We start from the raw sequence: 461373 nt of genomic DNA, 5'->3' as shown, positions 1-461373 counted from the left end.
TTGCCGAAGAATTTGGTGAGCCGCAGCCACTTCTCCTGGCCGGTGATCACCCAGGCGGTCTGCATACCCGCGACGAGCGGGGCGAGTCCGATGGTGAGCGGCACCAGGACGAAGTGATAGACGGTGGTAATTCCGAACTGCCATCGCGCCAGATCTACGACGCTCATCCGACCTCCCTGCCCATCTACGACATGACGTAGTAACAGACAGTACGCCTCAGATCCGCCTTATCAACATGTGCCACGCCACAGCTTGCCAACAATTAGCCAGAGTGTGACGGACATGCCGCGGCAGGGCACGGAAGGTCGCAACGAAACGTGCTAGCGATCAGGAGAGCGGCCCGGAGCCCGGGTCACCAGTCGGCGATACTGCCCGGCAGCGTGATCCCGCGATTGACCATCTCGACGATCTCCGGGGCCCGGTCATTGGCCGACATGCGCAGTCCGTCCAGCGAATTGACCCGCGCGGCCAGCGTCACGCTCGACAGCATCCACACGCTGTCGGCGGTGATCAGATCCGCGATGAACAGCGGCTCGTACGAGCATTCCCAGCCCGCCTTCTCCGCCTGCGTGAACAGCACCCGCTGCGTGGTGCCCGGCAGTACACCGTTGCGCGCGGGCGGGGTGATCAGCTGATTGTCGCGCTGCACAACGACGCTGGAGCGTGGCCCCTCCAGCACCCGATGCTCGGTACTGGTGAAGATGACGTCGTCCGCGCCCATCCGCTTGGCGAAGCGCAGCGCGGACATATTCATCGCGTACGACAGCGTTTTCGCGCCCAGCAGCTGCCACGGCGCGGCCTGCGCCAGGTCGATCGAGATGCCACGCGAGAGCGTGATCACCGAAACACCGTCGGCGCGAGCGGTTTCCACCCGGTCGGCCACCGGCATCACCAAAACGTATCCGGTGGTTGCCGGTTGGGCTCCGGCCAGCGCTCCACCCTTGGTTGCCGTACGTTCGCCAGAGCTTCCGTGATCGCTGTCACGCCCCCGGGTGAGCACCAGCCGCAGCATGCCCTCGCGCTCGCGGCCCCATTCCTCGGCCGCCAACTCCACCGCGAAGCGCCACGCCTCCAGATCCGGGGCAGGCAGCTCGAGGGCCTCCGCGGACCGGCGCAGCCGGGCCAGATGCAGTTCGATCGCGCACGGCACCCCGTCCCGCACCAGCACCGTCTCGAAGATGCCGTCGCCGCGCAGCGCGCCGATATCGTCCGCGAAAAGCAAAGGCGTGTCCGGATCCTGGATCGCGCCGTCGAGAGTCACCAGAACCCGTTCCACCATGGCCCGAGCCTAGGCCAGCGCACCCGCCCAGGCCGGGCAATCCGCCCGTCCCGGCTCCCGGGCACGGTGCGGTCCGGCGGCAACGCCCGTCGCGCGGCCGCCCGCGGGCCGGGCCGCACCCGCCACCTCGATTTCGGACGTATCCAGGCAGTTGTCCATCTCCGGCACGCGCCGGACACGGGCAGCCGAACCGGTGAAACCCGCCCGTGACGGCGTCCCCGGGGATTGACAGCACCGCCGATCCGACCGGCGTGTCCGTCGACCGCGCGCCCGCTTTCGCCCCGCCCGGCGCAGGTGGCCCCGCCGCCCGCGCTCGACGCTGTATAAGGTGGACGTGTGTCCTCCTCGGTTGCACCCAGTCCGATCTTGCAGGTTCCAGGGGCGGTCGCGGGGCTGCCGGGATCACCGGACGCCGCGGTCGCGTGGCATTACGGGGATCCCTTCGGTGAGCAGCGCGCCGCCGCACGACAGGTCGCGGTGGTGGATCGGTCGCACCGGTTCGTGCTGACCATCACCGGCAAGGAACGGTTGAGCTGGCTCAACACCATCTCCAGCCAGGCCGTCACCGATCTGGGCGACGGCGAATCCGCCGAGAACCTGGATCTCGATCTGCAGGGCCGCGTGCTCAATCACTTCGTGCTCACCGAGCTGGACGGCACGGTGTGGATCGACACCGAGGGCGAGCGCGGCGCGGAACTGCTGAGCTTCCTGCAGAAGATGGTGTTCTGGGCCGACGCCAAGCCCGTCGACGCCAACGATCACGCCGTGCTGACCCTGCTCGGCCCGCAGACCGCCGAGCTGATCGACACCCTGGGCGTGAGTGCCCTCCCCGCCGAAACCTATCGCGCCGTTGCCCTTCCGGGCGGCGGGTTCCTGCGCCGCATGCCGTGGCCGGGCCCGCACTCCTTCGATCTGATCGTGCCGCGCGCACAGCTGGCCGACTGGTGGTCGCGGCTGCGGGCCGCGGGTGCGGCGGCCGCGGGCTCGTGGGCGTTCGAGGCGCTGCGGGTCGAAGCGCTGCGCCCGCGCCTCGGCATCGACACCGACGACCGGACCATCCCGCACGAGGTGAACTGGATCGGCAGCCCCGCCGAACATGGTGCGGTGCACCTGAACAAGGGCTGCTACCGCGGTCAGGAGACGGTGGCCCGCGTCCACAATCTCGGCAAGCCGCCCCGGCACCTGGTGCTGCTGCATCTCGACGGCTCCGCGGATTCCCGTCCGGAGCCCGGTGATTCGGTGACGGCGGGCGGGCGCGTGGTGGGCACGCTCGGCACCGTGATCGACCATTTCGAGCTGGGCCCGATCGCGCTCGCGCTGATCAAACGCAATGTCCCCGCCGACACCGCCCTCGAGGCGGGCCCGTGCGCCGCGTCCATCGACCCGGATTCGGTTCCGGCGCACGATGAACCGCAGGCCGGACGGCTGGCGGTCGAGAAGTTGCGCGGGCGATGAACACCGGCCGCGTACTCGCGGTTTGCGTGGTGCACGCCGAACTGGAGGTGGCCGCGCGCTCGAGCAAGGTGGGCCGTACCGCCATCGACAAAAGGCCGGTGCCGCACCGGGTTCCGGTGCGCGGCCTGGGCCTGGACGGCGATCACGTCTGCGACACCGAGCATCACGGCGGCGTCCATCAGGCCGTGTACGCCTATGCCGAGGAGGACGCCTGCGCCTGGTCCGCGGAACTGAACCGCGACCTGCCCGCCGGCTGGTTCGGTGAAAACCTGCGCATCGAGGGCCTGGCGGTCAGCGATGCCGTGCTGGGCGCGCGCTGGGCCGTCGGCGACACCCTGCTGGAGGTGAGTGCGCCCCGCGTCCCGTGCGCCACCTTCGGCTGGTGGGCCGCCGAGCCGCAGTGGGTGAAACGCTTCACGCTGCAGGCGAATACGGGCGCGTATCTGCGGGTCCTGACCGAGGGCACGATCGGCGCGGGCGACGAGGTGCGGGTGGTGCACACGCCCACGCACGGCGTCACCGTGCGCGAGCTGTTCACCGGTGCGGACCCGGACCGGCTGGAGGTGCTGCTCGACGCCGAGCCCACCGTGTCCGAGGACGTGCGCATGCAGATCGACCGGCATCGCCGCCGCCATACCGGAGCCGTTCGGTCATGAGCTCGCCCGTCCCGGCCCTCGACCTGGATGATCTCGAACCGGAAGGAAACCCGAGCATGAGCGTGGATCTCGTCGAGGTGGTGCGGTCCGGATTCCGGGAGTGCGTGCATCGCGGTTCGGTGGTGATCCTGCGCCCCGACGGTGAGCCGCTGGTGGAGCTGGGTGCCGTGCACGGCCCGATCTTCCCGCGTTCCACCAACAAGCCGCTGCAGGCACTGACCTTGCTGCGCAATGGTTTCGAACCGGTCGACGACACCGAGTTGGCCATCTCGACCGCCTCGCATTTCGGTGAGCCCGATCATGTGGAGCTGGTGGCGCGGCTGCTGGACCGTTTCGGTTTCACCGAGGACGACCTGGAGTGCCCGCCGGATCTGCCGTTCGACGAGCAGGCCCGGGCGGCCGTGCTGGCGGGTAGCGATCGCGCGAAGGCGGCCCGCCGGATCTTCATGAACTGTTCCGGCAAGCATGCCGCCATGCTGGCGACCTGCCGGATCAACGACTGGCCGACCCGCGGCTACCTCGAGGTCGGGCATCCGCTGCAGCAGGCGGTGCTGGAGACCGTCGCCGATGTCACCGGTGAGCCGGAGACCGATCTCGGTATCGACGGCTGCGGCCTGCCGATCGTGCCGGTGTCGCTGGTGAATCTGGCGCGCGCCTACGCGACGCTGGCGACCGCGCCGGAAGATAGCCCCGAACGGCGCATTGCGGACGCGATCCGCGCCCACCCCCGAGTGATTTCCGGCACGGACGGCCCGGATCTTCGAATCATGTCGGCGACGCCGGGACTGGTCTGCAAGATCGGCGCGGACGGGGTGCACGCCGGTTCGCTGCCGGACGGCACGGCCTTCGCCTACAAGATCGACGATGGCGCCGATCGCGCGCGAGTTCCCCTGACGCTGGCCATTCTCCAGCGTATGGGCATCGAATGGACCAGCGCGCACGCGGAACTCGCGGCCCCCGCGGTGCTCGGCGGAGCGGCCCGGGTGGGCATCGTGCGAGCCGTTCCGGGAGTGCTCTAGCCCCCCGTCGAAGTGGGTTGCGGGACACCGGTCGAGGCCGGTGGCCCGGCCTCGCAACGTTTATCCCCCACTCCTGGAAGCGCGACCGCCGGACACACGCTAAAGTGTTCGTCAGGAAGAGTATTAATTCGAACGGGGCCGCCAAACCCACCCCAGGCCGCCCCGCAGTGACGCGAGGGGGTCAGCCATGGGCCGTGGCCGGGCTAAGGCAAAGCAGACCAAGGTTGCACGAGAGCTGAAGTACAGCTCACCGTCGACCGACTTCACGAGCCTTCAGCGCGAGCTGTCGGGGAGTCCCTCCGACACGCTGTGGAGTCGTCCCGAACCGCAACAGCGGGGCGGTGTGCTTTCCGACGAGCATGACGCGAGCGAATCGCGGTCGAGCCAGGATGAAGAAGACAGCTACGACGACTGGCGTCGCTGACTCGGATTTCCGACGTACTGCAGGGGGAGGCCGGTGGGCTTCCCCCTTTAGCACGTCGTTTTCACCGGTCGCGTGCGATGCCGATGATTTGCCAGCAGCATCGAGCGTTCCGTCCCCTCCGGGTCGGGACGTTACTTTTGTGTAACCCATGGCGGGGTGGCCGTGGATGTTTCTGCGGCACACCATAATTCGGACATACAGAACGGCCCCGGTCACTCGCGAGAGTGACCGGGGCCGGCTGCTTTCCGGGCGCTAGAAGCGCGGGTGGTCGCCCACCAGGGCGACGCGGGGCGCGTCGGCGTCCTTGGCCTTCTTCACCGTGCCGAGGGTCCAGCAGTCGATGTGGCGGGCGGTGAGGACGGCGAGGGCGCGGTCGGCGTCCTCGGGGGCGACGACGGCGACCATGCCGACGCCCATGTTGAAGGTCTTCTCCATCTCGGGGCGCTCGACGCGGCCGCGCTGGGCGATCATCTTGAAGACCGGGGCCGGGTTCCAGGTGCCGCGGTCCAGTTCGGCGACGAGTCCGGCAGGGAGCACACGACCGAGGTTGTTGGCCAGGCCGCCGCCGGTGACGTGGCTGAAGGTGCGCACGTCGGTTTCGGCGATCAGGGCCAGGCAGTCCTTGGCGTAGATGCGGGTCGGCTCGAGCAGTTCCTCGCCGAGGGTGCGGCCGAATTCCTCGACGTGTCCGGTGAGGGACATCCGGTCGATGTCGAGCAGCACCTTGCGGGCCAGCGAGTAGCCGTTGGAGTGCAGGCCCGACGCGCCCATGCCGATGACGACGTCGCCGGGGCGCACGCGGTCCGGGCCGAGCACGGCGTCGGCCTCGACCACGCCGACTCCGGTGGCCGACAGGTCGTAGTCGTCGGCGCCCATCAGGCCGGGGTGTTCGGCGGTCTCGCCGCCGAGCAGCGCGCAACCGGCCAGCACACAGCCTTCGGCGATGCCGGACACGATCTGGGCGACCCGCTCGGGGACGACCTTGCCGACGGCGATGTAGTCCTGCAGGAACAGCGGTTCGGCGCCGCAGACGACGAGGTCGTCGACGACCATGGCGACCAGGTCGAGGCCGACGGTGTCGTGCTTGTCGAGGGCCTGGGCGATCGCGATCTTGGTGCCGACGCCGTCCGTGGAGGCGGCGAGCAACGGCTCCTTGTAGCCACCCTTCAGGGCGAACAGTCCGGCGAAGCCACCGAGGCCACCCTGTACTTCGGGGCGGCTGGCCTTGCGGGCCAGGGGCGCGAACAGTTCGACTGCCCGGTCGCCGGCTTCGATATCCACTCCGGCCGCCGCGTACGAGGCACCGGCGCTGCTGGGTGTCTGTTCAGTCATTGTCGGGGAGAGCTCCAAGCCGAATCGGAGTGGACAGTTGCCTGCTCACGCTAGCTCACGCCGCCTTCGACTCAGTCAGCGGGCGGCGCGAAAGTGGTGTATTCGCGCCCCCGTGGGAGTGCCCAGGAGCCGCGATGTTCCGGACGTACCCGAGAAATTACCCGCATCGGGCGAATTCGGTTGTCACGATTTCCCCGCTCTCGGTAACCGGGTGGATTCGGTTCTACGGCGGCGCTGTTCGACCGGGTCCGGCACCGGGACCGCGGCCACCAGCAACCGCGTGTAGTCCTGCCGGGGCCGCCGCAGGATGTCGTCGTTGCTGCCCTGTTCGACGATGCCGCCGTTGCGCAGCACGATGATTCGCGTGGCGAGCTGATCGACGACGGCGAGGTCGTGGCTGATGAACAGGCAGGCCCAGCCGTGCTCGCGCTGCAGCTCCGCGAACAGCTCGAGCACCTTCGCCTGCACGGAGACGTCGAGGGCGCTGGTGGGTTCGTCGGCGACCAGCAGGTCGGGATTGAGCACCAGGGCCCGCGCCAGACTCACCCGCTGACGCTGCCCGCCGGAGAGCTCGTGCGGATACCGCCGTTCCATCCCGGCGGGCAGTTGCACATCGTCGAGCAGCGCGCGGACCCGTGCCCGTGCCGCCGCCCCCTTGGCCTCCCGATGCACCAGCAGCGGTTCGGCCACGCACTCCCCGATGGTGAGCCGCGGATTGAGCGAGGTGGCCGGATCCTGGAACACGAACCCGAACCGCCGCCGCAGCGGCCGCAACCGCCGCTCGGACAATCCGGCGATATCGGTCCCCAGCACCCGCACACTCCCGGCGGTCGGCCGCTGCAACGCCGCCACACACCGCCCGATGGTCGACTTCCCCGACCCGGATTCGCCCACCACCCCGAGGGTTTCGCCCCGCCGCAGCGTCAGCGACACGTCGTCGACAGCCCGGAACGGCGGGCGGCCGAGCGCCCCCGGAAACTCCACTACCAGCCCAGCCACCTCCAGCACGATCCCACCGTCCACAGAAGTCTCTGCACGCGAGAGGGATTCAGTACCGGTTCCGCTGTCGGCGCGCGGTCTTCCGGTGCGAGCCGAGATTCCCGCGGGCGCAGTCTCGGTGACCGTCGCGAAATCCTCTGCAACGGTGGTGGTGCCCCCACGCTGCGGGTAACCGGGGGCGGCGGTTTCGCCTGCGGTCCGTTCCGTGACAGCGGCCTCTCCGGCGTTCGGCGGCTCGCCGCCAGGCTGCCAGTTGTCCGGCAGCACACGGAGTTTGGGGACTGCGGCGAGGAGGGCTCGGGTGTATTCGTGTTGAGGGGCGGTGAAAAGTTGGTCGACGGGGGCGGTTTCGACGATGCGGCCTTCGCGCATGACCACGACGCGGTCGGCGAGGTCGGCGACGACGCCCATGTTGTGGGTGATGAGGACGATGGCCGCGCCGAGGCGGTCGCGGAGATCGCGGAGCAGGTCGAGGATTTCGGCTTGGACGGTGACGTCCAGGGCGGTGGTGGGTTCGTCGGCGATGATCACGCGGGGTTCGCAGGCGATGGCGATGGCGATCACCACGCGTTGCTTCTGGCCGCCGGAGAGCTGGTGCGGGTAGAAGTCGACGCGGGCTTCGGGGTCTGGCAGGCCTACCGTGCGCAGCAGTTCGATGGCCTTGGCGCGGGCGGGTTTCCGCTTCATGCCGGAGTGGGCGCGCAGGGCCTCGGCGATCTGGAAGCCGACGGTGAACAGTGGGTCGAGAGCCGCGCCGGGTTCCTGGAAGACCATGGAGATCGCGCCGCCACGCAGGGCGGTGAGTTCGCGCTCGCTCATCTTCGTGACGGCTTTGGCGCCGAGGGTGACGGTGCCGCGCACAGTGGCGGTGGGTGGCAACAGGCCCATGGCGGTGCGCGAACTCACTGATTTGCCGGAGCCGGATTCGCCGACGACGGCCAGGACTTCGCCGGGAAACACCTGGTAGGTAACGTCTTTCACGGCGTTGACGGCCCCGGCGTCGGTGGCGAACGTCACGGTGAGGCAGTCGTAGGACAGGACGGGTTCAGGCATCGCCGGACTCCTTCGCGGGTTCGGGCGCAACGGGTTCGGGTTCAGTGGCGGCGCGGCGGGTGCGCAGCAGCGGGTTGAGTACCTCGTTGAGGCTTTCGCCGACCAGGGTCATGCCGAGCACCACGGTCACGATGGCGACGCCGGGGAACACGCCGGTCCACCAGATGCCGTTGGAGACGTCGGAGAGCGCCTTGTTGAGGTCGTATCCCCATTCGGCGGCCTGGGTCGGTTCGATGCCGAAGCCGAGGAACCCCAGTCCCGCGAGGGTGAGGATGGCCTCGGCCCCGTTGAGCGTGACCAGCACCGGCAGTGACTGGGTGACGTTGGCGAGGATGTGCCGGAACAGGATTCGGGTGGTGGACGCGCCGGTTACCCGCGCGGCATCCACGTACGGTTCCTGTTTCACCGAGATGGTGGCATTGCGCACCACCCGGAAGTACTGCGGCACGAAGATCACCGTGATGGCGACGGCCGCCGACGCGATGCCGCCGAAACTGCTGGACTGCCCGCCCGACACCATGATCGACACCACGATGGCCAACAGCAGTGACGGGAACGCGTACATGGCGTCCATGAACAGCACCAGCACGCGGTCCACCCAGCGCCCGAGGTAGCCGGAAACCAATCCCAGTGGCACGCCGACGATCAGCGACAGCACCAGTGACACCGCGATCACCGACAGCGCGGTGCGCGCGCCGAAGATGACGCGGGAGAACACATCCTCACCGCGCACCGAGGTGCCGAACCAGTGGGCTCCCGAGGGTGGCTGCTGCCGGACGAAGTCGGTGCCGTCGGCGATGGACTGCGCGAACCCGTAGGGCGCGATCAGGGGTGCGAACACGGCGATCACAATGAATGCCACGACCAGCGCGAGTCCGAGCAGCAGCGTGAACCGCTGTAGTCCGGAGGTCATGCGCACCAGCGACATTCCGGGGATGTGCCGCCACCGTGACCGGCTGGGCGGTACCGCCGCGTCGCCCGCGACGGTGGTCTCGATGACGGTCATCAGAACCTCACTCGGGGGTCGATCATCGCCACGATCAGGTCGACCAGGAAGCTCATCACCGCGACCACGATGGCGATGAACGCGACAATGCCCTGCACCGCAACGAAATCCCGAGCCTGCAGATACGCGGCGAGCTGATACCCGAGCCCCTTCCATTCGAAGGTGTTCTCGGTGAGCACCGCACCGCCGAGCATCATGGCGATCTGCATGCCCATGACGGTGACGACGGGGATGAGCGCGTTGCGGAAGGCGTGCCGTTGGGTGACGACCCGGTCGGACAGTCCGCGGGCGCGCGCGGCGTCGACGTAGCCCGACCGCAGGGTCTGGATCAGGTTGATGCGCACCAGCCGCAGGAAGACTCCGGCGGTGAGCAGCCCGAGTGCGATCGCGGGCAGCACAGCGTGTTTCAGCACATCGCCGATGTATCCGGGATCCCCGTAGAGGACGGCGTCGACGATCATGATGTTGGTCTTGGGCGACACGTTCTGCAGTTGCAGTTCGACATTGGTGCTGGCACGCCCGGCGACCGGCAGCCAGCCGAGTTTCACCGCGAACACCAGTTTGAGCAGCAGCCCGACGAAGAACACGGGAGCCGCGTACACCAGGATCGCGAACAGCCGCAGGGCGACGTCGGCGGCCGAATCCCGTTTGGTGGCCGCGTATCTGCCCAGTGGCACGCCCACCGCGAACGCGACGATCAAGGCCCAGAACACGAGTTCCAGGGTGGCCGCGCCGTAGGTGACGATGACGTGACTGATCGCCTGATTGTCTTGGGAGCGACCGAAATCCCCGCGCACCAGCCCGGACAGGTAGTCCCAGTACTGGCTGAGAATGGGCCTGGTGAGACCGGCTTCGCGTTTGCGTTCCTCGATCTGTTCGGGGCTGAGCCGTCCGCCCAGCGCCGCGCTGATCGGGTCGCCGATCACCCGCATCAGGAAGAACACCAGGGTGACCAGGATCCAGGTGGTGGGGATGATCAACAGCGCCCGCACCCCGAGGTACCGTGCCAGCGCTCCGTAGCGAGAAGTGTTGCCGCGCACACGCTTCGCGGCGGCCCGGGCCGGTGTCGCGGGCCCGTCGGCGTCCTGCGTCGTGGTCACCGGGGTCGCACTCCCTCGGAGAGGTGGCGGTCAGTGGCCGCCTGAATTCCATTGCCGGGGCGACAAGTCCCCAGGTATCCGTTCGAACCCATCTGCCCTGCTTTCGAATTCGCGCGGCCGCGACCCCGGATCGCGGATCACGCACCGCTGCGGCCTGAAGATGAGACCGGTCGGCCCGCCCCTCATGTCGGGCCGACCGGTGTCGGTGGGGCGCTGCGCGTGTCAGGTTCGCGCGCCCCGATCGTTTCGTGAGCGGCGTGCTCTGCGCCGCCGTGCGCTACTTGCTCAGCACGCCGAAACGGAATTTGGACGACGGGTCCAGGGTCTTGTCGACGCCCTGGACGTTCTTGCCCGCCACCGCGATCTGATTGCCGGTGAGCAGCGGCACGATGGGCATGAAGTCGGCCATCAGGTCGTGCTGCACGGTGGCCAGGGCGGCGGCGCGTTTGGCCGGGTCGGGTTCGGTGACCTCGGCCTGCAGTTCGGCGCTGATCTTGGGATCGCTGAAGTGGTTGCGCAGGAAGTTGTCGTTCTGGAAGAACGGGGTCAGGTAGTCGTCGGCGTCCGGGAAGTCGGGGAACCAGCCGAACTGGAACAGCGGGTAGCCGTCGGTGGAGCGCGCCTTCTGGTACGAAACCCATTCGGTGGATTGCAGATTCACCTTGAACAGGCCGGTGGATTCCAGCTGGTTCTTGATGGCCGCGTACTCCTCCGAGCTGGTGGAGCCGTAGTGGTCGGTGTTGTACTGCAGGTTCAGTTCGACCGGTCCGGTGACGCCCGCGTCGGCCAGCAGTTTCGCGGCCTTCACCTTGTCCGGCTTGGTCCCGTAGAGGTCCTTCAGCGGTTCGGTCGCGCCCGGGAGTCCCTGCGGCACCGGCGAATACAGCGGTGACCAGGTGCCCTTGAAGACATCGCTGGCCAGTGCCTCACGGTCGACGGAGACCGAGACCGCCTTGCGGATGGCCAGCTTCTGCTCCGGGCTGCCACCGGGCTGGGTGTTGAGGTTGAACACGATGTAGCGGGTGTCGCCGCCGGGCGACTGGTGCACGGTCACCTTGTCGCTGCCGCGCAGCGAGTCGATGTCGGTGGGGGTCAGCGTGTGCCAGACGACGTCGATATTGCCCTGCTGCACATCGAGTTTCAGGTTCGACGCCTCGGCGTAGTACTTGACCGTGACGGTGTCGGTGGCGGGCTTGCCGAACAGTCCGTTGTAGTCCGGGTTGGACTTGTACTCGACCAGCTTGTTCTTGTCGTAGCTGCTGATCGTGTACGGCCCGGAGAACGGCTTGGCCTTCACGACGTCTTCGTCGGCCAGGATGGCGTCGGCCGGGAACACCTTCTCGTCGACGATGGCGGCGGCCTGGGTCGGCAGGATCGCCGCGAAGGTCTGGTCGTTGGCGACCTTCAGGGTGAACGCGACGGTGGCGTCGTCGGGTGCGTCGGTGTGGTCTAGATTGCCGAGCAACGCGGCCGGGCCCTGCGGATGGTTGATCTTCAGCATCCGGTCGAAGGAGAACTTCACGCTCTTGGCGGTGAGCGGGTCACCGTTGGCGAACTTCAATCCCGGTTTCAGCGTGCAGGTGTACACGGTCGGGGTGGTGAACGAGCATTTGTCGGCGGCATCGGGTTTCGGGGCCGCCTCGCCCGCCGGGAAGTTCAAAAGGAACTGGTAGACCTGGGTTTCGGCGAGGAGTGAGCCGTTGTCGTAGGCCATGGCGGGGTCCAGCGAGGTGACCTTGTCGGTGGTGCCGACCAGGATTCCGGCGCTGCCGCCACCGCCTCCCGTCCGGCCCGCACCGCAACCGGCCATCGCCAGCACCGCTAGTCCCGCAAACGCAACCGCCGCAATTCTTTTCACGCGCATGTACTGCCCTGCTCTCGAAACGCGGTGCGGCGGACCGGGTCACGGCCGCGCCCCGCGGTGGACAACCTTTGGCTGGGCACAGTATCGACCGGTTATAACCAATATGTTGCGAATACGAACAAAACGGTCGGAAATTTTTGTTTCCGGCCCGAACGACAACGCCCCGCCGGTCCGAAGACCGACGGGGCGTCGCGGGATTTCAGGCGTCAGGGGCGGCTGAGCGCGCTGGCATTCACGTTGTCGGCCAGCAGTTCCGCCTCGGTGGCTCCGGTGAGGATGCCTTCGAGGAGGTTCTTGCCGATGGCGGCCTCGGTGGGCAGCTCGATCGGGTACTCGCCGTCGAAGCACGCGCAGCACAGGCGCGAGCGCGGCTGCTCGGTGGCGGCGATCATGCCCTCCAGCGAGATGTAGCCGAGGCTGTCCGCGCCGATGGAGCGGCGCACGCCGTCCACCATGTCGTCCAGACTCTCCCCCGCGATGCCTTCCGGGCCCGCGCCGTTGGCGATCAACTCCGCGGGGGAGGCGAAGTCGATGCCGTAGAAGCACGGCCACTTGACCGGCGGGGACGCGATCCGCACATGGATCTCGAGGGCGCCCGCCTCCCGCAGCATGCGGATCAGGGCGCGCTGGGTGTTGCCGCGCACGATGGAGTCGTCCACCACGATTAGTCGCTTGCCGCGGATGACCTCACGAAGCGGGTTGAGCTTCAATCGGATTCCGAGCTGGCGGATGGTCTGGCTGGGCTGGATGAAGGTGCGGCCCACGTAGGCGTTCTTCATCAGGCCCTGGCCGTAGGGGACGCCGGAACCCTGGGCGTAACCGACCGCGGCGGGGGTGCCGGACTCCGGCACCGGGATGACCAGGTCACCCTCGACCGGATGCTCGACGGCCAGGCGGCGGCCGATGTCCACGCGGGTGGCGTGCACCGAACGGCCGGAGATGGTGGAGTCCGGGCGGGCCAGATACACGAATTCGAAGACGCAACCCTTGGGCGTCGGGTTGGCGAAGCGCGAGGAGCGGACACCGTCGGCGTCGATCGCCAGCAGTTCACCCGGCTCGATCTCACGCACGAAGGACGCGCCCACGATGTCGAGGGCGGCGGTCTCGCTGGCTACCACCCAGCCTCGGTCCAGGCGGCCCAGGCACAGCGGGCGCACGCCGTGCGGATCGCGCGCGGCGTAGAGGGTGTGCTCGTCCATGAAGGTCAGGCAGAACGCACCGCGCAGCGTCGGCAGCAGTTCCATCGCGGCCTGCTCGATGCTCTTGTCGGCGGCAGCGTGCGCCAGCAGCGCGGTGATCACGTCGGAATCGGAGGTGGCGGCCATCGAACCGGCCATCCGGCCGGTGACGAGACCGAGATCCCGTGCCCGCGTGCTCAATTCGGCGGTATTGACCAGATTCCCGTTGTGTCCCAACGCGATTCCGGTTCCGACCGCGGTGGTGCGGAAGATCGGCTGGGCGTTCTCCCAGGTGGTGGAACCCGTAGTGGAGTAACGACAGTGACCGACGGCGACATGACCGGGCATGGCCGCGAGGGTCTGTTCGTCGAAGACCTGGCTCACCAGGCCCAGATCCTTGAACACCAGCACCTGGGCACCGTCGGCGACGGCGATACCGGCCGCCTCCTGACCACGGTGCTGCAATGCGTAGAGTCCGTAGTAAGTGAGCTTGGCCACATCCTCGCCCGGGGCCCAGACACCGAACACACCGCACTCTTCGCGCGGTTCGTTCTCGTCCTGGTCGTGGGTGGTGGCAGCGGAGGGGAGAGACACCGTTTGCTCCCTGTTCGGCGGGCGGGGGGCGTCAGCCATTCTACGGGTAACCGCAAGGCAACCCACCGTTGGGATAACCGGGATGGCACGACGTTTGCTGTTAGCGTTCGACCGTGGCGACCACCGACACCGCGGAACCTACCCGACGCCGTCATCTGAGCCCGTTGCGGTGGGCGTTTCCGATCATCGTCGTCACCCTGCTGGCCTCGCTGCTGGGGGTCATGTACCTCGACTACGTGGTCGATCCGGAGAAGAACCTCCACAATTTCCCGATCGCGCTGGTGAATCAGGATGTGGGCGAGGATCTCACCGTCGGCGGGCAGACCAAGCATGTGAACTTCGGCGATCAGGTGTCGGAGGGACTGCAGAAGGCGGTGCCGGCCGATCAAATCGATCTGCGGGTGCTCGGTGTCAACGAGGCCAGTCTGGAAATGCAGTCGGCGCAGGTCTACGGCACCATCATCATTCCGAGCGACTTCTCCAAGCGGCTCGGCATTCTCGGGGTCGGCAGTGTGGTGCCCGGCGATATCTCCAAGCCGGAACTGATCCTGCAGACCAATCCGCGCACCGGCGCGTTCGCGACCGCGGTGGTGCAGAAATTCGGTGAGCAAGCTCTCACCCAGGTGAACGCGCAGGTCGGGCAGCAGCTCACCGATCAGGTGAAGGCGCAGTTGGCGCCGCCGCCGGGCGCGCCGCCGACCGAGCTGACCGCGGCCACCCGGCTGGTGCTGGCGCAGCCGCTGAACATCACGGTGAACCAATTCTGGCCGCTGCCCGGCGGTTCCGGTGAGGGCCTGACCGCCTTCTTCTACAGCCTGCTACTGCTGCTGGTCGGCATGGTCGGGGCGATGATCATCCACCAGCTCATCGACTCGGCGCTCGGCTTCCTGCCGACCGAGTGGGGTCCCTGGTACGTGCACTATCCGCGCGCGTCGATCTCCCGGTTGAGCACCCTGCTGTTGAAATGGTCGGCGGTGGTGGTGATGTCGCTGACGGTGTCGGGTGCGCTGATGGGTATCGCGGCCGCGCTGGGCATGCCGATCGACAAGCCGCTGCTGCTGTTCATCTACGGCGCGCTGGTGATCACCACCGTCGGCTTCACCTGCACCTCGGTGCTGGCGGCGGTCGGCACCGCGGGTCTGATCATCAACCTGATCATCTTCATCATCCTGGGCCTGCCCTCCTCGGGCGGCACCATCCCGATCGAGGCCACCCCCAAGTACTTCGGCTGGCTGGCGAAGTTCGAGCCCATGCACCAGGTCTTCCTGGGCACCCGCTCCATCCTCTACTTCTACGGCGACGGCCAAGCCGGTCTCACCCGGGGTGTCTGGATGTCCCTGCTGGGCCTGGCCATCGGCATCCTCGGCGGCCTGTTCATCACCCGCTTCTACGACCGCAAAGGCCTGGACCGCAAGCCCTCCGCATAGGTCAGAGCGGCACCACCGGTAGCCACCGCGCCACCTCTGCCGCGCGACTACCGGAGGCGGTGAGCGCCCCGGAATCCAACGCCTCCTCGAACCCCATCAGCCCGGTGGCCAGCAACAACCAAGTGCGAGCATCGGTTTCGACCACATTCGGCGGTGTCCCCCGCGTATGCCGAGGCCCCTCGATGCACTGCACCGCCACGAACGGCGGCACCCGCACCTCCACCGAATGCCCCGGCGCATCCCCCGCCAACGCCCGAGCCGTCCCCCGCACCGCCGCCGCGATCTCACTCCGCCCCGGCTGCGCGACCGCCCCGTCCCGCAACCACTCCCCCACCACCGCCACCGCGGCCCGCACCTGAGCCGGATCCACCACGCCACGTCCTGCCATGCGCCGAGGCTACCGCCGCCCACCGACCTCCCCGCGGCCGAGCGGGAATCAGCGAGATGCCTCGGTCCTGCGGTTGGAGACAGCGCGGGCGGCGTAGGGGGCGAGGGCGCCGCCCGCGTTCAGGGCGAGGTGCAGGAGGGCAGGGGCGGTGGTGCTGCCGGTGGCGCGGCGGAGGTGGTCGAAGAGGGCGCCGGCCAGGGTGGTGATCGCGAGGGTGCCGGGGACGGAGTCGCCTGCGGAGCGGGCCGGGTGGATGTGGGCCAGGCCGAAAGTGATTGCGCCGAGCAGGGTTCCGGTGTGGCCCGCGGTGCGCTCCAGGAGCGGGGTGAGGGTGGCTCGGTAGAGGAGTTCCTCGGCGAGGACGGTGCCGACGGGGATGTGGAGGACTGTCCATTCGGCGGTGTGGACGTCCGGGCCGCGGTCGGCGACTTCGGCGAGGCGGCGACGGGTGGCTGGGATGGCTACGGCGGCAGCGAGACCGGCGGTGACGAGGGCGGCGACGGCGGCACCGGCGCGGATGCCGCGCGGGTCGGTCCAGTGGGGTGTGCCGTCGAAGGTGAGGGCGTACGCGGTGGCGAAGGCGGTGTTGGCTGCGGTGCGGCCACGCACGTCCAGCCGCAGGGCCGGGAGCACGATGTTGGCCCACAGCGGCGGGAATGCCATGGCGGCAAGGGGTTTCGGGCGCAGCAGCACGCGAGAGAGGTCTGCGCGAGTTTCGCCCACCGCTACTTGACCGCTCGTTCGTAGGCTTCGGCGAGTTCGATCTGTACGCGGATGCGGTCGCTGAGGGCTTGGTTCCAGCCGTCGGGGGCGGCGATGGCGGCCCAGCCGTCGAGCACGAGGGTGCCGTAGTTGTGGCCGTGGCCGTCGCTGACGCCCTGGGCGTTGGTGAGGTCGGCGACCACCTGCCAGAAGGTGACGAAGGGCCACCAGCGCATTTGGGGTGAGACGTCGGCGCCTCGGGGTTCCGACAGCCAATCCGGTTGGGAGAAGATGAGATCCGAGGACCACCAGACGATGGGGTCGGACGGGTGTTGCAGGTAGGCGATGCGGGGTTTGCGCCAGTCCGGTGAGGGTTTGCCGAGATCGGCTGCGGTGGCGGCGAATCGGACCACGAGGCCGTCGGCGTAGACGGGGTCCACTTCGCGGGTGCCGGGGTCGCGGCGTTGAACGAACTGCTGCCACAGGCGATTCGAATTGGGTGGGCCCACCCACAGCGCGCCGTCGACCTTGGAGCGCAGGTCGGCCAGGCCGTCGAAGGCGGATTCGGAGCCCTGTGAACCGAGGCTCTCGCCGTACACCAGCAGTTTCGGCCGGTGCTCGGCCGGATGTTGCAGCCACCGTTGATAAATGGCGTCGAACATCTTCTTGCCGTTGAGCGCCACCTTCTGCCGGTCGGCGAGGAACGACAGCACGCTGGGCAGATACGAGTACTGCGAGGCGACGATCGCGGTGTCGCCACCCCACATGTATTCCAGTGCGGCCGCGCTCTCGGAGTTCACCCAGCCGGTGCCGGTGGTGGTGACGATGGCCAGCACCTTGCGATCGAAGGCGCCGGTGCGTTCCAGTTCGGCGACGGCGAGGTCTTCCTCGGTGGTGTCCTTGGTCGCCGATTGCAGGCCCACGTACACCCGGATCGGTTGGCGCGCGGGCTTTCCGGTGACGGCGCCGATCAGCATGGGGTCGGGTCCGTGTGAGACGAACCAGCGGCCTTCGGAGCCGAGGGTCTCCCATTTGGCCAGCGAGGCCGGGCTGCCGGAGCGTTCGGGCGCGGTCGGCTGCACGGCGTACTGGGTGACCTTGTCGTTGCGAACGCTGAAGGCGGAGTTGGCGACCGCGAAGAACGCCCGCGTCGCCACACCGTTGAACAGGGTCACCACCAGCACGGTGAGCAGTAGCGCGCCGATCGCCGGGGCGAGCGCGGTCGGCACCCGCACCCAGCGGCTGAGCAGCCGGGCGATGAACCGCACCAGTTCCCGCACCGTCCGGTAGGTGGCGACGACGAGCGCGCCGACCGCGAAACTCAGTGCGCCGGTGCGCAGATAGGCGGCACGCGTGGTGCCCTCCATGTCCATCAGCGTGGTGATCTCGCGCTGCCAGTCCGCCGACAGCACCAGCATGTAGGCGGCCACCAGGATGCAGGCGACCACCACGACCACCTTCATCAGGTAGCGCGCCCACTCGGGCGGTGAGGCGATCTTGACGCGCGGGCGGATCCAACTGCGGAATGCCCACTGCAGCAGGCAACCGACCCCGTATCCGATGGCGGCGTTGAGCCCGGAGATCAAACCTTGGAACAGCCAGTCGCGTGGCACCAGTGAGGGTGTCACCGACCAGGCGAAGAACACGGTCGCCACCACCAGCCCGGTGTGGTTGAGGTCGATGATGTCCTCGACCCGCCGCGCCGCCACCGCGACCTGCCGCAACCGCCCGCGCCGGAACAGCAGTGCGCCACGCCGATACAGCACGACGGCGCGGGTGCGCAGCCGGGTCAGGGCGTCGGCGGAGTCCAGCACCCACCAAGTATGGATGTAACCGGCCGGATTCCAGGGACCTCCGGCTGTGAGAGCGACCATGCTCCGGGCGTGTCGCCCACGGCATCTACCCACCCCGCTCGAGTAGTTGTACGCGCGGCCCGGCACCGGTATCCCGACAGACTCGACGACCATGAGCACTCCCGGCGCACAGTCCAAGAGCACCAGCGCATTTCTCATCCAGGCAGTCATCGCCTTCGGAATCAGCTTCGGCGCCTTGGTGATCGGCGTCATCTACCTCCCCCTGGACATCTGGCAGCGCGGCTTCCTCCTGATGGCAACCCTGTTCCTGGTGAGCAGCAGCTTCACCCTCGCCAAGGTCATCCGCGACCAACACGAATCCTCGAAGGTGCATCACCGCATCGACGAGGCCCGGATGGAAAAGCTGATGGCCGAACACGACCCGTTCAAGACCGTTTGATGGTTCGGGACGACGAATGCCCGCCGGAACGAGGGGTTCCGGCGGGCATTCTCGTGCGCGAATTCAGGGCCGCAGCAGGATTTTGCCGCGCAGGCCGCCCTTGATCAGCAGGCGGTGCGCCTCGGAGGCGTCGGCGAGCGGGAGGGTGGTGGCGATGCGGGCGCGCAGGTCGCCCGCGGCGACCAGGGCTGCCAGTTCGGCGAGGTCGGCGCGGATGTGGGAGTAGACGACGATTTCCGGGGTGATGCCGCGTTCGGGGTCGAACTGGCCGCCGGGGATCCAGAAGCCGGGGACGATGGTGGCGTAGCGGCCGTTGTCGCGAATTGTGGTGAAAGCTGTTCGAGCAGAGGGGCCGCCGACGGTGTCGAATGCGGCGTCTACGGGGCCGATGCCGTGTGATTTCAGCTGTTCGGCGATGTCGCCGCGGCGGTCGATCGGGATTGCGCCCAGATCACGGACGTGATCGTGATCGTCCACGGAGGCGGTGCCCGCGACCGTGATTCCGCGTCCGGCGGCCAGTTGGGCGATGAAGGAACCGACGCCGCCGCCGATGCCGTTCACCAGCAGGGCCTGCCCGGATTCCAGGCCGAGCCGTCGGAGGGCTTGCAGCGCAACGGTTCCAGCCAGTGGGAGGGCGGCTCGCTGCTCCGCGTCCACGCCGGGGGCGGGTACGACCTGGTCGGCGGGCAGCACGACACGTTCGGCGTAGGAACCGATCTGGGAGTGGGAGTGGGCGGTGGTGGCGGTGACCTGGTCGCCGACCGCCAGGCCGGTGACCTCGCGGCCGATCGATTCGACGACGCCCGCGATGTCGTAACCGGGGATCAGCGGGAAGCGGGGCTCCTGCGCCCACGGGTAGCGGCCGTCGCGCATGCCCAGTTCGGCGGGGTTCACGCCCGCGATCTCGACGCGCAGCAGGACGTCGCCGGGGCCCGGCTCGGGCAGTGGAACTTCTTGCAGGCGAAGGACTTCCGGCCCGCCGAAGGATTCGATGGTGATGGCGTTGGTGGTGTTCATGCCAATGAAATTACGAAGGTTCGTCCACCGGATCATTGATGTAGATCAACGCTCCGAATCCGCTCAACCGGTGATGCCGTCGCGGCGGCGTTGGGCACGAATCCGGCTCAGCGCCTCCGGCGTGATGCCGAGATACGACGCGGTCTGCCGACCGGACAGCCGGCGCGCGAGATGCCCTTGCTCACTGAGGAATTCGACGTACCGGGTCTCGGCGTTCTCGACCAGGAAGCGGCGATGCGCGCCCTCCTCTTCGAGGAAATGCAGTTCGGTGAGCCGCAGCAGCACCGTGCCCCAGCCCGGATGCCCGAGCGTCAATTCGTCGAAGCGCGAGCGCTCGGCCACCAGCATGGTGCTGGGCGCGAGCGCCTGAATGAACAGGTCCGACACTTGTTTTCGCAGGCTGGCACCGTACGGGCAGACCAGCTGCCCGGGCTCGCGGAACGACTTCGTGCGCTCCACCCCGTCCGGCGTCAGATAGTAGGTGCGCAGGAGCCCGTCGATCAGGAACCCCACCTTGTCCGCGGGCTGCCCGGCCAGCGCGAAATGCGCGCGCTGATCCAGCCGCACCGTCCGGAAGATGGCCCGCGCCCGCGCGAACTGCTCGTCCGGCAGGTCCGTGACGGCCCGCATGGCGCTGACGAAGGCGTCGAACTCCACATCCACGTTCAACCCAACCCCGCCGGTCCCCGGACGATTCCGCGCCCCGAGTACCGACCTGGCCAGTGGTCGCTCCAGTCATCCGAAAGCCTGCCGCGATCACGCCCGTTCGCGATCGCGCGGCTGGGATGTCGCCGCACCGTGTCCGGAAACCGCGACGCCCGCCGATCCGGCACGCGGAGTGCGGGATCGGCGGGCGGCCGAATTACGTTGCCGGACCTAGTGCTTGGTGCCGAACAGCGCCGGGAGCGTGGCCTCGTGGGCGGCGCGCAGTTCGTCGAGGGTGAGCTTGAACTGCCCCTGGACCTCGACCGAGTCGGAGCCGTCGTCGACGACGCCGATGCGGGCCCACGGCAGACCGCGGGCGTCGCACATCTTGGTGAAGCGGGTCTCCTCGGAGCGCGGGACGGCGACCAGCACGCGGCCCGCGGATTCGGAGAACAGGGTGACGAACGGGTCGGCGCCCTCGGGAAGCACGATGCGGCAGGCGGTTTCACCGGCCAGCGCGGCCTCGACGACGGTCTGGATCAGGCCGCCCTCGGAGACGTCGTGGGCGGCGGAGACCATGCCGTCGCGGGAACCGGAGGTGAGGATGTCCGAGATCAGCTGCTCGCGAGCGAAATCCACCTTGGGCGGCAGACCGCCGAGGTGATCGTGCTCGACCTGCGCCCAGATGGAGCCGTCGAGTTCGTCGCGGGTCTCGCCGAGCAGGATCAGCGTCTCGCCGGGTTCGGTGCCCAGGCCGGTCGGGATGCGGCGGTGCACATCGTCGATGACGCCGAGCACGCCGACCACGGGGGTCGGCAGGATGGCGGTCTGGCCGGTCTGGTTGTAGAAGGACACGTTGCCGCCGGTGACCGGGATGCCCAGTGCCACACAGCCGTCGGCGAGACCGCGCACGGCCTGCTGGAACTGCCACATGACGCCCGGGTCCTCCGGCGAACCGAAGTTGAGGCAGTTGGTGACGGCCTTCGGGGTGGCGCCGGTGACGGCGACATTGCGGAAGGCTTCCGCCAGCGCCAGCTGGGCGCCGGTGTAGGGGTCCAGCTTGGTGTAGCGGCCCGACGCGTCGGTGGCCAGCGCGATGCCGCGGCTGGATTCCTCGTCGATGCGGATCACACCGGCGTCGGCGTGCTCGGCGAGCACGGTGTTGCCGCGCACGTAGCGGTCGTACTGCTCGGTGATCCACTTGCGCGAGCACAGCTGCGGGCTGGCCAGCATCTTCAGCAGGGTGGCCTGCAGTTCCTCGCCGGTCTCGGGCCGGTTGAGGCGAGCGGCCGAATCCGCGTTCAGCGCATCCTGATCCGCCGGGCGCTGCACCGGGCGCTCGTAGACGGGGCCCTGGTGGGCGACGGTGCGCGGCGGCACGTCCACCACGGTCTCGCCGTGCCAGGTGATGATGAGGCGCTCGCCGTCGGTGACCTCACCGATGACGTTGGCGTTGACATCCCACTTCTCGCAGACGGCCATGAAGGCGTCCACGTTCTCGGGGGTGACGACCGCGCACATGCGTTCCTGCGACTCGCTCGAAAGGATCTCGGCGGCGGTCATATTGGCGGCGCGCAGCGGCACCTGGTCCAGGTCGACGAGCATGCCGCCGTCACCGGCCGCGGCCAATTCCGAGGTGGCGCAGGACAGTCCGGCGCCGCCGAGGTCCTGGATGCCGACCACGAGTCCGGCGTGGTACAGCTCGAGACAGCACTCGATGAGCACCTTCTCGGCGAACGGGTCGCCGACCTGCACGCTCGGCAGCTTCTTACGGCCGGAACCGGATTCGTCACCGGAGAAGGTGTCCGAGGCCAGCACCGACACGCCGCCGATGCCGTCGAGCCCGGTGCGCGCACCGAACAGAATGATCTTGTTGCCCTCACCGGAGGCGAAGGCCAGGTGCAGGTCTTCGACCCGCATGACGCCCGCGCACAGCGCGTTGACGAGCGGATTGCCCTGGTACGACGAGTCGAACACGGTCTCGCCGCCCACGTTCGGCAGGCCCAGCGAGTTGCCGTAGCCGCCGACACCACGCACCACGCCGTCGACGACGCGGCGGGTGTCCGGGTGGTCGGCCGCACCGAAGCGCAGCTGATCCATGACCGCGATCGGCCGGGCGCCCATCGCCATGATGTCGCGGACGATGCCGCCGACACCGGTGGCCGCACCCTGATACGGCTCCACATACGAGGGATGGTTGTGCGATTCCACCTTGAAGGTGACCGCCCAGCCGTCGCCGATGTCGACGACACCGGCGTTCTCGCCGATGCCCGCGAGCATCGACTTCTTCATCTCGTCGGTGGTCGTCTCACCGAAGTAGCGCAGATGCACCTTCGAGGACTTGTACGAGCAGTGCTCGGACCACATCACCGAGTACATGGCGAGCTCGGCATCGGTCGGACGGCGCCCGAGGATCTCCTTGATCCGGGCGTACTCGTCTTCCTTGAGGCCGAGTTCCTTGTAGGGCTGCGGGTTGTCCGGGGTGGCCGCGGCGTTGCTGACGGTATCGACGTGGCTGGTCACTGGAATACCAGAGTCCTTTCGGCCGGGCAGGAGAACCGAGAGCCGGCGTTGCTGGAAAGTCGGCGAGATACGGGGCAGAGTCTAATTGCCTGGCAATCGCGGCTTTCCCCCGCCTGCCGCTGTGTTCGGGAGCACACCCCCGCGCGGGGGTCGAGCCGGTAGCCGCCTACCGCCCGCTACTCTGAGCCCGTGAACGATCGATCCGGGGTCGCGGATCCGACCGAGAAGCCAGTGTCCACGCCTGGAGAGCTGTCGCGACGGCAGGGAAAACTGCTGGCGTTGGCGGTGTCGTTGTTCGTCGTCTCGGCGGCGATCTGTTATCTGGCCAAGTTCTGGCACGGGTACATCGACCTGCAGGTGTATCGCAACGGGGCGCGGGCCTGGCTGGACGGCAAGGACCTCTACGGTCCGATGCCGCCGGTGTACGGACTCGGGCTGCCGTTCACGTACCCGCCGCTGGCCGCCCTGTTCTTCGCACCGCTGGCGATCATGCCGCTGGTCGTGTCCGAATGGGCCGTATTGATCGTTTCCGTTGCGTCCCTGGGTGTCACGCTGTGGCTGGTGCTGGATCGCATTCGCCCGACGCTGACCTGGCAGACCCGGTTGTCGCTGGTGCTCGGCGGTGTCGCGCTGCTGCAGATGCTGGAACCGATCCGCCAGACCTACGGGTTCGGGCAGATCAACCTGGTGCTGATGGCGGCCGTCGCCCTGGATTGCCTGGCGCGCAAGCCGTTCTGGCCGCGCGGCATGCTGATCGGCATCGCGGTGTCGGTGAAGCTGACCCCCGGCGGCTATCTCCTCTACTTCCTGCTGCGCAAGGACTGGAAGGGCGCGATCACCCTGGTGCTCTCGTCCATCGGCGCGATCCTCGTGGGTTTCGCACTGTTCCCGCATGATTCGCCGCAGTACTGGTTCCACACCCTGTTCGACACCGGCCGCATCGGACCGCCCTGGTACGCGGGCAACCAGTCCCTGAAGGGTTTCGCGTTCCGCCTCGGCTTCGCCGAATCGGTGTCCACCATGATCTGGGTGGTGCTGTCCGTCATCGCCATCGCACTGGCCGCGGTGTGGATGAAGCGCCTGCTCGATGTGGGCGCGACCGTCGCCGCCCTCATGGTGAATGCCGCTGCGGTCCTACTGGTTTCCCCCGTCTCCTGGTCCCACCACTGGGTCTGGATCGCCCCCGCCCTGATCGTCGCCGCCGACGCCATCGCCCGCGGCCACCGCAACCCGTGGTTCACCGGCACCGTCGGCCTGGCCGCGGTCATGTTCGCGGTCGGCCCGATGTGGCTGCTCCCCCACGACCACGACCGGGAACTCGGCTGGGCTTGGTGGCAGCAGATTCTCGGCAGCAGCTACGTGCTGTTCACCATGGCCATCTTCGTGGTCGCGGCCCTGACCTACCGCCCGACGCCGGATCCGGAGAAGGTTGCGCTGCTCAACGCCTGACCTCCAACGACGAGGCCGCCTGCGCAATTGCTCAGGCGGCCTTGCTGTTTGCGGAACCAGAACCGATCGCGCCTACCGACGATCTGCGCCGATCAGCGGGTGGCCTCGGGGGTGAGGAAGGCGGCCAACGCGGCGGCGTAGGCGGGAACGTCTGCGGCGCCCATCATTTCGCGGGCGGAGTGCATGGCCAACTGGGCCGCGCCCACGTCGACAGTGGGGATGCCGGTGCGCGCGGCGGTCATCGGGCCGATGGTGGAGCCGCAGGGCAGGTCGGCGCGGTGGACGTAGCGTTGCAACGGGACCTCGGCCTGGGCGCAGGCCAGGGCGAAGGCGCCCGCACCGGTGGCGTCGGTGGCGTAGCGGAGGTTCTGGTTGACCTTGAGAACCGGACCGGCGTTGACCTCGATGCGGTGCATGGGCTCGTGGCGTTCCGGGTAGTTGGGGTGGGTGGCGTGGGCCATGTCGCCGGAGGCGCAGACCGAACCGGCAAGGGCCGCCAGGTATTCGGCGCGACCGCCGCCCCGGGTCAGCACGATGCGTTCGAGAACTGTGGGCAGCAGATCGGATTGCGCGCCGCGATCGGACTGGCTGCCGACCTCCTCGTGGTCGAACATGGCCAAGACCGGTACTGCCGCACCGGGTTCGGTGAGCGCGGCCAGGAAGGCGCGCAGACCCGCGTAGCAGGTGCCCTGATTGTCCAGCCGGGGCGCGCTCACCAGATCCAGGTCGCGCCCGATCAGCGTGGACGGCACCAGATCATGGGTCATCAGTTCCCAGCCGAGCACCGATCCGGGGTCGATGTCCGAGCTCTCCGCGACGAAGGCCAGGAACGAGCGCGGTCGCTCGCCGGTCCCCCACACCGCGTTCACGTGCCGCTGCGGATCGAGCTGCACTCCGCGCCGATCCTCGGACAGGTGGATGGCCAGCTGCGGGACCCGCAGGATGGGCTCGTCGATGCGAATCAGCTGTTCCCGCACCACATTTCCGTCCCGCACCGACAGTCGCCCGGAGATGCCGAGATCGCGGTCCAGCCACGAATTCAGCCAGGCCCCGCCGTAGGGTTCGAGTCCGACCAGCTGCCAGCCCGCGACCGCGAGGTCGGGATGCTGCTTAACCCGCAGATTGGGGCTGTCGGTGTGCGCGCCGATCACCCGGAACGGGGCGGCCTGCCCGGCCGGAAACCCGCTGGGCACATCCGGTCCGCCTGCGGCCCACGCCACCAGCGAGCCGCCCCGGATCACGTAGTGGCGGCCGGTGCTGCCGTCGGGCCAGGGCTCGGATTCCGAGAGCCGGGTGAAGCCGTGATCGTCGAGTTCCGCGGCGGCGGTGCGGCACACATGGAACGGCGACGGGGACGCGTCGATGAATTCACACAGTCCGGCAGCGGTCGCGGTGGTCTCGGCAACTGGCATGCGCCGAGCTTAACGAGCGCGAGCGATTGTCCGTTTCCGGACTACGCCGGTGGTTCCTGCGCGACGCGCTCGAGCAGCCGGACCAGGTCCAGGTAATCCGCGCCACCGAGTCGGCGGCGCAGTTCGGACTCGGCGCGGACCTCTTCGGCGCGGACCTCCTCGACCAGTTCCTCACCGCGACGGCTCAGGCCGATGAGAATGCGGCGACGGTCGTCGGCGGCGGCGATGCGGAAGATCAGGCCGCGTTCGGCGAGATGGTCGGCATGGCGGGTGGCGGAGGAGGGCGGTAGCTGGGCGCGGGCGGCCAGTTCGCTCATGGTGATGCCGATTTCGGCGGAAAGATTGGTGAGCATGCACCACTGGTCGGCCGTGAGCCGCCTGGCACACAGTGCGGCGTCGAGGTGACGAAGCCAACTCCGCTCGGCCGCTCGGAGGGCTCCATGCAGGGTGGAATATCCACCTAGAATTGTCGCCATATTTCCCACCCGTCATAAAACCGCTTGAACGAGGGGAAGGGTAACCGATGTCCCCGTTCGACGGGAATCCCGAGAACACCCTCGAGATCATCAACATAGTTCCTCAGCAGGGTCCCGGAGGTATCTTCGGCCCTTCCTGTGAGGCCGCCATTTCTCTGGCGTTGGAAGAAATCAACAGCGGCACTGGAATTCTGGGCCGGGAATTGCGTGTCACCCACATTGACGGCGGCCGCGAACCACACGTCGTCGCCGCCGAAGTCGCGGCCCTGCTCGCCACCGGCATGGTCGCCGCGGTGACCGGCTGGCACACCTCGGCGGTGCGCAGCGCGGTCGAACAGGTGACGGCCGGTCGGGTGCCGTATTTGTTCGCCACCGATCACGAGGGCGTGGATTCCCCGGCGGCAGGACTGTTTCTGATCGGCGCGGATCCGGGCCATCAGATCCTGCCCGCGATGGATTGGCTGCACCGGTCCTTCGGCGCCGCCCGCTGGGCGATCATCGGCAACGACTACGTGTGGCCGCGGCGAACCGCGCAGGTGGTGCGGGCCGCGCTGGCCGATCCGGAGCGCGTCCCACTGGAGATGTTCGTGCCCTTGGAAACTCGCGACTTCGGCGATTTCCTCGACGATCCCCGGCTCGACCAGGCCGACGGCATCATCGTGCTGCTGGTGGGCGCGGACACCGCGCGCTTCAACCGGCAGTTCTCCCGCACCGGACGCTCCGGGCAGCAGGTGCGGCTGAGCCCGGCGGTGGACGAGAACGTGCTGCTGGCCGCGGGCGGCGGCGCGAACCACAATCTGTTCGTGCCGTCCGGATTCTTCGTCGGCGGCCCGCGCGATCGGCAGCGGATGGAGCGCTATCGCAAGCTACACGGCTGGTTCGCACCCTCGCTGACCAATTTCAGCAACACCAGCTACGAGGCCATCCACACCCTGCGCGGGATGGCGGAACTGGCCGGATCACTGGATGTCCGACGCCTGCACGCGACCATCGCGGAACGGCCGGTCGTCGAAACCCCGTGGGGCGAACTGGGATTCGAGGGCAATCAAGCGATCCGCCCGACCTGGATGGCCAGGGCGGGCGGAGTCGACTTCGAGATCCTCGACGGGATCTGAGCGTTTCTAGGCCTTGACCAGGCTGTCCAGCACGGACATGAACAGGCCCAGGCCGTCGTCGCTGGGACCGGTGAGCGGCTCGGTGGCGTGCTCGGGATGCGGCATCAGGCCCACGACCCGGCGATTGGCCGAGGTGATACCGGCGATCTCGCGCTGCGAACCGTTCGGGTTGCCGCCCGCGTAGCGGAACACCACGCGACCCTCGCCCTCGAGCTCGTCGAGCACGTCGGCGGATGCCTGGAAGCGGCCCTCGGCGTTCTTGACCGGGATCAGGATCTGCGCACCGGTCTCGTAGCGGGAGGTCCACGCGGTATCGGACTGCTCGACCGTCAACCACTGGTCGCGGCACACGAAGTGCAGGCCCTCGTTGCGGGTCAGCGCGCCCGGCAGCAGGCCCGCCTCGCACAGGATCTGGAAACCGTTGCAGATGCCCAGGATCGGCATGCCCTGTCCGGCGGCCTTGATGACCTCGCCCATGACCGGCGCCAGCGCGGCGATGGCACCGGCACGCAGGTAGTCGCCGTAGGAGAAGCCACCGGGGACGACGACCGCGTCGACCTGCTTGAGGTCGGCGTCGGCGTGCCACAGCGAGACCGCTTCGGCTCCGGCCAGTTTCACCGCGCGGGCGGCATCGACATCGTCGAGCGTGCCCGGGAAGGTGACGACTCCGATGCGAGCGCTCACAGCCGGACGACCTTCCAGTCCTCGATGACGACGTTGGCCAGCAGCGATTCCGCGATCTTCTCGAGATCGGCGTCGCTCACGCTGTCGTCGACATCGAGCTCGAATCGCTTGCCCTGCCGCACATCCGCGATGCCCGGGTGTCCCAGGCGCCCCAGCGCACCGACAATGGCCTGGCCCTGCGGATCCAGGATCTCGGCCTTCGGCATCACCTCGACCACGACACGTGCCACGCGTTGCTCCTCAGCTGGTGGGGCGGCGCCCGGCCACTCTAGAGCCGGGCGGGTTTCGCGGTTCAGACTAGTTGGCGCAGCTCGCGCCCACTGCGGCGGGGCGTTGGGGTTGTGGTCGCCGACACAGAGGAACCTCCGAACCGGGCCGGAGTTCTGCGGCGGCGCGTTGTGCGGAGCTACCGTTGCGGATATGCGTATAGCCCATTTCGGACATTCCTGCATTCTCGTCGAGTACAACGGCGTCAAGGTGCTGTTCGATCCCGGTAATTTCTCGCACGGATTCGAAGGCATCACCGGTCTGGACGCGATTGCGGTCACCCATCAGCATCCCGACCACATCTGCCCGAATCGGATCGAGGCGCTCATCGAGGCCAATCCACAGGCCCGCCTGCTCTCGGACCCGCAGACGGCGCTGACGCGCGGGGAACCCTGGGAAGCCGTTCATGCCGGAAATGTTCTAAAAGTCGGAGATGTCCAAATAACGGGTGGCGGTGGCCGGCACGCGGTCATCCACCCGGAGATTCCGGTCATCGACAACACCGTCTTCCAACTCGGCACCCCCGAGGACCCGTCGCAATTCGTACACCCGGGCGATTCACTGTGGGTTCCCTCCACCCCGGTGGGCGTGCTGGCCATCCCCGCGGTCGCACCGTGGATGCGCATCAGCGAGGCGGTGGATTATCTGCGAGCCGTCAATCCGCGCACCGCTTTCCCCATCCACTACGGCATGATCGTGCCGCAGGCGCAGGGCGTCTATTTCGGCCGACTGAACGAAATGGGTCCGGCGAACACCGAATTCACCGTCATCCAGCCGGAAGATCACGCCGAATTCTGAACCGGCCCTTCGAAAAACATCGCCACGATCACCGGATGCCTTGGGCCGAACCGGAATTCACCGGTTCACCGCGGCGCGGTGGGACCGCGTAGCCGGGCAGGTATGCACACCACCCGGCTACGCGAGTTCTGGCAAACCAACCTTTCCATGGTCCACCGCTACGGTCGTCCATGGTGGCGAAATGCCCGAAATGTACCTTTGAGCTGGGTCAGCGATAAGAGGCCAGGAACAGCGCCTCGGCCAGCGCCATGTGCTCGATCTCGGTGGGGTCCACGCTCTCGTTGGGCGCGTGGATGAGGCATTTGGGCTCCTCGACGCCCATCAGCATGATCTCCGACTTCGGATAGGTGTCGGCGAAGACATTGCACAGCGGGATGGAACCGCCCTGCCCCTCGGTGGTGGCTGGACGCCCGTAGGCGGCCTCCATCGCGGCCTCCATGGCCCGGCGGGCGGGCCCGTCGGTGCTGCCGACGAACGGAGAACCGGTCGCCTCGGTCTCGACGGTCACCTGCGCACCCCAGGGTGTGTGCGCCTTCAGATGTGCGGTCAGCGCGTTCAGTGCCGCATCCGGCTTGATGCCCGGCGGAATACGCAGGTTGAGGCGGGCGCGGGTCTTGGGCTGGATGGCCGCCGCGGAGCCGACCACCGGCGGCACGTCCATGCCGAGCACGGTCAGAGCCGGTCGGGCCCAGAGCATATCGGCCGGCCCGCCACTGCCGAGCAACTCGACACCGTCGAGAACCCCTGCGTCGGAACGGAATTGCTCGGCCGGATACTCGTGCCCATCCCAGACCTGATCGTTGCGCAGCCCGTCGACGGTGGTGTTGCCCGCGACGTCGCGCAGCGTGCCCAGCAGCTGGATCATGGCGGCGAGCGCGTCGGGCGCGGCACCACCGAACATGCCGGAATGCATGGAGCTGGACAGGGTTTCGATGGTGACGACCACGTTCACATTGCCGCGCAGGGTCTGGGTGAAGGTGGGGACGCCGACCGCGAAGTTGCCGCAGTCGCAGATCAGCAGGGTGTCGGCGCGCAGCAGATCGACATTGCCGGGCACGAACTCCTCGAGGCCGCCGGTGCCCTGCTCCTCGGAGCCCTCCGACACCAGCACCAGGCCGACCGGGAAGTCGTCGCCGTACACCTGACGCAGCGCCCGCAGCGCGGTCAGATGCATGACGATATTGCCCTTGCAGTCGGCCGCGCCGCGCCCGTACCAGCGGCCGTCACGTTCGGTCAGCTGCCAGACCGGCGTCTTCCAGGCGGCGTCGTCGAGCGGCGGCTGCACGTCGTAGTGGCAGTAGAGCATGATGGTCGGCGCGCCCGCGGGAGCCGGGTGGCGGGCCACCACCGCCTTACTGCCGTCGGGGGTTTCGTGCAGCGCGACGTCGGTGAGTCCCTCGGCGCGGAAGGCGTCGGCCACCCACTGCGCGGCCCGCTCGCACTCCTCGACCGGGAACTGCCGGGCGTCGTACACCGATTTGTACGAAACCAGCTCGGCGAGATCACTTTTCGCCCGCGGCATGAGTTCCTTCACCGCCGCCCGCAGCGCGGCGGTCGCCGAATCTTCCTTCACCCCGGCAGTACTGGTCATGCGGTCCTCCTGGCTAATTGGCGTGGTCCGGTTTCAGGGTGTCACCCTTCTTCAGCTTGTCGGTCGTCTCCAGATAGGCCGCGAGCTTGTCGGGGCAATAGGTTTCGATGGCCAGCGAGGTGGCGGTGAAGACCTCGTTGTCGGCGATGATCGGCCGGGCCCCCGGTCCGGTCGCGCCATTGCTGATGGCGGCCTCGTAGCGGGCCTTGATCAGCGGCGAACTCGGGTCCGAACACACCAACCCGCCGTCCTCACCCAGGGAGTCGGCGATCACCTACGGGTCGGGAGAGTCGAAACCCGCTGCCATCAACCGTGATTGCAGCACCTGCGCCTTGCGCAGCGCGGCATCGCTGTCCCCGTGACGCTTGAAGACGATCACCCCCGCGACGGCCATCGCGACCAGCACCACTGCGACCGAGACGTAGATTATCCGCCGCACCGAATCCGGTGCGCCCTCCTGCTGCGGCGATTCCGGTCCGATCATGCCAGCGCCTCCTGCGGGATCTCGGTCTTCCAGCTGGGTTTGCGCAAGCGCAGGAACAGGTACGGGATGAGCAGCCCGACCACGCCCATGCCCGCGCCGATCAACAGCACATAGCTCAGGGCATTGCCGCTGCCGTACTGCGAGGGCGGCACGAAGCCGATCAGGAACGCCGCGATGGAGGACGCGGTTCCCAAGCCGCACAGCGCGATCAGCGCCGGAGCCCGATAGCCGCGCGGATGATCGGGCTTGTCGCGGCGCAATCGGATGGCGGCCACGAACATCAGCACGTACATGATCAGATACACCTGCGTGGTGATCACCGACAGGATCCAGTAGGCGCTCGACACGTCGGGGATGAACGCGTACAGCAGCGCCAGCAGCGTGGTCACGACGCCCTGCGCGACCAGCATGTTCTGTTGCACGCCATGCTTGTTCAGCCGGGTCAGCACCGGCGGCAGATAACCCTCCTGGCGGCCGATCAGCAGCAGGCCCTTGGACGGCCCGGCCAGCCAGGTCAGCATGCCGCCCAGCGCGGCCGCCACCAGCATGATGCCGAGCACCGGGGTCAGGAAGCCGATGTGGAAGTGCGCGAAGAACCCGTCGAACGCCTGCATGACACCGGCGGTCAGGCTCAGGTTCTTCGATGGCACCACCCAGCTGATCACCACGGCGGGCACGATGAAGATCACCAGCACCAGCCCCGTCGCCATCGCCATGGCCTTCGGATACTCCTTGCCCGGATCCTTCAGCGACGAGACGTGCACCGCGTTCATCTCCATGCCCGCGTAGGACAGGAAGTTGTTGACGATCAGCACCAGGCTGGCCAGCCCGGTCCAGGCCGGGAGCAGGTGTCCGCTGTCCATCGGGGCCGCGGAGGGATTGCCCTGCGCCAGGAACACGAAGCCCAGCACCACCAGCAGTGCGCCCGGAATCAGCGTACCGATGATCAACCCCATACTCGACAGTCCCGCAACGGTTTTGGTGCCCTGCGAGGAGACGAACACCGCCGCCCAGTAGATGGTGATGATGACGATGGCGACGTAGGTGCCGTTGGCGGCCAGCGACGGATTGATGATGTACGCGAAAGTGCTTGCCACATAGGCGAGCAGGCTCGGATAGTAGAAGATCGTCATGGCGAACTGGCACCACACCGCCAGGAACCCCATCGGCTGCGAGAGCCCCTCGCCGACCCACTTGTAGACGCCGCCCGCCCAGCCGGAGGCCAGCTCGGCGGCCACGAACGCGGTGGGCAGCAGGAACAGCAGGGCTGGCAGTAGATAGAGGAACACGCAGGCCAGTCCGTAGACCGCCATGGTGGGTGAGGCCCGCAGGCTGGCCACCGAACTGGTGGTCATCAAGCCCAGGGTCACCCACGACATGTATTTGGTGGCCGTCGCCCTGGTCACCGTGTCCGTCATCTGCGGTCCTTCCCGTCTGCCGAGCCGGTTGCGCTGTGGTGGTTCAGAACACGGAGAAATGCCCGGCCTGCACGAAGGCCTCCAGGGCGACGCCGCCCGCCGCAGAATTGCCCTTCGCGTCCAGCCCCGGCCCCCAGGCGGCCACCGAGCACTGCCCGGGCACCACGGCCAGCAGGCCGCCGCCGACCCCGGACTTGGTGGGCAATCCGACCCGGTAGGCGTATTCGCCTGCGCCGTCATAGGTTCCGCACATGGTCATGAGCGCGGTGAGGTGGCGGGTGTCGCCGGGGGTGAGCAGGCGGCTGCCGTCGGCGCGCTGCCCGTGCCGGGCGATGAACAGTCCGGCCTTCGCCAGTTCCGCGCAGGTGATGTTGAACGAGCACTGCCGGAAGTAGTGGTCCAGCGCGAGTTCCACACTGTTGCGCATGTTTCCGAAGCTGGCCATCAGATAGGCGATGGCGCGATTGCGGTCGCCGCTGCGCAGCTCGCTCTCCGCTATCACGCTGTCCACCTCGAGGGCGCGGTTTCCGGTCTCGGCGCGCAGCAGATCCCGCAGTGCCGCAACACCATCCCCGGTGTCGGCCAGCAGTTGATCGGCGACGACGATCGCGCCGGGATTGATGTACGGGTTGCGCGGGATCCCGTTCTCCAGCTGGATCTCGATCAGATCGTTGAAGGCCATGCCGGAGGGCTCCCGGCGGACCCGCTTCCAGATGTCGGTGTCCTTGCGGCTCAACACGAGTGCGAGCGCGAACACCTTGGAGATGCTCTCGATGGCGAACGGGACATCCACGTCGCCACCGCTGTACACCTCCCCGTCGACAGTGGCGACGGCGAAGCCGAACTGCTTGGGATTCACCATCGCGAGGCCGGGTATGTAGTCGGCGACCGTGCCCTCCCCGAGGTGTGGAGCCGTCGCGGACATCACCTGCTCGACCACCCGCTGATAGTCCATAGGTCGGATAGTAACTCTTCAGCAACTATCTATTGATTACGAAACAGTCGCTGTCAGAGCCAGTTTTGATCTGACCAGATGGCTAGCATGATTCCCGGCAAACTCTGCCGCGAACTGATCGGAGGCCATAATGACCGGCAGTCTGGAGCCCGACGACGTCTTCGCGATGCCCGGCATCAAGCACGCCGCACCGCGCCGGGGCTTCCCGGAACACGAGATCTTCCCGCAGGTCGCCTACCAGATCATTCACGACGAGCTGCTGCTCGACGGCGTCTCCCGGATGAACCTGGCCACCTTCTGCACCACCTGGGTCGACGATCAGGCCCGGCGGCTGATGGACGAATGCCTCGACAAGAACATCGTCGACAAGGACGAGTACCCGCAGACCGCCGAGATCGAACAGCGCTGCGTGCACATGCTCGCCGACCTGTGGAACTCCCCCGACGCGATGGGCACCCTCGGCACCTCCACCACCGGTTCCAGCGAGGCCGCCATGCTGGGCGGGCTGGCCGCGAAGTTCCGCTGGCGCAAGCGCGGTGGCAAGGGCATCCCCAATTTCGTGTGCGGCCCGGTCCAGGTCTGCTGGGAGAAGTTCGCGCGCTACTTCGATGTCGAGATCCGCCAGATCCCGCTACGCGGCGAGCACTACACCATGCACCCAGACGACGTCGCCGCCTACTGCGACGAGAACACCATCATGGTGGTGGCCACCTTCGGGCAGACCTTCACCGGCTTGTTCGAGGACGTCGAAGGCATCAGCAAGGCCCTCGACGACCTGCAGGCGAAGTCCGGACTCGACATCCCGATCCACGTCGACGGGGCCAGCGGCGCGTTCCTCGCCCCGTTCTGCGCACCCGAGATCTCCTGGGATTTCCGGCTTCCCAGGGTCAAGTCGATCAACGCCTCCGGACACAAGACCGGCCTGGCACCGCTGGGCGCGGGCTGGGCCGTCTGGCGCACCAAGGACGATCTGCCCGAGGACCTGATCTTCGACGTCGACTATCTGGGCGGCAACATGCCGACGTTCAACCTGAACTTCTCCCGGCCCGGCGGCCAGGCCGTCACCCAGTACTACGAGTTCATCCGGTTGGGCCGCACCGGTTATCGCCACGTGCAGAACGCGATCTACACCGCGAGCCAGCACCTGGCCAAGGGCATCCTCGATGCCGGACCGTTCGAGATGATCCACGACGCCGACCCGCGCCGCGGCATCACGGCGGTCTCGTGGAAGCTGGCCGCGGACGCCAGCTACAACCTCTACGACCTGTCGGACCGGCTGCGCACCCGCGGCTGGCTCATCGCCGCGTATCCGCTGCCCGCCGACCGCCAGGACGAGACCATCATGCGGGCGGTGCTGCGGCACGGATTCACCATCGACATGGCCGATCTGCTGCTCGCCGACCTCGACCGCAGCCTGAAGGTCCTCGACCGGCACCCGCTGACCAGCTCGCTGACCCAGGAGGAGGCAGGCGGCTTCACCCACAGCGCCCACGCCGCCGTACCCACCGAGAAGGCGGCCGAGAAGTGAGCGCGGCCCACAGGTCGGTCGATGCCGGAGGCGCCACCGCGGCACCGGCGAAAAGCGCTGTGGGAGTGAAGTATCTGACGGTGTCGGCGCTCGGGTTCACCACCGCCGCCTCCATCGTCACCAGCCTGCGCGGGCTGCCGATGATGGCCAAGGAAGAGATGACGATGTTCTTCTACATCGGCTTCTCCACCGTCTTGTTCCTGATCCCAGCGGGTCTGGTCGCCGCCGAACTCGGCAGCATGTACGCCGACAAGGCCGGTGGCCTCTACGCCTGGATCAGCGGGGCGTTCGGCAAGCGGGTGGGATTCGCGATCATCTTCCTGTCCTGGATCCAGGTGATCGTGTTCTATCCGACCGGCATGAGCTTCGCGGCCGCCGGGGTGGCCTTCGCCTTCGACCGGCCGGACATCGCCCAGAACCATGTCTACGTAGGCATTTTCGCGATCGCCGCCTTCTGGCTGTGCACCGCCGTGGCCTTCGTGAGCAATCAGTTCGCGTTGAAGGTGACGCGCGCCGGATTCCTGGCGGGCACCGCACTGCCGGGCATCATCCTGGTGCTGGTGTTCATCTGGTGGATCTCCACCGGGCACTCCATCGGCTGGGAGCACACCTCGAATCCGTCGGTGACCGTGGCGCACGAGGGCCACGATTCGCCGCGCTTCTTCCCGTATATCGCTGGACTGTCCGGCCTTTCGTTCCTGGCCGGCATCCTGCTGAACTTCGCGGGTGTGGAATCCCAGGGCGTGCACTCGACCGAACTGAAGAATCCGGCGAAGGGCTATCCGGCCGCCATCATGATCGCGGCGGCGGTGGCCTTCGGCATCTTCACCCTCGGCGCGCTCGCGGTGGCGGGCATCGTCGCCTACGACAAGATCGACTTGAACACCGGCGTTTTCGACGCCTTCACCGCGGGATTCAGCGAGCTGATCCACACCACCTGGCCGGTGCGCATCCTGTCGGCGCTGATCGCCTACGGCGCGCTCGCGGGCGTGCTGGCCTGGATCATGGGTCCCAGTCGCGGCGTGCTGGCCACCGCGCACGACGGCATGCTGCCGCCGGTGCTGCAGAAGGTGAACGAGCGTGGCGTGCAGACGAACATCCTGCTCATCCAGGGCGTCATCGTCACCGCGCTGTCGTCGATCTACCTGTTCATGGACGACGTCAGCTCGGCGTTCTTCCTGATCTCGGCGATGGCGGTGAGCCTGTACCTGATCATCTACATGGTCATGTACGCCGCCGCGATCCGGCTGCGCTACACCCAGCCGGATCTGCCACGCGCCTTCAAGATTCCGGGCGGCACCGTGGGCATGTGGCTGTTCGCCGGAATCGGTTTCCTGGCAGTGGCTTTCGCGTTCGTGCTGGCGTTCGTACCACCCTCGCAGTTGCCGATCGGCAGCCCGGCCCTGTACGTGGGCCTGGTAGCGGGCGGCGCGATCGTGTTCAGCGCGGTCCCACTGGTCATCGAGAAGCTGAAGAAACCGTCCTGGATTCCACCCGACGAGCTGAAGGCCAAGGCCCTCGGGCCGAGCGCGGACACCTCACACCTGTCCACCGGATAGCCCGCGCGACAACCGGATACGCCGAAGCGGCGGTGGAATCTCCACCGCCGCTTCGCATTGCACAGGGGCTACGCCTCCGAAAGACCCACGGTGTCGAGCACCCAGGCGAACTCGAAGGCGACTTCCTTCCACTTCTCGTAGCGACCGCTGACACCGCCGTGACCCGCGCTCATCTCGGTCTTCAGCATCAGCTGCGAGTGACCGGTCTTGAGCGCCCGCAACCGCGCCACCCACTTGGCGGGCTCCACGTACAGCACGCGGGTGTCGTTGAGGCTGGTGATCGCCAGAATGGCCGGGTAGTCCTTGGCCTCGACGTTCTCATACGGCGAGTACGACTTCATGTACTCGTAGACTTCCTTGTCCTCCAAGGGATTACCCCACTCGTCCCACTCGATCACGGTGAGCGGCAGCGACGGATCCAGGATGGAGGTCAGCGGGTCCACGAACGGCACATTGGCCAGGATGCCCGCGAAGGTCTCCGGCGCGAGATTGGCGACCGCGCCCACGAGCAGGCCGCCCGCGCTGCCGCCGTCGGCGATCATCCGGTCCGGCGCGGTGACCCCGGTGTTCACCAGATGCTTTGCGCAGGAGACGAAGTCGGTGAAGGTGTTCTTCTTGGTGAGCGTCTTGCCGTGCTCGTACCACAGCCGCCCCATCTCGCCGCCGCCACGCACATGCGCCACCGCGAACACCATGCCGCGATCCAGCATGGACAGCCGCGCCACCGAGAAACCCGGGTCGATGCTGGCCTCGTAGGAGCCGTACCCGTAGAGCAGCAACGGCTTCGGGGTCACCGGCACGTCCTTGCGCGCCACGATCGAGATCGGCACCCGGGTGCCGTCGGCGGCGACCGCCCACTCCCGGTACTGCCGGTAGTCGTTCGCGTCGTAGCCGCCCAGCACCGGCTGCTCCTTGCGCAGCTGCAGCTCACCGGTCTCGGGCACGTAGTCGAAGACCTGCATCGGGGTGATGAACGAGGTGAGGCCGATGCGCAGGGTCGGCTGCTCCCACTCCGGGTTGGAGCCGAGCCCGGCGGAGAACAGGGCGAGATCGAACTCGATCTCCTTGGGCTCGCCGTACCCCTCGGAGGTCAACGGCCACACCGCGACTCGCGGCAGCGCCTCGCGCCGGTAGCTGAGCACCAGCTTGTCGGAGAAGGCGTCGATATCCTCGAGCCGGACATCGTCGCGGTGCGGGATCAGGATGGTCTGGTCGTCCGGATCCGAGACCGGCGCCTCGGTGAGCACGAAGTTCTCGGCCTTCACGCCGTCGACCACGTCGTTGTGCAGGATCAGCAGCCGGTCGCGGCCGCCGACCACCGCGTGCTCGGCGGAGTACTCCACGCCCTCGCGGCGCGGGATCAGCACCCGGAACTCGCCCTCGGGGCTGTCGGACTCCAGGATCCAGCCCTCGCTGGTGATCTTGGAGCCGACCCAGATGACCAGGTACTTCTCCGAACGGGTCGCGCCGATGCTCACCCAGTAGCGCTCGTCGGGCTCGTGGAACACCTTGACGTCGTCGTCCTTGGCGGTGCCCAGCCGGTGCCGCCACACGGTGTCGGGCCGCCACGACTCGTCCACGGTCTGATAGAAGACGTGGGTGCCGTCCAGCGACCAGGTCGCGCCGGGCGCGGTCTCGGCGACCTCGTCGGCCAGCAGCTCACCGGTTGCCAGGTTCTTGAAGCGCAGCAGATAGCGCTCGTCGCCGACGGTGTCGACGGAATAGGCCAGCAGGTCGCCCGCATGGCTGAGCGAGAACGCGCCGAGCGCGAAGAAGTCGTGGCCCTCGGCCAATTCATTGGAGTCCAGCAGGATCTGCTCGCCCGGAATGGCCGCGTCGACCTCCAGCTTGGGCGGGGTCCAGTCATCGGGGTCGCTGATCGGGCAGCGGCAGTGCACGCCGTACTGCCTGCCCTCGAAGCTGCGCGAGTAGTACCAGTACTCGCCCATCCGGGTCGGCACCGAGAGATCGGTCTCCTGGGTGCGGCCCTTGATCTCCTCGAAGATCTTCTCCCGCAGCGGGGCCAGCTTCGCCGTCTGCGCGTCGGTATAGGCGTTCTCCGCCTCCAGATACGCGATGACCTCGGGATTCTCCTTGTCCCGCAGCCACTCGTACTCGTCGGTGAAGACATCGCCGTGATGCACGCGCTCGGTGGGCACCCGCTTGGCGATCGGCGCCGTCACGATCGCGCCGCTGGTCGATGTCGCGCTACCACTGTCCAAAGCCATGGGTCCACGTTAGTGGGAAATCCCCGCCGCGAGTCATCCACCCGGGCCGGGACACGAACACCGGACCGGGATCCGCTCGGCTCCGCGATGCCCGCGCCGGGACGCAGATCGCGAGATAGGCTCTGCCGCATGCTGTTGCGTTGGACAGCGCGACTGGTCGCCGCCGCGATCGTCGTGCTGGGTGTGGGGGGAATCGGAGTGGCCGGGCCCGCTTCGGCGTGCGCGTGCGGCGGGGTCGCGGTGCCGACCGGAGCGGACGCCCGGGTGGCCGACGAAACCGCGCTACTGAGCTGGGACGGGCAGCACGAGACCATCGACATGCGACTGGGCCTGCGCACCACCGGCGACAGCGCCGGACTCATCGTCCCCACGCCCACCCCGGCCACCGTGACCGCCGGCAGCACCGGCACCTTCAGCGAACTCTCGGAGCTCACCGCGCCACGGGTGATCAAGGATCGGGAATGGTTCGGCCACGGCGGGCTGGGCTTCGGTCTGACCGTCGGGGCCGGTGCACCGCCGAGGGACGGGCGGCCCACCGTGCTCGCGCAGGTGCAACTGGGCCCACTGCAGGCCACCACCCTCTCCGGCGGCGATCTCACCGGCGTCCGGCAGTGGTTGTCCGACAACGGTTATCGCATGCGCGACGAGGTGATCGCCACGCTGCAGCCGTATCTGAGCGACGGCTGGTCGTTCGTGGCCATGCGGCTCACCTCCACCGCCCCGCTGGCCGGATCCCTGGATCCGGTGCGGCTGAGCTTCGCCTCGGACCGGATGGTCTATCCGATGCGGATGTCGCGGGCCGCCACCCAGACCCAGACCGTGCGCCTCTACGTGCTCGGCGCGCACCGCATGCAGCGCGACGACGCCGACTCCGACTGGCAGGATCCGAGCGTCACCTTCGCGGGCCGGATCGATCCGGCCGACGCGGACCTGAAGCAGCTCAGCGCGAACGGGCACGCCTTCCTGACCGCGATGACGGTCACCATTCGCGAGACCGCGCAGATCAGTTCGGACTTCCGCTTCGCCGACGCGCCGCACGACGACGCCTATCGGGAGGTGGAGCACCGCACCGTGTACGTCGAATTCCTAGGCATCCCAGCGGGATACGCGGTGTTGATCGGTGTCGTGCTGCTCACGGTGGTGGTGGGCGCGGTGATGTTGCGGACGTCGCCGAGCTCGCGTCGACGGTGAAACTACCCGGTCCGGCGCTGCCGCGACCGGTCCACGTGGCGACTGTGCTCGTAGAGGTAGAAGACCGCGGCCTTGCGCCGAGCGCACTGGTCGGTCGGGCAGCTGCGGTGGATTCGCAGAATGCTCTGGGCCAGTTCGGCACTGAATCTCTCCGGAACCACATCGCAGCTATCGGAGATGGGAGCAGCCCGCTGTGGGGACCATGGCGTGCGCATCTCGAACCTCCTTCCGCCGACTGAAGATGGGATATCCGATCCGCGGGCTTCGCAAACACTGGCATGATGAGTGCGATCTACATCACCGACCAGTACTGGCTGGTTTGCGCTGCAAGGGGAGGCATTTCATGGAATCGAAGAACCGCGAAATCGACGCCGACGCGCAGTGGCGGCGTGGCGACGACACCACCGACGGCGTCGAGATCGCCTTTCTCACCAGCGGCAATATCGGGCTGCGGGATTCCCGCAACCCGACCGGTCCGGTACTGATCTTCACTCCGGGCGAATGGGAGGCCTTCGTGGCCGGCGCCAAGGACGGCGAATTCAACCGTCCAGGAGCCTGATCGAGCTCGCAAGCCGATTCGACCCGGCGGGCGGCGCGATCAAGCCCCGATCGCGCCACCGATCGTCGGCCACGACTCGTGCAGCGTGTCCTGCCAGTAGGACCAGGAGTGGGTGCCGACCGCGCTGTGCTCGACCCGCGCCGGAATGTTCATCGAACGCAACCGCTGCTCGAACGCCGTCACGCAGCCGTCCACACCCATCTCGATGGGACCGCCGAAGAAGATGTTCTCCGGCAGCTGCGGTTTGATCTCCAGCTCGTGCGGACCGGGGATACCGGTGCCGGTGGACAGGAACAAGGTCTTACCGCGCAGCGCCTCGGTCAGCACGGCCGGATTGTGCTCGTTCCACGCCGCGCTGCCGGGGCCGCCCCACATATTGAACGGATTGCCACCGCGATTGGCGATCGAGAACATCATCGCGCCCGCGGCGATGTTCAGATCCGGGCAGGCGCTGTACCCGGCGACCGCGCGATAGAGCTGCGGATGCCGCACCGCGAGAACGTAAGCCGCGATACCGCCCATCGACAGCCCACCGATGGCGTTCACCCCGTTACCGGCGAAATACCCGTCGATGATGGGCGGAAGCTCTTGTGTCAGAAAGGTTTCCCACTGATAGCGGCCGAAACGCGCGTCGTCGGCGGCCCAGTCGGTGTAGTAGCTGGCCTGACCACCCATGGGCAGCACCACATTCACGTTCTTGCCCTGGAAGAACGGCTCCGCGTCGGTGGCATTGGTCCAGGTGCTCTGGGTCGCGCCCGGATCCAGGCCGTCGAGCAGGTAGTAGGTGGGGCGGTCACCGCCGCCACCGGGATGCAGCACCTGCACCTGCACCGTGCGGCCCATCGCGGGGGAATCCACGAAGATCGCCGAGCGGGTCGGACTCAGGTCGTCGACCCGCACCACCTGTGCGGCCCGGGCAATTGCCGGAGACCCGGCAACCGGATACAGCAAACCTGCGGCGATCGCGAAAACCGCTGCGGCAACTAGCTTTCTACGCATGTCCCCACCTCCATCAGCCCACCACGATCATGATAAAACGCAACTCGAGTGACAGGTGCCGCGAGGCAGATTTCAGCTATGGCGTGTCTCTAGCAAACCAGATGGTTCGCATATGGTAATGCCATTCAGCTATCAAAGCCAGCATTCCGCGACAACGATCCGCCGATGGATCCGGCCAGGTAGTCGAGGTCCGCACGCGCCGGTGACGTCGGCCGCGCCCGCAACCCGAAACCATCCCCCGGCGTGCGCGGAATCACGTGCAGATGCACATGGAAGACCTCCTGCCCCGCCGTCACCCCGTCGGCGAGAAAGAAATTCACCCCGTCGCAGGCCACCTCGGAGTCACGCAGCGCCGCCGCCACCCGCTGCCCCACCTGAAACAGCTTGCCGCCCAACGCCGGATCCAACTCCGCCAGGCTGCGCGCCACCACCTTCGGAATCACCAGCACATGCCCGGGCGTCACCGGCCGAATATCCATGAACGCCAGCACATCCGCGTCCTCGTACACCTTGCTGGCGGGCGCGCTACCGGCGATGATCTCGGAAAAGATGGTGTAAGGATTCATACGCGCAGCCTAGAACGGGCGGCCCGGAACGCGAATCGCCCCTCGACTCCGGCTTGGGGTCGAGGGGCGATCGAACGAGAGTCGTTGGCGCGCTACAGAATCGGCGACGGGGTGTAGCGGGCAGCCTCGGGATCGGCGTCGACCAGCTTCTGCACCTGCGCGATCACCTCGGCGACCTGCGCCTCGGCCGCGCCCACGAACGCCGAACGATCCGCCAGCGCGGCATCCAGCGCCGGGCGATCCAGCGGGAACCGGTCGTCGGCGGCCAGGCGGTCCAGCAGGTCGGGTTCGCGGCCCTGCTCACGCATGGCCAGCGCCACCGCCACCGCGTGCTCCTTGATGACCTCGTGCGCGGTCTCGCGGCCGACGCCCGCGCGCACGGCGGCCATCAGCATGCGGGTGGTGGCCAGGAACGGCAGGTAGCGGTTGAGCTCCCGATCGATGACCGCCGGGTACGCGCCGAACTCGGCCAGCACCGTCAGGAAGGTCTCGATCATGCCGTCGATGGCGAAGAAGGCGTCCGGCAGCGCGACCCGGCGCACCACCGAGCAGAACACGTCGCCCTCGTTCCACTGCGCGCCCGCCAGCTCGGCGGCCATCGAGGCGTAACCGCGCAGCACCACCTGCAGGCCGTTGACGCGCTCACACGAGCGGGTGTTCATCTTGTGCGGCATCGCCGAGGAACCCACCTGGCCGGGCTGGAAGCCCTCGGTGACCAGCTCGTTGCCCGCCATCAGGCGAATGGTGTGCGCGAACGAGGACGGGCCCGCGCCCACCTGCACCAGCGCGGAGAGCACATCGTGATCCAGCGAACGCGGGTAGATCTGGCCGACGCTGGTGAAGACGCTGGCGAAACCCAGGTGCCGCGCCACCTTCTGCTCGAGCTGCGCCAGCTTGCCCGCGTCGCCGTCGAGCAGATCCAGCATGTCCTGGGCGGTGCCCATCGGGCCCTTGATGCCGCGCAACGGGTACCGGTCGATCAGCTCCCGCAGCCGGGTCAGCGCGATCAGCAATTCGTCTGCGGCGGAAGCGAATCGCTTACCCAGGGTGGTCGCCTGCGCGGCCACGTTGTGCGAACGTCCGGCCATCACCAGCGACTGGTACTCGGCGGCCCGCTCGGCCAGCCGGGCCGCGACCGCGGTGGCATGCGCGTACACGTGCTCGAGCGAGAGCCGGATCTGCAGCTGCTCCACGTTCTCGGTGAGGTCGCGGGAGGTCATGCCCTTGTGCACGTGCTCGTGACCGGCGAGGGCGTTGAACTCCTCGATGCGGGCCTTCACGTCGTGGCGGGTGACCCGCTCCCGTTCCGCGATCGAGGCCAGATCGACCTGATCGATCACCCGCTCGTAGTCCTCGACGACCCCGGCCGGCACCGCGATCCCCAACTCGGACTGGGCGCGCAACACCTCCAGCCACAGCCGCCGCTCGAGCACGATCTTGTTCTCGGGCGACCACAGGTGGACCAGTTCCGGGCTGGCATAGCGGGTGGCGAGGACGTTCGGCACAAAGGTCACGTTGTGCCAGTTTACCGGCAGTAACTTCGGTGAGATTCAGCTGGGCGGGGCCACGATGTCGATGATCTCGAGCAGCGCGCCGCGGGCCATGCGCCGCGGCTGCGGATCGAGCTCACCCAGCGCGGTCACCACCGCGCCGTCCACCACGGCCACCAGGCGGCGGGTCTGCTCGGGCCGGACCACCCGATCGGAACGCCGCAGCACATCGGCGAGCAGCTCATCGAGCTGCGCGCGTAGTCGTAGCTGAACCTCGCGCAGTTCCGGATGCCGGGCCGAAGCCACCGAACGCTCGTAGCGGGCAATCAGCTGACCGCGCGCGTCCTCGTCCTGAATCTCCGGGCCGACAAGCAGATCCAGCACCAGATCCACGGTGGCGTCCGCACCGCGACGGCGGTGCGTCACCTCGCCGACCCGGCGGCGCATGGCGTCGAGTTCGGCGTTGCCGGAGAACTCGACCGCCCGCGCGATCAGATCCTCCAGCGATTCGAAGTAGTAGGTGGTCGATGCCAGCGGTAGTTCCGCGCGCGTCGCCACCGAACGATGCCGGACCGCCTCGAAGCCGCCCTCCAGCAATAGCTCGGCGGCGGCACAAACCAGCGCTTGGCGACGCCGTTCGCCTTTCGGAGTCGTCGCAGTGGTCACCGTGCAATCGTGCCAGTCATCATCGCCACTGTGTTCACTTTGCCCTCAGCTCCTGCGACCCTGCCCCACTCCGGAATGCGATGCGCCGCGAATATCCGGCGGCATGAAAGGGGGAGGCGGTGCCACGAATCGTGTTGCGCAGTACAGCCTTTTGTACCCCATTCCCGGGAGCTGGGGGCCGACTCCGGAAAACCTTGGTAGATCAGGCCAAATAGCGTTCCAACCGGTCCAGTGCCTCCTCGATGTCGGCACCCGCCCCGGCGAACGAGAAGCGAACCGTGTGCAGACCGTTGTGGGTATCGAAGTCGATCCCGGGAGCCAGCGCCACACCCGTGCGATCGAGCACCTCGGTGCACCAGTTCATCGAATCATCGGTCAGGTGAGCGATATCCGCGTAGGCGTAGAACGCGCCGTCGGCGGGGGCCAGCTCGGTGATGCCCAGCTTCGGCAGCCCCGAGAGCAACAGCTGCCGGTTGGCCGCGTAGCGCCGCACATGCGAGTCCAGTTCGGTCCGCGCCTCCGCGCCGAAGGCGTGCACCGCCGCGAACTGGGAAATAGCGGGCGGGCACACGGTCATGTTCGAGGCCAGTCGTTGCAGTGCCGGGCGCAGGGACTCCGGCACCAGCATCCAGCCCAGCCGCCAACCGGTCATCGAGAAGTACTTCGACACCGAGCCGATCACCACCGACTCCCGCGAGGTCTCCCACGCCGAGGACGTGGACTCGGTATCCGACAGCTCGGTCTCGTAGACGATGCCGTGATAGATCTCGTCGGAGATGAGCAGCGTGCCGTGCTCGTCGCACCAGCGGGCCAGCGCCGCCAGCTCGGCCGGGGCGATCATGGTGCCGGTCGGATTGGCCGGGCTCGCCACGATCAGCCCGCGCGGCGGCTCCGGCAGCGCCTCGAGCATGGCCACCGTGGGCTGGAACCGGGTCTCCGGACCGCAATCCAGCTCCACCACCTCACAACCCAGCGCGGTCAGCGTGTTGCGGTAGGCCGGATAGCCCGGCCGCGCCACCACCACGGTGTCGCCCGCGTCGAACGCCGCCAGGAACAACAGGGTGAACGCGCCGGAGGAACCGGTGGTCACCACGACGTCATCGGCGTCCACCGCAACCCCGTAGCGGTCGCGGTGATACCCGGCGATCGCCTCGCGCAGCTCCAAGATCCCGAATGTCTCGGTGTAGCCCAGCAATTCGCTGTCCATCGCGGCCTTGGTCGCGCGCAACACCGCCTGCGGCGCGGGCGTCGAGGGCTGCCCCGCCGCGAGAACCAGCACATCTCCGCGTGTCCTGGCTCGTTCAGCTGCTGCTTTCCAGACGTCCATCACGTAAAAAGGTGGAATGGTCGACCGGCGAGATTCGATAGGCACGCGACAGACGGTAGAGCACCCGCTCCCCCGGCTGTCCGGGAACGGCCGCCGGAATGCCTGAGGAGGGCGCAGTGCAGGGGGGACACACCACCACCGAGTCCAGCTCGGAGACCGACGCACACCCGGGGGACGAGGCCGCGCTATCGGGGCCGCCCGGCGGCCGATCCCGACGTTCGGCGGGCACCTACACCCCCGGCATCCGCTCGCGGCTGGCGTTCCCCGACGCGGCGCCCTCACGGACCCAGCGGGCGGCGGCCCGGATGCGGTTGGCCGTGGCGCTGTGGTTCACCCGGGCCGTCACCCGGATTCGCGAACTCGCACCCGTCGTCCGGGACCGGGCACTACGGCTGTGGACGCGGCGACCGCGATCGTGGGCCGAGACCGTGGCGCTGGGGCGACGCGGCCGGGCCGAGCTGCGACGGCAGACACCCGTGTTGCGCGCCTGGGCGATCCGGCACCGGGTGCTGCTCGGCGGGATGGCGGCCGTACTGGTGTTCGCGAGCGCCGACGACACCCTCGGGCTGATCGAATACGACGCACCGGTGGGACCCGGTGTCGCACTGCGGGTTCCGGTGCAGTACCCGCTGCAGATCCAGGCGCCCACCGATTCCACCAAGCGCTACCTCGACGCCATCAACAACGGTGAGCGGCTGCGCGAGCAGGCCGTGGTGGCCGCCGCGGCAGCGCAGACCCTCGATCGCGCCAAGGCCGAGGCCGCCGCCGCGGTGGCGGGCACCCCGCAGCCGTGGCTGAACACCGCGCCCGACACCACCCTGCCGCCCGGCTTCGTACTGCCCGGCGTCGGCGGTTTCGCGCTCCCCGCCAAGGGCGTGTTCACCTCCGGATTCGGTTCCCGCTGGGGCACCTTCCACGCGGGCATCGACATCGCCGCACCCATCGGCTCACCGATCTACGCGGTGGCGGCGGGCACGGTCATCGACGCGGGACCGGCGCAGGGCTTCGGCCTCTGGGTCCGCATCCGCCACGACGACGGCACCATCTCCGTCTACGGCCACATGTACGACTTCTCGGTCTCGGTGGGCGAGCGCGTTCCGGCCGGACTGCAGATCGCCCGCATCGGCAACCGCGGCGACTCCACCGGCCCGCACCTGCATTTCGAGATCGTGATCAACGGCCAGCACGTGGATCCGCAGCCGTGGCTGGCTCAGCGCGGCATCGTCGTGGGCTGACCGGAACCGACCGGAATCGACGAAGGGCTCCCGAATCATTCGGGAGCCCTTCGTCTTTCGCATGTCGGCCGCTACGCGCGCGCCGGGATCGCGATGCGGCCCTCCTCGGCGGCGAGCGCGATGTCGGAGCGGAAGTGGCCGCCGGGCAGCTTGACGGTGGCCAGGCGGTCGTAGGCGTTCTTGCGCGCCTCGGCCAGGTCGGCGCCCTGGCCGACGATGGCCAGCACCCGCCCGCCCGCCGACACCAGCGCGCCGTCGGGCCGCTGCGCGGTCCCGGCGTGCAGCACCTCGGATTCGGTTCCGGTACCGGCGGATTCGGCGCCCGTGATGACGTCGCCGGAGCGCGGGCGGCCCGGGTAGTTCTCGGCGGCCAGCACCACGGTGACGGCCGAACCGTCCTTCCAGCGCGGCGCGGCGACCTGGTCGAGGGTGCCGGTGGCGGTCGCGTAGAGCAGCTCGGCGAGCGGGCTGTCGAGCATGGCCAGCACGGCCTGCGTCTCGGGATCGCCGAAGCGGCAGTTGAATTCGATGACCGACGGGCCGTTGGTGCCGACCGCGAGGCCCGCGTACAGCAGGCCGCTGAACGGCACGCCCCGGCGAACCATCTCCGCCGCAACGGGTTTCACGACCTCGTCGACGATGGCGGTGAGCGTCTCGTCCGGCAGCCACGGCAGCGGCGTGTACGCGCCCATGCCGCCGGTGTTCGGCCCGGTGTCACCGTCGCCGACCCGCTTGTGGTCCTGCGCGGGCAGCAGTGGCACCACGGTCTCGCCGTCGACGAGGCAGAACAGCGACACCTCGGGTCCGTCGAGGAAGGACTCCAGCAGCACCGGATGCCCCTGCTCGAGCAGCTCCGCGCCGTGATCGCGGGCCACCGAGCGGTCCGCGGTCACCACGACGCCCTTGCCCGCGGCCAGCCCGTCGTCCTTGACCACCCAGGTCGGCCCGAAACGATCCAGCGCCGCGTCCAATTCGCCCGGATGATCGACGATCTCACTGTGCGCGGTCGCCACTCCGGCCACATTCATCACGTCCTTGGCGAACGCCTTGGACCCCTCGATCCGCGCGGCCGACGCCGACGGCCCGAACGCCGGGATCCCGGCCGCCCGCACCGCGTCGGCCACCCCGAGCACCAGCGGCACCTCGGGTCCGACCACCACCAGATCGGCCTTCAACTCCTGGGCCAGCGCGACCACCTCGGGACCCGAACTGGCATCCACCGCACGCACCTCGGCGTGCTGGGCGATGCCCGCGTTACCGGGAGCCGCGTACACCGCGCTCACCGCCGGGTCCTTGCGCAGGGCCAGGACGAGGGCATGTTCACGGGCTCCGGAACCGATCACGAGTACGCGCACGGCAGACAGCTTAGAGGGCAGGGCTACCGCCGCGGGTGGGGGTCTGTCGAGCGTTCACCGGGACGCCCGCCGCGCGTTCATCCACAGTGCTCCCCGACGTTCACCGACAGCACCGGGTACGTCCGCGCCACCGTCCGGTTCCGCGCGTAATCTCCCGCACATGGCTTCTGTTTTCACCGCAATCATCAACGGTCAGCTGCCGGGTCGATTCGTCTGGGAGGACGACGAATTCGTCGCATTCCTCACCATCGCCCCGGTCACGCAGGGGCACACCCTCGTGGTGCCGCGTAAAGAGATCGACCAGTGGCAGGACCTCGATCCGGCGACCTTCGCCCGGATGACCGTCGTCGCCCAGCAGATCGGCAAGGCGGTGCGAGCCGCCTGGGACGCCCCGCGCGCGGGCCTGCTCATCGCCGGTCTCGAAGTGCCGCACCTGCACCTGCACGTCTTCCCGGCCTTCGAACTCGGCAACTTCGACATCACCGGTGCGGACCCGGATCCGAGCAAGGAATCCCTCGACGAGGCCCAGGCCAAGATCAAGCAGGCGCTGCGCGACCTCGGCCACGAGGCCAACGTCCCCGCCTAGCGACGAATCCGGTGCCCATCGAGGATGGGCACCGGATCCGGCAATCACCTTCGGGCGGTTACCGACTCACCTTCGGCGCCGACTTCGGTTCGCGCGGCAGCCGGACCGCGAAGACGGTGCCCTCGCCCGGGGTGCTGGTCACCGAGACCGTGCCCTCGTGCGCGGTGACCAGGGCCTGCACGATCGACAACCCCAACCCGGTGCCACCACTGGCCCGGGTGCGCGAGGAGTCGGTCCGATAGAAGCGTTCGAAGACCCGCTCGGCCTGCTCGGGTTCCAGACCCGGACCGGTATCGGCGACCTCCACCAGCATGGTGTCCTCGCCGGGAGTGAGGCGGACGGTGACATTCGCCTCGGGCGGGGTGTGGGCCAGGGCATTGTTGAGCAGGTTGGCCAGCACCTGACGCAGGCGGGTTTCGTCGCCCATCATCTCCAAGGTGCCGGCGCCGGAACAGATTTCGAGATCGATCTTGCGCTCCGGACCCTCCGGATTCTGCACGGCGGCCAGCGCGCGGGCACTGTGCACGGCATCGCTGGCCAGCATGAGCAGGTCCACCGGGCGACGTTCGACCGGGCGCTGGGCATCCAGGCGAGCCAGCATGAGCAGGTCCTCGACCAGCAGGCCCATCCGCTTGGATTCGCGTTCGATGCGGTCCATCAGCAGTTCCGGATCGGTGATCGCGCCCTGCCGGTACAGCTCCGAGAAGCCGGTGATGCTGGTCAGCGGAGTACGCAGTTCGTGGCTGGCATCGGCGATGAACTGCCGCATCTTGGCCTCGGACCGGTGTGCCGCCTCCTCGGACGCCTCGGTGGCGGCGAACGCCTGCTGGATCTGGGTCAGCATGGTGTTCAACGACTGCGAGAGGTGATCGACCTCGGTGTCGGTGCCGCGCACCGGAACTCGCTGGTGCAGATCACCGCCCGCGATGGCCGCTGCCGTGCGCTCCACCTCGCGCAGTGGCCGCAGACTGCGCCGGATCACCACCCGCGCGACCGCGGCCAGCGCGGCCAGCACGAGCGCGCCGATCACCAGCTGCAACACGATGAGTTTGTCCAGCAGCGAATTGGTTTCGTCCATGCGCAGCGCGACGGTGCTGGTGCCGTATTCGTTGACGGTCCGCAGCACCCGCCATTCCTCGCTCGACGCTCCGACGGAACCGACTGTGGCGGGCCGGTTTCCGAGGTCGGCGGGCAGATCGGGCTGCTGTGCCCCGGCGGGCAGGTTCAAGGTCAGCTGTCCGTCGGTGTCGGCCACCTGCACCCAGTACAGGTGCGGCGGCCGTTCCCGCCCGCGCACGGTGGGCAGCGGTTCGGGCCGCTGCGCGCCGGGCGCGGCCCAGCTGTGCGCCGCGTCGTAGAGCTGCCGGTCGATGCGTTCGATGAGCACATTGCGCATCAGCGAGGTGACCGCGATGCCGGAGACCAGCAGGCCGAAGCCGACCAGCGAGACCAGGGCGAGAACGAGGGTGGTGCGAAGCGGCACAGCGGCAAGTTTGTCGGCGACCTTACGGCGCACAGTACGAGCAGCCTGTGCCGCGTTCACGTCGCCGCCGACTTGCCGCGCGGCTCCCGCATCACGTATCCGACCCCGCGCAGGGTGTGGATGAGCCGGTCCGGCCCGGTGTCGACCTTCTTGCGCAGGTAGGAGACGTAGGTTTCGACCACGCCGACCTCACCGCCGAAGTCGTAGCGCCACACGTGATCCAGGATCCGCGGCTTGCTCAGCACCGTGCCCGCGTTGACCAGGAAGTAGCGCAGCAGGGTGAACTCGGTGGGCGACAGCGAGATCGGCTCGCCCGCCTTCCACACCTCGTGGGTGTCGTCGTCGAGTTCGATGTCGGCGAAGCGCAATCGGGAGGATTTGGTCTCCGGCGCGGCGCGTCCGGCGCGGCGCAGGATGACCCGCAGCCGGGCCACCACTTCCTCGAGGCTGAACGGTTTGGTCACGTAATCGTCCGCGCCGAGGGTCAATCCGGTGATCTTGTCGTCCACGTCGTCGCGGGCGGTCAAGAACAGCACGGGGGCATCGATGCCGTCGGCGCGCAGTCGCCGTAGCAATCCGAAACCATCCATACCGGGCATCATCACGTCCACGATGAGCGCATCGGGCCGGAAGGTCTTGGCCTTGTCGAGTCCCTCCGTGCCGCTGGCCGCGCTGGCTACCTCGAACCCCTGATAGCGCAGGCTCACCGACAACAACTCGACAATCATCGGCTCGTCGTCGACGACGAGGACCCTGGCCTCGGACTCACGCTGCGCGGGCACACCTGTCATGACCTCATATTCTGGCCTCCCCCCGCGAAGAACCTGGCCCTTCCCTGTGTGTTTCCTGGGAACGGTGCGTCGCGGCCGGTCAGTGCCACCGCGACACGCCGAGCGCCGAAAACGACGAACGCCGGTCGATTTCTCGACCGACGTACGTCCAGGAGCCCCCTGTCAGGATTGAACTGACGACCTTCGCTTTACAAGAGCGGTGCTCTACCACTGAGCTAAGGAGGCGGAAAACGGATGCATCATAACCGGGTGGGCCGGCTGCGCGGAAAAGCCGGCGTCCCAGCAGGACCGACGATGCTAGAGACAGCCCGAACGCGGCCGTGCGACGCTGGGAGCGTCACCGGCCGCACTCGTTGAGCCGTTCGCACAGTATCGGACCAACCGCAGTGTCAGGACTGAGCCGCCTGACGGGCCGCGTCGTCCGCTGCCATCGCATCACGCAGACTCTTGGGCCGCATGTCGGTCCAGTTCTTCTCGACGTACTCGACGCATGCGGCGCGGGAATCCTCGCCGAACACGACTCGCCAACCCGCCGGGACCTCGGCGAAAGCCGGCCACAGGGAGTGCTGTTCCTCATCGTTGACCAGGACGAAGAACCGGCCGTCTTCGTCATCGAAGGGATTGGTGCTCATTTCACCTCACTGGATACTGGCGCTGTGTACGGGAACGCTGACGGATCGTTCAGCCATCGAAATGCTGGAACAAACCCCCGACGTTGCTTCGACCCTAGCAAGGCAGGCGTTACGGCTGGGCGGTTACCTGCGCTCTTGTCCTAGGCCGCGAAGAATTCGAGCAGGATCTTGTTGACTGCCTCGGGTCGTTCGAGGTAGCCGAAGTGCCCGGCGTCCGGAACTTCCTGATAGCGGCCGCCCGGAATCGCGTCGGCGACCTCACGCGCCAGGTAGGGCGGAATCATGCGGTCGTCCGCGAAGCCTACCGACAGGCACGGCACGGTGATCGCCCGGTACGCCGCGATCCGGTCGAAGTCGTGGTCCATGCGCCGCTGCGCCCGCACGCCGGGAGTGACCGGGCCGCCGGTGAATTCGAACAGATCCAGCCAGTCTCGGGCGGCATTGGTGTCGGCCATGGTGGCCGGGGAGAGGTTCATCAGCGCGGTGATGGCGGCCTCGTACTTGGCGGGCAGCCGCACGCCGCCCGCGTCGAGTTCGTGCTCGCCGAACGACAGCGTCTTCTGGAACTGGTCGAGGCGGCCGTGCCCGGCCAGGAAGACGGCCTTGCGCACCAGGTCCGGCCGGGCCAGCGCGAGCTCCTGCGCGACCCGTGAACCCATGGACTGCCCGACCACCAAAGCCGGTCCCTCACCGAGGAATTCGATGAGCGCGGCGGTATCGCGCACCAGATCGTCGATGTGGATCCCGTTCGCCGATTCGGTGGACGGGGCGATGCCGCGGTTGTCGAAGGTGCAGACCCGGTATCCGGCCGCGAGCAGCGCGGGCACCTGATGCAGTTCCCACACCCGCCCGGCGCTGCCGGTACCCATGATCATGACGACCAGCGGGCCCGCGCCCTTGACGTCGGTGCCCTTGGTCCGGTCTCCCTTGACCTGGTAGTTCAGTGAGATTCCGTTCACCGTCGCCACCGGCATACTCGCTGTCCCTTCATCGGTGCTGCGTCTGCGTGCACTGGCCACCGTATCCAACGCCGCTCACCATTGCGTTTCGGGTTCGCAATACACCGACCGGACAGGTGCGCCGATCCGGGCGGATACGATGGACGCACTCGCACCGACCCGCCTGTGGGTGCAGATCGAGAGCTGACTTCTCCGAGAGGACATGAGATGGTCGCGAAGACCGGCGCCAACGACATCGCGGACGACGATCTGGAACCGCTCGCCGATGAAACCGCTCGCCAAGCTCAGCGCGTAGTGGCCGCCTACGCCACCGATGCCGACGAATGCCGCATGCTGCTGTCGATGCTCGGTATCGCCCCGACACGAGGCGAATGACCCGTGCACCCGGATAACTCCGGTTCCGGTTTCGTCGTTGTCGCCAACCGACTACCGGTCGACCTGGAGCGCCTGCCCGATGGCAGCACCCGATGGAAGCGCAGCCCCGGCGGCCTGGTGACCGCCCTGGAGCCGGTGCTGCGAAACAACAAGGGGGCGTGGGTCGGCTGGGCCGGCGTCCCGGACGTGGATCTCGACCCGATCGTCGAGGACGGCCTGGAGCTGCATCCGGTGCCGCTGACCTCGGACGAGGTCGAGGACTACTACGAGGGCTTCTCCAATGGCACCCTGTGGCCGCTGTATCACGACGTGATCGTGCGGCCGGTCTACGACCGCAAGTGGTGGCAGGCCTATGTCCAGGTCAACCGCCGTTTCGCCGAGTACACCGCGAAGGTGGCGGCGGAGGGCGCGACGGTCTGGGTGCAGGACTACCAGCTGCAGCTGGTGCCGAAGATGCTGCGCATGCTGCGCCCCGATCTGACCATCGGCTTCTTCCTGCACATTCCGTTCCCGCCGGTGGAACTGTTCATGCAGATGCCTTGGCGCACAGAGATAGTCGAGGGCCTGCTGGGCGCGGACCTGATCGGCTTCCACCTCCCCGGTGGCGCGCAGAACTTCCTGTACCTGGCCAGAAGGCTTGCCGGGCAACCGACTTCGCGCGGCACCGTGGGCGTGCGCTCGAAACTCGGTGTGGTGCAGGTGGGTTTCCGCACCGTCCGGGTGGGCGCGTTCCCGATCTCGATCGCCTCCACCGAGATGGACGAGTATTCGCGGCACCGCAGCGTGCGCGAGCGGGCCGCGAAAATCCGTGCGGAACTGGGCAATCCGAAAACCATCCTGCTGGGTGTGGACCGCCTGGACTACACCAAGGGCATCGACATCCGCCTCGCCGCACTGGAGGAGTTGCTCGCGGACGGCCGCGTCGACCCCACCGAGACGGTGATGGTGCAGCTGGCCACCCCCAGCCGCGAACGCGTCGAGTCCTACATCCAGATGCGTGGCGATATCGAACGCCAGGTGGGCCGGATCAACGGCGAGTACGCCCGCGTCGGCTACCCGGTGGTGCACTACCTGCACCGCCCGATCCCCCGCGAAGAACTGATCTCCTTCTTCGTGGCCGCCGACGTCATGGTGGTGACCCCGCTGCGGGACGGCATGAACCTGGTCGCCAAGGAGTACGTGGCCTGCCAGGGCGGCCTCACCGGCGCCCTGGTGCTGAGCGAATTCACCGGCGCCGCAGCCGAATTGCGCCAGGCCTACCTGTGCAACCCGCACGACCTGGACAGCGTCAAGGACGCCCTGGTGGGTGCCATCGACGACGACCGCGACACCCGTCGCCGCCGCATGCGCTCGCTGCGCCGCCAGGTCCTCACCCACGACGTGGACCGCTGGGCCCGAGCCTTCCTCGACGCCCTGGCCACCGACCGGGTGGCGGGCAGCGCCCTGCTCACCGATGACGACGTCGACCCGGACGTGCATCGCTGATTTTCCGAAACAGCAACGCCCCCTGCGGATTCCGCAGGGGGCGTGGTTCGCGGGTCAGGCCCCGGCCTCGACCCCGTCGACAACATCCTCGAACCGGTAGGTGACCCCGGTCAGTCGCTCCGACTCGGCCCACAGCCGCGCCGCCAACTCGGGATCGCGGGCCTGTTCACTGGATTCGTTGATCACCGGATACCCCTTGGTGAATCCGGTGGGCCCGAAGAACTCTCCGCCCCGCACGCCCGGATCGGTGCCCGCCCGCAGCGTCGGCAGCGCCCCCATCTCCACGGTCTGCATGATGAACCGGAACATCCACCGCGTGGACGGCTTGGCGAAGAACGCCACCGCGGGCCCGAAGTTCGCCGCGAACCCCGACTCCGCCGCCCCCGGATGCGCCAGCACCGAGCTCACCGACGACTCGGTCCCGTTGAGCTGCCGCTGCAACTCGAACGCGAACAGCGCGTTGGCGACCTTCGACTGCCCGTAAACCGGGTACCCCTTGTACTTCCGCCGTGTGAACTCGAGATCATCCAGCTCGAACGAGGCCCCGCGCTGCGCCGAGTCCCCACTGGTCACCGTGACCACCCGCCCCTGCGGCGCGGCCCGCAACAGATCCAGCACCAGACCCGTGAACGCGAACGGCCCGAGATGGTTTGTCCCGAAAGTGGATTCGAACCCGTCCACGGTCACCGACCGCTCCCGATTCAGCACACCCGCATTGTTGACCAGCAGATCCACCTGATCGACCTCGTCGTGCAACCGCGCGGCAGCCGCGCGCACCGACTCCAGCGAGGCCAGATCCACTGCCAGGAAGGGCAATTCGGCCCCCGGCACGGCCGCCCGAATCTCCGCCGCCGCCGCATCCGCCTTCGCCGCGTTCCGGCAAGCCAGCACCACCCGAGCCCCGTGCGCCGCAAGCTGTTTCGCGGTCTCCAACCCGAGCCCACCGCTGGCCCCGGTGACCACGGCGGTCTTCGCGCTCAAATCTGGAATGTCCGCCGAAGTCCACGGCGCCGCCTTGTCTGCCACGATACGATCCCGCCTCTTCCGAATCCTGCACTGCTCCGTCCGGAAGCCTAGATCGACCGCTCCGCCCCGGCCACCCGGCGACCACTGACTCGACGCGTCAGTACCACTTCACCACGGTCGCACCGGAACTGATCCCACCGCCGACCCCCGCCAGCAGAATCGTCTCGCCACGCCGCAGGGGCCGCTCGAGGTGCGCCTCGTGCAACGTGATCGGAATGGACGCCGCCCCCGTATTCCCGTACCGCGGCGCGGTCACCGGCACCCGTGCGGGATCCACCCCGAGCGCGTCGATGAACGCCTCGATCATCCGCATGTTCGCCTGATGGAAGATGACCCGATCCAAATCCTTTGGTGCGAGCCCACATTCACCGAGCACCTGCTCGATCAGCTTGGGCAGCGCCGACAGCACATGGTCGCGCACGGCCCGCCCGTCCATCCGAAAGAACTGCTCCCCCGCCTCCCACGCCCCCGGATCCAAGGGCCGCGCCGACCCGCCCCCGGGCACCCCCACGAGCGGATGCAACCTGCCATCCGTGCTCAACCGGCTGGCCGTGATCCCGTACCCCTCCGGCACCACCCCGACCAGCGTCGCCCCCGCCCCGTCCCCGAACAGGCTCACCGTCCGCACATCCCGCCGATCGAGGATCCGCGAGTACATATCCACCCCGACCACCAGCACCGCACCCTCGCGGTCCAGCCCCCGATCCAGCAGCCCCGCCGCCGTATTCAACGCGAACAGATACCCCGCGCACACCGCGTTCACATCGAACGCCGGAACCCCGTACAACTCGAGCTTGTCCTGCAATATCGCCGCGGTCGCAGGCTGCGGCTGATCCCCGGTGGAGGTGGCCACGATGATCCCACTGATCCGCGGCCACGCCGCCCGATCCGTGCCCAGCAGATCAATGCACGCCGCATACGCCAGATCCGATGCAGCCGTATCGTTTTCCCCATACCGCCGCTCGAACACCCCGGTCCGACTGCGAATCCACTCCTCATCCACCCCGGACCATTCGGCGATGGCGGTATTGTCGACAACCACCGGCGGGACATAGCCACCCGTCCGCAGAATCCCGATCAATCCCCGGCCCTCCTGCCTGTCCGTAAGCGCCGTCCCGTACCCGAGCTTCCTTCGGAGCCTAGATCGATACGCGTGCCGCGACCAGTCGACTACCGCGCAGGACTACGGCCCTTCCGGGGCCCCATACGTACGCCTGCGGCCCCGGACCAAGGTCCGGGGCCGCAGTACTCGAATGTTCGGGAGATCGACTAGGTCGTCTTGATGTCCGAAACCAGCCAGCTGTCACCGTTTTTGGTGAGGTGTACCTCGAGGCGGTCGCTGGCGAGTGTCTCCTGGCCCGACTGGGAGTTGGAGAAGCGCTGGTCCGCGATCACCAGGACGGTCGCGCTGCTGCGGGTCGCGTTGATGATGCCGGTCGCCGAGACGATGGTCTGGACGTCGAGCTTCTTCTCCTTGGCCGCCGGGATCGCCTGCTCGTTGATCACCTTCAGATAGGAGTCGCGGTAGGGGCCCGACAGCTTGTCGGCGACCTTCGGCAGTTCCTTCTCGGCGGAGTCGTAGTTGTAGGTGAAGAGGTCCTCCACCACGTCCTGCGCGAACGTGGTCGCGGAGGTGCGGTTGCGCTCGGCGGTGCGGTCGGACCAGAAGCGGTCGCCGACAAGCGATCCCGCGACCACGGCCGCGATCAGGAGAACGCCGGCGACGGCGAAGAGGATGTTACGAGGGGTGATTTTCACGGCACCAGCTCCCAGCCCGTGGCGGTGACGGTGCCGCCGGTGTGGTTCACGGTCACCCGGAAGCGATAGTCCTTCTGCATCGGACCGTTGGACGCGGCATTGGACACGGTCTGCTGCGCCAGCAACAGCACCTTGGCCGAGTTGGCGTCATCGCTTTCCAGCGCCGCGGAGATGATCTTGCCGGAGGACTGCACCTTCATCTGCTCGAAGACTTTTTTGTAGTCGTCCCGGTTCACCGCGAGATCGTCCTTGAGACCGCCGCCCGCGACCGCGAACAGGCGGTCCAGGTCCGGACCGGCGGTATCGGACTTCACCGTCACCATGTCGATGTAGGCCTGCTTGGCGACCTGGACGTACTCCGCGCGCCGCTCACTGAGCGCATCGGACCGGTTCTGGTGGTAGAAGAACAGGCCACCCGAGCCGATCAGCACCAGCGTCGAGATCAGGGCGACCGCGGCGGCGATCGAACCCGACCGGCCGAGCGCGGCGTAGATCCGCCGGACCCGCGACTTCGACTCGGCGCCTTCGGATTCCGATTCGGCCGCCGCGTCGGCTGCTGGCACCCCAGCCGACTCGGCCGCAGCCGAGTCCTCGACCACCGCGACCACGAATTCCGGTTCCGCTTCGGCGGATTCGGTTTCGGCGGCGACCTCGACCGGTGCCGCCGGCTCGGTGGCCGCGGGCTCGACGGACGCAACCGACGTCGCCTCGGCGACCGGAGTCGGCTGCACATCCTCGACCGGTTTCGGACTCACGGCGGCGACCGAGGTCTCCTTGACCTCGATGGCGCCGTCACCCTCGACGGGCGGACCCGCCCGGCGGACGACGCGCCGCCGAGTGCGGTCTCGGTTTGCTGGGGTTTCGCTCATCGCGTTGGCTCCTGAAGCAGCTGTTGCCAGCTCGACGGCACCTTGGTGGAACCATCTGCATTGACGTCTCCCCGACGGTACACGTGACCATCAGGTCCGACGAAGGTGCCGGTGCCCGGATCCTCGTGCGCGATGAAGGGCGCGTGCTGGTCTCCCAGCACCTTGTCGAGCGGCTGCCCGTTGTTGTCCACCGGGTTCGGCGCACCGAACGGCGGGTTGTCGCCCTCGGGCTGATAGCCGTTGGGATCGTGGCAGAGCTCGGGAGTCGGCGCACGCTTGCCGGGCACATCGACACACGGGGTATTGCGGATACCGCGCACCGCTTCCTTGGCGTTCTGCGGCACCTTGCAGTACATGTTGGCCGGAGTCTGGATCTCGGAGAGATCGGCGGGCGAGCGCCGCTCGGACGCGGGCAGGAAGCCGGTCGTACAACCCGGCGGGTCGTTGAGGCCGAGCATGAAGTCGACCATGGCGCCGTTCTGCACGGGCCCGCGAATGGCGGTCAGCAGTCCTGAGAGCAGCGGCGGGTACAGGACCAGGATCTGCTCGAGCCCGGCGTGATAGGTCATCCCGACCTGCCCGACGCTGAGCATATTGGCGAGCATGATCGGCAGCGTCGGCTTCAGGTCCTGGAAGGTCGCGTTCACCTTCTGCAGCGTGGACGGCGCCTGCTGCAGGATCGCCTTGAGCGACGGATCATGTTGCCGCAGTTGATCGGTGACGGTGGCGAGGTCCTTGGTCCAGCCCCGGACATCGTCGGAGGTCTGGTTCTGGGTGTCGAGCAGCGGACCGATCTTGTCCAGCAGATCCTTGGTGGCGTCGGTGTTGCCCTTGGCCTCCTGCACCAGCAGAGAGGCCGAGTCGATGAACCGCTGCAGGTCGGGCCCGGCGCCGTTGAAGGCGACGAACGCGTCGTTGATGACCTCTTGCAGCTTGGTGTCGGCGACGGTGGACAGCAGCCGATCGGCCTGATCGAGCATCGCCCCGACGTCCTGGGGCAGCTTGGTCTGGTCCACCGTGATGACCGAACCGTCGTGCAGGTTGCCGCCCTTGGGATTATCGGCCGGAACCAGATCGACGAACTGCTCGCCGATGGCCGACACGCTCTTCACGTAGGCCGTCACATCGGTGGGGATCTTGTAGTCGCTGTCGATGGACAACTTGGCGTCCACGCCGGCCGGGGTGAGCTTGACGTCGGACACCTTGCCGACGTTGGTGCCGCGGTAGGCCACGTTCGCGGTGGGGTACAGCCCACCGGTCGCGGCCAATTGCACTGTGACGCCGTATCTTCCGATCCCGAACATGGCCGGGATCTTCACGTAGCTGCCACCCATCACGGTCAGGCCGATGATGGTCAGCACCGAGAAGATGGCCAGCTGGACCTTGACGAACCTACTGAGTTTCACTTCCCGTCACCCCCTTGCTGCGCGGGCACGGTCAGTCCCGGAATGGCCGGCAGACCCGGAATCGGCGGCAGCCCGGCGATACTCGGCGTCGGCGTCGGCGTGGTGGTCTGTGGCGCGGTCTTCAGCGGATCGGTGAGCGGATCGCCGATGCCCTGCGGGAACTTCTGCGTCACACCGGTTCCGAGGGTCGCCTCGGCACCGCCCAGGCTGCCGCCCAGCGGAGTGCCCGTCAGGAAGTTGGAGTCCAGCCGAGCGCCGGTGAGGTCGACCGTCATGAACAGGTTCATGTAGTCGCCCTTGATGACCTTGTCGATGTTCTTGATCGGGAACGGGAAGGTCAGCAGCCACTGCAGCGAGTCGACGAGCTTGCTGCCGGTCGCGGCCAGCGACTGCAGCGCGGGCTCCAGATTCGCCAGGTCGGCCTTCAGATTGTCACCGCCCTGATCGATCACCTTGTTCACGGTGTCGCTCAAACCACCAAGGGCCGTAATGGCTTTGGTGACGTTCTCGCGGCGATCGGCGAGCACGGTGAGCGCCGGGTGGATCTGGGTGATGGCCTTGGTGACATCATCCTTCTGCTGCGCGAACACCCCGGCGAACCGGTCCAGCCCGCTCATCGCGGCGATGATGTCACCGGTCTGCTTGTCCAGGGTGGTGGTCAGCTGGTTCAGCTGCGGCAGCAGGTCCCGAATCGCGTCGGTGCGCCCCTTGAAGGTCGCGTCGAGCTCCTTGGTGATGGTCTCCACCTGGGAGATGCCACCGCCGTTGAGCACCACCGAGAGCGAGGACAGCGTCTGCTCGGTGGTCGGATAGGCCCCGGCGCGTTCGAGCGGGATCAGATCCCCTCCCTGCAACCGCCCCTGGGCCGGGGTGTCGGTCGGCGCGGCCAGCTCCACGTGGTTGCTGCCCAGCAGACTGGTCTGCCCGATGCGCGCGATGGCGTTGGCGGGCAACGTGACTCCCTTCTCCAGGGAGAGCGTGACCAGTGCGTGCCAATCCTGCACCTCGATGCCGGTGACCGTGCCGACGGACACGTCGTTCACCATGACCGGCGAATTACGGGTCAGCGTGGTCACATTCGGCATCTGGACCTTGACCTGCCAGGAGCCCGCCCCGGTGCCGGGTGATTCCGGCATGGGCAGGGAGTTCAGCCCGTCCCACTGGCAGCCGCTCACACCGAACACCGCGACCACGCTGATCGCCATGCCCGCCAAGCGAATTCGTCGACTGTTCATCAGTGTCCACCTCCGGTGAGCAGGTCGGAGAGCGACTTGGGCGAGGCGACCTGCGAACCGTCGGCCGCCGGCGCCTGGTTGGCCAGGCTCGACGGACTGTAGGTCAGCTGGTTGGGGAACGCGTTCTGCTCGGTCGCCGGATTCACCAGCAGCGGCGGGTAATTCATCATCAGCGATTGGATGACGGGCGCCAGGTACTGCCTGCAGAGCTCGGCGCTGTGCGCGGAATCGTTGACCGGGTCGGCTTCGACACCGCCGCACAGGAATGCGGTCGGATTCGCGAAGTTCGGGGCGCCCAGCGCACCGGTGAGCGTGCCCTGGGCCGGCTTGTAGAGCTGGTAGAAGTTCACCAGCGCGGTGGGGGCGGAGTGCATGATCCGCTCCAGTTCCGGCTTCTTGTCCGCGAGGATCTGGGTGGCGTCCGCCAGCTTCTGCACGCTGTCGGTCAGCGCGCCGCCGCGACTGTCGAGGAAATGCTTCACATCGCCGATCGCGGAGTCCAGATTGTCCAGTCCCGCACCGAGATCGGTGGAGACCCCGGCCAGTACCGAGGACACCGAGGCCAGTCGACCGCCGAACTGCACGATCTGATCGTTGGACTTGGACAGCACATCGACGAACTTCTGCAGGTTCTGGATGGTGCCGAACAGGTCGGTGCGGCCGTCGGAGAGCGTGCTCAGCGTGCTGGACAGCTCTTTGAGGGTGTCGCGGAAGGCCTGGGCATTGCCGTTGCCGAGGTTGTCGGCCGCCGTGTTGATGGCCCGGCCGAAGGATCCCTGCTTGTCCTCGCCGATCGGACCGAGCGCGGTCGACAGCCGGGTCAGCTGAGCTTTGATGTCGTCCCATTCCACCGGAACGGCGGTGCGCTCCACCGGAATCTGCGCGCCGTCGCCCATCTTCGCCCCGCCGGTGTAGGCGGGCGCGAGCTGGATGAACCGCGCCGAGACCAGCGACGGAGAGATGATGACGGCCTTGGCGTCGCTGGGCACGTCGACGCCGCGGTCGACGGTCAGCTTCACCGTCACCCGGTCCTTGCCCGGCTCGATGGAGTCGATGCGGCCGACCTTCACGCCGAGCACCCGGATCTCGTCACCGGCGTACAGACCGTTGGTCGAGGGGAAGTACGCGGTGATGTGCTTCTTGCCGATGTCGGAGACCAGTCCGTAGACCAGCCACCCGGCCAGCGCGACCACCACGGCCGCGGCGGTGAGCTTGGTCCACCGCGGCACCGTGCGAAGTCTGTTCATCGCGGCGGCTCCTTGGGATTGGTCTGGGTCTGGAACGCGCCGTTGAGCATGTTCTGCAGCGAGTCCGGCAGATGCTGCGGCCACACCATGGAGTCGACCAGTATCTGCAGTGCCGGGCTGGCGCCGTTGGCCAGGTAGGCCTGGAAGTACGGTCCGCTACCGACCTGCTCGCCGAGCGCGGCCTCGAACGGGCCGAGTTCGTCGACCGCCTTGCTGATGTTGTCCTTGTTCTTGGTCAGTGTGTCCAGCACCGAATTCAGCTTGTCCAGAGTCGGTTTCAGCTGCGCTTCGTTGTCGTTCACGAAGCCGGTGAGCTGCTGTGCCAGACCGTTGATGTAGACGATCAGCTGGCTCAGCGAGGCCCGGCGGTCGTTCAGCTCGCCGAGCAGGCTGTTGCCGTCGACCAGCAGCGAATTGATCTGCACGGCACGATCACCCAGCACCTTGGTGACGTTCTGGGCGTGCGAGAGCAGGTCGGTGAGCGCCTTGTCGCGGGCATTGAGGCTGCGCGAGAGCGCCGTGACGCCGTCGAGCGCCGACCGCAGCGGTCCCGGGGTGTCGGCGAAGGCTTCCGAGAGCGTGTCCAGGGTCTTGTTGACCTGGTCGGTGTCCATGCCCTTCACGTCCGTCGCCAGTTCACCGAGCGCGTCGGTGAGCGAGTACGGAGAAGTGGTGCGCTCCAAGGGGATCGGCTGATCCTCGCGCATCGCACCGTCGCCGGTCGGCACCACCTCGAGCGACTTGCGGCCCAGCACGGTGTTGGTCTTGATGGCCGCGGTGGTCTTGGTGCCCAGCGGAATCGCCTCGTCGAGGCTGAACTTGATCTCGACCTTCGGGCCGTCCAGCTTCACGGACTCGACCTCGCCGGACTTCACGCCGGCCACCTGCACCTGGTCGCCGGGCAGCAGCCCGCCGGCATCGGCGAAGTAGGCGGTGAAGACCGCACCCGAACGGATGAACGGCAGCTTGTCGAACTGCAAGGCAGTCAGGCAGATCGAGACCACCAGCACGATGCCGACCAGGCCGACATTGATCAGCGGTGAGCGTTGTTGGTTCAATTCGGCGCACACCTTCCTGTGTTCTGACCGCCCGGCAGGGTGATGCGAGTGGTTCCGCCGCCCGGCGCGTCGACGAGAAGGGCCGCGCCGCAGACGAACATGTTCAAGAACGAACCGTAGGAGCCGATCCGAATCAGTTTCTTGTAGGTCTCGGGCAACAGACCCAGCACGTAGTTCAGATCGTCGGTGTGATCGTCCAGGTTCTGCGACAGCGTGCCGAGCTGCTGGAAGTCCGCCTTCAGATCCGGGCGCACCTGCATCAGCAGATCATTGAGTCCGCCGGTGGCCGTGGCCAATCGGGGCAGTGCGTCACCGATCGGGTCCTTGTCCGCCGCGAGACCGCTTACGAGGCGCTGCAATTCGGTCAAGGTGGTCTGGAAGTCCGCGTTGTTCTGATCGATGGTGCCGAGCACCGTCTTCAGATTCTCGATCACGCTGCCGATCAACGCATCCCGGTCGGCCAGGGTCTTGCTGAAGGAGCCGCCGCTGTTGAGCAGCGACACCAGCGTGCCGCCTTGTCCCTGGAACACCTGCAGCAGCGCACCGGTCAGGTCGTTGACCTGATCCGGATTCAGGCCGCGCAGCAGCGGTTTCATGCCGCCGAGCAGCATGTCCAGGTCGAGTGCGGGCTTGGTCTGGGAGACGCCGAGGGTGGCGCCCTTGCCCAGCGGCTGCGCCGTGCCCGGGCCGTCCATCAGCTCCAGGTAGCGGTTGCCGACGAGATCCTCGTAGCGCACCGCGGCCTGGGTACCGGAGTAGATGTGGTACTGGCGGTCGAGATCGAAGTCCACGTGCGCCAGATGGTCCTTGCCGACGTAGACCCGGCTCACCGAGCCCACCGGAACACCCGCGATGCGCACCTTCGAACCGGGCAGCATCCCGGCCGAACTGGTGAAGATCGCGTGGTATCCGGTCGAGCGGGAGAAGCGCATCTCGCTGAAGATCACGCCGAGCCCGGCCAGCACCAGCACCATGACCAGGGTGAAGATCCCCAGCTTCACGGTGCTCGCATGCGGTTTGATTTTCACTTGGCCACCCCCGGAACATCACCGAACAGCAGCTGGAACACTCGGGGACCGTTGAGGCTGGTGCTCGTCGGCGGCGTCCACACCTCGCCCTCGGAGGTGTCGGTGACGATGTACTGGGAGTGGCTGCCCGGCACCCGGTCGAGAATGTTCTCGCAGTGCGGGCCGCCGGTGGCGTTCACCTTGGGCAGATCCTTCGGGTACGAGTACGGAGTGCCGCCGCCCATGAAGCCGGCGTTCAGCGTCACGTACGGGCCGTCGCCGCCGAAAATGCGGTTGCCGACCGGCAGCGCGTCGGCGGAGCCGACGACCAGGCAGTAGAGGGCCGGGTTGTACTCGTTGAGCAACTCGGTGGTCGGGCGCAGCACGCCCAGCGTGTCGACCAGGGCCTTCTCGTTGTCCGAGAGCACGGTGCCGGTGTCGTTGGCCAGGCCGACCAGATTCAGCAGCACCCGGTCGAAGTTGTCCTTCTCATCGACGATGGTGCCGCCGGTGACGGCCACATTTCCGGTGGTGCGCAACAGATCCGGCGCGGTGTCGGCGTAGAGGTTGGTGACGCCCACCGAGGTCTGCAGATCGCGCTGCAGGTCGGGGAGGCTGGGGTTGAGGGCCTTGAGGACATCGTCGCTGTCGACCATGAGCTGACCCAGTTTGTCGCCGCGGCCCTGCAGGGCGGTGCCCAGCGCGGTCAGCGTCGCATTGAGCTTCTCCGGCTGGACCTTGCCCAGCAGATCCGTCAAATGCTGGAACAGCGTGTTGAATTCGACCGTCACCGCGCCCGCCTGCACCACCGAACCCGGCTTGAGCGAGTCGGAGGAGGGGGTCTGCGGTTCGATGAAGTTGATGTACTTCGCGCCGAAGACCGTCGAGGAGTTGATGTCGACGGTGGCGTTGGCCGGCACCATCTTCAGCTTGTCCGGGTCGATGGCGAGGTCGATGCGCGCGCCGTCGTTGCCGTCGGAAATGCCGGTGACCCGGCCGATCTCGACGCCGCGGATCTTGACCTTGGCGTCCTTGTCCATGACCAGGCCCGCCCGCGGGGACGCGATCGACACCTTGACGGTGTTGTCGAAGCCACCCGCGAAGCTCACCAGGCAGATCGTCACCGCGGCGACGATGCCCAGTACCAGTCCGGCACCCGCCAGCCGGATCACCCACCTCTGTTCGAGGTACCGCTTGGGCCTTGGTTTCTCGACGAAAGGTGAACCGATCGGGTTCACCACGCCGCCTTGCTGTTGGACCATGTCGTGTGTCCCGCCCCTACCCGGAGAGATGGAAATTGCCGGAGGTGCCGTAGATGGCCAGCGACATCAGCAGCGTCACCATGACGACCGCGATCAGCGAGGCCCGCACCGCATTGCCTACCGCCACGCCCACACCGACCGGTCCGCCCGCGGCGTGATAGCCGTAGTAGGTGTGGATCAGCATGACCGCCATGGCCATGAAGATCGCCTGCGCGAAGGACCAGAGGATGTCGCTGGGGATGAGGAAGGTCGAGAAGTAGTGGTCGTACACACCGGCCGACTGGCCGTAGATCACCACGGTCGCAAAGCGACTCGCGATGAACGAGGCGATGACCGCCAGTGAATACAGCGGAATGATGGCGATCATGCCGGCCAGCATTCGGGTGCCCACCAGGAAGGGGACCGGCCGGATGGCCATCACCTCCAGGGCGTCGATCTCCTCGGAGACGCGCATGGCTCCCAATTGTGCCGTGGTACCCGCCCCCAGGGTGGCCGCCAGGCCGATACCCGAAATCACCGGCGCCGCAATGCGAACGTTGATGAACGCGGAGAAGAAGCCGGTGAGGGCCTCGACGCCGATATTGCCGAGCGAGCTGTAGCCCTGCACGGCGATGGTGCCACCGGCGGCCAGGGTCAGGAACCCGACAATGATGACGGTGCCGCCGATCACCGCCAAAGCACCGGTGCCCATGGAGATCTCGGCGATCAGGCGGATGGTCTCGGTGCGGTAGTGCACCAGGGCCTTCGGGACCGAGGCGATCGAGCGCGCGTAGAACACCGCGTGGTGGCCGACCGAATCGAGGCCCGCGGTGAATCGCCGAAAGCGGTTGGTCACCTTGGGGAAACGACTTTGGATCACGAACGACATCAGATCACCGTGCCGTGAACTTGATGCCAACGGCGGTTACCACCACGTTGATGACGAAGAGCGCCATGAACGCGAAAACCACTGTCTGGTTGACCGCGTCGCCGACGCTCTTGGGCCCGCCCTTGACGTTCAGGCCGAGATAGCAGGCGACCAGTCCGGCGACGAGACCGAAAAGCGTTGCCTTGATTTCGGAGAGCACCAGTTCGGGCAGATGCGTCAGCAGCGTGAGGCCGTTGACGAACGCACCCGGGTTGACGCCCTGCAGATAGACCGAGAACACGAACCCGCCGAGGATGCCGATCGCCGAGACCAGGCCGTTGAGCAGCAGGGCCACCAGCATGGAGGCGAGCACGCGCGGGACGACCAGCCGCTGCACCGGGTCGATGCCCAGTACGCGCATGGCGTCGATCTCCTCGCGGATGGTGCGCGCCCCGAGGTCCGCGCAGATCGCGGTCGCACCCGCACCGGCTACGACGAGCACAGTGACCATGGGGCCGACCTGGGTGATGGTGCCGAACGCGGCGCCCGCGCCCGACAGGTCCGCCGCGCCGATCTCGCGCAGCAGGATGTTGAGTGTGAAGCTCACCAGCACGGTGAACGGAATCGCCACCAATAGGGTGGGCACGATGGAAACCCGGGCGATGAACCAGGACTGATCGATGAATTCCCGTCGCTGGAACGGGGGCCGTACTGCAGCACGGGCGACCGCGCCGGCGAGTTCGAAGAACCCTCCGACCGCCCGCAGCGGTACGGCAAGGACTTCATTCATTCCCGCTATTCCTCCTGCCCCTGCCTTGCTATAGCAACCGAGATCTGAATGTGATCTCGGTCCCGCCCGAAGATTAGAACACGTTCTCGTGCCATCCGGGAAGGTTTCGACGGTTTTGAACAGGTCATCTTTCTGAACTTGCGTCCAGTTTCGAGAACATGTTCAGTGCAGCCTAACCGTCAGAACGGTGACGCTTTGTGAGGCGCCACACAGAGTTGTCCCCATTCCTACCAACGATCGATCGCGTGATCAACCGTGGCGCAGGGGGTGTGCGTCGTCTATACGAACTCACAGCCCCCCGACCCGGGTAACTCAGGTAAGCCTTAACCCAGATCCTTCAGGGAAGAGGCGGAAAACGATGCGTCCGAACCACGTTCGGAGAAATAGCCGCCCAGCGCGTCGGCCAGGCCCTCGCGGGTCCACTCGCCCTCGGCGTCGAAACGCCGTTCCACCACCGGAGCCGCCATCAGCGCCACCATCGGGCCGTAGACGACGAACAGTTGACCGTTGACGGAATCGGCTGCCGGAGAGGCCAGATAGGCCACCAGGCGGGCGACGTGATCGGGCGAGAGCGGATCCGGGCCCTGGTCGGGGGCGGCGGAGAAGACCTTCTCGGTCATGGCCGTACGGGCCCGCGGCGCAATCGCGTTGGCGCGCACGCCGACACCCTCGAGCGCCCGCGCGGCCGACAGGGTCAGCGCGGTGATACCGGCCTTGGCCGCACCGTAGTTGGCCTGACCGGCCGGACCGAGCAGACCGGCCTCCGAGGAGGTGTTGATGATGCGCCCGTAGACCGGCGCGCCGCTCTCCTTGTACTTGGCGCGCCAGTAGGCGGCCGCGTTGCGGGTGAGCAGGAAGTGGCCGCGCAGGTGCACCGCGACGACCGCGTCGAAATCCTCGTCGGACATGTTGAACAACATCTTGTCCCGGGTGATCCCGGCATTGTTGACCACGATGTCCAGGCCGCCGAAGGTCTCCTCGGCGGTGCCGATCAGGGCGTCGGAGGTGGCCCGCTCGGCAATGCTGCCGGCCACGAACTCGGCCTTGACGCCGAGCGCCCGAATGTCGGCCAGGGTCGCGCTGACCGCGTCGTTCTCGGTCAGATCGTTGACGATGACCGACGCGCCGGCCCGGGCCAGCTCGAGGGCTTCGGCCCGGCCCAGCCCGGCGCCCGCGCCGGTGACGATGGCAACCCGGCCGGCAAGACTTACATCAGAATCGCTCACCGGGCCGACTCTAGAACGTGTTCTACCTGATGGGCAAGGCTGGTCTCAGACCAGCTTCAGCGCCGCCTTCGGGCACTGCGCCACGGCCGACTCGATGTCACGCCGGTTGGCCTCGGTCACCTCGGCCTCATTGACGTGCAGGTTGTCGTCGTCATCGAGATCGAAGACATCAGGGGCGATTCCGACGCAGATTCCGTTCGCTTCGCACTGGTCGAAATCGACGATGACCTTCATAACTGACTCCTTCGGAACAGGGTTCGGCCGAGAGTAACAACAGTGCTCCGCGATCCGCAGCCAAGGCAACCCTTTCGCGGTGCAATACTGGAACATGTTTCACCAGCTGTGTCATGATCGGCTGAACCCTGCTGAGCACATTGAACAGCGAAGAAGGCTAGAGGTACCGCATGCGGATCGCATACACGCTGCAACAGGAACAGCTTCGCGCTGAGCTGCGTGACTATTTCACCCGGCTCATCACTCCTGAACGGCGACAGGCGCTTTCGGCGCAGACCGGCGAGTACGGCGAGGGCAACGTCTACCGCGAGGTGGTCGAGGAGATGGGCCGCGACGGCTGGCTGTCGCTGGCCTGGCCCAAGGAGTACGGCGGCCAGGACCGCTCCACCATGGATCAGCTGATCTTCACCGACGAGGCCGCCATCGCGGGCGCCCCGGTGCCGTTCCTGACCATCAACTCCGTTGCGCCGACGATCATGCACTACGGCACCGAGGAGCAGAAGAAGTTCTTCCTGCCCAAGATCGCCGCGGGTCAGCTGCACTTCGCCATCGGCTACTCGGAGCCGGGCGCGGGCACCGACCTGGCTTCGCTGCGCACCTCCGCGGTCCGCGACGGCGACGACTGGATCATCAACGGCCAGAAGATGTGGACCTCCCTCATCGCCTACGCCGACTACATCTGGCTCGCCGCCCGCACCGACCCGGCCGCCAAGAAGCACAAGGGCATCTCGATGTTCATCCTGCCGACCACGGCGGAGGGCTTCTCCTGGACTCCCGTGCACACCATGGCCGGACCCGACACCTCCGCCACCTACTACCAGGACGTGCGGGTCAAGCACTCCGACATGGTGGGCCCGGAGAACGGCGGCTGGTCGCTGGTCACCAACCAGCTCAACCACGAGCGGGTCGCGCTCACCTCGTCCGCGCCGCTGGCGCTGGCCGTCTCGCAGGTCACCGAGTGGGCGCGCAACACCAAGGCCGCCAACGGTTCCCGCGTCATCGACCAGGAATGGGTGCAGATCAGCCTGGCCCGCATCCACGCCAAGGTCGAATACCTGAAGCTCACCAACTGGGAGATCGCCTCGCGCGCCGACGCCGGCGGCGACGCCGCGCCGCGGCCGTGGGACGCCTCCGCCACCAAGGTGTACGGCACCGAACTGGCCACCGAGTCCTATCGCGCGCTGATGGAGATCCTCGGCCCGCAGGCCTACCTGCGACAGGACTCCGCGGGCTCGCAGCTGCGCGGCCGCCTGGAGCGCATGCATCGCGCCTGCCTGATCCTCACCTTCGGCGGCGGCACCAACGAGGTGCAGCGCGACATCATCGCCATGACCGCCCTCAAGCAGCCCGCCGCGTCGCGCTGACCCCGAAACCGAGGTAACCATCATGGATTTCAGCCTTACCGAAGCGCAGCAGGACCTCGCCCGCCTCACCGCCGAGGTCACCGGCAAGCTCGTCACCGCCGACCGGCTGCGTGAGCTCGACAAGAACACCGACGCCGCCGGTGCACCCACCGTGCGCTTCGACGCCAACCTGTGGAGCTCGCTGGCCGAGACCGGCGTGCTGGCCGCGGCCCTGCCGGAGACGGTGAACGGCAGCGGTTTCGGCGTGCTCGAGCAGACCGCGATCCTGCGCGAGATCGGCAAGTCCGTCGCGCCGGTGCCCTACCTGTGGTCGATCGTGCTCGGCGCGGGCGCGCTGGCCGCGTTCGGCTCGCAGCCGCAGCAGGAGCTCGCCGCCGCGGCCGCGACCGGCGAGATCGTCCTCACCGCGGCGCTGAGCGAGGAGCGCAACTGGGAGCTGGGCAAGCCGGTCACCACGGCCATGGCCGGTGACGGCTGGCAGCTGACCGGACTCAAGACCACCGTGCCCTTCGCCCGGCAGGCGGCGCGAATCCTGGTCTCCGCCAGCGTCGACGGCTCCCCCGCCGTCTTCCTGGTCGATCCCGCGCACCCCTCGGTCCGCATCGAGGACCAGATCGTCACCGACCGCTCCCCCGAGGCCGAGGTCGAATTCGCCGGTACCCCCGCACAATTGGTGGGCACCGTCGAACAGGGCGGCGAGATCCTGAACTGGCTGCTGGAGCGGGCGTGGCTCGGCCTGGCCGCCACCCAGCTCGGCGTGGTCGAGAAGGGTCTGGAGCTGGTCGCGGACTACGCGCGTGAGCGTGAGCAGTTCAACCGCAAGATCGGCAGCTTCCAGGCTGTGGCGCAGCGGCTCTCCGACGCCTACATCGACGTGCAGGGTGTCCGCTTAGCCGTGCAGCAGGCGGCGTGGCTGCTCTCGGAAGGACTTCCGGCCACCGCCGAGGTCCACACCGCCAAGTTCTGGGCCGCCGACGCCGGTCACCGCGTCGCCCACACCGTCGTACACGTGCACGGCGGCGTCGGCATCGACCGCGATCACATCGTCAACCAGTACTTCACCGCCGCCAAGCACCACGAATTCGCGCTCGGCGGCGCGACCGACCACCTGCGCGCACTGGGCGGTCTGCTGGCGGACACCGCCAACTGATCAATCCCAACGGCGAGGCGGCGACCCGATAAGGGCCACTGCCTCGCCGTTGTGGTGTTCGGGCACAGGTGAATTCGGTGGGCCTGCCGCTCAGGGAACCAGCGGACCCGCGAGCACCCGTTTGCCCGCGGCCCAGTTGCCCTTCCAGTGCAGTGCCGGGTCCTCGGCGTCCTTGCGCTGCCACAGGGCCAGCAGCAGATCCGAGGAGGTGCCGGTGAGTTCGGCGACCGGCTCGCCGGAACCGTAGGTCCAGCTCTGGCCGGTATCGGTGGAGCGCAGGCCAAGGGCCACTTCGGGTTCGGTGGCCAGGCCGCGCTTGATCATGCGGGGCGCGAAGAGTTCGAAGACCTCGGTGACGCCGTCGGAGGCGATCGCCGGATCGAAGGCCTCCGGAGTGCCGAAGGCGTTGTGCCCGTCCCACACGTGGACGAGGGTCTCCAGGGCGCGGCGACGCTGCCAGAAGCCGACGGTGCGCGGCATGGCGCTGGTGAACGTCCAGGCCGGGGTCGCCGGATCCACCGACAACGTCTCCACCATGGCGCTCGCGCTCGCGTCGTACCAGGCCCGCAGTTCGACGGCGTCCTTCGGGGCGGGCTCACCCTGGAAGTCGCCGCGCCCCTCGGCCACCGCGTTCACCACCCACAGATTGCCCTGTCCGACATGGTCGGCCAGGTCGTAGAAGGTCCAGTCGCCGCAGTGCGGAACCGGTGCCGACAGCTCGACGTCCGGCGTGATGAGTTCACCGAAGGCGCTGAGCTGCTCGCGCAAAATGGCCAAGAAGTTCATGGCGCTCACGGTAACCGGACACCGCCGGTCCCGCGCCTCAGGATTCGAGTTCGCGCAGGGACAGGATGCGGTCGGCCGCCGGGCCGGGGTGCTCACCGGCGGGCTCGATCTCGTGGCGCAGCGCCGCACCCAGGGCGTCGTGGCGAATGGCCCGGCCCAGGTCGGCGGCCGCGCGGTAGTGCGCGGGCGTGTTCAGCAGCTGCCGCACGGCACGACCGATGCGCTGCGGAGTCGCGGTGCGCGCCAACACGATTCCGGCGCGGTGGGCGTGCACGCGGGCCGCGTTGTCGGCACTGTCACGACCGTGCGGCAGCACCAGGACCGGGAGGTCGGCGGCGAACGACTTCATCAGCGTGCCGTGACCGCCGTGCGTGATCACCAGGCTGGCGTGCCGCATGACCTCGCGATGCGGGGCCGAGCGCACCACCCGCACCTGCGGACCGGCGATGATCTCGGCCGGATCCACGGCGGGACCGGTGGTGATCAGCGCGCGCACGGGCAGGCGGCCCAGTGCGTCGGAAATGCGCTGTAGGCAATCGGTTTGGCGTTGCTGGGTGGTCGAGAGCGAGACCAGCACCAGCGGGTCGCCGCCGTCTGCGACTGGCCAGTCCGCCGCGGTGGCCCAGTCCGGATCGTCGAGGATCGGGCCCACCCAGCGCACTCCGGCGGGCGGTTGCGCGGGGAAATCGAAGGCGGCGCTGGACAATACGAGCTGACGCTGCGCCAGCTGCGCCTGATCCTGATAGTGCGCCAGCCGTTCCAGTCCGAAGTCGGCGCGCAGCGCGTTGAGCCGCGGTAGCAGCTCCTCGTCCCAGCGACGCTGAACCAGCGTGCCCACCACGCGATCTCGCATCCGGCCCAGCGGCCCCCGAGCGAGCCCGAAGCCGGTCCCCGGCGGCGGCGCGCCCTCCATCGGCAGCGGGTAGATGCCGGGCACCAGCACCGCGAACGGGACGTCGCAGGCCTGCGCGGCGACCATGGCGCCGAAGGCGAAGAAGGAGGCCAGCACCAGATTCGGCCGGTCGGCGTCGATTTCGTCGGCGGTGTCGCGGGCGTACCCGGCTCCGGCGCGCGGGCGCAACCGGGCGCCGGTGGCGGCCACCTGCGCGGCCATCGACTCCTCGGCCAGCACCGTCACCCGATGACCGTGCCGCACCAGCCGCCGCACCACCCCCAGTTCCGGCGGCACCGTACCGCCGCTGCCGGTGAGCGCGACCAGGTAGCTGTACTTCATCGGGCACCTCCACAGCCACTCTCGCACGCCGGGCGGATCGCCGACCGGACGATCGGGAAATGATGTGTCACAGGCCACAAAACGGACGCTCCGATGACTTTGCGGCCCCCGCCCCGTCCGTACTAGAGCACCGATGGATGCACACCCGGATCGCGGACGAGAGGACCAATCACCATGGCCAGCAAGATGATCTTCATCAATCTTCCCGTCGCCGACCTGGACCGATCCATGCGCTTCTACCAGGCGCTGGGCTGGAAGGTGAACCACGACTTCACCGACGACAATGCCGCCTGCATCGTGATCGACGACAACATCTGCCTGATGCTGCTGACCCACGACTTCTTCACCAACTTCGCCACCCGGCCGATCAGCGATACCCGCGGGTCCCTCGGCAGCGTCTACGCGCTGAGCCTGGCCACACCCCAGGAGGTCGACGAGCTCGCCGACGCCGCGCTGCGCGCCGGGGGCACCGAGGAGGTCAATGCCGAGAAGCGGGCACAGGAGGCCCAGGTCGGCATGCACGGCCGCACCTTCCTCGATCCCGACGGCCACCAGTGGGAGCCCTTCCACATGGCATATCCGGGCTGATCGGAACGTCCGGCTGACCGGGACAAGTGTCCGGATTTCCTGGCCCACCCCCGGGGGATTCTGTAACCTGTTTCAGTAACCAAAACTGAAACGTGTTCTAGTTTCGTGAAGGGGAGCCGACAGATGTCAGCAACAGCCCAGGGACCGGCCCGCAAAGTTCGTGAGATCGATGTGGGCACGGCCCCGACCAGGTACGCCCGCGGATGGCACTGCCTGGGACTGGCCGCGACCTTCCGGGACGGCAAGCCGCACGCGATCAACGCCTTCGGCACCAGACTGGTGGTCTTCGCCGACAGCACCGGAGGGTTGCAGGTGCTCGACGGGTACTGCCGTCACCTCGGTGGCGACCTGAGTATGGGTGAGATCAAAGGTGATTCGATCGCCTGCCCGTTCCATGATTGGCGCTGGGGCGGCGATGGCAAGTGCACCGGGATCCCGTATGCCCGCCGCGTGCCGCCGCTGGCGCGCACCCGGTCCTGGACGACGCTGGAGCGCAACGGGCAACTGTTCGTCTGGCACGACCACGAGCGCAACGACCCGCCCGCAGAGGTGACCATCCCCTACATCGAGGGACCGTTCACCGCTGCCGACGGCAGCGGCGTCGAACAGCTCGACTCCGGATGGACGCAGTGGAGCTGGAATTCGATGGTGATCGAGGGCTCCAACTGCCGCGAGATCATCGACAACGTCGTGGACATGGCGCACTTCTTCTACATCCACTACGCCTACCCGACCTACTTCAAGAACGTCTTCGAAGGCCACGTCGCCACCCAGTTCCTGGAGTCGACGGCACGGCCCGATATCGGCATGGCCACCCAGTACGGCGGGGACGCACTGTTGAAATCCGTTGCCGCGTACCACGGTCCGTCCTACATGACGAACCCGCTGACCAATATCTACAGCGGCTATCAGATGGACACGGTCCTCATAAACTGCCACTACCCGATCTCGCAGGACGCGTTCATGCTGCAGTGGGGCATGACGCTGCGCAAGCCGCAGGGCGTGGACGACAAGACCGCGGATCGCCTGGCGGGCAAGATGCTCGAGGGCATCGGCGAGGGCTTCATGGGCGATGTCGAGATCTGGAAGCACAAGTCCAAGATCGACAACCCGCTGCTCACAGAGGAAGACGGACCCGTCTACCAGCTGCGCCGCTGGTACGACCAGTTCTACGTCGACGTCGCCGACATCGACCCGAAGTCGGTGCAGCGCTTCGAGTTCGAGGTCGACACCACCAAGGCCAATGCGGCCTGGGAGGCCCAGGTGGCCGAGAACCTGCGCGCCCGAGCCGAGGCCGAGGCCGCGCAGCACGCCTGACGACGCGGCGGGATCACCGCGCCTCGCGCAACTCCGGGGCCAGGCCGAAGAGCGGGAACAGCTTCTCGGTGTCCAGGAAGAAGGTGAGGCCGGAGATCCGGTCGCCGTCCAGTTCCAGGGTGGTGATGGACCACGGAACCCACACGCCCGCTTCACTATCGGACGGCTTGTAGTGACCGAAGGCGGGTAGCCCATTGGCGCCCGCCAAGGGCACCATCCGCGAATCGCGGCAGGCATGGCCGGTGCCGAGCATGAACGCCGCGATGTTCTCCGGCCCGGAGACCCAGAGCGAGAACGGCGGCATCGACAGTGCCACATCGGCTTTGAGCAGTTCGGTGAGCGCGCCCATGTCGTAGGCCTCGAAGGCCTTCACGAAATCGTCGACGAGTTTGCGCTGCTGGGCGTTGTTCTCGTCGAACGCGTCCGAAACCGTGGACGTCTCCTGCACTTTCGACATGGTGGCGCGAGCGCGCTGCAGTGCGCTGTTCACCGAGGCCGGGGAGACATTGAGCATGTCGGCGGTCTCCCCCGCCGAGAAGCGCAGCACCTCGCGCATGATCAGGATGGCGCGCTGGCTGGCGGGCAGGTGCTGGACGGCGGCCACGAAGGCCAGGCGCAGCGAGTCCTTGGCCCCGGCGGCCTCGGCCGGATCCGCACCGAAGGCCAGGGCATTCGGAATCGGCTCGACCCAGACGTAATCCGGTTCGGGCGCGGGCAAGGACGAATCCGGCGTGGAGGGGCCGTTGAGGTCCATCGGCCGGGCCCGCCGCTGCGGCCCGTCGAGCATGTCGAGGCAGACATTGGTGGCGATCTTGTAGAGCCACGAGCGCAGGCTGGCCCGCCCCTCGAAGGAGCTGTAGGACTTCCACGCCCGGGTGAAGGTCTCCTGCACCGCGTCCTCGGCTTCGAACGAGGACCCGAGCATGCGATACGCGTACGCGCACAACTCCCGCCGATGCCCCTCGAAGGAGCGTAAAACCTCGTCCGAAACGACGCCCGAAGCCTTCTCACTCATGTCGCAAAGCCTCCCACAGCCCACCGACAAGAAGAACCCCGCAATTTCCCCGGGATACCCGCCCACCTGCAAACAAACTGTGCCCGCCCGCAATCGCGGGCGGGCACAGTTCGGCTCTATCTACTTGGTCGTGGGCGATCTACTTGGTCGTGGGCGCGTGGGCGTGGTCGTCCGCCGCACGCTCCTCGGTCTGCGCCTTGGCCCACTTGTAGTCGGGCTTACCGGCGGGCGAGCGCTTGATCTCGTCCACGTACCACACGCTGCGCGGCAGCTTGTAGGACGAGATCTCCTTGATCAGGGTGGGGCGCAGCTCGTCCAGGGTGGGGCGAACCTCGGTGCGGCACTGCACGACCGCGACCACGCGCTGTCCCCAGCGCTCGTCGGGCACGCCGACCACCAGCGCGTCGAAGATCTCCGGGTGCGCCTTGAGCGCGCCCTCGACCTCTTCGGGGTAGATCTTCTCGCCGCCGGAGTTGATGGAGACCGAGCCGCGGCCGAGCATGGTGACCGCGCCGTCCTCCTCCACCCGGGCGAAGTCGCCGGGGATGGAGTAGCGGACCCCGTTGTACTCCTTGAACGTCTCCGCGGTCTTGACCGGGTCGTTGTAGTACCCGAGCGGGATGTTGCCGGTGCGGGCGAGCAGGCCGACCTGGCCGGAACCGGCCACGACCTCGTTGCCGTCGGCGTCGATGACCTTGGTGGAGGCGTCGATCTTCACGCGCGGGCCGCCGGTGTGGGTGGCGCCCTTGGTGGCCACCGACAGGCCGCCGAATCCGGTCTCCGAGGAGCCGATGGAGTCGGTGATCATGGTGCTGGAGAGCAGCTCGATGAACTCGTCCTTGAGGGAGGGCGAGAACAGCGCGGCACTGGAGGCCATCGCCCACAGCGTCGAATGCTGGTAGGGCTCACCGGTTTCCGGGTTGCCCGCCTTCAGCGCGTCGAGCATCGGCCGCGCCATGGCGTCGCCGGTGATGAAGATCAGGTTGATGTTGTGCTTGTCGATGGCCTGCCACACGCCGTGCCCGCTGAACTCGGGCATCATGATGGCCTTGCCGCCGTCGAAGAGGCTGTGGAACACCGCGGTCTGCGAGCCGCCGTGGATCAGCGGCGGGATCGGGCAGCGCACCAGCTGGCCATTGGCCGCGCCGACCTTGGCCTGCTGCCATTCGTCCTCGATGCGGTCGCCGGTGACGAAGTTGATGCCGCCGCCGAGCACGCGCCACCAGTCCTCGTGCCGCCACATGACGCCCTTGGGCATGCCGGTGGTGCCGCCGGTGTAGAGCATGAAGATGTCGTCGGCGGAACGGTCTTCGAAGTCCCGGACGTCGGAGCTGCCGGCCAGGGCCGCCTCGTACTCGACCGCGCCGGTGGGCCGCGGGAGATCGGTGCCGTCCTCGACGGTGACGACGGTCTTGACCGCGGGCACCTTGGGCAGCACGTTCTCGATCTTGTCGCTGTACCGGCGCTCGTGGATGAGCGCGACGAGATCCGAGTTCTCGAAGATGTACTGCAGTTCGTTCTCGACGTACCGGTAGTTCACGTTGATGACCACCGCGCGGATCTTGAAGATCGCGACCATGGCCTCGACGGCCTCGATGGTGTTGCGGGCGTAGATGCCCACCTTGTCGCCCGGCTTCACGCCCTGTTCGAGCAGGTAGTGGCCGAGTTGGTTGGTGCGCCGCTCGAGCTCCGCGTAGGTGTGGGAACGGCGATCGTCAACCAGAGCCACCCGCTCCGGCATCAGATCGATGGCGTGCTCGACGAGGTCCGCTATGTTGTAGCTCACAGGTAGAAAATAGAACGTGTTCTTGCTACTTCGCAAGGCCCGTTCTCCCGCTCAGCGGACATTTCGTGTGGCACCCGTCACAGCGTAGTCAGCCAAGCGACCAATTGCTATAAGCCCGGCCGGATCCGCCCCCGAACGGGCGGCCGACCGGGCCGATTCGGCTGCCGGGACTACGACTGAATGAGCGGCTTCAGCGCCTCGAACTGCGCGACGTCCCGCACCCCGACCAGCATCATGGTGACGCCCGCCTTCTCCCACACTTTCAGCTGCTCACGCACGTGCGCCTCGTCGCCGATGATGGTGGTGTCGAGGATCAGCTCGTCCGGGACGACCGCGGCCGCCTCGTCCTTGCGGCCGGTCCGGAACAGCCGGGTGATCTCGTCGACCTGCTCGCCGTAGCCCATCCGCCGGTACACCTCGGCGTGGAAGTTGAGCTCCTCGGCGCCCATGCCGCCGATGTAGAGCGCCATGAACGGCCGCAGCCGATCCAGCTCGGCCTTCGGATCGTCGGTCAGGATCACCTGCGCGGTGGCGGCGATCTCGAAGTCCTCGCGTGAGCGCCGCGCGCCCGCGCGGGCGAAGCCCTCGTCGAGCCACTCGTTGTACATGTCGGCCAGCCGCGGGGTGTAGTAGATCGCGAGCCAGCCGTCGGCGATCTCGGCGGTCATCGCCACATTCTTCGGACCCTCGGCACCCAGCCAGATCGGGATGTCCGAGCGCAGCGGGTGGGTGATCGACTTGAGCGGCTTGCCGAATCCCGTTGCGCCGGGGCCGTTGTAGGGCAGCGGGTAGTGCGCGCCCGCACTGGTGACCTTGCCTTCGCGGTCCAGCACCTGCCGCACGATCGAGACGTATTCGCGAGTCCGCGCGAGGGGCTTGCCGAAGGGCTGGCCGTACCAGCCCTCGACCACCTGCGGGCCGGAGACGCCGAGACCGAGGATGTGCCGCCCACCGCTGAGGTGATCAAGGGTCAGGGCGGCCATGGCGGTTGCGGTCGGGGTGCGCGCGGACATCTGCACCACCGAGGTGCCCAGCCGCACCCGGCTGGTGTCGGAGCCGTACCAGGCCAGCGGGGTGAAGGCGTCCGAACCCCACGATTCCGCGGTGAAGACGGCGTCGAAGCCGATCTCCTCGGCGGTGGCCACCAGCTCGCGGTGGTTGACGGGCGGCTGCGCGCCCCAATATCCGAGCTGCAATCCGAAGCGCATCTCAGCGTCCCTTTCCTAGAACATCCGGGGCACCGCGGGGACCGGGTCCCCGCGGACTATGCGGCGGTTAGCCGGGGCGCGGCTCCGGCCCTTGCCACCATCACTAGAACCTGTTCTACTCGATCTCGTGACTCTGGGGAACACCGAAGTACTGTCCGCACCGCTGCGGATGCAATTCGACTACACCCGCTCCACCGGTCCGATCATCGGTCGCTTCCTCACGGAATTGCGATCCGGCAAGGTCGTCGGGGTGCGGGGTTCCGATGGGCGCGTGATCGTGCCGCCCGCGGAATTCGATCCGAAGACCAGCGAACCGCTGACGGAATTCGTGGACGTCTCCGACGTCGGCACGGTCCAGACGTGGTCGTGGGTGGCCGAACCGCTGCCGGGTCAGCCCTTCGACCGGCCCTTCGCCTTCGCGCTGATCAAGCTCGACGGCGCGGACACCGCGATCCTGCACGCCGTGGATGTGGCCGATCCGGCCGACATCAGCACCGGCCTGCGGGTGCGGGCGCGCTGGGCGGGTGAACGGACCGGCAGCATCCACGACATCCTGGCCTTCGAGCCGGGCGAAACCTCCGCCGCACCGACCGACTCGGCCGCGGATCTGGAGCCGATCACCGGCATCGTGACCCCGGTCGACTTCTCGATCAAGCACACCGCCGCGCCGCAGGAAGCCGTTTTCCTCAAGGCACTCACCGAGGGCAAGCTGCTCGGCGCCCGCGCCCGCATGGACGGCAAGGTGTACTTCCCGCCGCGTGGCGCGGACCCGCGTGACGGCTCCCCCACCGACGACTACGTCGAGGTGTCCGACACCGGTCTCGTCACCACCTTCTGCATCGTGAACGTGCCGTTCATGGGTCAGTCCATCAAGCCGCCGTACGTGGCCGCCTACATCCTGTTGGACGGCGCGGACATTCCGTTCCTGCACCTGGTGCTCGGCATCGAGGCGAGCGAGGTCCGGATGGGCATGAAGGTCAAGGCGGTATGGAAACCGCGTGAGGAGTGGGGCCTGTCCATCGGCAATATCGACCACTTCCGGCCCACCGGCGAACCGGACGCCGACTACGACTCTTTCGCGCACCACCTGTAGAGAGGCGCTGAAATACCTTGAGCAACAACACAACCGACATCGCGGTAGTGGGTTTCGCCCACGCGCCGCACGTGCCGGAGACCTTCGGCACCACCAATGGCGTCGAAATGCTCGCGCCGTGCTTCCAGCAGCTCTACACCGAGCTCGGCATCGGCGTCTCCGATATCGGCTTCTGGTGCTCCGGCTCCTCGGATTACCTTGCCGGACGCGCGTTCTCGTTCATCTCGGCGATCGACTCGATCGGCGCGGTGCCGCCGATCAACGAGTCGCACGTAGAGATGGACGCGGCCTGGGCGCTGTACGAGGCGTACGTGAAACTGCGCTCCGGACAGGCGGAAACCGCGCTGGTCTACGGCTTCGGCAAGTCCTCGGCCGGTACGCTGCGCCAGATCCTGAGCCTGCAGACCGACCCGTACCTGGTCGCGCCGCTGTGGCCGGACTCGGTCTCGATGGCGGGCCTGCAGGCGCGCGCGGGCCTGGACGCGGGCAAGTGGACCGAGGCCGACATGGCCGCGGTCGCCGCCCGCACCACCGGCGGTGACGCCGAAAAGTACTTGGCCGCAGCGAAGGTCGCCGATCCGTTCCGCGCCCACGACATCGCGCCGATCACCGACGGCGCGGCCGCCATCGTGCTGGCCGTGGGCGATCGCGCCCGCGAGCTGCGCGAGCGTCCGGCCTGGCTGACCGGCATCTCGCACTACATCGACACCCCGGTGCTGGGTGCGCGCGACCTCACGGTCTCGGAGTCCGCGACCAAGGCCGCGAAGGTCGCCATCGGTGACGGCGCGACCGATTTCGATGTGGCCGAACTGCATACGCAGTTCAGCCACGAGGAACTGATCCTGAAGCAGGCCATCGGCCTGAACGGCAACACCCGCATCAACCCGTCGGGCGGTCCGCTGGCGGGCAATCCGATGTTCGCGGCCGGGCTGGAACGAATCGGCTTCGCCGCCACCGAAATCTTCAATGGCACCGCGAATCGCGCACTGGCCCATGCCAGTTCGGGGCCCGCGCTGCAGCAGAACCTGGTCGCCACCCTGGAGGCACGATGACATTGGCAGCTGCGGTGCTCGGCACCGGACAGACTCATCACGTGACCAAACGGTCGGATGTCTCCATGGCGGGCATGGTCCGCGAGGCCATCGACCGGGCGCTGGCGGACTCCGGCCTGACCATGGCCGATATCGACGCGGTCGTGGTCGGCAAGGCCCCCGACTTCTTCGAGGGCTCCATGATGCCGGAGCTGTTCCTCGCGGATGCGTTGGGCGCCACCGGAAAACCGCTGCTGCGGGTGCACACGGCCGGTTCGGTCGGCGGCTCCACCGCCGTGGTCGCGGCCAACCAGGTGCAGGCGGGCGTGCACGGCAAGGTGCTCGCCATCGCCTGGGAGAAGCAGTCCGAGTCCAACGCCATGTGGGCGCTGTCGAACCCGGTGCCGTTCACCAAGCCGGTCGGCGCGGGCGCGGGCGGCTACTTCGCCCCGCACGTGCGCTCCTACATTCGTCGCGCCAACGCCCCGCTGCACGTGGGCGCGATGGTCGCGGTGAAGGATCGCCGCAACGGCGCGCTCAACCCGTTCGCGCACCTGCACCAGCCCGACATCACCCTGGAATCGGTGATGGCGTCCCAAATGCTCTGGGACCCCATTCGTTTCGACGAGACCTGCCCGTCCTCCGACGGCGCGTGCGCCATCGTGATCGGTGACGAAGCGTCGGGAAAGGCGGTCGAGGCGCAGGGCAAGAAGGTGGCGTGGATCCACGGCACCGCCATGCGCACCGAACCGCTCGCCTACGTCGGGCGTGACCAGGTGAGCCCGAAGGCCGGTCAGGAAGCCGCCAAGGCGCTGTGGAAGCAGGCCGGGATCACCAACCCGCTCGAGGAGATCGACGCGGCCGAGATCTACGTGCCCTTCTCCTGGTTCGAGCCGATGTGGCTGGAGAACCTGGGCTTCACCCCCGAGGGCGAGGGCTGGAAGCTCACCGACGCGGGCGAAACCGCCATCGGCGGAAAGCTTCCCGTGAATCCCTCGGGTGGCGTGCTGTCCTCCAACCCGATCGGCGCCTCCGGCATGATCCGCTTCGCCGAGGCCGCCAAGCAGGTCATGGGCCGCGCGGGCGCCTACCAGGTCGAGAACGCGCGCAAAGCGTTCGGCCACGCGTACGGCGGTGGCTCGCAGTACTTCTCGATGTGGGTGGTCGGGAGTGAGCAGCCGTGACGAACGACGATCATCCGGCCCGGGTGGCGGGTAGGGCGTCGCAGGCCGCGGTCCGCGCCAAGGACAAGGACGCCTGGGTGGCGCTGTTCGCCCTCGACGGCATCGTCGAGGATCCGGTGGGTCCGTCGTTCTTCGACCCGGACGGCAAGGGACACCGCGGGGCCGAGGCCATCGGGGCGTTCTGGGACAAGGCGATTGCCGCCACCGATCAGATCGAGTTCCTGTTCGACGACTCGTTCGCCTGCGGTAGCGAAGTGGTCTACACCGGCCGCATTCGCACCACGATGAGCGGTCAGCTCATCGATGCCGAGGGCGTGTTCACCTACAAGGTGGACGACGACGGCAAAATCCTTGCCCTGCGCGCTTTCTGGGAGACCGAACGCGCAATGGCGACGATTCGCCCACTCTGATACGCAGAAAATGAAGCGGGCGACCGGATTTCCGGTCGCCCGCTTTTTTGTATCTGCCCGGCGGAGTGAGAGGGGTGCGCCGGGCAGATCAAATCCGTTTCGGGTCAGTGCTTTACCGGGCACCCGCCGGTGTAGTCGACATCGAACTTCTTGATGCCGTTGAGCCAGCCCGAGCGCAGCCGCCGCGGATCACCGAGCTTGGTGATGTCGGGCATGTGGTCGGCGATGGCGTTGAAGATGATGTCGATCTCGAGCCGGGCCAGGTTGGCGCCGATGCAGAAGTGCGCGCCGGTGCCGCCGAAGGACAGGTGCGGGTTGGGATCCCGCAGAATATTGAAGGTGAACGGATCCTCGAACACCTCCTCGTCGAAGTTGGCCGAGCGGTAGGACAGCAGTACGCGCTGACCCTTCTTGATCTGCACGCCACTGACTTCCACGTCTTCGAGCGCGGTGCGCTGGAAGCTGCTGACAGGGGTGGCCCAGCGGATGATCTCGTCGGCGGCGGTCTTGGGCCGCTGCGCCTTGTAGAGCTCCCACTGCTCGGGGTTCTCGAGGAACGCGATCATGCCGTGGGTGGTGGCATTGCGGGTGGTCTCGTTGCCGGCCACGGCCAGCATCATGACGAAGAAGCCGAATTCCTCGGGCAGCAGCGCTTCGCCGTCCATGTCGGCGTTGATCAGCTCGGTGACGATGTCATCGGCCGGGGCCGCGCGGCGGGCTTCGGCCATCTGATACGAGTAGCCGAGGATCTCGGTGGAGGCGATGACCGGATCGGCATCGCTTTCCGGATCGTCGTAGCTGGTCATGTCGTTGGACCACTTGAACAGCTTCATGCGGTCTTCCTGCGGCACGCCGATGAGTTCGGCGATGGCCTGCAGCGGCAGTTCGGCCGCGACCTGCTCCACGAAATCGCCGGTGCCCGAGGCCACCGCGGCGGCCACGATGGACTCGGCGCGGGCGGTCAGTTCGGCACGCAGGCCGTTGATCACGCGCGGGGTGAAGCCCTTGGCGATGATCTTGCGGAGCTTGGTGTGCTCCGGGGCGTCCTTGTTCAGCAGGACGAAGCGCTGCAGATCGATCTGCTCGCGGGTGATGCTGTCCTGGAACCGCGGGATGGCCGTGTTCTCGTAGGTGGAGAACACGTCGTCGCGCCGCGAGACGGTCTTGACGTCGGCGTGCTTGCTCAGCACCCAGAAGCCGTCGTCGGTGAAACCACCCACCTCGGGCGACTTGGGATTCCACCAGATCGGAGCGGTGCGGCGCAGCTCCGCGAGTTCCTCGACGGGGACACGCTGTGCCCACATCTCCGGGTCTGTGACATCGAATCCGTCGGGCACATTGGGCTGGGTCTGAGCGTCAACCACCAGCAGTCTCCTTCGACTAACTGAAACACGTTCTACCGCTATTGAAGCACAGGAGGTAAAACAAGAGAAGGGACTAGGTAATAGCTCCGAACAGGCTTACGTTACTGGTAGAGAACTCGTTGCAGTTCTGATCCGGAAGGAATGACATGGGTACACCCGTCATCGTCGAGGCGGCACGCACTCCGATCGGCAAGCGCAACGGCTGGCTCGCCGGTCTGCACGCCGCCGAGCTGCTCGGCGCGGCACAGCAGGGCGTGCTCGAGCGCGCGAACCTGGACCCGATTCTGGTCGAGCAGGTGGTCGGCGGCTGCGTCATGCAGGTGGGCGAGCAGGGCAACAATGTCACCCGCACCGCGTGGCTGCACGCGGGGCTGCCGTGGCAGGCCGGCGCGGTCACCATCGACAATCAGTGTGGTTCGGCGCAGCAGGCGGTCGGCATGGTCGCGGGCCTGATCGCGGCCGGGGCCATCGAGACCGGTCTGGCCTGTGGCATCGAGTCGATGAGCCATGTTCCGTTGGGCGCCAACGTCGGAACGAACGCGGGCCCGCGTCGTCCGGCGTCCTGGGATATCGACATGCCCAACCAGTTCGAGGCCGCGGAGCGAATTGCCAAGCGGCGCGGCATCACTCGTGACGATGTGGACGCGCTCGGCGAGCGCTCGCAGCGGCTGGCCGCGCAGGCGTGGGCCGAGGGCCGCTTCGACCGCGAGGTGCTGACCATCAAGAACGCGCCGCAGGTCGACAAGGAGGGCAACCCCACCGGCGAGACCGCCGACATCAGCCGCGATCAGGGTCTGCGCGAGACCACCCGCGAGGGCCTGGCGAAGCTGAAGCCGGTGCTGGAGGGCGGAATTCACACCGCGGGTACTTCCTCGCAGATTTCCGACGGCGCGGCCGCGGTGCTGCTGATGGACGAAAAGGCCGCGCAGCGTGAGGGTTTGCGCCCGCGCGCCCGCATCATCGCGCAGTGCCTGGTGGGTGGCGAGCCGGAATTCCATCTGGACGGTCCGGTCCAGGCCTGCCAGCGGCTGCTCGACAAGTCCGGCATGAGCATCTCGGATATCGATCTGTTCGAGATCAACGAGGCTTTCGCGTCGGTGGCACTGTCCTGGGCCTCGGTGCACAAGCCGGACTTCGATCGGGTGAACGTCAACGGCGGCGCGATCGCGATCGGCCATCCGGTCGGCAGCACCGGATCCCGCTTGATCACAACGGCTTTGCACGAACTGGAGCGGTCCGGCAAGAGCACCGCGATGATCCTGATGTGCTGTGGCGGGGCGCTCGCGACGGGCACGATCATCGAGCTGATCTAGTCCGCCGGAATCATTTTCGGCCAGGTTGAACGTTCATCCGACTTGCCGCGAAACGTGGCGTACGCCACACAAACTTCGGTACAGACAACAAGATGAGACGTCAGCTATCTTATAGCTACCCGGGGCCCGTTCGGGAAGACCCTCGCGACGGGCCAGAACCGGGGCTCTTAAGCCCTCGGCAAGAACCGTGGGGTTGGCCCGCAAACGCCCAAGCCACAGTGGGTGAACCGGATCACCGCCTAGAAGCTTCAAGGAAATCGCGAATCAGGCGTAGGTTTTCAGTTACTGAGCCGCTAATATCAATGATACGTATCCGAGATAACGACTGTTAGTACAGCGAAGGGAATTGGGCGGCTCACAATGGCTGATTTCGCGGCGCGGCTGAACAAGCTGTTCGAAACCGTGCATCCCCCGGGGCGTAAGCCGCACACGAACGCAGAGGTGGCGGCCGCCTTGACGGCATCCGGCCATCCGATCTCGAAACCGTATCTGTCGCAGTTGCGGTCGGGACAGCGCACGAACCCGTCGGATGAGACGGTGGCTGCTCTGGCAAAGTTCTTCAAGGTCAAACCGGACTACTTCTTCAACGACATCTATGCGGCGAAGATCGATCATGATCTCGAGCTGCTGTCCCAGCTGCAGGGCTACGGACTCCGTCGACTGTCGAGTAGAGCGTTCGACCTGTCCGAGGAATCTCAGAACCTACTCACCTCTATGGCGGAGAAGTTGCGGGCCAGCGAAGGGCTGCCCGAAATTCCTCCGGACGGCACGGAATAGGCCTGCCACAGCGCAACACAGGGCGGCTAGCTCGGAGGCCGCACTGTGTTGGTTTGTGACAGACCACGTTCCAGGCCCGACATGGGGCGGATGGAGCCACTGCTTGCAGGGCAGTGACTCCACCCGCCGAACCATGCGGTTCAGGTGAAGAATGTTGCACCGGTCCCAGTTCGCTGAGGCCATGTGGCGTAGACCCCTGCGCTGGTGCATTATGCACAAACCTGGCATTACGCCGCCCGGGGTCGACGTGGGCTGCGAGTGAGTTGTTTTGTGCACTATGTCGTTTTGTGCACTGTGAGTGTTTCGCCCCCAATGCACCATCTTCGGCACGCAAGATCGCAAGCAAAGTCCCGTACTACGCACGGCGGGTTCGATGAGACGAAACCTCGGATACGAAGTCTCATCGTGAAGACCCCCCGGAATGCCACGCCCTTGGCAATCATGCGTAGTACGGGACTTGCGCATTTGCGACAAGATCACAATTGCGGCGATAGACTTCCGGCACAACTGTGCCAATAACGCGTACTCGGATGAACATCTCCCGACGCGTCGGTGATCTTCGCGTGATGGGCGAGAAGATCACCTCCGGCGATCGCCGGAGGTAATGAAAAGGTAAATTGCTAGCGTCCGATGGCAGCCGGGGCAGTACTCGTCGCGGCATCGTAGGCACGGGCGATGGCCTGCACCCAACCGCGCGGACTGACCCCCGCGGGCGGTGAGATCCAGCGGCCGTCGATCACCACTTCGCCGAACGGATCGCGCGCCCAGTCCGCCACCCGCTGCGCCCGCTCGGCCACCGACTCCGGCGGCACACCCGCGGCGGCCAACTCCAACCCGCCACCCGACTGCAGGTACAGCGCGTCCATGATCTGCGCGACCTGATCGGAAGCCTTGAGCTGAGTGCCCGAACCGGTCTGCTCGTGCGCCACCACCTCCGGGAAACGTGCGATCAGTACCCGGTGCAATGTCCGAATCTGCTTGAGCAGCATCCGCGCTCGCCACCACAGCTCGATCACGATCCACACCGCGCCGATCGCGATCAGCAGTGCCGCGATCTGCCAGACCGGCCAGTACCAGCCCGACTGCCCGGGCGCGGGCATCGGCCGATCGTGCATGGCGCGCCGAATCGACAGTGCCGCCAGCACTCCCACCACGAAGGTGCCCGAGGTGTAGAGGGCGATGCCGCGACCCAGCGTGGTCCAGTCCAGGTTTCGCACACCGGTGAAGGCCACGAAGACGCACTCGATCAGCACGATCGCCCAGCCGAAGGTGGTCGACCAGGTCAAGGTGGCGATGATGGCGATCAGCCCGGCCCCGTAGATGATCCAGCCGATCTGACGCAGATTCCGCCGCGACACCACCGGCCACGCGGCGGCCGCCACCACCGAGGTGGCGGTGGCGAACATGATCCAGGCCGCGGTCACCACCCGGTCCCCCAGCCACTGACCGTGCACGCCGTTCGGCATCAGATGATCAACGGCCACACCGATTTCCGGCACGCCGATGGTGGCGGCCAGCGCCACCGCGGCCACCGCGACCACGATCGCGACGCGGGCGGTGGTCGCCGGTTTCACCAGCACCCGGCCCACTCGGGCGCCGGAGGCCATCCAGACCAGCAGCGCCGTCAACCAGAAGGTCATGCCGTGTCCTTTCGCTCGGTCATCCGAGTGCCTCGTCGAATCGCAGGACCGAGACGCCCGCGCCCCGGCTGTTGAACACGCGCAGGCGGGTCATGAGCATGCTGGCGAATGTCTCGGCCTCCCACTCGCATTGCTCGTCGTCACCCAGGTCGACGACCTTCTGGTGGGCGCGCTGACTGAGCATGTAGGCGATGAGATCGTCACTGGCCTCGAGCACCACCTCGGTGGCCGCCTCACCGGGGTGGTCGAAAACGATGTGCCCGAGCTCGTGGGCGAGGGTGTGCTCGCGGCTGGGCAGCGCCTGCGCGAGCACGATCACGTCGCGGTCCGGATAGCTGCGGCGCTGACCGCAGACGCCGGGACCCAGTTGGGCACTGGCGATCTCGATCGGACGGCGACGCTCGGCGGAGATGGCGAGCACCACCTCTTCCAGGTCGGTGGCGTCGAAATCGGCGGCCACCGCGCACACCGCGTCCACCGCGGCGGCCACCCGCCGGTAGGACCCGATGCTATGCGCCTTGCTCTCGGTCATCGCGGTTTCCTCACACCCTCGGTCCGAAGAATGCGGCCCGCGCGGCATCCACCCGGGCCTGCGCCGCGGACGCGCCCTGGAAGCTGACCGCTCCGGAACCGGTGCCCACCAGGGCCATCGCGATCAGGCCGCCGATCACCGACAGCACCTTGATCGGCGGCAGCGGGCTGTTGCTCGAGGTCGGTTTGATGTCCGGATCCGGCTGCGCCAGCACGGGCGCCGGAACCGGTGGGGGCGGAGGCGGCGGGGGTGCGGCCGGGGCCGGCTCCGGTTGTGGAAGCGCGGCCGGGGCGAGCGCGGGCAGCGGCGGGATCACCGGGGCCTGCGGAATCTCGAGCGGCACCGGGGGCACGGCGGCGGGCGGGGTGGGCAGCGGAATCAGCAGGAGCAGTAGCGGGGAGGCGCACAATGCGGCGGAACCGACGGCCGCCGAACCGACCGCCGCGGAACCCACTGCGGCAGAACCGAGATCGGCGGAACCGGCTGCCGAACCCGCACCGGCGGAACCGACACCGGAACCGGTCGCGGCCGAGCCGACCGAGGAGCCGACGCCCGCCGAGCCAACGCCGGTGGAACCGCCGACGGCGGAACCCAGACCCGCGGAACCGACGCCCGCCGAACCGACAGCGGCGGAACCGGTGCAGAGTGCGCCCAGACCGGCGGAGCCGACGGCGGCCGAACCCACTGCGGCCGAACCGATTCCGGCCGAGCCGGTGCCGAGCAGGATGCCCAGCAGCGCCGAACCCGTACCGGCGGCGGCGGAACCGACCGCGGCGGAACCGGCGCCCAGGGCGAGGCCGGTGCCGACACCGGCGGAACCCACTGCCGCGGAACCGGTTCCGAGTGCGGCCGAACCGGTGCCAAGGGCAGCTGATCCGGTGCCGACGACCGCGGAACCCAGTCCCGCACCCGCGGAACCGGTTACGGCCGAGCCGGTGCCCAGGGCGGCGGAGCCGGTGCCGCCCACTCCGGCGGAACCCACTCCGGCAGAGCCGACGCCCGCGGAACCGACTCCGGCGGAACCGACGGCCGCGGAACCGGTTCCGATGCCGAGGATGGCGGCCAGCAGATCGGGCGGCCCGGCGACCGGTGACACGGGTACATCGACGGCTTGCGGCTGCGAGGGTATCGATTGGGGCGGGGCGGACGCGGCGGCCGGATCCTGGCCGACGGGGACCGGATCGAGCGGGAGCCCGCCCGGCTGCGCGAACGCGGCCCCGGGCCCGAGCAGCGCCGATCCGGCGACAGCTGCGATCACTGCCACCAGGCGCATTGCACGATCGACGATCATGCGCCAGCCATCCCCTCATCGATACTGCGCAGTTGGGCTCGTCTCCCCACGAAGACAGTTTTCGAGCACGGCATCGCCCCGATTGCCGAACCGTTGCGGAACGCGGCCATCGTACCGGCCACGCTGTGATTCCGCGCAAGTCCCGATCGCATTAGGGGGTTCAACAAACCGTACGCCTGCCAGTCGCCCACGTCCCCAATATCCTCAAGCGCCCCAGCGTGATTGGACTGGACCAGACCGGAACACGCACCCCAGGGCCCTCATCCGTCACCCGAACGCACTCCGAAACCCCACGCAACGGCCATAATTCGGGCCAATCGGACATCCGGTCGATTTCTAGCGGAAATGCATCAAAAAATTAGACCGAGTGGTTTGCATCACGTTCGCTGCACCATCCCCGAGACGACCATCGCCGGTACCCCGTTCGGGGCACCGGCGATGAAAACGGTCGGAAGCGGAGAATCTACGCGCCGTAGACCGGCTCCGGGGTGGTCGCCTTGGACAGTAGCTCGCGGACCGCCGGGCCGAGATCGGCCGGATTCCAGCGCGCGCCGTGGTCGATGGAGACGCCGTGCCGCCAGCCGTCGGCGACGGTGACCTTGCCGCCCTCGACCTCGAACATGCGGCCGGTGACCTCGGCGGAATCGACGCTGCCCAGCCACACCACCAGCGGGGAGACGTTCTCCGGGGCCATGGCGTCGAAGCCGTCCTCGGGAGCGGCCATCATGTCGGCGAACACGGTCTCGGTCATCCGGGTGCGCGCCGCCGGGGCGATCGCGTTCACGGTGATGCCATAGCGCGCGAATTCGGCTGCCGCGGTGAGGGTCAGGCCCGCGATGCCGGATTTGGCGGCGGCGTAGTTACCCTGACCGACCGAGCCGAGCAGGCCCGCGCCCGAACTGGTGTTGATGATGCGGGCCTGCGGCGTACGACCGGCCTTGGCCTCGTTGCGCCAGTACTCCGCGGCATGCCGCATCGGGGCGAAGTGGCCCTTGAGGTGGACCTTGACGACCGCGTCCCACTCGTCCTCGGCCAGGTTGACCAGCATGCGGTCGCGGACGATACCGGCATTGTTGACCAGGATGTCCAAGCCGCCGAAGGTCTCGACGGCGGTGGCGATCAGGCGGCGGGCGCCCTCCCAGTCGGAGATGTCGTCACCGTTCACGATCGCCTCGCCGCCGAGCGCCTTGATCTCCTCGACCACCTGGGCGGCCGGGGAGTCCGGGCTGGGCGCGCCGTCGAGCTCGGCGCCCAGGTCGTTGACCACGACCTTCGCACCGGCGGCGGCGAACGCGAGGGCGTGCGCGCGGCCGATGCCGCGACCCGCTCCGGTCACGATGGCGACGCGGCCCGCGCAGATCTTGTTGTCCGTCATAGGGAATACCTCTGCTCTTGAATAGTTCAGCGTTGTCGATCGGTCTACTGGCCGGAGACGGCCGGGACGTCCGCGGTGGATGCCGCGAGGAAGGCGGGCTTCTCGCCGCCGCCGTGCACCAGCAGCGCGCTGCCGGTGACATAGGAGGCGAGCGGGGAGGCCAGGAAGGCGGCGGTGCGGCCGATGTCCTCGGGGGCGGCCATGCGCTGCATGGGAACCGTGCGGCTGACCGCCGCGATACCGTCCTCGTCGCCGTAGTGCAGGTGCGAGGATTCGGTGTTGACCAGGCCGACGATCACCGAGTTCAGCCGGACCTTCGGAGCCCACTCCACCGCGAGCGACGAAACCAGGCTGTCCACACCGGCTTTCGCCGCACCGTAGGCCGCGGTGCCGGGCGAGGGCCGATGCCCGGAGACGCTGGAGATCATCACGATCGATCCGCCGGTCTCCTGCTGCTGCATCACCTCGTTGGCGAGCTGCGAAACCAGCAGCGGCGCGAGCAGATTCAACTGCACGATCTTCGAGTGGAAGTTGGCGCTGGCATCGGCGGCCATCGCGAAGGGCGCGCCACCGGCATTGTTCACCACGGTGTCGAGCCGTCCGTACTTCTGGACGATCTGCTCGATCAGTCCGCGCACCGAATCCGGGTCGCGCACATCGCACGGCAGGAAGTCGATCCCGCGTCCATTGCTCTGCACGGGGGTGTCCCCGGGCCGTCGCGCACAGGCGACCACGGTCGCGCCCGCATCCAGGAACACCCGGCTGATGCCGGCGCCGACGCCGCGCACGCCGCCGGTGACCAGGACGACCGAGCCGGACAGGTTTACTTCGATACCCACCGTGCTAACCTACCAAGCACTTGCTTGTTTGCCAACGATGGGACCTGCGATGGGGATCAACCGTCAAACCGAAACCGAGGGCGTCGAGGTAGTCACCGTCGACTACCCGCCGGTCAATGCCCTGCCCTCCGACGGCTGGTTCGCCCTGGCCGACGCCATTACCCAGGCCGGTCGCAATCCGGAGACCCGGGTCGTGGTGCTGCGCGCCGAGGGCCGCGGCTTCAACGCGGGCGTCGATATCAAGGAGATGAACGCCGACGTCGGCCACACCGCCCTGATCCGCGCCAACCACGGCTGCTTCGCCGCCTTCGCCGCGGTCTACGACTGTGAGGTCCCGGTCGTCACCGCCGTCAACGGGTTCTGCCTTGGCGGCGGCATCGGCCTGGTCGGCAACTCCGACGTCATCGTCGCCTCCGACGACGCGACCTTCGGCCTCCCCGAGGTCGACCGCGGCGCGCTCGGTGCGGCCACCCACCTGTCGCGACTGGTCCCCCAGCACCTGATGCGGACCATGTTCTACACCGCGGGCACCCTCACCGCGCAGCAGCTGCACCACTACGGGTCGGTCTTCAAGGTGGTGCCGCGCGCCGAACTCGACGCCGCCGCAATGGAAGTCGCCAAGAACATCGCCAACAAGGACGGCCGCGTCATTCGCGCCGCCAAGAAGGCGCTCAACGGCATCGACGTGCAGGACGTGCACCGCTCCTACCGGTTCGAGCAGGGCTTCACCATGGAGCTCAACCTCGCCGGTGTCGCCGATGAGATTCGCGCCCGGTTCGACGACGACCTGGCCGCCCAAAAGAATTCAGCACAGAAGAAGGGGGCGTAAGAATCATGCGCGACAAGCGAATGAGCCTCGACGAGGTCGTCGGCGAGCTCCGCAGCGGCATGACCATCGGCATCGGCGGCTGGGGTTCCCGGCGCAAGCCGCTGGCCTTCGTCCGCGCGATCCTGCGTTCGGACATCAAGGATCTGACGGTCGTCACCTACGGTGGGCCGGATCTGGGTCTGCTCTGCTCGGCGGGCAAGGTCAAGAAGGCGTACTACGGCTTCGTGTCGCTGGACTCCGCGCCCTTCTACGATCCGTGGTTCGCCAAGGCGCGCACCGGCGGTGAGATCACCGTGCGTGAGATGGACGAGGGCATGGTGAAGTGCGGCTTGCAGGCCGCGGCCGCGCGTCTGCCGTTCCTGCCGATCCGCGCCGGACTGGGTTCGTCCGTGGTCGATTTCTGGGAGGGCGAGCTGAAAACCGTTCAGTCGCCTTATCAGACCGACGGCAAGACCGAGACCCTCATCGCCATGCCCGCGCTGAATCTCGATGCCGCGTTCATGCACCTGGACCTGGGTGACAAGCACGGCAATGCCGCCTACACCGGCATCGACCCGTACATGGACGACCTGTACGCCCTCGCCGCCGAGAAGCGCTACCTGTCGGTGGATCGTCTGGTCGAGACCGACGAACTGGTGAAAGCCGTTCCGCTGCAGTCGCTCGTCCTCAACCGGCTGATGGTCGACGGTGTGGTCGAGGCCCCCGGCGGCGCTCACTTCACCTTCTCCGGCAGCTACGGCCGCGACGAGAAGTTCCAGCGCCACTATGTCGAGGCTGCCAAGACCCCCGAGTCGTGGGCCGAGTTCAAGGCCCGCTACCTCGACGTGTCCGAGGCCGAATACCAGGATGCCGTCAAGGCTTTCGCCGAGGAGCAGAAGTAATGACCGACACCACCACCATTACTCGGGCCGAGGTCTGTGTCGTCGCGTCCGCCGAGATCTTCCGCGGCGCGGGCGAGATCGTGGCCTCCCCGATGTCCACCGTCACCACCATCGGCGCGCGGCTGGCGCGGCTCACCTTCGAGCCCGACCTGGTGCTCTCCGACGGTGAGGCGCGGCTGTTCGCCGAGGTCCCGCCGATCGGCGGCCAGGCTCCGCTGGAGGGCTGGTTCCCGTTCTCCAAGGTCTTCGACGTGGTCAATTCCGGTCGCCGCCATGTGGTCATGGGCGCCAACCAGATCGACCGCTTCGGCAACCAGAACCTCTCCGCGTTCGGCCCGCTGCAGCAGCCGACCCGGCAGATGTTCGGTGTGCGCGGCGCGCCCGGCAACACCATCAACCACGCCACCAGCTACTTCGTGCCCAAGCACAACAAGCGGGTGTTCGTCGAGCAGGTCGACATCGTCTCCGGAATCGGTTACGACAAGATCGATTCCGAGAACCCGGCCTACCGCTTCCACCACCTGCACCGGGTGGTGTCGAACCTGGGCGTGTTCGACTTCAACGGTCCCGAGCACACCCTGCGCGCGCTGTCGCTGCACCCGGGTGTGAGCGCCGACGAGGTCGCCGAGAACACCTCGTTCGAGATCGCGGAGCTGGCCACGGCGGGCGAAACCCGTCTGCCGACCGACGAAGAGCTCACCATCATCCGGACCGTGCTGGACCCCAAGGGTTTCCGCGAGAAGGAAGTGACGGCATGAGCGCCCAGCGTTTGCGCACCCCGCTGACCGAACTGGTCGGCATCGAGCACCCGATCGTGCAGACCGGCATGGGCTGGGTGGCCGGACCCGGCCTGGTCGCGGCCACCGCGAACGCGGGCGGCCTCGGCATCCTGGCCTCGGCCACCATGGATCTCGACGAGCTCGAGGTGGCCATCGCCAAGACGAAGGCCAAGACGGACAAGCCCTTCGGCGTCAACATCCGCGCCGATCTGTCCGACGCGCCGGACCGCATCGACATGATGATCCGCGACGGCGTGAAGGTGGCCTCCTTCGCACTGGCTCCCAAGAAGGAGCTGATCGCGAAGCTGAAGGACAACGGCGTCGTGGTGATGCCGTCCATCGGCGCGGCCAAGCACGCGGTGAAGGTCGCCTCCTGGGGCGCGGACGCGGTGATCGTGCAGGGCGGTGAGGGCGGTGGCCACACCGGTTCCGTCGCAACGACTCTGCTGCTGCCGTCGGTCCTCGACGCCGTCGACATCCCAGTGGTGGCCGGTGGCGGCTTCTTCGACGGCCGCGGCCTGGCCGCCGCACTGTCCTACGGCGCGGCCGGTGTCGCCATGGGCACCCGCTTCCTGCTGACCCAGGACTCGAGCGTCCCGGATTCGGTGAAGCAGGAGTACCTCAAGCGCGGACTGCAGGACACTGTCGTCTCGCTCAAGGTCGACGGCATGCCACACCGCGTCCTGAAAACCGAACTGGTCGAGAAGCTCGAGCATTCGGGCCCGATCCGCGGCCTGACCGCCGCGCTGATCAATGCCGCCAAGTTCAAGTCCATGACCGGCATGAAGTGGACCACCCTCGCCAAAGAGGGCCTCAACACCCGCAAGCACAAGGACCTGACCTGGTCCCAGGTCGTCATGGGCGCGAACACCGCCATGTACCTGAAAGCCGGTCTGGTGGAAGGCAATACCGAGGCCGGTGTCCTGGCCTCCGGTCAGGTGGCGGGCATCATCGAGGACCTCCCCACGGTCGCCGACCTGATCGACCGCATCATCACCGAGGCCATCGACCGCATCGACAACCTCAACACCTACCGCGTCACCGAATCCGCCTGACGCACCCCTGAACTGCGCGGCCACCACCCATCGGCCGCGCACCCGGATCCGAACAACCCTCGGATCCACTCGCGCGCCGTCTCTCCGGCGCGCCCGAGCCGCTCCCGGACCCTCTCGCCCGGGGGCGGCTTCGTGCGTTCGCGCACCACACGGCCATTTGTTGACGAGTAACGCTATGTTGAGAGCAACCGTCCGTGAGGATTGGAGTGATCGGTCGTGAGTCTCCCCGCCATGCACCCCCGACCCGGTAATCTGCGTGCCGTCGCCGAACAGATCGAACTGGCCACCGGGCTGCGCGTACAGATTCTGGGGGGAAATCTGGTGATGTCACCCACGCCTCGCGGCAAGCACGCGGGAACCATTCGCCGGCTGCGCAAGCAGATCGAGCCACGGCTCATCCCCGGGCTCGCCCCCTACGAGGTGTCCTCGATCCCGATGGGCGACGACCCCGACGACTACTGCACCCCTGATCTGATCATCCTTCCGGACGCCTGGGACCAGGACGACGAGTGGCTCGCTGATCCGCACGATGTCGAGCTGGCGGTCGAGGTGATCTCCAAGAGCGAGAAGACACGGCAGATCACCGACAAGAACAGCTGGTACGCCGCGGCCGAGGTGCGGACCCTACTGGTAGTCGATCCCCGTCACGGGCGGTGGACGTTGTTCACCCACCCCAGAGACGGCGAATACCTTGGCCGCCTGGATGGTTCGTACGGAGACGAGTTGCCGTTGCCGGAGCCGTTCGGGTTCTCGCTGGACACCGGGTGCCTGCCGACCTACGAAGATCGCTGAGCCGCCCCGGGAGCTCTTTGCCCGGGGGCGGACTCAGCGCGTTTCCGGGCTATTTGACGCCCGCGACCTTCGAGAAGATGAAGTCGAGGATCGGGGTCGGGGTGAACTGGACCGCGAGGGCCTGGATCTTGCCGGGGACGCCGGGGATGTAGCGGGCTCGGGGACTCTTTGCGGTGAGGGCTTTTTCGACCTCGGCGATGACGGTGTCGACGGGGGCGGCGAGTTTGGGGACCTGCTGGGACATCTTGCGGAGGCCCGCCAGGTGGTTGGCGTAGAGGGCGCGCTGGGGGGCGGTGAGGCGGGCGGTGGTGTTGTCGATCATGTCGGTGGCGCCGAACCAGAGGTCGGTGGCGATGGGGCCGGGTTCGATCAGCGAGGTGCGGATGTGCCAGGGGCGCAGTTCTACTCGCAGGGCGTCGACCAGGCCTTCGAGGGCGAACTTCGAAGAGTTGTAGGCGCCGGTGCCGGGGGTGGAGATGCGGCCGCTGAGGGAGGAGATGAAAACGATTCGGCCTCGGGTGGCGCGCAGGCGCGGGAGGACGGCCTGGGTGACGGCCAGGGCGCCGAAGACATTGACCTCGAACTGGTTTCGCAGGGTGTCCAGATCGAGGAGTTCGACGGGCCCGTCGGCGACGATGCCCGCGTTGTTGACCACGGCGGTCAGGTCGGTGGGGAGCACACCGTCGAGGGCGGCGATGTGGTCGGGGTTGGTGACGTCGAGCAGGACGGGGACGATGCGGGAGTCCTCGGCGGCGAGGGCCTCGCCGTCGGAGAGCTTGCGGACACCGGCATAGACCTGCCAGTTCTGCTGCGCCAGCCGCAGGCAGAGGGCCTTGCCGATGCCGCGTGCCGCGCCGGTTACCAACACAGAGTTCATGGTCGTCAGCCTAATTCGCGCGGGCCGGGCGTGGCGGACCGGAATTGTGGATGCCGGACCGGCGCGGGACTGCCACCATATGCGGATGGGGAATGTCCTGATTGCCGGAGATCTGCATGGCAATGCCACGCACGCGCAGACCGTGATCCGCGCCGCGGTGCGCAACGACTGCGCGAAGGTGTTCGTGGTCGGCGACTTCGGGGCCTGGGAGCACATGCCGTCGGGGCGGCACTACTTCGACGTGGTGAACCGGACGGCCAAGAAGGCCGGGGTGACCGTGTACTTCCTGGACGGCAACCACGACAAGAGCTCCCTGCTGCACGAACTCTACGACGACCATCCGGACGACGAGGGATTCCTGGTGTGCCGCAGCCATCTCCGGTACGCGCCCCGCGGACACCGCTGGACCTGGGAGGACACCGCCTTCGCGGCCTTCGGCGGAGCCCGCTCCACCGACAAGGGCTGGCGGCTGGCGCGGGAGGCGCGCAAGGCCGAGAAGGTCGAGAAGCGGCGGCGCTACGGCTCCTCGAAACAGCCTGTCACCTCCGGCATCCTGTGGTTCCCGGAGGAGGAGATGACCGACGAGGAGCTCGGCGAGCTGCTCGCGGCCGACAGCTCACCGGTGGATGTGCTGCTCACCCATGACAAACCGCGGTCCTCGCAGCCGAAGTGGAACCGCAAGGACAAGCCGGAGTGCTACCCGAACCAGGACCGCATCCAGCGGGTGGTGCGGGCACTGCGGCCGAGCCTGCTGTTCCACGGGCACCTGCACGTCCGCTACACCGACGTCGTCGCCTGCGGCGACGGACAGTGGACCCGGGTCGAGGGTCTGGCCTGCGACCCGGAAGCCTCGCAGTACCTGGAGTATTCGAACGACCACTCCTGGCATGTGCTGCCGCTGCCCGCCACCGATCAGAAGCTCGAAGAGGTCCCCGCCGACGAGCAGCGGTCACTGCCCGCGTGAATCGTAGGACGAGGTGCCCTCGTCCAGCAGCGGCTCCTCACCCTTGAAATGCGCGGGCGCGACCAGGCGCAGCGCGTGATAGCCGGTGATCACGACGAGTGTGCCCAGGGCGATCCCGCTGAGGGTGAAGTCGTCGGTGAACTTCATGCTCACATTGCCGATGCCGATGATCAGCCCCGCGGCCGCCGGGACCAGATTGAGCGGATTGCGTAGGTCCACACCGGCATTGGTCCAGATCTGCGCACCCAACAGGCCGATCATGCCGTACAGGATCACCGTGATCCCGCCCAGCACGCCGCCCGGAATGGCGGCCACGATCGCACCGAACTTCGGGCACAGGCCGAACAGCAGTGCGAAAAACGCTGCGGCCCAATAGGCCGCGGTGGAGTACACCCGGGTCGCGGCCATCACGCCGATGTTCTCCGAGTACGTGGTGTTGGGCGGGCCGCCCACCGCGGTGGACAGCATGGAGGCCGCACCGTCGGCGGCGATGGCGGTGCCGAGCTGGTCGTCGAGATTGCCGCCGGTCATCTCGCCGACCGCCTTGACGTGCCCGGCGTTCTCGGCGACCAGCGCGATCACCACCGGCAGCGCCACCAGGATCGCCGACCATTCGAACGACGGCCCGTGGAAGCTGGGCAGTCCGAGCCAGTCGGCCTGCGCCACCCCGGACAGATCCAGTCGCCAGTGGTCGGTGACCACGCCGCTGCCGTTGGTGGAGTGGATCTTGCCGAGCACCCGGTCCAGTACCCAGGACAGCGCGTACCCGAATACCAGGCCCAGGAAAATCGCTATGCGCGAGAAGAATCCGCGCAAACCGACCACGGCCAGACCGGTGAACAGCATGACCAGCAGCGCCGTCCACTGATCCTGCGGCCAGTAGGTGGACGCGGTGACCGGGGCCAGATTGAAGCCGATCAGCATGACCACCGCGCCGGTCACCACCGGCGGCATGGCGGCGTGGATGATCCCGGCCCCGAAGCGCTGCACGGCCAGACCGATCGCGAACAGCACCGCACCGACCACCAGGCAGGCTCCGGTAACCGTCGCGCTACTGCCGCCGTGCGCGCGAATCACCGCCGCCACGCCGACGAACGACAGCGAACATCCCAGGTAGCTGGGCACGCGGCCGCGGGTGGACACCAGGAACAGGACAGTCGCGACACCCGACATCATGATGGCGAGGTTGGGGTCGAGCCCCATCAGCACGGGCGCGACGAAACTCGCCCCGAACATGGCCACCACGTGCTGCGCGCCCAGGCCGAAGGTGCGCGGCCACGACAGCCGCTCGTCCGGTCGCACCACCGCGCCGGGTGCGGGCGTGCGCCCGTCACCGTGCAGCGTCCAGCGGACACCCAAATCCATCGTTCGCCCGCTTTCTCCTGAAGGTCCGGAATCAGTCCGCGCACATCCTAATCCGAGCAAACCCCCAGCTAGGCCAGACCGTGCCGCCGCCGCACCGCCGGGGGCAGCGCGTAGGGATTGGCACCCCCGCGCCCGCCGTCCGCCACCTCCTCCGGCGGCACGGTGCCCAGCCGCGCGAAGAACCTCAACGCCGAGCCCGCCACCGGATCCTCGATGATCACCCGGCGCAGTTCGGCAACCCGCAGGCCCACCTCGCGTAGCGCCCGCCCGTGTGCATCCGAAACCCGCTGCGCCAAACCCGGATCCGACAATTCCAACGCCGTGATCCGCCCGTCCGCCGCCACCTCGACCCGTACCCCCGCCGCGGTGGCCACACCCCGCACCTGCTCGATGGCGTCCTGCACCCGTCGAGACTTCCGCGCCAACCCCGCCCACCGCTGCTCCGTCCACCCCGTCATGGCAGCAGCCTACGAGCGGGCACCGAACAACCAAGGGACAAAAGAAAGTTCGCACCCCACCTGGCCACTCGACGCCGAACAGGACCTGAAGCTATCGCACGGCGCATCGACCGTGCGGTACGGAATTTCACAGCGCCGGTGTCGAATTCGCCTCTCCGGTCCCGGACCTCGCTTGGCCCAGCAGAACTCCGATCACCGAATGAAAAAGCCGCGCACCGGAATACTGTGCGCGGCTTCGAAGAACGCTGTGGGACTAGCCCAGGCGCTCGATGATGGTGACATTGGCGGTGCCGCCGCCCTCGCAGATGGTGAGCAGACCGTAGCGGCCGTTGACCCGCTCGAGCTCGTTGAGCAGCGAGGCGAACAGCTTGGCGCCGGTCGCGCCGAGCGGGTGGCCCAGTGCGATCGCGCCGCCGTTGACGTTGACCTTCTCCGGGTTCGCGCCGGTCTCCTTGATCCAGGCCAGCACCACGGACGCGAACGCCTCGTTGATCTCGATGACGTCCATGTCGTCGATGGTGAGCCCGGTCTTCTCCAGCGCCCACTTGGTAGCGGGGATGGGCGCGGTGAGCATGTAGATCGGGTCCGCGCCGCGCGCGCTCACGTGGTGGATGCGTGCCCGCGGGGTGAGCCCGTACTCCTGCACGGCCCAATCCGACGCCAGCAGAGTGGCACTCGCGCCGTCGGAGATCTGGCTGGCGAGCGCGGCGGTGATGCGGCTGCCCTCGGCGAGCGGCTGCAGTCCGGCCATCTTCTCCAGGCTGGTCTCGCGCGGTCCCTGGTCGATCCAGAAGTCGCCGACCGGCACGATCTCGCGGTCGAACTTGCCCTCCACGATGGCCTTTCGGGCCCGGTCGTGCGAGCGCAGCGCCCACTCCTCCATGTCACGCCGGGAGACGTCCCACTTCTCGGCGATCATGGTGGCCGAATTGAACTGCGACACTTCACCGGTGCCGTAGCGGTGGTCCCAGCCGTGCGCGCCGACGAACGGGGCGTCGAAGCCGTACTGCTGCCCGGCGAGCATGGCCGCCGAGATCGGGATGGCGCTCATGTTCTGCAGACCGCCGGCCACGATCACCTCGGAGGTGCCGGACATGATGGCCTGCGCGCCGAAAGTGATGGCCTGCTGCGAGGATCCGCACTGCCGGTCCACGGTGACGCCGGGCACCGACTCCGGGTATCCGGCGGCCAGCCACGCGGTGCGCGCGACGTTGCCGGACTGCGGGCCGATGGTGTCGCAGCAGCCCATCACCACGTCGTCGACGACGGCGGGGTCGATGTTGTTGCGCTCCACCAGACCTCGCAGCGCGGCGGCGCCGAGGTCGGCCGGGTGCACCGCGGCGAGCGCACCGCCCCGCTTGCCGACCGGGGTGCGCACGGCGTCGATCACATACGCCTCACGCATCGGCGAGTACTGGCGGCGGGACGGTGCTGACATGGGAACTCCTACTGCTTCGTACGAGGGCGGAAACTAAACGCGCTGTTCGGGATTGGTGAGTCCGTCGAGGACGATGGTGAGGTACTGCTTGGCGAGGTTGTCCACGGTGATGCGGCCGCCGGGCTGGTACCAGCGCACCGACACCCAGACGGTGTCGCGCAGGAACCGGTACGCCAGTTCGACATCCATCTCCGAGCGGAAGCTGCCGTCCTCCACGCCGGAGGTGAGCACCCGGTGCCAGAGCTCGCGGAATTCCTTGTTGTACTCGGCGATGTAGTCGAATCGCGGTGTGCCGCTGAGTCGTTTGGCCTCGGCCTGGTAGATGGCGACCGCGGCGTGGAAATGGTCGAACGACTCGTAGGACGCGATGACGAGCGCCTCGAGGGTGTCGCGGGCGGGCAGGCCGCCGGTCACGATCTCGCGGTAGCGTCCGAACAGGTCGTCGAGGAATCCGCGCAGGATTTCGTCCACCATGGCTTCTTTGGAATCGAAGTGGTGGTAGAGACTCCCGGATAGAATCCCCGCCGCGTCCGCAATGTCGCGAACCGTGGTGGCGCGCAGGCCGCGTTCCGCGAATAGGTTCGCGGCCAGCCCGAGCAGCTCGGTACGACGTGCTGATTTGGCGGGGTCAGGTGGGGTCACTCCGCCAATATACAACCAAGCATTTGCTTGGTCCACCTCGCTCCCGTTCAGCGCCGACTCCCCCGGCGGCGAATCACCGCACCGAATACCGCAGCGGCGAGGACACCGACAGATCCGCCAACAGCCGATCACAGATGATCACCGGCGACACCCCCGCCCGCGCCATCCGCGCCACCAGCGCCAACCTGCGCTCGGGACTGTCCCATTCGACGGTCAGCGGCTCCCGGCCCGGACCCGCGTCCACGGTCGCCATCACCCGCGGCGGCCCGCCGTCCGCCGTCGGCTCCTCGATGATCTTCAGCACCATCCCGCGCTGCCAGGCCCGGTAGGTCTCCATATCGGCCCCGATCACCAGTTTGTCGGTGGCCGCGCACAACCCCTGCGCGATGCTGTCGGCGAAGGCCGTGTTGTCGTAGCGCAGCCGGCGTCCGGCGCTGATCACCTCGAGCAGATCGGCGCGCACCTCGCACAGCAGCTCGGTCTGTTTTCGGCGGCGGTGCTCGGCCGCCGATTCGGCGTGCCCGGCCTCCCGGGACAGCCCGAGTCGACGCGCCCGCTCGCGGTCTCGAATCATGTCCTGGCGCAAGGCCGCACGCGGATCACGCGCCACCTCGGCCTCGTCCACGGCATGCTGCTCGAGAATCTGCGCCGCCCGCATGGCGGTCGCGCGTTCGGAGTCGTGATCCAGTAATTCGGCACCCAACGTGAGCGCGGCGAGGACGACATTGTCGATCCTGCGCCGCGCGAGAACGACCTCGCGCACGAGTTCGTCGTCGAATTCCTCGTGGGCCGCCTCGAGAGCGGCTTGTACTGGGGTTTCTTCCTGGCGATCCGGACCCATGGGTCGTGCCCTTCGACTAGCGGTACCGGCCTAAACCAGGATTGCACAGGGACACCTACGGCGCGCCAGCCATTTTCAGTGCATATTCCAACTTCGCCGTGGGGTGAGCGGATCGGCCGCCCCCAGAGCCGAAAAAATCCGGCCCACCCGAAAATTCGGATGGGCCGGAAAGTGCGATCGCGGAACGATTTACGCGCGCTGACTGGAAATGGAAACCACTTCGCCCGTGAGGTAGGTGGTGTAGTCGCTGGCGAGCATGGCGATGGTGGCGGCCACCTCCCACGGTTCGGCGGCGCGGCCGAAGGCCTCACCGGCGGCCAGGCGGTCCAGCAGGTCGGCGGAGGTGACCTTGTCCAGGAAGGCGTGCCGGGCGATGGAGGGGGCGACGGCGTTGATGCGCACGCCGAACTCGGCGGCCTCGACCGCGCTGCAGCGGGTCAGGGCCATCACGCCAGCCTTGGCGGCCGCGTAGTGGGCCTGGCCGTGCTGGGCACGCCAGCCGAGCACCGAGGCATTGTTGACGATGACGCCGCCGTGCCCGGCCTCGCGGAAGTACTTCAGCGCCGCGCGGGTGGCCCGGAAGGTGCCGTTGAGGGTGATGTCGAGGACCTTGTCCCACTGCTCGTCGGTCATGTCGACCACGGGCACCTCACCGCCGAGACCGGCGTTGTTGACCATCACGTCGATGCGGCCGAAGGCGGCGACGGCACCGGCGATCAGCGCGTCGACCTGCTCGGTGGAGCTGACGTCGCACGGCACGGAAGCGACTCGGCGGTCCGGGAATTCGGCCTGCAGCGCCTGCTCGGTCTCCTTCAGGCGACGCTCGTGCCAGTCGGAGACCACCACGTCCGCACCCTCCGACAGCAGCCGGCGCGCGGTGGCCGAACCGATGCCGGTGCCCGCGGCGGCGGTCACGACCGCGATCTTGCCCGCGAGCAGGTTGTGGCCGGGGGTGATTTCGGGGGCGGTGGACAAGTCGACGGAGTTCAATGGCCGTTCGCTTCGCTCACTCATGGTCGAGCCTCTCGGGGAAGTCCGAGCACCCGCTCGGAGATGATGTTGCGCTGAACCTCGTTCGAACCGCCGTAGATGGTGTCCGCACGAGTGAAGAGGAACATGCGCTGCCAGGCATTGAGGTCGTCGCCGGGCCCGTCGGCGATCAGGCCGGGCGCGCCGAGCACGTCCATGGCCAGCTCGCCGAGGTCGCGATGCCAGTTGGCCCACAGCAGCTTGGTGACCGAGGCCTGTCCGGCGGCGGTGCGGGCATCGACCGAGGCACCGTCGTGGCCGGATTCCAGGGTGCGCAGCACGTGCGCGCGCAGCACCCGCAGCCCGACCCACGCCTTGTCGAAACGGTCCGAGACGACCGGGTTTCCGATGGCGCCGTTCTCGCGGGCCACGGCCTCCAGGTCGGCGAGTTCACGCGCGTAGCGGATCTGCTGGCCGACGGTGGAGATGCCGCGCTCGAAAGTCAGCGTGCCCATCGCGACCTTCCAGCCCTCACCGGGCTGACCCACCACCAGATCGGCGGCGGTGCGGGCATTGTCGAAGAAGACCTCGTTGAATTCCGCGGTCCCGGTGAGCTGGATGATCGGCCGCACCTCGACGCCGGGCTGGTTCATCGGCACCAGGAGATAGGAGAGCCCGTGGTGACGGCTCGATCCCTTCTCGGTGCGCGCGACCACGAAGCACCAGTCGGACAGATGCGCGAGCGAGGTCCAGATCTTCTGGCCGTTGATCGACCATTCATCGCCGTCGAGCTGGGCGGAGGTGGCGACGGCGGCCAGGTCGGAGCCCGCGCCGGGTTCGGAGTAGCCCTGGCACCACAGTTCGGTGACATTGCGGATGCCGGGCAGGAAGCGCTGCTTCTGCTCCTCGGTGCCGAAGGCGATGAGCGTGGGTCCGAGCAGTTCCTCGCCGAGGTGCGAAACCCGGCTCGGGGCATCGGCTTTGGCGTATTCCTCGTGGAAGATGACCTGCTGGCGCAGGGTGGCGTCGCGGCCGCCCCACTCCTTGGGCCAGCCCAGGCAGGTGAGTCCGGCGGCGGCCAGGGCCCGATCCCATTCCAGTCGCTCTTCGAAGGCCTCGTGCTCGCGCCCGGGACCACCCAGACCGCGCAGTTCGCGGAACTGGCCGTTCAGGTTCTCGGCCAGCCATTCCCGCACCTCGATGCGGAAGTCGGCGTCTTCGCGCGGCTCAATCCCGCTGGCCGGTTCGGGGGTCTGGATCATGCTCACGTCCGTAGAGTAACCTACCAAGCACTTGCTTTGTTAGACCCATTCCCGGACAGCGAGGAAGCTCCGTGACATCTCCTCCGCAGACCACACCGCTGGCACTGCACGCGGCCGCCGCCAGCTACGGCGACGCACCCGCCGTGGCCGACGGTGCCGTGCGACTGAGCTGGTCGCAACTGCTGGACTCGGTCCGTGAGACCGCGCGTGCGTTGATCGCGCGCGGAGTCCAGCGTGGCGACCGCGTCGGCATCTGGGCTCCCAACACCCATCACTGGGTGACGGCGGTACTGGCCACGCACTACGTGGGCGCGGCCATCGTTCCGCTGAACACGCGCTACGTGGCCGACGAGGCCGCGGACGTGCTGTCGCGGGTGAACGCCAAGACGCTGTTCATCGCGGGCACCTTCCTGGGCCGGGACCGGCTGGCCGAATTGCGCGCGAGCGCACCGGAACTCGGCATCGAGACCGCCATCGTCATCCCGGTCGAGGGCGAAGCGCCGGTCGAGAACGCCATCGCCTGGTCCGAACTGGGCAAGGTCGCCGAGGCCGTGAGCCTCGCGGACGCCATCGCCCGCGCGGAATCGGTGTCGCCGGAAGATCTTTCCGACATCCTGTTCACCTCCGGCACCACCGGGCGCAGCAAGGGCGTGCTCATCGCGCACGGCCAGGTGCTGGCCAGCGCCCGCGCATGGGCCGACTGCGCGACCCTCAACAGCGCCGACAACTACCTGATCGTGCCACCGTTCTTCCACAGCTTCGGTTACAAGGCGGGCATTCTCACCAGCCTGGTCACCGGCGCGACCATGGTGCCGCAGGCCGTGTTCGACGTGCGCGAGACCATGCGGTTGATCCACGACGAGGCCGTCACCATCCTGACCGGGCCGCCCACGATCCATCAGACGATTCTCGATCACCCGGCCCGGGCCGAGGCGGACCTGTCGAGTCTGCGCGTCGCGGTCACCGGTGCGGCCACCGTGCCCGTCGTCCTGATCGAAAGACTGCGCGGTGAACTGGATTTCGAGGTGGTGCTGACCGCCTACGGCCAGACCGAATCCGGCGGCTTCGGCACCATGTGCCGCCCCGAGGATTCCGCCGAGACCATCGCCAACACCTGCGGGCGCACCATCGACGGCTTCGAGATGAAGCTGGCCGACAACGGTGAACTGCTGCTGCGCAGCGACCAGGTGATGCGCGGCTACCTCGACGACCCGCAGGCCACCCGCGCCACCATCGATCCCGACGGCTGGCTGCACACCGGCGATGTCGCGATCATCGACGAGCGCGGCTACATGAAGGTCACCGACCGGCTCAAGGACATGTACATCTCCGGCGGCTTCAATGTGTATCCCGCCGAGATCGAGCAGACCATGGCCCGGCTCGACGGTGTCGCCGAGACCGCCGTCATCGGCGTCCCGGACGAGCGCATGGGCGAGGTCGGCAAAGTGTTCGTGGTCCGGCGCGCGGGCGCCGAGCTGAGCACCGAAGACGTACTGGCCCATGCCAAGCAGCTGCTGGCCAACTTCAAGGTGCCGCGGTTCGTGGAGTTCCGCGACGAGCTGCCCTACAACGCCGCCGGAAAGGTTCTCAAGCGGCAACTACGTGAGGAGAAGGCGTGACCGAGCTCGGAGCCATCCCCGATGAGGGCGACGTCGTCCTCTACGAGAAGCGCGGGCCGATCGCGGTCGTCACGCTCAACCGGCCGGACTACCGCAATGCGCAGAACTCGGTGATGACCTACGCCCTGGACGCCGCCTTCGTGCGCGCGGTCGAGGATCCCGAGGTCAAGGTGATCGTATTGGGCGGCGCGGGAAAGCATTTCAGCGCCGGGCACGATATCGGCACGCCGGGCCGCGATCACCACATCAGCTACGAGAACCAAGCCGCGCTGTGGTGGGACCACGTGGACCGGCCGGGCGGCGATCAGCGCTTCGCCCGCGAGTCCGAGGTGTACCTGGGCATGTGCCGTCGCTGGCGGGAGATCCCCAAGCCGACCATCGCCATGGTGCAGGGTGCGTGCATCGCCGGGGCGCTCATGCTGGCCTGGGCCTGCGACATGATCGTCGCCTCCGAGGACGCGTTCTTCTCCGATCCGGTTGTCCGCATGGGCATTCCGGGCGTCGAGTACTTCGCGCACCCGTGGGTGCTGGGACCGCGCCGCGCCAAGGAGATCCTGTTCACCGGCGAACGCTTCACCGCCGCACAGGCTTACGAGTGGGACATGGTCAATCGCGTGGTGCCGCGCGCGGAGCTGGAGACCCAGACCTTCGCGCTGGCCGAGAAGATCGCCGAGATGCCGCAGTTCGGGCTGGCGCTCACCAAGAAGGCCGTCAACCAGTGCGAGGACCTGATGGGCATGCGCGCCGGGATGGACTCGGTGTTCGGCCTGCATCACTTCGCGCACGCGCACAACGCCGAGGTCGGCGCCGACTCACTGGGCGGCATGAACGCCAAGTCCATGAAGGCCGCGGCCACCAACACAGACGGGGCAAAGTAAGTGGATCTCGAATTCGATGCCAAGACAGCGGAATTCCGCCGCGAGGTGCGGGAGTTCCTGGCGGCCAACGTGCCCGCCACTCCCCTGCCGTCGATGGACACCAAGGAGGGCTTCGAGGCGCACCGGGAGTGGGAGGCCAAGCTGGCCGACGCCCGCCTCTCGTGCGTGGCCTGGCCCGCCGAATACGGCGGCCGGGACGCCTCGCTGACCGAATGGGTCATCTTCGAGGAGGAGTACTACGCCGCGGGCGCGCCCGGACGGGTCTCGCAGAACGGCATCTTCCTGCTCGCGCCGACGCTGTTCGAGCACGGCTCGCCCGAGCAGCTGGCCCGCATCATGCCGAGAATGGCTCGCGCGCAAGATATCTGGGCGCAGGCGTGGTCGGAGCCGGAGGCCGGTTCCGACCTGGCCGGTATCCGCTCCACCGCCAAGCGCACCGAGGGCGGCTGGCTGCTCAACGGCCAGAAGACCTGGAGTTCGCGGGCCTCGTTCGCGGACTGGGGATTCGGGCTGTTCCGCAGTGATCCGGCGGCCGAGCGGCATCGCGGGCTCACCTACCTGATGTTCCCGCTCACCGCGGAAGGCATTACGGTGCGGCCGATTCCGCAGCTGGACGGTGAGCCGGGCTTCGCGGAGATCTTCCTGGACAACGTGTTCGTGCCCGATCAGGACGTGATCGGCGAGGCCAACAACGGCTGGAAGGTCGCGATGGCGACCTCGAGCAACGAGCGTGGCCTGTCGCTGCGCGCACCGGGCCGCTTCACCGCCACCGCCGCCAAGCTGATCGAGCTGTGGCGCGACGCGGCCGAGGAGTCCGATACCGCCGCCCGCGATCAGGTGGTAGAGGCCTGGGTCGGCGCGGAGGCCTACCGGCTCAATACCTGGGCGACCGTGACCCGCTTGGCCGACGGTGGCCAGCTGGGCGCGGAATCCTCGGTGAACAAGGTGTTCTGGTCGGACCTGGACATCGCCATGCACGAGACCGCACTGGAGCTGCTCGGTGCCGCCGGGGAGCAGGAGTCGGCCTGGACCGACGGGTACCTGTTCTCGCTGGCGGGCCCGATCTACGCCGGTACCAACGAGATTCAGCGCAATATCATCGCCGAACGCCTGCTCGGCCTGCCGCGATAGCCACGGGGAGACAGACGACATGCGATTCGCATTGACCGCAGAACAGCACGATTTCGCCGCCAGCCTGCGCAAGCTGGGCGAGGCCGCCAAGACGCCCGGCGTGGTCCGGGCCTGGGGCACAGGCGATTCCACCGCCGGGCGTGCGCTCATCGGCCAGCTGGCCGAGGCGGGCGCGCTGGGCCTGACCACCAGCGAGGACAACGGCGGCTTCGGCGCGGGCCCGGTCGAACTGATCGTGGCCTTCACCGAGCTGGGCCGTTCGGCTACGCCGGGACCCCTGGTGGAGACCGCCGCCGCGATTCCCGCACTGCTGCAGGCGCTTCCGGATTCCACCTTGGCAGCCGAGCGGCTGCCGGAGCTGGCCGAGGGCGCGAAGCTGGGCACGCTGGCGGTGACCACCGCGGGCGGTGCCAACGCGGGCCGTTCCAACGGCACCGCCACCGCGCTCGACGCCGATATCGCCGATCTGGTGCTGATCGCCGAGGGCGACCGCATCAGCCTCGGCACCGCCGGTGACCTGGTCACCTCGGTGGACGCCGCGCGGCGGCTGTTCACCGTGCGGCCCGGCGAGGTGCTCGCCGAGGGCGAAGGCGTCAGCGCCGCAATCGATCTCGCCTTCGACACCGGTGCGCTCGCCGCCGCCGCCCAGCTGCTCGGCGCGGGCCGTGCCCTGCTGGACACCAGCGTCGACTACGTGAAGCAGCGCCAGCAGTTCGGTACCCCGATCGGCCGCTACCAGGCCATCAAGCATCACCTGGCCAATGCCCTCATCGCCCTGGAGATGGCGCAGCCGCTGCTCTACCGGGCCGCGCTGACCCTGGAATCCGACGCGGACGCGCAGACCCGCGCCCGCGACATCGCCGCGGCCAAGCTGGCCTGCGGTGAGGCCGCCTACCGGACCGCGCGCATCGCGCTGCAGGTGCACGGTGCGATCGGCTACACGGCGGAATTCGATCTGTCGCTGTGGCTCACCAAGGTCACCGCGCTGCGTTCGGCCTGGGGCACCCCGGCCGAGCACCGCGCCCGCATCGCGACCGCCCTGCGCGCCGGTAACGCGGCATGACAGGCCATTTCGACCCGATGGGAGCCACGGCATGAGCCTCACCGCCGAACAGCAGGAACTCGTCACCACCGTGCGCGCGGTGCTGACCAAGCACGGCGACAGCGCGGCCGTGCGGCGCGGGCTCGAGACCGAGCGCGGTTACGACGAACAGCTGTGGAAGCTGCTGTGCGAGCAGGTCGGTGTCGCGGCGCTGGCGATTCCGGAGGAGTTCGGCGGGATCGGCGTGGGTTTGGTCGAATCCCTGCTGGTGGTCGAGGAACTCGGGCGCACGCTGTCCGCGCCGCCCATGCTCGGCTCCGCCGTGCTGGGTGTGCAGGCGCTGCTGCTGGCCGGGAACACCGAGGCCAGCGAGCGGCTGCTGCCGGAGGTCGCCGAGGGTACGCGCACGCTGGCGCTGTGCTGGGCGGGTGCACGGGGCTGGGATTCGTTCGGAGTCGAGGCCTCGGGTGAAAACCTTTCCGGTACCGCGCATTACGTGCTCGACGGCGCGCACGCGGACACCCTGCTCGTGGTGACGGCCGCCGGACTGTTCGAGGTGGACGGCAGCGCGGCCGGGGTGACCCGGACCGTCGTGGTCACCCAGGACCCGACCCGCAAGCTGACCCGCATCGACTTCGAAGCCGTCGCCGGTCGCGCGCTGGGGCAGCTGAACGTCTCGCGGCTGCGTGAGATCGCCTGGGCGGCAGTCGTTGCCGAGCAGATCGGCGCGGCCGAGCAGTGCCTGGACATGACGGTCGAGTACTCGAAGTCCCGCGTGCAGTTCGGTCGTCCCATCGGCAGCTTCCAGGCCCTCAAGCACCGGATGGCCGACATGTACGTGCTGGTGGAGTCCGCGCGCTCACTCGGTTACCTCGCCATCGCCGGTCTCGCCGAGGGTGCGGTCGAGGCCATCGACGTGCAGGCCGCGCGCCTGCACGCCATCGACACCTTCAACTCGGTGGTGTCGGAAACCGTGCAGATGCACGGCGGCATCGCCATCACCTGGGAGCACGACGCGCACCTGTTCTTCAAGCGCGCACACGCCGACGCTCAGCTGTTCGGCACTCCTGCCCGCCCCCTGGCCCGCCCGGCGTAGCCTGTTTCTGCTCCGACGAACGGCCCGTGCCAATCTTGCGCACGGGCCGTTTTCGCATGTCAGGACGATTTGTGAGGCAATTCACGAGCCCGATATCGTTAGCCTATGTAAATACATAGTTAGCTTATGCAACAATCTATGAGTGCAGCCGAGACAGGCAACCGAGCCTCCCCCGCGAACCAGCGGGGAATTACTGGCCGACATCGTCGTCGCCGTAACGCGGCTCAACCGCCTGGCCGGAGTAGCCGGTGGCGTCGAGCTGCCGCACGCCGTCATGCGGGCCCTCGGGACCCTCGACGAGTACGGCGCGCTGCGGATCAGTGAGTTCGCACGCCTCGACCGGTGCTCCCAACCGGCAGCAACGGCGCTGATCGGACGGCTGACCCAGGCCGGCCTGGCCACGCGGGCCAAGGACCCCGACGACTCCAGAGCTGTGGTCGTCGAGCTGACACCCGCGGGCCGGGACCGGCTGGCCACCGCCCGGGAAAACCTCGGAAACTCCCTGGCCGCACGACTTCCCGACTTCGATCCCGACGCCCTGATCCGCCTGCGCGCGGACCTCGGCGACCTCATCGAGGCAATTCACCATCACTCGTAGATGAGGACTTGCTCGTGACCACCAGCATCACCCGCCCCGCCGTTCCCGCCACCGCCGACGCCGCCAGCGCGAAAGCCGCAGGCGGACAACCCAAATCGGTGTGGGCGGTGGCCTTCGCCTCTGTCATCGCGTTCATGGGCATCGGACTGGTGGACCCGATCCTGAAACCCATCGGTGAGCAACTGCACGCCACGCCGTCGCAGGTGACGCTGCTGTTCACCAGCTACATGCTGGTCACGGGTGTGGCCATGCTGATCACCGGCGTCGTCTCCAGCCGGTTCGGGGCCAAGAAGACGCTGCTGGCCGGGCTGGCGATCATCGTCGTATTCGCCGCTCTCGCAGGCAGTTCCGGCACGGTCGGGCAGATCGTCGGCTTCCGCGCCGGCTGGGGTCTGGGCAACGCGCTGTTCATCGCCACCGCGCTGGCCACCATCGTCGGGGCGGCCACCGGCGGCGTCGCGCGGGCCATCATCCTCTACGAGGCGGCACTGGGCATCGGCATCGCGGCCGGACCGCTGGTGGGCGGGTTCCTCGGCCACTTCAGCTGGCGCGCACCGTTCTTCGGCGTCTCGGTGCTGATGGCCGTCGCCTTCATCGGCCTGATCATCCTGCTGCCCGAGGCACCGAAACCCGCGCATCCGACCTCGATCACCGCACCGTTCAAGGCATTGGCCTTCCCCGGACTGCTGCTGGTGAGCGCCACCGCGCTGCTCTACAACTACGGCTTCTTCACCCTGCTCGCGTACACCCCGTTCCCGCTGAACATGGGCACCTATTCGATCGGTTTCATCTTCTTCGGCTGGGGCCTGCTGCTCGCGCTGTCCTCGGTGGTGATCGCCCCGAAACTGCAGCGCTGCTTCGGAACCATCCGCATGATGGCCCTCGCCCTGGCCTTGTTCGCCGTCGATCTCGCCGTTATGGCGGCGTTCACCGACCACAAGCCGGTCCTCATTGTCGGCACCGTCGCGTCCGGCCTGTTCCTCGGCGTCAACAACACCCTCATCACCGAGGCCGTCATGGAGTCCGCCCCCGTCGAACGCTCCACCGCCTCCGCCGCCTACAGCTTCGTCCGCTTCGCCGGTGGTGCGGCCGCCCCCTACCTGGCGGGCAAGCTCGGCGAACACCAGGCGTCCCTGCCCTTCTGGGTCGGCGCGGCCTGCACCGCGGCCGCGGTGGCGGTCCTGTACTCCGGCCGGAAACTGCTGGCCCACATGGACGATCACGCCCCCGCCACCCACACCCCGGCCGAGGCCGCGGCCATCGCCCTCGGTGACGACTGACCCCGACCCGCGAATTACGGCCCGCACCGAGACCTGGTGCGGGCCACTGCTGGTCTCGGGCGACGGTTTTCGGCAGCCGCGGTGGTCTATATCTCGACCCGCGTCCGCGCGGTCACCGAGAATCGAGGTAGACCAATGTTTTTGCTCACCGGTGGGACGGGCACGGCAGGCTCGATCATCCTGCGTGAATTCGTGCGGCAGCAGGTGCCGATCCGGGCGCTGGTGCGCGACCCGGCCAAGGCCGAGCGGCTGGCCGCCGCCGCGCCGGACGTGGACGTGGTGGTCGGCGACATGCTGCGCGCCGAGACGCTGGGCCCGGCATTGGACGGCGTCGACCGGGTGCTGATGATCTCCTCCCCGCGCGACCGCATGGTGGAGACGCAGTGTCGTTTCATCGATGCCGCCAAGGGGGCCGGGGTCCGCCACATCGTGAAACTCAGTGGGAAGGAATCGGGAACCACGTTCGACCAGAACGCCTTTCGCGGTACCCGCTGGCATCAGCAGATCGAACGCTACCTGGAGGCGTCCGGCGTCGAATGGACGCAGCTGCGGCCCAGTCAGTTCATGCAGACCTATCTGCCGGAGGCCCTGACCGGAGTCGATGTCGCCCGGCATGCCCTGGTCATGCCCATCGGCGCGAGCGCACTGTCCCCGGTCGACATCGAGGATGTCGCCAGGGTGTCGGTCGCGATGATGCGGGATGCCGACATCGCGGGTCAGGTGTTCGAGATGACCGGCCCCGAGGCCCTCACCCAGTCCGAGGTCGCCGAACTGCTCTCCGCCGCAACCGGAACCGCGTTCACCTACGAATCCGTCACTCGGCAGCACAAACGCGCGGCGCACGCCGCCACGGGGCTGCCGGACACCGCTGTCGATCTCCTCGATGAGCTCTACGCGGGTCGCGCCGGATCCCCGCGATCGCGGGTGGACCTGTCCACCCATGAGCGCTACGGCGTGGCCCCTACGACGTTCGCCGAATTCGCCCGCCGCAACGCCTCGGCGTTCGCCGGGTAACCCGGGAGCCGACGGTCGCGGACCGTGCTTTTCCGGTTCGGTCCGCGTTCTGTTTCACCCCGTACGATCCGGCTCATGAATCAACCGATGCCGCCGCAGCAGCCGTACCCCTACCCGCAGCAGGGGCAGCCGCAGCAAGGTCAGCCGTACCCGCCGCAGGGGCAGCAGCCGTATCCGCCGCAGCAGCAGGGGCAGCCGCAACAGGGGCAGCAGCAGGGGCAGCAGTTCCCGATCCTGGTGTCGACGATGAACGATGTGCCGGGGTTCAAGATCACCAAGGTGATCGGTGAGGTGGCGGGGTTGACCGTGCGCAGCCGGGGGCTGGGCGCGAATTTCGCGGCCGGGTTCCGGGCGCTGGGCGGCGGCGAGATCCACGAGTACACGCAGCTGCTCTACCAGTCGCGACACGAGGCGGTCATGCGGATGTGCCAGCACGCCTTGGCTTTCGGCGGCAACGCCGTGATCGCCATGCGGTTCGACTGCAACGAGATCGCCAACACCATGAGCGAGGTGGCCGCCTACGGGACCGCCGTGATCATCGAGGCCGCCGACAAGTAGCGCCGATTCGCTTCAGTGCCGCAGGATCTCGACCTCACGGACCGGGGGCTTGCGGCCGAAGCGGGCGCGCAGGGGGTAGATCGCCATCACGAACAGCAGGCTGACCGTGGAGGCGAGCAGCTGGTTGCGTTGATCGGGGTTGCGGGCCATGGCCGCGAAGACCGCGAACAGGGCGATGATCACCGCCCAGCTCACGTACGGGTACCCCCACAGCTTGTAGGTGAGGGCGGCCGGATCCTCGCGGCGCAGGCGGGCGCGAAGTCGCAACTGCGAGAACATGATCGCGACGTAGACGAAGGCGAGCACGACGCCGATGGAGTTCACCAGGAAGGTGAAGACCGTATCGGGTGAGACGTACGACGCGATGACCGCGCCCCAGGCCGCGATCGTGCCGAGCAGGACCGCCCGCGCGGGCACGCCGCGACGATTGAGTTTCACCAGGGACGCGGGGGCGTCACCGTCGCGGGTGAGGACGTAGAGCATGCGCGACGAGACATAGATCGCCGAGTTCAGCACCGACAGCACTGCGGTCAGGATGACCACCTGCATGATGGTGCCCGCGGCCGGAATCCCGATGTGGTCCAGGGCGCTCACGAACGGGCTCTGCAATACCTTGGCGTCGTTCCACGGCAGGATCGTCACCACCAGGAAGATCGCGGCGACATAGAACAGGCCCACCCGCCACAGCACATTGTTGGTGGCGCGGGCGACCGCCCGGCCCGGCTCCTTGGATTCCGCGGCGGCGACGGTGACGATCTCGGTGCCGCCGAAGGCGAACATCACCACCACGATCGCCGAGAAGATCCCCGCGATGCCATTGGGCGCGAATCCACCGTGTGCGGAGAGGTTGCCGAACCCCGGCTGCGAGCCCGGCCACAGCCCGAACACCCAGGCCGCGCCGACCACCAGGAACAGCACGATCGCCACCACTTTGATGGAGGCGAACCAGAACTCGAACTCGCCGAACGACTTCACCGACACCAGGTTCACCGCGGTCATCACGACGAGCAGTCCGGCGGAGAGCACCCACTGGTCCAGGTCGATCCAATTGGCGAGGATGGCCGCGCCCGCGACCGCCTCGGCCCCGACCAGGATCACGTAGAGATACCAGTACAGCCAGCCGACGGTGAACCCCGCGAACGGGCCCATCGCCATCCGCGCGTACTCGCCCATCGAGCCCGCGACCGGCCGTGCCACCACCATTTCGCCGAGGGCACGCAGGACGCACAGCACCACGAGTCCGGCCGCCGCGTAGGACAGGATGGCGGCGGGCCCGGCGGTCCGGATGACCGAGCCGCTGCCCACGAACAGGCCCGCGCCGATCGCGCCGCCGATGGCGATCATGGTCATGTGCCGTCGGCGCAGCCCGGTGCGCAGGCCGGGCGCCCGGTGGTCGCCGGATTCCCGCGGGGCCGGGCTGCCGGGCGTCGGCGGGTGCGCACTGTCGAGTTCCGGCGTGTGCGGATCGCCCGGCCCCGATAGTTGGGCGCTGCCCGTCTCCGACATCTGTCCGCCACCTTCTTCGTGTTGCCCATTTGTTGCCAGATCACTGTAACGAGGCTGGTCAGCGGAGTGAAATCGCCATCGGCCCGGCCCGGGACCGGGTGCGAATCCGGTTCCCGGACAGCCACTTCCATCGGGAGTACCGTCGGGAGGTATGACCGAGACACAGCGTGGCCGGGTCCGGATCGAGGAGAGCGCCAAGCGGGTGCGCGCCTATCTGGGTGGTCGCCTCGTCGCCGACACCGTCCATCCGACCCTGGTGTGGGAGTCCCCGTACTACCCGACCTACTACGTGCCCGCCGCCGATCTGCGCGCCAAACTCGAACCCACCGGCACCACCCAGCACTCCCCGAGCCGGGGCGAGGCCACCGTCTACGACGTGGTCGCCGACGGCGTCACCGCGCCGGGCGCGGCCCTGCGCTACCTCGACTCACCGCTGTCGGAACTGCCCGACCTGGTGCGGCTGGACTTCGCGGCCATGGACGAATGGTTCGAGGAGGACGAACCCATCTACGTGCATCCGCGCAGCCCGTACACCCGGGTCGACATCCTGGCCAGCTCCCGGCACATCCGGGTGGAGTTGAACGGCGTGACCCTCGCCGACTCGCACTCGCCGCACATCCTGTTCGAGACCGGCCTGCCCGCGCGCTATTACCTGCCGCTCACCGACGTTCGCCTGGACCTGCTGGTGGCGTCGGACACCGTCACACACTGCCCGTACAAGGGCACCGCCGAATACCGGTCGGTGCGCCTGGACGACGAGGTGTTCCCGGATCTGGTGTGGCTCTACCGCACACCGCTGCCGGAAAGCCAGAAGATCGCCGGATACGCCGCGTTCTACAACGAGAAGCTCGACATCTGGATCGACGGCGAGATGGAGCCCCGGCCCAAGACCAAGTTCTCCTGAAACCCTCAGTCCCCCACGATCTCCGACACCAGCCGCGGTAGCGCCACGCCGATCGGGTCGCGCACGATCTCGGCGGCGTAGACGTCGTAGGGCGTCGGCTCGGCATTCACGATGACCAGGTCGGCGCCCGCGTCCACGGCCACCGCGCACATCGACGCGGCGGGCTCCACCTGTAGCGAACTGCCCACCGCCAGAAAGACTTCGGCGGTCTCGGCGATCTCCACGGCGGCCCGGATGGCGGCGGAATTCAACTGCTGGCCGAACATGATGGTGTCCGCCTTCAGGATGCCGCCGCAGGCCGGGCAGGCCGGATCCGGTTCACCGGCCGCCACGCGTTCCAGAGTGGCGGCCATGGAATCGGTGAATTCGCAGTCGACACAGACGACTTCGAACATATTGCCGTGGATCTCCACCACCGAGTCCGACCCCGCCCGCTGATGCAGCCGGTCGATGTTCTGGGTGATGATCCCGACCTGTCGTCCGGCCGCCCCCAATCGCACCAGCGCCTGATGCGCCGGGTTGGGTGTCGCCTGCCAGGCCGGATTGTCGCGCCGGGCCAGCCAGGCCCGCGCCCGCAGCTGCGGATCCGCGACATAGTTCTGATAGGTGGACAGCAGTTCGGCGACGGGATCCTCGGTCCAGGTCCCGCGCGGCCCCCGGAAATCCGGAATCCCGGAGTCCGTGGAGATCCCCGCTCCGGTCAAGACTCCGATCGGTCCCTTGCGTTCGCGCCAGTCCGTCACTCTCCCCACCCTAGGCCGCTTGCCCCCGACCCCGCCGCTCGAATATCCGATCAGACCGCGACCACCGCCGGGCTCTCCTCCGCGTGGCGGTAGCGGCCGGGGGCGAGACCGTATTCGCGTTTGAAGGCCTTGGCGAAGGCGAATTCGCTCTGGTAGCCGACCTTTCGGGACACGCCGGCCAGCGAGAGCTCGGATTCGCGCAGCAGCCGGGCGGCGGTGAGCATGCGCCAGCGGGTCAGGTAGGACAGCGGCGGTTCGCCGACCGTGGCTGTGAAGCGGCGGGCCAGGGTCGCGCGGGAAACCCCCGCTGCCGCAGCGAGTTCCGGCACGGTCCAGGCACGGGCGGGGTCGTCGTGGATAACTCGCAGCACCGCGGCCACCGTCGGATCGGTGAGCGCTCCGGCCCAGCCGCTCGCGGCCTCGGCGTGCTCCTCGAACCAGGCGCGCAGGATGTAGAGCAGCAGCGTGTCCAGCAGGGCCGGGATGGCGGCGTCGGTGCCCAGGCGCGGTTCGGCGATCTCACCGGCCAGCAGGTCGACGGCCGAGCGCAGCGCCGGGTGACGGCCGGGCCGGGCGGGCAGGTGGATGAACTCGGGCAGTTCGTCGAGCAGCGGGTGGCTGCGCTGTCTGCCCAGTTCGTAAGCGCCGCACACCAGTGCGGTGCGCACGCCCGGGCCCTGGATCTCGCGTGGTTCCCCGGGCATCGCGCGCTCGGTGATAGCGGTGTCCGGCTGGTCGGCGATGTCGTGGTCCGCGCCCCGCGGCATGAACAGCACATCGCCCGCGCCCATGGCCAGGGGTTCGGCGTCCGGTCGCAGCAGCCAGCACGAACCCTGTAGCACCACATGGAATCCCGCGCCCGGCACCACCGGGTAGGCGCGGCCCCACGGTGCGTGCCGGATGAACAGACCGGAGGCGGGCGCGCCCGTGCGGACGGCGGCGATGGTCTGGCTGAGGATGTCCACGAATTCACCATACAGCTCGAGAGATGAGCGATACGGACATCTGATTGAGCGAAACAGCCATTCATACGCTCGCTGATTCGCCATAACGTTCTTCTCATGACGAACACCGACTCCGCCACCACCGCCCCCGCCATCGCCGTCTACGGCGCGACCGGTCACACCGGCGGCCACATCCTGAACGAACTGCGCGACCGCGGCCTGAACCCGATCCTGGTGGGCCGCAATGCCGAACGGCTGCGCGTCGCCGCCGACGCGGCCGGGCTGCCGGACGCGGAGATCCGGGTGGCGGACCTGAGTGATCACGCCGCCCTCCTCGCCGCCTTCACCGGCGTAGACGTGGTGATCAGCGCGCTGTTCGCGTTCGTCGACTTCGGTGGCGCGGTGCTCTCGGCCGCCATCGAGGCGGGCGCCGACTACACCGACACCTCCGGCGAGCAGCAGTTCCTGCGCCGCGTCTTCGAGGAGTACGGCCCGCTGGCCGAAAAGGCCGGGGTCACCGTGGTTTCCGGCGTCACCGACAACAATCTCGCCGCCGACCTGCTGGCCGACCTGGTCACCGCCCGCCTGAGCGGCCCCGCCGAACTCGTGGTCACCCACCACAGCCGCAGCGGCGGCAACGGGTCGAAGGGCAGCGCCAAAACCGTGCTGGCCAACCTGGATTGGTTCCGGGACGGCGGCTGGCACTACGCGGACGGCGAGCTGCTGACCGGCCCCGCCGACCGTCACCGCACCCTGCTGTTCCCCGGCACGGACACCCCCGCCCCGGTCGAGAAGTCGCCGCAGTCCGCGGTGCTCACCATCCCCCGCCACACCGATGTCTCCTACGTGGCCGGTGCGATCGATCCGAAATTCCTGGCCAACCTGAGCAGCTTCACCCCCGAGGCCCTCGAATCCATTCCGGACGCACCGGATTCCGACCTGAGCTACGACGTGATCGTCGACGGCTACGCCGCGGACGGCACCCAGGTGCGCGGCGTAGTCACCGGCACCGACTCCTATCGCGACTCCGCGCTGCTGACCGTCGAGGTCGCCGCCCGCCTCGCCACCGGTATCGCCCGCCCCGGCGCACTGGCCCCCGCCGAAGCCTTCGATGCCCGGGAATTCCTGGATTCGCTTCGCCCGCACGGCATCACGACGACCATCGGCGAGATCTGACGTCGGTCGACGACAGCGAATTCGAGTCCGGTCCGCGCGCCCGACCGGACGCCCCGACCAGCAGCTCCACCGCGCCGATCTTCCGCGCAATACAGTGATCTCATGAGCGAAGTCAGCGACGATCGTCCGCAGCTCGCCCGCGAGCTGGATCTCGAACCGCACCCGGAAGGCGGCTGGTTCCGGGAAACCTGGCGCAGTGCCGTCGAATTCGAGCCCAAGGGGTACGACGGCCCGCGCGCCAGCGCCACCGCCATCTACTTCCTGCTGCTGCCCGGCGAGAAGTCCGCGCCGCACACCGTTACCTCCGAAGAGATCTGGTTGTGGCACAGCGGCGGTCCGCTGCTGCTGAACATCGGCGGCGAGGAGATCGTCCTCGGCCCCGACGTGGCCCAGGGTCAGCGGCCGCAGGCCGTCGTGCCCGGCGGCATCTCCCAGGCCGCCCGCCCCGCGGGCGACACCCACGTCCTCGTCAGCTGCGTCGTCTCCCCCGGCTTCGACTTCGCCGACTTCCGCATGGACTGATCCACCTCCGGAACAGCGAATCCCGCAGGGCGAAAACGGGTTTCCGTCAACAAATCGTGCCCGCCGCACAACAGTGCGGCGGGCACGAAAGTCTTCCGACGACTCTCAGTCGTCGATGCCCAACAACCCCTCGGCGACCGCGTGATCGATGGTCTTCTCGAGGTTGGGGCAGGAGTCGGGCTTGCCGAAGGTCGGTCCGGCTTCGGCCATCTTGCGGAAGACCGGGCAGTGGTCGGCCGGGTTGACCGTCCACTGCACCGTCTTCTGGTTGTGGCTGTGCTTGCGCACCAGCACCTCGGTGCCGCAGGACTGGCACGCGATCGGCGTGAGTCCGGACTCCATGTAGTGCTCTTTGTCGAGAACCGTCTGGGCGCGCACCTGTGCCCGCTGGTCCGGTCGGTCCGCGAAATCGGGTGCCTTCGCCCAGGTGGTCATCAGACGTTCGCCTCCTGCGTGTCGGTATCGGCCGCAGCGGCTTCCTTTGCCTCGGCCTTCTTGCGGAGATTCTCCTCCACCTCGGCGGTCCAGGATTCGACGGCCTTGGTGGTGTCGACCTCGAACTCGAAGCGCTGCACCGACTTCGGGTCGATGTCGGCGACGTCGACGTAGAACTGGTCGTACCAGCGGCGCAGCTGGTAGACGGGTCCGTCTTCCTCGGTGAGCAGCGGGTTGTCGATCTTGGACTTGTGCTTCCAGATCTCGACGTCCTGCAAGAAGCCCTCGCTGACACCCTCGGTCATCTTGGCGGCGAACGACTCCGCCTGCGCCTCCGGCAGTCCCTTCGGCTTCTCCAGCGAGACGCCCCACTGCAGCACGAAGGAGTTCTGCGACACCGGGTAGTGGCAGTTGATGAGGACGGTCTTGACTTCGTAGCCGCTGTAGCTGTTGCGCAGCGGGTTGATCATGTACGACGGCCCGAAGTAGGAGGCCTCGGACTCGAGCAGCACGTCGATCCCGGCCTCGGCGGCCTGACCCTTGTCCGGGCGACCCTTGGTCTCCAGGTACTGGGTGGCGACGTGGCCCTCGAGCACGTTCTTGAAGAACGTCGGGAAGGCGTAGTGGATGTAGAAGAAGTGCGCCATGTCAACGACGTTGTCGATGATCTCGCGGCAGTTGGCGCCTTCGATCAGCATCGAGTGCCAGGTCCAGTCGGTCCAGCCCTCGTTGAGGCCCTCCGAGGCGCTGCCGTCGGCATTGGTGAACGGTCCCTCGATATAGGGGATGGTCACCTCCGCCGGAGGCTGGTTGCCCTCGTGGTCGTGCCAGACGAACAGCTGCCCGTTGCGCTCGAGCGTGGTCCAGGCGCGGGTGCGGGCCAGCGGCGGCACGCGGCGCGCGTACGGGATGCCGGTGCACTTGCCGTCGCCGCCCCAGCGCCAATCGTGGAACGGGCAGGCGATGGAGTCGCCCTTGACCTCACCCATGGAGAGGTCGCCACCGAGGTGACGGCAATACCCGTCGAGCACCTTCAGCTCATCCTTGCTGTTCGTGAAAACGACCAGCTTGGTGCCGAATACGTTGACCGCGTGCGGCTTGCCATCACGGAACGTTTTGGCAAGTCCCAGGCAGTGCCAGCCCCGGGCGTAGCGGGTGGGCATCGCGCCCACGTCGATCTCGCGGACCTTCCCGCGGGGCCCTTGGGGGGTTGTCACCATCGTTGATCCTCCTTGGATGTACTAGAACACGTTACAAAAATGTCGAACGTGACGCCAGTTAAACGGCGAGCGGAGCGGCAAAACCCCTCTTGAGGCACATGACGTCAGTTGAAACCGGACACCTAACCGCTGTTCTCGACAGAAATAAGAACGTGTTCTACTCTCAGGACAAACGGCTACCGGTTCCCGAGACCGTCGATCGAATACGCACCAGGCAGGAGCAACTGGCGAGATGACGCAAGAAGTGGTTGAACGGGTCGAGGCGCTGCTGCCTACCCTTCGCGAGCGCGCTCAGCAGGCCGAGGATCTGCGACAGATCCCGGAGGAGTCCATCAAGGACCTCGAGGCCGCCGGATTCTTCAAGCTGCTGCAGCCCAAGCAGTGGGGCGGCTACGCGGCCGACCCCGTCGTCTTCTACGACACCGTCCGCAAGATCGCCAGCGCGTGCGGCTCCACCGGCTGGGTCGCCGGCATCATCGGCGTGCACAACTGGCACCTGGCGCTGTTCGATCAGCGTGCGCAGGAAGAGGTCTGGGGCGAGAACACCGACGTCCGGATCTCCTCGTCCTACGCGCCCATGGGCGCGGGCGTGGTCACCGAGGACGCCACCGGCTACACCGTGAACGGTTCCTGGGCCTGGTCTTCCGGCTCCGGCCACGCGGACTGGGTGGTCGTCGGCGGACCGGTGATCAAGAACGGCAAGCCGGTCGACTTCGGCTCGTTCCTGATCCCGCGCAGCGAGTACCAGATCAACGATGTCTGGAACGTGGTCGGCCTGCGTGGCACCGGTTCCAACACCATCGTGGTCGAGAACGTCTTCGTGCCCAAGCACCGCTTCCTCAGCTTCCGCGCCATGGGCGAGCTGAAGTCGCCGGGCCTGGAGCAGAACACCGATCCGGTGTACAAGATGCCGTGGGGCACCATCCATCCCACCACCATCTCCACCCCGATCGTCGGAATGGCTTACGGCGCTTACGAAGCCCACGTCGAGCACCAGGGCAAGCGCGTGCGCGCCGCCTACGCGGGTGAGAACGCCAAGGACGATCCGTTCGGCAAGGTGCGCATCGCCGAGGCCGCCAGCGATATCGACGCCGCCTGGCGTCAGCTCTCGGGCAATGTCGCCGACGAATACGCCTACCTGCTGCGCGGCGAGGACGTGCCGTTCGACGCCCGCGCCCGCGCCCGCCGCGACCAGGTGCGCGCCACCGGCCGCGCCGTCGCCTCCATCGACAAGCTGTTCGAGGCGTCGGGCGCCACCGCGCTCGCCAACGGCACTCCGCTGCAGCGCTTCTGGCGTGACGCGCACGCCGGTCGGGTGCACGCGGCCAACGACGCCGAGCGCGCCTACGTCATGTACGGCACGCACGCGTTCGGGCTCCCGATCACCGACACGATGGTGTAGCCCTATGACCTCTGTAGACGAGATCACCTTCGAGTCCACCTCGCGCTACGCGCAGGTGCGCCCGGATCTGAAACTGCACTACCACGAGGCGGGCGTCGGCAACGGGCCGACCATCGTGCTGCTGCACGGTGGCGGTCCGGGCGCGAGCTCGTGGTCCAACTTCGCCAAGAACATTCCGGTGCTGGCCAAGGACTTTCACGTCCTCGCCGTCGACCAGCCCGGGTTCGGGCTGTCGGACAAGCCGACCGAGCACCCGCAGTACTTCGTGCACTCGTCCTCGGCGCTGAACGACCTGCTCGACACCCTCGGCATCACCGAACGCGTTCACCTGCTGGGCAATTCGCTCGGCGGTGGCGCGGCCGCCCGCTTCGCGCTCGACTACCCGGACCGGGCGGGCAAGCTGGTGCTGATGGGCCCGGGCGGCCTGTCCACCAACCTGTTCGCGCCGGACCCCACCGAGGGCGTGAAGCTGCTGTCCAAGTTCAACTTCGAACCCACGAAGGAGAACCTGGAGGCGTTCCTGCGGATCATGGTCTTCGACCAGAAGCTGATCACGCCGGAACTCGTCGAGGAGCGCTTCGCCTCGGCGTCGCAGCCGGAATCCCTCGCCGCCACCCGCGCCATGGGCAAGTCCTTCGCCGGAGCCGACTTCGCCAAGGGCATGATCTGGCGTGACGCGTTCAAGCTGCGCCAGCCGGTGCTGATGATCTGGGGTCGCGAGGATCGAGTGAACCCGATCGACGGCGCTCTCGTGGCATTGAAGATGGTGCCGCGGGTGCAGTTGCACGTCTTCGGCGGTTGTGGACACTGGGCACAGCTGGAGAAGTTCGACGAGTTCAACCGCCTGGCAACCGACTTCTTGCTCGGCGTCAAGGAGAAGTGAGCATGAGTATCAAGGCACTGGGCTACATGCGCATCGAGGCCACCGACATGGCGGCCTGGCGCGAGTACGGCCTCAAGGTGCTCGGCATGATGGAGGGCGACGGGCTCAACCCCGACGCGCTCTATCTGCGGATGGACGATTTCGCGGCACGGCTCGTGATCGTCCCCGGTGAGCAGGACCGGCTGCTGGTCTCGGGCTGGGAGGTCACCGACGCCCGTGGGCTGCAGCAGCTTCGGGAGACCCTGGCCAAGGCCGGGGTCGCCTTCACCGAGGGCACCAAGGACGAGCTCGGCGAGCGTCGTGTCGAGGGCATGATCCGCTTCCAGGATCCGGCCGGGAACACGCTCGAGGCGTTCTACGGCGCGCAGTACCTGGGCCGTCGTTTCGTCAGCCCGTACGGCCACAAGTTCGTCACCGCCGAACAGGGCCTCGGTCACGTGGTGCTCACCTGCACCGATGATGCCGCGGCACAGGCGTTCTACCAGGACGTGCTGGGCTTCCGCCTGCGAGACTCGATGCGACTGCCCCCGCAGATCGTCGGCCGTCCCGCCGACGGCGACCCGGCCTGGCTGCGCTTCTACGGCTGCAACCCGCGCCACCACGCGCTGGCGTTCCTGCCGCTGCCCAACCCGACCGGCATCGTGCACCTGATGGTCGAGGTCGAGAACTCCGACGACGTCGGCCTGTGCCTGGACCGCGCCAACCGCAAGAAGGTCAAGATGTCGGCCACCCTCGGCCGCCACATCAACGACAAGATGCTGTCGTTCTACATGAAGACTCCCGGCGGGTTCGACATCGAATTCGGTTGCGAGGGTTTGGAAGTCGAAGACCACTCGTGGATCGCGCGGGAGTCCACGGCGGTCAGCCTGTGGGGCCACGACTTCACCGTCGGTTTCAAGTAGCGAGAACGAGCGGGGCGGCGAGATGACCGGTTTGGAAGAGAACATGACCACCGATGAGTACCCCGTCATCGACGGGCGCAAGTTCCGGAATGTGCTGGGGCAGTTCTGCACCGGCATCACCGTCATCACCACGTTCGATGATCAGGACGGGGTGTCGGCGCCCATCGGCTTCGCCTGCCAGTCCTTCGCCGCCCTCTCCCTCGATCCGCCCATGGTGCTGTTCTGCCCCACCAAGGAGTCCCGCTCCTGGGCCGCGATCGAACGCAACGGCAGTTTCGCCGTGAACATGCTCGCCGAGGAGCAGCAGCCCGTCTGCGCCCGCTTCGGCTCCCGCGAACCCGACAAGTTCGCCGGAATCGACTGGCACACTTCGGAACTGAATCTCCCGGTCTTGGACGGCGCGTTGGCCACCATCCAGTGCACCGTGGCCAACGTGCTCGACGGCGGCGACCACTACATCGTGATCGGCCGAGTCCTGGCCCTGTCGGAGTCCACCACCGACTCCGGCAGGCCGCTGCTCTTCTACCAGGGCCAATACACCGCCATCGAACCCGAGAAGTCCACCCCCGCCCCCTGGCGAGCCGACCTCGAACACTTCCTCACCACCACAACGCTCGACACGTGGCTGTGAGGTTTCGCTCCAGACGCCGCCGCATCGGCTGACAATGTGAAGCGCCCCCGGGGATTTCATCCCCGGGGGCGCTTCACATGTGTGCACAGGCAGTCGCCGCGGACTGTGGGCAGCCTTCGCAGGTATCCGATCAGATGAACTATCAATCAGCGAGTTACCGTCCAGCAAACGCAAATGGTGCGTAGATTAACTACGATAACTCCTTGTCCTGCTGAACATTTCCTGAGGATTCGACGCTGCGTCCGTAGCGTTGGCAACTGTTCAGCACACTTTCATCTAATCTCTGGGAAGGATCCATGCGCGTCTCGATGTCCACCGGATCTCGCATGCCCGTGAACGGGCGCTCGATTCAGGACGAAATCCACGCGGTGCAATGGCATGTTTCGGCGTTACGGGTGCCGCGGGACGGGGACGACCATACCGAGGTGGTGAGCAGACTGCGGGAACTGCGAGCCCGGATTCTCTTCGACCACGGTCGCAGACCGGACTTCCGCGCACCCGACGGCTCACACGTCGACGACCAGGATCTCGATTACGGCGCTTGGCATTTCGTCGCCCGTCGCGAGCCGGATGGACCGCCGCTCGGCTATATCCGGCTGTCCACGCCGGAGACCGGGGAGCTGTTCCAATCCCGTTTCTACCTGGGCGATGATGCCTACCAGCGACTGCTCGCGGACGAGAACACGACGGCCGCGAAGACCTTCGAGCACAGCCGACTGGTGATCGAGCATCGGGCGCGCAAGCTCGGGCTGGGCGCCTACCTGAACGCCGTGGCGATCGGCGCCGCGCACCACCTCGGTGCCGAGCTCATGGTCGGCACCTCCGGCACCCAGGACGGCCAGGACCGTTTCCACGGCCGGTTCGGCTTCCGGCCGGTGCCGGGCACCCGACGCTACACCCGGCAGTACACCGAGGAGGTGATCCTGCTGGTGCACCGGGTCGCGGAGGGCGCCGGGGAGTACACCGACCTGGTGGCCGGAATGTGTTCGCACTTCCCGGAGTTCGCCGCCGAACCCATGGTCCTGCCGCCACCGGGCCCGGCCGACCGCGGCGCCGTGCCGACCGGCCTGCTCTCGGCGGGGGCACCCGACGACGAGGTGTGGCGGCCCGTGCTGTTCGAGCCGGTGCGCGGCGCCGATCGCGCCGCCCTGGCCGACCTGCTCGAATCCGGCACGGTGCGAACGGTTCACGACACCATAGAGGACCAGCTGCGCGAACTGATCGGCTGCCGTGAACCCGGCGGCCGCTTCGACGAGCCGACCTTGGCGGCGAAGGTGGACGATCAGCTGGCCGGGATCGATGCCTGGGCCTACGGCAGCTGGGTCTGGTATCCGTGGTCGGGACGACTGGTGCACCTGCTGCCCCGGGAGGAGTTCCGGCTGGTGCGCACCGACCGCAATCGCGAGAAGATCCAACGGCCGCAACAGCGTCGGCTACTGGCTCACCGGATCGGGATCGTCGGTCTGTCGGTGGGCAATTCCGCCGCGATCACCCTCGCGCTCGAGGGCATCGGCGGCGCGTTCCGGCTCGCCGACTTCGACGAGCTGAGCCTGTCGAACCTGAACCGGCTGCGGGCCGGCGTGCATCACCTCAACGTCGGCAAGGCGGTCATCTGCGCGCGCCAGCTCTTCGAGATCGATCCGTATCTGGACATCGAGATCATGCCGGCCGGACTCACCGCGGAGAACATGGCCGAGTTCTTTCGCGGCGACGGGACGCCGATCGATCTGCTCGTCGAGGAATGCGACACCCCGTACGTCAAGATCGCAGCCCGGGAACATGCTCGCGCCCTGGGCATTCCGGTGATCATGGACTGCAACGACCGCGGCATGCTCGATATCGAGCGCTTCGACCTCGAACCGGATCGGCCCCTGCTACACGGCCGCCTCGGCGACCTCCGGGCCGCGGACCTGCCGACGCTGAGCAGTGCGGACAAGGCCGACCTCATCCTGCGGATGGTCGACGCCGAGCGGATCAGTCCGGAGCTCGCGGCCGCGTTCCCGGAAATCGGCCGGACCCTGAGCAGTTGGCCGCAGCTGGCCTCCGATGTGGCGCTCGGCGGAGCCCTCGTCACCGAGGCCGCCCGCCGCATCCTGCTCGGGCTGCCCTGCGAATCCGGCCGGTTCTACGTCGATCTCGAAACGCTCATCGCCCCCGAGTACAACTCCTGCGCACTCGCGGGCGTGACGGCATGACCGCGTTGCTGGCGGCCGACCGGCCGCAGCCCGACCCGACGCGGATCACGCTGCCGATCATGGTGGCGGGCAGCGGCATCCACCTGCCCGAGACCGTCGTGACCAATGCTCAGCTGGCACAGACGCTCGATACCTCCGACGAGTGGATCGTCGCGCGCACCGGCATTCGCGAACGCCGGAGGCTGGCACCGGAATTGGCGGTTTCCGATATGTGCGGCGCCGCCGCCCGGGCGGCCCTGGACGACGCGGAGATCACCGCGGCCGAACTCGATGCCGTCATCGTCGCGACCTACACCTACGATCAGCCGCTGCCGTCCACGGCGCTGATGGTCAAGGACCGGATCGGGGCGAGCCGGGCGCTGCCGCTCGATATCACCCAGGCGGCGTGCGCGAACGGGATGCAGGCGATCCTGGTCGCCGCGCATCTACTGCACGTGCGCGCCCGGACGGTGCTGATCGTCGCGGCGGACTGCGCGTCGCGGGTCACCGATCCACGCGACCGCACCGCCGGCGTGTTCTTCGGCGACGCGGCCGGGGCCATCGTGCTCACCGGGACCGAGACCCCGGGAGCCGGGCTGCTGTCGTGGGACTTCGGCTCCCAGCTGTCGGATGCCGTGGAAATCCGCGCCGGCGGATCACGTTTGCCGACCAGCGATCGCACCGTCGCGGACCGGGAGCACTATCTGCGAATGGACGGTCGCGAGGTGTGGTCGGTCGCGACGGCTCAGCTGCCCGACAGCATTCGCGCCGCCGCCGGCCGCGCCGGACTGGAGGTGACCGAGATCGATCACTTCTTCCTGCACCAGGCCAACCTCAATATCCTCACCGAGGCGATGGCCGAACTCGAGGTACCGATGCAGCGGGCGCCGGTCACGCTCGACAGCCTCGGCAACACCGGGTCGGCGGGGGTCTTCACCGCACTGCATCAGGTTCGCTCGCAGCAGCGCCTGGCCGCTGGGGACACCTTCCTGATGTCGGCGATCGGTGCCGGATTCCAATGGGGCACACTGTGTTTCCGGCACGGGTAGGGCGCTAGGAACGCAAGGGCCGAAAGCACTACGGGCCGCGACCCGGTTCGGTCGCGGCCCGTAGTGACGGCATGGATCAGGCGGAAACAGTCGCCTTTTCGCGCTGAAGTTCCAGGGCGATGTCGATGAGCTGGTCTTCCTGGCCGCCCACCAGCTTGCGCTTGCCGGCGCGGACGAGCATTTCGGCGGCGGAGACGCCGTAGCGTTCGGCCTGGCGTTCGGCGTGGCGGAGGAAGCTGGAGTAGACGCCGGCGTAGCCCATCATGAGGGCCTGGCGGTCGAGGAGGCATTCGCTCGGCATGGCCGGGCGGACGACATCTTCGGCGGCATCCGTGACTGCGAAGAAGTCGACGCCGGTCTTGATGCCGAGCTTGTCGCAGACGCCGATGAAGGCTTCGACGGGGAGGTTGCCCGCGCCCGCGCCGAAACGGCGTGCGCTGCCGTCGATCTGGGTGGCGCCCGCGCGGACGGCGTAGACCGAGTTGGCCACGGCGAGGCCCAGGTTCTCGTGGCCGTGGAAGCCGACCTGGGCGTCGTTGCCGAGTTCGGCGACGAGAGCCGAGACGCGGTCGGTGACCTGGTCGAGCACCAGGGCACCCGCGGAGTCGACGACGTACACGCACTGGCAGCCCGCGTCGGCCATGATGCGGGCCTGCTTGGCCAGGTTCTCCGGGGTGGTGGAGTGCGCCATCATCAGGAAGCCGACGGTCTCGAGGCCGAGGTCGCGGGCCATGTTGAAGTGCTGGATGGAGACGTCGGCCTCGGTGCAGTGGGTGGCGATGCGGCAGATGCTCGCGCCATTGTCCTGCGAGATCTTGATGTCTTCCTTGACACCGACACCCGGCAGCATGAGGAAGGCGATCTTGGCCTGCTTGGCGGTCTCCGCGGCGGCCTTGATCAGTTCCTGCTCAGGGGTTTTCGAGAAACCGTAGTTGAACGAGGAACCGCCCAGGCCGTCACCGTGGGTGACCTCGAGGACCGGCACACCGGAGGCGTCGAGCGCGCCGACGATGTCGCGCACCTCCTGCACGGTGAACTGGTGGCGCTTGTGGTGCGAACCGTCACGCAGGCTGGTGTCGGTGACGCGGATGTCGAGATCCGCGGAGAAGGTCTTGAGAACGTTCGGATTACTCACTGCCGGAACTCCTTACACCCGAGCCGAGATGATCTGGTTGGCCAGCACTTCACCCACGCGGGTGGCGGCGGCCGTCATGATGTCGAGGTTGCCCGAGTACGGGGGCAGGAAGTCGCCCGCGCCCTCGACCTCGACGAAGATCGAAACCTTCGCCATGCCACCGGAAACCAGCGACGGCTCGTCGAACTGCGGCTCGTTGAGCAGGCGGTAACCGGGCACGTACTCCTGGATGGACTTCTCCATCCGGTGGATCGACTCGGTGATGGCGTCGCGGTCCGCGTCCTCGGGGATGGCGCAGAAGATGGTGTCGCGCATGATCATCGGCGGCTCGGCCGGGTTCAGGATGATGATCGCCTTGCCGCGCTTGGCCCCACCGATGTTCTCCACACCGGCCGACGTGGTCTTGGTGAACTCGTCGATATTGGCGCGAGTACCCGGACCGGCGGACACCGAGGAAACCGACGCCACGATCTCGGCGTACTCCACCGGCACGACGCGAGAAACCGCAGCCACCATGGGAATCGTCGCCTGCCCACCGCAGGTGATCATGTTGACGTTCATCTCGTCACGCAGCGTGTCGAGGTTGACCGGCGGAATCACGGCCGGGCCGACAGCGGCGGGAGTCAGGTCGATGGCACGGATGCCGGCCTCGGCGTACTTCGGCGCGTAGGCCCGGTGCACGTACGCGGAGGTCGCCTCGAACAGCAGGTCGGGCTTCTGCGGCAGCGCCAGCAGCCAATCCGCGCCTTCGGCAGAGGTTTCCAGGCCGAGGCCGCGAGCCCGCTTGAGGCCCTCCGACTCCGGGTCGATGCCGATCATCCAGCGCGGCTCGATGGATTCCGAACGCAGCAGCTTGTACAGCAGATCGGTGCTGATATTGCCGGACCCGACGATCGCGGCGGTGACTTTGCTTGCAGCCACGGCTTTCTCCTACTCGGTGAGGTCAGTGTTCAGTCGGGCGCTTACGCGAAACCCAAATGGACGGAACCGAGTCCGGCGAACTCGGCGATGAATTCGTCGCCCGGGCGGGCGTCGATGGCACGGGTGCAGGAGCCGGGCAGCACGATGTCTCCGGCCTTGAGGCGGACCCCGAACTGGGCGACCTTGCGGGCCAGCCAGGCCACGGCGATGGTCGGATCACCGAGCACGGCGTCCGAGCGCCCCTCGGCGATGACCTCGCCGTTGCGGGTCAGCACGGCATCAATCGTCTTGATGTCCAACTGATCCGGGGAAACCCGCGCCTTGCCGAGCACATATCCGGCGGAGGAGGCATTGTCGGCGATGGTGTCACACAGCCCGATCTTCCACTCCTTGATCCGGGTGTCGATCAGCTCGATGGAGGGGGCATAGGCGACGGTGGCCTTGCGCACATCCTCCTCGGTGCAGTCCTCGCCGGGCAGATCCGCGCCCAGGATGAAGCCGACCTCGACCTCGACGCGCGGGTACAGGAAGCGCCCGGTCTCGACCGGAACGTCTTCGTAGACTTCCATTTCCGCGAGCAGATGCCCGTAGTCCGGTTCGTCGACACCCATCATCTGCTGCATGGCCTTCGACGACAGACCCACCTTGTGGCCCACCACCTTCGCGCCGCCCGCGAACCGCTGCCGCATATTGATCAGCTGGATCTCGTAGGCGTCGACCACGTCGATGTCCGGGTACCGCGCGACCAGCGGATCGATCGGTGTCCGATCCCGCTCGGCCGCCGCGAGCTCGTCGGCCAGTTCCTTGCGAAGCGCGTCGGTCAGCACGCTGTTTCCTTCCATTGGGGGGTACCGGCCGGTGGCCCAGGGGTTACCAGACTAGAAACTGAAACGAGTTTTTGTGAAGAACATCGCTTCAGGAGTCCCATCTGCCAGACCAACATAGACCAAACCAGGATTGATTCTATAACGTGTTCTACATGACTGATCGGGATTACGACGTGGTGGTGGTCGGCAGTGGTGCCGCCGGTATGTCCGCCGCCATCACCGCTGCGCACCACGGTCTGCGCACGGTGCTCATCGAAAAGGCCGCTCATTACGGCGGTTCTACCGCGCGATCGGGCGGTGGCGTCTGGATTCCCGGAAACAAGGTGCTCAAGGCCGCGGGCAAGGGCAGTGACCTCGAAGAGGCGCGAACCTACCTGTACAGCATCATCGGCGATGTGGTGCCCAAGGAAAAGATCGACACCTACATCGACCGCGGCGCCGAAGCCCTCGACTACGTGCTCGACCACTCCGCGCTGAAGATGTGCTGGGTGCCCGGCTACTCCGACTACTACCCGGAGGCACCGGGCGGCAAGGCGGACGGCCGCTCCTGCGAACCCAAGCCGTTCAACCTGAAGATCCTCGGCGACGAGCGCTTCAATCTGGAGCCCGCCTACAGCAAGGCGCCGCTGAACGTCGTCGTCATGCAGGCCGACTACAAGAAGCTCAATCTGATCCGCCGCCACCCGGTCGGCGTCGCCCGCGTGCTGCGCGTCGGCACCCGCTGGGCGTGGGGCAAGGTCACCGGCAAGGCCCTCGTGGGCATGGGTCAGGCGATCATCGCCGGGCTGCGCAAGGGCCTGATCGACGCGAATGTGCCGGTGCTGCTGAACACTCCGCTCACCGGACTGGTGATCGAGAACGGCGTGGTCACCGGCGTCGACGCCGAACAGAACGGCGAGGCGGTCCGCTTCAACGCCAAATACGGTGTGGTGCTGGCCAGCGGCGGCTTCGAGCACAACGCCGACATGCGGCACAAGTACCAGCGCGAGCCCATCACCACCGAGTGGACCACCGGCGCGGCCGCCAATACCGGCGACGGCATCCGGGCGGGCATCGAGGCGGGCGCGGACATCGGCTTCATGGACGACGCGTGGTGGGGTCCGACCACCTTCCGCGGTGAAGGCAAGCCCTGGTTCTGCCTCGCCGAGCGAAACCTGCCCGGCAGCATCATGATCAACACGCAAGGTCAGCGATTCGGTAATGAGTCCGCTCCTTACGTCGAGGCTGTGCACACCATGTACGGCGGCGAATACGGTCAGGGTGAGGGTCCGGGCGAGAACGTGCCGTGCTGGCTGGTGTTCGATCAGCGCTACCGGTCCCGCTACATCTTCGCCGGATTGCAGCCTGGCCAGCGGATTCCGTCCCGCTGGATGGAAAACGAGCTGATCGTCGTCGCCCCGACCGCGGCCGAATTGGCCGCGAAGATCGGCGTTCCCGCCGACAAGCTGGCGGCCACCATCGAACGCTTCAACAGCTTCGCGGCGACCGGCAAGGACCTCGACTACAACCGCGGCGACAGCGCCTACGACCGCTACTACGGCGACCAGACCATCAAGCCGAACCCGTGCCTCAACAAGCTCGAGGTCGGCCCGTTCTACGCGGTCAAGATGGTCCCCGGCGACCTCGGCACCAAGGGCGGTCTGGTCACCGACAACGACGCCCGCGTGCTGCGCGAGGACGGCACCGTCATCGGCGGCCTGTACGCGGCGGGCAACACCTCGTCGCCGGTCATGGGCCACACCTACGCCGGTCCCGGCGCGACCATCGGACCCGCGATCACCTTCGGCTACCTGGCCGCCCTCGATCTCGCCGCCAAGAAGAACAACGGCGCGCAGGTCTCGGCCGAGAAAGCGTCCTGAACCGTCCCAACCCGGTTTCAGGATCGGGTTGGGCGCGAGTCCGGGTCACGTCGAACCCGCGCCCAATCCACCCGCACAGCAAGGAGCCGCTCTGCTCGGCGCTGTCGCGAAATCACAACTGAACAGCCCGGACCACCGCCCCGGAACGCTCTTTCCGGCGGGGGTCCGGGCACCCGAACACCCGATTCCGCGTCCGTCGCACCGCTAGCACCCCGGTGCGCCGGACGCGGATCGTGCCTGCCGCGCCGGGTCCCGGCGAGCGGGCGCACGCTTGCGGGAAACACTTCGCACGCTGGACCATCGGATCCGAAGCGGGATCCCACCGAGGAGTAGTCAATGCCCATCGATCTGAACATCGCGCTCGGCGCGGAACTGCCCGCGCGGGAATTCAGCTGGTCCCCGAGCGATGTGCAAACCTACAACCTGGCGCTCGGCGGCGGTGGCCGCTGGACCGACCCGGCCGAACTGCGCTACCTCGACGACCGCGAGCCGCAGGTGCTGCCGTCCTTCGCGACCGTCGCACCCTCGTTCCACGAGACCGAGCCGCCGCAGGTGAAGTTCCCCGGCATCGACATCGACCTGGCCAAGGTCGTGCACGGCAGCCAGGAGATCATCGTGCACCGGCCGATCCCGGCCTCGGGCAAGGCGACCACGGTCGGCCGCATCACCGAGATCTGGGACAAGGGCAGCAATGCCGTCGTGTGGCGTGAGGACACCGCCACCGGCAGCGACGGCGAACCGCTGTGGACGTCACGCTCCTCCATCTTCGCCAAGGGCGAGGGCGGCTTCGGCGGCGAGCGCGGACCGTCGGCCAAGACCGAACTGCCGGACCGCGCACCGGATTTCGACGTGCTCACCCCCACTCTGACCCAGCAGGCGCTGCTGTACCGCATGTGCGGTGACCGCAACCCGCTGCACTCGGATCCCGAATTCGCCCGCAACGCAGGCTTTCCCAACCCGATCCTGCACGGCCTGTGCACCTACGGGCTGGTGCTGAAGACCGCCACCGATACGGTGCTGGGCTCGGATGTGGCGCGGGTCAAGGGATTCCGCGCGCGCTTCGCCGGTGTCATGTACCCGGGCGAGACCCTGCACTCGCGGATCTGGCAGCAGGACGGCGAGCTCACCATCGCGGTGACGGTCGTCGAGCGCGATGAGGCGCCCGTGCTGGCGGACGTGGTGCTCACTTACGCGTAACTCGCCACAGTCTCTCGGCTGATACGCGTGGATAAAAACTGGAGACTTCAGGCCATTCAGCGTCTCGTTTCGGCGGCATAGCGTGGTTCTCGTTCGGTTGAACGGACAGCCAAGCGAGACGGAGAAGGCAATGCGCGCAGTAATTCAGAAGACCTTCGGCGGGCCCGAGGTACTCGAGGTCGTCGAGACGCCGAAGCCGGAACTGCTATCGGGTGAGGTGCTGGTCCGGGTCCGGGCCAGCGCCGTCAACCCGGTCGATATCGCGGTCCGCTCGGGAGCGTTCCCGCTGCTCGGTCAGCCGCCGTTCGGTGTCGGCTGGGACATCTCCGGTGTCGTCGAGGAGACCGGGCCCGGTGCTCGCTACGAGATCGGCGAGGAGGTCTACGGGATGCCGTTCTTCCCGCGTGCCGCCACCGGCTACGCCGAGTACGTCGCCGCACCCTCCCGGCAGTTGGCGCGGAAGCCCAAGTCGCTCAGCCACATCGAGGCCGCCGCGCTGCCGCTGGCCGCGCTCACCGCGTGGCAGGGACTGGTGGACAAGGCGGGCGTGAAAGCGGGCGACCGCGTGCTGATCCACCGCGCGGCGGGCGGCGTCGGGCACCTGGCGGTCCAGATCGCCAAGGCGCGTGGAGCTTACGTGATCGCCCTGGCCAGCGCGGGCAAGCACGACTATGTGAAGAACCTCGGCGCGGACGAGGTGATCGACTACCGCACAACGGATTTCACCGAGGCGGTGCGCGATGTCGACATCGTCTTCGACTCGGTCGCCGACGGCGCGCGTTCACTTCAGGTGCTGAAGCCCGGCGGCGTGCTGGTCACCATCCTCGAGCATGTGAATCCCGAGCTCGAGCACACCGTCAAGGAGTCCGGCCGCCGCTTCGCCGGTGTCTCGGTGGAGCCGGATTACGCTGCGCTGGAAGCGATCGCGGAACTCGCCGACGCGGGCAAGCTGCGTCCGACCGTCTCCGAGACCCTGCCGCTCGAGCAGGTGGGTAAGGCCCACGAGCTGGTGGCGTCGGGTCAGACCGTGGGCAAAGTGGTGCTGACCATCGAATAATGGCGGTCGGGTCCGGGTTGCACGACAGGGATCCGGAGACGAAGGAGAGCGGGATGGACGTCCTCAGCGAGGCACTGGCTTCGATGCGGACCGGTGCGCCGCATTCGGTGCGCACCGACGGCCGCGCGCCCTGGGCGCTGCGGCTGCCGCCCACCGCGGGCGCGGGATTCCATGTCGTGCTGCACGGCAGCTGCTGGATCTATCCGACCGAGACCAGCACCGAGCCGATCGCCATGGGCCCCGGTGACGTGATCTTCGTGCGTGACGGCTCCGGCCACATCCTCGCCGACCATCCCGATACCCCGCCCGAGATCCCACGCCCCGAGCAGTACACCGGGCACGCGCCGATCGGCGCCCTGCGCATCGGTGGCGACGGTCCCGCCGCCAGCCTGCTGTGCGGCAACTACCACCTCGACGGCCAGCGCCCGCACCCGCTGCTCAAGCAGCTCCCCGAGGTGATCTACCTGCCCGCTCGCCACGGCCGCCATCCGGAACTGGCCGCGGCGATCCAGCTGCTGGGCGCGGAGCTGGACAACCCGCGCATCGGCTCGCACGGCATCGTCCCGGCGCTGATCGACTCCCTGCTGCTCTACATCCTGCGCGCGTGGATAGAGGACCAGCCGCAGACCGATTCCGTCGGATGGGCTGCGGCGCTGCGTGATCCGGCCGTCGCCCCCGCACTGGCCGCGATGCACGACGACCCCTCCGCCGCCTGGACCGTCCAGTCTCTGGCGGACGAAGCGGGCCTGTCCCGCGCTGCCTTCGCCCGCAAGTTCGCCACCATGGTCGGCGAACCCCCACTGGCCTACCTCACCCGCTGGCGCCTCACCACCGCCGCCAAACTCCTCCGCGAGGACGACCTCGCCATCGAAAAGGTGGCCACCCGAGCCGGATACAGCTCGGAGTTCGCCTTCGGCAAGGCCTTCAAACGCGAGTACGGCCTCGCCCCGGGCCAGTACCGCCGCCAATCTCGCGCCGCTGCCTGACGCTCGCGCGCGGTCAGACGCGGGTGGAGACTCGGCCTCGGTTTTCTCGGGCGAATTGGCCGGGGGCCTGGCCCTTCCAGGTGCGAAAGGCGGAGGTGAAGGCGGAGACGCTGGCGTAGCCGAGGCGGATCGCGGCCTGTTCCACCGTCATTCCGGCCATCAGGAGTTCTTCGGCGAGCAGGCCGACGGTTTCGGTGGAGAGTTCACGGAAGGTGGTGCCCTCGTCGGCGAGGCGGCGGCGCAGGGTGCGGACGGAGAGGTCGAGTTCGGCGGCGATGCGGGACTGTTCGGCGATGCCGCCTCGGGAGATGAGCAGTTGGCGGACCTGGCCGCTGATGCCGCGGCGGCGTTTGCGGCGCTGCATGAGTTCGGCGCACTGCTGTTCGTAGAAACGGGCGGTGGCCGTATTCGCCTGGGGCAGTTGCAGATGCTGGAGGCTGGAGGCGCCGGTGACCACCGAGCGGGGTGCGTTGAAGACCACCTCGTCGACGCCGAGCATGGCCCCGAACATCTCGTAGACGGGGTGTGGCGGGAAGGAGACCGCGACCCGCACGATCGGGACGCGCATGGGCATGACGTCCTGCTGGATGGTCCAGATGGCGGCCACGTCGCGTTCGACCGCGAAACGGCGCACCGCGGCGGGTATCCCGGTGTCGTCGCGGACGATGGACACCTCCTCGCCGTCGGAGACGAGTTGGTGGCGGGCGACGGTGAACGACAGGTCGGCGTAGCGCAGCGCCAGATCCACGGCGTCGCGGATGGTCGGACAGCTCATCAGGGCGAAGCCGAGGACGCCGAGACTCGGTGGGTGACACAGCAATCCGGCCATAAGTCCCATACCGGGCTCGTCGCCGACGCCCGCGACCACATTGCGCATCAGCGCGAGCTCCTGCGCGAGGGTGATCTCGGCAGTCGAATCCATCAGATCGCGCTCACCGATTCCGGTGTGGCGCAGCAGTTCCGGGGTGCCGAGTCCACGGCCCACCGCGAACTCCACCAGGAGTGCCGCACTGGTGATGGAACGCAGTCGATCCTGGCCGTCCGTCACCTGTTGATGGTCGCAAACATTCAGCGTGGCAGTGGCCGGAACCGGCGGGGAAGTTGCTGAAAGCGGCCGAAATTCGATTGTTTCTGACCCACACGCCGCTGGCCGAGTAACGTTATCGGACGTACGGTGAATATCTAGCTATCAACTCGATCAGTAGCTGACTACAACCGATAGACATGGAGAAGGTGGACCAATGGCCGCCTGGCAAGTGTTCACGGCCACGCTTGCAACGCTGGTGATCATGGCAATCACGATCATGAGCTTTCATCATCCGCACCACGATCCGGACCGGCTTTCGGTCGAACGGATTCGTGAAAGAATCAACAACGAGCACAACACTCCGGTGCTGGCTACCACCGATCCGTCGGCCTGGTCGCATCTCGCCCCGGATCATGAGCTCGGACTCACCGAGGCCCACCGCACCATGCAGCAGCACCGTCGCTGCGTGGTCGGCGAGTGCGCGCGCAAAGGCGCGGCATTCCGGGCACTGGTCGATGCGGGACGGATCAAGCCGACCCGTATGCCGCCCGCCCTGCAGTAACCCTCGCCCCCACGGTGGCCACGCCGGTCCCGCTCACCATCCCGACAGATAGGCGGGCGGGACGGCGGCCACCAACCAGACCCCGTTGGTGCTGACCCGGAACACGTGCCCGTCGCGGTCCATGGCCGCGGCATCCACGGTCAGCACCACGGGTTTTCCACGCCTGGCGCCCACCGCGACCGCGGTATCCAACGCGGCCGACAGGTGAACGTCGTGGCGGCGCATGGGTTTCAGTCCCTCCGCGCGGATCGCGGGCAGGACCGCGGCAACGGTGCCGTGGTAGAGGACAGCGGGCGGTACGGCCGCTCCGTAGTCCAGGTCAATGTCGACACTGTGCCCCTGACTCGCGCGAATGCGGGTGCCGGTCTCATCGAATTCGAAGCGGCGCTTGTCGTTTCGCGCCACCACCTCGTCCAGCTCGGGCCGCGTGAGCACCCTCCCGTGCCGCCCGAGCGCCGCCAGCAGCGTGGCGACCTCCACCCAGCCTGCCGCGTCCAGCGCGATGCCGATCTCTTCCGGAGCGTGTCGCAGATGCCGGGACAGGCGCTTGGAGGTCCTGACCATTCGTTGTTGTTCCATGGTCGCGAGTGAACCAGGGCCGCAGCCGGATTCGAAGCGAATTTTCGTGTCAGCCGACGGGGCGGTTGTCGGCCAGTCCGCGAATCAGCAAGGCGTACAGCACGATCACCGTGAACGGCGCCGCGAGCGGCAACCACGACAGCCCGGTCGGGAGCACCGTGGCGGCTCCGGCCGCCACGGTGAACACCAGTGCGCCCGCCACCGACGGAATGGTGGTGGGCACCACGCCCACCGGCGCGGACACGGTGGCCGTATTCAGCAGATAGGTGGTCGCGACCAGTCCGATGCCACCCGCCACCAGTGCGCCGGTCCCGATCCAGGCCAGCACCGCCATGGCGGCGAGCACGGCCAGCACCGCGCACACCCGCCAGCGCCAGCCCGCGATCACCAGCAGCGCCACCGGCGCGCCCGCCCAGGGCAGCACGATGGTCACCGCCGTGGCCAGCAGCAGTCCGGACAGCACAGCCAGGAACTTCGTCACCCGAACACCTCGAACATCCGAAACAGTTTGCGGCCGTCGCCGTTACCCGAGCACGCCGTCATCGCCGGACCCGGACCGTGCGACGGTGGTCGGGGATCAACCGCATGGCCTGATCGAGGCGCACGTCCTCCGGCCAGGGCACGATGTCGACGCCGACGGTGCTCATATCGCGGTACATGGAGGCGCGCTCCAGCTGCCACATGCGGGCCAGGGTGGAGTCCAGGTCGCAGGGGAAGGGCGGCCCGCGCAGCACGTCGACCACCACCACGACATGACCGCGCTTGCGCAGATCGATCAGGGCGAGGGCGAACTGGGTGTCGAGCAGGGTGGAGAAGGCGACCACCACCGCGCCGATCGGAACGGCCTGGTGCGGCGCGAGGGAACCCTGGGTCTCGATGTGCTCCTCGCCGACATCGAGCACGGTGTCGACGATCCGATAGAACTGGCGGCGGCCGATGTCGGGGCGCAGCCAGCGCGGCGTGCGGCCGAGGCAGACCACGGCGGTGCGGTCACCGGCCTGCAGCGCCGACTGCGCGACCTGGGCCGCGCCGCGCACCGACAGCTCCAGCGAATCCGAGGCGGGACCGGGGGCCTGCAGCGAAGTGTCTACCAGCACAACCACATCCGCGGCCCGGTTGGTGAAGCGCTGGGTGACGAAGAGCTGGCCGCGCCGCGCGCTCACCGGCCAGTTCACGGTGCGCAGCTGATCGCCCGGCGTGTAGGCGCGAATGTCGGCGTACTCGACGCCCGGTCCGTGCCGCCGGGTCAGGTGGGTGCCCATGCGTTCGGGAAGTTCGGTGCGCGGCAACCGCATTCGCTGCGGGTCGGTGATCGGGTAGATGTACACCTGCCCGGCGGGCAGCTGCACCGACGCCACCGCCAGCCCGGCCGGACTCAGCGCGCTGACCCGCATCGGCACCGGATAGCGGCCCCAACGCGCGGCCGAGAGCGCCAGCCGCAGACCGGCGGGCGCGGGCCCGGAGTCCACCGTCTCCTCGATGTGGGTGTCCATGCCGGGGATGGTCTGCGCGTGCAGCCGCAGCAGCGCGTGCCCGGATTCCACGAACGCGGCGGCGGTCAGCACCACCTCCTCGGTTTCGAAGCAGCGCAGCACGCCCGACCCGTCGACCTGAATCTTGGTGCGGGACTGCTGCAGTGGCGCGGTCGCGAGCACGCCGAGCATGGGCGCGGCGAACACCACCAGCTGCCAGTTACCCAGGATCAGCGCCAGCACCAACGCCGGACCCGACACCGCGGCCAGCATGAACACCAGTGGTGCCGGGCGCCAGCGCAATTCGGCCTCGATCGAGGTGCTGGTATCGCGATGCTTCATGCGCGGCTCACGACTGGGTGGCGCGCGGAACGGGCAGGCGGCGCAGCAGTTCGGCGATGACGTCCTCGCCGCGGATGCGGCGCACCCACATCTCGGGGCGCAGCGTGATGCGGTGCGCCATCGCCGGAACCGCCAGCGCCTTCACGTCTTCCGGGACCACGAAGTCCCGATTGTTGAGCAGCGCGCGGGCGCGCGCCATCTGCACCAGGTCGAGTTCGGCGCGCGGGCTGGCCCCGACCTCGACCTGCGGGTGACCCCGGGTGGCGGCCGCCAGCGAGACGACGTAGCCGACCACATCCGGGTGCACCGTCACGTATTCGACGGCCTGCCGCATCTCCAGCAGGCCGTCCGCGTCGGCCACCTGGCCGATCTGCGCCTGCTGGGTACCGCGTTCGAGGCGGCGGCGGATCATGTTCATCTCGTCGGCTTCCGACAGGTAGCCCAGGCGCAGCTGCATGGCGAAGCGGTCGAGCTGGGCCTCGGGCAGCGGGTAGGTGCCCTCGTACTCGATCGGATTGTCGGTGGCCATCACGATGAACGGGTTGGGCAGCGGGAAGGTCTCACCGTCGATGGAGACCTGCCCCTCGGCCATCGCCTCCAGCAGTGCCGCCTGGGTTTTCGGCGGGGTGCGGTTGACCTCGTCGGCCAGCAGCATGTTGGTGAAGACCGGGCCGCGCCGGAAACTGAAACGGCCGGAATGCATGTCGTAGATGGTGGAGCCGATCAGGTCGGCGGGCAACAGGTCCGGCGTGAACTGCACCCGGGTGAAGTTCAAGCCGAGCGCGGTCGCGAAGGATCTCGCGATGAGGGTCTTGCCGAGGCCCGGCAGGTCCTCGATCAGGATGTGGCCGCCGGCGAGCACCGCGATCATGATCAGCTGCAGCTCGTCCCGCTTGCCGACCACCACGCGCCCTACTTCGCGCAGTACCGCGTCGGTACGCTTGATGGTCAGTTCCATCGGTGATGTCATCGCATGTCTCGCATCTCATCTCACATGTTCTGTAGCCGGCGCAGGATCTCGTCCAGCGCCGCGCGCCCGGGGGCCCGATTGGCCTCGTCCCGCAGCGCCGAGTTCGCGGGGTCCACCCAGCGCCAGAGGTCGGGGCCGAATTGCAGCTGCCCGGCCACCTCGAGTGCGCGGCGGTTCTTGTTCATCCGATGACCGCTGGTCAGCTCGAATTCCTTGGCGAGCAACGGGCGCAGGTGGCGGTCCCAGTCGGCGCGCGAACCCTCGGCGCGCTCGGCCAGCATTTCGGCGCGGGCCTGCCAGCGGCGCAGCATGTCGGCCGGGCCGTTGTCGATCTCGTCGTCGTCGGGGCCGTCGCGTTCGATCCGGCGGGACCGCTCGATCAGCGACCACACCAGCAGCGCGAGTCCGCCCGCGACGGGAATCGCGGTGAGCGCCACCAGGATTTCGCGCTGATCGCCCAGGGCGGCGATTTCGACCAGGGCCGCCAGCAGCAGCGCGCCCACCACGATCGCGATCCGGTTCATCGCCGGTCCCCCGTTCGGTCCGGCCGGAGCTCTTCGGCGACAGCGATTTTCATGCCGCCTGCCCCTGGAGATCAGCCAATACGATACGCAGCAACTGCTCGGCCCGCATCCGTTGCCATTCGAGCATGGCGTGCGGACTGAACCGCGCCTCCTCGAACAGCGAGACCAGTTCGCGGGCCGAGGCGTCGCGTAGGAAGCCGCGGTCGAAGGCGCGCGCCAGCACCTCGGACGGGGTGTCCGAAGCCAGCGGCGCCACCTCCCGGGCCTGTGCCAGACCACGTTCCATCGCCACGTAGCAGGCGATGATGGCGGTGCGCGGGTCCTGGCCGGGCGCGATCATGGCCGCCAGGCCCATCTCGGCGACCTTGGCCAGCGATACCGCCTCCTCCGGGGTCGGCGGGGTGTGCGGCGTCGACGTTTCGGGCAGGCGGCGGTTGGAACCCACCGCGACCACGATCAACCCGACCATGGCCACCAGCACCAGCACTCCGGCCGCGATGCCGACCAGCAGCAGCGCGGTGCCCGACAGGGACGGTGAGGAGATGGTGTCCGACGGTGTCGCAACGTTTTCCAGCGGTTCGGTGGTGGCGGTCGCGGGCGTGCTGCCCGGCGACGACCCCACTTCGGATCGATGTCCGGGCGTCACCAGGTACACCGAGACGACCGCGGTGACCAGCAGCGCGAGCGTCGCGACGCCGATCACCACCAGCAGTCCGAGGCGCCGCAGCCCCAGCTTGCCGCCGCGGGTGTCGCGGTCCGGTTCGGGCATGGACAGCGGCAGCCGGTGCTGGCTGTTGATCACGCCCGCGATCAGAATCACCATCGAGACCAGCAGCAGCACCGGCATCAGAGCCAGTGATACCGCCGACGACGGATGCGGCGCACGCGGGCCGCCGGTGCCCGGGATATACCCGCGCAGCGCGACGACAGAGAGCATCACCAGCACGATCAATCCGATCGTGCGAGTTGCCACCGTCCCCACCCCAGTCACGAGCACTCCCAACCAGAGTCCAGCAGAAATCAGGCACATAGTTACATGCCGAACGGTCCATCAGGACCAAAATCGCGAATGCCGGGTTACATACATTTCACGCATAGATCATGAACCGGGCTCCGCTACCCCCCTCGTCACGATTGCACCTGTGACCACGCGTGATCCCGCGGACTCCAGGAACCATCCCGCAAGCCCACTTATCACCGGATGAAACCAATCCCCGTGTCCCACCCCGCTCGGGCATGCCCGAGCACCGCACCGGCCAATCCCCGCCGCGCCCAACAAAACTCGTCCGGGCGGCACGAAATGTCAACGGATGAAAGGCCGAATGGTCAATCCCACAGATGCGGGGGCAAGGGAGTTGGGCCGCGGCACAACCACGACCGCGCGCGGGCGGCACCGGCGGAAGAAGGGGTGGTGGGCTGCGGGGACAGCGCAGCCCACCGGGAATCAGGCGGTGCGGCGGACCCGGGCCCGCAGGCGGTTGAGCGGCGACGGCGCGACCAGGGCGCGAGCCGGTTCCGGCTGGCGATCCCGGACCGCCGGGGACGGTACGGATTTGGGCAGCGGGGTGCGCGCCTCGACCAGGCGGCCCATGGCGCGGAAATCCCAGCCGGCGGCGAGCCAGGGTTCGGGGTCGAGGGTGTTGCGGGCGTCGAGGATGGTGCGGCCGCGCGCCACCTTGCGCAGGAAAACCGGGTCCAGGTCCCGGAATTCGCGCCATTCGGTCAGGTGCAGGACCACGTCCGCCTCGTGCAGGGCGGCCGCCGCGGTGGCCGCGAAGACCAGCTGCGGGGCGACCGCGCGGGCGGTAGCCGTTGCGGCGGGGTCGAATACGGTGACGTCGAGGCCGATGGCGTGCAGGCGGGTGGCCACGTCCAGCGCCGGGGAGTCGCGGACGTCGTCGGAGAGCGGCTTGAAGGCCGCACCGAGAATGCCGACCCGGCCCGACGGCTGGATGCCGCCACCGAGCAGTTCCAGGGTGTCACGCACCACGCGTTCGCGGCGGCGCACATTGACCGCGTCGATGTCGCGCAGGAAATCCACCGACTCCCCCGCGCCGAGTTCGGTGGCGCGGGCGATCAGCGCGCGCACATCCTTGGGCAGACAGCCACCGCCGTAGCCCAGACCCGCGCCCAGGAACTTGCGGCCGATGCGATCGTCGTGGCCGAGCGCGTCGGCCAGCAGCGTCACGTCCGCGCCGGTGAGCTCGCACAGTTCGGCCATCGAATTGATGAACGAGATCTTGGTGGCCAGAAAGGCGTTGGCGGACACCTTGATCAGCTCCGAGGTGGGCAGGTTGGTGATCACCACCGGTGCGCCCGCCGCGATCGGCGTGGTGTACACCTGCCGCAGCGCCCACTCGGCGTCCGGCGTGGTGACGCCGAAGACCAGGCGGTTGGGGTGCAGGGTGTCGAAGACGGCGTGGCCCTCGCGCAGGAACTCCGGGTTCCAGGCCAGATCGACCGAAATCCCTTCCGGCGCAAGCTCGGCGATCCGCGCGGTGAGCGCCTCCGCGGTGCCGACCGGCACCGTGGACTTGCCGACGATCAGGCAGTTGCGGGTCAGATGCGGCACCAGGCCGTCCAGCGCGGCATACAGCTGCGACAGGTCGGCGGCGCCGTTCACGCCGGGAGGCGTTCCGACACAGAGGAAGTGGACATCCGCGAAGCGGGCCGCCTCGACCAGCGAGGTGCCGAAGCGCAGCCGCCCACCGGCCACGTGCCCGGCCAGCAGTTCCGGCAGGCCGGGCTCGTGGAAGGGCACCCGCCCCGCCGACAAGGCGGCCGCCTTGGCCGGATTGTTGTCCACCCCGAGCACTTCGAAGCCGAGCTCGGCCATGCCGGCGGCGTGGGTGGCACCCAGATATCCGGTGCCGATGACGGAGATGCGGAGCATCAGGAGGCCTCCTTGGAGAGCGGGACCTCGCCCCGCGCCGAATCGGGCAGCAGTCTTTCCGCGATCACCTCGCGGTAGTGGCGCAGCAGCAGTTCGTTCACGGCCGCCCAGGAGCGGTCGCGGACACTGCGCACAGCGTTCTCGGCGGTCTGCTCGCGCAGCCGCGAATCGTCCACCAGGCGGCGGACCAGGTCGACCAGCGCGTCCGCGTCGCCGGGCGGGTAGAGGAATCCGGCGCCGGGCTCGACCACGTCGATCGGCCCGCCGGAGCGCGGAGCCACCACCGGGACGCCGGAGGCCAGAGCCTCCTGTGCGGCCTGGCAATAGGTTTCGTGACGTCCCGTGTGCACGAAGACGTCGAGCGAGGCGTAGGCGGCGGCCAGTTCCTCACCGTGCAGCACACCGAGGAAGGCCGCGCCGGGCAGCAGCTTGCGCAGCCGCTTCTCCTCCGGGCCGCCGCCGACGATCACCAGTCGCACACCGGGCAGCGGCGTCAGGTGGGCCAGCAGTTCCAGTTCCTTCTCGGGCGCGAGGCGGCCGATATAGCCGACCAGCTGTTCCCCGTTGGGGGCCAAGCGGTTTCGCAGCTCCTCGGAGCGCCGGAAGGGGCCGAACTGCTGCAGGTCGACACCGCGCGGCCAGCGGGCCAGCCCGGGAATGCCCATCAGTTCGAGCTGACGCAGGCTGGCGGTCGAGGGCGCGAGGGTGCGGTCGACCTTCAGGTGGATGCGGCGGGTGAGCGCGGTCATGGTGCGCACCCCGCCGGGCAGGTCGTAGCGCTGCGCGAAACCCACCAGATCGGTCTGATAGATGGCGACGGTCGGCACATCGAGCTCGCCCGCCACCTTGGCGGCCTGATAGCCGAGGGTGGCGGGCGAGGCGATATGCACTACGTCGGGCCGGAATTCGCGCATGATCTTGCGCAACCGGCGGCGCGTCTCCAGGCCGATGCGGAAGTCGCGATAGAACGGCAATCGCGCGCCGCGCACCACGTGCACCTGGAAACCGGCGTACTTCGCGGGTCCGGTCGGTGCCACGAGGATCGCCTCGTGCCCCTTGGCGGCCAGGTGGTCGAGCACCCGGCGCACGGAATTGGTCACGCCGTTGACCTGGGGAAGGAAGGACTCGGCGACAACCAGTACGCGCAACCGGGTGCCTTTCCGGGTGATGGGGCCTGTCGGTACGCTCGGCTTCCGCGGCGCGGAATCCCTTGCCTGCTCGCGGATTCGCATCGGTCCCCTCCGGTTCGGTGCAGCTCCTGACGCCACGGTAGGAAGCGGCTCGCAACGCCGGACCCCCTGCGCGTTGACGGAAAATGAACCGTGCGCGTCGATCTCCTGGCCCAGTTCACCGGCCCTTCGCCGGATGGCTATCGGGTCTCGAGGTTTACCGGTCGCGAGAGCTCACCGAGGCGGCTGAGGGTGCGGTAGAGATCGGGAACGCGCTGGATTTCCGCGCCCAGATCCGCGAGCGGGACCTCGGCGAAGATCGACAGTTCCAGGTCCAGGTCGTAGAGCACGTCGACCAGGTTCACGAAGCGCATCACCCAGTCCGGCGGCACCGTGCTCAGGTCGGGCACCGCGCACACCACCCAGGCGGGCACCTCGCGGGCCAGCGCCAGGTAGTCGGCCGCCGAGACCGGGATGCCGCACAGCTCCGCGAAATCGACGGTCAGCGTCCCGTTCTCGACGGTCCGTGCGCGCAGCCGCCGGTGCGCGATCGGCAGCTCGGCGCTCCCGTCGGCGGGGCAGCTGCCGACCTGGTAGCGCCCGGCGGCGAATCCGGTGTGCCGACTCGCGAGCTGCCGGTAGTCCTGCGGGCCGTCGACCGCCACCACATCCAGGTGCGCGAGGATCTTGTCGATGGTCGGCACGAACATGCCGTGCATGAGCGGGTTGGGCAGCAGCCGCTCCGGCGGGTAGTTCGAGGTCACCACCAGGGTGATGCGGCGGGCGAAGAGCACGTCGAGCAGCCGGGCCACCAGGCGGGCATCGCCCGAGTCGTGCACGTGGAATTCGTCGAAGCAGATCAGCCGGGCGTCACCGAGCAGGACGTCGATCGAGGCGTCGATGCTGCCGTATTCGCCGATGCCCGCGTTCAATCGCGCGTAGAAGTCGTGGAAGTGGTAGCGGCGCTTGCGTTCCGAGGGCACGGCGGCGAGGAAGCGGTTCATCAGCATGGTCTTGCCGCGGCCCGGGCCCCCGTACAGGTAGAGGCCGCGCGGACAATGGCTCTTTATCGCGCTCGCGAGGTGCCAACGCTTGCCGATCCGGGCGGCGATGGCGGCCAGCCGGTCCGCGGCGGCCTGCTGATCCGGGTCCAGCACGATCTCCAGGTCTTCCATGACGACCTCCTCGCAATCCTCTACATCCGTAGAGCTACCTCTATAGTTGTAGAGGATCGCGAAGCCGCAGAGGAGACAACGTGACCGCCTCCACACCCGATCGGCGCATTCTCATCGTGGACAGCGCCATCGATCTCATTGCCACACAAGGACTCCGGGCGCTGACCCACCGCGCCCTCGACACCGCGCTCGAACTGCCCGCCGGATCGGCGTCGTACTACTTCCGCACCAAGCGGGCACTGATCGAGGCCATCGTCGACCGCATCGCGACCCGCTCGCGCACCGACTTCGCGGGCATGGAGCGCACGGGCGATCCGATCGACCTGGACCGGATCGCGCGCAGCACGGCGGCGTGGCTGGATCGTCTACTGGCGCAACGCCGCAACCATCTGATCGTGCGGCACGCGTTGATCATCGACCTGCTCGGCGACGCCGAACTGCACGGCGAGCTCGTCGGTTGCCTGTTCTCACACCGGCACGCGACAACGCTGTTCGACACTCTGGGCGCACCCGATCCGGCCACCGCCGCGGCCGATTTCATCGCGGTCATCGAGGGGCTGATCTTCGACCGATTCGCCGGCGCCAGAACAGCACTCGCCGCCGGAACCGGTAAGAGCGTGGATCAACTGGCGGCAGTGCTGGCGGTTCAGCTCGCGGCTACTGGTGCTTCGAGATAGTGATCCGCAGGTCGGGCCACGGCGGCCGCTTGACCACCGCGAGGGTTCCGAGCGTCGCCGCGATCAGTCCGGTCAGCACGCCCAGCATGGCGATCCGTCCGGCATCGACGGCGGGTTCCCACTTCACCTGATCGCCGCGCACCACGAAGATCCCCAGCGGACGCAGGCCGCCTTTGAATCCCCCGACCCGACTCGCGGTGATGATGGTGGTCCCATCCGACGTCTCGTGCGGCTCGCCGTAAACCAGCGCGCCGGTGAACGCCTGCACCTGGTTCAAATGCTCCTGCAAGGTCATTGCACTCCCCTTCCCCACATCGGACCGCACCAATCTACGCCCCACCGACCGACATGCCGGACAAGAGCGATGCGCCCCTGCGGCATTCTCGACCGCTCCGGAGACATGCCACAGGCCCGGGCGATCATGGATGGATCGGCCGGGCCTGCGGGGTTGGTCAGTTGGTGGTGAGGACCAGACCCGAGGTGGGTACGCCGGTTCCGGCGGTGACCACGATGTTCTCCAGGCCTTGCACCTGATTGACCGAGGTGCCGCGGATCTGGCGGACGCCCTCGGCGATGCCGTTCATGCCGTGGATGTACGCCTCGCCGAGCTGGCCGCCGTGTGTGTTCAGCGGCAGGCGGCCGCCGATCTCGATGGCGCCGTCCTGCACGAAGTCCTTGGCCTCACCGCGACCGCAGAAGCCGAGTTCCTCGAGCTGCATGAGGACGAACGGGGTGAAGTGGTCGTAGAGGATGCCCGCCTGCATGTCCTGCGCGGTGAGCCCGCTCTGCGCCCACAGCTGGTCGCCGACCAGGCGCATTTCCGGGAGTCCGCTCATGCCGTCGCGGTAGTAGCTGGTCATGACGTACTGGTCCGCGCCGGAACCCTGTGCGGCGCCGGCGATCAGCGCGGGCTTGTTCGGGAGATCCTTGGCCCGCTCCGCACTGGTGATGACGAGGGCGACGCCGCCGTCGGTCTCCTGGCAGCAGTCCAGCAGGTGCAGCGGTTCGGCGATCCACCGCGAGGCCTGATGCTCCTCGAGGGTGATCGGCTTGCCGTAGAAGTGCGCCGCCGGATTCACCGCCGCGTGCTTGCGGTCCGCGACCGCCACCCGGCCGAAATCTTCACTCCGAGCGCCGTATACGTGCATGTAGCGGCGCGCCACCATGGCCACCTGGGCCGCGGGCGTGCCCAGGCCGTGGGTGTAGGAGAACGCGTTGTCGACGCCCGAGGAGCTCGGGTTGCCGGTCGCCAGGTGAGTGGCGAACTGCCCGAAGCGATTTCCGGACCGCTCGTTGAAAGCCCGGTATGCCACAACGACATCCGCGACACCGGTGGCGACCGCCATGGCGGCCTGCTGCACGGTCGCGGCGGCCGCGCCACCGCCGAAGGGGATGTTGCTGAAGAACTTCAGGGACGGGATACCGGCGGCGCGCGCCACGGCGGCCTGGGTATTGGTGTCCATGGTGAAGGTCGTCAGACCGTCCACGTCGGCGGGGGTCAGCCCGGCGTCGGCCAGCGCGGCGGTGACGGCCTCCGCGGCCAGGCGCAGCTCGCTGCGACCCGAATCCTTGGAGAAGTCGGTAGCGCCGATGCCGACGATGGCCGCGCTACGGCTCAGGCCGGTCACTGTGCCTCCTGAAGGGAGATAACGGCTTTCGCCGTGATGTGGTCGCCGAGCGAATCCTTGCCGACCACGTCGATGGTGATATCCGCACCGTCCACCGCCGAGACGGTGCCGGTCAGGGTGAGGGTGTCGCCCGCGTACAGCGGCACGCCCAGCCGCAGCGCGATGGACTTGACGCGGGCGCTCGGCCCGGCCCAATCCGTCACGAACCGCTGCACCAGCCCGGTGTCGGTGAGGATATTGACGAAGATGTCCTTGGACCCCCGCGCGAGGGCCTTGTCGCGGTCGTGGTGCACGTCCTGGAAGTCGCGGGTGGCCAGCGCGGTCGACACGATGAACGTCGGATCGGCGTGAATCACCAACTCCGGCAGCGTGGTTCCGACCTGAACGGCCGAGAGTTCGACAGTGGTCATCGCACGGCCTTCCAGTAGGGCACGGTGTTGTCGTCGTCGAGCTTCAGATAGGCGACCTCGACGGCCTGGCCGACCTCGACCTCGGACGGCTCGATGCCGGTGAGCTCACCGAGCATGCGCACGCCTTCTTCCAGCTCGACCAGGGCGACCACGTAGGGCAGCTGCCGTCCCGGCACCCGCGGCGCGTGATGCACCACGAAGCTGAAGACGGTGCCGCGCCCGGAGGCCACCACATAGTCGGACTGCTCCGTGTGGTCCTTCCAGAGCGCCGGAACCGGCGGATGCTGGAGCGTGCCGTCGGGCCGCTGCTGAATGCGCAGCTCGCCGAGTTTCACTCCGTCCCAGAAGAACTCGGTGTCCTTGGAGACGGTGGGCCGGACCCGCTTGGCCAGATCCTCCGCCGAGACCGCGCCGGATTCCCTGGCAGCGGCCGACTTTCCGGTCCCGGGCGCGAACTTCAGCATCCGGAACTTCATCTCGGTGACCAGCTCGTCGCCCACGTACCAGTTGGTGAGGTAGGTGGTGAACCAGCCGTCGCCCAGCCCGGTCTGCTTGGGCCCCACGATGTCTCCGACACTGGAGCGCACCGTGACCTGCTCGCCGACCTGGAGGTAGCGGTGGTAGACCTGCTCGCAGTTGGTGGCCACCACCGAGGTGAAACCGGCCGCGTCGAACAGGTCGTTGGTGCGGGTCATCGGGTCGTCGTCGGCGCGAATTCCGCCGAGCCCCAGCATAGTCCACACCTGCGCCATGGCCGGCGGGGCCACGATGCCGGGATGCCCGGCCGCCTGTGCGGCGGCCTCGTCCACGTAGATCGGGTTGGCGTCGCCGAGTGCCTCGACCCAGTTGTTGATCATGGGCTGATTGATCGGATCCCGCCCCGCGCGGGGCGCGGACTCGCCGTCCGCCTTGATCTTCTCCAGGCCGTCGCGGATCTCGTCGGCCGTGAAACTCTTCGTCACGCTGTAACTCCTCTGCGATCTAGCGCGGGACTCGCGGAAGCCGCAGGCCCATCTGGGCGATCAGCTCACGCATGACCTCGTTGACACCGCCGCCGAAGGTCACCACCAGGTTCTGCTTGGTGCGCTTGTCCAGCCACACCAGCAGATCCGCGGTGGCCTGATCGGCGGGATCGCCGTAGCGGCCCACGATCTCCTCGGCCAGGCGGCCCGCCTCCTGCAGCGCCTCGGTGGAGAACACCTTGGTCGCCGACGCGTCGGCGATGACATCGCGCGGATCGGCGTCGGGGCGCTCCATATTGGAGGCCACCTGCCAGTTCAGCAGCTCGTTGAGCCGGGTCATGGCGTGCAGGCGACCCAGCGAGCGGCGCACCTCGGTCTCACCGAGCACACCCTGCTTCTGCGCCCACTCGCGCACCCGCTCGTAGAGCTGCTCGATCTTGCCGGACGGGCCCAGGCCGACCCGCTCGTGATTGAGCTGGGTGGTGATCAGCTTCCAGCCGCCGTTCTCCTCGCCGACCATCATGTTCGCGGGGACGCGGACATTGTCGAAGTAGGTGGCGTTGGTGTGGTGCGCGCCGTCGGCGGTGATGATCGGGGTCCAGGAGTAGCCCGGATCCTTGGTGTCGACGATCAGGATGGTGATCGCGCGGTGACGGGCCTCCACCGGACCGGTGCGCACCGCCAGCCAGATGTAGTCGGCCTCGTGCGCGCCGGTGGTGAAGATCTTCTGCCCGTTGACGATCCAGTCGCCGTTGGCGTCGCGCACCGCGGAGGTGCGCAGCGCGGCCAGGTCGGTGCCCGCGTCCGGCTCGGAGTAGCCGATGGCGAAATGCACGTCGCCGGTGAGGATTCCGGGCAGGAACTTCTGCTTCTGCTCGTCGGTGCCGTAGGACTGCAGCGCCGGGCCGACGGTCAGCAGCGTCACCAGGGGTACGGGCACATCGGCCCGCACCGCCTCGTTGTAGAAGATCTGCTGTTCCAGCGGGCCGAAACCCTGCCCGCCGTACTCCTTGGGCCAGCCGACGCCCAGTTTGCCGTCGCGGCCCATCCGCTTCACGACCGCGCGGTAGGCGTCGCCGTGCCGGTTGACCAGCATCTCGGACTCCTCCTCGGGAGTCACCAGAACGGAGAAGTACGAACGCAATTCGTCGCGGAGCTGTCGCTGCTCAGCGGTCAGTTCGATGAACATCTGGCTCCCAGTCGGTCCAGCCGGAACGATTCGCCGCCGAGCCAGCGGGCGATGTCCTTGGCCTGTGAGTAGTAGCGGTGCAGCGGATGGCTCATGTCGACGCCGAGGCCGCCGTGCAGGTGATGACACTTCTGCATGGCCGCGGGCAGCTCGGAGGCCACCGTGTAGGCCAGCACGTCGAGGTCGTCGTCGATGCGCTCCAGGTGCCCGGCGCTGACCGGCTCCCCGTCCGAACCTTCCTGCGCGAGCGCCCAGTTGGCCGAGACGGCGGCGGCGTGCAGCGTGCGCGACACCACGTAGACGTCCGCGATCTGCTGCGCGACCGCCTGGAACTCCGCCAGCGGACGGCCGAACTGCTGCCGGGTCCGCACATGCTCGGCGGTCAGCGCGACCACGCCCTTGAGCAGACCGTCCGCGACCGCGCCGATGCTCGCCAGCGCGAAGCGGTGCAGCTCGGCCAGCCCGGTCGGCAGCAGCTGCTCGGCCGGGATGCGAACCTGCTCGAACTGCAGCGAAAACTCCGGCACGCCATCGGAACTCGGGCTGGCGGTCCGGGTGATGCCCGGGGCGTCACCGTCGACGACGGCGATGCCCGCGTCGGTGGGCACCAGGATCCAGCGCGCGGTGTCCGCGTAGGGCACCGCCACCTTCCGGCCGGTGACCAGCACGCCCGTCCCGTCGGCGACCGCGGTGGTCTCCGGCTTGACGGTGAACGGCGCACCCGGCTCGTGCAGCGCGGCAGTCAGCACCGCGCCCTCGGCGACGGCCGGAAACAGCTTCTCCGCCAAGGCATCCGGAATGCCGATGACCTTGAGCGGCAGCACGCCGAAGCCGAGGGTGGCCAGGGCGGGCACCTGCGCGGCGTCGGTGGCCAGCTCGGTGAGCATGGCCGAGACCTCGAGCAGGCCCATATCGTCGCCGCCGAAGCGCTCAGGTAGGGGCACGGCCAGCAGACCGCTCTCGGCGATGATCGGCCAGAGTGCGCTATCGCGGGCACTCTCGCGTTCCAGCAAACTTACGACAACCTCGGCGACAGCGTCCTGGCTCTCGTCCCTGGTGAAGTCCAATTCAATGCTCCCGGTTGAGGTGTGGGCTAGCCGTGCGACTCGCGTGGCAACCCGAGGATCCGTTCACCGGCGACGGTCAACAGAATCTGCTCGGTACCGCCCGCGATCGACAAACAGCGTGTGAGCAGGAATTCTTTCACCACATCGGTTTCCAGAGCACCCGCCGCACCGGACAATTCGACGGCGAATTCGGCCACCGCCTGCCGGTGACGCACACCGACCAGTTTCCGCACGCTGCTCTGCGCGGCCGGGTCGCCGCCGGTGAGCAGCTTCTGTGCCGCACGAGCTTCCAGCAATGTCCCGGCTACAGATTCTGAAATGAGTGCGCCCAGCCGGTCGGCCACCACTTCGGCACCCGGACCCGAGGTCGGCGCGGCGGCGATCAAGGCCTCCAGCTCATCCCCGATTCCCTTACCGCCCATGGCCACTCGCTCCGCCGACAGCGTCGAACGCGCGATCTTCCAGCCATTGCCGAGCTCACCGACCAGGCAGTCGTCCGGAACGAACACATCGTCGAGGAACACCTCGTTGAAGCGCGCCTCACCGGTGATCTCCACCAGCGGCCGGATATCCAGCCCGGCACTCTTCATATCGACCAGGAAGTAACTGATGCCCTTGTGCTTGGGCGCGGACGCGTCGGTGCGCGCCAGGCAGATACCCCAGGTGGCCCGATCCGCGAGCGAGGTCCAGACCTTCTGACCACGCAGCTTCCAGCCACCCTCGACCCGCTCGGCCACCGTGCGCAGTGCGGCCAGATCCGAGCCGGCGCCCGGCTCCGAGAACAGCTGGCACCAGATGACCTCACCGGTCAGCGTCGGCATGGCGTAACGCTCGATCTGCTCGGGCGTACCCCACTGCAGCAGCGTCGGGATCGCCCAGTTCGCAATCGCGATGTCCGGCAACGCGATACCGGCCTTGCGGACCTGATCGTCGAGCCGGGTGCGCAGAATCGGACCCGCGCCACGGCCGTAGGGCACCGGCCAGTGCGAGGCCAGCAGCCCCGCCTCGGCCAGCGCGACCCGCTGCTGAGATTCCGGCAGTGCCGCGATCTTGGCCAGATCGGCCGCCAGCACCGCGGCCTCCGCGGCATCCAAACCGGCCGTGTCCCAACCGGATCCGTCGTCACCGGCCGCCAGGTCGATGCCGACCGTGCGGCGCACACCCGAGAGCGTCAGCTCGGTGACCCGGGCCCGCCAGTGCGCGGAGCCGCCCAGCAGCTGACGCAGCGCGGTGGCGCGGCGCAGATACAGGTGGGCGTCGTGCTCCCAGGTGAAACCGATTCCACCCAGCACCTGAATGCAGTCCTTGGCGTTCTCGACCGCCGCGTCCAGCGCGACCGACAGCGCGACCGCGGCCGCCAACTGCAGTTCCGCACTGCCGCTGTCGACGGCGGCCGCCGCGTCGGCGGCCACCGCGCGAATCTGCTCGGCCCGGCACAGCATCCACGCGCAAATGTGTTTGATCGCTTGGAATTCGCCGATCCGACGGCCGAATTGCTCACGCACCTTGGCGTATTCGGTCGCCGTCTCGAGGCACCAGCCCGCGATGCCCGCGGCCTCCGCGGCCACCAGCGCCGCGGCCACATCGGGCACCGACACCGCCGGTTCGAAGAGCCGGTCCGGCGCGACAGCGACATTCGAGCACCGCACCCGGGCCAGCGGAACGCTCTGGTCGAGACCGGTCAGCGGTTCGACCCGCAGACCCTCGGCCCCGGCATCGATCAACGCCCACAGCGATCGCTCGCCGTCCCGGACCGGAACCAGGAGCGCGGCACCCGGCGAAGCGCCGAGAACCGAGTCCCACTCACCGGACACCAGGGCCCCGGATTCGCTCACGGATATGGCGATTTCGCCATCCAGAGCAACTCCGCATGGCATAGTTTCGTCGAGCGTCTCACCGGCAACGAGTCCCGCCAATGCCGTCGAGAGCACCGGTCCGCCCACCAGATCGTGCGCCGCCTGTTCCACCAGGACGGCGAGATCACCGACGGACCCGCCCGCACCACCGGATTCCTCCGGCACCGCGACTCGGAAAATTCCGAGATCGGCCAGGCGCGACCAGTATTCGCGCCAGAATTCGGCCGTTCCCGCACGCATTGTTGCAATTGGGGCTACCGCTGCAGCCCATCCACGCATCGACTCCTGAACGGCTTTATGCTCGTCAGTGGTGGCTATGGTCACACTCCATACCGCCTTTCAGGCGTGACTTGAGCTCCTAGAACATGTTCTAATGTTCGAGCCGGGCGTAAGTCAAGCGCCGTCCGGTCGCGGTACGAACTCGTCGTGCAGGAAAGGACTTTCAACCGATGGCCAGTCCCTCCCGATCGCAGGCCGCCGATGGGGCGTCTGCCGGTCGCACCGCGCCCGCCACCACCCTCAGCGAAGAGGATCTGAGTTCGGCGGCGCAGCGCGACCGACGCAAACGCATCCTCGACGCCACCCTCGCACTGGCCTCCAAGGGCGGATACGACGCGGTCCAGATGCGCGCGGTCGCCGAGCGCGCCGACGTCGCCGTCGGCACCCTCTACCGCTACTTCCCGTCCAAGGTGCACCTGCTGGTGTCCGCGCTGGCAAGGGAATTCGAGCAGTTCGAAGGTCGCCGCAAGCCGCTGGCCGGGGTCAGCCCGCAGGAGCGCATGCACCTGCTGCTCACCCAGGTCACCCGGGCCATGCAGCGCGACCCACTGCTCACCGAGGCGATGACCCGCGCGTTCATGTTCGCCGACGCCTCCGCGGCCGCCGAGGTCGATCGGGTCGGCAAGGTGATGGACCGGTTCTTCGCCCGCGCCCTCTCCGACGAGGTGCCCTCGGAGCGGCAGCTCGCCATCGCCCGCGTCATCTCCGACGTGTGGCTGTCCAACCTTGTTGCGTGGCTGACCCGTCGGGCCTCCGCCACCGATGTCACCGAGCGCCTCGAGCTGACCGTCGACCTGCTCATCGGCTCCCAGGAGTAATGCGAACGCACGCATGCGTTCGCATGTGCGCACAGGGGCTGCCCAGTCCGGAGAACTGGGCAGCCCCTGAGTCGTTTCCAGGAACAGTGCAGGTCAATGGGCCTTATCACGTCTTACCGCGCGGAAAACGGACATCGTGATGAACGACACGAAAGTGTTTTGTAAAGCCTACGTATCACCGCACACACAAGCGGGCAACCAGCACCCAGTAGCATCACTCGCGCCCTGAAAAATCTCCTCCGATCATTAGGTTGGATGCGTGAGCGCACAGGATTTGTCACTCGAACTTCGCCGTGCGTTGGCGGCCATCGCCCGCGTGCCACGACTGCTGGTTGCTTCGGACTATGACGGGACGATCGCTCCGATCGTCTCCGATCCGACCAAGGCCTATCCCCATCGGGAGTCGGTGAGCGCCCTGCGCGCTCTCGCCGGTCTCACCGGAACCACCGCCGCCGTGATCTCCGGCCGCGCCCTGCGTGATCTGGCGGCCCTGTCCCGGCTGCCCGTCGAGGTGCAGCTGATCGGAAGTCACGGTTCGGAATTCGATGTCGGCTTCGTGCACGCCATCGACAACGACGCCAAACAGCTGCTGCAGGAGGTCACTACGACCCTGACGCAGATCGCTCAGGACAATCCGGGCGCTTCTGTAGAAATCAAACCGGCCAGCGTGGCCCTGCACGTCCGCAACGCCAGCCCCGAAATCGGCCGTCGCGCACTGGTTACCGTGCGCCAGGGACCGGCCAGCTGGGTCGGCGTGCAGACCACCGAGGGCAAGGAGGTCATCGAGCTCGCGGTCGTCGAAACCGACAAGGGCGCGGCGCTCGATATCGTCCGGCACCAGCAGGGCGCGCAGGCCGCACTGTTCATCGGCGACGACGTCACCGACGAGAAGGCCTTCACCCGACTGTCCGGCCCGGACGTCGGCATCAAGGTCGGCGACGGCGAGAGCCTCGCCAAGTACCGGGTCGCCAGCACCGAAGAGGTCTCCAAGGCACTGGCTTTCCTGCTCGAGGAACGCCGCACCTGGCTCGCCGGTGCCAGCGCGCCGCGGATCGAACGGCTGACCATGCTGGCCAGCCCGCGCTCCAAAGCCCTTGTCACACCGGACGGCACCATCACCTGGCTGTGCCACCCGGAACCGGACTCGGCCGCGGTCTTCGCCCACCTGCTGGGCGGTCAGGGCGCGGGGCACTTCACCGTGCAACCGGAACGCGCCGGACTGCCGCTGTCCCAACGCTATGTCGACGGCACCATGACCGTCGAAACCCGTTGGTCCAGTTTGCGGGTCGTCGACTACCTGCCGCACGACGTGGTGCCCGAGCGCACCGACCTCACCCGGGTCATCACCGGAGATGCCAAGGCGGTCATCACCTTCGCGCCGCGACCCGAATTCGGGCAGGTGCCGGTGCGGCTGGTGCACGCCACCGGCGGGCTGAAACTGCAGGGCACCAACGATCCCATCGTGCTGCGCTCACCCGGCGTGGACTGGGAGATCATCGACGAGGGCAACCACCACACCGCGCGTGCCGTCGTCGACCCCTCACAGGGGCCGATCGTGCTCGAAATGCGGTGCGGCACCTCCGATCTCGCGCCCGCCATGCGGCCGGAGAACGAGCGTCGCCGAGAAGCCGAGCGGTACTGGGGCGAATGGGTCGGCAAGCTCGAATTGCCGCCCCTGAAGCCGGATCTCATGAAGCGGTCCGCGCTCACCCTGCGCGGCCTGGTGCACGCGCCGTCCGGGTCCATCCTGGCCGCCGCCACCACCTCGCTGCCCGAGGACATCGGCGGCGTCCGCAACTGGGACTACCGCTACTGCTGGCTGCGTGACGCCTCGCTCACCGCCTCCGCGCTGGTGTCGCTGGGCTCGCTCGGCGAGGCCGAGGATCTCCTCGCCTGGACGCACCGGGTGCTCGAGACCCTGCCCGGACCCGAACGACTGCACCCGCTCTACACGCTCTACGGCGAGACGCTGCCGCCCGAAGCCGTCATCGACCAGCTGCCCGGTTACGCCGGGTCGCGGCCGGTGCGCGTCGGCAACGCGGCGAACATGCAGGTGCAGCTGGACGTGTTCGGTCCCATCGTGGATCTGATCTCGCAGCTCGCGCACGCGCGCGAGCGCAAGGGCATCAGCGATCCGCTGCAGGTGCTGCCGGACCCGGACTGGGAACTGGTGGCTGCCATGGTTTCCGCGGTGCAGCGCCGCTGGCGCGAACCCGACCACGGCATCTGGGAGATCCGCGGCAACCCGCGCCACCACGTCTACTCCAAGGTGATGGGCTGGCTGACCGTGGACCGGGCACTGACCCTGGCCCGGCAGTTCGGGCGGCCCGTCGACCCGGAGTGGGAGACGTTGCGCGACACCATCTCCGACGAGGTCAAGCAGGAGGGCTGGAACGACGAGGTCCAGTCCTACACCGCGGCCTACGAGGGCACCGACCTCGACGCCGCCACCCTGCACATCGGCCTGAGCGGTCTCATCGATCCGGACGATCCGCGCTTCGCGGCCACCGTGGTGGCCACCGAGGCCGAACTCCGCAGCGGATCGACCGTGTACCGCTACCACCACGACGACGGACTGCCCGGCGGCGAGGGCGGTTTCCACCTGTGTGCCGCCTGGCTGGTGGAGGCCTACCTGCTGATCGGCAAGCGGGAGGACGCCGAGGCGTTGTTCGCGCAGCTGGTCGACGTGGCGGGTCCGACCGGACTGCTCTCGGAGGAGTACGACCCGGTCGCCGAACGCTCGCTGGGCAACCATCCGCAGGCCTACAGCCATCTCGGTCTGCTGCGTTGCGCGCAGCTGCTGAGCCAGCCGGTCACCACCTCGCCCCGGGATTCAGCGGTGCTGACCTAGGGGATGCACTGATCCCGAAGGGCCCGGTAGCCAACGGCTGCCGGGCCTTTCGCATGCCCGGGGTCGGCGGTCACAAGGGCGGGGCGGGGTGGTGCGGGCCACATCCGGGCCGCACGGCTAGGGCGCCACTGGACAGGTGCGCTACATTCAAATGGCAATCGTTTTCGTTACTAGTAAGCCGCAGTGCCAGGAGTGACCAGCGTGACCAGAAGTAGCTTTGCTCGAGGATTCGCCGTGTTCGCCGCGGGGCTCGCCACCGTCGCCACCCTGACCGCGTGCGGCAGCTCCAAGGACTCCGGCCAACTGACCGTGGTCGCCTCCACCAATGTCTGGGGCGACATCACCAAGGCCGTCGCCGGACCGGACATCAAGGTCGAATCGATCATCAGCGACCCGGCCGTGGACCCGCACTCCTTCGAGGTCACCCCCAGCGACGCCGCCAAGATCACCGACGCCAAGCTGGTCGTCTACAACGGCGGCGACTACGACGAGTTCATCGACAAGGCCATCGCGGGCAAGAACAAGATCACCGTCAATGCCTTCGACATCGCGGGCGCGGACAGCCACGCGGGCGAAACCGCCGGTGCCGCACCGGCATCCGACGCCTCGCACGCACACGCCAACGAACACGTCTGGTACGACCTGCACCAGGTCGGCCACGTCGCGCAGCACATCGCCGACGCCCTCGGGCAGCTCGACCCGGCCAACAAGCAGGCCTACACCGACCGCGCCGCCGCGTTCACCGCCCAGCTGAGCCCGATCGAGGCCGTCATCGCCAAGGTCGCCGCCGAGCACCCCGGCCAGCCGGTGCTGCAGACCGAGCCCCTCGCGGCCTATATGCTCACCGCCGCCAAGGCCGACGACAAGACCCCGCACGCCTTCCAGGAGGCCGTCGAACAGGGCACCGACCCGGCCCCCGCCGACGTCGCCACCGTGCGAGACCTGTTGACCGGCAAACAGGTTCGCGCCCTCGTCTACAACAAGCAGACCGAGGACAAGCTCACCCTGGACCTGAAGTCGACCGCCGAGAAGTCCGGCGTCACCGTCGTCGACGTCACCGAAACCCTCCCCGCCGGAGTCGACTACCTGCGGTGGATGACCGGCAACGCCCAGGCCATCGCCAAAGCCCTGTCCTAGCAACACCTCCGAGAAGAACGCACCGTGAACCACCCCGAGCGGACCAACCGGCCATCGCCGGGCGCACCCCTCGCGCCCGGCGATCTGGCCGTTCTCGAAACCCGTTCCGCCACAACTAGCGACCCTGGTTCCACCGGCTCCACCCGGGCTACCACCGCCGCGCCCGGGAGGAGCACCACCATGACCGCGAAACCCGCGCTCGACCCCGCACCCGGCCTGGAGTCATCGACTTCCCTTGCCGGACAGCAACTACCGGCGCCCGCGCTCAGTCTCGTAACGGGCAACGCAGGCGCTTCGCAACCTTCCGGCGCGCCGACCGGGACGCCCGCGGTGCGGCTGTCCGGGGCGCGGCTGGCGTTCGGGGAGCGGGTGCTGTGGGACGGGCTGGATCTGCGGGTGGAGCCGGGCGAGTTCATCGCGGTCCTGGGGCCCAACGGATCCGGGAAGACGTCCATGCTGCGGATGCTGCTCGGGCAGCTGACACTGTCGGCGGGCACCGCGGAGATCTCGGGAACGCCTGCGCGGCTGGGGAATCCGGCCATCGGATACGTGCCACAGCAGAAGACCATCGAGGGCGGGGCACAGTTGCGCGGCATCGACCTGGTGGGGCTCGGCGTGGACGGGCACCGGTGGGGATTCGGGTTCAAGGGGCGCAAGGAACGCAAGCGGAAGGTGATCGAGGCGATCGCGTCCGTCGGGGCGGAGAAGTTCGCCTACGCGCCGCTGGACGCGCTCTCCGGCGGTGAACAGCAGCGACTGCGCGTGGCACAGGCACTCGCGGGCGACCCGCGGGTGCTGCTGTGCGACGAACCGCTGCTGTCGCTCGACCTGGCCAACCAGCAGCTGGTGTCCGAGCTCATCGACCGGCGGCGACGCACCCACGACACCGCCGTGCTGTTCGTGACCCACGAGATCAATCCCATTCTGCCGCTGGTGGATCGGGTGCTCTACCTGGTCGACGGGCAATTCCGGATCGGCACCCCCGACGAGGTGATGACCTCCGAGACGCTCTCCGAGCTGTACGGCACCGAGGTCGACGTGCTGCGCGTACGCGGCCGCCTGGTCGTGGTCGGCACCGGCGATGCCATGGACGCGCTGGGTGAATCCGGCGCGCAGCATTGCCACGGCGACCACCGGCCACCCCGCCACGGCCATCGGAACACGGACCCGGCCGACAGCGAAACCCGTACGCGGGCAGACCACTCCGGCCAGGGCGAGGCGCGGGCATGATCGACAAGCTGAGCAAGCTGTTCTCGCAGATGTTCGACGTCTCCACCACCGCGCATCTGATGTCCTACGACTTCGTGCAGCAGGCCGTCATCGCGGCCGCGCTGCTCGGGCTGCTGGCCGGGGCCATCGGGCCGATCATCATCAGCCGCCAGATGTCGTTCGCGGTGCACGGCACCAGTGAGCTCTCGCTCACCGGCGCGGCCGCCGCCCTGCTGGCCGGGGTCGGCGTCGGGCTCGGCGCGATCATCGGTTCGGTGGTCGCCGCGGTCCTGTTCGGCGTGCTGGGTTCCCGTGCGCGCGAACGCGATTCGGTCATCGCCGTGGTGCTGTCGTTCGGGCTCGGCCTGTCGGTGCTGTTCCTGTGGCTCGGCCCGGAACGCGCGGGCTCCAAATTCTCGCTGCTCACCGGACAGGTGGTGAGCGTCGGCAATACCGGGCTCGGGCTGCTGGCCACCTGCACCGCGGCGGTGCTGATCGTGCTCGCCGCCATCTACCGGCCGCTGCTGTTCGCCAGCTCCGACCCGGAAGTGGCGGTGGCACGCGGGGTTCCGGTGCGCGCGCTGTCCATCGTGTTCGCCGTCCTGCTCGGCGTCACCGCGGCCTTCGGCGTCCAGATCGTCGGCGCGCTACTGGTGCTGTCGCTGCTCATCACGCCCGCCGCCGCGGCCGCTCAGCTCACCGCCAGCCCGGTCCGGGTCGCGGTGCTGTCCATCGTGTTCGCCGAAATCGCCGCTGTCGGAGGCATTCTGCTGTCGCTGGCCCCCGGCGTCCCGATCTCGACGTTCGTCACCACCATCTCGTTCACCATCTACGTGATCTGCCGAGTGGTCGGCTCCCGCACCCGCAACCGCCGCCGGGTGCTCGTCACCGCCTAGCCGCCCTCGCCCGCCAGCGCGAACAGGCCGTCGGCGGTCTGCTCGATCAGACCGTCGACGAGCAGCGAGTCCAGGGCCCGGTCACGCTGGCCGATATCGCGAGTCCAGGCCAGGTCCAAGCGAATTCGCTCGACCGGACCCGAGGCGTCGCGCAGCACATCGAGCAGTCGGCCACGCGCCTGACGATCGGTGCCCTCGAACTTCTGGGTCCGCCGCACCACGTCGGAGGCCGGGCGGCCCGCCGTCACCCAGGCGCAGCTGGGCAGCGGGCAACGCTCGCAGTCCGGGTTGCGGGCGGTGCAGACCGTCGCACCCAATTCCATGAGGGCGGCGGAGAATACGGCCGCGCGATCCACCCGGGACGGCAGCAGCGCCTCGGTCTCGCCCAGGTCGCGCGCCGCCGGATTGCCCGCTTCGGCACGCCCGTGCACGGCGCGGGCAACCACTCGGCGAACATTGGTGTCCACCACCGGAACCCGCTGCCCGTAGGCGAAACACGCGACCGCGCGAGCGGTGTACGCGCCGATGCCCGGCAGGCCCAGCAGCACCTCCACGTCGGTCGGCACCTCGTCGCCGTGCTGCTCGGCCAGCACCCCGGCGCACTCGTGCAGCCGCAGCGCGCGGCGCGGATAGCCGAGCTTGCCCCAGGCGCGCAGCACGTCCCCCTGCGGGGCGGCTGCCATCGCCGAGGGCACCGGCCAGCGCGCCACCCACTCCCGCCAGATCGGTTCGACCCGCACCACCGGCGTCTGCTGCAGCATGATCTCGCTCATCAGGATCTGCCACGCGGTGACGCCGGGACGTCGCCACGGCAGGTCCCGCGCCGTTTCGCGGTACCACTCGATGAGCACGTCGCTATCCACGCCGACCTCCGGGCCGATCGCCACCACCGGGATTCCCACACACGACCACGCGCGCGATGGTATCCACTCGGTGTGACACCGTGACAGGCAACGCTCACCGAGACGCCGAATCGGCGGACAGCCGGTGTTTGCCGGGGCGTAACGCCCCGGACTCGCCGGTAACCCGCCCGCTATGGAAAATGGGATACATGCCGCAAACCAACCCGATCAGTGCCTGGAAAGCCCTCCGCGAAGGCAACGAACGATTCGTCAACGGCACGTTGCAGCACCCCAGCCAGGGCGCCGCCGACCGGGCCAAACTCGTCGACGGGCAGCAGCCCGCCGCGGTCCTGTTCGGCTGCGGAGACTCCCGCGTGGCCGCCGAGATCATCTTCGACCAGGGCCTCGGTGACATGTTCGTGGTGCGCACCGCGGGCCACGTCATCGACAGCTCGGTGCTCGGCTCCATCGAATACGGCGTGCAGGTGCTCAATGTGCCGCTCATCGTCGTGCTCGGCCACGACAGCTGCGGAGCCGTCCGCGCCACCATCGACGCCCTCGACCACGGCAACGTGCCCGGCGGCTTCATCCGCTCGGTGGTCGAGAAGGTGACCCCGTCCATCCTCATCGGCCGCCGCGAGGGCCTGGAATCCGTCGACGACCTGGAGGCCCGCCACGTCGAGGAGACCGCCCGCCTGCTCATGCAGCGGTCGATGATCATCTCGCAGAAGGTGGCCACCGGCGAGTGCGCCATCGCCTGTGTCACCTACAACCTGGGCGAAGGCCAGATCAAGCTCAACCGGGTCATCGGCAACATCGGCGAAGTGGTCTAGCGAACTCTCAGCAGCGTCCGTGCCCATCACCGTCGCGGTGGGCACGGCGGGCAAAATGCGTGGATCGACGCCGCGAGCGGCGGAATTTACCCGTCGCGTAGGCGCTTTCACGTCCGACACGCCGAGACCCTGCTCGGGTCGACCCCAATACTGCCCTTACCGTTGTCAGCGTGCTGGAACCGAACGGACCACTGCCACCGGAAATTTATTGGCGCCGGCGCGCCCTCGCGATCGGCGCGCTGGTCATCGGCCTCGCGCTGGTGATCTGGGTGGCCTTCGCAGTGTTGCGCGGCGGCGGGGACCACAAGGCCGATCCCAAGGCCACCACCACCTCCGCGGCCGGGGCGACCAACAAGCCCGCCGGCAGCTCGTCGAGCGCACCGGATTCCGGCTCGGCCAAACCCTCCGCCAGCGGCGCCGTCAGTGCCGCCCCCGCGGCGGCGAGCCAGTGCCCGGACCAGTCCCTCGCCGTGAAAGTGAATGTCGGGCAACCCACGTACAAGACCGGTGACCAACCCGTCTTCGGCATCGTCATCACCAACATCTCCAGCAACGCCTGCGAACGCGATATGGGTTCCGGCCTGCAGCTGGTGTCGGTGCAGTCGCTCGACGGCCAGCGCAAGCTCTGGTCCAGCACCGACTGCTACCCCGACGGCACCCCCGACATGCGCACCCTGGCTCCCGGGCAGCAGGCCGCCTTCACCGTGACCTGGTCGGGCGCCAGCAGCCAGCCCGGCTGCGCCGGTGAACGCCTCCCCGTGCCCGCGGGCCCGTACACCGTTGTGGCCCAGCTCGGTTCGGTGCGCAGCTCACCGGAGCCGTTCAATATCGCGTAGTCGCTCGGCACTCGCGATACCCCCCGAGAAGCACGAAACAGCGGCGGCCGGAACCCTATTCGCAGGGTTCCGCCCGCCGCCGCATTCACAGCAATTCCGGAAATTCACCGGACATTCGCCGACCGCTCGAATTACCCGGCCGGAAAGCAATCCATTTCGACTGTCCCGACTTCGATTCCGGCGCTCATTCCGCCATTTCCATCGGAGCCTGCACCTGGCGGCGCTTACGCAATCCGGTAATGGCAAGGGCCGCACGGATATCGGTGACCTCGCGCAAAGTCATACCGCGGCCGGTGCGCTCCACACCCGGCGGCACCAGCGCCTCGGTGAATCCCAATCGCTCCGCCTCCGCGAGCCTGCGGCTCAACCCCGTCACCTGCCGCACCTCCCCCGCCAGCCCGACCTCACCCAGCACCACCATGCCGCTGGGCAGCGCCTGATCCTGGCTGGCGCTCGCAATGGCCAGGGCCACAGCCAGATCCGCGGCGGGCTCGGTGAGCCGCATACCGCCCACGGTGGCCGCGTAGACGTCCTGCTTGCCCACGAACACGCCCCCGCGGCTCTGCAGGACGGCCAGCACCATGGAAACGCGGTTGTAGTCCAGCCCGCTCACCGCCCGCCGCGGCGCGGGCGCCTGGGTGTCCACCGTGAGCCCCTGCACCTCGCCCAGCATCGGCCGCTTGCCGTCCATCGCCACCGTCACCGCCGTACCCGGCACCGACGCGCCCCGATGATGCAGGAACAGCCCCGAAGGGTCGTCCACACAGTGGATTCCGGCCTCCCGCATCTCGAAGCAGCCGACCTCGTCGGTGCTTCCGAAGCGGTTCTTGATGCCGCGCACCATGCGCAGCGAGGAATGCTTGTCGCCCTCGAACTGCAGCACCACGTCCACCAGATGCTCGAGCGTGCGCGGCCCCGCCACCGCTCCGTCCTTGGTGACGTGCCCGACCAGCAGCACCGCGATCCCGCTCGCCTTGGCCAGCGAGGTCAGCGCGGCCGTCACCGAACGCACCTGGGTGACACCGCCGATCACCCCGTCCGCGTCCGCCGCCAGCATGGTCTGCACCGAGTCCACCACCAGCAGAGACGGTTTCACCTGCTCGACGTGCCCGAGAATGGTCGCCAGATCGGATTCGGCCGCCAGGTACACCTTTTCGTGCACCGCCCCGGTCCGGTCGGCCCGCAACCGCACCTGCCCCGCCGACTCCTCCGCCGTCACGTACAGCGCGATCTCGCCACGCGCCCGCGCCCACCGATGCGCCACCTCGAGCAGCAGCGTCGACTTGCCCACCCCGGGCTCCCCCGACAGCAGCACCACCGACCCCGGAATGATCCCGCCGCCCAGCACCCGATCCAGCTCCGAGACCCCCGTGGACCGCGACTGCGTCTGGTTCGCGTCGATCTGCGAGAGCGGCAGGGCCGCCGTGCTCGGCAGCATGGCCCGCCGCCCCACCGCCACCGCGCCCGACGACGCCGCGACCTCCTCGATGGTCCCCCACCCACCGCAATCCGGGCACCGCCCAACCCATTTCGCCACATCGTGCGAACAGGCCGAACATCGATACACCGACTTCACCTTGGCCATCCGCGCAGCCTAACGACCCCTACCGACAGCTCCCGGCAACACCGCGCCGCCGATGGGCCCGCCCGCGAACGCGACAGCGCCCGCCCCGGAAATCCGGAACGGGCGCTGCGACAGGTGGTTCAGAGCCGGATCAGTGGCCCATGTCCATCTTGGCCGGTTCGGTGCGGACGCTGCCCGGGCCCGCGTCGACCGGGGTGTTGACGACGACGGTGCCGCCCTCCTTGAACACGAAGGTCAGCGGGTAGGTCAGGCCGGGGGTGACATCCTTGGTCAGCCCGTCGACCTCGATCAGCACCGGCTTGGCGTTCGGGTCACCGGTCTTGTCCGCGGCCGGTTCGGCGGCGTCCTTGGCGGTCGGCTTGTCGGCGACCACGGTGGTCTGCGGCGCGATCGAGAACTTGTCGGCGATCTTCACCTGACCCAGGTCGGTGGTGATGCTGACCAGCTCGTCGACCTTCTTGTCGCTCAGGTTGATCGCGCTGAACGCCAGCACGGCCTTGCCGCCCTTGGCGTTGTTGAACTCTTCGGTCGCCGGGATCAGGAAGCGCACATCGCGCAGGGCGATCGAGCCGACGTTGGCGGAATTGCCGTTGACGGCGGCGGCCTGGCTGGCGGTCTGAGAGATCTGACCGGCGCCGCAACCCGACAGCGCGAGCACCGCGCCCGCGGCGAGTGCGGCAACTGTCACGGCACGCCGCCGCGACTTCGACGCAGTGGTGGCTTTCAGGGCAGTCACGGGGTCCTCCATGTCGACCGGGCTCACTCCACTATGGAGAGTAGTAGTCAAAGAGCGTAATCCGTGTCTCCCCCCGCGCTACACGCGGGCGGTGTCGCACGCGCGTGGCGCGACCCCGGGCTGGCGCGGCCGACGCGACCCGCCGGAAGTGTCAGGGGACCTGACAGAGATTCCGAGACGAGTTCCCGAGTGATGCATTGATGTTTATGACAGCTCGCTCGGTCGCGTATGCGAAGAGCGCACTCGCATATGCACGGGAACTACGCGCAGCGCAATCCTCTTATGCCACAACACAATGCACACGATTCGCGTTCTGTCAACCCCCGCCGCCGCCTCGTTGTGGCCCTGACCTGCGCCGTTGATCGCGCCGTTACCGAGTCGCATGTTAAACTGTGAACATCGAAAGGGGCACGGGACACATGATTTTTAAGGTCGGAGACACCGTCGTTTACCCCCATCACGGAGCGGCGCTGATCGAAGCAATCGAAACCCGCACCATCAAGGGTGTACAAAAGGAGTATCTGGTCCTGAAGGTCGCCCAAGGCGACCTGACCGTTCGGGTTCCCGCAGAGAACGCAGAGTATGTCGGCGTCCGCGACGTCGTCGGCCAGGAAGGTCTCGACAAGGTCTTCCAGGTACTGCGGGCTCCGCACACCGAAGAGCCGACCAACTGGTCTCGCCGTTACAAGGCCAACCTCGAGAAGCTCGCCTCCGGCGATGTGAACAAGGTGGCCGAGGTCGTTCGTGACCTCTGGCGTCGGGAACAGGACCGCGGTCTGTCCGCCGGTGAGAAGCGGATGCTGGCCAAGGCCCGTCAGATCCTCGTCGGTGAGCTCGCGCTCGCCGAGGGAACCGACGATGTCAGGGCCGAGACCCTGCTCGACGAGGTTCTCGCCGCGGCTTCCTGACCGTGAAAACTACACCCGGCGACGGCACTCGTGTCGTCGCTCTGGTTCCTGCCGCCGGCATGGGCGTGCGTCTCGGTGAGAACAAGCCGAAGGCGTTCGTTCACGTCGGCGGCAGTCCCATGCTCACCTTGGCAGTACAGGGACTGATCGCTTCCGGGTCGGTCGACGAAGTTGTGGTTATGGTGCCCGCCGAACTCGTCGCCGAGACCCGCGACCTGCTGCCGGACTCCGCCGTACCCGTCCGGGTGGTCCCCGGCGGGGCCGAGCGCACCGATTCGGTGCGGGCCGGTCTCGCCGCCGCCCCCGAGGCCACGCTCGTGCTCGTGCACGATGCCGCCCGGGCACTCACCCCGCCCGCTCTCATCTCCCGGGTGGTCGCCGAGCTGCGCGCCGGCGCACCCGCCGTGGTGCCCGCACTGCCGGTGTCGGACACCATCAAGTCGGTGGACTCGGCCGGCGCGGTGACCGGCACCCCCGATCGATCCGCGTTGCGCGCCATCCAGACTCCGCAGGGCTTCGACGCCGAGCTGCTGCGCAATGCCTATGCCACCGGCACTCGGGCCACCGATGACGCCGGGCTGGTGGAGCTGCTGGGCGCGACCGTGCACACGGTGCCGGGCGACGCGCTGGCCTTCAAGATCACCACTCCGCTGGACCTGATTCTCGCCAATACGCTGGCGGCCGATGCGCATTCGCACGCCGTCCATCGTGATAGGGGCGACACTGCAAGCGGGCTTGACGCGACACGCGAGGCGGCGATCGCACCGTGATCGATCCGATGGCACTGCGCACGGGCATCGGCAGCGATGTCCATCCGATCGAACCGGGCCGCCCCTGCTGGATGGCGGGCCTGCTGTTCGAGGGCGACAGCGGCTGCGCGGGCCACTCCGACGGTGACGTGGCGGCGCACGCGCTGTGCGACGCGCTGCTGTCCGCGGCCGGGCTCGGCGATGTCGGCGCGGTCTTCGGCACCGGGCGTCCCGAATGGGAGGGCGTGTCCGGCGCGGCCATGCTGAAGGAAGTCCGGCGGCTGCTGGACGAGGCCGGATTCGCGATTGTCAATGCGGCTGTACAGGTAATCGGGAACCGCCCCAAGATCGGCCCGCGCCGGGCCGAGGCGCAGCAGGTGCTCGGCGAGATTCTGGGTGCGCCGGTGTCGGTGTCCGGCACCACGACCGACGGGCTCGGGCTCACCGGCCGCGGCGAGGGTGTGGCCTCGGTGGCCACCGCGCTGCTCTGTTGTCGGTCCTGACCCACCGCCGCCCGAAAACCGCTATATCCCAACAGCTAGGATCCCTTGTCGTGACTCTGCGCCTTTTCGACACCGAGACGCGGACCCAGCGTGAATTCACACCGCTGGTCCCCGGCAAAGCCTCGGTGTACCTGTGCGGCGCGACCGTTCAGGGCGAACCCCACATCGGCCATGTCCGCAGCGGCGTCGCATTCGACGTGCTGCGACGGTGGCTGTCCGCCAACGGTTTCGATGTCGCCTTCATTCGCAATGTCACCGATATCGACGACAAGATTCTGAACAAGGCCGCCGAGCACGGCCGCCCGTGGTGGGAATGGGCCGCCACCCACGAGCGCGCCTTCGATCGGGCCTACGAGACGCTCGGCGTGCTGCCGCCGTCGGCCGAGCCGCGCGCCACCGGGCACATCACCCAGATGGTGCAGATGATGCAGCGGCTCATCGAGCGCGGGCACGCCTATCCGTCGCAGGGCAATGTCTATTTCGATGTGCTGAGCTACCCGGCGTACGGGCAGTTGTCCGGCCACAAGCTCGATGACGTGCACCAGGGTGAGAGCGCCGGGCAGGGCAAGAAGGATCCGCGCGACTTCACGCTGTGGAAGGCCGCCAAGCCGGGTGAGCCGAGCTGGCCGTCGCCGTGGGGTCCCGGTCGCCCGGGCTGGCATCTGGAATGCTCCGCCATGGCCGAGTTCTATCTCGGTCCGGAATTCGATATCCATTGCGGCGGAATGGATCTGGTCTTCCCGCATCATGAGAACGAGATCGCGCAGTCGCGTGCGGCCGGGGACGGGTTCGCCCGCTACTGGCTGCACAACGGCTGGGTGACCATGGGCGGCGAGAAGATGTCCAAGTCGCTGGGCAATGTGCTCTCGATTCCCAATGTGCTGCAACGGGTCGGCGTGCGGCCGGTCGAGCTGCGCTACTACCTGGGCAGCGTGAGCTACCGGTCCATGCTGGAGTACTCCGATCAGGCGCTGACCGAGGCGGCCACCGCCTATCAGCGGCTGGAGGCGTTCGTGCTGCGCACGGTGGAGCGGACGGGTGAGGTGCCGGTCGGCGGCTGGACCCCCGGTTTCGCCGACGCGCTCGACGACGACCTCGGAGTTCCGAACGCGCTGGCCGAGATCCACGGTCTGGTGAGTGTCGGCAATTCCGCGCTGGACTCGGGTGACCTGACGGGTGCGCGGCTGCTCGCCGGTCAGGTTCGGGCCATGCTCGCCGTGCTCGGCGTGGATCCGCTCGACGATCACTGGATCGCGCCCGCCGACAGTTCCGCGGCCATCGCGGCCCTGGATGTGCTCATCGGCGCGGAGCTCGACCGTCGCCAGCAGGCCCGCGCGGACAAGGACTGGTCCACCGCGGACTCGGTCCGTGACCGGCTCAAGGCGGCGGGCGTGGAGGTCACCGACACGCCGCGCGGCGCGGAATGGGCACTGGCCAAAGACGAGAAGTAGCGCCGTCCACACCGGCGTGCGCACTGCGCGCCGGTGTGGCCCAGCGCACCGAATTCGAGGCTTCGGCCCAGCGTGGGGCACAATTCTCTGTGTCCCGGTGTCGACTGTGCGTTCGGACGGTCAGCGACCGGGGCGAGCAGAGTTCTCGGCGACACCGATTCGCGAAGAATTCCGACGCGGCCCTCGGTAGGTCGCAGCGCCGCCCCAGGCGCACTGTTCGACAAGGGGCGCAGCCGCACGCTGCGCCGACCGGAGGCAGGTTTCCCGCACTGATCGACCGTGAGCGGGTTCATCCCGCGACCGGATCGAGGCGGGTCACCCGCAGGCAACGGAAGGCGAAGTGATGGCAGGCAATTCACAGCGGCGCGGCGCGACCCGCAAGGACGGCAGCAAGAAGGGCCAGACCGTCGGGTCGGGCGGGCAGCGCCGGCGCGGCCTGGAAGGCAAGGGCGCGACGCCGCGCGCGGAGGAACGCACCTACCATCCGGCGGCCAAGCGGGCGAAGGCCGCGGCCAAGGCGGCCGCCGCCGGTGAGAAGGCGCGCAGCCGCAATGCCGGGCGTCCGATCGCCGGGCGCAAGGACAACGAGGGCCCGGAGCTGGTGCTGGGCCGCAACCCGGTGGTCGAGTGCCTGCGGGCCGGAGTGCCGGCGACCGCGCTGTACGTCGCGGTCGGCACCGAGAACGACGACCGGCTCACCGAGGCCGTGAAGATCGCCGCCGACACCGGGATCTCGATCCTGGAACTGCCGCGCACCGACCTGGACAAAATGAGCACCAACGGCATGCATCAGGGCCTGGCCCTGCAGGTGCCGCCCTACCGCTACGCGCACCCCGACGACCTGGTCGACCGGGTGCACAACTCGGCCGAACCGGCGCTGCTGGTGGCCCTGGACAACATCACCGATCCGCGCAACCTGGGTGCGGTCATCCGTTCCGTGGCGGCCTTCGGCGGGCAGGGCGTGGTGATCCCGCAGCGCCGCAGCGCCAGCGTGACCGCGGTGGCGTGGCGCACCAGTGCCGGTGCGGCAGCACGGCTTCCGGTGGCGCGGGCCACGAATCTGACTCGCACGCTGAAGGATTGGGCGAACAAGGGTTACCAGATCGTCGGCCTGGACGCGGGCGGCGACACCACCCTCGACGAATTCGACGGCAGCGCACCGACTGTCATCGTGGTGGGCTCGGAGGGCAAGGGCCTGTCGCGGCTGGTCCGCGAGACCTGCGACTCGATCCTGAGCATTCCGATGGCCGGACCGGTCGAATCGCTCAACGCGTCGGTCGCCGCGGGCGTGGTGCTGGCCGAGGTCTCGCGGCAGCGCCGCCACTGATCGAAATCTGAAACACGCACTGTCACGACAACTTCCGGCAGCGCCGATACCGCAGCGGCGCAACCGAAGACCGCGCGTCAGCCTGACGCCGCGGCGGTTGCGCCCGTAAACTCGAGCGGTGGTCTTTGATCAGCCGCCCATCGGGGCACCCGTCGAGCACGAGCACGCGACGGCGGTGCTGCTGCTCGGCGCACTCAGCCTGTTCTGTTGCGGCGCACTCGGGCCGGTGGCCTGGGCCATGGGCCGCCGGGCGCTGAACGAGATCGAGACCTCCGGCGGCGCCTACGGTGGCCGCATCCAGGTGGTGGTCGGCTACGTCATGGGTGTGGTCGGCACCATTCTGATGGTGGTGATGGCGATCGCGTTCGTGCTGATCGCCATCGGCGGCCACGGACACGCCTGAACGCCCGCATCCGGGCTCGGGCTGATCAGTCGAGGCCGGGCCGCGGTTCCGCACCGGTGACGGCGTCCCAGGCGGGCCATTCGCCGCTGACGCTGCCGGTCCAACGCGGCGGGCGGCGATCCTTCAACGCGGCCACACCCTCACCGCCGTCGGCGCTCGCCGCGACGTAGTCGTTGAGTTCGGTTTCCAACCGGCCCACGGTCTCCGGGGTCATGGTGGGGGCCTCCCACAGCAGCCGCTTGGACAGCGCCACCGGCAGCGGGGCCGCGCTGTTCGCGATGTCGTGGGCGACCTCGAGGGCGGTGGGCAGCACCTCGGCGGCATGCAGGCAGGCATTGGCCAGGCCGAGGGCCTTGGCCTCGTCACCGTCGAAGGTGCGGCCGGTGAGCAGCAGGTCGGCGGCGCGGGCGCTGCCGATCAGGCGCGGCAGCGTCCAGTGCGCGTAGCCGTCGGCCAGGGCGCCGCGACGCACCTGGTTGAGGGCGTAGACGGCGTCGCGGGCGACGTAGCGCAGATCGCACTGCAGCGCGATCTCCAGGCCGATGCCGACCGCGTGCCCGTTCACCGCGGCGATGACCGGCTTGCGAATCCGGAAGGGCGGCGGGTCGATCAGGCCGTTGACCTCGCCGACCTTCAGCGACAGGTCCGCGCCCGCGCAGAACGCGGGCGGGGTGCCGGTGATGACGACCGCCCCGATGGCGTCGTCGTTGTCGCAACGGCGCAGCGACGCACCGAGTTCCGACGCCATGGCGGGGGTGAGCGCATTCTGCTGTGCGGGCCGGTTGAGCGTCAGTACCGCGACGCCACCCGAAACGTCCACGTGCAATTCCGAACTCATGTGGCCGAATCCTAGTTCTTTCGGCGGCGGCGCGCCCGAAAGCCGCCGCCTCCGCTATCGGCTAGCCGCGCAGGATCTGCCGTCCGATGGCGTACTTGTGCACCTCGGTGGGCCCGTCGTAGAGGCGGAAGGCGCGCATGTCGCGGAAGATCATCTCGACCACGGTCTCGTCACTGATGCCGATGCCGCCGAGCACCTGCACGCAGCGGTCGGCGACCTTGAACAGTTCCTCGGAGACGTAGGACTTGGCGATCGAGGATTCGTGGCGTGCCTTGTGGCCCTGGTCCATCAGCCAGCAGGCGTGCCAGATGGTCAGGCGGCACTGGTGCAGCGCGATCTCGTTGTCCGCCAACATGAACGACACGCCCTGGTGCTCACCGATCGGCTTGCCGAAGGCGGTGCGGGTCTTGGCGTAGTCGACGGCGATGGCCTGCGCGCGTTCGGCCGCGCCGAGCCAGCGCATGCAGTGGGTGAGTCGGGCGGGGGCCAGCCGCAGCTGGGCGTAGCGCAGGGCCTGGCCGGTCTCGCCGAGCAGGGCTTCCTTGGGCAGCACCAGGTTGTCGAAGTTCACCACCGCGTGGCCGCCGACGTAGTTGCGGTCCATGGTGTTCATGATTCGCTCGATGACGATGCCCGGCTGGTCGCCCTCGGTGAGGAACAGGGTGGGGCCCTCGGGCAGGTGCGGGTTGGCGGCCAGGCGCGCCATGATGATCCAGGTCTTCGCGCCGTCCGCGCCGGTGATCAGCCATTTGCGGCCGTTGACGGTGAAGTTCTCGCCGTCGAAGGTGGCCTCGGTGGTGAGCTGGTTGGGGTCGGAGCCCGCGCCGCCGGGTTCGGTCATGGCGAAGACGCTGCGCTGGTGGCCGTCGATGACGGGCTGCAGGAAGCGTTGCGTCTGTTCGGGATTCGCGATCTTGGAGAGCAGGAACATATTGCCCTCGTCGGGGGCGGCGCAGTTCATGGCGACCGGGCCGAGGGTGGACCAGCCCGACGCCTCGTAGAGCACGGCCTGTTCGACGTGGGTGAGGCCGCGGCCGCCGAGTTCGACGGGGGCCTGGACGGTCAGCAGCTTCTCGGCGCGGGCCAGTTCGACCATTTCCTGGCGCAGTTCGTCGTTGGGGCCGTGCGCGGTCAGGCGGGGGTCGCGTTCGAAGGGCACGATCTTGTCGATGACGAACTGCCGGACGCGGTCGCGTTCGGCGGCGAGGTCGGCGGGAATCGAGAAGTCGATCATCTTTGGTCACCATCCGTCGGAGGTCTCGTTCGAGCCGAGCATACGATGCCCGGGACCGAAGACTGAAGGCACCCGCCTTCACAACCTCGGGAGCCGCCTGGCCATGGAGTGTTCTTGCAGCTCAGAGCTACAGAATTCGGCGCAGGAAGGCTTCCACCTCGGCGCGGTAGGCGGCGGGCTGATCGTCGTGGACCAGGTGACCGGCGTCGGGCACCACGACATGCCGGGCATCCGGGTGCGATTCGGCCATCTGCCGCATCTGACCGGGCGGGGTGATGGTGTGCTCGCCCTCGATGAGCAGGGCCGGGACGGTGATGGATTTCCACTGCGCCCAGAAGTCCCGGGTGCCCCACTCCTCGGAGATGGCCCGGAAGGTCGGGATCTCGCCGTGCAGGCGGAAGCCGTCCGGATCGTGCCGGAAGGAGTCCAGGAAGTAGCGTCCGGCGACCGGGCCGAAGAAGCCGAGCACCGCCGCCTCGTCCGGAAACGGTTGCGGCCAAGCCGAAATCACGGCCGCCCAGTTCTCGGCGGTGCGGCCCTGGAAGTCGGGGGCGATGTCCTCGACCACCAGCGCGCGCACCCGCTCCGGATGCGCGGCGGTGAACATCCAGCCGTGCAGTCCGCCCATGGAGTGCCCGATCACCACCAGCGGGCCGGGGATGTCGGCGGTCGCGGCGGCCAGATCGGCCACGAAGGCCTCGGTGGTGAGCTCGGCCGGGGCGGGACGCCCGTGCCCGGCCGCGTCGAAGGTGTACACCTGCCCGTATTCGCGCAACCACGGCGCATGCGAGCGCCAGGTCCGGGCACTGCCCATCAGTCCGTGCAGCAGCAGGATGGGCGCGCCGGCGCCGCCTTCGTCGTACAACATCGCCTCGAACGATACGTCGCGGGCGCGGAGTACATTCGCTGCCATGGCAGTCGTCAAGATCAACGCAATCGAGGTTCCCGAGGGCGCGGGCCCCGAACTGGAGTCGCGCTTCGCCCAGCGCGCGCACGCCGTCGAGAATTCGCCCGGGTTCCTGGGCTTCCAGCTGCTGCGGCCGACCGCCGGTGAGAACCGGTACTTCGTTGTCACGCAGTGGGATTCCGAGGCGTCCTTCGAGGCGTGGCGGGACGGTCCGGCGCGGGCCGCGCACTCGGGTGAGGCCCGCAAGCCGGTGTCCACCGGGGCATCGCTGCTGGAGTTCGAGGTCGTGCTGGACGTGGCGGCCAAGACCGCCTGAGCCTCACGGGCGCGCGGGCACCAGCACGTTCGTGATGCCCAGACTGATCCTGTGCAGCAGCCATTCCGCCGGGCCCCGGCGGAACACGCTGCGCCACAGGGTCGCCAGGGCCAGTGAGCCGAAGGCCAGCAGCGCCAGCAGTTCCCACGACGGGCCGTGGATGCCGGTGGGCAGCGAGGTCGCGTCGGCGTCCGGCAGCGGCACCAGCCAGTGCACGGCCAGCACCTGTGCGATGTAGAGGCTCAGCGCGCAGGAACCGGCGCAGATCAACGGGTACAGCGGAATCCGAGCGGCCGGGAGCAGCGCCAGCAGCACACCGATCAGCAGGAAGGCGACGCCGACCGCGCCGAAGATCTCGAACGGGGTGCCGCTGTGCGCGTTGTCGACGGTCAGCCACCACCAGGTCGTGGTGGATACGGTGCCCAGACCGGTCATATCGATGATCTGGCTCGGATCGAAATCGGTGACGCCCGCCGCCGCCATCCCCTGGGTGAGCTGATCGATCAGATGTGCGCGGCCGCCGAACGGGTGCTGTAGCAGCCACGACCCGCCGTAACCGATCAGCGCGAGCAGCGCTCCCACACCGAGCACCGGCAGCGGGCGCAGGGTACGAATCCCCCAGCGGCCCAGCGCCAGTCCGGCCAGCACGAACGGCATCCAGGTGAGCGCCGGATAGCCGCCGGTCAGCACCAGCATCTCGATGGCCTCGCGCGCTCCGTGCCACGAGGTGAACATCTCGAAGACGGGTGCGCCGCCGAAGGTGTTCTGCTGCATGCGATCCCGGATCAGGAACGAGGCGATCGGACCGGCGACCGCCCACACCGCGGCCAGCAGTGCCAGCGCGGGGGCGCGCAGCCGCAGCAGCGGCAGGGCCAGCAGGAAGTAGAGACCGTAGTAGGTCAGGATGATCATGATCCCGATCCCGGAATTCAGCTGTGTCAGCGCCAATCCCAGCACCGCGATGAGCACCGCGCGGGTCGCGATGCGAATCGTGCTGCGCCGCGCCGCGATTCCGGTATGCGGTACGGCCCCGCCGGACATCAGTGCCAGCGATACGCCCGCCAGCACCGCGAACAGGGCCGCCGAACGCCCCTCGAAGATCCGCAGCCATCCGGAGCCGTCCACGCCGTCGTGCGGCCCGACGTGCACCGCGAACATGCCCAGCACGGCGATGCCGCGCGCGACATCGAGTGCGAGCACCCGCGCCAGCCCGGATTCGGGCCGCGTCTCCCCTGATACCGCGATCGTCGACGAAGCCATATCCACCTCCAGATGATCAACCCGACAGCAATCGACAGGCTAACTCGATGAGGCGGCGATATACCCAGCAGAATCAGAGCCTGAGGGAAATATCAGCCAAAATAGCGACTATGCAGCAATTCAAGTAGGTCGCAGGTAGCACTCAGCCCGGACGATCGGCTGCCACGCATCGGGGTCCGGGAGCGACGGCCGACCGGAGCGAGTGACGAGCTCCGGCGGCAATGGCGCGGCTCGGGCCCCGGCCCGGCGACCTTCGCGCTCGAATTCGCCAGCCAGCAGACCCATTTCAAGTTCCCGCGGCCACGGGGGCAGGACCTCCCGGCGCGGGCGCTGCTGGGCAGTGCCCGCGCCGGAAGAGTTCGGAGCGCCTACGCCTCGAAGGTGGCGTCCAGCTCGATGTCGTCGACGCCGGCCAGGGCCTTGGAGACCGGGCAGCCCGCCTTGGCGCCGGCGGCGGCCGCGAGGAATCCGGCCTCGTCGATGCCGGAGGCGCGGCCGACCACGGTCAGCTTGATCTTGGAGATGCGGAAGCCGCCCGCCGGGTCCGGGCCCAGGGTGACGTCGGCGGTGACGTCCAGGCTCTGCACGGCGCCGCCCGCATTGCCGATCTGGCCGGAGAGGGCCATGGCGTAGCAGGAGGAGTGCGCGGCCGCGATGAGTTCCTCGGGGCTGGTGGTGCCGTCGGCATTGTCGGCGGCCCGCTTCGGGAACGAGACGTCGTACTTGCCGACGCCGGAGCTGGCCAGCTCGACCTGGCCGGAGCCGTCCTGCAGACCCCCGGACCAAGCAGTGCGCGCGGTACGTGTTGGCATCACTATCCTTTCGCGATGGTGCGGTACGGCGTCGAACCTACTCCGCTCGCCGGATCTTCTCGGCAGTTGTGAGCGTCCGGTGGATGAACGACCGCTGAGCCCTCAGTCGGGATTGGTGACCCGGGCGAGCACGATGCCGCCGATGATCATGGACAGCGCCAGCACCCGGCCCGCGCTCAGCGGATCCCGCTGCACCACGATGCCCAGCGTGATCGCGCCCACCGCGCCGATCCCGGTGAAGACGGCGTACGCGGTGCCCACCGGCAGTGTCTGCATGGCATACGACAGCAGGTACACCGCGACCGCGGCGAGCACGAAGCAGATCAGGGTGGGCAGCGGTTGGGTGAAGTTGCGCGTCGGCTTGATCGACTGCGACCAGGCGATCTCCACGACACCGGCCAAACCCAGTACGAGCCAGTTCATTTCAGTACTCCTCGCCGAGGCGGCGGACGGCCGCGAGGGCGGCCGCGTAGGACGCGTCGTGCTGGTCGCGCAGGTGGGCGAGCGCGGGATCGTTGCGCGAGTTGACGAGTTCGGCGTTGACGAAAGTCGTGTCCTCGACGGCGAAGTGGCCCGCGAAGAAGTCGCGCAGGTAGCGCTCCTGATAGTCGTAGCCCGCTTTCGGGGCGCCCGGCGAGTACGCGCCGCCACGGGCGGTGACGACCACGAAACGACTGGGCGCCAGGGACATTCGCGGGAAGGTGATCTGGTCCAGCCAGGCCTTGAGGCTCGCGGGGATCGAGTAGTTGTACATCGGGGTGCCGATCAGGACGACGTCGGCGGCCCGCACCTCGGCGAGCAGGGGTTCGACGATCGCCCAGGCCGCCCGCGTCGCAGGGGTGTCGGCCAGGTCGGCCAGCCGGTCGAGGTCGGTGCCGCCGTGGGCGAGGACGCGGTCGCAGAGCTCGGTCCAGCCCTCGCCGATGAAGGGGATCGGGTCGGCGGCGAGGTCACGGTGGCGGTAGCCGCCCGCGGGGTGCCGGGCGCGCCAGGCGGCGGCGAAGGCGGCGCTCAGTTCGCGGCTGATGGCGGTGCGGCGGGCGCTGGCGTCGAGGTGCAGCAGGGTGGCCATGATCGAATCTCCCATTCAAAGTGGACAGTGTGTCCATTTTCATTTTCGACCCTAGACCGCAAACGGACAAGTTGTCCACTTATTCTTCGACGGCTACAGTGAGCTGCATGAACACTCCCGAACTGCCCCTGATCGGCGATGCCGCCCCGGCCGTTCCGGAACGCGCGGACGCGGCCCGCAATCGCGCCAAGGTGCTCACAGCGGCCGCCGGACTGTTCGCTGCACGCGATCCGCGCACGGTCACGATGGATGACGTCGCCAAGGCCGCCGGGGTCGGGCGCGGCACCCTCTACCGCCGATATCCGGACGTGGCGTCGATCGCCGTCGCCCTGCTCGACGAGCACGAACGGGCACTGCAGGAGCAGCTGCTGCGCGGTGCGCCACCGCTCGGACCCGGTGCGCCGCCCGGGGACCGGCTGGCCGCCTTCTACGCGGCCATGATCGAACTCCTGGACACCCACGCCAACCTGGTGCTCGGCGCGGAGACCGGGGGTGCGCGATTCCGGACGGGGGCCTATCGGTTCTGGGTCGTGCACGTGCGCACGCTGCTCACCGAAGCCGGTGTCGCGGAGGCGGATTCACTGGTCGATGCGCTGCTGGCACCGCTGGCGGCGGAGGTGTTCCAGCAGCAGCGCTCCCGGGGACTGGACTGTGCGCAGATCACCGCGGGGCTGTCGAGAGTGGCGCACGGCGTTCTGGGCTGAAACGCGACGAACGGCCGCGCACCGAGGTACGCGGCCGTGATCGACTGCGGCTCACACCATGTCGCGGCGGCCGATCAACCAGATCGTGCCCGCCGCGAACAGCACGGCGTACACGGCCAGCACCAGCAATGACTCACCGCGCGAAAGAATGTCCAGCACACCGGGTGTGGCGGGACCGCTCACCGACCGCATCGAACCCGCCAGCGAACCCGCGGCCGTACCGGGCAGGTGGTCGGTGAGCGCCCGGATCGGCGAGAAGATGCTCGCCACACCGCGCAGCAGGTTCTCCACCACCAGCACCCACACCAGGCCCAGCCCCACCGCCAGCGCGGGACCGCGAGCGACCGCGCCGATCACCGCTCCGGCCAGCGTCCACATGCCGAGAATCGCTGTCCCGCTGATCAATCCGAGCAGTGCGCGGCTCATCGAGGGCAGCGCCAGGGACTGCCCCTGGGTGCCCGCGATCAGGGCGGCCACGCCGGTGTCGACCACGAAGGCCACCACGACCAGCCCGACCACCGTCACCGCCAGCGCGACCACCACCGCGCCCACCGCGTTCACTCGCGAAGGCCCCTGAGTGAGAACGGTTTTCCAACTCCCCCAGCCGTATCCGCTGCCCACCGCGAGCGCACCGAGCACCAGCATGAGCGCGCCGCCGAACATGGCCATGCCCTGCGTGAACACCTCCGGCACCGAGGCGGGCAGCATCTGCTGCATCAGCATGTCGCGCGACATCCCGTTCGAGAGCCGGGAACTGCTGCCGGTGGTGTAAGCCAGGTAGTTGAACAGGTAGGCGAAGGTGAGGTTCAACAGAATCCAGGTGCCGAGCACGATCCAGAACGCGGGCCACTTGCGCAGGCGCAGCAGTTCACCGCGGACACTCGCGATCAGATCGGATCGGACAGTCACCAGTGGGCCGGTCATTTCGCCGCCTCCGTCATCTCGAAGAACACTTCTTCCAAGGACTTCTCGTCGCTGCGCAGTTCCAGCAGGTCCGCGCCCGCGGCGAGCACCGCGCGGGCGATCGCCGGAGCCTGGTCCGCGTCGGCGGCCACGCGAATACCGTTGGCGGTCAACAGGGCCGAACGTTCACCCACCACCGCGCGGACGGCGAGCAGGGCCAGCTCCAAGGGTTGCGCTCGCACCAGAAGCGCTGCCGCGCCGCGCAATTCGCGCACCGTGGACTCGACGAGCAGCCGCCCGCCGGAGATGACGCCGACGCGATCACAGATCTCCTGCACTTCGCTGAGCAGGTGACTGGACAGCACGACGGTGTGCCCGTCGGCGGCGAGTCCGGTGATGAGTTCCCGCATTTCGGCCATCCCGGCCGGATCCAGGCCGTTGGTCGGCTCGTCCAGGATGAGCAGGTCCGGGCTGCCGAGCAGGGCCGCGGCCACCCCGAGCCGCTGCTTCATGCCCAGCGAGTAGGTGCGGAAGCGGTCACCGCCGCGGGCGGTCAGGGCGACGCGGTCGAGGGCCTGCTCGACCTCGCCGTCGCCGACGCGGCGGTAGCGGGCCAGCACCCGCAGGTTGTCGCGACCCGAGAGGTACGGATAGAACCCGGGCCCTTCGATGAGAACTCCCGTGCGGCGCAACGTTTCCGGATCGCCCGGGTGTCGGCCCAGCACGGTGGCGGTGCCGCCGGACGGGCGAATCAAACCGACCAGCATGCGCAGCGTGGTGGTCTTACCCGCACCGTTCGGACCCAGGAAACCGTAGATCTCACCGCGGCGCACGGTCATGCTGACGGCGTCCACCGCGGTGTGCGACCCGTAGCGCTTGGTCAGCCGGTCGGTGCCGACGATCGCTTCTTCCATGCGTTCCACGGTCCGCCGTCGCGGACGCGGAAACATCCGTCACGCAGCGCGATCCGGCATACGTATGCAGACGTACCGCGGGACCGTATCCGGATGTATTTACCGGCGACACGGTGCCGACGCACCGGAAACGGCGCTACGGTGCAGTTATGGACATACGCGGGGGATGGTTCGTGCGACGGGACGTGCTGCCCGCACTCATCGTCGGCGCGATACAGCTGGGGTTCGGGACCCTGGCCAACCACCACCAGGGGGTGCCGCGCGCCCTCGACCCGCTCGGGGTGGCGCTGCTGGCCGCCGGGCCGCTGCTGCTGGTGGTGCGCTGCCGGTATCCGCGCCCGGTGTTCTACGGCACCCTCGCCGCGGCCATCGCCTACCTGCTCATCGGCTACGGGTACGGGCCGGTGTTCATCTCACTGGTCGTCGCCTTCGTGACCGCGTCGCTGAGCGGATCACGCTGGTACACATACCCGTTCGTCGCCGTCGGCTATCTGCTGATGGTGTGGCCGGTACCGGGCTGGCGCGGATATCACGGCGGCGTCTGGCAGGAACTGGGGCTGTTCGCCTGGCTGAGCGTGCTGGTGGTCGCCACCGAAGGCATCCGGCAGCGCCGCGCCGCCATCCTGGCCCGGCATCAGCGCGAGGACGAGGCCCGGCGCAACGAGCAGGCGCAGCGCGACCGCGAACGCGCCGAAGCCGCCCGCGGCCTGGCCGAACGCGAACAGCGGGCCAGCGAGGAACGCCTGGCCATCGCCCGCGAACTACACGATGTGCTGGCCCACAGCCTGTCGCTGATCAATGTGCAGTCCTCGGTGGCGCTGGAACTGTTCGACCGCAAACCCGAGCAGGCCGCCACCGCGCTGGCCGCCATCAAGGACGCCAGCAAGGACGCGCTCGGCGAGGTCAACGCGCTGCTGCGGTCCATTCGCGGCGGCACCGCCACCGTGGCCGCACCGACCGCGCCCACCATCGGCATCACCGACCTCGACAAGCTCACCGGACCCGCCCGCGCCGCCGGACTGATCGTGCACACCATGGTGACCGGCGGCCCGCGCCGACTGCCCGCCGTCGTGGACGTGGCCGCCGCCCGCATCGTGCAGGAGTCGCTCACCAATGTGGTGCGGCACGCACCCGGCGCGAGTGTGCTTGTCACCCTGCACTATTCGTCGCAGCGGCTACAGCTCACCATCGACAACACCCGGCCCACCCGGCAACCGGCGCCACAGTCCCCGACCGGCGGGCACGGCATCACCGGCATGACCGAACGCGCGCACGCGCTGGGCGGGCAACTGTCCGCGGAACCCAAGGTGGACGGTGGATTCCGGGTCAAAGCCCGGCTGCCCACCCATCTGTCCCTGCCGGAACCGGCCGCGTAAGTGGAGGATTCGATGACATCGCAGCAGCCTCAGCCGATCCGCGTGCTGATCGCCGACGATCAGGCCCTGGTCCGGGCCGGATTCGTGGCGCTGCTGAGCGTGCAGGACGACATCGAGGTGATCGGCGAGGCCGACACCGGCGAGCAGGCACTCCGGCTGGCCCGCACCATGATTCCCGACGTGGTCCTGATGGACATCCGGATGCCCGTCCTCGACGGACTGGCCGCCACCCGCGCCATCGCCGCCGACCCCGCCCTCACCGCCGTCAGGGTGGTGGTGCTGACCACCTTCGAACTCGACGAGTACGTCTTCGAGGCGATGCGTTCCGGCGCAACGGGTTTCCTGGTCAAGCACACCGAGCCCGCCGACTTGATCAAAGCCATCCGAGTGGTCGCGGGCGGCGACGCCCTGCTCTCCCCCAGCGTCACCCGCCGCCTGGTCGCCGAATACGCCACTCACGCCAAACCCGCTCCGGCCGTGGCCCTCTCGGACCTCACCGACCGCGAACGCGAGGTGATGGCCCTGGTCGCCGAGGGCCTCACCAACGCCGAGATCGCCGAGCGCCTCTTCATGAGCCCCGCCACCGCCCGCACCCACGTCAGCCGCATCCTGCTGAAACTCGGCGCCCGCGACCGCACCCAACTCGTCGTCCTCGCCTACGAATCCGGCCTGGTCCGGCCCGGCTGGCACTGACCGCGAGCCACCGGCTTCAGTAGACGGCGCTCCAGTATTCGCTCAGCGTGAAGCTGCGGGAGCTGAGGTCGGGGCGTTTCGGGTCGTCGGTGATGGTGACGGTGGAGTGGGCCAGGTCGATCTTCATGCCGTCGGCGACGAACTGCTGGCTGTTGGCGGTGAAGGTGAAGAAGGTGCCCTCGATGGGGTCGGGGCGCAGGTAGGCGGCGTTCGCGCGCATGACACGGACACCGGCCTTGTTCTCGCACACCACGATCCGGTTGTCACCGGCCGGGAAGCCGCCGAAGGGCTTGGTGCTGGTGGATTTCTGGCCGACCAGCAGGACCAGGCGTTCGTCGGCGGTACAGCGGGCGAAGGAGTTCAGGTAGCCCTGCTTGTCGGCGTCGGCGGGCAGCGTGCCGTCCGTCAGCACGGGGGCGGGGGTCGCCGAAGTGGTCGGGCTCGGGGCTGCCGCCACCGGTGGCGGAGTGGATTTCTCGCTCGAGCACGCGGCCGTCGACGCCAGCAGGGCCAGGGCCAGCAGTGGCAGGCGGGAGCGAAGCATGATCATCACGGGAGGGTAGCAATCCGACAAATCGGCCGAATCGGTGTGCTATTCGGTCGGGGTGCGCCCTCCCGATATCGATCAGCTACCCGGATTCGACCGGTGGCGTTCCTCGTCGGTGAAACCGGTGCGGCGCATGAAGGAGGGGGTGTCCGCGTCGTCGGAGCCGGTGGATCCCGGGGCCGACTGGAGGCGGGCCGAGTAGGCGGAGGCGGCGCTGAAGACGCCCGAGACACCCTCGGAGCCAGCCGAATAGGTGATGGAGCTGCCCGGGGCGAAGCCCAGGTCGGTGCCGATGGCGACGGCGTCCATGTTCGCGCCGAGGAACAGGAAGGTCCAGTTCCATGCCTCCTGCTGTTGGGTGATGAGCGACCGCACGTCGGGATGCGACCATTCGCGGCTGGAGTTCTCGTGGCCGTCGGTGAGGACCACGACGATCACGGTGGACGGGCGATCCTCTTCGCGGCGCGCCGCCAGCTCGGCGCCCACATCGGTGATCAGGCGGCCCACCGCGTCGTACAGGGCGGTCATGCCGCGCGGCTGCAGGCGCAGGTTCGGGACCTGCGCCAGCGGCCGATTCGCGTACACCAGTTCGTATTCCGTATCGAACTGGGCGAGGGTCACCTCGATCTGCTTGGGAACCTCGCGCTGCTGCTCGATGTAGGCGTCGAAACCGCCCTCGGTGTCGGACTTGATGGTCTGCATGGATCCCGAACGGTCCAGCAGGATCGCGATGAGCGTGCGATCAGGATTGGTCATTGTGGTGGCTCCCCCCGGAGACGAATTCGTATGAACCAGGCCACCGTACGCGGGCGGCGAACTCCGCGCCCCTGATTTTCGGGGCAGCTAGCGCCGCGGACCGAATTCCGCGGCGGCCGGAATCACCTCGCGGCCCAGCAACTCCAGCGGCGTGACCTCGTCGACGCCCTCCACCCGGCCGATCACCAGGTCGATCCCCATGTCCCCCAGCCACTTCAAACGCCCCAGCAACTCACCGATACCCGCACCGTCACGGCCCGGATCGAAGGTGAACACGCACGACTTGCGGATCTCCGACGGATCGCGCCCGGCCTCCTCGGCCAGCCGGTTGATCAGGTCGATCTTGCGCGGCAGATCCGGGCCCGGGCGCAGGCTCGCCACATCCGCGTAGCGGGCCACCAGCGGCAGCGTCCGCTTCTCACCGTCACCGCCGACGAGGATCGGCGGATGCGGGCGGCGCACCGACTGCGGCGCGTTCAACGGCCTCGACACCTGAAAATGCTTGCCCGGCACCGGTTCCTCGGCGCCGCGTTCCCCGCTCCACATGGCCAGGCAGATCTGCAGCGTCTCCTCCAGCATCTCGAAGCGTTCGCGCAGCGGCGGGAAAGACAGCCCGTAGCCCTCCACGTCACCGGTCGAGGTCCCCGCCCCGATCCCGAGCCAGGCACGCCCGTCCGACAGCACATCCAGGGTGGTGACCAGCTTCCCCAGCATCGCCGGATGCCGGTAGTGCACACCCGACACCACCGCGGTCAGCCCCACCCGCTCGGTGTGCGCGGCCACGTACGACAGCGTCGAATACGCCTCCAGCACATTCTGTTCCACCCGCCCCAGCCACGGGCTCTGCCACAGGTGATCACCCACCGCGATCACCGCGAAGCCACTCGCCTCCGCGGCCTGCGCCACCTCTCCGAGCCACGCGCCGGTCCCGCTCGACGGGGCGTCCATGGCGAAATTCGTCAGATGCAATCCGAGTTCCATGACCTCGACACTGCTCCTCGCGCAAGCGTGAAACATCCGTCACCGGAACACATCCGGCGTACGCGCCCAGACGTAGACGCGGTCCTGCCCGGCGGCGCGTGGTCAGGAAACGATGGCGTCGGCAATCCCGAGGCCACGTCGAATCGCCTGCTCCACAGGCGAGTGCGCGCCGTCCGCACGGTCCAGGTCGCACGGCTCGCGTGACAGCAGCGGAGGCTGCGCCATGAATTTTGGCTGTCCGACGTGGTTCGGCTGCGCGGCGTGCACCAGGAACGGATGGCACAGATAGACGTCACCCGCCCGCCCGGTGGCCGTCACTTCGGGGAGATCGGCCGTGGCCGTGTAGGTCTCGAGCATGATCCGATCGGACATTCCGACGCCCGCGTCGCCGAACGGGGCCAGCACCGGCGGCAGCCGGAGGTGGGATCCGACCCGGATGCGGGTGGGCGCGTCATCCGGACCGACATCAGAGAACAGGAACAGCATCAGCAGCGCCCGACCCCGGGACCGAACATTGATGCGCCAGTTCAGGTAGTCGGTGGGGTCCTCGCCGGGGAAGCTCGCATCGATGTGCCAGCCGTCATCACCGGTGCGGTTCGGGTCGGGGAAGCGAATCGGCCAGCCGCCCAGGCTGTTGCGGGGCAACCAGCGGCCCGGTCCAGCCAGCTGGTCGTAGGCGTCCAGTAGTGCGGGCGCGGTAACAGCGGCCGCGAACGGCGGCTCGGCATGATCGGTGAGCCGGACCACCGGGCGCGTCCAGGTGGACGAATCCTCGGGGTCGCAACCGGTTGCCCGCCAGAGGATCTCGCGGCCCGCGTCCGCGACCTCGCGCGCAAACGCGGACTCGACCTTCACGAACCCGTCGGCGACGAACTCGGAGAGCTGTTTTCGGGTGAGCATGCGGTCCCTTCGTCGACGTCGATCCCGCCAGCTTGGCCGTTCACCACGCCCACGTGCCACCGAATTTCGTACCCCGCCGTCGAATGCCCGCGGGCCCGGAGATGCGAAAAGCCCCGCTCTCCGTGGGAGAGCGGGGCTTTCGATTGAGCTGTTACTCGCCGGAGGCGGCGGCCGGGGCGTCACCCGCGAGGGCGGCGACCGGCTTGTCCTCGACCGACTCGTCGGTCTTCTTGGTCAGCTTGGCCTTGGCGGCGAAGGTGAACTTCGCGGCCTCGCCCTGACCCTCGCCGTCCCAGTTCTCGACATCCACCACGACGACCTGGCCGGGGCCGATCTCGCCGAAGAGGATCTTCTCCGAGAGCTGGTCCTCGATCTCACGCTGAATGGTGCGACGCAGCGGGCGGGCACCGAGCACCGGATCGAAACCGCGCTTGGCCAGCAGGCTCTTCGCCTGCGGACGCAGATCGATCTCCATGTCCTTGTTCTTCAGCTGCTTGGCGACGCGGCCGATCATCAGGTCGACCATCTGGATGATCTGATCCTGGGTCAGCTGGTGGAACACGATCACGTCGTCGATGCGGTTGAGGAACTCGGGGCGGAAGTGCTTCTTCAGCTCGTCGTTGACCTTGAGCTTCATCCGCTCGTAGTTCGAGCCCTCGGCATTGCTCTGGGCGAAGCCGAGGCCGACCGCCTTCGAGATGTCCGAGGTACCGAGGTTCGAGGTGAAGATCAGCACGGTGTTCTTGAAGTCGACCGTACGACCCTGACCGTCGGTCAGGCGACCATCCTCGAGGACCTGCAACAGGGTGTTGTAGATCTCCTGGTGGGCCTTCTCGATCTCGTCGAACAGCACCACCGAGAACGGCTTGCGCCGCACCTTCTCGGTGAGCTGGCCGCCCTCCTCGTATCCGACGTAGCCCGGAGGGGCACCGAACAGACGCGAGGCGGTGAAGCGGTCGTGGAACTCGCCCATGTCGATCTGGATGAGCGCGTCGTCGTCGCCGAACAGGAAGTTCGCCAGCGCCTTCGACAGCTCGGTCTTACCGACACCGGACGGACCGGCGAAGATGAACGAGCCCGACGGACGCTTCGGATCCTTCAGACCGGCACGAGTACGGCGAATCGCCTTGGAGACAGCGCGAACCGCGTCCTCCTGGCCGATGATCCGCTTGTGCAGCTCGTCCTCCATGCGGAGCAGACGGGTGGTCTCCTCCTCGGTGAGCTTGAACACCGGAATACCGGTCCAGTTGGCCAGCACCTCCGCGATCTGCTCGTCGTCGACCTCGGCCACGACATCCAGATCGCCGGAGCGCCACTGCTTTTCACGCTCGGCCCGCTTGGCGACGAGCTGCTTCTCCTTGTCGCGCAGGCGCGCGGCCTTCTCGAAGTCCTGCGCGTCGATCGCGGATTCCTTCTCCCGGCGCGCCTCGGCGATCTTGTCGTCGAATTCGCGCAGGTCCGGCGGTGCGGTCATCCGGCGGATGCGCATGCGCGCGCCCGCCTCGTCGATGAGGTCGATCGCCTTGTCCGGCAGGAACCGGTCGTTGATGTAGCGATCCGCGAGGGTGGCGGCGGCGACGAGAGCGCCATCGGTGATCGAAACCCGGTGGTGCGCCTCGTAGCGGTCGCGCAGACCCTTGAGGATGTTGATGGTGTGCTCGACCGTCGGCTCGCCCACCTGGACCGGCTGGAACCGGCGCTCCAGGGCGGCGTCCTTCTCGATGTACTTGCGGTACTCGTCGAGGGTGGTGGCGCCGATGGTCTGCAGTTCACCGCGAGCCAGCTTGGGCTTGAGGATCGAGGCCGCGTCGATAGCGCCCTCGGCCGCGCCCGCACCCACCAGGGTGTGCAGCTCGTCGATGAACAGGATGATGTCGCCGCGCGTGTTGATCTCCTTGAGCACCTTCTTCAGGCGCTCCTCGAAATCACCGCGGTAGCGGCTGCCCGCGACCAGGGAACCCAGGTCGAGGGTGTAGAGCTGCTTGTCCTTCAACGTCTCCGGCACTTCACCGTTGACGATGGCCTGCGCGAGACCCTCCACGACGGCGGTCTTGCCGACGCCGGGCTCACCGATCAGGACCGGGTTGTTCTTGGTACGGCGGCTCAGCACCTGCATGACGCGCTCGATTTCCTTCGCGCGGCCGATGACCGGGTCGAGCTTGCCCTCGAGGGCGGCCTGGGTCAGGTTGCGGCCGAACTGGTCCAGCACCAGCGAGGTGGACGGGGTACCCGTCTCGCCGCGCGTGCCCGAACCCTCGACCGGCTCCTTGCCCTGGTACCCGGACAGCAGCTGGATGACCTGCTGCCGCACGCGGTTGAGATCCGCGCCCAGCTTGACCAGCACCTGCGCCGCGACGCCCTCACCCTCGCGGATCAGGCCGAGCAGAATGTGCTCGGTGCCGATGTAGTTGTGGCCGAGCTGCAGGGCCTCCCGCAGCGACAGCTCCAGCACCTTCTTCGCCCGCGGGGTGAAGGGGATGTGACCGGACGGCGCCTGCTGGCCCTGCCCGATGATCTCCTCGACCTGCGACCGCACACCCTCCAGCGAGATGCCAAGGGACTCCAGCGACTTCGCCGCCACACCCTCGCCCTCGTGAATCAGGCCCAGCAGGATGTGCTCGGTGCCGATGTAGTTGTGGTTGAGCATCCGGGCCTCTTCTTGGGCCAGGACAACGACCCGCCGCGCGCGGTCGGTGAACCTCTCGAACATCGCTCCCTCACTCTCCTGCTCCGCCATCAATGGCGTCCGGCGCTTCAGACCCTGTGCTGCCCTTCTGGTCGCCAGCCTGCCATGAAGCTCTGGGGTTGCATCCCCCGCCTCCACTCTAGTTGGCAGGGGTCACGCACGTCGTCCGTCCACCCTATTGCGAACGGGCCTCAGTACGACTCATTCACTCATAACGGGGCAGTTGCGCTGACCGTTTCCATTTCCGCTACGCCCACAGCGAACAACCCGGTCATGCCCGAAAATCAGCGGCCCGAGCCACGAACCACCGGTTGCTCGCTAGCCGGTGAAGGGCGGGACGAACTCGCAGGGGACGGGTTGGGGGTGGTCCGGGTCGAGGGCGTTGAGGGCGATCACGGTGGAGCGGTGGCTGGCGGCGATGGCCAGGTGGTCGGAGAAGTCGGTGGGGCAGGCGTCCTGCATGAAGTGGTTGTCGGCGTTGGGGGCGGGGACGAGGCCGGAGGTGTAGGGGACGACCAGTTCGTCGTAGCGGGTCGAGAGGTTGGTGTAGGTGACGGTGGGGTCGTAGACGCCGTCGCTGTCGAGGGCGGTCATGAAGGCGCTGTTGCCGAGCATTTCGGTGCAGGCGGGGCAGAAGCCAGAGCCCTGAGTGAGGGCGTCGAGGTCGGTGACGCCGAGGCCGCGGGCGAAGGTGCGCACGACGTTCATGCTGTCGCCGTAGGTGCCCAGCCAGGGGGCGGCGAGGGCGACGAACTTGTCGACCAGGCCATGGCCACCGGCGCGCTTGATGTAGTAGTTGGCGACGATATTGCCCTGTGAGTGGGCGATGAAATCGATCTTCGCGGCGCCGGTGGCGTCACGCACCCGGTCGACGAAGGCGCCGAGTTCGGCGGCCTCGTCCTCGATCGAGCGCATGCCGCCCATGGCCGAGAGCGGCCAGGGCACGTCGGCGCTGCCGTAGGTCAGCGAGTAGACGCAGTAGCCCGCGTTGGCCAGCAGCGGAACGTAGGCGCCCCAGTTGGTTTGGGCGCCGCCCGCGGTGCCGTGCACGAGCACCACCGGATCCGGGTGTGCGGCAGTCGGTTTGCAGGACCAGTCGTTGGAGCCGGGGAGTGACCCGCCGGGGTTGAGCAGTTCGCCGGGGATACCGGCGAAGAAGTTGTAAGTGACCGGGTATTCCGCGCGGGCGGTGCCGCTCGCGGTCACCCCCAGCACGGCCAGGATCGCGATGATCAGCAGTGATCCGGGCGTTCGACGCATGGGCATCCGTCGCATGTTCCCTCCCAAATTAGAACGCGTTCCGTCAACCTAAACGGAAAACAATCACGAGAGATGGCTTACTGGCGGGTAGGTTTCTGCAACCGGTTTCAGCACAGCGGAACAGCGAAGGCCGGGACCCGCAGGCGGCTTGTGTTGCCGCACTTCGGGTCCCGGCCTCCGCCGGAAATGGTGTCGAATTACCGCTGGCCGGAAGCGAATCCGGGACGCGGGGCGAACTGCTGCGGGGCGAACTGCGCCGCGGGTGCCCCGTAGGTCGGCCCGGCCACCGTCGGTGCGGCGACGGTGCCCGGCGCGAATCCGGTCGCCTGCTGCGCCACCGGGAGGCCCGCAGCGACCCCGCCGGACTGGACGGTCGCGGCCCGGGCGTGCTGCATGCCCGCCACGAACAGCGCACCGAGCAGCGCCAGGAAGGCGAGGGTGTGCAGCACCGCCCGCACGATGTTCCAAGTCACCCAGGAGCTTTCGAACTGGGCGCGGACCGCCGCCAGATCACCGATCTGCCCGACATCACCGGCGTTCGCCAGCTGATTGTTGAGCGGGACATTGACTCCGGAGGTGACGAAGAACGCGATCACGTTGAGCAGCAACGCGACTCCGACCCAGATCAGGGTGGCGCGGTGATCCTTGCCCAGATGCACCGCGGCCGCCAGCACCGCGAACCCGACCGCGCCCATGAAGCTGAACATGAACCACGGGTTCACGATCACCACGTTGATCTTCTGCATCACGTCGACGATGGTGCGATCGTCGGCGCGGTGCAGCGCCGGCATGACCGAGATGGCGTAGGCGTAGAACACCCCGGCGACCAGACCGGTCGCCAGTGTCGCCAACACCAGTGCGGCGGTACGAAGTGCGAACATTGCTGTCTCCTGACTGGATCCGCCACCCGTGTGATTCCCAGGTGATCGACTGCATTCAGTCAACCGTCCGGGGGTGGGAGTCTCCATGGCTCAGAAGCTTCCGCGCATGCGCACGCGTCCACAGCACCTGAATCGGCGCGAAAATCCGTGCCGAACAGGGATTTCTACAGATCGCGCTCGGAGATGATGCCGGTCTGCAGCGCCAGATTCGCGAGCTTCACCCGCTTCTGGTTCTGCGGCAGATCCTCGACCCCGAACTTCGCGAACAGCGCGCGCAGATGTGTCTTGATGGCATCCACACTCAGGAACAACTCGGCCGCGATCTGCTGATTCGAGGCGGGCGAGGCGAACGCGTCATTGCCGGGACGCAGCGGACGGCACAGCGCGATCAGCACCGAACGCTGAGTTTCGGTGAGCGAGCGCAGGGTCGGCAGTCCGCCGGTGGAGGTGCGCGTGACGTCACCCGCGACCGGACCGAAGTCCTGGAACGTGACTCGCGAGGTGCCCATCCGGATGACATCTCCGGGTTGCAGCCGATGGCGGCCGACCAGCCGGTCGCCATTGACGAAAGTGCCGTTGCGGGAAAGGCCGTCGTCCACGATGGTCCAGTGCGCGGTCAGGAATTCCAGGGTGGCGTGCAGGCGGGACACCTCGGCGTCCCAGGCCAGCGACAGATCTGCCTGCGGTGAACGCCCGATGGTGATCCGCGGCTGCTCGGAGGAGAGCATCAACTCGTGCTGGCGGCCGTCCTGATCGTTGAACCGGAGGAACGAACCGTGGAATACGGTCACCGCGCCGATACCTCTTCCCTAGACCCGACCAGTGACATCGTCCGCACGTTTCAATGGTGCCCGGACACTCCGATCTGAGCAAGATCACGGAGTTATACGCAAAGCGTATGAAAAAACCACTGCCGCCCGGGTTCGCACGAACACCCGGGCGGCAGCCGCGAAAAATCGGCGACTAGTTCTTGGTAGCTGCCTTGTTGTACGCCTCGGTGATGTCCGCGGAGATACGACCGCGCGCCGACACCTTGTGACCATTCCGGCGAGCCCATTCACGAATGGCCGCGCTTTGTTCACGGTCGATGGAGACCCGGTTCTTCGGGCCCGCCGCGGGAGCGCCGGCCACCTTGGTGCGCCGCCGGCCGCTGACCCGGCGAGCGGCGGTAACCCACCCCTCCAGACCGTCGCGCAGCTTGGCTGCGTTCTCAGTCGACAAGTCGATCTCGTACGAGACGCCATCGATAGCGAACTCGATGGTCTCGTTCGCGATGGACTCACCGTCGACATCGTCGATCAAGCTAACGGTGACCTTCTTTGCCATGAGATGAACGTCCTCTCGAAATCGTGCGACCCACATAGTCGGGTCGATTACCCGACGCCAGAATACCGCTAATTCCGATAGTCCCAGAACGGGCCCCGGAAATGCAATCCGGAGAACTCTATCGGGTCGCCGGACGCACAATTGGAAAGAGTATCGTTTCCCGGATTCCGAGGCCAGTCAGGGCCATCAGCAAACGATCGATACCCATACCGGTTCCGGTCGTCGGGGGCATACCGTGCTCCATGGCGGCGAGGAAGTCCTCATCCAGGCGCATCGCTTCGTCGTCACCGGCCGCCGCCAAACGCGCTTGATCCACGAACCGTTCCCGCTGGATCACCGGATCCACGAGTTCCGAATAGCCGGTGGCGAGTTCGAAGCCGCGCACGTAGAGGTCCCACTTCTCGGTAACCCCAGGCTTGCTCCGATGCTGTCGGGTGAGCGGCGAGGTCTCCACCGGGAAGTCACGCACGAAAGTCGGCGCGTAGAGCTTGTCGCCGTAGACGTGCTCCCAGAGTTCCTCGACCAGTTTCCCGTGACCGTAGCCCTTGCCCGCCGGAATTTCCAGACCCACCCGATCGGCGAGTGCCAGCAATTCCTGCACCGAAGTTTCCGGCGTGACCTCCACACCGATCGACTCGGACAGCGACGGGTACATCTCGACGGTCGTCCACTCGCCGGACAGATCGTATTCGGTGCCGTCGGCGAGCGTCACGACCTGCGTGCCGTAGACCTGCTGCGCGACTTCCTGGATCAATTCGCGCATCATCTTCGCGGAATCGTCGTAGGTGCCGTAAGCCTCGTAGGTTTCCAGCATTGCGAACTCCGGGGAATGCGTGGAGTCCGCACCCTCGTTGCGGAAGTTGCGGTTGATCTCGAAGACCCGCTCGATACCGCCCACCACGCAACGCTTGAGGAACAGCTCCGGCGCGATACGCAGGAACAGTTCCAGATCCAGCGCGTTGGAGTGCGTGACGAACGGGCGGGCCGCCGCACCACCGTGGATGGTCTGCAGCATCGGCGTCTCGACCTCAAGGAAACCCCTGTGCTCCAACGCGTTTCGCAGCGCGCGCACGGCGGCCACCCGGGTGCGGGCCATCTCGCGGGCCTCCGGGCGGATGATCAGGTCGACATAGCGCTGCCGGACCCGGGACTCCTCGTTCATCTCCTTGTGCGCCACCGGCAGCGGGCGCAGCGACTTCGCGGCCATCTCCCAGGCGTCGGCCATCACACTCAATTCGCCCGTGCGCGAAGCGATCACCTCGCCGTGCACGTACACGAAGTCACCCAGGTCGACATCGGCCTTCCAGGCGGCGAGGGATTCCGCGCCGACCCCGTTGAGGCTGATCATCGCCTGCAGCTTGGTGCCGTCACCCTCTTGGAGTGTCGCGAAACACAGTTTCCCGGTATTCCGGACGAAAATAACTCGACCCGCGACACCGACCACCTGACCGGTTTCTTCACCGGCGGGCAGTTCCGGGTAGGCGGCGCGAATTTCGGCGAGCGTATGAGTTCGCGGCACCACTACGGGATAGGCTTCACGCCCCTCCCCCAGCAACCGCTCGCGCTTCTCCTGGCGAATCCGCATCTGCTCGGGAACGTCCTGCTCCACCGGAGCGGCCTCGGCACGCGCTCGGCCAGCGGAAACGGTGGGGCTTGCGGGAGAAGAGGGGTTGGGGGTGCTCACGAGGCTCTAGCCTATCTTGCGGCGGAAATGCTTTAATCCGCCGCCCGGGCTAATTTCACGGGACGCGAGCCGGGGATCGGTTCACACCCAGGCGAGGGTGGCCACCTCACGCTCGAAGTGCGGCGCGGTGGCGGCGACGGTCAGCAGTCCGGCCGCTTTCAATGCCTGATAACCGCCTTCGAGATCGGTCGCGCGACGCAGGCCCAACTGCTGCAGCGACGCCGCCGCCAAGCTCGAGGTGTAACCCTCCGAGCACACGATGATCCATTCCAGATCGTGATGCTCGGCCAGCGCCAAACGCGCCGAACTCGACGGATCCAGCCGCCATTCCAACACATTTCGTTCGATCACCAGTGCGCCCGGCAGGGTGCCCTCGCGCAGCCGCTGCGCCTGCGGGCGAATATCCACCAGAATCGCGCCGCGCGCGATGGCCTGCGGCAATTCGATGGGCAACAGTCGACGCAGCTGCTGGCGGGCGTGGGCGAGCATGCCGTCGATCGTCAAGTGGGTCATTCGAGTTCACCTTCGGGCTGGTCGGTGAGAACGGAGCGGGTGCGGCGCAGGGTGCCGTGGCCGGTGACCTCGTAATACGACATGGCGGTCAGCGGCGGCGAATAGGCGTGCACACTCAGGGTCGGGTTGAGCGGGCCGGTGACACCGGCCTCCTCGGCGGGGGCGCGCACCACGTCGTGCACCCAGCCGAGCGGGAAGGAGGCCTGATCACCCGCGGTGAGGGTGCGGCGGCGCAATTCCTTGCCGTTCCAGCGGAATTCGTCGAGCGCACCGGACAGCACGGTCAGCGCGCCCAGTGAACCGGCATGGTCGTGCAGTTCGGTGTATTTGCCCTCGGCCCAGCTGATCAGCCAGAGGTCCACCTCGTCGTCGGCGACAAGCCTTGTGGCCCAGCGCTTCTCGGTGGGCCACAGGCCGTCCTCGGGCAGCACGTGGTCGTAGCGGCCCTCCAGCACGTCCTGCGCACCCTCGTCGGTCAGGCGCAGCAGGTCGGCCGGGCGCAACCGGGTCGGCAGGGCGGAGGCGGTGGCCCGCTCGGTCACCTCGGGCAGCAGCCGCGAGACGGGGGTGCGGGAATCGCCGGGAAGGGAAAGTACAGAGGAACGCATGAGCGAAACTCCAGGAGTCGTGAAAGTGGTCGGGGGCTATACGAAGCCTCGACGACCGTCGAGGCGGATTAGCCTCGACAACACTCCTGGGTGGTCACGCGGAAAGACACGTCGGCGAGTCTAACAGCGGTTCGCCGAGAATCAACAGGGGTCCGCGGCGACGACTGCGTCACTATTATTCCGGCCGGTCTGTTCACCATGCCGGGCTCCGGGCGTGTCACGGCTTGGCGCGACGCTGCTGATTGCGCTCGTAAACCAGCCGCAAACCATCCAGCGTCAGATGCGGGTCGTAATGCTCGATCGTCTCCGATTCCGGCACGATCAACGGCGCGGCGGCACCGGTGGCCACCACCGCCACATCGTCACCGGAGAACGCCTCGATATCGCGAATCCGATCGATCAGGCCGTCCACCAGCCCCGCGAAACCGAAAATAGCGCCCGACTGCAGGCACTCCATGCTGTTCTTGCCCACCACCGAGCGCGGCTTGGTCAACTCCGCCCGGCGTAGTGCGCTGCGCGCGATCAACGCCTCGGTGGAGATCTCCACACCGGGCGCGATACTGCCGCCCAGGAATTCGCCCTTGGCCGACACCAGATCCACACAGATCGCGGTACCGAAATCCACCACGATCGCCGGAGTTCCGAAACGGTGATATGCGGCAAGACAATTCACGATGCGGTCCGCGCCGACCTCCTTCGGATTGTCGACCAGCAGCGGAATCCCGGTTCGCACACCGGGTTCGACGAGCACATGCGGAACATGCGCCCAATAACGCGACAGCATCTCGCGCAGCTCACGCAATACCGGCGGTACCGTCGACAATGCCGAAACACCCACCACCTGTTCGGCATCCGCGCCGATCAGTCCGCGCACCTGCAGCGCGAACTCGTCCGCGGTCATCAGCGGATTGGTGTGCATCCGCCACTGCCGCACCAGCTTCGCGTGCTCACCGCTTCCGGAGAACAGACCCAGCTCGATACTCGTATTGCGGACGTCGATCCCGAGAAGCATGCCCGCCCCGCCGCTCAGGCCAGCGACAAGGTACGCGGCGAGATCAGATCCGAACCCTCCGGCGCGTGCGCCGGATCCGAACCCAGCTCCACCGGACGATTGCGCTCGTCGACGAAAACCACGTGCGGGGCATAGTTCTCCAGCTCCGCCTTGTCGAGCATGCCGTAGGCGATCAGGATCACCAGGTCACCCGGGTGCACGAGATGCGCTGCCGCACCGTTGATTCCGATCACGCCGGAACCACGCTCGCCCGCGATCACGTAGGTCTCGAGCCGGGCCCCGTTGGTGATGTCGACGATGCTGACCTTCTCACCCTCGAGCAGGTCGGCGGCGTCCAGCAGGTCCTGGTCGACCGTGACGGAGCCGACGTAGTGCAGATCGGCGTGAGTCACCGTGGCGCGGTGGATCTTCGAGGTCATCATGGTGCGCAACATCGTCGTCGCCTTCCTAGAGAGACGCCTGGGCAGGCTGATCGGGAGTGGTCGGGTGGCCGTCGATCGGAGCGCCGATCTTGACGGACATGTTGTCGATGAGGCGGGTGGTTCCGACCCGGGCCGCGACCAGCAGCCGGGCATTACCGGTCGGCCACTCCTCGGAGAAGTCCGAACCGCGCAGCGCCAGATAGTCCAGCTCCAGGTCGGGGGCCAGATCCAGCACCGACTGCGCCGCCTCCAGCACCGCCTGCGGACCCAGCCCACCGGAATGCCGACCCGCCAGCAGCGCGGCCGACAGCGTCGCGGCCAGGTCCCGCTGCTCGTCGCTCAGGAAGCGGTTGCGCGAGGACATGGCCAGCCCGTCGCGCTCGCGAACCGTGGCGGCCGGGACGACGCGCAGATCGAAATTCAGATCGACCACCATCTGGCGGATCAAAGCCAGCTGCTGGTAATCCTTTTCGCCGAAGAACGCCTCGTGCGGCTGGCAGATGTTGAACAGTTTCGACACCACGGTCAGCACACCCGAGAAATGCCCGGGACGGGTCGCGCCCTCGAGGATGTCGCCGTACTGGCCGGCCTGCACCGTGGTGCGGGGACCCTGCGGGTACATGTCCTGCGCGCTCGGCGCGAACACCAGCTCGACACCTTCCGCGCGCAGCAGTTCGACATCCGCGTCGAGGGTGCGCGGGTACTTGCCCAGGTCCTCGTTCGCGCCGAACTGCAAGGGGTTCACGAAGATCGACACGATCACCGTGGTGTTGGTCAGCTTCGCCAGCCGCACCAGTTCCAGGTGGCCCTCGTGCAGCGCACCCATGGTCGGCACCAGCGCGACCCGGCGGCCCACCGACTTCAACGCCTTGACGACCTTGGTCACCACGGCGGGATCGTGCAGCACGGTCAGCTCGCCGCGCTTGTACGAACCGATCAGCTTCGGGTCCATCAGTTTCCTTCCAGCAGATCGATCAGGGCGGGATTGGTCTGCGCGCGTTCGGCCGCACGCAGCGATTGCGCGCGGTAACCGGCCGCCAGCCGCGGATCCAGATCTTCGAGGGTGTTCAGATGCGCGGCCACCGCGGCCACGTCACCGCGTGCCACCGGACCGGTCAGCGCCGACGGGCCACGCCGCAGCGCATTGTCGAGAGCCGCCGAGGCCAGCGGCGCGAGCATCCGCTCGGCCAGTCCGTTCGGCTGCTCGTCGACCACCTGCTGACCCAGCAGACCCGGGCCGGCGAGCGCCGCGCGCAGCATCTCGACGGCGTCCACGATCAGGGTCACCAGATGGTTGCTGCCGTGTGCGAGAGCCGCGTGATAGCGGGTGCGGTTCTCCTCGGCGACCCGCACCGGCTCGCCGCCCATCTCGATCACCAGCGCCTGCGCGATGGCATAGCCGATGTCGTCGGCGGCCGTCACGCCGAAGCAGGCATTGGACAGCCGGGACACGTCCTCGTCGTGACCGGTGAAGGTCATGGCCGGATGAATCGCCAGCGGCAGCACGCCCTGAGCCGTCAAGGGGGCGAGCACACCGACGCCGTTCGCGCCCGAGGTGTGCACCACGATGCTGCCCGGACGCACCGCGTTCGCGGCCGCCAAACCCGAGACCAGGCCGGGCAATTCGCTGTCCGGCACCGCCAGGACCAGCAGTTCGCACCGGGCGGCGACCTCCTCGGCGGGCAGGATTCGCGACTCCGGCAACCGGGTGACGGCACGCCGCACCGAGGCATCCGAAATCGCGGACACCGCGAAAACGACATGCCCGGCGCGTTCCAGCGCCACACCCAGCGCAGATCCGACGCGTCCCGCCGAGACGATTCCCACCGTCAACCGTGCAGGCGCAGGATCGGTCCCGCAGACATCCTTGTCCGAGGTCACTTTGTCCTCTCGAAAGTCGTTCCAGTCCCGCATGGCGGGTACCGGACGTTACTTCGCGAGAATATCGCCACCGATTCGCGCGAGCCACTCTGTGTGGCATAAGCAACTCTCGCGGCCGGGACGAGCCTGATTCAGTTGGTGTTCTCCGAGCGCAGGTTGGCCATGATCTCCGCGACCGAGAGGCGCTGGGTTTCGGGTTCGGAGTCATCGGCGCGGCGACGGCGGCGGGCACCGGCGCGGCCCATGGGGGTGGCCGGGGCGGGTTCCGGGGCGAGGCGCGGGACGGCGGGCTTGTTGCCGTTGACCGGGGCGGGTTCCTTCTTCTCCACCGGCTCCGGCTTGGCGACCGGCTGCTGTTCGACCACCGGCTCGGGCTTCGAATTCGCGGGCGCGGCAGGCTTTTCCACCTTCGCGGCGGCAGGTTCGGGCTCGAGGGGCTGCTCGGCCTCGGTTTCCAGGGCCCGCTCGTAGTCGTGGCGCATGGCGTCGGTGACTATCGAGGTCTCGGCCGTGACCGGGTCGTCGAAGGGGGTGGCGAAGGCGGGCGGCTCGGGGTGCGCCGGGTCGAAGACCGGGGTGATGCGGGCCCGCGTCTCCTGCTCCTCGGACTGCTCCGGCGAGGACCAGGGATCCCAGGGATCCGCGTCCGGCCAGTTATCGTTCGCCGTGGTAGCGGGCCCGGTGACGGTGCGGCCCGGAAGCTCCTGGACTCGAACGGCATCCGCACGCAGGGCGGGGCGTTCGAAGGGCAGATCGCCCTCGAAGAGCCGCTGCAGGCTCTCCCGCAGCACGGTGAGTTCGGTGCGCAGCGCGGCCATTTCCGCGGCGTCCGCACCGACCTCGTGACGGACCCGGTTCTCGACGCCGAGCTCGTATTCGCGGCGGGCAGCAACCTCGCGCTCGAGCTGCAGTTGGTAGACCTTCTGGAGGTCACCCACCTTCGCCCGGTCGATGGCCGACTCCCTGCGATAACGGGTGGCCGCGAGGGCCGTGATGGCGGCCGCCCACAGCGCCGCAACCAGGCCGACGCGAATCATATGGAGGTTGTCGCTGAACACCAGGAAAATACTGGCTACCAAGCCGAGGAGAAGCAGAAAGCCCGTGAAGAACTTCCCCGCATCCTCCCGCCGGCGACGGGAAGCACTGCTACGGGAGGGTGAAACCATGTCAGCCAGCGTAGCGTGATCAGCCGACCAGGACGGGCACCTTGTGGATGATCACTGCCAATCCGTTAGCTAGGAAGTAGCCGCCTCGTCGGGCGGATCGATCGGCGCACGGCAGCAATACTCCAGCCACAAAGCCGCCGCCACCAGCGCCACCCCGCCCAGCAGCCCGACCACCGCACCCGGCGTATCCGAGGACGCCGCGCGCAGATCCGAACGTTGCATCAGCAGCCACACCAGGAAACCCAGCCAGATACCGCCGACCAGCGAACCCACCTGCGTCGACGCCTTCGCCAGCGCCACCGCGCGGGCCGCCGTGATCGGATGCAACTGCCCCGGCCCGGGCCCGATCCCCCGGTTCTCCACCCGCTGCCGAATCACGAACGCCAGCACCGCCTCCAGCAGCGCCACCGGCAGCAGCGAGGCCCCCGAGAACACCGAGATCGGCGGGAAACTCGAATACGCGATATTGGTGGCGATCCAGGCGACGAGCGCCGCCAGCAGCACATTCGCACACAGATCGAGCACGCGAGTCGGCTTCACGGCATCACCGGGTCCAGCCCAGCGACAGCTCGGTGCGGCGCACCTCGCGCACCTCCGCGGAATCCAAGGCGGACAACCACTCCCGCAGCGAGCGCGGCGCGTCGGCCACCTCCAGTTCGGCGTCCGGCTCCACCTCCAGCCACGGCACCAGCACGAAGGCCCGATTGTGGGCCTGCGGATGCGGCAGGGTCAGCGTCGGATCCAGACTGCGCACCACCACACGGGCGTCGCGGCGGCGCTGCGCGGCCCACACCACATCCACGTCGAGAGTCCGCGCGCCCCAGCGCACCTCACGGATCCGGCCCGCCGCCTGCTCCAGTTCCTGGCCCAGCTTCAACCAGTCCGACGGCTCCAGGGCCGGATCCTCGGCCACCACAACGGCATTCAGATAGTCCTGCTGGGGCACGCCACCCCAGGGCGGGGTCGAGTACACCGAGGAGACCGCCACCAGTCGCGGGCCCAGCGCGTCCACCACACTGCGCAGGTGCGCGAGCCGGTCGCCGAGATTGGAACCGATCGACAGCACGACACGGGTCACCGCTGCTCCTCCGGCTCCCGGCGACGCGACGTGACCACCCGCACGTCTTCGAAGGTATGCGGGATCGGCGCGAAAGGCTTGTGCAGCACCACTTCCACGGCCTGGATGCGGGTATCCGCCATCACCTCGTCGGCGATGGTGGAGACGACCGTCTCGATGAGATCGCGCGGCTTGCCCGCCACGATCGCCACCACCTGCTCGGCCAGTTCGCCGTAGTGGACGGTGTCGGCGATGTCGTCGGATTTCGCGGCGGCCGAGAAGTCGGTCCACAGCGTCAGATCCACCACGAACTCCTGGCCGTCCCGCTTCTCGAAATCGAAGACGCCGTGGTGCCCGAAAATCCGTAGGCCCCGCAGTTCGATGCGATCACCGGCGGTCGTGGTCCGATCCGTGCTCAATTCAGCTCCCCTGCTTCACTTCACGACGGTATTTCTCGTTCAGGCGGCGCGACGCCGCCTGCCAGGCGTCCACCACCGCGATGGCGTCCAGCGAGGAGCGGACATCGTGCACGCGCACGCCCCACGCCCCGTGTTCGGCGGCCAGTGCGGAGAGGGTGGCGGTGGCCACCTCGCGACCGGCGGGCGGGCGCGGCTGCTCACCCTCGGCCAGCAGCGCGCCCAGGAATCGCTTGCGCGAGGCCCCGATCAGGATCGGAATGCCGGTGTCGAGGCGCAGCGTGTGGCCGTGCACGAGTTCGGCCAGCAGTTCCCAGTTGTGGTCGGCGTTCTTGGCGAAGCCCAAACCCGGGTCCAGGATCAGGTTTTCGAGGGCGACGCCACCGGCGACCGCGGCCTCGACCTGGGTATGCAGCTCGTCCCACACCTCGCGCACCACATCGTCGTAGTGCTCGGCGGGACCGGTGTGGCGGTAGTCCGCCTCGGCCCGCCAGTGCATGAGGATCCACGGCAGGTTCGCTGCCGCAACGACTTTCACCATGTTCGGGTCGGCGCGACCGCCGGACACGTCGTTGACCATCGAGACGCCCGCCGCGATCGCGGCCTCGGCGACGCTCGCCCGCATGGTGTCCACGCTGGTCGGCACCCCGGCCGCGGCCAGCGCCCGGATCACCGGAACCACCCGTGCCGCTTCGGTTTCCGGATCCACCCGCACCGCACCCGGCCGGGTGGATTCGCCACCCACGTCGACGATGTCGGCACCCAGCTCGTAGAGCTCGAGCCCGTGCGCCACCGCCGAACCCGGGTCCAGATAGCGACCACCGTCCGAGAACGAGTCGCTGGTGACGTTCACCACACCCATCACCACGGTGGAGCGGCCACCGCGAGGGACAACCAGTTCGGTCCCCCGCGTACCGCTTTCGGCCATGGTCGGTGCGCTCACTTTCGGAGGATGAGGTCCAGGGCCTCGGAGCGGGAGGTGGCGGAGGACTGCAGCAGGCCGCGCACCGCCGAGGTGGTGGTGGAGGCGCCGGGCTTGCGGATGCCGCGCATGGCCATGCACAGGTGCTCGGCCTCGATCACGACGATCGCGCCGCGCGGGTCCAGCTTCTTCACGACCGCGTCGGCGATCTGGCTGGTGAGCCGTTCCTGCACCTGCGGGCGCTTGGCGTAGAGGTCGACCACGCGGGCCAGCTTGGACAGTCCGGTCACCCGGCCGTGCGGGCCGGGGATGTAGCCGACGTGCGCGACGCCGTGGAACGCCACCAGGTGGTGCTCACAGGTCGAGAACATCGGAATGTCGCGGACCAGGACCAGTTCCTGGTGTCCCTCGTCGAAGGTGGTGTTGAGGACCTCGGCGGGGTCGGTGTAGAGCCCGGCGAACATCTCCTTGTACGCCCGCGCCACCCGCGCCGGGGTGTCGAGCAGTCCGGGACGGTCGGGATCCTCACCGACGGCGAGCAGCAGCTCGCGCACCGCGGCTTCGGCACGGTCCTGGTCGAACGGCCGACCGGTGCCGAGCGCGATCGGGCCGGAGACGACACGGTTATTGGCCGACAATCGACACCTCCTGTGTTGAAATGCCGCACCGACGAAAGGGCGGCGGGTCCGCGGCTGCCGATGGCCCGGATCCGATTCGACCGCGAAGCGACCGACTGCCCGTAGGCGTCGGCCGCTCCGGTCGAACCGGACCCGGGCCGGGCCGCGAACCCATTGAGCGTATCCGGGCCGCGGTCAGCGACGACCGTTCGGTCCGTCCCAACCGTTCTTGTCGTCCTCGTCATTCCCGGTGGCGGGAGGTTGCGGGGCCGGATGTTCCGGCTGGCCGTATCCCGGCTGGTTGCCGGGCTGGCCGTAACCGGGCTGCTGCGGCTGGTAGCGCTGGCCGCCCGCGGGCGCCCAGCCACCGTAGGAGCCGCGCTGGGTCGGCTGCGGTTCGTCCTCCTGCGGCGGCCAGCCCGGTGCGGACCAACCTGCGGGAGCGCCGTAATCCGGACGTGAACCGTGGGTGCCGCTGCCGGGCCGCTGGTAGCCCGGAGCCTGGGGTAGCGGATACCCCTGCGGCGCGGGCGCGGCCGGGTAGCCGCCGTATTGCTGCGGCTGTCCGTAGGGGGCATCGGCGGGCTGCCCGTTGGGCTGCACCACCGGACGCACCGGCACCAGCGGCTCCTCCGGCCACGGCTCACCGCGTTCGGCGGCCAGCTCGCGCGGTGTCTTCACCGGCGGGCGGTCCGACGGGGTGCGGTCGCCGAAATCGTTGAAAGCCGTGATGCGCGGCCGCTTTTCGACGGTCGCCAGTACGGTCTCGAGGTCCTTGCGATGCAGTGTCTCGCGTTCCAGCAGCGCGGTGGCGAGGCTGTCGAGCTCGTCGCGGTAGTCGTTGAGCACCGACCAGGCCTCGGTGTGCGCGGCCTCGATGAGGTTGCGCACCTCCTCGTCGATCTCGCGGGCCACCTCGTGCGAGTAGTCCGAACCCTGTCCCATGGACCGGCCCAGGAACGGGTCGCCCTGCTCCTGCCCGTAGCGGACCGCACCCAGGCGGGCGCTCATGCCGTACTCGGTGACCATCGCCTTGGCGATCTTGGTGGCCTGGTCGATGTCGGACGAGGCGCCGGTGGTCGGCTCGTGGAACACCAGTTCCTCGGCCGCGCGGCCACCCATCGCCATCACCAGGCGGGCGATCATCTCCGAGCGGGTCATCAGGCCCTTGTCGTCCTCGGGCACCGTCATGGCGTGGCCGCCGGTGCGACCGCGGGCCAGGATGGTGACCTTGTAGACGGGCTCGATATCGGGCATCGCCCAGGCGGCCAGGGTGTGCCCGGCCTCGTGGTAGGCGGTGATCTTCTTCTCGTGCTCGGAGATCACCCGCGACTTACGCCGGGGGCCGCCGATGACACGATCGACCGATTCTTCAAGTGCCGCACCGGTAATCAGGTTGCCGTGCTCACGCGCGGTGAGCAGGGCGGCCTCGTTGATGACGTTCGCGAGGTCCGCGCCGGACATGCCGACGGTGCGTTTGGCCAGCCCCTCGAGGTCGGCGTCAGGCGCGATCGGCTTGCCCTTGGAGTGCACGGCCAGGATGGCGCGGCGTCCGTTGAGGTCCGGGTTGCCGACCGGGATCTGCCGGTCGAAACGGCCGGGCCGCAGCAGCGCCGGGTCCAGGATGTCGGGCCGGTTGGTGGCCGCGATGATGATGACGCCGGTGCGCTCACCGAAGCCGTCCATCTCGACCAGCAACTGGTTGAGGGTCTGCTCACGTTCGTCGTGACCACCGCCGAGGCCCGCACCGCGCTGGCGGCCGACCGCGTCGATCTCGTCGACGAAAATAATGCAGGGGCTGTTCTGCTTGGCCTGATCGAACAGGTCGCGCACGCGGGACGCGCCGACACCGACGAACATCTCGACGAAGTCCGAACCGGAGATGGTGAAGAACGGGACCCCGGCCTCACCGGCAACGGCCCTGGCCAACAACGTCTTTCCGGTACCCGGCGGGCCGTAGAGCAGCACGCCCTTCGGGATCTTCGCGCCCAGCGCCTGATAGCGCGCCGGATTCTGCAGGAAGTCCTTGATCTCGTAGAGCTCTTCGATGGCTTCGTCGGCGCCCGCCACATCCTGGAATGTGGTCTTGGGCATGTCTTTCGACAGCAGCTTGGCCTTCGATTTACCGAAGCCCATCATGCCGCCGCGACCACCGCCCTGCATGCGGGCCATCACGAAGATGAACAGGCCCAGCAGAATCACCATGGGCAGCATGAACAGCAGAATCTGGCTGAACCAGGAGTCCTGCTTCACGGTGGTGTCGACCTTGGCGCCGGAGTCCTGCGCGGCCTTGAAGACCTGCGCGGCCACCTCGCCGCCGCCCGGGTACTTGGCGATGATCTTCTTGTCGCCGCCCGTCGCATCATTGCCGTTCTTCAGCGTGATGCGGAGCTGCTGTTCTTTGTCGTAGATCTGGACCGAGTCGACATTCGACTTGTCCTGAAGCTGGGAAAGAGCCACCGAGGTATCGACGTTCTTCCAGCCGCGCGTGTCGTTGCTGAAATAGCTGACCAGGTAGATCACGAGCAGGAAGCCCGCGACTATGGCCAGGTTGCGGAACACAGTCTTGCGGTTCATAGAGCGTCGGCCGGCGGCCAGTCCTTTCCGGGGGGTGTATCCGGTTTGCCTGCGATGCTTGCGTGGCGCGCCCGTTCCGGCGAACGGATGCGGACATGCCACGTTACCGCGTACGGTCTAGTCGTTACATCGCGCAGTTCGGCAGCTAGTGCAGTTCAACTGGTAAACGGCTGGAGAACGCAGGTGGTTCCCCGACTATCTGCGGCAACACGTCGGGACGATCACCCCCTGGTGTCGGACCGGGTGTTCACATCATGGCATGGTCGTCCTCAGGTGAGTGACGACACAACAGAGCGCAGGGGGTATGGACATAGTCGAGCTACGGACACCCACAGCGATTGTGCGTCATGGCAACGGGCGCTTGACGGTGCTGCGACCTGGAACCGACGGCGAGCGCGTGCTCGACGTGCCGGTGAGCGACCTTCTCAAGGTGCGCTTGAACCGGCGCGCCGATGACGCCGTCGTCATCGAGATCTATCTCCGCTATCCGACCCCGGTGCTCACCGGTGTGCCCGCCGACCGGACTCCCCTGCCGGTACTGATCGCCGAACACGATGTGCCCGCCGCGACCGTGATCGTGGAGCGCATCAACAATCAGATTCTCGCCACCCAGCGGCTGGATGTGGCCGCCCCCGATCTGACCGCTCCGGCGCCGTCGTGGGGTCGTGGCGGTCCGGCTCGTGCGGATGTGGATCGCGCGGTGCGTCGGATGGCCCCCAAGCGGGACGCCAAGCCGGCGGTGAGTGCGTTGCAGCGCTACGTGACTCCCGAGGAGTACGTGCTGGAGACCGCGCTGGTCACGGCGCAGCCGCCCGCCCCCAAGGGGGTCGGTCTGCTGGCCGTCACCACCACGCGGTTGATCTTCGTCTCGCTGGGTTCGGGTAAACGGTTCGCGCACGAGCTGCCGATCGCGGCCCTGCTGTGGGCGCGGACCACCGACGAGTCGGATGCCGCGGGTGAATACGGGGTCGAGGTCAACGACGGAAATCTGACCTGGAATTTCGCCGGTTCCGACCGGGCCGACACCGATCGGGTAACGGGCGCTTTGAATTTCGCCATTCAGCGCGAGGTGGCCGACGGCGCGGCGGGTCCTGCCGACCCGGGCGTGTCGAAGCTGTACTCGGAATGGGAGCTGCTGGTCGAACGCCATTCGCTGGGAATGGTGGACGACGCGCAATTCCAGCGGTACGGGCGCGGAATTCTGCGCTCGCTGCCGGACTGATCCGCCGGGCCGGACCGAAATATCCACCCCGCCCGTATCGAAAAGGGTTGGGAGCGAGCCGAAATGGGTTGGGGGCGCGACCCCCAACCCACCGCGCTATTCCTCCGGTTGCAGGGTGATGCGCCGCCACGGACTGGTCGGGCGCATCCAGAGGCGCAGCAATTCCATCCGCCGGTCCACGCCACCGGATTTCAGTTCCGCCAGGTCCTCGCACGCCTGCCAGTAGGTCCAGCCCGCGAGGTAGGCGTCACCGAATTGCCGCCAGTTGCGGTATTTGCGCTGCGCGGGCGGCAGTGCCCGCATCAGGTAATCCCAGGCGACGTCGGCGTCGAGGTAGCCGGCGGTGTAGGCCATCCGGGCGACGGCCACCACGCGGGCCAGATCCCAGGCCTGGATATCGGTGGGCAGCGGCCGGACCAGATGGTCGGTGAGCCCGAGTTTGATGGCCTGCGACCAGATGTCGTAGTCGCGGACGAGCGCCTCGGGGTTCTCCATGCCGCGGAACGATCCGACCTGGCGCAGGAACGCGCGATGCCGGTCGGCGCGTTCGCCGAAGCGATCGCGTTCAGGAGAGTTGATGGCGGCCATCACCAGCGGGTGCACCAGCGCGTAGAGCGGTGCGTGCATCCCTTCCAGCAGCTGTTCCATCGAGGCCATGGCCTCGGTGCCGTCGGTGATCCCCCAGGCGCCGGTGAGGGTGTCGATGGCGAGTTCCCGGCGGTCGCCGAGTGGATGCTGGCGTTCGGGGCCGAGCAGTAGCGCATCGTGGAAGGCGTCCCAGCGGGTGGAGTAGAAGCCGCCGAGCGCCAGAGCGCGCAGTTCGTCGTCGGAAACCTGCGCACCGGACCAGTGGTCGTCCTCGCGCTGGTCCAGCTCCGGGTAGGGAAAGGTGGTCAGCGTTGGCACGTCGCGGGCGGGCATGACACGAGTCTAATTTGCTTGCGCTTCGCTCCGGTTGGTTCGCGCGGCCCAACGTTGGGCCAATTCTGAATCTCGCCCTGTCACACTGGGTAATCGGGCGCTAACCTCTGGGGGCATGAGCGGGAACATCACCCTGTTGCGCGGTTTGACGCCGGCGGCCACGGATCAGGAAATCTACGCGGCCGCACAGGAATACGTGCGCAAGGTCGGCGGAGTATCGGGATTGACGACGACAACCAAGGCGGCGGTGGACCGGGCGGTGGACGCTATCGCGGCGGCCACCACGCAACTGCTGGCCGAATTACCGCAGCGCGGATCGACCGGAGAGGGTGAACCGCCGAGGCGGCGACGCGGCGTGGCGGAATCGGTGACCGAGGAAGCCAGCTGAGCTCTGTTCGTTTTGCGAGGTTCAGACCCCGTAGACGGCGACGCAGTCGAGCGCTATTTCCAATCGCGGACCGCGTTGGTCGAGGGAGTGACCGAGTAGTTCTTCTATGCGCTGAATCCGGTATCGCACCGTGTTCTTGTGCACGCCGAGCATTTTCGCGGCAGCGTCAGGGCTGCGGCGGGCTCGCAGATAGGCATGCAAGGTTTCCCGCAGTCGCGCCGACTGCGTATCGGGTGCCGCGAGCGCACCCAATTCCCGTTCGATGAGCGCCCGCATGGCGGGTTCGTCGACACCGGCCAGATAGGCGACCTCCACCTCCGAGTAGTGCAGCACGCGTGGACCGCGGGCTCCCGCTCGTTCGGCGACCTGCCGGGCGGCGACGGCCTCGCGGTGCCCGGCCCGGAAGCCGTCGGTGTGCGCGGCGGGCACACCGACGGCGACGCGCACCGGCTGCTCGACGGTCCAGCCGGGATCGCCGGGTTCGGGCGCTTCGCCGTCCAGGCCGATCCACGCCCACAGCGCGGACGCCCCGGACGGCATGGTGAATTGACTGCCGTTGCCGAAGGTTCCGGCGTAGCGGGTGACGACCCGTTCGAGCAGGTTCGCGGGGTCGCCGCCGGAAGTGCCGCCGCGCAGCGGAATCGGGGTGTTGCCCACGTCGGTCCACAGCACCAGCGCCAGATGCCGCTGCCCGATCCGGTAGCCGAGGCGGTTGGTGGCGTATTCGGGGTCGAGGTCGTGACCGTCGAGCAGGCCGCGCACGATTTCGGCGCGCTGTTCGAGGGCGGCGCGCAGTCCGCGTTCCCGCTCCTCCATGTAGGTGTCGGTGAGTGCTTCGACCGAGGTGTTGACCCACCGGGTGGTGCGGTCGAAAAGCCGCAGCAGCAGCGATCTTTCGATGTCCTGGGGCAGTTGCCGATCCTCGACCACCTCGGTCATGTACTCGATGACGGCCTCGAGCCCGAGGTGGTAGACGCGCAGCAGCAGCCGGACGTCGTGGCCGCGGCGGGCCAGCGTGCGGGCGAAGGCGTGGGCTTCCGCCGGGACCGGGTAGTCGATGCGGTCCTGGGTGAGCCCGCTGAGCACCTCGAGGGCGTGGGCGTGGCTGCTGGCGGCGAGGTCGCGGCGCATATCGCGGTCCCGGAATTCGGGGATGCGGGCGATGATGGCGTTGTCGAGGCGGGCGACGACCTGATCGAGGGTTTCGGCGCGCAGCGTCTCGGCGACGAAGTCGGCGATCCACTGCCGGACCTCGGCAGTGTTGTCGGTCGTCGGCACTGGGGGACCTCCGGGGTTGTACTCAGAGCACAAAAACGGTCACGACAATTGACCCGATTGGCCAAGCATGGGCCTTCGAAATTGTGTCACGATCATAGTCCAGTGAGCTGTCACACAGCTCGCCGTCGCAATGCAGCGCATCTGGGGAAGGCACACCGTGACCAATACCGAGCCCGCCGCGGGCACCCCTCGCAAGACCGGGACCCGCAAGTCGGCCAATGGGACGACCGCCGTGCAGACGGAGCAGGCCGCGCCCGCCACCGAGCTGGAGATCCGCAATCCGGCGACCGGTGCGCTGGCCGGGACGGTGCCGATCCATTCGGCCGACACGGTGGCCGCCAAGGTGCGCGAACTACGTGCCGCGCAGCCCGCCTGGGAGGCGCTGGGTCCCGACGGCCGCAAGCACTGGCTGCTGAAGTTGCAGGACTGGCTGGTCGACAACACCGATCACCTGGCCGACGTGCTGCAGTCGGAAACCGGTAAGGCGCGGGTGGATTCGCTCATCGACCCCGCGTTCTCCGTCGACCTGACCGGCTACTACGCGCGGCGGGCCGCGAAATTCCTTGCCGACGAACACCCTTCACCGCACAGCCCCCTGGCTCGAGTGAAGGCGCTGACCACCGTTTTCCGCCCGTACCCGGTGGTGGGTGTGATCACGCCGTGGAACTTCCCGCTGGCGATGCCGGTGATCGACGTGATCCCGGCGCTGGCGGCGGGCGCGGCGGTGATCCTGAAACCTTCTGAGGTGACCCCGCTTTCGGCGGTGGAGCTGGCACGCGGCTGGCGTGAGATCGGTGCTCCGCCGGTGTTCGAGGTGGTGACCGGCGCGGGTGCGACGGGTGCCGCGGTGGTCGCCAACGCCGACTACATCCAGTTCACCGGTTCGACCGCGACCGGCCGCAAGATCGCCGTCGCGTGCACCGAGCGGATGGTCCCGTTCAGCCTGGAGCTGGGCGGCAAGGATCCGGCGATCGTGCTGGCGGACGCGGATCTCGATCGCGCCGCGCACGGTATCGCGTTCGGCGGACTGTTCAACGCCGGGCAGGTGTGCATCTCGGTGGAGCGCGTGTACGTGGAAGCGCCGGTCTACGACGAGTTCCTGAAGAAGCTGACCGCCGCGGTCAAGGAGGTCCGCCAGGGTGTGGACGGCCGTAAACCCAAGTACGACATGGGCGCACTGGCCAACGAGAACCAGGCGCAGATCGTGCAGCGGCACGTCGAGGACGCCGTCAAGGCGGGCGCGCGACTGCTGACCGGCGGCAAACGCACCGGTGTCGGAACGCTTTTCGAGCCGACCGTGCTGGCCGACGTCGATCACTCCATGACCTGCATGACCGAGGAGACCTTCGGTCCGACGCTGCCGGTGATGAAGGTGGCGAACGCGGCGGAAGCCATTGCGCTGGCCAATGATTCGATCTACGGCCTGTCGGCGTCCGTCTGGAGCGGCGACAAGGATCGCGCGGAACGTGTTGCGCGGCAGTTGAACGCGGGCGCGGTGAACATCAACGACGTGTTCGCCAATATGTTCAGTTTCGCGCTGCCGATGGGCGGCTGGGGCATGTCGGGCACCGGCGCGCGCTGGGGCGGTGCGAGCGGCGTGCGCAAATACTGCCGCCAGCAGGCGATCACGAAGCCGATCCTGCCCACCCAGACCAAGGAACCGCTGTGGTTCCCGTACTCGGTGCCGAAGCTGACCTTCGCCATGGCGGCCATGCGGGCCGCGGGCACCCGCGGGCTGCGGCGCGTCGACGTGGCGGCCATCATCAAGACGATTCGGGGGTAGTGATGACTGAATTCGGTTCCATCGCGGGCAAGGTCGTGGTGATCACCGGCGGTGCGCGCGGCATCGGCCTGGCCACCGCGACCGCGTTGCAGGCGCTCGGCGCGAAGATCGCGATCGGCGATATCGACGAGGCCACCGTCAAAGAGTCCGGTGCGACAAGGAATTTCGAGGTGTACGGCCGCCTGGACGTCACCGATCAGCAGTCCTTCGAGTCGTTCCTGGACGATGTCGAACACCGCCTCGGCCCGATCGACGTGCTGATCAACAACGCCGGGATCATGCCCACCGGCCGTCTGGTGGACGAGCCGGATCAGATCACCCGCCGCATTCTCGACATCAATGTGTACGGCGTGATCCTGGGTTCGAAGCTGGCCGTCGCGCGCATGCTGCCGCGCGGGCGCGGGCATGTCATCAATATCGCGTCGCTGGCCGGGGAGACCCACATTCCGGGTCTGGCCACCTACAACGCCAGCAAGCACGCGGTGCTGGGCTTCACCGACACATTGCGCGAGGAGTACCGCGGCACGGGTGTGCGGTTCTCCTCGGTGCTGCCGACCCTGACGAAAACCGAACTGGGGTCGGGCGTCAACCCGCCGAAGGTGCTGCGCCCGGCCGAGCCGGAGGAGATCGCGGACGCCATCGCCAAGCTGATCGTGCAGCCGCGCTCGAAGGTCCGGGTGACCTCGGTGGCGGGCATCATCTCGCAGGTGGTGGGGCTGCTGCCGGAGTCCGTGGGTGACGCACTGGGTCGCGCGCTGGGTTCGGGGCGGGCCTTCCTCGACGATGTGGACTCCGACGCGCGCAAGGCCTACGAGAACCGCGTGCGCGAATAACCGGCCGTAGGGTCGGCGGCATGGGTAGCAGGAGTGCGGTTTTCGCCGGATTGTCGACGATGGACCTGTCGTATGCCGTCGACCGGTTTCCGGCGGAGGACTCCAAAACCCAGGCCGCCGACCTGTTCCTGGGGGCGGGCGGTCCGGCCGCCAATGCGGCGGTGGCCTACGCGTTCCTCTCCGGTGGTCCGGCCGCGCTGGTGACCGCGCTGGGCAAACATCCACTGGCGGAACTGATTCGCACCGATCTGCGCGAGCACGGTGTGATCGCCCGGGATCTGACGCCGGACGGTGAGCAGCAGCCGCCGGTGTCCTCGATCATCGTGGCGACGGACGCGGCCACCCGCACCATCGTGTCGCTGGACGGGTCGCGGATCCATCCCGAATTCGACGAGTCCGCGCCCGCACTGCTCGACGGCGCGACGGTGCTGCTGCTGGACGGCCACTATCCCGAACCGGCGCTGCGGCTGGCCGCGGCGGCCCGGGCGGCCGGGGTGCCGGTGGTGCTGGATGCCGGGCGCTGGCGTCCGGTGCACGCCGAGCTACTACCGCTGACCGCCATCGCCATCTGCTCGAGTGCGTTCACACCACCTGGCGTACAACAGGATTCACCGGAGTCGGTATTCGAGTTCCTACACGCCGTGGGTGTCGGCCACGCCGCGATCACCGGCGGTGACGGGCCGATCCGCTATTCCGCGCCGGGCGAGCGCGGCGAGGTGGCCGTGCCGCCGATCACCGCCATCGACACCCTGGGAGCCGGGGACATCCTGCACGGCGCGTTCTGCCATTTCCACACCGCCGGTGCGGATTTCCCGTCCGCTCTGCGCCACGCCGCCGAGGTGGCCACCCAGTCCTGCCGCTACCTCGGTACCCGAGAATGGATGCGGCACTACCGATCCGATCAGTCGATGCGGTAGCCGCGTCCGGCCTTGCGCAGCACCACGTCCGCCCGCATCCGGGTCCCCTCGACGAGCGCCGCGTTGCGCATATCGCTGCGGGCGATCTTGTTGCGGGCGGCGTCCGGTGTCCGACCGCCGCGAATGTGCCTGCGCAGCAGTCGCTGTTCGATGACGGGCCGCGGCACATCCAGGTACCAGGCCTCGTCGAGCAGCGGGAACACCCCCGACCACCCGTCCTCGTCGAGCAGCAGATAGTTGCCCTCGGTGATGATGATGCGCTGCCGGTCGACGATCACCCCGCCGGGCACCGGGTCGTGGATCTCGCGATCGTATGCGGGCCAGGCGACCGTCTCCCCCACGGCCGCGTCGCGCACCGTGCGCAGCAACCGGGTGTAGCCCGCGGCGTCGAAGGTGTCGGGTTCGCCCTTGCGGTCGAGGATTCCGGCCTCCCGCAACTGTTCGACGGTGAGATGGAATCCGTCCATCGGCACGACCTCCGCGATCCCCGCCCCGGCGGCCAGGTTCAACTCGTCGCGAACTCCGCGCGCGAGGGTGGATTTCCCGGCTCCGGGCGGCCCGGCGATCCCGAGTAGAAACCGACCGGAGTGTCCTTCCGTCCGTCGCCGGACGCGAACCGCCAACTCCGCCAAGGAGGTTTCGACACTGCCACGTATCGCCACCGTTCCACCCTACGGAATCCCGGCGGTAACCGAGGCGAGAGCGGCACGAGCCACGCCGGACGGCTACCGGCCCGGCGACACCACCCGCTCCAAGGCGCGCAGATCGTTCTCCAGTGCGCGGAACACCGCGTAGGTGATCACGAACGCGATCACGCTGCCCGCGCACAGAATTCGCACCGGCACGACCACCTGCACGATGTCGTCGATCGGGATGAAGGTGATGCCGACGACCGCGATCAGCGGCACCGAGGCCGCGATCGCCAGGTACCAGCTGCAGCGGCGGCCGAGTTCGCGCAGCCAGATCGCGTCGGCGCCGCTCACGTCCCCGCGGCTGAGGAAGATCGGGTAGATGCACCGCACCATCAGCAGGGTGACCAGGAAGAACGGGTAGGAGGCCGCGATCGCCCCGCACACGGCGTGTGAGGCGATCAGGTGCAGATACGACTTGGGCGTGATGTTCCCGGCGGTGATCTGCAGGACGATCGGGAAGGTGATGCCGGAGATCAGCCACGACGAGAAGGCCACCAGTACCGCCCGCTCACCCACTCTCAGTACATCTTTGCGAGTCCGCACCAGGACGGACTCGTCATAGGTGCGGCCGTGTTCCAGCCCCCACGGCACGTACAGCAGGTATCTGCACATGTAGATGAGGATGACCGCGCCGAGCGGGAACAGGATGGCGTTGACCAGCGTCACCGTGGCTTCGAATTGATGCCGGGGATGGTCGCTGAGCTTGTCGATGATGAGCATCCGGTTGTAGCTGATGTTGTACATCGAGGCCAGCGCGTTCGGCACGCCGATGGCCAGCATCACCAGCGGAATGAACCACCGCCGCAGCCGACGCCGAAAACTGTTGGGCGGCGGATCGACCAGGTCCCGGGCGCGCGGGTCCAGGCACAGCGCCAGCTGCCGCGACAATGCCGCGCCGTCGGCCCAGCGCTGGTCGCGATCGGGTTCGAGGCAGGTCAGCAGGACTCGGCGCAGGGCGGCCGGGCAGTCGGCCGGGACCCGGGCCTGCGCGATCTCGTCCACGCCGCAACGGCGCCGCTCCAGCATGGCCGCGAGGGTGGTGGCGTCGCCGGTGTCGCCGGCGGTGTCGTCGTCGAAAGGTTTTGCGCCGGTGAGCAATTCCCACAGCACCACGCCGAGTGAGAAGAGATCGCTGCGGGTGTCGAGGTCCGCGGCAGTGCGTTCCAGCCCCGGATGGCAGGCCTCGAGCTGTTCGGGGGACATGTAGGACAGCGACCCGCCGAAGTAGGCGACCGGGCTGCCGTCGCCGAGGTCACGACTGAAGCTGATGTTGAAGTCCGCGAGCTTCGGAACACCCTCCGCGGTGAGCAATACGTTGGCGGGCTTCACATCTCGATGCAGCACCCCGTGCCCGTCGGCGTAGCAGAGCGCCTCGGCGATCCGCACACCCAGCCACGCCACGGTTTCCGACCAGGTCAGTTCCGCGATCTCGGATCGGGTGCTGGAATCGGTCGGCCGGATCTCGCCTTTCTCCTCCATGGCGCTGTCCACGGCGTCGAGCAGCAGTTTCCCGCTGCGCTCACTGATCGGGGTGGCGCGGACCCAGCGCAGCAGCCCGAGCAGGGTGCCGCCGGGCAGGAACTGCATGTACAGCAGGCGCAGTCGCCGGTTCGCCCCGGCGCGCATGTTCTCCAGCAGCCGTTGATCGAACACCCGCACGATGTAGTCGTGGTCCAGCTGGGCGAGGGTCTGCGGTTCGGTGCCGCGGTCCGCCGACACCTTGACCGCCACCAGCCGCTGCATCGAGCGCTGCCGCGCCAGGAACACCCGCGCGAAGGCGCCGCGGCCCAGGCTGGTGAGCAGGTCGAAGTCGTCCACCCGCTGCCCGATCTCGAATTGATCGAGCAGCTCGATGCTGTCGAGGCTGCCCGCCGACAGCCGGCTCTCCCGGTGCGGGGCGAGCGTGGTCTCGTCGGGGATCCGGGTGGATTGGCCGGACTGCTCGGTGAACTCGTCGCCGACCGGCCACCGGGTGCTCTGGTCCTCGTCGTCGAGGGTGAGCAGCTCGCGGAGCTCGGTGGCCTGATCCGGGTATTCGCGCAGGCATTCCGCCGGGTCGACCCGCACCCCGTGGTGGCGGCGGATCACGAATTCCTCGTACACCAGCTCGGCGGGGAGGTCCGGCGCGGTCAGTTCCTGGAATTCCGAACAGTATTCGTACAACCGCTTCGGCAGCACCTCGCCCGGCCGCCCCACGGTGGTGTGCAGCCAGCGGCGGCGCAGATCGATGCGGATCAGCTCCAGCAGCACGCTGCGGCGCAGCAGCAGACCGTCGGGCAGGTATTCGGCGATGCGGGGTGGCACGGTGGCGAACTCCCACGCCTTGGTGAAGGCGTCGCAGGCAGCCACCGGATCCGTCCCGGTCGGAAAGCGCGGGAAGGGAGAGTCGGAACTAGAAGTCATGTCCACACCCATCCGGCCCGGCACGGATGCTCGATCCGCACTGTCGATCAGCGGTTGTCGCCTCGGCCCGAGATTCTCGAAAAGCCTCCGCCACACCCGACACCATCATCCCCGAGCAATTGCCGGAATGATAACTTGCGGCTCACGAGCGGATCACCCGATTTCGACACGAGGCGACGGGGGAACACCAGCATGTACGACGAGGGCACGACGCTGGCGGCACACGGCACCATCTCGGCGACCACCGCCGAGTCCACCGAGGAGGCAACGGTGGCACGCACCACGACCGATTCCGACACTCCCGACACTCCCCCGCCCGTCGACACCACCACCGCGGCCGGTATCGCCGCGGCCGTGCAGAACGGTTCGCTCTCGCCCGAGGAAACGGTGGTCGCCGCGCTCGATCGGATCCGCGCCCGGGATCGGAAACTCAACGCGTTCAGCCGAGTTCGTGAGGACGCGGCCCGCGCCGAAGCCCGGGAGCTGGCCGGGCGCGCCGATCTGGACATGCTGCCGCTGGCGGGGGTGCCGATCGCGGTGAAGAACAATATCGGGGTCGCCGGTGAGGCCACCCTCGCCGGTTCCGAGGCGACCGCGACCACGGGTGCGGCGGTCGATCACCCGGTGGTGGAGCGCTTGCGGGCCGCGGGCGCGGTGGTGGTCGGTCTGACGGCGATGCCGGAGTTCGGGCTGTGGGGCGTCACCGATCAGCCGGGCGGCATCACACGCAGCCCGTGGAACGCCCGCTACTCCGCCGGGGGCTCGTCGGGCGGGTCGGCCGCAGCGGTCGGTTCCGGCATGGTGACCATCGCGCACGGCAACGACGGGCTGGGCTCGGTGCGGATTCCGGCCGCCTGCTGCGGCGTGGTCGGGCTCAAGCCGGGACGCGCGCTGGTGCCCTCGGAGGTCGGGGTGGATTCCTGGGGCGGCATGACCGAGAACGGGGTGCTGGCAACCACTGTCGCCGATGCGGCGCTGATGCTGTCGGTGCTGGCTGACCGCTCCGCGCTGGCCGACCTGGAGACCCCGCCGACACTGCGGATCGGGTTGGCGACCGGCGCGCCGATGTCGCTGATCCGGGTGGATTCGGCGTGGACCGCGGCCGCCGACAAGGCCGCGGCCACGGCCTCGCAGGCCGGACACATCCTCGGCGTGTCCGAGCTGCCCTACCAGGGCGTGAGTTTCGCGTTGGCGCTGCGCTGGCTGGCCAATGCCGCGCGGGAGGCGGCGGCGGTGCCGAATCCCGAACGGCTGCAACGCCGTACCCGCATGCACATCGCGCTGGGCCGGGTGGTGTTGAAGTCGGGTCTGCTGCGGACGTCGCAGGTGGATCGGATCGAGGCGCGGCTGCTGGACTACTTCGAGCGCTACGACGTGGTGATCACCCCGACCCTGGCCACCGTGCCGCCGCGGGCCCGGCGCTGGCATTCGCGACCGTGGCTCACCAATGTGCTTGCGAACGTGAAGTTCTCGCCGTTCACGCCGCTGTGGAATCTGGTCGGCTGGCCCGCGCTGTCGATTCCGATGGGCGTGCATCCGCGCACCGGCACGCCGGTCGCGGCGCAGCTGGCGGGCCCGCCCGGCAGTGAGTCGACGCTGCTACGGCTGGCCGCTCAGATCGAGGCCGCGCATCCCTGGCAGCGCATCGCCCCCTGAAACCGGAAACAGCAGCGCCGCGTCACCTGGTGTGACGCGGCGCTGCTGTCTGTAAATCGTTGTCGTGCAAGCGAAGATGACCCGCGATGGGGCGGCGGCGACCTCCGACTCCTCGTCGTCGCCCCGGGCGGTCACTACGCTACGACGGGTTCCTTCTCGGCGAAGCCGCCGTCGAGCACGCGGGCGGCGAACTCGAGGATGGTCGGTCGGTCGTCGTCGGCACGCCAGGCGACCGCGAGCTCGCAGGGTGCGAGACCGGCGACCGGGCGGGCGGTGAGTCCGGGCCACCGGTACATGGGGACATTGTTCTCGGCCAGCAGGCACACGCCCAGTCCGAGGCTGACGGCCTCGAGCCGTTCCTCGGCGGTGGCGGCCTCGGCGCCGATCTTGGCCTGGCGACCGCCGCGGGCGTCGGCGCCGAGCCAGAAGTCGCGGGCCGCACCGGCTTCGGCGGGCATCGCGATGAACGGTTCGTCGAGCAGGTCGGCGAATTCGATCTGCTCCTGGTTGGCCAGGGCGTGGTTCTCCGGCAGCAGTACCCAGCGGGGCTCGGTACGCAGCACCTGCCAGCGGTAGCGGCTGGTGTCGGGCACCGGCAGCCACATCAGGGCCAGGTCGGCCTGGCGGCCGGCCAGGCCGCTGGACGGGTCGGTCCAGGACGCGGAGTGCAGGGCGAGCCGGTGGCCGCTGGCGCTCTCCAGGTCGGTGATCAGGCCGCGCCCGATGGAGGACTGGATGCCGACGCGCAGCACCTCACCGGCCTCCTGCAGGGCGACATTGGTGACTTCCCACAGTTCCAGAATTTTCCGTGCGCCTTCGAGCAGTTCTTTTCCGGCGACGGTCAGGGCCACACTGCGCTGATTGCGGTCGAACAGCACGACGTCGAGCTGACGCTCCAGCTGACGAATCTGTCGTGACAGGGTGGGCTGTGCGATGTGCAGCCGTTGAGCGGCGTTGGTGAAATGTAGTTCCTCAGCGACGGCGACGAAATACCGCAGGTCGCGCAAATGCGGGTCCATAGCCCCTTGCTATCAGAATCGGTCTTGATTTTCCAGCCGTATCTGACCCGAAAGTTTGCATACGAGTCAAAAAACAGCCGTCAGGTTTGTTAACCACAGCATAGGCGGCCACGGAAGCAATCCGTCAACCGGACCCGCGAATTCCAGGCCACTCACCGGGACCCCCACATCCCCACCCTGACGGACACTTGACCAGCAGCGATGCCCGTGACCGCTCGACACATCATTTTCCGCCCCGCTCCGAGCCGACTTCCAGCAACCCGGCCCGAATCCGGGCCGATCGCTACGAAAATTAGCGGAGTGAGGTTCATCACATTCGAACCGAAAAGCCGCCCCCGATACACGGAAGCGGCGAGTGGTCGCGACGAAAGCGCTTACGCGCCGCCGTACACCTTGGGATCCAGCGTGCCGATGTACGGCAGATCCCGGTAGCGCTCGGCGTAGTCGAGGCCGTAGCCGACCACGAACTCGTTGGGGATGTCGAAACCGACCGCCATCACGTCGACCTGGGTGCGCAGCGCATCGGGCTTGCGCAGCAGCGTCACCACCTCGAGCGAGGCCGGATTGCGACTCGACAGGTTGCGCAGCAGCCACGACAGCGTCAGACCGGAGTCGATGATGTCCTCGACGATCAGCACATTGCGGCCGGCGATGTCCTTGTCCAGGTCCTTCATGATCCGCACCACGCCCGACGACGAGGTCGAGGACCCGTAGGACGAGACGGCCATGAACTCCATCTGGGTGGGCACGGTGAGTCGCTTGGCCAGGTCGGTCATGAAGAAGATCGCGCCCTTGAGCACGCCGACGAGCAGCAGATCACCTTCGGGAGCACCGGCGGGATACCGCTTGGCGACCAGTTCGGCGAGCTCGTCGATCTTGTTCCCGATCTCGTCCTCGCTGATCAGCACCGACGCGATGTCATCCCCGTACACGTCCGCTGGTATCCCTTCGGTGAAGTTGACTTACTGCCCTGCGTCCGGCGGATCGCTCCGATCCGGACCCAGTATGAGCCTGCCATGTTCACGCGCGGCAACCAACCTGGTCCCGGTGGCCGGACCGCCCACCGCGACCCCGCCTTGCCCCCGCCACCGCGTGACCAGTTCCTCGACCGCCCGTAAATTGCTGTCCGTCAATGATTTTGCGCCGCGCTCCAGCAACCAGGCGCGAACGGCGCGACGACGCAGCGCGGGCAGCGCAGTGGCGAGGGTCTCGATCCGCAGCGTGTCGCCCTCCCGCGCGCCGTCCAGCAACTCCCCCGCGAGCGCGTCCAGCGCCGATCCGTCCTCCCGCAACTGTGCCGCCGTCCGCGCCAGCGCCGGTGCCACCCCACCCCCCAGCACGTCCTCCAGCAGCGGCAGCACCTCCGCCCGCAGCCGCACCCGCGTGAACTCGGGCGCACTGTTGTGCGGGTCCTCCCACGGCGTGATCCCCAGCTCCGCGCACACCTGCCGCGTCACGGCCCGCCGCACCCCGAGCAATGGCCGCCCCCATGGCTTTTCGAACTCCGTCATCCCCCGAATGGATCGCGGCCCGGACCCTCGGCCCAAGCCGAGCAGTACCGTCTCCGCCTGATCATCGAGCGTGTGCCCGAGCAGCACGGGACTCCCCTGACGAGCCAGCTCCAGCGCCCGATAGCGAGCGGCCCGAGCCGCCGCTTCCAGCCCACCCCGGTAGCGAACCCGCTCGGATCCCGCCCCGGTGGCGCTGTCCGGTCGCGAAACCGTCGCCTCGGGCACTCCCCGATGCGTCTCGAACCGCTCCATATCCGCCGCCAGCACCCGAACGGACCGGCAGCCGAGTCGCTGTGCCGCTGCCGCCGCGTCGGCCGCCACCACGTCCGACCCCGGCTGCAACCCGTGGTCCACGATCAGCGCGTCCACTACCTCGGCCTCGGCGCACGCGGCGGCCGTCAACGCCAGCGAATCGGCCCCGCCCGACAATCCGACCGCCACCACGCCGTCCGGCGCGTACTCCCGCAGCCACGACCGCACCGCATGCCGCAGGGCCAGCACGGCACGCGTCTCGGGAAGCCTGGGCCGGTCGTTCACCCCACGATGGTCGCACCACCGCGGATCGATAGCGGCCGTGCCCCGCCGCGATCGCGGCACGGTGCCGATCCGGCTCGAATCCCGGGCGCCATCCGTGCCGGGCCGACCGCTGGATCGCACCTCGAAACCGGCTGACAGACAAGTGGAATCACAGGTCCGGCGCCGGGCGAGCCGGGCAGGCGGTCAGCCCAGGACGCGGGATACCCAGCGCTGCGGGTCGGCGATTTCGTCTGTGCGGGGCAGGGTTTCGGGTTCGGTCCAGATGGTGTTGAAGCGGTCCATGCCGACGGTGGCGACCACCTCGTCGACGAATTTCTTGCCGCGCACGTACTGCGCGACCTTGGCGTCCATACCCATCAGGGCGCGCAGTAGTCGCTGCACGGGATTGGCGGGCCGTTTGCGGCGCTGATCGAAGGCGGCCCGGATACCCGCGACGGTCGGCACGACGGCCGGACCGACCGCGTCCATGACATGGTCGGCGTGGCCTTCCAGCAGGGTGCCGAGCATGAGCAGCCGGTCGAGGGCGTCGCGCTGGGGTGCGGCCTGGGTGGCGCGCAGCAGGCCGATGACACCGCCCGCCGGATCGTCGATGCCACGACGGCGTTCCTTCACGGCCTCGGCCAGGCGGCCGAGCATATCGGCCATGGGCTCGTCCCCGGCCTCGCCGAGCACCTCGACATTGCCGCGCATGTAGTCGGCGATCCAAGGGGCCGAAGAGAATTGGACCCGGTGGGTGACCTCGTGCAGGCACACCCAGAGCCGGAAGTCGCTGGGCTGCACGCCGAGTGCGCGTTCCACGGCCATGATGTTGGGCGCGACCAGCAGCAACGTGCCGTCCGGTCCGGTGAACGGATCGTATTGGCCCAGAATGGCGGTCGAGAGGAAGGCCAGCATGGCTCCGGCCTGCAATCCGGCCGGTTTCCCGGCGAACTTGCCCTTCTCACCGGGTTCGAGGCCGCTGCCGGTGAGGTGTGCCATGGATTCGGCGGCCGCGCGAATCCAGCCCGGCCGATCCACCACCAGCGCGTCCGGCACCGCCGACCCGTCCTGCAGGCGGCTCACCTCTCGCACCGGGCCTTCGGCGCGCACCGAGGCGGCGGCCAGTTCGGTGACGGCCTGCTCGGCGGAGTATCGGGAGGTGCGGGGCCCGGCCGGGACCAGCGCGGAACCCACGCTGGCCGCGATGTTCCAGTCCACCACGCCGGTCAGGGCAGGCCGGGCGCGGCGAGCCGGTGCGTCGGCGGCCGGTTCCAGTTCGCTGGGGGCCGAGGGGTTTTCGGGTCCGGTCATGTCATCCACCCGTCAGGAGCAGCCACAGTTGCGCAGTGCGGCCGCGACGTCGTCCAGCGCGGGCCGGCTCACCTCCGGTGGCCGATCGTTCGACATCAGCGCGAACGTCAGCACCCGGCCGTCGCGATCCAGCACATATCCGACCAACGCGCTGGATACCGACAGAGTTCCGGTCTTGGCCCGCACCCAGCCCGCGCCGTCGCGATCGCGGTCGACGTAGCGGGTCGCCAGCGAGCCGGTGCCGCCCGCCACCGGCAGGTAGTCCAGTAGCGGCGCGAGCGGTGATCCGGTGGTCGAGGCGGCGGTGTCGATCCCCGAATTGCCCTGGGCGGCACCGCTGTTGCCCTGGTCCGCACCATTGCCCGGGACGGCGGCCACGGTCAGCACCCGGTTGAGCAGGCGCGGCGGAATATGGTCGTCGGTCGAAAGTCCGCTGCTGTCGACCATTTTCAGGCCGGTCAGATCGAATCCGGCGGCCTGCAGCACGGTGGCGGTGGCAGTGGCCGCTCCGGCGAAGGAGGCGTCCTGTCCGCCCGCGGCCGCGATCTCCCGGCCGATGGCCTCGGCCAGCACATTGTCGGAGTGCACCATGGCCTGCAGCATGCGTTCCCGCAGCGGCGCGGACTGCACGGCGGCGAGCTGCTGCGCTCCGGCGGTGGCATTGCCCAGCTTCACCTTGGCGGGGTCCACGCCGAGTCCGGTGGCGAATTTGCGACCCGCGTCGAGCGCGGGAGTCGGTGTCCGCGGCGAGTATTCGACCAGCGGATCCAGTCGCCCGCCGTCGATCATCACCGGGTCGAGGGGTGCGATGGAGCCGCCCGCGATATCGGCGTTGTCCCAGCCCGGCGCGAAGTTGGTGCCGCTGTAGGCGGACGTGTCGACCAGGATCGAATCCACCCGCTGCCCGGTCTTTTTCACCTGGGCGACCAGGTCCGCGAGCTTCGGCGCGTCCGGGTAGTAGCCCTTGCCGTCGGCCTCCGCGGTGATGGTCGGATCACCGCCGCCGACGAGCACGATCTCGCCCGGGTTCGCGCCCGCCACCACCTTGGTGGTGACCCGATGGTCGGCGGGCAGCGCCAGCAGTCCGGCGGCGGTGGTGAGGATCTTGGCGGTGGAGGACGGGATCATGCCCTTGTCCGCGTCCGAGGTCCACAGCACCTTGCCGGTGTCCCCGTCGGACACGGAGGCCGCGAACGCACCCAGATCAGGGTTGGCCACGGCGGCCGCCAACGCGGCGCTGAGGCCCGAATTGGTGGCCGCGGGCGCGGTCGCCGGAGCGGGCGCGACCTGCGGAATCGGCTTCGCGGGCACGGGCGGGGCGGCAATGGTCAAGCCCCCGTGCCGGAATTCCTCCGTCCACGGTTTCAGGACGGCGACCGTGACTCCGGCCGCGACCAGCACGAGGACCAGCACCGATGACACCACGATCCAGGTTCTGCGCCGCCGCTTGGCCTCGAGACCACCGATGTTCTGCTTGTTCCGACCAAACACCTGCCGCTGTCTCCTGATTACCTGTGGTGGGGCTGATGGCACTACTCCTGCGGGGCCGGGATGTCCCTGCCGAACCCACACACCCGGGTTCCACACTATCCTCGTTGCGCAGTCGTTCCCCCGAACGAGCTGGCGAGTCGGCAGCAGCCATACCGCTTACCGAAGAAGGAGATGACGTGGAGTTCGACGTCACCATCGAGATCCCCCGGGGTCAGCGCAACAAGTACGAGGTCGACCACGAGACCGGTCGCGTCCGGTTGGACCGCTACCTCTACACCCCGATGATGTACCCGGCCGACTACGGCTACATCGAGAACACCCTGGGCGGCGACGGCGATCCGCTGGATTGCATGGTGCTGCTGCCCGAGCCGGTGTACCCGGGTGTGCTGGTCGAGGCCCGACCGGTCGGCGTCCTCATCATGAGCGACGAGGCCGGCACCGACGAGAAGCTGGTCGCGGTCCCGAACAAGGACAAGCGCTGGGATCACATCCAGGACGTCGAGGACATCCCGGAGTTCCAGCGCAAGGAGATCGCGCACTTCTTCGAGCGCTACAAGGACCTGGAGCCCGGCAAGTGGGTCAAGGTCGAGGGCTGGGACAACCGCGCCAAGGCCGAGAAGCTGGTCGACGAGGCGTACGCCCGTCTGAAGGAGCAGGGCGAGCACTGAGCCCCGCTCAGCGGTGGACGCCGGGCCCGGAGTGAGTTCACTCCACCGGGTTCGGCCCCACCGTGGTGCGCAGCGGCACTTCCTTCCAGAACAGGACCAGGATCAATGCCAGCAGGGCCACCGCGGAGGTGGTCAGGAAGACCGTGGACAGCGATTCCGCGAATCCGACCTGGAACGGGTGCGCGAGAACGGGATTCAGCTTCTGGATCACCGAACTGTCGTTGAGCACGCCCTGCGCGGCGGCGGTGTCGTGGCGCAGGAAGCTCTGGGAGAGCGCCATATCGGCCGGGTTGCCGTCGTGCGCGCCCTTGACCACCGCGGCCTGGAACGTGGGATCGCTTCCGGCGCGGAGCAATTGGGAGCGGATGTTCGGGGCCAGCCGGTCGAACAGGACCGACAGGAACACCGCCGCACCCAGCGTGCCGCCGATCTGCCGGAAGAAGGTCGCCGCGGCGGTCGAGACGCCCATGTCCTTGAGCGGCAAGGCATTCTGCAGCGCGATGATCAGCGGCTGCATGAGATTGCCGAGTCCGAAACCCACGCACAGCATGAACAGCGCCACCAGCCAGAACGCGGTGTCGGCCTTCAGGTAGTGCAGCAGGAACAGCCCGAGGGTGATCATGGCCGCGCCCAGCACCGTGTACACGCGGTAGTGTCCGGTGCGCGAGATCAGCTGCCCGGAGATGACCGAGCCGATCATCATGCCCAGCACCATGGGGATCATCTGCAAGCCGCCGAGCATCGGACTCGCACCCCGTACGGCCTGTAAATACTGTGGCAGCAGCAGGATTCCGCCGAACATGCCCGCGCCGACCACGAACGAGATGAGCACGCCGAGCGCGAAGGTGCGGTTGCGGAAGATGCGCAGCGGAATCAGCGCCGCGTCGCCCAGCCGGGATTCCACCAGCACGAAACCGAGGATGCCGAGCACCCCGATCAGGTAGCAGGCCACCGATCGCGCACTGCCCCAACCCCATTCGCGGCCCTGCTGGGCGACGATCAGCAGCGGCGTGATGGCGACGACCATCACCGCCGCACCCCAGTAGTCCACGCGGTCACGGGATTTCTCGCGCGCGGGCAGTCGCAGCGACCGGGTCACCACGACCAGCGTGAACAGTCCGATCGGCACGTTCACCAGGAACACCCAGCGCCAGCCGGCGATCCCGAGAATGCTGTGCTGCCCCGCGAACAGCCCACCCAGCACCGGCCCGATCACGCTGGAGGTGCCGAACACGGCCAGGAAATAGCCTTGGTACCTGGCTCTTTCGCGCGGGCTCACGATATCGCCGACGATGGTCAGCGCCAGCGACATCAGCCCGCCCGCGCCGAGACCCTGCAGTGCGCGGAACACCGCCAGCTCGTACATCGACTGCGACAGGGTGCACAGCAGCGACCCGGTCAGGAAGATCGAGATGGACGCCAGGTAGAAGGGCTTGCGCCCGTACATGTCCGAGAGCTTCCCGTACAGCGGTGTCGCCAGGGTCGCGGTGATCAGGTACGCGGTGGTGGCCCACGCCTGCAGCGAATACCCGTTCAGGTCATCGGCGATGGTGCGGATCGCGGTGGACACGATGGTCTGATCGAGTGCCGCGAGCAGAATTCCCAGCAGCAGTCCGCTGAGTATCACCAGGATTTCCCGGTGGGTGAAGCCGCCCTCATCGGTCGATGGGGTCACCTCGGATGTAGCCATGGCCAACCTCCAGCCCTCGACAACGATAGGCCGAGAACCGGAGGTCCGCACCACTTTCGGGGCCGGGGACTACTTCCCGCGGAACTGCGGCTCGCGCTTCTCGAAGACCGCCTGGATGGCCTCGGTGAGGTCCTCGGACGGCAAGAACGCCGAGTTCCACGCGGACACGTAGCGCAGGCCGTCGGCGATCTGCCCGCGCTTGGGCTGGTCGAGCACGTCCTTGATGCCCTGCACCACCAGCGGCGGGTTGACGGCGATCTCGCGGGCCAGCGCGTGCGCGGCGTCCAGCACGGCCTGCTGGTCGGCGTACACGTCGTTGATCAGCCCGATCTTCTCGGCGCGCGCGGCGTCGATGTCCTTGCCGGTGTAGGCGAGTTCGCGCAGATGCCCCTCACCGATGATGCCGGGCAGCCGGTGCAGCGACCCGATGTCGGCGACGATGGCCACCTTCGCCTCGCGCAGACTGAATTTGGCGTCCGCACTGGCCAATCGGATGTCGGCGGCCGCGATCAGGTCCAGTCCACCGCCGATGCACCAGCCGGAGATGGCGGCGATGACCGGCTTCACGCAGTCGGCGACCGCGGTCACCGAGTCCTGCATCCCGCGCACGTTCTTGAGGAACTCGGTGCGCGGCCCGGCGAGGGCCTTGTCGGCCAGCAGCGGCCCGAACAGCGGGCTCATGGCGGGCAGGTCGAGCCCGTAGGAGAAATGCGTCCCCGACCCGGTCAGCACGATGGCCCGAATCTCCGGGTCGGCGTCGAGCTCGCCGAAGATGATCGGCAGCTCACGCCAGAAGTCAGGCCCCATGGCATTGCCCTTACCGGGACCGGTGAGCGTCACCTGGGCGATGTGGTCCTTGCTTTCGACCTCGAAAGCCTTCCATTCGGTCATCAGTCCAGCGTATCGGGGGTGCGACCGTCCCCGCAGACGGGTGTAAATCCTGTGCTAAATCTGGTCGCTACCAGTGGATTACGCGAGCTTGCGGACGCACGATCAGAGCGTCCGCACAGCCCGTTTTCCTTCTGTGTGAGGTCACGATGTTGATGCATCACGGAATCGGCCTCGACCGCTTCAACTCCCTTCCGCGCCGCCGCGCCATCCACGCCCTGTACGAATGCTGCTGCAATGTCACCTGGGCGCAGAAGATCGCGGACGGCCGGCCCTATCCGGGTCATGCCGCGCTGCAGACCGCCGCCGAGGCGGAACTGCACGCGCTGTCGGGCATCGACCTGGAACGGGTCTTCGATTCCTGTGTGCACGAGCAGGTTTCGGAGCAGAACCTGACGGAGTTGAAACGCATCACCCGCGCGCGCATCCGTGCGCTGCTGGGTCCGGAGGAGGGCTATCCCGACTACTGATCGCCCCGCACATCCACCGCAATCGCTCTACCCTGGTGCCATGCGCAGGTCCCTGCCACCGGTCGCGTCCAAGGTTTCCGACACGTTGATCGCCCGCGGCCATCACGGGGTGATCATCACTCAGCCCAATCCCACCCGTACCGCGCAGGAAGCGGCCGAGGCCCTCGGCGTCACCGTCGGCGCCATCACCGAGTCCCTGGTCTTCCTGCTCGACGACGATCCGGTGCTGCTGCTGGTCTCCGGCGTGCACCAGGTGAATCTGGATCGCACCGGTCAGCGACTCGAGGGCACCCTCGCGCCCGCGCCCGCCGCCATGGTCCGGGAGGTGACCGGACAGCCGATCGGCGGCGTGGCCCCGCTCGGGCATCCGACGAATCTGCCGACCTTCATCGACAACGCGCTGGCCGGGCACACCGAGCTGTGGGCGGCGGGCGGACATCCGAACACGGTGTTCCGCACGACTTTCGGAGAACTGGTGCGGATCACCGCGGGGCTGGCCATCGACGTGGACTGAGGAGGTCCGCCGGAACTTCGCGCAGGCTTGCCTGAGCGATTTCGCACAGCCCGGAATAACCGGGCGCCCGACCACGTAGGTTCCAGGTGTGAGCGATTCTCCGACGCCCGGCGCCGAGCTACATGTGCCCGACGACCTGAGTGGCATCACCGCCGCGCAATTCCGCGCGGCCATGCGGCATTACCCGGCGGGCGTCACCATCGTCACCCTGCACTCGGAGAACGGCCCGGTCGGTTTCACCGCCACCTCGTTCGCGTCGCTGTCGGCGCAGCCCCCGCTCATCTCGTTCAATATCGCCGAGACCTCCTCGAGTATCGAGGCCCTGCTGCGGGCGAAGTCGGTGGTCGTGCACTTCCTCGGTGAGCACCAGCGTCATCTGGCCCAGCGCTTCAGTCGCGCCGCCGAGGACCGCTTCACCGACCGCTCGCTGTGGGCCACCCTGCCCACCGGCGAACCCGTACTGCACGGCACCCCCATCTGGGTCCGCGCGACCGTGCACCAGCTGCTCCCGATCGGCGATCACACCCTTGCCATCGGCCTGGTCACCCAGGTCGCCGACAACACCGAGCAGTCCCCCGCGGTCGGCCCGCTGGTGTACTACAACGGCGCGTACCACCGCGCCGAGATCGCCGACTGACTCCCGCTCTCAGGCGGCCGCCGAAGCCACCGTCCCCAGCCCCAGCGCCGCCAGGATCGCCGCGCTGATCTGATCCAGCCGATCGCGCACCCGCGGCCGCCGCAGCAGCTCGACCGCCCGTGCGGCCACCACCGCCAGCAGCACCATTTCGATTGCGGCGACACTGGATTCGATGGCCCCGAGGGTCAGCGTGTTCGCGAAGGTCACCTGGGTCAGGAACTGCGGCAGCACCGCGAGATAGAACAGCCCGACCTTCGGATTGAAGACGCACGATAGCAATCCGGCAGCAAGCGCCGAGCGCAGCGACGAATCCCGTTCCGCCCCACCACCCGGAAGCTCATGCGCCGCTCCGGCTTCCGAGCTCATGCTCCGCCGGGCTCGCCGATGTTCGAGCAGAGTCCGAACCCCTAGGTACAGCAGGTAGATCCCGCCGATCACCTTCAAGGTGCGGTAGGCCGTAGCCGACTGCTCCAGCAGTGCGGCGACTCCCGCGGCGACCACGGTCGCCCACACCAGCCCACCCAGCGCCGACCCGACTGCCGCCGCGATCCCCTGCCTGGACCCCACCATCGAGAACCGAAGCACCAGAAACGTATCTGGCCCCGGCGTCAGCGCCAGCAGCACGCACAGCCCGGCAAAACTCAGCAGCAACGGGAAACTCATCACTCCATAGCAGCTCACAGCCCCACCCGAGCGCAAGGCCGAACGCAGGTCCGCACCCCCTGACGCCGCCCCCGACGGACAGCGTCAACGAATCGGTCCCACCCACGGCAGAAGGTCGTCCACCCCACCTGGCAGGCAGCGTGGACGACCTTCCTGGACAGCAGTTTTCAGTTCCGCGCACTGAATCCCGCTCCCAGTTCACGGAAAATCGGATATCCCTACCAGGCAAGAGATTTCGTGAGGTGCGCTCGCCGCTGACTAGCCGCGCGGGGCGGCGGCGTACTCCTCGCCCAGCTCACGGAACAGGTCCGTGTTCTTGGTGAAAGCCAGGCGGGCCTCGTCGAGGACGCGCTCGATCTCGTCGCCCGTGACGGGCAGCTGGTCGAGGGCCTCGCGGTAGTCGCGCTTGAAGGCGGCCGGGTTGCCGATCTCGTCGAAGACGTAGAAGCGGACGCCGTCACCCTTCTTGGGCAGGTCCCACAGCTTCTCGGCGGTGCCGCGGATGACCTGGCCGCCGGAGAGGTCGCCCAGGTAGCGGGTGTAGTGGTGCACGACGTAGCCCGCGGGCCAGCCGGTCGCGCACTCTTCGATGCGGGCGGCGTAGGCGGCGGTGGCCGGCAGCGCGGTCAGCTCGGCACGCCAGTTCTCGCCGCCCAGGTACGCGAGGTCGGCCTCGAGCGCGGCCAGCCGGTTCAGCTCGGGCTTCACGAAGGGCCCGGCGACCGGGTCGGAAGCCAGTGCGGCGGAATGCTTCTCGAGCGCGGCGTAGACGAACCACAGCTGCGAGGTGTAGCGGTAGAAGGCCTCGACACCGAGCCGCCCGTGCAGCATGTCGCTCATGAACGTGGAGTGTTCGGCCTCGTTGTGCTGCTGTTCGGTCGCGGTGCGAATCAGCGTCGAGAACGGAGTGCCGGTTTCGGTATCCAACATGGTCGAGCTCCTCGCAATCACCTGACGGGGCGCCCTACTATGGCTACCCTAACTTTCTCCTAGATCGTACGCGCCAGCAACGTTCTCGCGATTCGAACTTTGCGGCCCACCCACTCCAACTTTCGGATGATTTTCCGCGTCCTGACGTGCCGTTCGTCACACTCGACCGTCCGGCTCGAGCAGGTCCCCGGCGGCCGCTCGCAGGGCGACGGTGGCCCGCGCGAAGTAGTCGAACAGCACCTCGAGCTGCTCGGGCCGGTATTCGGCGAACGCCTCGGCCATCCGCGCCCGATGCGGCCCCAGCGCGGCCGCGATCCGGCCGTCCACATCGGGCACCGACTCCACCAGCACCTTGCGCCGATCGGCGGGATCCGGCACCCGCCGCACGAATCCGGCCTGTTCGAGCCGATCGATGAGCCGGGTGGCCGCACCCGTCGACAGGCCGGTCCGCGCGGCGAGCTCCCCGGCGGTCAACGTTCCGGCCAGCGCGATCAGGTTCAGCCCGAAGAAGTCGGTCGACCCGAGGCCGAGCGCACTCGCGATGGACTGGGCGGCGACGGCCTGCGCGGACAGGTATTCGCGATAGGCCACGCTCCCCTGCTCGAGCAGCGCTCGCGGGTCCGGGCCCGATTCCGGCCCGGCGGTTGACGAGTCCCGCCGGGCGGCCCTAGATTTATCTGCGTTCATGCAACTACTGCTTTCGCTCAGATACTTATCCGGTGCAGAAAGAATAACGCCATGACCCAGAACGCCGCGAGCACCTCACTGGTGCCGATCCTGATCGCCGCCGCCGAGAATCTGGAGCCCGCCGAAACACGCTTGCTCTCAGACGATTTCGCACAGCATATGCTGCCCGTGCCATTGCGCGCGGTGGTCCGGCGACCACTCGGGCGGCGACTGCTGCGCGCGGCCATGGACCGCGAGGGCCCGGGGATCTGGAACAGCTTGGCCTGTCGCAAAAGGTATTTCGACGACCGCACGGGCGCGGCGATCGCCGCCGGGATCGAATCGGTGGTGGTGCTCGGCGCGGGCCTGGACACTCGGGCGATGCGCCTGGCCGCGCCTGCCGGAATCCCGTCGTTCGAGGTCGATCAACCCGTCATCACCGAACGCAAGCGGCAGCGAATCAACTTGCCCGACAAGGTGATTCAGGTACCTATCGACTTCGAGACAGATGACCTGCGTACCGCGTTGCGCACCCACGGCTACGACGCCGGATCGAAAACCCTTTTCCTGTGGGAGGGCGTCACCCAGTACCTGACCGAACGGGCTGTGCGCGACACCCTCACCGCGCTCGCCGAGGCGCGCGCGGGCAGCATCCTGGTCTTCAGTCATGTGCGCCAGGACTTCATCGACGGCACGGATCTCGGCGATTGCGCCCCCACCCATCGCCGTTTCGTCGGCCGGAACCCGCTGTGGCAGTTCGGCTTACAACCCGAAGATGTCGCCGGACTGCTGATCGAATACGGCTGGATCGAACTCGAACAGGTCGGCGGCCCCGAGTACGCCGCCCGTTTCCTCACCCCGATCGGCCGCGCCGCCACCGTCCCCGACCTGGAACGATGCGTCACCGCCGCCAAGCGGTGACGACACCCCGGGCCGCCGGGGTGGGTTGACAAGCCCGCGCGATGTCTGCCAGTCTCGCTTCAGGTCATGAGTACCAGCGTCAAGCCCCGGCTAGCTGGTCGGCAACCCTCCACCGCGGCGGGGTGCTCCGGGTGACGACCGGGCCGTAGCCCGACCGGGCACGGCAAGCGCGGACTCTCGATCATTCTCTTTTCTGATCGCGTGTCCCCATCCGACGGGATTTCGTGATGACTGCTTTCGCCGACCAGACCTGTGCCCCCCTCGCCGAAGTTTCCGGCTGTGACCTCCAGGTTCCCCTGGTTCAGGGCGGGACCCGCAGCTACGCCAACTTCGACTACGCCGCCAGTGCCCCAGCGCTGCGCCAGGTCACCGACCGGGTCGCCGGGCTGCTGCCGTACTACGCCAGCGTGCATCGCGGCGCGGGCTACGCCTCCCGCGTCTCCACCGACTGCTACGAATCCGCCCGCGGTTCGGTCGCGAAGTTCCTGAATACCGCCGATGACCAGGTCGTCGTCTTCACCCGCAACACCACCGACGCGCTGAACCTGCTCGCGGCCTGCGTGCCCGGCGACACTGTGGTCCTCGATGTCGAACACCACGCCAACTTCCTGCCCTGGACCCGCAACGGCCGCCGCGTGGTGCGCGCCGCGGACACCATCGAGGAGACCATCCAGCGGGTGGTCGCCGAACTGTGCGCCAAACCCGCTGCGCTGCTGGCGGTTACGGGCGCCTCCAATGTCACCGGGGAACTGCTGCCGCTGGAGCGGCTGGCCTGGATCGCGCACCAGTGCGGCACCCGCATCCTGGTAGACGCCGCCCAGCTGGCACCGCATCGCCGCATCGACCTGCGCGCCACCGGCATCGACTACCTGGCCTTCTCCGGGCACAAGGCGTACGCGCCGTTCGGTGCGGGCGTGCTGGTCGGCCGCCGCGACTGGCTCGACGCGGCCGACCCGTACCTGGCCGGTGGCGGCGCGGTGCGCTCGGTGTCGGCCGACCATGTCGAGTGGGCGCCCGCTCCGCAGCGGCACGAGGCCGGTTCGCCGAACGTGCTGGGCGTCGCCGCGTTGGCCGCGGCCTGCGACGCGCTGGCCGACCTGGATCCGACCACCGTGCTCGAGCACGAGCAGTACCTCACCCACCGCCTGCGCTACGGCCTGAAAACCGTTCCGGGCGTTAACTTCCTGCGCATCTGGCGCGACAGCACCGACGCGGTCGGCATCGTCGCCTTCACCATCGACGGCTTCGAACCCGGCCGGGTGGCCGCCTACCTGTCGGCCGAACACGGCATCGGTGTCCGCGACGGTCGCTTCTGCGCCCACCCGCTGCTCGCCCACCTGGGCGTCGACGCCGCCCTGCGCGCCAGCATCGGCCTGGGCACCACCGCCGCCGACGTGGACCGCCTCATCGACGCCGTCTCCACCCTGGTCGAACACGGCCCGAACTGGGACTACGCCTGCACCGACGGCCTGTGGAACCCCACCCCGGAAACCCGCCCCTTCGGCACTTCCGCCGACGGCGCTGCCCCCTGCGGCTTCTGATCCACACCATCCACAAGGGCATTCAGGACACTGCCGAACCGTCCGCCGATAGCCGATCGACCGCAGTCGTCGGGTGCTTCCGAATCTCTGCGGTACCGGTCGGCTTTCGGCCTTCCGGAACCAGGTCGATGTTGAGCCGTGAGTGATCCGAGCCCCGGACGCCTTCGGGCTCAATGGAATCGGGCTACGGCACCAGGTAGCGGGACGCGAGTTCCTCCAGGACCGGGTCATCGTCGGCGACGGCGTTGACCAGGTCCAGGTCGTCCTGGACGGAAACCTGCCTGGTGTCTTCCTGCTCCGGATCCGGGGGCCCGTCCTCCGCGAGTTGACGGGTCAGCTTCGCGCGCAAGCGTTCCTTGAGTGTCTCGCTCATACGCAGAGCATGCCCCGATCAGACCGGCGCAAGCCAGCTCCCCCACGGAGTGTTCCTCACCACCGTGAACACCGTGAGAAACGCGATCGCCACCCACAGCGCGTATCTGGGCAGCACCTGCGGTAGTCGCGGCGGCATCGGACCGCCCCGCCAGCCGCGCACCAGCCACGTACCCCACCAGGCGGCGAAGCCCAACACCAAGGGCAGCAGCAGGATATTGCTGTGGATGGCATCGAGGAACCGGCCCTCGGTGAGATTGTGCAGCCCACGTAGCCCACCACACCCGGGGCACCAGTAGCCGGTGAGCTCGTAGAACGGGCACACCCCGTAGGACCCCTGGGAGTGCGGATCGCGGAAGTGCAACAGCGCCAAGCCACCTGCCACCGCACCGCCCGCGAGCAAGGGCATCCCGATGCCGAGCCAGCGCGACTTGGCGGGGGTCTCGGTTACGGCTGCCGGGGCGATGTCCACGAGAAACAACGGTAGCCGCGCCACCGCGAACCTGCCAGCGCCCCGCCGGGTTCGCACCCCTCGGTCGCCGAAACCCTCCATGACCTCGGAAATCGCACCGGCATCAGCGAATCGGGGTCAGCGAATCGGCGCGCGATCCGCGACCGGCGCGGTGAGCACGCCCGCGAGCATGTCCACGATCTCCCCCCACGCCGCGATGTCGTCGACTCGCACCCGCCCGGCCTCCACCGCCCGCTCGTGATCGGCGAGCAGCGCGAACAGCACGGTCGGCAGCGCGCGTAACCGGCGCACCCGCAACCGTTTCGGCAGTTCGGTGAGCTCGCGTTCGAGCTCCCGCATGATCACCCGGACGGAGGTGCGGCCCGCGCTGGCGAGGTTCGCGGCATCGGTCACCGCGGGGTGGGTGTGGATCTGTTCGAGAAACCGCGCGTAGTGGTTGATCCCGTGCCGGTCACTCAGCTCGAACATCGGGATGACCAGCGCCTCCACCAGTTCGTGCACCCCGCTCACGCCCGAACCCGCCTGTTCGGCAAGCAGTTCCAGCCGCCGCACCTCGAGGGTCGCGAGCCGCAGCTCGACCACCGCCTCGATGAGTCCGTCGCGAGATCCGAAGTGGTACTGGATCGCCGAGTTGTTGCGCTGCCCGGCGGCCGCCGCGATATCGCGCAGCGGCACCGCCTGCCCGCGTTCGGCGATGAGCTGTTCCGCCGCCAGGATCAGGCGTTCGCGCGCCCCGCCCGGTGTCTGTACCGACTCGCCCACACTGCCCTCCGTCCTGTTTCAAGTCTGCACGATAGCCGCTCACCAGCGAATAGAGAACTTCTCCTTGACGGTTAAGAATTATTGCTTAAAGCTGCTTGTGACTGTCGTCACCCAGAAGGACAAAATCGATGATCCTGGACACTTTCCGACTGGACGGCCGCGTCGCCGTCGTGACCGGCGCGGGCCGCGGCATCGGCGCCGCCACCGCCCTGGCGCTGGCCGAAGCGGGGGCCGACGTGGCCATCTCCGCCCGCACCAGCGCACAACTCGACGAGGTGGCGGGCAAGATCCACGCCCTGGGCCGCCGCGCGATCACCGTCCCCGCCGACCTGTCGGACCTGTCCGCGGTCACCGCGCTGGCCGAGACCGCCGCCGCCGAACTGGGCCGCATCGACATCGTGGTCAACAATGTCGGCGGCACCATGCCCAATACCTTCCTCACCACCACCACCGAATTCCTCGAAGAGGCATTCCGTTTCAACGTCTCCACCGCACACGCCCTCACCCAGGCCGCGGTGCCGCACATGCTGAAGAACGACGGCGGGTCGATCGTCAATATCTCCTCGATGATGGGCCGCTCCCCCGGCCGCGGCTTCCTGGCCTACGGCACCGCCAAGGCGGCGCTCGCGCACTGGACCCGGCTGGCCGCCGCCGACCTGTCCCCGCGCATCCGGGTCAATGCCATCGCGGTCGGCTCGGTGCTCACCTCCGCGCTGGAAGTCGTTGCGCAGCAACCGGAGATCAAGGCGCAGATGGAGGCCGCCACCCCGCTGCAGCGCCTGGGCGAGCCGTGGGAGATCGCGGCCGCCATCGTCTACCTGAGCTCGCGCGCCGGCGGCTACGTCACCGGCAAGGTGATCGAGGTGGACGGCGGGATCGCCGCACCCAACCTCGATCTGCCCATCCCCGATCTGTAAACCGCAGCGCCACAGGAGTTTTCCCATGACCTATCGCGTAGTCCAGTGGAGCACCGGCAATGTCGGCCGCCGCGCCCTGCGTTCCGTCATCGCCCGCCCCGAACTCGAACTGGTCGGCGTCTGGGTGTCCAGCGACGCCAAGGCCGGTAAGGACGCGGCCGAACTGGCCGGGCTCGACACCCCGACCGGCGTGCTCGCCACCCAGGACGTGGCGGCCCTGATCGCCCTGAAACCCGACTGCATCATCCACACCGCCATGGCCGACGACCGGCTCATGGAGGCCGTCGAAGACCTGAAGACCTTCCTGCGGGCGGGCATCAACGTGGTCTCCAGCAGCCCCGTCTTCCTGCAGTTCCCGTACGGCACCCTGCCCGAAGAGGCCATCACCCCGATCATCGAGGCGGCCGAGGAGGGCGGCGCGTCCCTGTGGGTCAACGGCATCGACCCCGGCTGGGCCAACGACTGGCTGCCGCTGCTGCTGAGCAGCGGTTCCGAGCGCATCGACGCCGTCGTCTGCTCGGAGATCATGGACTACTCCACCTACGACAATCCGAAGGTGCTCTTCGAGATCATGGGCTTCGGCAGTGACCTCGACGAACTGCCGCTGCTGCTGCAACCCGGCATCCTCACCCTGGCCTGGGGCAGCGTCATCCGCCAGCTGGCCGCCGCCCTGGATGTCGAACTCGACACCGTCACACAGCATTTCGAGCGGCTGCCCGCCACCGAGGAACTGAAGGTCGGCGGCCGCACCATCGCCCCAGGCACCGCCGCCGCCCTGCGTTTCCAACTGCACGGCGTCCGTGGCGACCGGGAGATCATCTCCCTCGAACACATCACCCGCCTGCACCCCGACCTGGCCCCCGACTGGCCGCAGCCCGCCGGAAAGGGTTGCTACCGAGTCGAAATCAAGGGCGAACCCGACTACATCTGCGACCTGCAGCTCTACAGCAACGGCGACCACGCCGAAGCGGGCATCGTCGGCACGGCGGCCCGCCTGGTCAGCGCCGTCCCCGCTGTGGTCGAGGCCCGCACCGGCCTGCTCACCGCCACCGACCTCCCCCTGACCACCGGCCGCGGCCTGGTCAGCTGACCCGGACCAGATACGGCGCCGTGGCGGTGTATCCGCTTCGTCGGATCCACCACCACGGTCAGCCACAATCGCCTCTACTCCTGTTCCACCACAACGGAATCCGCGAGGCGCGCGGCATCGACGAGCGCGACCGCGCGGCCTTCGTGCACGATCACGACCGGTCCCGTTTGAGTGCCCAGCCGCGCCAACGCCCCGGCCACTGACTCGGTGGTTCCGGCCGTAGGCAACGGCGCACCGAGATGCGCGCTGACCGGATCCGAATCATCCGCATCCACCAGGGCGGCGGCACTCACCGAGCCGAGAATCTCCGCCACCACCACCGGCCCGGAACCCTTGCGCTCCAATACGATCGGGAGCGCCACCGCGGTACCCACCAGTGCACGCGCCGTACCGACGGACGCACCCGAGGGCACCACGGCCGGCTGCTGCCCGAGATCGACCCCGTCGAGAGCCTCCGCGACCGTCCGGTCCGTGATCACCGTGGTCAGCGGAAAACCCAGTTCCCCCAACCATTCGTCGCTGTAGTACTTCGACAGGTACGCGCGCCCCGAATCCGGCGCGATCACCACCACCACATCGTCCGGCCCGAGCGTGCGCGCCGTCCGCAGCGCCGCCGCGATCGCGGTCCCCGACGAACCGCCCAGCAGCAGTCCCTCTTCCCGGGCCAGCCGGTGCAGCACCCGAATCGCCTCGACGTCCGGAATCCGCTCGATCCCATCCACCACCTCGGTGTGATACGACTTCGGCCACTCGTCCTCGACCGTTTCGGGATGGACGAAATGTCCGACCGCCTCGACGTACCAGATCCGGCCGTCCCCACCCCCGTACACGGAGGTCTCGGGATCGGCCCCGATCACCCGCACCGAGCCGCCGGAGGCTTCCTTGAGGAATTCTCCGGCCCCCGTGATGGTGCCGCCGGTCCCGACCCCCGCCACGAAATGTGTTATCCGCCCGCCGGTTTGCGCCCACACCTCGGGCCCGGTGGTCGCCCGGTGCGCGGCCGGATTGGCGGGATTGTCGTACTGCCCCGCGAACCAGGCCCCCGGAATCTCCTCGACCAGCCGCAATGCGACCGACCGCAGATGTTCGGGATGCCCCACCGGCCGCAGGCCCGGCGTCACCCACACCTCCGCGCCGTGCGCCCGCAGCACCGCCTTCTTCTCCGCGCTGACCCGGTCCGGCACCACCACGATGGTCCGATAACCCCTGGTGGCCGCGATGGCCGCCAGCCCGAGCCCGGTATTGCCGGAGGTGGCCTCCACCACGGTGCCACCCGGTCCCAGTTCCCCTGACTGCTCGGCGGCCAGCAGCATCCCGAGCGCGGCCCGATCCTTCACGCTGCCACCGGGATTGAGGTATTCGAGCTTGACGTAGACGGTGGCCCGGATATCGTCGGTCACCCGGTTCAACCGCACCAGCGGGGTGTGCCCGATGGCGTCGGCGACCGAGTCGTAGGTGCCCGCGGTATGCGCGGAGACGGCGGTCATGCTGCGGCCCTGCCTGTCTCGCCGAGCGTGCTGAACAGCTCCCGGCGTAGTCGAAGGTATTCGCGATCGCACGGGCGCGCGATCACGGCCTGCGGGATCGTGCGGGTGAACGTATCCAGGGTGCCGCACACCCGCGGTCGAGTGCCCTGCTCCTCCACCATGTCCGCGACCTCCGCCGTCTCGCCGCGCCCGGAACCTGCCTCTCGTACCGGCGCATCGAACGACAGAGTCGCAAAACGTGACCTCCGCGAACAGATTTCGAGTCACCCCGAACAGAAACCCCTGCGACACGCCGATATCCGGCCGGAACCCGAGCAATTCCGCGGCATACCAACCGGTGTGGCCGCCGAACTGGGAGATTCCGGACACAAATTGTGATTCGGATAACACCCATCCGGCCACAGCGATATTCCGGTTATGGCCGATCTACTTGCCGAAGCTCGTCAGATGCCTGATTCCGCAATCCAATTCGCCCGAGAAACCGACTGGTCCGGACCCCCACCCGAGTTCCACACCCTGCTCGCCGACGTCCGCACCCGCTACGAACACCAGCTCGCCGTGCTCCACCACGCCCTGGACAAACGCCTCGGCGAACCCCAACCGGACTGCCTGGACTGCTTCCGCGCCGCCACCGAGATGGCCGTCATGGCCGAGGTGGGCGCCCACACCCTCACCCCCGCCGACCGCCACCGACTACGCGAACTCTGGACGGCCCTGCTGCACGCATAAAAAAATGGAAAGTGGCTGTCGAAGCCACTTTCCACTGGAGCCGCCTGCGAGAATCGAACTCGCGACCTTTTCATTACGAGTGAAGCGCTCTACCGACTGAGCTAAGGCGGCGTGCCTTTCGGCGGTGCGAGTCTATCGTCTCCGGCCGGGATCACGAAAACGGGTGGTCGCGGTCACGCCGACCGGGCCGCCATCAGGGTCGCCACCATGGCGGCGACGGCGAAGCGGGGCTTGACGTTGGTGTCCAGGGCGTCACGGCAATCGAGCACGGCCTCGATGGAGCGCAGCAGGCCCTCGGGGCGGACGTCGGTGGCCAGCTCCCGGATCTGATCCGCCATATCCGGGTGGGTGAGAGTGACGCCCGAGCGCGAGTCGGCGGTGGCCGCACCGAAACGGACGGCCAGGGCGTCACGGTAGAGGCCCGCGACATCGATCAGCGCCCGGTCCAGGGCATCACGACCGGTACGGGTGGCACGGGACTTCTGGCGCTTCTCCAGATCCTTCAACGCTCCGGCCGAACCACGGGTCGCGGAAGCCGCGCCCTTGCCGGTGCCGCCCGCACCGAGCGCGGTGGCCAGCTCGTCATGTTCCTTCTCGTCACGCGTGGCGCTGACCTGCTTGGCCTCGTCGTCGGCGGACTTCACCAGCTCGTCGGCGGCGGTGTACGCGATCGCCGGGCGCGCGGTCGCCGCCACCAGCGCCAACGCCCGCTTGCGACGCGAACGCGCCTCGTCATCGGTGGCGAGCCGACGCGCACGACCCACATGGCCGCCGCTCACCGACGCCGCCCAGCCCGCGACCTTCGCGTCCAACCCGTCCTGATCGCGCAGCACCCGGGCGATCGAATCGACCGTCGGCGTCGCCAAATGCACATGGCGGCACCGGGATCGGAGCGTCACCGAGATGTCCTCCGGATCCACCGAGGGCGCGCACAGCAGGAACACCGTCCGCGCGGGCGGCTCCTCCACCACCTTCAGCAGCACGTTTCCGGCCGCCTCGGTCAGCCGATCGGCATCCTCGACGACCACCACCTGCCAACGGCCGGTACTGGGACGCCGCGACGCCACCTGCACGATCTCGCGCATCTCCTTGGTGCCGATGCTCAAACCCTCCGGCACCACCCGGCGCACATCCCCGTGCGTCCCGGCCATGGTGGTCGTGCACGCATGGCACCGACCACACCCCGGAGCCTGCTCATCGGTGCACTGCAGTGCCGCCGCGAAACACAGTGCCGCCACCGACCGCCCCGAACCGGGCGGACCGGTGAACAGCCACGAATGCGTCATGGCGGACGAGGACCCCGCCCCACCCCGCGCCGCAACCGCGGCAACGGTCAGGTCGGACTCGACCACACTCTGACCGACCAGCCGATCGAAGACACCCGCCACGCCGACCACCTTAACCGCCACCCCCGACACCCCCGCCGACTCGCCCGGGCGACGAGCCGAGACCCGCCGAACCTCGTCGGTCGGCGCGCCGCCCCGCCCTCAGTTGGCGCGCCGCCCCGCCGTCAGTTGGCGCGCTGATACGTCGAATTCGCCCCGTCCAGCGCCTCGCGAATGATGTCGGCGTGCCCGGCGTGCTGGGCGATCTCCCGCAGAATGTGCAGCAGGATGTACCGCACCGTGAGCCACTGCCGCTCCGGCGACCACGGCGCGGTCGGCGTCGGCACCGAATCGTCCAGATTGTCCAGCTTGCGGATCAGCTCGGCGGTCTGCCCGGCCACCACCTCCCACTCGGCCAGCAGACCCGCCACCGTCTGCTCCGGATCCAGCCGATACTCCGAATCCATCGCGGACACATCGAATTCCGAGTTCGGATCCCGCTCCAGCAGGATCGTGGTCCAGTGCTTCTCCACATTCACCACGTGACTCAGCAGGCCGCCGAGAGTGAGCTCACTGACCGTGGTGCGCTGTCGCGCCGAGTCGTCCTCGATACCGCGCACGGTGATCCGGAACAGCTCGCGCTGGCTGTCCAGGATCTTGATCAGTTCTTCACGCTCGTGATCGACGGTCATCGAATGTCCTTCCGCTGGTGCGTGTTCGAGACCCAAAACTACGGCAGCGCACCGACACGAACCGGTGATACGACAACGGGCCCCCCGCCGCGGCGAGAGGCCCGTGATCAGGGATTCACCCCATCAGGATTTGGCGGCCGCCGTCTTCGCGGCAGCGGTCTTCTTCGCCGCCGCCTTCTTGGTGGTGACGCCGTCGGCCGTCTTGGCCGCCGCCTTCTTCGCGGCCGCCTTCTTGACCACGGTCTTGGCCACGGCCGTCTTCTTCGCCGCGGCCTTCTTCGCCGGAGCCTTCTTGGCGGCCTTCTTCGCGGTCTTCTTCACCGGACCGCGCGCCCGCCGATCCGCCAGCAGCTCCGAGGCCCGCGCGTCGGAGATCGACTCCACCGCATCGTCCTTGCGCAGACTGGCATTGGTCTCGCCGTCGGTGACGTACGGACCGAAGCGGCCGTCCTTGATCACCATCGGCTTCTCCGACACCGGGTCCACACCCAGCTCGCGCAGCGGCGGCGCACTCGCCGACTGCCCGCCGCGCCGCTTGGGCTCGGCATAGATCTTGAGCGCGTCCTCCAGCGACACCGTGAAGATCTGGTCCTCACCGGTCAGCGACCGGGAATCGGTGCCCTTCTTCAGGTACGGCCCGTAACGCCCGTTCTGCGCGGTGATCTCGTCACCCGAGGTCGGATCCACACCCACGACACGCGGCAGCGACAACAACTTCAACGCGTCGTCGAGGGTCACCGACGCCAATTCCATGGACTTGAACAGTGATCCGGTGCGCGGCTTCGGCGCGACCGCCTTCTTCGCGGTCTTCTTCGCCTCCGGATCCTCCACCGGTTCCGGCAGCACCTCGGTCACGTACGGACCGAAACGTCCTTCCTTGGCGACGATTTCGTGCCCGGACTCCGGATCCACACCCAGCGAGCGACCTTCCTGCGGCGTGGAGAACAGCTTCTCCACCACCTCCAGGGTCAGCTCGTCCGGCGGCAGATCGTCGGGCAGATTCGCCCGCTGCGAGATCGAATCACCTTCGGGGTCATCGGGATTGACGATGATGCGCTCCAGGTACGGCCCGAACTTGCCGACCCGGACCACCACATCGCGGCCTTCGGAATCCTCGAACAGCTTGATGGAGTTGACTTCTCGCGCGTCGATGCCGTCGAGGTTGTCCCCGACCATCCGCTTCAGACCACCGGAGCGCGCCACCGAACCCTCGGCCCCGTGCTCACCACCGAAGTAGAAGCTGGACAACCAGTTTCCGCGCTGCTCGCGCCCACCGGCGATGGCGTCGAGGTCGTCCTCCATGGCCGCGGTGAAGTCGAAGTCCACCAGCCGCCCGAAGTGCGCCTCCAGCAGACCCACCACCGCGAACGCCACCCAGGACGGCACCAGCGCGCTACCGCGCTTGTACACGTACCCGCGATCGAGAATGGTCTTGATGATCGACGCGTAGGTCGAAGGCCGCCCGATACCGAGCTCTTCGAGGGTCTTGATCAGCGACGCTTCGGTGAAGCGCGCCGGCGGATTGGTGGTGTGCCCGTCCGGCGTCAACTCGACCGCCGTCACCGCCTGGCCCTCGGCCAGCACCGGCAGCCGCGATTCGGCGTCGTCGGACTGCCCGCCCGCCTCCTCGTCGAGACCCTCCACGTACGCCTTCAGGAAGCCCGCGAAGGTGATGGTGCGGCCGGAGGTCGAGAACACGCACTCCTCACCGGAATTCGCGTTTCCGGTGACCCGCACCGTCATGGTGGTGCCGCGCGCGTCGGCCATCTGCGAGGCGACGGTGCGCTGCCAGATCAGCTCGTAGAGCCGGAACTCGTCGTTGTCGACCCGCGAATGCACCTGTCCCGGCGTCATGAAGGTGTCACCGGACGGGCGGATGGCCTCGTGTGCCTCCTGCGCGTTCTTGACCTTGCGGGTGTACTGCCGCGGCGTCGGGCTCACGTACTCCGCGCCGTAGAGCTGCGTCGCCTGCGCCCGCGCCGCCTGAATCGCGGTGTCCGACAAGGTCGTCGAGTCGGTACGCATATAGGTGATGTAGCCGTTTTCGTACAGCCGCTGCGCCACCCGCATGGTGCGCTCGGAGGTGAAGCGCAGCTTGCGCGCCGCCTCCTGCTGCAACGTCGAGGTCATGAACGGCGCGTAGGGCTTACGGGTGTAGGGCTTCGACTCGACCGAGGAAACCTGGAAGTCCACCCCGTTGAGCGACTCCGAGAGCCGATGCGCGTAGGCCGAATCCAGCACGGTCACACCGGTGGTCTTCAGCTGGCCGTCGGCCCCGAAGTCACGGCCGGTCGCCACTCTCGCCCCGTCGACCTGCACCAGCCGCGCGCCGAAGATGCTCGGATTACCCGATTCCTGCCCGCCCGCGTCCAGCTTGGCCGCGATGTCCCAGTACTCGGCGGACCGGAACGCCATGCGCTCCCGCTCCCGCTGCACGATCACGCGAGTCGCCACCGACTGCACGCGGCCCGCCGACAAGCGCGGCATGACCTTCTTCCACAGCACCGGCGACACTTCGTAGCCGTAGAGCCGGTCCAGGATGCGCCGCGTCTCCTGCGCGTCGACCAGATCCTTGTCCAGCTCCCGGGTGTCCGCGGCAGCGGCCTGAATGGCCGACTCGGTGATCTCGTGGAACACCATGCGCCGGACCGGCACCTTGGGCTTGAGCGTCTCCAGCAGATGCCACGCGATGGCCTCGCCCTCGCGGTCGGGGTCGGTGGCGAGGTAGAGCTCGTCGGCGTCGGCGAGCAGGCTCTTGAGCTCGCTCACCTTCTGCTTCTTATCGGGGCTCACCACATAGATGGCCTCGAAGTCGTGATCGACGTCCACGCCGAGGCGGGCCCACTGCTGGCCCTTGTATTTGGCGGGCACATCCGCCGCACCGCGCGGCAGGTCCCGAATATGACCCACCGAGGCCTCGACCACGTAGCCGCGGCCCAGGTAGGGGGCGATTTTCTTGGCCTTCGTCGGCGACTCGACGATCACGAGACGACGCAGGGGGCGGCCCTGGTCGGGCGCTGCCTTGGAGTTCGGCGCTGCACCGCGGTCACGTGTTGCCACCGGCGAACACACCTTTCGTCTCGATCCGCGTAGCGCTGGGCTTTCGCGCTATACGCGGCTGGGGCGGCGGCTGCGATGAGTGATATCGCTGCCAGCAACGTTTATACCGTGTTCAATGGCCGCGACTCGTGCGCGGCGACGATGTAGCCCCTGATCGTGATCGAGTGTAATGGGTACAGATATGGGTCGTCCCCCACCGCCTGGGGGCGATGGGGGACGGATACCTTCGGGTAGGGCTCGCTCAGAGCGCCCGAACACCGGTGGCCTGCGGGCCCTTGGTGCCCTGGCCAACCTCGAACTCGACCTTCTGGTTCTCCTCGAGGGTGCGGAAGCCCGAACCCTGGATCTCCGAGTAGTGGACGAAGACGTCAGCGGAGCCGTCCTCGGGCGCGATGAAGCCGAACCCCTTCTCCGCGTTGAACCACTTCACAGTTCCCTGTGCCATTCTGTTCCTTCTCTTTCCATACCGGAACGGCGGACAAGTAGGTTCATCCACCGGGTCCGTTCCGACCGCTGTACTCTGTTCCCCCTGCAGGAAAGCACCCAGTACACCGTTCGCAACATCGATCCTGCTGATGGTTTGGACTTTGGATCCGTCCCTCGAACACAGAAGCTTGCGACCAGGAACCAGTGAACCATGTCTTCGAGCAATTCAACAGCGGAGTTACCCACAATTTGCAAAAAAGTTGATCTTGCGAATGCGCAGGTGAGGGGCATAATGCCCAAATCCGTACTTGAAGTTGGTTTGCTTCCGGATAACAGAGCGAGCATCTGGCAAACAGGGTGCGAGCCAGGCCGCTACTCTGCAGTGAAATGGCAGGTGAAGCTGCGGGCGTACACACCGTTCGCACCCGTTCGGCGTGTCGCGGTGACGGTTCGATGAATGCCCGCGACCCGGAGTTGCGTCCTGGAGACAACAGCCCGGTCAGCTACGGGAGATCGTTGCTGAATCGTGTCCTAACCGGCGTGGATCCCAGAGACCCCCGACTCACCCACGTAACGGAGTTGCCGCCGCGCATCGCGCAGGTCGCGAAATGGCCCGAATGGGCCTCCCCCGATGTCATCGCCGCAGTTCAGGCCGTCGGAGTCGGCGCACCCTGGCAGCACCAGAGCGAAGCCGCCGAACACGCCGCGGCCGGACGGCACGTGGTGGTGTCGACCGGGACCGCCTCCGGGAAATCACTGGCGTATCAACTGCCGGTATTGACCACGCTGCAACACGATCCGCGGGCCACCGCCCTTTATCTCTCACCCACCAAAGCGCTGGGAGCCGACCAGCTCCGCATGATCAACGAGCTGACCAGCGAAGATCCCCTGCGCGCCATCCATCCCGCCCCCTACGACGGGGATACCCCCGCGGAAATCCGGCAGTGGGTGCGCGCGCATGCCCGCTGGGTGTTCACCAACCCGGACATGCTGCACGTCGGGATGCTGCGCTCGCATCAGCGCTGGGGGCGGCTGCTGCGGCACCTGAAGTACATCGTGGTCGACGAATGCCACACCTACCGTGGGGTTTTCGGGTCACACGTGGCGCTGGTGCTGCGGCGACTACGCCGACTCGCGCAGCGGTACGGGGCGGATCCGGTGTTCGTGCTGTGCTCGGCCACCACCGCGGACCCGGCGGCCACCGCCGAGAAGCTCATCGGCGCACCGTGTGTCGCGGTCACCTCGGACGGGTCGCCACAGGGGTCGCGGACCGTGGCGCTCTGGGAGCCGCCACTGCTCGGAGCGGGCGTGACCGGGGAAAACGGTGCGGCCGTTCGCCGTTCGGCCGGGGCCGAGGCGGCCCGGGTGATGGCCGATCTGGTGACCGAGGGGGCGCGCACGCTGACCTTCGTGCGCTCGCGGGTGGGCGCGGAGGCCGTCGCCATGGACACCCGCCGGCTGCTGGCCGATGTGGATGCCGGGCTGCCCGGGCGTGTCGCGGCGTATCGAGCCGGGTATCTCGCCGAGGACCGGCGGGCGCTGGAAAGCGCGCTGTCGGAGGGATCGCTGCTGGGTGCGGCCACCACGAACGCCCTCGAGCTGGGTGTGGACATCGCCGGACTGGATGCCGTGGTGGTCGCCGGATACCCGGGGACGGTCGCCTCGTTCTGGCAGCAGGCCGGGCGCGCCGGACGCCGGACCCAGGGCTCGCTGGTGCTGCTCATCGCCCGCGACGATCCCCTGGACACCTACCTCGTCCATCACCCGGAAGCGCTGCTCGGGCGGCCGCTGGAAGCCACCATCACCGACCCGCACAATCCCTACGTGCTCGGGCCGCACCTGCTCTGCGCCGCCTTGGAACAGCCACTCACCGATGCCGAAGTGCATGGCTTCCAGGCCTGGGAACTGCTCTCCGACCTGGCCGAACAGGGTTTGATCAGGCGCCGGGACGGCGTCGCGCGAGACGGGTCCGCGCGGTGGTTCGTGACCGCCGACGCGCATCCGCACGACGCGGTCGACGTGCGCGGCGGCATCGGTTCCGCGATCGCGGTGGTGGACGGCGAGTCCGGGCGCATGCTCGGCACCACCGACGCGGGACGGGCGCCCGCCACCCTGCATCCCGGTGCGGTGCACCTGCACCAGGGCGAGAGCTATGTGGTCGACGAGCTGGACCTGGACGAAGGCGTCGCGTTGGTGCACGCCGACACGCCGGGCTGGAGCACCAGCGCCCGCGCGCTGACCTCGCTCGACATCGAAGAAGTGACCGAGGAGCGCCGATTCGGTGCGCTCACCACGGCTTTCGCTCGGGTACTGGTGACCAGGCAGGTGGTGGGCTATCTGCGCAGGCTGCCCAGCGGCGAGGTGCTGGACCTGATTCCGCTGGACCTGCCGCCGCAGACGCTGCCGACCCGGGCCGTGTTCTATACCGTCACGCCCGCCCTGCTGGCCCGTGCCGGGATCGATCCGCGGCAGGTCGCGGGGGCGCTGCACGCCGCCGAACACGCCGCCATCGGCATGCTGCCACTGGTCGCGACCTGCGATCGGTGGGATATCGGCGGTGTCTCGACGGCGGAACACCCCGATACCGGGCTGCCCACCGTTTTCGTCTACGACGGGCATCCGGGCGGGGCGGGCTTCGCCGAACGCGGGTTCACCCGGCTACGGCAGTGGCTGACGGCCACCCTCGCGGCCATCGAGTCCTGCGTGTGCGCGAACGGATGCCCCTCCTGCGTGCAGTCCCCGAAGTGCGGAAACGGCAACAATCCGCTGGACAAGGCCGGTGCGGCCCGCCTGCTCGGCGCGGTGCTGGACGAGCTCGGCGAAGATGACGGTGGCACTCCCGAACCGTGACGGCGACGTCGCCGGAGCGAGATCGCAGCTCCATCCGACCGATCGGTCGGGGCAGATCAGCTGGACGGTATCGGGCGTGTCCCGGAAGATCGAGGTTGCCATGGACACGCCGGGCCGAGAGTTGAATAAAAAGGGATGTGATCCTGTTAACTGGAGGGTTGCTCCGTTCGATAATGTCGGGCCCACATTTACCTGTGCATTCTTTCCGAGCAGTCTTCGAGCACGAATTGAAAAGGGATAGAGATCCAATCAATTCGCCTATCTCATTCATCGAATATTGACATTGATCGGGCATCGATGTGGCCCGCGCCTCGCATTTCTAACCAACCGCTCGGTACGAGCTATTGCTCGCTACTTCTCCTCTCCGACCGGTCCCGCCCTAGCCGTCGCACGCGCCTCGCGGACACCGAGTGGACCCACCGATATCCGCGCGCGAACCGTGACCGTTACGTCCCACCCCCGCACCACACATCCCGCCACCCGGACCTCCATCCGGGCCGCGATATCTCCCGCGCGCCGACAACCCGCGACCTCGCCTTCGTCCAGTGCGCCCGCCGCGGCCAGCGCGGCCAGATCCGCGGCGGACTGCACCCGATGCCGTGCGGCCACGACCACCCCGACCTGCGCGACCAGCACCGTCATCGCGAGTAGCGCCAGCAGTGCGAGACAGGCGGTGACGGTCACCCCGCCCGCCTCCCGATCGCGGTCGGTCACCTCGCCGCACCGGGCTCACGAGCCGCGACGGCAGCGGCGTGCAAAGTGAGCGGAAACACCGGAGTCCGGGCGGTGACGACCGCGGTCACCAGTGCGTCCTCGGTCCGGATGGTGATCAGCGCGCCCGCCGGCGCGACCTGCCGAGCCACCGAATCCGCGGCGGCGGAGTCACCGCGGGCCGCGAGCCGAGCGGCTTCCCGGGCGGCGTCGACGCAACGCACCTGCGCCGACACCGCGAGCAGGGCTCCCACGCAGAGCACCAGCACCGAGACCAGGGTGGCCAGCGCAATGGCCGCCTCGACCGTCGCCATCCCAGCGTCCCCATCGAGAGGTGGTGTGGCATACGTCACTTGACGGGAGTTTTCAGAGCTTTGTCGATGATTCTCGTCAGGGCGTTCACGATGCTGTCGCCGGTGACCACCGTGTAGAGCACCGCACCGAAGGCTGCTGCCGCAATTGTCCCAATTGCGTATTCTGCCGTACTCATGCCGTCTTCGGCGGTTGCCGCCTGCAGCAGACGGGTTCGCAGGACCCAGGCCAGGTTTCGCACGTTCGACGTCACGGTCGTTCCTCTCCTCGCTCCGATGCGGCGTGTCCGCACCGGCACACCCGGCGGCGGTCACGGCACGCCGCCCTTCAGCACCTGACCCGCCAAGCCGATCACCACCGGCACGATCCCCAGGCACAGGAAGGCGGGCAGGAAGCACAGCCCGAGCGGACCGCCGATGAGCACCCCGGCGCGTTCGGCCCGGGCGGCGGCCGCGTCCTCGAGTTCGGCGCGGCGGCGCTGCGCCACTTCGGCCACGGCCGTGGCCAATCCGGTGCCCGAGCGCGCCGACCTCCGGGCCAGGCGTGCCAGGGCGGCCAGCGACTCGTCGTCGCACCCGGCGGCGGCCTGCTCCCACGCCGTCACCGGATCCGCGCCCAGCGCCAGCAGATCCGCCGCCCGCCGCAGCGCCGAGGCCACCGGTTCCGGGGCGCAGGGGGCCACCGCACCCGCCGCGGTGGCGAGCGGCAGCCCACCGCACAGACAGGCGGCGAGCAGATCCAGTGCCGCGGCGACACCCAGCGGATCGCCGTCGGCCCGGGAATCCCGCTGCGGCCGTGCGCGTCTCGACGCGGTGTCGTGCAGCGCACGCCAGCGCCGTACCGCACCCACTCGCCCGGGCAGCAGCACCAAGCCCAGCGCACCCACCACGGCCGCCGTAGCGAGTGTCATCGCAACACCCTCGCCGTGATGGCATCGGCCCACAGCAGTCCCGCACAGGTCAGCCCGGAGCCCAAGGGCAGCAGCACGATTCCCAGCGGAGAGTCGACGAGCACGCGCAGCGGTGCCGCACCCATCAACTGCCCCAACCCGATCCCGAGCAGTGGCAGCAGCGCCAGCACCGTGGCGGTGGCCCGGGCTCCCGCCAGCGCCGCCCGCGTCCGATCCTGAAACCGCTTGCGCCCCAGCAGATCGAGCCGCGCTGCCGACAGCAACTCCGCCAACCCGAGCCCCTGCGATTCGGCCACCCGCCAAGCACCGGCTATCCGCGACAGCTCTTGCGCCACAGGGGTTTCCGATTTCTCCAGGCCCTCCGCCCCCGACCCGCCGAGTCGACTGCGTGCCGCACTCACCGCGAACGCGCGCGCTACCTCACCGTGGATCTCGCGTGCCGCCACCTCGGCCGCCGCACTCGGATGCGCCCCAACCCGCAACTCCCCGATCACCACCTCCAACCCCTCGAGCAGCTGCACCGATTCGACTACCCGGTGCCGATCGCGCACCCGGCCCCGCCGCCGCACCGCGGCAGTGGCCGCCACCAACGCCCCAGCCACCGACACCCCGGGCCCGGCCAGTAGCAGCGAGATCACACCGAGAACAGCAGCGCCGCGAATCACGATCCTTACCAATGACTTTCGCTCACTCTTCCCCGAGCGGGCGAAAACCCCGATGAACCGTCGCCGCGCAACCGGCACCGGCAAGATCAGCAGCGCGATCGCAACACACCCCATCGCCAGAGCGAGGCCCTGGGCGCGGAGCACATCAACACCACCCATCACCGAGTCCCCCCTCATCTCCCTCTCCCCCAGCCGAACCCGCGCTTCCCGCATCGCGGTCGACCACTTCTCCCCGATCGATCGTCACCGGCTCCCACACCGGCCGATGACACCGTCCCCACCCCGTGCGCGGACCGGACAGCTCCTTCCGCCACCTGCCCTGCGATCGCCGCCACTGCGGTCCCCCTGCATCGCAGAGATTCTCAGGCACCGCCACAGCGGGATTCGGCCGCGAGCCCAGCTCGTCGTCCCGCCGATGACGACCCACCCGCTCCGGCTCGGACGACTCCGAATGGCACGGTGCGGCAAAGCCTTCCAACTGTGACGAAGCATGTCGCCCCGCCCTGTCACTCGGCGGCGGACACCATCCGCAGGCCGACGGGAGACACCCCGCGCACCGATCTTCCACAGCGACCGACTCCGACCGAGCTCCGCGCGACGACACCACCGCCGGGCTGCTCACGAACAGTGGCAGGCACGCGGCTCCAACTGCGGGCGATACCGACTGCTCGGATCCGGTGCGCAGCCCCCTGGATTCCTTGGACCCAACACAATCCGCGCATTGCGCAGACCCTGCCCGTCCAGCGCAGTCGGCCGATCCCGCGCAGTCCGCGGACCGAGTGCAGCCGCTGAACCCGATCGGCAAGCCGACCCCGGCGCACCGAACGGACAATGCCGGTCCCGAGGATTCGACAGTCGGTCCAGGCCCCGCGAGCAGTACCACCCCGTCGATCCTGGCGGCTCGGCCAAGCGGCGCCGAACCGGCCGGTTCGGCAGACGGTCCCGACGCGTCGGACACTTCGCCCCCGGTAGCCCGCCGGGGCTCTCCGGAATCAGCGCGGCGCGAGGTGAACTCGACCGAGTCCGAATCGAATTCTGTTGCAGGGATGGGCTTTCGACTATCCTCCCGGGCTTCGCGGCACGAGGCGGGTTGGTTGTCGGGGCTGATCATTGAGCGGTCCTTTCTTCGAGGAGGCGGGTGAGGGTGTCGGCGGCCGGGGTGGGGCGGTTGTCGGCCGCCCAGGCCGGAGTGATGTGGACGTGGCCGTCGACCGCGGTGAGCACGCCGATTTCGCGGAGGGTGCGGCGGCCGTCGGGGTGGCGGTGGACGTGCAGAACCACCTGGATGGCGGCGGCCAGTTGACTGTGCAGCGCAGTGCGGGTCATGCCGCCGAGGGCAGCAAGGGCTTCGAGGCGGGCGGGGACCTCCTGCGGGGAGTTGGCGTGGACTGTTCCCGCGCCACCGTCGTGCCCGGTGTTGAGGGCGGTCAGCAGGTCGACGACCTCCGGGCCGCGAACCTCGCCGACGATGATGCGGTCGGGGCGCATGCGCAGGGCTTGGCGGACCAGGTCGCGGACCGTGATCCGGCCCGCGCCTTCGACATTCGCGGGGCGGGCGACGAGGCGGACCACGTGCGGGTGGGGTGGCGCGAGTTCGGCGGCGTCCTCGACGCAGATGATGCGCTCGGCGGGGTCGACCTTGGCCAGCAGGCTCGACAGCAAGGTTGTTTTTCCCGCGCCGGTGCCTCCCACCACCAGAAAGGCCAGCCGGGCTCGAACGATGTGCTCCAGCAGGGACTTCGCGGCAGGTGGGATCGCGCCCGCGGTGGCGAGCGCGTCCAGGGTCTGGGTGGCGGGGCGCAGGACGCGCAGGGACAGGCAGGTGCCGTCGTGCGCGATGGGCGACAGCACCGCGTGCAGGCGCACGCCGAACGAATCACCCAGGGTCGCTTCGGTTCCGGTCAGGCGGCCGTCGACCCACGGTTGCGCGTCGTCGAGTCGGCGGCCGGCCGCCAGCGCGAGACGCTGGGCCAGACGGCGCACGGCGGCCTCGTCAGCGAACCGCACCGAGGTCCGCCGCAGCCCGTGGCCGCGATCCACCCACACCGCGTCCGGCGCGGTGACCAGGACGTCGGCCACCTCCGGGTCGTGCAGTAGCGGTTCCAGCACGCCCGCCCCCGTCATCTCGGTCTGCAGCAGGCGCAGGGCCCGCAGCAGGTCCGTATCCCCCAGCACCCCACCGGCTTCCGTCCGAATGGCCGCCGCCACCTGCGCCGGATCCGGATCGGCGCTGCCCTCGGCGAGGCGTTCCCGGACCCGGTCCAGCAGCTCCGCCGTCACCAGCCCGCTCATCCGAGCACTCCCGCCCGGTCCCCGGCCATCGGGTGCGGCGGCAGCGGCGGGTGGGCGTGACCGGCGCGGGCGGCGCGCCACCAGGACGGACCGGGCCGGGCCGGAATGCGATGGGCCGGAGCCAAGTCGGTGAACAGTGCGGTGAGGGCGGTCTCGGCGGCGATCCGCAGCGGGCTGCGGCGGCGGACGGTGAGACCGCCGCGCTCGAGCCGTTCGGTGAGGCCGGGCTGGGACGGCACGGCGGCCAGCAGCGGCACGGCCAGCGTCTCGGCGATCTCGGTGGCCGACAGCCCACCCGGCGCGGGACCCCGAACGACAAGGCGCACATTGGGATTTCGCGCGCCGAGGTACGCGACCGCGGATTCGGCGGCGGCGATCGACCGCAGCCGCGCCTGCGCCACCAGCACCACCAGGTCGGCGGATTCCAGGGCTTGATCGGTGCGGGCATCGTGGTCGCTCGAGAGGTCGGCGACCACCAGATCCCCGGCCGCGCGCCCCGCCTCCACGACCGCGCGCACGGCCGCCGCAGTGAGTTCCGTTGTCGGGGCGCCCCTTCCACATGACAGGACGGCCGCGCCGCCGGTGGCGGGCAGCGCCGCGTGCAGGGCCGCGGCCGCCACCCGGCCGTCCTCGATGGCCAGATCGGGCCAGCGCAGCCCCGGTGTCTTCTCCAGGCCGAGGACCAGGTCGAGCCCGCCGCCGAAGGGCGCGCAGTCCACCAGCAGGGTGCGATCCCGGAAACGTCCTGCGGCAGTGAGGGCTACGGCAGCGGCCAGGGTGGACGCGCCGGCACCGGCCCCCGCGCCCGCGACGGCCAGCACCGCGCCGTCACCCGGGCGGCGGCCGTCGTGCGCGGCGAAGGCGGCGATCAGCGCGTCCGCGGCGGCGGGGAGGGCGAGTACCTGCTCGGCGCCCGCCGCGGTGGCCGCCTGCCAGTCGAGCAAACCCGGCTCGCCCTCGGTTACCAGGAGGATTCCCGGGCGGCGGGGGTGTCCGGCGGCCACACAGCTACGCGCGGCGGCGAGGTCCAGTACGACGACCGAGGCGGCGGCCCACGCATGCCGGCCCACCGGTGGGACGCGTTCGTCCAGCGGGCGGTCGGCCGCGGCGGCGATTCGCCGGATCTCTTCGCGCAGGCGGGGATCGGCGACCAGTGACAGGGCCGGTGATCCGGCGGCGTCGGAGTTCATGCAGGTCAGCGTCGCCCGATCCGGGGCACGAAAAAAGAGGCCCGTCGGCGAGTGTGGATAACTCGCGACCTGTGGATAACTCGGGAGAAGCGCAGGGCCGCACGGCGGTCCGTAAATAGAGGACGACCCCAGCCGGGGGGGGAGGAGGCTGGGGTCGTCGGGGTTCAGCCCCGGGGGGTCGGGCTGAACGCGCCTGGACTATGTCCAGGTACCTGCGATACTACACCCAAGCCCCGCCCGGATTGCAAGTCCGTCCGGCGAGTCTTTTTCACGTCCCAGCGGCCCGGCTTCCGACTGGCTAACCCGATTCCGACGGCCCCGATCCAGGCCGCGGCACCCCCGCAATCGCGACCCGGATCGGGCGCGCTGCCCGCACCGAGCCGGCGAACCATATCCTGGACCTCGTGAGCGCCCAACGCGGACGAGTCGCCGCCTTCTTCGATCTCGACAAGACGGTGATCGCCAGGTCGAGTGCCTTCGTGTTCAGCAAGCCGTTCCTGGACCAGGGGCTGCTGAGCCGCCGGGCGGTCCTGGAGAGCAGCTACGCGCATTTCCTGTTCCTGCTCTCGGGCGCGGACCACGATCAGATGGAACGCATGCGCGAACATCTGACCAAGATGTGCGCGGGCTGGGATGTGGACCAGGTGCGCTCGATCGTCGCCGAGACCCTGCACGACATCGTGGATCCGCTGATCTACGCGGAGGCCGCGGATCTCATTGCCGACCACCGGATTCGAGGCCACGACGTGGTCATCGTGTCGGCGTCCGGCGAGGAGGTGGTGGCCCCGATCGCGGCGGCGCTGGGCGCGGATCACTTCGCCGCCACCCGGATGGTCATCGAGAACGGCCGCTACGCAGGCGAAGTCGAGTTCTACTGCTACGGCAAGGGCAAGGTCGAGGCGATCGAAAAGCTTGCGGCGCAATACGATTACGACCTATCACGCTGCTACGCCTACTCCGATTCCAATACCGATCTGCCGATGCTGACCGTGGTCGGTCACCCGACGGCGGTGAATCCGGATCGCGGCCTGCGCCGGGAGGCGACCGGGCGTGGCTGGCCGATCCTGACCTTCTCCAATCCGGTGTCGCTGTGGGCGCGGCTGCCCGCCCCCAACACCACCACGGTGGCCGCCACGGTGGCGGTCGGCCTGGGTGCGGTGGCGGCGGGTGCGCTCAGCTATCGGCTGCTGCGCCGGCGGCGCTGAGCACCCGGCATCCCGAAACGCCCGAATGCGTAATTTGCCGGACACGCCGAGATTCGGAAAGGTTCTCCCAGCTCTTGATGTGACGGCCATCACTGGGTAACAATGGATGCACGGAAGGCCGGAAGGCCAAGATCGGATCGGAAGAGAAGATCCGACCTCCCGTCCCAACCTTCCCAGCACGGATACCAGGCACCCACGCGGAGCACGCCGCGACATGGCACGAGTAGTTGTGGGCCTGCGTTATTCGGGATTTCGACGGCGAGGGCCTCGCATCGCGGGGATGAACCATCGAAGCCCGGAGAGCTCGCCGAGGCCGGAACACAACCCGACCAGCACGCTTGGTAACCCGGCAGTCCGTGCTAGCGGGCGGTGAGATCGCGAGAGCGATTACGCCGCCCGCTTCGATGTGTACGGACCCCTATCCGCCCGCCGCGTCCGCGATCGAACGGGCTTCGCGCGCACCGTCTTCCAGGGCGCCGCAGGTGAAGATGACCCAGCCGCCCACGCCGTCCGCGGTGCCCATGCCGAATTCGGCGGCCGCGTCGAGGTAGGCCTGGCGGCGGCGCAGCCAGAAGACCTCGGGGACGCCGAGGCTGTGCGGGTCGAGCCCACTGGACACGGCGACGAGCCGGGAGGCGGCGCGCGCGACGATGCCGTCGGCGGTGCCGAAGGGGCGCAGCGACAGCAGTTCACCGTGCACGATCGCGGCGATCACCGGCGCGGGGGCCTTGGTGGCGTGGACGGTTTGCACCAGCAGGTCGAGGCGTTCGGCGACGCCGGGGACGGCGCGCGGGCGGCCGAGCTGCTGTTCGTCCTCGACCAGGTCGGCGGCGGCGAGCAGGTGCAGGCGGGCCAGGGCCTGGAGTGGGGCGCGCTGCCAGACGCCGACCAGGTTGGTGAGGGCTTCGCCGTCGAGGGCCTGGCCGACGCGCAGCGCACCGGCGAGGATCGGGTCCTCGACGCGGCCGTCGGCGGGCAGGTCGATGGTGCCGCCCTCGATGGCGGCGGAGGACCGGGCGGCACGGACGGCGGCCTCGGCGGCGGTGGTCGGCCAGCCGCGGCGGTTGGCCCGGTGGCGATGCACCTCGGCGAGCGCGTCACGGGCCTTGTCGGCGGCGTCGCGCACGCCGGGTAGGTCGGCGAGAGGCTGCAGCGGGTCGGTCACGATCACCGAGGCTACTGGTCGGTCACCGGTAGGCCTGTCACCGCCTCGGGCCGCGCTGCCTCCGAGTTCGACTCGATCGGTACCGGTCAGCTCACGAGCAGGTCGCGACCGGGGATGGCTTCGAGAAGACGCTGGGTATACGGGGATTGCGGGTTGTCGAAGAGGTCGGCGACGGGTGCGGACTCGACGACCTTGCCGTCCTGCATGACCAGGACGGAATCGGCTATCTGCCGGACGACGGCGAGGTCGTGGGTGATGAACAGGTAGGACAGGCCGAGTTCCGCTTGCAAAGTGTTGAGCAGGGCCAGGATTTGATCTTGGACCAGCACGTCGAGGGCGGAGACCGCCTCGTCGCAGACCAGCATCTCGGGTTCGAGGGCGAGGGCGCGCGCGATGGCCACGCGCTGACGCTGGCCGCCGGAGAGTTCACCCGGATAGCGGGCGGCGACCGCGGACGGCAGGGCCACCAGGTCGAGGAGCTCACGGACGCGGGCGTCGCGGGTCTCCCGGGTGCCGATGTGGTGGGTGCGCAGCGGTTCGGCGATGGTGCGGTGAATGGAGTAGGTGGGATCCAGTGAGCCGTAGGGGTTTTGGAAGATCGGCTGGATGCGACGGCGGAAAGCCAGCGGGGTGCGGCGGGCGAGTTCGGCGACATCCTTGCCGTCGAAACTGACCGAACCCGCAGTGGGCGTCGACAATCCGAGGACCAGGTTCGCGACAGTGCTCTTGCCGGAGCCGGATTCGCCGACCAGCGCGGTGGTGGTGCCGCGGCGCAGCCGGAACGAGACGTCCTCGGCGGCAGTGAATTCGGTGTGCTTCCAGGGCACGGAGCCGCGCAGGCGGTAGCGCTTGGTGAGGCCCTCGGCGACGAGGATGTCGTCGGGTTCGCCCGCGGCTTCGGCGGTGGCGACGTCGACGGCGAGTTCGCGGTAGGCGGCACGTTTGTCGGCGGTGGCGCTGCGCTGGGCGGCGATGGAGGGTGCGGCATCGACGAGTCGGCGGGTGTATTCGTGGCGGGGGTCGCGCAGGATCTCCAGCGCCGGACCGGATTCCACGACGCGCCCGCGGTACATGACGACCAGGTGTTCGGCGCGTTCGGCGGCCAGGCCGAGGTCGTGGGTGATGAGCAGGACGGCGGTGCCGAGTTCACGCGTCAATTCGTCGATGTGGTCGAGGATCTGGCGTTGCACGGTGACGTCGAGCGCGGAGGTGGGTTCGTCGGCGATGAGCAGTCGCGGCCGCGCGGACAGCCCGATCGCGATGAGGGCGCGCTGCCGCATGCCACCGGAGTATTCGTGCGGGTACTGTCCGGCCCGCCGTTCGGGTTCCTTGATCCCGGCTTCGGCGAGCAGTTCGACGGCGCGCTGCTTGGCCGCCCTACCGCGCGCGATCCCGTTGGCGGCCAGGGTTTCCGAGATCTGGAAGCCGACCTTCCACACCGGGTCGAGGTTGGACATGGGGTCCTGCGGCACGAACCCGATCCCGTTGCCGCGCACCGCGACCAGTTCCTTGGCGGAGGCGTGCGCGAGGTCCTTGCCTTCGAACAGGATGCTGCCGGATTCGACGCGTCCGGTGCCGGGCAGCAGCCCGATCACCGAGTGCGCGGTGGTGGATTTCCCGGATCCGGATTCGCCGACGATGGCGACGGTCTGCCCCGGATACACGGTCAGGTTCACGCCGCGCACGGCCTCGACCCGCTCGTCCCCGGAGCCGAAAACAACTCGCAGGTCCCGGATTTCGAGCAGTGGCTCGCTCATCGCCGCTCCTTCGGGTCGAGGGCGTCGCGCAGGGCGTCGCCGAGCATGATGAAGCCGAGCACGGTGAGCGCCAGCGCGGTGGCCGGATAGAACAGGATCAGCGATCCGGCGCGCAGCTGCCGCTGTCCGGCGGCGATGTCCGCACCCCAGGAGACCACGGTGGAGGGCAGTCCGACGCCCAGGAACGACAGCGTGGCCTCGGTGACGATGAAGACGCCCAGCCAGATGGTGGTGACCACGATGACCGGTCCGAGCGTGTTGGGGATGATGTGCCGCACCAGGATTCGGAATCGGGAGACGCCGAGCGCGGTGGCGGCGAGCACGTAGTCGCTGCCCTTGGCGGCCAGTACCGAGCCGCGGGCGATGCGCGCGACCTGCGGCCAGGTGAAGGCGGCCAGGATCAGGATGACCACCCAGATGGTGCGGTGCCCGGCGAGCTGCATGATGACGATGGCGGCCAGCATGAGCGGGATGGCGTACACGATCTCGGCGATCCGGGAGACGATCGAATCCAGCAGTCCCCCATAGAATCCCGCGAGCGCGCCGAGGGTGCCGCCGACGAGCAGGAACAGCAGGGTGGCTCCGACGCCGGTCAGCACCGACGCGCGGGCCCCGTAGATGGTGCGCGCGTAGATGTCGCAGCCTTGCAGGTCGTAGCCGAACCAGTGGTCGCGGTTGGGCCCGACGAGGCTCTGGTCGACGACGCAGTAGCGCGGGTCCTGTCCGGTGAACAGCCCGGGGAAGGCCGCGATCAGCACCACCAGCACGATGATCGCCACCGACACCAGGAACAGTGGCCGTCGGCGCAGCTGCCGCCAGGCGGTGCCCCAGAATCCGGCGGGCGCGCCGTGCACGTCCACCCGGTCGGTGGCGAGCACCTCGACGGCTTCCGGCGGGGCCACCCAGCGCTCCTGCCCGGGTCGCGGTTCGCGCTGTGGCTCAGCGGTTTCAGGCATGTCGGCACCCCCGTCAGACATAGCGGATCCGCGGGTCGAGGACGGCGTAGAGCAGGTCCACGATCAGGTTGGAGAGCAGGGAGATGACGATGAGCGCGGTCACGAAGGACACCACGGTGGGTGCTTCGCCGCGCACCACGGCCTGGTAGAGGGTGCCGCCGACGCCGGGGATATTGAAGATGCCCTCGGTGACGATGGCCCCGCCCATCAGCGCGCCCAAATCCGCGCCGACGAAGGTGACGACGGGGATGAGCGAGTTGCGAAGGATGTGCACGACCACCACGCGCCGCCGGGACAGGCCCTTGGCGGTGGCGGTGCGCACGAAGTCGGATTCCTTGTTCTCCGCCACCGAGTTCCGGGTCAGGCGCAGCACGTAGGCGAACGACAGTGAGGCCAGTACCAGCGCGGGCATGATCAGGCGCGGGATGCTGACGTCGGAGCCGACGGTGACGGGTGCGAGATGCCAGGTGACGCCGAAGAGGAACTGCGCCAGGAACCCGATCACGAAGATCGGCATGGCGATCACCAGCAGGCTCAGCACCAGCATGGTGGAGTCGAACCAGCCGCCCTTGCGCAGTCCGGCGACCACGCCGAAGGCGATGCCGAGCACGGCTTCGAAGAACACCGCGAGCAGCGCCAGCCGGAAGGTGATCGGAAACGCCCGCGCCAGTACCTCTTTCACGGGCCGCCCGGAGTACGAGGTGCCGAAGTCGAGGGTGACGATGCCCTTCAGGTAGTGCAGGTACTGCCACCAGAACGGCTTGTCGAGCCCGTACTGGGCTTTGAGCTGCGCCTCCAGCGCGGGTGTCAGCGTGCGCTGCCCGGCCAGCGCGGTCACCGAGCCGCCGGTGACCTTCCAGATCAGGAAGTAGATCAGCAGTGTCGCACCGAAGAACACCGGGATCATCTGCAGCAGTCGCCGAATTATGTACCAGGCCACCAGGTCACCTCAGCTCGATGTTCTCGTAGTCGGGCAGGCCGTTCCACGCCACGCGGACGTTCCCCACGCGCTTGGAGTAGCCCGCGGAGTTGATGTAGTCGAAGACGGGGATGGTGGGCAGGTCGTGCAGCAGCACGGTTTGCGCCTGCGCCACCAGCTTCCAGGATTCCTGTTCGGTGGGCGCGGCCTCGGCGGCGGCGAGCAACCGGTCGAATTGCGGGTTGGAGTAGTCGACGTCGTTGGTTTCCGAGCCGGTGATGAAGCCGGGTTCGAGGAATTGCAACATGGTCGGGTAGTCGCCCTGCCAGCCGTAGCGGAAGGCCTTGCCGATGGTGCGGTGCGTGATCTGGTCGCGCAGCTGCTTGAACGTCGGGTAGGGCGCGCCCGCGGCGTCGATGTGCAGGGTATTGCGAATACTGTTGGCCAGGGCGTCGATCCAGGCCTGGTGGCCGCCGTCGGCGTTGTAGCCGATCTCGAAGCGGCCGGTCCACGGCGCGAGGGCGTCGGCCTGCTGCCACAGCTTCACCGCCTCGGCCGGGTTGTAGACCAGGACGTCCGCGCCGGGCAGGTTGCCGTCGAAGCCGGGCAGCACCTGGGAGGTGAAGTCGCGGGCGGGAATTCGGGTGCCGTGGAAGATCTTCTGCCCGATCTGTTCCCGGTCGATGGCCAGCGAGATGGCCTGCCGTCGCAGGCGCCCCTCCTCCCCGCTGAAGTGGGACATGTTGGACTGGAACCCGATCCACTGGTTCTGCGCGGTGGGCGCCTCGATGGCGCGGTCGCCGAGATCCTTCTTGTACACGGCGATGGCGCTGTCGGGGATGGTGTCGAGCACGTCGAGGTTGTCGGCCAGCAGGTCGGAGTAGGCGGCGTCGAAGTTGGAGTAGAACACGAAGGTGAGGCCCTTGTTGCGGGCCGGGCGGCCGCCGCGGTAGCTCTCGTTCGGGACGATGCTCAGTTGCACGTCGTGCTGCCAGGCGTTGCCGTCGGCGAATCGGTAGGGGCCGTTGCCGATCGGGCGCTGCCCGAAGGCTTTCATGTCCTTGAACGCGGCGGTGGGCAGCGGGTAGAACGGCGCGTAGGCCAGCCGGGTGCGGAAGTCGATGGTGGGCGCGGTCAGATCGACCGTGAAGTGCAGATCGTCGATCACCTTCAGCCCCGACATGGTCTGTGCGCGTGGCGGATCCGACTGCACGTCCGCGAAACCGACGATGGGCCCGTAGGTGTAGCTCTGCAACTGGGCGTTGGTGACCAGCGCCCCGTAGTTCCAGGCGTCCACGAAAGAGTGTGCGGTGACCGGTGTTCCGTCGCTGAAGGTCCAGCCGGGTTTCAGCGCGATCCGAAAATGCTGCTGGTCGGTGGTGTCGATGGACTGCGCCACCTCGTCGTGCAGCGTGCCCTGCTGGTCGATATAGCGCAGTCCGGCGAAGAGCCGGTCCACCACGCGTCCGCCACCGTTCTCGTTGGTATTGGACGGAATCAGCGGATTCTGCGGTTCGATGCCGTTGACCGCGATCATGTCCCCGTAGGCCGGGGCGACCGAACATCCGGACAGCGCCGCCGCGATCAACGCCAGCACCACGGCCAGTACGGTGAGCCCTCTGATTCTCAACGCGTTCTCCTGGTGTCGAGCCGCTGCCGGGTGACACGGACAGTAGCGACCCGCGCCCGGATTGTCAGGGCTTCGAATCGGCGTTGCTCAGCTTGTTAGCAATTCGGCAACATGACGGCCACGCCGCGCGGCCCGCACCAGACAAGTTGCCCAGTACCCGTTCACGAATCTCTCACGGACGTCCCGGCAGTGTTGCCCGTCGATCGAGACAGACGATTGGGACCCGAATCACCGTCCGTTAGTGTCGAACGTGGCCGCCGTCACCCTGCGCGGCCTGCACGCGAGAGAAGAAGAGACGAGATGACCGACACCACCGCCGACCACTTGGACGCATACCCGCCGAGCGCTGAGTTCGCGGCCGCTGCCAATGGCGATGCCGGGCTCTACGATCGGGCCGCCGCGGATCGGGAGGGGTTCTGGGCCGAACAGGCCCGGCGCCTGCACTGGGATCAGCCCTTCACTCAGGTACTGGATTGGGACGACGCGCCCTTCGCGCGCTGGTTCGCCGACGGCAAGCTGAATGTCGCCTACAACTGCGTGGACCGCCATGTCATCGACGGGCACGGCGACCAGGTCGCCATCCACTGGGAGGGCGAGCCCGGCGATTCCCGCGACCTCACCTACAGCGATCTGCTGGCCGAGGTGTCGCGTGCCGCCAACTATCTGACCGGTCTCGGCCTCGTCGCCGGTGACCGCGTCGCCATCTACATGCCGATGGTCCCCGAGGCCATCATCGCCATGCTGGCCTGCGCGCGGCTGGGCCTGACCCACTCGGTGGTCTTCGCGGGCTTCTCCCCCAGCGCCCTGCGTCAGCGCGTCGACGACGCCGCGGCCCGGCTGGTCATCACCACCGACGGCCAGTGGCGGCGCGGCAAGCCCGCCCCGCTCAAGACCGCGGTGGACGAGGCTCTGGCCGAAGGTGATTCGACCGTCGAGCACGTGCTGGTGGTGCGCCGCACCAGCCTGGACACCCCGATGGTCGAGGGCCGCGACATCTGGTGGGACGAGACCGTCTCGCTGGCCTCCCCCGAGCACGAGGCGCAGCCGTTCGACGCCGAGCACCCGCTGTTCATCCTCTACACCTCCGGCACCACCGGGAAGCCGAAGGGCATCCTGCACACCACCGGCGGTTACCTGACCCAGGCCTCGTACACGCATCACTATGTGTTCGACCACAAGCCGGGTCAGGACGTGTACTGGTGCACCGCCGATATCGGCTGGGTGACCGGGCACAGCTACATCGTCTACGGGCCGCTGTCCAACCGGGTCACCCAGGTGGTCTACGAGGGCACCCCGAACTTCCCGGACGAGCACCGGCACTGGCAGATCATCGAAAAGTACGGTGTCACAATCTATTACACCGCGCCCACGCTGGTTCGCACGTTCATGAAGTGGGGTCGCGAGATCCCGCAGGCGCACGATCTGTCGAGCCTGCGGCTGCTGGGTTCGGTCGGCGAGCCGATCAACCCGGAGGCCTGGCGCTGGTACCGGGAAGTGGTGGGGGCCAACAAGACTCCCATCGTGGACACCTGGTGGCAGACCGAGACCGGCGCCATCATGATCTCCCCGCTGCCCGGCGTCACGAACGCCAAGCCCGGCGCCGCCATGACCGCGCTGCCCGGCATCTCGGCGCAGGTCGTCGACGAGGAGGGCAAGCCGGTCGAGCTCGGCGAGACCGAGGCCAACGGATACCTGGTGCTCGATCAGCCGTGGCCGTCCATGCTGCGCGGCATCTGGGGCGACAACGAGCGCTACCGGGAGACCTACTGGGCGCGCTACGCCGAGAAGGGCTGGTACTTCGCCGGTGACGGCGCCAAGCTCGACAAGGACGGCGACCTCTGGGTGCTGGGCCGCGTCGACGACGTGATGAACGTGTCGGGCCACCGCATCTCGACCGCCGAGGTGGAGTCGGCGCTGGTCGGGCACTCGAACGTGGCCGAGGCGGCGGTGGTCGGCGCGTCCGACGACACCACCGGCCAGGGCATCGTGGCGTTCGTGATCCTCACCGGCGACGCGAAGGACACCGGCGACGAGCTGGTCAGCGCGCTCAAGGCCGAGGTCTCCCGCGAGATCAGCCCGATCGCGCGCCCCCGCGAGATCCATGTGGTGCCGGAACTGCCCAAGACACGCTCGGGCAAGATCATGCGCCGCCTGCTGCGCGACGTGGCCGAGGGCCGCGAACTCGGTGACACCTCAACCCTGGTGGACCCCAACGTGTTCGAGGCCATTCGCGCCGGAAACGCGTAAGCGCGCACGACCCCGACGAGGCCCCGTAACCACTGGTTACGGGGCCTCGTCGGGTGGGGGGTGGTCAAGAAGAGCCGGGCAAACCGTTAGAATTACGCAAAAAGGTGTGCCGGGAAGTCTGGTCGGCATGCGGCTGTGCCGTCGAACCCGGAAGTGGTGTCGCACGCCGCATTCTTGTCGACCGTACGACCGAAGGGTGCACCGTTTTGATTGTTCAGGTCCGTTCCGAGCTGGCCCGCTATCTGAGAACCGAAACCTTCGGCGGCGTACTGCTTCTCATCGCCGCGGCCACCGCGCTCATCTGGGTGAACTCGCCGTGGGGCGCGAGCTACACCAGCATGGTCGACACCGAACTCGCCATTCCCGCACTGCATCTGGATCTCACCCTGGCCGACTGGACCAAGGACGGTCTGCTCGCCATCTTCTTCTTCGTCGCCGGCCTGGAACTCAAACGCGAACTGGTGGTGGGTGAACTCGCCAACCGCAAACGCGCCACCCTGCCCATCGTGGCCGCGCTCGGCGGCGTGCTGCTGCCCGCGCTGATCGCCATGGGCATCGGCTGGGGTGTGGACGGCATGGACCGCGGCTGGGCCATCCCGGTCGCCACCGACATCGCCTTCGCGCTGGCCGTCCTGGCCATGACCGGCTCGCGAATTCCGGCCAGCGCCCGCGTGTTCCTGCTCAGCCTCGCCGTGGTCGACGACCTGATCGCCATCCTGCTCATCGCGGTCCTGTTCACCACCACCCTGAAGGTGCTGTGGCTGCTGATCGCCTTCGCCTGCTTCGCGGGTTGGGCGCTGGCACAGAAGTTCCGGCTCCGCAGCCCGTTCATCTACCTGCCGCTGGGTCTGCTGTCCTGGTACGCGCTGCACGAGGCCGGAATCCACGCCACCCTGGCCGGTGTCGCCTGCGGCCTGCTGACCCGGGTGCGGCCGGATCCGGGCGAAGACGAGCACTGCGTGCCCGCCGCCCGGCTCGAACACTTCTTCCAGCCCATCTCCGCCGCCCTGTGCGTGCCGCTGTTCGCGCTGTTCGCCTCCGGCGTGCCACTGACGTCGAAGGTGTTCTCCGAGCTGTTCACCAACCGACTGTCGCTCGCGATCATCGCCGGTCTGCTGATCGGAAAAACGGTCGGCATCTTCGGATTCAGTTGGCTCGCGGTGCGGTTGGGGATCGCCGAACGACCGGGTGATCTCGGTTATCGGGACATGTTCGCCCTCTCGGTACTCGGTGCGATCGGCTTCACCGTTAGCCTCTTGGTGGCAGAACTGGCATTGGAAGGTGTCGGCGACGGTGCGGCCGCGGAACTCGCAAAAGCGGCGGTGTTGCTCACGTCTTTGGCGGCTTCCCTGGCGGGTTCGGCGCTACTGTTGCGTCGTGGCCGTGCCCACCAGGCACGACGCGACGAGCGGGAACTGCAAAGTCGAGAGTGACACCGGACAGCACTACCGGAACATGGAGAAGGGTCGAGCAATTGAGCTTCACACAGGGCGGTAACGGCTACGACGGGAACCGCACCCGCACCGTTTCCTCGATTCCGCTGTCCGATGTCGACGCGCACGATTCGGCGACCATCGGCAGCCTGGTGCGCGACGCGACCGAGCAGATGTCGACGCTGGTGCGCGCCGAGGTGGAGCTGGCCAAGGCCGAGGTCACCGGTGAGATCCGCAAGGGCCTGCAGGGCAGCGTCTACTTCATTCTGGCGCTGACCATCCTGCTGTTCAGCTCGTTCTTCTTTTTCTTCTTCCTCGCCGAACTGCTCAATGTCTGGCTGTACCGCTGGGCGGCGTTCCTGGTGGTCTTCCTGCTGATGATCGCCGCGGTGGCCGCCTTCGCGCTGCTGGGCTATCTCAAGGTCCGCAAGCTGCGCGCGCCGGCCAAGACCATCGAGTCGCTCAAGGAGGCGAAGTCGCTGCTGCCCAGCGGTTTCGGCAGCGGCGGTGAGCAGACCGTGGACGCCACGGCCGATCTCGGCAAGTCCCGGACCTAGAACTTCGATTACGCTCCCTCGGCGTGTCGTCGAATTCGCAGCCGGATCCCTCCACCGTCCGTTACGACGGTCCGTGGGTCCATCGGGATGTGCATGCCAACGGCATTCGCTTCCACGTGGTCGAGGCCGTACCCGCCGGGTCGGCCCCCGCCGACCCGGACACCCCGCTGGTCGTGCTGCTGCACGGCTTCGCGGACTTCTGGTGGTCGTGGCGGCATCAGCTCACCGGGCTGGCCGAGCGCGGCTACCGGACCGTCGCGGTGGACCTGCGCGGCTACGGCGACTCCGACAAACCCCCGCGCGGCTACGACGGGTGGACGCTGGCCGGTGACATCGCCGGACTGATCCGCGCGCTCGGGCACACCGAGGCCACCCTGGTCGGACACGCCGAGGGCGGCCTGGTCTGCTGGGCCACCGCCGTCCTGCATCCGCGCCTGGTGCGCTCGATCGCCCTGATCGGCTCCCCGCATCCGGTGACCCTCAAACAGGCTGTGCTGCGCGACAAGCGGCAGCGCCAGGCCTGGCTGCCGGAGTTCCTGCGCTGCCAGCTGCCGCGCTACCCGGAGGATCTGCTGACCCGCGACGATGGCATCGCGGTGGAACTCATGCTGCGCGACCGGGTCAGCGCGGCCTTCGCGGCCACCGACGAATTCACCGACACCGCCCGCCGGATGCGCACCGCCATCCGGATTCCCGGCGCGGCACACTGTGCCCTGGAGTACCAGCGCTGGGCCTTCCGCAGCCAATGGCGGCCCGACGGCAAGCGTTTCATGTCGGCGATGAGCGAACCGGTGCGGGTGCCTTCGCTGTCGCTGTACGGCGAACAGGACCACTACATCCTGCCGAGCACCATCCGGCAGGGCGAGCGACTGGCCACGGCACGCCGAGTGGTGGCCGTACCGGACGCGGGTCACTATGCGCACCAGGAGAATCCGGAGCTGGTGACCGCGGAGATCGCCAAACTACTGGGCTGAGCTCGCCCGTTCGAGACCGCGATGGCGCCTCGAATCGACCGAAACGACAGGCGGTCCCGGTGAATTTCACCGGGACCGCCTGTCGTGGTTCGCGAATCGTCAGCTCAGGACGCAGCTACCCGTACCGACAGCGGTGGTCTGGCTGGCCGCCGAATTCAGTTCCGGCCGCACCTCGTCGAGGGTCAGCACGTAACCGGTGTCGTCGTCGGTGACGGCCGCGCCGAACACCACGCCGAGGATCCGGCCGTCGGTGTCCACCAGCGGACCGCCCGAGTTACCGGCGCGCACCTGACCGCGGATGGTGTACACCTCACGCTTCACGTCCGAGTCCCGGTAGATGTTGGGGCCCTTGAGGTTCAGCGTCTCGCGCACGCGGGCCGCGCTGGCCGTGTAGCGGCCGCCGCCCGGGTAGCCGAGCACGATGGAGCTCTCGCCCGAGGCGGCATCCGACGGGGCGACCGTCAGCGGCGTCGCCTGCAGGCCGGGCACGGCCAGGATCGCGATGTCCTTGGACGAGTCGAACAGCACCACCGTCGCGGGCAGCGAGCCCCGCGCGGTGTCCACGCTGACGCTGTTGGTTCCGGCCACCACGTGCGCGTTGGTCATGATGCGCTCGGGGGCGACCACGAAGCCCGAACCCTCCAGCTGCCGTTGGCAACTCGGCGCGATGCCACGAATCCGCAGCACACTGCTCTGCAGCGACTGCGCGACCGGCAGCTGCAGCACGCTCGGATCCGGCGGTTCCACCGCGGCGATCGGGACGTGACCGAACGGGCCGATGACGTCCGGCAGCCCGGAGGTGTTGAGCAGGTTGGAGAAATCGGTCGGGACCCGGCGCAGCCAGTCCGGCGCGACGTGGTCGACGTTGCGCAGCACCTGCGAATTGGTCACCGCGGCAGCGATTCCCGGCTGCGAGGAGTTGGTCAGCGGCAGGGCCAGCAGCCACGCCGTGGCCAGCACCGCGACCGCCTGCAGTCCGGCCCCGACCACGCTGTCCACGCTGCGGGTGAACGGATCGCGCATGCCGCCGCGGGCCGCGCGGCCCAGCACCATGCCCGCCACCTCGCCGATGATCACCAGCGCCACGATCAGCAGCACGCCGACCAGCACCCGGGTGCGGCCCTCGCTCAGGTGCACCAGGATGTGCGGGGCGATGAGAATGCCCGCGACAGCGCCCAGTACGACACCTAGGAAGGCCAGCGCCGAAGCGACCGCGCCCTGCCGCCACCCGGAGGTGGCCGCCAGCAGCGCCAGAATGATGATCCCGAGGTCGAGCCAGCCAGAGGCGCTCATAACGTCATCCCAACCGCGGCCAGTGAGGCCTGCAGATCACGTACATCGTGATGGTCCCATTGCGTTTCCCACCCGGACACCGCCAGCAATCCGGCGAGCACCCCGGCGGTGAATCCCCACACCAGCATGCCGTCCACGGCGAACGCCGGACCCATATAACCCAGCGGGTGCCGCACCACGAAACGGTTGGCCGGATCGATGAGCTCGCTGATCGGAACCCGCGCCACCCGCGCGGCCTCCGTCTCGCTCACCACTCCCACCTCGCCGGGGGTGCGCCAGTAGGCGACCACCGGCGTCACATCGAACCGCGAGGGCGGCACGAAGATCTTGGGCAGCACCGCGAGCGGCTGCACCCCGGCCGGATCCAGTCCGGTCTCCTCCTGCGCCTCGCGCAGGGCCGTGCTGATCGGGCCGTCGTCCTGTGGTTCCACGCCGCCGCCGGGGAACGCCACCTGGCCGCTGTGATCGCGCAGGGTGGCGGCACGCTGGGTGAGCAGCACGTCCGCGTCGGCGGGCAGACCGCCCGGCCCCTGCGGATCCGCCTGTGCCGCACCACCGAACAGCACCAGCACCGCGGCCTCGCGCGATCTGACGGCAGCGGCGGCGAAGCGGCGCATGGCATTGCGGCGCAGCACCGGGTTGACTCCGGTCGGATCGGCCGGATCGTGCTCGGTCACCCCGCGCAACCATTCCGGGATCTCGTCCCCGGACACCTCGAGTCTCATCACCACACCTCGACCACTACAGACACACCTTTCGCCGCACCGAGTATCCACGGCGGTGCGAGCGCGGGTGTCGTGAGCGGGAAAGTGGCTGCCGCCGAGCGGGTCGGCGCGAGGCTCACGCCCGCACTCCCAATTCGGCCGCGACGGTGGCGGAAATATCGTCGACGCTGGTGAACGCGCGGACCACGACCTTGGCCACGGTCCCGTCGGCCCGCAGCAGCACCGAGATCGGCAGCACCGCGGGGGCGCGAACGGCGGTGCGGACCTTGGCATCCGCGTCCTCGACGCCGGGCAGATGGATGCCGAGCCCCGTCAGCCGGGACAGGCCCTTGGCCGCGCCCGGGTCGCTGTGCACGGTCAACACCGTCAGCGCGCTTCCGGCCTGCTGCGAGAACTGTTGCAGCAGCGGCAGTTCCTCTGCACACGGACCGCACCAGTAGGCCCACAGGTTGAGCAGCGCCGGTTTACCGGCCAGCGCGGCGACCAGGTCCACGGGACGGCCGTCGGCCAGGCAGTTCAAGGTGATGCCGCGCAGCGGGCTGTCGCCGACCGGCGCGCCCGTCGGTTGCGGGCAGGCGGTCAGGCCCGCGGCGGCCCGATCCGAGTCGGCGACAGCCGGTTCCGGCGGCGGCGTCACCGCGCTCGAGGCGGCGGTCGCGTCCTTACCGTGGTCGCGGCCGAACTGCGGCCACAGCGCGACCGCGGCGGCGACCACGACGATCACCGCGGCCAGCGCCCAGCGCCAGAGATTGCCGCGCGAGGAATCCGCGCTCACAGCCCCACCAGTTCCAGCAGATGCTCGGTCTCGGGGCCTTTCACGAGTTTGGCGGCGGTCACCGGATCGGTCGGGCCCTCGAGACCGAAGGACGGGCAGTCGTTGGCCAGCAGGCAGGCCCCGCACGCGGGCTTGCGGGCGTGGCAGACACGGCGGCCGTGGAAGATCACCCGATGCGAGAGCATGGTCCAGTCCTTGCGCTCGATCAGCTCGCCGATGGCGTGCTCGACCTTGACCGGATCCTCCTCGGTGGTCCAGCCCCAGCGCCGCACCAGGCGGCCGAAGTGGGTGTCCACGGTGATGCCGGGAACGCCGAAGGCATTGCCGAGCACCACGTTCGCGGTCTTGCGCCCGAAGCCGGGCAGCGTGACCAGCTCGGGGAGGGTGGCGGGCAGTTCGCCGTCGAAGCGTTCCTCCAGCGCCTGGCCGAGCCCGATCAGCGAGTTGGCCTTGTTGCGGTAGAAGCCGGTGGGCCGGATGAACTCCTCGAGCTCGGTCCGGTTGGCCTGCGCGTAATCGCGTGCGGTGCGGTACTTCGCGAACAGCGCCGGTGTGGTGAGGTTCACGCGGACGTCGGTGCACTGCGCGGAAAGAATTGTGGCGACCGCCAATTCGAGCGGGGTGGTGAAATCCAGCTCACAGTGCGCGTCCGGAAACTCCGAGGTCATGTCGCGATACATCCGCCGCGCCCGCCGGACCAGACCGGTTCGAGTTTCCTTGTCGCGCTTACGCGCTTTGACCGGGCGGATGAACCGTGGCGCATCCGTGACAGCGCCCGAATCGGCCGCCGCGGCCGTCCCGACGCCCGAATTCTCCGGGTCTGCCCCGCTCAGGGCCGCGTTGGATTCAGAGACACGCACGCGTCCACCTTACGGAACCACCACTGCCCCACAACCGGGCTGAGGCACCGCCGTGTTCCATCTGAGACCTTCGCCGTGTTTACTGCTGCCTATGCAGGGACTCGCTGTGGTGCTGTTTCCGATAGCGCTGATGCTGTTCGCGTTGGTGATGGAACGGGTCGAGAATCGACTTCGCAAACTCCTCGAACCAGACCCGGAGGTTCAGCAGTACCTCGATCGAGCCACGAATGCCGAGGTCAGTGATCTGACCAAGCTGGGACTTCCGGCCGCGGTGGCGCGGCCGCGGCGCGCCCGGCCCGCAGCCAAGGGTCTGGACGTCGCACAGGCCAGCTGATCGGCCCCGATCATCGGCTGAGTGGTCCGCCGCAACGGCGGCCGGGATCACTCTCTACGATCTTCATGACGCCGGTCTCACGGCGTGTCGTACATTCGTCATGAAGCGTGTCGCGAAACCGCCATTGCGTGTCGCGTACTGGAGTTCTGCGTGTCGGAGAATGAGTTCGGCGCGTGGTGTCTATCACTACCCGGCGGTATTGCAAAGTAGACTGCACTGTCGGCCGAGTCGTTTCGGTCCAGGACAGAGCCATTTCCCATAAGGAGCACATTCGTGGACGAGGCCCTCGCCAGAGCAGGCATCTTCCAAGGCGTAGAGCCCACCGCGGTGGCGGCCCTCGCCAAACAGCTGCAGCCCGTTGACTTCCCGCGCGGCCACGTGATCTTCAACGAGGGGGAGCCGGGCGACCGGCTCTACATCATCACCTCGGGCAAGGTGAAGATCGGTCGCCGGTCTCCCGACGGCCGTGAGAACCTCTTGACGATCATGGGTCCGTCGGACATGTTCGGCGAGCTTTCGATCTTCGACCCGGGTCCGCGCACCTCGACGGCCACCACCGTCACCGAGGTCCGCGCGGTAACCATGGACCGGGACGCCCTCAAGGCGTGGATCGATCAGCGGCCGGAGATCGCCGAGCAGTTGCTGCGGGTCCTCGCCCGCCGCCTGCGTCGAACCAACAACAACCTGGCCGACCTCATCTTCACCGATGTGCCCGGTCGTGTCGCCAAGGCGCTGCTGCAGCTCGCACAGCGCTTCGGCACCCAGGAAGCGGGCGCGCTGCGCGTGACCCACGACCTCACCCAGGAAGAGATCGCCCAGCTGGTCGGCGCCTCCCGTGAAACCGTGAACAAGGCCCTGGCCGACTTCGCGCACCGCGGCTGGCTGCGACTCGAGGGCAAGAGCGTGCTCATCTCCGACTCGGAGCGTTTGGCCCGCCGCGCTCGCTAGCGGCTCGGCACAAGTTCATCGCGAAGACCGGGCGTCACTTGCCGTAGCAGTGACGCCCGGTCTTCGCGCGTTCGAGAGTGGTTGGCGCGCGGTCTAATTCTGCGCGCGCAGATAGGCCAGCTGGGCCTTGACCGAGCTCTGGGCCGCGGGCCACAGCCGCTTGTCGACGTCGGCGTACACCTCGGCGACGATGCGCAGCGAGCCCGCGTCGGGGCCGAGCTTCTCCAGAGCCGCGCGGACCTGGTTCAGGCGCTCCTCGCGGTGCGCCAGGTAGTAGCGGATCACCGGTTCGGCCTGCGCGTGGTCGGGGCCGTGCGCGGGCAGCAGGACCCGGCCCGGGGACAGCTCGGCCAAACGGTTCAGCGACGAGAGGTAGGCGGCCAGCGCGCCGTCCGTGGACTCCAGGACGGTGGTGCCGCTGCCGAGCACGGTGTCGCCGGTGAGCAGCGCGAGTTCGCCGTCCGGGCCGTCGAGCAGGAAGCTCAGCGAATCCTCGGTGTGGCCGGGGGTGGCGATCACGGTGATGCGCAGACCCGCCGCCTCGATCACCTCACCGTCGGTGAGCAGTGTGCCGGAGCCGCGCAGGAATTCGGCCTCCCTGGCACGCACCGGGGTACCCGTGGCCTTCACCAGATGGTCGATGCCGCCGGTGTGGTCGTGATGGCGGTGCGTGATCAGCGTGAGCGCGATCTCGCCGCCGGTCTCCCGGACCAGGGCCTCGGTGTGCTTGCGATCCTTCGGACCCGGGTCCACCACAACGTATTCGGTGGCGCCGGGCGCGCGCAGCAGCCAGGTGTTGGTGCCCTGCAACGTCATTCCGTTGGGGTTGTCGGCCAGGACTACGGCTGCCGACGGAGTCACTTGCCGCAGTTGCTCGTACGCGGGATGGGTGAGGGTCATGGTTCGGTCCTAACGCAGGAAGCGCGGCGCGTCCAGGGTTGAACGCACCGCGCGCCAACGGCTTTCGCCTAGCGAACCTCGGCGATGAGTTCCACCTCGACCGGGGTGTTCTTGGGCAGTTCGGAGGTGCCGACCGCGGAACGGGCGTGCACACCGGCGTCACCGAAGACCTCACCGAGGAACTCCGACGCGCCATTGATGACCAGCGGCTGGTCACCGAATCCGGGGGCGGAGGCCACGAAGCCGACCACCTTGACGATTCGCACCACATTGTCGAGCCCGACCAGATCGTGCACGGCCGCAAGGGCATTGAGCGCGCACAGCCGGGCGGCCTCGGCGGCCTGCTCGATCGAGACCTCGGCCCCGACCTTGCCGGTCACCGTCAGCTGCCCGTTCACGAAGGGCAGCTGGCCGGAGGTGTAGACGTGGTTACCGCTACGCACGGCCGGGACGTACACCGCGACCGGCGCGGGCGCCGGGGGCAGTTCCAGGCCGAGCTTCTTCAGGTTTTCGGCCCATGCCATCAGCTCTTCCTCCGCTTCAGATAGGCGACATGCTGTTCGCCGGTCGGTCCGGGGAGCACCGTGACGAGTTCCCAGCCGTCGGCACCCCACTGGTCCAGAATCGCCTTCGTGGCATGGGTCAGCAGTGGCACGGTCGCGTACTCCCACACGGTCAGATCGCTCATGCCGGAAGTCTAAGTCGCGCCTGCCCCGACGGTCCGCGCCGCCTACCCTGGAACGAGGCCGAACGCTTAGCGGCAGCGGCGTATCCGGGCAACCCGGAAGTGGTGTATCAGACAGTTTGTGTCGCCTGTGGGCAGGAACAAGGAACGAGTTATAGGCTCGCGAGCGTGGGAGTACCGATAGCAGTGCCCGTTTCGGTTGAGCCGGGGGTCGAAGCAGGGTGGCCGGAGCGGGCGGACAAGGCCCGCCTGCATTACGTTTCCGGCAAGGGGGGCACGGGCAAGTCGACGGTCGCGGGCGCATTGGCGCTGGCGCTGGCCGCCGGCGGTCGGCGCGTGCTGCTGGTCGAGGTCGAGGGCAGGCAGTCGATCGCGCAGCTGTTCGACCTGCCGCCGTTGCCGCCCACCGAGACTCGCATCGCGGCCGCCGACGGCGGTGGTGAGGTGATGGCGCTGGCGCTCGACGTCGAGCACGCCTTCCTCGAGTACCTCGACATGTTCTACAACCTGGGCTTCGCCGGGCGCGCCATGAAGCGGGTCGGGGCCATCGAATTCGTCACCACCATCGCGCCGGGTCTGCGGGACGTGATCCTCACGGGCAAGATCAAGGAATGCGCGGTGCGCGTCGACAAGTCGACGGGCAAGCCGGTTTACGACGAGATCGTCATCGACGCACCGCCGACCGGTCGCATCGCCAGCTTCCTGGACGTCACCCAGGCCATGGCCGAGATCGCCGGGGGCGGGCCGATCGCGTCACAGGCCGTCGGCGTCTCCAAGCTGCTGCATTCGCCGCAGACGATGATCCACCTGGTGACCCTGCTGGAGGCGCTGCCGGTGCAGGAGACCGCCGACGCCATCGCCGATCTCACCGCCAACGACCTCAATATCGGCACCGTGATCGTGAACCGGGCGGGTGCCGGCTACCTGCCGCGCGCCGTCCGCGAACGCGCGGCAACCGGCGACGTGGACACCGAGGCGCTGCGCCAGGGGCTCGCCGAGGCCGGAATCACGCTGTCGGAGGCCGACTTCCAGGGCCTGGTCACCGAGACCGTCGAGCATTCCGCCCGACTGGCGGCCCAGGACGAGAGTGCCGCCGAACTCGCGCAGGTCGACATCTCACGGCTGTACCTGCCGTCGCTGACCGACGGTATGGATCTGGGCGGGCTCTACGAGCTGGCCGAAGTTCTCAGCGCCCAGGGGGTTCGCTAGTCATGGTCGTTCCGGCAGGCACGGTGCCCCTGGACATTTCGAAGATCATCGCCGACCCGTCGGCCCGCATCGTGGTGTGCTGCGGTTCGGGTGGCGTCGGCAAGACCACCACGGCCGCGGCGGTCGCGCTGCGGGCGGCCGAGCAGGGCCGCAAGGTCGTGGTGCTGACCATCGACCCGGCGCGGCGGCTGGCCCAGTCGCTGGGCGTCAGCGACCTCGGAAACGTCCCGCAGCGAGTCGAACTCGGACCCGAGGCCGAGGGCGAGCTGTTCGCCATGATGCTCAACATGCGCCGCACCTTCGACGAGATGGTGCTCGAGCACACCAGCCCGGAGAAGGCCGAGCAGATCTTCGCCAACCCGATCTATCAGACGGTGGCGTCCTCCTTCGGCGGCACGCAGGAGTACATGGCGATGGAGAAGCTGGGCCAGCTGGCGGCCAAGCGCGAGTGGGACCTGATCGTGGTCGACACGCCGCCCTCGCGCAACGCGCTGGACTTCCTGGACGCGCCCAAGCGGCTCGGCAACTTCCTCAACGGCAAGATGATTCGCGTCATCATGGCGCCGAGCCGAGGCGTCGGAAAGCTCGTCGCGGGTGCGATGAGTCTGGCGCTGCGGGGTGTCTCGACGGTCATCGGCGGCCAATTGCTCAAAGACGCCAGTGTCTTCTTGCAGTCACTGGAATCCATGTTCGGCGGTTTCCAGGATCGCGCCGACCGCACCTACGCCATGCTGTCGCGGCCGGGCACCCACTTCGTGGTGGTGGCGGCGGCCGAACCGGATGCGTTGCGCGAGGCGAGTTTCTTCGTCGATCGGCTCTCGACCGACAAGATGCCGCTGGCGGGCCTGGTGCTCAATCGCACGCATCCGGCGCTGAGTTCGCTGTCCGCGGAGGCGGCGGCGGTCGCGGCGGATCGTCTGGCCCCCGAAACACCGGGCAACGGCACCGATCCCGAGACCGCACCGGAAACCCCGCAGGCGCTCGCGGCGGCGGTACTGCGCATCCACGCGCAGCGGGCCGCCACGGCCAAGCGGGAACAGCATCTGCTGCACCGGTTCACGGGCGCGCATCCGAGCGTGCCGATCGTGGCGGTCACCGCGCTGCCCTTCGAGGTCGCGGACCTGGAGGCGCTGCGCGCGGTGGGTGATCAGCTCGCGGTGGCGGGAACTGCCAAGTCCGCCTGACACTCCCGAGAGGTTCGACCCTTTGGGCCTGAATGCCCTTTTCGACCCCGGACACGGATCGAGCCCGCTCTCGCGGGCTCGATCCGTTCTGCTTATGGGGAGGAAACAGGTAAGGGATACTCGGCTACATCGCTACCTTCTGGTTTCGCTGGGCGTGGAAGAAGTCCGCCCAACTCGTCACTTCCGGATGCTGCTTGAGCAGTGCGCGGCGCTGGCGTTCGGTCATGCCGCCCCACACACCGAACTCGACTCGGTTGTCCAGGGCGTCCGCCCCGCACTCCATGAGGACCGGGCAGTGCCGGCAGATGGTTGCCGCTTTGCGCTGTGCCGCGCCACGCACGAACAGCTGGTCGGGATCCACTTCCTTGCATCGGGCCTGGGAAACCCAGGCGATTCTCGCTTCGGCCTGCTCCACGTCCAATCGAGCGATCGGGGTAGTCATGTGCATTTGGTGTGCCCCTTTGCAGTCCGAACACCGGGTCACGGCGCTCCAGAATCGCGAGTACAGCCCGCAGCTACCCAACCCCGCTGCGTCCTGCACCACATTCCACTTTGAGTGTTAGCTCTATCACACTGGGTTATCAATCTAGGTAAAGGTGTGCGGCCTGCGCAAGACCGTGCCGAGATTTTCTGGTACGTCCGTCCATGCATTACGCACATGGAACCGGGCAGTCCGTACCTTTACGGACGAATAGACACCCGGACGGGCGGACGCCGACTCCCAGAAAGGGCAATTAGGCTAGGGCCGTGCCGATCACACGAACGCTCTGGAGACTGGCAGGCGCCTGCGTCTTGGCCGCCGTCCTGCTCGCCGGACTGCTGTTCCCGCTCGCCGGTGGTTTCGGGTTCATCTCGAACCGGGCCGCGGACGCCGTGGACAACGTCTCCGCCGAACTCGTCGAGGGCACCGTCCCCGCGGTCTCGACCATGGTCGACGCGAACGGCACGCCGTTCGCCTGGCTCTACGAGCAGCGGCGATTCGAGGTGCCCAGCGACAAGATCGCCAACGATATGAAGCTGGCGCTGGTCTCCGTCGAGGACAAGCGCTTCGCCGAACACGGCGGCGTCGACTGGCAGGGCACCTTCCGCGCCTTCGTCAGCAACTCCTCGGGCAACGAGGTGCAGGGCGGCTCGACCATCGACCAGCAGTACGTGAAGAACTACCTGCTGCTCGTGGTGGCCAAGACCGACGCCGAACGGCGCGCCGCCACCGAGACCACCCCCGCCCGCAAGCTGCGTGAGATCCGCATGGCGCTGACGCTGGACAAGCGGCTCACCAAGGACGAGATCCTCACCCGGTATCTGAACCTGGTGCCCTTCGGCAACAGCTCCTACGGCGTCCAGGACGCCGCGCAGACCTATTTCGGCATCGATGCCAAGGATCTCAACATCACGCAGTCCGCGATGCTGGCGGGCATGGTGCAGTCCAGCTCCAAGCTGAACCCCTACACCAACCCGCAGGGTGTGCTGGAGCGCCGCAACACGGTGCTGGACACGCTGATCCAGAACGTCCCCAGCCGCGCCGACGAGTTCCGCAAGGACAAGGAGGCGGCGCTGGGCGTGCTGCCCGAGCCGAAGGGCCTGCCGCGCGGCTGCATCGCCGCCAACGACCGCGGCTTCTTCTGCGACTACGCGCTGCAGTACCTGAACAACGCCGGGATCAGCCGCGACCAGATGGAGAAGGGCGGCTACCTGATTCGCACCACCCTCGATCCCGCGGTGCAGGATCAGGTGCGCGATTCCCTCGCCGCCAACACCAACCCGAACCTCGACGACATCGCCGAGGTCATGAATGTCATCGCGCCGGGCCAGGATTCGCATCCGCTGCTCGCGATGGGTTCCAGTCGCGTGTACGGCCTCGACGCCAACGCGCATCAAACCGTGCAGCCACAGCCGTATTCGATGGTCGGTGACGGCGCGGGCTCGATCTTCAAGATCTTCACCACGGCCGCGGCGATGGAGAAGGGCCTGGGCATCAGCGCCACGCTGGACGTGCCCGCCCTGTTCACCGCCAAGGGCATGGGTAATTCCGGGACGCCCGGCTGCCCGGCGGAGACCTACTGCGTCAAGAACGCGGGCAACTACGCGCCCTCGATGTCGGTGACGCAGGCGCTGGCGACCTCACCGAACACGGCCTTCGTCAAGCTGATTCAAGCCGTCGGCGTCTCACCGACCGTCGATATGGCAGTGCGCCTGGGCATGCGCTCCTACACCCAGCCCGGCACCTCCGGGCACGGCAACCAGAGCCTCGCCGACATGGTCAAGGACCAGAACCTGGGCTCGTTCACCCTGGGCCCGGTGGCGATCAACCCGCTCGAACTGTCGAATGTGGCTGCGACGCTGGCCTCCAGCGGCAAGTGGTGCCCGCCCACCCCGATCAAGGAGGTGGTCGATCGCAACGGCAAGCAGGTGCCGCTGACCCAGCAGGCCTGCGAGCAGGTGGTCGATCCGGGTCTGGCCAACACGCTCGCCAACGCGCTGAGCCAGGACGTGGTGGGCGGTACCGCCGCGGGCTCGGCGCATTCGGTGGGCTGGAACATCCCGACCTCCGCGAAGACGGGTACCACCGAGACCCACCGGTCCTCGGCGTTCCTGTCGTTCACCAACTCCTTCGCCGGTTCCAGCTACATCTATGGCGACAGCCCCACGCCCGGCGAGATCTGCTCGTACCCGCTGCGCAGCTGCGGCAGCGGAAACCTGTACGGCGGTAACGAACCGGCGCGCACCTACCTGGGTGCGATGAAGAACGTGCTGGACCGGTTCCCGCCCGCGGCCTTGCCGCCGCTGGACGACAAATACGTTCGTGGATCGAACAATTCGCAGATTCCGGACGTGATCGGCCAGCAGCAGGCCGAGGCCACCTCGCAACTGGTGGCGGCCGGATTCCAGGTGTCGGTGTCGACGCAGCCGGGTGCGGCCAAGGGGACGGTGCTCAACGTGTCCCCGAACGGGTCGGCTATTCCCGGCTCGGTGATCACCATCTACGTCAGTGACGGCAGCCAGATTCCGGCGCCCGCGGCGCCGACCGCTCCGGCGCCCGGGATACCAGGGTTCCCCGGCATCCAGATACCGGCGCTGCCACCGATACCCATCCCCATCCCCATCCCGCGGTAGCGGCAGCAACTGAAAGGGCCCGGAGCGAGTCACTCGCTCCGGGCCCTTCTTCATGAAAACTACTGTGCGCGAACCGGTCTCAGAGGCGAGACTTGACCGCCGCCGAGATCCGGGTGCCGTCGGCGCGACCCTGGGCGAGTCCGGTGGCCGCCTTCATGACCTGACCCATCTGCTTCATGCCGGGCCGCTCCCCCAGCTGCTCGGCGACCTGGGCGATGGCAGTGTCGACCAGATCGGCGACCTCGGCCTCGGTGAGCTGACTCGGCAGGTATTCGTCGATGATCTGCTCTTCGGCGCGTTCGTTGGCGGCGAGTTCGCCGCGACCGGCCTGTTCGTAGACGACGGCGGCCTCGTTGCGCTTCTTGGCTTCCTTCTGGAGCACGGCGACGATCTCGGCGTCCGAGAGCTCGCGGGCTTCCTTTCCGGCGACCTCGGCGTTCTGGACCGCGGTGATCAGCAGACGCAGCGTGCCGAGGCGCAGTGCGTCCTTGCTCTTCATCGCGGCGGTCATGTCCGACCGCAGCTTGGCTTTGAGTTCCGGCATGATCGACACGCTACCGCCGACGCGGGGTCGGTGCGCACGTCTTTTTCGGGGTGTCAGCCGCGTGGCCGACCTCATTTAAGTCGATGTTTCTCCTCCTGGTCGCCTATTCTGGGCGAATGCCCGTAATCTCGACCTCCACCCTCAGCCGTGCCGCACTCGGAGCCGCCGGGGCCGCGGTCGCCGGAATCGGATACGCGACGCTCATCGAACGCAACGCGTTCACGCTGCGCGAGGCGACGCTGCCGGTGCTGGAACCGGGCAAACCCTCACTGCGGGTGCTGCACATCAGCGACCTGCACATGATGCCCGGCCAGCAGTTGAAGCAGGCCTGGCTGCGGGAGCTGGACCGGCTGGAGCCGGATCTGGTGGTCAATACCGGTGACAATCTCTCGCACCTGAAATCGGTGCCCGCGGTGGTGCAGTCGCTGGGCGGGCTGCTGGCCCGGCCCGGCATTTTCGTTTTCGGGTCCAACGACTATTTCGCGCCGGTGCCCAAGAATCCGCTGAAGTACTTCGACAAGAACCACAAGCGGGTCTTCGGCGAGCCATTGCCGTGGCAGGATCTGCGCGCCGCGTTCACCGAGCGGGGCTGGCTGGATCTGACCCATGTGCGCCGCGATCTCGAGGTGTCGGGGGTCAAGATCTCGACCGCGGGCGTCGATGATCCGCATCTGCGCCGCGACCGCTACGAGACCGTCGCCGGTGCCCCGAATCCACTGGCGGACTTGAGCATCGGGCTCACCCACTCCCCCGAGCCGCGGGTGCTGGACCGCTTCGCGGCCGACGGCTACGACCTGGTGATGGCCGGGCACACGCACGGCGGGCAGCTGTGCGTACCGGGTTTCGGTGCGCTGGTGACCAATTGCGGTATCGACCGAGCCCGGGTGAAGGGCGCCTCCCGCTGGGGTGCGCACACTCGCCTGCACGTGTCCGCGGGTCTGGGCACCTCGCCGTGGGCGCCCTACCGATTCTGCTGCCGTCCGGAGGCGACGCTGCTGACGCTGGTCGGCGCGCCGCCGAAGAAGCCCACGTCGGAGTCCGGTCGCGGACGTACCGCGTCGGAGGCTGTCGCGCGCTGAGCGCCCGCCGCGATATACCTCGCGGAATGTAGTCGTCAGTCAGGGGGCAACCGTGACCAGTGGAAACGACCAGAGCGGCGAGCCGGGTCGCCCGGGCCAGGAACCGGACTGGTGGCAGCAGGGCGCGCAGCAGCCGGACGCGCCGTCGCAGCAGCCGGGTTACGGTGCGCAGCAAGCGGATCCGACCATGCGCGCCGGGTACACCCCGCCGAATCCGACGACGCCGATGCCCGCTGGGCAGTATGGGCAGCAGCCGTATCAGGGCGGTGCGCCGTATCAGTCGGGGCCGAATCCGTATCCGCCGACGCAGGCGTTCGGACAGCAGGGTTACGGACAACCGGGGTACGGGCAGCAGCCGCCCTACGGCGGGCCGCCACCGGGGTACGGGCAGCCGTATCCGGGTGGTCCGGGCGGTCCTCCGGGTGGCGGCGGCAATCGCAAGGTCTGGTTGTTCGCGGGTGTCGGAGTGCTGGTGGTGGCGTTGATCGCCGCCGTGGTGACCGTCGTTCTGGTGAACCGCAATTCCACCGAGAATTCGGCGAAGTCGAGCACCACGCCGTCGCTGATCAGTGCGCTCACCCCGACCTCGACGCCCGCGGCCAAGCCGTCCACGACCAAGACCACCGGCCCGAAGCCGTCCGGGACGCCCAACGCGGTGATACCGGGCTATCAGGTGGTGGTGATCCCGGACAACGGTGCGGCGTACGACATTCCGCCGGATTGGAAGATCGACACCTCCGGGCAGACCGAGTTCTCCAGTGATTCCGACAGCATCCCGATCGCGGGCCTGGCGCAGGACGGTCTCAACTACTGCCCGAACTATGTGCGCACCAACGCATTTCTGAGCCAGTCCACCGAGTCCGATCCAGCCAAGGCGGCCGCCGACATCGGGGTGCGGATGGGCAAGATCGGCTGGTCCACCTCGACCGGCGCGACGCCCGGCACGGCCGAGAACTTCCAGTCCTCCGACGGGCAGTTGCAGGGCGTGTACCTGGAGACCAAGGGCACCGCCCCCGCGCCGTCGCCGGGCTGCGCCTCGTCCTACTCCGTTTACACTTTCGCCTTCCCGGGCGATAACGGCGCATTCGTGTTCACGATCGCCGCCGACACCGGGGTGGACAAATCCGTGGACTCGGCGACAGCCAAGAAGATTCTCGCCAGCATCCGGCCGGTCAAATAGCCGGGCGCGCGGCACGACTCGTCAGACAGGGGGTCAGACGATGAGCGGTGAACTCGACGATCCGGACAACGATCCGGATCGCACCACTTCGACCGGCGACTGGTGGCAGGGCGCGCCACCGACGGGTTCGCCCCGGGAGTCGCGTCCCGGGCACCCGGTGCAGCCGCCGGCGCGCCCGAATCCTGGCCGACCGCACCAGAATTCGTCGTACGGGCCGCAAACGGGTCCACCGGGGTCGCTGCCCCATTCGGGCGCGAATCCTCTTCAGTCCGGACCGAATCCGCAGTCCGGTGCGAATCCCTATCAGTCCGGCCCGAATTCGCAGATCGGCATGAATCCTGTTCGGGCGGGCCAGAATCCGTACTCGACGGGCCCGTCCGCGTTCCAGACGACCCCGCCGGGCGGGCAGCCCCCGTACTCGAACGGCTTGCCGCCCTCCTCGGGTGGCGGCCGTGGCCGGGTCTGGCTGCTGGCGGGGATCGGCGCGCTGGTGGTCGCGATCGCCGTGGTGGTCGCGGTGGTGATCGTGGTCCGCAATCCCAGCCCCACTCCGACGCCGGTCGCCAAGCCGTCCACCACCGCTCCCGCGACCACGTCGCCCGCCGCCTCCACGACCGCCCCGGCGTCCACGCTGACCCCCGAGATTCCCGGCTACCAGGTGGTGGTGCCCGCGAATCTGAAAGCGGCGTGGGATGTTCCGAAGGATTGGGTCCTGGCTCAGTCCAGCACCACCACGTTCGGCACCGCGTCGGACAATGTGGCCGCGGCGGGCACGGTGCAGGAGGGCATCGAGTACTGCCCCGACAATGTCCGCACCACCATGTTCCTGTCCACCTCGACGAATTCGGACGCGAACGGCGCGGCCACGGAGATCGGCGCGCATGTGGCCCGCCTCGGCTGGAGCACCGGCGGCGCCATCACCCCCGGCACCGCCACCCCCCTCACCTCCACCGACGGCACCCTGCACGGCACCTTCCTGGAAACCACCGGCACCTTCACCGCCACCGCGGGCTGCGCCAACACCTTCTCCGTCTACACCTTCGCCATCAGCGTCGGCGACAACAAGGGTTCCCTGGTCCTCACGATCGCCGCCGACACCGGCGTGGACCGTTCCGTGAACCCCGATTACGCCCGTAAACTGCTCGCCACTTTCCGCCTACTTTAGCCACCTGACCAGCCGATTTAACGACAGCCGCACCCGTGCGCTAAGCTTCTCCACGTTCACATCACGGGGTGTGGCGCAGCTTGGTAGCGCGCTTCGTTCGGGACGAAGAGGTCGCAGGTTCAAATCCTGTCACCCCGACGTGTTGGTTGAGACACAGCAGTAGGCCCTGGCCGGTTCATCCGGTCGGGGCCTTACTCGTTTCCCGGGACAGTTCGGGGCTCGGCAGCGACAACGGTTGCGCGGCAGCGGTTCTCGACCTATGCCGCAGCAGGTGAATGGCCAGGACCGCGGTGTCGTCGGTGACGCCCGGAGCCAGGGAGTCGAGCAGTGTGGTCAAGGCGGCGACCGTGTCGGTGGCCGATCTGGGGGCCAGGGCGCGGGCGAAGTCGAGGAAGTCGGGTTCACCGACCAAGCCCTCGGCCGTGCGGGCTTCGGTGATGCCGTCGGTATAGAGCAGCAAGGTGTCGCCGGGGCGCAGGGTGAGCGTGTGGGCGCCGATGGTGACGCCGGGGAGCGCGCCGATCAATTGGCCACCGGGAGTGGGCAGGTAGTCGCCGGTGCCGTCGGCGGCGATCAGGATCGCCGGCGGATGCCCGCCCGCGGCGAGGGTGACGGTCGCCGACGGTCGCGCCGCGTCCGTGGTGTCGAGGGCGAGCTGTCCGTAGATCACGGTGCAGAAGCGGGGCGTGCCCGGCTGGGCGGCGCGCAGCATGACGGTATTGAGCTGGTCGAGCACCGCGACCGGGTCGGGCCGGTAGACCGCTGCCGCGCGCAGGGTGTAGCGGATCAGCGAGGTCATCGTCGCCGCGGCAACGCCTTTGCCGCACACGTCGCCGAGGAAGAAGCCCCATACTCCCGGCGAGATCGGGAACATGTCGTAGAAGTCGCCGCCGACGTCCTCCTTGGAGGCCATGTGATAGTGCGCGGCGACGTCCAGTCCCGGTACCGGTTCGAGCGCGGGCGGCAGCAGCGTGCGCTGCAGGGTTTGGGCCAGTTCCGCGAGCCGTTCGCGTTCGCGCTCGGATTCCTGGCGGGCGCGCAGCAGTTCCTGTTCGTAGGCGCGACGTTCGCGGGCGTCGAAGACGGTGGAACGGATCAGGTGCGGCTGTCCGTCGGGCCCGGTGGTCACCTTCGAGGAGACGAGTACGGGCAGTCGGGTGCCGTCCGCGGCCCGTAGTTCCAGCGCTATCCCGTTGACCTGACCGCGCATTCGCAGCAGCGGCGCGAAATGGGTTTCGTGGTAGATACGCCCGCCGACCGTGAGCAGGTCGCTGAAGTGGCGGCGGCCGACCAGATCGTCACGTGCAAAACCGAGCCAGTCGAGCAGGGTCGTGTTGACCTTCGCGATGCGGCCGTCCATCCAGGTCGAGACGAACCCGCAGGGGGCGTTCTCGTACAGGTCCTCGAGGTCTTCGCCGGGTAGCGCGGGAAGATCCGGATCGCGCATCATCACACGCTACTGGCAAATGCCGCGATCCGGGCGGCGGTCTCCTCGGGGGCGGAGAGTTGCGGGCAGTGCCCGGTCGCGGTCAGCGTCACCAGTCGGCTGCCGGCGATCCGGGATCGGACGAACTCACCGACCTCCGGTGGTGCGATCGCGTCCTGCGCGGACTGCACGACCAGCGTCGGCACCTGGACCGCCCGCAGATCGTCCCGGTTGTCGGAGAGGAAGGTCACGCGTGCGAACACGCGCGCGATCTCGGGATCGGTGCGGCAGAAGCTGATCTCCAACTCCTGCGCGAGTTCGGGCCGGTCCGGATTGCCCATGATCGTCGGCGCCATCGCACCCGACCAGCTCAGATAGTTCGCATCCAGCGACTCGAGCAGCTCGTGGATATCGTCGGCGGTGAAACCACCGCGGTACCCGGTCGCCGGGTCGTCGAGGAAGCACGGGCTCGGCGCCAGCAGCACCAGGCCGCGGAACAACTCCGGCTCCGCGGCAACCGCCAGTACACCCATCATCGCGGCCACCGAATGCCCGACCAGCACCACCGGTCCCAGCCCGACCGCCCGGCAGACCTCCCGCACATCCTCGGCGTATCCGGCCATCGTGGAGTATCGATCCGGATTCCAGGCCGACAGATCCGAGCGCCCCGACCCGACGTGATCGAACAGCACCACCGTGAAGCGGTCCTCCAGTAACGGCACCACCAGCCGCCACAGATGCTGATCACACCCGAACCCGTGCGCCAGCACCAGCACCGGCGCCCCGGCCAACCCGGAGACCGTCACTCGATTCCTGCGCACCACATCGACCACAGCCCCCATCCTCGCACTCGCCGGAGGCATCGACCGCTCAGCGTCCGAAACGGGCATTGGTGTGATCAGCGGGGTTCTCGGTGAGTCCGGAGTTCACTCATCAAGGGATACCCGAATCATGTTGCGGGGCTGGGTCAGTGGTGCACGGGGGCGGCGAAGAGGGCGGGCCAGTTCTGGGCGGCGGCCCAATCGGCGAAAGTGCGCCAAGGGATTTCGGGGTATTCGCGACGGAGACCGGGGACGTCCACGTCGAGGCCGACGGTGGTGAAGTAGTCGAACATGGCGGCCAGGTCGGCGGAGCGGGTGCGGACGTACTCGAGGGGGACCTCGCGGTGTGCGACGGGGGCTTGCAGGGCCGCGGTGAGGGCTTCGGCGATCTGGGCGGGGGTGAGTTCGTCTGCGGCGATGTCGATTCGGCGGCCGGTGAAGTCGGCGGGACGGTCGAGGGCGAGGGCGGCGAAGGCGCCGATGTCCTCGGAGCAGATGAGGGTGAAGGGGGTGTGCGCGGGCATGGGCCAGGCGAAAGTGTTGTCGCGCAGGCTGTCCAGGGTCCAGCCGGAGGCGTAGTTGTCCATGAAGGCGGCGGGGGCGATGACCGTCCAGGGGACGCCGGAGGCGCGGAGGTGCTGTTCGATGGCGTATTTGCTGTCGTAGTGGGGGACGCCGGTGTCGCGGTCGGCGTGGGCTACGGAGGTGAAGACGATATGGCCGACACCGGCTTTGGCGGCGGCGTCGATGAGATCGCTGCCGTGGCGGGTTTCGACGGTGGTGTCGGTGTCGAAGGGGGTGGTGACGGCGAAGAGTGAATCCGCGCCGGAGAGGGCGGCATTCAGGGATTCGGGGTGGTCGAAGTCGGCGTAGCGGATTTCCGCGCCGAGTTCGGCGAGGGCGCGGGCGGCGGCGGAGTCCGGCCGGCGGGTGAGGGCGCGGACGCGGTGGCCGCGGGTGAGCAGGGCGCGGGCGGTGGCTCCGCCCTGGGCGCCGGTGGCACCGGTTACGGCGATGGTGAGCATGGAGTTCCTCCAGGGTAATATTTACTGCGTGGTGCATTAACTGCGTCACGAAGTAATTTAGCAGATATCGCTGCGCCGCGCAGCAATACGAGAGGGTGGACTGGATGACATCCGAGAAACGGCGGGCGCTGTACGAGGCGGTCTCGAACGAGACGCGTCGATACATGGCGACCTACACCCTGTTCAACCAGGCGATCGCCGATCATCTGGGACTGCATCCGACGGATGTGCAGGCCCTGAGCCTGCTCACCGCCGAACCGGAGCCGCTCACCGTCAAGCAGATCGCCGATATGACCGGACTGACCACCGGTTCGGCCACCCGGCTGGTGGATCGGCTGGAGCGGGACGGCTACGTGACCCGGACGCCCGACCCGCACGACCGCCGCCGGGTCATGGTCGAGCCGGTGCGCGCCGCGACCGCGCGGGTCAGCGCGGTGTGGGACGACCTGGGCGCGGGGTGGCAGGCCATGCTCGACGACGACACCGATGCCGAGTTGGAAGCGGTGGCCAAGCACATGCGAAAGGCGCAGGAGCTGAGCCGGATTCAGATCGGACGACTGAAGAGCGGGGAGGTCCCGAGACCACCCCGCTGACTCCCCCGGCTACCCGCGGCGTATCCGATCCCCGCGCCTCTCACCGAATCCGGCAAGCGGCGCGGTCAGCCCGCGACCGGGCGAAGTACGGTGCCGCCCAGGCGATTCGCGTGTGCGGCGAGCAGGTTGCCGATGACCGTTGCGGACGCGTCGTCGGCGGGGGTGAGGATGACCAGGGCGTGGTCGGAGCCGTCGGGGCTGGTGAGCTGGTCGTAGCAGACGGTCAGGTCGCCCGCCGTGGCGTGGCGGATGCGCTTGCTGCCGTGGGTGCGGTCCTGGACGGTGTGGTCGTCCCACCAGGCCGCGAATTCCGGGCTCTCGCCGCGTAGTTCGGTGATCACTTCGAGCAGTCGCGGGTCGTCGGGTTGGCGGGCCGCGTTGCGGCGCAGGTTGCCGACCGTCTCGCGGGCGATGCGCTCCCAATCCAGTTGCGCCGCACGGGTATCCGGGTCGAGCAGGGTGATCCTGGCCGCGTTGACGCCGGGCCGGAAGCCCGGCCCGAACAGGGCGGAGGCGGCGGCGTTGTGCGCCAGCACGTCCAGCCGGAAGTCCATGAGATAGGCCGGGAGCAGCGGCATTCCGTCGAGGATCGTGTGCAGTGATTCCGGCGGGGCGACCGGCCGCTGCCGGTTGGGCGGTTGCGCGCCGCGCGCGACGAGATGCAGGTGCGCGCGTTCGGCATCGGTGAGCCGCAGGGCTTCCGCCAGCGCGTCGAGGATGGCCGCGCCCGGCATGCCGACCCGCCCCTGTTCGAGCCGGATGTACCAGTCGATGCTCACCGCGGCCAGCTGTGCGACTTCCTGCCGCCGCAGCCCCGGCGTCCGCCGCTGACCACCGCCGGGCAGCCCCGCCGCCTCGGGCGTCAGCCGCTCCCGCATGGCGCGCAGGAACGCGCCCAGTTCCGCCCCGGATCCCGTACCGTCCACGATCGAATTCCTCTCCCCGAAGCCTGGCACACAGGCTCCGCTCCGCCACCCAGCCTAGGACGAGCCCGACCGGATCGTGGTGCGGACCGTCCGAGCGCCTGGTCGGAGCCATGATGAGCCACTGCGGAACTCCCCGCCCGGACCGGTGCCACTGGGTAGTACGCCGCGTACCAGGGTGCGGACGATCTCCCTCACCGTCTCGAATTCCGGGATTCTGATCTTAGTATTCGAAACCAAGGAGGCCCGCCATGTTCCGCACCGCACGCTTCGTTCCCGCGACCTTCGCCGTGGCGGCCCTGCTGTCCGCCGCCGCGTGTGGCAGCCAGAGCGACTCGCCCGCCGCGACCGCTACCCCGTCCACGGCCCCCGCCGCGTCGACGGTTCAGGTGCGCGCCGCCATCCCCGCCACCGCAGCCCATTTCACGGTGACCACCTCGGACGCGACGGCCGACCACACCTTCCCCGCCGATTTCTACGCCGGAGCGTTCGGCTGCACCGCCGCCAATCACGCCCCGCACCTGCGGTGGTCCGGCGCTCCGGCCGCCGCCAAGAGCTTCGCGGTCACCATGTTCGACCCGGACGCCCCGACCGGTGCGGGCTTCTGGCACTGGATGAACTGGGATATCCCTTCCACCGCAACCGATTTCACGGCGGGCGCGGCGGGCGTCGCGGGCACGAACGACGCGGGCGCCCCCGGCTACCTGGGCCCCTGCCCGCCCGCGGGCGACAAGCCGCACAACTACCAGATCACCGTCCTGGCCCTGGACACCCCGACCATGGGCCTGCCCGCCACCTCCACCCCCACCGTGGCGTCCTTCTCGATGAACTCCCACATCATCGGGGCCGCCCAACTGACCCTGACGGCCGTGCGCGACTGAGCCGGGTGCCCGTCCACCGATCCGCGCACGACAACGGCCCCCGGCACTGCGCCGGGGGCCGTTGTGCTGTCAGGGTTTTCAGCCCAGGTGCAGGCGGCGCATCAGGCGCAGAGTGACCAGGGTGGACTTGAGCTGCTTCTCGTAGGGCATGGAGGCGCGGGCGGCCATGATCTGCTTCTTCTGGACGCCGACGTTGATGGTGTCGGTGTACTTGAGCAGGCCGGCCGCGCCGTGGCGGGTGCCGACGCCGGACTGCTTGACGCCGCCGGACGGGGTGCCCTTGGCGGCGTAGCTGGTGACGAAGCCGTCGTTGATGTTGATGGCGCCGGATTCGATGCGCTCCGCGAGTTTGACCGCGCGGTCGATGTTTCCGGTCCAGATGCTGGCGTTGAGGCCGTAGGCGGTGTCGTTGGCGAGCGCGACGGCCTCGTCCTCGGTCTTGAACTTGTAGATGCTCACCACGGGACCGAAGGTTTCCATGGTGGCGTGCGCCATGTCCTTGGTGACCCCGGTGAGGATGGTGGGTTCGAAGAAGGCGGGGCCGATGTCGGGGCGGGGGCTGCCGCCGGTGACGACGGTCGCGCCCTTCTCGCGGGCCTCGTCGACGTGGGACGCGACGCGCTTCATGTGGTCCACCGAGACCAGCGAGCCGATCTCGGGGGTGAAGTCGTAGGTGGCGCCCATGGTCTTGCCGAGTTCTTCTGCGGCAGTGGTGAATCGGCGCAGGTACTCGTCGTAGACGCGCTCGTGCACGTAGATGCGCTCGATGTGCATGCAGGCCTGGCCGGTGTTGCCGAAGACGGCGAAGATGGCCGAGGGGATGGCCTCGTCGAGGTTGACGTCGTCGAGCACGATCATCGGGTTCTTGCCGCCGAGTTCGAGGCTGCAGCCGATGAGGTTGCGTCCGGCCTGCTCACCGATGGTGCGCCCGGTGGCGGTGGATCCGGTGAACATGACGAAGTCGACATTGTCGATGAGCGTCGGGCCGACGTCCGGCCCCATGCCCGCGACGACCTGGACCAGTCCGCGCGGCAGTCCGGCCTTGTGCAGCAGCTCGATGCCGTAGAGCGTGCAGAGCGCGGTCTTGTTGTCCGGCTTCATGATCACGCCGTTGCCCGCGATCAGCGCGGGGGTGGAGTCGGACATGGAGATGGCGAACGGGAAGTTCCACGGCGCGATGACGGCGACGACGCCCTTGGGCCGGTGTTCCTCGGTGGAGCTGGTGATGACCGGCATCGGCCCGCTGCGCTTCTTGGACCGCAGCGTCTTCTCCGCGGTCTTGAGGTAGTGGGCGATGACCATCGGCGTGTCGCAGGCTTCTTCGATGGCCATGCGCCGGGCCTTGCCGCAGCCGATCTGGATCAGGTCGGCGAGGGTCTCGATCTCGGAGAGAATGAGTTCGTGAGCCCGTTCGAAGACGGCGAGGCGATCCTTGAGCGGCCGGGCTGCCCACTCCTTCTGCGCGGCGCGCGACAGTTCGACCGCGGCCACCACGTCTTCGGGCGAGGACTGCGGCAGGTAGCCGACGACGTCGCCGGTGTAGACCTCGATCATCTCGAAGGGTTCGCGGGCCTCGCCCGCTTTGCCCGCGGCCACCATCGAGGTGAGGCGGTTGACGAGGGACTCCGTGACGCGGGACGGCAGCTTCGCAGTCCGCTTGTCCGAGGACTCGGTGCGGGAGTCGCTCGTCGTACTCGTTGTGCTCATGGGACTCTCTCCATTACTTGCCGCCCGTGACGGCGGTCACCATGATCCAAACTAGAACACGTTATTGTTCAGGACAACGGCGCGGGGTAGTTTCGTGCCGGAATCTCTGGTTTGTCCATGTAGAAGGAAGGTCGGCGATGACCGCAGCGCCCGCTGAGACGAGTAGCAACACCGAACCGCACGCACTGGTCGAGAAGCGCGGCGCGACGCTGATCGTCACCATGAACCGCCCCAAGTCCAAGAATGCCCTGACCGGCGAGATGCTCGCCATCATGACCGAGGCGTGGGACACCGTCGACAACGATCCGGAGATCCGCTCCTGCATCCTCACCGGTGCCGGCGGCGCGTTCTGCGCCGGCGCGGACCTCAAGGCGATGAACAAGCGCAGCCCCGAGGACGGCATGAAGGAGGGCTCCTCCTTCGACCCGACCCGGATGCCGGGCCTGCTCAAGGGTCGCCGCCTGACCAAGCCGCTGATCGCGGCGGTCGAGGGCGCGGCCATCGCGGGCGGCACCGAGATCCTGCAGGGCACCGATATCCGCATCGCCGGTGAGAGCGCCAAATTCGGTGTCTCCGAGGCGAAGTGGAGCCTGTTCCCGATGGGTGGCTCCGCGGTGCGGCTGCCCCGGCAGATCCCGTACACGGTGGCCGCCGAACTGCTGCTGACCGGCCGCCACATCACCGCCACCGAGGCGCTGAACTTCGGGCTGATCGGGCACGTGGTGCCGGACGGGACCGCGCTGGACAAGGCCCTCGAGATCGCCGAGCTGATCAACAACAACGGCCCGCTGGCCGTGCAGGCGATCCTGAAGGTCATCCGCGACACCGAGGGCATGCACGAGGAGGACGCCTTCCAGATCGACGCGAAGGTGGGTCTGCCGGTGTTCCGCAGCGCGGACGCCAAGGAAGGCCCGCGCGCCTTCGCCGAGAAGCGCAAGCCCAACTTCCAGGGCAAGTAGGCACTGCCGCAAGTCGACTGGATAGTCGGTGCCGCAAGGTAATTGAGACGGTGCGCGGCCGCGGCGACGGAAATCCTCTCCCGTCGCCGCGACGCGCTCAGCGGGCGGCCACTTCCTCGGCCAGGAAGCCGCCGGACTGGTGCCGCCACAGTTGTGCGTACGCGCCCTCGGCGCGCAGCAACTCCTCGTGGCTGCCCTGTTCGACGATCCGCCCGCGATCGAGCACGATCAGCCGGTCCATTCCGGCGACCGTGCTCAACCGGTGCGCGACCACCAGCGCCGTACGCCCTTCCATCAGCTCCCAGAGTGCCTGCTGCACAAGCATTTCGCTCTCGGAGTCGAGGGCGCTGGTGGCCTCGTCCAGCAGCAGGATCGGGGCGTCGCGCAGGATGGCGCGGGCCAGCGCGACCCGCTGCCGTTGTCCGCCGGACAGTTTCACGCCGCGTTCGCCGATGAGCGTGTCCATGCCCTCGGGTAGCGCGTCCACGAATTCGGTGACGTGCGCCGCCTTGGCCGCCCGCCGCACCTCCGCGTCGCTGGCTCCGGGCCGGGCGAAGCGGATGTTGTCGGCGAGGGTGCGGTGGAACATGGCCGGATCCTGCGGCACATAGGACAGCAGCCCGCGCAGATCGCTCTGCCGCAGCCGCGAAATATCCTGTCCACCAATGTGAATGGCCCCGCCGTCGACGTCCTTCATACGCAGCAGCAGCTGCGTGATGGTGGACTTGCCGCCACCGGAACGCCCGACCAGACCGAACTTGGCCCCGCTCGGCACCTCCAGGTCCAGGCTGCGGAACAGTGGGGCGGCACCCTTGTGCGTGAAGTCGACCTGCTCGAACTGGATCCCGAACCCGTTGGTCTGCAACGGTTCCGGCTGCTCGACGTCCAGCACCGTGGGTGGCTCCAGCAGCAGTTCGGTGTACTGCGCGGCCTCGGTGACCGTGCTCTCCAGCCGCCGGTAGATCTGGTTGAACCGGAACATGATCCCGGTGGCGTTCCAGTAGTAGGTGAAGGCCACCATGATCACCTCGACCGAGGCGTGCCCGCCGCGTATCCCCAGCGCGATCAGCAATCCCACCACATTGGTGAGCACGAACATAGGCGCGACCGCGGTGTCGATGAACATGTTGTTGTAGTCCCACGAGCGCAGCGTCTTGGCCCGCTGATCCGCCACCCGCCGCCGATGCTCGGCCGCCTCCTGCGGTTCGGCCGAGAAGGCCCGTACCGCCTGCATATTGGACAGGCTGTCGGAGATGTGGCCGGAGACCAGGGCGACCGCCGCCTCGCGTTCGTCGACCAGCCGCTGCCGCCGCCGGATGAGCGGCCACACGATGGCCGTACTGAGCGCGATGAGACCGACCAGCACCACCACGAATACCGGGTCGTAGCGCCACAGCACCACCGACCCGAAGGCGATCGGCACCAGCGCGCCGATGATCTCGAAGGACAGCGTGTCGACGAAATCCTCGAAGCGCCGGGCGAATCCGACCGCGCGTTTGGTCAGCGAGCCCGCGAAGTTGTCGTGGAAGAACGCCGCGTCCTTGGCGAGGAGTTCGTCCATGGCGGTGAGGTACAGGTTTTCGATGCCGTTGGCGTCCGTACGGTTGAGAAAGTGAATACCGATGCGCCAGAACACTTCCGAGAGCAGCAGTAGCGCTCCGAAAGCGATCACGTAGGGCGCGAGGGTGCCCAGCGACGAGTCACCGGTGACGGCCACCTTGCCGACCACGACGGCGACCAGCAGCGGAGCCAGGTAACTCTGGCAGATATTGCCCAGCGCCGGACCCATCAGGCCCAGCGTGGTGATTGTTTTGCGCCGGGCCAGTTCCCGGCCGTAATAGCGCAGAACCAGTCTCACGGCAGTAGTGCGCGAGCTCATCCATCTCCTCTCGAATCACGTGTTCGAGCAGTGCAGATGAGTCAGAATGCCTGGCAGGACGGCGGGCACGCCACTGATTTTCCGGGTTCGCGCAGGTGGTGATCGGCGCTGGGCGATCGCAGAGCCTCGATCACCCAGCGCCGCAGCGGATGCCGACCGGAGCACGGGTCGGCATCCACGTCGGGGGTCACTCGGTGGGATGCACCGAGCGCCGGATGATGGCGCGGGCCGCGCCGGGCAGGAAGCGCCGCAGGTAGTAGGACGGTTTCGCCTGTCCGGGGAAGACGAACAGCGGCGTCTTGGGTTTGGCGAGCGCCTTTTCCAGGGCGTCGACGATGTCCTCGGCGTTGCTGCCGCCGACATTGCCGAGCACGCTGGCGTTCTCGGCGCGGACCGCGTCCAGGAACGGGGTTTCGACGGTGGGCGGGCACAGCACCAGGAAGCGCACGCCGGTGCCGTGCAGTTCGTAGGACAGGCTCTCGGAGAAGCCGATGACGGCGTGCTTGGATGCGGTGTATCCGGCCATGCCGGGTGAGGGCAGCCAGCCCGCCAGGGAGGCGAACAGCACCACGGTGCCGGTGTCGGCCTGCTTCATGGCGGGGATGACGGCTTGGCAGATATTGACGGTGCCGATGTAGTTGACGTCCATCATCTTCCGCAGCTGCGCCACATCGTGGTCGAGTACCGACGCGTGCACGTGGGCCATGCCCGCGGCGTGCACCAGCCGGTCGATGGCGCCGAGTTCCGAGCGCACCTTGTCGACTACGGCGGCGACCTGTCCGGGGTCGGAGACATCGCAGGTGTAGGTGTGCGTGTTCGGTGAGCGGGTGGCGGTGTCGGCGAGTCCGGCGGCGTTCAGGTCGACGGCCGCGACGCGCCAGCCGGCGGCGGCGTGCCGCTGGGCGACGATGCGACCCATGCCGCTGGCGGCTCCGGTCACCAGTACGGTGCGGGTCATCGGCCCTCCCTGGTCGGCAGTACGGTGGCGGCGTCGCCGAAGGTCATCCGGAGGGCGCCGATGCGGCTGGAGAACAGTGCGCGCCTGGGCAATCCGAGGGCGCGCAGCTGCTCGGAGACGGGGTGGTCGCCGAGTTCCAGGTGGGTGCCGCCGGGTCGTCCGCTGACCCGGCCGGGGTTCATCACCCAGGGCGTGCGGCGCAGGCTGGCGCCGCGGTAGGTGTAGGCGTCGATGGACGCGCCGCCCGCGCTGCTGGGCATGGGGATGCCGTCGCCGACCCGCATGGACAGCACGAACTGCCCGTCGACGCGGACCTCGCAGCGGTGGCCGCGGCCGTCGGGGGTGATGTCGATGTCGGCCATCAGTTTGGGGAAGCCCCAGATCGATTGTCCCGCTTCACAGGTGAAGCTCTGATTGACGGGCAGCCAGTGGATGTAGGCCCCCGAGCTCTTGGGCCGCCCCGGCTGCTGCGCCATCAGGGAGAAGGCGAATTCGTGGTACGGCCCGAGGTCGCCGTCGACGTAGCGCACGAAGGCCAGCGAGACGATGGCCTGTCCGGCGAGCGTGACGGGGGTGAGCCCGGTGTCGGCCAGCAGCACGCGGGCCGCGCGGGCGTCGGCCCGGAACAGCGCCGAGCAGGCGTCCGCATGCCGGATCTCGACCGGCATGCGGACCTGTTCGCCGAGTACGGAATGTGCCTCCACCATGTTCGAATTAGAACAGGTTCTTGCAGCGTCCGTGCACAGTTTCACCCAGATATCCCGCTCAGCGGACGGATTTCCGGGCGAAGATTTCAGAACGTGTTACGACACCTCGTGATCGGGCGCGACCGCCTCCGCGTGGGCCTTGGCCCAGCGGTAGTCGGGCTTGCCGCTCGGCGTGCGCGCCACCGTGTCGACCACCCAGATGCGGCGCGGCAGTTTGTATCCCGCGAGATGCACGCGCACGTGTTCGGCCAGCGCGGTGAAGTCGACGGACTCGCCGGAGGCGGACACCACCGCCGCCACCTGCTGACCCCACCGGTCGTGCGGTACCCCGATGATGACCGCGTCGTAGACCGAGTCGGCAGCCTTGACGACGGCCTCGACCTCCTCCGGAAACACCTTCTCGCCGCCGGTGTTGATCATCATGTTGCCGCGCCCGATCAGCGTGACCGAACCGTCGGCCTCGACCCGGGCGCGGTCGTCGGTGACGACCATCCGCACCCCGTCGACCGCGCGAAACAGCTTGTCGGTCTTGGCCTGATCCTTGTAGTAGCCGATCGGCACATTGCCGGTCTTGGCCACCCAGCCCTCGCCACCCGGCGGCACCGGCTGCCCGGCGTCGTCGACCACGGTCGCACCGCGGCCCACGTTCACCCGCGGCCCGCGCCCGGGGTCGTCGTCCTTCTGCGCGAAACCGATTCCGCCGAAACCGGTTTCGGAGGAGCCGATGGATTCGGTGACCAGCGTGCCCGGGAACAGTTCCAGCAGTGCGTTCTTCACCGGCTGGGTGAGCTGCGCGGCCCCGGAGCCGATGGAGAACACCGAGGAGGCGTCCACCGGTGCGGCCCGGTAGGCGTCGACGAGCGGCTTGGCGATGGCGTCACCGGTGATGACCAGGACATTGGGCTTCTCGCGTTCGACCACCCGCCAGACTTCCTCGGCGTCGAAGCGCGGCTGGAACAGCACCGCGTTGCCGGACCACAGGGCGGTGAAGGTCGGCATCATGGCGGCGGCGTGGATGAGCGGCGGCAGCACGAACCAGATCATCGGGTTCGGGTTGTCCGCGCCCGCCCGGGACTGCTGGTATTCGTCGGCGACCGGTTCCCCGGTGTAGAAGTCGATGCCGCCGCCGAGCACCCGCCACATGTCCTCCTGCCGCCAGATGACGCCCTTGGGCAGGCCGGTGGTGCCGCCGGTGTACATGACGAAGTGGTCGTCGGCGCTGCGCGGGCCGAAATCCCTTTCCGGCGAACCGGATTCGAGGGCCTGCTCGTAGGGAACGGAGGAACTCTCCAGTCCGGCCCCGCCCTGATCGTCCTCGACCACGATGGTGTGGCGCAGGGCGGGCAGTTGTGGCCGGATCTCCTCGATCACCGCTGAGTAGCAGCGGTGGTGCACCACCATCTCGAGGTCGGCGTTGTCGTAGACGTAGCGCAGTTCCCCGGCCCGGTAGCGGTAGTTGATATTGACCGGGACCGCGCGAATCTTGTAGCAGCCCAGCAGGGTTTCCAGGGTTTCGATGCTGTTGTGCATGTGGAACCCGATGTGGGTGCCGGGCCCGGCTCCGGCGGCGGCCAGGTGGTGGGCGAGGCGGTTGGCGCGGGCGTCGAGTTCGGCGAAGGTGAGCCGCCGCTCGCCCTCGATGACGGCGAGCCGGTCCGGCACGGCGTCGGCGGAGTGTTCGTAGAGGTCGGCGAAATTACACGCCATGGCCGTATCTCCTGAGGTTCTGGTGGCTACCGGACGGTGAGCGGCAGTGGGATGCCCCGGTCGGTGAAGGCGAAGGCGGCCCCGGTGCTGAACCGGGTGATGGCGACCTCGGTGGATTCCCGGAACGGCGTTGCGGCCCGGGCGATCTCGATGGTCAGGGCGCAGTCGGTGGCCTCCCGCACCACCGCGTGGAAGTGCGGGTTCACCGCGCGCACCAGGGCGTTCAACGGCTCGAGCCGGTCGGGGGTGAGCAGGGCCGCCCACGCGCCGTCGTCGACCGCGCCGCAGCCGCGCCCGATGCGCAGCTGCACGGTCTGCGCGCCGCCGCTGGTCTCGGTGGAGACGTCGATGTCGACGTAGGGGGCCGGATTGAAGGCCGGATGCAGCCGCAGCACCTTGGCCAGCGCGGCGGCGTCGTCACCCAATCCCAGTGCGTTGCGCAGCCGTTCGGCGGTGAGCCCGGCGATTCCGGCGAACTGCTTGCCCACGATGTCGAGGGTGGTGTCCGGATCGGTGCGGGCCGCGACGGCGGTGCGGTAGCCGAGGGTGAGCAGGTGGTGCTGCAGCGCCACCTCGTCGGCGATCCGGACGAGGGCCGCCCGGGAGAAGTCGCCGAAGCGGAGGTCGTTCAGCAGCGGTCCGGAATAGTCGTGCAGCCCTTCACCTTCCGGCTCGATCGGGGCCAGCGCCACCGCGGCGGCCTCGGAACCGGCCACCAGGTGGGCCCGCTCGTGCGGCGTGGGCGGTTCGTGCGCGGGATCGATGACGACCGTCCACGCGCACACCGGGGTGCGGTCGGCGGGCACCCGGGGCGGCCGGTGCACGGGTCGCACCTGTGCCTGCGGGTTGGTGGCCAGTGCGGTGGCGTCGAAGGTCGGGTCCTCGATGTCGTGGCACATGGAGACCACGAATTCGGTGCCCATGGGTTCCACGTCGGCGAGCGCGCCGCAGTGGTCGAGGTGGAATTCGCCGTGGTCGTGGTCGCTCACGCGGTAGCGGAAGTCCATGAATTGCGGTGGCGCGCCGATGTCGAGCTGAAAGCCCTTGAAGATCTCGGCCACCCCGTCACCGTCGATGCCGAGCGCGCGGCGCATGCGGCGGGTGTAGACGGGGCTGGCCAGCTGCCATTCCTCGATGGCGACAGCGGTCATGCCCTCGCGGCCGAGCGCGCCGAGCACGTGCGCCATGCCGGAGCGGTCGATCAGGTGCCCGCACAGCAGCAGCTCCGGAATCAGCACTGCCAGTTCGGTTCTGGTGAGGGATTCGTATCTGCTGGTCACCACAGCGGCACCGGGCCCTTGCCGATCGGGTACCAGCCGGGCAGCGGTCCGGCCATCGCGCGTTCCATCCGTTTGCGCATGCCGCCCGACAGCTTGTCCGCGGAGATCATCTCCACGAAAAGCGCTGTGACATTGCCGAAGTCGAAGAAGTCGCGCTGCCAGGACCATTGGAAATCGCCGGCGTAGCGAAACCAGCTGCCGCCGATGCCCTCCGGGCTGTATGGGCGGCCGTCGGCGCGGTGCTGCTCGTTGACCTGTTTCCACAGGCCGATGACATTGCCGCTGCGTTCGTCGATCACGAAGTCCTGGTACGGATACGTCCAGCCCTCCAGGCCGTACATCTCCTGGCCGAGCGCGATCTCGCGGATCTCGTCGCGGCCGACGGCCATGAATTCCTGCTGCGGTCCGTAGTTCCAGCCGTAGGTGGCGTCCTGAGTGTAGAAGTGCTCCAAGGGTTTCCAGTCACCCCGGGCTTCGCACGCCTGGTTCTCGTCCACCCAGCGGCGGACCATTTCGTCGAGTTCGTCACGGGACCAGCTCACGGCGGTCTCCTTCAGTCATCGGTGCTGTCGGCTACGAGCGACAGGGCCTGGGTCGGGCAGTAGCGGACGGCGGCACGGGCCGCCTCCAGATCGGTGCCGGGGTCGGGGTGCAGCAGCTGCACCTGACCCTGTTTGGGCACGTGGAAGAGTTCGGGGGCCTCGTCCTGGCAGACGGCGTGGCCCTGGCAGAGATCGAGATCGACGACCAGTCGCATCAGGAGCCTCCGGATTGCTTGTCCTGCTGGGCTTCCCGCAGCGGCGCTTCGGGCTGCACCTCGACCAGCACCAGGTGCGCGCCGCGCGGGGTGGACACCACCGCGGCGACCGCGGCGGCGAGATCGGCGGGCCGCAGCATGTACGGGTGCCGCGCGAAGCCGAACTTCACCCAGCTCTCCAGCAGCGGTCCCACCACCTCCGGGGTGGACTGCATGCCCATACCGGTGAGGGTCTGGCCGGGACGCACGATCGAGGAGCGGACCCCGGTGCCCTCCAGCTCCATGCGCAACTGGGTGGCGAAGGCTTCCACGCCGACCTTGGCGGCGTTGTAGGCCCCGGCTCCGGGTCGCGGTCGGTCGGCGCAATCGGAGCCGATGACCACGAAATCGCCGCGCTGCCTGTCGATCATGCCGGGGATGACCCGGTGCGCGAGACGCTGAGCGCCGACCAGGTGCACCCGCAACTGACTCTCGAAGACATCGGGGTGCATGGTCCAGCCCTGGCCGAATTCCAGATCACCGGCACCGGATACGACGATCTCGATGGGGCCGAGGGCTGCCTCGGCGGCGGTGACGAATTCGTCGACCGAGGCGGTGTCGGCGACATCCAGCCGGGCGGCGAAGGCCTCGCCCCCATCGGCCCGGATCTTCTCCGCGAGGGTCTCGCAGATCTCCACCCGGCGCGCGCCCAGCGCCACCGGATGGCCGAGTTCGGCCAGCGCCACGGCGGTGGCGGCGCCGATGCCGGAGGACGCGCCCGCGATCAGCACGGGTCGTCTGGCGGGATGCGGTGCGAAGCGTGGCATTTATCGAACCTCCACGGAGACGGGTAGTTTCGCGAAACCGCGCACGTTCACCGAGTGCACGCGCTCGATGCCGGTTTCGCCGATGGAGTAGGAGCGCACGCGAGAGGCGAACTCCCGCAGCACGATTCCGGCCTCGAGCCGGGCCAGGTGCGCGCCGAGGCAGAAGTGCACGCCGCGACCGAAGCTGATCAGCCCGCCCTTGTCGGGGCGTTCGATGTCGAAGCTGTCGGGATCATGGAAGGCTGCGGCGTCCCGATTGGCCGCGCCGATCAGCAGCAGCACCTTCGAGCCCTGCGGGATGGTGCGCCCGTGGTACTCGAGGTCCTCGGCGGCGGTGCGGGCCAGGATCTGGCTGGACGCGTCGAAGCGCAGCGTCTCCTCGACCCACTGCTCCACGAGTTCGGGGTGCGCGGCCGCCTTGGCGTACTGCTCCGGATTGCGTCCGGCCCAGTACAGGGCGTTGCCCAGCAGTTTCGTGGTGGTCTCGTTGCCCGCGACCACCATCAGGAACATGAATCCGAGGATCTCCTCCTCGGTGAGATGGTCGCCGTCGGCTTCGGCGTCCAGCAGTGCGGAGGTGAGGTCCTCGGTGCGCTGCCGCCTGCGCTGGGCGACCATGTCGGCGTAGTACCCGGCCAGCTGCATGGCGGCCTCCATGGCCGCCATCGGCACATCCATCACGCCTTCCTCGCGGTGCACCAGAAGGTCCGCGAGCCTGCGCAATTCGCCGCGGTCGGCCTGCGGGACGCCGAGCAGTTCGGAGATGACGTCCATCGGCACCTGTCCGGCGACGGCGTCGATCCAGTCGAAATCGCCGCTCGCCAGCGCGGGTTCGAGGTAGCGCAGTGTGATCTGGCGGATCTGATCGTGCATGTCACTGACCCGGCGCGGGGTGAAGCCCTGGTAGACGAGTTTGCGCAGCCGCAGGTGGCGCGGGTCGTCCATGGCCAGGAAGGACATGGTGCGCCAGGCGTGCGGACCCCAGGCGGCCGGGTCCAGGGAGACCCCGTTGGCGCTGGAGAGCCGCTGGTGGTCCCGGAATCCGGCGGCGACGTCCGCATGCCGCGACAGTGCCCAGAAGTCGAGTTCCGGGTGGTGGTAGAGCGGGGCTTCGTCGCGCAACCGCTGGTACACGGGGTAGGGGTCCTCGTGGATGCGGTAGTCGTAGGGGTCGAACAGCAGCGGCTCGAGGGAGGCTGCGGTCATCGGCTGTGTACCTCGTATTCCATAACGCGTTCATCGAGGCCGATGAACGATCTCCCGCTACAAAGACACATAGCTGGACATGTGTCTGTACGGTACTAGCGAGGGGATCTCCTGACAACGGATTCCCGAATCCGGTACGCGCGCCGGACTCATAAACTGAAACAGGTTCTTGCGCGTTGATGAGCCTCGACCATATAGTCCGTACACGTGTCCGGACAGCATGGGAGCTATCGATGACCCCCAGCGATCTCGTCCCCGACGGCGGATCACAGCTGCTGATCGGCGGGAAACTCACGCCCGGTGGCGGCGGTGTGTTCACCACCTCGAATCCGGCCACCGGCGCGGCCCTCGGCCACGCCGCCAATGCCGACGCGAACGATATGGACGCCGCCATCGCGGCCGCCCGCACCGCGTTCGACACCACCGACTGGTCGCGCGATCCGGGTTTTCGCGCGACCTGCCTGCGACAGTTGCGCGACGGCCTGCGCGCGCACCTGGAGGACCTCCGCGAGATCACCATCGCGGAGGTGGGCGCACCCCGCATGTTCACCGCGGGACCACAGCTCGAAGGGCCGATCGAAGACCTCGGGTACTTCGCCGACCTGGCCGAGAACTATTCGTGGGAAACCGATCTCGGCGTCGCCTCACCGATGGGCATCAAGAGCTCGCGGCGGTTGCGGCGCGAGGCCATCGGGGTGGTCGGGGCGATCACGCCCTGGAACTTCCCGCATCAGATCAACTTCGCCAAGCTCGGCCCGGCGCTCGCGGCAGGCACCACAGTGGTGCTCAAGCCCGCGCCGGATACCCCGTGGTGTGCGGCGGTGGTGGGTCGAATCATCGCCGAGGAGACCGACATTCCGGCGGGCGTGGTCAATATCGTCACCTCCGATGACCATTCGCTCGGCGCCCAGCTGGTCACCGATCCGCGGGTGGACATGATCTCCTTCACCGGGTCCACTCAGACCGGCAAATCCGTGATGGCCGCGGCCGCAGCGTCTTTGAAGAAGGTGTTCCTCGAGCTCGGCGGCAAGTCCGCGTTCATCGTGCTCGACGACGCCGACCTCGCTGCCGCGGTCGCCTACGCCGCGTTCGGGGTCTGCGTGCACGCCGGGCAGGGGTGCGCGATCAGCACCCGGCTGCTGGTGCCACGTGCGCAGTACGACCAGGCCGTGCAGGTGGCGGCCGCGACGCTGGGCAATATCAAGCCCGGTGATCCCTCGAAGCGTGGAACCGTCTGCGGGCCGGTCATTTCCGAACGACAGCTGGCCCGCGTGCAGCGCTACCTCGACATCGCAGAGGCGGACGGCGGCACCATCGCGGTCGGCGGCAGGCGGCCCGACCTGCCCGGCTGGTTCATCGAACCCACCCTGATCACCGGACTGTCCAACAGCTCCACCGTCGCCCAGGAGGAGATCTTCGGGCCGGTGCTGGTGCTCATTCCGCACGACGGCGACGACGATGCCGTCCGCATCGCCAACGACTCCCCCTACGGGCTCTCGGGTTCGGTGTGGGGCAACGACACCGAGCGGGTGCGGGCCGTGGTCGAGGGCGTGCGCACCGGCACGCTCAGCGTCAACGGCGGCATCTGGTATTCGGCCGACGCACCCTTCGGCGGATACAAACAGTCCGGCATCGGACGAGAAATGGGTGTCCTCGGCTTCGAGGAATACACCGAGACCAAACTCATCGCGACCGGATGCTGAGGAATACCGACATGAGCCGTTTCACCGACAGGTCCATCATCGTCACCGGCGCCGCGCGCGGCATCGGCGAGGCGTACGCGCGGGCGCTGGCCGCCGAGGGCGCGAAAGTCGTTGTCGCCGACCTCAACAGCGAGCTGGGCGAGGCCGTCGCCAAGGACATCACCGCGAACGGCGGCACCGCCGTCTTCGCCCAGGTGGATGTCGCCGATCCCGAATCCGCCAAGGCGGTCGCCGATTTCACCGTCGCCGAGTTCGGCGGCATCGACCACCTGGTCAACAATGCCGCCATCTACGGCGATATGAAGCTCGACCTGCTGGTCACCGTGCCGTGGGACTACTACAAGAAGTTCATGGCCGTGAACCTTGACGGCGCGCTGAACATGACGCGGGCGGTGTGGCGGCCCATGAAGAAGCGCGGCAGCGGATCCATCGTCAACCAGTCCTCCACCGCGGCGTGGACCTACTCCGGGTTCTACGGGCTGGCCAAGGCCGGAATCAACAGTCTCACACAGCAATTGGCGCGCGAGCTGGGCAATGACGGGATCCGGATCAACGCCATCGCGCCCGGGCCGACCGACACCGAGGCCACCCGGTCGATCGTGCCCGGCCAGTTCGTGGAACAGCTGGTGAGCCAGATGGCGCTCAAGCGGCTGGGCACCGTAGACGACATGGTCGGGGCGTGCCTGTACCTGCTGTCCGACGACGCGGCGTGGGTGACCGGGCAGATCCTCAATGTCGATGGCGGGCAGGTGTTCCGGGCATGAGCGACGAGGCTGGAGCCGAAACTCCCGAATTCTCGGTGGGTTTCATCGGGCTCGGCAACATGGGCGCGCCGATGGCGCAGCGGCTGCTCGAATGGCCGGGCGGGCTGGTGGTGTGCGATGCCCGCGAGAGCGCGGTGCAGCCGTTCACCGAGGCCGGGGCCGTCGCGGTGGGCTCGCCCGCCGAGGTGGCCGCGCGCTGTGCGGTGATCTCGGTGGCGGTGCTCGACGACGACCAGGTGCGTGCGGTGGTGAGCGGTCCGGACGGGCTGCTGAAGTCGGCCGCACCGGGGACCGTGATCGCGGTGCATTCGACGATCTCCGATCAGACGGCGATCGAACTGGCGGCCGAATGTTCCTCGCACGAGGTGGAATTCGTGGATGCGCCGATCAGCGGCGGGGCACCGGCCGCGCAGAAGGGCGGGCTCGCCGTCATGGTGGGCGGCAGCGAGGCCGCGTTCACCACCGTACGGAAACCGTTCGGGCACTTCGGCTCTCTCATCGTGCATGCCGGTGACGTAGGTGCGGGGACGCGCATGAAGCTGGCCCGCAACCTGCTGCACTTCGTCGCCTTCACCGCGGCCGCGGAGGCGCAGCGCCTGGCCGAGGCGGCCGGCCTGAAGCTCTCCGATCTCGGCAAGGTGGTGCGGCATTCCGACTCGCACACCGGCGGACCCGGCGCGATCATGTTGCGCAAGACCACGGCTCCCGTCGAAGAGGGCGACTTCTGGCTGCCGATCCTGAGCCACGTCCGCGACCTCGGCGAGAAGGATCTGTCGCTGGCGCTGGGCCTGAGCGAACGGCTGGATGTCGAACTGCCGCTGGCCCGGCAGGCATTGCACGACCTGGGTGACGGGCTCGGTGTGGGGCCCGGAACGATCGCGAAGGAGCAGTCATGACCGACCAGACGCCGCAACCGAACGAGACCCGGCAGCGCGGGCTGAAGAAGATGTCCGAGGTGTACGGGTTCGATCTGCCCGACCTGCAGGGCGATCCGTTCTTCGAGGTCACCGTCGATCATCTCTTCGCCGACATCTGGGAGCGTCCCGGGCTGACGCTGCGGGATCGGCGGCTGCTGCTGCTCGGCGCGATCACCGCGCAGGGGCATGCCGAGATCGCCGAGATCCAGGTCGGCGCGGCGCTGCGCAACGGTGAGCTGGACGCCGAGCAGCTGCGCGAGATCACCGTGTTCCTGGCCCACTACGTGGGCTGGCCGAGTGCCACCAAACTCGACGGCGCGGTCCGCAAGGTGCTGCACGCCGAGAAGAAGAAGGCTCGCGAACAGCAGTCCGCGAACGACAACCCGCAGTAACTCCCTACCGCAGTAAGGAATTCGAGAGATCATGGCCGAAACCGCCACCGTGCAACCACTTCGGGCCAGCGAGGTCGAGAACTGGGACTTCGAGGCCGACGTGGTCGTCGCCGGATACGGCATCGCCGGAGTCAGTGCGGCGCTGGAAGCCGCGCGCGCCGGAGCCGATGTGCTGGTGCTGGAACGCACCGGCGGCTGGGGCGGCGCGGCCGCCATGTCCGGTGGGTTCATCTACCTCGGTGGCGGTACCGCGCTGCAGCGCAAACTGGGATTCGAGGACACCGCGGAGAACATGGAGAAGTTCCTGACCGCGGCCCTCGGACCCGGCGTCGACGCGGCCAAGATCCACGACTACTGCCAGGGCAGCGTCGAACACTTCGATTGGCTTGTCGCCCAGGGTGTTCCGTTCAACGAAGTGTTCTGGGGCGAGCCCGGCTACGAGCCGCCCGCCGACGAGGGCCTGATGTTCTCCGGTGGCGAGAACGCCGCGCCGTTCAAGGATCTGGTGCCGCCCGCCCCGCGCGGGCACCTGGCATGGACCAAGGACAAGAAGCTGGGTGAGAAGGGCGGCGGCTACATGCTGATGGAGCCGCTCGCCCAGAAGGCCGACGAACTCGGGGTGCGCCACGAATACGATGTGCGGCTGCGCCGCTTGATCATCGACGAGGACGGGCGCGTGGTCGGCGTGGCCGCCACCCGCTACGGCAAGCCGGTGTACGTGCGAGCCGCGCGCGGCGTGGTGCTGGCGACCGGCAGCTTCGCCTACAACCACGAGATGGTGAAGCAGTTCGCGCCCCACATCGCCGGGCGGCCGACCGCCACCGTCGAGGAGCACGACGGGATCGGCATCCAGGTGGCGCAGGCGCTGGGTGCGGATCTCGCGCACATGGACGCCACCGAGGTGGCGCTGGTGGTGGATCCGCAGCTGGTGGCGCGCGGAATTCTGGTGAACGGACGCGGGCAGCGGTTCATCACCGAGGACACCTACGCGGGCCGGATGGGTCAGGCGGTGCTGCAGGATCAGGAGAACCAGGCGTACCTGGTGATCGACGAACTGGCGCTGGAGGAGGCGATGGAGACCAAGTCGTCGCTGTCGTTCCTGCGGGTCGCGCCGACCTGGGTGGCCGAGACCGTCGCGGAACTGGAGACGGAGATGGGACTGCCGGAGCAGACCTTGCAGGCCACCATCGATCTCTACAACCACCACGCCGACAAGGGCGAGGATCCGTTCCTGCACAAGAAAACCGAGTGGGTGAAGCCGATCCGCACCCCGCTGGGCGCCTACGACCTGCGCGGGTACACCGGCGGTTTCACGCTCGGCGGGCTGCGCACCGATCTGGATTCCCGGGTGCTGCACGTCTCCGGTGAGCCCATCCCCGGCCTGTACGCCGCCGGGCGCGTCACCTCCGGCATCTGTGCGGGCGGTTACGCGTCGGGTTGTTCGCTCGGCGACGGAAGTTTCTATGGACGGCGCGCGGGCGTTTCCGCGGCCAAGCAGAACTGAAAGGAGTTACACCGCATGCGTTTCGGCATTGTTCTGTTCACCAGCGACCGCGGAATCACCCCCGCCGCCGCCGCGAAGGCCGCCGAGGATCGGGGTTTCGACTCCTTCTTCGTGCCCGAGCACACCCACATCCCGATCAAACGTGAAGCCGCGCACCCGCTGACCGGCGACGCCAGCCTCCCCGACGACCGCTACATGCGCACCCTGGACCCGTGGGTGTCGCTGGGCACGGCCGCCGCGGTGACCTCGCGCATCGAATTGTCCACGGCGGTAGCGCTTCCCGTGGAGAGCGACCCCATCACCCTCGCCAAGAGCATCGCCACCCTCGACCACCTCTCCGGCGGCCGGGTCACCCTCGGCGCGGGATTCGGTTGGAACACCGACGAACTCACCGACCACGGCGTCCCCGGCAACAAGCGCCGCACCGTCCTGCGCGAGTACATCGAAGCCATGCGTTCCCTCTGGACCGACGAAGAGGCTTCCTACGCAGGCGAGTTCGTCAAATTCGGCCCCAGCTGGGCGTTCCCGAAGCCGGTCCAGTCCCACATCCCCCTGCTGATCGGCGCGGGCGGCACCGAGAAGACCTTCAAGTGGATCGCCCGCACCGGCGACGGCTGGATCACCACCCCCTACGAATCCGACGTCTCCGCCTCCACCGCCCTGCTCTACAAGCACTGGCAGGAAGCGGGCCGCGAAGGCGCCCCCCGCGTCGTGGCGCTGGCCGGTAAGCCCAACCCCGAACAGCTGACGGCCTGGACCGAAGCCGGCGTCACCGACGCCGTCTTCGGCATGCCCGACAAGTCCGAGGACGAAGTCCTCGCCTACCTCGACCGCCTCGCGGCCAAACTCGCTCCCCTGGGCCTCAACACCCCCACGGCCTGACCTCTACCCGACGACCTCGCCCCGCACCTCTCACCCGCGCGGAGCGAGGTCGTCGCGTTTCCCGGGCCGCCCGCCCCCACTCGCCATTCACCACAGGTGAAGATCACTCCCCTATGCTCGCCGCGTGGGTGGAGTGAACCAGGGACCGGACCCCGATTCCGGTTGGGGACAAACGCAGAATCCAGCGGACTACCGGAGCGCGATGCCGGATTGGCCATCCGGCTCCTTCCCACCGAACTACGCGGGAGCGAACCCCGGGCCGTCGGTCTACCCGCCCGCGTATCCGCCGGCACAGCAGTCCGGCCCGGCGACGGCATGGGCCGGGCCCGGATTTTCACCGTTGCCACCGCTACCAGCGATCGAGCAACCAGCGGCGGTCTTCGTTGCGCGACCGGGCACGGCCGGGCGACTGGGGCAGGCGGTGTCGTGGCGGCAGCTGATGGTCTGGCCGCGGTGGGTGACATTGGCCGGGTTCGCAATCGTGGTCGGGGCGGTCTGGGCTGTAGTGCTCGGCGTGATCGCCGGGGCGGTGCTCGGGGTGTTCTGCATCGTCGTGTCGACAGGAACGGCGCTGATCCGGCGTGGGTTGACCGCTCGGCGGATCATGCGAGGGAGCCTGACGGTGGCCACCCCGGGCATGGGGATGGCCTCGCGCTTCGGGAGCGGGGCACTGGATATCGCGCAGGCCAACGGGATCACCCGCCTGTTCTACGACCGGGTGCGGGGAATCCACGTCGACCGGGACATCGTCGTGCTCCGGTACGCACAGCTCTTCATCGGCTTTCCACGAGAGTTGTTCCCGGACTGGGCCATCGAGCTGATCCGGGCACACCGGGCAGCCAGCGGGACAACCGGCTATTCGGCGAATATCCCCGCACTGCCACCGATTCCACCGATCGAGCAGCCGGACGTCTCAATGGTCGCCGACCCCGGCACCGCAGTGGCAATGGCCCGAGAATCCTTCCGCGTCACCCTCAGATCGGTGGCAATTCTCAGCGCCATCTTCGCCGTACTCTGCCTATTCCTCGGCCGCCTGCTGAGCCACGACCACGGCCTCGCCGCCGGTCTCGGGCTAGCAGTGATCACAACTGTCTGGCTACTGGCCTCCGCGGTCCGCGGTGGTCCGAAAACACGAGCGGCCTACCAGTTGTCGATGCCACCCGGCGAACCCCTGAGCGCCCGATTCGGTTCGGAAGCCTTCGAGGTACGCACCGCGAGCGCCCGCATCCGACATCCCTACGCCGCGATGACATCCATGCGGGCGCACGGCCCGGCCATGGTGGTGCGATCCGGTGGAATCCATGTCTACCCACGAGAACTGTTCCCGGAGAACGCAATCACACACGCGGGCATGGTGAACAAGCTGCTCGCCAAATAGTCAGCCGCCCCGGAGGCCGACTTCCATTGGGAAGTCCGACATCGCGTCCCTGATCGGGTGCGCCGCGGAGTTCGACATCGACACTCAGTGGCTAGATCCGCTACCAGCGTGCTGAACTGGTGTAACTACAAAGTCTGCCGCGAAATCCAGGCACGCCAGCAGAATGGAGAGATCTGGTGACCCGAGCCAGTATGCCGACCACCGTGATGTCGGAGGCCGCCTTCCAGCGCCGCGTGATGGACACCGCCCAGCGACTCGGCTGGCTGATCGTGCACATCCGCCCGGCCCGCACCGCCAGCGGCTGGGTGACCGCCTACGAGGGCGACGAGGGCCTGCCGGACCTGATCCTGGCCCGCCGCGGCCGCGTCCTGCTGATCGAACTCAAAGCCGACAAGGGCCGCGCCACCCCGGCCCAGCTGCGCTGGCTGGCGGCGGCCGGAGACAACGGCAGGCTGTGGCGCCCCCGAGACTGGGACACCGCCCTCCACGAACTGCAAACCCTCTGACCCACAATGGAAGTCGACGCCCGGCACCGAACTCGGGGTCAGTTGCAGGCGGCGACGCGTAGGAGGATGCGGAGGGTGGCGGGGGACGGGAGTTCTCGGAATTTGCCGCTGGCGAGGGCGCGTTGGTGGAGGCGGGCGGCGGGGTGGCCGGGGTGGGTGCCGGGGATTACGAGGAGGCCGCCGCCCGCTATCCAGTAGACCCAGTCGGCGTAGGCCATGTCGGCGGATTCGTCGGAGTCGGTGGCGGTGAGGAGCAGCAGGCGCAGGGGGGTGCGCCAGGCGCTGCGGGTTTCGGCGTAGTCGTCGGGGGTCGCGGTGGGGGTGGACGAGATCTCCAGGATCGCGCCGGTTGCCGCGTAGGTGTCGGCCGCGGCGGTCAAGGCGTCGGCCTCGGCGGGAGTCAGCAGGGGGGCCAGGTGGGCCGGGAGGGCGGCGAGCTCGTGAGAGGTGGCGCGGAGCATGTGAAAGCCTTTCCGGTACTCGCTCATTCATGCGGATCGCGCATACCGCGAGTGGCCCGGCGGGCCGCGCCACTGTAGCATCCGGACACATGTCTGAAACCCCTTCCGCCCGGCCTGCGGTGAACATGGAGGCCACCCGACGCCGGCTCACCGAGAAGCAGGCCGACACGGTGGATCGGCTCACCAAGGCCGCCATGGACGTGCTCGCGCAGGAGGGGTTCGCGGGGCTCACCGTGCGCATGGTGGCGTCGGCGGCCGGGGTCGGGACGGCTACCGCCTATACCTATTTCTCCTCCAAGGAGCATCTGGTGGCGGAGATGTTCTGGCGGCGGCTGGCGGCCACCGACGCGCCGGTGAGCGAGAGCGCGGATCCGACCGCGCGAACGCTGCTGGTGCTGCGGCAGATCGCCATGCTGGTGGCCGATGAACCGGCGCTGGCGGGGGCGGTGACCTCGGCGCTGCTGGGCACCGATCCGGATGTGGCACATCTGCGGCTGCGGATCGGGGCCGAGATCCGGCGGCGATTGATCGACGCGCTCGGGGATCGGGCCGACGGGGAGACCGTCGAGACCCTGGAACTGCTGTACGCGGGCGCGCTGGTGCGCGCGGGCATGGGGTACGCGTCGTACGCGCAGATCGCCGAGCAGCTGGAGAAGACGGCGCTGCGGTTCCTGCAACCCTGAACCCGTACCGACACCGACGGGCGCTACCGACGAAATCGGTAGTGCCCGTTCGGTTTCGGGATGAAGCTCAGAGTGCGGCTTCGATGGCCCCGGTGACGGCCGGATCCTTGGGCTCGGTGCGCGGGCGGAAACGGCCGAGCACCGCGCCGTCACGGCCGATCAGGAACTTCTCGAAGTTCCACTGCACGTCCCCGGCCGCGCCCTCGGCGTCGGCGACCGCGGTCAGCTCGGTGTAGAGCGGGATGCGGGTCTCACCGTTGACGTCGCTCTTCTCCAGCAGCGGGAAGTCGACACCGTAGGTGGCGGAACAGAATTCGGCGATCTCCTCGGCGGTGCCGGGCTCCTGGCCCATGAACTGGTTGGACGGCACGCCGACGACGGTGAAGCCCTGCGGACCGTAGGTCTGCTGGAGTTCGACCAGGCCCGAGTACTGCGGGGTCAGGCCGCACTTGGAGGCGACGTTGACCAGCAGCACGACCTGGTCACCGGCCAGGTCGGCCAGGGTGGTGGGCTTGTCGGACAGGGTGCGCAGCGGAATCTCGCGAATGTTCGTCACGAATACGAATATAGAACTAGTTCGCCGAGCTCACCGTTTCGGGAGCTCACCGCCTCACGCGTAGCGGACCTGCCAGCGTTTGATCCCGTTGATCCAGCCCGACCGCAACCGCTCCGGCGGCGTGACCTCGTGGATTTCCGGCATGGCGTCGGCGATCGCATTGAAGATCAGATCGATTTCCAATCGCGCCAGATTCGCCCCGACACAGAAATGCGTGCCCGCTCCACCGAACCCGACATGTGGATTCGGATCACGCAGCACATCGAAATCGAACGGATTCTCGAACACCTCGTCGTCGAAGTTCGCGGAACTGTAGAACAGCCCGACCCGCTGCCCCTCCAGAATCTTCTGGCCGCCGAGTTCGGTGTCGCACATGGCGGTTCGCTGGAATGCCGTCACCGGCGTCGCCCAGCGCACGATCTCGTCGGGTGCGGTGCGCGGCCGCTGCGCCTTGTACAGCTCCCACTGATCCGGGTGGTCCACAAAGGCTTTCATGCCGTGGGCGATGGCATTGCGGGTGGTTTCGTTGCCCGCCACCGACAGCAGGATGACGAAGAATCCGAACTCGTCGGAACCCAGCGCCTCACCGTCGACATCGGCGTTGACCAGCTGACTGACGATGTCGTCGGCCGGATCGGCACGCCGCTGCTCGGCCATGTTGTAGGCATATCCGAGCAGTTCGGCATTGGCGGTCATATTGTTGCCCGCGAATTCCGGATCGTCGTAGTTGAGCAGCTGATTCGACCAGTTGAACAGCTTGTGGCGATCGTCCTGCGGCACGCCCAGCAGTTCGGCGATGGCCTGCAGCGGCAGTTCGCACGCCACCTGCTGCACGAAATCGCCGCCGCCACTCGCTTTCGCCTGCCGCACAATGAGTTCCGCGCGCTCGGTGAGCGCGGCACGCAATCCTTCGACGGCGCGCGGAGTGAATCCCTTGGAAATGATGCGCCGGATCTTGGTGTGCTTGGGCGGATCCATGTTCACAAGTAGCGCTTCGCGTCCCAGTTCGAGCTGTTCGGGCTCGGAGTCCGCGGGCATCTTGATGATGGAGCCCTTGCGATTCGAGGACCAGATCTCCGGTCTCCGGGATATCTCCTTGATGTCCTCGTGCCGAGTGATCGCCCAGTAACCGTCGTCGTCCATCGGCTTGGCCTGTTCCGGCGTCTGCGCGTTCCACCAGACCGGCGCGGTGCGGCGCAGCAGCGCGAACTCTTCGACGGGACTGTGGTCCGCCCAGAGTGCGGGATCGGTGAAATCGAATCCGGCCGGTAATGACGGAACAGTCACTGTTCCTCCTCGGGCGTGGCTATGATCACAAAATTGGAACGTGTTTCACAGAGATTGAACCACGCGGGCCGACGACCGGGCAGCGTTTCGTCGACGACAGGGCAGCGTTTCCGGGCACCCGTCCAACCTCCATCCAGCCGCGATGCGGCAGCTACCCCTCAGCACAGGTTCTGAAACCTGTTCAGAAGCGGCTTGGCAGCTCGACAAGAACATCCAACCGGTCCTGAAGTCGATCTTGTGGCTGGACATCATGTCCACTGTGTGGGCAGACTAGAACTTGTTCTACAGTGATGCCAGGCACACTCGAAGATGAGGTAACTGATATGACCGCTTCCCCGGGCTCCGTGAACGAGGCCGATTACGTAGTCGTCGGCGCGGGCAGCGCCGGAGCCGTCGTGGCGGGTCGGCTGGCCGAGCGCGGCGCGAGCGTGATCCTGCTGGAGGCCGGGCGCAAGGACAACACCCGGCTGGTCACCATGCCCGGCGCGATCAGCATGGTGCACACGGTTCCGCAGCTGAAGAAGCGCGTGACCTGGAAGCAGTACTCCACCCCGCAGAAGCACGCCAACGATCGCCTGATCCCCATGACCCGCGGCAAGGTGCTGGGTGGTTCCAGCTCCGTCAACGGCATGCTCTACGTGCGCGGCAACCGCGCCAACTTCGACTCGTGGGCCGCCGAGGGCAACACCGGCTGGGGCTACGACGACATCCTGCCCGCCTACAAGCGGCTGGAGAACTGGCAGGACGGCGCGAACGACTACCGCGCCACCGGCGGCCCCATCGAGGTCACCCGCCAGCAGGACCTGACCCCGATCGCCCAGGAGTTCATGGTCGCGGCGTCGGAGAGCCTCGGCGCGCCGATCATCGAGGACTACAACGGCGAATCGCAGGAAGGCATCTCGATCTTCCAGCAGAGCGTGAAAAACGGTCTGCGCTACAGCTCTTCGCGCGGTTTCATCACCGACCGGCCCAACGCCAACCTGACGGTGATCACGCACGCGCACGTCACCCGCGTCGTCATCGAGGGCAGCCGCGCCACCGGCGTGGAGATCGTCGAGAAGAACGGCACCCGCCGCGTGGTGCGCGCCGCCAAGGAGGTCATCATCTCCGGCGGCGTCATCGGCTCGCCGCAGATCCTCATGCTGTCGGGCATCGGCCCGGCCGCGCACCTGCGTGAGCTCGGCATCGACGTGAAGGCGGACCTGCCGGTCGGCCAGAACCTGCACGACCACCTGTTCGTGCCGATGACCTACATCTCCAAAAAGGCCATCCACCGCGGCATTCCGACCCACTTCGCCAGCGGCATCATGCAGGAGCTGCGCCGTCCGGGCAGCTCGTGGATGGGCCGCACGGTGTTCGAGTCCTGCGGCTTCGTGAAGACCAAGTTCGCCGAGGGCGACTACCCCGACCTGCAGATCCACACTCTGCCGTGGAGCTACCCGATCCCCAACCAGGACGAGGACAAGCTGCACCTGGTCGACCGTCGCCCCGGCTACACCATCTTCCCGAGCCTCATCTACCCGAAGAGCCGCGGCGAGATGAAGCTGGCCTCGTCCGACCCGTTCGCCTCCCCGCTCATCGACCCGGGCTACCTCACCGATCCGTGGGACACCGAGTTCCTGATCGAGGGCATCCGGATGATCCGGGAGATCATGCAGCACAAGAGCATCGCCAACGACTGGACCGAGGAACTCGCCCCCGGACCCGGCCTGATGGACGACACCGCGCTGCGCCGTGAACTGCCCAACCGCGTGCACTCCATCTACCACCCGGTCGGCACCTGCCGCATGGGCGTGGACGAGCGCGCGGTCGTCGACCCGACGCTGAAGGTGCTCGGCATCGAGGGCCTGCGCGTCGCGGACGCCTCGATCATGCCCAGCATCACCGGCGGCAACACCAACGCGCCCAGCTACATGATCGGTGAGAAGGCCGCCGAGCTGATCGGCTGATCCAGCTCGCAGACTGCGGTGTAGGACGCTGTTACTTCCCTGGCCGCTCCTATATCGCCGCGGGTCATCGGCCCACGACCACCGATGACCCGCCACCCGTCCCGGGCCGATTACCCACGGCCCGGGACGGGATTTTTTATTCGCTCACCCGTGGAGGTTTCTCCGTGTCACTCGCCGTCGATGTCTGGTTGAACGCACCCCTGCCCGAATCAGCTTCCAGAGCAAGGGAATTGCGGGCGGCGGGGGTGGACGGGGTGTTCACGTTCGAGGGCGCGCACGACGTGTTCGCGCCGTTGACGCTGGCCGCGGCCGCGGAGCCCGGACTCGACGTGATGACCAATGTGGCGATGGCGTTCCCGCGCAGCCCGATTCACCTCGCGCACGCCGCGTGGGACCTGCAACTGTTGTCGCAGGGGCGATTCCGGCTCGGGCTGGGCAGTCAGATCCGGGCGCACATCGAGAAGCGGTACGGGAGCGTCTGGTCGGAGCCGGTGGAGCGGATGCGCGACACCGTGCTCGCGGTGCAGGCGATCCTGCGGTCGTGGCAGACCGGGGAGCGGCTCGAACACCGCGGCCCGTTCTGGCAGCACACGCTGATGCCGCCGCAGTTCGTACCGGGCCCCAATCCCCATGGCGCACCGCCTGTCCTGGTGGGAGCGCTCGGACCGCGGATGACCGAGATGGCCGCGCAGGTGGCGGACGGGCTGCTGGTGATGCCGTTCAATACCGAGCGGCACTTCCGGGAGCGGACACTCGCCGCCATCGACAAGGGGCGGGCCGGATCCGACCGGCCGTTCGAGATCATCGTGGAAGCCATTGTGGCCATGGGTGATACGGATCAGGAGCTGGAGACCGCGCGGCGGGCGGTGCGGAATCTGCTGGCGTTCTACGGATCCACGCCGTCGTATCTGCCGGTGCTCGAGGTCGAGGGCTGGGCGGATCTGCAGCCGGAGCTGAACCTGCTGTCCAAGCAGAACCGGTGGCGGGAGATGGCCGGGCTGATCGACGACTCGATGGTGGACGCGCTCACCGTCAGCGGCTCGCCCGCGCGGTGCGCCGCCCAGATCCGGCAGCGGTTCGGGGACAACGCTTCCCGGGTCTGCTGCTACTTCCCCGGCTACCAGGTCACCGATGCCGCCATCGCCGACCTGGTAGCCGCGGCGCACGGGTGACTCAGCCGATCATGATCGGCTGACCGAGCTCGTAGAGACTGCGGTGGCCGGTCATATCGGTGACCACCAGGCGGGGCAGATTCGGGCCGTGACCGCTGTAGACGTGCGCGACGCCGCTGTCGGTGCCGGTCTGATGCGAACCGTCGCCGAAGTACCAATCATATTGGCGTACAGCCGTTCCCGCCGCCGCGGCGTCGAAATTCACGGCTGCGCCCGGCTGTGCCGACACCCGGGACACGGTGAAACCGTCTCCGCTGGATCCACCGTCCCCGAACCATTCGCGAATGTGCGGATTCATCAGGAACGCCTCGGCGTAGCGGCGCACCGAATCCGCGTCGGGGCGAGCCACCGCGGGCACCGTGAGGCACTGCGGCAGGCCGCCGGGTTGCGAGCAGGCCAGCGTGCGCAGCGACATGGCCTCGTCGCCGAGCGGGTTCATGGCCGGTTTGCGATTGCCGTCCACCGCGTCGTCGAGGGTGAACAGCCCGTCGGCCGCGGCCGCGTAGGTGTCACCGGCCGCCGCGTTCGCATCGCCGGCCGCCTGCCGGAAGACCTCCGCGGACTGCCGCACGAATTCCGACCAGCGCTGGGTCAGGCCCTGCGGCACCCGTCCGGCGTCGTAACCGTGGAAGTAGTCCGCCGCCATCACCTTCGGCGCGCCCGGTAGCTTGTGCGCGGCCTCGATGGCCTCACGCATGCCGCGCCCGCCGTAACCGAGTTTGGCCCCGCTGAAGTAGGGGACGTTGGCCGCCGGATTGACCGCCTCCGCGCCCTGGCCCCCGCATTCCCGGCGGACCGCGGCGATCAGGTCCTGGGTGCCGGGCGTGACGCCGACGGGGATGCCGAAGAAGGGATCGAGATCGTTGACGCAGCCGTCCACCAGCACCAGATCGATGGGATAGCCCTTGGCGGTGGCGTCGGCGGCGGCCTGGCCGAGCTGGCAGAACACATCCGGGGTGGCGTCCGCGCCCTGCGGGCAGTTGGCGTCGGGATGCTGGGCCGGGGCGTCGAGCGCCGCCCCACTGACGGTGTAGTCGTGTAGTTGCGCGCCCCGGCCGGTGCCGCTGCCGAGCGTCTCGGTGAACAGGTCCGCGAAGGTGCGGTCCTTGTCCAGACTCTGCCCCCACAGCACCGAGTCGCCGACCGAAACCACATGTAGCGCACGGCATTCGCGGGAAATACGTAGGCTCCACGGCTTGCCGTAGTCGCCGATGTCGCCGCCGGGAACCCGGGTGCGGGCGTCCACGCGTAGCAGGCCGTCCGAGGGTAGCTCCTCGCGGCGGATATCGAATCCGACGGTGACCACGTCGTTCTGCACGGCCGCGATGCCGGTGCGGATCGGCTGGCCGCCGCCCAGGATCCGCCATTCCACCTCGGTGTGGGCGGGGATCCCGGGTGGTAGGTAGACGGCGGTGGTGCCGCGTAGCGAGCCGGTGCACGGCCCGTCCTGTGGTGCGTTGACGTCGATGATGAGGGGAAGGTCGGCTATCGGTCCGGCAAGGGCGGTCGGGGTCGGTGCGAGCACCGGTCCCGCCACCGCGATCACACCCGCCAATGCGAGCGGCAACGCCGCCCGGCACCGGTGGGATCGCCACAACTTCACATGCTCCTCCTGGTAATCCGCAATCTGACAGCAGACATCCTGGAGAGGGGTCGGAGCAGGTCCGTGAGGCGCGCCGAAATGGCCGAATTTAGCGGTTTCTACCTGCGAATATGTTAGACAAAGGGGATGAACGCGAGAAATCTGACACTCGCAACACTGGCCTTCGGTCTCACCTTCTGGGCCTGGAATCTGATCGGTCCGCTATCGAGCAGTTATACGAAGCAGCTGGGGCTCTCCCCCGGCCAGCAGTCGCTGCTCGTGGCCACCCCCGTGCTGGTCGGATCGCTGGGCCGGATCCCCGCGGGCGTGCTCACCGACAAGTTCGGCGGGCGGTTGATGTTCACCATCATCTGCTTCGTCTCGATCATCCCGACCCTGCTGGTCGGCTGGTCGAATTCCTATGGTGCACTGCTCATCTGGGGCTTCTTCCTGGGCATCGCGGGCACCTCGTTCGCGGTCGGCATCCCGTTCGTGAACTCCTGGTTCGAACCGGCCCGCCGCGGCTTCGCGACCGGCATGTTCGGCCTCGGCATGGGCGGCACCGCGCTCTCGGCGCTGTTCACCCCGCGCCTGGTCGATCACCTCGGCCGCGCCCAGACCCACATCCTGATGGCCGTCGCCCTAGCCGTGGTCGGCGTGATCATGTACGTGTTCAGCCGCAACGCACCCGGCTGGCAGCCCGCCACCGATCCCGCCATCCCGCGCATGCGAGAAGCCTTGAAGCTCAAGGCCACCTGGGAGGGCTCGCTGCTGTACGCGGTCGCGTTCGGCGGCTTCGTGGCCTTCTCCACCTACCTGCCGACCGTGCTCAAGAACGTGCACGACTTCACCCAGTCGGACGCGGGCCTGCGCACCGCGGGCTTCTCCATCGCGGGCGTGCTGGCCCGGCCGCTGGGCGGCACGCTGTCGGACAAGATCGGACCGACCAGGGTGCTGCTCATCTCCTTCGCGGGTACCGCGGTGATGGCCTTCGTGCTGGCCTTCGATCCACCACCGGAGATCCCGGCGGGCACCAGCCTGGTGCTGATGGCCTTCTTCCTGGGCCTGGGCACCGGTGGCGTGTTCGCGCTCATCGCGCGACTGGTGGAACCGGCGCGCGTCGGCACCGTCACCGGTCTGGTCGGCGCGGCGGGCGGCCTCGGCGGCTACTTCCCGCCACTGGTCATGGGTTTGGTCTACAGCTCCCGCGGCGACTACACGCTCGGTTACATTCTGCTCGGTCTGACCGCGGCGGCCGCACTGCTCTATACCCTGAAAATCGGCCGCGACGTTCGCGATTGACTTCTCCGGAAGGGGCCGTATGCGTACCGCGCTCTTCGTCACCTGCCTCAACGACGTGCTGTTCCCGGGAACCGGGCGGGCCACCGTGACCCTGTTGCGGCGGCTCGGCGTCGAGGTGGAATTCCCGATGGCGCAGAGCTGCTGCGGGCAGATGCACTGCAATACCGGGTATCGGGCCGACACCGCCAAGCTGGCAAGGCATTTCGTGCGGGTGCTGGGCGACTACGACCGGATCATCATGCCGTCGGCGTCGTGCGGTCAGGCCCCGCGCGAGTTCTACCTGAAAGCCGCGGAACAGACCGGGGATTCGCAGCTCGCGCTCGACACCCAGGCCATCCTGCCCAAGATCCGGGAGGTCACCGAGTTCATCACCGATGATCTCGGAATCCATGATGTCGGTGCGTATTTCCCGCATCGCGTCACCTATCACCCGACGTGTCACTCGCTGCGCATGCAGCGCATCGGCGACCGCCCGCTGACCCTGCTGCGGGCGGTCGCGGGCATCGAACTGGCGGACCTGGCGGGCGCGGAGGAATGCTGCGGGTTCGGCGGCACCTTCTCGGTCAAGAATCCGGCGGTGTCCGGGGCCATGAACGGCGACAAGGCCCGGCACGTCCGCGAGTCCGGCGCGGATGTGCTTGCCGCCGTGGACAACTCGTGCCTGATGAACATCGGCGGGCGGCTGGCCAGGGATGGGACGCCGGTGCGGGGTCTGCACCTGGTGGAGATCCTGGCCCGCACCCGCGCCGACGGACCGTTGCCGGGCATCCCGGTGGTCGCGGCCGAAGTCGCGTCGTGAGCAAGAGTTTCGTGGGCTGGCCGCCGTTCCCGCAGGCCGCCGCGCAGGCGACCGAGGATCAGCAGCTGCGCGCCAATGTGCACCGCGCCACGCATCTCATCCGCGGGAAACGCGACGCGCTGGTTGCCGAGAGACCCGACTGGGAGCAGTTGCGCGACAGCGCAGCCGCCGTCAAAGACACTGTGCTGCATCATCTCGACTCGTATCTGGTGCAGTTGGAAGGCGCGGTGGAGGCGGCCGGGGGCACCGTGCACTGGGCCCGTGACGCCGCGGAAGCCTGCCTGATCGTCACGGAACTGGTGCGGCGCACCGGGGAAACGCAGATCGTCAAGGCGAAATCCATGCTCACCGAGGAGATCGGGCTCGACGAGGCACTGCGCGCGGCGGGCATCGACACCCGTGAAACCGACCTCGCCGAGATCATCCTGCAGCTCGGTGACGACCTGCCCTCGCACATCGTGGTGCCCTCGATGCACCTGAACCGCGGGCAGATTCGCGACATCTTCACCCGCGAGATGGGCAAGCACGGACGGCCCGCGCCCGAGGGGCTCACCGACGACCCGAACGAGCTCGCCGACGCCGCGCGCCTGCATCTGCGCGAGAAGTTCCTGTCGGCGCAGGTCGGCATCACGGGTGCGAACTTCCTGGTCGCCGACAGCGGCACCGTGGTGATGGTGGAATCCGAAGGCAACGGCCGCATGTGCCTGACCCTGCCGCGCACCCTCATCACCGTGGCGGGCATCGAGAAGGTGGTGCCCACCTGGCGCGACCTCGAGGTGTTCCTGCAACTGCTGGCCCGCAGCGCCACCGGCGAACGCATGTCGCCCTACGTCTCCAGCTGGACCGGGGTCACCGACGACGACGGGCCGCGCGAATTCCACCTGGTGCTGGTCGACAACGGACGCACTCGCGCGCTCGGCGACGAGCTCGGGCGACAGGCGTTGCGCTGCATCAGGTGTGGCGCGTGCATGAACATCTGCCCGGTGTACGAGCGCACCGGCGGGCAGGCCTACGGGTCGGTGTATCCCGGGCCGATCGGCGCGATCCTCAACCCGCTGCTCGAGGGCGCGGACGATCCGCAGACCGCGTCGCTGCCCTACGCCTCCTCGCTGTGCGGCGCGTGCAACGAGGTGTGCCCGGTGCGCATCGACATCGTGGGCAACCTGCTGGAACTGCGCCACGACATCGCCGAGGGCGACGCGAAGATCGAGCACCGCGCGCAACGGGTCGCGCTCGGCGCGATGGAGAGCGTCATGTACCACCCGCACGCGTGGGCCGCCGCGGTGAAGGCGGCGGGCATCGCGGGCATCGTCGCACCGAAAAAGCTGCTGCCGCCGCCGCTTTCGGGCTGGACGGAGAGCCGATACGTGCCGGAGATCCCCCGCGAATCCTTCCGGAGCTGGTGGGCGCGCACCGACGGCGGGCGCACGTCGTGAGCGCACGTGAGGAGGTGCTCGGCCGGATCCGGACGGCGCTCGCGGATCTCCCCGCGCACGAGCGCACCACCGTCGTACCGCGCGAATACCTGCGGCAGGCACCGGGTGTCGACCCGCACGATCTCGCGGCCCTGGCGTCGCTGTTCGTCGAGCGGTTGAAACACTATGGGGCGCAGACGCATCGGGTGCCCGCCGACCAGTTGCCGGACACCATCGCGTCGGCCTTGAACGAGCACGGGGCACACAGTGTGGTGGCCCCGGCCGGGCTGCCCGAATCCTGGCTCGCCGGGTGGGCCGCCGATCCCGCGCATCGGGTACTCGCGGATCATCCACAGTTGTCCCCAGCCCAACTCGACGCTGTGGACGCCGTGGTCACCAATTGCACGGCGGCGGTGGCCGATTCCGGGACCGTGGTGCTCGACGGCGGTCCCGGTCAGGGTCGCCGCGCGCCGACCCTGATCCCCGACTGCCACGTCTGCGTGGTGCGGGCCGAGCAGATCGCGTCCTCGATTCCGGAGATGATCGGCATCCTGGATCCGGGGCGGCCGCTCACCTGGTTCAGCGGTCCCTCGGCCACCGTCGACATCGAGATGATCCGCGTCCAGGGTGTGCACGGCCCCCGGCGGCTGGTTGTGATCATCGTCGAATGAGACCGCGAAAATAGCCGCCCACCAGCCACTTTCACTGATACAAGATCTTGTTAAGGGCGTGCCAAGCGCGCCTGGGCATCGTTGTGTCATCGCCGGAACACAGCGACCACCGACCGGGGGTGGGACGGCTGAGAACGGCCCGTCCACGAGGGGTGACGGGTCTTCTCGGCCCACCCGCGGAACGGAAAAGACCTGCCCGCCGCGAAGGGGGCGGCGGGCTGGCGCACGACCCACCGAGTCCGACCACGAGGGGTGCCGGGCTCGGTGGGTCTGTGTCTATTTGCCTCCGCTTCGCTCCGGCGGGTTCGGGGCGCCTATGTCTCGTTCTTCCCTCCCTCCGCTCCACCGCTTCGCTCCCCCGCTCCACTCAGTCCAGAACGAGACGCGCCCCGAACACCCAGTGGGCCGATCCAAATGGCGATGAGGGTCGGGGAACGGGGATCCGATCGTGATCTTGTACGGGTGGGTTCGTTGGTATTCTGGCCGTTGCGGCTCGAAGCACGGCATCATTGAGGGCAAGAGCGCCAAGCAGATTGGGATTGAGATGGATACCGCGGTGATCTTCGCGCTGGCCTGCCTGATCTACTGGTACGGCCTACTCTGACGCCGGAGTCTGCGCTACCGCGTAGAGCGCCTCGGCGATCCGGCGGCAGAATCGTTCGTCATCCTCGGTTCCGTGCGTGAGCGCCCGCATCAGGGTGGCGCCGCGCAGGAACTCGAAAATCGCCTCCGCATCGCAGTCCCGGTGCGCCTGACCGGAAACGGCGGCGGCCGAGAGCAGTTCGCGCAGTGCCGCGACGGTGGGGCGTTCGCCGCCGTCCAGTAGCCGACGGTAGCTGTCCTGGTCGTCGTGATACTCCGAGAGCAGGCCGGGAATGGCCGAGCGGGCCGCCGGATGCGCGGCCGCGCCGAGGAACAGCCGGGTCCACTCCAACAGGTCCGCGCGCAGCTCGCCGCTCGGGACCGGATGATTGCCGCTGTCCAGGGCGAAGACCGCGTCCTCGACCAGGGCTCGCTTACCCGGCCAGCGCCGGTAGATCGAGGTGGTGACGACGCCCGCCCGCCGCGCGACCGCCGCGATGGTGGTGGCCTGATAACCGTCGCTGACCAGTAGTTCCTGGGTGGCGGCGAGTACCTGGGCATCCAGCTGCGGGTCGCGGGGACGACCGGGACCGCTGCGGGCGGTACCAGCTGCTGCGGTCACGGAGTCTCCCTCGGGATCGTCGAATCTTATGAAACAGGCTACTTCGCATCGCATTTGAAATACGCTACGGTCCGTATTTCAATTACCGTGGCGCCGGACACCGCCCGACCTCCCCGGCCGGAAGCACCTCCGGTGCAGTCGATTTCTCGCCGCGCATCAGGAAGAAGGCGATCACCGTGGCGGTCAAGACGCTGGCCGCACCGGCGGTGAAGGTGACCGACATGGCGTGGGTGAAGGCGTCACGGGCGGCGTTCACCAGGGTGTTGTCACCGGCGGCGAAGGCTCCCGCGATGCTGTCGCGGGCGGCCGCGGGAGCCGATCCGGGCATACCGTCGGTGTAAGTCCCGGCCAGCACCGCGCCCAGGACCGCCACCCCCAGCGCGCCACCGGTCTGCTGGATGGTGTCGTTGAGCGCCGAGCCGACGCCCGCCTGTTCCGGCGGGATCGCACCCATCAGCGCGCCGATCGCGGCGGGCATGGCCAGGCCCGCACCCGCGCCGACCAGGGTCATGGCCAGCGCCGGAGCCCAGAAGCCGGAGTCGGTGCTCAGCATGGCCAGCGCACCGGAACCCACTGCCAGCACCAGCATTCCGGCCAGCGCCACCGGACGGACACCGATCTTCTGCACCAGACCCGCGCCGACACCCTGGGCGACCAGGGCGCTCAACGCCAGCGGGGTGAAGGCCAGCGCCGTCTTGACCGGCGAATAGCCGAGCACGAACTGCAGGTACTGGGTGAGCACCAGCATCAGACCGGCATTGGCGAAGGTGACCAGCACCAGCGAGAAGCTGGAGCCGGTGAAGACCCGGTTGCGGAACAGGTGCAGCGGAACCATCGGGTGTTCGGCCTTCAGCTCGCGAATCATGAAGGCCGCCAGGCCGATCAGCGCGACCACGAACGCCTGCCAGGTCCCCGCCAGGCCTTTCGCCGGGAATTCGATGATGCTCCACACCAGCGCCACGGTGCCGATGATCGACAGCGCCATGCCGGGCAGGTCGGTCGGCCGGGCCGGGCCCTTGGACTCCGGCATCAGCGTCAATGCCGCCACGATCGCCAACGCCGCGATCGGGACGTTCAGCAGGAACACCGCGCCCCACCAGAAGTGCTGCAGCACAATGCCGCCCAGCACCGGACCACCGACCAGGCCGAGCATGGCCACCGCACTCCAGGAGGCGATCGCCTTCGGCCGCTCCTGCTCGTCGAACACGGTGATCAGAATGGACAGCGTGCTCGGCATGATCAGCGCGCCGCCGACACCCATCACCACGCGGCCCGCGATCAGCATGTCCGGACTGCCGGCGTACGCGGCCAGCAGCGAGGCCGCGCCGAAGAGCACCAGGCCCAGCACCATCACCAGCCTGCGGCCGAAGCGATCCGACAGGCTGCCGGTGGTGAGCAGCAGACCCGCGAAAACCAGGATGTAGGAGTCGATCACCCACTGCAGAGCCTGCGGTCCGGCGTGCAGATCGGTGGCGATCTGCGGCAGCGCCACGGTGAGGATCATATTGTCGATCACCAGCACCAGGGAGCTCAGGCAGAGCACCACCAGGATCAGCCAGCGTTTCGGATTGCGTTGCGTCACAGTCGAAGCCGACGCCCCGGCGGTTTCGTTGACGGTCATTCACGGTCCCCTTCGAGCAGCCTTTCCGCACACTGTGCGGCGATGTCGAACACTGTACGGTCCGACGTACACTGTTCGCAACAGGGAACAGCGTTCGGTTGAACGCACAGTGTTCTAGCTGGGGTTACGCTGTTCCCGACCAAGGAGGAAACCGCGATGGCCGCCAAGCAAACAGAGTTCTCATCGGTCTGGACCCGCCCGCAGCGGCAACGCCGCGACCAACCCGCGCTGAGCCGGGAACAGATCGTGGCCGAGGCGCTCGCCCTGCTCGACGGCGAGGGCTACGACGCGCTCAGCATGCGCAAACTCGGCACCCGGCTCAACGCGGGCGCGACCTCGCTCTACACCCATGTGGCCAGCCGGGAGGAGATCCTGGAGTTGGTGATCGACGAGGCGTTCGGCGAGGTCCGCATCCCCGAGACCATCGCGCCCGCGCAGTGGCGCACCGACCTCGTGATCCTGGCGCACGATCTGCGCACCGCCATCCTGAGTCATCCGTGGATCAGCACCGCCATGACCGGCGCCGGATTGGCTTATCTCGGACCGAATCTCATGCGCATGTCGGAGACGATGCTCGCGATTCTGGAGAGCGCGGGCTTCGACGAGATCGGCGCGGACCGGGCCTCGAATCTGATCTGGGCCTATGTGCTCGGCTCCACCGGCACCGAGACCTCCATGCTGACCAGCGTCGCCCGCAGCGGCCTGAGCGAGCAGGAGTGGTTCGCCAAGCACATGGTGGTGGCCGAGCAGGCGGCCCGGCCGTATCCGCGGATCAGCAAGCGCTACGACATGTACCGCGATATCGACCCCACGCAGACGCGTGAGGACTTCTTCGACGCCGAGTTCGGCGTCATCCTCGACGGGCTGGAATTGCTGCGCTCGCGCGCCCTTGGTGAATAGCCTCTGTCACAAGACTTTTCGCACCGAGGAGCGCGCGACGCCGACCGGTCAGCGACCCGTCGCGAGGTTGGTCCCGCCATTGGCGTCCAGCACCACGCCGGTGATGAAACCGTTGGTGGCCAGCATGTGGATGGCGCGGGCGATGTCCTCGGGACGGCCGACGCGACCCACCGGGGTGGTGGCGACGAGGCCCTCGAACAGCGCGGTGCGCTGCGCCTCGGGAACCCGGTCCCACCACGGGGTGTCGATGACGCCCGGCGAGACGGCGTTGATCCGCAGCGGTGCGAGTTCGACCGCCAGCGGCGGGATCATGGCGTCCAGCGCGCCGTTGATGGCGGCCAGGCCCGAGGTGCCCGGGAAGGCCGAGCGCGACGAACCCGCGGTCACCAGGGTGACCGAGCCTTGCGAATCCAGGTGCGGCAGTGCGGCTTTCAGGATGCGCACCTGCGGCCAGAACTTGCCGTCGAAGCCGGCGGCCAGATCCTCGAGCTTCAGGTCGACGAACGGGCCGCTGCCGGCGGAGCCGCTGACCGCGACGACCAGGTGGTCGATGGCGCCGACCTGCTCGAAGAAGGCGTCGATATCGGTCTGGCTGGTGGCGTCCAGCGCGTAGCCGGTGGACTCGCCGCCGATCCGGGCGAGCGCGGCGTCGATCTTGTCGCGACCGCGGCCGGTGATGACGACCTCGGCGCCGGTTGCCGCGAAAGCGGTGGCGGTGGCCTCGCCGATGCCCGAGCTGCCACCCATGACTACGACGCGCTGTGTTGTGCTCATTGTTCGAAGCCTCTCTGTCCTGTTCCGTCTATTCTGAAGGAACTGACAGTCTCGATAACGCGCGAAGCGAGACTTTTAGTCTCGACAAAGCGGTGAGGTGCGTCACAGAAGGACGGACACATGGAACCCAACGAAACCGAGCGCCCGCACACCGGCCGCCGCCGCAACGAGGCCACCCACCGGGCCATCCTCGACGCCGCCCTCCGGCTGCTCGCCGAATCCGCGGGCGCGCCCGTCACCATCGACGCCATCGCCCGCGCCGCCGGGGTCGGCAAGCAGACCGTCTACCGCTGGTGGCCGTCCAAGGGCGCGGTGCTCCTGGAGGCGCTCACCGACCGGTCCGCCCTCGAGGTGCCGCAGCCCGACTCCGGATCGCTGCGCACCGATCTGCGCGCGATCATCTCGTCGACTTTCGCAGGAGCGCAACACTCTTCGACCGCCTCCGCGCTGCGCACCCTGGTTCGCGAGGCGGCCCAGGATCCGCACCTCGCCGAACTGCTGCAGACCTTCACCGCCCAGCGCCGGGCCAGCGTGCGCGAGGTGCTCGAGCGCGGGCAACAGCGGGGCGAACTGCCCGCCGACGCCGATCTGGATCTCATGATCGATCAGTTCTACGGCGTGTTCTGGTACCGCTTCATCCTCGGACACGGCCCCCTGGACCGGGAGACCGCCGAACGCCTGGCCGACTCGATACTTCCCTGAGGATCCGCATACGAAAGGGCCCGCACCACCGAATGTGGTGCGGGCCCTTCGCGATTCGTTCGTCAGCCCTCGAGCTGGGTGCGCACACCCACCTCGATGCGCTTGCCGAGATCGGCGTCGACGCTCTTCCAGTAGTCGAACACCCGGCTCAGGATCGGCTCGCGCACGCCGCCCAGGATGTGGCCGACCACGTTGCCCACCAGGCGATCCCGCTGCGCGTCGTCCATCACCTCGCGGACCAGGGTGCCGGCCTGCGCGAAGTCGTTGTCCTCACGGTGCTGGATGTATCCGGCCCGGACCATGGTCGGGTCGAACGCCCAGGCGCCGTCGTCGGTGGCGCGCGCCGGATCGGCGTGCGGGCCGCCGAAGGAGTTGGGCGCGTACACCGGGATGCTGGCGGCGTTGTGCGAGTAGCGCATCGCGCCGTCCTGCGAGTACGAGTTCACCTGCGCGGCCTTGGCCCGGTTGGGCGGCAGCTGCTGGAAGTTGGCGCCGATCCGGTAGCGGTGCGCGTCGGAGTAGGCGAACACCCGGCCCAGCAGCATCTTGTCCGGCGAGAAGGCAATGCCCGGAACGACATTCGAGGGCTCGAAGGCGGCCTGCTCGATATCGACGAAGAAGTTCGCGGGGTTGCGGTTCAGGGTCCAGCGGCCGACCTCGATGAGCGGGTAGTCCTGCTGCGACCAGACCTTGGTCAGGTCGAACGGGTTGAAGCGGTAGTTGTCCGCCTCGGCGACCGGCATGATCTGCACCTTGAGGGTCCAGCTCGGGAAGTCGCCGCGCTCGATGGCGTTGTGCAGGTCGCGACGGTGGTAGTCGGCGTCCTTGCCCGCGAGGGTGTCGGCCTGATCCTGGGTCAGGGTCTGGATGCCCTGATCGGTCTTGAAGTGGTACTTCACCCAGAAGCGTTCGCCCGCTTCGTTGATCCACTGGTAGGTGTGCGAGCCGAAGCCGTCCATGTGGCGCAGGGTGGCCGGGATGCCGCGGTCGCCCATCAGCCAGGTCACCTGGTGCGCGGTCTCCGGACGCAGGGTCCAGAAGTCCCACTGCATGTTCGCGTCGCGAAGTCCGCTGCCCGGCAGGCGCTTCTGCGAGTGGATGAAGTCGGGGAACTTGATCGGGTCCTTGATGAAGAACACCGGGGTGTTGTTGCCGACGATGTCGTAGTTGCCCTCGGTGGTGTAGAACTTCACCGCGAAACCGCGCGGGTCGCGCCAGGTGTCGGGGCTGCCCTGCTCACCGGCCACGGTCGAGAACCGCACCAGCGACTCGGTCCGCGTGCCCGGCTGGAACAGCGCCGCCTTGGTGTAGCGACTCACGTCACCGGTGACCACCAGCTCACCGAACGCGCCCGTGCCCTTGGCGTGCACCACCCGCTCCGGCACCCGCTCCCGGTTGAAGTGGGCCAGCTTCTCGATCAGGTAGTGATCGTGCAGCAGGATCGGGCCCTGGGTGCCCGCGGTCAGCGACTCGTTGTCGCTGGGCACCGGCGCGCCGGTATTTGTGGTGGTGGGCTTGGTCATGCCCCGAGGGTGCCGAGTTTTCTGGAACTAGTCAAGAAAACTGACCACCGTCGCGGGTAAACAAAGGTATATACGGTCCGGCGGGGTGCGCGAGACGTTGCCCGGATCACAGGCGGGCGGGCGGAATAGATCCGGGTGGCGCCCGGTTGATCCCCATTGCCGGCGTCGGAACAGCCCCGGGCCGCACCCTTCGTCGCCACGAGCGACCACTCGCCGAGAGGCGCTTGTTGGGCGTCGGCGCTCACGTCGAAGCACCGTCGGGCACAGCGCCCGGCGGTGCTTCGCATTTCCGACCGAATTGTCGGAATTCTTCGGCGGGGTGCGCAGCGCACGGGCCTATTTGCATCCTCCCCAGTGTGTTTCGACGGCTCGCCGGGGTGGCGCGGTTAGCCTCTGGGCATGTTGCGCAAGCGCAGGGGGTCCGGCGCGTTCGCGGTGGTGACAGCATTTGCATTGGCGGCGGGGAGCGTCGTGTGCACCGGCGGATTCGCGTACGCGTCTCCCGGTGAATTGCGCTGCGGCGAGCCGACCGGCCGCCAATTCGAGCACGCCACACCGGAACAGGCCGGACTCGATTCCCAACTGCTGTCGGATGCCCTCGATTTCGGGCTCAGCCGAAACCGGTTGAACGTGCAGGTTTTCCGGCACAACTGCCTGATCGGGTCCGGGCCCATCAATGGATCCACCGACCGGATCCCGTGGAATGTCTGGAGTGTCACCAAGAGCGTCGTATCCCTGCTCGCCGGAATTGCCTGGGATCAAGGCAAACTCGATATCGACGCGCCCGTGGACCGCTATCTGCCGGTCGGCGTCGGCGATGCGCGGCACCGGGCGATCACGGTCCAGAATCTGCTGCAGGAGACCTCCGGACTACGGGTCGGCGCGGCCACCGAGGGCATTACCGGCATCATCCCGATCGACCCGTTCAGCGCGGTGCAGGCGCTCGGGGTGCCGTTCGACGACCCGCCGGGCAGCGCATTCCAATACAGCCAGCGCAACGTGGATCTGCTGTCGTACGTGATCGAATTGGCGGTCGGCGAACCGCTACAGCAATTCGCGCAGCGAGAGTTGTTCGGACCCATAGGAATTCGCCAGGGCGACTACTACTGGGCGCACGACCGGTCCGGGCACACCTACGGGTACGCGCACCTGCTGATCCCGCCGATCGACCTGTCGCGCCTGGGCATGCTGGCCGCCAACCACGGCGACTGGAACGGCCGGCAGATCGTGTCGCGCGCCTACCTGACCCGCGCCACCACCGCCTCGGCCACCAATTCCTGCTACGGCTATCTGTTCTGGCTCGGGCCGGGCTGCGCCGAGAACCCCGACTTCCTGCCCGCAGACCTGTATTCCATGTCCGGGTTCGGCCTACAGCACGTCTATGTGATCCCGAGCCTCGACCTGATGGTGGTGTGGACCGGCGTCTTCGGCGTGGAGTCCGACAAGGGACTCGGCGGTGTCCTGCAATACGGGCGCGAGCCCGCGCACGAGTTCTTCCGCAAGCTGCTGGCCGCCTTCCGCGACCACCCGATCCCGGATCCGGGCCCGTACGTGGAGGCCCCGCTCGCGGTCGACTACCGGTCCTACTTCGATCCGGACATCGCGCTGGCGGTGTTCGGCGTCGGCGCTGACGCCTACCCGGGCTGTACTGTGCTGTCCTGCCTGCAGTTTCCGCTGAACCTGCCGTTCACCGACGCACCACCCGGCTGTCTGGTGGTGGCATGCGTCGGACCCGATCCACGCACGCCCGGCATCCACTGACGCCGTCCGCCGCCGGTCCCCGAACCGGCGGCGGTGTCACGGGGTGACGGCGGCGCGACCGGCCAGTTCACGCAGCTCGTCGGCCGGTCTGCGACCGGCGAACTGCAGTAGATCGCGCACCACTTCCCGCGCGCGATGATCGCTGTGCACGAGTTCGGGCGTCAGCCGCTCGGCATTGAGCAAGGCGTCCAACGCTTCCTGCGCCTGTCGCCGCTGCGCGTGCGCCCGGGCCACATCGACCAGGAAACGCGCCTGCCGCTCCGGGGACAGCACCGAGGCGTCCACGGTGCGCGCGATATCGAGCGCCTCACCCGCGTCACCGAGTTCGACGGCCACCGCCACCGCGTGCGCGGCGACGCCGGTCGGACCGAATTCGGTGTCGAAATCGTTGCGGCCCTCGCCGAGCCGGTCGGCGGCGGCACGCGCCGCTGCCAGCCCACTGCGGGCCGCCGTGCGATTGCCGTCCGTCGCCGCGATCACCGCGAGCATCAGCTGCAGGGAACCGTAGAGCGACAACACTTCCGGACGCGGCTGCTCCGCCGCGACCTGTGCGGCCAAGGCCTGCACCGACACTCGCGCCGCCTGCTCGGCCTGTTCCAGCCGTTGCAGGCGCAGGAAAGCCTGTGCCATGCGGTAGGTTCCGGCCACCACGCTGAGCGCGTCACCGGATTCCTCGGCCGCGGACAAGGCTCGATCGGCCGCGATCCAGGCCGCGTCGACCTCCTCCTGCCGGGTGAACGCGGTCGCGGCCACCTGATACGCACGCGAGAGCAGCGTCAGCATTTCCGGACGCCGCGTCTGGGTGGATCGCACGGCGTGTTCGAGATCCGGAATCAGTTCCAGCAGTGTGCTGCCCACATCGACGAGCCGTGACTCGTGTGCCAGTTGCCAGGCGACGTCGACGCGTTGCCTCAGCTCCGGCAATTTCGGGGCCGACTCGCGATCGGCCTCGTCTCCGAATAGCTGTTCCAGTGCGGGATGTCCGGTGAGCAACAGTCGCAGTTGATCGAAAACCGCGGAGCCGGGCCGATGCCCGTCACCACGATCGGCGGCCATGGGTTCGGCCGCCTCGGGTCTCAGGTCGCGTACCGCCACTCCGAGCACATCCGCCAGTCTTTGCAGAACGGACAGTCGCTCAACAGGCAGTACATCTCGCTCGACCTGCGAGACCCAGCTTTCCGAGCGCCTGATAGCCGCGCCCAACTCTTTCTGCGATAGTCCCCGCCGCCGGCGCAACTCCGCTACCCGTGCCCCAAGGGTACTTTCGGCCACCGGGTCAAACTCCTTCTGCCTGATCGGCTTTCCCGGCCGTCACCGCCCGCTTGTTTCGCCGATTCCTGCCATGCCCTTCTCCTTCCCGATGGGATCTGTCGACAAGGATTCCAGACCGGGCGTGCTTACGGCGCACAGTATGGAACATGTATTTTTCTTATTGCACCGCAATTTTTCTGTGTTTAACGTTTGAAGGGGACCCGTCGAACCAATCGGACGACAAGAGGTGACCATGCCCGGCGAACTGTTCAGCTTCCTACTCGGTGCCGGAATCGGCGGCGCGGCAATGTGGTTCACGGCCTGCGCCGTCGCGGCCACCAGGTATTCCGGTACTGCCGCCGGTCCCACGGTGCAGAGTATCCGCGCCCGTCTCGAACGCGAGGGTAACCGGAACTCGGCCGTGATGAAAGGGCGAGCACCGACACATCGGGCGGACTCCAGATGACCGCACTGCCCGAAACCGAGGAAGTACATGTGCGCCTGCGTTTTCCAGGCGGAATGATCTTGGACTATCGCGCCGAACGCGCAATTGCCGAACGCCTCGCAGCGCATTTGCGCCCGCATCGCATAGAAGTCACCATCGACGGCCTGCCGACGGATCGACTACCGCCGTTACCGTGTGCCGAACTCTGGACAGATTGAAAACGGACCGTGCACTTTTGTTTGTGCACGGTCCGTTACATCAAGAACTGATCAGTTGTTCAGAAGAACTTCCGCGATCTGAATGGTGTTGAGCGCCGCACCCTTACGCAGGTTGTCACCGGAGATGAACAACGCGAGGCCGCGACCGTCCGGCACACCCGGATCCTGACGGATGCGACCGACCAGCGACTCGTCCGCACCGGCGGCGGCCAGCGGGGTCGGCACCGCGGTCAGCTTGACGCCCGGGGCCTTCGCCAGCAACTCCTCGGCACGCGCTACCGAAAGCGGTTGCGCGAACTCGGCATTGATCGACAGCGAGTGCCCGGTGAACACCGGCACGCGCACACAGGTGCCGCTCACCAGCAGGTCCGGCAGACCCAGGATCTTGCGGGACTCGTTGCGCAGCTTCTGATCCTCGTCGGTCTCGCCACTGCCGTCGTCGACCAGTGAGCCAGCCAGCGGGATCACGTCGAAGGCGATCGGGGCGACGTACTTGTTCGGCGCGGGGAACGTCACCGCCGAACCGTCGTGCACCAGCTTCTCGGCATCGCCGATCACCGCGCGCACCTGCGAGGCCAGCTCCTCGACGCCCGCCAGGCCGGAGCCCGAAACCGCCTGGTAGCTCGACACGATCAGCCGCCGCAGACCGGCCTCGTCGTGCAGCACCTTGAGCACCGGCATGGCGGCCATGGTGGTGCAGTTCGGGTTGGCGATGATGCCCTTGATCAGGTTGCGGGTCGCCTCCGGGTTCACCTCGGAGACCACCAGCGGCACCTCGGGATCCTTGCGCCAGGCCGAGGAATTGTCGATGACGGTGACCCCGGCCGCCGCGAAACGCGGCGCCTGCACGCGAGACATGGTGGCACCGGCCGAAAACAGCGCGATGTCCAGCCCGCTCGGATCCGCCAGCTCGGTGTCCTCGACCACGATGTCCTTGCCGCGGAACGGCAGCGTCTTACCGGCCGAGCGCGCGGACGCGAAGAATCGCACCTCGTCGGCCGGGAAGTCGCGCTCATCCAGCAGCTTTCGCATGACCGCGCCGACCTGACCGGTCGCGCCGACTACGCCGACCCGTACGCCCATGACTAGCGCCCCGTCCCGCCGTGCACCACGGCTACCTCGTCGCCGCCCAGCTCGAAGGCCTTGTGCAGCACCTGCACGGCCTCGTCCAGGTCGTTGTCCTTGACCAGCACCGAGATCCGGATCTCGGAGGTGGAGATGAGATCGATATTGATACCGGCCTCCGCGAGCGATTCGCAGAAGGTGGCGGTCACGCCCGGGTGCGACTTCATGCCCGCGCCGACCAGCGACACCTTGCCGATGTGATCGTCATAGGTCACCTGCGCGAAGCCGATATCGCCCTGCTGCTTGGTGAGCAGCTCGACGGCGCGCGGGCCCTCGAGCTTGGGCAGGGTGAAGGTGATGTCGGTCTTGCCGGTGTCGATCTTGGAGATGTTCTGCAGCACCATGTCGATATTGATGTCGGCATCGGCGACCGCGCGGAACACCTTGGCGGCGTAGCCCGGCTTGTCGGGAATGCCGACCACGGTCACCTTGGCCTCGCTGCGGTCGTGCGCGACGCCCGTGAGGATTGCTTGCTCCAACGGGATGTCCTCCATCGATCCGGTGATCAGGGTGCCGGTCTTGTCGGTGTACGACGAGCGCACATGGACCGGCACGTTGTAGCGGCGTGCGTACTCGACGCAGCGCAGCATCAGAACTTTCGAGCCGCAGGCGGCCATCTCCAGCATTTCCTCGTAGGAGACGGTGTCCAGCTTCTGGGCGTCGGAGACGATGCGCGGGTCGGCGCTGAAGACGCCGTCCACATCGGTGTAGATCTCGCAGACATCGGCATTGAGCGCGGCGGCCAGCGCGACGGCGGTGGTGTCGGAGCCGCCACGGCCCAGCGTGGTGACGTCCTTGCTGTCCTGGCTCACGCCCTGGAACCCGGCGACCAGCACGATGGTGCCCTCACCGAGCGCGGCCTGCACCCGGCCGGGCGCCACGTCGATGATCTTGGCGTTGCCGTGCGTGCCGGTGGTGATGACGCCGGCCTGCGAGCCGGTGAAGGAGCGGGCCTCCGCGCCGAGCGAGTGAATGGCCATGGCCACCAAGGCATTGGAGATGCGCTCACCGGAGGTGAGCAGCATGTCCATTTCGCGGGCGGGGGCGGCGGGCGCGACCTGCTGTGCCAGATCGAGCAATTCGTCGGTGGTGTCACCCATCGCGGAGCAGACCACGACCACGTCGTGGCCCTGCTTCTTGGTCTCGACAATGCGCTCGGCGACGCGGCGGATGCGCTCGGCGGTGGCGACCGAGGATCCTCCGTACTTCTGGACGACGAGAGCCACGGCGGAAATCCTCCAAGATCGACAAACTGCTGCTACCGACCTACGAGACTACCGGCCCAGGTCCACCGGATTGCGTCCTACCTCCCGCCCCGGCCTACCGGCCATCCGACAGCTAACCCTGCTCGGTCATCCGCACGCCCGGATCATGCTTGGCGACAAGGGCGTTGAACACCGGGCTGTACTTGGTGTTGTGGAAGGCCGCGATCGCCCACTCCCCGTCCTGGCGCACCATCACCATCACATTGACCTTGGTATTGAAGCGGTTGCGCCGCTTGCGGCCCTTCACCACCGCGCCGCGGCCGTGCACCACCGCCACATCCGGGGTGAGGAAGCGCAGGCCGGTGATCTCGCCGTCGAGGCGCGTGCCCTTCATGTACTTGGCGAACAGCGGTTCGTGCGACGCCTCGATGGCCGCGCGGCCCTTGGTGCGCGCGCCGAACCAGGTGACGTAGTCGGCGTCCACGGTGAACGCGGCGGCGTAGGCCGCGGCGTCGCCGTCCGCCCAGGCCTGGTTCACGCGGTCGAACAGGTCGCGGACCGCGGTTTCGTCGGTGCGGTGCTGGGTGGTCATGGCTTCCTCCGAAAGTATCTGCGCTACTCATCAATTGAGCCAGTAAGTAGTTGACTGAGTAAGATATTGCTCGGATCAGACTATGCTGTCAAGGGATGACCACAGAACGCGACCGCCTCGGTGCGGCCCTCACCTTCGCCGCCCAGCGCAGCGCCACCGACGCCGTGATGCTGCACGGGGCCATGGCCGACCGGCTCGGCCTGCACGTCACCGACCTGCGCTGTTTGAACCTGCTGCGGATCGGCGGCCCGGCCACCGCCGGGGAGCTCGCGCAGCGCACCGGCCTCACCACCGGGGCCATCACCCGGATGATCGATCGGCTGCTGTCCGGCGGTTTCGTGCGCCGCGAGCACGACGCCAAGGACCGACGCCGGGTCATCGTCACCGCCCTCGACGACCGGATCGACGAGATCGCGCCGCACTACGAGAACCTCGCGACGGAATTCGCCAAGATCGCCGACGACTACACCGATGAACAACTCGGACTGCTGGTCGAGATCTTCAACCGGCTGCACGAGACCTCCGTGCAGGTCACCGCCAAATTGCGCGAACGGGACTGAGCCACAGTCGGATCCGGCCCGGCCCGCAAGACACCACGACGGGCGGCCGGGTCGTGGAACGCGCCGTCACGGCCTTGTGACGAGCATCACCCGCGGCGAATAATCGCCGCATGCGAGCACACGTCGGAGACCATCTGATCATCCATGGGCGGAACGTCGGATTCCCCGATCACACCGCGGAAATCGTCGAAGTACACGGGGCGGAAGGCGAGCCGCCGTACGTCGTGCGGTTCACCGACGGGCGGACCAGCCTGATGTTCCCGGGGGCCGATTCGGTGGTCCGGCCCGGCTGAATCCGGCATTCGCGGATTACCTTGGGATGCAGTCGAATTCGTTATAAGAGACCGACTGTTCGGTAACAAGCGACTTGGGACGCAGTTGACTCTCGGAGCGACGCTGGTCACAATCGGTCCCCGAGTGGAGGGTAGATATGCGCACGAAAACTGACCATCGGTTCGTCATCGACCTCGATCCAGACCAGGTGATGGACGCGCTGCTGATGATCGAGCAGATGCCGGACTGGTCGCCCTCCCACCAGGATGTTCGCGTCGCCACCCGCGATGAATTCGGCCGTCCCAAGCGGGTCTACATCTCGGCCAGCCTGATGGGCCGACCCGATCGCCAGGTCGTGGAGTACACCTGCACCGACAACCGCATCGAATGGCAGGTCTCCGAGTCCAGCGCCGGAGCCGGCGGCAAGGGCTGGTTCGACCTCGGCGAAACCGAGGACGGGGCCACCGAGGTGTGGTACCACTCCGAGCTGTACCTGCCGATCCCCGCGCCCGGCATGATCCTCAAGCGCAGCGCCCGCCGCGAGGGCGAGGCGATGATCTCCAACTTCGTCGCCTTCGTCGAATCGGTCACCGGCCTCGAAGGATTGGGTGAGGCCGACGGCCTGCCCTACGCCGAGGAGACCGGCTACGAGCAGCCCGGTTACGCCCAGCGCATGGACTACGGCCGTGGTTTCGAACCGGGGTTCGGCACCGCCTAGCGCGCGATCCAGGTCACGCCGGTGGCGAACACTAGCGTCTGACACTGCCTTTCGCGGCCGTCATTGGGCAATATGTCCTGCATGCCGGAAGCGCAACGAACCCGCATGATGCCGGTCGCCGAGGACGCCTCGGTGACCCAGCTGGAACTGTTCTTCGACCTGGTGATCGTGTTCGCGTTCACCATGGTCACCGACTTCGCCGCGCACGAGACCACCGCGATCAACCTGCTGCGCGCGCTGTTGATCCTCACCCTGCTGTGGTGGATGTGGATCGGCTACTCGTGGCTGGGCAATGTGGTCAAGGCCGACGAGGGCATCATGCGCGTCGCCATGTTCATCGCCATGGGCGCGGCCTTCATCATCGCCCTCACCATCCCCGAGGCCTTCCACGATCTGCCCGGGGGCTGGTACGGCCCACTGGTTTTCGTCATCGCCTACCTGGTGGTGCGCTGCGTGCACCTGGCCGTGTTCTGGATGGCCAGCGCCCACGACGGGCAACTGCGGCGGCAGGTGATCCGCTGGGCGGGCGGCTCGATCAGCGTCGCGGGCGTGCTGCTGGTCGTCGGCGCGCTGACCACCGGCACCGCGCAGATCGTGCTGTGGTTCGCGGCGCTGGCCTGGGACATGCTGTGGACGCTGTTCGCGGGCAACGAGTGGCGGCTCAACTCGGCCTCGCACTTCGCCGAGCGGTACGGGCTGATCGTCATCATCGCGCTCGGCGAATCCATCGTCGAGATCGGCGTGGGTGTGGCCGGACTGCCCATCTCGTGGTCGATCACCGTCGGCTCCATGCTGGGTCTCGCGGTCGCGGGACTGCTGTGGTGGGCCTACTTCGACGTGGGCGCCCTGGTGGTGGAGCGCGCGCTGCACCAGGCGGCTGGCGCGCGGCAGATCCAGATCGCCCGCAACTGCTACACCTACTGGCACTTCCCGATGATCGCCGGAATCGTGGCCATGGCACTGGGATTGAAGAAGGTGCTCAACTACGTCGGTGGGGCGCAAGGACATTCGCTCAGTGACCAGCTGCACGGCATTCCGCTGTTCGCGCTCTACGGCGGTGTCGCGGTGTATCTGCTGGCGCAGGTCGGGTTCCGGCACTACGCGACCGGACTGGTGTTGGCCCCCCGGCTGGTGGCGGTGGTGGCCTTGCTCGCGCTGATCCCGGTGGCGAGCGTGCTGCCCGCACTGGGCGCGCTGGCCCTGCTGGTCGCGATTCTGGTGGCGCTGATCGGCTTCGAGGTGGTTCGGTACGCCCAGCCGCGCGATCAGATCCGGCACGGGCTGAGCTGAGGGTCAGAGCGGGTGGGGCCGATTGTCGATCGACTCGGCCACCCGCACGCCCTGATGCACGGCGTCGCGCATCTGATGCACGTTCTCGCGCAGCACATCCGCGACCAGTTCGTCGGTGCGCGGGTCGCCCAGCACCTGGAACACCACCCGGAAGCTGGCGTCGGCGATACCGCGAATGATGTCCTCGTGGAACGGGAGATAGCGCACCCGGCCCAGCTGCGGATCCGACCGGATGATCTCCAGGATCATCTGGTCGATCTCGAAGCGGTTCTCCTCCAGCGCGTTCGCGATATTGCGGGTGTACTGGCCGGTCCGCAACACCTCGGCGACCTCCTCCAGCACCGCCATGGTGACCGGCCGCTTCACCGCGTCCACGATCGCGCCGATCGACCGGCTCACGATGGCGGCGGTGATCCGGTCACCGAAGGCGCGGTCCGCGACGCGGCTGACCCGCACCGCGATCACCACGATGCGCAGTAGCCGGAAGCCGCGGAAGAACGGGCTGGTCACCGGGATCATGCCCAGTACCTCGTACCAGTAGATGAACGGGAACGTCCAACTCCAGCCCTCGCGCCGCCAGCGCCAGACGAATTCGGCGAGGAAGACCGCGCAGATGCTGACGTCGACGATCCGGATGACGTGGTACGTGTGCCCGGAGACGTGGAAGAACGTCACCCAGGTGACCAGTGCGACCGACATCACGGCCAGCGCGAGCATGGCGTAGTCCGTCCAGAGCGTTGGTGGCTTGTGTGGATACTCGTCGTCCACCTCCGGCGCGCCGAGCATGCTCACGACGTCCCCTTCCTCATCGAACGGTCTCGCCAGCGTAGTCGGCGCGAACAGCCGTTTCGAGGAATCCCGACCGGGCCGCCCCTACTGTTCCGCACCGCAACTTTCCGCGGTGTACGGCTTCTCCACCGGAAGAATTCCGCACCGCAAGTTTCTCCACAGGGCCTGTGGGAACTGTGGATAACGGTGCGGCACACCGTTATCCATCGTCCTGAAAAGCTATCTACCTGCGCGGATGATGTTTTCGATATTCCGCTCGGCAATGGCGGTGATGGTGAGCGACGGATTCACCGTGGCACTGCTGCCCGGTAGGCCCGCACCGTCCATGACGTAGAGCCCCGGATGGCCGATGACCCGGCCGTACCCGTCGGTGGCCTGCCCGAGCACCGCGCCGCCGAGCGGATGCGCGGTGAAGAAACCCTGTGCGTCGTAGCCGATCGGCGAATAGTCCACGATCGAACGATCCGCCGCCGCGATCCGGTGATCGACGGCCCGGCAGGCCGCGACCACATCGGCCTGCGCCGCACCCGGCCAGCTCAACCCGACACCGTTGCTGCCCCGGTCGTAGCCGAAGCGGGCCCGCGTCGGATCCAGCACGATGCCCAGCGAGGCGATGGCCCCGGTGTCCACCGGAATGCCGGGCACGTACCAGTTTTCGAGATGCAGCGGCATCCCGGACTCGTCGAGGACGCGGCTGGCGCTGGGGACGCCGCCGCCGGTCGAGGACAGCGAGCTGACGCTGCGGGCCAGCACCACATCACCGTTGGTGCCCCAGCCGTCGCCGACATGCTCGTTGAGGTTCGGCAGGGTGCCGGTGGCCTGGGCGCGCACCAGCAGCTCCGAGGTGCCGACCGAGCCCGCGCCCAGGAACAGGCGATCACAGGTGAGGGTCCGGGTGGCCAGCACCTGCCCGGCCGGGGCCAGCTTGGTCACGGTGACCACATACTTGCCGGTGGCGTCCTGGCCGATGGAGTCGACGCGGTGGCCCGGGAAGATGCCGGTGCGGCCGGTGCCCTCGGCGTAGCGCAGGTAGTTCTGGTTCAGATCGAACTTGGCGCCGTTGGAGTTTCCGAGATTGCTGCGCGACGCGGTGGCCGACGGGCGGCTGCCGCCGCTCAGTTCGGAGCGCACAACATCCCAGTTGAAGATCGAATCATTGGGCTGCGGTTGGTAACCCGCGGCCCGCACCTGCTGATCCCACAGCCGCGCATGGGTGAACGGCGCGGAGTCGTAGATGTCCTGCGGCATGGTGCTCAGTCGCAGCATGTCGCGGACCCGCGGGTAGTACACCGAATCCAGTTCGTCGTAGTTCACGACGCCCCGGAACACGGAGTCGAACAGGTGCTTCGGCGGCGCGACCATGGCGCCGGTGAACACGACCGAACCGCCGCCCACCGCCGCGGCCCGCCACACATCGATGCCCGGGTACTGGGTGACGTCCAGGACGCCACCGAAATCCGAGCACGGCATGGTCACCTTGGTGACGCCGGTGAAGCTGGTCCGATGCCAGAAGCCGCGACCGTCGGGCAGGTCGTCGCCGGTGAATATTTCCCGCCACGGGTCGTTGGGCCAGCGGGAACCGCGCTCCAGCACGGTGTTCTGCACGCCCGCCTCGGCCAGCCGCAGCGCGGTGACCGCCGCCCCGAACCCGGAGCCGATGACGATGGCCTCCGTGTGTTCCGGCGGATCGGGCAGCGGCGCAAAGATTTCCGGGACCCACGCTTGAAACAGCGCGTTCCACAGCGGATTGGCCGACGCGGGCCCGGCGCCGCGCAGTGCGGCACCCGATCCGACGCCCGCCATAAGGGCTGCCACTCCGGCAGCCTTGAGCACAGCACGTCTACGCAACCGGCCACCTCCCTCATCCACGCATGGCCGCGCGCGAGATTACCGGTCGGTCGGCATTGCCTCAACACCTTCGTCAACAAACCAGGTCGGGCAGGCGGATTCGTTGTGCGACATCACAGTGCCGGGTGGTTTGTCGGGCAGCACACAGTCCGAGCGACGGCACACCGCCCTGCGCGCGGACCGTGACGGCGCGAGGGCGGTGCGGGGTGGAAAGGTAGATATTCGGCTCAGGCGCGCAGGCGTTCCCGGCGCAGCTGATCGACCTCCGGAAGCCGCAGCGGCGGAAGCGAATCCACGCCGAGCGCGCGCGACAGCAGCAGGTCGGCCAGCTCCGGATTGCGGGCCAGCGCGGGACCGTGCATGTAGGTGCCCAGCACCGAACCCTGCGCCACGCCTTCCAGGCCGTCGCCGACGCCGTTGCCGACGCCCTTGGTGACCCGGGCGAGCGGGCGGGCGTCGCCGCCGAGTTTGGTTCCGCCCCGGTGGTTTTCGAAACCGGTGAGCGGCTGGGTGAGGCCGGCGATCAGCGGCTGGGTGGCCACCTCGCCGATGGCCCGCTTGTCCTGCGGGGAGGTGGTGACGTCGAAGAGGCCGACACCGTCGACCCGCTCGCCGGAGGACGTCTCGTACCAGTGGCCCAGCACCTGGATGGCCGCGCAGATGGCCAGCACCGGCGCACCCCGCCCGGCCGCCTCCTGCAAGCCCGGATAGCGCTGTAGGTGCCGGGTGGCCAGCCGCTGCGCCGAATCCTCCGCGCCGCCCAGCAGATACACGTCCAGCGAGTTCGGCACCGGATCGCTCAGTGAGATCTCCACGATCTCCGCGTCGTGGCCGCGCATGCGCAAACGCTGCCGCAGCACCACGGCATTGCCGCCGTCGCCGTAGGTGCCCATCACGTCGGGCAGCACCAGGCCGATGCGGATCGTCGACTCGGTCACGCGTGGGCCCCTGTCTTCTCGTCCAGATCGCGGTTCAGGTCGCGGAAGGCCGTGTAGTTGGCGAGTACCTCGACCCGTCCGGCCGGGCAGGATGCGATGGCGCGCAACGGATCCGCGATGGTGGTGTGTTCGACACCGGCGTAGGTGAGGCGCACCGCGAGGTCGGTGGCGCGTTCGCCCGCGGCCACCACCTGGGTGCCCTCGAAGTGTTCGAAGCGGACGTCCCACAGCCAGGAGAGGTCCTCGCCGTCGGGGACCTGGCCGTTGACCGCGATCACCAGACCTGTTGCGGCGGGGTCGATCATGGACAGGGCTTCCTGCCAGCCGGCCGGGTTCTTGGCCAGCAGCATGCGGGTGTTGCGGCCGCCCACCTCGACGGTGCGGTAGCGGCCCGCGATCTCGCGCACGGTGCCCGCGGCCGTGGCGGCCAGTGCCGGATCCGCGCCCAGGGCGACCGCGGCGGCGACCGCCTGGGCGGCGTTGCCGCGGTTGGCGCGGCCCGGAAGTGCAAGGGAGAGTGGGATTTCCAGGCCGTCGGGGCCGTGCAGGGCGTGCTCGTCGACACGCCACTGGGGCTCGGGGCGTTGGAAGTCCGCGCCGGTGCTGTACCAGTGGTCGCCCTCCCAGACGATCGGCTCGCCGCTGCGGGGGCAGCTGGTGGCGTCCATTGCCCAGCCGCCGCCTGCCGATACCCAGACCACGTTGGGGTGGTCGTAGGCGATCGAGGTGATCAGGACGTCGTCGCAGTTGGCGATGAGGATGGCGGCGGGGTGGCGGGCCATGCCCTCGCGGAGGCGGCGTTCGATCATGTTGATCTCGCCGACTCGGTCGAGTTGGTCGCGAGACAGGTTGAGCAGGACGACGACTGAGGGGTTGAGGGCGTCGGCTACGTGAGGGAGATGGAGTTCGTCGACTTCGATGGCGGCCAGTTGGGCGCGGTTCGCGGTCAGGGCGGCGACGATGCCGGCGTCCATGTTGGCGCCGTCGGCTTGGGTGGCTACCTCGCCGAGGGTTTGCAGGGCGGCGGCGGTCATGCGGGTGGTGGTGGATTTGCCGTTGGTGCCGGTGATCAGGACTGTGCGGCGGCCTCGGCCGAGTTGGGTCATGATCGTGGGGTCGATTTTGAGGGCGATCAGGCCGCCGATCATCGAGCCGTTGCCTCGGCCGGCTTGGCGGGATGCCCATGACGCTGTTGTCGCTGCCCGGAGGGCGAGCTGACCGCGCATCGATATGTCTGCCACGGGGGGAGTTTATGGGGATGGGTGGAGGTGTGCGCAGGCGGTATTGCTCCCAGGGACGTGAGCTGTGTTTATTTGCCCTTCGCTTCGCTCCGGGCGGGTTCGGGGCGCCTATGTCGCGTTCTTCCCTCCCTCCGCTCCACCGCTTCGCTCCCCCGCGTCAAGGCGGAGGTCTATCAAGCCGCAGTCCAGAACGCGACGCGCCCCGAACCTGAAGTGGGTGGATCAACTTCGGTAAAGAAGCTTCTCGTAGGTCTCTGCTGAGTAGTGGGATTCCAGTTGTTCGATGGTTTCGGGGGTGGCTGGCTGTACGGCCTTCACCAGGCAGGCTGTGCTGGGGAGGGTTTCGGGGGCTGGCCAGTGTTGGGGTTGCCAGAGGGCGCTGCGCATGAAGGCTTTGGCGCAGTGGAAGAAGATGGTGTCTATGTCTATTTCGATGGCGAGGATCGGGCGGTGGCCTTTGACTTGCATGTCGTCGAAGTAGGGGGCGTCTCGTAGTAGGCGGGCGCGGCCGTTGATGCGCAAGGTGTCTGCGCGGCCGGGGATTACGAAGAGGATGCCGACGTGGGGGTTGGCCAGGATGTTGAGGTAGCCGTCGGCGCGGCGGTTGCCGGGGCGTTCGGGGATGGCGATGGTTTTGTCGTTCAGGATTTTTACGAAACCTGGCGGGTCACCTTTGGGGGAGGCGTCGCAGTTGCCTTCGGCGTCGCTGGTGGCCAGGACTATGAAGGGGGAGTTCGCGATCCACTGGCGGTCTACCTCCAGTAGGGCGGGGCGCTCCTTGTTCTTGGGTCTCGGGGCGACCTCACCCAGTAGGGCGCGTAGGTCGGCGGGGGTGGTGATCTCGCTCATGGTTCGATTCAACGCGGGTGAGCGGGGCTTGCACCAGGGGTTTTCGTGCGGTGCATGGTGTACCCGGGCGTCGATTTCGTCTCGCCCGGGTATCGGATCGGGTGGGCTAGGTGTCGAACATGTTGGATTGGCCGGCGGCGAAACGCTGAATGTCGAGCTGCCGGAACGGTTCCAGGACCTCTGCGCGGTAGAGGGTGAACAGTTTGCAGCGGGGGGCGTCCGAATTGATCACGTCCAGCAGCTTGTTGACGGCGGTGCGGGCTGCCTCGGACGCACCCTCCATGGTGGCGAGGTCCACGTTGGTGCGTACGTAATCACCTGCCAGGAACAGGTTTTCGAGGGCGGGGCCGAACGACTCGGGGCGCAGGCCCCACGAGCCCGCGGTGTTGATCAGCAGGGGGTCGGCGTTGGTGTTGCGGGTGCCGTCCCAGCCGATGCCGGTGTCCAAGAACCAGGAGTGCAGGTCCTCGTCGCGCAGCAGGTCGGCGCGGTCGTTGAGGTGGGCCTTGAGCTGGGCCCAGACTTCGCGCGCGATCTCGTCGTGGGTGCAGTCCTTGGCTGTCTTGCCGTAGAGGATGCCGGGGGTGTTCCAGTCGGAGATGTCGACCGAGAGGCAGTCCTGGACGGTGCCGTCACCGAGGCCGGTAATCGGGGTGCGATTCCAGTACTGGCCCTGCGAGATCGAGGTCAGCGACCACGGCGAGTCCACGTACGCGGCGTGGCCGCGCGCGATATCGGTGGGGCGGCGCAGGAAGTACTGGATGCCGGTCATCCAGTCCACGGTGAGCTGGCTCATGCCCGCCAAATCCGGTCGCAGCGACAGGATTTCGGGTGTCCACAGGGTGCGCGCCACCTCGACGGGCAGGGCGCTGATGAAGTAGTCGGCGTCGACCGTCTGCGCGGCCCCGGACGAATCCACCACGCGCGCACCGGAAATCCGGCTGCCGTCGAGATCCAGGCCGCGTACCTCGGCGCTCACGAAGTGCACGCCGAGGTCGCGTAGTCGATTGGTCCACGGGTCGATCCAGGCCTCGTTGGTGGCACCGTTCAACAGCCGGTCCAGCGGGCCGTCGTTGTTCGACTCCAGCGGATTGCCGAGGAACTGCTCGCCCATGGTGCCGATGGTGAGGGTGCTGGCCAGGTTGTCCTTGGCCGCCACCAGCAGCGTGGTGAGGGTGCGCGACAACAGCATTCGGAATTCGTCGGAGCGGTGACCCGCGCCCACGTAGTCCTTCCACGGCACCTTGTCCCACTGCCCGAAACGCCGCGCGTCGCAGCTGGTGTTGAAGACCAGCAATCGATTCGCGAAGTAGAGCGCGTCGGCCTCCCCCATCTTGGTGGAGGTGGCGATGGCCGAGCCGACGGTCTCGCGGAAATCGTCGGGGGTGGACCAGATCCGGCCCGCCTTGCCCATCGGGATGATGGTGTCGTCGGCGCCCGCGCGCGAGAACCGCACCTCGGAGGCCGGGACCAGATTGTCCCACACACCGTTCGCGTTGCCCGCGAACGGAATTCGCCGCATGGTGTCGGGGATGTGGCGATAGAAGCCGGGGAAGAACCGGAAGCCGTGTTCACCCCACAGTTCCGGCCGCCCGTCCTTACCCGAACCCGGCACCGGGATGCTGCGCGCTTTACCGCCCAGCGCCCGCCGTTCGTACACGGTGACGTCGAATCCGCGCTCGGCGAGTTCGTGCGCCGCGGTCAAGCCCGCGACGCCGCCACCCAGGATCGCTACCCGTCGGCCCGCGCCGGCGCGCGCGGATTGCGGATGGACGGCCCCCGCCGTCACCGCTCCCGCCATCGCCCCGGCCGCGACCGCTCCACGCAGCACTGTCCGTCGTGTGACGGACACCCGCTGTCCTGCCATACCCGTTACCTCCCACGCCTGGTCCAGATCCTAGGGAGCTGTCGCAGACAGATGGTCGGTTGGGGTGGAAATTTTCATCCTGAATCCCCGAAAACCGGGCGAATGGCTATCAACCGGACGGCTAACCGGGCTGGACCTCGAGTTGGCGCGGCATCGGGGTGGCCGCAATCACCACCCGGCGGCGGCCCGCCGAGGTCGCGGTGAACGCGCCCGCGATCACCACCGCGGCACCGGCGAGCGCGAGTCCGGACGGTGTCTCGCCCAGGAACGCCCACGAGGCGGCGATCCCGACCACGGGCACCGCCAGCGAGAGCGGGGCGACCGTGCCCGCGGGGTACCGGCTCATCAGATAGGTCCACAGACCCGATCCGGCGATGGTGCCCAGCAGCACGATGTAGGCCAGCGCCAGCAGCGCGGGCCAGCCCGTCGCGGAAAACGCGGACGCCAGATCGTGCCAGCCGGTGGTCGGGCCCTCGGTGAGCGCGGACAGCGCGAACATCGGCAGCGGCGGCACCACCGCCATCCACAGGGTGAGGTGCAGCGGGTTCACCGGTGTACCGGTCCCCCGATCGGCCACCGCCAGCCGCGAACCGATATTGCCTGCGGCCCAACCCAATCCGCCCGCCAGGGTGAGCAGCAGCGGCAGCAGCGCGGCATGGTGCGCGCGATCCCAGCCGATGACGGCCATGCCCGTCATCGCCACCGCTATTCCGGCCAGCTGGATGCCGCGCAATCGCTCGCGCAGGAACACCGCGCCCAGCAGCACCGTGAAGGGCGCGGAGGATTGCAGCACCAGCGACGACAGCCCGGTCGGCATGCCCGCCCGCATGGCGCTGAACAGGAAGGCGAACTGCAGGATCCCGAAGCCGGTGCCGTAGAGCAGCAGCCACCGCCACGGCACCCGGGGGCGCGGGACGAACGCCAGCACCGGCACCGCGATCACCGCGAACCGCAGTCCCGCGAAGAAGAACGGCGGGAAGTGCTCGAGGCCGACGTGGATGGCCAGGAAGTTGAGTCCCCACAGCACCACCACGGTGAGTCCGAGCAGTCGATCGCGATTGGTCATGCAGGCAATGGTCCGGGGATCCATAGGTAAGAACAATCGAATAGTTCTGCAGCAACAATGTAGTAGAACTTAATCGTGTCCCAGGCTGATCCACCTCGCTCCGTCCCGCCGCCGCGCCGCATTCCGCGCACCGCGCCCGGCGATTCCCTGCCTGCGGCCGTGACCCCCGACGGGCCGCTGATGTCGCTGGAACGGCTGCGGGTGCTGCGCGAACTGGCCGATCGCGGAACGGTTGCCGCGGTGGCGCAGGCCCTGTCCATGACGCCCTCGGCGGTCTCGCAGCAACTCAAGGTGCTGGCCCGCGAGGCCGGGGTGGCGCTGCTGGAACCCGACGGCCGCCGGGTCCGGCTCACCGACGCGGGCCGCGCCCTGGTGGTGCGCGCCGACGAGGTGCTCGCGGCGATGGAACGCGCGGTAGGCGAGATGGCCGAATACCGCGGCTCACCGCGCGGCCGGGTCCGCGTCGCCCTGTTCCCCTCCGGCGCGGCCCTGCTGCTGCCGCACGTGCTCACCGAACTCGCCGGCAGCGGCGTCGAGGTGGTGGCCCGCGACGAGGACGTCCCCTCCAGCGAGGTTCCGCGTTTGCTGGCCGACTACGACGTGGTCCTCACCCACCGCGACGAACGCGCGCCGACGCTCTCCGGCCCCCGCGTCTCCGCCCGCGTCCTGATGCGCGAACCCATCGACGTGGTGGTCGCCCCCGATCACCGCCTGGCCCGCCAGGGCGCGGTGGTCCCCGCCGAACTCGCCGACGAGACCTGGATCAGCGTCCGCACCGGCTTCCCCGTCGACGACGTGCTGCGCTCGATCGCCACCGTCACCGGCGTCCAACCCCGAATCGCCCAGCGCCTCAACGAATTCAGCGTCATCGAGGCCCTGGTCGCCACCGGCTACGCCGTAGCCCTCATGCCCCGCCACGCCGTCCGCCACCCCGACCTGGTCATGCTCCGCCTGGCCGGCGTCCGCGCCGCCCGCGTCTACGACCTGGCCACCCGCCCGCACGCCGAGAAACGCCCCGCCGTCGCCATGGTCATCGCCGCCTTCCAGTCCGCCGCCCGCCGGGCCGGAACCGAAAAATAGGGCGACCCGGGATTCGGGTGTTGACTTGGAGCGCACTCCAAGTCATAGCGTTGCTGCCATGAGCATTCGACTCGGGTATCAGATGCCGAACTTCAGCTACGGAGTCGCGCCGCGGGAGCTGTTCCCCGCGGTCGTGGCGCAGGCGCGCGAGGCCGAGGCCACGGGGTTCGACGCGGCCTTCGTCATGGACCACTTCTACCAGCTGCCGCTGCTCGGCGCGCCCAGTGAACCCATGTTGGAGGCGTACACCACGCTCTCCGGTCTGGCCGCGGCCACCGAGCGAATCCAGTTGTCCGCCTTGGTGACCGGCAACACCTACCGCAATCCACCGCTGACCGCCAAGACCGTCACCACCCTGGACGTGGTCAGCCAGGGGCGGGCCGTGCTGGGCATCGGCGCGGGCTGGTTCGAGCTCGAGCACCAGGCCTACGGGTACGAATTCGGCACGTTCACCGAGCGATTCGAGAAGCTGGAGGAGGCATTGCAGATCATCACCCCGATGCTGCGCGGTCAGCACTCCACCTTCGACGGCAAGTGGTACCACACCAAGGACGCCATGAACGAGCCGCGCGTCCGCGACGACCTGCCGATCATGCTCGGCGGCGGTGGCGAGAAGAAGACCTTCGGGATGGCTGCCCGCTATGCCGACCACCTCAACATCATCTGCAACGCCACCGAGCTGCCCCGCAAGCTCGACGCCCTGCACGCCCGCTGCGACGAGGCCGGTCGCGACCCGAAGACCCTCGAGACCAGCTTCCTCGCCTTCGTCATCATCGACGAGGACGGCGACCGGGCTCGCAAGGTGCAGTCCGACATGTTCGCCTCGATGGGCCTCGGCGACCTGTCCAAGCTCTCCGCCGAAGAGCGCGCCCAGACTCCGGCCGACCGCCAATTCGTCGGCAGCCCCGACGAAGTCGCCGAGCAGATCAAAACCCGCGTCCTCGACCAGGGCATCGACGGCATCATCGTCAACCTGGTCACCAACGGCCACGAGCCGGGCACCGTGGAACTGGCAGGTAAGGCGCTGGCGCCGCTGGTCCACGCCTGAGCCGTGCCCACCGCACGACGATGCCCCGCGGCTTTCGCTGCGGGGCATCGTTTTTCGGTCTCTCGGCCGGTCGTCAGTGCTGCGGGTAGCCGCCCTGCTGAGGCGGGTATCCACCCTGCGGCGGACCACCGAGCGGTCCACCCTGCTGAGGTCCACCCTGCTGAGGTCCGCCGTGCTGCGGTCCGCCCTGCTGCTGCGGTCCCCCCTGCTGCTGCGGTCCCCCCTGCTGCTGCGGGAACTGCTGCTGCCCCGGGAACTGTTGCGCGGCATGGTAACCGAAGTCGTCGGCGACCATGGCGGCCAATTCCAGCAGCGCCCGACGGGTGGGCTTGCTGACCAGTTCCAGGTCGATCTCCGCACCCTCGGCGAGGTGATCGTCGAACGGGACGACCTGCACCGCGCGGGTGCGGTCCAGGAACAGCTTGCGCAGCTGATCCAGATCCACGGTCGAGGAACCCTTGCGAGAAGCGTTGACCACCACCACAGTTCGCTCCACCAGCTTGTGGTAGCCGTGGTGGTCGAGCCAGTCCAGGGTCGCCGAGGCGCTGCGCGCGCCGTCGATGGCCGGGGAGGTGACGAGCACCAGCGAGCTCGCCATATCCAGCACGCCGGACATGGCCGAGTGCATCAGGCCGGTGCCGCAGTCGGTGAGGATGATGTTGTAGAACTGCTGCAGGATGCCGATGGCCTTGCGGTAGTCGGCCTCCGAGAACGCCTCCGAAACCGCCGGATCCTGTTCGCTGGCAAGCACTTCCAGGCGGCTGGGCGCCTGCGAGGTGTGTGCGCGCACGTCGGAGTAGCGGCTGATGTGCCCGTCCTCCAACAGGTTTCGCACCGTCGACCGGGTCTGCCGGGGCACCCGGTGCGCCAGCGTGCCGAGGTCCGGGTTGGCGTCGATGGCGATCACCCGGTCACCGCGCAGCGAGGCGAAGGTGGAGCCCAGACCGACCGTGGTGGTGGTCTTTCCGACGCCGCCCTTGAGCGACAGGATGGCGATCCGATAGTCGCCGCGCACCGGCTGGTTCACCCGGTCCACCAGCTGCCGGTACACCACGTCCGCGGCGGACTCGCCCGGATTGATGGAGCCGCCGGACGCCTTGTGCACGGCGCGGCGCCACCCGCTGCGCGGCGCCCGGCGGGCCCGCTTCAACAGGTTGAGGTCGTTGACCGAGTGTCCGGGCGGCGGCTGCTGTCCGTATCCGGCCTGCTGGAAACCGCCCTGCTGCTGCGGGAATCCCGGCGGCGGTCCGCCGTTCCAGCCGGGCTGGAAGCCCTGCGGCTGCTGTTGCTGCGGCGGGGTGGCGGGCGGCGGGGACCAGCTGTAGATCGGCCCGCCCGGCTGATCGCCGGACGGCGCGTACTGTCCCGGCTGCCCGGGGCCGCCGAAATGTCCTTGTTCTCCGGTGTTTTCGGGTCCTCCCGGCGGAGCCTGGTCGGGGAACACCCGCCGGACCATGCCGTCGCTGCCGATCTCCTGCCGGATCTCGCCGTACGGGGTCTGGTCGCGGATCTCCCCGTACGGTGCGCCCAGCGACTGCGGCACACCGTGATTCGGCGGCGGCGCGAACTGGCCCGCATCCGGGGCCGGGAAGGCGCCGGTGGGTGGGAAGCCCGGCTGTCCGGGTGCGCCGAAGGCCGGACCGTAGGGCCCGGGGCCACCGGGCGCGAAGGGCGGCTGCCCCTCCGGGCCACCGGGGTACGGACCCTCCGAACCGGGACCGTAGGGCCCGGGCGCGAACTGACCGTTGGGCGGCGCGAAGGGATCCGGTGCGTGCAGCACGGTCTGCTCCATCGAATCCGGCACCGGCGGAAAGAAACCCGCCGCTTCCTCGGACTCGTTCGCCTCGGGCTTTCCGTCGGCCTTCACCGCGTCCCCGCCCTCGCCGGCCGCAACTTTCACAGCGTCGTCGATGTCCCCCGCGCCCTTGGCAGGCTTCGAGGTCGAATTCTGATCGTTCGTAGTCACGTGTCCCCCATCTGCCCGACCATTCGAGCAGAGAGCTCGGCGCTAATGCGACCCAACGCTAGCATTGTTGACCCGCCTGGACGCGGCGGGCAGTTCCGCCTCCCCGCAACTTCAGCGCCCGGCTCGGAGCCGTAACCAGGCACGCAGGCGGCTCCGGTTCGGGCGCTTTCCCAATTCTGGACGTACCCGGTGAGTTACCCGGACCCTCGCGAAATCAGTTGTGACGTTCGCCAAGGTCCGGGGTACACCGTTTCAGCTCTTGCGGGCCGCTCGGTTGACCGCCGAAACCACCGCGCGCAGTGAGGCGGTGGTGATGGAGGTCGCGATGCCGACGCCCCAGGTGACCTGGTCGCCGATGGCGACCTCCACGTAGGCGGCGGCCTGCGCGTCGTCGCCGGAGGACATGGCGTGCTCGCTGTAGTCCAGGACGCGCACGTCGTAGCCGATGGTGGCCAGCGCGTCGACGAAGGAGGCCAGCGGGCCGTTGCCCTCACCGGAGATGGCCTGCTCGACGCCCTCGACCTTGACCACGGCCTCGATGTGGTCGACGCCGCCGTCCAGTTCGGAGGCGGTGACCTTCTGGCGGATGCGCTCCAGCGGCAGGATCGGGGTCAGGTACTCCTCGGAGAAGACGTCCCACATCTCCTTCGGGGTGACCTCGCCGCCCTCGCCGTCGGTGATGCGCTGCACGGCCTGCGAGAACTCGATCTGCAGGCGGCGCGGCAGCACCAGCCCGTGGTCGGTCTTCATGATGTAGGCCACGCCGCCCTTGCCGGACTGCGAGTTGACCCGGATGACGGCCTCGTAGGTGCGGCCGACGTCCTTCGGGTCGATGGGCAGGTACGGGACCTCCCAGACGATGTCGTCGACATCCGCGCCCGCGGCGTCGGCGGCGGCCTTCATGGCGTCCAGGCCCTTGTTGATGGCGTCCTGGTGCGAGCCGGAGAAGGCGGTGTAGACCAGATCGCCGCCATAGGGGTGGCGTTCGGCCACGGGCAGCTGGTTGCAGTACTCCACGGTGCGACGGATCTCGTCGATGTTGGAGAAGTCGATCTGCGGGTCCACGCCGCGCGAGAACAGATTCATCCCCAGCGTCACCAGGCAGACATTGCCGGTGCGCTCACCGTTGCCGAACAGGCAGCCCTCGATGCGGTCGGCACCGGCCTGGTAGCCCAATTCGGCTGCGGCGACGGCGGTTCCACGATCGTTGTGCGGGTGCAGCGACAGCACGATGGAGTCGCGGCGGGCCAGATTGCGGTGCATCCACTCGATGGAGTCGGCGTACACGTTGGGCGTGGCCATCTCGACGGTGGCGGGCAGGTTGATGATCAGCGGCTTGGCCGGGGTCGGCGCGATGATCGCGGAGACCGCGTCGCACACCTCGCGGGCGTAGTCCAACTCGGTGCCGGTGTAGGACTCCGGGCTGTACTCGTAGCGCCAGTTGGTGTCCGGGTAGCGCTTCTCGACCTCCAGGCACAGCGTGGCGGCGTCGGTGGCGATCTTCTTGACGGCATCGCGGTCGGCGCGGAAAACCACGCGCCGCTGCAGGATCGAGGTCGAGTTGTAGAAGTGCACGATCACGTTGTGCGCACCGGCGCAGGCCTCGAAGGTGCGCTCGATCAGCTCGGCGCGGGCCTGCGTCAGCACCTGGATGGTGACGTCGTCCGGGATGGCGCCGTCCTCGATGATCTCGCGGACGAAGTCGAAGTCGGTCTGCGAGGCGGACGGGAAGCCGACCTCGATCTCCTTGTAGCCCATGCGAACCAGCAGGTCGAACATGCGGCGCTTGCGGGCCGGGCTCATCGGGTCGATCAGCGCCTGGTTGCCGTCGCGCAGGTCCACGGCACACCAGCCGGGCGAGCGATCGATGATCTGATCCGGCCAGGTGCGGTCGGGCACGGTGATCGGCTCGACCTCTTCGGCGAAGGGCCGGTACCGGAACACCGGCATCGAGGAGTTCTTCTGGGTGTTCCACGCGGGCTGGTCGGCGGGCGCGGGCTTGGACGGCGCGGTGATGTTGCGCGTCCCGGATACGAAAGCGTCAGCGGGTGACATGGCGTTTTATCTCCGAGGGTGTGGCTGGATCCCAGGTATGGGGTAGACCGGCGCGGCAGATCCCCGCGACGGAGGGCCGGTCCGTATCAGACCCCGTCGCGGCGGCCGAGGAGAAGTGCCCGCTGCATGATGACGGTGAGTTTACAGGGGCGCGCGAACGGCTCGGAATTCGGGGAGGCGAGGGCCACGAACCGAGTGTGTCATCCGCGTGCGGCGGCCGCGCAGAGTTCGTGGATCACGCGCATTTTGCCGAGAACCGGGTCGGCCAGCACGAAAGGATACGGATCCCGGTGCCCGATCGAACGATTCATCATGTTGAGCGCCCAGACCAGCGGCAACCACAGATCGATGATCCGGTCGAAACCGGCGGGGCCGGGGGCGGGACTGTCGAGGGTGGCTCCGGCGGGCGCCATGCCGAAGGCGGCGGCGGTGTCGAGGGTGTCGCGGATGTGCAGGTAGTGGGCGAAGGTTTCGGCCCAGTCCTCGGCGGGGTGCATGGTGGCGTAGGAGGAGACGTAGTCCGATTCCCAGCCGGGCGGCGGGCCCTCGTTGTAGTGGCGGTCCAGGGCGGCCTGGTAGTCGGCGTCCGGATCGCCGAACACCTCGAGGCAGCGGGCCCGGTCCTCGGCGGTGGCGACGAGGACGGGATAGAAGTAGTGGCCGATCTCGTGGCGGAAGTGGCCGAGCATGGTGCGGTAGGGCTCGTCCATCTCGATGCGCAGTTGTTCGCGGTGCAGGTCGTCGCCCTCGGCCAGGTCGACGGTGATGACGCCGTCGGCGTGCCCGGTGATCACGTTCTCGTCGGCGCTGGCGAGCAGGTCGAAGGCGAGGCCGCGTTCGGGGTCGACGGTGCGGTCCACCAGCGGCAGGCCGAGTTCGGTGAGCTCCAGCACCAGTCGGCGCTTGGCGGTCTCGGCCTCGCCGAAGGCCTCGAGCCAGTCGGTGTCCTGATCGGCGGGGCGCGTGCGGGTGAGGTTGCAGGACAGGCAGAGTGGGCCGCCGCCCACGTGCACCAGCCAGTTGCACTGCGCCACATACTGATTGGCGCACAGCTTGAATTCGTGGGTGTCGACGGAGCCGTCGCCGTCGGGTTTCGGTTCGTCGGCGAGCACCACCAGCGCCCGGTCGGGCAGGCTGAAACCCAGTGGGCTGCCGCAGTGCAGGCACAGGGTGTTCTCGAAGGCCAGGCGCTGGCCGCAGTTGGGGCAGCTGAAATCTCGCACGGTCAAACCTCCACGGGGGCCACGTCGACGGAGACGGTGATGCTGCTTTCCCTGGCGTCGGTGTAGATGATGCCGCGCAACGGCGGGACGTCGGCGTAGTCGCGGCCCCAGGCCAGGGTGACGTAGTTCTCGTCGGCGAACTGATCGTTGGTCGGATCGAAGCCGATCCAGTTTCCTTCCACGAGAGGGTCTTCCCCGCCTGCGGGCAGCCAAACGGCGGCCCAGGCGTGGGTGGCGTCCGCGCCGACCAGGCGTTCCTGGCCGGGCGGCGGTTGGGTGGCGAGATAGCCGGAGACGTAGCGGGCGGCCAGGCCCAGCGAACGCAGGCAGGCGATGCCGAGGCGCGCGAAGTCCTGGCAGACGCCTTCGCGGGCGGCGAACACGTCGGCGACCCGGGTGCTGACGGTGGTGGAGCCGGACTCGTAGGTGAAGTCGGTGTAGATGCGGGTGGTCAGCTCCCGCACCGCCTCGACCAGGGGGCGGCCCGGCGGGAAGGATTCGGCGGCGTAGGCGGCGACCTCGGGAATGATCTCGGGCGGCGTCAGGTCGAGGGTGAATTCGACTGCGAGCGGACCGTTCTCGCCGGTGGGCCGGGCCTGCTCCCACGGCATCGGCTCGGCGCGCAGGGCGGGCGCTTCGACGTCGACAAGGGATTCGCCGGTCACCTCGAGGCGACGATGTTCGGCGGTGACATGGAAGTAGAGGGTGGTGTTGCCGTACACGTCGGTGCCGACCGAGCGGTCCGAGGGCACCGGGTCGATGTGAATGTCGTGGCCGCGCAGCCGCTGTCCGGGGAAGTCGCGGGGTGAGAGGAAGGCGCGGCCGTAGGAACTGCTGACCACGTCCGAGTACACGTAGACGGTGCTGTGCAGCACCCGGTAGCGGCGCATCGGCTAGCCCACCACCCGGGTGGAGCCCCACAGCGGTTGGGTCTCGCGGGGCACCGAGAGCCGGGTCGCCTCGAAGGATTCCGACATCTTGCGCAGTCGCAGGTAGACGCCCGCGAGCAGTTCCGCGAGTTCGGCGCGGCGACCGTCGGCGTCGGTGGCCTCCAGGTCGTCGGGGTCGAGGCGGCTGAGCATGCGCTGGGCATCGGCCAGCAGTCGTTGCGGCCGTTGCGCTCCGGAGGCGCCCGGCAGTGCCAGGAAGTGTTCCTCCAGGCGTTCGAGCTGGTAGACCAGCGAGCGCGGATTGTGCTCGTCGAACAGCAGCAGCCCGGCGACGGCGGCGATGCGCACCGAATCCCGGTGGCGGCGACGGTAACTCACCGAGGAGACGGTGGCCTGCAGCACCGCGTCGGTGACCACCCGGTCGACCTCCGGCGGATAGGAGTCGGTGAGCGCCGATTCCAGCAGCGCCGACAGCGCCAGCGCGCGCTCCAGGCGGCGGCCGATATCCATGACGTGCCAGCCGGTGTCGCGCACCATCGATTCGGCGTCGATCCCGGACAGCGACAGCAGCGCCGACAGCACCCGGGAATGCACCGCCGAGAGCGCCGCGCCCCGATCGCCGCGCCCGGCAGGGTATTCCGAGAGGGCGCGGTCGATGGAGCCGAGTACCATCCAGGTGTCGGTGGAGAGCTGATCACGCACCGCGCGTGCGGCTTTCGAATAGCACTCCACCGAATACGCCACGGCGCCGGACAATTCGCGATCGGTGGTGAGCGATACGAGGTAGTCGTGGTCGCGCCGGGACGCGCCGGGCAGTGCGATGGGCACGGTCGGCTCGTCGGAGTATTCGCGGGGGCGCGGCGGCCGATTCTTGGCGGCGGCCTGGGACTGCGTCTGCGACTGGGCGGTGCGGCCGCGTGAACGCAGCCGCACGGCCGGTTCCCGCTCTGCCGCGAGTTTCGTTGCGGGCGGGGTGGTTCCGGTCATCCGGCCCAGCGCGGTCATCAGGATCGGCATGGCCTGCGCGCCCTCCATCCACGGCCGGTACCGGTAGTCCTGGTGGCGGTCGTGGATGGTGGCCAGCAGCCGCACGGTGACCTCGGCGCGTTCGGCGTAGCGGCCCAGCCAGAACAGATCGTTGAGCACGCGCGGCGAGCTGATCACGTCCAGCGCCGGGACCGGCAGGACCCGGCGTTCGCGTTCCTCGGGCGTCTCGACGGCGGGGGCGGCCGCAACCGTGGTGGGCGCGGCGCTCACCCAGACGTCCTTGGCGGCGGCCTCGCCGACCATGCCGTCCGGGCCGCCGCGCTGATGCAGCTGCCCCAATCCGCCCTGCATGACGCGATATCCGACCCGCCCGGCCAGTGCGAACAGCCGGACGGCGACCGGTGCGGCGGCCAGTCCGCCGGATTCGGCGACGGCGGGCGCGACGGAGAATCGGGCCGGTTCCTGCCCGACCCACTTCCAGCCCTCGGCGGCGATGCGGGTGCGCCATTCGGCGCGTTGCGCGGCGGTGAGCAGGTGGCCGAAGACGGTGCTGTCGTCGACGGTGGAGCGCACCACCAGCCGTGACAGGTTGGCGATCAGGTGGGAGCGTTCGGCATCGACTCCGCCCCAATAGGATTGGATGCCGGGCAGTTTCAGGTCCTCGTCGAGCAGTCGGCGCGCCAGCCGGGGCAGGAAGCAGGCCAGGGCCGGGTTCTCCAGCAGCCCGCTGCCGAGGGTGTTGACCACCGTCACCGCGCCGCGGCGCAGCACCTCCACCAGGCCGACCACGCCCAGCCGGGAGTCGGGGCGCAGGTCGAGGGGGTCGGAGAATTCGGCGTCGACGCGCCGCAGCACCACGTCCACGCGTTTCAGGGTGCCCAGCGAGCGCATCCACAGGCGGCCGTCGCGCACCACCAGGTCGGCGCTCTCGACCAGCGGAAAACCCAGCACGGACGCCAAATAGGCTTGGTCGAAAGCGGTTTCGGAGTGCACGCCCGGGCTCAGCACCACCACCACCGGGTCCTCGTCGGCGGCCTGCGGTGCGGCCTCGATGAGCATCAGCCGCATGGCGCGCACGAACGGGGTGAGCGGGCGCGGGCTGGCCAGTTCGAAGGCCTCGGGGATGGCGGCGGAGACCACCCGGCGGTCGGCGAGCGCGTACCCCGCGCCGGAGGGGGCCTGCGCCCAGTCGGCCAGCACCCGGAATTCGCCGTCGCTCCAGCGGCTGACATCGCAGGCGTGCAGGAAGAGCTGATGCCTGCCGGGCAGCGAGATCCCGTGTGCCGCACGCACATACCCGCTGTGCCCGAACACCAGCTGCGGTGGCAGCAGCCCCTCGGTGAGCAGTGTGCGCGGTCCGTAGATGTCGGCGAGCATGGCGTCGAGCAGCCGGGAGCGTTGCACCACACCGGATTCCAGTGCGGCCCAGTCGGTGTCGGACAGCAGCAGCGGGATCGGGTCCAGCCGCCACGGCGACGGGTTGGCCGGTTCCTCGGAGGGGGTGAGCTCGGTGTAGGTGATGCCGTCGTCCTCGATGAGGCGGCGCACCCGGTCGTCGGTGCGCAGCAACCCGTCTCGGCCCTGGTCGAGGAAGTCGGCGGACAGGTCGGCCCACAGTGGGCGCAATCGGCCGGTGCGGTCGACCAGTTCGTCGTAGCCGCCGCCGGTGGGCAGGCCGGAGGCGTCGCGCGCCCCGGCCTCGACCGCCGCGTCCCGGTAGCCCGCGAATTCGGCGAGCACCTCGCGGCGGGCGGCGAGGGTGGCCCACCGGTCGGGTTCCTCGGGCGTGGCGTCTCCGGGTGGCACCGCGTCGAGCACTGTCACCGCTATCACTTCCCCGAGTGCGCCTATCGATCGCCGGTCAGGCCCCACACGGTCCGCGCCCGGCGCAGATCGAGTATTCCGGGGGCCCCGACGTCTGTTGCCTGTATGGCCATTTTGGCACGCAATTCCGCGATATCCACCGGACCGGGTGTGTGCCCGGCGGATTCGAAGCGGCGATTGCGACGCGATTGCGCCACCACCGAATTCACCGGCGGGCCCGCGTAGAACATGCCGCCCGGATGATTCACGTGATACGTGCAGCCACCGCGCGAGAGCCCGGTCTCCAGATCCACCACGTCGAAGACCAGCGGCGCGTCCACCGTGATCGTCGGATGCAGCGATTCCGGCGGCTGCCAGGCCCGGTAGCGCACGCCCGCCACCTGCACGTCCGCCTTCCCGGCCGCAACCAGCGGCAGCGGGAAACCGTTGCAGGTCACCACATAGCGGCCGCGATCGGCTCCGGTCACCCGCACCTGCAACCGCTCCACCGAGGAGTCCACGTAGCGCGCGGTGCCCGCGGCGGTGGTCTGCTCGCCGAGGGTGTTCCACGGTTCGATGGCGGCCCGCAGTTCGATCTCCATTTCCCCGAGTACCGCCGTGCCGAAGCGCGGGAAACGGAATTCGGCGAACGGTTCCAGCCAACTGCTGTCGAATTCGATGCCGTGCGCGCGCAGATCCGCCGCCACCTCCGCGATATCGGCCTGCAGGAAGTGCGGCAGCAGGTAGCGCCCGTGCAGGTTCGAGCCGTGCCGCAGCAGCGGCGCGGTGTAGGGCTGCTCCCAGAAGCGCAGCACCAGCGCCCGCACCAGCAGCGACTGCACCATCGCCATCCGGAAGTGCGGTGGCATCTCGAAGCCGCGCAGTTCGAGCAGGCCGAGGCGGCCGCGCGCGGAATCCGGGCTGTAGAGCTTGTCGACACAGAACTCGGCGCGATGGGTGTTGCCGGTGAGGTCGGTGAGCAGATGACGCAGCGCGCGGTCCACCACCCACGGCGGGGCGGGACTGTCGTCCGAGCCCGAATACCCTGCCGCGATACGGCTTTGCCGCGCGATCTCGGCGAAGGCGATCTCCAGCTCGTAGAGCACCTCCTCGCGGCCCTCGTCGACGCGCGGCGCCTGCGAGGTCGGTCCGATGAACCGGCCGGAGAACAGATATGACAGCGCCGGATGCCGCTGCCAGTAGGTGAGCATCGACACCAGCAGATCCGGCCGCCGCAGCAGCGGTGAGCGCGCCGGACTGCTGCCGCCCAGCGTGATGTGATTGCCGCCGCCGGTCCCCCGGTCGGTGCCGTCGACATCGAAGGACTCGGTGCTCAATCGCGCCAGCCGGGCCTGCTCGTACAGCGTGCTCAGCAGCGCGGACTGCTCCGCGAAGCTCGAGGTCGGCTGCACGTTCACCTCGATCACCCCGGGATCCGGCGTGATCGACATGGTGTGCAGCCGCGCGTCCGCGGGCGGGCCGTAGCCCTCCAGCACCACCGGCTGGCCGACCGCGGCGCAGGCCTCCTCCACCCGGCGCACCAGATCGCAGTACGCCCCGAATTCCTCTACGGGAGGCAGGAATACGTACAACCGATCGTGGCGAACCTCCGCGACCACCGCGGTGATCGGCGCGCGCTCGGCGGACTCGACCACCGCGAACGGCTCGTCGTCCGCGAACGGCATCCGGGGTGCGAAGGGATCCGCCTCCGGTCGTGGCGCGGGAGCCTCCCAGGCGATCGACCGCAGCGGCAACCGCAGTCCGGCCGGAGAATCCCCTTCCATCAACATGATTCGCCCGCGCCGCAACCGCCAGTCCGCGCTCGCCCACCCGGCCTCGTCGGCCCGCCGATACAGCGACAGCACATAGGCGACCGGCTCACCGACCGCGGCATCCAACCGTGTCAGCAGCTCCTTGCGGGCCAGCTCCGAATCCTCACCCGGAGCCAGGTCTTCCTCCGATCCGACCGGTTCCCCTTCCGGTGCAGCGGATTTCGCCGCCAATCGCAGCAGCGGATCCTCGTATGCCGGGCGCACCTGACTGCCGGGAAGTCCCAGGCCTGTCGCGAGGTGCTCGATGATCCTTCGGGCGGCCGCGACGGAGGCGGCCGGGTCATCGGCGGCGTCCGAACAGCTTTCGGCCCTCGGGTCGGATTCGTCCAGCGGTGACATCTCCGGTGGCGGGTCGGGTGCGAGCCAGGGGTCGGCGAGCAGGTCCGGGCGATGCCAGAGGGGTTTGTCGTCGTCGCGCCAGAGGAGTGCTATTTCCCAGCGGGGCAGGGGTTCTCCCGGATACCACTTGCCCTGGCGGTACTGGGCCAGGCCGGTGGGTGCGTAGATGCGGCGCAGGCGGCGGGCCAGGTCGGCGGCGCGTTCGCGCTTGCGGGGGCCGTCGGCCTCGGTGGTCCATTCGGCGCCCTGCTGATCGTCGAGGGAGACGAAGGTGGGTTCGCCGCCGACGGTGAGGCCGATGCGAGCGGCCCGGGTGCGCGAATCCACGTCCGCGCCCGCGGCTTTGATGCGCTCCCACTGAGTATCGCTGTAGGGCAGCGTGACTCGCGGGTCCTCGTGGATGCGCAGCACCGTGTTGGAGAAGTCGAGGGTGGCGTTGACCGGGTCGGTGGCTCCCGTGATGGGGGCCGACGACACCGGGTGCGGGGTGGCGGCGAGGGGGATGTGGCCCTCGCCCGCGAACAGGCCGGAGGTGGGGTCCAGGCCGACCCAGCCCGCGCCGGGGAGGTAGACCTCGGTCCAGGCGTGCAGGTCGGTGAAGTCGGTGGGCGGACCGGACGGTCCGTCCAAAGATGGGACGTCCTGCGACAATTGGACCAGGTAGCCGGAGACGAAGCGGGCCGCCAGCCCGAATTCGCGCAGGATGGACACCAGCAGCCAGGCCGAGTCGCGGCAGGAGCCCAGCGCGGTGCGCAGGGTGTGATCGGGCGTCTGCACACCCGGTTCCATCCGGACGGTGTAACCGACGTCTTGGCGCAGCGCCTGATTCAGCGCGATCAGGAACTCGATGGTGCGCGGCCGATCCGCCGGGGTGTGGGCGCGCACCCAGGTGCGCACCGATTCGCCCGGCCCGCAACCCGATCCGGATCCGTCCTCGTCGACCGGCCGCAGATACGGCTCCAGGTCGGCCGAGAGCTGCGGCGAATAGGTGAACGGATACTGCTCGGCCTGCTCCTCGACGAAGAAGTCGAACGGATTGATCGCGTCCATGTCCGCGATCAGCCCGACCACGATCGAGAGTTCCGACGCTGGTTCGTGGAAGACCAAGCGCGCCAGGAAGTTCCCGAAGGCGTCCTGCTGCCAGTTGACCCAGTGGTCGCCCGGAGTCACTCGCATCGAGTAGGCCTCGATGGCGGTGCGTGTGTGCGGCGCGGGTCGCAGCCGTACGACGTGCGGATGGATACGCACGGGGCGGTCGAAGGAATATGTGGTGCGGTGTTCGAGGGAAACCCTGATTCCCATCTGTTCAGTTCACCACGCCTAGCAGCCGAATGCTGGCGTATTTCCCGACAGTTCGGACGACACGCGGTGACCTCCCACAGTTGTCACACGGGGGTGATAAACCCGTAAAAGACGATTGGAGGAGTTGCATGGCCGCCTGCTCGCTGTGTGACGCGTCCCTCGATCACTGCCACGGGACGCTCATCGTGCACGCCTACCGGGATCCGGAATGCACCGATCCGGCGTGCGCCATCCCGGATCGGCTGTGCCACACCTGGGTCGCGGACTGCTCCGACGTCGCGGGCGGCTGCGAATGCCTGGAGGTCGCGCCGGTGGACGCGCGGCCCGAGCCGATCACCCGGACCGGACCGCAGCGCCTCGTCGGCTGACAACTAGCCTGTTCGGGTGAGCTACGACCTCGTGCTGCTGCCCGCCCGCGCCGCCGCGTCACCCGACACGGTGGACGACTTCCTGACCGCGCAGGACAGTAAGCCGGTGGCCGACACGGTCACCGAGATCGCGCTCGAGCTGGACAAGCGCAATGCCGAAGTGCCGGAGGCCGACAGCTTCCTGGGCGCGCCCGCCGCCGACGGCGGCATGGGCGAGGCGCTGTTCGTGTCCACCCCGTACGACGCCATCGGGCATCTGCGCGGCCTGCTGTTCGAGCTGGCGGTGCCGCGCGGCTACGCGGTGTGGGATCCGCAGCTGTCGTGGCTGATGGATCCGGCCGATTCGGTACCGGCGGCGGTCACGCACGGCGGAGCCGGTGAATTCCCTTTTCTCACAAAGGGACTGATCGACACCTGGATTCCGGAACTGGGACAGCCCGGTCCGTATCTGATCGCGGAAACCGGTGATCAGATCTATATCCAGACCTATCGGCATCCGGACGGGCATTTCGATCTCGAATATCGAGACGGGTCCGCGGACAAGCATTTCGCCACCTCGGTGTCCGACCCGACAATTGTCGCGGAGCTGATCTGGGGTTGGGCCACCGGAGATCGTTCGGGGTTCGAGGCGCTGAATTGGCAGCGCCTGTCCTTGTAACGGACTTATTCCAATTCCGACGCGCGGTACCCGGCAATGAGGGCCGTACACGCTCCGGAAAGCTAGCATTTCGCTAATTGCACGCGGTGTTTTTCCGGCTGGTTCGCGTTACTCACCGAGGCGAGGAGCGAGAAATGAAGCTACGACCCACTCTGCGCGCCCAGACGATGCGCAAGGGTCTGGCCGTGGTGGCCGGGCTCGCCGCCACCTTCGCCATCGCGGTGGCGCTGCACGCCAGTGGCGCGGGCGCGGATATCCCGCGCAATGTTCAGCACATTCCCTGTCCACAGCCGGCGGCGCTTCCCGCACCGCCGACGTGGACATAGAAAACTTCAGAGCGCGCGACGCCCGGAAAGGGCACGGCCCAGGGTCAATTCGTCGGCGAATTCCAGATCGCCGCCCATGGGCAGGCCCGAGGCGAGCCGGGTCACACTCAAACCCGGGAAATCGCGGAGCATGCGGAGCAGATAGGTGGCCGTCGCTTCGCCCTCGGTATTCGGATCGGTGGCGATGATGACCTCGGTGACATCGACGCCGTCGTCCTGATTTCCGATGCGGGTCAACAGTTCCCGAATACGGAGTTGATCGGGACCGACGCCCGACAATGGATCGAGCGCGCCGCCGAGCACGTGATAACGACCGCGGAATTCGCGGGTGCGCTCGATGGCCTGCACATCCTTGGGTTCCTCGACCACACAGATCATGGTGCGGTCGCGGCGCGGGTCGGCGCAGATGCGGCAGAGTTCACCGTCGGAGACGGTGCCGCAGACCGCGCAGAAACGCACGCCGTCGCGCACCTTCTGTAGCGCCGCCTGGAGACGGTCGATCTCGGGTGGCTCCACCTGCAAGAAGTGAAACGCGATGCGCTGTGCGCTCTTCGGACCGACACCGGGCAGTTTGCCCAGCTCGTCGATGAGATCCTGAACCGGACCCTCGTACACCTGCGCCGGTCCCCGTCAGAATCCGGGCAGCGCGCCGCCGCCGCCACCGAAGCCACCGGCCAGCGGGCCCAGGCGTTCGGCGGCGAGGTTCTGGGCATTGGTCATGGCGTCGTTGATCGCGCCGATCACCAGATCCTGCAGGGTTTCCACATCGTCCGGGTCGACCACCTTCGGGTCGATGCTCAGCGACAGCACCTCACCGGTGGCGCGGATCTTCACGCGCACCAGGCCACCGCCCGCCTCGCCCTCGACCTCGGATTCCGCGATCTCCTGCTGTGCGGCCATGACCGCCTGCTGCATCTGCTGGGCCTGGGCCATCAACTGCTGGATATCGAACTCGCCACCGGGCTGCACGGCGCTTCCTCTCTGCGGGGGAACTGACGTCATCAGCCTAGTCGCCGAGTCTCGGCGGTTGGCTTGACTCTCCCCCCGCTGGAGAGTGTTCGCTATAGGCATGACGGCGACGGTTCCGATCGGGGAGTTCTCCCGGCTCAGCTACCTCACTATCAAGACCCTGCGCTACTACCACGAGATCGAGCTGCTGCGGCCGGTCTCGGTGGATCCGAGCACGGGCTACCGGTTCTACTCCACCGACCAGGTGGAGCAGGCGCATCTGATCCGGCGGCTGCGGGACCTGAACATGCCGCTGCCGGAGATCAAGGCGGTGGCGGCGGCACCCGATCAGGGCGCGCGGGACGCGGCCATCCGCGCGCACCTGGAACGTATGGAGGAGGAACTCACCCGGACCCGGGACGTGGTGGCGTCCTTGCGCTCACTGCTCACCCCGGGGCACGGCATCGAGGTCGAATACCGCTGGATACCAAGCCATTCCGTGCTCGCGGTCAGCGGAGTGGTGCAGCGGGAGCACTGTGATACCTGGTGCGACAACGCTTTCGGCGGACTGTACGGCGCACTGGCCGCCGCCGACATCGCACCCGCAGGACCGGGCGGGGCCACCTACGCCCTGGAGTTCTTCGAAGCCGACGAGGGTGAGGTGGTCGCGTTCGTGCCCATCGATCCCCAGCATCGCGACCGGCTGCGGAACGCGGACGGCGCGTCCGTCCTGGAGCTACCCGGCCGCCGCTTCGCCATCGCGGTGCACGCCGGACCCTTCACCGAATTCGACCGCACCTACGGCGCCCTGGGCAGCCATGTGGCCGAACACGATTCCGCGCTCGCCGAACCCGTGCGCGAGCGCTACCTGATCGGCCCCGGCGACGCCGCACCGGCCGATTACCGCACCGAAGTCTGCTGGCCCGTAGGTCGGCTCTGAACAAGGAGAGCACCATGGCACTGTCCCTCGGCAACATCACCATCGACTGCCACGACGCCGCCGCCCTGGCGGGGTTCTACGCGCAGCTGTTCGAGCGGCCGGTCGACGAGGGCGCGAACGAGCACTTCGCGACCATCGACAATGACGCCGCCACACCGACATTCATGTTCATCGGGGTGCCCGACAAGAACCCGGGCAAGAACGTCGTGCACCTGGATCTGCACGGAGCCGATCAGCCCGCCGAGATCGCCAAGGCGGTCGCCCTCGGGGCCAAGCATCTCGCCGACTTCGACGAGTACGGCGTCAAATGGGCGACGCTGGCGGACCCGGAGGGCAACCTGTTCGATATCGCGCAGGACTGACGAACTAGGCCAGTTCCTTCTTCAGGTTCTCGAGCACCTCGGCCTGGATCTTCTTCAGGCCGAGCGGCGCGAAGATGCCCTCGAAGATGCCGCCGATGCCGCCCGCGCCCTTCCAGGTGGTGCGCACGGTGACCAGCGAACCGCTGCCCGACGGGGTCACGGTCCAGGCCGTCACCATCGAGGAGTTCGAATCCCGTTCCGTCACCATGGAATCGGAGACCGAGACGGCGGCACGCACATTGCGGGAGCGCTTCTCGGTGGCCTGCAGCGTCCATTCCGCGACGGTGCCCGCACCGTGGCCGCCCTCGACCACCTTGTAGTCGCGGTAGTGCGAGGAGAGGATGCGCGGACGCACCGACTCGTAGTCGGCGATCGCGTCGAGGGTCCGCTTCGGATCTGCCGTCACGACGATCGAACTGGAGGCGCTGACCTGTCCCACCATGTGCTCCTAACTGACGACCCTGTTGCCGCCCGGTCATGTTACGCCGCCAACAGCCGCGTCCGGATCATGCGTCCGGGGCATTCTCTGTGAATATCCGGTGCGGTGAAGCGGTCCGGCGGGCTAGCCGGTCACCAGCAGGCCGCCCAGCGCGGCCGCGGTCGCGGTCAGCGCCAGCACCAGCCCGGTCAGCACGAACCGCCGCATCGGCACCCGCACCGCGTGGGTCCGGCAGAACTCCAGGCACAGCAGGGTGGCCAGCGAGGCCCACGGCGTGATCACCGGTCCGACGTTGACGCCGATCAGCAAGGCCAGTAACTGATTTCGCTCACCCGGCGGAATGACCGCCTCACCGGCCGTATAGGCAGGCAGGTTGTTCACCACATTCGACAGTCCCAGCCCCGCACCGGCCGCCCGGAGCTCACCGAGCACTCCGGAGTCCGTACCTATCAGGTGCTCCATCAGGTTCGAGAGTCCGAACCGGCTCAGCGTCGGCACCACCAGGAACAGTCCCGTCACGAAAACCAGTAGCTGCCATGGCAACAGCGACCACCGCAGCGCCGAGCGGTCGAACACCGCGAAGGCGGCCACCGCGATCGCCGCGGCCCCCAGCGCCGCGAAGCCGATCCGATCGCCGATGAACGGAATGGCCAGCACGAACAGCACGCACGCACCCCCGGTCGCGTACAGCAGCACCCGCTCCCGGGTATCCGCGGGGCGAACCGGCTCCGGCACCACATACCGGTCCGCGCCGCGCCGCGACCGCCGCCAGTACCAGACCCACAGCCAGACCATGGTGACCGCGATCGAAAGCAGTTGCGGCAACCACATTCTCGCCGCGAACCCGGTGGCGTCCAGCCCGACCCGGTCGGCGGCCAGCAGGTTGGTGAGGTTCGAGACCGGCAGCAGCAGGCTGGCGGTGTTCGCCAGCCACACCGTGGTCATCGCCAACGGCAGCGCCGGAATTCGCGCGGGCACCGCCAGCGCCAGCAATACCGGTGTCAGCAGCACCGCCGTGGTGTCGAGGTTGAGCACGGTGGTGGTGACGGCGGCGAACAGCACGCACAGCAGGAACAACCCCGCGTAGTTGCCGCCCGCCGCGATCGCCATCCGGTGCGCGATCACATCGAAAACCCGTGCCCGCCGAGCCAGATCGGCCAGCACGATCACACTGCCGAGGAACAGCAGCAGCGGCGCGATCCGCCGCATGTTGTCGGCCGCCTCCGCACGGGGCAGCAGTCCGGTTGCCACACACAGCAACCCGGCGACGAGCAACCCGATCCGTACTCGATCCAGCACACTCGGTCGCCAAGACATCCGGTCATGGTCTCATTCGGCGGCCCGGCCCCGGATCCGGGGAGAAGGCCGAGGCGGCCCATCGCAACCCAATTGTTAGCTCAAGTAACAATCATCACTGCGACGTCGGGAATACGCTCACAGGACGGCAGGTGGCCCGCCGACACGCATGGAAACTGTGCGTGAAAACCCGCCCCGCCGGTGCTCTCCTGCTGGCCGTACCGGTCGGTGCACGCTAGGTTTCCGAAGGTGGCAGTGAGTCTGTTGGGGAAGGCCGGCCGCGCACCGGCCGCACAGGAATCAGGTTTCACCGCGCATCGAGCCGGAGTCGACCGACTCCTGGCCTCCTACCGCGCCATACCGCGGGATGCGAGCGTACGCCTGGCCAAGAAGACGTCCAATCTGTTCCGGGCGCGCGCCAAGACCAGCGCGCCGGGACTCGACGTCTCGGGCTTGACGCAGGTCATCGCGGTGGACCCGGTGGCGCGCACCGCGGACGTGGCGGGCATGACCACCTATGAGGACCTGGTCGCCACCACGCTGCGCTACGGCCTCGCACCGCTGGTGGTGCCGCAGCTCAAGACCATCACCCTGGGCGGGGCGGTGACCGGCCTGGGCATCGAGTCCACCTCGTTCCGCAACGGCCTGCCGCACGAATCGGTGCTGGAGATCGACGTGCTCACCGGGGCGGGCGAGATCGTCACCGCCACACCCGACAACGAGCACGCGGATCTCTTCCACGGATTCCCGAATTCCTACGGCACCCTGGGGTACTCGACCAGACTGAAGATAGAACTCGAACCGGTGCAGCCCTATGTGGCGTTGCGGCACATACGGTTCCACGATCTGCGCGAGCTGGAGGCGACGATGACACAGATCATCGCGGACCGCTCGCACGCCGGCGAACGCGTGGACTACCTCGACGGCGTGGTGTTCACCGCCGACGAGAGCTACCTGGTGCTGGGGCGGCAGACCGACGAGCCCGGACCGGTCAGCGACTACACCGGGATGGACGTGTTCTACCGCTCCATCCAGCACGACTCGACCGAGCCCAAGCGCGACCGGCTCACCATCCACGACTACCTGTGGCGCTGGGACACCGACTGGTTCTGGTGCTCACGGGCTTTCGGCGCGCAGAATCCCAGGATTCGGCGGTTGTGGCCGAAGCAGTACCGGCGCAGCAGCTTCTACTGGAAGCTCATCGCGCTGGACCAGAAGTACGGGATCGGCGACCGGATCGAAGCGCGGCAGGGGAATCCGCCGCGCGAACGCGTGGTCCAGGACATCGAGGTGCCCATCGAGCGCACCGCCGACTTCGTGGAGTGGTTCCTGCGCGAGATCCCGATCGAGCCGATCTGGTTGTGCCCGTTGCGATTGCGCGACACGGTCCGCGAGGCGGACAGCGCGGGCGAGCACCCGTGGCCGCTCTACCCGCTCGAACCCGGCCGCACCTACGTGAACATCGGATTCTGGTCGGCGGTGCCGACCGTCGCGGGACAGCCCGAGGGCCTGGCGAATCGGGCCATCGAGCGCGAAGTGTCCAAACTGGACGGTCACAAATCGCTGTATTCCGATGCCTACTACGACCAGGATGAGTTCGCCGACCTCTACTACGGCGGCGACACCTACTCCACGCTCAAGCAGCACTACGACCCGGACTCTCGCTTACTGGATCTGTATTCGAAGGCGGTGCAACGCAAGTGACCACGTTCAAGGACCGTTCCGATGTATTCAACGAACTCGGCACCAAACTCAGCATTGCCGAGATCTTCGAGACCCTGATCGAGGGCCCCGTGCCCATCCGGCTGACCGCCTACGACGGCAGCACCGCCGGGCCGCAGGACTCGGAGTTCGGACTCGAGATCACCACCCCGCGCGGCGTCAACTACATCGCCACCGCGCCGGGCGATCTCGGCATGGCCCGCGCCTACATCTCCGGTGATCTGCTGGCCACCGGCATCCACCCCGGCGACCCCTACGAACTGCTGAAAGCCATGGGGGGCTTGAAGTTCCGCCGCCCCACCGCGCTGCAGCTGGTCGTCATCGCGCGCTCGCTGGGCTGGGATCTGCTCAAGCCGATCGCCCCGCCGCCGCAGGAGACCCTGCCGCGCTGGCGGCGCATCGCGCTGGAAGGCCTGCGGCACTCCAAGACTCGCGACGCCGAGGCCATCCACCACCACTACGACGTCTCCAACACGTTCTACGAGTACGTGCTGGGTGAGTCCATGACCTACACCTGCGCCGCCTACGAGGACCCGAGCTGGACGCTCGAGCAGGCGCAGGAGAACAAGTACCGTCTGGTCTTCGAGAAGCTGAACCTGAAGGCCGGCGACCGGCTGCTCGACATCGGCTGCGGCTGGGGCGGCATGGTCCGCTACGCCGCGCACCGCGGGGTCAAGGTCATCGGCGCGACACTATCCGCGGAACAGGCCGAATGGGCGCAGGCCAAGATCGCCGAACAGGGCCTGTCCGAACTCGCCGAGGTACGCCACTCCGACTACCGCGACATCGCCGAGGGCGAATTCGACGCGGTGTCCTCCATCGGCCTCACCGAGCACATCGGCGTCGCGAATTACCCGGCCTACTTCGAGTTCATAAAGTCCAAGCTGCGCGTCGGCGGCCTGTTCCTCAACCACTCCATCACCCGGCCGGACAACACCCGCATCACCAAGGCGGGCGACTTCATCGACCGCTACGTCTTCCCCGACGGCGAACTCGCCGGATCCGGCCGCATCATCACCGAGATCCAGAACGTGCGACTCGAGGTGCTGCACGAGGAGAACCTGCGCCAGCACTACGCGCTCACCCTCGCCGAATGGTGCGACAACCTGGTGAAGAACTGGGACGCCGCGGTCGAAGAGGTCGGCGAGGGCACCGCCAAGGTGTGGGGGCTCTACATGGCGGGCTGTCAGCTCGGCTTCGAACGCAATGTGGTGCAGCTGCACCAGGTGCTGGGCGTCAAGCTCGGCGAGGACCAGGCCTGGACCGTGCCGCTGCGCCCGTGGTGGCGGGCATAGCAACTCTCGTAACTCTCAGGGGCTTCCCCTGAAACCCCTTCCACAAGAAGGGAACCCGGGCAACGAGAAAGGGCAGCGGCGCGAAGTTTCTGCGCCGCTGCCCTTTTTCGCCGTTCAGAGACTCAGGAGAGCGGGGTCTGCAACGGCAGGCCCAGGCGTTCGGTCATCCACGGGAACGACGAGGTGAACGCCGCCGCCGCGAACTGCCAGGTGTGACCGCCCTCGGTGGTGTGCACCGTGCAGTTGATATTGACCTTCTGCCCCTCCGCGCACAGCGCCTCGGCGGCGCCCACCTCACCGGTGTCGTAGACGCCGTCGCGGCCGCCCATGCCCGCGGTGTTCTCGTTGGCCGGCTGCTGCGGCATCCGGGCCTTCATCTTCGGATCATTGGCCATCTTCTTCTGCCACTGCGGCGGCGTCAGATCGTCGAACAGGCCGACCGTGTCCGGGTAGTTGCCGTGCTTCTGCATGACGGTGGTCGGATCGAAGGCGGCCCAATCCTGTTCGCTGCCACCGAAGAGCCGCTTGACCGTCTGCTCCTTGGTGCCCGCGGTCGGACCCAGATCGCCCGCGATGTCCACGAAGGTGCCGAACAGCTCCGGATGCATGGTCGCCAGATCCACCGCGCAGGTGCCACCCATCGACCAGCCGACGATCCCCCACTTGGCCGGATCCGCGGACGCGCCGAAGGTCGACTCGACGTAGCTCGGCACATCCTTGGTGAGGTGATCGGCGGCGTCACCGCGCGGGCCGTTCACGCACTCGGTGTCGTTGTTGAACGCGCCGCCGGAATCGACGAACACCAGGATCGGCGTCCGGCCGTTGTTCGACTTCGCGAAATTGTCCACGCTGGGCATGATCTGGCCGCTGCGCACCCAGTCCGCGGGGGTGTTGAACTCGCCGCCGATCATCATGACCACCGGCAGCGTCGGCGGCTTGTCGCCCTGGAACCAGGCGGGCGGCAGATACACGTACTCGGTGCGGTGATTGAAGTGGCTGCCCGACTCGGGAATGTCCACCGGCACGATCCGGCCCGCGTCCACATTCGTGTTCCGCAGCGACGCCAGATCGTCCAGATCGGTCTGATGCGGCAGCGGTTCGGCCGCCAGCGCGTCCCAGGCCGCGTTCGCGGTCGGGTAGTAGCCGACCCACTGATTGAGCACCACACCGACATTCAGCAGCGCGATCGGCACCGCCAGCACCGCGGCGACCCGCTGCCACCAGCTGCCGGTCCGGATGCCGAACACCGCGGCGCCCAGCACCGCGCCCGCCAGCCCGATCGCCACCCACAGCAGCACCGGAGCCGGATCCGAGGCCAGCCCCTCGTCATTGGTGAACGCCCACGACGCCCACACCACACCGAGCGCGAACACCACGCACACCGGCACCCACAGCAGCCACCAGCGGCGAGTGAACCGCGCGAACGCCACGATCAGCAGAAAGACCGCCGCGAAGGTGATCACCTGCGGTAGCCAGCCGTGCAGCAGCGAAATGCCATGGTGGAAGCCCGGATACCCGGTCTGGGTCTGCGCGGGCATCTGCGGTGCCGGAGGCACCACGGGTGGGGATTGCAGCATCGGCGTCACAGGCACGTCGGCGATTGTCGACACCATTCCTCGAGAAACCCTGTGAATCGGCTGTATGCGGCCTCCGGGCTGTATACAGCGTTGCCGACGCCGCGCGCCCGGAATCCGAACCGCGAAGATCACGCGGCAGCCCCGTGGTCAGGTCAAACGATGGAATCCAGGAATCGGCGGGGCAGTTCCTCCCCCGCCGAACCCTCGGCCCCGAACGGCATCTCGTGGCGCATGGTTCGCAGAATGTTCATCACCCCCGGCCCCGCGTCCAGCAGCGGACGCGACCAGCCCAGCTCCGCGCAACGCTGCACCGCCGGGGCCAGCACCGCGATGGACTCGCCCAGCCAGCCCGCCGCCGACAGGCATTCGGCCAGCAGCAGCGCGGCATCCAGCTCGGCCCGCGGCCGCCGCTGTTCGCGAATGCGACTGTGCAGCGCCCGCGCCCGCTTCACCGCCGTATCGTCGATGCCCAGTGGGGCCAGCTCGTCGGAGATGTGGTTCTCCCCGCGATAGTGCCGCGCCAGCAGCGCGCGAATGCCGGCGATCTCCTCGGCCTCCACCGCCAGCGCGGCCGCGCCACCGGCATGGTGCAGCGGGCGCATCATCGGATCGGTGACCAGCCCCGCGGTCAGCGCGTCCGCGGGCAGGCCCAGCCGGAACCGCTCGGCCCGCACATGCGCGGCGAGACGGACCAGCTTGCGGTCGGCCGCCATTCGCGCACCCTCGTCCAGGCGGGCCGTGGCCGTGGCCAGATCACCCCGCACCGCCTTCACCCGCGCACCGCACACGAAGATGGTGATCAGGAAATCCACCGGACCCACCCGCGCGGTCAGCTCGTGACTCTGATCGAGCAGCCGCTCGGCGCTGTCGAGATCACCGCGGCGATAGCTCACCTCACCCAGCAGCGCCGCGGCCACCCGCACCGAATGCGAACGAGAACCCGAACGGTCCCGGGCGGTCTGCCACGCCTGCTCGAAAAAGCCGGTGGCAGCGTCGATTTCGAGCTGCTCGTAGGCGGCGGCACCCTGCGCGCACAGGCCGAACACCGCACCGAGCGGATCGGCCGAACGCGCGTGATACGGCGCGGCCCAGTCCTGCATCGACCGCGCGCCCTCGAAATCGAAGTCGCACAGCCGCACGAACGACGCCAGATTCGCGGCCGTCGACACCGTCCAGGCGGGCAGTTCGTCGGCCAGCTTCAGGCATTCGGTGAGCCGATCCAGCAGGCCCTCGGTGCGATCGCGCGCCACCTGATCGGCCGCACCCAGCACCGCCGCCTGACAGCGCTGGTTCACCGCCTCCGCATCGGTCGCCGGACTGCGCGCCAACATGTTCGACAATCGGCCCAGCGCGCTGCGCGCCGCACCCGACTGCTGCAGGTTCACATTCGCCCGGGCCAGCGTCATCAACAGCTTCGACCGCGAAGTCACCTGCTGCACAGGCAGTTTCGACACCGTCCCGAACAGGGTGGCGAGCCGGGAGCTGTCGATCAGATCCATGCCGCCCTTCTCCACCAGATCCAGGGCGTACTTGAAATCGGTGGCGGCCAGCGCGTGATCCACCGACTGCCGGATCAGCCCCTGCTCGGCGAACCAGCGGGAAGCCTTGCGGTGCAACGCCTTCACCGCACCCGGATGCGCGCGCTCCAGCCGGGCCCGCAGATGCTCGGCCACCATCGGCTGCATCCGGTACCACTGCGGGTCCTCGGCGATACGGTGCACGAACAGTTCCCGGCGCTCGGCCAGATCCAGCAGATCGGCCGCGTCCGCCGCCCCGGTCAGCGCCTCGGCCAGCGCGGCCGTCACCCGCTCCGGAACCGCTATGGCGGTGAGGAATTCGAGCAACCGCGGGTCCAGGGTGTCTAGCACGTTCTCGGCCAGATACTCGCGGATCTCCTTGTTGTCACCGGAGAGCCCGGCGATGAGCCGGTCCACGTCGTGCGTGGTGCCGCGCAGCGACAGCCCGGCCAGCTGGATCGCGGCGGGCCAGCCGTCGGTGGCGGTGTGGATCTGCTCCACCTGACGTTCGGTGAGCGCCAGGCCCATTCGCTCGACCAGGATCTCCCGGGTCTCCACACCGGTCAGCCGCAACTGCGCGCAATCGATCTCCACCAGCTCGTCGGCCACCTGCAACCGGCTCAGCGGCAGCCCCGCCCGCTCCCGGCTGGTGATGACGAAACGCAAATGGTGCGAACAGTTGTCGAGCAGCGACGCCATCACCCGCTGCGCGCCCGCGTCCGTGATGCGATGCCAGTCGTCCACCACAACCACCACCGGGCCGCCGTCGGCCTGCACCTCGTCGATGAGCGCCGACACCGCGTACGGCACCGCCTCCGCGGGCCGCTCCTCGAGCAGCTGCTCGAGCCCCGCGCCGATCTGCGGGCGCACCCGGCGAATGGCGGCGATGATGTGGGCCAGCAGCCACACCTCGTTGTCGTCGTCACGGTCGATGCCGATCCACGCCACCGGAATTCCGCGATCGGTCAGCTCGGCGCACCACTGCGCGGCGAGGGTGCTCTTGCCGAATCCGGCGGGACCGTGGACGATCGCCAGCCGCCGCCGACCACCCGCGCGCAGCGGCTCCAGCAGCCGCGGCCGCGCCACCGGCTCCCGCGCCGGGGTGGGCGGACGGAATTTCGTTGTGGCCGTGGGCGGCAGCGTATTGCCGGTGCCCGTGAGCGCGGGGCCCGAGGAGGTCACCGCCGGGCGCAGCGTCAGCGAACGACCTCGCGGCGCGCTCACCACCGTGTGCGAACGCAATCTCGAATAGGTCTGGGTGACAACGGGATCGACGCCATCACCGCCCGGCTCGGGATCCTCCAGCAGCGCCATCTCGTCGGGCATCTGCCCGTGCTCGCCCTGCACCGCGCGCAGCACATCACCGAATTCGACTGCGGTGGCGGGCCGATCGCGCGGCTCCGGCGACATCGCGGCCTCGATGGCCGCCGCCACGTCCGCCGGAATCTCCAGCTCCCGCAGATCCGGCACCGGCTGGCTGGTGATCCGCAGGAACTGTGCGATCACCTTCTCCCCCGCCTGCCGCTCATAGGCGGCATGCCCGGTCAGCAGCGCGAACAGCGTGGAACCCAGACCATAGATATCTGAGCGCACGGTCGGCTCGTCGCCCTTGAGCACCTCGGGCGCGGTGAACGCGGGCGAACCGGTGATCAGGCTGGTGGAAGTGCGGAAACCGCCTGGGATGCGGGCGATTCCGAAGTCGGTGAGCTGCGGCTCGCCGTAGCGGCTCAGCAGCACATTGGCCGGTTTCACGTCCCGGTGCAGCACTTCGGCGCGGTGCGCGGTCTCGATCGCCCCGGCCAGCTTCACCCCGACCCGCAGCGAATCCGCCCACGACAGCGGGCCGCTGTCGCGCACCACCTGTTCGAGCGAACCGCGCGTGGCATAGGGCATCACGATGAACGGCCGCCCGCTCGGTGTCACGTCCACCTGCAGAATGTCGACGATATTGGGATGCCCGGACAGTCGGCCCATGGCGTGTTCCTCGCGCAGGAACCGCTCGCGACTCTCCTCGTCTATCTCGCTGGAGAGCACCTTGACCGCGACCACCCGGTCCAGGGCGCGCTGAGCACAGCGATACACCACACCGAAACCACCCCGCCCGATCTCGTCGGCCTCGTAGAGCCCCATGGCCTCGAGTTCGTCGGTGATCGCCATGGGAACGAATGCCTGCGTGGAGTTTTCGGGCGGGGTCGGCTCACCGCGCGAGCCCCCGGGGCGCGCCTGTGGATTCATTTCTGCACCACCTCGCATAATCCAACGTAGCGCGGACCGAACACCAGTGTGGACCTTTCGCGGCAGCCGCGGTGTCCCATTCGGTCTGTTTCACCTCTGTGTAAACGCCGCGGCCCGGGTCGCTTATTCGCGACCCGGGCCGGGGGTTTCAGAACCTACGCGCGGCTTTCGGCCACGCGCTCAGGCGGTACTACTTGCGCAGCGAGGCAGGGACCTCGAAGCGGCTGCCGAACTTGGCGGCCAGCTCGTCGGCACGCGCCACGAACGCCGCCTGGCCACCCGGGTAGCCGACGATGAACTGGTGGGTGCCACCGGTCCAGGCCGGGTAGCCGATGCCGAAGATCGAGCCGATGTTGGCGTCGGCGGTGGACGTCAGCACGCCCTCGTCGAAGCACTTCTGGGTCTCGATGGCCTCGGCGAACAGCATGCGGTCCTTCAGGTCCTGCAGCGAGACGCCCTCGGGCAGCTCGGTGGAGGTCTTGAAGGTGGAGCGCAGCTCGGCCCACAGGCCGGTGGCCTTGCCGTCGGCGTAGTCGTAGAAGCCCGCGCCGCCCGACTTGCCCTTGCGGTCGAACTCGTTGACCAGCTTGTCCAGGATCGAGGCCGTCGCGCCCGAGGCCGCGTCGATCTCGCCACCGGCGGCCGTGATGGCCTCGGCGGTCTCCTTGTAGATCTTCTGCATGGTGGTGAAGTTCAGCTCGTCCGAGAGCTTCAGCGGCGCGGCCGGGTAGCCCGCCTGCAGACCGGCCTGCTCGATGGTCTGCGGGTCGACGCCCTCACCGAGCATCATGATGGCCTCGTTGATGAACTTGCCGATCACGCGCGAGGTGTAGAAACCGCGCGAGTCGTTGACCACGATCGGGGTCTTGCGGATCGCGAGGGTGTAGTCGTACACCCGGGCCAGCGCCTCGTCGGAGGTCTTCTCGCCCTTGATGATCTCGACCAGCGGCATCTTGTCGACCGGGGAGAAGAAGTGGATGCCGATGAAGTCCTCGGTCCGCTTCACACCGTTGGCCAGCAGGGTGATCGGCAGGGTCGAGGTGTTGGAGCCGAGCAGCGCGTCGGCGTCCACGATGTCCTCGATCTCGCCGAAGACCTTCGCCTTGAGCTCCGGGTTCTCGAACACGGCCTCGATGACGAAGTCGACGCCCGCGAAGTCGGCCGGGTCGGCGGTCGGGTGGATCTTGGCGAGCAGCGCGGCGGACTTCTCCGGCGTGGTCTTGCCACGCGAGAGCGCCTTCTCCTCGATCTTCTCCGAGTAGTTCTTGCCCTTGTTCGCCGCCTCGATGGTGACGTCCTTGAGCACGACCTCGTAGCCGGCCTTGGCGGAGACGTACGCGATGCCCGCGCCCATCATGCCCGCGCCCAGCACGCCGATCTTCTTGATCTCACGCTTGGGCACGTCCTTGGGACGCGAACCACCGTTGTTGATGTGCTGCAGGTCGAAGAAGAACGCCTGGATCATGTTCTTGGCGACCGGACCGGTCAGCAGGGACACGAAGTAGCGGGACTCGATCAGCGACGCGTTGTCGAAATCGACCTGCGCGCCCTCGACGGCCGCGGACATGATCGCCTTGGGGGCGGGCATGTTCTGGCCCTTGAGCTGCTTGCGCAGGTTGGCCGGGAAGGCCGGGAGGTTCGCGGCCAGCGACGGGGTGGTCGGGGTGCCGCCGGGGATCTTGTAGCCCTTGACGTCCCACGGCTGCACGCCGCCCTCGGGGTTGGCCTTGATCCACGCCTTGGCGGCCGGGACCAGCTCCTCGACGGAGGCGACGGTCTCGTGGATCAGGCCGGAGGCCTTCGCCTTCGCCGCGGTGAACTTGGTGCCCTGCAGCAGCACGCCCATCAGGCCGTTGGCGATGCCCAGCAGACGGGTGATGCGGGTGACGCCGCCACCGGCGGGGAGCAGGCCCAGGGAGACCTCGGGCAGGCCCAGCTGCACGGCCTTGATGTCGGCCGCGATGCGGTGGTGGGTGGCCAGGGTGATCTCCAGGCCGCCGCCCAGGGCAGCGCCGTTGATGGCCGAAACCACCGGCTTGCCAAGGGTTTCCAGGCGACGCAGGTCACTCTTGATGAAGGTGAGCTCCTCCATGATGGCCGCCGCGTCACCCGGGGTGGTCTGCATCATGTTCTTGAGGTCGCCACCGGCGAAGAAGGTCTTCTTCGCGGAGGTGATGACGACACCGGTGATGTCGTCCTTCTCGGCGACCAGGCGGTCCACAGTGGCCCGCATGGAGTCCTTGTAGAGCTGGTTCATGGTGTTGGCGCCCTGGTTGGGGTCGTCCATGGTCAGCACGACGATGCCGTCGGCGTCCTTGTCCCAGCCGATCATGTTCTCAGTCATAGTGTTTCGTTCTCCTGAAAAGTGTCGGTGGGCGTCAGACGCGCTCGATGATGGTGGCGACACCCATGCCGCCGCCGATGCACAGGGTGACCAGCGCGTAGCGCGCGTTGCGACGGTGCAGCTCGTCGATCATGGTGCCGGTGATCATGGCGCCGGTGGCGCCCAGCGGGTGGCCCAGGGCGATGGCGCCGCCGTTGACGTTGAGCTTCTCGTCCGGGATCTGCAGATCCTTCTGGAACTTCAGCACGACGGAGGCGAACGCCTCGTTGATCTCGAACAGGTCGATGTCGTCGACGGTCAGACCGGCCTTGGCCAGCGCCTTGTGCGCGGCCGGGGTCGGGCCGGTGAGCATGATGGTGGCGTCCGCACCGGAGGTGGCGGTGGCGACGACGCGGGCCCGCGGGGTCAGACCCGAAGCGGCGCCGGCCTCTTCGGAGCCGACCAGCACCAGGGCGGCGCCGTCGACGATGCCGGAGGAGTTACCACCGGTGTGCACGTGGTCGATCTTCTCGACGTAGGTGTAGCGCTGCTGGGCCACGGCGTCGAAGCCGCCCATGTCGCCGATGCCGGCGAAGGCCGGGTTCAGCTTGCCCAGGTCGGCGGCGGTGGTGCCGCGACGCAGGTGCTCGTCGTTGTCCAGGACGGTCAGGCCGTTGATGTCCTTGACCGGGACGACCGAGCGGGAGAAGTAGCCGTTGTCCCAGGACTTGGCGGCCAGGTCCTGCGAGCGCACCGCGTAGGCGTCGACATCGTCGCGGGTGAAGCCCTCGATGGTGGCGATCAGGTCGGCCGAAATGCCCTGCGGCACAATGTAAGCGTTGTAGCTGGTCCACGGGTCCATGAACATGGCGCCGCCGTCGGAGCCCATCGGCACGCGGGACATGGACTCGACGCCACCGGCGAGCACCAGGTCGTCGAAGCCGGAGCGGACCTTCTGCGCAGCCAGGTTGACGGCCTCGAGGCCGGAGGCGCAGAAGCGGTTGATCTGCACGCCACCGACGGTGTCGGGCAGGTTCGCGGCCAGCACGGTGGTGCGGGCGATATCGGCGCCCTGATCACCGACCGGCGAGACGACACCCAGGATGATGTCCGAGATGCGATCCTCGTCCAGGTTCGGGAACCGGTTCCGCAGCTCCTCGACCAGACCCGTGGTCAGATCGATCGGCTTGACCGAGTGCAGCGACCCCTTACGGTTCTTGCCGCGCGGAGTGCGGATGGCCTCGTAAATGTAGGCCTCTGTGGTCATATCGGAGTTTCCTCTCTTGGGTGCGCCGTCACCGCGTTGTGCGGGGCCGTGCCGTAGCCAGAGCTCGACGACCGGTTGCACGACCGGTCGCCTGACGCTGTACAAAATGCGTCCTGAGCTGGCTCGTCGATGTTCGGGCAGCCCGTACGCCCGGACATACCTTAGAACTTCGCCGAACCGATACTCACGGCCACCCGATCATAGTACCGAAACATGCGAACTCCGGTTAACTTAAGTTGCCCCGCAGGGGAACTGTCAACCCTCGATCGGCGTGGCCCCCAATTCGGCCCGCAACAGAGCCAAGGCCACATCATCCGGGTCGCGGCGCTCCTCCGGAGGCACCGGCACGGCCGACTGCTCGAGCATCTCCCGCTCTTCTTCCGGCGTAGTAGCAGGTGGGACGCCGTCATAACCTACTGGCGAGTAGTCCTCGGGGCCCGGATCGTCGGGAAGGTCCGGCCCGTCGGGCAGCGGAATATCGTCCTCCGGCGGGGTTTGCCGGGCGCCGCCGTCGAGCGGCTCGCCGACCCCGGGACCCGCGGGCGCGACGCTCGGGGCCGCGGCGGCCACCGCGGGTTCGGACGAGCCGCCCCACCCGGTCGGCGCGGGCGCGGCCGGAGCGGCGACCGCGGTCTTGGTCTGGCTCGGCCGGGAGAACTTGGGCGCGGCCTTCTTCGGACCCGCGGGCGCACCGGTCGCCGGACCCCGCCCGGCCTCCGCCTGCGCCGGAGCGGTCGCCACCGCGACGGCCCCGACCTCGAACTTCACATCGTGATCACGGCCCAGCACGGCCCGCACGGCAGACCGCACGGCCTGCAGGTTCTGCGGCTGCGACAGCCGCTCGGCCAGCGGCGCGTGTTGATGCGCGAAAACGATGGTCTCGCCCTCGAGGCGAGCCACACTCGCCCCGGACAACAGCGCCTGCACGGCCGCCCCGAACTCACGGACCTTGGCCCGGATATCGGCCCAGGCCGCCTCGATCTCCCGCAGCACATCGTCACCACCGGCCGCGACAGCGGCCACCTCGGCGACCGGCTCCGACGGCGCTTCGACGACCGGATCCGGCGCGACGGCAACCGACTCCGGTTCGACGACAACCGGTTCGGGCGCGACGACGACGGGCTCAGGCGCTACGACAGGCTCTGGTGCGGGCTCGACGACCGCAAGCTCGGGTTCGACCGCAAGCTCAGGTTCGACTGCGAGCTCAGGTTCGACCGCGAGCTCGGGCTCGACCGCGAGCTCGGGCTCGGGCTCGGGCTCGGGCTCGGCCAGCACCTGTTCCGGTTCGGCCACGACCGGCTCGACCGCAACGGGCTCCGGCGCAACAGGTTCGAGCACCACGGGTTCGACCGCAGCCGGAATCGGTTGCACAGCAGGCGCTTCGACCGCGGGCAGCGGGATGCCCACCGGGCTCAGCTCGGGCGGCCGGACCGCCGCGACGCTCGGCGCGACCGCCTCCGGCACGGGTTGGGTTGCGGGCATGGCAGGTTCGGCCGGTGCGGGCGTCTTCTCGCCGCGCAGGGCGGCCATGGCTTCGGCGCCACGACGCCGGTTGCCACCCGCCGGAGGTGCCGCGGCGGGAGCGGGTGCGACCTCCGCCGGGGCGGCGGCACCGGACTGCTGAGCAGGGCGGGCGGCCGGAGCGGGCGCGGAAGGCATTGCGCCGCCTGCCATTCGGCGTTCGAGGGTTTCCAGGCGCTGCAGGGTGGCGGTTTCGGCGTCGGAGACCGCGGGCAGCAGCATGCGGGCGGCGACGACCTCGAGCAGCAGCCGGGGGGCGGTGGCGCCGCGCATGTCGCCGAGGCCCTCGTGCAGCAGTTCGGCGTGCCGGGCGAGGGTGGCCGCGCCGAGGCGGGCGGCCTGGTCCTGCATGCGGTCGATGACGTCGCCGGGGCCGGTGACCAGGTTGCGTTCGGTGGCGTCGGGGACGGCGCGCAACAGGATCAGGTCGCGCAGGCGCTCGAGCAGGTCGGTGGCGAAGCGGCGGGGATCGTGCCCGGCCTCCACCACCCGGTCGATGGTCCCGAAGAGCTGTGCCCCGTCGGAGGCGATGAGCGCTTCGACGGCGTCGTCGATGAGGGCGACGTCGGTGACCCCGAGCAGTGAGACCGCCCGCGGGTAGGTGACACCCTCGGGACCGGCGCCCGCGAGCAACTGGTCGAGCACGCTGAGACTGTCACGCGGGGAGCCGCCGCCCGCGCGAATCACCAAGGGGTACACCGATTCTTCGACCTGGACGTGCTCCTGGTCGCAGATCTTGCCGAGCAGGCCGCGCATGGTGGCGGGCGGCAGCAGCCGGAACGGGTAGTGGTGGGTGCGCGAGCGGATGGTGGGCAGCACCTTTTCCGGCTCGGTGGTGGCGAACACGAAGATGAGGTGGGCCGGTGGCTCCTCCACGATCTTCAGCAGGGCGTTGAAGCCCGCGGTGGTCACCATGTGCGCCTCGTCGACGATGAAGACGCGGTAGCGGGATTCGGCGGGCGCGTAGAAGGCGCGGTCGCGCAGTTCGCGGGTGTCGTCGACACCACCGTGGCTCGCGGCGTCGAGTTCGATGACGTCGAGGTTGCCGGAACCGCCCGGGCCCAGCGCCACACACGACGAGCAGACGCCGCAGGGCGTGGAGGTCGGTCCCTCGACGCAGTTGAGGGAGCGCGCCAGAATGCGCGCCGAGGAGGTCTTGCCACAGCCGCGCGGCCCCGAGAACAGGTAGGCATGACTGATCCGCCCGGTGTCGAGGGCGATGCTCAGGGGATCGGTGACGTGCTCCTGACCCACCACTTCAGCGAATGTTGCCGGTCGGTACTTCCGGTACAGAGCCACGCCCAGAGGTTACCGGGACCATCCGACATGACCCTATCGCCCTGCGCGTCGCGCCTCGGGTCGTTCTCTCGGAGCCCGGAAATCGATTGATGTGACGCAGATCACTTGCAGTCCCCGGGCCTGTTCGATACCGACCGGACTGAACTCGAAATCCCGTCAATCCTCTCAGCAAATTCTTAGCGCGTCTTTCCGGGCCCCAATGCCGCACCCGGCTCACCTGCCACATCACCAGATACAGACTTGCGTTTTGTTTCAACTCCGCAGAGCGGACATAACGATCCCATCAATCGATGCCACAAGATCGCAATCGTTTGGCTACCGTGGACATCGGCAACTTCGGTAGCCAAACCTTCATCAGGTTGGTTGCCCCGGCCGGTCCCTCATCCCGACCGGGGCACAACCAAATTCCCGGAGGAAATACCCCAGTGCCGTCGCACGACGACATCGCCGCAGCCTGGCTCTCCAGCACCGAATTCGCGGGTGACACCGCCGCGGTCGGATTGCTCAGCCGGGCGATCAACCCGGCCGATTACGACATCAAGCGGGACTGCCTGCCGGTGTCCGCGGCCGCCGATCCGGCCACCGCCAACGCGATCCTCGAACTCCTGCAGCGCGGCCAGGTGCCGACGCTCGCGGCCATCGACACCCTCATCGTGCAGAACGACATGCGCGCCGAGGCCGACCGCATCGAACGTCTCGGTCGCCGCGCGCAGCGCAGCATCGAGGACTTCGGCCGGGTGCTGGCCAAACTCACCGACGAATACTGGACGGCACACGGCACCGGCCCGACCCGGCGCGACATCCTGCTGTCCGAACCGATCGTCGCGCTGATCCGCGATCGGGTCGGCGATATCCCGCCCACCGCCGTCAAACACCTGTGGCTCATCGAGCGCGCCCAGCGCGCCGGGTGGATCGCCTACAGCGCCGAGCCCCGATCCCTTTGCGCGGGAAGGCGTTTCCATGCCGCCCGGTTCGGCAACCGGGTGTCGCTGCGTCCGGTGAACGCGATCGGCGCACTGGTCACCGCGTATCTGCGCGATCAGGTGGCCGAGCACGAGCGCCCGCCGCGCTGGTCGGTGCTGGCCTTCGAACTGCGCGACGATCGGGGTCGCCGGGTGTTCAACGACACAGCCGACGCCCGCGCCCAGCAGCAGTGGCTGGTGACCGCGGAATGGATGGCCCTCGACGACGGCAATCCGGTCCCCGGCCCGCGCGGATTGCGCGTGCTGACCCGCAAGGCCAAGGATCGCCGCAGTTAGACCTGTTACGGGCAGGTATCCAAGTCCTCATTTTTGTAACAGCGCCGAAACGTGAGGTTTCGGTAACTTCCACGCAACGCGAATCGCGCGGAAGGAGTTACCGCATGAACCCAGCCGTCCACCTCGATCCGGCGGCCACCGCCTGGCTGCTGGCAGCCACCGCCCTGGTGCTGCTGATGACGCCGGGCCTGGCGATCTTCTACGGCGGCATGGTGCGCTCGACCGGCGTGCTCAACATGCTGATGATGAGCTTCATCTCGATTCCCCTGGTCGCGGTCGCATGGCTGCTGTTCGGGTACACGCTGGCCTTCGGTGACGACGCCGCGGGCGGAGTCATCGGCAATCTCGACCACATCGGGCTGAGCGGTATCGATCCGGGCACCCTGCACGTCGTCGACGCGACGACCGGGGCCGCGGTGCCAGAGCTGCTGTTCGTCACCTTCCAGCTGACCTTCGCGATCCTGACGGTGGCGCTGATCAGCGGTGCGATCGCCGATCGTGCCAAGTTCTCGGCGTGGGTGCTGTTCGTTCCGGTGTGGGCGCTGATCGTGTACGCGCCGATCGCGCACTGGGTTTGGACGCCGAACGGCTGGTTGCAGCACTTCGGCGCACTCGACTATGCGGGTGGCCTGGTCGTCGAGATCGCCTCGGGCGCTTCGGCATTGGCAATGGCGCTGGTATTGGGACCGCGCGTGGGCTTCAAGGTCGACGCGATGCGTCCGCACAATCTGCCGTTCGTGCTGTTGGGTGCGGGTCTGCTGTGGTTCGGCTGGTTCGGGTTCAATGCCGGTTCGGCGTTGCAGGCCAATGGAATCGCGGCCGCCGTGTTCCTGAACACGCTGGTGGCTGGCTGCCTCGGCATGCTGGGCTGGCTGGTGGTGGAGCTGCGGCGCGACGGCAAGCCGACCACGTTCGGTGCGGCGTCGGGTGCGGTGGCCGGTCTGGTCGCGATCACGCCGTCCTGTGGATATGTCAGCACACTCGGCGCGGTGGTCGTGGGTCTGGTCGCGGGCGTGGTGTGTGCCTTCGCGGTGAGCTGGAAGTTCAAGGGCAACTACGACGATTCGCTCGATGTGGTGGGCGTGCACTTCGTCGGCGGCATCGTCGGCACGCTGCTGATCGGCTTCCTCGCGGCGCGGGTGATGACCGGTTCGGACGGGCCGCGTGGCCTGTTCTTCGGTGGCGGGCTGAGCCAGCTGGGCAAGCAGACGCTGGGCGTGATCGTGGTGGCGGCGTTCGCCTTCGGCGTCACGTACCTGCTGGGCAAGCTGATCGACAAGACCGTCGGGTTCCGCCTGGAGCGTGAGCAGGAGATCGGCGGCATCGACTTCGCCGAGCACGCGGAGACCGCGTACGCCGAAGGCGTGCACGGACATGCGACGCAGCGCACTCCGAAGCCGTTCGGGCACTAGCCCACTCGGAACAAACTCGAGCCCCCGTCGCAGTCGCGGCGGGGGCTCGTTCGTTGCGCCGGTGTTCAGTTCACCTTGCTCGCGGGGACGCTGAACGTATTGCATTGCGCGGCACGGTCCTTGTCGAGTCCGACCTCGAACCACACCCCCATGTTCTGTGAGGTGCCGTGGTCGCGCATGTCGCCGGGTGCGTCGCCGCGGTGGTAGGCGTCGTTGCGGGCCACGCCGACCTGGGCGCCGGTGAGCGCGCCGCCGTTGTTGGAGGACGACAGGTACATGCCGTCGAAGCACTGGGCCTGCTGTTCGGTGCGGCGCGAGAGTTCCAGGCCGAGGTCGCTGCGCGAGCCCGCGTCACGGCGCTGCTGGTGCACCTTGCCGAGGATTCCGGCCTGCGCCTGCACGTGGTGACCGTATTCGTGGGAGAACACCGACAGGTAGACCACCCAATTGTTGCCGAACAGGTCGGTCTGCAACTGGCTGATCGGCAGGTAGATGGTCATGTCGGCCGAGCAGTAGAAGGCCGCGAAGTTGGTGCTGTTGCCGGTGCACAGCGTGGTGATGCCGTTGGTGTCGGCCGAGACGTTGAGCTTGGGCGCCTGGAACGGCAGATCGATCTTGTCGAACAACGGCTTCCAGGCCTGCGCCAGGCAGTCGGCGGCGGTCTGGAAGAACTTGCGCGCCACCTCGACCTGGGTGCCCCACGGGCTGTAGGCGCATTTGGCGGGCAGCAGGGTGTAGCTGTCGTCGGTGAGCAGCGGATTGTCGGAAGTCTTGGGGACGCCGCGGTTCTCGTCGCCCTGATCCGGTGCATAAGTGGTCTTGACGCTGCTGCCGGTGTTGGTCGAGTGCAGTCCGGTGTTCAGCGCGGTCCGCAGCAGCGCACCGGTGACGAGCACGACCAGGATGACGAGCAGGGCGCTCCAGCGTCCGCGTCGGCGCGGTGCGGGCCGGACCCCCGGCACGGCGCCCAGCTGCTGATACGCGGCGGGCGGCGGCATGGGCGGGCGGTATCCGGGCTGCGGTTGGCCGTATCCGTACTGCGGCGGAAACCCTTGCCGCGGTGGATAGCCCGGCTGTTGCGGAAAACCCTGTTGCTGCTGTGGATAACCCGGCCACTGCGGAGTGCCCTGCTGAGGGGGATAACTCTGCTGCTGTGGATAACCGCGATAGCCCGAATTTCCCTGCGGCTGTGGATAACCCGGCCGTCCGGGCGGCACCGCCGGAAAAGCGTTCGGATACGGCGAATTTCCGGGAGCCTGCGGCATGCCCTGCGTGGGTACGGACCCCTCGGGCCCCGGACCGGGTGTGGAAGGGCGCTGCCCCGGAGGCGTGGATCCGTGATCGGACGGTGGGCGAGTCATCCCCCGCACCCCCTCGCTCCTCAGAGATAACCTATCGGCTCCATAGTCCTGCGCCTTGCCGCTGAGGAAGAATAGCAAGCTGGCTAGAGTGCCACCCATGCAGATTTTTCGGGGGGCCGCCCTCGTCGGGCTGCTGCTGACGGCGGCCGGGCTCGCGATGCCCGCCGCGCAGGCGCAGACCGACGGGGTGGACATCACCGCGGAGGTGAATCTCGGTGACGACGGTCTGCTGAGAGTCACCGAAACCGTGAAAGTTCCGGCGGGCGGGGAGTTTCGCCAGGTGCTGCCACTGCGCGTGCAGGTCAGCGACAGCGTGCAGCGCAATTTCGATGTCACCGATGTGAAGTCGAGCGGTGACGGCACGGCCGGGGTGGCCGACGATCGGTTCACCGTCGAGGCGCGGCCCGGTACGTCGACGTTCGAGTACACCGTGCACAACACGGTCAGTGATGCTTCCGGCGCACAGGTCTTCCAGTGGACCGGGGTGCTCAACACCGATGTGGCGTCGATCGACGCGACCATCTCGAGCCCGAGCTTCCGCATGGGTGTCACCAAGTGCACCGTCGGCCCGCCCGGTAATCCACAGGACTGTGCGGATATTCGGGTTGAGCCGGACGGTTTCGCACATCTGACGAAGACGGATCTGCACAAGGGCGATGTGCTGGATGTGACCTTGCAGCTGCCGCCGAGCACAGTGCACGCCAATGCCGATGTGCACGACGACAGTTCGCCGAACGCGTTCTCGGTGACGGGCCCGGTGCTGGCGGCGTTCGGGGTGCTGCTGGCCGCGCTGGCCGCGGCGGCGGGCTATGTGGCGTGGTCGCGGCGTTCGGCCGCGGCGGCGTCCGGCGGGTCCGAGCTCATCGATCCGCTGCTGCGCGAGGGTGATCGGGTGCGATTCAGTTCGCCGGACGGGGTGCTGCCGGGGACGGCCGGGCTGCTGCTGGACGGTCACGTCGACGCGCCGGACATGGCGGCGACGGTGGTGGATCTGGCGGTGCGCAACTACCTGTGGGTGAGCGCGGAGGGTGAGGCCGATTGGCGTTTCGCCCGGATGAATCCGCCGGACGACCAGCTCACGGCGTACGAGCGGGCGGTCTATGCCGCACTGCTGCCGGAGGATTCGCAGTCGGCGCTGCTCTCGGAGCGGCGCGGCCGGGTGCCCGCGGCGCAGGTGCGCGCGACGCTGATCGGTGATGCGGTGGCGGCCGGTGTGTTCGTCGATCGGGCGCGGCGCGGTCTCGAATTCTGGCTGGGCATCGCCCTGATCGCGGCGGGGGTGGCGGCGGGCGCGGTGCTGGCCTTCGGCGCGCAGCGGCATGCGCTGGTGGGGGTGGCGATCGTGCTGGCCGGGGTGGCGGCGCTGCTGCTCCCCCGCTATCTGCCCGCCCGGACCGCGCTGGGCCGCGATCTGACCAGCCGGGTGCAGGCCATGCTGCGCGGGCTGGATGCGGTTGTGCCGCAGCGGGTTCCGGATGCGGATCGGGAACTGGTGTTCTCCCGGGCGCTGCCGTTCCAGGTGGCGGCGCGGCGCACCGATCAGTGGGTGCGGCTGTTCCGCGACCTGAATCCGGTCTCGGATGGCCGGCCCGGTCTGTACTGGTTCGGCGGGTTCGAGGGCGATCGGGATCTGCATCGTTTCGGCGCGCACTTCCCGTACTTCATCACGGCGGTCGAGGGTCTGTTCCGCACTGCCCCGGAGCAGCGCTGATATCGCGTCCGACTGATCCGTCAACCGATGCACAAGTCAGATGGGTCGGCTAGTGTCGCGTCGTGCGCAACCTCTCAGCAATAACGGTGATCGCCACCCGATGACGGATCGCCACGTCATCCTGAATGCCGGGGACCTGCACTTCCCCACGGGTATTCGCACCACCGACGCCGGTTTCGGCCGGGCGGTGCGAGTGCTGCGGACCGCGTTGCGGCCCGATTACCTGGCGAGCAATCCACCGGCCGTGCTCGCCGATGTGGCCTGGGTTTCCCGCGATATCGCGGCCTATCTGAGTCTCGACGACCCGCGGGGCGAATCCGCCGGGGTGCGCGAGGCCATCGCGGACACGGCCGCCGCCCATACCGCGCGCCTGCGCTCGTTCCTGCGGCCCGCCGGGCAGGACCCGATCGCCGCGACCATCGCCGGAGCCCAGTGGTTGATTCCGGCGGCCGGGGGCCGGTTCGCGCCGCCGACGATCACGGATCTGCTCAACGCGCTGTGGCCCGCCCTGGTGACCCGCGATTCCGACCTCATCGCGTTCCTGCTCGGCGCGCCCGGCGTCACGGGTTATCCACTGGCCGCGACCAGCCGGACCGAGCGGCCGATGGAGCAGTGCCTGTACCTGTGGTTCGATGCCTGGCAGCGGTTTCAGGCGGGTGATCCCGCTACCGAGACGGTGATCGTCGACGGCATCGAGGCGGCCGTGGACGCCCAGGCTGCCGCGGCGGACGACTATCACCTGCTGATCGCCTATTCCGCGCTGTGCGCCCTGGATGCTGTGGTCCGCGCGGATGCCGCCGAATTCGCCACCGCACTGGTGGAGGGCCTGGAGTTCCACCGCCGCTTCTGGGATACCGAACGCCGCTGGACCGAGCCCGAGGGGTTCATCGCGTGGCCGCTGCTGGCGGTCAGCTGTGTGGCAGTGGATCGCGGCATGCCGCTGCCGGTTCCCACCGATTACCTGCCCGCCAGCCTGCTGCATCCCGGCAGCTGACCGCCGTTGCGCGACTCCGTTCCAATTTCGGTGCCGCGCAACGGCTTCCAATCCCCGTGCCGCGCAACGGTTTCCGTTAGGCGCCCGCGTGCACGGCGAGGGCGCGCCGCGCGTAGGCCCGGACGTCGGCGTCGGTGTCGGCCAGCGCGGTCTCCAATGCCGTACGGGCGGCATCGGATTCGGGCCAGGTGCTCAGGGTCAGCACGGCGGCCTTGCGGATGTCGGGGTGGATGTCGGCCAGGGCGGTGGTCAGCGCCGGGGCCGCACCGCCGGGAGCGGCAGACGCGAAGCCCCGGGCCGCGCCCTCCCGGATCTGCCAGGCCGAATCCTTCAGGGCCGCGGTCAGCACCGGTAGGTCGGCGTCGTCACCGAGGCGGCTGAGCGCGGTCAGCGCGGCCGCGCGCACCAGCGGGTCCCGGTCGGCGAGCAGGTCGCGCACGGTGTCCGCGCCGCCCTGGCCGATGGTGGCCAGGCCGCGGGCGGCGGCGATGCGGACCTCGCGGTTGTCGTCGTGCGCGGCGGTGGTGATGGCGGTCCACTCGTCGAGGGAGACCAGGGCCTGGACGGCTTGGATCCGCACCCGGTGGTCGGCGTCGACGGCGGCCTTGCCGAACAGTTCGGCGCTGCCGGAACGCAAGGCGCGCAGCAGGTCGACGACGGCGGCCCGCACCAGCGGATCGGGGGAATCGGCGTGTGCCGCGAGACCGCCTGTGCTGGGCAGGATTTCGGCGAGCTCCCGCAGGCCCGCCACGGCTTCGGCGCGCACTTCGCCGTCGTCGTCGCCGAGTGCGGCGATCAGCGGGTCGGCGAATCCGTCGGGGGTGGTCTCGGTGAGCACCGACAGCGCGGTGGCGCGAACCCGCGGGTCGGCGTCGGAGAGGAACTCCGCGAGTTCGTCGACGCCGGGCGCGTCCAGGCTCAGCACCAGCGCGATGCGCGGTGCCACAACGGCTTTCGCGGCGCCCGGGGTGATCACACCGTCCGTGCGCAGCTCCTCCCCCAGGTTCGGCGGGGTGCCGATGAGCGGGGGCTGCTCGACCGGGATGACGGTGCTGTCCGCCGACGGCAGGTCGTCCAGGCCCGCGACCGGCACGAAATACGGTGCCACCGGCCGCTTGAGGAACTCCATCTCGCCGCCGTCGGTCTTGCGCAGGTTGAGGTGATAGCGCCATTCGACGTCGTCGCGCTCGGGCAGGTCGGCGCGCTCGTGGTAGAGGCCCCAGCGGGATTCGGTGCGGGTCAGCGAGGAGCGGGCGGCCATTTCGGCGCAGTCGCGGATGAAGCTCACCTCGGCGCAGCGCATGAGCTCGTGCGGGGTGACCGCGCCCATGGCGGCCAGGTCCTCGCGCATGCGGTCGAAGGTCTCGATGGCCAGCGACAGCTTGGTGGCCGTCTTGGGCGGGGCCACATAGTCGTTGACGAAGCGGCGCAGCTTGTATTCGACCTGCGGCTGCGGCGGGCCTTCGGGGTTGCGCAGCGGCTGGTAGACCAGTTCGTGGGCCGCGACCAGCTGGTCGGCGGGCAGGTCGCCGGGTGCGGGCAGGTCGGCGAGGGTCCCGGCGGCGTGCGCACCGGCGAGGTCGCCGTAGACGAACGCCCCGATCATGTAGTTGTGCGGGACGCAGGCCAGGTCACCGGCGGCGTAGAGGCCGGGCACGGTGGTGCGGGCGTGCTCGTCGACCCAGACGCCGGACGCGGAATGCCCACTGCACAAACCGATTTCGGAGATGTGCATCTCGATGTCGTGGGTGCGGTAGTCGTGGCCGCGGTTGGCGTGGAAGGTGCCGCGGGTGGGTCGCTCGGTGGTGTGCAGGATGCCTTCGAGGGCGTCGAGGGTCTCGGTGGGCAGGTGCGAGACCTTGAGATAGATGGGCCCGCGGGCGGATTCGATCTCCTGCTTGACCTCGGCCATCATCTGGCCGGACCAGTAGTCGGAGTCGACGAAGCGTTCGCCGAGCGCGTTGACCTGGTAGCCGCCGAACGGATTGGCCACGTACGCGCAGGCCGGTCCGTTGTAATCCTTGATGAGCGGGTTGATCTGGAAGCATTCGATGCCGGAGAGTTCCGCGCCCGCGTGGTAGGCCATGGCGTAGCCGTCGCCCGCGTTGGTGGGGTTCTCGTAGGTGCCGTACAGGTAGCCGGAGGCGGGCAGGCCGAGGCGGCCGCACGGTCCGGTGGCGAGGATGACGGCCTTCGCACCGACGGCGACGAATTCGCCTGTGCGCGTATTCAATGCGGCGGCACCGACAGCGCGGCCGTTCTCGGTGAGGACGCGCACCGGCATCAGCCGGTTCTCGATCTGGATGCGCTCACGCATCTTGCGCTGCCGCAGCACGCGGTACAGCGCCTTCTTGACGTCCTTGCCCTCCGGCATGGGCAGCACGTACGAGCCGGAGCGGTGCACGCGGCGGACCGCGTATTCGCCGTAGGCGTCCTTCTCGAATTTCACGCCGTAGCGTTCGAGCCGCTGCACCATGGCGAAACCGCGGGTCGCGGTCTGATAGATGGTGCGCTGGTTGACGATTCCGTCGTTGGCGCGGGTGATCTCGGCGACGTAGTCCTCGGGTTCGGCCTTGCCGGGGATGACGGCGTTGTTGACGCCGTCCATGCCCATGGCCAGCGCGCCGGAGTGGCGGACGTGCGCCTTCTCCAGCAGCAGTACGCGGGCACCGGCTTCGGCGGCGGTGAGTGCGGCCATGGTGCCCGCGGTGCCGCCGCCGATCACCAGCACATCGCAGTCGAGGCGGGTGGTGTCGGCGAGGTCGGGAATTTCCATCAGGCCGGTACCTCCGTGAGATCGCCCGAATGGTCCAGGGCGGTAATGATTTCGGCGCGGATCTCGGTGCGGTCGACGCCGAGTTCGCGCGGGCGGGGGACGTCGAGGACGGCGCGCAGCGGTTCCCCGGCGCGGCCGAGCACGGCGATGCGGTCGCCGAGCTGCAGCGCCTCGTCCACATCGTGGGTGACGAAGACGAGGGTGGTGGGATGCGTGCTCCAGGTCTCGATCAGCAAGCGCTGCATGGTGTTTCGAGTCTGGGTGTCGAGCGCGCCGAACGGCTCGTCCATCATGACCGAGCGGGGTGCGCCCGCCAGGCCGCGGGCCAGCTGCACGCGCTGCCGCATGCCGCCGGACAGCGATTTGGGCAGGAAGTCGGCGAAGCCGGTGAGCCCGATCTCCTCGATCCAGCGGTCGGCCAGCGCGCGGCGCCCGGTCCGGGGTTCGCCCCGGAGTTTCAGTGCCAGTTCGATATTGGCGCGCACCGTCTTCCACGGCAGCAGCGCGTTGTCCTGGAAGACGACGGCGCGGTCGCGGTCGGTGCCGGTCACCTCGGCGCCGTCGGCGCGCACCGTGCCGGCGTCGGGGCGCAGCAGTCCGGCCAGTGCGCGCAGCACGGTGGATTTGCCGCAGCCGGAGGGTCCGGTGAGGATCAGGATCTCACCGGGCCGCACGTCGAGGGTCAGGTCGGCGATGACGGGTGCGCCGGTGTAGGACAGACGCAGCCGATCGAGGCTCAAACCGATTCCGGCGGTGGTCATTTCACCGTCTCCTGTCCGCGCGGCAGCCAGTGGGTGACGCGGCGTCCGATGAGTTCCACGGCGGCGGAGGTGGTGTAGCCGAGCACGCCGATGGTGATGATGCCGACGAAGACGCCGGGGTAGTCGACGATGGTGTACGCCTGCCAGGTGCGGTAGCCGACACCCAGTCGCCCGGAGATCATTTCGGCGGACACCACGCAGATCCAGGCCACGCCGATGCCGACCGACAGGCCGCTGAACACGCCGGGCAGGCTGCCGGGCAGCACGACTCGCCACAGCACGTCCCAGCGGGTGCCGCCCTGGGTGCGCACCGATTCCTCCCAGATGGTCGGCAGGGCGCGCACCGCGTGCCGGGTGGCGACCATGACCGGGAAGTAGGCGGCCAGGAAGGTGATGAACACGATCCCGGCCTCGTCGTCGGGGAACATCAGGATGGCGACGGGCACGATGGCGATGGCCGGGATCGGCCGGGCCAGCTCGGTGAGCGGTCCGAGGATGTCGGCGAACCAGCGCGAACGCCCCAGCGCCACACCGCTGCTCACGCCCAGCACCGCGGCCAGGCCGAAACCGGTGAGGATGCGGACCAGCGACTGGCCGAGGTCGAGATAGTAGGTGTCGGTGCCCAGCTGATGCTGGAAGGCGTGCACGATCTGGGTGACGGTCGGCAGCGTGTCGAAGCGCACCCACAGCCGAATGTGCCGGGAGGTCAGCAACTGCCAGAGGCCGACCGCGACGAGCACCGACAGCAGCCGCACCAGCCGCGAGGTCCATACCGTCCGCCCGCCGCGTGGCCGCACCAGGTCGACCGCGACCGGAGCATCGGCCCGCGAAATCTCCAGTGGCGCAATGGTGGTCGCGCTCATCGCGGTACCTCCTCACCCATGGAGTCCGCCGGACCGAAGTCCGCCGGCACGGGCCGCGACGCGGCCGCCCCGCGCTCGGACACCGCCACCTCGGGTGAGGTCGCGGTCGTATCGAGCGAGGTCGCAATCGAGACGGTGAGCGCGTCCCCGGCCGGGACCGGTGCGGCGAACTCCGAGAGATGGCGGCATCCACGCCCGAACACGCTGTTGCGCAGGGCCTTTCGGTCGGTGTCGGCGTTGCGCAGGTCACGGCGCGTCGCGGCGGCCGACCGCGTCGTTCTCACGACCGCACCTCGGTCACGGCCTGGTCGTAGCTCACGACCTTGCCGCTCGGGTGCTGGGCGAGGTAGCGCTGCACCGCGGCGTCGGTGGTGAAGGGCAGGTAGGTGTCGCCGTCGTGCACCCACAACGCCTTGTCGGCGAACCAGCGGGTGCCGAGTTCGGAGTCGGGCACGTAGGCGGCCCGCACCTTCTTGCCTTCCGCGCGAGCCTGTTTCACCGCGCGCAGCAGTGCGGTGGGGTCGGCCACCGGCTGGGTGGCGTCCGCACCCTCGAGCCAGAGCTCACCGCCCGCACCGGGCAGCGGGTTGGCGGTGTTGGCCAGTTCGGCGTCGTAGTTGAGCCCGCGCTCCTTGTACACCTGTCGCAGCGCGGTGGGATCGACGAACTTGTCGATGTCGAGGTCGGCGAAGTCGCCGATCGACTTCAGGTACGGCACATCACCCTTGAACGCGGTGATCAGCGACGGCTTCGGCGTGACGTCGAAGGAGGTGCCGCCGGGACCGTTGTAGAGGTACACCACCTCCGGCGGCAGCCCGGTGTCCTTCGCGACCGATTCGGCCGCGTCGAGCGGATGCTGGTGGATGTAGTCGGTGGCGTCGATCTGCGCCTGTAGGAACGCGTCGAGCACCTCGGGGTGCTGCTTGGCGTAATCGCGGCGGGTGACGACACCGTGGAAGGTGGGCACGTTCAGTTCCGCGCCGTCGTAGAGCAGCTTGGCCTTGTTCTGGAAGACCATCAGCCCGGGCCACGCGACGAACTGCGAGACCGCCGCGACCTGACCGGATTCCAGTGCGGAGGAACCGATCTGGGGCTGCTGGTTGAGCACCTCGACGCCGCTCTTGGGGTCGATGCCCGCCCGGGTCAGCGCCTGCACCAGGGTGCCGTGCCCGGCGGAGCCGACGCTGGTCGAGATCTTCTGTCCGGCGAGGTCGTTGATGGACTTCGCCTTGGAATCCGGCGGCACCACCACCATGTTCAGCGCGCCCTTGGGGTTGTACCCGGTGACCGAGACGAATTCGGTCTGCGCGCGCTCGTTGGCCTGGGTGCGGGAGCCGTTGATCAGCAGCGGGTAGTCGCCCATGGAGCCGATGTCGATCTTCTCGGCCACCATCTGCGCGGTGATGGGCGCTCCGGTGTCGTAGTCCTGCCACTCCACCTGGTACTTGTGGCCGTTGTTCAGCTTGTCGAGCCGCTGCTCCAGAAATCCCTTGGCTTTCAACAGGGTTCCGGCGGTCACGGTGTTGATGGTCTTGGACTGGTAGCCGATGACGACCTTGATGGTGTCACCGCCGCCGGTGTTCTCCAGCGAGCAGCCGGAGGCGGTGAGGGCGAGGAGGGCGGCGATCGCGGCGACAGACAGGCGGGCGGGGTGAAGCTTCATGGGGTTTTCCTCAGCGGAGCAGGTAGGGCATGTTGACGGTGACGGCGCCGGTGGGACAGCGGGCCGCGCAGGGGCCGCAGTACCAGCACTCGTCGACGTGCATGAACGCCTTGCCGTTGTCGGGGTTGATCGCCAGCGAATCCAGCGGGCAGATCTCCACGCACAGCGTGCAGCCCTGGATGCAGAGCGATTCGTCGATGGTCACGGGAACATCGGCCCGCTGGTTGACCAGAGCCATCTAGATCAGCCTCTTCGTCATCAGATCAATCTCCAGTCGGTGCGCTCGGGCGGCCGGGTGAGGCTGCCGCGCATGGTGATCCGGTCGCCGCGCATCCGGATGTATTCCAGGTCGACCGGGCGGCCGTCCTCGAGTTTGGTGAGCCGTTCCAGCAGCAGCAGTGCGCCGCCCTCCGGCATCTGCAGGGTCATGGCCGAATGCGCGTCGGCGGTAATGGCTTCCAGGGCGAGATCCGCGGAGCCGAGCGGGCCGCCGCTGATCTGCTCGATGAGCGCGAACACGTCGTTGGTCTCGAGGTCGCGGGTGATGACCTCGTCGCCGATATCGGGGACCAGGTAGGTGAGATCCAGGCTCAGCGGCAGGTCGCCCAGGTAGCGCAGGCGCTCGATGTAGACGGCCTGCTCGCCGGGCGCGAGGCGCAGCTTGCGGGCGACGGCGGGCGGCGGTAGCACCCGGGTGGCGGCGCGGACCTCGTTGTGGACCTCGCCGTGTCCGCGCAGCGTCTCCTTCAGCCCGAGCAGGGCGTCGAGGCCGTGATCGTATTTGCGCTGCGCCACATGGGTGCCGACCTTCGGCGCGCGCCCGATCAGGCCCTCGTCCTTCAAGAGGGCGAGGGCGTCGCGAACGGTATTGCGGGACACCGCGAATTCGGCGGTCAGCTCCGCCTCCGACGGCAGCGCGTCCTCGAACGCGCCACCGTGGATCTGCTGGCGCAGCACGTCCGCCACCTGACGGGCGCGATCGGCCCGGCGGATGCTGGCGCCCTTCGAGGCAGCGCCCTTGGAAGACGCGTGCAGCGGGATCGGTTCCGGTGACACCTCATCTCCTTTCCACCGTTGACCTGCGGTTTCCGTACTTTATCGGCGGCCGCGCGGGGGCCGGGTGAGCTCACCCGGGGACGGGGGCGGGCGGTGAGGTAATCCGCCGCCCGGACCCGGGCGCGGCCTGCCGAAACGGCGGGGAATCGGCCTATTACGCCACCTTCGTGGTCGAACTCGAGGCTTGGAATCACGTTGATCGGAATGCGTGCGCGGGGCTGGGTGCGCGGAGTGTGCTCGGACCAGGCGCGATTCTCGAGATGTGGGACCGCGCAGTGGCGTGCGTCACGCCGCGCGCCACCACGCTCGAGACGCTTCGTGGCGTGAAATATCAACTGATGCAAAAGATTCGATCAGAATGGAGGTACTCCGGAGGGTTTCCCCCCGAGGCGCCCCATGGCGCGTGGGGCGCCCGGAGCTTCGCGGAAAACTTCCGTTCGGCGTGAGCGGAATGCTAATTTGATCCCATGTCTGCCAACCGCCCCCAAGCCGCACGGGTCACATACGTGACCGTCGCGCTGGGCGTTCGGCTGCCGCGGCAACGGGAGCTTTGTTGTCCCTGCCGTCGCGCAGCCGAGTAATTTCTCTGATTCGTTGGATCAGGGCTCTTCGCTGCACCGCTGATTCCCTCATGTAGGCAATTTGTCCCGTTAGCCGACGGGACCGCAGCAAGGACTCGATATATATGTCCAGCCCCACCATCGATCGTCCGCTCAGTTCCACCGTTCCGACGGCTCGACTGGCTCCCGCCCGTCCGGCCGTCCCGCCGGAACTTCGCATCACCGACAATCCCGCCGCCGCGGTGCTTCGCGCCGCCACCCGGGGTCCCATCTTCCGCGATGTCGCCGCCCAGAACACCGGGCTGAGCATCGCGACCGTGAATCGCCAAGTGTCGTCGCTGCTTTCGGCGGGTCTGCTGCGGGAACGCGCCGACCTGACCGCTTCCGGCGCGGTCGGCCGCCCCCGGGTGCCGTTCGAGGTCGACACCGATTCCTTCGTCACCCTCGGCGTGCACATCGGGTTCACCGTGACCCGCATCGTGGCCGCCGACCTGTCCGGCCGGATCCTCGGCGGACTCGAGATCGCCACGCCCCAAACGGGTCAGGACGCGGCGCTGACCATAGTGGCTCGCAGCGCCAAGGCGTTCCTGGATCGTCTGCCGCGCCGTCGTCCGCTGTGGACCGGTGTCGCGCTGGCCGGCCGGGTGGATCCGGCGGCCGGTGTCGTCGACCATCCCCGCCTGGGCTGGACGGCCGCCCCGGTGGCCGCGGTGTTCAGCAGCGTGCTCGATCTGCCGGTGTCGGTCTCCGCGCACGTGGAGGCGATGGCGGCGGCCGAGCTGCTGCTCGCCACCCGCGAGCCCAGCGACGAAACCCGGCCCGGCAGCAGCCTTTTCGTCTATGCCCGGGAGACCGCCGGGGTCGCGGTGACGCTGCACGACCGCGTGCACACGCCCGCCAACGGCCCGGGTTCCATCGCCCACCTGCCCACCGGTTCCGACGCCGATTGCATCTGCGGCCGGCGCGGCTGCTTGGAGGCCACCATCGGTGAGCGCGCGCTGCTCGAGCGCGCCGTCCGCAAGGGTGTGCTGCCCAAGCCCGAGGCCCCCCGTCGTCCCGTCATCACCGACCTCTACCGCGCGGCCGACTCCGGCAATACCGCCGCGGCCGACCTGCTCTTCGAGCGCGCCGAAATCCTCGGCCGCACAGCCGCTCTGGTCCGCGACATGTTCAACCCGGATCGGGTGGTACTGGGCGGGCAGGCCTTCACCGGTTACCGTCCCGGCATGGAGCGGGTCGCCAAGGCGTTCGCCGAATCGACCACGCTGCCCGCGGCGGATCTGCGCATCAGCCGTTTCGGCGGCCGGGTGCAGGAATTCGCGGCCGCGGTCACCTCGGTCAGCGTCTTCTACGCCGATCCGCTCTCGGCCATGCGCCGGGCCACCCGCACCGCCCGCTAGTCACTCAAACCCGCGATCCCCGTCGGCCACGCCGGCGGGGATCGTCGCTGTCCGGGGCACTTTGGCACGAATGGTCCTCCTTTCCGGCGCGCATTACCCCCCGCCGGCGGTTTGGCAGACCGTTAGTCTGGGCAAGCGATATTCGAGCCACCTCGGCATGTGAGTGACCTGAAAGGTGAACTATGAGTTTTCGTTCGATTTTCGTCATTGCGGCGGGCGCAGCAGCAGTGTTGTTGACGGGCAACGGGATTGCCGCCGCGAGTCCGCAGGACGAGGTCAACGTGGCGGACTACCTGATCGGTGACACCGCCTATTTCTCATCGACCGATTCGCTCTGCTCGATCGACAAGAGCGGCAATGTGGGATGTGACATCCAGCCCGGTGTCGCCAAGTGGCTGAACATGATTCCGGTGACCGACCTGGCCATCGACGTCTCGTTCCTGCCCGCGCACCCGACCTTCGGCGTGTTCGGCCCGCACGGCCGTTCCGACAGCCGGGATCTGGGTCAGGGGCCGGTCGGCTACGGCTCGACCATCGATTACGCGGGCGCGACCTGCCACGGTGGCGGGCGCGGCGGCATCACCTGTTCCTCGAAGGGGCACAGCTTCAGCTACGGCTGGTCGGGTACGCAGACCAGCTGATCGGGGGTGGATGCCGGGCCGGACGGCCCACGGTCCGGCCCGGCATCGATTCCGCCCGCGCGCGAGGCCCTGCGCGCGGGCGGAGTCCCGCCGCCTGCCTCGTGGAGTCCCCTTCCCTCGGCAGGCGGCGGGAGTTCAGGCGGCTCGGGACTGCGGGCGCAGCCCCCACTCGCGGGCCAGCAGCCGGTGGGAGTTCAACCGGTCCTGGTGGTCGTAGGTGACGCTGGTGACCAGGAGTTCGTCCGCACCGGTGAGGGTTCGCAGCGCCTCGAGGCGTTCGGCGACCGTGGCCGCGGAGCCGACGAACTGGGTGGTCAGGCGATCGTCGATCAGCTTGCGCTGCTGGTCGGACAGCGGCGGGGCGGTGGCGGGGTCGAGATAGTCCGCGGCTCCCGCACCGCTGCGGATGCTGTAGACCCAGTGGCCGTAACTGGCCGCGAGACGCTGGGCGGTGGCATCGTCCTCGGCGACCACCACGTCGGCGGAGACCACCAGGTAGGGGCGGGGGAAGCGCTCGGAGGGCCGGAAGGCCGCCCGGTAGGCCTCGACCGTCTCCACGATGGTGCCGGGTGAGACGTGGTAGTTCGCGGCGAACGGCAGTCCGGATTCGCCTGCCAGGCGGGCGCTTTCGCCGCCGCTGCTGCCGAAGAGCCAGAGCTGGATGTCCGCGCCCTCACCGGGAACGGCGTGCAGCTCCACCCCGTCCGGCGTGACGTAGGTGCCGTCCAGCAGGGCCTGGATCTCCTCGACCTGCTCGGTGTAGGGCAGCGGTTGCGCGCCCGGCAGGTGCAGCGCCCCCAAACCGGCCTTCACCCTGGAGAAGTCGAGCAGCTGGCCCGGGATGAACGGCGGTGGAATCACCACGCCGTCGCGAATCTCGGTGGGGCGCACCGGCGCGGGCACCGGCGGCACGCCCGCGGAACGCACCTGATCACCGCGATGCCCGGAGCGGCCGAGACCCAGATCCAGGCGACCCGGGTAGAGGGCGTCGATGGTGCCGAACGCCTCCACCACGGCGGCGGAGGTGTGGTGGCCGAGTTGCACTGCGGCGGAACCGATCCGAATCGACGAGGTCGCGGCGGCGATCAGCCCGATCAGCGTGGTGGACGATGAGCTGGCCACCCGCACGAAATGGTGCTCGGCAACCCAGAAGCGGTGGTAGCCCAGCGATTCCGCGTGCTGCGCGAGATCGATGGTGTTGCGCAGCGCCTGCTGCGGGGTCGAGCCCGCGCTGATCGGCGACAGGTCGAGGACCGATAGTGGAACGCTCATGACGCCTGCTCCTCTTTGCGCGGATCCCGCTCGCCCGCTTCGACATCCACCGGGAGCCGGTTCTCCGGCGGAGCGACGGGGCAGGTGGCGTAGTCGGTGAAGGCGCACGGCAGATTGACCGTGCGGTTGAAGTCGAGGACCACGGTGCCGTCGGCGGCGGGCCGCGGCACATCGAGACGACGCGCGCCGCCGTAGGTGGTGACACCGCTGGTGCCGTCGGTGATCAGGAGATGCTGTCCGAGGGTGTGGGTGCCGAAGACCACCAGCCGGTGCGTCGCGCCGTCGAGCTCGAAGGTGACGGTGCCGGTGGCGGTGTGGTGGTGTTCGAGCCCCTCGACGACCGCGCCGGTGGTCACCACGCGGGCCACCTCGAACGCCTCGTAGCGGGCGGAGACCACCCAGCGCGGATCCGGCTGGTACACCGGGATTCCGGTGAAGGCGGCCAGCGTCGGCGCGGCCGGATCGTGCACGCGCAGGGCGAACTGGCCACTGCGGCGGATCACCTCGATGACACGGTCACCGGTGTGCACCTCCAGGCCGGGCTTGCCCTCCCCCGGGGTGAGAACCGTGTCGGCACTCAGCGTTTCACCGTCGAGTCGCAGGGCCGCACCCGATTCGACGGCGACGTGGACGTGCTCACCGTCCGCGCGCCAGCGCCCGGGCAGCCCCTCGAAGGTCTCGTCTTCCGCTCCGAGCCAGTGCAGCCCGGTGAGGCTCAGCCAGCCCAGCGGCTGGCGCGCCCAGGTGTCGCGTTCGGTGCGGAAGGCGGCCCATTGCTGGTCGTACTCGGTGGCGATAGCGGTCATGAGGCGCGTACTCCTTCGGTGCCGTGCTGATGGGGGTGGCGCAGACCGAGGTGGTCGCGCAGGGTCGAACCGGTGTACTCGGTGCGGAAACTGCCCAGGGACTGCAGTTCCGGGATGACGCGGTCGACGAATTCGTCGAGCCCGCCGGGGGTCAGGTGTGGGACCAGCACGAAGCCGTCGGCGGCGTCGGACTGCACGTAGCGGTCGATCTCGGCGGCCACCTGTGCGGGCGTGCCGACGAACTGCTGGCGCGCGGTGGTCTCGATGATCAGCTCGCGGATCGAGAGGTTCTCGGCAACAGCGCGGGCCCGCCAGTCCTCGGCCACGGCGCGCGGGTCGCGGGCGTGGCGCACCCGGCCGCGGGTGATGTTCACGTCGTCGAGCGGATCGATGTCGGGCAGCGGGCCGTCCGGGTCGTAACCGGAAAGGTCACGGCCCCAGATCTGTTCGAGGAAGGCGATGGCGGTCTGCGGGGTGACCTGTTGACGGCGGATGCGCCGGGCGTTGTCCTGCGCCTGCTCCGGGGTGTCGCCGAGCACGAACCCGGCGGCGGGCAGGATCTTCAGTTCGTCGCGCTGCCTGCCGTACTTGGCCAGCCGATCCTTCACGTCGCGATAGAACTGCTGCCCGTCCTCGAGTTCGCCGTGCGCGCTGAAGATGACGTCGGCCTTGGCGGCCGCGAACTCCCGGCCCTCGTCGGAGTCCCCGGCCTGGATCTGCACCGGATACCCCTGCGGACCGCGCGGCAGCACGAACTGCCCCTCGATCTCGAATTGCGCACTGCGGAACTCTATTTCGGGCACCGGTCGCGCGAACACGCCGCGCTCCCGGTCGACCACCAGGGTGTCGGCGGGCCAGCTGTCCCACAGTGCCCGGGTCGCGTCGATGACCTCGGCCGCCCGGGTGTAGCGATCGGCGTGGTCGAGATAGCCGCCGCGGCGGAAGTTCTCGCCGGTGAAGGCGTCGGAGGAGGTGACCGCGTTCCAGGCCGCGCGCCCACCGGAGAGATGGTCCAGCGACGCGAATTGCCGGGCCAGCTCGAAGGGTTCGTTGTAGGTGGTGTTGATGGTCCCGGCCAGTCCCAGCCGGGTGGTGACGGCGGCCAGCGCGTTGAGCACAGTGAAGGTGTCGGGCCGTCCGACCACGTCCAGGTCGTGGACGCGGCCCCGGTGCTCGCGCAGCCGCAGCCCCTCGGCGAGGAAGAAGAAGTCGAACAGACCGCGTTCGGCGGTGCGGGCCAGGTGCACGAAGGAGTCGAAGTCGATCTGACTGCCCGAGTCCGGGTCGGTCCAGACGGTGTGGTGGTTGACGCCCGGAAAGTGGGCGGCGAGGTGAATCTGCTTGCGCAGGCGCTGATCCGGCATCCTCGACTCCTCAGGCGTGGGTGTAGCGGCTGGTCGGACGGGGCAGGCCCAGACGTTCGCGCAGCGTCCCCGGGCGCGGTGCGCGCCCGGCGGCGAGCGCGCGCAGCTGCGGGAGGACGGCGGGCAGCGCCAGCGGGCGCAGCACCACACCGTCGGCGGCACACTGTGTTTCGACGTCAGCGAGGCTGTCGCGCAGTTCCTCGGCGGTGCCGATGTGGAACACCGACCCGGGTGCGGGGGTGGCGATCCAGTCCTCCAGCTGGGCGACATCGGCGGCGGCCGCGTCGATGGTGTCGGCGAGGTGCACATCCAGATCCAGCAGGATCCGCACCTGATCCGGGTCGCGGCCCGCAGCGGCCACCGCCCCGCGCAGTTCGGCGCGCAGACCGGCGGCCGTGGCCAGATCCGGTGCTGCGATGCGGATCAGGTCGGCCCGATGCACGGCGACCCGGGTGCTGTGCGCGCTGTCGGCGCGCACCGTCACCAACGGCTGCCCCTGCGGCGGCCGGGGCGTGATGGACGGGCCCTTCACCGAGAAGTTGTCGCCGACGAAGTCGATGTAGTGCAACCGATCCCGGTCGATGAACCGCCCGGTGGCCCGATCGCGGATCTCGGCGTCGTCCTCCCAGCTGTCCCAGAGCCGGGCCGCCACCTCCACCGTCTCGTCGGCCTCGAACCAGCGGGAATGACTGTCCTGCTCGGCTTTCCGGCCGAACAGTGCGGCCGCGCCGGTCGAGACGGTGACCTCCCAGCCGGCCCGGCCGTGGCTGGCGAAATCGAGACTGGCGATGGCCTTGGACAGGTGGAAGGGCTCGGTGTGGGTGACCGGAACCTGTGCGATCAGACCGATGTGCCGGGTGGCCGCGGCCGCGCGGGCGGCGACCGCCACCGCGTCCAGGCGGCCCACCGCGCCCGCGGCTTGCAGCGCGAAAGAGTCGGTGAGGAAGGCGAAGTCGATTCCCGCGTCGTCGGCGGCCCGCAGCGCGTCGACCCAGTAAGCCGCGCCGAAGAGTTCCTCGGCTCGCGAGTCGGGCCGACGCCAGGACGCCGGATGCGCGCCGGTGCCGGCCAGTTCCAGGCCCAGCAGCAGCGGTGAGGAGGGCGGCATCACGCTGTCCTTTCGAGGGTGGGGGTGACCGGCTCGAGCCGCGCGCCCGGGACCGCGGCCAGCAGCTCCCGGGTGTATTCGTTCTGCGGCCGCTCGAAAAGCACGGTGGTGTCCGCTGTTTCGACCACGACGCCCTGACGCATGACCGCGACCCGGTCGGCCAGACGGCGCACCACGGCCAGGTCGTGCGAGATGAACAGGTAGGCCAGGTTCAACTCGGCCTGCAAACCTTCGAGCAGGTCCAGGATCTGGGCCTGCACCGAGACATCCAGCGCCGACACCGGTTCGTCGAGCACCAGCAGTTCCGGGCGCAGGGCGATGGCGCGTGCGATGGCGACCCTTTGGCGCTGACCGCCGGACAGTTCGGCGGGCCGCCGGTCGCGGTACTCCACCGGCAGCGCCACCTGTTCGAGCAGTTCCGCGACCGCGGCCCGACGGGCAGGGCGATCCCCGATCCCGAAGGCCCGCAATGGTTCCTCCACGATCGCGCCCACGCTGAGCTTGGGATTCAGCGAGACGAACGGGTTCTGGTAGACGACCTGGATGCGGCGGCGCAGCGCCCGCAGCTGGGCGCCGCGCAGCCCGCTGATGTCCGCGCCGTCGAAGGTGACGGTGCCCGCGTCGGGCCGCTCGAGCCGAGCGATGATGCGGGCGGTGGTGGACTTCCCCGACCCGGATTCGCCCACCACGGCGAGGGTTTCGCCGCGGCCGATCGCCAGCGAGACATCGTCGACGGCCGTCAGCGTGACATCCCGTGCGATCCGGAACGTCTTGTGCAGCCCGACGGCCGTGAGCAACGGTGCGGCGGTCGCCGAATCCGGCCGGGCGGTTCGTGCGGTGGTTCCCCGCTGTGCGTCACCGGACGAGGTGACCAGGGCCGGTGCGGCGGTGATGAGACGACGGGTGTACTCGTGCTGCGGATCGCCGAGCACCTGTGCGGCGCTGCCGGTCTCGACGATGACCCCGTTCTGCATCACGGCGATGCGGTCGGCGCGCTCGGCGGCGACCGCCAGGTCGTGGGTGATGAGCAGGACGGCGGTACCGGCGGCGGCGGTGCGCTCGGCCAGATGGTCGAGGATGCGGCGCTGCACGGTGACGTCCAACGCGCTGGTCGGTTCGTCGGCAATCACCAGTTCCGGCCCGCAGGCCAGAGCGATGCCGATCAGCACCCGCTGACGCTGCCCGCCGGACAGGTCCTGGGGATACTGCCGGGCGCGCAGTTCGGGCCGATCCAGTCCGGCCTGTTCGAGAATCCGCACGGCCTCCAGGCGCGCGGTGCGGCGGTCGGCGCGGCCGTGGATGCGCAGCACCTCCCCGCCCTGATCACCGATGCGCAGCACCGGATTCAGCGAGGTGCCCGGGTCCTGCGGCACCAGTCCGATACGCGCACCGCGCAATCGACGCAGGGTCCGCGCGGAGGCGTGCTCGATGCGTGCACCGTCGAAGGTGATCTGGCCGCCGGTGACGATCCCGCCGCCGAGCAGGCCGATCACCGAGTGCGCGAGTGTCGACTTCCCGGAACCGGATTCACCGACCAGAGCCACCGTCTCACCCCGCCGCACCTCCAGGGATACGCCCCGCACGGCGGTCGTGACGCCGGTGCTGCCCCGGTACTCGACCCGCAGCCCATCGATGCTCAACAGCGACTCGGTCATCGCAGTCCGTCCTTCTGAAGGGCGCGCGAAATACGCTGCGTCGAGAGCACCAGCACGACGATCACCAGTCCCGGCAGCGTGGTCATCCACCAGGCGATGGCCAGATACCCGCGCCCGTCGGACACCAGCGAACCCCATTCCGGCGTCGGTGGGACCGCGCCATAGCCGAGGAAGCTCAGCGAGGCCACGAACAGCACCGCCATGCCGAAATCCACCGCCGCCAGCGCCGCCACCGGCCCGTACGCATTGCGCAGCACGTGCCGGAACAGCACCGTGTGCCAGCGCACCCCGGAGGCGAGCGCCGCCTCCACGTAGGGCGCGCGCCGCACCCGCAGCACCTCGCTGCGCATCACCCGGGCGAACTTGGCGATCAGCGAAATCCCCACGGCGATGGCCACATTGCGGGTGCCGAGCCCCAGCACCGTGATCATGGCGAGCGCCACCAGCAGATCCGGGATGGACAGCAGCACGTCGACCACGCGCATCAGCACCGTGTCCACCGCGCCGCCCGCCGCACCCGACACCAGTCCGAGCAGCGACCCGGCGACCAGCCCCAGCAGCACCGCGAACACCGTTGCGCTCAAAGACAATCCGGCCCCGTGCACCACCCGGGTGTACAGATCCCGGCCGAGGTTGTCGGTGCCGAACCAGTGCGCCGCGCTGGGAGCACGCAGCTTCTGGGCAGGTACCCCGGTGAGGGGGTCCCGGCCCGCGAAGACCGACGGGGCCACCGCCCACGCCAGCACCAGCGCCACCACGGCGGCGGCGACCACCAGCCCGCCGTTGCGTCGCATCCAGCCGAGCACCTGTCCGGCCGAAACCTTCGGCAACACAACCGGGTTCGGTGCGGTGATCACCTCAGTCATCGGAGGACTCCTCCTCGACGACCCAGTACGCGAACCCCGGATCGAGCATCGGGTGGGTCAGCGTCAGCACGCGCAGGCGCGAGCGCGGACCCGACGGGGTGCGCAACCGCGCGCGCAGGTCACGGATGAAGTGGCGCGGCAGGACGGGCAGGCGATCAGGCATGGGCGCGCTCCTCGACGGAATTCCTGTGCACCACACGGGGATCCAGGATCGGATAGGTGAGGTCGATGACCAGGTTCACGGTGACGAACAGCAGCGCGGCCAGCACCACGACGCCCTGGACCACCGGAATGTCCTGGAACAGCACCGCCTGCTGCATGAGGCGGCCGACGCCGGGCCGTGAGAACACCGTCTCGGTGACCACCGACCCGGCGAGCACGGTGCCCGCCCACAGTCCCGCCACGGTCAGCGCGGGACCCGACGCCGGGCGCAGCACGTGCCGCACCTGCACCCACCAGCGCGACGCGCCCTTGGCGAAGGCCACCTCGACGAACGGCTGCCGCCACGTCGAGATGAGGCTGGCGTAGAGCACCTGGGCGATGGCCGCGCCCACCGGCAGCGCCAGCGTGATCGCGGGCAGGATGGTGCCGCCGAGCCCCTTGCCGCCGAACGCGGGCGCCCAGCGCAGCTGGAACGAGAACAGTTGCAGCAGCAGCAGACCCACCCAGAACCCCGGCATCGACGCACCGATCGGCGGCAGCGCGGTGAGCAGACCGCGCAGCCAGCCGCGCTGGGTGTAGGCGGCCGCCACGGCCAGACCGACGCCACCGATCACCGCCAGCAGCGAACCCAGACCGGCCAGCGCCAGCGTCGAAGGCAGGGCCTCACCCAGCGCCCCGGTCACGGTCTGGCCGGTGCTGATCGAGTGCCCGAAGTCGCCGCGCACCGCATGCGTCAGTGCCGTCCAGTACTGCGACCACAACGGCTGGTCCAGCCCGTAGCGGGTGCGCATCTCGGCGATGGCGGCCGGGTCGACGGTGGCGTCGGTACTGGAACCGGCCGCTATCGCCACCGGGTCACCGGGCAGCAGGTACAGCACCACGAACGACAGCGTGAACGCCGCCCACAGCACCCCCACTGCCTGCAGCACCCGTTTGATCACATAGCGGCCCATGGGATTACCGCTGCAGCCAGGTGTCGTGGAACTGCAGGCGGGCCGACGCCTCGAACTTCACCCCGGCCACCTTCCCGCCGACGCCGATGGCCTGCGAGAGCTCGATGGTCGGAATCCACAGGCCGTCGTCGAGGACCGCGCGCTGCGCGTCACCGATCAGCCGGGCCCGCGCGTCGGCATCGGTGGTCGCGAGCTGCTGGGTGAGCAGCACATCCAGGTTGTCACCGGCGGGGCGGACGTTCAGATTGCGCTGATCGAACGCGAAGGTGGCGCGCAGGATGTCACCGTCGGCGCGGGTGGTGTTGTAGTACGCGAAGTCGAAGTCCTTGTTGTTCTGCCGCACAATCGAATCGGCCACCGAGACCGGCTCCAGTCGCAGCTCGAAGCCGACGGCCTTCAACTGCTGCTGGGTCAACTCCAGAATGGCCTGATTGCCCGCGAACACCGGCGAGAAGAGCACCGCCGCGGACAGGCGCTGGCCGTCCTTGACCCGGATGCCGTCCGCACCGGGCACCCACCCGGCCTGATCGAACTGCTTCTTCGCGGCGTCGGGGTCGTAGGTCACCCGGGTCGAAAGATCCACGTAGCCGGGGGTATTCGCGGCCAGCACGCCGGTGGCGGGCTTGAACTGCGGACCCAGCACGGTCTCGACCAGCTCCTTGCGGTTGATCGCGGGCAGCAGGGCCGTCCGCACCGCCGGATCACGCAGCGGGCCGCGAGTCACGTTGGGCTGCAACCCGAATACGACGCCGGGGTTCGCGGTGAACTGCGCCCGGCCGCCGCCGCCCTCGATCTGCTTGATGTCCTGGGGCAGCGCGTCACTGATCGCGTCGAGCTGTCCGGAGGCGAGACTGCCGGTGCGGACCCCGGATTCGGGCACCACGGTGAACGCGATCTTGTCCAGGTGCGCCTCCCCCTGCGAGGCGAACACTCCGGAACCCCACTGGTACCCGGCCCGCTTGGCCAGCGTCGCCGACGCGTTCTGCTTCCATTCGGCGTAGGTGAACGGCCCACTGCCGATATTGCCGCCCTGGCAGCGCTCCTCGGCCGACTTGCCGATGGTGGCGTCGGCCTGAATACCCAGCTGCGGGGTCGAGACCGCCTGTAGGAACTGGGCATTGGGCGCGGAGAACTCGATGCGCACGGTCCGCGGGTCCAGTGCGACGCTGCCCACGTACCCGGACAGGTAGCTCGCGCCCAGCGGCGCCTTCACCCCGCCGAGCGCCACGATGGAATCGAAGTTCTTGCGCACCGAGTCAGCGGTCAGCGGGGTGCCGTCGCTGAAGGTGATGCCGTCCTTCAGATGAAAGGTGAAGCTCTTCGCGTCGGCCGTGTAATTCCAGGTGTCGGCCAGCCACGGCCGCAGCGCCCCGCTGGCCGGATCCTGATCCACCAGCGAATCGACGATCTGCCGGGTCACGTAGATGGTCTGATTGGTCCCCGACTGAGCCGGATCCGAGCAGGTCGGAGCCGACGACAGACCGTAGCGCAGGGTGCCGCCCGACTGCGGCGGCCCTGACGGCTCACCGCCGCCACCGCCACTGTCACCACTGCCGCACGCGGCCAGGGTGAGGGTAGCGGCGAGCGCACCGGTGAGCGCGACGGCGCGGCGCGCACGCACGGTGGGGAAATAGGTCATCGTGGATCTCCGGAGGGGACTCATACCGAAACCGCCTGGGCGGGAACGAATTTCTCGAATGGATGGACGTACCCGACCTCTTCCCGGACATCCAGCGGCAGCGCGGTGTAGCCCGCCGCCGTGTAGAGCGCCACGGCCTCGGGCTGGCGGGGTCCGGTGGTCAGGTAGATGCGGCGGTAACCACGCCGGGCGATCTCGGCCTCGAGCTGCTCGAGCACGAAGCGGCCCAGCCCGCGACGGCGCTGGCCCTGGGCGGTCCAGATCCGTTTCAGCTCAGCGGTTTCGGCATCGAAGCGCTGAAAAGCGCCGCCCGCCACCGGTTCTCCGTCCTCGACCACGACCAGCAGGTCGCCGTGCGGCGGCGCGAAATGACTCACCGGATATTCGGTCAGCTCCGCGTGCACCTCGCCGGGCGTGCCGCCGTAGCGGGTGCTGTACTCGATGGCCAGTTCCGCCAGCAGCGGACCGGCCAGCGGATCGTGCTGGCCGACGTGGAATACGTTGCGCGACACTGTCATTTCTTCGCCTTCGGTAGGCCCGGCGGATTGATCCGCGACTGCGCCACCGCTTCGCCGCCCAGACCCCAGCGATCGAGCACCTTGCGGTACAGGCCGTTGTCGATGGCGTACTGCAGGGCCTGCTGCACCGGCCCGACCAGACCATTGTCCTTCTTGGTCAGCACGCCGATCTCGGCTTGCAGGGCATCGCCCGCACCGGAGAAGGTGGCGACCACCTTGGACTGACCGGTCTGCGCCACGTGATACTGCGCGGACGGATTCGGTCCCAGGTAGCCGTCGATACGACCCGCGGACAGGGCCAGGTAGTAGTCGCTGACCTGCTGGTAGTAGGTGATGTCCACCTTGGGCAGGCCGTCGGCGACATCATCGGCGCTCCACTTCACCAGCAACTGCTCCTGGTTGGTGCCGGAGGTGACGCCGATCTTCTTGCCCGCCAACGACTTGCGGTCCTGGTAGGTCCAGTTCGCGTCCTTGGGCACCTCGAGCGCCACATTGTCGAGGCGGTAGGTGGCGAAGTCGTACTTCTCCTTGCGCTCCTCGGTGACCGTGGCATTGCTGACGAAGGCGTCCGCCTCACCGGAATCGATCTTCACGAAGTTCTGCGCCCAGTCGCCGATGCGGGTGTCGACCTTCAGGCCCAGAATGTCGGCGACCAGCACGGCGAGATCGGCGTCCGCGCCGATCGGGGTGCGATCGTCGGTGGCGTAGAAGCGCAGCGGCGGAGCCGCGCCCACCGAGCCGGTCACCACCAGCGTGCCGCGGTCGCGCAGGGCCTGCGGCAACTGCGCCGCGATGGCGTCCACCTTCGGAGCGTGTACGCGGCCGGCCTGCTCGGGCGACAGGTCATAGCTGACGCCGTTCACGGTGCGGGTCGTGTCGGTGGTGGTGCCATCGCCCTTACCGCAGCCACCCACCAGCAGACTCAGAGTGGTGACGGCGATCAGAGCGCCGATCCGTCTGCGACGGCTCGCCATGGACATCGGAATGGTCCTCACGTAGTCGGGGACACGTCACAGGACGTGTGCGAGAAAGGCTTTGGTGCGCGGATGCGCCGGGCTGTCGAGCACCTGGGTGGGCGGGCCCTGTTCGACGATGCGGCCCTCGTCCATCAGCACCACGGTGTCGGCGACCTCGCGGGCGAAACCCACCTCGTGGGTGACGATCACCAGTGTCGCGCCGCCGCGGGCCAGATCGGTGAGCACCTCGAGCACCTCGCCGACCAGCTCGGGGTCCAGCGCCGAGGTGGGTTCGTCGAACAGCAGCACCTCGGGCTTCAAGGCCAGCGCCCGTGCGATGGCGACCCGCTGTTGCTGACCACCGGAGAGCCGGGACGGGTACTCATCCGCCTTGTCCGACAACCCGACCCGGGCCAGCAGCTCCAGGGCCTCCGCGTTCACCTCGGCCTTGGCGCGGCGCTGCGCGGCCACCGGCGCGAGCGCCACATTCTCCCGAACCGTCAGATGCGGGAACAGATTGAAGTTCTGGAACACGAAGCCGATGCGCGAGCGCTGACGCAGGATCTCGCGTTCGGGCAGCTCGTGCAGCCGATCGCCCCGGCGGCGGTAGCCCACCAATTCGCCACCGACCCGGACGGTTCCGGCATCGACCTGTTCGAGATGGTTGATGGTTCGCAGCAGCGTCGACTTGCCCGAACCCGACGGGCCCAGGATCACGGTGACCTCACCGGGCCGCACCGTCAGATCGATGCCGTTGAGCACCTCGTTGCGGCCGAAGGACTTCCGGATGCCGCGCAGTTCGATCGCGTACTCGCTCACCGCTTCTCACCCTTCGCGAAGTGCCGCTCGATATAGAACTGCGCGATGCTCAGCACGGTGGTCAGCGCGATGTACCAGACCGTCGCCACCATCAGCAGCGGCACCACCCGGCCGTTGCGGCCGTAGATGACCTGCACCTGGTAGAACAGCTCCGCGATCGCCATGGTCGACACGATCGAGGTGCCCTTGAACAGGCTGATCACCTCGTTCGCGGCGTTCGGCAGAATGCCGCGCATGGCCTGCGGGGCAACGATCGTGAAGAACTGCCGATGCCACGGCAGCCCCAGCGAACGCGCCGCCTCCCACTGCCCCTCGTCCACCGAGATGATCCCGGCGCGAATGATCTCCGCCGAGTACGCGGCCTGATGCAGCGCCAAACCGATGACGGCGGCGGTGAATCCGCTGATCACGCCATTGGTCTGGAAGTGCGCGAACTCCGGGCCGAACGGAATGCCCAGCGACAGCGTCTTGTACAGATAGGCCAGGTTGAACCAGAACAGCAGCTGCACGATCAGCGGAATCGAGCGGAACGCCCACACGTAGGTCCACGAGATCGCCTGCAGCACCGGGTTCTTCGACAACCGGCCGATGGCCAGCCAGATCCCGATGAAGAAGCCGAGCAGCGTCCCCCAGAAGGTCAGCTCCAGCGTCACCTTCAGTGCTGAGAGCACCGACGACGCGGTGATGTACTGCGCGAAAGTGGACCAGTCCCAGCCGGGATTGGTGATCAGGCCGTGCGCGAACTGCGCGACCAGCAGCAGTGCGACCGCCGCCGTCACCCAGCGCCAGGGGTGCCGGGTGCGGACGATGCGCAGTTCGCCATCGTCGTGATCGACAGGCGTCGCGGTGTCCGCGGGTGCCGCCAATGTGCTCATGGATTCGTCCTCCATCGGTCCTGGCGGAAGCACCCGCACCACGTGCGCGGGGGTTGCTGCGATGTCTGCGAGCCAGGTCTCTCGATCGCTCTGGATGGTGAAGACGACGATACGAACTCCGGCGACGCCTGTCGCCGGTCCAGATCAGCGTGAATTCAATAGCGGTACAACGGATTTCCCGATTGCCACCGGAAAATCGGAGAACTCAGCCGGCGGCCGCGTCCAGATCGGGATCATGGTCGTGCAGCGCGCGGAAACCGCTGCGATGGAATACCAGCGGCTCGGACTCGGGATGCGTGGTCAGGCGGTGCACCCGCAACAGCACCACGGCGTGATCGCCCGCCGGAACCTGCTCGTGGACGGAGGTTTCCAGCCAGGTGGCGGCGCCCGCCACGAAGGCGGCATTGCCGGTCCCAGTGTGCAGCTCCACATTCCGGAAGCGGTCACCACGACGGGAACTCAGACCCCGGGCCGCCGCCTGCTGCGCACTGCCCAGCAGGCTCAACCCCAGACGGCTGGCCTGTTGCAGAATCGGCCAGGTCTCGGAGGAATATTGGATGCAGATCGACACCAGCGGTGGATCCAGTGACACCGGTACGAAGGTGCTCACCACCATGCCGTACGGATTGCCACCGATCCGTGCGCAGACCGCCACCACCCCGCTGGGGAAGTGCGCGAAGGTCTTTCGCAGATCCGTGCCGTCGACCGGAGATAGCGCGGCGCCCGCGCTGTGAATCGAGGTCAGCTCGCCCATCACTTCACTTCAGCACCGGCCGCCGCGCACCGACAGGGTTGCGCTCGAGCCGATCGGAAGCGGGGGCGGGAACACGAGTTCAGCACACCGTGAAAAAACGGAAGCCCGTCCGGCCCCGAAGCCGGACGGGTTGTCCCGATGAGGTGTCTGAGTTCGTCCCTGAGCTCCTTAGCGCTTACTTCGCGAGATGCGGCTGGTTGATGGTGGCGAAGTACTGGATCGCAGCGGCGATCGCGACCGGAGCCGTGATGAACAGCTGGCCCGCGAGGGTGCCCAGGAAGCCGACGGCGGCAGCGCCACCGATGCAGCCCGCGATCGGACCGGCGCCGAAGAGCGCGGCCAGCGGAGCGGTAGCGACACCCGCGACACCGAAGCCGATGACGCAACCGACGGCCGCGCCGCCGATGCCGCCGACCAGGGTGGCAATGGTGGCACCGGTGGAGATGGTGTCCTTCATGCGGTTCCAGGCAGCCTGCTCACGGTCGTAATCCGTCTTCCAGGGAGCCTGGTCCTCGAACGGCAGCGCGACGGGCTTGTAGGTCGCGTGATCCAGATCGAACTGCGGGGTCAGCGTGGCGCTGTGGTCCGCGATGTTCGCCGCGATCGGGAACTCGAACTCGTCGACGCGGAAGTTCAGCGGAGTGCCTGCCAGCACAGCGCCATTCGCGGCCTTGATCTTGAAAGCGCCGTCCTCGACGACCATGGAACCGGCGTCCGTGTGGACGATGGTGCTGGTCTGGTCGACCGTGGCGGTGTAGTTGATGGATTCGTCGGCCGGAGCCGGGGCGGCGTTGACGGTCGCGGTGGAGATGCCAAGGGCAGCGATCGTCAGCGCCGCGGTCACGGCGAAGTTCTTGAAGCGCATGTGTTGAAAATTCCCTCTGGAGATGAGCAGGTGCGCCCCCAGAGGAATCATTGTCAGGTGTAAACCCCTGGGGACGCACCGATGGAAACCGGGACGATCAAACGCGGAGTGGCACTGGGGTGCCCGAATGATGAACCTTTGCCCATCGCTTGCCGAAATCCCCTATTTACCGGAGATGTGCGGCTCGTTGATGGTCGAGAAGTACTGGATAGCGGCCGCGAGCGCAACCGGAGCGGTCACGAACAACTGACCCGCCAGGGTGCCGAGGAAGCCCACCGCCGCGGCGCCTCCGATGCAGCCCGCGATCGGACCGGCGCCGAAGAGCGCGGCCAGCGGAGCGGTAGCGACACCCGCGACACCGAACCCGATCGCGCAGCCCAGGGCCGCGCCGCCGACACCGCCGACCAGCGTGCCGATGGTGGCGCCGGTGGAAATGGTGTCGCGCAGGCGGTTCCAGGCCGCCTGCTCCCGGTCGAAGTCCGACTTCCAGGGAGCCTGGTCCTCGTAGGGCAGCGCGACCGGCTGGTAGACCGCGTAATCCACGTCGAACCGCGGGGTCAGGGTCGCGCTGCGATCGTCCGCGATATTCGCCACGATCGGGAACTGGAAATCATCCACGCGAAAGTTCAACGGAGTGTTGGCCAGCACGTTGCCATTTGCGGCCTTGATTTCGAACACGCCATTCTCGACAACGAGAGAACCCGCATCCGTATGGATGATCGTGCTCGAATCATTGGTCGTGGCGGTGTAATTGATAGCGCCACTGTCCGGCTTGGCCGGGTCCGCGTGAACGGTCCCGCTGGCCAATACCGAAGCGGCGATCGCGAACGCCGCCGTTCCGGCGAATTTCCTCATCTTCATCTGGACCGACTCCTGCTGCTGCACAAACTGACTGACGGCGGCAAGCATTAAGGAAACCCTCAGGATGGTGGAGGGTAAAAACCAGCTTGATTCGATGAGGACGCACCGGACGACCATTCGCCGGGTGGCCCGCCTCGCGAATTCCCCTACCGGAACAGGTGATTCGCTGGCTACTTGCCACCACTGATGTGCGGCTGGTTGACGGTCGAGAAGTACTGGATCGCGGCCGCGAGCGCGACCGGCGCCGTCACGAACAGCTGGCCCGCGATGGTGCCCAGGAATCCGAATGCCGCGGCGCCGCCGATGCAGCCCGCGATCGGGCCCGCACCGAAGAGCGCGGCCAGCGGAGCGGTCGCGACACCCGCGACACCGAACCCGATGGCGCAACCCAGTGCGGCGCCACCCAGGCCGCCTACCAGCGTTCCGACGGTCGCGCCCATGCCGATCGTGTCCCGCAGACGGCCCCAGGCGGCCTGCTCACGGTCGTAGTCCGACTTCCAGGGGGCCTGGTCCTCGAACGGCAGTGCGACCGGCTTGTAGGTCGCGTGCTGCACATCGAACTGGGGCGTCAGGGTCGCGCTGTGATCCGCGATGTTCGCCACGATCGGGAACTCGAACTCGTCCACGCGAAAGTTCAAGGGGGTGTTGGCCACAATGTTGCCATTGGCGGCCTTGATCTCGAAAACGCCGTTCTCGACGACCAGTGAACCGGCGTCGGTACGGACGATCGTGCTCGTATCGTTGACCGTCGCGCTGTAATTGATTACGCCACTGTCGGACTGAACCGGCTCAGCATGAACGGTGCCGGTGGCCACGCCCAGGACCGCCATCGTCAACGCCGCCGCTCCGGCGAATTTCCTCATCTTCATCTGGGTACTGCTCCCGCTGCCGCACAAAGTAACTGACGACGGTCAGCATTCAGCAACCTCACAGGGAGTTCGAGGGTAAAACCCAGCTTGATTCGATCGCGACAGATCGGACAGATCGGACAGATCTATTTCGCCTTGGCGGCAGCCTTGGCCTGCTTCTTGAATTCCCGGACCTGGGTGAGGGATTCGGCATCGGTCACATCGGCGACCGATCGGCGCGAACCGTCCTCACCGTAAGCGCCCGCCGCCTCACGCCAGCCACTCGCACTCAGCGCGCGCTGTTTGCCCAACAGCGCCAAGAAGATCCGCGCCTTCTGATCACCGAAACCCGGCAGCTGCTTGATCCGCTTCAGCACCTCCTTGCCGTCCGGATCACCGTCGGTCCACAGCCGGGAGGTCTCGCCGTCATAGTGCTCGACTATGAAGCGGGCCAGCTCCTGCACCCGGCGGCCCATGGACCGGCCGTAGCGGTGGATGGCCGGCGGGGTGGCGGCCAGCTCCTCGAACTCCTCCGGATCGGCCGTGGCGATCCGCTGGATGTCGAACCCGCCCATCCGGTCGGCGAGTTTCCACGGACCACGGAACGCGTGCTCCATCGGGAACTGCTGATCCAGCATCATCCCGACCAGCAGCGCGAAATCATCCGTCGACAGCAGTTGGTCGGCATCCGAATCCTGCGCGATACACAGCGTGCGGCTCACCATGTCTCGATCATCCCATCAGGCCCGCGGCGCGGTGACGCGGGTCACGCCGGGCCCGGCGGAACGCTAGGCTCGGGCCATGCCCGACACCATGGCTACTTCTTCAGTAGGAACCGCGCCGCAACCTGGTGCGGGGTCCGGACTGCGCCCGGACCGCTTCGACCGCGACGGCCAGGATCAGCTGGTCGACGTCCAGGATCTGCAAGCCGCACTGCCGGGAATCCGGCGGCTGCGGACCTGGGCCCACGAAGCCCTCGCCGTCCGGCCCGGCGAGCGTGCGGTGGACATCGGCTCCGGCACCGGATCGGAGGTGTTCACCTTCGCCGAGAGCGTCGGCGCCACCGGCACCGCGGTCGGCGTCGAACCCGACCCGAACCTACTGCACGCCGCCGAACGCCGTGCCGCCCAGGCCGAATCCACCGCCACCTTCGTCACCGGCGACGCCTACGGGCTGCCCTTCGGCAACGACACCTTCGACGTCGCCCTGTGCGAACGCGTCTTCGGGCACCTCACCTCCCCCGCCCGCGCGGCCGGCGAGATCGCCCGGGTGCTGCGCCCCGGCGGGCGCGTGGTCGTGATGGACAGCGACTGGGGCACCGCCATCGTGCATCCCGGCGACCGGCACGTGGTGCACGAGGTCGTCGAGACCATGATCGCCCGCACCACCAACCCGTTCGCCGGACGACGGCTGGCCGGACAGCTCACCCAGGCCGGACTGGTCGTCGACAGCATCGGCTCACACGCGCTGGTGCAGGACGGCGGCATCGGCGCGGGCGCACTGGTGGCCCGCATCGCCGATATGGCGGTGGCGCGCAGCGCGATCACCCAGGCACAGCGCGATCAGCTGCTCGCGGACCTGGAAGCGGGTGCCGCCAGCGGCGACATCCACCTGTCGGTGACCATGTTCGCTGTGCTCGCACACAAGCCCGCCTGACAGACGGAGAAGGGCGCGCACCGAATTCGGTGCGCGCCCTTCGTGTTTCCGGAACCTAGCCGGTCAAACTCATCAGCTTCTCCGAAGCCGACAGCAGTACGCAGGTGGCCAGGCCGTCCATCGCCTTCTCCAGCTCACCGATCGACGGGAAGCTCGGGGCGATGCGAATGTTCTTGTCCTCCGGGTCTTTTCCGTACGGGTAGGACGCACCGGCGGGCGTCAGCGCGATACCGGCGTCCTTGGCCAGCGCCACCACCCGGCTCGCGGTGCCCTCCAGCACGTCCAGGCTGATGAAGTAGCCGCCCTTGGGCTCGGTCCAGGACGCCACCTTCGACGCGCCCAGCCGGTCCTCCAGGATCCGCAGCACCAGTTGGAATTTCGGCTCCAGCAGGGCGCGGTGCTTCTGCATGTGCGTGCGCACGCCCTCGGCGTCACCGAAGAAGCGCAGGTGCCGCAGCTGGTTCACCTTGTCCGGGCCGATTGTCTTGCGGCCCAGGTGCTTCAGGTACCACTCCAGGTTGGCGGTGGACGCGCCGAAGAAGCTCACGCCCGACCCCGCGAAGGTGATCTTCGAGGTGGAGGCCAGCACCAGCGGGCGGTTCGGGTTGCCTGCGGCGGCGGCCAGGCCCAGCACGTCCAGCACCGGCTCGGCGGTGTCGGCCAGCGGGTGCACCGCGTACGCGTTGTCCCAGATGATGCGGAAGTCGGGAGCCGCGGTCGGCATCGAAACCAGTTCGCGGGTAACGGCTTCGGAGAAGGTGATGCCGGTCGGGTTGGAATAGTTCGGCACCGCCCACAGACCCTTGATGGCCGGATCGGCGGCCACCAGCTCGGCGATCAGGTGGGTGTCCGGGCCGTCGCCCTTCATCGGGATCGGGATCATCTCGAAACCGAGCGATTCGGTGATCGCGAAATGCCGGTCGTAACCCGGCACCGGACAAAGGAACTTGAGCACCGGCTCGGCCGCCCAGCGCTGCTGCGAATCCACCGTGCCGTGCAGCATCGCGAACACCAGCAGGTCGTGCATGATCTCCAGGCTGGCGTTGTTGCCCGCCACCAGGTTCGACACCGGAATCCCGAGCAGCTCACCGAAGATGGCGCGCAGTTCCGGCAGGCCGTGCAGGCCACCGTAATTGCGGACATCGGTGCCGTTGGCGTCACGGTAGTCGCCGGCGCCCGGCAGCTCGAGGAGTCCCTGCGAGAGATCCAGCTGCTCGGGCGATGGCTTACCCCTCGTAATGTCCAGCGTCAGCTTCTCGGTCTTGAGCTTCGCGTAGTTCGCGGTCTGCGTCTCGTGTTCCGTCACGAGTTCCGCATGGCTCATCAAACCGAATTGCGTCTGCCGAGGCATCTGACAGCCTTTCCAAGGGCGAGGGTGTTATGTCGAGGGTGCCGTGGACCACGCACCCGGGTGCGTGTCGTGGACCCAGCCGCCCACGTTACTAGGACGACTCGCCCGATCGGGAGGGTATATACGACTCCGCACCCCGAAAATGAAAGGGGACCCAGCGCACCCGGCAGAGCCCGTTGACCCTTGCTGCCTTCCGGCCCTGGGGGAGTTCACAGGATGCGCGCCGCGCTGGATCCGTCGGCCAGTGTAGCGGCTCACCGCGACCCGCGCCGCCCGGGGTCGTTACGATGCCTGCGATATCGCGGAGGCATGCGCGCCATACCGGAGGGGACAAGGCGATGACGAGTTCGGATCCAGGATCGGGAACACCACACGACCCGGCCAAAGCCCAGGAAACCGCCCAGTGGTGGGCCACCGCGCCCGCAGGAGGCGAACCGGGACAACCCGTCCAGGGCCCCGATCCGACCATGCTGAACTACGCGGGCGCGAACATTCCGCCGTATACGCCTCCCGCACAGCAGATTCCGCCGCAGCAGCCCTCCGGCGGCTACCCGCAGCAGCCCTCCGGCGGTTATCCGCAGCCGCCGTCCGGCGGTTATCCACAGGTCCCCTCGGCGGGCTATCAACAGGTGCCCTCCGGTGGTTATCCCCAGGCGCCGTCGGGTGGTTATCCCCAGGTGCCCACCGGCTATCAGCAGGCCGACTACCAGCAGCCCTACGGCGCTCCCGTCGCCCCCGGCTACGGCTACCCGACCCCGCAACCGCCGCGCTCCAACAAGACCGGCTGGATCATCGGCGGCGCGATCGGCCTGGTGGTGATCGTCGGCGCCATCATCGGCGTGGTCGCCCTCACCGGCGGCGACAACCCCGTGAACCCGCTCGGCGACACCAAGAAGAACGCCGGGAAATACACCATGGACGGTGTCACCAACGGCTGCAACGTGATCGACACCTCGGTGCTGAGCAAATGGGTCGCCACCCCCAAGGGCACCCCCACCCACACCGAAACCAAGCCCGCCGACTACATCGGCGGCCGCTTCGAATGCCAGGCCAGCAACGAACAGGCCAGCAGCGCCGACAAATACACCACCAACCAGGCCGACCTCACCCTCGACGTCTCCTTCCTCAGCGGCTCCAGCACCTACGCCAAGCCCGAGTTCGACACCTGGAAGGTCGTCGACACCGGCACCACCGGCAGCGGTCGCACCGCGGGCGACGTCCCAGGCATCGGCGAGTCCGGCTACTGGTCCGCCAAGGTCGACGACTACACCTACTTCACCACCACCGACTACACCGTCGCCGTCAAGGACGACAACGCCTCGGTGAAGGTCAACATCCGCCTCCGCATGGCCAAGGGCCAGGACGTCAGCAAGGACGACATCGCCCAGGTCTGCAAGGACCAAGCCCGCAAAGCCCTCACCAACCTCAAGAAGAAATAGCCCCCCACCACCCAGTTTGCTACCACCAGGGGTACACCCGGTATATTGCTCCACGGAGGATTCGCCTAGTGGCCTATGGCGCTCGCCTGGAACGCGGGTTGGGTTAACGCCCTCAGGGGTTCAAATCCCCTATCCTCCGCTCCCGAAGGCCCCGTCCCGGAAATTTCCGGACGGGGCCTTCGACGTATCCGGCCCACAGCGGCCCGAATCTCACAGCAGCAGAACACCACCGGCACGTGAGCTATGTCATGATGCGATGCCCACCACTCGGCGCAACTCATTGCCCGGTCGGTCACCCTCCGGCCGCCGTCAGCCACTCCCTCAACTGCTCGTCGCTGGACAGCTCGACGAACTGCACGAAGTCGGCGTTGCCACGGTGATCGACGGCCGCATGCAAATGGTCTTGCCAATCAGCGGCGTACTCGCGCATCGCGTCGATCAGCGCCGCGACCGCGGTGTCCAATTCAGGCGCCTCCACGGCGAGCGGCAACCCTGGAAGGTACGCACCCCACTGCCCGTTCTCCCGAACAACCTGAGCCTCATGCGAACGGATCGTGTGAGACAACAGCTCCCGCAGCCGACCAACCTCCACGCCTCAACCCCTTCCAGTGCACCCATATGTAGACCACGCGAACGAGCTCGCCCCATCGGAGGCGCAAGTCGCGGATCAAGACGTCGAATTGCGGTGCGTCGGGCCCTTCCGGGACCGCCCGACAATCCGCTCTGTGGCTGGCGCTATGCCCCGAAAGCGCCAGCCGCCGAACATGATTCGCTATTTGCTCGGCAGAGGTGCAGGCGAACCCCACGTCTGACTATGAGGCACTGTCCACGGTGTACAGCGGCGGGCGGAAGTTGTCGGGGCGGTGATGAGCGAGCAACTCGCGTAACGCCTCCGTGGCAGCCGGGTCGGTCGCGGAGACGAGTTCCGCGACCCGGCGAATGGTCAGTGCGTTGATGCCTTCGGCCGCAGCGTGGATGACGTACTCGTCCACGAAGTCCAGGGTCTCCAGTGACGGGGTACGGGCCTGGGCTCGGTCGCCGGACCTCGTGCGTTCGATGTCGAGTTCGCTTCGGCCATTGCGTCGGTCGCGCAACAGCCGCTCTGCCTGTTCGAAGCTCGTCGCTCCGAGGAGGACCGACGCCAGCGATGAGTCGACCAATCTCCGTGCGCTGACCTCGTAGATATTCGCGGCGTTGTCTGTGAGTGTCACGGCCGAGTTCCGTTGCGTCTGTACCGTTCCGCGCCACCCGGCAGCTGCTGCCGACAGCAGAGCGTTGGCTTCTGATGGATGCCATGACCAGATGCTGTTGAACGGCAAGGCATCTCGCGGTCTCAGTACTGCGGCCTGACGAGCCTCAAGCCGGTCGAGTCGAGAATGCACCTCAGCCGGAGACAACTCGCCGTCGAGACCGGGGCCCGCCACGAAGGCACGCACGGGAATCCCCGACTGTACGGCGGCGGCGAGGCTGAGAGAATCCGCGAGAGGTGTTCGCAACCCAGGCTCATGGCCTTCACCGAGAATGTCGCCGCCGACATCGATGACGATCAGTTCACTCGCATCGAACACTGCCGCCGCACAGCACATCTGCTCAGCCAACCCAGCAGCGCCTTCTGCCGCGTCCAGAAGCAGCAGGGGCTGGCGGATGGAGTCGGCCAACCGGGGCAGCGTCGACTGCCCGATCAGCAGTGCGGCCGTGCCAGGGATCTCGGCGACTCCACCACGATCTATCAACCCGTCGAAGTCTGCGCGCACACGTGGGCCTGGTGCCGGGTCGATCATGAATCGGTCCCACGAATAGCTCATGATCGCGACAACACCCAACTCCGGCATCGCGGCGGCAAGCATGGCGGCACTTACCGCATCTCCTCCGCCACCGGCGGCAATCGCTATCGCAGCGGGCACACTATCCCCTGCCGTCTGTTCGTGATTCGCAAATTGGCTAGTGGCCTATGGTAGTCGCTGGAGGTGGAAGCGTGCCCGAGATCGAAGAGGTACTGCCGAAGTACCTGCAAATCGCTGGTCATCTACGGGATCAGATCGTTCGAGGAGATCTGACACCTGGTGAAGAGGTCCCATCCGAACGGGCGCTGGCCGCAGCCTGGCGGGTTGCACGCCCGACCGCAAGCAAAGCGTTGCAAGCGCTACGACGCCAGGGACTCGTCGAATCACGCCAGGGCTCAGGCACATACGTGCGGGAGCCACACGCGGCACCGCAGGCTCGGGAACGCCTCGAACGGGCCGCAGCACTGGGCACCATGTACTCGGCGTCCGAGCATGTCGACTTTCCATTTGTGGGCATCGTTGACGGTCCTGGCTATGTGACAGACGCACTCGGCCTGGCCAGCGGCAACCGAGTGATCCAGCGCCAGCGGATCATCAGCAGTGAAACGAGCGGTCTCGTCGAGTTTTCCACGTCGTGGTTCGATGCCGCGCTGGCCGATGCCGCCCCGCGCCTGCTGGTTGGCGAGCGGGTAGGCGGCGGCACTTTGAGCTACCTCGCCACCGATGCGGGGATTCGCGCGACATACGCCCGCGATCAAGCTTGCGCTCGACTCGCTTCGGCTGAGGAACGCGCCGCGTTGAAGCTCTCGGATCCAGCCCCGGTACTGGTGAACTGGCTCATCGCCTACGACTCGGCGGACATCGCGGTCGAGTTCGACGAGGCCGTCTACCCTCCGGAACGTTGGTCGTTCAAACAGGAATATCGCATCGACCTCTAGCCTCCCGGCCGGAGTCGACCGAAAGAATTCCGCCATCCGGTGACTGGCATAGTCCAGCATCCAAATAAGTGGCATAGTCCACTTAGGTCAGATGCCGAGCCTCTTGCGGCGGACAGGCACTCGACCTACCGATCCGGGCGAGCGAAGGACATCACATGTCGTCGTTGACCGAACTCGAGGCGAAAGTACTGGGCGCCCTGTCGATCCTGGAGCCGTTGCAGTCGTCCACGGCGAGGCAGCTGTGCGGCGAGGCCAAACGAAGCGTCGAGTCGACGAGACGTGCCCTACGCACACTGCTGCACAAGGGATTTGCCACCAACGGGTCCCAGCGCCCGTCGAATTGGCGAGCAACGAAACATGGCCGCCGTGTCATGAGGACGCCTGCGCTACAGGAGTATGCGCGGAGAGGCGAGAAGTGATGACGCGGCCGATCGCGGTCGGATACCTGCGGCGCGATATCTCTGGCGTCCGTCAACAGTGGGACGAGTACCGACTGCGCGGACTTGCCGCACGCTTCGGCTACAACCTCACGAAGATCATCGTGTTCGGCCGCAACGGCCTACAGCCGAAGCTGCTGGAAGCGATCGCGACTGCCGAGGCCGAAGCTGTATTCGTCCCGAGTGCAACGCATTTCGATGACGGTGAAGTTCCCACACGACTTGTCCAGATCATCGATGTGATCACCGTAGACACCGAGGAAACCCACGCACGGTGGTCGAACGGCGCAGTCGACCCGATCGAACGGATGTGATCCCGATGCGCCCATAGCGTGAATAGCACTGCTCTCGCTCCGGCATGGACCGGCCCAGCTTCCGGAGCTACTGAACATCCGTTCGACGGCTGGTGCCATGTCCCGAAAGCACCAGTCGCCGAACATGATTCGCTATCTGACGGCTGCGGAGCTCACTTCAGGGACCGTGGGCAGGCAATCTACTGCACGCTCCTCGGCTCCGCCCTCACCCTCGCCTCCGCCTCCGCCGGCGGCCCGATGCTCAGAAGACAGTCAATTCTGTAGGGGGGTTCCAGGTTTCGAATCGTCGGCTATCGGGTCGAGTACGACTATCGGCACTGTGCGCCCGGCCGCGCGTGCCGGTGCGATCAGGAACAGGTAGGTGCCGCCGGTGCGTAGCAGGACCCGGCGCAGTAGTGCGCGGGCCTCGGCGCCTTCGGTGATGCGAGCGTTCATGGTGCGGGTGCGGCCGTCGGCTCGGACCTGGACGAGCGGGTTCGCCGTGATAGGCCGGTTGGCGCTTGCCGCCACCGTAGGAAGCCAGTAGGACGAACGACTCGCCGAGCATCAGGAAGCACGGCATGAGAACGGTTCTGGGTAGTCCGGTCTTGCGACCGGTGGTCGTCAACTCCACCATCCGTATGTGCCACAGGCGAAGACGGCCTGCGGTCAGCTCGAACAACGGCTGAAAACTCATGTTGAGCAATCGGGCGCCGCGCCAGTGCAGTGTCCTCCGCGATCGCGCGTCGCGATGGGCGGACGGGTTCAACTGCGGGCGCGCTCGCGCGCGAAGTCGATGAGCCGCTGCGGGATTCGATCCGATACCGCGGCGAAGACGCGCTCCACGTGTTCGGGAGCCAGCAGGGCGGCGCCACCGCGCAGCAGACCCGGGGAAAGGCGGTGCAATCCGAACATCAGCCAGGACTCGGGCCGCACCGGGACCACTCCCCAATTGTGGCGGGCCGCACGCACAATGCCGCGCGCGATGTAGTCCGGCGAGGTGAGCAGCGGACCGTACTTCTCCGCGAAGGCACCTGCGACCTGCTGGAGTTCACTCTTACTGTCCTCGGCCATGCCATCGAGGGAAGAGACCAGCTGCCCGTTGGACAGTAGGCCGGTTCCGCCGACCGCACCCGGGCAAATCACCGTGACCCCAACACCTTTCGGCGCGAGCTCGCTGCGCAGGCATTCACTGAACATCCGCACCGCGGCCTTGGAAACACAGTACGAGGGCACCAGCGCCACGGGAATGTAGGCCAACCCCGACGAGATATTCACGATCTGCCCGCTGCCGCGCTCGGCCATCAGCGCAGCGAAGGCACGGCAGCCGTTCACGACGCCGCCCAGATTCACCTCCAGCTGACGGTCCCAATCCGCTTTGGAGTGCTCGAGGAATCCACCCGCGATACCGAACCCGGCGTTGTTGATGAGGATGTCGGGCAGTCCGTGATCACGGACCACGTCGCGGGCGAGGCTGCTCCAGGCGTCATCGTCGGTGACGTCGAGAACGTAGACCTCCGCGCGCCCGCCCCGGACTCGGATCAGCTCGGCGGTGTCCTGGGCAGTGCCGCCGTTGATGTCGGTGACGATGACTCGGGCGCCCATCCCCGCGTAGCGCAGGGCGGTAGCGCGGCCGATGCCGCTGCCCGCGCCGGTGATCACCACAGATTCGGGGTTGGGTGCGCCTTGAAACACGCTCGGCTCCTTTGCCAAAGTCCCACACGAGACCACTGTGTTACACAGCCAGTCTGTCTCAGACAGTAGCAGTTGCCGGTTCGGAATCCAACCCTCACCGCCACGCGACTCGGGTCCATTTCCGGAAGTCTCATCGCGAGAAGCATTGCGCCTCAAAAGGTCAACGCAGTGCGGCGGCGACCTCGTCTACCGCGGAATCCAGGAGGGCCGCGTAGGCGTCTATGTCCGGGAGGACTTCGGGGTCGGCGTGGATGGAGAGGGTGAGGGTGTCGCCCAGGCCGTGGAGGCCGTGGGTCAGGTGCATGACGGTGCCGAGGGCGGGGAAGCCTGCGGTGAAGTGGACCCGGCCGCCTGCGAAGGTGAAGTCGGCGGGGCCTCGGTTGACGCTGGAGAGGACTGTGTGGCCTGAGATTCGTTCGGGGAGAACGGTTATCGGGAAGGTGGTTACGTCGCGGTGGAGGATGGGGGCGGGGAGGGCGGCGGTGACGGCGGCCTGGGCGTCTTGCAGGGGGTGGTCGGCTCGGGTGCGGCGGGTGGCGAGGTCGGCGGCGATGCGGGTGGCTCGGGTTTGCAGGTTCGGCTCCGAGACGGCGAGGTCTATCGATAGGTCTCGGTAGCTGTTGCGAACATCCGGGGCGGTGGTGATCGCCATGGGGACTTGGGCGCGGAGTTCGGGAATGGGAGTGCCGGATCCGGAGAGGTGGCGTTCGAGTGCCACTGAGACGGCGGTCAGGGCTACCACTGTGACCGTGTGGCCGGGAGTGTGCAGACGAGCCTTGGGGCACAACAATATTCGGGCTACGTGTGCGGTGGGGGCGGAGCCGGTGCCGTTCAAGACAGTTGGGGCGACGTCCGGGGCGGGGGGTGGGAGTTGGCCGGTCGCGGTGAGGTCGGCTAGCTCGCGCTGGGCGCTCGCTGCCGCGAATCCACGGATTGCCGTGCGCGCCAAAGCGATTGGAAAACCCGGCAGGGCGAGAGCGGCGGCTCGGGCAGGTTGCGTCTTCGAGATCCAGGATCGAGCGGCAGTTGCGACGTGGCCACCTGCCGCCTTCGCAGCCTTGGCACCCACCACCGCTGCGACGCGGTCCCACGGTGACAGATCCCTGGCGACCCTCGGAAGTTCGCTGTCGCTGAACAACGTTCGGGCGAGGGTGGCGGCGTGGCGGCCGTCGGCCAGGGCGTGGGATACCTGGAGGACGAGGATCAGGGCGGGTTCGCCGGGAGCGAAGCCGGGGGCGTCTCGAATACCTCGGAATGCGTGCAGGCGCCAGGGGCGGTCGTCGGCTCGGACGGCGGTGGCGAGTAGTTCGCGTACGGCGGCAGTGAGATTCGCCCAGGTCGGGTCGGCGAGGGGGTGGTCGAGGAACTGAGCATCAGTGAATTCGCACGGGGTCCAGAGTGGATACGCAATGTTTGCAGGGGTGTCCAGCACGCGTACCAGCAAATCTGGGATGTTCGCCGCCCTGGCCGCCACGAGGGAGCGCAGGTGGGTGGGGTTCGCGCCGGTGTCGGTGAAGGCGTAGAGCAGGAACAGGTCGGTTCGGGTGCGGGTGGACAGCCAGTACGTGGTGGCGTCACGGGCGGTCAGGGAATTCACTCGATGACCCTAACGAAAGGCTGTACAGGCCAGTGGGTCTGGGTGCTACCGTTTGTAGTAGAAGCCTGATCACTATCCCGGGGGCGGGGTGAACGCAATGGCAACTCAAAAAACTGTCGCCGCTCGAGCAGCGGAACAAGCCGATGCGATGGATGAGCGCTACAAAGGCGGCGCATTCCTGAAAAGGTCGATCAACAAGGTCTTTCCGACCCACTGGTCATTCCTGCTCGGCGAAATCGCGCTCTACAGCTTCATAATTCTGCTGCTGTCCGGCGTGTATTTGACCTTGTACTTCGATCCGTCCATGAGCGACGTCGTCTACACCGGCTCCTACCAGCCGCTACGCGGCGTCACCATGTCCCGCGCTTACGAGACCGCACTGGATATCTCCTTCGACGTGCGCGGCGGATTGTTCGTGCGGCAGGTACACCATTGGGCCGCATTGCTTTTCACCGCGTCCATGATCGTTCACATGTGCCGGGTGTTCTTCACCGGCGCGTTCCGCAAACCCCGCGAAGCCAACTGGGTGATCGGCGCACTGCTGTTCATCCTGGCCATGTTCGAGGGCTTCTTCGGCTACTCACTGCCCGACGACCTGCTCTCGGGTACCGGGCTGCGCGCCGCCTTCGCGGGCATCACGCTGGGCAGTCCGGTCATCGGCACCTGGCTGCACTGGCTCATGTTCGGCGGCGACTTCCCCGGCACCATCATCATTCCGCGGCTCTACATCGCACACGTACTGCTGCTACCCGGAATCATGCTGGGGCTCATCGGCGCTCACATCGCCCTGGTCTGGTACCAGAAACACACCCAGTACCCGGGGCCCGCGCGCACCGAGAAGAACGTGGTCGGCACCCGCATCGTGCCGGTGTTCTCCCTAGACCAGGGCGCGTTCTTCGCGTTCACGCTGGCCGTGGTGGCGCTGATGGGCGGGCTGCTGCAGATCAATCCGATCTGGAACCTGGGTCCCTACAACCCATCACAGGTGTCGGCGGGCACCCAGCCCGACTTCTACATGATGTGGACCGACGGCTTCCTGCGCCTGTTCCCCGCCTGGGAGCTCTACATCTTCGGGCACACGGTGCCCGGCGCGTTCTCGGTGGCGCTGTTCATGCCGATCATCTTCGGACTGCTCATCGGCTATCCGTGGATCGAGAAACGGCTGACCGGCGACCGCGCCCGCCACAACCTGCTGCAACGACCGCGAGATGTGCCGGTGCGCACCGCGATCGGGGCCATGGCTCTGAGCTTCTACCTGATCCTCACGCTGGCCTGCGTCAACGACATCATCGCGCTGCAATTCCACGTCTCGCTCAACGCCACCACCTGGGCGTTCCGCATCGCGCTGCTGACCGTGCCCGCACTGGCATACATGACCGCGTACCGGTTGTGCCTCGGCCTGCAACGCGGCGACCGCTCCGTCCTCGAGCACGGCATCGAAACCGGTGTGGTGCGGCGACTTCCACACGGCGAGTACATCGAGATCCATCAGCCACTCGGCCCCGTCGACGTACACGGGCATCCGATTCCGCTGGAGTATCAGGGCACCAAGGTGCCCCGGAAGTTGAACGAGCTCGGCATCGCGGGACGTCCCGGGACCGGCACGTTCTTCCGCCCGGATCCGCCGGAGGAGCAGCAGGCCAACGTCGTGGCCGAGCGCGACGCCGAACACCAGCAGCTGGCGATACTGCGGCAGGTCCAGGAGAACTCGCACTGACCGGGTGCTACGCGGCAGAGCCCCGAGTCTCCGGGACCCGGGGCTCTTCTTTGTGCTGTTCGTCCCGGTCGAGCTCGCCCGAACCGGTCAGGCTCGCTTGAACTCTCCGTCGGAGACGCCGGCGACGAAGGCGTCCCATTCACCGGGGGTGAAGGCCAGGATCGGCCCGCGGCCGAGTTCCTTGCTGTCGCGGACCGCGACATTGCCGTCGCCGAGGAAGGCGACCTCTACGCAGTTGCCATTGGGGCCACTGTGTTTGCTCTTGCGCCACACGGCGCCGGTGTAGTCCACCTTCACGGTACTAGCTCCTTTTCTGCGTCAGGCTCGAGATCTTGCTGGCATCGATCTTGGTGACTCGAGGATCTCCCGCAAATCGGGAATACCCCGCACACCCGAGGCGGCATGCAAACTCTCCGTACCACCCGTTCTCTGCACTTCGCGATGGGAATGCACCCCCGATGGCCGTTCCCGCGCTAAACCCTAGCAGGGTTCGACATAAGGAGATCGCATTCTTTCGTTTTCAACTAGCAAATTTGTGGCAAGGTTAGCCAGCTAATTATTTGCGCAGAATTTGCTTTAATTTGAGTAGTTAGAATTTCACAAGTCCGAATTCCGTTGTCTCGGGATTCGCGGACCAACCGGCAAACCGGCCACGCACCCGGAGCCCCCAGCGTGAGGAATCATGGAGGACATGGCCGAGGAGACACAGGACGACACCGGACGCGACAGAGACGAGAGCGGCCGCGCCCGGAATGCCCGACCTCGTGACCGATTTGGGCGACCTCTCCCCTTCGGGAGCATCGGCATCCCCCGTATCCCGGATGATCTCGAGCTACCACCCCGCGAGACCCTCGACTACGCCCAGCGCCTCATCGACGACGGCCTGCCTTTCAACGCACACGAGGTACTCGAGGCCGCCTGGAAGACCGGTCCGTTCGCCGAGAAGTCGCTATGGCAGGGCCTCGCGCAGTTTGCCGTTGGCCTGACCCACATTCAGCGCGGGAACGCCAAGGGCGCACGCACACTGCTGGAACGCGCCGCCCAACGCCTCACCGCCTACGGGACCGCCCCCTACGACATCGACACCGCCGGACTGGTCGCCACCACCGGCACCCTGCTCACCGCCATCGAGCAGGGAAAACCCCTCTCCGACAACGACCTTCGCCCACGACTCACAATCGAACACTGAATTCGCAAACTTTCACAGCGGCCACATTCGCCATGCGTACTCGCAAGAATGCGAAGGACGAACAGCCGCTGCGAAGCATGCGAACTAGCATGGACGGACATGCCCGCCGACCCGCTCACAGCAACCACCGGATACGGACGCTTCGCGCCCAGCCCGTCCGGTGACCTGCACCTGGGCAACCTGCGCACGGCCCTGCTGGCCTGGCTGTTCGCGCGCTCGACCGGACGCGGATTCCTGATGCGGGTGGAAGACCTGGACCGGGTGCGCCCCGGCGCCGCGGAACGCCAGCTCGAAGACCTCGCCGCCCTCGGCCTCGACTGGGATCCGCCGGTGGAGTGGCAATCGCGACGCCTGCCGCTCTACCGGCACGCCATCGAAGAGCTCACCGCTGCCGGACTCACCTACGAATGCTTCTGCACGCGTAAGGAAATACAGCAGGCCGTCACCGCGCCGCACGGCCCGCTCGGCTCCTACCCGGGCACCTGCCGCGACCTCACCGAACAGGAACGTGACCAGCGGCGGGCCGCGGGCCGCCCGGCAGCGCTGCGGCTACGCGCCGACCGCGGCGAATTCACCGTCACCGACGTACTACTGGGCGAATATCGCGGTCCGGTGGACGATCTGGTGCTGCGCCGCGGCGACGGCACCCCCGCCTACAACCTCGCAGTCGTCGTCGACGACGCCGAGGCGGGCATCGACCAGGTGGTACGCGGCGACGACCTGCTGCCCTCCACCCCGCGCCAGGCCTACCTGGCCACCCTGCTCCACCTGCCCGTCCCGCAATACGCGCACGTCCCACTGGTTCTCAACAGCACGGGCGCCCGCCTGGCGAAACGCGACGGCGCGGTCACGCTGCGCGATCGGATCGCACTCGGCGAAACACCGCGATCGGTCCTGAAACTCCTGGCGGCGTCGCTGGGTTACGGTGACGCGGACACGCCGGGCGCGTTACTGGAACAATTCCGACCGGAAAACCTGCCACGCGAACCATGGTCACTCGACCCAAACGGGTTGTTGCAACCCAGCTAATGACCGTAACGTACGCACTCGACCAGACCCCGAACCTAATTCGACGAGGACGGCGACACTGATGACAAGCGGTGGGTACGACCCCAACCAGTATCCCCAGGGCGGCCAGCCGTACGGGCAGCAGCCGCAGCAACCGTACGGGCAGCAGCCCTACGGCCAGTCCGATCCCTACGGCCAGCCCCAGCAGCCGCAGCAGCCTTACGGCCAGCAGCCCTACGGGCAGCCCGATCCGTACGCGCAGCAGCAGCCGCCGCAGTACGGGCAGCAGCCGTCGTACGGTCAGTCCGATCAGTTCGGTCAGCAGCAGCCCTACGGCCAGCAGCAGCCCTACCAGCAGTTCCCGGGCGGCCAGCCCGGTTACGGCGCACCGGGATTCGGTGGTGGCGCGGTGCCGGGTGACCTGTGGGTGCGCTTCGGCGCCCGCATCCTCGACTTCCTGATCGCCGGTATTCCCGCGGGCATCGTGGTCGGTGTGCTCGAGGCCGTACTCGGCGGCGGCATCTTCATGTCGATCATCGGCTCGGTGCTGCTGTACGCGGCGATCCTCGCGTACTTCGTGCTGATGGAGACCTCGCAGGGCGCGACCCTCGGCAAGAAGATCCTCGGCCTGCGGGTCGTCGGCCCCGGTGGCGGTCCCATCGATGTCCAGATGTCGCTGAAGCGCAACCTCTTCGTCGCGGCCGACCTCATCTACTGCATCGGCTGGCTGGTCGGTATCGGTCTGATGATCTACATCGCGGTCACCATCGAGCAGGACCCGAACAAGCAGGGCTGGCACGACAAGTTCGCCGGCGGCACCCAGGTGCTGAAGGGCTGATCCCTTCCCGAACAGCAACAGTGGGGCGCATCCGCGAGGATGCGCCCCACTGTCGTATTGGAGCCACTGTCGTATCCGCGCCCGGCGCAACGACTTCCGTCAGTACGAACTGCTCCAGTGACCGAGTGACACCAAGACCACGAGCAACGCGATGCCGATGACGGTCCCGATCGCCCCGACCCACACGCCACCCAGCGCCAGCCCGCGCCCCTGCTGACCCGACGTCTTCAACTGGTTGAGTGAGACGATGCCCAGCACCAGGCCGACGATCGAGATCAGCGGAATGAACACACAGAAGAACAGCGAGGGCAACCCGATGATGGACACGATCAGCGACGCCGTCGCCAAACCGTTGGTGCCCGTGCCCTGCACACCGTATGCCGGATACGGCTGGTACCCGGGATAGCCGCCGTACCCGGGCTGCACCGGCGCGCCCGGATAGCCCTGCGGCTGCCCGTACGGTGCCGGATTCGCTTGCGGCGGTGTGTAATTCGCGGCCTGCGGCGGCGGGTAGTTCGGGTACTGCGGCTGCGGCGGTGGAGTCAGCGGCGACTGCTGGAACTGCGGAGCGGAGGAGTAACCGGCCGGAGGCGGGGTCGGCTGCTGCGGTGCCGGGGGCACGTCCTGTGGTGCCACGCCCTCACCGCCGTACTGCTTCCACCACTCGTCGGAATCGCCAGGATTCGTCATTCGCTCAGCCTAGGTCACCGTGCCGGACCATACCCATCGGTCGAGACGGGGATACTTTTCGGGTGAGCGATACAAAAACGGTCGATTCGGGCCGATCTGGACACCCCACGCCCGAGCACGCGGCATTCGCGGACGCGGCGGGGGGATTCTTTACACCGGTGGCGGTCGCCTTCACCGCCGTGCTGCTGATCTCCAATGTCTGCGTCGCCAAGGGCGTGCAGTTCTTCACCGGACAACATCTGTCCTGGGGACCGCTGACCATCCTGCCCATCACCATGGACGGCGCGTTCTTCCTGTTCCCCCTCGCCTACGTCATCGGCGACATCCTCAGCGAGGTGTACGGCTTCCGCGCCACCCGCCGGATCGTCTACTACGGTTTCGGCGCGCTCGCGCTGATGATCGCCTGCTTCCAGATCGTCATCAAGCTGCCCACCGGCGACCTCGACCAGAACGGATCGTCGTTCGGCGACGTGCTCGGCAATACCCCGCAGCTGGCCCTCGCCGGTGTCGCCGGATACTTCATCGGCCAGTTCCTGAACTCGGTCACCCTGGTGCTGATCAAGGAGCGCACCAAGGAGAAGCATCTGTGGGCCCGGCTGCTGGGCTCCACTGTCGCAGGCGAATTCGGTGACACCCTGGTGTTCTGCTCCATCGCGGCGACCGCGATCGGCATCCACACCTGGGGCGACTACATCAACTACGTGATCGTCGGCTTCATCTGGAAGACCCTGGTGGAGATGTGCGTGCTGCCGATCAGCTACCGCTGCATCGCCTTCCTGAAGAAGCGCGAACCCTCGTACCGGCCGCGTGAGCGCTCCGCGATCTACGAGTGAGCCCGACCGCGGCCGTGTCGAATTCCCTTACAGCCCAGGGGCTTTGATGCGGCCGCGCCAGCGCCCGAGGAAATCGGCCTGGTACTCGTCGAAGTTTCCGGCGTCGATGCTCTCGCGAATGCGATCCACCAGACGCACGGTGAAGCGCTCGTTGTGGATGGTGCACAGGGTCGACGCCAGCATCTCCTTCGCCTTGAAAAGGTGATGGATGTAGGCGCGGGTGTAGTTCGCGCAGGTGTAGCAGTCGCAGGTCTCGTCGATCGGCGTGAAGTCACGCTTGAACCGGGCCGTGTTGATGTTGTACCGGCCCTCGTCGGTGTACATGGCCGCATTGCGCGCCACCCGTGAGGGATTCACGCAGTCGAAGGTGTCCGCGCCGTGCGCCACAGCGGTGAACAGGTCCTCCGGCTCGCTGATGCCGAGCAGGTGCCGCGGCTTGTGCTCGGGCAGTTCCTCGCAGCACCAGCCGACGATGGTGCCCAGATTGTGCTTCTCCAGCGCGCCGCCGATGCCATAACCGTCGAAACCCGTTCCGGCCTCGCCCCGCAACGCCTCCAGGTCGCGACATGCCTTGCGCCGCAGGTCCTCGTACTGCGCGCCCTGGACGACACCGAAGAGCGCCTGATACGGCCGGTGCGAACGCTCGGCGGTGAGCCGCTCGTGCTCGTCGAGGCAGCGCTTGGCCCAGCGGCGGGTGCGCTCGAGCGATTCCTCCTGGTAGCCACGGGTATTCATGAGCGTGGTGAGCTCGTCGAACGCCATCATGACGTCCGCGCCCAGCCGATGCTGGATGCCCATCGACACCTCGGGCGTGAACCGGTGCTTGGAACCGTCGAGGTGCGAGCGGAAGGTGACGCCGTCGTCGTCGACGTGCGCGAGACGCTCCTTGCCCTTGGCGATCACGTCGTCGTTCTGCACGCCGACCGATTCCATCGCCAGCACCTTCTTGAAACCGACGCCCAGCGACATCACCTGGAAGCCGCCGGAGTCGGTGAAGGTCGGGCCGTGCCAGTTCATGAACTTCGCCAGGCCGCCCGCCTCGTCCACGATGTCGGGGCCGGGTTGCAGGTAGAGGTGGTACGCGTTGGCCAGCAGCGCCTGCGAGCCGAGCTCCTTCATGGTCTCGGGCAGTACCGCTTTCACGGTGGCCTTGGTGCCGACCGGCGTGAACGCGGGGGTGGCGATGTCGCCGTGCGGGGTGCTGATCACGCCGGTTCGGCCGTGCCGCCCCTCGAGGCGGGTACCGACCTTGAACGAGAACTCGGAGGCAGCAGACACGGCCCCATCCTCTCAGCAGTCCCGCCTCCCCGGAACTTCAGCGCCCGGTTAGGGAGCCGTGGCCCGTTGAGCACGCGTACCAGCGTTGGGTGCCGAACCGATTTCAGGGGTACCCGGTGAGTTACCCCCGCCTCACGAAATCAGTTGTTCCGTTCCGCAACCGTGCTCAGCTCTTGCCGAGGACCACCGCGTCCTGCTCCGGGTCGTCCACGTTCTCGCCCTCGCCGTCGGTGATGGCGGCCGCGAACTGCGCGCTGTAGAGGCGGAAGTACGCGCCGCGAGCGGCCAGCAGCAGCTCGTGGGTGCCCTGTTCGACGATGCGGCCCTTCTCCATCACCACGATGGTGTCGGCGTCGCGGATCGTCGAAAGCCGGTGCGCGATAACGAAACTGGTGCGGTCTCGGCGCAGCGCCGCCATGGCGTGCTGCACCAGCAGCTCGGTGCGGGTGTCGACCGAACTGGTGGCCTCGTCCAGGATCAGGATCGACGGCTTGGCCAGGAACGCGCGCGCGATGGTGATGAGCTGCTTCTCACCGGCGCTGACGCCGGAGCCCTCCTCGTCGATGATCGAGTCGTAGCCCTGCGGCAGCGCGTGCACGAACCGGTCCACATAGGCGGCGCGGGCGGCCTCGAGGATCTCCTCCTCGGTGGCGTCCGGATTGCCGTACGCGATGTTGTCGCGGATGGTGCCGCCGAACAGCCAGGTGTCCTGCAGCACCATGCCCATGCGCGAACGCAGGTTGTCGCGACTGATGCCGGTGATCGGGACGCCGTCGATGGTGATCGCGCCGGAGTCCACCTCGTAGAAGCGCATCAGCAGGTTGACCAGCGTGGTCTTGCCCGCGCCGGTCGGGCCGACGATCGCCACCACATGCCCGGGTTCGGCCACCAGCGAGAGGTCCTCGATGATCGGCGTCTCCGGCTCGTAGCGGAACGAGACGTCCTCGAAGGCCACCCGGCCGCGGTCGATCGGGCGCGAATCCTCCGGATCGGGATCCGCCGACTGCTCTTCCGCGTCGAGGATCTCGAAGATGCGCTCGGCCGACGCGACACCCGACTGCAGCAGGTTCATCATCGAGCCGATCTGGGTGAGCGGCTGGGTGAAACCTCGCGAGTACTGGATGAACGCCTGCACCTCACCGAGGGACAGATTGCCCGAGGCCACCCGCAGGCCACCGACCACGGCGATCAGCACGTAGTTCAGGTTCCCGAGGAACATGATGGCGGGCATGATCAAGCCGGAGATGAACTGCGACTTGAACGACGCGTCGTAGAGCTTGCCGTTGGTCTTGTCGAACTCCTCGCCGACCTCACGCACCCGGCCGAAGGCGCTGACCACCTCGTGGCCGGTGAAGGCCTCCTCGACCTGAGCGTTGACCTCGCCGGTCAGCTTCCACTGGTCCACGAAGTGCGGCTTGGAACGCTTGGCGATCTGCGCGGTCACCACCACCGCCAGCGGCACGGTGAGCAGCGCGATCAACGCCAGCAGCGGCGAGATCCAGAACATCATGATCAGGATGCCGATCACCGACAGCACATTGATGATCAGCTGAGACATGGTCTGCTGCAACGTCTGTGCCACATTGTCGACGTCGTTGGTGACGCGGGAGAGCACATCGCCGCGCGGCATCGAGTCGAAGTAGCGCAGCGGCAGGCGATGGATCTTGTCCTCGATCTGCCCGCGCATCCGCTTCACGGTGCGGTTGAGGATGACGATCAGCAACTGCGCCTGCAACCAGCCGAACACCGACGAACCGATGTAGAGCGCCAGCACCCACGCCAGCACGTGCCCGACCGCGGTGAAATCGATTCCGGTGCCGGGGATCACGTCCATGCTGGCGAGCATGTCGGCGAAGGTGCCGTTGCCGCTGGCCCGCGCCTGCGCGACCACCTGGTCCTTGTCGACCCCGGCGGGCAACTGCTTGCCGACCACACCGTCGAAGATGAGGTTGGTGGCCTTGCCGAGGATCTGCGGACCCAGCGTGTTCAACACCACCGAGGCCACGGCCAGCACGAAAACGATTCCGAGCAAGGCCTTTTCGGGCCGCAGCAGTCGCAGCAGCCGCTTCAGCGAGGGACCGAAGGATTTCGCCTTGGCATCCGGCGCACCGGGATTGACCGCTCCGGGCCTCATCGCACTTCCTCCGCGCTGAACTGGGATTCCACGATCTCACGGTATTCGCGGCAGTCCCGCAGCAATTCGTCGTGGGTGCCGATGCCGGCCATCTCCCCGTCCTCCAGCACCACGATCCGATCGGCCTCGCGGATGGTCGAAATTCGTTGCGCCACAATGATGACCGCCGCGTCGGAGGTCTCCGGCTTCAAGGCTTCCCGCACCCGCATATCGGTGGCGACGTCCAGGGCGGAGAAGCAGTCGTCGAACAGGTACACGCGCGGGCGGCGGACCAGGGCCCGGGCGATGGCCAAGCGCTGCCGCTGACCACCCGAGACCGTCGTACCACCCTGTGCGACAGGCGTTTCCAGCCCCTGTGGCATCTCCCGCACGAAGTCGGCGGCCTGCGCGATCTCGAGCGCGTGCCACAGTTCTTCCTCGGTGGCGTCCGGCTTGCCGTAGCGCAGGTTGGAGGCGACCGTTCCGGAGAACAGGTACGCCTTCTGCGGGACCAGGCCGATCTGACCGCGCAGCGTCTCCAGGTCCAACTCGCGAACATCGGTGCCGCCCACGAAGACCGCGCCGTCGGTGACGTCGATGAGCCGCGGGATCAGGTTGACCAGCGTGGTCTTGCCCGCACCGGTCGCGCCCACGATGGCGGTGGTGGTGCCGGGATCGGCGCGGAACTGGATGGAGCGCAGCACCGGCTTCTCCGCGCCCGGGAACTTGAACTCCGCGAAGGCCAGCTCGACCGTGCCCGGATCACCCAGGAACGGTTGCGGATTCGCGGGCTCGCCGACCGAGGACTCGGTGTCGAGCACCGCGCTGATGCGCTCGGAGGAGACGGCGGCGCGCGGGGCCATCATGGCCAGGAAGGAGGCCATCATGACCGCCATCAGGATCTGCATGATGTAGGCGAGCATCGCGGTCAGCGAGCCGATCTGCATCTTGCCGTCGTCGATATTGTGGCCGCCGAACCAGATCACGCCGACGGTGGTGACATTGGAGATCAGCATGACGGTCGGGAACATCAGCGCCATGTACTTGCCGACGTAGAGCGACTGCTTCGTCAGGTCGGTGTTGGCCACGTCGAAGCGCGAGGTCTCCTGCCGCTCCCGCACGAACGCGCGCACCACGCGGATGCCCGTGATCTGTTCGCGCAGAACCCGGTTCACGCTGTCGATGCGATCCTGCATGCGCCGGAAGCCGGGCACCATGCGGGTGATGATGAAGCCCATCGACAGCGCCAGCGCGGGCACCGCGATCAGCAGCAGCCACGACAGCTGCATGCTCTCGCGCAGCGCCATCACGATGCCGCCGATGCACATGATCGGGGCCATCACCAGGATGGTGGCGCTCATCAGGATGAGCAGCTGCACCTGGCCGACGTCGTTGGTGTTGCGGGTGATCAGCGAGGGCGCGCCGAACACGCCGACCTCGCGGGCGGAGAAGGTGCCGACCCGGTGCAGCAGCGCGGCGCGCATATCGCGGCCCGCGCCCATGGCCGCCTGCGCGCCCAGATACACCGAGATGCCCTGGGCGACGATCTGAATGGCTGTCACCAGCAGCATCCACAGGCCGGTGGTCCAGATGTAGCCGACGTCGCCCTTGGTGACACCGTTGTCGATGATGTCGGCATTGAGTGTGGGCAGGTAGAGCATGGCGATGACCGAGATCAGCTGGAGCACGACGACCCCCGCCAACTGGGAGCGGTAGGGCGCCAGGGAGGTGCGGAGGAGTCTGATCAACATGATGCTGCGAGGCTACCGCCATCAGCTGACGCGTGCCGCCAGGTTTTTCGGTGTCGTGATCCTAAATGTCCGGCTGATCGAGATCCAGCCATTCATGGGCAACCAATCCGACCGCAGGCCTGGGCCGCCTGGTCCACGCGTTCGGATCATGTACCAGCTCATCCAAGAAGGACGGCAGCAAATCATGAGCTATGTCGGCGACGGTCACCCGCTCCAACACTGAACGGATGTTCACCCGCAGGCCGATCCACACCCGCTGCAACGGCTCGGCGGCGCCCGCGTAACTGACGTCCTCGGGCCGCAGGCCGCGCACCGACGCCAGCGGACCCTCCACCACGCGAATCACATCGGCGATGCTGATTTCGGCGGCGGTCCGGGCCAGCCGATAACCGCCGTCCGGGCCGCGGCGACTGGTCACCAATCCGCCCCTGCGCAGATCCGCCACCACCGATTCCAACACCTTCGGCGGAATGTCCTGGGCGGCGACAATGGCATCGGCTTTCACCGAATCCGGTTGCGCCTTCGCGATTTCGACGAGCGTGCGCACCGCGTAGTCGACCTTCGCGGTGATGTGCACTGGTGACTCCTGATCTGGTTCGGTGGTGAGGATCCACCCTATTACGCCGGATTCAGCACCGTCAGCGCGGTATTCAACAAGATGCGCTCGACATCCTCCACGGCGGCGTCCGGAGTGATCTCCTGCGACATCAGCGCGGTGCTCATCACCTGCATGGTCGCGGCCGCACGCAGCAGCATGCCGTCGTCCGCGCCGGGACCGGCGATCCAGCGGCACATGCGGTGATGCAATTCGATCATGTCGGGATAACGATTCCCGAGTGCGTTGACGATGGCGACGGTGTCCCGCATGCACAACACGCCCACCGACCGATTCTGGATGGTGGAGCGCAATTGCCTGGTGAGGACGTCGCGGACATTGTCCGGAGTGTGGGCGATGTCATCGAGACTTTCCACCTGATCGCGGAGTTCGTCGAACATCGGCTCGATGATGGCTACCAGAAGATCGACCTTCGAGGCATAGTGATAGTAGAGCGATGCTTTTGTGATTCCCACCGCATCGGCTACCTCACGCAGGCTGCTCTGCTCGAATCCTTTGGTTGAAAACAACTGAAGAGCGGCGTCCCGGATCGCATCCTTAGTGCTTCTAGCTGCGACAACGGTTCCGGTAACGGCTTGGCCACGCATGCTCTCATCCTCTCACCATCTCTCGAGATGCGATCAACACCACCTAGAGTCGAGGTTGTTCCTCCGGTTATCCCCTCGGTAGTCTACCTACCGCACGGTAGGCAGAATTCAGTTTTCGTGGAGGCGGGGAGCCGTACGGCTGCCGCGACAGTGCTGTCTACGCGCCAGCTCACCCGTTTGCTCGCCCACACCAGCGCCCAGGAGAACCCCTGTGTCCGTATACCTCTATCGGTGGGGAAAGTTCGCCTTCCGCCGAAAATGGATCGTCATCACGGCGTGGGTCGCCGCGCTGATCGTCATCGGCGGCCTCGGCGGCTCCCTGTCCAAACCGTTCCAGGACAGCTTCGACATGCCCGGCCTGCCTTCGGCGCGGGCCACGGAGATTCTCGACAAGCACTTCCCCGGCGCCTCCGCCGACTTCAGCGCGGACGCCGTGAGCGCCACCTACGTCGTCGCGGCACCGGCGGGCCAGAAGCTCACCGATCCCGCGAACGCGGCTGCGCTGCAAGCCTTCGTGACCAAGCTGGGTGAACTGGACATCGTCAACAAGGCGACGCCGCCGGTGAACCCGATCGACCTCACCAAGAAGGTCGGCGAGCGCTCCGGCATCGATTGCCTCAACGGCAATCGCGCCGACCCGAACTTCGCGGCGACCTGCTCGGCCGCCCCGCTGAACGTGCTCAACAAGACCGAGCCCGACTCGGTGGCCACCATCAAGGCCAAGTTCGACATCGCCAAGTTCTCCGACATCACCAAGGCGGACCGGGACAAGGCCTACGACGTGGGCGCCGACGCGCGCGCGGCCGGGCTGCAGGTCGAGCTGTCGGGTTCGATCGCGCAGGATCCGGGCGGCTCCTCGGGCGCCTCCGAACTGATCGGCATCGCGGTCGCACTCGTGGTCATGGTGGTCGCGTTCGGCGCGATCGTGGCGGCCTTCGTGCCGATCTTCACCGCGCTCGTCGGCGTGGGCACCGCGACCTCGATCATCCTGTTCGGCACCCACTGGCTGACCGTGCCGACCTTCACGCCGATCCTGGCGTCCATGATCGGCCTGGCGTTGAGCATCGACTACGCCATGTTCATCGTCTCGCGCTACAAACATGAACTGGCCGTATCGGGTTCGCCGGAAGAGGCCGCGGGCACCGCGGTCGGCACCGCCGGTTCGGCGGTCATCTTCGCCGGTCTGACGGTCATCATCGCGCTGGCCGGTCTGACCTTCGTCGGCGTCAGCTTCCTCACCTACATGGGCATCTTCGGCGCGGTCTCGGCCGCGATGGCGGTGCTGGTGGCCGTCACCCTGATGCCCGCCCTGATGGGCGCGTTCGGCCGCTTCCTGTTCAAGCCGAAGCTGCCGCTGGTCGCCAAGCACAATCCCGAGGACGACGACTCCGTCACCAACGGCATGCGGGTCGCCCGCTTCATCGGCAAGGCTCCGGCGCTGACGCTGGCCGTGTCGGTGGTGCTGCTGGGCCTGCTGGCCGCGCCCGCCATCAACATGCAGCTCGGTCTGCCCGGCGGCGATTCGATGCCCAAGGACCAGACCATCCGCAAGGCCTACGACCTGCAGACCGCGGGCTTCGGCGAGGGCTCCAACGGCACCCTGATGTTCGCCGTCGACCTGAGCAAGACGCCGGACGCCCAGCGCACCGAGGCCGTCGACGCGCTGCGTTCACGGGTGGCCACCTATCCGGGCATGGACTACCTGACCGCCACGCAGACCAGTCAGGACAAGGAGGCGGCGCTGTTCACGGGCGTCCCCAAGTCCGGGCCGAACAACAAGGTGACCAAGGATCTGGTCGAGAACGCCCGCAAGGCGGAATCGGATTTCCAGAGCAAGTACGGCATGGAGTACGGGATCACCGGCACCACGGCCATCTACACCGACGTCTCCCAGGCACTACTGGACAAGATCATCCCGTACCTGGCGATCGTGGCCGGAGCCGCATTCATCCTGCTGCTCTTGGTATTCCGCTCGATCCTGGTGCCGCTGACCGCCGCGTTGGGCTTTCTGCTGTCCATGGCGGCCACCTTCGGCGCGACGGTGCTGATCTTCCAGCAGGGCCACTTCGGCCTGGTCGAAGCGCATCCGCTGGTCAGCTTCCTGCCAATCATGTTGATCGGCTTGGTATTCGGTCTCGCGATGGACTACCAGGTGTTCCTGGTGACGCGAATGCGTGAGGAATACGTGCACGGCAAGTCCGCAAAGGACGCCATGATCAGCGGCTACCACCACGGCGCCCGCGTCGTGACCTCCGCCGCCATCATCATGATCTCGGTGTTCAGCGCGTTCATGCTGCAGGACAACGTGGTTGCCAAGTCCATGGGCTTCGCCATGGCGGCCGGCGTCTTCTTCGACGCCTTCATCGTCCGCATGATCGTGATCCCGTCCCTGCTGGCCCTGCTCGGCCCGTGGGCCTGGTGGCTGCCCAAGTGGCTGGACCGCGTCCTCCCCGACATCGACGTCGAGGGCAGCAAGCTCACCGCCCTCAAGCAGTCCTCGGCCCCCGCCGACGACAAGGAACCCGCGTCTGTCGGCTGATTCGGCTCGCACGACACTGCCTCCCAACCGAATTCGGTTGGGGGGCAGTTCTTTTCCTACCGTCACTCAAAAACTGGATGCGGGTTAAGAATCCCGCCTGTGCTCGCGCAGGGCCTGAACGCAGATCGATGTCAGTGCGTCGGCGGCGTCCACCCAGACCTCCGGACCCGCATCCGACTGCAGCCCGCTCGGGAATTCAGGACGGTCGCCGGACGGAAATGCCAGGGCGATAAGGGTATTGGCGGCGTGATAGCGGACCAGGTACTCGGGATCCGACATTGCCGCCGCCAATGCGCTGACCACCGCAGTGGTCGGCCGGAAGTGCGCCAGCGCTCGCGCCGCATCCATCCGCGTGCTCCAGAACGGTGCTGCGGCGAGAATCCCGATCGTGGTACCCACCCAGACGTCCTCGCCCGTCGAGGCGTAGAGCGCGTGCGCGACCGCGAGCAGGAACGCCGGGTCGGCGGGTGTCACGACGACGTCGCGCAGCAGCGCTTCCACCTTCGGCAGCGTGATCCCCGAATCATTCAGCGCGCGAATCGAATCCGCCGCGAGCGGATCCTCGACCGTGAGCCCCACCGCCAGCATCTCGGCGACCGCCGTCGAGTCGGCGCGAGCGAGCGTGATCAGCTCGCCGAAGTCGGCCCCCTCGTGCCACACCAGGTAGGGGTCGCCGAACACCTCTTGCCGCCACGCACTCCACCGAGTCGCAGCCACCGGATCCCGCATGCGCAGAGCCTAACCAAGAAAAAAGCCCCTCACCTGCGTTCACAGGTGAGGGGCTTCTCAGCGGTGGCGGAGGGATTTGAACCCTTATCGTCGGGCTACCATGACCAGGGGTTATTGTCCAAACCGCCTGGTAGTCCACGGTTAGAGTCCCGTCTCTTCCGGTGCCGTTCTGGGTGCTCATGCGGGAATCCTTGTCAGGATCTTGTCACCACCGAGCCCCCGACCAGCATCTAAGCGCCCACCAACCGTACGCGACAAGAAAGGCCCGCGACATGATCAGACCTACCGCCCTCGGCGTAGCGCAAGCAAGCACCAAGACCAACAACGCCCGCCGTTCCTAGCGCGCTATGGCCTCCCCGAAATCGCTACCCTCCGAGAACATGACCACCCCCGGCATCGTCACACTGCCCACCAGCTCCATAGAGGGCATCAAACGCTTACGCGGGTTCAAGACCGATGGCGAACTAGCCGAACTCCTCGGCGTGCACCGCACCACCATTTCCCGATGGCGGGCCGGGCAACCGATCAGCATGGACGTGCTTGTTCGGATCATGGACGCGATGGGCGCGACCAGCCTTGACGCGATCTTCCAATACCGCCCCGCCGGGGCCGAGCGCACAGGTTCGGCGTGATGCTTACTATTCCGCAGGCCGCCGCCCGCGCGAACCTCCACGACAACACGATTCGAAACGCCATCGCCGCCGGAGCGCTGCCAGCAACCAAGGCAGGCGGGCAATGGCTGATAGAGCCCGAAGAGTTAGATGCTTGGGCCTCGGCGCGTACGCGGCGCGAAGACCCCCGGAGCAGGCGCGACGGTTAGCCGTATGGGCATGGGCAACCATGGGCAGGAGGCCCACAGCTGCCGCCCTTCGCTACCTCACTGCGATAACCAAACCTCTCCCATCCTGCCCTCAACACAGCCGCCCGCCTTCGTCCGAGGCTTCGCAAGCACCTCCCGGAACTCCGCCGCCACCTCATCCCACAAATGCGCGTACTCCGGCAACCACTTCCGGGCCTTCGCCAACGCCGGATAAGCCTCCGAATCGAAGAAGATCGTCCCCGCATCCTCGTTCGGCATCGCCTCCCGCAGAGCAGGCGCATACAGCCGATACGCCGGGTCCGGGTTATCCGGGATGCGGATAAACATCACGGACAGTTCATTTTTCACAACCCGCCACGTGGCCTGCGCCCCCGTGACCGTCTCAGTGCGGTAGATGGATTCCGTGACCGTCTGGTGTCGAAGCAACATCGCTTAGTCCTCCCCGGTGTGGTGGGAGATGCTCCCCAGCCTTCGCGGGTGGCCCTTACTGTTCGCTGTCATGGCCCTTACCCCTATGCAATGTCTATGTTGAACCGCCCCCGAACGGGGATGCTTACAACTAGGGTCAACCGGCAAAGACGAGCGCGGGAGTCTTCAAGCGTCTTCACTTTCAGGGGATGAATGATCACGGGGCCAGAGCTTCGGGAAGTCCGACTTGCGGCAGGCATCGGGCTCGGGAAGCTCTCTGCCCGTTGCCAGTACAGCAAGCCCTACCTCGGTTTAGTGGAGACCGGGAAGCGTGCCGTCACCGCCGACGTTGTTGCTGCGTATGAGCGAGCGCTTGGTGTCGGCCTGGGTGATGATCAAGACGTGAACCGGCGGAACTTCCTTACGGCGACAGTGCTTGCCGCGTCCAACGCGGTGTTACTCGGCGAACTTACGGCCAGTCTCGCCGGAGGCGACCCGAACCCGCTGGCCACTGTCCAAACCTCTCACGCGGTTGATCACGCGTTAGCTGCGCAGCTGGACGGCGCTACGGTGCGGAAGCTCGCACGTTGGGCAAGTGAGGAAAATTCCTCAGTCGTGCGCGTGAATGCCGCCGGAATCCTGGCGAAGCTCCCAGGGCAGGCACCGGCCGGGCACGTAGTGTCAGTCCTGCGGCGCGATCAGTCAGTACAGGACCGGTATCTAACCGCCGTGGTGGCGCGGGTGTGCGGTATCGACCACGAGCTAGCCCGCCAGTACATGACCACACCCACCCTTATGCCTTCGCCAATGCTTGTGGCACAAAGGCTTTCCGCCGAAGCATTGAACCCAAACGATGCCGGGGCAAGGTGGTGCGCGGCAACGATGCTGGCGAGACTCAGCCCGCAACTCGGACAGACCGACTTGTAGACCCGAGAAGACCGCGACCGTTGACCTGTTGTTACAGATGAAGCACGCCCGCAACTCGGCCGGGCCGACTGAGAGCCTTGTAGGCATTCAGTGCGCTGTAGACCCCAGAAGACCTCTACCGAGTCAAATGACTCAGTAGCCTGCCGACCATGCACGTTATCGAGATCAAGGACGGCGAACTCCTCGCCGAGATCACCGAGCAAGCCGCAGCCCTCGGCATCACCAACGCCGCCATAGTCGCCCTCATCGGTGCCGCCGACACCTTCACCATCTCCACCATGCCCGTGCACGACGCCGCCGAAGACATCGTGACCAGCTACCAAATGCCCGCCGAGATGCACGGCACCGGGGAGATACGCGACGGGAAACCCCACGTGCACGCCACGATGGCAGTGCAGGGCGACCGGGCGATAGCGGGGCACCTGCACCAAGCATGGATTGGACACTGGTTCGCCAGGGCCTACGTGATAGCGGAGTAACGGCAAATCCCCAGGTCAGAGGTAGGACCGCGGTTTGCCGGCTGGACCGCTTCCCTTGTGCCGCAATACCTTTCGGTCCCACCTGCCCAAACCCCAAGGGGCAGAACGCCACTAACGCCCAGATACACGAATGGCGCCCCGCCCACACCCGAAGGCATGAACGGGGCGCAAAGCAACTACCGCTCCCAGAACCCATCTCGGAGCACATCCGAGAACCGTGCAGCAGGGTCCGCCCGTGGGCCAGCCTGAGCCCCCGTCACCCCCTGCCCCATATCGGGGAGGGGTGCACGCGGCCCCCCATCCCCGGAACCCGCTGCACCATTCGCTACCGCAATAGCAGCATCCCTGATCTCCTCCACACTCTCACCCTCCAACGCCTCCACAACATCGGTGGCAACACCTGTCTCATGGGCGATGCGGGCAATAGCCGCTCCCCTCTTCAAGTTCTCATCACCAAAGAAGTTCGCTGAAAACTCTACGAGTCTTAAATCTGTCTCGCGCATTGAAGCACGCATAAAGTCGTCACTCATGCAATAGCCATACTTTCCGTAGGTCCGATGGCACCGATCGCGGTCCGTGCCATCGTTTCAATAGATACATCACCGAGGGATGCTCGGCGGACTAGGCGAGCAATGGCCCGTTTGGGTGTCTGTGCGCAACTCTCCCGGCCTTGCGCAAAGAATTCCTACCACCGTTCGGGTGGGCGATTCCAGGGCTTTAAACGAGGCCCTACCCCCCGGCATGTTCCCCCTCCTGCCCCTTCGCGCGGCCTGCCCGTAGGCATTCGGGCCTGATATCACGCAAGGAGGGGGAGGGGGGTACAAACAGCAATACAAACCGGGAATTTCTGGACCAAATGGGGGCGGGGGGCTACCCTCGCCGATGCCAAATCGTCCGGCCCCGATAACCCAGCCGATCATGCCCAATACCGAGCACCTTCTTAGCCCGAGAAATCTGCCCCTCGGTGAATCCAGCGCGTTGCGCGTCGATCATCAGGCGTTCCCGTTCCTGGTTCCCGTGATGCTCGGCCAAGTACCGGTCCAACCATTCCGCCGGTTTCATCCGACTACTACATTCAGGCGCGCCTTGGTTTATACCCAACTCGGACGCCCCTTTGAAGTTCCCGCACCCTGTGAACGATAAACCAGCCCGGCCGCCACTGCGCGTTGCTCCAGCTCCGCATAGGCTGCACATGCCGCACCGAGACCGCCCGTGCGAAGTCGAGGAACGGCCCCGATGGCGCGCATGTATCGCGGCAAATCGGTGATCGTCCGGTGCGCATCATCTAGCTGCGCGAATTGTTCCACTGTGAGTTCATAACGCAGGAGTGCCTGACATGGAAGGATCAGGGTTGCACGGTCGCCGCTTTCGCTTTCGCCCGAGTATTCCAGAAGATTGTTGTAAAGAGTCTCGATCAGGTCGCGTCGGGCTTTACGGGCCATGGCGACGCTCGGAGCTTCGTCAATGTTGTTCTCATCTGCCAGGTAAAGGGCATCATGCTCGGCAACGTAAGTCTCGTTCAGTGCCTCAATCCATGCCTCGCAGCTCTGAAGAACGGTCGCGTAAACGTGCCGGGACGCCTGATGCACCGCGTTCTTCCGGGCCTTGCATGCGATCGGATACGCAGCACTGTTCGCTGCGTATTCCAGAAGTCGTGCAGTCGCCTCGCGGTGGTCTAGATCCGCTTCGGAAAGCTCACGTGGCCGGTACTTCGCAATTCGCGCGTCTCCTTCTTTGGCCGCTGCCGCAAGGTGGTCCAGGGCGGACATAACCTTTTCGCCGGGGTCAATGCCGAATGCGTGAACAGCTGTAAGGATGCTGCTAGCGGTGTGGTCATCGCTCGCCCCGAAGCGGTCGCGGCGGGTTTCCGGCATGAGGTGGTAGAGGGCGGAAAGGTCTACGATTTTAGTCTTCTTGCTGGTCATGGCTATTTGCTCCTGTATGGGTTTCTCCCGGCCTAACCGGGTAAGGTCTAACGTCGGGTATGGGTGAAAGGGTTTCGGCGCTTACGGGGCCGATGAAGCGCGGCAATCTCCGCCCTGATTCGGTCGGACTGTTGCCGCAGGCGCTCCCACTCGGCCAACCATCCGTTTAGCGTCTCCGTGTGGTTCACCATTGGCTTATTCCTGCCCATGGGTTACTCGGCTCGAATTCGATACCGGCCACGCTGTCAAGGTTTATCGTCCCGTAGGCGCAGCTGTAAGTGTTCGGAATGATCGGGCGCTCTTTCACCTCGTGGCCGTAGTCCACGGGCTCCAGTTCGACACAAAGGCGGTCGCCGTACTCGGCGCACGAATGCGGGCAGGATGCACAGATATCAGTCACGGCCTATTCGCCTCATTTCGTAAACGTCAAGAATGGCGGTACCGTCTCGGGCAATAATGTCGGCTTGCTCCGGTGTCACTACAGACGAGAATGAAGGCAATCCGTCTGTCCGCCTGCCGTGCATCAACAGATACCCCGTCGTGCATTTTCGGCCGAACCACATTCCCGCCTCGGCCGATTCATAGCCCTCGGTAAGGTCGTTAATCACGTCGCACAGCTGGCGAAGGCCGGTAAAGGTAACCATGCGCCGAGCCGTACCGGTGTACACAAAGCTCTTATTGTTCCCACCGCCTCGGCGCACGCCCAGCGGCATCGGCCCAACGGCGCTAGTCTCCATCGGCACCGGTAGTCCATCTCAACCCCGCGTGCGGCAGAGGGGCGTAATAGCGGCGGTTTAACGCTGGCTTCCGCTTCGGCGCTCCGGGCTTCGGCCGGTCCCGGTAGCGTCGTTCCATTTCCTCGGCCACCCGATCAAGCTCGTCTGTGCTGTACATACGACCTCGGGGCGTGTCCCGATATTGGATGTGGCCGCACTGAGCCCACCATTGCAGCGTCCGACGCGAGCGCTTCACGTAGAAGGCGGATTGCTGTTCGTCCAATTCCATAGCGGGTACCTCCCTCGTGTTTTAGGCATGAGAAAGGGCCGCTACCCGATTCGGTAACGGCCCTGCTCAGAATTCGTTGCGACGCGCCTTTGCGCCGATCTCACCACAATTGTAGCCAGTCCTCTCCAGCCTGATTCTTTCTCAACGGATGCAGTAACCGAGGCTGCCCACTACCCGGCCGAGCACCCCCACGCCTCGCGGTAGCCCACTCCAACGCCCGTAAAAGACTCTTCCGCTCCCACACCCGCCGACCCTCGTAGAGGCCGCTGGTTACGATTTCCCGCGCTTTCCAGGCGTACAAGGTGGAAAGGCTCCGGCCGGTAAGTTTGGTCGCCTCGTCGTCGTACAGCCATTCGCGCGGGTCGCCCTTAAGCCGCATTAGGAATCCCGGACGCCGTACTTAGCGACGGCTTGTGCCCGAGACTTCGGCGTTGATCGAATACCGCGAGCAATGTACGGGCGTTTCTCCAACGACTCGACATAGGCGCGCGTCATGCCCGCGTAAGAATCGCACCCGGCGCAATGCAGCGACCAGCCATCCTCGTGCCGGTAGTAGCTGGTACCGCCGCAGTGGTGGCACCCCAGGATCAGGCAGTTGAGGCGCTTCGAGCGCGGGCATGGTCGTTCTTCGCCCGGCTGGAGTTCCTGCCGACACGCGTAACAGCGGGTGTCCGGGAATATCTCCCTGTCCATTTCTTGCCCTCCAGATAGAACGCTCGGCGACTTTCAGCCATTCCGGCTACTCGCGTATAGGTTGGGCGCATTTAACAGCGCCAAGGAGGGCACGGAGCTTATCAGGGGAGTCGTAACCATCCCACCGGCCCAACATCCAATGCCCAGCATCCGACCAAAGCCGCTGCACCTGGTCGTCAGAAATTTCACGATCCGCAGCAACCGCCCGGATCTCCGCCCGGAGTTCATCAACTCCACCGCCGCCACCGCGACCAGTACCACCCGGCACTACCAGCGGGGGCGCTGGGTCTTCGGCCAATACCGCCGCCAGCAACTCCCGCAACTGGTCGCCAGTAGCCGCGCCGTCGCGCTCCCAACCAATGCCCCCTTGACAGATGTCCCGCCAGAGGCGATTCAGCTGCCCGGGGAGTACGCCACGGGTGCGGGCAACGGTATTGATCTCCGCCCGGAGTTCCGGAACCGAATTCGGAGGGGAAGCCTCGCGCGCGCCCGCGCTACTTGTAGGTGTATTGCAACTACTAGGTGTAGAAGTATTCTCTCGGTCTTCTATGTGGCCGAGATCCTCCGCCACAAGTGGCCGAGATTCTCCGCCACTACGGTTGTAGTGGCTGGTTTTCTCCGCCACCTCCGGCCCGCCGACTGGCTGAGATTCTCCGCCACCCTCGGTGTGCTCGTGGCTGAGATTCTCCGCCACTTTGCGGACCCGGATAGGCACTGCGAGCCGCTCCCGGTCCTCACCCGAAAATGGCCGATCCGACACATGGCAGACCGCATTGACAGATCGCCCGTTTACGTCGAGAACGCATTGCCGAATCAGGTACCCCGCCTGTTCCGCGTCCGCGATGCCGAGGGCAACGGTCGCGCGGTCCATGCCCAGCACCTTCGCCATGGTTCGCTGAGAAGGCCGGAAGCCATCGCGTCCGCCCTGATGGGACAGCAGGTAGCAGAGCACCTTGAGCCCGCGAGGTTTGAGCGTGGATCGGAAAAGATCGTTGCGCGCCTTGGTGTATCCAGCCGCCGGGGAGTCGTGCCGCTGGATTTCGTAGTTGCTCAAGCCGCCGCCTTCCGATGCCTATCCCGTGCGGCGTTCAACTCCTGCATGAGTCCGGTATCTCCGGTCGCCTTGTCTGGGTGCAGGACGTCGGCCAGCAGGCGATGAATCAACTTGACTCGGCTGGCACCGACAGCGGCATACAGCTGGTCAGCCCACCCGCCGCCCGGCGTCGCAGCCGAGGGTGATGCCCGCCGGAACGCTTCGGCTTGCTCCCGAAGCTGGTACGCGGCCCGCATCGCGTCGTACTGCTGTTTCCAGTACTGCGCGCTGCCTTCGGTGGTGCCACCCCAGGAACCCCAATCGGGGGCAGCCTGTGGCGTCTCTTTGGTGCGGACCACGGTTGCGCCGAGACGTTCGAATTCCTTGGCGAGCTTGGTAATTCCCTTCGCGATCACCCACTCGTAGGCGTCGCGGTCCCACCTGCGATCGGCGTGCGGAATGATCGCCTTGAGTGCCTGTACAAGTTCGGCGTCGTACGCGGCGAAGGTGACGCCCCAGTGTCCATCTCGCGCGGTAATGGTGACCATGGGCTTAGTCATGGCGTCGCCCCTCGGCCTTGAGGATGCGACGGACGGTACGCCGGGGAACGCCGGTCTTGGCTTCGATCTTGCGGCTACTCAGGCCCTCATGGTGCAGGCCGAGAACCTCGGCGGCGCGGCGCGCTCGCGCCTTGCGGCACAAGTACACCTTGTTATCGGTTCCGACCGTGGCCGCAGCCAGAAGGCCCGCGCGCTCGCGTTCGGCGCGTGCGTTCACCCTCCGGTGCTCCGCCAGCCGCTCGGCGTCCTCGGTGCTTCGTTCGATCAGTCCGAATCGCTGGGATATCTGCCATACCGGGCCACGTTCCACAATTGTGGACACTGGCCCACCCTGGGCCACTTGAAACGATTGGTTCGCCTGTCCTGTCGCCGAGTTCGTAAGTCGGAGAGGGCCACCCGGTGCAATCGCCCACGCCCGGCCCACGGTGATCTCGTTCATTTCGCAACCTCGCCGCGAATCCAGGCCGTCACGTCCTCCGGGAAGATCCGCCACCGGCCGCGCGGTGCACGGTGCTGATAGCCGCGCAGCTCACCGGACAGTAGGGCGGCGTAAACGGTGTCCCGATGATGGCCGGTAGCCTCGGCAACTTCGGCCGGACTCATGGTGCGTACCAATGTGTTTGACACGGGTCGGTCTCCTTGTGTGGGGGCGCTCGGTGGCGGTTGCCACTGGCTGAGACGTCTCGCTTCGCACCCCCTGGGGCACCGGACCTACCCAGTATCGGCACCCCACCCGACAGGATGACGCCGAAAGACTCGGCATCGTGAGTCCGACCACAACCGTCTAGCAATCGATTGGCAACGCCTCGAAAATGGGGCATTCTGGGACCATGGCAAGAAGTGAAACCATCCGGGCTCGGATTGACGTCCTAGACGCAATCAAGCTCCTGAACAGGTGTAAGAGCGAGCGCCAGCTAGCCGCCCTACTCGGCGTAGACAAGAAGGCTTTGGCCCGAACACGGACCGGACAGGCCCCAATATCGGTGCTCGTCGCCATGGCGAACACCCTCGGTACCCGCGATCTAAATAGGGTCTGCTACCTCGGCGAATCCGAGCCCGTGCACCGCGAAGACGTTCCGCCGCTCGGCGTTGATGCGGTCGGTGGTGGCGGGGAAGAAGTGCGTCCCCATGCGCGCCCACTTATCGAGGATGAACGCGCGGAACTCCTCGTTGCGAGTGAGGCGTAATGGCATCCGTCCATGAGTACTGGGTCAAGCCAGATCCGAAAATCAAGGGAGACAAAGGACTCAGGTACCGCGTCGCCTACAACAAGCCGGACGGCAAACCCACCGGCAAACGCGGTTTCCTCCGCAAGGGTGAGGCCAACGCCTACGCAAACACAGTCGAGGTCAAGAAGATGGCCGGGGAGTACGTCGCCCCCGCGCTCGGCCGCGCCGTCGTCGCGGACCTCGCACCCGACTGGCTGAAAGGCAAGAAGGCCAGCAGCGCGCCCAGCCACTATCGCCCCCTCGAGTCGTCCTGGCGGAACCACGTCCAACCGCGCTGGGGAAACGTCAAGCTCTCGGACATCACGCCCGAGGCCGTAGAAGCGTGGATTACAGACATGCGGTTGGCCGCGAAGGCGAAGGCCGCAGAGAAGAAGGAGAAGGGGCAGAAGGCCAGCGACGGGGCAACCGTCATCATCCGCGCCCATGGCGTACTCGCGGGCATCCTGGACGCCGCAGTAAAAGGGAAGCGGCTGGCGAAGAATCCGGCGCGCGGCCTATCGAACCTGCCGGACAAGAAACGCAAGCGGCACGTCTACCTCACCTCGGCCGATGTGCAGCGGCTCGCGACCGAGGCGAAACAGCACCGGACCCTTGTCCTCGTGCTCGCGTACTGCGGTGTGCGCTGGGGCGAAGCCATCGCGCTCCGCGTGCGAGACATCGACTTCAAACGCGCCCGCCTCACCGTTGCCGACAACGCGGTGCAACTCGGCGTAGACCACGCCGAAGGCGAGACCAAGGGCAAAGAGATCCGCTGGGTTCCCGTGCCCGCCTTCGTGCTCGGTGAACTACAGGAACGCGTCAAGGGCAAGCGCGGAGATGCGCTCGTGTTCCCGCACCCGGACGACCCGACCGAGTACCTACCTCGGCCCAAGTCCGAGGATGGCTGGTTTGTTGGTGCCGTGAAGCGGGCGAAGGTGCAGCCGATCACGCCTCACGATCTTCGGCACACCTGCGCATCGTTGGCGGTGGCCGCCGGGGCGAACATCATGGCGTTGGCGCGGATGCTCGGCCATAAGGACAAGGCCGAGACGCTGAATACGTACGCGGATTTGTTCGATGACGACCTAGATCGGGTGGCCGTCGCGATGGACCGCAGATACAACCCTTGTCAGAATCTTGTCACCGAGCCCGATTCCGACTCTCTCGCCGCATAAAAAAGGCCCCCTACCTGGGCTTAGCAGGTAGGGGGCGCAGCGGTGGCGGAGGGATTTGAACCCTCGGAGGGGGGTTACCCCTCACACGCTTTCGAGGCGTGCTCCTTAGGCCGCTCGGACACGCCACCGGTGGTGACTTTACCGGACGACCCCGCGGAATCCGAAATCGGCGGGGAGGGGGTCAGGGGCGGTGGGTTCGGAAGAAGGCGTCGAGGACTGCGGCGCACTCGGATTCGAGGATGCCGCCGCGGACCTGGGGGCGGTGGTTGAGACGTCGGTCACGTACCACGTCCCAGAGTGAGCCGACCGCACCGGTTTTGGGTTCCCAGGCGCCGAAGACCAGCTTGCCGATGCGGGACGCGACGAGGGCGCCCGCGCACATGGTGCAGGGTTCGAGGGTGACGGCCAGGGTCGCGCCCTCCAGTCGCCAACCGTCGCCGAGCACCCGGGCGGCGGCGCGCAGGGCGAGGACTTCCGCGTGCGCGGTCGGGTCGCCGAGGGCTTCGCGGGCATTGGCGGCGCGGGCCAGTTCGCGACCGTCGGGGCCGAAGACGACCGCGCCGACGGGGACGTCACGGGGGTCGGCGTCGGCCGCGGCCGCGAGAGCGGCGCGGATCATCACCTCGTCGGAGCGCGAACCGGCTCCGCCGATGGACGGGCCGCCGGTCATCGGGCCGGGTGGGTCACCGCGGCAGCTTGTCCAGGACCGCGGCGAACTCGCTGGCGAAACCGAGCCGCTGCGCGATCATGCCCAGCTGCTCGTCGGGGTACAGGTCGGTCTCCGCGAGGATGACGGCCAGCACCGGCTCGGGTAGGCCGAGGTCGGACAGGACGCCGAGGTCGCCTTCCTCCCACGGTTCGATGTCGTCGAGCTCGTCGGGATCGATGTCGGGGATCTCGATATTGAGTTCCTCGAGCACATCCGCCGCGATGTCGTACTCGATGGCGGCGGTGGCGTCCGAGAGCAGGATGCGACTGCCGGTCGGGCCGGGTCGCAGGATGATGAAGAATTCGTCGTCGACGTCGAGCAGCCCGAAGACCGCGCCGGAACTTCGCAGCGCTCGCAATTCATGCTCCGCCGCGGACAGACTGGTCAACGATTCCCCGCTCAGAGGGGTCACTTTCCAGTTGGCTTCCTCGCGGACAACCGCCACTGCGAACCCTTCCACGTCGTCGAACTCGTCCGACGTCGCAGTGTTCGTGCTCGAGCGCTGTGCTGCCATGGGCGCAACGGTAGTCCGCTTCGGGGGAAATGTTGAAGTCGTATGCGAATCTGATCCGATGACGGGCACTCCCAAACCAGCTGTCTGCGTCCTCGGTACCGGTCTGATCGGGGGTTCGGTGCTGCGCGCCGCGGCCGCGGCCGGGTACGAGGCGTTCGGCTACAACCGTTCCGAAGTCGGGGCGAAGGCCGCGAGGCTGGACGGATACGACGTGATCAGCGATGTGGAGGCGGTGCTGAAGCGGGCCGCCGAACGCGACGCGCTGATCGTGATCGGGGTGCCGATGACCGCCCTGGACGCCGTCCTCACCGATGTGAAGACCTTCGCACCCGACTGCGTGCTCACCGATGTGATCAGCATCAAGGCTCCGGTCGCAGCCGCCGTGAAACAGCACGAACTCGCCAACCACTACGTGGGCGGCCACCCGATGGCCGGTACCAATGAATCCGGTTGGGCCGCATCGTCTCCCGACCTGTTCAAGCAGGCCGCGTGGGCGGTGAGCGTGGACCCGGGCGTCAAGGCCGACCAGTTCCGCCGGGTGGCGCGGCTGGCCCTGGACTGCGGCGCTGTGGTGGTGCCGGTGCTGGCGGTGGAACACGATCGAGCGGTCGCCCGCATCTCGCATCTGCCGCACGTGCTGGCCGAGGCGCTGGCCATCGAGGGCACCAACGGCGGCCCGCTGGCCCTGGGCCTGGCGGCCGGATCCTTCCGCGACGGCACCCGGGTCGCGGCCACCGCGCCGGACCTGGTGCGCGCCATCTGCGAACCGAACGCGGCCGCGCTGCTCGACGTCCTCGACGACACCCTCGAGGTGCTCACCGAGGCCCGCGACCGGCTACGCCGCGACGGCACCCTGACCGAACTGGTCGAGGCCGGGCACGACGGGCGCACCGACTACGACGATCATCAGCGCTGGACCATCACCGATGTCCGCCCCGGCGACCACAACTGGCTCACCAAGCTGATCGACGCGGGCCGCTCGGGCGGGGTCATCGACGCGCTGGACTGAATGCGGATGCGTTCGGTGTTCAGATGCGTTCGGCCAGGCCCGGATAGTCGAGCAGGAAGCCGTCGTCGTCGACGGTGACGGTGGCGCTGGATACCGGGGACAGCACGTGGATGCCGTCCGCGCCGCTGCTGTAGGTGAGGCTGGCTTCCTGCACCAGCAGGTCCGGGAGCCGGACGTAGACGACCGGAACCTGCACGTCCTCGCTGGCGTGGTTCAACCCGTAGCGGCGGATGGGCAGCGTGTTGAAGAACGGGCTCAGCACCACGTCCACGTCGAGCGCGCCGCCGAAAGTGGAGCGGACGTGGGTGCTTCCGGCGTCGATGAGCCAGTAGTTCTCCTCGTCGCGGGCGATGGAGGCGTGGCGTTCGCCGGAGGCGAGGGTGCTGCGCAGCGACAGCCGCTTGGTGACCCCGGATTCGTCGGTGACCAGGTCGTAGGAGGCGCTGAAGGCGGGATGGTCCTCGCAGTCGCCCGCGATGATCCGGCCCGCGGCGCGAATCCGGTTGCCGCTGAGCACAACCCGCACCGACTCCATGCGGGACCCATTGTGCGCCCGCCAGGTGAGTATGGCCGGCCATCGCGGCGCGACCGGCTGCGCGTCCTCGCTCCCGTTATCCGTCACGCCTATCACCGTAGTTGCCGGTGGCGTCGCATCCGCGTATCGACGGCGCGGATCACTGTCCGATACGTCCGGGCACCTCGGTTCGTGATCAACATGCAATGGTGCGGGCCACTTCTCGGCGAATCCGCACGCCAGCGCCCGCCGACCACCCGGCCGGGTGATAGCGGCATGCTCTGAGCGGACCCCGCGGCAGGTGTTGGTCACGATCCGGTGGCGGGACTCGAGTAACCTCCTCTGGGCACGGGGGACTCCGGGGTTGAAAGGGACTGTTGTGACGGGCGCGCGGATGGTCGGCCTGTTCGCCGGCATCGGCGGACTCGAACTCGGGCTCGCGGCGCACGGTTGGCGCAGTGAACTGCTCTGCGAGATCGATATCGGCGCGCAGGCGGTACTGGGCGCGCACTTCCCGGGCGTACCCCTGCACTCCGATGTGACCAAGCTGCGCGCACTGCCGTCCGGCACCGAACTCGTCGCCGCCGGGTTTCCTTGCCAGGACCTGTCACAAGCCGGACGAACCGCCGGAATCACCGGTGCCCGTTCGGGTTTGGTGGACGAGGTGTTCCGGCTGGTGCGGCGCAAACGCGGACCGCGCTGGCTGCTCATCGAGAACGTGCCGTTCATGCTGCAGCTCGGCGGCGGGCACGCCATGCGCCACATCACCGACGCGCTCACCGAGATGGGCTACACCTGGGCCTACCGGGTCGTCGACGCCCGCGCCTTCGGGCTGCCGCAGCGCCGCGAACGGGTGCTGATGCTGGCCTCCCGCACCGAGGATCCCCGCCCGATCCTGTTCGGGGCCGACGCCGGACCCCGCGAGGTCGGTGATCCCGGCCATGATCCGTGCGGCTTCTACTGGACCGAGGGCAATCGCGGCCTGGGGTGGGCGGTGAACGCGGTGCCGACGCTGAAGGGCGGTTCGGGTCTCGGCATCGCGAGCCCGCCCGCGGTGCGGCTGCCGTCGGGGGAACTGGTGACGCCCGGCATCACCGATTGCGAACGGCTGCAAGGCTTCGACCGCGACTGGACCACCGCGGCGCTGGACGTGCCGGGCGTGCGCAAGGGGCATCGCTGGAAGCTGGTCGGCAATGCCGTGAGCGTGCGGATGGCGAGCTGGATCGCCGAACGCCTGGCCAACCCGACCGACGATCCGATCCCCGACGGCGAACCGCACACCCGCAGAGCCTGGCCGACCGCCGCCTGGGGACACGGCGGTGTGGTGCAGCGAGTTCCGGTGTCCACCTGGCCCGTTCACCTGCCCTACGAGGACCTGCGCTGGTTCCTCGACGACTCCCGGCTGCTGTCGGCGCGCGCCACCGCCGGATTCCTGCGCCGCACCCAGATGGGTTCGCTGCGCTTCCCCGAGGGTTTCCTCGACGATGTGGAATCGCACCTCGAACGAATGGGTGGCTCGCCCCGCGAAGCCGCCTGAGCCCCGCCGGGCTCTTGCCGCCGCGCCCGACCGCGGCGAGGATGGCCGCATGATTGCCGCACGCTCGATATTTCCCGTGGTAGGCAGCCTGATTCGAACGGTCGCGGCCTGATGGCGCAGGCTCGGCCGAGTACCGACGCGGCGACCAGTGCCCGCATGTCCAGGCAGCGGCGGGTGGATACCAAACCAGAATTGGCGCTGCGCCGGGAATTGCATCGGCAGGGTAAGCGGTTCTTCGTGGACAGGGCACCGCTGCCGGGCATGCGCAGGCGGGCCGACATCGTGTTTCCACGGCGAAAGGTGGCGGTGTACGTGGACGGATGCTTCTGGCACAGCTGTCCGCAGCACGCCACCGCGCCCAAGAACAATGCCGAGTGGTGGGCGGCGAAGCTGGCCGGGAACGTGGCCCGCGACCGCGATACCGATGCCCGGCTCGTCGAGGCCGGTTGGCACGTGGTCCGGGTGTGGGAGCACGAGCGGCCGGAATCGGCCGCGGAGCAGGTGCTGGACGCGCTGGGGCGCGGCGTATGACGGCCGTGTTACCGGATGGGTGACAATGAAGTGCAGACCGGACCATCCGACCAGTCCGGACAGGGTTTGCTGCCGGGCAGGGCAGACAGAGCGAGTGAGGGCCAGCGAAAGCGAGCGCGGTGATGACGCCACCAACCGAGCAGGACCTACCCGGGGCGGCTGCGGATGATGCCACCCGACAGCCGCGATGGCGACGCTTCCTGCGCTGGTTGATAGCGATCTTGATCGCGGTCGCCGGACTCGGCTACTCGTCGTGGGTGCTGGAATTCATCCTGCCCATCGACAGCAACCCCACCAACACCTTCCTCAGCCAGCTCGCCGAGAAGGGCGCGCCGTTCCGCTGGGTGTTCACCACCGGCGACACCATCTCGGGCGCACTGCTGATCATCGCCGGAATCGGTGGGCTGCTGCTGTTCTCGCGGCGGCTGTACTCCAACCTCGGCTGGATCGCGCTGATCGGTTTCGGCGCGGCCACCATCTCCGACGCGCAGGCGCCGCTGCAACCCGACGATCCCGACGGCCCGAAGCGCTATGTGGACACCGGGCTCTTCCCGCAGCTGCATCAGCTGCACGCGCTCACCAGCACGTTGGCCGTGTTCTCGATCTACATCGCGATGGTGGCGTTCAGCGTGGCGGCGTTCAAATATCACCGCTGGCCGATCCTGCGGCACACCGGATTGTGGATTCTGATCGTCGGTTCCGCGGTGACCGCCTGGATGCTGATCGCCGACAATCTGCCCGGCAATTACGGCCTGGGCATCGCGCAGCGCATCCAGGTGGGCGCGATGTCGCTGTGGCTGGTGGCGCTGGCCGTGCAAATCGTTGTGGCCGAACGGGATTCCGGTCCGCCCGCCAAGCATCGGCGCTCGTCGGGGCGGATCGCGAGCACCACCGCCGCGTCCGGCAGCTGACCCGCCGACTCGGTAGGGTCGGGACGTGACCAGCGACGCACCGCAACTCACCGATACCGCCGCCCAACTCGACACCGTCGCCGCCGCGACCGAGCGGCTGTTCACCGCGGCCGCCGCGCTGCGCGAGGCCGATGTGGTGGAACCCTCGCTGCTGCCCGGCTGGACCCGCGGCCATCTGCTGGCCCACCTGTCGCGCAATGCCGACAGCCTGGTCAACCTGCTGCTGTGGGCCCGCACCGGTATCGAAACCCCGCAGTACGCAAGCCAATACCTGCGCGAGGCCGATATCGAGGCGGGCGCGCCCCGGGCCCTGCGCGAACAGCTCGAGGACCTCTCCGCCTCCGCGGAGCGCTGGCTGGCGCTGGCCCGGGTGATGCCCGCCGATCGCTGGTCCACCGTGGTCCGCAACCGTCAGGGCGGCGAGATACCCGCCACCCGGGTGCTCTGGATGCGTCTGCTCGAGGTGGAGATCCACCACGTGGACCTCGCCGTCGGCTACTCCCCCGCCGACTGGTCGCCCGAATTCGTGGCCCGCCTACTGCCGCAGTCCATCGCCGAGGTGCGGCCCGCCACCGGTGGTTTCACGGTCACCGCCACCGACACCGGCTACACCGGCACCGTCGGCGTCCCCGACACCACCGTCTCGGGCACCGCCGCCGATCTCACCGCCTGGCTCATCGGCCGCTCCCCCGGCACCGGCTTGTCCGGCGACCTCCCCGACCTGGCTGCCTGGAAGTGATCTTCCCCACTCTTCGAATCCGGTGTGGCACAGGCTGACTCGGTCGGCCGCACCGGAGTCGGGCAGATACGGGAAAGGCCCCGCACCACTGGTGCGGGGCCTTTCCGAGTGCGCCCGAAGGGATTCGAACCCCTAACCTTCTGATCCGTAGTCAGATGCTCTATCCGTTGAGCTACGGGCGCAAGTGTGTTCATTCAGTTGTACTACCCGGCGAACCGGGCGGTGGCGGAGGCGAGAGGATTTGAACCTCCGGTCCCCGTGAAGGGACAACTCATTAGCAGTGAGTCCCATTCGGCCGCTCTGGCACGCCTCCTGGAGCCTTCTTTCGAGGGCGCCGGTCCTTTCGACCGCCGGGACAGAAGATTACACAGGGGGTGGCCGATAGGCCAAATCCGCTGGTCAACGTAGATGCGAGTCGAACCATTCGTAAATTCTGGTCTGCGCGTCGAGGACCGAGGTGTCGTCCAGGGCGGCGGGATCGAAACCGGGATGGTCGGGGCGATGGTGCAGACCCGGGTAGGTGACGACCAGGGTGGCGACATCGGCACGGGCGGCGGCGTCGCGCAGGCGGTCCACCTGATCGGGCGGGGTGAGCGGATCGTCGTCACCGAACAGGCCCAGCCATGGTGCTTTCAGTGCGGGCGCGGCGGCTAGCAGGGCGATGGCGTCCGCGTTGAGCGGGCACTCGATACCGGGGGCCGCGACGCTGACCGCGGCACCGAGGCGGCGATTGGTGGCGACCAGTGCGGCCGCGGTGCCCGCCGAATCGAAACCGAGCACCCCGATGCAGTCGCGGAAGACGCCGTGCCCGGTGAGCCATTCGAAGCAGGCGTCGAAGTCGGCGAACAGGTCGTCGCCGAATACCCGATCCGGGGTGTCGCCGTTGATGCCGCGGTGAAACAGGTCCGGCGCCAGCACCGTCCAGCCGTCGAGGGCCAGCGCGCGCATGAGTTCCAGCAAAGGTTCGGTGAATTCACGTGATTCGTGCAACACCACAATGCCGCCGCGGGCATGACCTTCGGGTTCGAGCACGGTGACCGGAACCGCGCCGGTGTCGTCGTGGATGGGGGCAAGTTCTCGGTAGACGCCCGACATAAAGCCAGAGTAGTTGCGCAAGATAAATACGCGATAAATCTTTCCGGGGGCCGCGAAGGCCGGAGATCTTCCGGCTGAGCGGCATTCGAGCAAACGCGGCGAGGCGGTCGCGAGGGATCGGGCACGGCCCCGGGACGGGCGCGGCGGCACGCGACATAGGGTGGAGGGGTGAGCGCGCACATTCGCCCGGACCTCGATGCCATACCGGCGTACGTCGCCGGCAAGACCCACCCCGGCGCGGTGAAGCTGGCCAGCAACGAGACCACCTTCCCGCCGCTGCCGTCGGTGACCAAGGCCATCGCCGAGGCGGTCGAGCTGTCCCACCGCTACCCGGACAACCACGCCGTCGAATTGCGGACCGCCATCGCGGATTTCCACGGCGTCGGCGTCGAGAACGTGGCGGCCGGTTGCGGCAGTGTGGCGCTGTGCCAGGAGCTGGTGCAGATCACCTGCCGCGATCCCGAGGACGAGGTGGTGTTCGCCTGGCGCTCGTTCGAGGCCTACCCGATCGTCACGCAGGTCGCCGGGGCGCGGGCCGTGCAGGTGCCGCTGGACGACGAATTCACCCATGATCTGGACGCTTTGGCGGCCGCGATCACCCCGCGCACCCGGGTGGTGTTCGTCTGCAATCCGAACAACCCGACCGGTACCGCACGCGCCCGGGGCGAGATCGTGGAATTCCTCGACCGCGTCCCCACCGACGTGCTCGTGGTGCTGGACGAGGCGTACTACGAATACCTGCGGATGCCCGCCGAGGACTTCCCCAACGGTGTCGAACTGGGCCGCACCCGGCCGAATGTGCTGGTGCTGCGCACCTTTTCGAAGGCCTACGGGCTGGCCGGGCTACGCGTCGGCTACGCGGTCGGCGCACCCGAGGTGATCACGGCGCTGATGAAGGTGCACATCCCGTTCAGCGTGAGCCGGGTGGCGCAGGCCGCCGCCATCGCCTCGCTGGAGGCCAGGCACGAGCTGCTCGAACGCACGAATGCCGTTGTCGCCGAACGCGATCGGATCCGAGCGGCGCTGCTGGAGGCGGGCTACCGGGTGCCGGTCAGCCAGTCCAATTTCGTGTGGCTGCCGCTGGGTGACCGCAGCGCCGAATACGGTGCGGCCAGCACCGAGGCCGGGGTCATCATCCGCCCCTACGGCACCGACGGGGTCCGCGTCACCGCGGGCGACCCGCACGAGAACGACGCCTTCCTGCGCTTCGCCACCGCCCCGGAGACGGTCGCCCGCTTCCTGGGCTGACCCGGATCTGCCTGTGACGCGCCGCTAACCGATCCCCAGCCCGGCCGCGATGGTCGGCCAGGATCGGGCCAGTTCGTCCGACCAGTACGGCCACGAGTGGGTGCCGGTGGGCCGGAGTTCGACGGCGGCCGGGATGCCCAATTGGCCGAGCCGGTCGGCCAATTGGCGCGTGCACATGGCGGCCCCGGCCTCGATGGGTCCACCGAACAGGACAGAGCTGCGGAAGTCCGGGTTGGCGGGGCTGTCGTGCTCGCCGGGCAGGCCGCTGCCCGCCGAGAGGTAGATCGCCTTGCCGCGCAACGCTTCCGCGTGTGCGAGGACGTCGTGGGCGGCCCACTGCGGGTCGTCCGAGGGCCCGAACATATTGTCCGGGTCGCCGCCGTAGGTGCCGACGACCGCGCGGGCCTGCGCCTGGCCGAAGTCGGAACTCATTGCGTAGCAGCCGCTGTGGGCGGCGACGGCGCGATAGAGTCCCGGATCCCGGAAGGCCAGCATCATGGCCGCCTCGGCGCCCATGGACACCCCTTCGAGCCCGTTCATGCCGTCCCCGTCGAAGCGGGCGTCGAGCAGTGGCGGCAGTTCACGGGTGAGGAAGGTTTCCCAGCGGTTGGTGCCGAGTTTCGGGTCGGCGTGCAGCCAGTCGGTGTAGTAGCTGGCGGGCCCGCCGAGGGTGAACACGACGTTCACGTTCTTGTCGGCGAAGAAGCGCAGCGCGTCGGTGCGGGCGGTCCAGTTGTTGACATCGGCTGCGGCACTGCGCCCGTCGAGCATGTAGAGCGTCGGCCGGGGCGAGTCCCGATGCGCGGGCAACAGCACCTGGACCTCTACGGTGCGCCCCATGGCCGGGGAGGCCACGAACACCGCCAGCAGGTTGCCGCTGACGGCCTCGACCTTGTCGATGCGCGCGGCACCGGGGTGCACCGGGTCGGTGCCCGGCGCGGATTCCTCGTTGGATCCGGTGTCGACGGGTGGATCGGCGAACAGGGGTGGAGCTTCGAAGGTCACCGCACCAGCCAGCAGTGCGGCGCTGGCAAGGGCGCCGGCTATGCGACGCCGTACTCCACGGCGGCCAACCACCCAGCCACATTTACCAGAGTTTCGGGGGCCGCGGATCAATCCCGGCACCGCGCGTCCCGATCCCCGGGGTGTCGCCGCCGGCGACCGGGGTGTCGAGACGAGACAGGCGGACAGGATTCGAAAATCCTTGTCCGCCTGCGTCTTCTGGCGGAAGCGGAGGGATTTGAACCCCCGGTCGCTTTCGCGACGCTCGCTTTCAAGGCGAGTGCATTCGGCCGCTCTGCCACGCTTCCAGGCGCTTGATCGTAACTGATGGCGCATGCGGTCGGCCGCCGGTCAGTCCGGATCGGGGGACGAGCGGTCGGCGGCGCGCCGGTAGCCGGCCAGGTTCACCAGGTCGAAGGCCGCACCGACGGCGGTGAGCTGCTGGGGGCTGAGCAGGTCGACGAAGTAGCGGCGGACGGCCGCCACGTGTCCGGGGGCGGCGGCGCGCAGGCGGCGCAGGCCCTCCTCGGTGATCTCGGCGACGACGCCGCGGCCGTCACCCTCGGCGGCGATGCGGCGCACCAGCCGCTGAGTTTCCATGCGGCGGATCTGATGAGTGAGGCGGCTGCGGGAGGACAGCACACCGTCGGCGAGGTCGCTCATCCGGAGTGCGTGCCGCGTCGACTCCGAGAGCTTCACCAGGATGCGGTATTCGGCGAGGGACAGGTCGCAGTCCCGCTGCAGTTGCCTGTTGAGATCTGCGAGCAGCCGCTGCGAGCCTTCCATGTAGGCGCGCCAGGCGCGCTGCTGCTCGGGGTCGAGCCACTGCGGCTCGATCGTGGTCGGGCCGCCGGTGTGGGCGGCCATCCGCTGATTGCCGTGACGCTGCTTGATCGCCCCTCCTCCGTCCGGGGATCCGAAACGGCGGCGCCGCAACCCGATTCCGGGCACGGCGGCGTCCCAGGGGGAGTTCCTCGGCGCGCGCGGATTAAACGCGGTGGGGCGAGATCAGGGTGCGGGGCAGGTCAGCGGCGGCGCAGTTGGACCAGGGCCTGCGGGGCGTCCTCGGCGACGAAGCCGGACATCGCCATCACGCCGAGAATGACCATGCCGCCGAGGGCGGCCAGGGTGGTGATCATGGGAATCTCCTTCCGAATGCTTGACTCCACGGTGGCCCTCGAAGCTGACAGGACGCTGTGCCGATGCCGAGGACGCCCTGACAGAAGCCGGGGAGCTTGCTGCGTGCCGGGGGACGCGGGCCGTAGGCTCGCAATCATGTATGCGGTGACGCTCGACGGATTCGGTGGTCCCGAGGTCATGAAGTGGGCGCAGGTCGAGGACCTGCCCGCTCCCGGCCCGGGCCAGGTGTTGATCGACGTGGTGGCCGCGGGGGTGAACCGGGCGGACCTGCTGCAGCGGCAGGGGCTGTATCCGCCGCCGCCCGGCGCGAGCGAGACGCTCGGGCTGGAGGTGTCCGGCGTGATCGCGGAAGTCGGTCCGGGAGTGCGGGATTGGCGGGCCGGGGACACGGTGTGCGCGCTGCTGTCCGGGGGCGGCTACGCCGAGCGGGTGCTGGCCCCCGCCAGTCAGGTGCTGCCGGTGCCCGACGGCCTGGATGTGGCCGCGGCATCCGCGCTGCCCGAGGTGGCGGCCACGGTGTGGTCCAACCTGGTGATGACGGCGGGCCTGCACAGCGGTCAGCTGCTGCTGATCCACGGTGGCGGCAGCGGGATCGGCACGCATGCCATCCAGGTGGCGCGGGCGCTCGGGGCGCGGGTGGCGGTCACCGCCGGATCGGACTACAAGCTGGAGCGCTGCCGGGAACTCGGCGCGACCGCGCTGATCAACTATCGCGAGCACGACTTCGTGACCACGCTGCACAGCGAATATCCCGGCGCGGACATCATTCTCGACAATATGGGCGCGGCCTATCTGGAGCGCAATGTGGAGGCGCTGGCCGAGGACGGGCACCTGGTGGTGATCGGCATGCAGGGCGGCGTCAAGGCCGAACTGAATCTCGGTGCGCTGCTTGGCAAGCGCGGGTCGATCCACGCCACCAATCTGCGGCGGCGGCCCGAGCACGGGCGCGGGTCCAAGGCCGACATCATCACCGAACTGCGCCGC

General features: G+C 67.9%; 440 protein-coding genes, 8 tRNA genes, 1 other RNA gene, 1 pseudogene and 2 riboswitches (2 of these 452 cut by a window edge). Of the genes and pseudogenes, 169 read left to right on the top strand and 281 right to left on the bottom strand.

What is annotated here, in order from left to right; genetic code table 11:
* The 3 genes from OG300_RS35245 to OG300_RS35235 form a co-directional block, all read right to left on the bottom strand.
* A protein-coding gene (locus OG300_RS35245) for a cytochrome ubiquinol oxidase subunit I (RefSeq protein WP_405488566.1) crosses the window boundary here: on the bottom strand, nt 1–167 show its 5' end (the start). It extends 1306 nt beyond the left edge of the window; the window shows 167 of its 1473 coding nt (coding positions 1–167); its start codon is at nt 165–167; its stop codon lies beyond the left edge, outside the window.
* A gap of 185 nt (nt 168–352) precedes the next feature.
* On the bottom strand, nt 353–1279 hold the full coding sequence (locus OG300_RS35240) for an aminodeoxychorismate lyase (RefSeq protein ID WP_405488565.1): 927 nt from the start codon (nt 1277–1279) through the stop codon (nt 353–355).
* Nucleotides 1280–1288: 9 nt separating this feature from the next.
* The gene (locus OG300_RS35235; RefSeq protein ID WP_405488563.1) at nt 1289–1447 is read right to left on the bottom strand and encodes a hypothetical protein; all 159 of its coding nucleotides are present in this window, start codon (nt 1445–1447) and stop codon (nt 1289–1291) included.
* A 168-nt stretch (nt 1448–1615) separates the two neighbouring features.
* Here OG300_RS35235 and OG300_RS35230 point away from each other — a divergent pair, with 168 nt between their 5' ends.
* From OG300_RS35230 to OG300_RS35215, 4 genes are all read left to right on the top strand, one after another.
* Complete coding sequence (locus OG300_RS35230; RefSeq protein ID WP_405488561.1) at nt 1616–2734, top strand: YgfZ/GcvT domain-containing protein; 1119 nt, start codon at nt 1616–1618, stop codon at nt 2732–2734.
* Nucleotides 2731–3390, top strand: coding sequence for an MOSC domain-containing protein (locus OG300_RS35225; protein WP_405488559.1), 660 nt, complete (start codon nt 2731–2733; stop codon nt 3388–3390). The genes OG300_RS35230 and OG300_RS35225 overlap by 4 nt, the downstream gene beginning before the upstream one ends.
* 56 nt (nt 3391–3446) lie before the next feature.
* A complete protein-coding gene (locus OG300_RS35220) occupies nt 3447–4409 on the top strand; it encodes an asparaginase (protein WP_405498804.1) in 963 nt (320 codons plus the stop codon).
* A gap of 187 nt (nt 4410–4596) precedes the next feature.
* Nucleotides 4597–4833, top strand: coding sequence for a DUF3073 domain-containing protein (locus OG300_RS35215; RefSeq protein WP_405488557.1), 237 nt, complete (start codon nt 4597–4599; stop codon nt 4831–4833).
* Between the two features lie 252 nt (nt 4834–5085).
* Here the strand turns inward: OG300_RS35215 and purM are convergent, their stop codons facing one another.
* The 6 genes from purM to purF form a co-directional block, all read right to left on the bottom strand.
* Entirely contained in the window at nt 5086–6165 is a 1080-nt protein-coding gene (gene purM / locus OG300_RS35210; protein ID WP_405488555.1) for a phosphoribosylformylglycinamidine cyclo-ligase, read from the bottom strand.
* 183 nt (nt 6166–6348) lie between these two features.
* Complete coding sequence (locus tag OG300_RS35205) at nt 6349–8217, bottom strand: dipeptide ABC transporter ATP-binding protein (RefSeq protein WP_405488553.1); 1869 nt, start codon at nt 8215–8217, stop codon at nt 6349–6351.
* Nucleotides 8210–9145 carry an ABC transporter permease gene (locus OG300_RS35200; RefSeq protein ID WP_405498803.1) on the bottom strand — a complete coding sequence of 312 codons (936 nt, stop codon included), beginning with the start codon at nt 9143–9145 and terminating at the stop codon, nt 8210–8212. The genes OG300_RS35205 and OG300_RS35200 overlap by 8 nt, the downstream gene beginning before the upstream one ends.
* Nucleotides 9146–9222: 77 nt before the next feature.
* Entirely contained in the window at nt 9223–10233 is a 1011-nt protein-coding gene (locus OG300_RS35195) for an ABC transporter permease (RefSeq protein ID WP_405498802.1), read from the bottom strand.
* Between the two features lie 367 nt (nt 10234–10600).
* Nucleotides 10601–12133 carry an ABC transporter substrate-binding protein gene (locus tag OG300_RS35190; RefSeq protein WP_405498801.1) on the bottom strand — a complete coding sequence of 511 codons (1533 nt, stop codon included), beginning with the start codon at nt 12131–12133 and terminating at the stop codon, nt 10601–10603.
* A gap of 260 nt (nt 12134–12393) precedes the next feature.
* The gene (gene purF, locus OG300_RS35185; RefSeq protein WP_405488551.1) at nt 12394–13998 is read right to left on the bottom strand and encodes an amidophosphoribosyltransferase; all 1605 of its coding nucleotides are present in this window, start codon (nt 13996–13998) and stop codon (nt 12394–12396) included.
* A gap of 74 nt (nt 13999–14072) precedes the next feature.
* On the opposite strand from purF, the gene OG300_RS35180 reads away from it, so the two are divergent.
* Entirely contained in the window at nt 14073–15386 is a 1314-nt protein-coding gene (locus OG300_RS35180; protein WP_405488549.1) for a YhgE/Pip domain-containing protein, read from the top strand.
* A gap of 1 nt (nt 15387) precedes the next feature.
* Here OG300_RS35180 and OG300_RS35175 read toward each other — a convergent pair whose 3' ends face one another.
* From OG300_RS35175 to OG300_RS35165, 3 genes are read right to left on the bottom strand one after another with little or no spacing between them, the layout of a single operon-like run.
* Nucleotides 15388–15774 carry a sterol carrier family protein gene (locus OG300_RS35175; protein ID WP_405488547.1) on the bottom strand — a complete coding sequence of 129 codons (387 nt, stop codon included), beginning with the start codon at nt 15772–15774 and terminating at the stop codon, nt 15388–15390.
* A 48-nt stretch (nt 15775–15822) separates the two neighbouring features.
* Nucleotides 15823–16497, bottom strand: coding sequence for a CPBP family intramembrane glutamic endopeptidase (locus OG300_RS35170; RefSeq protein ID WP_405488545.1), 675 nt, complete (start codon nt 16495–16497; stop codon nt 15823–15825).
* Nucleotides 16498–16499: 2 nt separating this feature from the next.
* Complete coding sequence (locus tag OG300_RS35165; RefSeq protein ID WP_405488543.1) at nt 16500–18350, bottom strand: alpha/beta hydrolase; 1851 nt, start codon at nt 18348–18350, stop codon at nt 16500–16502.
* A 91-nt stretch (nt 18351–18441) separates the two neighbouring features.
* Between OG300_RS35165 and OG300_RS35160 the strand changes: the two genes are divergently transcribed.
* Nucleotides 18442–18729, top strand: a complete 288-nt coding sequence (locus OG300_RS35160) for a YiaA/YiaB family inner membrane protein (RefSeq protein ID WP_405488541.1) — start codon at nt 18442–18444, stop codon at nt 18727–18729.
* A 63-nt stretch (nt 18730–18792) separates the two neighbouring features.
* On the opposite strand, the gene OG300_RS35155 is transcribed toward OG300_RS35160, so the two are convergent.
* The 3 genes from OG300_RS35155 to purL all read right to left on the bottom strand — a co-directional run bounded on the left by OG300_RS35155 (nt 18793) and on the right by purL (nt 22914).
* Nucleotides 18793–19746: an NADP-dependent oxidoreductase gene (locus OG300_RS35155; protein WP_405488539.1), complete on the bottom strand. Its 954-nt coding sequence runs from the start codon at nt 19744–19746 to the stop codon at nt 18793–18795.
* A 63-nt stretch (nt 19747–19809) separates the two neighbouring features.
* A complete protein-coding gene (locus tag OG300_RS35150) occupies nt 19810–20409 on the bottom strand; it encodes a Crp/Fnr family transcriptional regulator (protein WP_405488537.1) in 600 nt (199 codons plus the stop codon).
* Nucleotides 20410–20622: 213 nt separating this feature from the next.
* Nucleotides 20623–22914 (bottom strand): phosphoribosylformylglycinamidine synthase subunit PurL, encoded by a 2292-nt coding sequence (gene purL / locus OG300_RS35145; protein WP_405488535.1) that lies wholly within the window; start codon nt 22912–22914, stop codon nt 20623–20625.
* Between the two features lie 189 nt (nt 22915–23103).
* Between purL and OG300_RS35140 the strand changes: the two genes are divergently transcribed.
* Nucleotides 23104–24363 carry a glycosyltransferase 87 family protein gene (locus OG300_RS35140; protein WP_405488533.1) on the top strand — a complete coding sequence of 420 codons (1260 nt, stop codon included), beginning with the start codon at nt 23104–23106 and terminating at the stop codon, nt 24361–24363.
* A 92-nt stretch (nt 24364–24455) separates the two neighbouring features.
* Here the strand turns inward: OG300_RS35140 and OG300_RS35135 are convergent, their stop codons facing one another.
* The gene (locus OG300_RS35135) at nt 24456–25775 is read right to left on the bottom strand and encodes a M18 family aminopeptidase (RefSeq protein ID WP_405488531.1); all 1320 of its coding nucleotides are present in this window, start codon (nt 25773–25775) and stop codon (nt 24456–24458) included.
* A gap of 41 nt (nt 25776–25816) precedes the next feature.
* Complete coding sequence (locus OG300_RS35130) at nt 25817–26251, bottom strand: MarR family winged helix-turn-helix transcriptional regulator (protein WP_405488529.1); 435 nt, start codon at nt 26249–26251, stop codon at nt 25817–25819.
* A 47-nt stretch (nt 26252–26298) separates the two neighbouring features.
* Here OG300_RS35130 and OG300_RS35125 point away from each other — a divergent pair, with 47 nt between their 5' ends.
* Nucleotides 26299–27366 carry a substrate-binding domain-containing protein gene (locus OG300_RS35125; protein WP_405488528.1) on the top strand — a complete coding sequence of 356 codons (1068 nt, stop codon included), beginning with the start codon at nt 26299–26301 and terminating at the stop codon, nt 27364–27366.
* A 6-nt stretch (nt 27367–27372) separates the two neighbouring features.
* Here OG300_RS35125 and purQ read toward each other — a convergent pair whose 3' ends face one another.
* On the bottom strand, nt 27373–28050 hold the full coding sequence (gene purQ, locus OG300_RS35120) for a phosphoribosylformylglycinamidine synthase subunit PurQ (protein WP_405488526.1): 678 nt from the start codon (nt 28048–28050) through the stop codon (nt 27373–27375).
* The gene (gene purS, locus OG300_RS35115; RefSeq protein WP_405488524.1) at nt 28047–28280 is read right to left on the bottom strand and encodes a phosphoribosylformylglycinamidine synthase subunit PurS; all 234 of its coding nucleotides are present in this window, start codon (nt 28278–28280) and stop codon (nt 28047–28049) included. Before purS ends, purQ begins: the two co-directional genes overlap by 4 nt.
* Before the next feature lie 190 nt (nt 28281–28470).
* Here purS and OG300_RS35110 point away from each other — a divergent pair, with 190 nt between their 5' ends.
* Nucleotides 28471–29115, top strand: coding sequence for an MBL fold metallo-hydrolase (locus OG300_RS35110; protein ID WP_405488522.1), 645 nt, complete (start codon nt 28471–28473; stop codon nt 29113–29115).
* Nucleotides 29116–29323: 208 nt separating this feature from the next.
* Here OG300_RS35110 and OG300_RS35105 read toward each other — a convergent pair whose 3' ends face one another.
* Genes OG300_RS35105 through OG300_RS35085 form a run of 5 tightly spaced genes read right to left on the bottom strand, consistent with a single transcriptional unit; the run spans nt 29324 to nt 33563 of the window.
* Nucleotides 29324–30706: a dipeptidase gene (locus tag OG300_RS35105; protein WP_405488520.1), complete on the bottom strand. Its 1383-nt coding sequence runs from the start codon at nt 30704–30706 to the stop codon at nt 29324–29326.
* A 13-nt stretch (nt 30707–30719) separates the two neighbouring features.
* Complete coding sequence (locus tag OG300_RS35100) at nt 30720–30980, bottom strand: hypothetical protein (protein ID WP_405488518.1); 261 nt, start codon at nt 30978–30980, stop codon at nt 30720–30722.
* Entirely contained in the window at nt 30981–31190 is a 210-nt protein-coding gene (locus OG300_RS35095) for a hypothetical protein (RefSeq protein ID WP_405488516.1), read from the bottom strand. It abuts the gene before it with no gap.
* Nucleotides 31187–32608 (bottom strand): APC family permease, encoded by a 1422-nt coding sequence (locus tag OG300_RS35090; RefSeq protein ID WP_405488514.1) that lies wholly within the window; start codon nt 32606–32608, stop codon nt 31187–31189. The genes OG300_RS35095 and OG300_RS35090 overlap by 4 nt, the downstream gene beginning before the upstream one ends.
* A gap of 43 nt (nt 32609–32651) precedes the next feature.
* Nucleotides 32652–33563, bottom strand: a complete 912-nt coding sequence (locus OG300_RS35085; RefSeq protein ID WP_405488512.1) for a glutaminase — start codon at nt 33561–33563, stop codon at nt 32652–32654.
* A 130-nt stretch (nt 33564–33693) separates the two neighbouring features.
* On the opposite strand from OG300_RS35085, the gene OG300_RS35080 reads away from it, so the two are divergent.
* Complete coding sequence (locus OG300_RS35080; protein ID WP_405488510.1) at nt 33694–35091, top strand: glutamate decarboxylase; 1398 nt, start codon at nt 33694–33696, stop codon at nt 35089–35091.
* Nucleotides 35092–35150: 59 nt separating this feature from the next.
* Nucleotides 35151–36650, top strand: coding sequence for an amino acid permease (locus OG300_RS35075; RefSeq protein ID WP_405488508.1), 1500 nt, complete (start codon nt 35151–35153; stop codon nt 36648–36650).
* A gap of 68 nt (nt 36651–36718) precedes the next feature.
* Here OG300_RS35075 and OG300_RS35070 read toward each other — a convergent pair whose 3' ends face one another.
* Nucleotides 36719–38878, bottom strand: coding sequence for a S9 family peptidase (locus OG300_RS35070; RefSeq protein ID WP_405488506.1), 2160 nt, complete (start codon nt 38876–38878; stop codon nt 36719–36721).
* Between the two features lie 129 nt (nt 38879–39007).
* Between OG300_RS35070 and OG300_RS35065 the strand changes: the two genes are divergently transcribed.
* A complete protein-coding gene (locus OG300_RS35065) occupies nt 39008–40069 on the top strand; it encodes a DUF2330 domain-containing protein (protein ID WP_405488504.1) in 1062 nt (353 codons plus the stop codon).
* Nucleotides 40070–40071: 2 nt separating this feature from the next.
* On the opposite strand, the gene OG300_RS35060 is transcribed toward OG300_RS35065, so the two are convergent.
* Nucleotides 40072–40284, bottom strand: a complete 213-nt coding sequence (locus tag OG300_RS35060) for a hypothetical protein (protein ID WP_405488502.1) — start codon at nt 40282–40284, stop codon at nt 40072–40074.
* A gap of 128 nt (nt 40285–40412) precedes the next feature.
* Here OG300_RS35060 and OG300_RS35055 point away from each other — a divergent pair, with 128 nt between their 5' ends.
* On the top strand, nt 40413–40628 hold the full coding sequence (locus OG300_RS35055; protein ID WP_405488500.1) for a DUF397 domain-containing protein: 216 nt from the start codon (nt 40413–40415) through the stop codon (nt 40626–40628).
* A gap of 39 nt (nt 40629–40667) precedes the next feature.
* Here the strand turns inward: OG300_RS35055 and OG300_RS35050 are convergent, their stop codons facing one another.
* From OG300_RS35050 to OG300_RS35030, 5 genes are all read right to left on the bottom strand, one after another.
* The gene (locus tag OG300_RS35050) at nt 40668–41627 is read right to left on the bottom strand and encodes an alpha/beta hydrolase (protein WP_405488498.1); all 960 of its coding nucleotides are present in this window, start codon (nt 41625–41627) and stop codon (nt 40668–40670) included.
* Between the two features lie 125 nt (nt 41628–41752).
* On the bottom strand, nt 41753–42193 hold the full coding sequence (locus OG300_RS35045) for an HIT family protein (protein WP_405488496.1): 441 nt from the start codon (nt 42191–42193) through the stop codon (nt 41753–41755).
* Between the two features lie 92 nt (nt 42194–42285).
* Nucleotides 42286–43707, bottom strand: a complete 1422-nt coding sequence (gene purB, locus OG300_RS35040; protein ID WP_405488494.1) for an adenylosuccinate lyase — start codon at nt 43705–43707, stop codon at nt 42286–42288.
* Between the two features lie 36 nt (nt 43708–43743).
* Nucleotides 43744–44349, bottom strand: coding sequence for a TetR/AcrR family transcriptional regulator (locus OG300_RS35035; protein WP_405488492.1), 606 nt, complete (start codon nt 44347–44349; stop codon nt 43744–43746).
* Nucleotides 44350–44551: 202 nt separating this feature from the next.
* Nucleotides 44552–45721 (bottom strand): pyridoxal phosphate-dependent aminotransferase, encoded by a 1170-nt coding sequence (locus OG300_RS35030; RefSeq protein WP_405488490.1) that lies wholly within the window; start codon nt 45719–45721, stop codon nt 44552–44554.
* A gap of 71 nt (nt 45722–45792) precedes the next feature.
* Between OG300_RS35030 and OG300_RS35025 the strand changes: the two genes are divergently transcribed.
* Entirely contained in the window at nt 45793–46911 is a 1119-nt protein-coding gene (locus OG300_RS35025) for a M23 family metallopeptidase (protein WP_405488488.1), read from the top strand.
* A gap of 71 nt (nt 46912–46982) precedes the next feature.
* On the opposite strand, the gene purD is transcribed toward OG300_RS35025, so the two are convergent.
* Nucleotides 46983–48266, bottom strand: a complete 1284-nt coding sequence (gene purD / locus OG300_RS35020; RefSeq protein WP_405488486.1) for a phosphoribosylamine--glycine ligase — start codon at nt 48264–48266, stop codon at nt 46983–46985.
* A 160-nt stretch (nt 48267–48426) separates the two neighbouring features.
* Here purD and OG300_RS35015 point away from each other — a divergent pair, with 160 nt between their 5' ends.
* Entirely contained in the window at nt 48427–48852 is a 426-nt protein-coding gene (locus OG300_RS35015) for an HIT family protein (RefSeq protein WP_405488484.1), read from the top strand.
* A gap of 58 nt (nt 48853–48910) precedes the next feature.
* On the opposite strand, the gene OG300_RS35010 is transcribed toward OG300_RS35015, so the two are convergent.
* The 5 genes from OG300_RS35010 to OG300_RS34990 form a co-directional block, all read right to left on the bottom strand.
* Complete coding sequence (locus OG300_RS35010) at nt 48911–50335, bottom strand: sensor histidine kinase (RefSeq protein ID WP_405488482.1); 1425 nt, start codon at nt 50333–50335, stop codon at nt 48911–48913.
* 56 nt (nt 50336–50391) lie between these two features.
* Nucleotides 50392–51126, bottom strand: coding sequence for a response regulator transcription factor (locus tag OG300_RS35005; protein ID WP_405488480.1), 735 nt, complete (start codon nt 51124–51126; stop codon nt 50392–50394).
* 153 nt (nt 51127–51279) lie between these two features.
* Nucleotides 51280–51351, bottom strand: a tRNA-Thr gene (locus tag OG300_RS35000).
* Between the two features lie 164 nt (nt 51352–51515).
* Nucleotides 51516–51758, bottom strand: a complete 243-nt coding sequence (locus tag OG300_RS34995; protein WP_019931522.1) for an MbtH family protein — start codon at nt 51756–51758, stop codon at nt 51516–51518.
* 140 nt (nt 51759–51898) lie between these two features.
* Nucleotides 51899–52732, bottom strand: coding sequence for an alpha/beta fold hydrolase (locus OG300_RS34990; protein ID WP_405488478.1), 834 nt, complete (start codon nt 52730–52732; stop codon nt 51899–51901).
* A 192-nt stretch (nt 52733–52924) separates the two neighbouring features.
* Here OG300_RS34990 and OG300_RS34985 point away from each other — a divergent pair, with 192 nt between their 5' ends.
* Entirely contained in the window at nt 52925–53092 is a 168-nt protein-coding gene (locus tag OG300_RS34985; protein WP_405488476.1) for a hypothetical protein, read from the top strand.
* Between the two features lie 3 nt (nt 53093–53095).
* On the top strand, nt 53096–54577 hold the full coding sequence (locus OG300_RS34980; protein WP_405488474.1) for a trehalose-6-phosphate synthase: 1482 nt from the start codon (nt 53096–53098) through the stop codon (nt 54575–54577).
* A gap of 54 nt (nt 54578–54631) precedes the next feature.
* Here OG300_RS34980 and OG300_RS34975 read toward each other — a convergent pair whose 3' ends face one another.
* The 14 genes from OG300_RS34975 to OG300_RS34910 all read right to left on the bottom strand — a co-directional run bounded on the left by OG300_RS34975 (nt 54632) and on the right by OG300_RS34910 (nt 68542).
* Nucleotides 54632–55603, bottom strand: coding sequence for an oxidoreductase (locus tag OG300_RS34975; protein ID WP_405488472.1), 972 nt, complete (start codon nt 55601–55603; stop codon nt 54632–54634).
* A 97-nt stretch (nt 55604–55700) separates the two neighbouring features.
* Nucleotides 55701–56684, bottom strand: a complete 984-nt coding sequence (locus OG300_RS34970) for a 3-oxoacyl-ACP synthase III family protein (protein WP_405488470.1) — start codon at nt 56682–56684, stop codon at nt 55701–55703.
* Between the two features lie 188 nt (nt 56685–56872).
* Nucleotides 56873–57361: a h domain protein gene (locus OG300_RS34965; RefSeq protein ID WP_405488468.1), complete on the bottom strand. Its 489-nt coding sequence runs from the start codon at nt 57359–57361 to the stop codon at nt 56873–56875.
* Entirely contained in the window at nt 57358–58230 is an 873-nt protein-coding gene (locus tag OG300_RS34960; protein ID WP_405488466.1) for a hypothetical protein, read from the bottom strand. Before OG300_RS34960 ends, OG300_RS34965 begins: the two co-directional genes overlap by 4 nt.
* Nucleotides 58227–59636: an MCE family protein gene (locus OG300_RS34955; RefSeq protein ID WP_405488464.1), complete on the bottom strand. Its 1410-nt coding sequence runs from the start codon at nt 59634–59636 to the stop codon at nt 58227–58229. Before OG300_RS34955 ends, OG300_RS34960 begins: the two co-directional genes overlap by 4 nt.
* Nucleotides 59633–60871: an MCE family protein gene (locus OG300_RS34950; RefSeq protein WP_405488462.1), complete on the bottom strand. Its 1239-nt coding sequence runs from the start codon at nt 60869–60871 to the stop codon at nt 59633–59635. Before OG300_RS34950 ends, OG300_RS34955 begins: the two co-directional genes overlap by 4 nt.
* Nucleotides 60871–62118, bottom strand: a complete 1248-nt coding sequence (locus tag OG300_RS34945; RefSeq protein WP_405488461.1) for an MCE family protein — start codon at nt 62116–62118, stop codon at nt 60871–60873. The genes OG300_RS34950 and OG300_RS34945 overlap by 1 nt, the downstream gene beginning before the upstream one ends.
* Nucleotides 62115–63176 (bottom strand): MCE family protein, encoded by a 1062-nt coding sequence (locus tag OG300_RS34940; protein WP_405488459.1) that lies wholly within the window; start codon nt 63174–63176, stop codon nt 62115–62117. Before OG300_RS34940 ends, OG300_RS34945 begins: the two co-directional genes overlap by 4 nt.
* Complete coding sequence (locus OG300_RS34935; RefSeq protein WP_405498800.1) at nt 63173–64198, bottom strand: MCE family protein; 1026 nt, start codon at nt 64196–64198, stop codon at nt 63173–63175. The genes OG300_RS34940 and OG300_RS34935 overlap by 4 nt, the downstream gene beginning before the upstream one ends.
* Nucleotides 64199–64200: 2 nt before the next feature.
* Nucleotides 64201–65445: an MCE family protein gene (locus OG300_RS34930; RefSeq protein ID WP_405488457.1), complete on the bottom strand. Its 1245-nt coding sequence runs from the start codon at nt 65443–65445 to the stop codon at nt 64201–64203.
* Nucleotides 65446–65461: 16 nt separating this feature from the next.
* Nucleotides 65462–66313 carry an MlaE family ABC transporter permease gene (locus tag OG300_RS34925; RefSeq protein WP_405488455.1) on the bottom strand — a complete coding sequence of 284 codons (852 nt, stop codon included), beginning with the start codon at nt 66311–66313 and terminating at the stop codon, nt 65462–65464.
* A gap of 4 nt (nt 66314–66317) precedes the next feature.
* Nucleotides 66318–67082, bottom strand: a complete 765-nt coding sequence (locus OG300_RS34920) for an MlaE family ABC transporter permease (protein WP_405488453.1) — start codon at nt 67080–67082, stop codon at nt 66318–66320.
* Nucleotides 67083–67405: 323 nt separating this feature from the next.
* Entirely contained in the window at nt 67406–68308 is a 903-nt protein-coding gene (locus OG300_RS34915; RefSeq protein WP_405488451.1) for a 3-oxoacyl-ACP reductase, read from the bottom strand.
* A 45-nt stretch (nt 68309–68353) separates the two neighbouring features.
* Entirely contained in the window at nt 68354–68542 is a 189-nt protein-coding gene (locus OG300_RS34910; protein WP_040854753.1) for a ferredoxin, read from the bottom strand.
* A 170-nt stretch (nt 68543–68712) separates the two neighbouring features.
* Between OG300_RS34910 and OG300_RS34905 the strand changes: the two genes are divergently transcribed.
* Both OG300_RS34905 and OG300_RS34900 read left to right on the top strand, forming a co-directional pair.
* Nucleotides 68713–69906: an acyl-CoA dehydrogenase family protein gene (locus tag OG300_RS34905; RefSeq protein ID WP_405488449.1), complete on the top strand. Its 1194-nt coding sequence runs from the start codon at nt 68713–68715 to the stop codon at nt 69904–69906.
* A gap of 22 nt (nt 69907–69928) precedes the next feature.
* On the top strand, nt 69929–71056 hold the full coding sequence (locus OG300_RS34900) for an acyl-CoA dehydrogenase family protein (RefSeq protein ID WP_405488447.1): 1128 nt from the start codon (nt 69929–69931) through the stop codon (nt 71054–71056).
* A 90-nt stretch (nt 71057–71146) separates the two neighbouring features.
* On the opposite strand, the gene OG300_RS34895 is transcribed toward OG300_RS34900, so the two are convergent.
* The gene (locus tag OG300_RS34895; RefSeq protein ID WP_405488445.1) at nt 71147–71842 is read right to left on the bottom strand and encodes a maleylpyruvate isomerase family mycothiol-dependent enzyme; all 696 of its coding nucleotides are present in this window, start codon (nt 71840–71842) and stop codon (nt 71147–71149) included.
* A 37-nt stretch (nt 71843–71879) separates the two neighbouring features.
* A complete protein-coding gene (locus tag OG300_RS34890; RefSeq protein WP_405488444.1) occupies nt 71880–73076 on the bottom strand; it encodes a glycosyltransferase in 1197 nt (398 codons plus the stop codon).
* 174 nt (nt 73077–73250) lie between these two features.
* Between OG300_RS34890 and OG300_RS34885 the strand changes: the two genes are divergently transcribed.
* Both OG300_RS34885 and OG300_RS34880 read left to right on the top strand, forming a co-directional pair.
* Nucleotides 73251–73664: a VOC family protein gene (locus OG300_RS34885; protein ID WP_405488442.1), complete on the top strand. Its 414-nt coding sequence runs from the start codon at nt 73251–73253 to the stop codon at nt 73662–73664.
* Between the two features lie 123 nt (nt 73665–73787).
* Nucleotides 73788–74981 (top strand): Rieske 2Fe-2S domain-containing protein, encoded by a 1194-nt coding sequence (locus OG300_RS34880; protein WP_405488440.1) that lies wholly within the window; start codon nt 73788–73790, stop codon nt 74979–74981.
* 13 nt (nt 74982–74994) lie between these two features.
* Here the strand turns inward: OG300_RS34880 and OG300_RS34875 are convergent, their stop codons facing one another.
* The 3 genes from OG300_RS34875 to OG300_RS34865 all read right to left on the bottom strand — a co-directional run bounded on the left by OG300_RS34875 (nt 74995) and on the right by OG300_RS34865 (nt 78990).
* Entirely contained in the window at nt 74995–75996 is a 1002-nt protein-coding gene (locus OG300_RS34875; protein ID WP_405488438.1) for a sigma-70 family RNA polymerase sigma factor, read from the bottom strand.
* 139 nt (nt 75997–76135) lie between these two features.
* Nucleotides 76136–77782: an acyl-CoA synthetase gene (locus tag OG300_RS34870; RefSeq protein ID WP_405488436.1), complete on the bottom strand. Its 1647-nt coding sequence runs from the start codon at nt 77780–77782 to the stop codon at nt 76136–76138.
* A gap of 170 nt (nt 77783–77952) precedes the next feature.
* Nucleotides 77953–78990: an LLM class F420-dependent oxidoreductase gene (locus tag OG300_RS34865; RefSeq protein WP_405488434.1), complete on the bottom strand. Its 1038-nt coding sequence runs from the start codon at nt 78988–78990 to the stop codon at nt 77953–77955.
* A 127-nt stretch (nt 78991–79117) separates the two neighbouring features.
* Here OG300_RS34865 and OG300_RS34860 point away from each other — a divergent pair, with 127 nt between their 5' ends.
* The 4 genes from OG300_RS34860 to OG300_RS34845 are packed head-to-tail and all read left to right on the top strand — an operon-like array spanning nt 79118 to nt 82708.
* The gene (locus OG300_RS34860) at nt 79118–80083 is read left to right on the top strand and encodes a Zn-ribbon domain-containing OB-fold protein (RefSeq protein ID WP_405488432.1); all 966 of its coding nucleotides are present in this window, start codon (nt 79118–79120) and stop codon (nt 80081–80083) included.
* A gap of 17 nt (nt 80084–80100) precedes the next feature.
* Nucleotides 80101–81135 (top strand): thiolase domain-containing protein, encoded by a 1035-nt coding sequence (locus OG300_RS34855; RefSeq protein WP_405488430.1) that lies wholly within the window; start codon nt 80101–80103, stop codon nt 81133–81135.
* Entirely contained in the window at nt 81132–82298 is a 1167-nt protein-coding gene (locus tag OG300_RS34850) for a thiolase domain-containing protein (RefSeq protein WP_405488428.1), read from the top strand. Before OG300_RS34855 ends, OG300_RS34850 begins: the two co-directional genes overlap by 4 nt.
* Nucleotides 82295–82708, top strand: a complete 414-nt coding sequence (locus tag OG300_RS34845) for a nuclear transport factor 2 family protein (protein WP_405488426.1) — start codon at nt 82295–82297, stop codon at nt 82706–82708. Before OG300_RS34850 ends, OG300_RS34845 begins: the two co-directional genes overlap by 4 nt.
* Nucleotides 82709–82812: 104 nt before the next feature.
* Here OG300_RS34845 and OG300_RS34840 read toward each other — a convergent pair whose 3' ends face one another.
* Nucleotides 82813–84012 carry a cytochrome P450 gene (locus tag OG300_RS34840; protein ID WP_405498799.1) on the bottom strand — a complete coding sequence of 400 codons (1200 nt, stop codon included), beginning with the start codon at nt 84010–84012 and terminating at the stop codon, nt 82813–82815.
* Between the two features lie 206 nt (nt 84013–84218).
* Between OG300_RS34840 and OG300_RS34835 the strand changes: the two genes are divergently transcribed.
* Both OG300_RS34835 and OG300_RS34830 read left to right on the top strand, forming a co-directional pair.
* Nucleotides 84219–85385, top strand: coding sequence for a steroid 3-ketoacyl-CoA thiolase (locus OG300_RS34835; protein ID WP_405488424.1), 1167 nt, complete (start codon nt 84219–84221; stop codon nt 85383–85385).
* Between the two features lie 360 nt (nt 85386–85745).
* A complete protein-coding gene (locus OG300_RS34830; protein WP_011207048.1) occupies nt 85746–86162 on the top strand; it encodes a helix-turn-helix domain-containing protein in 417 nt (138 codons plus the stop codon).
* Between the two features lie 620 nt (nt 86163–86782).
* Here the strand turns inward: OG300_RS34830 and OG300_RS34825 are convergent.
* The 5 genes from OG300_RS34825 to OG300_RS34805 all read right to left on the bottom strand — a co-directional run bounded on the left by OG300_RS34825 (nt 86783) and on the right by OG300_RS34805 (nt 91833).
* Nucleotides 86783–87802 (bottom strand): hypothetical protein, encoded by a 1020-nt coding sequence (locus OG300_RS34825; protein WP_405488422.1) that lies wholly within the window; start codon nt 87800–87802, stop codon nt 86783–86785.
* Nucleotides 87803–87821: 19 nt separating this feature from the next.
* On the bottom strand, nt 87822–88334 hold the full coding sequence (locus OG300_RS34820; protein ID WP_405488420.1) for an ImmA/IrrE family metallo-endopeptidase: 513 nt from the start codon (nt 88332–88334) through the stop codon (nt 87822–87824).
* Between the two features lie 10 nt (nt 88335–88344).
* Complete coding sequence (locus tag OG300_RS34815) at nt 88345–89625, bottom strand: hypothetical protein (protein WP_405488418.1); 1281 nt, start codon at nt 89623–89625, stop codon at nt 88345–88347.
* 463 nt (nt 89626–90088) lie between these two features.
* Nucleotides 90089–91000, bottom strand: coding sequence for an SDR family oxidoreductase (locus OG300_RS34810; RefSeq protein ID WP_405488416.1), 912 nt, complete (start codon nt 90998–91000; stop codon nt 90089–90091).
* Between the two features lie 44 nt (nt 91001–91044).
* On the bottom strand, nt 91045–91833 hold the full coding sequence (locus OG300_RS34805) for an SDR family oxidoreductase (protein ID WP_405498798.1): 789 nt from the start codon (nt 91831–91833) through the stop codon (nt 91045–91047).
* Nucleotides 91834–91888: 55 nt separating this feature from the next.
* Between OG300_RS34805 and OG300_RS34800 the strand changes: the two genes are divergently transcribed.
* From OG300_RS34800 to OG300_RS34780, 5 genes are all read left to right on the top strand, one after another.
* On the top strand, nt 91889–92668 hold the full coding sequence (locus tag OG300_RS34800) for an enoyl-CoA hydratase family protein (protein ID WP_405488415.1): 780 nt from the start codon (nt 91889–91891) through the stop codon (nt 92666–92668).
* A 5-nt stretch (nt 92669–92673) separates the two neighbouring features.
* On the top strand, nt 92674–93549 hold the full coding sequence (locus tag OG300_RS34795) for a CoA transferase subunit A (RefSeq protein WP_405488413.1): 876 nt from the start codon (nt 92674–92676) through the stop codon (nt 93547–93549).
* Nucleotides 93549–94307: a CoA-transferase subunit beta gene (locus tag OG300_RS34790; protein WP_405488411.1), complete on the top strand. Its 759-nt coding sequence runs from the start codon at nt 93549–93551 to the stop codon at nt 94305–94307. The genes OG300_RS34795 and OG300_RS34790 overlap by 1 nt, the downstream gene beginning before the upstream one ends.
* Nucleotides 94304–95383 carry an NAD(P)H-dependent flavin oxidoreductase gene (locus tag OG300_RS34785; protein ID WP_405488409.1) on the top strand — a complete coding sequence of 360 codons (1080 nt, stop codon included), beginning with the start codon at nt 94304–94306 and terminating at the stop codon, nt 95381–95383. Before OG300_RS34790 ends, OG300_RS34785 begins: the two co-directional genes overlap by 4 nt.
* A gap of 231 nt (nt 95384–95614) precedes the next feature.
* Complete coding sequence (locus tag OG300_RS34780) at nt 95615–96175, top strand: Uma2 family endonuclease (RefSeq protein WP_405488407.1); 561 nt, start codon at nt 95615–95617, stop codon at nt 96173–96175.
* Nucleotides 96176–96224: 49 nt separating this feature from the next.
* Here OG300_RS34780 and OG300_RS34775 read toward each other — a convergent pair whose 3' ends face one another.
* Nucleotides 96225–97052 carry an SDR family oxidoreductase gene (locus OG300_RS34775; RefSeq protein WP_405488405.1) on the bottom strand — a complete coding sequence of 276 codons (828 nt, stop codon included), beginning with the start codon at nt 97050–97052 and terminating at the stop codon, nt 96225–96227.
* An 85-nt stretch (nt 97053–97137) separates the two neighbouring features.
* Between OG300_RS34775 and OG300_RS34770 the strand changes: the two genes are divergently transcribed.
* A complete protein-coding gene (locus OG300_RS34770; RefSeq protein ID WP_405488403.1) occupies nt 97138–98016 on the top strand; it encodes a metallophosphoesterase in 879 nt (292 codons plus the stop codon).
* On the opposite strand, the gene OG300_RS34765 is transcribed toward OG300_RS34770, so the two are convergent.
* The 7 genes from OG300_RS34765 to OG300_RS34735 all read right to left on the bottom strand — a co-directional run bounded on the left by OG300_RS34765 (nt 98002) and on the right by OG300_RS34735 (nt 104991).
* Entirely contained in the window at nt 98002–99381 is a 1380-nt protein-coding gene (locus tag OG300_RS34765) for a uracil-xanthine permease family protein (RefSeq protein WP_405488401.1), read from the bottom strand. The two genes, OG300_RS34770 and OG300_RS34765, sit on opposite strands and share 15 nt — an antisense overlap.
* Nucleotides 99382–99449: 68 nt before the next feature.
* Nucleotides 99450–99839, bottom strand: a complete 390-nt coding sequence (locus OG300_RS34760; RefSeq protein ID WP_405488399.1) for a hypothetical protein — start codon at nt 99837–99839, stop codon at nt 99450–99452.
* 253 nt (nt 99840–100092) lie between these two features.
* Nucleotides 100093–101244 carry an acetyl-CoA C-acetyltransferase gene (locus OG300_RS34755; RefSeq protein ID WP_405498797.1) on the bottom strand — a complete coding sequence of 384 codons (1152 nt, stop codon included), beginning with the start codon at nt 101242–101244 and terminating at the stop codon, nt 100093–100095.
* 66 nt (nt 101245–101310) lie between these two features.
* Nucleotides 101311–101919: a TetR/AcrR family transcriptional regulator gene (locus OG300_RS34750; protein WP_405488397.1), complete on the bottom strand. Its 609-nt coding sequence runs from the start codon at nt 101917–101919 to the stop codon at nt 101311–101313.
* Nucleotides 101920–101992: 73 nt separating this feature from the next.
* Complete coding sequence (locus OG300_RS34745; RefSeq protein ID WP_405488395.1) at nt 101993–102760, bottom strand: hypothetical protein; 768 nt, start codon at nt 102758–102760, stop codon at nt 101993–101995.
* 189 nt (nt 102761–102949) lie between these two features.
* A complete protein-coding gene (locus OG300_RS34740; RefSeq protein ID WP_405488394.1) occupies nt 102950–103774 on the bottom strand; it encodes an SDR family oxidoreductase in 825 nt (274 codons plus the stop codon).
* Nucleotides 103771–104991 (bottom strand): acyl-CoA dehydrogenase family protein, encoded by a 1221-nt coding sequence (locus OG300_RS34735; protein WP_405498796.1) that lies wholly within the window; start codon nt 104989–104991, stop codon nt 103771–103773. The genes OG300_RS34740 and OG300_RS34735 overlap by 4 nt, the downstream gene beginning before the upstream one ends.
* A gap of 71 nt (nt 104992–105062) precedes the next feature.
* Here OG300_RS34735 and OG300_RS34730 point away from each other — a divergent pair, with 71 nt between their 5' ends.
* From OG300_RS34730 to OG300_RS34690, 9 genes are all read left to right on the top strand, one after another.
* Nucleotides 105063–106610, top strand: a complete 1548-nt coding sequence (locus tag OG300_RS34730; protein ID WP_405488392.1) for a FadD3 family acyl-CoA ligase — start codon at nt 105063–105065, stop codon at nt 106608–106610.
* On the top strand, nt 106607–107488 hold the full coding sequence (locus OG300_RS34725; RefSeq protein WP_405488390.1) for an enoyl-CoA hydratase: 882 nt from the start codon (nt 106607–106609) through the stop codon (nt 107486–107488). Before OG300_RS34730 ends, OG300_RS34725 begins: the two co-directional genes overlap by 4 nt.
* Nucleotides 107489–108619, top strand: coding sequence for an acyl-CoA dehydrogenase family protein (locus OG300_RS34720; protein ID WP_405488388.1), 1131 nt, complete (start codon nt 107489–107491; stop codon nt 108617–108619). It abuts the gene before it with no gap.
* A gap of 19 nt (nt 108620–108638) precedes the next feature.
* Nucleotides 108639–109682 carry an acyl-CoA dehydrogenase family protein gene (locus OG300_RS34715; protein WP_405488386.1) on the top strand — a complete coding sequence of 348 codons (1044 nt, stop codon included), beginning with the start codon at nt 108639–108641 and terminating at the stop codon, nt 109680–109682.
* A 31-nt stretch (nt 109683–109713) separates the two neighbouring features.
* Complete coding sequence (locus OG300_RS34710; protein ID WP_405488384.1) at nt 109714–110757, top strand: acyl-CoA dehydrogenase family protein; 1044 nt, start codon at nt 109714–109716, stop codon at nt 110755–110757.
* A gap of 142 nt (nt 110758–110899) precedes the next feature.
* On the top strand, nt 110900–111355 hold the full coding sequence (locus tag OG300_RS34705) for a MarR family winged helix-turn-helix transcriptional regulator (protein WP_405488383.1): 456 nt from the start codon (nt 110900–110902) through the stop codon (nt 111353–111355).
* A 26-nt stretch (nt 111356–111381) separates the two neighbouring features.
* Nucleotides 111382–112635 carry an MFS transporter gene (locus OG300_RS34700; protein ID WP_405498795.1) on the top strand — a complete coding sequence of 418 codons (1254 nt, stop codon included), beginning with the start codon at nt 111382–111384 and terminating at the stop codon, nt 112633–112635.
* Between the two features lie 135 nt (nt 112636–112770).
* Entirely contained in the window at nt 112771–113649 is an 879-nt protein-coding gene (locus OG300_RS34695; protein WP_405488381.1) for an NAD(P)H-binding protein, read from the top strand.
* A gap of 75 nt (nt 113650–113724) precedes the next feature.
* A complete protein-coding gene (locus tag OG300_RS34690; protein ID WP_405488379.1) occupies nt 113725–114207 on the top strand; it encodes a heavy metal-binding domain-containing protein in 483 nt (160 codons plus the stop codon).
* Between the two features lie 12 nt (nt 114208–114219).
* Here the strand turns inward: OG300_RS34690 and OG300_RS34685 are convergent, their stop codons facing one another.
* Entirely contained in the window at nt 114220–115713 is a 1494-nt protein-coding gene (locus OG300_RS34685) for an amino acid permease (RefSeq protein ID WP_405488377.1), read from the bottom strand.
* Nucleotides 115714–115864: 151 nt separating this feature from the next.
* Between OG300_RS34685 and OG300_RS34680 the strand changes: the two genes are divergently transcribed.
* Nucleotides 115865–116617 carry a DUF427 domain-containing protein gene (locus OG300_RS34680; protein ID WP_405488375.1) on the top strand — a complete coding sequence of 251 codons (753 nt, stop codon included), beginning with the start codon at nt 115865–115867 and terminating at the stop codon, nt 116615–116617.
* 5 nt (nt 116618–116622) lie between these two features.
* Here OG300_RS34680 and OG300_RS34675 read toward each other — a convergent pair whose 3' ends face one another.
* On the bottom strand, nt 116623–117360 hold the full coding sequence (locus tag OG300_RS34675; RefSeq protein WP_405488373.1) for an SIR2 family NAD-dependent protein deacylase: 738 nt from the start codon (nt 117358–117360) through the stop codon (nt 116623–116625).
* A gap of 50 nt (nt 117361–117410) precedes the next feature.
* Complete coding sequence (locus tag OG300_RS34670) at nt 117411–118325, bottom strand: AraC family transcriptional regulator (RefSeq protein WP_405488371.1); 915 nt, start codon at nt 118323–118325, stop codon at nt 117411–117413.
* Between the two features lie 96 nt (nt 118326–118421).
* On the opposite strand from OG300_RS34670, the gene OG300_RS34665 reads away from it, so the two are divergent.
* Together OG300_RS34665 and OG300_RS34660 are read left to right on the top strand one after the other, a co-directional pair.
* Complete coding sequence (locus OG300_RS34665) at nt 118422–119480, top strand: saccharopine dehydrogenase NADP-binding domain-containing protein (protein ID WP_405488369.1); 1059 nt, start codon at nt 118422–118424, stop codon at nt 119478–119480.
* A gap of 102 nt (nt 119481–119582) precedes the next feature.
* Nucleotides 119583–120002, top strand: coding sequence for a cupin domain-containing protein (locus OG300_RS34660; RefSeq protein ID WP_405488367.1), 420 nt, complete (start codon nt 119583–119585; stop codon nt 120000–120002).
* Nucleotides 120003–120107: 105 nt separating this feature from the next.
* Here the strand turns inward: OG300_RS34660 and OG300_RS34655 are convergent, their stop codons facing one another.
* Together OG300_RS34655 and OG300_RS34650 are read right to left on the bottom strand one after the other, a co-directional pair.
* Complete coding sequence (locus OG300_RS34655) at nt 120108–120437, bottom strand: hypothetical protein (protein WP_405488366.1); 330 nt, start codon at nt 120435–120437, stop codon at nt 120108–120110.
* Entirely contained in the window at nt 120437–121657 is a 1221-nt protein-coding gene (locus tag OG300_RS34650; protein ID WP_405488364.1) for a Rieske 2Fe-2S domain-containing protein, read from the bottom strand. Before OG300_RS34650 ends, OG300_RS34655 begins: the two co-directional genes overlap by 1 nt.
* Before the next feature lie 232 nt (nt 121658–121889).
* Here OG300_RS34650 and hsaA point away from each other — a divergent pair, with 232 nt between their 5' ends.
* The 6 genes from hsaA to OG300_RS34620 all read left to right on the top strand — a co-directional run bounded on the left by hsaA (nt 121890) and on the right by OG300_RS34620 (nt 128698).
* Nucleotides 121890–123059 carry a 3-hydroxy-9,10-secoandrosta-1,3,5(10)-triene-9,17-dione monooxygenase oxygenase subunit gene (gene hsaA / locus OG300_RS34645; protein WP_405488362.1) on the top strand — a complete coding sequence of 390 codons (1170 nt, stop codon included), beginning with the start codon at nt 121890–121892 and terminating at the stop codon, nt 123057–123059.
* Between the two features lie 4 nt (nt 123060–123063).
* Nucleotides 123064–123942 carry a 4,5:9,10-diseco-3-hydroxy-5,9,17-trioxoandrosta-1(10),2-diene-4-oate hydrolase gene (gene hsaD, locus OG300_RS34640; RefSeq protein WP_405488360.1) on the top strand — a complete coding sequence of 293 codons (879 nt, stop codon included), beginning with the start codon at nt 123064–123066 and terminating at the stop codon, nt 123940–123942.
* 2 nt (nt 123943–123944) lie between these two features.
* Nucleotides 123945–124844, top strand: a complete 900-nt coding sequence (gene hsaC / locus OG300_RS34635) for an iron-dependent extradiol dioxygenase HsaC (protein ID WP_405488359.1) — start codon at nt 123945–123947, stop codon at nt 124842–124844.
* 22 nt (nt 124845–124866) lie between these two features.
* Entirely contained in the window at nt 124867–125475 is a 609-nt protein-coding gene (hsaB, locus tag OG300_RS34630) for a 3-hydroxy-9,10-secoandrosta-1,3,5(10)-triene-9,17-dione monooxygenase reductase subunit (RefSeq protein WP_405488357.1), read from the top strand.
* Between the two features lie 296 nt (nt 125476–125771).
* Complete coding sequence (locus OG300_RS34625) at nt 125772–127670, top strand: ThiF family adenylyltransferase (protein WP_405488355.1); 1899 nt, start codon at nt 125772–125774, stop codon at nt 127668–127670.
* Nucleotides 127667–128698 (top strand): 3-oxoacyl-ACP synthase III family protein, encoded by a 1032-nt coding sequence (locus OG300_RS34620; RefSeq protein WP_405488353.1) that lies wholly within the window; start codon nt 127667–127669, stop codon nt 128696–128698. The genes OG300_RS34625 and OG300_RS34620 overlap by 4 nt, the downstream gene beginning before the upstream one ends.
* A gap of 76 nt (nt 128699–128774) precedes the next feature.
* Here OG300_RS34620 and dmpG read toward each other — a convergent pair whose 3' ends face one another.
* Genes dmpG through OG300_RS34605 form a run of 3 tightly spaced genes read right to left on the bottom strand, consistent with a single transcriptional unit; the run spans nt 128775 to nt 131581 of the window.
* A complete protein-coding gene (gene dmpG, locus OG300_RS34615; protein WP_405488351.1) occupies nt 128775–129833 on the bottom strand; it encodes a 4-hydroxy-2-oxovalerate aldolase in 1059 nt (352 codons plus the stop codon).
* 12 nt (nt 129834–129845) lie between these two features.
* Entirely contained in the window at nt 129846–130754 is a 909-nt protein-coding gene (locus tag OG300_RS34610) for an acetaldehyde dehydrogenase (acetylating) (protein WP_405488349.1), read from the bottom strand.
* Between the two features lie 41 nt (nt 130755–130795).
* A complete protein-coding gene (locus tag OG300_RS34605; protein WP_405488347.1) occupies nt 130796–131581 on the bottom strand; it encodes a 2-keto-4-pentenoate hydratase in 786 nt (261 codons plus the stop codon).
* A gap of 152 nt (nt 131582–131733) precedes the next feature.
* Here OG300_RS34605 and kstD point away from each other — a divergent pair, with 152 nt between their 5' ends.
* The 4 genes from kstD (at nt 131734) to OG300_RS34585 (ending at nt 136680) form a co-directional block, all read left to right on the top strand.
* Nucleotides 131734–133440 carry a 3-oxosteroid 1-dehydrogenase gene (gene kstD / locus OG300_RS34600; protein WP_405488345.1) on the top strand — a complete coding sequence of 569 codons (1707 nt, stop codon included), beginning with the start codon at nt 131734–131736 and terminating at the stop codon, nt 133438–133440.
* A 336-nt stretch (nt 133441–133776) separates the two neighbouring features.
* Nucleotides 133777–134637: a MaoC/PaaZ C-terminal domain-containing protein gene (locus OG300_RS34595; RefSeq protein WP_405488343.1), complete on the top strand. Its 861-nt coding sequence runs from the start codon at nt 133777–133779 to the stop codon at nt 134635–134637.
* 130 nt (nt 134638–134767) lie between these two features.
* Complete coding sequence (locus OG300_RS34590; protein ID WP_405488341.1) at nt 134768–135694, top strand: NADP-dependent oxidoreductase; 927 nt, start codon at nt 134768–134770, stop codon at nt 135692–135694.
* A gap of 53 nt (nt 135695–135747) precedes the next feature.
* Nucleotides 135748–136680, top strand: a complete 933-nt coding sequence (locus OG300_RS34585; RefSeq protein ID WP_405488339.1) for an AraC family transcriptional regulator — start codon at nt 135748–135750, stop codon at nt 136678–136680.
* A 13-nt stretch (nt 136681–136693) separates the two neighbouring features.
* Here OG300_RS34585 and OG300_RS34580 read toward each other — a convergent pair whose 3' ends face one another.
* Nucleotides 136694–137728 carry an AraC family transcriptional regulator gene (locus OG300_RS34580; protein ID WP_405488337.1) on the bottom strand — a complete coding sequence of 345 codons (1035 nt, stop codon included), beginning with the start codon at nt 137726–137728 and terminating at the stop codon, nt 136694–136696.
* A gap of 241 nt (nt 137729–137969) precedes the next feature.
* Between OG300_RS34580 and OG300_RS34575 the strand changes: the two genes are divergently transcribed.
* A complete protein-coding gene (locus tag OG300_RS34575) occupies nt 137970–138269 on the top strand; it encodes a hypothetical protein (RefSeq protein WP_405488335.1) in 300 nt (99 codons plus the stop codon).
* A 33-nt stretch (nt 138270–138302) separates the two neighbouring features.
* Here the strand turns inward: OG300_RS34575 and OG300_RS34570 are convergent, their stop codons facing one another.
* The 9 genes from OG300_RS34570 to zapE all read right to left on the bottom strand — a co-directional run bounded on the left by OG300_RS34570 (nt 138303) and on the right by zapE (nt 147393).
* Nucleotides 138303–138848 carry an RNA 2'-phosphotransferase gene (locus OG300_RS34570; RefSeq protein ID WP_405488333.1) on the bottom strand — a complete coding sequence of 182 codons (546 nt, stop codon included), beginning with the start codon at nt 138846–138848 and terminating at the stop codon, nt 138303–138305.
* Nucleotides 138849–138897: 49 nt separating this feature from the next.
* Complete coding sequence (locus tag OG300_RS34565) at nt 138898–139329, bottom strand: hypothetical protein (protein ID WP_405488331.1); 432 nt, start codon at nt 139327–139329, stop codon at nt 138898–138900.
* Between the two features lie 58 nt (nt 139330–139387).
* Nucleotides 139388–140662 carry a DUF58 domain-containing protein gene (locus OG300_RS34560; protein ID WP_405488329.1) on the bottom strand — a complete coding sequence of 425 codons (1275 nt, stop codon included), beginning with the start codon at nt 140660–140662 and terminating at the stop codon, nt 139388–139390.
* 7 nt (nt 140663–140669) lie between these two features.
* A complete protein-coding gene (locus OG300_RS34555) occupies nt 140670–141632 on the bottom strand; it encodes an AAA family ATPase (protein WP_405488327.1) in 963 nt (320 codons plus the stop codon).
* 20 nt (nt 141633–141652) lie between these two features.
* Nucleotides 141653–142156 carry a hypothetical protein gene (locus OG300_RS34550; protein WP_405488325.1) on the bottom strand — a complete coding sequence of 168 codons (504 nt, stop codon included), beginning with the start codon at nt 142154–142156 and terminating at the stop codon, nt 141653–141655.
* 49 nt (nt 142157–142205) lie between these two features.
* Nucleotides 142206–143129, bottom strand: a complete 924-nt coding sequence (locus OG300_RS34545) for a DUF4129 domain-containing protein (protein ID WP_405488323.1) — start codon at nt 143127–143129, stop codon at nt 142206–142208.
* A gap of 471 nt (nt 143130–143600) precedes the next feature.
* Complete coding sequence (locus tag OG300_RS34540) at nt 143601–145049, bottom strand: UDP-glucose dehydrogenase family protein (RefSeq protein ID WP_405488321.1); 1449 nt, start codon at nt 145047–145049, stop codon at nt 143601–143603.
* Complete coding sequence (locus OG300_RS34535) at nt 145049–146149, bottom strand: glycosyltransferase family 4 protein (protein ID WP_405488319.1); 1101 nt, start codon at nt 146147–146149, stop codon at nt 145049–145051. Before OG300_RS34535 ends, OG300_RS34540 begins: the two co-directional genes overlap by 1 nt.
* Nucleotides 146150–146418: 269 nt before the next feature.
* Nucleotides 146419–147393 carry a cell division protein ZapE gene (gene zapE, locus OG300_RS34530; protein WP_405488317.1) on the bottom strand — a complete coding sequence of 325 codons (975 nt, stop codon included), beginning with the start codon at nt 147391–147393 and terminating at the stop codon, nt 146419–146421.
* An 80-nt stretch (nt 147394–147473) separates the two neighbouring features.
* On the opposite strand from zapE, the gene OG300_RS34525 reads away from it, so the two are divergent.
* A complete protein-coding gene (locus tag OG300_RS34525) occupies nt 147474–148070 on the top strand; it encodes a TetR/AcrR family transcriptional regulator (protein WP_405488315.1) in 597 nt (198 codons plus the stop codon).
* On the opposite strand, the gene OG300_RS34520 is transcribed toward OG300_RS34525, so the two are convergent.
* From OG300_RS34520 to OG300_RS34490, 7 genes are all read right to left on the bottom strand, one after another.
* A complete protein-coding gene (locus OG300_RS34520; RefSeq protein WP_405488313.1) occupies nt 148051–148365 on the bottom strand; it encodes a hypothetical protein in 315 nt (104 codons plus the stop codon). The two genes, OG300_RS34525 and OG300_RS34520, sit on opposite strands and share 20 nt — an antisense overlap.
* 157 nt (nt 148366–148522) lie before the next feature.
* Nucleotides 148523–149698: a lipid-transfer protein gene (locus OG300_RS34515; RefSeq protein WP_405488311.1), complete on the bottom strand. Its 1176-nt coding sequence runs from the start codon at nt 149696–149698 to the stop codon at nt 148523–148525.
* Entirely contained in the window at nt 149695–150108 is a 414-nt protein-coding gene (locus OG300_RS34510) for a MaoC family dehydratase (protein WP_405488309.1), read from the bottom strand. Before OG300_RS34510 ends, OG300_RS34515 begins: the two co-directional genes overlap by 4 nt.
* Entirely contained in the window at nt 150105–151070 is a 966-nt protein-coding gene (locus OG300_RS34505; RefSeq protein WP_405488307.1) for a bifunctional MaoC family dehydratase N-terminal/OB-fold nucleic acid binding domain-containing protein, read from the bottom strand. The genes OG300_RS34510 and OG300_RS34505 overlap by 4 nt, the downstream gene beginning before the upstream one ends.
* A gap of 19 nt (nt 151071–151089) precedes the next feature.
* Entirely contained in the window at nt 151090–152259 is a 1170-nt protein-coding gene (locus tag OG300_RS34500) for an acyl-CoA dehydrogenase family protein (protein ID WP_405488305.1), read from the bottom strand.
* Nucleotides 152244–153326, bottom strand: a complete 1083-nt coding sequence (locus OG300_RS34495; RefSeq protein WP_405488303.1) for an acyl-CoA dehydrogenase family protein — start codon at nt 153324–153326, stop codon at nt 152244–152246. Before OG300_RS34495 ends, OG300_RS34500 begins: the two co-directional genes overlap by 16 nt.
* Nucleotides 153327–153352: 26 nt before the next feature.
* Complete coding sequence (locus tag OG300_RS34490; protein WP_405488301.1) at nt 153353–155506, bottom strand: acyl-CoA dehydrogenase; 2154 nt, start codon at nt 155504–155506, stop codon at nt 153353–153355.
* 125 nt (nt 155507–155631) lie between these two features.
* Here OG300_RS34490 and kstR point away from each other — a divergent pair, with 125 nt between their 5' ends.
* The 5 genes from kstR (at nt 155632) to OG300_RS34465 (ending at nt 162372) form a co-directional block, all read left to right on the top strand.
* Nucleotides 155632–156279, top strand: a complete 648-nt coding sequence (gene kstR, locus OG300_RS34485; RefSeq protein ID WP_405488299.1) for a cholesterol catabolism transcriptional regulator KstR — start codon at nt 155632–155634, stop codon at nt 156277–156279.
* A gap of 259 nt (nt 156280–156538) precedes the next feature.
* Nucleotides 156539–159130: a trehalose-phosphatase gene (gene otsB, locus OG300_RS34480; RefSeq protein ID WP_405488297.1), complete on the top strand. Its 2592-nt coding sequence runs from the start codon at nt 156539–156541 to the stop codon at nt 159128–159130.
* 234 nt (nt 159131–159364) lie between these two features.
* Nucleotides 159365–160267 carry a metal ABC transporter solute-binding protein, Zn/Mn family gene (locus OG300_RS34475; RefSeq protein WP_405488295.1) on the top strand — a complete coding sequence of 301 codons (903 nt, stop codon included), beginning with the start codon at nt 159365–159367 and terminating at the stop codon, nt 160265–160267.
* Nucleotides 160268–160447: 180 nt separating this feature from the next.
* Nucleotides 160448–161497, top strand: coding sequence for a metal ABC transporter ATP-binding protein (locus tag OG300_RS34470; protein ID WP_405488293.1), 1050 nt, complete (start codon nt 160448–160450; stop codon nt 161495–161497).
* Nucleotides 161494–162372 (top strand): metal ABC transporter permease, encoded by an 879-nt coding sequence (locus tag OG300_RS34465; protein WP_405488291.1) that lies wholly within the window; start codon nt 161494–161496, stop codon nt 162370–162372. Before OG300_RS34470 ends, OG300_RS34465 begins: the two co-directional genes overlap by 4 nt.
* On the opposite strand, the gene OG300_RS34460 is transcribed toward OG300_RS34465, so the two are convergent.
* On the bottom strand, nt 162369–163262 hold the full coding sequence (locus tag OG300_RS34460; protein WP_405488289.1) for an A/G-specific adenine glycosylase: 894 nt from the start codon (nt 163260–163262) through the stop codon (nt 162369–162371). The two genes, OG300_RS34465 and OG300_RS34460, sit on opposite strands and share 4 nt — an antisense overlap.
* A 161-nt stretch (nt 163263–163423) precedes the next feature.
* On the opposite strand from OG300_RS34460, the gene OG300_RS34455 reads away from it, so the two are divergent.
* A complete protein-coding gene (locus tag OG300_RS34455; protein ID WP_405488287.1) occupies nt 163424–164047 on the top strand; it encodes a carbonic anhydrase in 624 nt (207 codons plus the stop codon).
* Nucleotides 164048–164217: 170 nt separating this feature from the next.
* A complete protein-coding gene (locus OG300_RS34450) occupies nt 164218–164883 on the top strand; it encodes a DUF4232 domain-containing protein (protein WP_405488285.1) in 666 nt (221 codons plus the stop codon).
* A 184-nt stretch (nt 164884–165067) separates the two neighbouring features.
* Here OG300_RS34450 and radA read toward each other — a convergent pair whose 3' ends face one another.
* Both radA and OG300_RS34440 read right to left on the bottom strand, forming a co-directional pair.
* Nucleotides 165068–166468: a DNA repair protein RadA gene (gene radA, locus OG300_RS34445; protein ID WP_405488283.1), complete on the bottom strand. Its 1401-nt coding sequence runs from the start codon at nt 166466–166468 to the stop codon at nt 165068–165070.
* A 130-nt stretch (nt 166469–166598) separates the two neighbouring features.
* Nucleotides 166599–167204 carry a hypothetical protein gene (locus OG300_RS34440; protein ID WP_405488281.1) on the bottom strand — a complete coding sequence of 202 codons (606 nt, stop codon included), beginning with the start codon at nt 167202–167204 and terminating at the stop codon, nt 166599–166601.
* A gap of 419 nt (nt 167205–167623) precedes the next feature.
* Between OG300_RS34440 and carD the strand changes: the two genes are divergently transcribed.
* From carD to OG300_RS34410, 6 genes are all read left to right on the top strand, one after another.
* Nucleotides 167624–168112 (top strand): RNA polymerase-binding transcription factor CarD, encoded by a 489-nt coding sequence (gene carD / locus OG300_RS34435; protein WP_067569016.1) that lies wholly within the window; start codon nt 167624–167626, stop codon nt 168110–168112.
* Nucleotides 168113–168114: 2 nt separating this feature from the next.
* Nucleotides 168115–168882 carry a 2-C-methyl-D-erythritol 4-phosphate cytidylyltransferase gene (gene ispD / locus OG300_RS34430; protein ID WP_405488279.1) on the top strand — a complete coding sequence of 256 codons (768 nt, stop codon included), beginning with the start codon at nt 168115–168117 and terminating at the stop codon, nt 168880–168882.
* A 14-nt stretch (nt 168883–168896) separates the two neighbouring features.
* On the top strand, nt 168897–169364 hold the full coding sequence (ispF, locus tag OG300_RS34425; protein ID WP_405498794.1) for a 2-C-methyl-D-erythritol 2,4-cyclodiphosphate synthase: 468 nt from the start codon (nt 168897–168899) through the stop codon (nt 169362–169364).
* Nucleotides 169365–169414: 50 nt separating this feature from the next.
* On the top strand, nt 169415–170815 hold the full coding sequence (gene cysS, locus OG300_RS34420) for a cysteine--tRNA ligase (protein WP_405488277.1): 1401 nt from the start codon (nt 169415–169417) through the stop codon (nt 170813–170815).
* Between the two features lie 343 nt (nt 170816–171158).
* Nucleotides 171159–172142 (top strand): 23S rRNA (guanosine(2251)-2'-O)-methyltransferase RlmB, encoded by a 984-nt coding sequence (rlmB, locus tag OG300_RS34415; RefSeq protein WP_405488275.1) that lies wholly within the window; start codon nt 171159–171161, stop codon nt 172140–172142.
* A gap of 118 nt (nt 172143–172260) precedes the next feature.
* Nucleotides 172261–172545 carry a DUF4190 domain-containing protein gene (locus OG300_RS34410; protein WP_405488273.1) on the top strand — a complete coding sequence of 95 codons (285 nt, stop codon included), beginning with the start codon at nt 172261–172263 and terminating at the stop codon, nt 172543–172545.
* A 25-nt stretch (nt 172546–172570) separates the two neighbouring features.
* Here the strand turns inward: OG300_RS34410 and OG300_RS34405 are convergent, their stop codons facing one another.
* The 3 genes from OG300_RS34405 to OG300_RS34395 all read right to left on the bottom strand — a co-directional run bounded on the left by OG300_RS34405 (nt 172571) and on the right by OG300_RS34395 (nt 175485).
* Complete coding sequence (locus OG300_RS34405; RefSeq protein ID WP_405488271.1) at nt 172571–173383, bottom strand: enoyl-CoA hydratase/isomerase family protein; 813 nt, start codon at nt 173381–173383, stop codon at nt 172571–172573.
* Between the two features lie 61 nt (nt 173384–173444).
* The gene (locus tag OG300_RS34400; RefSeq protein ID WP_405488269.1) at nt 173445–174617 is read right to left on the bottom strand and encodes an acyl-CoA dehydrogenase family protein; all 1173 of its coding nucleotides are present in this window, start codon (nt 174615–174617) and stop codon (nt 173445–173447) included.
* A gap of 127 nt (nt 174618–174744) precedes the next feature.
* A complete protein-coding gene (locus OG300_RS34395; RefSeq protein WP_405488267.1) occupies nt 174745–175485 on the bottom strand; it encodes an alpha/beta fold hydrolase in 741 nt (246 codons plus the stop codon).
* Between the two features lie 43 nt (nt 175486–175528).
* Here OG300_RS34395 and OG300_RS34390 point away from each other — a divergent pair, with 43 nt between their 5' ends.
* Complete coding sequence (locus OG300_RS34390) at nt 175529–175840, top strand: antibiotic biosynthesis monooxygenase family protein (RefSeq protein WP_405488266.1); 312 nt, start codon at nt 175529–175531, stop codon at nt 175838–175840.
* A gap of 3 nt (nt 175841–175843) precedes the next feature.
* Here OG300_RS34390 and OG300_RS34385 read toward each other — a convergent pair whose 3' ends face one another.
* From OG300_RS34385 to OG300_RS34370, 4 genes are all read right to left on the bottom strand, one after another.
* On the bottom strand, nt 175844–177100 hold the full coding sequence (locus OG300_RS34385; RefSeq protein ID WP_405488265.1) for a heparan-alpha-glucosaminide N-acetyltransferase domain-containing protein: 1257 nt from the start codon (nt 177098–177100) through the stop codon (nt 175844–175846).
* A gap of 368 nt (nt 177101–177468) precedes the next feature.
* Nucleotides 177469–177912, bottom strand: coding sequence for an OsmC family peroxiredoxin (locus OG300_RS34380; RefSeq protein ID WP_405488264.1), 444 nt, complete (start codon nt 177910–177912; stop codon nt 177469–177471).
* 102 nt (nt 177913–178014) lie between these two features.
* Nucleotides 178015–178335: a DMT family transporter gene (locus OG300_RS34375; RefSeq protein ID WP_405488262.1), complete on the bottom strand. Its 321-nt coding sequence runs from the start codon at nt 178333–178335 to the stop codon at nt 178015–178017.
* Nucleotide 178336: 1 nt separating this feature from the next.
* Nucleotides 178337–178999, bottom strand: a complete 663-nt coding sequence (locus OG300_RS34370) for an FMN-dependent NADH-azoreductase (RefSeq protein WP_405488260.1) — start codon at nt 178997–178999, stop codon at nt 178337–178339.
* A 92-nt stretch (nt 179000–179091) separates the two neighbouring features.
* Here OG300_RS34370 and OG300_RS34365 point away from each other — a divergent pair, with 92 nt between their 5' ends.
* Complete coding sequence (locus OG300_RS34365; RefSeq protein WP_405488258.1) at nt 179092–179688, top strand: TetR/AcrR family transcriptional regulator; 597 nt, start codon at nt 179092–179094, stop codon at nt 179686–179688.
* Between the two features lie 51 nt (nt 179689–179739).
* Here OG300_RS34365 and OG300_RS34360 read toward each other — a convergent pair whose 3' ends face one another.
* Together OG300_RS34360 and OG300_RS34355 are read right to left on the bottom strand one after the other, a co-directional pair.
* Nucleotides 179740–180612, bottom strand: a complete 873-nt coding sequence (locus OG300_RS34360) for an ABC transporter permease (protein WP_405488256.1) — start codon at nt 180610–180612, stop codon at nt 179740–179742.
* A complete protein-coding gene (locus tag OG300_RS34355) occupies nt 180609–181505 on the bottom strand; it encodes an ABC transporter ATP-binding protein (protein WP_405488254.1) in 897 nt (298 codons plus the stop codon). The genes OG300_RS34360 and OG300_RS34355 overlap by 4 nt, the downstream gene beginning before the upstream one ends.
* Nucleotides 181506–181654: 149 nt before the next feature.
* Here OG300_RS34355 and OG300_RS34350 point away from each other — a divergent pair, with 149 nt between their 5' ends.
* Both OG300_RS34350 and OG300_RS34345 read left to right on the top strand, forming a co-directional pair.
* Nucleotides 181655–182881, top strand: coding sequence for a sensor histidine kinase (locus tag OG300_RS34350; RefSeq protein WP_405488252.1), 1227 nt, complete (start codon nt 181655–181657; stop codon nt 182879–182881).
* Between the two features lie 12 nt (nt 182882–182893).
* Entirely contained in the window at nt 182894–183574 is a 681-nt protein-coding gene (locus OG300_RS34345) for a response regulator (protein ID WP_405488250.1), read from the top strand.
* Nucleotides 183575–183590: 16 nt separating this feature from the next.
* On the opposite strand, the gene OG300_RS34340 is transcribed toward OG300_RS34345, so the two are convergent.
* From OG300_RS34340 to ftsH, 23 genes are all read right to left on the bottom strand, one after another.
* Complete coding sequence (locus OG300_RS34340) at nt 183591–184124, bottom strand: hypothetical protein (protein ID WP_405488249.1); 534 nt, start codon at nt 184122–184124, stop codon at nt 183591–183593.
* Between the two features lie 75 nt (nt 184125–184199).
* A complete protein-coding gene (locus OG300_RS34335) occupies nt 184200–184877 on the bottom strand; it encodes a VWA domain-containing protein (protein ID WP_405488248.1) in 678 nt (225 codons plus the stop codon).
* Nucleotides 184878–184964: 87 nt separating this feature from the next.
* Nucleotides 184965–185858: a TIGR03560 family F420-dependent LLM class oxidoreductase gene (locus tag OG300_RS34330; protein WP_405488247.1), complete on the bottom strand. Its 894-nt coding sequence runs from the start codon at nt 185856–185858 to the stop codon at nt 184965–184967.
* A 102-nt stretch (nt 185859–185960) separates the two neighbouring features.
* Nucleotides 185961–186758, bottom strand: a complete 798-nt coding sequence (locus OG300_RS34325) for a phytanoyl-CoA dioxygenase family protein (RefSeq protein ID WP_405488245.1) — start codon at nt 186756–186758, stop codon at nt 185961–185963.
* A gap of 151 nt (nt 186759–186909) precedes the next feature.
* Nucleotides 186910–189468, bottom strand: coding sequence for an ATP-dependent Clp protease ATP-binding subunit (locus tag OG300_RS34320; RefSeq protein ID WP_405488243.1), 2559 nt, complete (start codon nt 189466–189468; stop codon nt 186910–186912).
* Between the two features lie 294 nt (nt 189469–189762).
* Nucleotides 189763–190704, bottom strand: coding sequence for an esterase/lipase family protein (locus OG300_RS34315; protein ID WP_405498793.1), 942 nt, complete (start codon nt 190702–190704; stop codon nt 189763–189765).
* Nucleotides 190705–190901: 197 nt separating this feature from the next.
* A complete protein-coding gene (locus OG300_RS34310; RefSeq protein ID WP_405488241.1) occupies nt 190902–191585 on the bottom strand; it encodes a DUF1772 domain-containing protein in 684 nt (227 codons plus the stop codon).
* Nucleotides 191586–191749: 164 nt separating this feature from the next.
* Nucleotides 191750–192376, bottom strand: coding sequence for an FHA domain-containing protein (locus OG300_RS34305; RefSeq protein WP_405488239.1), 627 nt, complete (start codon nt 192374–192376; stop codon nt 191750–191752).
* A 172-nt stretch (nt 192377–192548) separates the two neighbouring features.
* Complete coding sequence (locus OG300_RS34300; protein WP_405488237.1) at nt 192549–192911, bottom strand: Lsr2 family protein; 363 nt, start codon at nt 192909–192911, stop codon at nt 192549–192551.
* Between the two features lie 118 nt (nt 192912–193029).
* Nucleotides 193030–194496, bottom strand: coding sequence for a lysine--tRNA ligase (lysS, locus tag OG300_RS34295; protein WP_405498792.1), 1467 nt, complete (start codon nt 194494–194496; stop codon nt 193030–193032).
* Nucleotides 194497–194676: 180 nt separating this feature from the next.
* Nucleotides 194677–195108 (bottom strand): rhodanese-like domain-containing protein, encoded by a 432-nt coding sequence (locus OG300_RS34290; protein WP_405488236.1) that lies wholly within the window; start codon nt 195106–195108, stop codon nt 194677–194679.
* On the bottom strand, nt 195105–195716 hold the full coding sequence (locus OG300_RS34285; protein WP_405488234.1) for a cysteine dioxygenase: 612 nt from the start codon (nt 195714–195716) through the stop codon (nt 195105–195107). Before OG300_RS34285 ends, OG300_RS34290 begins: the two co-directional genes overlap by 4 nt.
* 217 nt (nt 195717–195933) lie before the next feature.
* Nucleotides 195934–196728 (bottom strand): type III pantothenate kinase, encoded by a 795-nt coding sequence (locus tag OG300_RS34280; RefSeq protein ID WP_405488232.1) that lies wholly within the window; start codon nt 196726–196728, stop codon nt 195934–195936.
* A gap of 14 nt (nt 196729–196742) precedes the next feature.
* Nucleotides 196743–197162, bottom strand: coding sequence for an aspartate 1-decarboxylase (gene panD, locus OG300_RS34275; RefSeq protein ID WP_405488230.1), 420 nt, complete (start codon nt 197160–197162; stop codon nt 196743–196745).
* Between the two features lie 13 nt (nt 197163–197175).
* Entirely contained in the window at nt 197176–198102 is a 927-nt protein-coding gene (panC, locus tag OG300_RS34270) for a pantoate--beta-alanine ligase (RefSeq protein WP_405488228.1), read from the bottom strand.
* Nucleotides 198102–199031: a Rossmann-like and DUF2520 domain-containing protein gene (locus tag OG300_RS34265; RefSeq protein ID WP_405488226.1), complete on the bottom strand. Its 930-nt coding sequence runs from the start codon at nt 199029–199031 to the stop codon at nt 198102–198104. The genes panC and OG300_RS34265 overlap by 1 nt, the downstream gene beginning before the upstream one ends.
* Before the next feature lie 131 nt (nt 199032–199162).
* Nucleotides 199163–200089: a DUF6779 domain-containing protein gene (locus OG300_RS34260; protein ID WP_405488225.1), complete on the bottom strand. Its 927-nt coding sequence runs from the start codon at nt 200087–200089 to the stop codon at nt 199163–199165.
* A 177-nt stretch (nt 200090–200266) separates the two neighbouring features.
* Nucleotides 200267–200737: a DUF3180 domain-containing protein gene (locus OG300_RS34255; protein ID WP_405488223.1), complete on the bottom strand. Its 471-nt coding sequence runs from the start codon at nt 200735–200737 to the stop codon at nt 200267–200269.
* A gap of 4 nt (nt 200738–200741) precedes the next feature.
* Nucleotides 200742–201275 (bottom strand): 2-amino-4-hydroxy-6-hydroxymethyldihydropteridine diphosphokinase, encoded by a 534-nt coding sequence (folK, locus tag OG300_RS34250; protein ID WP_405488221.1) that lies wholly within the window; start codon nt 201273–201275, stop codon nt 200742–200744.
* Nucleotides 201272–201673, bottom strand: coding sequence for a dihydroneopterin aldolase (gene folB, locus OG300_RS34245; RefSeq protein ID WP_405488219.1), 402 nt, complete (start codon nt 201671–201673; stop codon nt 201272–201274). Before folB ends, folK begins: the two co-directional genes overlap by 4 nt.
* Before the next feature lies 1 nt (nt 201674).
* A complete protein-coding gene (gene folP, locus OG300_RS34240; RefSeq protein WP_405498791.1) occupies nt 201675–202532 on the bottom strand; it encodes a dihydropteroate synthase in 858 nt (285 codons plus the stop codon).
* 77 nt (nt 202533–202609) lie between these two features.
* Nucleotides 202610–203230, bottom strand: a complete 621-nt coding sequence (folE, locus tag OG300_RS34235; RefSeq protein ID WP_405488217.1) for a GTP cyclohydrolase I FolE — start codon at nt 203228–203230, stop codon at nt 202610–202612.
* Between the two features lie 174 nt (nt 203231–203404).
* Nucleotides 203405–205786 carry an ATP-dependent zinc metalloprotease FtsH gene (gene ftsH / locus OG300_RS34230; protein WP_405488215.1) on the bottom strand — a complete coding sequence of 794 codons (2382 nt, stop codon included), beginning with the start codon at nt 205784–205786 and terminating at the stop codon, nt 203405–203407.
* A 367-nt stretch (nt 205787–206153) separates the two neighbouring features.
* On the opposite strand from ftsH, the gene OG300_RS34225 reads away from it, so the two are divergent.
* Entirely contained in the window at nt 206154–207008 is an 855-nt protein-coding gene (locus OG300_RS34225) for a hypothetical protein (protein WP_405488213.1), read from the top strand.
* A gap of 96 nt (nt 207009–207104) precedes the next feature.
* On the opposite strand, the gene OG300_RS34220 is transcribed toward OG300_RS34225, so the two are convergent.
* Nucleotides 207105–207929: a DUF1266 domain-containing protein gene (locus tag OG300_RS34220; RefSeq protein WP_405488212.1), complete on the bottom strand. Its 825-nt coding sequence runs from the start codon at nt 207927–207929 to the stop codon at nt 207105–207107.
* A 115-nt stretch (nt 207930–208044) separates the two neighbouring features.
* On the opposite strand from OG300_RS34220, the gene OG300_RS34215 reads away from it, so the two are divergent.
* Nucleotides 208045–208317, top strand: coding sequence for a DUF2277 domain-containing protein (locus OG300_RS34215; RefSeq protein ID WP_405488210.1), 273 nt, complete (start codon nt 208045–208047; stop codon nt 208315–208317).
* 21 nt (nt 208318–208338) lie between these two features.
* On the opposite strand, the gene OG300_RS34210 is transcribed toward OG300_RS34215, so the two are convergent.
* Nucleotides 208339–209595 carry a PucR family transcriptional regulator gene (locus OG300_RS34210; protein ID WP_405488208.1) on the bottom strand — a complete coding sequence of 419 codons (1257 nt, stop codon included), beginning with the start codon at nt 209593–209595 and terminating at the stop codon, nt 208339–208341.
* A 157-nt stretch (nt 209596–209752) separates the two neighbouring features.
* On the opposite strand from OG300_RS34210, the gene OG300_RS34205 reads away from it, so the two are divergent.
* The 3 genes from OG300_RS34205 to OG300_RS34195 are packed head-to-tail and all read left to right on the top strand — an operon-like array spanning nt 209753 to nt 213128.
* Nucleotides 209753–211378 carry an aldehyde dehydrogenase family protein gene (locus OG300_RS34205; RefSeq protein WP_405488207.1) on the top strand — a complete coding sequence of 542 codons (1626 nt, stop codon included), beginning with the start codon at nt 209753–209755 and terminating at the stop codon, nt 211376–211378.
* 2 nt (nt 211379–211380) lie between these two features.
* Nucleotides 211381–212211, top strand: coding sequence for an SDR family oxidoreductase (locus OG300_RS34200; RefSeq protein WP_405488205.1), 831 nt, complete (start codon nt 211381–211383; stop codon nt 212209–212211).
* A gap of 20 nt (nt 212212–212231) precedes the next feature.
* Entirely contained in the window at nt 212232–213128 is an 897-nt protein-coding gene (locus OG300_RS34195) for a PfkB family carbohydrate kinase (protein ID WP_405488203.1), read from the top strand.
* Here OG300_RS34195 and OG300_RS34190 read toward each other — a convergent pair.
* Both OG300_RS34190 and OG300_RS34185 read right to left on the bottom strand, forming a co-directional pair.
* The gene (locus OG300_RS34190) at nt 213113–213790 is read right to left on the bottom strand and encodes a nucleoside/nucleotide kinase family protein (protein ID WP_405488201.1); all 678 of its coding nucleotides are present in this window, start codon (nt 213788–213790) and stop codon (nt 213113–213115) included. The genes OG300_RS34195 and OG300_RS34190 overlap by 16 nt on opposite strands.
* A 63-nt stretch (nt 213791–213853) precedes the next feature.
* Nucleotides 213854–216223: a serine/threonine-protein kinase gene (locus tag OG300_RS34185; protein ID WP_405488199.1), complete on the bottom strand. Its 2370-nt coding sequence runs from the start codon at nt 216221–216223 to the stop codon at nt 213854–213856.
* A 192-nt stretch (nt 216224–216415) separates the two neighbouring features.
* On the opposite strand from OG300_RS34185, the gene OG300_RS34180 reads away from it, so the two are divergent.
* Nucleotides 216416–217879, top strand: coding sequence for an amidase (locus OG300_RS34180; protein ID WP_405488197.1), 1464 nt, complete (start codon nt 216416–216418; stop codon nt 217877–217879).
* Between the two features lie 134 nt (nt 217880–218013).
* On the opposite strand, the gene OG300_RS34175 is transcribed toward OG300_RS34180, so the two are convergent.
* The 5 genes from OG300_RS34175 to OG300_RS34155 form a co-directional block, all read right to left on the bottom strand.
* A complete protein-coding gene (locus OG300_RS34175; protein WP_405488195.1) occupies nt 218014–218898 on the bottom strand; it encodes a LysR family transcriptional regulator in 885 nt (294 codons plus the stop codon).
* 374 nt (nt 218899–219272) lie between these two features.
* On the bottom strand, nt 219273–219830 hold the full coding sequence (gene hpt, locus OG300_RS34170; protein ID WP_405488193.1) for a hypoxanthine phosphoribosyltransferase: 558 nt from the start codon (nt 219828–219830) through the stop codon (nt 219273–219275).
* Nucleotides 219831–219860: 30 nt separating this feature from the next.
* Entirely contained in the window at nt 219861–220946 is a 1086-nt protein-coding gene (locus OG300_RS34165) for an ATP-binding protein (RefSeq protein ID WP_405488191.1), read from the bottom strand.
* Between the two features lie 183 nt (nt 220947–221129).
* Nucleotides 221130–222236 (bottom strand): zinc-dependent metalloprotease, encoded by a 1107-nt coding sequence (locus OG300_RS34160; protein ID WP_405488189.1) that lies wholly within the window; start codon nt 222234–222236, stop codon nt 221130–221132.
* A gap of 12 nt (nt 222237–222248) precedes the next feature.
* Nucleotides 222249–223727 (bottom strand): D-alanyl-D-alanine carboxypeptidase/D-alanyl-D-alanine-endopeptidase, encoded by a 1479-nt coding sequence (locus tag OG300_RS34155; protein ID WP_405488187.1) that lies wholly within the window; start codon nt 223725–223727, stop codon nt 222249–222251.
* Nucleotides 223728–223903: 176 nt separating this feature from the next.
* Between OG300_RS34155 and ppa the strand changes: the two genes are divergently transcribed.
* Nucleotides 223904–224395 carry an inorganic diphosphatase gene (gene ppa / locus OG300_RS34150; RefSeq protein WP_405488185.1) on the top strand — a complete coding sequence of 164 codons (492 nt, stop codon included), beginning with the start codon at nt 223904–223906 and terminating at the stop codon, nt 224393–224395.
* A gap of 37 nt (nt 224396–224432) precedes the next feature.
* Here ppa and OG300_RS34145 read toward each other — a convergent pair whose 3' ends face one another.
* Both OG300_RS34145 and OG300_RS34140 read right to left on the bottom strand, forming a co-directional pair.
* Complete coding sequence (locus tag OG300_RS34145; RefSeq protein ID WP_405488183.1) at nt 224433–226085, bottom strand: MDR family MFS transporter; 1653 nt, start codon at nt 226083–226085, stop codon at nt 224433–224435.
* A gap of 69 nt (nt 226086–226154) precedes the next feature.
* The gene (locus OG300_RS34140; protein WP_405488181.1) at nt 226155–226976 is read right to left on the bottom strand and encodes a crotonase/enoyl-CoA hydratase family protein; all 822 of its coding nucleotides are present in this window, start codon (nt 226974–226976) and stop codon (nt 226155–226157) included.
* A 146-nt stretch (nt 226977–227122) separates the two neighbouring features.
* On the opposite strand from OG300_RS34140, the gene OG300_RS34135 reads away from it, so the two are divergent.
* From OG300_RS34135 to OG300_RS34125, 3 genes are all read left to right on the top strand, one after another.
* Nucleotides 227123–227443: a 2-oxo-4-hydroxy-4-carboxy-5-ureidoimidazoline decarboxylase gene (locus tag OG300_RS34135; protein WP_405488179.1), complete on the top strand. Its 321-nt coding sequence runs from the start codon at nt 227123–227125 to the stop codon at nt 227441–227443.
* A gap of 40 nt (nt 227444–227483) precedes the next feature.
* Nucleotides 227484–227957 carry a YbaK/EbsC family protein gene (locus OG300_RS34130; protein WP_405488177.1) on the top strand — a complete coding sequence of 158 codons (474 nt, stop codon included), beginning with the start codon at nt 227484–227486 and terminating at the stop codon, nt 227955–227957.
* 172 nt (nt 227958–228129) lie between these two features.
* The gene (locus OG300_RS34125) at nt 228130–228594 is read left to right on the top strand and encodes a flavin reductase family protein (RefSeq protein ID WP_405498790.1); all 465 of its coding nucleotides are present in this window, start codon (nt 228130–228132) and stop codon (nt 228592–228594) included.
* A 9-nt stretch (nt 228595–228603) separates the two neighbouring features.
* Here the strand turns inward: OG300_RS34125 and OG300_RS34120 are convergent, their stop codons facing one another.
* The 3 genes from OG300_RS34120 to OG300_RS34110 form a co-directional block, all read right to left on the bottom strand.
* Complete coding sequence (locus tag OG300_RS34120) at nt 228604–229257, bottom strand: LysE family translocator (protein ID WP_405488175.1); 654 nt, start codon at nt 229255–229257, stop codon at nt 228604–228606.
* A gap of 258 nt (nt 229258–229515) precedes the next feature.
* On the bottom strand, nt 229516–230187 hold the full coding sequence (locus OG300_RS34115; protein WP_405488173.1) for a heme oxygenase (biliverdin-producing): 672 nt from the start codon (nt 230185–230187) through the stop codon (nt 229516–229518).
* A gap of 156 nt (nt 230188–230343) precedes the next feature.
* On the bottom strand, nt 230344–230778 hold the full coding sequence (locus tag OG300_RS34110) for a MarR family transcriptional regulator (RefSeq protein ID WP_405488171.1): 435 nt from the start codon (nt 230776–230778) through the stop codon (nt 230344–230346).
* A 147-nt stretch (nt 230779–230925) separates the two neighbouring features.
* Here OG300_RS34110 and OG300_RS34105 point away from each other — a divergent pair, with 147 nt between their 5' ends.
* The gene (locus OG300_RS34105; RefSeq protein WP_405488169.1) at nt 230926–231774 is read left to right on the top strand and encodes an SAM-dependent methyltransferase; all 849 of its coding nucleotides are present in this window, start codon (nt 230926–230928) and stop codon (nt 231772–231774) included.
* Nucleotides 231775–231836: 62 nt separating this feature from the next.
* Nucleotides 231837–231950, top strand: a riboswitch (SAM riboswitch).
* Between the two features lie 51 nt (nt 231951–232001).
* Nucleotides 232002–233315, top strand: a complete 1314-nt coding sequence (locus tag OG300_RS34100; protein WP_405488167.1) for an aminotransferase class V-fold PLP-dependent enzyme — start codon at nt 232002–232004, stop codon at nt 233313–233315.
* A 184-nt stretch (nt 233316–233499) separates the two neighbouring features.
* Here OG300_RS34100 and OG300_RS34095 read toward each other — a convergent pair whose 3' ends face one another.
* From OG300_RS34095 to OG300_RS34085, 3 genes are all read right to left on the bottom strand, one after another.
* Nucleotides 233500–233688, bottom strand: coding sequence for a hypothetical protein (locus tag OG300_RS34095; protein ID WP_405488165.1), 189 nt, complete (start codon nt 233686–233688; stop codon nt 233500–233502).
* Nucleotides 233689–233706: 18 nt separating this feature from the next.
* Nucleotides 233707–234159 (bottom strand): DUF2752 domain-containing protein, encoded by a 453-nt coding sequence (locus tag OG300_RS34090; RefSeq protein WP_405488163.1) that lies wholly within the window; start codon nt 234157–234159, stop codon nt 233707–233709.
* 117 nt (nt 234160–234276) lie between these two features.
* The gene (locus OG300_RS34085) at nt 234277–234921 is read right to left on the bottom strand and encodes a TetR family transcriptional regulator (protein ID WP_405488161.1); all 645 of its coding nucleotides are present in this window, start codon (nt 234919–234921) and stop codon (nt 234277–234279) included.
* Nucleotides 234922–235049: 128 nt separating this feature from the next.
* Here OG300_RS34085 and OG300_RS34080 point away from each other — a divergent pair, with 128 nt between their 5' ends.
* Nucleotides 235050–235838, top strand: coding sequence for an SDR family oxidoreductase (locus tag OG300_RS34080; RefSeq protein ID WP_405488159.1), 789 nt, complete (start codon nt 235050–235052; stop codon nt 235836–235838).
* A gap of 25 nt (nt 235839–235863) precedes the next feature.
* Nucleotides 235864–236928, top strand: a complete 1065-nt coding sequence (locus OG300_RS34075; RefSeq protein ID WP_405488157.1) for a diacylglycerol kinase — start codon at nt 235864–235866, stop codon at nt 236926–236928.
* 74 nt (nt 236929–237002) lie between these two features.
* Here the strand turns inward: OG300_RS34075 and OG300_RS34070 are convergent, their stop codons facing one another.
* A complete protein-coding gene (locus OG300_RS34070) occupies nt 237003–238415 on the bottom strand; it encodes a PLP-dependent cysteine synthase family protein (protein WP_405488155.1) in 1413 nt (470 codons plus the stop codon).
* Nucleotides 238412–238576, bottom strand: a complete 165-nt coding sequence (locus OG300_RS34065; RefSeq protein WP_405488153.1) for a hypothetical protein — start codon at nt 238574–238576, stop codon at nt 238412–238414. Before OG300_RS34065 ends, OG300_RS34070 begins: the two co-directional genes overlap by 4 nt.
* Nucleotides 238577–238862: 286 nt before the next feature.
* Between OG300_RS34065 and OG300_RS34060 the strand changes: the two genes are divergently transcribed.
* Nucleotides 238863–239144 carry a hypothetical protein gene (locus OG300_RS34060; protein ID WP_405488151.1) on the top strand — a complete coding sequence of 94 codons (282 nt, stop codon included), beginning with the start codon at nt 238863–238865 and terminating at the stop codon, nt 239142–239144.
* Nucleotides 239145–239179: 35 nt separating this feature from the next.
* On the opposite strand, the gene OG300_RS34055 is transcribed toward OG300_RS34060, so the two are convergent.
* From OG300_RS34055 to OG300_RS34035, 5 genes are all read right to left on the bottom strand, one after another.
* Nucleotides 239180–239255, bottom strand: a tRNA-Thr gene (locus OG300_RS34055).
* Nucleotides 239256–239317: 62 nt separating this feature from the next.
* Entirely contained in the window at nt 239318–240532 is a 1215-nt protein-coding gene (locus tag OG300_RS34050; RefSeq protein ID WP_405498789.1) for a DNA polymerase III subunit delta', read from the bottom strand.
* Nucleotides 240533–240654: 122 nt separating this feature from the next.
* A complete protein-coding gene (locus tag OG300_RS34045) occupies nt 240655–241161 on the bottom strand; it encodes a DinB family protein (protein WP_405488149.1) in 507 nt (168 codons plus the stop codon).
* Between the two features lie 123 nt (nt 241162–241284).
* The gene (topA, locus tag OG300_RS34040) at nt 241285–244221 is read right to left on the bottom strand and encodes a type I DNA topoisomerase (RefSeq protein WP_405488147.1); all 2937 of its coding nucleotides are present in this window, start codon (nt 244219–244221) and stop codon (nt 241285–241287) included.
* Nucleotides 244222–244462: 241 nt separating this feature from the next.
* Nucleotides 244463–244666, bottom strand: coding sequence for a cold-shock protein (locus OG300_RS34035; RefSeq protein WP_029925108.1), 204 nt, complete (start codon nt 244664–244666; stop codon nt 244463–244465).
* 434 nt (nt 244667–245100) lie between these two features.
* Here OG300_RS34035 and OG300_RS34030 point away from each other — a divergent pair, with 434 nt between their 5' ends.
* A complete protein-coding gene (locus OG300_RS34030; RefSeq protein ID WP_405498788.1) occupies nt 245101–247497 on the top strand; it encodes a DEAD/DEAH box helicase in 2397 nt (798 codons plus the stop codon).
* A 351-nt stretch (nt 247498–247848) separates the two neighbouring features.
* On the opposite strand, the gene OG300_RS34025 is transcribed toward OG300_RS34030, so the two are convergent.
* From OG300_RS34025 to ssd, 7 genes are all read right to left on the bottom strand, one after another.
* Nucleotides 247849–248211 carry an Rv3654c family TadE-like protein gene (locus OG300_RS34025; protein WP_405488145.1) on the bottom strand — a complete coding sequence of 121 codons (363 nt, stop codon included), beginning with the start codon at nt 248209–248211 and terminating at the stop codon, nt 247849–247851.
* The gene (locus OG300_RS34020; RefSeq protein WP_405488143.1) at nt 248208–248522 is read right to left on the bottom strand and encodes a TadE family type IV pilus minor pilin; all 315 of its coding nucleotides are present in this window, start codon (nt 248520–248522) and stop codon (nt 248208–248210) included. Before OG300_RS34020 ends, OG300_RS34025 begins: the two co-directional genes overlap by 4 nt.
* A gap of 35 nt (nt 248523–248557) precedes the next feature.
* Nucleotides 248558–248773, bottom strand: coding sequence for a DUF4244 domain-containing protein (locus OG300_RS34015; protein ID WP_405488141.1), 216 nt, complete (start codon nt 248771–248773; stop codon nt 248558–248560).
* A 57-nt stretch (nt 248774–248830) separates the two neighbouring features.
* A complete protein-coding gene (locus OG300_RS34010) occupies nt 248831–249430 on the bottom strand; it encodes a type II secretion system F family protein (RefSeq protein WP_405488139.1) in 600 nt (199 codons plus the stop codon).
* On the bottom strand, nt 249427–250272 hold the full coding sequence (locus OG300_RS34005; protein ID WP_405488137.1) for a type II secretion system F family protein: 846 nt from the start codon (nt 250270–250272) through the stop codon (nt 249427–249429). Before OG300_RS34005 ends, OG300_RS34010 begins: the two co-directional genes overlap by 4 nt.
* Nucleotides 250273–251202: 930 nt before the next feature.
* Nucleotides 251203–252387 (bottom strand): TadA family conjugal transfer-associated ATPase, encoded by a 1185-nt coding sequence (locus OG300_RS34000; protein WP_405488135.1) that lies wholly within the window; start codon nt 252385–252387, stop codon nt 251203–251205.
* A complete protein-coding gene (ssd, locus tag OG300_RS33995; protein WP_405488133.1) occupies nt 252384–253577 on the bottom strand; it encodes a septum site-determining protein Ssd in 1194 nt (397 codons plus the stop codon). Before ssd ends, OG300_RS34000 begins: the two co-directional genes overlap by 4 nt.
* Nucleotides 253578–253972: 395 nt before the next feature.
* On the opposite strand from ssd, the gene OG300_RS33990 reads away from it, so the two are divergent.
* Nucleotides 253973–254782, top strand: a complete 810-nt coding sequence (locus tag OG300_RS33990) for an HAD family hydrolase (protein ID WP_405498787.1) — start codon at nt 253973–253975, stop codon at nt 254780–254782.
* A gap of 418 nt (nt 254783–255200) precedes the next feature.
* Here the strand turns inward: OG300_RS33990 and OG300_RS33985 are convergent, their stop codons facing one another.
* The 5 genes from OG300_RS33985 to OG300_RS33965 form a co-directional block, all read right to left on the bottom strand.
* On the bottom strand, nt 255201–255947 hold the full coding sequence (locus OG300_RS33985) for an oxidoreductase (protein ID WP_405488131.1): 747 nt from the start codon (nt 255945–255947) through the stop codon (nt 255201–255203).
* Between the two features lie 86 nt (nt 255948–256033).
* A complete protein-coding gene (locus OG300_RS33980; RefSeq protein WP_405488130.1) occupies nt 256034–257704 on the bottom strand; it encodes a dipeptide ABC transporter ATP-binding protein in 1671 nt (556 codons plus the stop codon).
* Entirely contained in the window at nt 257701–258660 is a 960-nt protein-coding gene (locus tag OG300_RS33975; protein WP_405488128.1) for an ABC transporter permease, read from the bottom strand. Before OG300_RS33975 ends, OG300_RS33980 begins: the two co-directional genes overlap by 4 nt.
* Before the next feature lie 13 nt (nt 258661–258673).
* A complete protein-coding gene (locus OG300_RS33970; protein WP_405488126.1) occupies nt 258674–259600 on the bottom strand; it encodes an ABC transporter permease in 927 nt (308 codons plus the stop codon).
* Between the two features lie 4 nt (nt 259601–259604).
* Nucleotides 259605–261116, bottom strand: a complete 1512-nt coding sequence (locus OG300_RS33965; RefSeq protein WP_405498786.1) for an ABC transporter substrate-binding protein — start codon at nt 261114–261116, stop codon at nt 259605–259607.
* Nucleotides 261117–261509: 393 nt separating this feature from the next.
* Here OG300_RS33965 and acs point away from each other — a divergent pair, with 393 nt between their 5' ends.
* The 4 genes from acs (at nt 261510) to OG300_RS33945 (ending at nt 266420) form a co-directional block, all read left to right on the top strand.
* The gene (gene acs, locus OG300_RS33960; protein ID WP_405488124.1) at nt 261510–263456 is read left to right on the top strand and encodes an acetate--CoA ligase; all 1947 of its coding nucleotides are present in this window, start codon (nt 261510–261512) and stop codon (nt 263454–263456) included.
* 206 nt (nt 263457–263662) lie between these two features.
* Complete coding sequence (nhaA, locus tag OG300_RS33955; protein ID WP_405488122.1) at nt 263663–264889, top strand: Na+/H+ antiporter NhaA; 1227 nt, start codon at nt 263663–263665, stop codon at nt 264887–264889.
* A gap of 41 nt (nt 264890–264930) precedes the next feature.
* The gene (locus OG300_RS33950; protein WP_405488120.1) at nt 264931–265446 is read left to right on the top strand and encodes a phage holin family protein; all 516 of its coding nucleotides are present in this window, start codon (nt 264931–264933) and stop codon (nt 265444–265446) included.
* A gap of 23 nt (nt 265447–265469) precedes the next feature.
* Nucleotides 265470–266420 (top strand): alpha/beta fold hydrolase, encoded by a 951-nt coding sequence (locus OG300_RS33945; RefSeq protein ID WP_405488118.1) that lies wholly within the window; start codon nt 265470–265472, stop codon nt 266418–266420.
* Between the two features lie 99 nt (nt 266421–266519).
* Here OG300_RS33945 and OG300_RS33940 read toward each other — a convergent pair whose 3' ends face one another.
* The 4 genes from OG300_RS33940 to nth form a co-directional block, all read right to left on the bottom strand.
* Nucleotides 266520–267713, bottom strand: a complete 1194-nt coding sequence (locus OG300_RS33940; RefSeq protein WP_405488116.1) for a MarP family serine protease — start codon at nt 267711–267713, stop codon at nt 266520–266522.
* The gene (locus tag OG300_RS33935; RefSeq protein WP_405488114.1) at nt 267710–268438 is read right to left on the bottom strand and encodes an NUDIX hydrolase; all 729 of its coding nucleotides are present in this window, start codon (nt 268436–268438) and stop codon (nt 267710–267712) included. The genes OG300_RS33940 and OG300_RS33935 overlap by 4 nt, the downstream gene beginning before the upstream one ends.
* Before the next feature lie 115 nt (nt 268439–268553).
* Nucleotides 268554–269213, bottom strand: a complete 660-nt coding sequence (locus tag OG300_RS33930) for a TlpA family protein disulfide reductase (protein ID WP_405488112.1) — start codon at nt 269211–269213, stop codon at nt 268554–268556.
* Nucleotides 269210–269893 carry an endonuclease III gene (gene nth, locus OG300_RS33925; protein ID WP_405498785.1) on the bottom strand — a complete coding sequence of 228 codons (684 nt, stop codon included), beginning with the start codon at nt 269891–269893 and terminating at the stop codon, nt 269210–269212. The genes OG300_RS33930 and nth overlap by 4 nt, the downstream gene beginning before the upstream one ends.
* A gap of 271 nt (nt 269894–270164) precedes the next feature.
* On the opposite strand from nth, the gene OG300_RS33920 reads away from it, so the two are divergent.
* Nucleotides 270165–270407, top strand: a complete 243-nt coding sequence (locus OG300_RS33920; RefSeq protein WP_405488110.1) for a hypothetical protein — start codon at nt 270165–270167, stop codon at nt 270405–270407.
* Nucleotides 270408–270680: 273 nt separating this feature from the next.
* Nucleotides 270681–271355, top strand: a complete 675-nt coding sequence (locus OG300_RS33915; RefSeq protein WP_019044571.1) for a Crp/Fnr family transcriptional regulator — start codon at nt 270681–270683, stop codon at nt 271353–271355.
* 93 nt (nt 271356–271448) lie between these two features.
* On the opposite strand, the gene OG300_RS33910 is transcribed toward OG300_RS33915, so the two are convergent.
* The 3 genes from OG300_RS33910 to OG300_RS33900 all read right to left on the bottom strand — a co-directional run bounded on the left by OG300_RS33910 (nt 271449) and on the right by OG300_RS33900 (nt 272943).
* Nucleotides 271449–272255 carry an MBL fold metallo-hydrolase gene (locus OG300_RS33910; RefSeq protein WP_405488108.1) on the bottom strand — a complete coding sequence of 269 codons (807 nt, stop codon included), beginning with the start codon at nt 272253–272255 and terminating at the stop codon, nt 271449–271451.
* Between the two features lie 68 nt (nt 272256–272323).
* Nucleotides 272324–272779, bottom strand: a complete 456-nt coding sequence (locus OG300_RS33905; RefSeq protein WP_405488106.1) for a RidA family protein — start codon at nt 272777–272779, stop codon at nt 272324–272326.
* The gene (locus OG300_RS33900; RefSeq protein WP_405488104.1) at nt 272779–272943 is read right to left on the bottom strand and encodes a hypothetical protein; all 165 of its coding nucleotides are present in this window, start codon (nt 272941–272943) and stop codon (nt 272779–272781) included. The genes OG300_RS33905 and OG300_RS33900 overlap by 1 nt, the downstream gene beginning before the upstream one ends.
* Before the next feature lie 183 nt (nt 272944–273126).
* On the opposite strand from OG300_RS33900, the gene OG300_RS33895 reads away from it, so the two are divergent.
* Together OG300_RS33895 and OG300_RS33890 are read left to right on the top strand one after the other, a co-directional pair.
* Nucleotides 273127–274149, top strand: coding sequence for an ArsA-related P-loop ATPase (locus OG300_RS33895; RefSeq protein WP_405488102.1), 1023 nt, complete (start codon nt 273127–273129; stop codon nt 274147–274149).
* Between the two features lie 2 nt (nt 274150–274151).
* Complete coding sequence (locus tag OG300_RS33890) at nt 274152–275333, top strand: ArsA family ATPase (protein WP_405488100.1); 1182 nt, start codon at nt 274152–274154, stop codon at nt 275331–275333.
* A 124-nt stretch (nt 275334–275457) separates the two neighbouring features.
* On the opposite strand, the gene OG300_RS33885 is transcribed toward OG300_RS33890, so the two are convergent.
* Complete coding sequence (locus OG300_RS33885) at nt 275458–275781, bottom strand: WhiB family transcriptional regulator (RefSeq protein WP_405488098.1); 324 nt, start codon at nt 275779–275781, stop codon at nt 275458–275460.
* A 299-nt stretch (nt 275782–276080) separates the two neighbouring features.
* On the opposite strand from OG300_RS33885, the gene OG300_RS33880 reads away from it, so the two are divergent.
* A complete protein-coding gene (locus OG300_RS33880) occupies nt 276081–278447 on the top strand; it encodes a penicillin-binding protein (RefSeq protein WP_405488096.1) in 2367 nt (788 codons plus the stop codon).
* A 79-nt stretch (nt 278448–278526) separates the two neighbouring features.
* Here the strand turns inward: OG300_RS33880 and OG300_RS33875 are convergent, their stop codons facing one another.
* Nucleotides 278527–278991, bottom strand: coding sequence for a GatB/YqeY domain-containing protein (locus OG300_RS33875; protein WP_405488094.1), 465 nt, complete (start codon nt 278989–278991; stop codon nt 278527–278529).
* Nucleotides 278992–279107: 116 nt separating this feature from the next.
* Here OG300_RS33875 and OG300_RS33870 point away from each other — a divergent pair, with 116 nt between their 5' ends.
* The 4 genes from OG300_RS33870 to OG300_RS33855 all read left to right on the top strand — a co-directional run bounded on the left by OG300_RS33870 (nt 279108) and on the right by OG300_RS33855 (nt 282553).
* Complete coding sequence (locus OG300_RS33870; protein ID WP_405488092.1) at nt 279108–280070, top strand: metallophosphoesterase; 963 nt, start codon at nt 279108–279110, stop codon at nt 280068–280070.
* Nucleotides 280071–280122: 52 nt separating this feature from the next.
* Nucleotides 280123–281250 (top strand): hypothetical protein, encoded by a 1128-nt coding sequence (locus OG300_RS33865; RefSeq protein WP_405488090.1) that lies wholly within the window; start codon nt 280123–280125, stop codon nt 281248–281250.
* Nucleotides 281251–281290: 40 nt separating this feature from the next.
* Nucleotides 281291–282415 carry a hypothetical protein gene (locus tag OG300_RS33860; RefSeq protein WP_405488089.1) on the top strand — a complete coding sequence of 375 codons (1125 nt, stop codon included), beginning with the start codon at nt 281291–281293 and terminating at the stop codon, nt 282413–282415.
* Between the two features lie 64 nt (nt 282416–282479).
* Nucleotides 282480–282553, top strand: a tRNA-Pro gene (locus tag OG300_RS33855).
* Between the two features lie 37 nt (nt 282554–282590).
* Here the strand turns inward: OG300_RS33855 and OG300_RS33850 are convergent.
* The 3 genes from OG300_RS33850 to OG300_RS33840 form a co-directional block, all read right to left on the bottom strand.
* A complete protein-coding gene (locus OG300_RS33850; protein WP_405488087.1) occupies nt 282591–283862 on the bottom strand; it encodes a SpoIIE family protein phosphatase in 1272 nt (423 codons plus the stop codon).
* A gap of 2 nt (nt 283863–283864) precedes the next feature.
* Nucleotides 283865–284683, bottom strand: a complete 819-nt coding sequence (locus tag OG300_RS33845) for an alpha/beta fold hydrolase (protein ID WP_405488085.1) — start codon at nt 284681–284683, stop codon at nt 283865–283867.
* A gap of 125 nt (nt 284684–284808) precedes the next feature.
* Complete coding sequence (locus OG300_RS33840) at nt 284809–285687, bottom strand: NmrA/HSCARG family protein (RefSeq protein WP_405488083.1); 879 nt, start codon at nt 285685–285687, stop codon at nt 284809–284811.
* Nucleotides 285688–285791: 104 nt separating this feature from the next.
* On the opposite strand from OG300_RS33840, the gene OG300_RS33835 reads away from it, so the two are divergent.
* Nucleotides 285792–286280 carry a MarR family winged helix-turn-helix transcriptional regulator gene (locus OG300_RS33835; RefSeq protein WP_405488081.1) on the top strand — a complete coding sequence of 163 codons (489 nt, stop codon included), beginning with the start codon at nt 285792–285794 and terminating at the stop codon, nt 286278–286280.
* A 65-nt stretch (nt 286281–286345) separates the two neighbouring features.
* Here OG300_RS33835 and OG300_RS33830 read toward each other — a convergent pair whose 3' ends face one another.
* A complete protein-coding gene (locus OG300_RS33830) occupies nt 286346–287206 on the bottom strand; it encodes a helix-turn-helix transcriptional regulator (protein WP_405488079.1) in 861 nt (286 codons plus the stop codon).
* Nucleotides 287207–287454: 248 nt separating this feature from the next.
* Here OG300_RS33830 and OG300_RS33825 point away from each other — a divergent pair, with 248 nt between their 5' ends.
* Complete coding sequence (locus OG300_RS33825) at nt 287455–288084, top strand: YbhB/YbcL family Raf kinase inhibitor-like protein (protein ID WP_405488077.1); 630 nt, start codon at nt 287455–287457, stop codon at nt 288082–288084.
* Between the two features lie 78 nt (nt 288085–288162).
* Here OG300_RS33825 and OG300_RS33820 read toward each other — a convergent pair whose 3' ends face one another.
* Nucleotides 288163–289791 (bottom strand): succinic semialdehyde dehydrogenase, encoded by a 1629-nt coding sequence (locus tag OG300_RS33820; protein WP_405488075.1) that lies wholly within the window; start codon nt 289789–289791, stop codon nt 288163–288165.
* 137 nt (nt 289792–289928) lie between these two features.
* On the opposite strand from OG300_RS33820, the gene OG300_RS33815 reads away from it, so the two are divergent.
* Nucleotides 289929–290750 (top strand): crotonase/enoyl-CoA hydratase family protein, encoded by an 822-nt coding sequence (locus tag OG300_RS33815; RefSeq protein WP_405488073.1) that lies wholly within the window; start codon nt 289929–289931, stop codon nt 290748–290750.
* Between the two features lie 97 nt (nt 290751–290847).
* On the opposite strand, the gene OG300_RS33810 is transcribed toward OG300_RS33815, so the two are convergent.
* From OG300_RS33810 to OG300_RS33770, 9 genes are all read right to left on the bottom strand, one after another.
* Nucleotides 290848–292629, bottom strand: coding sequence for an ABC transporter ATP-binding protein (locus OG300_RS33810; protein ID WP_405488071.1), 1782 nt, complete (start codon nt 292627–292629; stop codon nt 290848–290850).
* A gap of 187 nt (nt 292630–292816) precedes the next feature.
* Entirely contained in the window at nt 292817–293587 is a 771-nt protein-coding gene (locus OG300_RS33805; RefSeq protein WP_405488069.1) for an SDR family NAD(P)-dependent oxidoreductase, read from the bottom strand.
* Nucleotides 293584–294294, bottom strand: coding sequence for an acetoacetate decarboxylase family protein (locus OG300_RS33800; protein WP_405488067.1), 711 nt, complete (start codon nt 294292–294294; stop codon nt 293584–293586). Before OG300_RS33800 ends, OG300_RS33805 begins: the two co-directional genes overlap by 4 nt.
* Before the next feature lie 96 nt (nt 294295–294390).
* Entirely contained in the window at nt 294391–296001 is a 1611-nt protein-coding gene (locus OG300_RS33795; protein WP_405488065.1) for an acyl-CoA synthetase, read from the bottom strand.
* A gap of 26 nt (nt 296002–296027) precedes the next feature.
* Nucleotides 296028–297281 (bottom strand): hypothetical protein, encoded by a 1254-nt coding sequence (locus tag OG300_RS33790; RefSeq protein WP_405488063.1) that lies wholly within the window; start codon nt 297279–297281, stop codon nt 296028–296030.
* Nucleotides 297278–297793 carry a nuclear transport factor 2 family protein gene (locus OG300_RS33785; RefSeq protein ID WP_405498784.1) on the bottom strand — a complete coding sequence of 172 codons (516 nt, stop codon included), beginning with the start codon at nt 297791–297793 and terminating at the stop codon, nt 297278–297280. The genes OG300_RS33790 and OG300_RS33785 overlap by 4 nt, the downstream gene beginning before the upstream one ends.
* A gap of 41 nt (nt 297794–297834) precedes the next feature.
* Nucleotides 297835–298038, bottom strand: a complete 204-nt coding sequence (locus tag OG300_RS33780) for a ferredoxin (RefSeq protein ID WP_405488061.1) — start codon at nt 298036–298038, stop codon at nt 297835–297837.
* On the bottom strand, nt 298038–298844 hold the full coding sequence (locus OG300_RS33775) for an SDR family oxidoreductase (RefSeq protein WP_405488059.1): 807 nt from the start codon (nt 298842–298844) through the stop codon (nt 298038–298040). Before OG300_RS33775 ends, OG300_RS33780 begins: the two co-directional genes overlap by 1 nt.
* Nucleotides 298845–300050: a cytochrome P450 gene (locus OG300_RS33770; RefSeq protein WP_405488057.1), complete on the bottom strand. Its 1206-nt coding sequence runs from the start codon at nt 300048–300050 to the stop codon at nt 298845–298847.
* Nucleotides 300051–300283: 233 nt separating this feature from the next.
* On the opposite strand from OG300_RS33770, the gene OG300_RS33765 reads away from it, so the two are divergent.
* The 8 genes from OG300_RS33765 (at nt 300284) to OG300_RS33730 (ending at nt 308096) form a co-directional block, all read left to right on the top strand.
* Nucleotides 300284–301753, top strand: coding sequence for an aldehyde dehydrogenase (locus tag OG300_RS33765; RefSeq protein WP_405488055.1), 1470 nt, complete (start codon nt 300284–300286; stop codon nt 301751–301753).
* Nucleotides 301754–301764: 11 nt separating this feature from the next.
* A complete protein-coding gene (locus OG300_RS33760; protein WP_405488053.1) occupies nt 301765–302517 on the top strand; it encodes an SDR family oxidoreductase in 753 nt (250 codons plus the stop codon).
* On the top strand, nt 302514–303413 hold the full coding sequence (locus OG300_RS33755) for an NAD(P)-dependent oxidoreductase (RefSeq protein ID WP_405488051.1): 900 nt from the start codon (nt 302514–302516) through the stop codon (nt 303411–303413). The genes OG300_RS33760 and OG300_RS33755 overlap by 4 nt, the downstream gene beginning before the upstream one ends.
* A complete protein-coding gene (locus OG300_RS33750) occupies nt 303410–303826 on the top strand; it encodes a carboxymuconolactone decarboxylase family protein (protein WP_405488049.1) in 417 nt (138 codons plus the stop codon). Before OG300_RS33755 ends, OG300_RS33750 begins: the two co-directional genes overlap by 4 nt.
* 31 nt (nt 303827–303857) lie before the next feature.
* Complete coding sequence (locus tag OG300_RS33745; protein WP_405488047.1) at nt 303858–305330, top strand: FAD-dependent oxidoreductase; 1473 nt, start codon at nt 303858–303860, stop codon at nt 305328–305330.
* Between the two features lie 15 nt (nt 305331–305345).
* Entirely contained in the window at nt 305346–306212 is an 867-nt protein-coding gene (locus tag OG300_RS33740; RefSeq protein ID WP_405488045.1) for an LLM class F420-dependent oxidoreductase, read from the top strand.
* A gap of 340 nt (nt 306213–306552) precedes the next feature.
* Nucleotides 306553–307590, top strand: coding sequence for a hypothetical protein (locus OG300_RS33735; RefSeq protein ID WP_405488043.1), 1038 nt, complete (start codon nt 306553–306555; stop codon nt 307588–307590).
* Nucleotides 307591–307766: 176 nt separating this feature from the next.
* Nucleotides 307767–308096, top strand: a complete 330-nt coding sequence (locus OG300_RS33730; protein ID WP_405488041.1) for a VRR-NUC domain-containing protein — start codon at nt 307767–307769, stop codon at nt 308094–308096.
* A 38-nt stretch (nt 308097–308134) separates the two neighbouring features.
* On the opposite strand, the gene OG300_RS33725 is transcribed toward OG300_RS33730, so the two are convergent.
* Nucleotides 308135–308557: a hypothetical protein gene (locus tag OG300_RS33725; RefSeq protein ID WP_405488039.1), complete on the bottom strand. Its 423-nt coding sequence runs from the start codon at nt 308555–308557 to the stop codon at nt 308135–308137.
* A 119-nt stretch (nt 308558–308676) separates the two neighbouring features.
* Here OG300_RS33725 and OG300_RS33720 point away from each other — a divergent pair, with 119 nt between their 5' ends.
* Nucleotides 308677–309240: a TetR/AcrR family transcriptional regulator gene (locus tag OG300_RS33720; RefSeq protein WP_405498783.1), complete on the top strand. Its 564-nt coding sequence runs from the start codon at nt 308677–308679 to the stop codon at nt 309238–309240.
* 67 nt (nt 309241–309307) lie between these two features.
* Here OG300_RS33720 and OG300_RS33715 read toward each other — a convergent pair whose 3' ends face one another.
* Both OG300_RS33715 and OG300_RS33710 read right to left on the bottom strand, forming a co-directional pair.
* Nucleotides 309308–309796 carry a glutathione peroxidase gene (locus tag OG300_RS33715; RefSeq protein ID WP_405488037.1) on the bottom strand — a complete coding sequence of 163 codons (489 nt, stop codon included), beginning with the start codon at nt 309794–309796 and terminating at the stop codon, nt 309308–309310.
* Nucleotides 309797–309850: 54 nt separating this feature from the next.
* Nucleotides 309851–311083 carry a cytochrome P450 gene (locus tag OG300_RS33710; RefSeq protein WP_405488035.1) on the bottom strand — a complete coding sequence of 411 codons (1233 nt, stop codon included), beginning with the start codon at nt 311081–311083 and terminating at the stop codon, nt 309851–309853.
* Nucleotides 311084–311406: 323 nt separating this feature from the next.
* Here OG300_RS33710 and OG300_RS33705 point away from each other — a divergent pair, with 323 nt between their 5' ends.
* Complete coding sequence (locus tag OG300_RS33705; protein ID WP_405488033.1) at nt 311407–313032, top strand: GMC family oxidoreductase; 1626 nt, start codon at nt 311407–311409, stop codon at nt 313030–313032.
* A gap of 164 nt (nt 313033–313196) precedes the next feature.
* Nucleotides 313197–314204, top strand: coding sequence for a TIGR03617 family F420-dependent LLM class oxidoreductase (locus OG300_RS33700; protein ID WP_405488031.1), 1008 nt, complete (start codon nt 313197–313199; stop codon nt 314202–314204).
* A 1-nt stretch (nt 314205) separates the two neighbouring features.
* Here the strand turns inward: OG300_RS33700 and OG300_RS33695 are convergent, their stop codons facing one another.
* Complete coding sequence (locus tag OG300_RS33695; RefSeq protein WP_405488029.1) at nt 314206–315807, bottom strand: PKD domain-containing protein; 1602 nt, start codon at nt 315805–315807, stop codon at nt 314206–314208.
* Nucleotides 315808–315933: 126 nt separating this feature from the next.
* Between OG300_RS33695 and OG300_RS33690 the strand changes: the two genes are divergently transcribed.
* From OG300_RS33690 to OG300_RS33670, 5 genes are all read left to right on the top strand, one after another.
* Complete coding sequence (locus OG300_RS33690) at nt 315934–317088, top strand: nitrate/nitrite transporter (protein WP_405488027.1); 1155 nt, start codon at nt 315934–315936, stop codon at nt 317086–317088.
* Nucleotides 317089–317107: 19 nt separating this feature from the next.
* On the top strand, nt 317108–317887 hold the full coding sequence (locus tag OG300_RS33685) for a (Fe-S)-binding protein (RefSeq protein ID WP_405488025.1): 780 nt from the start codon (nt 317108–317110) through the stop codon (nt 317885–317887).
* A complete protein-coding gene (locus tag OG300_RS33680) occupies nt 317884–319323 on the top strand; it encodes a LutB/LldF family L-lactate oxidation iron-sulfur protein (protein ID WP_405488023.1) in 1440 nt (479 codons plus the stop codon). Before OG300_RS33685 ends, OG300_RS33680 begins: the two co-directional genes overlap by 4 nt.
* Entirely contained in the window at nt 319320–319973 is a 654-nt protein-coding gene (locus tag OG300_RS33675) for a lactate utilization protein C (protein WP_405488021.1), read from the top strand. Before OG300_RS33680 ends, OG300_RS33675 begins: the two co-directional genes overlap by 4 nt.
* A 448-nt stretch (nt 319974–320421) precedes the next feature.
* Nucleotides 320422–320577, top strand: a complete 156-nt coding sequence (locus tag OG300_RS33670; protein ID WP_405488019.1) for a hypothetical protein — start codon at nt 320422–320424, stop codon at nt 320575–320577.
* On the opposite strand, the gene OG300_RS33665 is transcribed toward OG300_RS33670, so the two are convergent.
* Together OG300_RS33665 and OG300_RS33660 are read right to left on the bottom strand one after the other, a co-directional pair.
* Nucleotides 320569–321177, bottom strand: coding sequence for a TetR/AcrR family transcriptional regulator (locus OG300_RS33665; RefSeq protein WP_405488017.1), 609 nt, complete (start codon nt 321175–321177; stop codon nt 320569–320571). The genes OG300_RS33670 and OG300_RS33665 overlap by 9 nt on opposite strands.
* 82 nt (nt 321178–321259) lie before the next feature.
* The gene (locus OG300_RS33660) at nt 321260–322798 is read right to left on the bottom strand and encodes an MFS transporter (protein ID WP_405488015.1); all 1539 of its coding nucleotides are present in this window, start codon (nt 322796–322798) and stop codon (nt 321260–321262) included.
* Nucleotides 322799–322954: 156 nt separating this feature from the next.
* On the opposite strand from OG300_RS33660, the gene OG300_RS33655 reads away from it, so the two are divergent.
* Nucleotides 322955–323698: a TetR/AcrR family transcriptional regulator gene (locus tag OG300_RS33655; protein ID WP_405488013.1), complete on the top strand. Its 744-nt coding sequence runs from the start codon at nt 322955–322957 to the stop codon at nt 323696–323698.
* A 48-nt stretch (nt 323699–323746) separates the two neighbouring features.
* Here OG300_RS33655 and OG300_RS33650 read toward each other — a convergent pair whose 3' ends face one another.
* Nucleotides 323747–324472 carry an SDR family oxidoreductase gene (locus OG300_RS33650; protein ID WP_405488011.1) on the bottom strand — a complete coding sequence of 242 codons (726 nt, stop codon included), beginning with the start codon at nt 324470–324472 and terminating at the stop codon, nt 323747–323749.
* Nucleotides 324473–324592: 120 nt separating this feature from the next.
* Between OG300_RS33650 and OG300_RS33645 the strand changes: the two genes are divergently transcribed.
* The gene (locus OG300_RS33645; RefSeq protein WP_405488009.1) at nt 324593–325174 is read left to right on the top strand and encodes a TetR/AcrR family transcriptional regulator; all 582 of its coding nucleotides are present in this window, start codon (nt 324593–324595) and stop codon (nt 325172–325174) included.
* Between the two features lie 62 nt (nt 325175–325236).
* Here OG300_RS33645 and OG300_RS33640 read toward each other — a convergent pair whose 3' ends face one another.
* Nucleotides 325237–326697, bottom strand: coding sequence for a catalase (locus tag OG300_RS33640; RefSeq protein ID WP_405488007.1), 1461 nt, complete (start codon nt 326695–326697; stop codon nt 325237–325239).
* A gap of 399 nt (nt 326698–327096) precedes the next feature.
* On the opposite strand from OG300_RS33640, the gene OG300_RS33635 reads away from it, so the two are divergent.
* Nucleotides 327097–328458, top strand: coding sequence for a serine hydrolase domain-containing protein (locus OG300_RS33635; protein WP_405488005.1), 1362 nt, complete (start codon nt 327097–327099; stop codon nt 328456–328458).
* 36 nt (nt 328459–328494) lie between these two features.
* Here the strand turns inward: OG300_RS33635 and OG300_RS33630 are convergent, their stop codons facing one another.
* The gene (locus OG300_RS33630; protein WP_405488003.1) at nt 328495–329730 is read right to left on the bottom strand and encodes a helix-turn-helix domain-containing protein; all 1236 of its coding nucleotides are present in this window, start codon (nt 329728–329730) and stop codon (nt 328495–328497) included.
* Nucleotides 329731–330171: 441 nt separating this feature from the next.
* Between OG300_RS33630 and OG300_RS33625 the strand changes: the two genes are divergently transcribed.
* Nucleotides 330172–330372, top strand: coding sequence for a hypothetical protein (locus OG300_RS33625; RefSeq protein ID WP_405488001.1), 201 nt, complete (start codon nt 330172–330174; stop codon nt 330370–330372).
* A gap of 51 nt (nt 330373–330423) precedes the next feature.
* Here OG300_RS33625 and OG300_RS33620 read toward each other — a convergent pair whose 3' ends face one another.
* The 3 genes from OG300_RS33620 to OG300_RS33610 form a co-directional block, all read right to left on the bottom strand.
* Nucleotides 330424–331455 (bottom strand): aspartate-semialdehyde dehydrogenase, encoded by a 1032-nt coding sequence (locus OG300_RS33620; RefSeq protein WP_405487999.1) that lies wholly within the window; start codon nt 331453–331455, stop codon nt 330424–330426.
* A gap of 2 nt (nt 331456–331457) precedes the next feature.
* Nucleotides 331458–332723, bottom strand: coding sequence for an aspartate kinase (locus tag OG300_RS33615; RefSeq protein WP_405487997.1), 1266 nt, complete (start codon nt 332721–332723; stop codon nt 331458–331460).
* Nucleotides 332724–332835: 112 nt separating this feature from the next.
* Nucleotides 332836–333294 (bottom strand): SgcJ/EcaC family oxidoreductase, encoded by a 459-nt coding sequence (locus OG300_RS33610; protein WP_405487995.1) that lies wholly within the window; start codon nt 333292–333294, stop codon nt 332836–332838.
* 95 nt (nt 333295–333389) lie between these two features.
* Here OG300_RS33610 and OG300_RS33605 point away from each other — a divergent pair, with 95 nt between their 5' ends.
* The 4 genes from OG300_RS33605 (at nt 333390) to OG300_RS33590 (ending at nt 336135) form a co-directional block, all read left to right on the top strand.
* Nucleotides 333390–333854: a MarR family winged helix-turn-helix transcriptional regulator gene (locus tag OG300_RS33605; RefSeq protein ID WP_405487993.1), complete on the top strand. Its 465-nt coding sequence runs from the start codon at nt 333390–333392 to the stop codon at nt 333852–333854.
* A 110-nt stretch (nt 333855–333964) separates the two neighbouring features.
* Nucleotides 333965–334147 carry a DUF1918 domain-containing protein gene (locus OG300_RS33600; RefSeq protein ID WP_405487991.1) on the top strand — a complete coding sequence of 61 codons (183 nt, stop codon included), beginning with the start codon at nt 333965–333967 and terminating at the stop codon, nt 334145–334147.
* A 137-nt stretch (nt 334148–334284) separates the two neighbouring features.
* The gene (locus tag OG300_RS33595; RefSeq protein WP_405487989.1) at nt 334285–334845 is read left to right on the top strand and encodes an SRPBCC family protein; all 561 of its coding nucleotides are present in this window, start codon (nt 334285–334287) and stop codon (nt 334843–334845) included.
* A gap of 81 nt (nt 334846–334926) precedes the next feature.
* A complete protein-coding gene (locus OG300_RS33590; protein ID WP_405487987.1) occupies nt 334927–336135 on the top strand; it encodes a low temperature requirement protein A in 1209 nt (402 codons plus the stop codon).
* 3 nt (nt 336136–336138) lie between these two features.
* Here OG300_RS33590 and OG300_RS33585 read toward each other — a convergent pair whose 3' ends face one another.
* The 7 genes from OG300_RS33585 to OG300_RS33555 all read right to left on the bottom strand — a co-directional run bounded on the left by OG300_RS33585 (nt 336139) and on the right by OG300_RS33555 (nt 344733).
* Nucleotides 336139–336921 (bottom strand): ion transporter, encoded by a 783-nt coding sequence (locus tag OG300_RS33585; RefSeq protein ID WP_405498782.1) that lies wholly within the window; start codon nt 336919–336921, stop codon nt 336139–336141.
* A gap of 222 nt (nt 336922–337143) precedes the next feature.
* The gene (locus OG300_RS33580) at nt 337144–338772 is read right to left on the bottom strand and encodes a GMC oxidoreductase (protein ID WP_405487985.1); all 1629 of its coding nucleotides are present in this window, start codon (nt 338770–338772) and stop codon (nt 337144–337146) included.
* Between the two features lie 227 nt (nt 338773–338999).
* Nucleotides 339000–339710, bottom strand: a complete 711-nt coding sequence (locus OG300_RS33575) for a type 1 glutamine amidotransferase (RefSeq protein ID WP_405487983.1) — start codon at nt 339708–339710, stop codon at nt 339000–339002.
* Nucleotides 339707–340936, bottom strand: a complete 1230-nt coding sequence (locus OG300_RS33570) for a MurT ligase domain-containing protein (RefSeq protein ID WP_405498781.1) — start codon at nt 340934–340936, stop codon at nt 339707–339709. The genes OG300_RS33575 and OG300_RS33570 overlap by 4 nt, the downstream gene beginning before the upstream one ends.
* A 237-nt stretch (nt 340937–341173) precedes the next feature.
* A complete protein-coding gene (locus OG300_RS33565; RefSeq protein ID WP_405487981.1) occupies nt 341174–341800 on the bottom strand; it encodes a pyridoxamine 5'-phosphate oxidase family protein in 627 nt (208 codons plus the stop codon).
* 106 nt (nt 341801–341906) lie between these two features.
* A complete protein-coding gene (locus tag OG300_RS33560; RefSeq protein ID WP_405498780.1) occupies nt 341907–343601 on the bottom strand; it encodes an FAD-dependent oxidoreductase in 1695 nt (564 codons plus the stop codon).
* A 187-nt stretch (nt 343602–343788) separates the two neighbouring features.
* Nucleotides 343789–344733, bottom strand: a complete 945-nt coding sequence (locus OG300_RS33555; RefSeq protein WP_405487979.1) for an EamA family transporter — start codon at nt 344731–344733, stop codon at nt 343789–343791.
* 180 nt (nt 344734–344913) lie between these two features.
* Here OG300_RS33555 and OG300_RS33550 point away from each other — a divergent pair, with 180 nt between their 5' ends.
* Both OG300_RS33550 and OG300_RS33545 read left to right on the top strand, forming a co-directional pair.
* Nucleotides 344914–345813 carry a LysR family transcriptional regulator gene (locus OG300_RS33550; protein WP_405498779.1) on the top strand — a complete coding sequence of 300 codons (900 nt, stop codon included), beginning with the start codon at nt 344914–344916 and terminating at the stop codon, nt 345811–345813.
* Nucleotides 345814–345871: 58 nt separating this feature from the next.
* Entirely contained in the window at nt 345872–346861 is a 990-nt protein-coding gene (locus tag OG300_RS33545; protein ID WP_405487977.1) for an LLM class F420-dependent oxidoreductase, read from the top strand.
* 277 nt (nt 346862–347138) lie between these two features.
* Here OG300_RS33545 and OG300_RS33540 read toward each other — a convergent pair.
* The 6 genes and pseudogenes from OG300_RS33540 to OG300_RS33515 all read right to left on the bottom strand — a co-directional run.
* Nucleotides 347139–348827: pseudogene (locus OG300_RS33540) on the bottom strand (AAA family ATPase); the annotation flags it as partial.
* A gap of 252 nt (nt 348828–349079) precedes the next feature.
* Nucleotides 349080–350882 carry a 2-isopropylmalate synthase gene (gene leuA / locus OG300_RS33535; protein ID WP_405487976.1) on the bottom strand — a complete coding sequence of 601 codons (1803 nt, stop codon included), beginning with the start codon at nt 350880–350882 and terminating at the stop codon, nt 349080–349082.
* 200 nt (nt 350883–351082) lie between these two features.
* Nucleotides 351083–352105, bottom strand: coding sequence for a putative zinc-binding metallopeptidase (locus OG300_RS33530; protein ID WP_405487974.1), 1023 nt, complete (start codon nt 352103–352105; stop codon nt 351083–351085).
* Nucleotides 352106–352107: 2 nt separating this feature from the next.
* Nucleotides 352108–352995, bottom strand: a complete 888-nt coding sequence (locus OG300_RS33525; protein ID WP_405487972.1) for a transglutaminase N-terminal domain-containing protein — start codon at nt 352993–352995, stop codon at nt 352108–352110.
* Nucleotides 352996–352998: 3 nt separating this feature from the next.
* Nucleotides 352999–355800 (bottom strand): circularly permuted type 2 ATP-grasp protein, encoded by a 2802-nt coding sequence (locus OG300_RS33520; RefSeq protein ID WP_405498778.1) that lies wholly within the window; start codon nt 355798–355800, stop codon nt 352999–353001.
* 29 nt (nt 355801–355829) lie between these two features.
* Complete coding sequence (locus OG300_RS33515) at nt 355830–359258, bottom strand: DUF2126 domain-containing protein (protein WP_405487970.1); 3429 nt, start codon at nt 359256–359258, stop codon at nt 355830–355832.
* A gap of 128 nt (nt 359259–359386) precedes the next feature.
* Here OG300_RS33515 and OG300_RS33510 point away from each other — a divergent pair, with 128 nt between their 5' ends.
* The 3 genes from OG300_RS33510 to OG300_RS33500 all read left to right on the top strand — a co-directional run bounded on the left by OG300_RS33510 (nt 359387) and on the right by OG300_RS33500 (nt 360610).
* On the top strand, nt 359387–359626 hold the full coding sequence (locus tag OG300_RS33510; protein ID WP_405487968.1) for a hypothetical protein: 240 nt from the start codon (nt 359387–359389) through the stop codon (nt 359624–359626).
* 16 nt (nt 359627–359642) lie between these two features.
* A complete protein-coding gene (locus OG300_RS33505) occupies nt 359643–360284 on the top strand; it encodes a hypothetical protein (RefSeq protein WP_405487966.1) in 642 nt (213 codons plus the stop codon).
* 134 nt (nt 360285–360418) lie between these two features.
* Nucleotides 360419–360610 (top strand): hypothetical protein, encoded by a 192-nt coding sequence (locus OG300_RS33500; RefSeq protein WP_405487964.1) that lies wholly within the window; start codon nt 360419–360421, stop codon nt 360608–360610.
* Nucleotides 360611–360616: 6 nt separating this feature from the next.
* On the opposite strand, the gene recR is transcribed toward OG300_RS33500, so the two are convergent.
* Together recR and OG300_RS33490 are read right to left on the bottom strand one after the other, a co-directional pair.
* Nucleotides 360617–361225: a recombination mediator RecR gene (gene recR / locus OG300_RS33495; protein ID WP_405487963.1), complete on the bottom strand. Its 609-nt coding sequence runs from the start codon at nt 361223–361225 to the stop codon at nt 360617–360619.
* A 15-nt stretch (nt 361226–361240) separates the two neighbouring features.
* Nucleotides 361241–361579: a YbaB/EbfC family nucleoid-associated protein gene (locus OG300_RS33490; RefSeq protein ID WP_405487961.1), complete on the bottom strand. Its 339-nt coding sequence runs from the start codon at nt 361577–361579 to the stop codon at nt 361241–361243.
* Between the two features lie 100 nt (nt 361580–361679).
* Between OG300_RS33490 and OG300_RS33485 the strand changes: the two genes are divergently transcribed.
* On the top strand, nt 361680–362498 hold the full coding sequence (locus OG300_RS33485; RefSeq protein ID WP_405487959.1) for a MerR family transcriptional regulator: 819 nt from the start codon (nt 361680–361682) through the stop codon (nt 362496–362498).
* A 14-nt stretch (nt 362499–362512) separates the two neighbouring features.
* A complete protein-coding gene (locus tag OG300_RS33480; protein ID WP_405487957.1) occupies nt 362513–362860 on the top strand; it encodes a VOC family protein in 348 nt (115 codons plus the stop codon).
* Between the two features lie 4 nt (nt 362861–362864).
* On the opposite strand, the gene OG300_RS33475 is transcribed toward OG300_RS33480, so the two are convergent.
* Nucleotides 362865–363299, bottom strand: a complete 435-nt coding sequence (locus OG300_RS33475) for an SRPBCC family protein (RefSeq protein ID WP_405498777.1) — start codon at nt 363297–363299, stop codon at nt 362865–362867.
* 123 nt (nt 363300–363422) lie between these two features.
* Nucleotides 363423–364616: an SLC13 family permease gene (locus OG300_RS33470; RefSeq protein WP_405487955.1), complete on the bottom strand. Its 1194-nt coding sequence runs from the start codon at nt 364614–364616 to the stop codon at nt 363423–363425.
* A 234-nt stretch (nt 364617–364850) separates the two neighbouring features.
* On the opposite strand from OG300_RS33470, the gene OG300_RS33465 reads away from it, so the two are divergent.
* Together OG300_RS33465 and OG300_RS33460 are read left to right on the top strand one after the other, a co-directional pair.
* Nucleotides 364851–366299 (top strand): FAD-binding oxidoreductase, encoded by a 1449-nt coding sequence (locus tag OG300_RS33465; RefSeq protein WP_405498776.1) that lies wholly within the window; start codon nt 364851–364853, stop codon nt 366297–366299.
* On the top strand, nt 366296–367612 hold the full coding sequence (locus OG300_RS33460) for a class I SAM-dependent methyltransferase (protein ID WP_405487953.1): 1317 nt from the start codon (nt 366296–366298) through the stop codon (nt 367610–367612). Before OG300_RS33465 ends, OG300_RS33460 begins: the two co-directional genes overlap by 4 nt.
* Nucleotides 367613–367734: 122 nt before the next feature.
* On the opposite strand, the gene OG300_RS33455 is transcribed toward OG300_RS33460, so the two are convergent.
* The 5 genes from OG300_RS33455 to OG300_RS33435 all read right to left on the bottom strand — a co-directional run bounded on the left by OG300_RS33455 (nt 367735) and on the right by OG300_RS33435 (nt 379351).
* Nucleotides 367735–369150, bottom strand: coding sequence for an alpha/beta hydrolase-fold protein (locus OG300_RS33455; protein WP_405498775.1), 1416 nt, complete (start codon nt 369148–369150; stop codon nt 367735–367737).
* A 191-nt stretch (nt 369151–369341) separates the two neighbouring features.
* Nucleotides 369342–372941 (bottom strand): protein kinase domain-containing protein, encoded by a 3600-nt coding sequence (locus OG300_RS33450; RefSeq protein WP_405487951.1) that lies wholly within the window; start codon nt 372939–372941, stop codon nt 369342–369344.
* Between the two features lie 190 nt (nt 372942–373131).
* The gene (locus OG300_RS33445) at nt 373132–375285 is read right to left on the bottom strand and encodes a 3-hydroxyacyl-CoA dehydrogenase NAD-binding domain-containing protein (RefSeq protein ID WP_405487949.1); all 2154 of its coding nucleotides are present in this window, start codon (nt 375283–375285) and stop codon (nt 373132–373134) included.
* 34 nt (nt 375286–375319) lie between these two features.
* Nucleotides 375320–376531 carry an acetyl-CoA C-acetyltransferase gene (locus OG300_RS33440; RefSeq protein WP_405487947.1) on the bottom strand — a complete coding sequence of 404 codons (1212 nt, stop codon included), beginning with the start codon at nt 376529–376531 and terminating at the stop codon, nt 375320–375322.
* A gap of 255 nt (nt 376532–376786) precedes the next feature.
* Nucleotides 376787–379351 carry a DNA polymerase III subunit gamma and tau gene (locus OG300_RS33435; RefSeq protein WP_405487945.1) on the bottom strand — a complete coding sequence of 855 codons (2565 nt, stop codon included), beginning with the start codon at nt 379349–379351 and terminating at the stop codon, nt 376787–376789.
* A 425-nt stretch (nt 379352–379776) separates the two neighbouring features.
* Here OG300_RS33435 and OG300_RS33430 point away from each other — a divergent pair, with 425 nt between their 5' ends.
* Together OG300_RS33430 and OG300_RS33425 are read left to right on the top strand one after the other, a co-directional pair.
* A complete protein-coding gene (locus tag OG300_RS33430) occupies nt 379777–380610 on the top strand; it encodes a hypothetical protein (RefSeq protein ID WP_405487943.1) in 834 nt (277 codons plus the stop codon).
* Between the two features lie 104 nt (nt 380611–380714).
* Entirely contained in the window at nt 380715–382022 is a 1308-nt protein-coding gene (locus tag OG300_RS33425; protein ID WP_405487941.1) for an ammonium transporter, read from the top strand.
* 65 nt (nt 382023–382087) lie between these two features.
* Here OG300_RS33425 and OG300_RS33420 read toward each other — a convergent pair whose 3' ends face one another.
* The gene (locus OG300_RS33420; protein WP_405487939.1) at nt 382088–383020 is read right to left on the bottom strand and encodes a neutral zinc metallopeptidase; all 933 of its coding nucleotides are present in this window, start codon (nt 383018–383020) and stop codon (nt 382088–382090) included.
* Nucleotides 383021–383480: 460 nt separating this feature from the next.
* Between OG300_RS33420 and OG300_RS33415 the strand changes: the two genes are divergently transcribed.
* On the top strand, nt 383481–385094 hold the full coding sequence (locus OG300_RS33415) for a DUF2207 family protein (RefSeq protein WP_405487937.1): 1614 nt from the start codon (nt 383481–383483) through the stop codon (nt 385092–385094).
* Nucleotides 385095–385194: 100 nt separating this feature from the next.
* A complete protein-coding gene (locus OG300_RS33410) occupies nt 385195–386088 on the top strand; it encodes an immunity 49 family protein (RefSeq protein WP_405487935.1) in 894 nt (297 codons plus the stop codon).
* A gap of 76 nt (nt 386089–386164) precedes the next feature.
* Here OG300_RS33410 and OG300_RS33405 read toward each other — a convergent pair whose 3' ends face one another.
* Genes OG300_RS33405 through OG300_RS33375 form a run of 7 tightly spaced genes read right to left on the bottom strand, consistent with a single transcriptional unit; the run spans nt 386165 to nt 393186 of the window.
* On the bottom strand, nt 386165–388864 hold the full coding sequence (locus tag OG300_RS33405) for a fumarate reductase/succinate dehydrogenase flavoprotein subunit (RefSeq protein WP_405487933.1): 2700 nt from the start codon (nt 388862–388864) through the stop codon (nt 386165–386167).
* Complete coding sequence (locus OG300_RS33400; protein WP_405487931.1) at nt 388864–389625, bottom strand: ABC transporter ATP-binding protein; 762 nt, start codon at nt 389623–389625, stop codon at nt 388864–388866. Before OG300_RS33400 ends, OG300_RS33405 begins: the two co-directional genes overlap by 1 nt.
* A complete protein-coding gene (locus OG300_RS33395) occupies nt 389622–390488 on the bottom strand; it encodes an ABC transporter permease (protein ID WP_405487929.1) in 867 nt (288 codons plus the stop codon). The genes OG300_RS33400 and OG300_RS33395 overlap by 4 nt, the downstream gene beginning before the upstream one ends.
* Nucleotides 390485–390772 (bottom strand): hypothetical protein, encoded by a 288-nt coding sequence (locus OG300_RS33390; protein WP_405487927.1) that lies wholly within the window; start codon nt 390770–390772, stop codon nt 390485–390487. Before OG300_RS33390 ends, OG300_RS33395 begins: the two co-directional genes overlap by 4 nt.
* Complete coding sequence (locus OG300_RS33385) at nt 390769–392151, bottom strand: ABC transporter substrate-binding protein (RefSeq protein ID WP_405487925.1); 1383 nt, start codon at nt 392149–392151, stop codon at nt 390769–390771. Before OG300_RS33385 ends, OG300_RS33390 begins: the two co-directional genes overlap by 4 nt.
* 10 nt (nt 392152–392161) lie before the next feature.
* Entirely contained in the window at nt 392162–392389 is a 228-nt protein-coding gene (locus OG300_RS33380) for a ferredoxin family protein (protein WP_405487923.1), read from the bottom strand.
* Nucleotides 392390–392409: 20 nt separating this feature from the next.
* Complete coding sequence (locus OG300_RS33375) at nt 392410–393186, bottom strand: GntR family transcriptional regulator (protein ID WP_405498774.1); 777 nt, start codon at nt 393184–393186, stop codon at nt 392410–392412.
* Between the two features lie 706 nt (nt 393187–393892).
* On the opposite strand from OG300_RS33375, the gene OG300_RS33370 reads away from it, so the two are divergent.
* Nucleotides 393893–395167, top strand: coding sequence for an ROK family protein (locus tag OG300_RS33370; RefSeq protein WP_405487921.1), 1275 nt, complete (start codon nt 393893–393895; stop codon nt 395165–395167).
* 182 nt (nt 395168–395349) lie between these two features.
* Nucleotides 395350–395808 (top strand): hypothetical protein, encoded by a 459-nt coding sequence (locus OG300_RS33365; protein WP_405487919.1) that lies wholly within the window; start codon nt 395350–395352, stop codon nt 395806–395808.
* A 135-nt stretch (nt 395809–395943) separates the two neighbouring features.
* Here the strand turns inward: OG300_RS33365 and OG300_RS33360 are convergent, their stop codons facing one another.
* The 18 genes from OG300_RS33360 to OG300_RS33275 form a co-directional block, all read right to left on the bottom strand.
* Nucleotides 395944–397080: an LLM class flavin-dependent oxidoreductase gene (locus OG300_RS33360; RefSeq protein WP_405487917.1), complete on the bottom strand. Its 1137-nt coding sequence runs from the start codon at nt 397078–397080 to the stop codon at nt 395944–395946.
* The gene (locus tag OG300_RS33355; RefSeq protein ID WP_405487915.1) at nt 397077–397886 is read right to left on the bottom strand and encodes a DUF1684 domain-containing protein; all 810 of its coding nucleotides are present in this window, start codon (nt 397884–397886) and stop codon (nt 397077–397079) included. Before OG300_RS33355 ends, OG300_RS33360 begins: the two co-directional genes overlap by 4 nt.
* Nucleotides 397883–399250: an NtaA/DmoA family FMN-dependent monooxygenase gene (locus OG300_RS33350; protein WP_405487913.1), complete on the bottom strand. Its 1368-nt coding sequence runs from the start codon at nt 399248–399250 to the stop codon at nt 397883–397885. Before OG300_RS33350 ends, OG300_RS33355 begins: the two co-directional genes overlap by 4 nt.
* 10 nt (nt 399251–399260) lie before the next feature.
* Nucleotides 399261–400358: an LLM class flavin-dependent oxidoreductase gene (locus tag OG300_RS33345; RefSeq protein ID WP_405487911.1), complete on the bottom strand. Its 1098-nt coding sequence runs from the start codon at nt 400356–400358 to the stop codon at nt 399261–399263.
* Complete coding sequence (locus tag OG300_RS33340; protein ID WP_405487909.1) at nt 400358–402013, bottom strand: dipeptide ABC transporter ATP-binding protein; 1656 nt, start codon at nt 402011–402013, stop codon at nt 400358–400360. The genes OG300_RS33345 and OG300_RS33340 overlap by 1 nt, the downstream gene beginning before the upstream one ends.
* The gene (locus tag OG300_RS33335; RefSeq protein ID WP_405487907.1) at nt 402010–402879 is read right to left on the bottom strand and encodes an ABC transporter permease; all 870 of its coding nucleotides are present in this window, start codon (nt 402877–402879) and stop codon (nt 402010–402012) included. Before OG300_RS33335 ends, OG300_RS33340 begins: the two co-directional genes overlap by 4 nt.
* Nucleotides 402872–403042, bottom strand: a complete 171-nt coding sequence (locus tag OG300_RS33330; RefSeq protein ID WP_405487905.1) for a hypothetical protein — start codon at nt 403040–403042, stop codon at nt 402872–402874. Before OG300_RS33330 ends, OG300_RS33335 begins: the two co-directional genes overlap by 8 nt.
* Nucleotides 403035–403994 (bottom strand): ABC transporter permease, encoded by a 960-nt coding sequence (locus OG300_RS33325; protein WP_405487903.1) that lies wholly within the window; start codon nt 403992–403994, stop codon nt 403035–403037. Before OG300_RS33325 ends, OG300_RS33330 begins: the two co-directional genes overlap by 8 nt.
* 4 nt (nt 403995–403998) lie before the next feature.
* Complete coding sequence (locus tag OG300_RS33320) at nt 403999–405633, bottom strand: ABC transporter substrate-binding protein (protein WP_405487901.1); 1635 nt, start codon at nt 405631–405633, stop codon at nt 403999–404001.
* A 20-nt stretch (nt 405634–405653) separates the two neighbouring features.
* Entirely contained in the window at nt 405654–406151 is a 498-nt protein-coding gene (locus OG300_RS33315; protein WP_405487899.1) for a GNAT family N-acetyltransferase, read from the bottom strand.
* A complete protein-coding gene (locus tag OG300_RS33310) occupies nt 406148–407131 on the bottom strand; it encodes a transporter substrate-binding domain-containing protein (RefSeq protein WP_405487897.1) in 984 nt (327 codons plus the stop codon). The genes OG300_RS33315 and OG300_RS33310 overlap by 4 nt, the downstream gene beginning before the upstream one ends.
* Nucleotides 407132–407161: 30 nt before the next feature.
* Nucleotides 407162–407926 (bottom strand): amino acid ABC transporter ATP-binding protein, encoded by a 765-nt coding sequence (locus OG300_RS33305; RefSeq protein ID WP_405487895.1) that lies wholly within the window; start codon nt 407924–407926, stop codon nt 407162–407164.
* Complete coding sequence (locus OG300_RS33300; RefSeq protein WP_405487893.1) at nt 407923–408801, bottom strand: amino acid ABC transporter permease; 879 nt, start codon at nt 408799–408801, stop codon at nt 407923–407925. The genes OG300_RS33305 and OG300_RS33300 overlap by 4 nt, the downstream gene beginning before the upstream one ends.
* Nucleotides 408802–408809: 8 nt before the next feature.
* A riboswitch (SAM riboswitch) is annotated at nt 408810–408902 on the bottom strand.
* A gap of 104 nt (nt 408903–409006) precedes the next feature.
* Nucleotides 409007–409555 (bottom strand): flavin reductase family protein, encoded by a 549-nt coding sequence (locus tag OG300_RS33295; protein WP_405487891.1) that lies wholly within the window; start codon nt 409553–409555, stop codon nt 409007–409009.
* Between the two features lie 175 nt (nt 409556–409730).
* The gene (locus OG300_RS33290; protein ID WP_405487889.1) at nt 409731–410420 is read right to left on the bottom strand and encodes a hypothetical protein; all 690 of its coding nucleotides are present in this window, start codon (nt 410418–410420) and stop codon (nt 409731–409733) included.
* Between the two features lie 162 nt (nt 410421–410582).
* A complete protein-coding gene (locus tag OG300_RS33285; protein ID WP_405498773.1) occupies nt 410583–411281 on the bottom strand; it encodes a hypothetical protein in 699 nt (232 codons plus the stop codon).
* A 170-nt stretch (nt 411282–411451) separates the two neighbouring features.
* Nucleotides 411452–412150, bottom strand: coding sequence for a hypothetical protein (locus OG300_RS33280; RefSeq protein ID WP_405487887.1), 699 nt, complete (start codon nt 412148–412150; stop codon nt 411452–411454).
* 125 nt (nt 412151–412275) lie between these two features.
* Nucleotides 412276–412851 carry an HhH-GPD-type base excision DNA repair protein gene (locus OG300_RS33275; RefSeq protein ID WP_405498772.1) on the bottom strand — a complete coding sequence of 192 codons (576 nt, stop codon included), beginning with the start codon at nt 412849–412851 and terminating at the stop codon, nt 412276–412278.
* Nucleotides 412852–412930: 79 nt separating this feature from the next.
* On the opposite strand from OG300_RS33275, the gene OG300_RS33270 reads away from it, so the two are divergent.
* On the top strand, nt 412931–413785 hold the full coding sequence (locus tag OG300_RS33270; protein WP_405487885.1) for a methyltransferase domain-containing protein: 855 nt from the start codon (nt 412931–412933) through the stop codon (nt 413783–413785).
* Between the two features lie 55 nt (nt 413786–413840).
* On the opposite strand, the gene OG300_RS33265 is transcribed toward OG300_RS33270, so the two are convergent.
* Nucleotides 413841–415136 (bottom strand): aminotransferase class I/II-fold pyridoxal phosphate-dependent enzyme, encoded by a 1296-nt coding sequence (locus OG300_RS33265; RefSeq protein ID WP_405487883.1) that lies wholly within the window; start codon nt 415134–415136, stop codon nt 413841–413843.
* Between the two features lie 144 nt (nt 415137–415280).
* An RNA gene (ffs, locus tag OG300_RS33260) (signal recognition particle sRNA small type) lies at nt 415281–415375 on the bottom strand.
* Between the two features lie 99 nt (nt 415376–415474).
* Between ffs and OG300_RS33255 the strand changes: the two genes are divergently transcribed.
* On the top strand, nt 415475–416575 hold the full coding sequence (locus OG300_RS33255) for a hypothetical protein (RefSeq protein WP_405487882.1): 1101 nt from the start codon (nt 415475–415477) through the stop codon (nt 416573–416575).
* Nucleotides 416576–416629: 54 nt separating this feature from the next.
* Nucleotides 416630–416714, top strand: a tRNA-Ser gene (locus OG300_RS33250).
* Between the two features lie 153 nt (nt 416715–416867).
* On the opposite strand, the gene OG300_RS33245 is transcribed toward OG300_RS33250, so the two are convergent.
* Together OG300_RS33245 and OG300_RS33240 are read right to left on the bottom strand one after the other, a co-directional pair.
* Nucleotides 416868–417065, bottom strand: coding sequence for a hypothetical protein (locus OG300_RS33245; protein ID WP_405487880.1), 198 nt, complete (start codon nt 417063–417065; stop codon nt 416868–416870).
* A 322-nt stretch (nt 417066–417387) separates the two neighbouring features.
* On the bottom strand, nt 417388–418479 hold the full coding sequence (locus OG300_RS33240; protein WP_405487878.1) for a DUF1152 domain-containing protein: 1092 nt from the start codon (nt 418477–418479) through the stop codon (nt 417388–417390).
* A 71-nt stretch (nt 418480–418550) separates the two neighbouring features.
* Here OG300_RS33240 and OG300_RS33235 point away from each other — a divergent pair, with 71 nt between their 5' ends.
* A complete protein-coding gene (locus OG300_RS33235; RefSeq protein ID WP_405487876.1) occupies nt 418551–419297 on the top strand; it encodes a GntR family transcriptional regulator in 747 nt (248 codons plus the stop codon).
* Between the two features lie 418 nt (nt 419298–419715).
* The gene (locus OG300_RS33230; protein WP_405487874.1) at nt 419716–420048 is read left to right on the top strand and encodes a hypothetical protein; all 333 of its coding nucleotides are present in this window, start codon (nt 419716–419718) and stop codon (nt 420046–420048) included.
* Nucleotides 420049–420300: 252 nt separating this feature from the next.
* On the opposite strand, the gene OG300_RS33225 is transcribed toward OG300_RS33230, so the two are convergent.
* The 3 genes from OG300_RS33225 to OG300_RS33215 form a co-directional block, all read right to left on the bottom strand.
* Entirely contained in the window at nt 420301–420558 is a 258-nt protein-coding gene (locus tag OG300_RS33225) for a hypothetical protein (protein WP_405498880.1), read from the bottom strand.
* Nucleotides 420559–420792: 234 nt separating this feature from the next.
* Nucleotides 420793–421722 carry an SDR family NAD(P)-dependent oxidoreductase gene (locus OG300_RS33220; RefSeq protein ID WP_405487872.1) on the bottom strand — a complete coding sequence of 310 codons (930 nt, stop codon included), beginning with the start codon at nt 421720–421722 and terminating at the stop codon, nt 420793–420795.
* Between the two features lie 160 nt (nt 421723–421882).
* The gene (locus tag OG300_RS33215; protein WP_405487870.1) at nt 421883–423319 is read right to left on the bottom strand and encodes a hypothetical protein; all 1437 of its coding nucleotides are present in this window, start codon (nt 423317–423319) and stop codon (nt 421883–421885) included.
* 148 nt (nt 423320–423467) lie between these two features.
* Here OG300_RS33215 and OG300_RS33210 point away from each other — a divergent pair, with 148 nt between their 5' ends.
* Nucleotides 423468–425036: a cytochrome bc complex cytochrome b subunit gene (locus tag OG300_RS33210; RefSeq protein ID WP_405487868.1), complete on the top strand. Its 1569-nt coding sequence runs from the start codon at nt 423468–423470 to the stop codon at nt 425034–425036.
* Between the two features lie 87 nt (nt 425037–425123).
* Here OG300_RS33210 and OG300_RS33205 read toward each other — a convergent pair whose 3' ends face one another.
* Complete coding sequence (locus OG300_RS33205; RefSeq protein ID WP_405487866.1) at nt 425124–425333, bottom strand: DUF397 domain-containing protein; 210 nt, start codon at nt 425331–425333, stop codon at nt 425124–425126.
* Between the two features lie 385 nt (nt 425334–425718).
* Between OG300_RS33205 and OG300_RS33200 the strand changes: the two genes are divergently transcribed.
* The 3 genes from OG300_RS33200 (at nt 425719) to OG300_RS33190 (ending at nt 428071) form a co-directional block, all read left to right on the top strand.
* Nucleotides 425719–426225, top strand: a complete 507-nt coding sequence (locus OG300_RS33200; RefSeq protein ID WP_405487864.1) for a DUF309 domain-containing protein — start codon at nt 425719–425721, stop codon at nt 426223–426225.
* A 99-nt stretch (nt 426226–426324) separates the two neighbouring features.
* The gene (gene gluQRS / locus OG300_RS33195; protein WP_405487862.1) at nt 426325–427254 is read left to right on the top strand and encodes a tRNA glutamyl-Q(34) synthetase GluQRS; all 930 of its coding nucleotides are present in this window, start codon (nt 426325–426327) and stop codon (nt 427252–427254) included.
* Between the two features lie 61 nt (nt 427255–427315).
* On the top strand, nt 427316–428071 hold the full coding sequence (locus tag OG300_RS33190; protein WP_405487860.1) for an RDD family protein: 756 nt from the start codon (nt 427316–427318) through the stop codon (nt 428069–428071).
* Between the two features lie 99 nt (nt 428072–428170).
* On the opposite strand, the gene OG300_RS33185 is transcribed toward OG300_RS33190, so the two are convergent.
* Nucleotides 428171–428761 (bottom strand): DUF4190 domain-containing protein, encoded by a 591-nt coding sequence (locus tag OG300_RS33185; RefSeq protein ID WP_405487858.1) that lies wholly within the window; start codon nt 428759–428761, stop codon nt 428171–428173.
* Between the two features lie 62 nt (nt 428762–428823).
* Here OG300_RS33185 and OG300_RS33180 point away from each other — a divergent pair, with 62 nt between their 5' ends.
* Entirely contained in the window at nt 428824–429594 is a 771-nt protein-coding gene (locus tag OG300_RS33180; RefSeq protein ID WP_405487856.1) for a queuosine precursor transporter, read from the top strand.
* Nucleotides 429595–429621: 27 nt separating this feature from the next.
* Here the strand turns inward: OG300_RS33180 and tgt are convergent, their stop codons facing one another.
* The 5 genes from tgt to OG300_RS33155 all read right to left on the bottom strand — a co-directional run bounded on the left by tgt (nt 429622) and on the right by OG300_RS33155 (nt 435939).
* Nucleotides 429622–430872: a tRNA guanosine(34) transglycosylase Tgt gene (gene tgt, locus OG300_RS33175; RefSeq protein WP_405487854.1), complete on the bottom strand. Its 1251-nt coding sequence runs from the start codon at nt 430870–430872 to the stop codon at nt 429622–429624.
* A 166-nt stretch (nt 430873–431038) separates the two neighbouring features.
* Nucleotides 431039–433006, bottom strand: coding sequence for an ABC transporter ATP-binding protein (locus OG300_RS33170; protein ID WP_405487852.1), 1968 nt, complete (start codon nt 433004–433006; stop codon nt 431039–431041).
* Nucleotides 433003–434736, bottom strand: coding sequence for an ABC transporter ATP-binding protein (locus OG300_RS33165; RefSeq protein WP_405487850.1), 1734 nt, complete (start codon nt 434734–434736; stop codon nt 433003–433005). The genes OG300_RS33170 and OG300_RS33165 overlap by 4 nt, the downstream gene beginning before the upstream one ends.
* A 61-nt stretch (nt 434737–434797) precedes the next feature.
* Complete coding sequence (locus OG300_RS33160; protein ID WP_405487848.1) at nt 434798–435313, bottom strand: RrF2 family transcriptional regulator; 516 nt, start codon at nt 435311–435313, stop codon at nt 434798–434800.
* Nucleotides 435314–435354: 41 nt separating this feature from the next.
* Complete coding sequence (locus OG300_RS33155) at nt 435355–435939, bottom strand: TetR/AcrR family transcriptional regulator (protein ID WP_405487846.1); 585 nt, start codon at nt 435937–435939, stop codon at nt 435355–435357.
* A gap of 211 nt (nt 435940–436150) precedes the next feature.
* Between OG300_RS33155 and OG300_RS33150 the strand changes: the two genes are divergently transcribed.
* Nucleotides 436151–438478 carry an MMPL family transporter gene (locus OG300_RS33150; RefSeq protein ID WP_405487844.1) on the top strand — a complete coding sequence of 776 codons (2328 nt, stop codon included), beginning with the start codon at nt 436151–436153 and terminating at the stop codon, nt 438476–438478.
* Nucleotides 438479–438562: 84 nt separating this feature from the next.
* Here the strand turns inward: OG300_RS33150 and OG300_RS33145 are convergent, their stop codons facing one another.
* Nucleotides 438563–439207 (bottom strand): HEAT repeat domain-containing protein, encoded by a 645-nt coding sequence (locus OG300_RS33145; RefSeq protein ID WP_405487842.1) that lies wholly within the window; start codon nt 439205–439207, stop codon nt 438563–438565.
* Between the two features lie 380 nt (nt 439208–439587).
* Here OG300_RS33145 and OG300_RS33140 point away from each other — a divergent pair, with 380 nt between their 5' ends.
* Together OG300_RS33140 and OG300_RS33135 are read left to right on the top strand one after the other, a co-directional pair.
* Nucleotides 439588–439839, top strand: coding sequence for a helix-turn-helix transcriptional regulator (locus OG300_RS33140; protein ID WP_405487840.1), 252 nt, complete (start codon nt 439588–439590; stop codon nt 439837–439839).
* Nucleotides 439839–440027 (top strand): helix-turn-helix domain-containing protein, encoded by a 189-nt coding sequence (locus tag OG300_RS33135; protein ID WP_405487838.1) that lies wholly within the window; start codon nt 439839–439841, stop codon nt 440025–440027. The genes OG300_RS33140 and OG300_RS33135 overlap by 1 nt, the downstream gene beginning before the upstream one ends.
* Before the next feature lie 57 nt (nt 440028–440084).
* On the opposite strand, the gene OG300_RS33130 is transcribed toward OG300_RS33135, so the two are convergent.
* Nucleotides 440085–440456 (bottom strand): hypothetical protein, encoded by a 372-nt coding sequence (locus tag OG300_RS33130; RefSeq protein ID WP_405487836.1) that lies wholly within the window; start codon nt 440454–440456, stop codon nt 440085–440087.
* Nucleotides 440457–440648: 192 nt separating this feature from the next.
* On the opposite strand from OG300_RS33130, the gene OG300_RS33125 reads away from it, so the two are divergent.
* A complete protein-coding gene (locus tag OG300_RS33125) occupies nt 440649–441362 on the top strand; it encodes a helix-turn-helix domain-containing protein (protein WP_405487834.1) in 714 nt (237 codons plus the stop codon).
* A gap of 149 nt (nt 441363–441511) precedes the next feature.
* Nucleotides 441512–441841: a PCC domain-containing protein gene (locus OG300_RS33120; RefSeq protein WP_405487832.1), complete on the top strand. Its 330-nt coding sequence runs from the start codon at nt 441512–441514 to the stop codon at nt 441839–441841.
* A gap of 1091 nt (nt 441842–442932) precedes the next feature.
* Here the strand turns inward: OG300_RS33120 and OG300_RS33115 are convergent.
* From OG300_RS33115 to OG300_RS33090, 6 genes are all read right to left on the bottom strand, one after another.
* Nucleotides 442933–443766 carry a hypothetical protein gene (locus OG300_RS33115; protein WP_405487830.1) on the bottom strand — a complete coding sequence of 278 codons (834 nt, stop codon included), beginning with the start codon at nt 443764–443766 and terminating at the stop codon, nt 442933–442935.
* A gap of 1744 nt (nt 443767–445510) precedes the next feature.
* The gene (locus tag OG300_RS33110; protein WP_405487828.1) at nt 445511–446518 is read right to left on the bottom strand and encodes a helix-turn-helix domain-containing protein; all 1008 of its coding nucleotides are present in this window, start codon (nt 446516–446518) and stop codon (nt 445511–445513) included.
* A complete protein-coding gene (locus tag OG300_RS33105) occupies nt 446515–447057 on the bottom strand; it encodes a hypothetical protein (protein WP_405487826.1) in 543 nt (180 codons plus the stop codon). Before OG300_RS33105 ends, OG300_RS33110 begins: the two co-directional genes overlap by 4 nt.
* Nucleotides 447050–447379 carry a hypothetical protein gene (locus OG300_RS33100; RefSeq protein WP_405487824.1) on the bottom strand — a complete coding sequence of 110 codons (330 nt, stop codon included), beginning with the start codon at nt 447377–447379 and terminating at the stop codon, nt 447050–447052. Before OG300_RS33100 ends, OG300_RS33105 begins: the two co-directional genes overlap by 8 nt.
* Before the next feature lie 113 nt (nt 447380–447492).
* Nucleotides 447493–447684, bottom strand: coding sequence for a helix-turn-helix domain-containing protein (locus OG300_RS33095; protein WP_405487822.1), 192 nt, complete (start codon nt 447682–447684; stop codon nt 447493–447495).
* 395 nt (nt 447685–448079) lie between these two features.
* Nucleotides 448080–448250, bottom strand: a complete 171-nt coding sequence (locus OG300_RS33090) for a hypothetical protein (protein WP_405487820.1) — start codon at nt 448248–448250, stop codon at nt 448080–448082.
* Here OG300_RS33090 and OG300_RS33085 point away from each other — a divergent pair.
* On the top strand, nt 448244–449440 hold the full coding sequence (locus OG300_RS33085) for a tyrosine-type recombinase/integrase (protein WP_405487818.1): 1197 nt from the start codon (nt 448244–448246) through the stop codon (nt 449438–449440). The two genes, OG300_RS33090 and OG300_RS33085, sit on opposite strands and share 7 nt — an antisense overlap.
* Before the next feature lie 40 nt (nt 449441–449480).
* Here the strand turns inward: OG300_RS33085 and OG300_RS33080 are convergent.
* The 3 genes from OG300_RS33080 to OG300_RS33070 all read right to left on the bottom strand — a co-directional run bounded on the left by OG300_RS33080 (nt 449481) and on the right by OG300_RS33070 (nt 450663).
* Nucleotides 449481–449568, bottom strand: a tRNA-Ser gene (locus OG300_RS33080).
* A gap of 53 nt (nt 449569–449621) precedes the next feature.
* A complete protein-coding gene (locus tag OG300_RS33075; RefSeq protein ID WP_405487816.1) occupies nt 449622–450110 on the bottom strand; it encodes a nucleoside deaminase in 489 nt (162 codons plus the stop codon).
* Nucleotides 450111–450123: 13 nt separating this feature from the next.
* Nucleotides 450124–450663, bottom strand: coding sequence for a tRNA adenosine deaminase-associated protein (locus OG300_RS33070; protein ID WP_405487814.1), 540 nt, complete (start codon nt 450661–450663; stop codon nt 450124–450126).
* A gap of 58 nt (nt 450664–450721) precedes the next feature.
* Between OG300_RS33070 and OG300_RS33065 the strand changes: the two genes are divergently transcribed.
* Nucleotides 450722–451672, top strand: coding sequence for a prephenate dehydrogenase (locus OG300_RS33065; protein ID WP_405487812.1), 951 nt, complete (start codon nt 450722–450724; stop codon nt 451670–451672).
* Nucleotides 451673–451691: 19 nt separating this feature from the next.
* On the opposite strand, the gene OG300_RS33060 is transcribed toward OG300_RS33065, so the two are convergent.
* Nucleotides 451692–452294 carry a putative glycolipid-binding domain-containing protein gene (locus OG300_RS33060; RefSeq protein ID WP_405487810.1) on the bottom strand — a complete coding sequence of 201 codons (603 nt, stop codon included), beginning with the start codon at nt 452292–452294 and terminating at the stop codon, nt 451692–451694.
* A 286-nt stretch (nt 452295–452580) separates the two neighbouring features.
* Between OG300_RS33060 and OG300_RS33055 the strand changes: the two genes are divergently transcribed.
* From OG300_RS33055 to OG300_RS33040, 4 genes are all read left to right on the top strand, one after another.
* Complete coding sequence (locus tag OG300_RS33055; protein WP_405498771.1) at nt 452581–453723, top strand: DNA cytosine methyltransferase; 1143 nt, start codon at nt 452581–452583, stop codon at nt 453721–453723.
* A 111-nt stretch (nt 453724–453834) separates the two neighbouring features.
* A complete protein-coding gene (locus tag OG300_RS33050) occupies nt 453835–454254 on the top strand; it encodes a very short patch repair endonuclease (RefSeq protein ID WP_405487808.1) in 420 nt (139 codons plus the stop codon).
* A 122-nt stretch (nt 454255–454376) separates the two neighbouring features.
* On the top strand, nt 454377–455165 hold the full coding sequence (locus tag OG300_RS33045; RefSeq protein WP_405487806.1) for a DUF998 domain-containing protein: 789 nt from the start codon (nt 454377–454379) through the stop codon (nt 455163–455165).
* A gap of 25 nt (nt 455166–455190) precedes the next feature.
* Nucleotides 455191–455904 (top strand): maleylpyruvate isomerase family mycothiol-dependent enzyme, encoded by a 714-nt coding sequence (locus OG300_RS33040; RefSeq protein WP_405487804.1) that lies wholly within the window; start codon nt 455191–455193, stop codon nt 455902–455904.
* Nucleotides 455905–456013: 109 nt separating this feature from the next.
* Here OG300_RS33040 and OG300_RS33035 read toward each other — a convergent pair.
* From OG300_RS33035 to OG300_RS33025, 3 genes are all read right to left on the bottom strand, one after another.
* A tRNA-Arg gene (locus tag OG300_RS33035) sits at nt 456014–456086 on the bottom strand.
* 41 nt (nt 456087–456127) lie between these two features.
* Nucleotides 456128–456217, bottom strand: a tRNA-Ser gene (locus tag OG300_RS33030).
* A gap of 86 nt (nt 456218–456303) precedes the next feature.
* Entirely contained in the window at nt 456304–456999 is a 696-nt protein-coding gene (locus OG300_RS33025; RefSeq protein ID WP_405487802.1) for a dienelactone hydrolase family protein, read from the bottom strand.
* Between the two features lie 168 nt (nt 457000–457167).
* Here OG300_RS33025 and hisC point away from each other — a divergent pair, with 168 nt between their 5' ends.
* Nucleotides 457168–458247: a histidinol-phosphate transaminase gene (hisC, locus tag OG300_RS33020; RefSeq protein WP_405487800.1), complete on the top strand. Its 1080-nt coding sequence runs from the start codon at nt 457168–457170 to the stop codon at nt 458245–458247.
* A gap of 24 nt (nt 458248–458271) precedes the next feature.
* Here the strand turns inward: hisC and OG300_RS33015 are convergent, their stop codons facing one another.
* The 3 genes from OG300_RS33015 to OG300_RS33005 all read right to left on the bottom strand — a co-directional run bounded on the left by OG300_RS33015 (nt 458272) and on the right by OG300_RS33005 (nt 460116).
* Nucleotides 458272–459252 carry an alpha/beta hydrolase gene (locus tag OG300_RS33015; protein ID WP_405487799.1) on the bottom strand — a complete coding sequence of 327 codons (981 nt, stop codon included), beginning with the start codon at nt 459250–459252 and terminating at the stop codon, nt 458272–458274.
* A gap of 217 nt (nt 459253–459469) precedes the next feature.
* A tRNA-Ser gene (locus OG300_RS33010) sits at nt 459470–459557 on the bottom strand.
* Nucleotides 459558–459600: 43 nt separating this feature from the next.
* Complete coding sequence (locus OG300_RS33005) at nt 459601–460116, bottom strand: MarR family winged helix-turn-helix transcriptional regulator (RefSeq protein WP_405498770.1); 516 nt, start codon at nt 460114–460116, stop codon at nt 459601–459603.
* A gap of 408 nt (nt 460117–460524) precedes the next feature.
* On the opposite strand from OG300_RS33005, the gene OG300_RS33000 reads away from it, so the two are divergent.
* Nucleotides 460525–461373, top strand: partial view of an NAD(P)H-quinone oxidoreductase gene (locus tag OG300_RS33000; RefSeq protein ID WP_405487797.1) — the 5' portion only. 144 nt of this gene lie beyond the right edge of the window; only the first 849 of its 993 coding nucleotides appear in the window; the start codon lies at nt 460525–460527; its stop codon lies off the right edge, out of view.

Source organism: Nocardia sp. NBC_00511 (genome assembly GCF_045161165.1).
Taxonomy (GTDB): Bacteria; Actinomycetota; Actinomycetes; order Mycobacteriales; family Mycobacteriaceae; genus Nocardia.
This window is presented reverse-complemented; position numbering and strand designations above follow the sequence as displayed.

Excerpts from the sequence above, each read along its gene's own strand:
- OG300_RS35240 (WP_405488565.1), bottom strand. The coding sequence starts at position 1,279 with ATGGTGGAACGGGTTCTGGTGACTCTCGACGGCGCGATCCAGGATCCG.
- OG300_RS35225 (WP_405488559.1), top strand. The coding sequence starts at position 2,731 with ATGAACACCGGCCGCGTACTCGCGGTTTGCGTGGTGCACGCCGAACTG.
- OG300_RS35220 (WP_405498804.1), top strand. The coding sequence starts at position 3,447 with ATGAGCGTGGATCTCGTCGAGGTGGTGCGGTCCGGATTCCGGGAGTGC.
- OG300_RS35215 (WP_405488557.1), top strand. The coding sequence starts at position 4,597 with ATGGGCCGTGGCCGGGCTAAGGCAAAGCAGACCAAGGTTGCACGAGAG.
- purM (WP_405488555.1), bottom strand. The coding sequence starts at position 6,165 with ATGACTGAACAGACACCCAGCAGCGCCGGTGCCTCGTACGCGGCGGCC.
- OG300_RS35205 (WP_405488553.1), bottom strand. The coding sequence starts at position 8,217 with ATGCCTGAACCCGTCCTGTCCTACGACTGCCTCACCGTGACGTTCGCC.
- OG300_RS35200 (WP_405498803.1), bottom strand. The coding sequence starts at position 9,145 with ATGTCGCTGGTGCGCATGACCTCCGGACTACAGCGGTTCACGCTGCTG.
- OG300_RS35190 (WP_405498801.1), bottom strand. The coding sequence starts at position 12,133 with ATGGCCGGTTGCGGTGCGGGCCGGACGGGAGGCGGTGGCGGCAGCGCC.
- purF (WP_405488551.1), bottom strand. The coding sequence starts at position 13,998 with ATGGCTGACGCCCCCCGCCCGCCGAACAGGGAGCAAACGGTGTCTCTC.
- OG300_RS35175 (WP_405488547.1), bottom strand. The coding sequence starts at position 15,774 with ATGGCAGGACGTGGCGTGGTGGATCCGGCTCAGGTGCGGGCCGCGGTG.
- OG300_RS35165 (WP_405488543.1), bottom strand. The coding sequence starts at position 18,350 with ATGGTCGCTCTCACAGCCGGAGGTCCCTGGAATCCGGCCGGTTACATC.
- OG300_RS35160 (WP_405488541.1), top strand. The coding sequence starts at position 18,442 with ATGAGCACTCCCGGCGCACAGTCCAAGAGCACCAGCGCATTTCTCATC.
- OG300_RS35155 (WP_405488539.1), bottom strand. The coding sequence starts at position 19,746 with ATGAACACCACCAACGCCATCACCATCGAATCCTTCGGCGGGCCGGAA.
- OG300_RS35135 (WP_405488531.1), bottom strand. The coding sequence starts at position 25,775 with ATGCCAGTTGCCGAGACCACCGCGACCGCTGCCGGACTGTGTGAATTC.
- OG300_RS35130 (WP_405488529.1), bottom strand. The coding sequence starts at position 26,251 with ATGGCGACAATTCTAGGTGGATATTCCACCCTGCATGGAGCCCTCCGA.
- OG300_RS35125 (WP_405488528.1), top strand. The coding sequence starts at position 26,299 with ATGTCCCCGTTCGACGGGAATCCCGAGAACACCCTCGAGATCATCAAC.
- OG300_RS35110 (WP_405488522.1), top strand. The coding sequence starts at position 28,471 with ATGCGTATAGCCCATTTCGGACATTCCTGCATTCTCGTCGAGTACAAC.
- OG300_RS35105 (WP_405488520.1), bottom strand. The coding sequence starts at position 30,706 with ATGACCAGTACTGCCGGGGTGAAGGAAGATTCGGCGACCGCCGCGCTG.
- OG300_RS35095 (WP_405488516.1), bottom strand. The coding sequence starts at position 31,190 with ATGATCGGACCGGAATCGCCGCAGCAGGAGGGCGCACCGGATTCGGTG.
- OG300_RS35090 (WP_405488514.1), bottom strand. The coding sequence starts at position 32,608 with ATGACGGACACGGTGACCAGGGCGACGGCCACCAAATACATGTCGTGG.
- OG300_RS35085 (WP_405488512.1), bottom strand. The coding sequence starts at position 33,563 with ATGGACTATCAGCGGGTGGTCGAGCAGGTGATGTCCGCGACGGCTCCA.
- OG300_RS35080 (WP_405488510.1), top strand. The coding sequence starts at position 33,694 with ATGACCGGCAGTCTGGAGCCCGACGACGTCTTCGCGATGCCCGGCATC.
- OG300_RS35070 (WP_405488506.1), bottom strand. The coding sequence starts at position 38,878 with ATGGCTTTGGACAGTGGTAGCGCGACATCGACCAGCGGCGCGATCGTG.
- OG300_RS35065 (WP_405488504.1), top strand. The coding sequence starts at position 39,008 with ATGCTGTTGCGTTGGACAGCGCGACTGGTCGCCGCCGCGATCGTCGTG.
- OG300_RS35060 (WP_405488502.1), bottom strand. The coding sequence starts at position 40,284 with ATGCGCACGCCATGGTCCCCACAGCGGGCTGCTCCCATCTCCGATAGC.
- OG300_RS35055 (WP_405488500.1), top strand. The coding sequence starts at position 40,413 with ATGGAATCGAAGAACCGCGAAATCGACGCCGACGCGCAGTGGCGGCGT.
- OG300_RS35050 (WP_405488498.1), bottom strand. The coding sequence starts at position 41,627 with ATGCGTAGAAAGCTAGTTGCCGCAGCGGTTTTCGCGATCGCCGCAGGT.
- OG300_RS35045 (WP_405488496.1), bottom strand. The coding sequence starts at position 42,193 with ATGAATCCTTACACCATCTTTTCCGAGATCATCGCCGGTAGCGCGCCC.
- OG300_RS35015 (WP_405488484.1), top strand. The coding sequence starts at position 48,427 with ATGGCTTCTGTTTTCACCGCAATCATCAACGGTCAGCTGCCGGGTCGA.
- OG300_RS35005 (WP_405488480.1), bottom strand. The coding sequence starts at position 51,126 with ATGACAGGTGTGCCCGCGCAGCGTGAGTCCGAGGCCAGGGTCCTCGTC.
- OG300_RS34995 (WP_019931522.1), bottom strand. The coding sequence starts at position 51,758 with ATGAGCACCAATCCCTTCGATGACGAAGACGGCCGGTTCTTCGTCCTG.
- OG300_RS34990 (WP_405488478.1), bottom strand. The coding sequence starts at position 52,732 with ATGCCGGTGGCGACGGTGAACGGAATCTCACTGAACTACCAGGTCAAG.
- OG300_RS34985 (WP_405488476.1), top strand. The coding sequence starts at position 52,925 with ATGGTCGCGAAGACCGGCGCCAACGACATCGCGGACGACGATCTGGAA.
- OG300_RS34960 (WP_405488466.1), bottom strand. The coding sequence starts at position 58,230 with ATGAGCGAAACCCCAGCAAACCGAGACCGCACTCGGCGGCGCGTCGTC.
- OG300_RS34950 (WP_405488462.1), bottom strand. The coding sequence starts at position 60,871 with ATGAACAGTCGACGAATTCGCTTGGCGGGCATGGCGATCAGCGTGGTC.
- OG300_RS34945 (WP_405488461.1), bottom strand. The coding sequence starts at position 62,118 with ATGAACAGACTTCGCACGGTGCCGCGGTGGACCAAGCTCACCGCCGCG.
- OG300_RS34930 (WP_405488457.1), bottom strand. The coding sequence starts at position 65,445 with ATGGTCCAACAGCAAGGCGGCGTGGTGAACCCGATCGGTTCACCTTTC.
- OG300_RS34925 (WP_405488455.1), bottom strand. The coding sequence starts at position 66,313 with ATGTCGTTCGTGATCCAAAGTCGTTTCCCCAAGGTGACCAACCGCTTT.
- OG300_RS34920 (WP_405488453.1), bottom strand. The coding sequence starts at position 67,082 with ATGAATGAAGTCCTTGCCGTACCGCTGCGGGCGGTCGGAGGGTTCTTC.
- OG300_RS34910 (WP_040854753.1), bottom strand. The coding sequence starts at position 68,542 with ATGAAGGTCATCGTCGATTTCGACCAGTGCGAAGCGAACGGAATCTGC.
- OG300_RS34905 (WP_405488449.1), top strand. The coding sequence starts at position 68,713 with ATGCGGATCGCATACACGCTGCAACAGGAACAGCTTCGCGCTGAGCTG.
- OG300_RS34900 (WP_405488447.1), top strand. The coding sequence starts at position 69,929 with ATGGATTTCAGCCTTACCGAAGCGCAGCAGGACCTCGCCCGCCTCACC.
- OG300_RS34895 (WP_405488445.1), bottom strand. The coding sequence starts at position 71,842 with ATGAACTTCTTGGCCATTTTGCGCGAGCAGCTCAGCGCCTTCGGTGAA.
- OG300_RS34890 (WP_405488444.1), bottom strand. The coding sequence starts at position 73,076 with ATGAAGTACAGCTACCTGGTCGCGCTCACCGGCAGCGGCGGTACGGTG.
- OG300_RS34885 (WP_405488442.1), top strand. The coding sequence starts at position 73,251 with ATGGCCAGCAAGATGATCTTCATCAATCTTCCCGTCGCCGACCTGGAC.
- OG300_RS34880 (WP_405488440.1), top strand. The coding sequence starts at position 73,788 with ATGTCAGCAACAGCCCAGGGACCGGCCCGCAAAGTTCGTGAGATCGAT.
- OG300_RS34875 (WP_405488438.1), bottom strand. The coding sequence starts at position 75,996 with ATGAGTGAGAAGGCTTCGGGCGTCGTTTCGGACGAGGTTTTACGCTCC.
- OG300_RS34865 (WP_405488434.1), bottom strand. The coding sequence starts at position 78,990 with ATGCGCTTCGGATTGCAGCTCGGATATTGGGGCGCGCAGCCGCCCGTC.
- OG300_RS34850 (WP_405488428.1), top strand. The coding sequence starts at position 81,132 with ATGACATTGGCAGCTGCGGTGCTCGGCACCGGACAGACTCATCACGTG.
- OG300_RS34840 (WP_405498799.1), bottom strand. The coding sequence starts at position 84,012 with ATGTGGGCACAGCGTGTCCCCGTCGAGGAACTCGCGGAGCTGCGCCGC.
- OG300_RS34835 (WP_405488424.1), top strand. The coding sequence starts at position 84,219 with ATGGGTACACCCGTCATCGTCGAGGCGGCACGCACTCCGATCGGCAAG.
- OG300_RS34830 (WP_011207048.1), top strand. The coding sequence starts at position 85,746 with ATGGCTGATTTCGCGGCGCGGCTGAACAAGCTGTTCGAAACCGTGCAT.
- OG300_RS34825 (WP_405488422.1), bottom strand. The coding sequence starts at position 87,802 with ATGACCTTCTGGTTGACGGCGCTGCTGGTCTGGATGGCCTCCGGCGCC.
- OG300_RS34820 (WP_405488420.1), bottom strand. The coding sequence starts at position 88,334 with ATGACCGAGAGCAAGGCGCATAGCATCGGGTCCTACCGGCGGGTGGCC.
- OG300_RS34815 (WP_405488418.1), bottom strand. The coding sequence starts at position 89,625 with ATGATCGTCGATCGTGCAATGCGCCTGGTGGCAGTGATCGCAGCTGTC.
- OG300_RS34810 (WP_405488416.1), bottom strand. The coding sequence starts at position 91,000 with ATGACGGACAACAAGATCTGCGCGGGCCGCGTCGCCATCGTGACCGGA.
- OG300_RS34800 (WP_405488415.1), top strand. The coding sequence starts at position 91,889 with ATGGGGATCAACCGTCAAACCGAAACCGAGGGCGTCGAGGTAGTCACC.
- OG300_RS34795 (WP_405488413.1), top strand. The coding sequence starts at position 92,674 with ATGCGCGACAAGCGAATGAGCCTCGACGAGGTCGTCGGCGAGCTCCGC.
- OG300_RS34790 (WP_405488411.1), top strand. The coding sequence starts at position 93,549 with ATGACCGACACCACCACCATTACTCGGGCCGAGGTCTGTGTCGTCGCG.
- OG300_RS34785 (WP_405488409.1), top strand. The coding sequence starts at position 94,304 with ATGAGCGCCCAGCGTTTGCGCACCCCGCTGACCGAACTGGTCGGCATC.
- OG300_RS34780 (WP_405488407.1), top strand. The coding sequence starts at position 95,615 with ATGCACCCCCGACCCGGTAATCTGCGTGCCGTCGCCGAACAGATCGAA.
- OG300_RS34775 (WP_405488405.1), bottom strand. The coding sequence starts at position 97,052 with ATGAACTCTGTGTTGGTAACCGGCGCGGCACGCGGCATCGGCAAGGCC.
- OG300_RS34770 (WP_405488403.1), top strand. The coding sequence starts at position 97,138 with ATGGGGAATGTCCTGATTGCCGGAGATCTGCATGGCAATGCCACGCAC.
- OG300_RS34765 (WP_405488401.1), bottom strand. The coding sequence starts at position 99,381 with ATGGATTTGGGTGTCCGCTGGACGCTGCACGGTGACGGGCGCACGCCC.
- OG300_RS34760 (WP_405488399.1), bottom strand. The coding sequence starts at position 99,839 with ATGACGGGGTGGACGGAGCAGCGGTGGGCGGGGTTGGCGCGGAAGTCT.
- OG300_RS34755 (WP_405498797.1), bottom strand. The coding sequence starts at position 101,244 with ATGCGTGAGGCGTATGTGATCGACGCCGTGCGCACCCCGGTCGGCAAG.
- OG300_RS34745 (WP_405488395.1), bottom strand. The coding sequence starts at position 102,760 with ATGGGTCCGGATCGCCAGGAAGAAACCCCAGTACAAGCCGCTCTCGAG.
- OG300_RS34740 (WP_405488394.1), bottom strand. The coding sequence starts at position 103,774 with ATGAGTGAGCGAAGCGAACGGCCATTGAACTCCGTCGACTTGTCCACC.
- OG300_RS34735 (WP_405498796.1), bottom strand. The coding sequence starts at position 104,991 with ATGATCCAGACCCCCGAACCGGCCAGCGGGATTGAGCCGCGCGAAGAC.
- OG300_RS34715 (WP_405488386.1), top strand. The coding sequence starts at position 108,639 with ATGCGATTCGCATTGACCGCAGAACAGCACGATTTCGCCGCCAGCCTG.
- OG300_RS34710 (WP_405488384.1), top strand. The coding sequence starts at position 109,714 with ATGAGCCTCACCGCCGAACAGCAGGAACTCGTCACCACCGTGCGCGCG.
- OG300_RS34695 (WP_405488381.1), top strand. The coding sequence starts at position 112,771 with ATGTTTTTGCTCACCGGTGGGACGGGCACGGCAGGCTCGATCATCCTG.
- OG300_RS34690 (WP_405488379.1), top strand. The coding sequence starts at position 113,725 with ATGAATCAACCGATGCCGCCGCAGCAGCCGTACCCCTACCCGCAGCAG.
- OG300_RS34685 (WP_405488377.1), bottom strand. The coding sequence starts at position 115,713 with ATGTCGGAGACGGGCAGCGCCCAACTATCGGGGCCGGGCGATCCGCAC.
- OG300_RS34680 (WP_405488375.1), top strand. The coding sequence starts at position 115,865 with ATGACCGAGACACAGCGTGGCCGGGTCCGGATCGAGGAGAGCGCCAAG.
- OG300_RS34665 (WP_405488369.1), top strand. The coding sequence starts at position 118,422 with ATGACGAACACCGACTCCGCCACCACCGCCCCCGCCATCGCCGTCTAC.
- OG300_RS34660 (WP_405488367.1), top strand. The coding sequence starts at position 119,583 with ATGAGCGAAGTCAGCGACGATCGTCCGCAGCTCGCCCGCGAGCTGGAT.
- OG300_RS34655 (WP_405488366.1), bottom strand. The coding sequence starts at position 120,437 with ATGACCACCTGGGCGAAGGCACCCGATTTCGCGGACCGACCGGACCAG.
- OG300_RS34650 (WP_405488364.1), bottom strand. The coding sequence starts at position 121,657 with ATGGTGACAACCCCCCAAGGGCCCCGCGGGAAGGTCCGCGAGATCGAC.
- hsaA (WP_405488362.1), top strand. The coding sequence starts at position 121,890 with ATGACGCAAGAAGTGGTTGAACGGGTCGAGGCGCTGCTGCCTACCCTT.
- hsaD (WP_405488360.1), top strand. The coding sequence starts at position 123,064 with ATGACCTCTGTAGACGAGATCACCTTCGAGTCCACCTCGCGCTACGCG.
- hsaC (WP_405488359.1), top strand. The coding sequence starts at position 123,945 with ATGAGTATCAAGGCACTGGGCTACATGCGCATCGAGGCCACCGACATG.
- hsaB (WP_405488357.1), top strand. The coding sequence starts at position 124,867 with ATGACCGGTTTGGAAGAGAACATGACCACCGATGAGTACCCCGTCATC.
- OG300_RS34625 (WP_405488355.1), top strand. The coding sequence starts at position 125,772 with ATGCGCGTCTCGATGTCCACCGGATCTCGCATGCCCGTGAACGGGCGC.
- OG300_RS34620 (WP_405488353.1), top strand. The coding sequence starts at position 127,667 with ATGACCGCGTTGCTGGCGGCCGACCGGCCGCAGCCCGACCCGACGCGG.
- kstD (WP_405488345.1), top strand. The coding sequence starts at position 131,734 with ATGACTGATCGGGATTACGACGTGGTGGTGGTCGGCAGTGGTGCCGCC.
- OG300_RS34595 (WP_405488343.1), top strand. The coding sequence starts at position 133,777 with ATGCCCATCGATCTGAACATCGCGCTCGGCGCGGAACTGCCCGCGCGG.
- OG300_RS34590 (WP_405488341.1), top strand. The coding sequence starts at position 134,768 with ATGCGCGCAGTAATTCAGAAGACCTTCGGCGGGCCCGAGGTACTCGAG.
- OG300_RS34585 (WP_405488339.1), top strand. The coding sequence starts at position 135,748 with ATGGACGTCCTCAGCGAGGCACTGGCTTCGATGCGGACCGGTGCGCCG.
- OG300_RS34575 (WP_405488335.1), top strand. The coding sequence starts at position 137,970 with ATGGCAATCACGATCATGAGCTTTCATCATCCGCACCACGATCCGGAC.
- OG300_RS34570 (WP_405488333.1), bottom strand. The coding sequence starts at position 138,848 with ATGGAACAACAACGAATGGTCAGGACCTCCAAGCGCCTGTCCCGGCAT.
- OG300_RS34560 (WP_405488329.1), bottom strand. The coding sequence starts at position 140,662 with ATGAAGCATCGCGATACCAGCACCTCGATCGAGGCCGAATTGCGCTGG.
- OG300_RS34555 (WP_405488327.1), bottom strand. The coding sequence starts at position 141,632 with ATGACATCACCGATGGAACTGACCATCAAGCGTACCGACGCGGTACTG.
- OG300_RS34550 (WP_405488325.1), bottom strand. The coding sequence starts at position 142,156 with ATGAACCGGATCGCGATCGTGGTGGGCGCGCTGCTGCTGGCGGCCCTG.
- OG300_RS34540 (WP_405488321.1), bottom strand. The coding sequence starts at position 145,049 with ATGCTCCGCATCTCCGTCATCGGCACCGGATATCTGGGTGCCACCCAC.
- zapE (WP_405488317.1), bottom strand. The coding sequence starts at position 147,393 with ATGGAAGACCTGGAGATCGTGCTGGACCCGGATCAGCAGGCCGCCGCG.
- OG300_RS34520 (WP_405488313.1), bottom strand. The coding sequence starts at position 148,365 with ATGACCTTGCAGGAGCATTTGAACCAGGTGCAGGCGTTCACCGGCGCG.
- OG300_RS34510 (WP_405488309.1), bottom strand. The coding sequence starts at position 150,108 with ATGACCACTGTCGAACTCTCGGCCGTTCAGGTCGGAACCACGCTGCCG.
- OG300_RS34500 (WP_405488305.1), bottom strand. The coding sequence starts at position 152,259 with ATGTTCATCGAACTGACCGCTGAGCAGCGACAGCTCCGCGACGAATTG.
- kstR (WP_405488299.1), top strand. The coding sequence starts at position 155,632 with ATGGCCAGTCCCTCCCGATCGCAGGCCGCCGATGGGGCGTCTGCCGGT.
- OG300_RS34470 (WP_405488293.1), top strand. The coding sequence starts at position 160,448 with ATGACCGCGAAACCCGCGCTCGACCCCGCACCCGGCCTGGAGTCATCG.
- OG300_RS34465 (WP_405488291.1), top strand. The coding sequence starts at position 161,494 with ATGATCGACAAGCTGAGCAAGCTGTTCTCGCAGATGTTCGACGTCTCC.
- OG300_RS34455 (WP_405488287.1), top strand. The coding sequence starts at position 163,424 with ATGCCGCAAACCAACCCGATCAGTGCCTGGAAAGCCCTCCGCGAAGGC.
- radA (WP_405488283.1), bottom strand. The coding sequence starts at position 166,468 with ATGGCCAAGGTGAAGTCGGTGTATCGATGTTCGGCCTGTTCGCACGAT.
- carD (WP_067569016.1), top strand. The coding sequence starts at position 167,624 with ATGATTTTTAAGGTCGGAGACACCGTCGTTTACCCCCATCACGGAGCG.
- rlmB (WP_405488275.1), top strand. The coding sequence starts at position 171,159 with ATGGCAGGCAATTCACAGCGGCGCGGCGCGACCCGCAAGGACGGCAGC.
- OG300_RS34405 (WP_405488271.1), bottom strand. The coding sequence starts at position 173,383 with ATGAGTTCGGAATTGCACGTGGACGTTTCGGGTGGCGTCGCGGTACTG.
- OG300_RS34400 (WP_405488269.1), bottom strand. The coding sequence starts at position 174,617 with ATGATCGACTTCTCGATTCCCGCCGACCTCGCCGCCGAACGCGACCGC.
- OG300_RS34395 (WP_405488267.1), bottom strand. The coding sequence starts at position 175,485 with ATGTTGTACGACGAAGGCGGCGCCGGCGCGCCCATCCTGCTGCTGCAC.
- OG300_RS34390 (WP_405488266.1), top strand. The coding sequence starts at position 175,529 with ATGGCAGTCGTCAAGATCAACGCAATCGAGGTTCCCGAGGGCGCGGGC.
- OG300_RS34385 (WP_405488265.1), bottom strand. The coding sequence starts at position 177,100 with ATGGCTTCGTCGACGATCGCGGTATCAGGGGAGACGCGGCCCGAATCC.
- OG300_RS34380 (WP_405488264.1), bottom strand. The coding sequence starts at position 177,912 with ATGCCAACACGTACCGCGCGCACTGCTTGGTCCGGGGGTCTGCAGGAC.
- OG300_RS34375 (WP_405488262.1), bottom strand. The coding sequence starts at position 178,335 with ATGAACTGGCTCGTACTGGGTTTGGCCGGTGTCGTGGAGATCGCCTGG.
- OG300_RS34370 (WP_405488260.1), bottom strand. The coding sequence starts at position 178,999 with ATGGGAGATTCGATCATGGCCACCCTGCTGCACCTCGACGCCAGCGCC.
- OG300_RS34365 (WP_405488258.1), top strand. The coding sequence starts at position 179,092 with ATGAACACTCCCGAACTGCCCCTGATCGGCGATGCCGCCCCGGCCGTT.
- OG300_RS34360 (WP_405488256.1), bottom strand. The coding sequence starts at position 180,612 with ATGACCGGCCCACTGGTGACTGTCCGATCCGATCTGATCGCGAGTGTC.
- OG300_RS34355 (WP_405488254.1), bottom strand. The coding sequence starts at position 181,505 with ATGGAAGAAGCGATCGTCGGCACCGACCGGCTGACCAAGCGCTACGGG.
- OG300_RS34350 (WP_405488252.1), top strand. The coding sequence starts at position 181,655 with ATGGACATACGCGGGGGATGGTTCGTGCGACGGGACGTGCTGCCCGCA.
- OG300_RS34345 (WP_405488250.1), top strand. The coding sequence starts at position 182,894 with ATGACATCGCAGCAGCCTCAGCCGATCCGCGTGCTGATCGCCGACGAT.
- OG300_RS34340 (WP_405488249.1), bottom strand. The coding sequence starts at position 184,124 with ATGATCATGCTTCGCTCCCGCCTGCCACTGCTGGCCCTGGCCCTGCTG.
- OG300_RS34335 (WP_405488248.1), bottom strand. The coding sequence starts at position 184,877 with ATGACCAATCCTGATCGCACGCTCATCGCGATCCTGCTGGACCGTTCG.
- OG300_RS34330 (WP_405488247.1), bottom strand. The coding sequence starts at position 185,858 with ATGGAACTCGGATTGCATCTGACGAATTTCGCCATGGACGCCCCGTCG.
- OG300_RS34325 (WP_405488245.1), bottom strand. The coding sequence starts at position 186,758 with ATGCTCACCCGAAAACAGCTCTCCGAGTTCGTCGCCGACGGGTTCGTG.
- OG300_RS34320 (WP_405488243.1), bottom strand. The coding sequence starts at position 189,468 with ATGTTCGAGAGGTTCACCGACCGCGCGCGGCGGGTCGTTGTCCTGGCC.
- OG300_RS34315 (WP_405498793.1), bottom strand. The coding sequence starts at position 190,704 with ATGCGTCGAACGCCCGGATCACTGCTGATCATCGCGATCCTGGCCGTG.
- OG300_RS34310 (WP_405488241.1), bottom strand. The coding sequence starts at position 191,585 with ATGTTCGCACTTCGTACCGCCGCACTGGTGTTGGCGACACTGGCGACC.
- OG300_RS34300 (WP_405488237.1), bottom strand. The coding sequence starts at position 192,911 with ATGGCAAAGAAGGTCACCGTTAGCTTGATCGACGATGTCGACGGTGAG.
- lysS (WP_405498792.1), bottom strand. The coding sequence starts at position 194,496 with ATGCGGATTCGCCAGGAGAAGCGCGAGCGGTTGCTGGGGGAGGGGCGT.
- OG300_RS34290 (WP_405488236.1), bottom strand. The coding sequence starts at position 195,108 with ATGACCCACTTGACGATCGACGGCATGCTCGCCCACGCCCGCCAGCAG.
- OG300_RS34285 (WP_405488234.1), bottom strand. The coding sequence starts at position 195,716 with ATGCGTTCCTCTGTACTTTCCCTTCCCGGCGATTCCCGCACCCCCGTC.
- OG300_RS34280 (WP_405488232.1), bottom strand. The coding sequence starts at position 196,728 with ATGCTTCTCGGGATCGACGTCCGCAATACGAGTATCGAGCTGGGTCTG.
- panD (WP_405488230.1), bottom strand. The coding sequence starts at position 197,162 with ATGTTGCGCACCATGATGACCTCGAAGATCCACCGCGCCACGGTGACT.
- panC (WP_405488228.1), bottom strand. The coding sequence starts at position 198,102 with ATGGACCCGAAGCTGATCGGTTCGTACAAGCGCGGCGAGCTGACCGTG.
- folP (WP_405498791.1), bottom strand. The coding sequence starts at position 202,532 with ATGGGTGTGGTGAACGTCACCAGCGACTCGTTCTCGGACGGTGGTCGC.
- ftsH (WP_405488215.1), bottom strand. The coding sequence starts at position 205,786 with ATGAACCGCAAGACTGTGTTCCGCAACCTGGCCATAGTCGCGGGCTTC.
- OG300_RS34220 (WP_405488212.1), bottom strand. The coding sequence starts at position 207,929 with ATGCCCGCCCGCGACGTGCCAACGCTGACCACCTTTCCCTACCCGGAG.
- OG300_RS34215 (WP_405488210.1), top strand. The coding sequence starts at position 208,045 with ATGAGCGGGAACATCACCCTGTTGCGCGGTTTGACGCCGGCGGCCACG.
- OG300_RS34200 (WP_405488205.1), top strand. The coding sequence starts at position 211,381 with ATGACTGAATTCGGTTCCATCGCGGGCAAGGTCGTGGTGATCACCGGC.
- OG300_RS34195 (WP_405488203.1), top strand. The coding sequence starts at position 212,232 with ATGGGTAGCAGGAGTGCGGTTTTCGCCGGATTGTCGACGATGGACCTG.
- OG300_RS34185 (WP_405488199.1), bottom strand. The coding sequence starts at position 216,223 with ATGACTTCTAGTTCCGACTCTCCCTTCCCGCGCTTTCCGACCGGGACG.
- OG300_RS34180 (WP_405488197.1), top strand. The coding sequence starts at position 216,416 with ATGTACGACGAGGGCACGACGCTGGCGGCACACGGCACCATCTCGGCG.
- OG300_RS34175 (WP_405488195.1), bottom strand. The coding sequence starts at position 218,898 with ATGGACCCGCATTTGCGCGACCTGCGGTATTTCGTCGCCGTCGCTGAG.
- OG300_RS34160 (WP_405488189.1), bottom strand. The coding sequence starts at position 222,236 with ATGACCGGACCCGAAAACCCCTCGGCCCCCAGCGAACTGGAACCGGCC.
- OG300_RS34145 (WP_405488183.1), bottom strand. The coding sequence starts at position 226,085 with ATGGCTACATCCGAGGTGACCCCATCGACCGATGAGGGCGGCTTCACC.
- OG300_RS34140 (WP_405488181.1), bottom strand. The coding sequence starts at position 226,976 with ATGACCGAATGGAAGGCTTTCGAGGTCGAAAGCAAGGACCACATCGCC.
- OG300_RS34135 (WP_405488179.1), top strand. The coding sequence starts at position 227,123 with ATGTTGATGCATCACGGAATCGGCCTCGACCGCTTCAACTCCCTTCCG.
- OG300_RS34130 (WP_405488177.1), top strand. The coding sequence starts at position 227,484 with ATGCGCAGGTCCCTGCCACCGGTCGCGTCCAAGGTTTCCGACACGTTG.
- OG300_RS34125 (WP_405498790.1), top strand. The coding sequence starts at position 228,130 with ATGCGGCATTACCCGGCGGGCGTCACCATCGTCACCCTGCACTCGGAG.
- OG300_RS34120 (WP_405488175.1), bottom strand. The coding sequence starts at position 229,257 with ATGAGTTTCCCGTTGCTGCTGAGTTTTGCCGGGCTGTGCGTGCTGCTG.
- OG300_RS34115 (WP_405488173.1), bottom strand. The coding sequence starts at position 230,187 with ATGTTGGATACCGAAACCGGCACTCCGTTCTCGACGCTGATTCGCACC.
- OG300_RS34105 (WP_405488169.1), top strand. The coding sequence starts at position 230,926 with ATGACCCAGAACGCCGCGAGCACCTCACTGGTGCCGATCCTGATCGCC.
- OG300_RS34100 (WP_405488167.1), top strand. The coding sequence starts at position 232,002 with ATGACTGCTTTCGCCGACCAGACCTGTGCCCCCCTCGCCGAAGTTTCC.
- OG300_RS34095 (WP_405488165.1), bottom strand. The coding sequence starts at position 233,688 with ATGAGCGAGACACTCAAGGAACGCTTGCGCGCGAAGCTGACCCGTCAA.
- OG300_RS34080 (WP_405488159.1), top strand. The coding sequence starts at position 235,050 with ATGATCCTGGACACTTTCCGACTGGACGGCCGCGTCGCCGTCGTGACC.
- OG300_RS34075 (WP_405488157.1), top strand. The coding sequence starts at position 235,864 with ATGACCTATCGCGTAGTCCAGTGGAGCACCGGCAATGTCGGCCGCCGC.
- OG300_RS34070 (WP_405488155.1), bottom strand. The coding sequence starts at position 238,415 with ATGACCGCCGTCTCCGCGCATACCGCGGGCACCTACGACTCGGTCGCC.
- OG300_RS34065 (WP_405488153.1), bottom strand. The coding sequence starts at position 238,576 with ATGGTGGAGGAGCAGGGCACTCGACCGCGGGTGTGCGGCACCCTGGAT.
- OG300_RS34060 (WP_405488151.1), top strand. The coding sequence starts at position 238,863 with ATGCCTGATTCCGCAATCCAATTCGCCCGAGAAACCGACTGGTCCGGA.
- OG300_RS34045 (WP_405488149.1), bottom strand. The coding sequence starts at position 241,161 with ATGACCGTCGATCACGAGCGTGAAGAACTGATCAAGATCCTGGACAGC.
- OG300_RS34035 (WP_029925108.1), bottom strand. The coding sequence starts at position 244,666 with ATGGCACAGGGAACTGTGAAGTGGTTCAACGCGGAGAAGGGGTTCGGC.
- OG300_RS34030 (WP_405498788.1), top strand. The coding sequence starts at position 245,101 with ATGAATGCCCGCGACCCGGAGTTGCGTCCTGGAGACAACAGCCCGGTC.
- OG300_RS34020 (WP_405488143.1), bottom strand. The coding sequence starts at position 248,522 with ATGGCGACGGTCGAGGCGGCCATTGCGCTGGCCACCCTGGTCTCGGTG.
- OG300_RS34010 (WP_405488139.1), bottom strand. The coding sequence starts at position 249,430 with ATGACACTCGCTACGGCGGCCGTGGTGGGTGCGCTGGGCTTGGTGCTG.
- OG300_RS34005 (WP_405488137.1), bottom strand. The coding sequence starts at position 250,272 with ATGAGGGGGGACTCGGTGATGGGTGGTGTTGATGTGCTCCGCGCCCAG.
- OG300_RS34000 (WP_405488135.1), bottom strand. The coding sequence starts at position 252,387 with ATGAGCGGGCTGGTGACGGCGGAGCTGCTGGACCGGGTCCGGGAACGC.
- ssd (WP_405488133.1), bottom strand. The coding sequence starts at position 253,577 with ATGAACTCCGACGCCGCCGGATCACCGGCCCTGTCACTGGTCGCCGAT.
- OG300_RS33980 (WP_405488130.1), bottom strand. The coding sequence starts at position 257,704 with ATGAGCGAGCCACTGCTCGAAATCCGGGACCTGCGAGTTGTTTTCGGC.
- OG300_RS33975 (WP_405488128.1), bottom strand. The coding sequence starts at position 258,660 with ATGCCTGAAACCGCTGAGCCACAGCGCGAACCGCGACCCGGGCAGGAG.
- OG300_RS33965 (WP_405498786.1), bottom strand. The coding sequence starts at position 261,116 with ATGATCGCGGTCAACGGCATCGAACCGCAGAATCCGCTGATTCCGTCC.
- acs (WP_405488124.1), top strand. The coding sequence starts at position 261,510 with ATGACCGACACCACCGCCGACCACTTGGACGCATACCCGCCGAGCGCT.
- OG300_RS33940 (WP_405488116.1), bottom strand. The coding sequence starts at position 267,713 with ATGAGCGCCTCTGGCTGGCTCGACCTCGGGATCATCATTCTGGCGCTG.
- OG300_RS33935 (WP_405488114.1), bottom strand. The coding sequence starts at position 268,438 with ATGAGACTCGAGGTGTCCGGGGACGAGATCCCGGAATGGTTGCGCGGG.
- nth (WP_405498785.1), bottom strand. The coding sequence starts at position 269,893 with ATGTATCGCGACATGACCTCGGAGTTTCCGGACGCGCACTGTGAGCTG.
- OG300_RS33920 (WP_405488110.1), top strand. The coding sequence starts at position 270,165 with ATGCAGGGACTCGCTGTGGTGCTGTTTCCGATAGCGCTGATGCTGTTC.
- OG300_RS33910 (WP_405488108.1), bottom strand. The coding sequence starts at position 272,255 with ATGACCCTCACCCATCCCGCGTACGAGCAACTGCGGCAAGTGACTCCG.
- OG300_RS33905 (WP_405488106.1), bottom strand. The coding sequence starts at position 272,779 with ATGGCATGGGCCGAAAACCTGAAGAAGCTCGGCCTGGAACTGCCCCCG.
- OG300_RS33900 (WP_405488104.1), bottom strand. The coding sequence starts at position 272,943 with ATGAGCGATCTGACCGTGTGGGAGTACGCGACCGTGCCACTGCTGACC.
- OG300_RS33890 (WP_405488100.1), top strand. The coding sequence starts at position 274,152 with ATGGTCGTTCCGGCAGGCACGGTGCCCCTGGACATTTCGAAGATCATC.
- OG300_RS33885 (WP_405488098.1), bottom strand. The coding sequence starts at position 275,781 with ATGCACATGACTACCCCGATCGCTCGATTGGACGTGGAGCAGGCCGAA.
- OG300_RS33875 (WP_405488094.1), bottom strand. The coding sequence starts at position 278,991 with ATGCCGGAACTCAAAGCCAAGCTGCGGTCGGACATGACCGCCGCGATG.
- OG300_RS33870 (WP_405488092.1), top strand. The coding sequence starts at position 279,108 with ATGCCCGTAATCTCGACCTCCACCCTCAGCCGTGCCGCACTCGGAGCC.
- OG300_RS33860 (WP_405488089.1), top strand. The coding sequence starts at position 281,291 with ATGAGCGGTGAACTCGACGATCCGGACAACGATCCGGATCGCACCACT.
- OG300_RS33850 (WP_405488087.1), bottom strand. The coding sequence starts at position 283,862 with ATGCGCGATCCGGATCTTCCCGCGCTACCCGGCGAAGACCTCGAGGAC.
- OG300_RS33845 (WP_405488085.1), bottom strand. The coding sequence starts at position 284,683 with ATGGGGGCTGTGGTCGATGTGGTGCGCAGGAATCGAGTGACGGTCTCC.
- OG300_RS33840 (WP_405488083.1), bottom strand. The coding sequence starts at position 285,687 with ATGCTCACCATCGCCGTAACCGGTGCCACCGGCGCCCAGGGCGGAGCC.
- OG300_RS33835 (WP_405488081.1), top strand. The coding sequence starts at position 285,792 with ATGACATCCGAGAAACGGCGGGCGCTGTACGAGGCGGTCTCGAACGAG.
- OG300_RS33825 (WP_405488077.1), top strand. The coding sequence starts at position 287,455 with ATGTTCCGCACCGCACGCTTCGTTCCCGCGACCTTCGCCGTGGCGGCC.
- OG300_RS33820 (WP_405488075.1), bottom strand. The coding sequence starts at position 289,791 with ATGAGCACAACGAGTACGACGAGCGACTCCCGCACCGAGTCCTCGGAC.
- OG300_RS33815 (WP_405488073.1), top strand. The coding sequence starts at position 289,929 with ATGACCGCAGCGCCCGCTGAGACGAGTAGCAACACCGAACCGCACGCA.
- OG300_RS33810 (WP_405488071.1), bottom strand. The coding sequence starts at position 292,629 with ATGAGCTCGCGCACTACTGCCGTGAGACTGGTTCTGCGCTATTACGGC.
- OG300_RS33805 (WP_405488069.1), bottom strand. The coding sequence starts at position 293,587 with ATGACCCGCACCGTACTGGTGACCGGAGCCGCCAGCGGCATGGGTCGC.
- OG300_RS33800 (WP_405488067.1), bottom strand. The coding sequence starts at position 294,294 with ATGGTGGAGGCACATTCCGTACTCGGCGAACAGGTCCGCATGCCGGTC.
- OG300_RS33795 (WP_405488065.1), bottom strand. The coding sequence starts at position 296,001 with ATGGCGTGTAATTTCGCCGACCTCTACGAACACTCCGCCGACGCCGTG.
- OG300_RS33785 (WP_405498784.1), bottom strand. The coding sequence starts at position 297,793 with ATGGTCCGCCGCTGGGTGGACGAGAACCAGGCGTGCGAAGCCCGGGGT.
- OG300_RS33780 (WP_405488061.1), bottom strand. The coding sequence starts at position 298,038 with ATGCGACTGGTCGTCGATCTCGATCTCTGCCAGGGCCACGCCGTCTGC.
- OG300_RS33775 (WP_405488059.1), bottom strand. The coding sequence starts at position 298,844 with ATGCCACGCTTCGCACCGCATCCCGCCAGACGACCCGTGCTGATCGCG.
- OG300_RS33770 (WP_405488057.1), bottom strand. The coding sequence starts at position 300,050 with ATGACCGCAGCCTCCCTCGAGCCGCTGCTGTTCGACCCCTACGACTAC.
- OG300_RS33765 (WP_405488055.1), top strand. The coding sequence starts at position 300,284 with ATGACCCCCAGCGATCTCGTCCCCGACGGCGGATCACAGCTGCTGATC.
- OG300_RS33760 (WP_405488053.1), top strand. The coding sequence starts at position 301,765 with ATGAGCCGTTTCACCGACAGGTCCATCATCGTCACCGGCGCCGCGCGC.
- OG300_RS33755 (WP_405488051.1), top strand. The coding sequence starts at position 302,514 with ATGAGCGACGAGGCTGGAGCCGAAACTCCCGAATTCTCGGTGGGTTTC.
- OG300_RS33750 (WP_405488049.1), top strand. The coding sequence starts at position 303,410 with ATGACCGACCAGACGCCGCAACCGAACGAGACCCGGCAGCGCGGGCTG.
- OG300_RS33745 (WP_405488047.1), top strand. The coding sequence starts at position 303,858 with ATGGCCGAAACCGCCACCGTGCAACCACTTCGGGCCAGCGAGGTCGAG.
- OG300_RS33740 (WP_405488045.1), top strand. The coding sequence starts at position 305,346 with ATGCGTTTCGGCATTGTTCTGTTCACCAGCGACCGCGGAATCACCCCC.
- OG300_RS33725 (WP_405488039.1), bottom strand. The coding sequence starts at position 308,557 with ATGCTCCGCGCCACCTCTCACGAGCTCGCCGCCCTCCCGGCCCACCTG.
- OG300_RS33705 (WP_405488033.1), top strand. The coding sequence starts at position 311,407 with ATGACCGCTTCCCCGGGCTCCGTGAACGAGGCCGATTACGTAGTCGTC.
- OG300_RS33690 (WP_405488027.1), top strand. The coding sequence starts at position 315,934 with ATGAACGCGAGAAATCTGACACTCGCAACACTGGCCTTCGGTCTCACC.
- OG300_RS33685 (WP_405488025.1), top strand. The coding sequence starts at position 317,108 with ATGCGTACCGCGCTCTTCGTCACCTGCCTCAACGACGTGCTGTTCCCG.
- OG300_RS33660 (WP_405488015.1), bottom strand. The coding sequence starts at position 322,798 with ATGACCGTCAACGAAACCGCCGGGGCGTCGGCTTCGACTGTGACGCAA.
- OG300_RS33655 (WP_405488013.1), top strand. The coding sequence starts at position 322,955 with ATGGCCGCCAAGCAAACAGAGTTCTCATCGGTCTGGACCCGCCCGCAG.
- OG300_RS33650 (WP_405488011.1), bottom strand. The coding sequence starts at position 324,472 with ATGAGCACAACACAGCGCGTCGTAGTCATGGGTGGCAGCTCGGGCATC.
- OG300_RS33645 (WP_405488009.1), top strand. The coding sequence starts at position 324,593 with ATGGAACCCAACGAAACCGAGCGCCCGCACACCGGCCGCCGCCGCAAC.
- OG300_RS33640 (WP_405488007.1), bottom strand. The coding sequence starts at position 326,697 with ATGACCAAGCCCACCACCACAAATACCGGCGCGCCGGTGCCCAGCGAC.
- OG300_RS33635 (WP_405488005.1), top strand. The coding sequence starts at position 327,097 with ATGTTGCGCAAGCGCAGGGGGTCCGGCGCGTTCGCGGTGGTGACAGCA.
- OG300_RS33625 (WP_405488001.1), top strand. The coding sequence starts at position 330,172 with ATGACCGCACTGCCCGAAACCGAGGAAGTACATGTGCGCCTGCGTTTT.
- OG300_RS33620 (WP_405487999.1), bottom strand. The coding sequence starts at position 331,455 with ATGGGCGTACGGGTCGGCGTAGTCGGCGCGACCGGTCAGGTCGGCGCG.
- OG300_RS33610 (WP_405487995.1), bottom strand. The coding sequence starts at position 333,294 with ATGACCACCCAGCACCGCACCGACGAAACCGCGGTCCGCGACCTGTTC.
- OG300_RS33605 (WP_405487993.1), top strand. The coding sequence starts at position 333,390 with ATGACCACAGAACGCGACCGCCTCGGTGCGGCCCTCACCTTCGCCGCC.
- OG300_RS33600 (WP_405487991.1), top strand. The coding sequence starts at position 333,965 with ATGCGAGCACACGTCGGAGACCATCTGATCATCCATGGGCGGAACGTC.
- OG300_RS33595 (WP_405487989.1), top strand. The coding sequence starts at position 334,285 with ATGCGCACGAAAACTGACCATCGGTTCGTCATCGACCTCGATCCAGAC.
- OG300_RS33590 (WP_405487987.1), top strand. The coding sequence starts at position 334,927 with ATGCCGGAAGCGCAACGAACCCGCATGATGCCGGTCGCCGAGGACGCC.
- OG300_RS33585 (WP_405498782.1), bottom strand. The coding sequence starts at position 336,921 with ATGCTCGGCGCGCCGGAGGTGGACGACGAGTATCCACACAAGCCACCA.
- OG300_RS33570 (WP_405498781.1), bottom strand. The coding sequence starts at position 340,936 with ATGCGCGGTCAGCTCGCCCTCCGGGCAGCGACAACAGCGTCATGGGCA.
- OG300_RS33565 (WP_405487981.1), bottom strand. The coding sequence starts at position 341,800 with ATGAGCGAGATCACCACCCCCGCCGACCTACGCGCCCTACTGGGTGAG.
- OG300_RS33560 (WP_405498780.1), bottom strand. The coding sequence starts at position 343,601 with ATGGCGGGAGCGGTGACGGCGGGGGCCGTCCATCCGCAATCCGCGCGC.
- OG300_RS33555 (WP_405487979.1), bottom strand. The coding sequence starts at position 344,733 with ATGACCAATCGCGATCGACTGCTCGGACTCACCGTGGTGGTGCTGTGG.
- OG300_RS33550 (WP_405498779.1), top strand. The coding sequence starts at position 344,914 with ATGTCGCTGGAACGGCTGCGGGTGCTGCGCGAACTGGCCGATCGCGGA.
- OG300_RS33545 (WP_405487977.1), top strand. The coding sequence starts at position 345,872 with ATGAGCATTCGACTCGGGTATCAGATGCCGAACTTCAGCTACGGAGTC.
- leuA (WP_405487976.1), bottom strand. The coding sequence starts at position 350,882 with ATGTCACCCGCTGACGCTTTCGTATCCGGGACGCGCAACATCACCGCG.
- OG300_RS33525 (WP_405487972.1), bottom strand. The coding sequence starts at position 352,995 with ATGCGCCGCTACCGGGTGCTGCACAGCACCGTCTACGTGTACTCGGAC.
- OG300_RS33515 (WP_405487970.1), bottom strand. The coding sequence starts at position 359,258 with ATGGGAATCAGGGTTTCCCTCGAACACCGCACCACATATTCCTTCGAC.
- OG300_RS33510 (WP_405487968.1), top strand. The coding sequence starts at position 359,387 with ATGGCCGCCTGCTCGCTGTGTGACGCGTCCCTCGATCACTGCCACGGG.
- OG300_RS33500 (WP_405487964.1), top strand. The coding sequence starts at position 360,419 with ATGAAGCTACGACCCACTCTGCGCGCCCAGACGATGCGCAAGGGTCTG.
- OG300_RS33485 (WP_405487959.1), top strand. The coding sequence starts at position 361,680 with ATGACGGCGACGGTTCCGATCGGGGAGTTCTCCCGGCTCAGCTACCTC.
- OG300_RS33480 (WP_405487957.1), top strand. The coding sequence starts at position 362,513 with ATGGCACTGTCCCTCGGCAACATCACCATCGACTGCCACGACGCCGCC.
- OG300_RS33470 (WP_405487955.1), bottom strand. The coding sequence starts at position 364,616 with ATGTCTTGGCGACCGAGTGTGCTGGATCGAGTACGGATCGGGTTGCTC.
- OG300_RS33455 (WP_405498775.1), bottom strand. The coding sequence starts at position 369,150 with ATGCCCGCGCAGACCCAGACCGGGTATCCGGGCTTCCACCATGGCATT.
- OG300_RS33450 (WP_405487951.1), bottom strand. The coding sequence starts at position 372,941 with ATGAATCCACAGGCGCGCCCCGGGGGCTCGCGCGGTGAGCCGACCCCG.
- OG300_RS33445 (WP_405487949.1), bottom strand. The coding sequence starts at position 375,285 with ATGACTGAGAACATGATCGGCTGGGACAAGGACGCCGACGGCATCGTC.
- OG300_RS33440 (WP_405487947.1), bottom strand. The coding sequence starts at position 376,531 with ATGACCACAGAGGCCTACATTTACGAGGCCATCCGCACTCCGCGCGGC.
- OG300_RS33425 (WP_405487941.1), top strand. The coding sequence starts at position 380,715 with ATGAACCCAGCCGTCCACCTCGATCCGGCGGCCACCGCCTGGCTGCTG.
- OG300_RS33420 (WP_405487939.1), bottom strand. The coding sequence starts at position 383,020 with ATGCCGCCGCCCGCCGCGTATCAGCAGCTGGGCGCCGTGCCGGGGGTC.
- OG300_RS33415 (WP_405487937.1), top strand. The coding sequence starts at position 383,481 with ATGCAGATTTTTCGGGGGGCCGCCCTCGTCGGGCTGCTGCTGACGGCG.
- OG300_RS33410 (WP_405487935.1), top strand. The coding sequence starts at position 385,195 with ATGACGGATCGCCACGTCATCCTGAATGCCGGGGACCTGCACTTCCCC.
- OG300_RS33405 (WP_405487933.1), bottom strand. The coding sequence starts at position 388,864 with ATGGAAATTCCCGACCTCGCCGACACCACCCGCCTCGACTGCGATGTG.
- OG300_RS33400 (WP_405487931.1), bottom strand. The coding sequence starts at position 389,625 with ATGACCACCGCCGGAATCGGTTTGAGCCTCGATCGGCTGCGTCTGTCC.
- OG300_RS33395 (WP_405487929.1), bottom strand. The coding sequence starts at position 390,488 with ATGAGCGCGACCACCATTGCGCCACTGGAGATTTCGCGGGCCGATGCT.
- OG300_RS33385 (WP_405487925.1), bottom strand. The coding sequence starts at position 392,151 with ATGAAGCTTCACCCCGCCCGCCTGTCTGTCGCCGCGATCGCCGCCCTC.
- OG300_RS33380 (WP_405487923.1), bottom strand. The coding sequence starts at position 392,389 with ATGGCTCTGGTCAACCAGCGGGCCGATGTTCCCGTGACCATCGACGAA.
- OG300_RS33370 (WP_405487921.1), top strand. The coding sequence starts at position 393,893 with ATGTCCAGCCCCACCATCGATCGTCCGCTCAGTTCCACCGTTCCGACG.
- OG300_RS33365 (WP_405487919.1), top strand. The coding sequence starts at position 395,350 with ATGAGTTTTCGTTCGATTTTCGTCATTGCGGCGGGCGCAGCAGCAGTG.
- OG300_RS33360 (WP_405487917.1), bottom strand. The coding sequence starts at position 397,080 with ATGAGCGTTCCACTATCGGTCCTCGACCTGTCGCCGATCAGCGCGGGC.
- OG300_RS33355 (WP_405487915.1), bottom strand. The coding sequence starts at position 397,886 with ATGACCGCTATCGCCACCGAGTACGACCAGCAATGGGCCGCCTTCCGC.
- OG300_RS33350 (WP_405487913.1), bottom strand. The coding sequence starts at position 399,250 with ATGCCGGATCAGCGCCTGCGCAAGCAGATTCACCTCGCCGCCCACTTT.
- OG300_RS33345 (WP_405487911.1), bottom strand. The coding sequence starts at position 400,358 with ATGCCGCCCTCCTCACCGCTGCTGCTGGGCCTGGAACTGGCCGGCACC.
- OG300_RS33340 (WP_405487909.1), bottom strand. The coding sequence starts at position 402,013 with ATGACCGAGTCGCTGTTGAGCATCGATGGGCTGCGGGTCGAGTACCGG.
- OG300_RS33335 (WP_405487907.1), bottom strand. The coding sequence starts at position 402,879 with ATGACTGAGGTGATCACCGCACCGAACCCGGTTGTGTTGCCGAAGGTT.
- OG300_RS33330 (WP_405487905.1), bottom strand. The coding sequence starts at position 403,042 with ATGCCTGATCGCCTGCCCGTCCTGCCGCGCCACTTCATCCGTGACCTG.
- OG300_RS33325 (WP_405487903.1), bottom strand. The coding sequence starts at position 403,994 with ATGGGCCGCTATGTGATCAAACGGGTGCTGCAGGCAGTGGGGGTGCTG.
- OG300_RS33320 (WP_405487901.1), bottom strand. The coding sequence starts at position 405,633 with ATGACCTATTTCCCCACCGTGCGTGCGCGCCGCGCCGTCGCGCTCACC.
- OG300_RS33315 (WP_405487899.1), bottom strand. The coding sequence starts at position 406,151 with ATGACAGTGTCGCGCAACGTATTCCACGTCGGCCAGCACGATCCGCTG.
- OG300_RS33310 (WP_405487897.1), bottom strand. The coding sequence starts at position 407,131 with ATGTCCATGGCGAGCCGTCGCAGACGGATCGGCGCTCTGATCGCCGTC.
- OG300_RS33300 (WP_405487893.1), bottom strand. The coding sequence starts at position 408,801 with ATGAGCACATTGGCGGCACCCGCGGACACCGCGACGCCTGTCGATCAC.
- OG300_RS33295 (WP_405487891.1), bottom strand. The coding sequence starts at position 409,555 with ATGGGCGAGCTGACCTCGATTCACAGCGCGGGCGCCGCGCTATCTCCG.
- OG300_RS33290 (WP_405487889.1), bottom strand. The coding sequence starts at position 410,420 with ATGCGCTTCAAGAACTTCGCCGTGACCGCGGCGCTGACGATCGCTGCC.
- OG300_RS33285 (WP_405498773.1), bottom strand. The coding sequence starts at position 411,281 with ATGAAGATGAGGAAATTCGCCGGAACGGCGGCGTTCGCGATCGCCGCT.
- OG300_RS33280 (WP_405487887.1), bottom strand. The coding sequence starts at position 412,150 with ATGAAGATGAGGAAATTCGCCGGAGCGGCGGCGTTGACGATGGCGGTC.
- OG300_RS33270 (WP_405487885.1), top strand. The coding sequence starts at position 412,931 with ATGCCCGACACCATGGCTACTTCTTCAGTAGGAACCGCGCCGCAACCT.
- OG300_RS33265 (WP_405487883.1), bottom strand. The coding sequence starts at position 415,136 with ATGCCTCGGCAGACGCAATTCGGTTTGATGAGCCATGCGGAACTCGTG.
- OG300_RS33255 (WP_405487882.1), top strand. The coding sequence starts at position 415,475 with ATGACGAGTTCGGATCCAGGATCGGGAACACCACACGACCCGGCCAAA.
- OG300_RS33230 (WP_405487874.1), top strand. The coding sequence starts at position 419,716 with ATGACGCGGCCGATCGCGGTCGGATACCTGCGGCGCGATATCTCTGGC.
- OG300_RS33210 (WP_405487868.1), top strand. The coding sequence starts at position 423,468 with ATGGATGAGCGCTACAAAGGCGGCGCATTCCTGAAAAGGTCGATCAAC.
- OG300_RS33200 (WP_405487864.1), top strand. The coding sequence starts at position 425,719 with ATGGAGGACATGGCCGAGGAGACACAGGACGACACCGGACGCGACAGA.
- gluQRS (WP_405487862.1), top strand. The coding sequence starts at position 426,325 with ATGCCCGCCGACCCGCTCACAGCAACCACCGGATACGGACGCTTCGCG.
- OG300_RS33190 (WP_405487860.1), top strand. The coding sequence starts at position 427,316 with ATGACAAGCGGTGGGTACGACCCCAACCAGTATCCCCAGGGCGGCCAG.
- OG300_RS33185 (WP_405487858.1), bottom strand. The coding sequence starts at position 428,761 with ATGACGAATCCTGGCGATTCCGACGAGTGGTGGAAGCAGTACGGCGGT.
- OG300_RS33170 (WP_405487852.1), bottom strand. The coding sequence starts at position 433,006 with ATGAGGCCCGGAGCGGTCAATCCCGGTGCGCCGGATGCCAAGGCGAAA.
- OG300_RS33165 (WP_405487850.1), bottom strand. The coding sequence starts at position 434,736 with ATGTTGATCAGACTCCTCCGCACCTCCCTGGCGCCCTACCGCTCCCAG.
- OG300_RS33155 (WP_405487846.1), bottom strand. The coding sequence starts at position 435,939 with ATGCGTGGCCAAGCCGTTACCGGAACCGTTGTCGCAGCTAGAAGCACT.
- OG300_RS33145 (WP_405487842.1), bottom strand. The coding sequence starts at position 439,207 with ATGCGGGATCCGGTGGCTGCGACTCGGTGGAGTGCGTGGCGGCAAGAG.
- OG300_RS33140 (WP_405487840.1), top strand. The coding sequence starts at position 439,588 with ATGACCACCCCCGGCATCGTCACACTGCCCACCAGCTCCATAGAGGGC.
- OG300_RS33135 (WP_405487838.1), top strand. The coding sequence starts at position 439,839 with ATGCTTACTATTCCGCAGGCCGCCGCCCGCGCGAACCTCCACGACAAC.
- OG300_RS33130 (WP_405487836.1), bottom strand. The coding sequence starts at position 440,456 with ATGTTGCTTCGACACCAGACGGTCACGGAATCCATCTACCGCACTGAG.
- OG300_RS33125 (WP_405487834.1), top strand. The coding sequence starts at position 440,649 with ATGATCACGGGGCCAGAGCTTCGGGAAGTCCGACTTGCGGCAGGCATC.
- OG300_RS33120 (WP_405487832.1), top strand. The coding sequence starts at position 441,512 with ATGCACGTTATCGAGATCAAGGACGGCGAACTCCTCGCCGAGATCACC.
- OG300_RS33115 (WP_405487830.1), bottom strand. The coding sequence starts at position 443,766 with ATGACCAGCAAGAAGACTAAAATCGTAGACCTTTCCGCCCTCTACCAC.
- OG300_RS33105 (WP_405487826.1), bottom strand. The coding sequence starts at position 447,057 with ATGACTAAGCCCATGGTCACCATTACCGCGCGAGATGGACACTGGGGC.
- OG300_RS33085 (WP_405487818.1), top strand. The coding sequence starts at position 448,244 with ATGGCATCCGTCCATGAGTACTGGGTCAAGCCAGATCCGAAAATCAAG.
- OG300_RS33090 (WP_405487820.1), bottom strand. The coding sequence starts at position 448,250 with ATGCCATTACGCCTCACTCGCAACGAGGAGTTCCGCGCGTTCATCCTC.
- OG300_RS33075 (WP_405487816.1), bottom strand. The coding sequence starts at position 450,110 with ATGACCGGCGGCCCGTCCATCGGCGGAGCCGGTTCGCGCTCCGACGAG.
- OG300_RS33070 (WP_405487814.1), bottom strand. The coding sequence starts at position 450,663 with ATGGCAGCACAGCGCTCGAGCACGAACACTGCGACGTCGGACGAGTTC.
- OG300_RS33065 (WP_405487812.1), top strand. The coding sequence starts at position 450,722 with ATGACGGGCACTCCCAAACCAGCTGTCTGCGTCCTCGGTACCGGTCTG.
- OG300_RS33055 (WP_405498771.1), top strand. The coding sequence starts at position 452,581 with ATGGTCGGCCTGTTCGCCGGCATCGGCGGACTCGAACTCGGGCTCGCG.
- OG300_RS33050 (WP_405487808.1), top strand. The coding sequence starts at position 453,835 with ATGGCGCAGGCTCGGCCGAGTACCGACGCGGCGACCAGTGCCCGCATG.
- OG300_RS33045 (WP_405487806.1), top strand. The coding sequence starts at position 454,377 with ATGACGCCACCAACCGAGCAGGACCTACCCGGGGCGGCTGCGGATGAT.
- OG300_RS33025 (WP_405487802.1), bottom strand. The coding sequence starts at position 456,999 with ATGTCGGGCGTCTACCGAGAACTTGCCCCCATCCACGACGACACCGGC.
- OG300_RS33005 (WP_405498770.1), bottom strand. The coding sequence starts at position 460,116 with ATGGCCGCCCACACCGGCGGCCCGACCACGATCGAGCCGCAGTGGCTC.